We start from the raw sequence: 451,864 nt of genomic DNA on the forward strand, positions 1-451,864 counted from the left end.
ATGCAGATGAATTTGGTGACGGCGGGCGCACTTCAGAAAGAAGGAGACGCATTTCAAGCCGGAAGCAATCTATCTCAGGCGGCGGGGGAAAAAACCGACATGAGGCACGACGCACTGTTCGAGCGGGTAAGTGCGCGTCTCAAAGCTCAAGTCGGTCCGGATGTCTTTGCAAGCTGGTTTGGGCGTCTGAAGCTCCATTCCGTATCCAAGAGCGTTGTGCGCCTTTCGGTGCCGACCACGTTCCTGAAGTCCTGGATCAACAACCGTTATCTTGACCTCATCACCTCGATCTTCCAGCAGGAAGACGGCGAGATCATGAAGATCGAGATCCTGGTGCGCACGGCAACCCGTGGCGCCCGTCCGACCACCCAGGAAGAAGCGCTGCCGCAGGCGGCAGAAGCAGCTCCGGCTCAGCCCGCGCGCCGTCCGGCCGCAGCCCAGCCGGTGGCAACCGTTGCCGCGGCGACTGTCGCAAGCATGCAGAGGCCGACCCAGGCGCCGCTCTTCGGCTCGCCGCTCGACCAGCGCTACAATTTCGAAAACTTCGTCGAGGGTTCCTCGAACCGCGTGGCGCTTGCCGCCGCCCGGACGATTGCGGAAGCCGGCGCCGGTGCGGTGCGGTTCAACCCGCTCTTCATCCATTCGAGCGTCGGTCTCGGCAAGACGCACCTTCTGCAGGCGATCGCCATCCAGGCGCTGCAGAGCGCGCGTGCGCCGCGCGTCGTCTACCTGACGGCCGAATACTTCATGTGGCGTTTCGCCACCGCGATCCGCGACAACGACGCGCTGTCCTTGAAGGAGTCGCTGCGCAACATCGATCTCCTGATCATCGACGACATGCAGTTCCTGCAGGGCAAGTCGATCCAGCATGAGTTTTGCCACCTGCTGAACATGCTGCTCGATTCCGCCAAGCAGGTCGTCGTCGCAGCCGACCGCGCACCGTGGGAACTGGAATCGCTCGACAGCCGCGTTCGTTCGCGTCTCCAGGGCGGCGTCGCCATCGAGATGGACGGCCCGGACTACGACATGCGCCTGGAAATGCTGAAGCGCCGCCTGGACACGGCCCGTCAGGACGACGGTTCGCTCGACATTCCCGGCGAAATCCTGAGCCATGTGGCACGCAACGTGACCGCCAGCGGCCGCGAACTGGAAGGTGCCTTCAACCAGCTCCTGTTCCGCCGCTCCTTCGAGCCGCAGCTCTCGCTCGAGCGCGTCGATGAATTGCTCGGCCACCTCGTCAACGCCGGCGAACCCCGCCGCGTGCGCATCGAGGACATCCAGCGGGTCGTCGCCAAGCACTACAACGTCTCGCGCCAGGAGCTCGTCTCCAACCGCCGCACCCGTGTCATCGTCAAGCCGCGCCAGATCGCGATGTATCTGTCGAAGACGCTGACGCCGCGCTCCTTCCCGGAGATCGGCCGTCGCTTCGGCGGACGCGACCACACGACCGTGCTGCACGCCGTGCGCAAGATCGAGGAGCTGATTTCGGGCGACACCAAGCTCAGCCATGAGATCGAGCTGCTGAAGCGCCTGATCAACGAATAGTCGAGGCGCATTGCCGCAAAAAAAGCCCGGGTTCGCCCGGGCTCTTTTGTTTTACCGGACCGCTTTCAGTGCCGGCTGCGGCGGACGCTTGGTCGCCGCATTCCCCACACCCTGCTCGGCTCGTGCCTGTTCGATGATCCAGGCGCGAAAGGCCGTGACCGGCGGGCGGTCGAGTGCGGCCGGCGGGTAGACGAGATGGTAGGCAAGCCCGGTCATCACGCCCTCAGGGAAGGGGGCTTCCAGCACACCCTCCGCAAGCTCGCGCGTGACCAGCGACAGGCGCACCAATGCAACGCCGTCGCCGGCCTTGGCCGCCTCGATCGCGCCGTTGCTGTTGACGAAGACCGGCCCTCGCCCGGCGTCCACCCCGTCGGCGCGCGCCGCATCCAGCCACAGCCTCCAATCCTGACGATTGACGTCGTGCAAGAGCACATGCGCGGCAAGGTCACCCGGCATGTCGAGTGGGTTCCTGGCGCGTAGTGCCGGGTGAAGGACCGGCACCGGGTCGTCATCGATCAATCGTTCGCTCACAAGACCGTCATAGCGGCCAAGCCCATGACGGATGGCGATGTCGACCCCATCGCTGTTGAAGTCGGTCAGCCGATTGGTGGTGCTGATGCGCACGTCGATGCCGGGCACCTGTAACTCGAAGGCGCCGATGCGCGGCACCAGCCATTGCGCGGCAAAGGTGGGCGTGCAGCTGACCGTCAGCACCGGCGCACGCTTGCGCGCCGTCAGTTCCTCGGTCGCCTCGCGCATCATTCGGAACGCGCGCCTGAGCGTTGCGAAATAGGTGCTGCCGTCCTCCGTCAGCGCCAACTGTCTCGGCCGGCGCTCAAACAGCGTCACTGCTAACGCCTGCTCCAGTTCGCGCACCTGCAGGCTGACGGCGCCAGGCGTCACGTTCAGTTCTTGCGCGGCCTTGGTAACGCTTAGATGTCGCGCGGTGGCCTCGAAGGCGCGAAGCGAGGCAAGCGAAGGAAGGTATGTCGACATGGTTTAGCCAAACTCAATCATGCGGCGAGAAATGATCGTTTGTTCGAAGCTCAATATCCTGAGAATAATGGCACAAAGTCAAGATGGTCGATGCCATCACGGTTTAGCCTGACAAACAAACGAGGGTTAAGGCAATGACACAAGCAACGCAGGCCAAGGTCATGGGCGCCCGGGAATGGGGCATGTTGATCCTGCTCTCCATTCTGTGGGGCGGCTCCTTCTTCTTCATCGGCGTCGCCGTCAAGGCGTTGCCTCCAGTCACGATCGTGGCGCTCCGCGTCAGTCTCGCGGCGCTCGCGCTGCTCGCCTTCGTTCGACTGATGGGACTGTCGATGCCGCGCGACCCGCGCGTTTGGCTGGCCTTCTTCGGGATGGGGCTGCTCAACAATCTCATCCCTTTCTCGCTGATCGTCTGGGGGCAGACGCATATCGCAAGCGGCCTTGCCTCGATCCTCAACGCCACCACGCCGCTGTTCGGCGTGATCGTCGCGCATCTCCTGACCGATGACGAGAAGCTGACAGCCAACCGGTTTGCAGGCGTCGTCGTCGGCTTCCTCGGGGTCGCGATGATGATTGGTCCGGCGGCGCTCGGTGGCCTTGGTTCGAACCTGCTTGCCCAGGTCGCAGTGCTTGGCGCAGCGCTCTCCTATGCGCTCGCCGGTGTCTTTGCCCGCCGCTTCAAGCGCATGGGCGTGGTGCCGATCGTGACGGCGACCGGTCAGGTCTCGACCGCAAGCATCATGCTGGTCCCGCTGTCGCTGCTGATCGATCATCCCTGGACGCTTCCCATGCCCGGCTTCGACGTCTGGGCGGCGATCGTCGGCATCGCGCTGATTTCCACGGCGCTCGCTTACGTCCTGTTCTTCCGCATCCTGGAAACGGCCGGTGTCACAAACCTGATGCTGGTGACCTTCCTGATCCCGGTCAGCGCCATCCTGCTTGGCGCTTTGTTCCTCGGCGAAACGCTGGAACCCAAGCACTTCCTGGGCATGACCTTGATCGCGGCCGGTCTGGCGGCGATCGACGGGCGGCTTCTGCGCCTCTTTTCTCGACCGGCCATCGACACCAAGTTAGAGTGCCGCGACAACGCTTGAGCATTTCTGATTTGCACGCATTGCGGGCCGGTGGGCGAAAGCACCACCGGCCCTGTTTTTTTCATCCGGGTTGTCGGCTATTGCTTGCCGCCACCGTCTTTGTTTCAGGAGCTGGAGTTCCGATGCTTTACGCCGTGTTTTGCTACAATCAAGAAGATGTCACGAACGCCTGGACCAAGGAGCAGGACGAAAAAGTCATGCATGATCTGTTGGCCGTACAGAGCAAATATGCGGAGGCAGGCCGGCTTGGGCCGGTGGCGCGCTTGATGCCGACGACGGCGGCGACGACGCTCCGGCACAGTCACAGCGAGACGATCGTAATCGATGGCCCGTTTGCCGAAACGAAAGAGCAACTGCTCGGTTTCTATGTCATCGACTGTGCGTCTCTCGATGATGCGCTCGAGTTCGCCCGTGATCTGAGTTCTGCCAATCCGGCCGCCGGCTCCTATGAAATCCGTCCTCTTGCCATCTACAAACCCAGTGAGCTTGCTTCATGACAGACACAGCCTGGATAGACCTCGCTCTCGTTTCGGCCCGGCCGCAGGCCGTGGGCGCGCTGTTGCGCTATTTCCGCAACCTCGACACTGCCGAAGAAGCGTTTCAGGAGGCCTGTATCCGGGCTTTGAAGACCTGGCCGAAGAGCGGCCCGCCGCGCGACCCCGCCGCCTGGCTGATCTTCGTCGGCCGCAACAGCGGCATCGACAAGGTGCGCCGCCAGTCCCGCGAAACGGCGCTGCCGCCGGAGGAAATTCTTTCCGACCTCGAGGATCAGGAGGGCGCGCTCGCCGACCAGCTCGACGGCTCCCACTATCGCGACGACATTCTTCGCCTGCTGTTCGTCTGCAGCAATCCGGCGCTGCCGGCAACGCAGCAGATCGCGCTGGCGCTGCGCATCGTCTCGGGCCTTTCTGTCAAGCAGATCGCCCGCGCCTTCCTCGTCAGCGAGGCGGCGATGGAACAGCGGATCACGCGGGCCAAGTCGCGTGTCGCGGCCGCCGGCCTTGCCTTCGAGACCCCGGATGCGGCCGACCGGTCAGATCGGCTCGCCGCCGTCGCCACGATGATCTACCTCGTCTTCAACGAGGGCTATTCGGCGATGAACGGCCCGGAAAGCGTCTCGGCCGACCTGTGCCAGGAGGCGATCCGGCTCGGACGCCTGCTGCTTCAGCTTTTCCCAGCCGAGCCGGAGATCAAGGGGCTGACGGCGCTCATGATGATCCAGCATTCGCGGGCGCGCGCCCGCTTCGACGCCGATGGCGCCGTCATCCTGCTTGATGACCAGGACCGCAGCCTGTGGGACCGCTCGCTGATCGACGAGGCCTTGGCGCTGATCGACAGGGCGATGCAGTACCGCCAACCGGGCGCCTACCAGATCCAGGCGGCGATCGCGGCGCTGCATGCCCGCGCCGAGCGTGCGGATGAGACCGACTGGGCGCAGATCGACCTGCTCTACCAGGCGCTCGAGCGGCTGCAGCCCTCTCCGGTGATCACGCTCAATCGCGCAGTGGCGGTTTCGAAGCGTCAGGGGCCGGAAGCCGCGCTGGCGATGATCGCGCCCTTGGCGGAAAAGCTCTCCGGCTATTTCTATTTCCATGGCTTGAGCGGCCATCTCCTGAAGCAGCTCGGCAAGGTCCGCGAGGCGCGTGTGGCCTTCGACCATGCGATTGCGCTTGCGACCAACGCGGCCGAATGCGCTTACATCCGCATGCAGCTCGACAAGCTCGATGAAACGCCTGGTATCGAGATCTCCGAAAGAAAAATCTGACGGTGCCTGTCGGGATCCCTCATGCGCTTTCGTCCTTGGACCGAGAACGAAATCCAAGGAGAGAAATCAGTGACCACCAGCCTCGTTATGCCCGCCCCAAGGGCAAAGTCGATCATCCTCGGCCGCTTCCTCAGCGGCGTGCTAGTCGCCTTCCTGATTTTCGATGCCGTCATCAAGCTTGTGCCGCTAGCTGTCGTCACCGAAACCATGGTCGCGCTCGGCTATTCCGCCGACCAGGGTCTGGCGCGGCTGCTCGGCATTCTCACATTGTTGTGCACGGTGCTCTATGTGATCCCGCGCACCTCGATCCTCGGCGCCATTCTGCTCACCGGCTATCTCGGCGGGGCGATGGCGACGCATCTGCGGGCCGGCAGCCCGCTCTTCACCCATCTGCTTTTCGGCTTCTATCTCGGCGTGATCGCCTGGGGCGGCCTCTGGCTTCGGGATCCGCGGCTGCGCGCCCTCATTCCCTTCAGCAACTGACAGAAACGGAGCGCTCGAAAGACGACCATGACCAAAACAGTCAACGACTACATTGCCGGCCTCTCCGGTGTCCCGGCCGACGTGGCGAAGCGCCTGCATGGTGCCCTCCTGGCCACAGGCACGCTCAATGACGCCGTCAAATGGGGCCATCCCATCTATGAGGCCGGCGGCGCGGTCTGTCTGCTCAAGGGGGCAAAGGATTACGTGACCTTCGGTTTCTGGCGCGGCGCCGAGATGCTCGATCTCGACGCACGCCTGGAGAAGGGCGGCGGCAAGGGCGACATGGCCTATATTCGCCTGCGCACCACCGATGACGTGGACGACGCTCAGGTCGCCCGGCTGGTGGCTAGGGGCATCGAGCTCAACCGGCTGAGGGGCGATCCGATGAAAGCCGCCTAGACGAAACAAACTTGCATCGTGGCCGAAGAAACAGAGCGCCTTTATCGGCCGCGATGCAATATCTCTTCACGGGAACAGGAATTCACGCCAGATCCCGCGAGGCAGCCATGATCCTCTACTATCAAACCCACTCTCCCTTCGCCCGCAAGGCGCTTGTCTTTGCTCACGAGATCGGCCTTGCCGACCGGCTGAAAGTCATCCACCACGAGACGAGCCCAACGCGGCGCAACGACGAGGTCTATGCCGAAAACCCGCTCGGCAAGGTTCCGGTGCTGTTGCGTGAGGGCGAAGAGCCGATCTTCGACAGCGATGTCATCTGCGCCTATCTCGATACGCTGCATGAGGGACGCAAGCGGATTCCCGAGGTCGGCGAACCTCGATGGCGGGCGCTGCGCATGCAGTCGGTGGCGCAGGTTCTTGCCCAGACCGGGATCGGCCTGCGCTGGGAGTGGGAGAGGCGCCCCGAACATCTGCGCTATCCGGAACTCGCCAAGGGCTACGAAGAAAAGATCGAGGCGACCTACGATTGGCTGGAGCAGACGTTATCGCCCGAGGAAGACGTGGATATCGGGCAGATCGCGCTGGCGACGGCACTGTCCTGGATGGCGTTTCGCAACCTGCCGTCGTTTCGCAACCGTCCGAGGCTGACCCGCTGGTTCGATGCATTCGAAGGCCGGCCGTCGATGCAGGCCACGCCGCTGTCAGGTGAAACGTTCGATTGAGTCTGTAGCCGGCGAAGACCGCCTGCCCTCAGGGGCAGGCGAGATCAGCGACCACGGCGTCGAGGATCAGCATGCCGGCCGGCGTGCAGCGCAGGCGCGAATTGCCCAGCCGCTCGATGAAGCCGTGATCGATCAGGAACTGCTCGCGCTCCGGGTCCGGGTCGCGGCCGGAAAGCGTCTGCCATCGCGCCAAGTCGACGCCTTCCTTGAGGCGCAGACCCATCAGCAACAACTCGTCGGACTGTGCTTCGAGATCGAGGGATTCCCGCTCGATCATGCCGTGACCATGGGTCTCGACGAGCCGCAGCCATTCCTCCGGCTTGCGCTCCGTAGAGGTAGCGATCTTGCCATTGCCGATGCCCAGGCGCCCGTGGGCGCCCGGGCCGATGCCGGCATAGTCGCCGTAGCGCCAATAGGTGAGGTTGTGCCGGCTCTCGGCACCCGGGCGGGCGTGGTTTGAAACCTCGTAGGCCGGCATGCCGATGGCGGCGGTAATGTCCTGCGTCGCCTCGTAAAGCACTGCCGACTGCTCGCCATCAGGCACGATCAGCTTGCCGGCCTTGTGCAGGCCGTAAAAGGGCGTGCCTTCCTCGATCGTCAGCTGGTAGAGCGACAGATGGTCGACCGCGTAGGAGACGGCTTCCTTCAGCTCACGCTCCCATTCTTCGACCGTCTGGTTCGGACGGGCATAGATCAGGTCGAAGGACATGCGCGGGAAGATCTCGCGCGCCAGCCGGATCGCCTTCAGCGCGTCCTCGACATTGTGCAGCCGTCCGAGGAACTTCAGATCGCGGTCGTTCAGCGCCTGGACGCCGAGCGAGACGCGATTGACACCGGCAGCGCGGTAGCCGTGGAAACGCGTCGCTTCGACGCTCGACGGGTTCGCCTCCATGGTGATTTCGATGCCGTCGGGCACATGCCAATGGCGAGCGATGCCTTGGAGGATGGCATCGACCGTCGACGGCTCCATCAAGGACGGCGTGCCGCCGCCCATGAACACGCTGGTGACCGTGCGCGGGCCGGAGAGCTCGCGCACCTCTTCCATTTCCTTAAGGAAAGCTGCAACGAAACGCGGCTGGTCCACCGGCTGGTGGCGCACATGGCTGTTGAAGTCGCAATAGGGGCACTTGGCCGCGCAGAACGGCCAATGCACGTAGACCCCGAAACCGGGGTCCATGCCGTCACCGATCGCCGATAGCGTGGCAGTTTGCATTATTGCGTCTCTCATGGTCACTTTCAGTAGAGAGCGGGATGCGGGCGGAAACCGCACGCACTTTTCCTCATCCCGCTCAGATCAGGCTCCGAGGCAGGTCTCGGCAAAGATCTTGAAGGCGCGGGCGCGGTGCGACAGAGCCTCTTCGTCACCCGGCTTCCAGCCGTGTTTCTCGTCGGCGCTCATCTCGCCGAAGGTGGTCTCGTAGCCCTTGGGCTGGAACACCGGATCATAGCCGAAGCCCTGGCCGCCGCGCGGCGGCCAGACGACGAAGCCTTCGACCTCGCCGCGGAAAAGCTCGACATGACCGTCCGGCCAGGCAAGGCAAAGAACCGAGACGAAACGGGCGGTGCGCTCGGAAGGCGTTTTGGCGCCTTTCTCCTGCAGCGCATCTTCGACCTTCTGCATGGCCATGGCGAAGTCGCGGCTGCCATCTTCGCGCTCGGCCCAGTTGGCCGTATAGACGCCGGGCGCTCCATCGAGCGCGTCGATCGCGAGACCAGAATCGTCCGAAAGTGCCGGCAGGCCGGAGGCCTTGGCCGAGGCGAGCGCCTTGATCGTGGCGTTCTCCTCAAACGTCGTGCCGGTCTCGTCGGGCTCGATGAAGTTGAGGTCGGCCGCCGACTTCGCCTCGAAACCGAGCGGGCCGATCAGGTCGCGGATTTCGCGGATCTTGCCGGCGTTGTGGCTGGCGACGATCAGCGTCTTGTTGTCGAGTTTGCGCATGGTGTTCCGTTTCGTGTTCAGTCGATGGACCAGAGGCCCGGTTCCGCACATTCAAGGCTGTTGCCGGCCGGGTCGCGGAAATAGAAGGACCGCGCCCCGTTCGGCCAGCGGGTGTCCGCTTCGATCGCGATGCCCGCCGCTTCCAGTTTCGCCTTCCAGGCGTCCAGCGCTGCGGCGGAAACCCGGAAGCACATGTGGCCCTGGCCGCTCGTGCCGTGCGGGATCGGCGGCTTCAGCGTTTCGGCCGGATTGAAAATCAAAAGCACGCCCGGTCCGCAGCGATAGAAGACGTGGCGGTTGCCGGCACGCGTGATCTTTGCGAGCCCGAGAATGCCACCGTAGAAGGCCTCGGCGGCATCGAGATCACCCATGTAAAGGGCGGTCTCGAGAATGCCTTCCAGCGCCGGGGCCATCTTGACGTTCCTTCCTCAGCCGGCGATCGCCTGCTTCTGCAGCGCGACCAGTTCGGCAATGCCCGTCTTGGCAAGGCCCATCAGGCTCGCGAATTCCTCTTCCGAGAACGGCTTGCCTTCGGCCGTGCCCTGGATCTCGACGATGCCGCCGGAGCCGGTCATAACGAAGTTGGCGTCGGTCTCGGCAGCGGAATCTTCGAGGTAATCGAGATCGATCACCGATTGGTTGGCGAAGATGCCGCAGGAAATGGCCGCGACATGATCCTTCAGGACCTTCTCGACCTTGACCATGTTGCGGGCTTCCATCCACTTCAGGCAGTCGTGGAGCGCGATCCAGGCGCCGGTGATCGAGGCAGTGCGCGTGCCGCCATCGGCCTGGATGACGTCGCAGTCGATCGAGATCTGGCGTTCGCCGAGCGCCGGCAGATCGACCACGGCGCGCAGCGACCGGCCGATCAGCCGCTGGATTTCCTGGGTGCGACCGCTCTGCTTGCCGCTGGCTGCCTCGCGCCGCATGCGCTCGCCGGTGGCGCGCGGCAGCATGCCGTATTCCGCCGTCACCCAGCCCTTGCCGCCATTGCGCAGCCAGGCCGGAACCTTTTCCTCAAGGCTTGCGGTGCACAGCACATGCGTGTCGCCGAACCGCACCAGACAGGAGCCTTCCGCATGCTTGGAAAAATTGCGCTCGAAAGAAACCTTGCGCATTTGATCGGTTTTTCTGCCGGATGGCCGCATCGTCAACTCCTATCGTATCTCGTGAGCCTTCTACTGCATAATTCCCTAAATCGAAATCGATTTAGGGACAAAATTATGCAGCAGTTTAAGGTGCTGCAGCGACCTTTGGCGCGTCCAAGGATGCGCGGCGCTGCAGAGCATGGCAGAGGTAAAGGGATCCGGTGGAAAGCCGGACATTCGACCGTTTTTTCCCTTTTGCCAACGGACCGCAGGGACACTATATTCCGGCCACGGCAGGATGTGCCTGCATATGTGGAGTGACATGGTACTGCGCAATCCCGGAGCAAAGGAAATCGCCGCGGCGCTCGACGAGCGCTCGGGCGAAATCTTCCGTCGCATCGTGGAGACCTATCTGACGAGCGGCGAGCCGCTCGGCTCGCGCAACCTGTCGCGGCTTTTGCCAATGGCGCTGTCGCCTGCCTCCGTGCGCAACGTTATGAGCGATCTCGAAGATCTCGGTCTCATCTATTCGCCGCATGTCAGTGCCGGTCGCCTGCCGACCCAGACGGGCCTGCGCTTCTTCGTCGACGCCTTCATGCAGGTCGGCAACCTCTCTCCCGAAGATCGCGCCTCGATCGATCGCCATGTGCGGCGCGACGACCATACCCAGCCGGTCGATACGCTTTTGACCGAAGCGAGCCAGATGCTGTCGGGCATGTCGCGGGGCGCGGGTCTCGTCATCACCGCCAAGGCCGATCCGGTGCTGAAGCATGTCGAGTTCATCCGCCTGGCGCCGACCAAGGCGCTGGCCGTGCTCGTCGGCGAACATGACCAGGTGGAAAATCGCATCATCGAGCTCCCGGCCGGCGTCACCAGTTCGCAGCTCACGGAAGCGGCGAACTTCCTCAACGCCCATCTCGCCGGACAGACGATCGCCGAGGTGCGGGCGCAGCTCGAAAAGGTGAAATTGACGGTGCGCGGCGAGCTCGACGCGCTGTCGCAGGATCTTGTCGAGCGCGGTCTTGCCATCTGGTCGGGCAACGAGGGCGACGAGAAGCCGGCGCGCCTGATCGTGCGCGGCCGCGCCAACCTGCTCGAAGGCCTCGAGGGTGCCGAGGACATCGACCGGCTCAGAATGCTGTTCGACGATCTCGAAAAGAAGGACAGCATGATCGAGCTGCTCGATCTCGCCGAAAGCGGCCCTGGGGTGCGGATATTCATAGGCTCGGAAAACAAGCTGTTTTCGCTTTCCGGCTCGTCGTTGATCGTCGCGCCCTATCGCGATGGCGAGGACCGCATCGTCGGCGCCGTCGGCGTCATCGGGCCGACGCGGCTCAACTACTCGCGCATCGTTCCGATGGTCGATTATACCGCGCAGCTGATGTCGCGGCTTTCGCGCTAAGGGCGCTTTTAGTCGCTGCATGTCTCATTGATCGATCTCGATGAAGGACAAAGACATGCAGCAAATCAAAGTGCTACAGCGACCTTCGCGCGTCTGATAGGACGCGCGGCGCTGTAGGAGCGCGATTGAACCCTTGATTTTTCGGCCCCAAACCTCGATATCGGCTTCAAATCCAGTCCCCAAGCATTTTTGCTGAAACGCAGGCTCGCGCTTGCGGCGTGGAAATGCGAAGGACAATACAGACGACACTGCGGAGAACGTCATGACCGACGATACGAACAAGCACGGACCCGAGGCCACCGACGAGGTATTCGACGCCGCACCGGACGCTGCCGAGGCAGCAGCCGTTGCCGAGCCCGATCCGTTGGAACTCGCACGGGCAGAAAGCGCCGAGCTGCGCGACAAGTACCTTCGGCTTGCCGCCGAAATGGACAACCTGCGCCGTCGCACCGAACGCGACGTCAAGGATGCCAAGTCCTACTCCGTCGCTGGCTTTGCCCGCGACATGCTGGCGGTATCCGACAACCTGCGCCGCGCGCTCGATGCCATTCCGGCGGAAGCCAAGGAAGCCGGTGAGGCCGGTCTCAACACGCTGATCGAAGGCGTGGAGATGACCGAGCGCTCGATGCTCTCGGCGCTTGAGCGCCACGGCGTCAAGAAGCTGGAGCCGGAAGGCCAGAAGTTCGACCCGAACTTCCACCAGGCGATGTTCGAAATCCCGAATGCGGATGTGCCGAACAACACGGTGCTGCAGGTCGTCCAGGCCGGCTACACCATCGGCGACCGCGTCCTGCGCCCGGCCATGGTCGGCGTTTCCAAGGGCGGCCCCAAGGTCGTCGCTGGCGAAAACGGCGACGCGCCGACCGCCTGATCCTGCCGATCAGAATTCAACAAGAACGCCGCGCGAACTTCGCGCGGCGTTCTTGTTTGGGCTAAGCGTAGCGGTGTGCGTTCGTTCGCCGGCGCTATCCGAACAGTTGCTGCAGGTGATCGTTGAGGAAACGTCCCTCGGGATCGACCTTGGCCCTCAGTGCCCGGAAATCGCCCGCTCGGGGGTAGAGTGCCGTCACATCCTCGGCGCCGAGGAAATGCAGCTTGCCCCAGTGCGGCCGCGAACCGTACTGCCTGAGGATCGTGTCCACGTCCTTCAGATATTCCCAATAGTCGGTGCCCGGTTCGCCCGAGACCGAAAGCGTGATCGAATCCTGCTCGAAGAAGGGGCTGATCCAGCCGGTATCGCCGGCGGTGAAGCGATACTCGATCGGGTAGATGCAGGTCGGGTGCTTTTCCAGCATCAGCTTACGCACCGCCTTTACCGCTTCCTTGCCGTGGGCGACGGGCACTGCATATTCGAGCTCGTGGAAGTTCGGCACGTATTCGATCGGGTAGATCTCCGAGGAATAGGCGATCTTCTCGAACCCGCGCTCCATCGGCGCTTCCTCGGTGATGTCGATCACCTTCATCTCGCAGACGTCGGAGGTCTTGTCCGTGGTCGACACCGAGGCCGTGTCCGGCAGGCAGTAGCAGTGGCGGCTCTCCGGAACCGGGCACCAGAAGAAACCGAAATGGCGGTGCTTGGCGGCAAGCTCGTCGTGCTGTTCGATCATTTCGTCGAAGGTGCAGCGCCAGAGCTTTTCATGGAGATTGTAGCTTTCCATCGCCTGTAATGTGATCTCCGAGATCACGCCGAGCATGCCGACCGAGACGCGTGCCGCCTCAAGCAGATCCGGCGTGGTCTCGTCGACCACGAGGATGCTGCCGTCGGGCTGCACCAGCCGCATGCCGACGATCTGCGAGGCCATGTTGCCGAGCCTGGCGCCGGTGCCATGTGTGCCGGTCGTCAGCGCGCCGGCTAGCGCCTGGCTGTCGATATCGCCCTGGTTGATCAGCGACAGGCCGTTCTCCTTCAGCACCTTGCCGAGCTGGTTGATAGTGGTGCCGGCCTTGACCGCCACGCGCTTGCGGGTGCTGTCGATGTTGACGACGCCCTGCATGCTCGAGAGTGTCAGCTGTAGCCCGCTGGTAAGCGCCACTGGCGTGAAGGAATGTCCGGAACCGGCGCAGCGAACGTTCAGCCCTTGCGCGGTTGCCTCGCGCACCATTTCGGCAAGTGCCGCCTCACTCTCCGGCGCGCCGCGATGGCGCACGATGCATGATTGGTTACCGACCCAGTTGCGCCAGTGGCCACCTGCCTGAAGCATTTTCCCCTCCCTCAAACCGCGGTGAAGCAATTGTCGACGAACAGATGCGTGCCGTTGATGAAGCTCGCCTCGTCACTCGCCAGAAACAATGCCGCGTTCGCCACTTCCTTCGGATCGCACATGCGGCCTTGCTGCGCGGCGATCGCCGCTTCCGAAACGTCAACGCCGTATTTGCTGAGCCCGACGAGCTCGCGCTTGCCGTGGTCGGTGGCGATGAAGCCCGGGCAGACTGCGTTGCAGCGGATTCCGCGGTCGCGGAATTCCACGGCGATGGCGCGGGCGAACATGTGGCAGGCGCCCTTGGTGGTGTCATAGAGCACCTCCATCGGCGTTGCGGCCACGGCCGAAATCGACGAGGTGCAGACAATGCTGCCGCCGCCGGCCGCAAGCATGCCTGGCAGTACCGCCTTGGTCATCAGGAACATGCTGCGCACATTGACCGCCATCAGCCGGTCCCACTCGTCCTCCTCCGTTTCGAGGAAGGGACCGACGGCGAGGATGCCGGCGTGGTTGAAGAGCACGATGATGGCGCCGAAGGCCGCTTCAACCGCCTTGACGGCGGACGTCACCTCGGCCGACACCGAGACGTCGGCCGGGGCAAAAATCGCCTCGCCGCCGTTGGCGCGGATCGAGGCGGCCACCTCTTCGCCTTTGCTGCGCGGCAGATCGACGATGCCGACCTTGGCGCCTTCGCGCGCGAACAGCTCGGATGCGGCAAGACCGCAGCCTCCCGCGCCACCGCTGATCAGCGCCACTTTGCCTGAAAGCCTGCCTGCCATCTTAATCCTCCCCTTGGCGCATCCTTCGCAGCGGTCGCCGATGACGACCCGCGACGGATCCGGTTTCTCACTCTCCTGGAATTATTGTTGACGAGTGAGGGGCTGTCGATATCCCATGGGGGATACGTAGGGTTGGGGGATGACAAGGGAATGCTCGCAAGCGAGTCCGTCGATATCTCGGCGATGATCGGCCTGATCGGCACGGAAGATTTCGGCCGAGCGCTCGATCGGATGCTCCGATCGGTCACCGGCTTCGATCTCTCGGTCGCGTTTGCCTATCCTTACGATGCAAGGCCGATCGTCCTGCATGACGGCTATACGGCCAAGGTGTCGGCAAGTGCGCTTTCCGCCTATCTCGGCGGCGCCTACCTGCTCGATCCCTTTTACGTCGCCTGTTGTGCCGGCCAGCCGGCAGGGCTCTGGCGAATGCGCGAGCTTGCGCCGGACCAGTTCTTCCTGTCCGACTTCTCGTCGTCGGCGGAAGTGCATCCCTGCGTGTCGATGGAATCCGGCGTTCTCGTCGAGGAGGTGGGCTTCGTCATCCCGCTCGATGGTGGCCTGCAGGCGACCTACTCGTTGATGCGCGGCCGCGGCGGCGAGCCTTTCAGCGAGACGGAGCTGGCCAGGCTGCGCGTCTACGAGCCGATCGTGCGCGAGGCCATCAGGTCGAACTGGCGCCAGCAGGGCCAGACGATTGCGCCGTCGCCCTCCGAGGAGGGCGACGATGCGATGGAGGCGGCGTTCGAAAGCCTGTGTTCAGATCGGCTGACCAAGCAGCAGCGCAACATCGTGCGCCTCATCCTTAGGGGCCACAGCAACCTGTCGATCGGCAAGGTGATGAACATTGCCGAGGGCACGGTTCGCATCCACCGCAAGAACATCTATCGCCGGCTCGGCATTTCGAGCCAGGGTGCCCTGTTCCGGATTTTCATTGATCATTTGAACGGGCGTCAGCTCTACTGAAGCAGGCTTCGGGCGGACTGTGCGCATCCTGCCGGATGCGCCCCGTTGTTCAAGCTCAGGCCGCGTGCGAGGTCGCGTCGTCGTCGAGCAGCGTGTAGATCGCGCTGGCGGAATCGCTCGAGCGGATCTTGGCGACCATGTCCTGGTCGCGAAGCACGCGGGCGATACGCGACAGGGCTTTGAGGTGGTCCGCGCCGGCGCCTTCCGGAGCGAGCAGCAGGAATACGAGATCGACCGGCTGGTCGTCGAGCGCCTCGAAATCGACGGGCGTGTCGAGACGCGCGAAAATGCCGATGATCGAGGGGAGATTGTTGAGCTTGCCGTGCGGAATGGCGATGCCGTTGCCGACGCCGGTGGAACCAAGGCGCTCGCGCTGCAGGATCACGTCGAAGATTTCACGCTCGGGAACCCCGGTGATCTTAGAAGCTTTTGCCGCCAATTCCTGAAGGAGCTGTTTTTTCGAGTTGGCCCTCATGGCCGGGATGATCGCATTTTGATGCAGTAGACCTGCCAATGCCATTCTTTTGTCCTCGTTCGCCGGTTAGAGCCGGACAACATCATCACAAATGCGTCGCAATGGCTCTAACCATCTTTGTCATGGCGGATCCCATGCACAGAAAAGTCACATTTCCGGCCTGGCCGCTGAGTTGCGGGAGAGGGACGCCGGCACGCCGGCATCCCTCTTTTTTCGCTCATGCTTTGATATTGGCAGCATCGATCCAGCCAATATTTCCATCGTTGCGCCTGTAGACGATATTCAGTTCGGCCTTGCCGGGAGTGCGGAACATCAGGACGGGTTCGTCCGTCATGTCGAGCGCCATCACGGCGCTTGCGACAGACATCGTCCTTAATTGTTTCGAGCTCTCAGCCACGATGGTCGGCGCATAATCCTCGGGAACTTCGTCGTCCTCGAACGGCACCGAATCCATCACTGTGTAAGCCACCTCGGCAGCGTTCTGTCCGTTGCCGTTGTGGTGATCCTTCAGCTTGCGCTTGTAGCGACGCAGACGCTTTTCGATGCGATCCGACGCCGCGTCAAACGCAGCCTGTGGATCGTTCGCCTGGCCGTTCGCCTGCATTACCACGCCCGTATCGAGATGAAGCTTGCAGTCGGCGCTGAAGCGCGGCCCGGATTTTTCCACAGTGACCTGGCTTGAATATCCTCCGTCGAAATATTTGGTAACGGCCTGCTCGATCTGCTCGCCAATGCGGGCGCGGAACGAATCGCCGATTTCCATCTGTTTACCGGATACACGCACACTCATGGAGTTTCCTCTCTCGTTCGTGATTTGCGCAGCCAGTCTATTCCAAGCGGTCCCGTCATCCAAGCCTTTCAGACTTGCGAGCGCGCCTCTGTCGCAGCCACCGGTCGCACCGGAGGCTTCCGGGGTGAGCAGTCCCCGGCAATTGCGGCGGGCTCATATCGTCTGTGTCGGAGAGAGTCAATCGAAGGTCGCAAAAAAGTTAATGCGCCTTAACTTCCGGTGCTCAGAAACCGGCGGCCTTGGCGAGCGCGCGCTTCTCCCGCCGGCGCTGCACGGAGGAGGGGATATTCATCGCTTCCCGGTATTTGGCGACCGTGCGCCGCGCGATATCGATGCCGGCCTTCTTGAGGACGTCGACGATGTCGTCGTCAGAAAGCACCGCCTCGGTGCTCTCCTCGTGGATCAGCGTGCGGATCTTGTGGCGCACGGATTCCGCCGAATGGCTGTCGCCACCCTCGGCCGAGCCGATCGAGACGGTGAAGAAATACTTGAGCTCAAACAGCCCGCGCGGCGTCAGCATGTACTTGTTCGAGGTTACGCGGCTGACGGTCGATTCATGCATCTTGATGGCGTCGGCGACGGTCTTGAGGTTCAGCGGCCTGAGGTGCCCGATGCCGTTGACGAGGAATGCGTCCTGCTGGCGCACGATCTCGGTGGCGACCTTCATGATCGTGCGGGCGCGCTGGTCGAGGCTGCGCGTCAGCCAGTTGGCATTTTGCAGGCATTCGTTGAGGAAGGCCTGGTCGGCGCTGTTTTTCTGCGTGCCGCGTGACACCGAAGCGAAGTAGTCCTGATTGACTAGAACGCGCGGCAGCGCATCCGGATTGAGTTCGACCATCCATGAGCCGTCGGGCGCTGCCCGCACGACGATATCGGGCACGATCGCCTCGCTGACGCTGGTCTCGAAGCTGGTGCCGGGCTTCGGGTCGAGCTTGCGGATTTCCGCCAGCATGTCGATCAGGTCTTCCTCGTCGACGCCGCAGATCTTCTTCAGCGTCGCGAAATCACGCCGCGCCAGGAGTTCGAGATTGGCAAGCAGCGCCTCCATTGCCGGATCGAGCCGGTCGCGGGCGCGCAGCTGGATGGCGAGACACTCGCCGAGCGAGCGGGCAAATACACCGGGCGGATCGAACTGCTGCAGCGTCAGCAGCACCCTGAGGACATCGGCATGGGCGGCACCCAGCCGTTCGCCAACCTCGCCGAGGTCCGCCTGCAGGTAGCCGGCGTCGTCGAGTTGGTCGATGAGATGCTGCGCGATCAGTCGATCGGAAGGAACCGGCAGCGCGAAGGGCAATTGCTCCAGGAGCGTTTCGCGCAGGCTCTTGCGGCCGGCGACGAAATCGTCGAGGTCGTAATCTTCGCCCTCGCCGCTGCCGGGCATCGATTTCCACTGGCCAAGCAGTTCCGGCGCATCGGCGCGTTGCGGCGTGGTGTCGTCCTGGAAGACATTGGCGAAATCGGCATCGAGCTGGTCGTCGAGCCGCTCGCCGCTTTGCGACGTGGCGCTGTCATAGAGATCCGCCTGGCCGCCGTCGTCGCTTCCGCCACTCTCGTCTCCGCCGGCCATCTCGCCCTGCTCCGGGGCGACCTGATCGTCATTTGCCTGAAATTCGAGCAGCGGGTTCTTTTCGACTTCCTGGGCGATGAACTGGTTGAGCTCAAGATGCGTCATCTGCAGCAGCTGGATCGACTGCATGAGCTGTGGCGTCATCACCAGGGACTGGGACTGGCGCAGATGAAGGCTGGCGGACAGGGCCATGCTGACGCGAAACTCCCGAGAAATCTCCAGGGGCCGCGGTGCTTCTCCGGTCGCCGGTCGGGCCCTTTTCTTAATTGGCCCAAAAATTGCTTATCGGAAAGGTTTGGTCAAGCGCGTTCGCGGGCGGAATCGCCCGCGAGGCGGTCTCAGAGGCTGAAATTGTCGCCGAGATAGAGCCGGCGCACGTCAGGATTGGTGACAATGTCGTTGGCGCGACCATGCGTCAGCACCTCGCCGGCATGGATAATGTAGGCGCGATCGATGAGGCCGAGCGTCTCGCGGACATTGTGGTCGGTGATCAGCACACCGATGCCGCGCGAGGTCAGGTGCCGGACAAGCGCCTGGATGTCGGCGACCGAGATCGGGTCGACGCCGGCAAAGGGCTCGTCGAGCAGCATGAAGGTGGGGTCGGTCGCAAGCGCACGGGCGATTTCGAGACGGCGGCGTTCGCCGCCAGAAAGCGCGATCGCCGGCGACTTGCGCAGATGCGTGATGTTGAACTCGCCGAGCAGGTCGTTGAGCTTGCTTTCGCGCCGCTCCAGGTTCTTGTCGTGAACCTCGAGCACGGCGCGGATGTTCTCCTCGACCGTCAGCCCGCGGAAGATCGACGCTTCCTGTGGCAGGTAGCCGACGCCGAGGCGTGCACGCCGGTACATCGGCATGGTCGTCACGTCATTGCCGTTGATCTCTATCGAACCCTCGTCGACGGGGACGAGGCCGGTGATCATGTAGAAGCAGGTGGTCTTGCCGGCGCCGTTCGGCCCGAGCAGGCCCACGGCCTCGCCGCGCCGCACCACCAGCGACACGCCGTTGACGACCCGACGCTCGCGATAGGCCTTGGTCAGTCCGCGGGCAATCAGGGTGCCGTCATAGCGCGCCTTGTCGACCGCATGGCCGGAAGCGACCGCAGTGGTCGCCGACGGCTTGCGGACCCGTTTGCGCTTGTGGAGGAAGGGAAGTTGCACGAGCGGTCTACGTCAGTTCGTCTTGCGGGACTTCGGGTCGAGCTGGATCTGCACGCGGCCGCCGCAGGCTTCGAGCTGGGCCTCACCGGTTTCCATCTGGACGTTAAGCTGGCAGCCGACGAAGACGTTCTTGCCTTCGGAGAGAACGACCTTGTCGCCCTTGAGAACGAAGACCTGCTTGGTCATGTCGAACGAGCCGGTATCGGCCGTCGCCTGCTGCGTGCCGGAGCTCAGGAACACCTTTTCGCTGACCTCGATACGGTCGATGTCGGCGTCGCCGCTCGAAACCGAGCCGCCGCCGGACTTGTAGAAGACGACCATATTGCCGGCCTGCAGCGTCGTCGTGCCCTGCACGACCTTGACGTTGCCGGTAAAAATCGCCTTGCTTTCCGGGTCCTTGATTTCGAGCTTGTCGCTCTCGATCTGGATCGGCTTGTCGTTGGACAGCTCAAGGCCTTTCATCTTGCTCGACGTGGCCTGCGCAAAAGCGCCGGAGGCAATAATCAAAGCGCCGGCTCCGGCAATGGCCAGGCTGGCGGAAATCTTGAAAAATGATGCGGTTGTGACCGACATGGAGTGCACCGGGTCCTATTTCGCGTTTTTGCGGATGGCTGCGGGCTCGACGTTCACCCTCACCATACCCTCGAAAATTACAATACGTCCCTTATCCGTCATTCGCAGCGTCTGCGCAATGATCGAACCACCCTTCATGCTGATCGCAACGGGCTGCTTCGTTTCCATCTCGCCGGCATTGATGTCCAGATAGGCCGACTGGAAGTCGGCGTTGATGCCATTATTGACGGAAATGGTGAACGGGGCGTTCATGTCGAGTGTATTGGCGCCGCGATCATAGATGCCGTTGGTGGCGTCGACGGTCGCTATCATCGAATCCTTCATCGGCATTTCTGCGTGGATCGTCTGCAGCGTGATGATGTCGGGGTTGGCGATATCCTGAAGCGCCCGCTGGGCCTTCATCGAGTAGCTGATGCCCTGCTTGTTGCGACCGGAGATCGCCGGATTCTTCATGACGATCTTGCCGTCCTCGATCGTCGCGGTCTCGATCTGCAGGTCGACGGGCATGAACGCGCGCACGAAGGACACGGCGGCAAAAATGACGGCAATGACGCCGGCGATGATCGGCAGGATGATCTTCAGGCGGCGCACGCGCGCGGAATGCCGTGCGGCGAGCGCATAGGCGTCGGCGGAGCTCGCACCCGTATCGGCAAAGATGCCCGGGGCTGGCGCGTGGTTCAACATGGAAGGGCCTGTCGGTTCTACTGCTTTTGTCGCTGACCCAACGTGGGGGTCATTTACATACATTGGTGTAAGTCGTCGCAAATATGGATATTTTTTGCTGACGCACAATGGCGCCGCAAAAAAACTCGGGTGAAGCGCAAAAACGCCAGCCGCGGCTTTCAACCGTGGTCAAGCGCGTCTATGGAATATGCCTCTTCGCGCGCAGATAGCACGTTCCCGCGGAAACTGACAGAAGCAGCGCCAACAAATCGGGAGAAACCCACATGGACGAACTCGCCATCGCCGATCGCCGCAGCCTGCGCCGGAAGTTGAGCTTCTGGCGCTTTGTGGTCGCGGGGCTGCTTCTCCTCGTCGCGCTCGCGATCTTTGCCTGGTCCGGGGCTGCCGACGATGTCGGCCACAACAGGCAGCATGTGGCGCGCGTTGCGATCACCGGCCTGATCCAGGATGACCGCGAACTGCTCGAGCGCCTGCAGAAGATTGCCGACAACGATAGCGTCAAGGCGCTGGTGGTGACCATTTCGTCGCCGGGCGGCACCACCTATGGCGGCGAGGTCATCTACAAGGCGATCCGCAAGGTGGCGGCCAAGAAGCCGGTCGTTTCCGACGTGCGCACACTTGCCGCCTCGGCAGGCTACATGATCGCACTCGGCGGCGATACGATCGTTGCCGGTGAGAGCTCGATCACCGGCTCCATCGGCGTCATCTTCCAGTATCCGCAGGTCAAGGAGTTGATGGACAAGCTCGGCGTCTCCCTGGAATCGATCAAGTCGCGGCCGCTGAAGGCGGAACCTTCGCCCTTCCATCCGGCGAGCGACGAGGCGAAGGCCATGATCCAGTCGATGATTGACGACAGCTACGCCTGGTTCGTCGACCTGGTTGCCGACCGCCGCAAGTTGCCGCGTCCCGATGCGTTGCTGCTCGCCGACGGACGCATTTTCACCGGTCGCCAGGCGCTGAACGCCAAGCTCGTCGACAAGCTCGGCGGCGAGGACGAAATTCGCGCCTTCCTCACGGAGAAAAAGGTGTCGAAGGACCTGCCGATCGTCGATTGGGAAGCCCCCCGCAAGACCCTGCCTTTTGGCCTCGGCGCGCTGGTCGGCAACTGGATCAAGATGTTGGGATATGACGCTTTTCCGGCAATGAGCGGGCTCGAAAAAATTGCAGGCGACAAGTTGTTTCTTGACGGTCTTGTTTCGGTTTGGCAGGTTGATGGCCAATGAGCAAGGCGACATATACCCAGCCTGAGCCGTCGAGCGATGTCGGTGATTTTGCAAATGCCGCGCACCGCCTTGCGGAAATCACAATGCAGACCGAAAAAGCAAAACAAACAAGAATTTGAGGGGGCGACAGTGATCAAGTCAGAACTGGTGCAGATTGTTGCGGCTCGCAATCCGCATCTCTACCACCGCGACGTCGAAAATATCGTCAACGCGGTCCTCGATGAGATCACCGACGCGCTCGCTGCAGGCAACCGGGTCGAACTGCGTGGCTTCGGCGCCTTCTCGGTCAAGAACCGGCCGTCGCGGTCGGGGCGCAACCCGCGCACCGGCGATTCCGTTTTTGTCGAGGAAAAATGGGTACCGTTTTTCAAGACCGGCAAGGAACTGCGCGAGCGGCTCAACCCGGGCATGAACGGGGAAGACGAGGATTGATCATCCTTGGCGGTCGCCAGAGACCCCTAACGACCCCTTTTATACGAGGCCCGTTGCCGGCAAGCGTCTGGCAAAGAGCACGGGCGTCGGCGAGATGGAGCGATTGAATGTTCAAGAAACTGATCAACATCGTTGTTCTCGTGCCGGTCGCTATCATCCTGATTGTGCTGAGCGTGGCCAACCGCCAGAGCGTAACGCTGGCGCTGAACCCCTTCCGGCCGGAAGACAGCGTGCTTTCCGTGAGCGCGCCGTTCTTCGTCTTCCTGTTCCTTGCGGTCATCGTCGGCGTCATCCTCGGTGCCGCCGCGACCTGGTTCAGCCAGGGCAAGTACCGGCGGCGCGCGCGCAACGAGGCCAACGAAGCAGTGAAGTGGCACCGCGAGGCGGAGAAACACCGCAGCCAGGCGGAAAAGCTCGCAACCCAGGCGACGCTCGCAGCGCCGCAGAACTGATCAGAAGTTCACAAGCCTGCGAAGACCGAGACGGGGCGCCCGTTCGGTCCGCGTCGCCTCTTTAACTCGCAGCTTCCGCCGTACCGCCGACGGCGGCGCTAAAATCGGCGAAGAATTGCTGCGCCAGCTTCTTGGCGGTTGAGTCGATCAGGCGCGAGCCGAGCTGCGCGAGCTTGCCACCGATCTCCGCCTTGACGTCGTAACGCAGCACCGTTTCGTCCCCGTCCGCTGTTAAGGCGACGTCGGCGCCGCCCTTGGCAAAGCCGGCGATGCCGCCCTTTCCTTCGCCCGAGATCGTATAGCTCTGCGGCGGATTGAGATTGGAGAGCACGACATTGCCGGTGAAGGAGGCCGAGACCGGGCCGATCTTGATCTTCACCACGGCCGCAAGCTCGGTTGGCGACGTCATCTCCAGCGACTGGCACCCGGGAATGCATCGCTTGAGAATTTCCGGGTCGTTGAGGCCGCGCCACACCGCGTCGCGCCCAGCCGCAATCCGCTCTTCGCCGGTCATGTCCATGCGTTTTCCTCCCCCCCATGCGACGCCGCGCGCCCGATATCGACGCGCAAATGTCGCTTCGACACACTAGACCTGCCGCGGAATTTTGTCGCGAAGCCGGTTCCAGCCCAAGAAAATTCGCAGCGGGTTCTTGCGCGTTATCTTCGCAAAACGGAAACGGCTTTGCCAAGAGCATCAGCGATGCTATTTGCAGCTTCAAGAGATGCCGCGGCTTCAGGCTGCGGCGACAAACCTCATGGCGTCCGCCGGCCCGTCCCGGATACTGCGCAGGCAGGCGGCCCATGCACTAACAAAGCCCAGGGATTTCAGCGTGAAGGAAAAGGACCGGCGGTCGAAGAATGCCTCCGTGACGACGGCCAAGGGCCGTGGTGCCGAAGCGCGTGGCGGCGGCCGCCACGATCAGAAACGTTCGGCACCGCCGAAGGGCGGCGGCTTCAAGGAACGGCCGGCGCGACCGGCGGCAGCGCAGACGGCGGAGACGCGCGAGAAGCCAGCAAAGCATACGCCTGCACAGGAAACGCCGGCGCGGGTGATCGCGCGGCGAACGGGGGAAAAGCCGGCCGAGCGCATACCGCTCATTCTCGAAACGTCGGACGCATCCGGCTATCACCTGATCGACAGCGGCGCCGGCGAAAAACTTGAGCAATACGGTCCCTACCGCATCGTGCGCCCCGAGGCGCAGGCGCTCTGGCCGCGCAGCCTGCCCGATAGCGTCTGGGAAAAAGCCGACGCGATCTTCACCGGCGACACCGACGAAGACGGCATGGGGCGCTGGCGCTTTCCTGGCGCCGTGCTCGGCGAGACCTGGCCGATGCAGCTTCTCGGCACCGATTTCCACGGTCGCTTCACCTCGTTCCGCCATGTCGGTGTGTTCCCGGAACAGCTCGCGCACTGGAGCTGGGTGAAGGATCAGGTGGAAAGGGCGGGGCGGCCGCTGAAGGTGCTGAACCTCTTCGGCTACACCGGCGTCGCCTCGCTGATCGCCGCCAGGGCCGGCGCCGAGGTGACCCATGTCGACGCCTCCAAGAAGGCAATCGGCTGGGCGCGCGAAAACCAGCAGCTGGCGCGGGCCGAAAACCTGCCGATCCGCTGGATCTGCGACGATGCGATGAAGTTCATCCAGCGCGAAGAGCGCCGCGGCAGCCGCTACGACATCATCCTGACCGACCCGCCGAAGTTCGGCCGCGGGCCGAACGGCGAGGTCTGGCAGCTTTTCGACCATCTGGCGGCGATGCTCGACATCTGCCGCGAGATCCTGTCGCCGGAGGCGCGCGGCCTGGTGTTGACGGCCTATTCGATCCGGGCGAGCTTCTACTCGATCCATGAACTGATGCGCGAGACGATGCGCGGCCACGGCGGCCGGGTGGAGTCGGGCGAGCTCATCATCCGCGAGGGCGGGCTTGACGGTCGCGAGCCGGGCAGGGCGCTTTCGACCTCACTCTTCAGCCGCTGGGTACCGCAATGACGAACGACAGAAGCGAACACGGCACCGGTCGTGTCGGTCAGGTGAAGGAGGTCACGAGCCTCACCAACCCGATCATCAAGGACATCCGCGCGCTGACGCAGAAGAAGCACCGCGACGAGACGCGCTCCTTCATGGCCGAGGGCCTGAAGCTGGTGATCGACGCGCTCGACCTTGGCTGGAAGATCAAGACGCTGATCTATGCCAAGGCGGCCAAGGGCAAGCCGCACGTGGAGCAGGTGGCGGCAAAGACCTTCGCCAAGGGCGGCCTGGTATTGGAAGTCAGCGAGAAAGTGCTGTCGACGATCACCCGGCGCGACAATCCGCAGATGGTCGTCGGCATCTTCGAGCAGCGTTACCAGTCGCTGAAGGACCTGAAGCCGCAATTGGGCGAAACCTATGTGGCGCTCGACCGCGTCCGCGATCCCGGCAACCTCGGCACCGTCATCCGCACCGCCGATGCCGCCGGCGCTTCCGGCGTCATTCTCGTCGGCGAGACCACCGATCCGTTTTCGCTCGAAACCGTGCGTGCGACCATGGGCTCGGTCTTTGCCATGCCGGTGGCGCGCGCCAGCGTCGAGGACTTCATCCGCTGGCAGAAATCCGCCGGCGTGAAGGTCGTCGCGACCCATCTCGCCGGCGCTGTCGACTATCGCACCATTGACTACAAGACCAAGCCAGTCGTGCTTCTGATGGGCAACGAGCAGTCGGGTCTGCCGGAGGAACTCGCTCGAGAAGCCGGTGCGCTTGCCCGCATCCCGCAGGCCGGCCGCGCCGACTCGCTCAATCTGGCGATTGCCACCGGCATCATGCTGTTCGAGGCGCGTCGCCACCTTCTGACCCTGGATGCCCGCGCATGAGCGAGAAGCAGGTGCTGTTTTCGCGGCCGCTGCCGATCGCGGTCTTCATCGTCTTCGCGCTCATCGCCGACCAAGTGATCAAGTATCTGATCGAGCTTTACCTGCCCTTCAATCAGGCGGTCCATGTCGTGCCGATGCTGGCGCTCTACCGCACCTACAACTACGGCGTCGCCTTCTCGATGCTGTCAGGCATGGAGGGCTGGTTCATCGTCGGCATGCGGCTCACCGTCTGCGCCTTTGTGCTCTGGCTGTGGAAGCGCACGCCGAAGGATCGGTTCTTCGCCCATTTCGGCTATGCGCTGATCATCGCCGGCGCGCTCGGAAACCTCGTCGACCGGCTGCTCTTCGGCTACGTCATCGACTACATCCTGTTCTATACGGAGACGTGGTCTTTCGCCGTCTTCAATCTGGCCGATACCTTCATCACCATCGGCGCCGGCGCGATCATTCTTGACGAACTACTGCACGCGAAAAAAGCGGATCGCTAAGATTTTATCGAAGCCTTGAAGCCATTCAGAACGCCTGTCGTGTTAGCCGGAACGCATGAGCGAACCGTCACGACTGCTAGAGCGGATCGAAACCGGCTTCGGGAGAGACGCCCGGGCGGGTAAGGCTGCGTCGGTTTCGGCGCTTCCGCTCGATGGGCCGGCGTCCCGTCAGGTGTCGGCGCAGCCGGCTTCCGGCGCGCGCTCTGCGCTTAGTTACGTATCCCTGGCGCTGCTCGGCCTGGTCGCTTCCGGCCTTGTCCTCGTCGTCGGCATGACTGCCGGCTTCCACCTGTTCGCCGCGGCGATTGCCGCGGCCGGCGTGGTCGGTGCGCTTCTGCTCGCCGTCGAAGCCATCCGCGCGTTTGATAGCGTGCCGGTTTCCGATGAGGTGGAGCGGGACCAGGATTGGCACCGCTCCGAAACCTCGGCGTTGCTTTCGACCATTCACGATGCGCTGGGTGACCTTGCGATCATGCGTGGCATGGACGGAAAGATCGTCCACGCCAATGCTGTCTTCCATCAGGTCTGCGGCCGATCGGATGTCCGGGGCATGGCCTGCGGCGCCCTTGGGCTGAGGTTCGAGCCGAAGGCTGCGCCCAATCATTACCTCGTGCGCATCGCCGCGGCCGAAGGCGTCCGCCTTTTCGATTGGCATGACGTGATCGCCCGCGATCCGGCGAGCGGCAAGCTCATGCGTCACAGCATTGCGCGTGATGTCACCGAGGAAGCGCGCGCCGCGCGCGAGCGTGAGGCGGCGCGCCGGCGGGCCGAGGAGGCGAGCCAGGCAAAGTCGCGGCTGCTCGCCACCGTCAGCCACGAGATCCGCACGCCGCTTTCGGGCATTCTCGGCATGAGCCATCTGCTCGGCCAGACCCGCCTGTCGAGCGAGCAGCAGAACTATCTCGCCGGCATGCAGCAATCCGGCCACGCTCTGGTCCAGCTCGTCGAAGACCTGATCGACTTCTCGTCGCTTTCAGCCGGCCGCTTCCAGTTTCGCCCCAGCCGCCAGGATCCGCGCGGCGTGATCGAGAGCGTCGTGGAAATGCTCTCCAATCGCGCCCACGAGAAGGGCATCGAGATCGGCGCCACCGTTTCCGTCGACGTGCCCGCGCTGATGGCTTTCGACGCGGCGCGCCTGCGCCAGGTGCTCTTCAACGTCATCGGCAACGCGGTCAAATTCACGGAAGTCGGTGGCGTCTTCGTCAGCGCCGACACGATCGAGGACTGCGTGCGGATCCGTATCGACGATACGGGGCCGGGCATGTCGCCCGACGACCTGAAGCGCATCTTCGAGGAATTCGAGCAGGCCGGCAACGACGAGCAACGCGCCAAGGGCACAGGGCTCGGCCTCGCGATCTCCAGGCGCATCATGCAGGCCTGCGGCGGCAGTCTCACGGCCGCAAGCGCGCCCGGCCGCGGCAGCCGCTTTGAAATCCGCCTGCCGCTTGCCGAAGTCGAGGCGATTGCGTCGGAGCGCCGCTCCACCCTCGCCGGGTCGCATGTGCTGGTCATGGCTCCCGATGGACCGGCCTCGGCGGCGCTGGCGGCAACCATCGCGACGCTTGGCGGGCGCTGTCATCGCGCAACGACGCTTGCCGCAGCCCAGCATGTTCTTGCCGATGTGCAGGCAGGTGGCGCGCCACTCACCGACGTGATCGTCGACCACCGGCATGCGCAGCAGTACGAGCAGCTCCTCGCACTCCAGCCGGCCATCGGCCGGCTGGAGGTTCGCCGCACCTATCTGATCAATCCGGAGGAGCGCAACAGCCACCCCGTCAACCAGATGGATGGCTACGAGGCCTGGCTGATCCGGCCCTTGCGCGAAAAGTCGCTGATTGAAGTGCTGCTCGGACGCCTGAAGGGCATCGAAAAACGCGACGCGATCAACGACAACAGGCCGGTCCTGCGCGAGGAGCCCGTCGTTGAACCCGTCCGCCGGCCGGGACACGGCATCCTGCTGGCCGAGGACGATCCGATCAATGCGTTGATCATCCGCACGCTGTTGCAGCGTTCGGGACACGCGGTGCAGCTCGTCAGCGACTTCGCGGGGGTCGCCGAGACGCTGCGAGCCCCTGCCGGAAACGCCTTGCCGGCACTTCTGGTCACCGACCTCAATATGCCGGGTGGCGACGGGCTTTCCATGATGCGGCACATCCGTAATGACGAGGCAATACGCTCCTTGCCAAGGTTGCCGGTCATCGTGCTGACTTCCGATATCCGCGAGGATATGCGCGACCACCTGCTTGCCGCCGGCGCCGATGTGGTGTTGGCGAAGCCGGCCGACCCGCAGGTGCTGACTTCGGAGATCGCGCGTCTGCTGCGCAAACGGTAACTCTTGCGATGGTTACGGTATTGATCGGGCGGCGGGGGTTGTACGCAACTTTCATGTCACTATGTTGTTGCAGAAACGTGGTCTAAGCCCCCGCAGACAGATTTGATTCGGGATAACGCGGATGGCCATCGAGCTACTGGATTCAGCGAACGTGGTTGACACTTCTCAGGCTTGCATCGGCACGAAAGCTGCCGTCCCGACGACCGACGTGCTTGGCCGGATCGCCAATCTTGAGACGCGCCTTGCCCGCACGGCATCGGAAATCGATGCTGCCCAGGCCGTGCGCTACAAGGTTTTCGTCGAGGAGATGAAGGCGCAGGTCGGCCCCGAGGCCGATCGGCGCAAGCGCGACGTCGACAGCTGGGACGCGATCTGCGACCACCTGCTGGTTCTCGACACCTCGATCGAAGGCGACGCCGAAGATCAGATCGTCGGGACATACCGGTTGCTGCGCCAGGATGTGGCTGAGCGCTCCGGCGGCTTTTACTCGTCTTCCGAATTCGCGATCGACGCGCTTCTCGCCCGTCATCCGACCAAGCGCTTCATGGAGCTCGGCCGCTCCTGCGTCCTGCCGGACTACCGGACCAAGCGCACGGTCGAACTCCTGTGGCAGGGCAATTGGGCCTATGCGCTCAAATACGGCATGGACGCGATGTTCGGCTGCGGTTCGTTCCCGGGTGTCGTTCCGGCCGAGCATGCGCTGGCGCTGTCCTTCCTGCACCACAACATCCGCGCCCGCGACGACTGGGCCGTCAGCGCACGGCCCGAGCTGCACCGGACGATGGATTTGATGCCGGCCGAGGCGATCAATGCCAAGAAGGCGCTCGCCGCTCTGCCGCCGTTGATCAAGGGCTATATGCGCCTCGGCGCGATGGTCGGCGATGGCGCCGTGGTCGATCATGCGTTCCGCACCACCGACGTTCTGATCGTTTTGCCGATCAGCAATATCTCGGGCCGCTACCTCAACTACTACGGCGCAGATGCCGGACGTTTCGGTGGCGCCGCCTCCTGACCGGGTCCCGGTGAGGTTAACCAATTATTAATGATGGATTTGACTTTCAAGGTCGAAAGAGAGACATGTATTGTCATGTTCTTCTCTAATTTTATGACGAACGAATAGAGAAAATAAATGGAGAAACTGCCGATCTTCCGGGGGTCGACAGGTATAGGGTTCCCAAGACTCCGTCTTTCATTACCTTAAACATAAATGCATTGCCAGTTATTAAGCCCGCCTCCTTTTCGGAGAGCGGGCTTTTCTTCTTTATAGTTGTATCGAATTGCTACCAATCGGGGTCGCGCGTTGACCCGAATGAAGGCGGCTGCACCAAAATGAAGCAGCCGCCGGACCGGCAATGCCGGTCCTACATGCCGGCGTTGTAGGCCGCGATCGCCGCCATGTTGACGATGTCGGAATCCTTGGCCGACATCGAGACGATCTGGATCGACTTGTCGAAGCCGACGAGCAGCGGGCCGATCACCGTCGAGCCGCCGAGTTCCTGCAGCATCTTGGTCGAAATCGATGCCGAGTGGAACGCCGGCATCACGAGCACGTTCGCCGTGCCCGAGAGGCGGCAGAACGGGTATTGCTCCATGACGCGAGCATTGAGCGCCACGTCGGCGGCCATCTCGCCGTCATATTCGAAATCGACGCGGCGCTTGTCGAGGATATTGACCGCTTCGCGCACCCGCTCAGAGCGTTCGCCCTGGGGATGGCCGAAGGTGGAATAGGCAAGCATTGCCACGCGCGGCACGTAGCCAAGCCGCTTGGCGAGGCCGGCTGCTTCCTCGGCGATATCGGCAAGCTCCTCCGAAGAGGGCATGTCGTGAACCGCCGTGTCGGCGACGAGCACCGTGCGGCCGCGGCAGAGCGCGATCGAGACGCCGATGACGCGGTGGCCGGGCTTCGGGTCGATGCAGCGACGCACGTCTTCGAGTGCCGTCGAATAGTTGCGGGTCAGGCCCGTCACCATGCCGTCGGCATCACCGAGCGCCACCATGCAGGCGGCGAAGTGGTTGCGGTCGTTGTTGATCAGGCGCTGGGCGTCGCGGAACAGGAAGCCCTTCCGCTGCAGGCGGGCATAGAGATAGTCCGTATAGGCGCCGACGCGCTTGGAAAGCCGCGCATTGACGATCTGGATGCCGGGGCGGTCGAGGTCGATGCCCTCGCGCTCTGCCGTCTCGCGCATGCGCTCCTCGCGGCCGAGCAGGATGGCGGTGCCAAGCTGCTGGTTGGCATACGCGATTGCAGAACGCATGACCTGCACCTCTTCGCCCTCTGCAAAGACGATGCGCTTCGGCTGGCGCCGGACGCGCTCGTAGATGCGCTGCAGCGTCGAGGCGATCGGGTCGCGGCGGGCGGAGAGTTGGCGGCCATAGGCTTCGAGGTCGGTGATCGGTTTGCGGGCGACGCCGCTTTCCATCGCCGCCTTCGCGACCGCCATCGGGATCGCCGAAATCAGCCGCGGGTCGAAGGGGACCGGGATGATGTATTGCGGACCGAAACGCGGACGGTTGCCCTGGTAGGCTGCGGCGACATCGTCGGGAACGTCTTCCTTGGCAAGGCTCGCCAGCGCTTCAGCCGCTGCGATTTTCATCTCGTCGTTGATGGTCGTCGCGCGCACGTCTAGCGCGCCACGGAAGATATAGGGGAAGCCGAGCACGTTGTTGACCTGGTTCGGATAGTCAGAACGGCCGGTGGCGACGATCGCGTCGTCGCGGATGCGGGCGACTTCTTCCGGCGTGATTTCCGGATCCGGGTTGGCCATGGCGAAGATGATCGGCCGCGGCGCCATCGAGCGCACCATATCTTCCGAAAGGGCGCCCTTGGCCGAGAGGCCGAAGACCACGTCGGCGCCGTCGAGCGCTTCGGCGAGCGTGCGGCGGTCGGTCTTGACCGCATGCGCCGACTTCCACTGGTTCATGCCCTCGGTGCGGCCTTCGAAGATCACGCCCTTGGTGTCGCAGAGGATGATGTTGTCAGAGGCAAAACCCATTGACTTGATGAGCTCGATGCAGGCGATTGCCGCCGCACCCGCACCGTTGCAGACGAGCTTCGTCGTCTTGAAGTCGCGGCCGGTCAAGGCCAGCGCGTTGATGAGGCCTGCTGCGGCGATGATCGCCGTGCCGTGCTGGTCGTCGTGGAACACCGGGATGTCCATGACCTCGCGCAGCTTCTGCTCGATGATGAAACAGTCCGGCGCCTTGATGTCTTCAAGATTGATGCCGCCGAAAGAGGGCCCGAGGAAACGCACGCAGTTGATGAACTCGTCGACGTTTTCGGTATCGACTTCAAGGTCGATGGAATCGACGTCGGCAAAGCGCTTGAACAGCACGGCCTTGCCTTCCATGACAGGCTTTGACGCAAGCGCGCCGAGGTTGCCGAGGCCGAGAATGGCCGTGCCGTTCGAGATCACGGCCACCATGTTGCCGCGCGTCGTGTAGTCATAGGCGGTGTTGGGGTCCTCGGCGATCGCCTTCACGGGGACTGCAACGCCCGGAGAATAGGCAAGCGACAGGTCGCGCTGGGTGGCCATCGCCTTGGTGGGAGAAATCTCCAGCTTTCCGGGACGACCCTGCGAGTGAAAATCGAGCGCTTCCTGCGCGGTGACGCTCGTCATGGTGCGATCGGTCTTGTCGGTGGCCGGCATGTTTCCTCAATCCTCCTGTGGGCGAGCCTTGCGGCGCGCCTCTTTATGGTTGTCGTCTATAATTCCTTGGCGATAGTGTGCCATCTCTTTTTTCGGGACAATCATGAATTTCGTGACAGACTATTCGACCCGCGCGGGGGAGGTTTTATCCGCAGCCGAATTGGCGAGCGAGGAAAGCCGTTCCACGGCGACGCCGATGATGGAACAGTTCATCGAGATCAAGGCGAACAACCCGGATTCGCTGCTGTTCTACCGCATGGGCGACTTCTACGAGCTGTTCTTCCAGGACGCGGTCGAAGCCTCGCGCGCGCTCGGCATCACGCTCACCAAGCGCGGCCAGCACATGGGTCAGGAAATTCCGATGTGTGGCGTGCCGGTACATGCGGCCGACGATTACCTGCAGAAACTGATCGGTCTCGGCTTTCGCGTCGCCGTCTGCGAGCAGGTGGAAGACCCGGCGGAAGCGAAGAAGCGCGGCAGCAAGTCGGTGGTGCGCCGCGACGTCGTGCGCTTGGTCACTCCGGGCACGATCACCGAAGAGAAACTGCTTTCGCCGTCCGAGACCAACTATCTGATGGCGCTGGCGCGCATCAAGAGCGGGTCCGAGCCTGCCTACGCGCTCGCCTGGATCGACATTTCGACCGGCATCTTCCGCCTCGCCGAGACAGCCGAGAGCCGGCTGCTTGCGGACATCCTGCGTATCGAGCCGCGCGAACTGATCCTTGCAGACACCGTGTTTCACGACCCGGAACTAAGGCCCGTCTTCGACGTGCTCGGCCGCGTTGCCGTGCCGCAGCCGGCGGTCTTGTTCGACAGCGCCACGGCGGAAGGGCGCATCAGCCGCTACTTCGGCGTCAAGACGCTTGATGGCTTCGGCACGTTTTCCCGTGCGGAACTCGCAGCCGCTTCCGCGGCGATCTCCTATGTCGAGAAGACCCAGCTTGCCGAACGCCCGGCACTCGGCACGCCGGAGCGCGAAAGTGCCGCCTCGACCTTGTTCATCGATCCGGCGACCCGCGGCAATCTCGAACTGGTGAAGACGCTGTCCGGCGCGCGCGAGGGCACGCTGCTGAAGGCGCTCGACCGCACGGTGACAAGCGGCGGCGCCCGCCTTCTTGCCGAGCGGCTGATGTCGCCGCTGACCGACCCGGACCGTATCAATGAGCGTCTCGATTCCATCGAGATCCTGGCGGACCAGCCGTCCTTTGCCGGCGACCTGCGCGATGCGCTACGTCGCGCGCCGGATATGCCGCGCGCCCTGTCGCGGCTGGCGCTCGGCCGTGGTGGCCCCCGCGATCTCGGCGCAATTCAGGCCGGCTTGCATGCGTCCGCGTCCATTTCACGGCTGATGGCCGCAGGAACGCTCTCGGACGAACTGAAGGAGGCGCGCGCCGCAATCGATGCGCTTCCCGCAGGCCTGCTCGGCCTGCTCGATGCGACGCTTGGCGACGAGCTGCCGCTTCTGAAGCGCGACGGCGGTTTCGTCTGCGAAGGCGCCAATGCCGAGCTCGATGAGGTCCGGGGCCTGCGCGACCAGTCGCGCCGGGTGATCGCCGGGCTGCAGCTGCAATATTCCGAAGAGACCGGCATCAAGTCGCTGAAGATCAAGCACAACAACGTGCTCGGCTACTTCATCGAGGTGACGGCGGGCAATGCCGGCTCGATGACCGACACCGACGCCGGTCGCGCCCGTTTCATCCATCGCCAAACGATGGCGAACGCGATGCGCTTCACCACGACGGAACTGGCCGAGCTTGAAAGCAAGATCGCCAACGCCGCCGACCGGGCGCTGTCGATCGAACTTGAAGCCTTCGACCGGATGACGGCAGAAGTCGTCGCTGCTGCCGAGACGTTGAAGGCGGCGGCACTGGCTCTTGCGACCGTCGACGTCTCCGTCGGTCTCGCGGTGCTTGCCGAAGAACAGGCCTATGCCCGCCCCACCGTTGACCGCTCGCGCATGTTTGCCATCGACGGCGGCCGCCATCCGGTGGTCGAGCAGGCGCTGAAGCGCCAGGCATCAAATGCCTTCGTCGCCAATGGCTGCGATCTCTCTCCGCCCGAGGGCGAAGAGGGCGGTGCGATCTGGCTGCTCACCGGTCCCAACATGGGCGGTAAATCGACCTTCCTGCGCCAGAACGCGCTGATCGCGATCATGGCGCAGATGGGCAACTTCGTGCCTGCCGCGAGCGCCCATATCGGCATCGTCGACCGGCTCTTCTCCCGCGTCGGCGCCTCCGACGATCTGGCGCGCGGTCGCTCGACCTTCATGGTCGAGATGGTCGAGACCGCGGCGATCCTCAACCAGGCGACCGACCGCTCGCTGGTGATCCTCGACGAGATCGGTCGTGGCACCGCCACCTTCGACGGCCTGTCAATCGCCTGGGCGGCAGTCGAGCACCTGCATGAGGCGAACCGCTGCCGCGGCCTCTTTGCCACCCACTTCCATGAACTGACCGTGCTCTCGGAAAAACTCGGCCGTCTCTCGAACGCGACGATGCGCGTCAAGGAATGGCACGGCGATGTGATCTTCCTGCATGAGGTCGGTCCGGGCGCCGCCGACCGCTCCTATGGCATTCAGGTCGCGCGTCTCGCTGGCCTGCCGGCCTCGGTCGTGGCTCGCGCCAAGGACGTGCTCGCCAAGCTCGAGGACGCCGATCGCAAGAACCCGGCGAGCCAACTGATCGACGATCTGCCGCTGTTCCAGGTGGCGATCCGTCGTGAAGAGGTGAAGCCCGCCGGAAACTCCAAGATCGACGAGGCGCTGAAGGCGCTGAACCCCGACGACATGACGCCGCGCGAGGCGCTCGATGCGCTCTATGCGCTGAAGAAGGAACTGAGCGCCGCCAAGGCGGGATGAAGAAAATGCGTGCGGTTTTCCGCCCGCATCCCGCCAACCGTTGCCTAAGCGGCGCTGCGCCTTTTTCCTGTGCAAGCCGTCTGTAAAAAGGCTATACAGCGCCGCACGCTTTTGCGGGCGCGGCGCTCGAATTGTTGTGTGGTCTTTATTCGGCCTCGGTCGCAAGGATCATGCAGGAGCGCTTGACAGCGAACGACCACGCAACCAGTCGGACAGGACGCCCCTCGGCACTTCATGGGCAGACACGAAACCTTCTTTCCCGAAATCCTCGACGTCGCAGCGCTCCGGGCAAAATGCGACTTCATCGCCTCGGCCCACGCCGAACAGCGCGACCCGATGCGTCAGGCATTGCTGGCGGCTTTCAAGCAGGCAAATGTCGCCGGCCGGGCGAAGGCCCGCGAGCTGTTCAACGCCGATGGTGCCGGCATTCTCTGCGCCGAACGCATTTCCTGGCTGCAGGATCAACTGATCACAGTGCTGCATGATTTCGTGCTGAACGAGATCTTCGACGCCGCCAATGCGCCGCCCGCGTCCCGGATCGCCGTGACGGCGGTCGGCGGCTATGGCCGCGGCACGCTGGCGCCGGGTTCAGACATCGATCTTCTTTTCCTGCTGCCGGTCAAGAAGGCGGTCTGGGCCGAGCCGGCGATCGAGTTCATGCTCTATATCCTCTGGGATCTGGGCTTCAAGGTCGGCCACGCCACCCGCACCATCGACGAGTGCATCCGGCTATCGCGCGCCGACATGACGATCCGCACGGCCATCCTCGAGACGCGCTATATCTGTGGCTCCGAGACATTGTGCGCCGAGCTTGAAACGCGCTTCGATCATGAGATCGTGCGCAACACCGGCCCGGATTTCATCGCCGCCAAGCTTGCCGAACGCGACGAGCGCCACCGCAAGGCCGGCGACACGCGCTACCTCGTCGAGCCCAACGTCAAGGAAGGCAAGGGCGGGCTTCGCGACCTGCACACGCTGTTCTGGATCGCCAAGTACTTCTACCGGCTGAAGGACACCGCCGACCTCGTCAAGCTCGGCGTGCTTTCGCGGCAGGAGTACCAGCTCTTCCAGAAGGCCGAGGACTTCCTCTGGGCGGTGCGCTGCCACATGCATTTCCTCACCGGAAAATCCGAGGAACGGCTCTCTTTCGACATCCAGCGCGAGATCGCCGAGGCACTCGGCTATCACGACCATCCGGGCCTTTCGGCCGTCGAACGCTTCATGAAGCACTTCTTCCTGGTGGCAAAGGACGTCGGCGATCTCACCCGTATCTTCTGCGCAGCACTCGAAGACCAGCAGGCCAAGGACGCGCCCGGCATTTCCGGGCTCATCGGCCGCTTCACCCATCGTAGCCGCAAGATTGCCGGCACGCTCGATTTCGTCGACGATGGCGGTCGCATTGCGCTTGCAAGCCCCGACGTCTTCAAGCGCGATCCGGTCAATCTGCTGCGCTTCTTCCACATCGCCGATATCAACGGGCTGGAATTCCATCCGGCGGCACTGCGCCAGGTCACGCGGTCGCTGAGCCTGATCAAGCCGGCGCTGCGCGAAAACGAGGAGGCGAACCGCCTCTTCCTGTCGATCCTCACGTCCCGCCGCAAGCCGGAGCTGATCCTCCGGCGCATGAACGAAGCCGGCGTGCTCGGCCGCTTCATTCCGGATTTCGGCAAGATCGTCTCGATGATGCAGTTCAACATGTATCATCACTATACGGTCGACGAGCATCTGCTGCGCACCGTCGACGTGCTGTCGCGCATCGAAGGTGGCATCGAGGAGGAGGCCCATCCGCTCGTCGCCAAGCTGATGCCGGGGATCGAGGAGCGCGAGGCGCTCTATGTCGCCGTGCTGCTGCACGACATCGCCAAGGGCCGGCCGGAGGATCACTCGACCGCCGGCGCCAAGGTGGCACGCAAGCTCTGCCCGCGCTTCGGGCTGTCGCCGAAACAGACCGAACTCGTCGCTTGGCTGATCGAGGAGCATCTGCTGATGTCGATGGTCGCCCAGACCCGCGACCTCAACGACCGCAAGACGATCGTCGACTTTGCCGAGCGGGTACAGTCGCTTGATCGGTTGAAGATGCTGCTCGTCCTGACCGTCTGCGATATCCGCGCCGTCGGCCCGGGTGTCTGGAACGGCTGGAAGGGACAGCTTCTGCGCACGCTCTACTACGAGACCGAGCTGTTGTTGTCGGGCGGCTTCTCCGAGCTGTCGCGCAAGGAGCGTGCGGCCCATGCCGCTGTCATGCTCGGCGAGGCCTTGACGGACTGGTCCGAGAAGGAGCGCGAGGATTACGTGCGCCTGCACTACCAGCCCTATCTCCTGACGGTGGCGCTGGAGGACCAGATCCGGCATGCGCGCTTCATTCGCGAGGCGGATGCCGCCGGCAAGGCGCTGGCGACGATGGTGCGCACCCACCAGTTCCACGCGATCACCGAAATCACCGTGCTTTCGCCGGACCATCCGCGGCTTCTGACGGTGATTGCCGGTGCCTGTGCGGCCGCCGGCGCAAACATCGTCGACGCGCAGATCTTCACGACCTCGGATGGCCGTGCGCTCGATACCATTCTCGTCAACCGCGAGTTCGCTGTCGACGAGGACGAGATGCGCCGGGCAGCGAGCATCGGCAAGCTGATCGAGGACGTGCTTTCGGGCCGCAAGCGGTTGCCGGAAGTCATCGCCAGCCGCACCAAGGTGAAGAAGCGCACCAAGGCTTTCACGGTGACGCCGGAAGTGACGATCAGCAACACGCTGTCGAACAAGTTCACCGTGATCGAAGTCGAAGGCCTCGACCGTCCGGGCCTCTTGTCCGAGATCACCGCGGTGCTGTCCGATCTTTCACTCGACATCGCCTCGGCCCACATCACCACCTTCGGTGAAAAGGTGATCGACACCTTCTACGTCACCGATCTCGTCGGCCAGAAGGTGACGAGTGAAAACCGTCAGATGAACATTGCCGCCCGCCTCAAGGCCGTCATGGCCGGGGAGGGGGACGAGGCGCGCGACCGCATGCCCTCGGGCATCATCGCGCCGCCCCCGGGCGTTTCCTCCGCTCACAGAACGACAAAAGCCGAAACATGAGTCTGGTCAAGAAATTTGCAACCGTCGGCGGCGCGACACTCGGAAGCCGCCTGTTCGGCTTCATCCGCGAAACCTTCATGGCGGCAGCGCTTGGCACCGGCCCGGTTGCCGACGCCTTCAACACCGCCTTCCGTCTGCCCAACACCTTCCGCCGGCTGTTTGCCGAGGGCGCCTTCAATTCCGCTTTCGTGCCGCTCTTTGCCCGGGAAATCGAGGCGAACGGCATGGATGGCGCGCGGCGTTTCTCCGAGGAGGTCTTTGGCGTCCTCTTCACCGTGCTGCTGTTCCTGACGATCGCGATGGAACTGACGATGCCCTTCATCGTCAGCAACCTGATCGCGCCCGGCTTTGCCGACGACCCGGAAAAACTCGGAAGCACCATCGTCTTTGCGGCGATCATGTTCCCCTATCTCGCCTGTATGTCGCTGGCTGCGATGATGGCGGGCATGCTGAATTCGCTGCACCGCTATTTCGCGGCGGCGATCGCGCCGGTCTTCCTCAATTTCATCCTCATCGGCGTGCTCGGCTATGCCTGGTATGCGGGCCAGGATCCGATCGCGGTCGGCTACGGCCTTTCCTGGGGCGTCATGGCCGCCGGTCTCGTCCAGCTCGCAATCGTCTGGATCGCCGTGCGCGATGCCGGCATCAAGATCGGCCTTCGTCGCCCGAAGATGACCGCCAACGTGAAGCGCCTGCTCGTACTGGCGCTGCCGGCGGCGATCACCGGCGGCATCACCCAGATCAACCTCCTGATCAACACCAACATTGCGTCTGCCCAGGAAGGTGCGGTGTCGTCGCTCGTCTATGCCGACCGTATCTATCAGCTTCCGCTCGGCGTCGTCGGCATTGCCGTCGCAACCGTGCTTCTGCCGGAACTCGCCCGCGCGCTGCGTTCGGGCAATGTCAACGAGGCCTCGAACCTGCAGAACCGCTCGGTCGAGTTCACGCTGTTCCTGACGCTGCCGGCCGCCGCCGCTTTGCTCGTCATGTCCGAGCCGATCGTCCGGTTGCTGTTCGAGCGCGGCAAGTTCTCGCCGGAATCGACCATCATCGTCGGTCATATCCTGGCAATTTACGGCCTCGGCCTGCCGGCTTTCGTGCTGATCAAGGCCTTCATTCCCGGCTTTTTCGCGCGCGAGGACACGCGCACGCCGATGATCTTCGCCGCGATTTCCGTCGTCGTGAACGTGTCCCTGGCGCTCACCCTGTTTCCACGGCTTGGCGCGAGCGGCATCGCCACCGCCGAGATCGTTGCCGGCTGGGTGAATGCCGTGCTGCTTTTCGCAACGCTTGTCTGGCGCGGCCATTGGGGCAGGGACATCCCGCTTCTGACCCGTATCCCGCGTCTCGTCCTCGCGGCGGCGGGTATGGCGGCGGCGCTGTATTACGCTGTCGGCTGGTTCGCTTTCGAACTGTCCTCTGCCGCGTCCCTGCTGACGCGGGCAACGACGCTGACGGGCCTGGTCGCAGTCGCCATGGTGATCTACTTCGGGCTCGCCTTCGGCCTCGGCGGCGCGAGCCTCGGCATGATCCGCCGCAACATCAAGCGGGGCGCGAAAGCGCCTGCGGAGCCTGCAGCAACGCCGGAGGCGGGTGACTGATGCGCCAGACGATCGCACGCATTGCCCTGGTCGTGCCGGATTATGACGCCGGCATCGCCTTCTATTGCGGCAAGCTCGGTTTTGATCTCGTGGAGGACACCGTTCTCGACGCCACCAAGCGCTGGGTCGTCGTCCGTCCCAAGGGGGCCGTCGAAACGGCGCTGCTGCTTGCCAAGGCTGACGGCGAGCGCCAGCAGGCGGCGGTCGGCAACCAGACCGGCGGTCGGGTCGGGTTCTTCCTGTTCACCGACGATTTTGCCCGAGACCATGCGGCGATGCTGGCCGCAGGCGTCGTCTTCCTGGAGGCGCCGCGCCATGAGCCCTATGGCACCGTAGCCGTGTTCAGCGACCCGTTCGGCAACCATTGGGATCTCTTGCAACCGGCGGCGTGAACCTACAGGACTCGACCTCTTGATTGCCTCCCGCCACCCGTGCATAAGCCATGCCGTTAGCAACATGGGCCAGCCGGCCCTGGGGCCCTCCACCAGCCTATTGAGGACGACATGAACGAATTCAAGCCGCTCGTATTCTCCGGCGTTCAGCCGACGGGCAATCTCCATCTCGGCAATTATCTCGGCGCGATCCGCAAGTTCGTGGCGCTGCAGGAAAACAACGATTGCATCTATTGCGTCGTCGACCTGCACTCGATCACCGCGCAGCTCGTACATGAGGACCTGAAGGGGCAGATCCGCTCGATCGCCGCAGCCTTCATCGCTTCGGGCATCGATCCGAACAAGCATATTGTCTTCAACCAGTCGGCCGTGCCGCAGCACGCGGAACTCGCCTGGATCTTCAACTGCGTCGCCCGCATCGGCTGGATGAACCGCATGACGCAGTTCAAGGACAAGGCCGGCAAGGACCGCGAGAATGCGTCGCTCGGCCTGCTGGCTTATCCGAGCCTGATGGCGGCTGACATTCTCGTCTATCGCGCCACCCATGTTCCCGTCGGCGACGACCAGAAGCAGCACCTGGAGCTGACGCGTGATATCGCCCAGAAGTTCAACATCGACTTCATGGAGCATATTCGCAGCGCTGGTTACGGTGTCGACATGGTCGTCGGCGAAGAGCCGATCCATGCCTACTTCCCGCCGGTCGAGCCGCTGATCGGTGGCGCTACGCCGCGCGTCATGTCGCTGCGTGACGGCACCAAGAAGATGTCGAAGTCGGATCCCTCCGATCTCTCGCGCGTCAACCTGATGGACGACGCAGAGACGATCTCGAAGAAGATCCGCAAGGCCAAGACCGATCCGGACGCGCTTCCGAGCGAAGTGGACGGTCTGAAGGGCCGTCCCGAGGCGGACAACCTCGTCGGTATCTACGCGGCGCTGTCGGACAAGACCAAGGAGCAGGTGCTCGCCGAATTCGGTGGGCAGCAGTTCTCGGTCTTCAAGCCGGCGCTGGTCGACCTTGCGGTCGAGATTCTCTCGCCGATCACGGCCGAGATGCGCCGCCTGATGGGCGACACCGCCCATATCGACGCGATCCTTAGGGATGGCGGCGAGCGGGCGCGGGCGCGGGCAGAAAAGACGATGCGCGAAGTGCGCGAAATCATAGGCTTCCTGCAGTAAATTGATTGGGTCCGGGGCACTCCCGGACCCTGTTTCATTTTCATGGTCGGCCTTCGCTAGCCGAAGTGAACCTCGACCGGAAAGCCTCGGGCACTTTTCCGTGTCCTCGTCCGAAACGCAAAAATCAGACCTTGCGGCGGCTCGCGCGGGATGTATTGTTCACCCTATGGTCTCGACCCGACTCTCTCGACTTGAAGGACATCGCCGCAAATTCATGGCGGTGATAGACGATACCCCGGAATGCGGGCGCGCCGTGCACTATGCGGGCATGCGCGCCAAGAATTCCAATGGTGGCCTCGTCCTGCTCTATGTGATCGCCGACGGCGACTTCCAGCAATGGCTGGGGGTCGAGGAAATCATGCGTGCGGAAGCACGCGAGGAGGCCGAGGCGACGCTCGCCAAGGTGTCCCAATCGGTCCGCGAGCGGATCGGCATCGAGCCCGAGGTCGTCATCCGCGAGGGCACGGCCACGGAGCAGATCCACGCGGCGATCGAAGAAGATCGCGACATCGCCATTCTGGTTCTCGCGGCCGGCTCGGCGAAAGAAGGCCCCGGTCCGCTGGTGTCGTCCATTGCCGGCAAGGCCGCGGCCTTTCCGATCCCCGTCACGGTCATCCCGGATGCCTTGACGGATGAGGAGATCGACGCGCTCAGCTGACCTGCGTCGCTATGTGCTCTTGCGACCAGACGGCCATGCTCCTATATTCTTTTGAATTATTCTAAAAAGCTGGGCGGATGCCGCTCCGGCGAAACGGAGACAGACATGTTCATTCAGACCGAAGCCACGCCGAATCCGGCGACGCTGAAGTTTTTGCCGGGCAAGGTCGTCCTGGAAAACGGCACGGCCGAGTTCCGCGACGAGGAAGAAGCACGCGCCGGCTCGCCGCTCGCGGCACGGCTGTTTTCGATCCCCGGCGTCACCGGCGTCTATTTCGGCTACGATTTCATTACCGTCAGCAAGGAAGGCCAGGAATGGCAGCACCTGAAGCCGGCGATCCTCGGTTCGATCATGGAGCACTTCATGTCGGGCCAGGCGATCATGGCTGGCAGCGGCCGCGCCGAGCAGTCCGACGAGGAAGACGAGTTCTTCGACGAGGGTGACGAAACGATCGTCGCCACGATCAAGGAACTGTTGGAAACCCGCGTACGTCCGGCCGTCGCCCAGGATGGCGGTGACATCACCTTCCGCGGCTTCAAGGATGGGACTGTGTTCCTCAACATGAAGGGCGCCTGCTCCGGTTGCCCGTCGTCCACCGCGACGCTGAAGCATGGCGTGCAGAACCTGCTGCGCCACTTCGTTCCCGAGGTGGAGGCCGTCGAGGCCGTCTGATATAGCGCGCGCCTGTCCGGCGCGCCGGTTTCGCGTATCGATTTTGCCGCAAAGCCCGATCGGCTTTGCGGCTTGTGGCGTCTGAAAGATCCTGCGTTGAAATGATTGTACTTGCGCTCGACACGTCCGGTTCCGGTTGCTCCGTTGCCGTCTATGACAGCGAAACGGAAGCCGTGCTCGGGCGTTCCGGGGCCGATCTCGGCAAGGGACACGCCGAGCGGCTGATGGAGTTCGTCGACGAGGCATTGGCTGCGTCCGGCCGGTCGCTTGACGCTATCGACCGCATCGCCGTCACTGTCGGCCCGGGATCCTTCACCGGCATTCGCGTCGGCGTAGCGGCCGCTCGCGGCCTGGCGCTTGCGCTCGGCAAACCCGCCGTCGGCGTCTCGACACTTGCGGTCGTGGCCGAGGGGCTGCGCCGGACGGCCGCCGGAAAGCCCGTCCTTGTCGCCATCGACGCCAAGCGGGACGAGGTCTATCTCCAGGCTTTCGATGCGACCGGTAGCGCCACGGGTGAGCCCGAAGCACTCTCCGTCGGAAGTGCGCGCGAACGATTTGCCGGTTTCGACGGCGTCATAGGCGGCTCCGGCGCGCATCTCGTCGCTGCCGATCTACCGCTCAAGCCTTCAGAACTCATCGATGTCGCCGCCGTCGCCAAACTTGGTGCCGCTGCCGATCCAGCCTCGGCCAAGCCGCGTCCGTTATATCTCCGAGGCCCCGACGCCAAGCCGCAGGCGGGCTTCGCGATTGCCCGAGCATAGACCGAGATGAGCTTCACCGATTACTTCACCCGCCGCACCGAGTTCGACATCTTCCCCTTGGAGGAAGCGGACCTGATTGCCGCGGCGGCGCTGCACCGTCAGCGTTTCGCGTCCCCGTGGAGCGATGGCGAAATCCATGCGCTTCTGGTGCAGGAGACGGTGTTCGGCTTTGTCGCCCGGCAGACCAATGGCAGCTTTCGCCCGGCCTTCGGTGGGTTTGTCCTGTCGCGTGCCGTTGCCGGCGAGGCGGAAATCCTGACGATCGGCGTCGAGCCGCGTTATGCGCGCTCCGGTCTCGGCTGGCGGTTGATGCAGGCGGCGATGCGCGAGGCGCTGGTCAAGGGCTCCGAGGCCCTGTTCCTCGAAGTCGACGAGACCAACCAGCCCGCAATCGGGCTTTACCGTAAGCTCGGCTTCAACAAGGTCGGCGAACGCCGCGCCTATTACCAGGACAAGGCCGGCCAGCGGACCGCCGCGCTTGTCATGCGCCTCGATCTTCGCTAGTCCCGACACGGACAGGGGCAGGATGAGGAAGGCCAAGGCGGTCTTCCGCCCGCATCCGGCATTACCCTATTAGAACAGGTCACGATGATCGCGCCGCGGTTCGGCTCCAGATCATCGCGATTCTCAAGGTCTCGCGCAGGAAAACTCTTCCCGGATGGTCAATTGGCTACGGATCGCGATCTTCGCAGCGCTTCTGGCGCTGGTTTCGCTCGTGCTGATGCCGATTCAGGTCGTCTGCCTCTGGCTCGATCTGAAACCCCGGCGCCGTCTGCCGCGATATTGGCACCGGCTCGCCTGTTATCTTCTCGGCATAAAGGTGCGCGTCCACGGCATGGCGGATCGCCGCTGGCCGCTTTTGATCTGCGCCAACCACGCCTCCTGGAAGGACATTCTGGTGCTCTCCTCGGTTGCCGACGTCGTCTTCGTCGCCAAGTCCGAGGTGAAGGGCTGGCCGTTCTTCGGCGTGCTTGCCCGGCTGCAGGCGTCGATCTTCGTCGAGCGCGAGCAGAAGCGCTCGACCGGCAAGCAGGTGAGCGAAATCGGCGAGCGCATGGCGGCCGGTGAAATCGTCGTGCTCTTTCCCGAGGGAACGACCTCCGACGGCAACCGTCTGCTGGAGATCAAGACCTCGCTTTTCGGTGCGGCCGCTTCCGCCGTGCCGCATTCGCCGACCGGTCTCGTGCATGTGCAGCCGGTCGCGATCTCCTATACCGGTATCCATGGCATGCCGATGGGCCGCTTCAACCGGCCGATCGCCGCCTGGCCGGGCGACACCGAACTGGTGCCGCATTTGCTCGGCATCCTGCGTGAGGGCGCGATCGAAGTGGACGTCGATTTTGGTGAGGCCATCGATTACGACCGCCATACCAATCGCAAGGAGGTGAGCCGTACGGTCGAGCAGCGCATCCGCAGCATGCTGTCGGATCGTCTGCGCGGGCGGGCTTGAAACGCCCCGGGCAAGGACCGCTGCGCCGAAAATACTTCAACTTCCGACCGCTTTGCACTAAAGAACCCGGCATGACCCAGGAAACCGCCCTTCTGTCGACGACGCCCGCCACGGGCGACGAGCGCGCCCCGGCCCGCAAGGTCTTCGTCAAGACCTACGGCTGCCAGATGAACGTCTACGATTCCGACCGCATGACGGACGCCCTGTCGCGCGACGGCTACGTCTCGACCGATGTGCTGGAAGACGCAGACTTCGTCCTGCTCAACACCTGTCACATTCGCGAGAAGGCGGCAGAGAAGGTGTATTCCGAACTCGGCCGCCTGCGCGATCTGAAGAAGGAAAGGGCCAAGGAAGGCCGCGAGATGGTGATCGGCGTTGCCGGTTGCGTCGCGCAGGCCGAAGGCAACGAGATCCTGCGGCGCGCACCGGCCGTCGACCTGGTGATCGGCCCGACCACCTATCACCGGCTGCCCGAGGCGCTGAAGCGCGCCCGCAGCGGCGAGCGTGTCGTGCAGACGGAGTATGCCGTCGAAGACAAGTTCGAACACCTGCCGGCACCCGACAAGGCAAAGACCCGCATGCGCGGCGTTACCGCGTTCCTGACGGTTCAGGAAGGCTGCGACAAGTTCTGCACCTTCTGTGTCGTGCCCTACACGCGCGGCTCCGAGGTTTCCCGCCCCGTCGCCCAGATCGTCTCGGAGGCGGAAAAGCTGGTCGAGGGCGGCGTGCGCGAGATCACCCTGCTCGGTCAGAACGTCAACGCCTGGCACGGCGTCGGGCCCGATGGCCGCGAATGGGGCCTTGGCGACCTGCTTTCGCGTCTTGGCGAGATCGGGGGTCTTGCCCGGCTGCGTTACACCACCAGCCACCCGCGCGACATGGACGACAGCCTGATCGAGGCGCATCGCTCGATGGTAAAGCTGATGCCCTACCTGCACTTGCCGGTGCAGTCCGGCTCCGACCGTATCCTGAAGGCGATGAACCGCAGGCATACGGCGGCGGAATATCTGGCGCTGATCGCGCGCATCCGCGCCGTCCAGCCGGACCTCGCATTGTCGGGCGATTTCATCGTCGGCTTCCCCGGCGAGACCGATGAAGACTTCGAGGACACCATGCGCCTCGTCGAGGCCGTGGGTTATGCACAGGCATTTTCATTCAAATATTCGACCCGTCCCGGCACGCCGGGCGCCGAGCTCGGCGACCAGGTTCCCGAGGACGTGAAAGCCAAGCGCTTGGAAAAATTGCAGGCTTTGCTGTTTTCCCAGCAGCGCGCCTTTGCCGAGTCCTGCGTCGGCCGCGAAATCGACCTGCTTTTGGAGAAGGAAGGGCGCATGCCCGGCCAGCTCGTCGGGCGTTCGCCGTGGCTGCAGCCGGTGAATGTTGATGCAAAAGCATCGCAAATCGGTGACATTATCAAGGTGCGAATCATCAAGGCCGGGCCGAACAGCCTGTTTGCAGAGATGATCGGGTAAGGACCGAAAACAAGGAGCCTGAACCGCTTGAACGGACACGAATTGATCTCTTCATCCACGCGCCAGTCGAAAACAACTGCGACAGACGCCAATCACTTCGTGCTGACCTTCGAGAACAATCGGTTCGCCAGCGAGCTCTTCGGCCAGTTCGATCAGAACTTGAAGCTTCTCGAAGAGCGCCTGCGCATCGACGCTCGGCCGCGCGGCAATTCCGTCGCGATCTCGGGTGACGTCGTCGCCACCAACCAGGCCCGCCGTGCTCTCGATTATCTCTACGGGCGGTTGCAGGGCGGCGCGTCGATCGATACGTCTGATGTCGAGGGTGCGATCCGTATGGCGGTTGCCGCCGACGATCAGCTACAATTGCCGACCATGGAGCGTAAAGCCAAATTGACAATGGCGCAGATTTCAACGCGCAAGAAGACGATCGCCGCGCGCACGCCAACGCAGGATGCCTATATCCGAGCGCTCGAGCGGTCCGAGCTCGTCTTCGGCGTAGGCCCCGCGGGTACCGGCAAGACCTATCTTGCCGTCGCCCACGCCGCACAGCTGCTTGAGCGCGGCGCCGTCGATCGTATCGTGCTCTCTCGCCCTGCCGTCGAGGCGGGCGAGCGCCTGGGCTTCCTGCCGGGCGACATGAAGGAGAAGGTCGATCCCTATCTTCGGCCGCTCTACGACGCGCTCTATGACATGATGCCGGGCGACAAGGTCGAACGCGCGATCACCGCCGGGGTCATTGAAATCGCGCCGCTCGCCTTCATGCGCGGCCGTACGCTCGCCAATGCTGCCGTCATCCTCGACGAGGCACAGAACACCACATCGATGCAGATGAAGATGTTCCTGACCCGTCTTGGCGAAAACGGCCGGATGATCGTCACCGGCGATCCGAGCCAGGTGGACCTGCCGCGCGGCGTTAAATCGGGCCTGGTCGAGGCCCTGCAGATCCTGAGAGGGGTCGAGGGCGTCTCGGTCGTCCGCTTCAAGGATGTCGATGTCGTTCGCCATCCGATGGTGGCGCGCATCGTCAAGGCCTACGAATCCCATACGGCCGTGCACGACGAAAGCGAGCAGGGCGACCGCTGACAGGCGGTCGCTGCGATCATGACGGCTTTGGATATCCAGATCAGCGTGGAAGAGGGCAACTGGCCGGACGAAGAGGCGTTGCTCGCCTTCTCGTCGCCCGTGCTCGAAGCGGCGGCAGCCTTTCTCGCAAGCGAAGAAAAGCAGCCGTTGCCGAAGATGCCGCCGGAGCTCTCGCTCGTCTTCACCGACGATGCCTCCATGCGCGCGATAAACGCCGAGTGGCGCAACCAGGACAAGCCGACCAACGTTCTGTCCTTCCCGGCCTTTCCCGTGACGCCCGGATCGATGCCCGGACCGATGCTCGGCGACATCATCGTTGCCCGCGAAACCCTTGAGCGCGAGGCGGTGGAGCTCGAGAAGTCCTTCGATCAGCATCTGACGCATCTTCTCGTGCATGGATTCCTGCATCTTTTCGGCTATGATCATATGGAAGATGATGAAGCCGAAAGAATGGAAAGCCTGGAGACTCGCATTTTGGCGCGTCTTGGCTTATCTGACCCCTACGGGGATCGTACCCCGGATTAACAGTTTGGACCGATGAGCGATTATAAAACACAGCCTGTCGCGCTGGCGACCGAGGAGGCAGATGCCTCCGGAGAGGCGGAGGCGGGCAGTAGTAGCACCGCCACTCGACACGAGGGCACGAAATCCACTTCCACCTTCTGGAGCCGGGCCGCGCGCCTTTTGCGCGGCGCAAGTCCATCGAGCCTGCGCGAGGATCTTGCTGACGCGCTGCAGACCGATGCCGACAGCAACACGGTCTTTTCGCCCGGCGAACGGGCGATGCTCAACAACATCCTGCGTTTCCGCGAGGTCCGGGTCGAGGACGTCATGGTCCCGCGCGCCGACATCGAGGCGGTCGACCAGAGCATCACCATCGGCGAGCTGATGGTGATCTTCGAGGAATCCGGCCGCTCGCGCATGCCGGTCTATAGCGACGGGCTCGATGACCCTCGCGGCATGGTCCACATTCGCGACCTGCTGTCCTACGTCACCAAACAGGCCCGCAATCGCCGGCGTAACGGCAAGGCCCAGGCGTCGACGACGGCTGCGTCCGAAAAGACGCCGCGCTCGCCCAAGGCAAGTTTCGACCTTTCACGTGTCGATCTCGGCAAGTCGTTGGAAGAGGCGGGCATCGTCCGCCAGCTTCTCTTCGTGCCGCCCTCTATGCTGGCCTCCGACTTGATGCAGCGCATGCAGGCGGCCCGTATCCAGATGGCGCTTGTCATCGACGAATATGGCGGAACCGATGGCCTCGTCTCGCTCGAAGACATCGTCGAGATGGTCGTCGGCGACATCGAGGATGAGCACGACGATGACGAAGTCATGTTCGCGCGCACTTCGGACGATGTCTTTATCGCCGACGCTCGTGTCGAGCTGGAAGAGATCGCCGCGGCGATCGGTCCCGACTTCGACGTGCGCGAACAGCTCGAAGACGTCGACACCCTCGGCGGCCTGATCTTCGCTTCACTGGGCCGCATTCCCGTACGCGGCGAGGTCGTTCAGGCGATCCCGGGCTTCGAGTTCCAGATCCTCGACGCCGACCCGCGCCGCGTGAAGCGCGTCCGCATCATGCGCAAGCGCCCGCCCGCCCGCCGCCGCGTCCTGCGACCGGAAGGCGAGACGATTGCGGAGGCCGGTGCGCTCAATCGCGCCAACGGTGCAGCCGCCCCCGAGGCAGCGGCCGACGAACAGTAATTGTCCGGTTCCCGCGCGTTTCTGCGCGCGCGGGAAGTCCCCCCCCCCCTTTGACGTCTCCCGAGGCTGTGTCGTAAACACCGACCAAGGGCCGGAACCGTCGTCTCGCCCCCTAATCCAGCCCCGAAAGGGGACAAGCAGCCGGTTTTTTGGAAGACTGGCCCCGATTGATTCGGGTGTTGTTTCGCTCCTTCGCCGTGGCAGGCTGCGGGATCGACTGGAGGCTGTATGGCAAGATTGGCTGGCAGGGTGATGCTACTTTCCGGGTTCCCCCGGGCTTTGCTTGCTTTCTTCGCGGGGCTGCTCGCGGTTCTGGCCCAGCCGCCCTTCGGCATCTTCGCCTTTGCTTTCGTCGCTTTCCCGATTCTCGTCTGGCTGCTCGACGGTGCGACCGGAAGTCCGGACGGTGGCTTCATCCGCCGGCTCTGGCCGGCTGCGGTTGTCGGCTGGTGGTTCGGCTTCGGTTACTTCCTCGGTGGTCTCTGGTGGCTCGGCAATGCGCTGCTCGTCGAGGCCGACGAGTTCGCCTGGGCGCTGCCGCTCGCCGTCGTGGGCCTGCCGGCCTTTCTCGCGCTGTTCTATGCGCTGGCGACGCTGATCGCCCGCCTTTTCTGGTCCGACGGCGTCGGGCGCATCGCCGCACTCGCCCTGGGCTTCGGGCTTGCCGAATGGTTGCGCAGCTTCCTCTTTACCGGCTTTCCCTGGAATGCGATCGGCTATGCGGCCATGCCGATGCCGCTGATGATGCAGTCGGCAAGCGTCATCAATCTCGCGACCGTCAACATGCTCGCCGTCTTCGTCTTTGCCGCTCCCGCCCTGATCGCGACGGGCCGCGGGAGCCGGATCGGGCTCACGATCGCCGTCGTGCTTTTTGCCGGCCATGTGGGCTTCGGCTTCTATCGCCTGGCGCAGCCGGCGCCGGCCTCGCCCGAGCCGCCGCTGACCGTGCGCCTCGTCCAGCCGGTGATCGACCAGGCAAAGAAGCTCGATGACGGCGAGCGTGCCGCGGTGTTCGAGGAGCATCTGGCTTTGACTGCCGTGGCTCCGGAGAAAGACGGCAAGCGGCCGGATATCGTCGTCTGGCCCGAGACGTCGATCCCTTTCATCCTCACCGACAATCCGGACGCACTGGCGCGTATCGCCGAGGTGCTTGATGACGACCAGATCCTGATTGCCGGCGCGGTGCGCGTAGAGGATGCCGGCGCCGGTCTGCCGCCCCGCTACTACAACTCGATCTACATGATCGACGGTCGGGGCCAGATCATCGGCGCTGCCGACAAGGTGCATCTGGTGCCTTTCGGCGAATATCTTCCCTTCGAGGATCTGTTGTCTTCCTGGGGCCTGAGTTCGGTCGCCGCGTCGATGCCCGGTGGCTTCACAGCGGCCAAGAACCGTTCGTTGCTGACGCTGCCCAGCGGCCGCACGCTCTATCCGCTCGTTTGCTACGAGGCGATCTTCCCGGACGAGATCGATGGGGCCGCGCGCCGGGCCGATGTGCTTCTCAATGTTACCAACGACGCCTGGTTCGGAGATACGCCAGGCCCGCGCCAGCATTTCCATCAGGCACAATTAAGGGCCGTTGAAACCGGCACCCCCCTTGTCCGAGCGGCAAACAGCGGTATATCAGCAATTGTTGATGCACGTGGGGTTTTAATGGTAGGATTATCCTACAATTATAGGGGAGTGGTCGACACACTTCTGCCGGGAAGGATGCCTACCCCGTTGGACGACGCTATGCGAAGCCGCGTTTTCTGGCTGGGTGCGATCTTCCTCCTTCTGGTTGCAGTGTTTTCGCGTGTTGGTTTTAATATTAGGAAGAATTGACCTAAAACCCCTAAAATTGCATAGTGGTCCGCACCATCGTCCTTGTTGTGCTGGCTCTGTCCTTATCACCCTGGCGGTCGCTTCGGTGAGCGTAGGTCTCATGCTGGGCGATGGATAAACGAAACAGCGTGTTTGGGAACGCAGATATGATCGAAAACAAGAAGAAGCCGAACCCGATCGACATTCATGTCGGAAGTCGGATTCGTCTTCGCCGTACGATGCTTGGCATGAGCCAAGAGAAGCTCGGCGAAAGTCTGGGGATCACTTTCCAGCAGATCCAGAAGTACGAGAAGGGCACGAACCGCGTCGGCGCCAGCCGGTTGCAGAACATTTCAGGCATCCTGAACGTTCCGGTTTCCTTCTTCTTCGAAGATGCCCCGGGCGATAACGCTGCCGGTCAGTCCGGCATGGCAGAAGCTTCCAGCTCGAACTACGTCGTCGATTTCCTGTCGTCCTCCGAGGGGCTGCAGCTCAACCGCGCTTTCGTCAAGATCACCGACCCGAAGGTTCGCCGTCGGCTCGTCGATCTCGTCAAGGCACTCGCTGCGGAAGCAGAAAGCGAATAGTTCCAACGTTCCCCGTCGGGACTTGAAAAACAAAGCGGCCATTTGTGCCGCTTTTTTCTTGCGCACCTTTCCCTCCGGTGCACCAAAGTGATTGGCCGCAATGGCGATATAAAGATATATTTATGTCGTTGTGTGCTTGTTTTTCGGTCGCAAAACCACTAACACCGTGCCAGCGCTTTTTCTTCATTGAGGGGACTTCCCGCATGCGTGCAAACTACCTGTTCACGAGTGAATCCGTAGCCGAAGGTCATCCGGACAAGGTGTGTGACCGTATCTCCGACGAGATCGTGGACCTGGTCTACCGCGAAGCGGCCAAGACCGGTGTCGATCCCTGGGGCGTGCGTATCGCCTGCGAGACGCTGGCGACCACCAACCGTGTCGTGATTGCCGGCGAAGTGCGCCTGCCGCCGAGCCTTCTCAAGAAGGACAAGGACGGCAACGACGTCATCAACCCCTCGAAGTTCAAGTCCGCCGCCCGCAAGGCGATCCGCGAGATCGGCTATGAGCAGGACGGCTTCCACTGGAAGACCGCGAAGATCGACGTGCTCCTGCACTTCCAGTCCGCTCACATCGCTCAGGGCGTCGACAGCGCTGCCGACAAGCAGGGCGAAGAAGGTGCCGGCGACCAGGGCATCATGTTCGGCTACGCCTGCCGCGAGACCGCCGAGCTGATGCCGGCGCCGATCTACTATTCGCACCGCATCCTCAACCTGCTCGCCGCTGCCCGCAAGAAGGGCGAGGGCGAAGTCGCCAAGCTCGGCCCTGACGCCAAGAGCCAGGTCACCGTACGCTACGTCGACGGCAAGCCGGCGGAAGTCACCTCGATCGTTCTGTCGACGCAGCACCTCGATGACACCTGGGATTCGGTCAAGGTTCGCTCGGTTGTCGAGCCCTATATCCGCGAAGCCCTCGACGATCTGAAGATCGCCGACGACTGCACCTGGTACATCAACCCGACCGGCAAGTTCGTCATCGGCGGCCCGGATGGCGATGCTGGCCTCACCGGCCGCAAGATCATCGTCGACACCTATGGCGGTGCCGCACCGCACGGCGGCGGCGCCTTCTCGGGCAAGGACACGACCAAGGTCGACCGTTCGGCCGCCTATGCTGCCCGTTACCTGGCAAAGAACGTCGTTGCCGCCGGCCTGTCCGACCGTTGCACGATCCAGCTGTCCTACGCCATCGGCGTCGCCCAGCCGCTGTCGATCTATGTCGACCTGCACGGCACCGGCAAGGTTTCGGAAGACCAGGTCGAGGATGCGATCCGCAAGACGATGGACCTGTCGCCGACCGGCATCCGCCGTCATCTCGACCTCAACAAGCCGATCTATGCCAAGACGTCTGCCTATGGCCACTTCGGCCGCAAGGCTGGCCGCGACGGTTCCTTCTCCTGGGAGAAGCTCGACCTCGTGAAGCCGCTGAAGGCTGCGATCGAGCAGAGCGGCGCCGTCAACGGCCGCGCTGCCGCCTAACAGGCGATGGGGCGCGGCGTGACGCCGCGCATTGAAGATAGCGCAACGTCCTGCTATCAGGCGTTTGCGAAAATCAAGGCGGGCGCTCCGACAAGGAGCGCCCGCTTCGTTCATTTTGATTTTGGGTTGGCCTGATCCAGATCGGTATGACCAAGGGAAAGACGACATGACCGAACCGCGCCGCGCCAGAGCAACCGAGGCCTTTTTCGGCCGCCGCAAGGGCAAGCCGTTGCGCGAGCGGCAGGCGGCGCATCTGGAAACCGTGTTGCCGACCCTGAAGCTCGACCTTTCGAGCCCGCCTCCGGCGGACCTGAAGACCCTCTATCCGCAGGGCGTGGACCGCATGCGCCTCGAAATCGGTTTCGGCGGCGGCGAGCACCTGATCCACCGTGCGGCCGAAGCGCCGTCGACCGGCTTCATCGGCGTCGAACCCTTCGTCAATTCTATGGCCAAGCTCGTCGGTCATATCGAGGAGCGCGGCGTCAGCAACGTCAGGCTCTATGACGACGATGCCACCCAGGTCCTCGATTGGCTGCCGGCCGCGTCGATCGACCAGATCGACCTGCTCTATCCGGACCCGTGGCCGAAGCGCAAACACTGGAAGCGCCGTTTCGTCTCCAAGGTCAATCTCGATCGCTTCGCCCGCGTGCTGAAGCCCGGCGGCGTGTTCTGCTTCGCCTCGGATATCGATACCTATGTCAACTGGACGCTGTTGCACTGCCGCGATCACGCAGCCTTCGAGTGGACGGCAGAGACGGCTTCCGATTGGCTGACGCCCTATGAGGGATGGCCGAGCACGCGCTACGAGGCCAAGGCACGCAGGGAAGGGCGAAGCTCCGCCTATCTCACCTTCCGGCGCGTCTAAAGCAATTCCAGGAAAAGTGCGAAGCGGTTTTCCGTCCGGAATTGCGGACTGGAAGATCAATTCCAGGAAAAGTGCGAAGCGGTTTTCTGTCCGGAATTGCGGACTGGAAGAATTCCAGGAAAAGTGCGAAGCGGTTTTCCGTCCGGAATTGCGGACTAGCAGATCAATTCCAGGAAAAGTGCGAAGCGGTTTTCCGTCCGGAATTGCGGACTGGAAGATCAATTCCAGGAAAAGTGCGGAGCGGTTTTCCGCTCGCGCTTGCGTCGCTCTCGAGAGCGACGGCTTCCATTCAAGCGTCCGATTGCCGTCTCCACCGACGGCAGCCTGTCAGTGCAGGGTGACCGTCTTCAGATCGTCCTCGGCCGCCTTGAAGAAGGTGCTGGAACGGTTGTCTGTCAGAAGGATCGGCGTACCGTCGGCACCGAAGAGCGCCCAGAGATCGATACCCGGTCCCATCTCCGGCGCTTCCGGGAAGCAGCGCGAGACTTCTTCCGAGCGCATTTTCCGGATGTAGCCGATTTCGCCTTCGCCGAGATGTGCGAGGTCGTTCTTCGACAGCGACGAGCTGATGTCTTTCAGTCCCATGGTGACACTCCGTGGTCGCCGGTGAGGGGAGAATCCCGCCGGTTATCCTACTCTGGGACTGAAATGTTAATTTTCTTTACCATACGAACCGGTTCGGGACGAACGAGGTCGACGGAGAGCAGGCCGTTGCGCAGTTCCGCGCCCAGAACCTTCATGCCGTCGGCGAGCACGAAAGTGCGTTGAAACTGGCGTGCCGCAATGCCGCGGTGCAGGTAATCGCGGTCGCCGTTGTCGATCTGCCGGCCGCGGATGACGAGCTGGTTCTCTTCGGTGGTGACTTCGAGGTCTTCTTCGGAAAAGCCTGCCACGGCGAGCGTGATGCGCAACCGTTCCGGTTCGTCGGTCGAGGCATCGCCGCGAACGCGTTCTATGTTGTAGGGCGGGTATCCGTCGTTGCCCTTGGCGATCCGCTCAAGGGTCTTTTCCATCGTATCGAAACCCAGCAGAAGCGGGCTCGTAAAAGGGGTAATACGGCTCATTCTTCAAGTCCTTGCGAGATCAAGCGACCGTTGTTCGGACCTGCCTTGCAGCATCCTTTCCGCAATATGGTAGCTGTGCGCAATGAGTGCAAGCCGCTTGCCTCCGGCGTGCACGCAAATCATAGTCCGCTCTCGCAGAATCCGGGAATGGGACAAAGGAACGCCAGGGCGTTTACTCCCGTCCGGCCCAATGCAACGTATCGATCGCGCCGAACAACGTGGTCCAGGGAGGACGAGAAAGTGCCCGTGCCGAGAAAGATAATCATAGACACCGACCCCGGGCAGGACGATGCCGCCGCCATCATGCTCGCCTTCGGCAGTCCGGAAGAGATCGACCTGCTCGGCATCACCGCGGTCGCCGGCAACGTGCCGCTGGCACTGACGGCCCGCAATGCGCGCATCCTGTGCGAGCTCTGCGACCGGCCGAAGGTTCGGGTGTTCTCGGGCGCCGACAAGCCGATTGCTCGCCCGCTGGTGACCGCCGAGCACGTGCACGGCAAGACCGGCCTCGACGGCCCAGAGCTTACCGAGCCGACAATGAAGCTCGAGGAGCAGCATGCGGTCGACTTCATCGTCGAGACGTTGCGAAAGGAGCCAGAGGGCACCGTGACGCTCTGCACGCTCGGCCCGCTCACCAACATCGCGCTGGCCCTGCAGAAGGCGCCTGACATTGCGCAGCGGGTCAAGGAACTGGTGATGATGGGTGGCGGCTTCTTCGAAGGCGGCAACATCACGCCCGCCGCCGAATTCAACGTCTACGTCGATCCCGAGGCAGCCGACATCGTCTTCCGTTCGGGCATTCCGATCGTGATGATGCCGCTCGATGTCACCCACCGGGTGCTGACCCACAAGGCGCGCGTCCAGAAGATCCGCGACATCGGCAGCCGCCCGGCGATCGCCATGGCCGAGATGCTCGAATTCTTCGAGCGCTTCGATATCGAGAAGTACGGCACCGATGGCGGCCCGCTGCACGATCCGACGGTCATTGCCTATCTGTTGCGCCCCGAGCTTTTCACCGGCCGCGATTGCAACGTCGAGATCGAGACCAAGTCGGAGCTGACGGCCGGCATGACCGTCGTCGACTGGTGGCAGGTCACCGGCCGGCCGCACAACGCCAAGGTCATGCGCTTCGTCGACGACCAGGGCTTCTTCGACCTTTTGACCGAGCGGCTGGCTCGCATCTGAGCCTCGGCTCAATCATCGTAGTCCAAACAAAAACGGCGCCCCGAGAGGCGCCGTTTTCTTTTGTCGTTCCGTTGATCAGAACTCTTCCCAGTTGTCCTGGGCAAGCGCGTTGGCGCCGGAGGTCTGGGTCAGCACCCGCTGCGTCGAAGCCGAGTAATTGCTTCGCGATGGGTTCGCCGCCGGAGCGGGCCGCGCCTCGCGGGCGGGGGCCGGGACCGGAGCGGGGCGTTCGGCCGCGCGCATGCGCTCGGCCGTGCCACGCAGCATAGCCGCCGAGGACGGTTGGGCCGATGCGGTCGCCTGCGCGACCCGGAAGCGGGCCACGAGCGTGTTGAGCGTTCGGGCTTCTTCGTTGAGCGCCATGCCGGCCGCGGTCGTTTCCTCGACCATCGCGGCGTTCTGCTGGGTTACCTGGTCCATCTGGTTGACGGCAGAGTTGATCTCCTTCAGGCCGACGGCCTGTTCCGAAGCGGAGCTGGAGATCTGGCGGATGAGGCCGTTGATCTGCACGACCTGCTCGGCGATCTTTTCGAGCGCGCCACCGGCCTTGCCGACGAGATCAACACCTTCGCGCACCTGGCCGGCCGAGGTGTTGATCAATGTCTTGATCTCCTTGGCGGCATTGGCAGAGCGCTGGGCGAGTTCGCGCACTTCCTGGGCGACGACGGCAAAACCCTTGCCGGCCTCACCTGCACGCGCTGCTTCGACACCGGCGTTCAGCGCCAGAAGGTTGGTCTGGAAGGCGATTTCGTCGATGACGCCGATGATGCGGCTGACTTCGTGCGAGGACTGCTCGATGCCCTTCATCGCGGCAATCGCCTTCTGCACCACTTCGCCCGACTGTCCGGCATCGCTGCTGGCCACATCCACCGATTTGGCGGCGACCTTGGCGTTTTCGGCGCTGGCGTTGACCTGCGAGGTCAGCTCGTCAAGAGCCGCTGCTGTCTCTTCCAGGCTTGCAGCCTGCTGTTCGGTCCGGTGCGACAGGTCGTTGGCGGCGCTGCTGATTTCGCTGGTACCGTTGCCGATGTTGACGACCGAATGGTTGACGGTGCGGATCGTCTCTTCGAGGCTTTCCATCGCCGCGTTGAAGTCACGCTTGAGCTGCGCGTATTCGCCCGGGAAATCGTCGGTGATGCGGAATGCGAGATCGCCGGACGACAGATGCGAGAGACCCTTGCCGAGGCGGGCGACGATGTCGCGCTGAAGCGCGCTCGATTCTGCACGCTCGGTTTCCGAGCGGCCGCGTTCGCGCTCGGCCTGTTCGCGCTCATGGCGGGCTTCGCCTTCGAGGCGCTTGGTGTCGGCAAGCTGATGGCGGAAGCCTTCGAGCGCCTTGGCGACTTCACCGGTTTCGTCGGAACGATCCTGGCCGGCGATCGCCTTGGTGTAGTCACCGTGGCTGAGGTCGTTCACGTCCTTGACGAGGCTTGCCAGCGGCTTCTGCACGAAACCACGAACCGCGAGATAGAGACCGAGCAACACAGCGCCGAGCACGACGAGGCCGCCGACGATCATCATGTAGGTCTGATCCTTGACCGGCGCATTGATCGCGGTACGCGGCACGTCGACGAGCACGACCCAGCTGGTGTTCACGCCCGAGAGAGTGAACGGATAGACGAGACGGTCGAAGGGCTCGTTGCCGTCATAGGAGAGGTTGGAGATGATGCCCGGCTTGCCGGAGGCGAGCGCGTTCTTGACGACCTCGTTGCCTTCGCCGTCATACTCCTTGAGCAGAAGGTCCGGGATCGGCGCGACCAGCCATTTGCCGGTCTGCGACAGCAGGTAGACGCGGCCGGTGTCGAAGGGCTTCAGCTTCGAGAGGCCATCGCCGAGCGAGGCGAGCGAAATGTCGACGCCGGTGACGCCGAGAAGCTTGCCGCCGGACATGACCGGGTAGGCGATCGAACTCATCGCGGTCGGAACGTCGGTGTCCTGCGCGGTGTAGGGCTGGGTGATTGCACCCTTGCCGCTTTTTGCAGCGAGTTTGTACCACTCGGCCGCATAGTCAGCGCCGAAAGTGGAGTACTGGATTTCGTTGGTGCGGCTCTTCGACCAATAGGGCGTGAAGATGCCCTTGTCGTTACCGCCCAGTTCCTTGTTGTTGACGAGGTCTTCCTGGCGACCATCGAAAGCCTTGGGTTCTTCCGCGAACCAGCTGCCGAAGGCGAACGGGTTCTGCTCGAGGTTTGCCCTGAGGATGTTGATCACCCCGGTGCGCTCCAGCGACTTTTCGGCGTGTGCGCGGCCGAGGATGCCCGCCATCGAGCGGGCAGCACTTGCAAGCTCGCCGATGTCGCCGGCAATGTCGGAGGCTATCGCGCGGGCTTCGCCGCCAGCCTGTTCGAGGACCAGCGTTTCGACGCGGTCCTGGGTCTGGGATATGAGAACGAAATTCGAGGCAAGCAGGACAAGTGCGATCGTGCCGCCTGTCACCGCGATCAGTTTGGTCGCCAGCGATTTGGCTTGGAACTTGAACATGAAATCCTCACGTGCTGGGAGGTTCGCAGGTTTTCACCTGCGGTGGACGCATTTCGCAATGGGGGTGAACTCCATCATGGAGCGTCAGATGCCGACCGGCATGTTGGAGACGACCAGGCGCTTCGGCCGGTTTTCTCACGGTCCTGAATAGACTGGAGATTCTTAAGATAGGGCCAACACGGACGCTGTTTTACGCATCGCTTGCATAAAATTGCACGCAAAGTTTTATGTCCGCGACATCGGCTGTCCGGATTGCGCAAGCGGCCGTCGGGAGGGTGAAATCTATGCGGGCCAGGGCCTGGGAAAAATGAGACGGGCGACTTCGCCCGTCTCAAGTGCGTGCTTTTTCGCGCAGGATTTAGAGACGCGAGGCCACGTCCGCAGCAAGCGGGATCGAGGGCTGGGCGCCGCTCTTCAGGCAGGCGAGAGAGCCGGCGACTGCTGCGCGGCGCAGAGCGTCGGGGAAGGCGATGCCGGCATCGAGGCTGGCTGCGAGATATCCGCAGAAGGTGTCGCCGGCGCCGACGGTATCGACCGGCTCGATCTTCAGGCCCTTGGCGCGCTGGATCTCGCCTTCATGTACGGCCACCACGCCTTCGGCGCCAAGCGTGACGATGACCGTCTGGCCGGTCTCCGCGTGCAGCGCCTTCATCGCTTCTTCGCGCTCAGTACTCCCGATACCGCTCTTGCCGGCCAGCAGTTCGAATTCGGTTTCGTTGGCAATGACGATATCGGCGAGGCGGCCGAGGCGGGCTGCCTCCGGTGTCAGCGGCGCGATGTTGATGACCGAACGCACGCCCTTCTGTTTGGCGGCGGTGAGCGCCTTCTCGACCGAGGCGGCCGGAATTTCGAGCTGCAGCATCAAGGTATCGCTGGGCTTCATGCCGTCGACGGCCTTCACCGCATCGGCTTCATCGACCGTCGCATTGGCGCTGGCGACGACGACGATGACATTTTCGCCGTCGCCGCCGACGAGGATATGGGCGGTGCCGGTCGGCTCGCTGACCGTCTTGGTCAACGACAGGTCGGTGCCCGCACCCTTCAACAGCTCGAGCGCGCCGTCAGCAAAGCTGTCCTTTCCTACTGCGCCTGCCATCTGCACCGTCGCGCCGGCACGCCGTGCGGCCAGCGCCTGGTTTGCGCCCTTGCCGCCGGCGGCGGTTGAGAAGCTGGTGCCGGCGACGGTTTCGCCGGGCTTCGGAAGGCGTGCGGTGGTGGCGATCAGATCCATGTTGATGGACCCAAAAACAGTAATCATGTGAAACTATCCTGTCGGCTTTGCGAATTGGGCCGGAGAGTGCCCGACAGCCTCAGTCCTCGTCAACCACCCGCAGGCGCAATTGCCCGACCCGATTGTCGACCGCGGCACGTGGTTCGTCCGCGTCCCGTGTGCCGCCTTCCGCTTGCAGCTCTAGGGCCTCGATCTTGGCCCCGCGGCGGGTGAGCTTGCTGGAGGAAACGAGGATGTCCTCGACATCCTTCTGGCTCATGGCGAAATGGCCCTGCAGCTTGCGCACGCGCTCGTCGAGACGGCCGAGATCCTCCATCAGCCGCGCGACTTCGCCCTGGATCAGGTGCGCCTGCTCGCGCATGCGCGCATCCTTGAGGATTGCCTGGATCACCTGGATCGACAACAGCAGCAGGGAGGGCGAGACGATGACGATCCGCTGGCGATGCGCCTTCTGCACGATCGCTTCGAAATGCTCGTGGATCTCCGCAAAGATCGATTCCGAGGGTACGAAGAGGAAGGCGGTGTCCTGCGTCTCGCCCGGGATCAGATACTTGCCGGCGATGTCGCGCACGTGCGTTTCCATGTCGCGGCGAAAGAGTTGGGCGATCTGCAGGCGCCGCTCCGGGGTCGGAGCATCCCGCATCGCGTTCCAGGCTTCGAGCGGAAATTTGGCGTCGATGACCAGCGGCGGCTGGCCGTTCGGCATGCGGATGGTGCAGTCGGGCCGCGCCCCGTTCGACAGCGTCGCCTGGAATTCGAAGGCACCCATCGGCAGCCCGTCGGCGATAATCGCTTCCATGCGCGACTGGCCGAAGGCGCCGCGCGTCTGCTTGTTCGATAGAATCGCCTGAAGTCCGGCCATGTCTTTGGCGAGCGACTGGATGTTGTTCTGGGCCGTGTCGATGACCGCGAGGCGCTCCTGCAGCCGGCGTAGGTTCTCGTGTGTCGCCTTGGTCTGCTCGCTGATCGAGGCGCCGATGCGATGGGTCATGCCGTCGATGCGCTGGCTGAGTGTCTGGTTGAGCTCCGCCTGCCGGGCGCCGAACACCTCGGCCATGGCCGCGACCCGCCCTTGCATCTCCGTCTGTGCTGCCAGCAGCATTGCCATCTGTTCCTGCCGCTCGTCGTCGCGGGGATTGCGCCGGCGCGAGAGCGCCATCAGGCCGGCAACAGCCAGCACAAGGCCGGCGGCAATCGCCAGATGGCCCAGGGTAATCGGCAGGGTGCCGATGAAAAACAACGGCTGGGCGAAGGGAAGGGGCGCGGGTTCCATGCGCCAAACCTAACAGATTCTCTCGCGAAGTGTAGATCAAAACGAGAACATGTGTGCGCGGCGGTTAACGCCCGACGAGGGACGAGCGGGTGCCGCAGGTGGCAAGGCAATTTCCTTGCGCGTCGATGGAAAGATCGGCTATGGGAGCATCATGACCATCAAGCCGCTTATCATCCTTCCCGATCCTGTGCTTCGCCAGGTTTCAACGCCGATCGAAACCGTCGACGCGGACGTCCGCCGTCTGGCCGATGACATGCTCGAAACCATGTACGATGCCCCCGGCATCGGCCTTGCCGCGATCCAGATCGGTGTCGCCAGGCGCATGCTGGTGCTCGACGTTTCGAAAGAGGGCGACGAGAAGACGCCGCTTGTCTTCATCAACCCCGAGATCGTCGCTTCGTCCGACACCTATTCGGTTTACGAGGAAGGCTGCCTGTCGATCCCGGACTACTACGCCGAGGTCGAGCGCCCCGCCGTCATCACCGTCAAGCACCTCGACCGCGACGGCAAGGAACAGACGATCGAGGCCGAAGGCCTGCTCGCCACCTGCCTGCAGCACGAGATCGACCACCTGAACGGCGTGTTGTTCATCGACCACATCTCCAAGCTCAAGCGCGACATGGTGATCCGCAAGTTCACCAAGGCTGCCAAGACGCGCGGCGCAAAGGCGATCTGAGCCTTCAATCGCGGAAGATCACGCGAAATTTTGAAGGCGGGAACCCATTGAACATTCCAGGAAGAGCGTGAAACGGCTTTCCTGGAATTGTCCTGTTTTTAGAGAATGAGATCATTTCGCCGTTTCCCCGCATGAAGTGATCTGAAAGGACGGAGTTACCGCCTTGTCGCTTCGCATCATCTTCATGGGCACACCGGAATTTTCGGTGCCGACACTGGCGGCACTTGCCGAGGCCGGTCATCAGATCGTCGCCGTCTACACCCAGCCACCGCGGCCGGGTGGCCGCCGCGGGCTCGATCTGCAGAAATCGCCGGTGCACCAGGCGGCCGAGCTTCTGGGCATTCCGGTGCTGACGCCAGTCAACTTCAAGGACGAGGCGGACCGCCAGACCTTCCGTGATTTCGACGCCGACGTCGCCGTCGTCGTCGCCTATGGCCTGCTTCTGCCTGAGGCCATCCTCACCGGCACCAAGCTCGGCTGCTACAACGGCCACGCCTCGCTGCTGCCGCGCTGGCGCGGTGCAGCGCCCATCCAGCGCGCGATCATGGCCGGCGACCACGAGACCGGCATGATGGTGATGAAGATGGAAAAGGGGCTCGATACCGGCCCGGTCGCCCTCACCAAGACGGTTCAGATCGGCGAGACGATGACCGGGGGTGAATTGCACGATCGCCTGATGCAGGTCGGCGCCAGTCTGATGCGGGAAGCGATGGCGAAGCTCGAGGCCGGCGATCTGCCGCTGACGGTCCAGGCCGAGGACGGCGTCGTCTACGCCCAGAAGATCAGCAAAACGGAAACCCGCATCGATTTCACCCGTCCCGCCCGCGAGGTGCACGACCATATCCGTGGCCTGTCGCCATTCCCGGGCGCCTGGTTCGAACTTGAGATCGCTGGCAAGCCGGAACGCATCAAGGTTCTGAACTCGGAGCCTGCTTCCGGCGAGGCCGAGGCCGGCATGGTGCTCGACGACAACCTGGCGATTGCCTGCGCCGAGGGCGCCGTTCGGCTCACCCGCCTGCAGCGCGCCGGCGGCAAGGCGTTGGGTGTGGCCGATTTCCTGCGCGGAACGCCGGTTGCGCCCGGCACGAGGGTCGGCTGATGCCGCGGTTCAAGCTGACCGTCGAATATGACGGCTCGGACTATGTCGGCTGGCAGCGGCAGGACAACGGAGAGTCCGTCCAAGGGGCGATCGAAAAGGCGATCCTGTCGCTGACCGGAGAGACCGTGTCGATCCGCGGCGCCGGCCGCACCGATTCCGGTGTGCACGCCAGTGGCCAGGTCATGCATGCGGATCTCACGCGTCCGTGGAAGCCCTACACGCTGCGCAACGCGCTAAATGCCCATCTGGGGCTTGCGGGCGAGCGGGTGGCGATCCTCGGGGCCGAGGAAGTGTCCGAGGAATTCGACGCGCGCTTCTCGGCGCTGCGCCGCCACTATCTCTACCGCATTATCTCGCGGCCCGCGCCGCTGGCGCTTGAAGCCCGGCGCGCCTGGTGGGTGCCGAAGCCGCTCGACCATGAAGCCATGCATGCAGGCGCCCAGCGCCTCGTCGGCCATCATGACTTCACCACCTTCCGCTCCGCCCATTGCCAGGCGGCGAGCCCGGTGCGCACGCTCGATCGGCTGGACGTCGCGCTTGTCGCCGGCGTTATAGAGATCCGCGCAACGGCGCAGAGCTTCCTGCACAACCAGATCCGCTCCTTCGCCGGCTCGCTGAAGCTGGCGGGCGAAGGCAAGTGGACGCCGGATGATCTGCAGGCAGCGCTTGAGGCCCGCAACCGCAAGGCCTGCGGCCCCGTGGCGCCGCCCGATGGGCTTTATTTCCTTCAGGTGGACTACTGATCCCGAAGTCCTAGCTTGTCGGGATCAGACCGAAGAAGCGCTGCAAGAGATCGCCGATCATCATCGACGGCAACAGGAACAGCGCCGTCAGCGCCGAGGCAAGCAGCGTCTGGTTGCCGGTCACCATGCGCAAGAGCCGGAAGAGCACCGCAACGCTGATGACGAGCAGCGTCAACCAGATGAAGCTCGTCAGCCCCTGGCTCCCGGGAATGACGACACGGATCGCCGCCGGCACTGCCATGGCGTAGGAGAGCGGAACCGAGAGCCAGTTTGTGGTAACGACGATCGGTACCACCGCTCCGGCAAATCCGAGTGGGCGCGAGAGAACGGCGATCAGCACCAGCGGCAAGAGCCAGCTGACGAGATCGACGACGAGCAGCTTGAAGATGAAGCCGATGCCGATCGTGGTGCCATCAGGCATGACCGAGAGGTAGTAGAGCCGCCAGGACGCCCAGGTGACGGCGATCGCCGGCAGGCACCAGAGCATGGACGTGAACGAGCGCCAGAGGCCACTCTCGCTGAAATCGAGCCAGCGGAAGCCTTCTTCGTTACCCTGCGCCAGGAGCCAGAGCCCCCGGATATAGGCAAGCACCTCATCAAGCAGCGGCATGGCCGAACCAGCGGGCGATGAAGGTTTCATAGATATTGGTCAGGGTCTCGAGGTCGGCGACGGCGACCCGTTCGTCGACCATGTGCATCGTCTGGCCGACGAGGCCGAACTCGACCACCGGGCAATAGTCCTTGATGAAGCGCGCATCCGAGGTTCCGCCGGTCGTCGACAGCTTCGGCTGGCGCCCCGTGACGGCTTCGACCGCGCCGGAGAGCGAATCGATCAGCGCGTTGTTGCGTGTGAGAAACACGTGGCTCGGGCGCTCGGCCCAGACGATTTCGTAGCGAACGGGGGCGCGGTCCGGACGCAGGCTACCGCTTGCCGCGGCACGGTCGAGCCGGGCGATGATCTCGGCCATCAGGCTATCCGCCGTCCATGTGTCGTTGAAGCGGATGTTGAAGGCGGCCGTCGCCTTGGCCGGAATGACGTTGACGGCACTGTTGCCGACATCGATCGTCGTCACTTCGAGATTGGACGGCTGGAAGCTCTCGGTGCCGTTGTCGAAGGGCGGGTCCATCAGCGCCTGCGTCAGTTGCAGGATGCCGCGCACAGGGCTGTCGGCAAGGTGCGGATAGGCCGCGTGCCCCTGCACGCCATGAACGGTGATGCGGCCGGACAGCGAGCCGCGCCGGCCGATCTTGATCATGTCGCCAAGGCTCTCCGGGTTGGTCGGTTCGCCGACCAGGCACGCATCCCAGCGCTCGCCCTTGTCGGCCGCCCATTGCAAGAGCTTGGTGGTGCCGTTGATCGCCGGTCCCTCTTCGTCGCCGGTGATGAGGAAGGAGACCGAGCCCTTCGGGGCGCCATGCTTTTCGACATGGCGGGCGATTGCCGCGACGAAGCAGGAGATGCCGCCCTTCATGTCGACGGCGCCGCGGCCATACATCTCGCCGCCGGAAATGTCGGCCGAAAACGGACCGTGGCTCCAGGCGGCCTCGTCGCCGACGGGAACGACGTCCGTATGCCCGGCAAACATCAGATGCGGGCCTTCGGTTCCAAGCCGCGCATAAAGATTCTCGATGTCGGGCGTGCCAGCCTCCTTGGCCATCACGCGGTCGACCGCGAAGCCGAGCGGCTTCAGCATGGCTTCAAGGGCTGCAAGCGCGCCGCCTTCGGCCGGGGTGACTGAGGGGCAACGAATGAGGGTGGCGAGATTGGCGATCGGATCGGTGGAGGTCATCTAACGTTATGCCGTCTGCATGGCCACGAAGGGCCTTGGGAATGGAGGCTGCTGGTTTATCCGATCGCCAGCGAACTGTCACGCAGGATGGGGCACGCGAGACGGGAACTGTGACGTCGAACGCAGAACGGCGCCGCGCCTGGGCGGAGGCGCAGCGCCGCAGCTTCAACGGGCCGGAAGGATCCGGCCCGCCTGAAGATCGCGAAGGGAATGGAGAAGGGCTTATTCTCCGGGTGCGAGATGCGGCGCCTCGATATGGGCTCCCGCGTGCTTCAGAGGCCGCTCGCCAGCGAGCTTGCGGATCAGCACGTAGAACACCGGCGTCATGAAGATGCCGAAGGCGGTGACGCCGATCATGCCGGCAAAGACCGCGATACCCATGGCCGAGCGCATTTCCGCACCGGCGCCGGTCGACATGACAAGCGGCACCACGCCCATGATGAAGGCCATCGAGGTCATCAGGATCGGGCGCAGACGCAGCCGGCTCGCTTCGATCGCCGCCTTGACCGGCGTGCTGCCCGACAGTTCCAGTTCGCGGGCGAACTCGACGATGAGGATGGCATTCTTCGCCGATAGCCCGACCAAGACGATCAGACCGATCTGGGTGAAGACGTTGTTGTCGCCTCCGGTCAGCCAGACACCGACGAGTGCCGCCATGATGCCCATCGGCACGATCAGGATGATGGCGATCGGCAGCGTCAGGCTCTCATACTGGGCCGCAAGCACGAGGTAGACGAGCAACAGCGCCAGCGGGAAGACCAGGATGCCGGAGTTGCCAGCCAGGATCTGCTGGTAGGTCAGGTCCGTCCATTCGTAGCCGATGCCCGGAGGCAGGGTTTCAGCGGCGATGCGTTCGATGGCTTCCTGCGCCTGGCCGGACGAGAAACCCGGTGCCGGGCCGCCGTTGATGTCGGCCGACAGGAAGCCGTTGTAGCGGATCGCCCGTTCGGCGCCGACCGTCTGCTCGACCTTGAGAAGCGCCGACAGCGGGATCATCTCGCCGGATTGCGAACGCACCTTCAGCTTGCCGATGTCGTCGGCATGGCTGCGGTAGTTCGCATCCGCCTGGACGCGCACGCTGTATGTGCGGCCGAAGGCGTTGAAGTCGTTGACGTAGAGCGAGCCGAGGTAGATCTGCAGCGTCTCGAAGACGTCGGTGACGGCCACGCCGAGCTGGCGTGCCTTCACGCGGTCAAGGTCGGCATAGAGCTGCGGCACGTTGATCTGGTAGCTCGAATAGAGACCGGCCAGCTCCGGTGCCTGGTAGGCCTTGGCGAGGAAGGCCTTGGTCGCCTCGTCGAGCGCCTGGTAACCGAGGCCGTTCTTGTCCTCGAGCTGCAGCTTGAAGCCGCCGGTCGTTCCGAGACCCTGGACGGGCGGCGGCGGGAACATGGCGATGAAAGCATCCTGGATGACGCCGAATTCCTGGTTGAGCTGCATGGCGATCGCGCCGCCGGACAGTTCAGGCGTCTTGCGTTCCTCGAAGGGCTTGAGCGCGACGAAGACGATGCCGGAGTTCGACGAGTTGGTGAAGCCGTTGATCGACAGGCCCGGGAAGGCGATGGCGTTTTCGACGCCCGGGTGCTTGAGCGCAATTTCGCTCATCCGCTTGATCACGTCTTCCGAGCGGTCGAGCGTGGCTGCGTCCGGAAGCTGGGCAAAGCCGATCAGGTACTGCTTGTCCTGCGCCGGTACGAAGCCGCCGGGGACCGCGCGAAACAGCGTGAAGGTGACGCCGAGAAGCACGACATAGACCACCATGATCAGCGACTTGCGTGTCAGGATGCGACCCACACCGCGGCCATAGGCTTCCGAGCTTGCCCCGAAGAAGCGGTTGAAGCCGCGGAAGAACCAGCCGAAAAGCCTGTCCATCACCCGCGTCAGCCAGTCCTTCGGCGCGTGGTGGTCCTTCAAGAGAAGGGCAGCCAGCGCCGGGGAGAGCGTCAGCGAGTTGAGCGCCGAGATCACGGTCGAGATGGCGATCGTCAGCGCGAACTGGCGATAGAACTGGCCGGTGAGGCCGGTGATGAAGGCGAGCGGCACGAACACCGCGACGAGCACCAGCGCGATCGCGATGATCGGACCCGAGACTTCCTGCATGGCGCGGTAGGTCGCCTGGACCGGCGACAGTCCCTGCTCGATGTTGCGTTCGACGTTTTCCACCACGACGATCGCGTCGTCGACGACGATGCCGATCGCAAGCACGAGGCCGAAGAGGCTGAGCGCGTTGATCGAGAAGCCGAAGACATACATGACGGCGAAGGTGCCGACGATCGAGACCGGAACGGCGACGAGCGGGATGATCGAGGCGCGCCAGGTCTGCAGGAAGATGATGACGACGAGCACGACCAGCGCGATCGCCTCGAGCAGCGTGTCGACCACGGATTCGATCGAGGCGCGCACGAACTGTGTCGTGTCGTAGACGATGCCGTAGTCGACGCCTTCAGGCATGGTGAGCTTCATCTCGGCCATGGCCTTGCGGACGTCGTCCGAAATCTGGATCGCGTTCGATCCAGGTGCCTGGAAGACCGCCATGCCGACGGCCGGCTTGTTGTCTAGCAACGAGCGCAACGAGTACTCGGACGCGCCCATTTCGACGCGGGCGACATCGCCCAACCGAGTCACTTCGCCCTGGGCGCCGGATTTGACGACGATGTTCTCGAAATCCTCAGGCGTCTGCAGACGGCCCTGCGCGTTGACGGAAAGCTGCAGGTCGAGACCCGGGACGGAAGGCGAGGCGCCGATGACGCCGGCCGCCGCCTGGACGTTCTGGCCGCGCACCGCGTTGGCGATGTCGCCTGCGGCAAGGCCGCGCTCGGCTGCCTTCTGCGGGTCGATCCAGATGCGCATCGAATAGTCGCCGCCGCCGAAGATCTGCACCTGGCCGACACCTTCGATGCGGGCCAGCCGGTCCTTGACGTTGAGCACACCGTAGTTGCGCAGATAGTTGATGTCGTACTGGCCGTTGGGCGAAAGCAGGTGCACGACCATGGTAAGGTCGGGCGAGCTCTTGACGGTGGTGACGCCGAGGCGGCGCACCTCCTCGGGCAGCCGCGGCTCGGCCTGCGAGACGCGGTTTTGGACGAGCTGTTGCGCCTGGTCCGGATCGGTGCCGAGCGCGAAGGTGACGGTCAGCGTCATGAGGCCATCGGCGGTCGCCTGGCTCTGCATGTAGAGCATGTCTTCGACGCCGTTGATCTGTTCTTCAAGCGGTGTCGCCACCGTTTCGGCGATGACGGCCGGGTTTGCGCCCGGATATTGCGCGCGCACGACGATCTGCGGCGGGACGACTTCGGGATATTCGGAGATCGGCAGACCGGTCATGCCGATCAGGCCGGCCACGAAGATCAGGACCGATAATACGCCCGCGAAGACCGGGCGGTCGACGAAGAAGCGTGAGAAGTTCATGGTATCCCCCTTGGGATGCGTTCGGGCAGACCTCCGGCGGGCGCGGCGAAAAAACGCGCCGCGCGGCCATGTCTGCAGAGTGATGCCTTGGCTGGAGCCTCTTCACACCGGGCGAAGAGGCGCCGGGATTACTTGGCGATAGAGGCGGTCGTTTCCTCGACCTGCTGCGGCGCCACGACGACGCCGGGGCGAACCCGCTGCAGGCCGTTGACGACGATGTTCTCGCCGGACTTCAGGCCGCTTTCGACGATGCGCAGACCGTCGGAATTCGGCCCCAGCTTCACCTGGCGATACTCGACCTTGTTGTCGGTGCCGACGACGAAGACGAATTTCTTGTCCTGGTCGGAGCCGATGGCGCGGTCGCTGATCACAAGCTTTTCCTCGGGGTCCGGCTCGCCGATGCGGATGCGGACGAACTGTCCGGGGATCAGCCTGCCGTCGGCGTTTTCAAGCGCCGCGCGTACCCGGATCGTGCCGGTTGCCGCATCCACCTCGTTGTTGATGAGCTGGATATGGCCCAAGATCGGCGTGCCCTCGTCGGCGGCGGTGCCGACCTGGACCGGCAGGCGCTCGATCGCGTTGCCGCCGGCCGATGCTGCGAGCCGGGCGAGAGCGGTGGTGACCACTTCTTCGCTGGCGTTGAAGCTCGCATAGATTGGATCGACCGAGACGAGCGTTGTCAGCACAGGCGAGGCGGAACCGGCAGCAACGAGGTTGCCGGCGGTGACGTCGAGCCGGCCGACGCGGCCGGAGATCGGCGCACGGACCTCTGTGTATTGCAGATCGAGTTCGGCCGTGCGCAGCGCCGCCTTGGCCGAACGCACCTCCGCCTGAGCTTCGTCATAGGCGCTGGCGCGCTGGTCGACGCTGCTCTGCGGCACGGCGCTGGTGGTCACCAGCTTGCGGCCGCGCTCGAGCTCGATCTTGGCGAGCGAAACACGCGCTTCGGCAGCCTCGACCTGGGCCTTTGCCCGCTCGACGGCTGCGGCATAGGGCTCGGGATCGATCGTCACCAGGAGGTCGCCCTGCTTGACCAGCGCACCTTCGCGAAAGTGGGCTTTCAGGATGGCGCCGCCGACGCGCGGGCGCACCTCGACACGCTCGATCGCTTCAAGGCGTCCGGAGAATTCCTCCCAGGTGGTGATGCGCTTGGACTGCGCCCGCGCCACCGAGACCGGCACGGCCGGCGGAGGAGCGGCGGACGCATCGGTCGCGGCATCGGCCTCGAAATGCTGCGGCAGGCCGAACATGACGGCGGCGCCGCCGCCGACAGACAAAAGGATACTCAGGCCGGCGCCCCAGAGGGCCCGGCGGGTCACTGTCGATGTCATCTTTTCTCTCCTTGCCGGTTGGGAGCCGGCGCTTTGCGTTCGATGCCAGATCGGGGAATGAGCCTCTGAGCGGCCCCGCCTAACGCACCGTCATTTCCGCCGGCTTTGCCCCCGCCTTCTGGAAGAAGCGGGCGAAGATGCCGGTAATTTCCTTCTGCTGTGCCGACCAGCTTTCGCCGGTGCCTGCGTTCTGCGGCAACCATCCGGCGCGTCCGGGCAGCACGTGGGATTCCACCGCCACGCCCGCCTTGCGCAGGCGCTCGGCATAGGCTTCAGCCTCGTCGCGCATCGGGCACTCTTCGCTGGTCACGATCAGCGAAGGCACGAGGCCGGCGAGCCGCGTACAGTGGGCCGGCGCGGCGTAAGGGTGGGTGAAGCCACCGTTCTGGCCGAGATAGCGCTGCCAGCCGTCGGCGATCGATTGCGCCGAGGACTGGGGACAGTATTGACGGAACGATGCCGTTGCCAGGCACGGATCCAGCATCGGCGACAGCAGGATCTGGCCCTTGAGATCGGTCAGATACTGGTCTCGCGCCATCAGCGCGGCCCCGGCGGCGACATTGCCGCCAGCCTCTTCGCCGGCCACGAACAGCGACGACTTCTTGTGTGCGAACTGCGGGCAGCGCGCGCGCATCGACGACAGCATGGCATAGGCGACATCGAGGGCCGCGGGAAAGGGGTTGAGGCAGGCCGCGGAATATTCCGGAGATATCACCACCGCTCCGGCTGCCGCGAGTGCCTCGGCAACGCGCTCGCCGGCAGCGATCGTTCCGCCGACGAAGGAGCCACCATGCAGGTGCAGTACGATCGGCGGCGGATTGAGCAGGGTCTCGCCGCGGTAGACGCGTGCGGTGCACGAGCCTTGGCCCGTCTGCATCGTCTCCACTTTGAACTGTTCGCCCATCTCTCTTGCCTTCGGCCCGAGCCAAACCCACATGTGGCGACAACACGCCACGATAGGAGAATAGCATTGTCTTCTGTCTGGAATAGTCTTTTCAATCTGATTACACTATTCGTATTCTCGAACAATTACGGCTCTTGAAAATGGACCAGCTCACGGCCATGCGCGCCTTTCTCCGGGTCGTCGAAACCGGAAATTTCACCCGCGCTTCCGCTTCGCTGAATATGCCCAAGGCGACATTGACCAATCTCATCCAGGGATTGGAGGCGCATCTGCGCACAAAACTTCTGAACCGCACCACCCGCCGGGTGCTGGTAACGCCCGATGGCGCGCTCTATTACGAACGCGCTGCACGCCTTTTGACCGACCTCGACGAACTCGACGGCAGTCTTTCGAGCGCCCAGACCTTGCCGAAGGGACGGCTCAGGGTGGAGATGGCAAGCGCGATTGCCAACCTGATCGTGATCCCCGCGCTACCGGAGTTTCACAAGCGTTATCCCGACATCCAGATAGACCTCGGGGTCTCGGACAGGACGGTGGACTACGTGGCCGAGAATGTCGATTGCGCCATTCGCGTCGGTGCGCTCACCGACCAGTCCCTGATCGCACGCCGCATCACCGAGATGAGCTTCGTCGCCTGCGCAGCGCCCGATTACCTCTCGCGCCACGCGATCCCGCAGCATCCCTCGGATCTCTCGAAGAACTGCTACGTCGTCGGCTACTTCCGGCCGCAGACCGGGCAGCAGTTGCCGTTCTACTTCAAGCGCGGCAACGAGGAGATTGAGGTGAACGGCCGCTATGCCGTGGCGGCGAATGAAGCCACCACCTATCTCGCGGCGGCGCGAGCCGGCCTCGGCGTCATTCAGGCGCCGCGTTTCATGGTGCGCGAGGACCTCGAGACCGGCGCCATGCGGCCGGTGCTGGAGGATTGGGAAGTCGAGCCCATGCCGATCTATCTCGTCTATCCGCCGAACCGGCACCTGAGCAGCCGGCTGCGCGTCTTTGCCGACTGGGTGGTCAAGATTGTCGCCCAGTCGCAGCTCGACGCTGCCTGACCGTCACGCGCGCTGGCTCGGTGCCATGCATGATCCGCGTTGCGCTGAGCGTCCGGGCGGAGTGCCGGGACCGCTCGCTCCCCGGTCGTCGGAGTAACAAAAAAAGGCGCCGCGATCGGATCGCAGCGCCTTGTTGATTGGCTTTTGGGTTGCCGTCGCCGGGCTCAGCCCTGGCGGTTCTTGGCGTTGCCCTTCGGCTTGGTTTTGGGCTTGAAGCCGCCGTCCTTGCCAGCGTCCGGCTTGCCCTTCTTCTTGTTGCCCCAGGGCTTTTCGGCGCCCTTCGCCGGCGGCCTGTCCTCGGTATGGGCGGGCCCATCGCTATAGGCGGCCTTCTTTTCGAACTTGCGCTTCGGCTTGAAGTCGCCGCGGTCGTCATTGCGAGGGGCGTCGTCGGAATAGGGGCGCTTCTTGGCAAAGCCCGGCTTATCCTTGGAGTAGTTCGGCTTGTCCCTCGAGAAACTCGGTTTTTCCTGGCGCTGCTGCGACAGATCCGGCGCACCGGCGAGCGGCTTCACGCGGATGCCCTTCTCCAGCATCTTGTCTTTGCCGATCGCCGACAGGAAGCGTTCGGCGCCTTCGGCGGTCATCTCGACGAAGGTCTCTTCCTGCTGCATGCGGATCGCGCCGATGTCGCGCTTGGTCAGCTTGCCGTGACGGCAGAGCATCGGGATAAGCCAACGCGGCTCCGCACTCTGCTTGCGGCCGACGGACAGCGAGAACCAGCTGCCGTCGCTGAAATCGGCCCGCTCGGCGCCGAAGTCCTCGCGCGGTGCGCGTTCGTCGCGGCGCGGCTTGGCGCCGACAGCGACTTCGATCAGGTCTTCCGGAGCGGACCGTCCGGAACGGAACTGGCGTACGAAGGCGGCGGCCATCTGCTCGGCACCGTGGCGCTCGATAAGTGCTGCCACGATCGCCTGTTCGTCCTCGCGGATCGGCTCGGCAAAGCTCGTATCGGCAAGCAGGCGCTCGTCGTCACGTTGGCTGACCTCGTCGGCCGACGGCGGGCGTGCCCAGGTCGCGGTAATCCGGCCGCCGTCGAGCAGGCGCTCAGCCTTGCGGCGCTGGTTGACCGGCACGATAAGGGCGCTGACGCCCTTCTGACCGGCGCGTCCGGTGCGGCCGCTGCGGTGAAGCAGCGTCTCGGAGTTGGTTGGCAGATCGGCGTGAATGACCAGTTCCAGGCCCGGTAGGTCGATGCCGCGGGCGGCAACGTCGGTCGCAATGCAGACGCGGGCGCGGCCGTCGCGCATGGCCTGAAGGGCGTGGGTGCGTTCGTTCTGGCTGAGCTCGCCCGAAAGCGCCACCACCGAGAAGCCGCGGTTGTTGAAGCGGGCGGTCAGATGGTTGACCGCGGCGCGGGTCGAGCAGAACACGATGGCGTTGCGCGCTTCGTAAAAGCGCAGCACGTTGATGATCGCGTTTTCGCGATCGTTCGGCGCAACGGTGAGCGCGCGGTATTCGATATCGACATGCTGCTTCTGTTCGGAAGCGGTGCTGATGCGTACGGCGTCGCGCTGGTAGTTCTTGGCAAGCGTTGCGATCGACTTCGGCACGGTCGCCGAGAACATCAGGGTGCGGCGATCGTCCGGGGACTCTTCGAGAATGAATTCGAGGTCTTCGCGGAAGCCGAGGTCGAGCATTTCGTCGGCTTCGTCGAGAACGATGGCGCGCAGCGAAGAAATGTCGAGCGAGTTGCGGCGAATATGGTCACAAAGGCGACCGGGCGTGCCGACGACGATGTGGGCGCCGCGTTCCAGCGTGCGCTTCTCGGTGCGCATGTCCATGCCGCCGACACACGAGGCGATTGTCGCGCCGGTCTCACCGTAGAGCCACTCAAGCTCGCGCTTGACCTGAAGCGCCAGTTCGCGCGTCGGTGCGATGGCGAGCGCCAGGGGGGCACCGGCAGGCCCGAAGCGGCGTTCGTCGCCAAGCAGCGTCGGCGCCAGCGCCAAGCCGAAGGCGACCGTCTTGCCGGAACCGGTCTGCGCCGAAACCAGGGCGTCGCGCCCGGCGAGTTCCGGATCGCGCATCGCCTGTTGAACCGGCGTCAATTCGTTGTAACCGCGTTTTGCCAACGCCTCGGCGATCGCAGGCGCGATCCCTTCGAATTCAGTCATATCTTGTCTTTCGGATATCGGTCGTAGAGCCCAGGACGAACGGATCGTCTCGGCGCCAATTGCCGCGGCCAACACGTCGCGGGCCTGTCATGGCGCGCTACATACGCGCTCACGCGGTTCTTGTACAGGGGCGAAGGGTTCAAGGGCCGGGTTCGTCGCTGCGCGCGCCGAACTCGTTGGGCCCCTGATCGCCCGGCCAGAGGCAAAGGGCGATGAAGACGACCGGGCTCAAGACCGGGATAAACAGAGTGAGGGAAAGCGGGCCGGGATAGCCGATATCGTGCAGGCGCTTGATCGCCAGCATGGCGATGGAGGGCAGCGAGACGAGGCTCGAGACGACGAATGCCAGCGTCCAGAGCGCCAGCACCGTCTCATTGCCCTCGTTGGCAACCATCCGGGCGACCATGAAGCCGCCGATCAGGAACCAGAACAGCCAGGAAAGAAAGAAGGGCAGGCGGCCGATGCGACCGGAGGGGCTGAAGAACAGCCAGGTCATGCTCGGCTGCGGCCCCTCCGGTGTCATCGCGATCAGTCCCGAAGCAGTTCGTTGATGCCGGTCTTCGAGCGGGTCTTCTCGTCGACGCGCTTGACGATGACGGCGCAATAGAGGTTCGGCGCCGGCTGGCCGTTGCCCATGGTCGAGCCCGAGGGCATCGAACCTGCGACGACGACCGAGTAGGGCGGCACTTCGCCATAGGTCACGTCGCCGGTGGCGCGGTCGACGATCTTGGTCGACTTGCCGATGAAGACGCCCATGCCGAGGACCGAGCCTTCGCGCACGATGCAGCCTTCGACGACTTCCGAGCGGGCGCCGATGAAGCAGTTGTCTTCAATGATCGTCGGGCCGGCCTGCATCGGCTCCAGCACGCCGCCGATGCCGACGCCGCCCGAAAGGTGCACATTCTTGCCGATCTGGGCGCAGGAGCCGACGGTCGCCCAGGTATCGACCATCGTGCCTTCGCCGACATAGGCGCCGAGATTGACGAAGGAGGGCATCAGGATGGCGTTGGGGGCGATGTAGGCCGAGCGGCGCACGACGCAGTTCGGAACGGCGCGGAAGCCGGCCTTCTCGAACTCGTTGACGCTCCAGCCGTCGAACTTCGAGGGCACCTTGTCCCACCAGACCGATTGGCCCGGGCCGCCCTTGACGATTTCCATCGGGTTGAGGCGGAAGGAGAGCAGCACGGCCTTCTTCAGCCACTGATTGACCGTCCAGTTGCCGTCTTCGCCGCACTGGGCAACGCGGACCTTGCCGCTGTCGAGCAGGTTCAGCGCCGTCTCGACGGCATCGCGCACCGCGCCGCGCGTTCCGGTGTTGACGGAGTCGCGGTCTTCAAAGGCGGCTTCGATCGTCTGCGACAGGGAGGCGAGGTCGTGGTTCGTCATCGGAATTCCTTAAAGTTCGGCGGTTATCCTGCGAAAGCTCTACTGCATAAATCCGAAAATCGGAATCGATTTAAGGACAAAATTATGCAGCAGATCTAGCTGCTGCAGCGACCTTGACACGTCCTGAGCGGCGGTGGCTGCACGACGTGATCCTGAAAAGTTGAAGGGCTTTTCAGGTCCCTGGAGTGGCCGGGGCTTGGCAAACTGAGGCGAACACGGCACTACAGCGCCGCGTACCCGTTCGGGATACGCAAAGGCCGCCGCAGCGCGCTGATGCGCTTGCGACCTTCATGACCGAGGATTGAGGATAGGACGCGTCTGGACGAGATGCCGATTGTCCGGAACGCGACGGGAAAGACGAGAATATGGCACGCATGAAGAAGCGCGCTCTGCGCCGCAAAGATGGGGTCTGGGATCCGCTGGCCGACAGCTCGCAGAGCCGGCAACGCGCACAGACCGTTCCGGTCACGCCGCAATCGGCTTCGCCTTCCTATCGCCTCGCCTATATCGACGACGATTTTCTCTGCCGCGAGGAACTGCGCCCGATCCGGCTGCAGCTCGAACTCCTGAAGACCGAAATGATGCTGGAAGAGCGCGGCATCAACTCCACCGTCGTCATGTTCGGCGGCGCTCGCATTCCTGAGCCCGGCGGCGACGCCTGGGCGGCGAAGAACGAGACGCAGCGCAAGAACCTCGAAGCCGCCTCGGTCTATTACGAGGAAGCACGCAAGTTCGCGCGGCTCTGCTCCGAGCATTCGGCCAAGCTGCACTACAAGGAATATGTCGTCGTCACCGGCGGCGGGCCGGGCGTGATGGAGGCGGGCAATCGCGGCGCCGATGATGTCGGCGCGCCGTCGATCGGCCTCAACATCGTGCTGCCGCACGAGCAGGCGCCCAATCGCTACGTGACGCCCGAACTGTCGTTCAACTTCCACTATTTCGCCATCCGCAAGATGCACTTCCTGTTGCGCGCCAAGGCCGTCACCGTTTTCCCGGGCGGCTTCGGCACGCTGGACGAGCTTTTCGAGACGATGACGCTGATGCAGACCGGGCGTCTTGCGCTGGTTCCGCTCATTCTCTTCGGGGAAAAATTCTGGCGCTCGATCGTCAATTTCGAGGCGCTTGCCGAGTTCGGCACGATCGCGCCCAACGATGTCGACCTAGTCCACTTCGTCGAAACGGCCGAGGAAGCCTGGGAGATCATCTCCCGCTTCTACGAAACGGTCGATCCGAAGTCGGTGCCGATGGCGAACGGCCGCCGCTGAAACGATCTCGCGCGGAACGCCTCCGACAATGCGCATAGCCCCTCGCTGGGGGGAGCAAGGGGCTATGGGCTAGCCGGGAGCCTCTCCACCGGGCGGTGGGGAGAGAGAAGAGCTCCCGTCAGATCTTCTTGGTAAAGTCGGCCGCGTCGATGACGCCGTCGCCATTCTTGTCACGCCGCTTGAACATGGCTTCCGCGGCGCCTGAAACCTCGCTGGCACTCAAGGAGCCGTTGCCGTCGGTATCGACGCGCTTGAAGGCCTTGGGCCGCAGGCCAGGCAGCATGGCCGGGCGGGCTTCCTTCAGCTTGGCAAGGGCGGTCTCGCGCTCCGTGCCGGTCTTTGCCTTGGCGTCCTTCCAGGCCTTGCGCGCCTCACGGAAGGCCTCGCGCTTGACCTTCATTTCTTCGGCGCTGATCTGCCCGTCGCCATTGGTATCGAAGGTTTTGAAATTGTCGGAGATCCGCGCCTGGAACTCGGTGAGCGAAACCTTCTGGTCCTTGTTGGTGTCGAGGCGCTCTATCATGCGCTGGCCGCGCTGCTCGGGCGTCATCTTTTCGCGGGCAGCAAAGGAGGGGGAGGCCATTCCGGTGACGGCGACGGAGAGTGCAGCCACGCCGAGGATCAGGGTCTTGTTCGGCATCATGCGTCCTTTCGATCGGTTGTTTCTGATCGCAAGGATAGACGCGGGTGCAGCCGACGCCAGTTAAACTTTGGTAATTTAAGTCATTGGCCGAAAAGGGGTTTTTCGGCGGCAAAATTGTGTCGCAGCGGGCGGGACGCCGTCTTTGCGGCGTCCGCCAGCGCCACTCTAGAGATCTGTGAGGAGGCTCCGCAGGAAGCCGGTGAGGTCTTCCGTCACGTAGTCGATCTGCTCGTCGGTGTCGTTCGACTTTTCCCACGATTCCGCAAAGGTGTATTCGAGGTTCTGCGGCACCAGCAGCACCGTCTTCATGCCCAGCGCCTTCGGCACGAGGAGATTGCGCGGCAGGTCCTCGAACATCACGGCATTGCGGGTATCGACCCGGTGCAGGCTCATGAACTTGTCATAGGTCTCGCCCGCGGGCTTCGGCACGAAGTCGGCGGCGACGATATCGAAGATGTCGTCGAAATGGTCGAGGATCCCGAGCGCCCGGGCCGTCATCTGCGCATGGGCAACGCTGCCATTGGTGAAGATGAACTTGCGGCCGGGAAGCGACTTGATCGCTTCGCCGAGCGCCGGGTCGGCCGGAACGATCGAATAGTCGATCGCATGGGCCTGCTCGAGGAACTCGTTCGGGTCGATGCCGTGATGGACCATCAGGCCTTTGAGCGTCGTGCCGTGGTCGCGGTAATAGTCCTTCTGCAGCTTCTTGGCGTCGGCCGGATCGAGCGACAAAAGCTTCGCCACATAGGCCGTCATGTTGCGGTCGATCTGCGCAAACAGGTTGACGTGGTGGGGATAGAGCGTGTTGTCGAGGTCGAAGACCCAGTCGGTGACATGGGCGAATTCGGAGCGGGTCGGCAGGCGGTCGAGCTTTTTCATGACCGCCTTATGACACGACCGACCGTGGCGGCAAACGGGAAAATGGCGATGCGGGGCCGGGCGTAATGCTGGCGCATAGATTAGCGCTTTGAATTGGCGGTTGTGCGTGGCATCTTCCGGCTCGCGCGGTTTTTGGCTCGGGGATGCGGATGCCAATGTCGAACGAAGTATTCTATCTGCTCTTTCTGTTCGGGTTTTACACGTTCACCGTCGTTACCTATTTCGCGCTTGGCTATGGCATCACATGGCTCAACGAGCGCAATCCCGAGCGAAAGATCCAGAAGGGACGCGGTTCCGACAAGCGCCGCAGCGCCGAGATCCGCCAGAGCCTCAAATCGATGTTCAGCGCCTGCCTGCCGCTGACGATCGGACTCTACGCCCAGCAGAAGGGCTGGGCGCCGGCGCCCTGGACGCTTACCTGGTGGAACGCCCTGCCGCTCTTCGTGCTCAGCATGATCCTCTACGATGCCTGGTTCTATTTCATGCACCGGCTGCTGCACACCAAGTGGCTCTATCCGCTGCATGCCCTGCATCATAAAAGCGTGGCGCCGACGATCTGGAGCACCTATTCCGAGGACGTCTTCGACAACTTCCTGCTTCAGAGCTTTTCGGCCGTCGTCGTTTTCGTCGTGCCGTTTCCGCCGCTGGTGCTCATCGCCCATCGGCTGTTCGAACATTTCAACGGCATGATCGGCCATTGCGGCTTCGAGTATTTTGCCGCCTCCACCGCGCGCTACCCGTCTCCGCTGCTGTGCACGACGTTCCATGATCAGCACCATTCGGGCTTCAGGTACAATTACGCCAACTACTTCTCCTTCTGGGACCGTGTGCTCGGAACGCTCGCGCCGAACTACGATCAGCGGGTAAAGACCTTCGAGGACGAGGCGCCCCGGATCACGATCAGCGAGAGCACGGAGCTCGCAGAGGCGCGGGAAAGGGCGGACTAGCAACCGGTCCGTTAGGTGGTCCTTGGCAACGAGCCGGCCTGCATGCTAGCTCGAAACGATGGAAACCTGGGTCCTCATCACCATCGCCGCGGCCTTCCTTCAGAACGTCCGCTCCGCAATGCAGAAACACTTGAAAGGCGTCATGGGCACGACGGGCGCGACCTTCGTGCGCTTCGGCTTCGGCCTGCCGTTCGCCTTCCTCTATCTCGTTGTGCTCTGGCAGGTGGTGGGCCGTCCGCTTCCGGTGCCGAACGGCACTTTTTTCCTTTGGGCGGTGATCGGGGGGCTGGCGCAGATCGCCGCAACCTTCCTGCTCGTCCATCTCTTCTCCTTCCGCAACTTCGCCGTCGGCACCGCCTATTCGCGCACGGAACCGGCGCAGGCAGCGCTCTTCGGCCTGATTTTCCTCGGCGAAAAGGCGAGCGAGGGCACGCTGGTGGCAATCGCCATCTCGGTCGTCGGCGTGATGCTGATTTCGGTGGCGCGCACGACCCTGAGTGCGCGCACGCTGGTGACCTCGGTATTCTCGCGCACGGCCGGCATCGGCTTGCTGTCCGGCACCTTCTTCGGCCTTTCGGCCGTCGCCTACCGTTCGGCGTCGCTGGCACTGGCGCCGAGCCTGCCGGCACCCGACTACATGATGCAGGCAAGCTTCACGCTCGGCTTCGTCATCCTCTTGCAGACCGTGGTCATGCTGATCTGGATCGTGGTGCGCGAACGCGACGAGCTGCCGCGCATCGCGGCTGCCTGGAAGCCGGCCTTTGTCGTCGGTTTCGTCGGCGCGTCTGCCTCCTTCGGCTGGTTCATGGCGATGACCCTGCAGCAGGCGGCCGTCGTCAAGGTCGTCGCCCAGGTGGAAATGCTCTTCACCTTCGCCTCGTCCTTTTTCATCTTCCGCGAATGGATCAACAGACTGGAGCTATTGGGTTGCCTGCTGATCGTGCTCGGTGTCGTCATGCTGGTGCTGATCTGAAAAATAGACGCCCGAAAACCGGCGTCTCCCGAGCCGTGGTCATGCTAGAACCGCGGCATGTTGTTCGATCTTCCCTCCGATGAAACGCTCTACGACGCCTTGATGGCGCGCAGCAGCGAATACGAAGGTTCGGCCTTCGTCTGCGTCAAGACAACAGGCGTCTTCTGCCGCCTGTCCTGCCCGGCCCGCAAGCCGAAGCGGGAAAACACGATCTTCGTCGGCTCTATCGGCACCTGCCTGGAGACGGGGTTCCGTCCCTGCCAGCGCTGCCGGCCGCTTGCCACGTTCGGCGCCAAGGATCCGCTCGTCCAGGAGCTTCTGCAGGCGCTGGAAGCAGCACCGGAGCGCCGTTGGAGCGAGGACGACATCGTGTGCCGCGGGCTTGATCCCTCGACCGTCCGGCGTGCCTTCAAGCGCGCGCTCGGCATCACCTTCCTCGATCTCGCGCGCCATCGTCGCCTGGGGCTCGCCGCCCGCCAGCTCGCCGACGGTGGTCGGGTGATCGACGCCCAGCTCGAGGCCGGCTACGAGTCGCCGAGCGGGTTTCGCGCAGCCTTCCAGCGCCTGCTCGGCGATGCGCCGGCGGCAGCGCAGGGGAGGGCGCTGCTCTCGTCCGACTGGATCGAAACGCCGATCGGGCCGATGGTCGCGGTTGCCGATGCGACGCACCTCCATTTGCTGGAGTTCCACGAACGCAAGGCGCTGCCGACGGAACTGGAGGCGCTGAAGCGCGCGACGCGCTCGGCCATCGTCCCCGGCCGGACGGCGCCGATCGATCAGATCGAAGGCGAGTTGAAGAGCTATTTCGCCGGCGAGGCGGGCGGATTTCAAACTCCGCTTGCGCCCGGGGGAACGCCCTTCGAGCGCAACGTGTGGGCGAAGCTCGTGAAGATTCCCGCCGGCGGGACGCGTTCCTATGGTGACATTGCCCGCGAGGTCGCTACGATCCAGTCCGCACGTGCGGTCGCCAAGGCCAACGGTTCCAACCGGATCGCCATCGTCATTCCGTGCCACCGTTGCATCGGCGCGGATGGCTCATTGACCGGTTACGGTGGCGGGCTCTGGCGGAAACAGTGGCTGCTTCGGCACGAGGCGAAAATGAAACCAGTCAGCCTGTTGGTGGAGGAAACACAATGAACCAGAAGGAAAAGGCGCTCGCCTTCGCCGCCCTGCATAAGAAGGGTGACCCGGTAGTGCTCTACAACATCTGGGACGCCGGCAGCGCCAAGGCCGTGGCAGAGGCCGGTGCCAAGGCGCTTGCGACCGGAAGCTGGTCGGTGGCGGCCGCCCACGGCTTCGGCGACGGCGAGAAGGTGCCTCTGGCCTGGCTTGCCGATATCGCACGCCTGATCGTGGCGAGCACCGACCTGCCCGTCAGCATCGATTTCGAAGGCGCCTACTCCGACGACGCTGCGACCGGTGCCGCCAATGTCTCGCGCATCCTCGACGTCGGCGCCATCGGCATCAACTTCGAGGACCAGATCGTCGGCAAGGGCGGCGTGCACCCGGTCGAAAAGCAGGCGGAGCGCATCCGCGCCATCCGCGAGATGGCTGACCGGCGCGGCATCCCCCTGTTCATCAATGCCCGCACCGATCTCTTCCTGCAGGAGGGTGACGAGAGCCGGCATGCCGGCCTCGTCGACGAGGCGATCGCCCGCGGCAAGGCCTATGCCGAAGCGGGCGCCAGCGGCTTCTTCGTACCGTGGCTGGTGGACGAGGCGCTGATCGCCAAGGTCTGCGCCGCCTCGATCCTGCCCGTCAACATCATGATGCGCCCGGCCGCACCCGACCTGAAGACGCTCGCCCGCGCCGGCGTGTCACGCGCCAGCTACGGTCCGGGCCCATACCGCGTGATGATGGAAGAATTGAAGGCGGCGGCGACCGAGGTCTACGCTCCGCGCTGAGCTCGGGGCTCGATGAAATCGCGCTGCGCAAGTTGCGCGATTTCACCGCGAAAACGTACGTTTTTGGCCGCAGCCTGGAGCTGTTATTTCCGCAATCTTCAGCTTTATCGTGTCTCTGGCAATTCTTTGCGACCCAAGAGGCACCGTATGAAGATTGTTCTGCTCAATCCGCCGCATACGGCCATCGGCAGCCGTATTCCCGACGATCATCTTCCGCCGCTCGGCCTGCTCGCCGTTGGCGGGCCGCTCATCGATGATGGCCACGCCGTGCGGCTCATCGATTGCGAATTCGGCCCTTTGGGCTTCGAAGAGATTGTCGCACGCGTGCTCGACGACTGCCCGGATCTTCTGCTGATCGGTCATTCGGGGTCGACGTCGGCCCACCCGACGGCCAAGCGTATTGCCAGCGATGTCAGAATGACCGCACCGTCCGTCCGGGTGATCTATGGCGATGTGTTCCCGACCTATCATTGGCGCGAGGTTCTAAGCGAGGGCGGCGCCTTCGATTACATCGTCAGGGGAGAGGGCGAAGAGACAGTGCGACGGCTCGTGCGCGCCCTGTCATCCTTAGAACCCTTGAGCGAGGTTCCGGGCATCGCCTATCGCGATGATGACGGGGTTGCGCTCGCCACCCGTCCGACCGAGGCGATCGCCAATCTCGATGCCTACCGCATCGGCTGGGAGTTGATCGAGCATCGGCACTACAGTTATTGGGGCGGAAAACGCGCTGTCGTGCTGCAGTTTTCGAGAGGGTGCCCGCATTTGTGCAACTATTGCGGCCAGCGCGGTTTCTGGACGCGATGGCGGCACCGGGATCCGGTCGCGTTCGCTAAGGAGATCGCCCGCCTCCACCGTGAAGAGGGCGTGGAACTGATCAATCTCGCCGACGAAAACCCGACCTCGTCGCGCAAGGGCTGGCTCGCCTTCCTGAACGCCATGATCGCCGAGAACGTGCCGGTGCAGATCGTCGGCTCGACGCGGGCAGACGATATCGTGCGCGATGCCGACATATTGCACCTCTATCGCAAGGCCGGTGTCGTGCGTTGGCTGCTCGGAATGGAAAACACTGATGACGCGACGCTGAAGCTGATCAAAAAGGGCGGGACGACCACGAGCGACCGGCAGGCAATCGCGCTCCTGCGCCAGCACGACATTCTTTCAATGGCCACCTGGGTGGTCGGCTTCGAGGAGGAACGCCTGAGCGATCTTTGGCGTGGTTTCAGGCAACTTCTTTCCTACGACCCGGACCAGATCCAGGCGCTCTACGTCACGCCGCACCGGTGGACCCCGTTCTTTGGCCTCGCCAGGGATCGCACCGTCATCGAGCCGGACATGCGCAAGTGGGATTACAAGCATCAGGTGCTGAAGATGAAGCACCTTCACCCGGTCGTGCTTTTTCTGAGCGTGAAATTGATCGAGGTCGCGATCCAGGCGCGGCCAAAGGCCCTTGCGCGCGTCCTCCTGCACCGCGACCCGCAGCAGCGCCATTCGATGCGGTGGTACACCCGCATGGGGCGCAGGGTCTGGTTTCACGAGCTCTACGAATTCGTCTTCCGCCGCCGCCATTTCGCCGCCGGGCCGTCGCTTGAGGTGTTCTGGGGAGCGCCGCAGGAGGCCGAGGAGGAATCGATGTTACCGCCCCGCAGGCGCCATCCATCGGACAGCGAGGCCGCATAAAAAATCCGGAAGCTGTGTGAGACGGCTTCCGGATCCTCGTCATGTCATTGCCGATCGGGGTGCGTCAGGGCACGATCAGCGTGCCGGCGCCGCGCTCGGTGAAGATTTCGAGCAGCACCGAATGGGCCGTCTTGCCGTTGAGGATGACGACGCCCTGAACGCCCGCCTTGATCGCGTCGATGCAGGTCTCGACCTTCGGGATCATCCCGCCGGAAATCGTGCCGTCGGCGATCAGCGCGCGGGCCTGGGATACAGAGAGTTCCTTGATCAGGTTGCCCTGCTTGTCGAGCACGCCGGGAACGTCCGTCAGGAACAGCAGGCGCGTGGCGTTCAGCGCCCCGGCGATGGCGCCGGCGAAGGTGTCGGCGTTGATGTTGTAGGTGTGGCCGTCACGGCCGGGCGCGACCGGCGCGATCACCGGGATCATTTCCGAGCGGGCGAGCAGGTCGATCAGCGTGCGGTCGACTTCGACCACTTCGCCGACGAAACCGAGATCGAGGACGCGCTCGATATTGCTATCCGGATCCTTGACGGTCTTGCGTGCCTTTTCGGCGAAGACCATGTTGCCGTCCTTGCCGCAAAGGCCGATCGCCCATTCACCCGTCTGGTTGATGAGCGCGACGATCTCCTTGTTGATCGAGCCGGCGAGCACCATCTCGACGATCTCGACCGTCTTTTCGTCGGTGACGCGCAGGCCGCCTTCGAACTTCGATTCGATGCCCATCTTCGTCAGCATGGCGCCGATCTGCGGGCCGCCGCCATGCACGACGATCGGGTTGACGCCCGACTGCTTCAAAAGCGCGATGTCGCTTGCAAAAGCGCGACCGAGCTCGCTGTTACCCATGGCGTGGCCGCCATATTTGACGACGATCGTCTTGTTCTCGTAGCGCTGCATGTAGGGCAGGGCCTGGGTGAGCAGGCGTGCCTGGATTTCACTTTCATTGGCGGACATGGCGGACCCTCGAAAAATACCGGCTGCTGTTTAGCGCAAGTTCCGGATCGATGGAATGATCGGAGAGCAACATAAAGGCCGAATGACGATACGGCTGGTTCAAAGTGAACTGCGCCCTATCTCTGGAGAGATGAGGCTTCGGGGCGCGTTCTATGATCGATGAGGATATGGCCGGCCTGCTTGGCCGCGTTTCGCTCGGCGATCGCGACGCCTTCGCCGAACTGTATCGGCAGACCAGTCCGAAACTCTTCGGCATCTGCCTGCGTATTCTTGGCAATCGGGGCGAGGCAGAAGAAGCGCTGCAGGAAATCTACGTCAAGATTTGGCAGCGGGCCGGCCGGTTTTCGCAAGGACAGGCGGCTGCGGGTTCCTGGCTGGCGGCAATAGCGCGTAATCAGGCCATCGACTTCATCCGGGCGCGCAAACCGGCTGCCAATGTGATTGACGAAGCCTACGATTTGGCTGATCCTGCTGCCGATCCGGAAAAGTTGGCAGTCGTGAGAGCAGAAGGCAGGCGGATCGACGCCTGCATGGAGGAGCTTGAAGAAGACCGCGCGGAAGCGGTGCGGCGCGCCTACGTCGAAGGCCTGAGCTACCAGGAACTGGCTGACGTCTTCGCGGTGCCGCTGAACACTATGCGGACTTGGTTGAGGCGCAGTCTCCTGAAGTTGCGAGAGTGTATGGAGCGATGACGACACCAACCCCAGAGGGCCGGGACTTTCGCCGCGACGAGGTGATCGCGGGCGAGTATGTGCTCGGCGTGTTGTCTGCCGACGATCGCCGCAAGGTCGAGGCCCGGCTTGCTTCCGATCGCAACTTTGCCGCCATGGTCGACCGCTGGCAGAGCAACCTTTCCTCCTTCGACGACGCCTATGATCCGGTGGTGCCCCCACCCAGGACGTTCTCCGCGATCGAACGGCAGCTTTTCGATACGTTGCGGTCGGAACCTGTACGGTCCCGCGGGCTCTGGCACTCGCTGGCGCTCTGGCGAGGACTGGCGCTTGCCTCGTTCGCCGCGCTGCTGGTGATGGGCGCCTCCATGGCCGGCCTGTTCGAGACGCGGTCGACCGGTGCCTCGCTTGTTGCCGAGCTCTCGGGGAAAGGCAGCGCCATCGATCTCGTCGCCCGCTTCGACCGGGCATCGGGCCGCTTGCAGGTAACGCCGGTGGCCGCCAGCCAGGCGGAACAGAAATCCCTCGAACTTTGGCTGATCAACGGCAGCAATCCGGCAATCTCGCTCGGTGTCCTGCCGCAGACCGGGGAGGGCGAAATCGCCGTGCCGTCGACCTTCCGCTCGCGGATCTCCGCCGGCTCGGTTCTTGCCGTCAGCGTCGAGCCGCTCGGCGGTTCGCCGACCGGCGTGGCCACCGGACCGATCATCGCGCTCGGCAAGGCGCGAAACCTCTGAGCGCGTAATCTCGATAAATACCCTTATTTATCAATCGACTAACTTTCCTGAAAATTCCTGAAACTCTTTCTCTCGTCCTTCCGTTGCTTGTCTTGTTCCCCCGCAGGGAACGGCAGTTTCGGCGGGCGGCCCATGCGCCGCCTCCCTCAACAGGAAGGAAGAGAAGATGTTCACGTCTGCCATCCGCTTGGTCGCAACAGCGTCCGTCCTCGCAGCAAGTGCCTTCGTCGCCCATGCCGAAAATCCGATGGTCGGCGGCGCGCCGATGTATGCGGAGAAAAACATCGTCGAGAACGCCGTTAATTCCAAGGATCACACCACGCTGGTCGCCGCCGTCAAGGCAGCCGGGCTGGTGGAGACGCTGGAGGGCAAGGGGCCGTTCACGGTGTTTGCGCCGACGAATGCCGCCTTTGACGCACTGCCGGCCGGTACCGTCGACACGCTTCTGAAACCAGAGAACAAGGACAAGCTCGCCAAGGTCCTGACCTGCCATGTCGTTGCCGCCGACGCGATGTCGGCGACGATTGCCGAGATGATCAAGAAGGACGGCGGCGAGCATGACGTCAAAACGGTCGGCGGCTGTGTGCTGAAAGCCAGGGAAGACGGCGGCAAGCTGATGCTGACCGATGAAACCGGCGGTATGGCGACGGTAACGATCGCCGACGTCAAGCAGTCGAACGGCGTCATCCATGTGATCGACAAGGTGCTCCTGCCGAAAGGCTGAGTTCGGCGGCGCCTGGCCGCTGCCGGCGGCCTGGCGCTTACCATAGGTCGTATCACCGATGGCCTTTCACCGCGTCACGATGCTTTGAACGGCATTGTTTTGCAGCGGGTGTGTCCGGGCGGTATCGTCTATCGCGACATCCGACAAATCGACAACGTACAGCGCTCCGCGCGAATGATCGTGACGCGCTTTAGGCCAAGTGGGAGGTTAGCATGATCAGCCGGCGCGTCTTCCTGATGGCAGGCACGGCATTGGCCGCAGCATTCGCGTTGCGCGGGCTCACGCCGCTTGCATGGGCAGCGGGAATCGAGCCCTTCGAGGTCGTCAAATCTGATGCCGAATGGCGGGCAGCCCTCACCGACGACCAGTACCGGATCCTTCGGCACGAGGACACGGAGCGCCCCTTTACAAGCGCGCTTAACCACGAGAAGCGCAAGGGCACCTTCCAATGCGCCGGTTGTGCATTGCCGCTCTATTCGTCCGAGGCGAAGTATGACAGTGGCACGGGCTGGCCGAGCTTCTGGCAATCGCTCCCCAATTCCGTGGCGACACGGGAAGACAATTCGCTGCTCATGACCCGTACGGAATGCCATTGCCGCCGTTGCGGCGGCCACCTCGGTCACATCTTCGACGATGGCCCGCCACCGACCGGCAAGCGCCATTGCATCAATGGCCTGGCGCTCGCCTTCGTGCTGTCTCGATAAGCCAGCCGGACGATTAGGCGCCGGCGGGCGGTGCAGCCGCTGTTGTGCCGGAGAGCGCTGCCTGCAGCTTCTGCTCCTGTTCGGGCGAAAGCGACGTTTTCAGCACGCGGCCGCGCAGGTCGGGGAATTCGGCGAGAACCTTTTCCGGCTGAACCTTGCGCACCAGGATGAACAGAGCGGAGGAGTTGTTCGGGATGGTGTTGCCGAGCGACTTGATGAATTCGTCGTCGATACCGTAGTCGCTGAGCGAGCCCGAGAGGGCGCCGGCACCCGCGCCGAGCGCACCGCCGATTGCAAAGCCTGCCAGCGGATTGAGGAACAGGAGGCCGACCAGGCCGCCCCAGAGCGAGCCGGAGAGCAGGCCCGAGGTGGCGCCGACGGCGGTCAGGTTGAGGCTCTGCTTGAGGTGGACCTTGCCTTCGGTGTCGCGCACGACGACCACCGCATCCTCGAGGTCGATCAGATATTCCTTCTTCAGCCCGGCGAGCCGGACCAGAACCCTGTCAGCCTCCTCGGGGGAATCGAACCCGACAACGATCAAATCGGACATGTCACACTCCTATCTCTGGCCGCGCCACCGTTCTGGACGCAACGCAGAGATAGAGCGGATTGCATGTCGGGGTAGTGACAGAGATCAAAGACATCGATTTCGCATGGGCGGGTGCTTGCAGCGCGATGCCGGACGCCCTGAGGCCCCCTTTAGCGCGCGATCGCGATGCCGATTGCCGCCCGCAGCTCGTCGAGCCCTTCGCCCTTCTCCGAGGAAGTCGCAAGGACTTCCGGGAAGGCGGCGGGATGCTTCTTGATCTTTTCGAGCGTCTCGGCGATCAGCCGCGGCACGCCGGCGGCCTTGATCTTGTCGGTCTTGGTCAGCACGAGCTGATAGGAGACGGCTGCCTTGTCGAGCAGGTCGAGCACCTCGTCGTCGTTCTTCTTGATGCCGTGGCGGCTGTCGATCAGCACGTAGACGCGCTTCAGCGTCGAGCGGCCGCGCAGGTAGTCGAAGACCAGTTTTGTCCAGGCATCGACCTGTTCCTTCGGCGCCTGGGCATAGCCGTAGCCGGGCATGTCGACGAGCGCCATCGGCGGCAGGTCGTCGGCCTCGCCGGAAAATCCATCCGGTACGAAGTAGTTGAGTTCCTGCGTGCGGCCCGGGGTGTTGGAGGTTCTTGCCAGACCCTTGTGGCCGACCAGCGCGTTGATCAACGACGACTTGCCGACGTTCGAGCGGCCGGCAAAGGCAATCTCGGCCGGTCCTTCCGGCGGCAGGAATTTCATGGCGGGGACGCCGCGAATGAAAATCCACGGCCGGCCGAACAACGGCTTGTCGTCTTTGGGTCTGGTATCGGCCATCGGCGGTCGGTCCTTCATCGAGAAAGTCCTTGGCTTCAAGGTTTTGGCCGTGGATGTCAAGGCGTCGGCGTGCGGACCGGCCGTGTGGGGATGGTTTGCGTCCGCCGGAATTCGTTGAGCAGGTAGGCCAGCAGCGCCAGGAGAATGAAGGTGCCGCCGACGATCGTCCGGCTGCTCGGCACCTCGCCATGGATGATCGCGACCCAGAGCGGCCCCAGCACGGTTTCCGCCGTCCCGAGCAGCGCGGCCAGCGCCGAGGGCACCAGCCGGGCACCGGTCACGAAGAGCGCCATGCCAAGCCCGAGGTTGAAGGCGCCGAAGACGAAGAGCAGCGCGAGCTCGCCTCCAGTCACCGCCAGGCCCGAGGACTGACTGGCGGCAATGCCGCTTGCGGCAAAGCAGCCGAAGCAGGTCGCCGGCGTCATGCGCACATGCGGGTATCGGCGGGTAGTGACGGTTGCCAGCGCGAAGACGACGGGGATCAGCAGCGCCAGCGCATCGCCGACCGGTGACATTGTTCCCGTCAGGCTTTCCGAGACCATGATCCCGACGCCGAAGATGACGGCGGTGATCGCGCCCCAGGTGAAGCGCGATACCCGCTCGCGAAACAGCACCCAGCTCATCAGCGCCGCAAACAGCGGCACCCCGGCGCCGAGCAGAACGACATTGGCGATCGTCGTGTAGGAGATCGCAATGATGAAGGAGGTCGAGGCGATGGTGAAACAGAGCCCGACGGAGATGCCCGGCCAGCCCATGCCCTTGAACAGGGCCACCGTGCCGCGCGGTCCGTCACGCACCAGCATGAAGGCGAGCAGGAACAGGCCGGCAAACAGGCAGCGCCAGAAGACGATCGTCCAGCTGTCGGAAATGTGCAGGAACCGCGCAATCGCGCCGCCAAAGCTCCAGAAGAAGGCCGAGCCGAAGACGAGCAGGGCGCCAAGCTTCTCGCTGGCGGCGAACGGGGCGGAGGTGGCCGACGGATCGGTCATGACAAATTGTCCTGGAGCAGGGGCGCGCTGATTTCAATAACGCCAGATGCCCGGACCGCACGTCCGCGTCAACGCCATCCGCGTGTCGCGCCGCGGCGTGGAAACAAAAAAAGCCCCGGACCGAAGTCCGGGGCTCTGCGATTGTGCTACCGGCTGGCGTCATTCCGCCGGTTTGGGCTTCTTCGAGAACAGGCCCTTCAGATTATCGAAGAGCTCGATCTTCACGCCCTGGCGCTTCATGATGATCGACTGCTGCAGCACCGAAAGCGTGTTGTTCCAGGCCCAGTAGATCACGAGACCGGCCGGGAAGGAGGCCAGCATGAAGGTGAAGACCACGGGCATCCAGGTGAACAGCATCGCCTGGGTCGGATCCGGCGGCGTCGGGTTCATGCGCATCTGCACGAACATGGTAACGCCCATGATCAGCGGCCAGACGCCGAGGTGCAGGAAGGCCGGACCGTCGAACGGCAAGAGGCCGAAGAGGTTGACGATCGTCGTCGGATCGGGCGCCGAAAGGTCGTGGATCCAGCCGAAGAACGGCGCGTGGCGCATCTCGATGGTGATGTAGATCACCTTGTAGAGCGCGAAGAACACCGGGATCTGGATGAGGATCGGCCAGCAGCCGGCCAGCGGGTTGATCTTCTCTTCCTTGTAGAGCTGCATCATCGCCTGCTGCAGCCCCATGCGGTCGTCGCCGAACTTCTTCTTCAGTTCCTCCATCTTCGGCTGAACCTTCTTCATGTTCGCCATCGATGCGTACTGCTTGTTGGCAAGCGGGAAGAACAGACCCTTGACGACGATCGTGGTGATCAGGATCGCGATGCCGAAGTTGCCGAACAGACGGAAGAAGAAATCCATCATTTTGAACATCGGCTTGGTGATGAAGTAGAACCAGCCCCAGTCGATCAGCTTGTCGAAGTTGGGGATCGAGTAGGCCACTTCATAGTTGTCGACGACAGGAACTTCCTTGGCGCCGGCAAAGACGAGGTTCTTGATTTCCGAGGACTGACCGGGCGCGACCGTGATCGCGTCGCTCTTGTAGTCGCTCTGGTAGCGCGCGCGACCGTCGGTGAAGTGCGTGAAGCGCGTGTCGTAGGGGGTTGCCTGCGGCGGAACGATCGCCGCTGCCCAGTACTTGTCAGTAATGCCGAGCCAGCCGCCGGTTGCCTTGCCCGGCTCGACCGACTTTTCGTCCTCGATCTTGCCGTACTTCAGTTCCTGCAGGCCATGCTCGCCGAGCACGCCGATGAAGCCTTCATGAAGTACGTAGACGCTCGGCGTCGTCGGCTTGTTGAAGCGGGTCACGCGGCCGTAGGAGGAAAGGCTGAGCGGCTCGGCTGCGCCGTTCTTGATGCTGTCGACCACCTGGAACATGTAATGTTCGTCAACCGAGATGGTTCGGTTGAAGGTGATGCCCTTCTCGTTGGTGAAGGTCAGCGTCACCGGGGTCGCCGCGGTCAGCTTGTCGCCGCCCGAAAGCGTCCAGACGGTCTGCGGGCCGGGCACGGTGCCGGTTGCGTCGCTGCCGACATAGCCGATTTCGGCAAAGTAGCCGTCGACCGTTTCGGCCGGGCTGAAGAGGGTGATGACCGGGCTCTTCGGATCGACCGTCTCGCGGTATTCCTTGAGCTTCAGGTCGTCGAAGCGGGCACCGGTCAGGTTGATGGAGCCGGAAAGCGCCGGCGTGTCGATCGCAACGCGGGCCGATTTGGCAATCGCCTGGTCGCGGTTTTCACCGGCGCCCGGGATCGCGCCGCCGCCCGGCAGAGCCTGGCCCGGCGTCGCTTGAGTCGGCGTTGCCGACTGCGATTGCGCCTGCTGGGCCTGCAGCGCTTCCGCAGCGATGCGTTCCTTTTCCATCTTCGGATTGACGTAAAGGAACTGCCAGGCAATGAGGATCAGCACGGACAGGCCAATCGCCACGAAATAGTTGCGGTTTTTTTCCATCATAGTTTCCTGGAACCGGCCGGCGGCCGCTTCTGTTTCGGCTTGTTTTCGATGCGCTCGTGAAGGCCCCGGGTCAAGGCGTCGAAGGGAGCATTCAGGAGTTCGCGTCGGGCGACAATCACATAGTCGTGTCCGGGTTTCATTGCAAACCCGGCGGAAAGCCGCACCGCCTCTTTCAGGCGTCGGCGCATCCGGTTTCGCTCGACGGCATTGCCGTGTTTCTTGGTGACGGTGAAGCCGACGCGGGCTTCGCCTTCCGGATCGTTGCGGTCGAGCACTTCGAGGAGAAACAAGGGGCCTCTGCGGCCTTCTCCTGCCCGAACGGCCAAAAACTGCGGACGGCTTTTCAGCCGCCCGACAGTCGTTTTGTCTTTATCTGACGTCATGTGCCCGGACACTGGTTTCGGGCAACTTCGGCTTAAGCCGAAAGACGCTTGCGGCCACGGGCCCGGCGGGCCGAGAGGACCTTCTGGCCACCCTTGGTAGCCATACGCGAACGGAAGCCGTGGCGACGCTTGCGGACAAGCTTGGACGGTTGGTAGGTACGCTTCATTTATTTAATACCGCGGTGTGCGGCCCTTCTTGGGTTTGCGTGTAGCAAGGAGCGTTTACGTTATCGGACATGGCTCCGCCATTTCGGGCAGGAGGGCTTGACCGGACGTGCGCGGCTTATAAGGGGAATTTTCCCGGAAAGTCAATTGCGGGCGGCGATTCAGTGGCGACAGCACCGCAAAAACCGCCGGCGCACCCGCCAAAGGCGATCCGTCGGGCCGCGAAAAGGAAGGCCAACTAGCCGAGATTGGTAAATGGAGCCCTAACTGGATCTCCCCAGAATGCCGGTCGAGGGCGACGAGCTTTATTAACCACGCCTATTTTAGGGTCCCTCCGGTGCATATGGGGCGGCGGCATGTCCGATAATCGGAAGCTCTCGTCACTCCGTGGAGGTCGGGATGAAAATACGCGGTAAGATCAATCTAATTGTCGGCATCATGAGCGTGCTGGCGGTTGCGGTGACCGGCATGTCGCTGGTTGCTGTCAGTAAATACAACGAAAAGTTCCACCAGTACGAGAACGTGGCGAAGCGCGCCTTCTACGCGGAACGCCTCAATCGTCTGGTGACCGCGGTCGTCATGGAATCGCGTGGCATCTATGCCGCCCCGACCATCGAGAAGGCCAAGCCCTTTGCCGAGGGCATTCGCAAGAATCTCGACAAGATCGACACGCTGCTCGCCGATTGGCGCCCGCTGATCCCCGCCGACACCAAAGCGTCCTTCGACACGCTGGTCGCCCGCGCCGCGGAATTCAGGACCTTCCGCGTCGAGACGGCGCGGCTTGGCGAAGAAGTTTCACCGCAGGCTGGCAACGAGCAGGGCAATACCGACGCCAATCGCGCCAACCGCAAGGCGTTCCAGGAGCAGATCGACGGCGTCGTCGACATCAACCTGAAGACGCTTGAAGTCGTGACGGCTGACGTTGCCACCTTCGAGCGCAGCGTGATCATCACGATTCTTGCTATCGCCGGCCTTGGCCTCATCGCCGGCATTGGAGCGGCCTTCTACATCGCTACGAACCATTTGAGCCGTCCGATCCTCGAGTTGACCGGCAAGATGAAGCAACTGGCTGGCGGCGATCTCACCGCGGACGTGCCCTTCGTGGGCCGCAAGGACGAGATCGGCGAAATGGCAGAAGCCGTTCAGGTCTTCAAGCAGAACGGCCTGGCCGTACGCGACCTCAACGCGCAGGAAGCGGTACTGCGTGAAAAGAGCGCCGACCTGCAGTCGAGCATCGGCGTCGTTGTTGCGGCCGCTGCCGCCGGTGATTTCACCAAGCGCATAGGCAAGGACTACGAGAACGACGACCTCAACCGCTTTGCTGGCAGCGTCAACGAGCTGGTCGGCAGCGTCGATGCCGGTATCGCCGAAACCCGCCGAGTGATTGCGAGCCTTGCGGCCGGCGACCTGACCCAGAGCATGAACGGCCATTATCAGGGTGCCTTCGCCGAGCTGCAGAAGAACGTCAACGAAACCCTTTCCACGCTGCAAAAGACGCTGCGCGAGGTCCGTGTGACCACCGACTCGATCAACGGCAATTCGTCCGAGCTGCGTTCGGCCGCCGACGATCTGTCAAAGCGGACGGAGCAGCAGGCCGCAGCCCTTGAGGAGACGTCTGCAGCGCTCGACCAGATCACGGTTGCGGTCAAGAGCTCCACCGAGCGGGCGCAGGAAGCGACCGTCATGGTCAACGAAGCCAAGCACAGTGCCGCGCAGTCGGCGGCCGTCGTGCGCAACGCCGTCGACGCCATGGGCCGCATCGAGCAGGCCTCGAGCGAAATCGGTCAGATCACCAACGTGATCGACGAAATCGCCTTCCAGACCAACCTGCTGGCGCTGAACGCCGGCGTCGAGGCAGCCCGTGCCGGCGATGCGGGCAAGGGCTTCGCGGTCGTCGCACAGGAAGTGCGTGAGCTCGCCCAGCGTGCCGCAAGTGCCGCCAAGGACATCAAGTCGCTGATCTCGAAGTCGGGCAGCGAAGTGGCAACCGGCGTCCGCCTGGTACAGGAGACCGGTTCGGCACTTGGCGAGATCGAGGAACGGGTCCTGAAAATCAACGACCACATCCACTCGATCGCGACGGCCGCGCGCGAACAGTCGACGGGCCTCAGCGAAGTCAGCACTGCCGTCAACCAGATGGACCAGGTGACCCAGCAGAACGCCGCCATGGTGGAAGAGGCGAATGCCGCAACCCACAAGCTCTCCGGCGAAGCCAACAATCTCGCGAGCCTGATCGCCTACTTCAAGGTCGACAATGTTGCCGCCCGGCCGATCGCCGTGGCTCGGGAGACGGCCCAGCCGGTCGCATCGCCCGCCCGGCGCATGATGGGCAACGTCGCCCGCGCGTTTGGCGGCGGCGGCTCCGCTGCGGCGGTTGCCAAGGACGATTGGGAAGAGTTCTGATCGGCGAATTGCCTCACCAAGTGATTGGAGCCCGCGGTGCCATAAGGTGCCGCGGGCTTTCTGTTTCGTGAGCCTTCCAGACTTGCCCTCGATCAGGCCGCACGGCTGTCCTTGTCGTCCGCAAGGCTCGCCACTCGAACTGTTCCCTGGGTGACTTACACCGATGCCAATTCTGTGCAGGTAGGTCGAGCCGAGGCGGCGGCGCGCCGAAATTTGCTTCGGCGATGCAAGGGGAGAAAAATGGGCGGGACGCGATCCTTTGTCATGATCGACGGCACGAGACGAAGAGACAGCCGCGCCTATGCCGCACCCTCTAAGGTCCGTCTGCGATTGGAAAAACGGCGGCCATCTCCTATTATGCGCCCCAGGCGCGATGCCCCATGGCCCGGATGTTCATACGGGGTCCCAGGCGTTTTGGTTGACGGGCAGGAAAGTTTGTAAGGCATGGCGGAAGAAACACGTCCGGCGATGGCAGGCGAGGCATTGAGAACCGGTGCCGGGTTTTTCCGCGGCCTATCCGGCAAGCTGCTGCTCTTGACCATTGTCTTCGTCATGCTGGCGGAAGTGCTGATCTTCGCGCCGTCAGTTGCCACCATGCGCATTCGCTGGCTCGAGGATCGGCTGAATACGGCAGCCGCTGCTGCCGTCGTCGTCGATGGTCTGCAGAATGTCGAACTGCCGCGCAGCGTCCAGAAGGACACGCTGATGGCGACCGGCACGAAGGCGATCGTCATCCGGCGCAAGGACGCCTCGCGCATGATCGCGCTCACCGACATGCCGCTTGAGATCCAGGGCGAGTACGACGTCGCCAATTCCACAGCCGTTGCTGCCATCCGCGATGCCTTCGATACGCTGCTCTTCGGCGGCGACCGCGTGATCCGCGTCTATGGGCCGCTCGGCGAAAGCGATGCGACGATCGAGCTCCTGATGAAGGATGCGAGCCTGCGCAAGGCCATGCTCGTCTACTCGCGCAACGTCTTTGTCCTGTCGCTGATCATTTCGCTGATCACCGCGGCGCTGATCTTCCTGGCCATCAACCGCATGCTGATTGCGCCGATCCGGCGCATGACGGCCAACATGCAGGAGTTTTCCAACGATCCGGCCGATCCGGCCCGCGTGCTCGTACCGCCGCAGGGGCACGACGAACTCGCCGTCGCCGGGCAGCATCTCGCCAGCATGCAGCGCGAGCTGCAAAAGACGCTGAAGCAGCAGAAGAGCCTGGCCGAACTCGGGCTCGCCGTGTCGAAGATCAACCACGACATGCGCAACATCCTGTCCTCGGCGCAGTTGATTTCCGACCGCCTGGCCGACGTGGACGACCCGGTGGTCAAGCGCTTCGCGCCGACCCTGCTGCGCACCATCGACCGCGCCGTCGGCTACACCCGCGAGGTCCTGTCCTACGGTCGCACGACCGAGGCCGAGCCGCATCGACGCTTCGTTGCGCTGAAACCGCTGGTCTCCGATGTCGCCGAATTGCTGGCGATCGATCCGCAATCCGGCATCGATTTCCAGATCCAGATGCAGGACGACCTCGAAGTCGACGCCGACAGCGAGCAGCTCTTCCGGGTGGTGCACAACATCTGCCGCAACGCCGTGCAGGCGCTGACCAATCACGAGCCGGAGGATGGCCGCCCACGCACCGTTGCCGTTTCCGCCATGCGCATCGGCAGCGTCGTCACCATTTCCGTGGATGATACCGGGCCCGGCATGCCGCCCAAGGCGCGGGAAAACCTGTTCGCCGCTTTCCGCGGCTCGGCACGCTCCGGAGGCACGGGGCTTGGGCTGGCGATCGCGCGCGAACTGGTGTTGGCCCATGGCGGCACGATCGCGCTCGTCGAAAAGCCGACGCCGGGCACGCTGTTTCGCATCGAGCTGCCCGACCGGCCGGTGCCGCTCGACGCCTTCCGTTCGAAGTTCCGCCATTAGCGCCGCACATTCACCCTCTTGAGTGTCGAGCCGGAACCGTTGGTGATTCCATATTTGGGCGGGGTCTGACCGACCACCGCGCGCGGCTCGTCTGGCGCATGGGCGGCGGAGGTGGCACCCTTCAATTATTTTTCGCAGCCAGGTCCTGCGGCGGCACCCCTTGCTTTCCAGCGGGTTCAGCGCCGGCGCGGTTGCCTCGGTCCACAGCAAAGCGGGCGTGCCGTCGTAAAAATGAAATTTTTTACAGAACGGCGCTTGCAATCCCCGAAAGGACCCTTTAGAGAACCGCTCACGCAAGCGGTTCGACCGCTTCAGGCAAAAGCACCCGTAGCTCAGCTGGATAGAGCACCAGACTACGAATCTGGGGGTCAGGAGTTCGAATCTCTTCGGGTGCGCCATTCTTTTCAAAGGCATAGATGATGTCTAGATCCGGTTCTTCCTGATCGCCACTTGGGTCGCGCGTCGCGACCTTGCGTTTCGCGACGCGCCTCTCACATCCTTCAAGTGTCTTCGTTTGCAGCGTTCCGCGGGCCAGGCTTGCGGCTGGTAAATCGCGGTGCCGCTCCTTCACTGGATCCGAATCGAGCAGTCAGCGGCCCTGAGGGCTCGCGTTCCCTCAATCCGGTAGGCCGATCAGGACTGGCCCAGGCTGTAGCCCTTCTCGACGAGCCAGGCATCGTGAAGCCACTTTTCCGTTCCGCGGCGTCCGGGAAAGCTGATCCAGTGAATGTCGCGCTCGAAGACCATGACCTTGCGGTCCGCGCCGACGATGACCCACATCCAGAGGCCGTCGGCCTGGTTGCGCATCTTGACCTTCATGCCCGTGAGGGTCAGGTCCTCGGTGCGTCCCTTGCGGGTAACCCGTAGCGGCTCGTCATGCGGGTCGATCCAGCTGATCCTCATTCCCGGCAGAAGGTCCGGCGCCGCTTCACGCAGGAAGTCCATGGCGATTGCCTGCGCTTCCTCGCGTGTCGGCAACAGGTGGCGGACTAGGTCCAGATCGATCCGGGCAAAACCCTTGAGGCGGCCGTCGTCGGCGATGACGGTGCTGAAGTGCTCGCCGCCGAGGGCGGCATTGCGTCCGTCGGCGCGCTCGTAGCGGACGAGTTCCGCAGCTTCACCATCGACGACGGCGGTTCGGCGGGCTGCCTCGCGGTAACCGGCGGGCATGAAGGCGCCGATGGTGGCGGCTGCGGGGTGGGCACTGCCGGTCGCGGCTGGCGTTGCCTTGGTCTCTGCCAGGGCCATGTTTGCGGTTGCCGTGACGGCGACAAGGCCGAGGGCGGCAAGGACCGCGAGAGGGCATCTATGCGGCATGTCCAGAGCTCCTTTTGTCTGGTTTGGGGGGGGGCGGAAGGTGGTCATGAGATCGAGCCCTGCGATCGCGGATCGCCAAGGAGAGCGCTCAAGAAGCTGACGCTGCCGACAACGGAAGCGGAGCCGGCGCGGGCCGAGCCAGTAGGGCAAGTGAACCCATTAGCGTAACCTGACGTCAAGTGTAGATCAAGCATATGCCAAATCCCATTGGTGCCGCGCTTACTTTTGCCGCGCCTCGGAGATCAGCCCGTGCATGCGGGCGATGTTGTTTTCGAGGTCCCGTTTGAATGCAGAGAGTTCGTCGAGTTGGGCGTTCGTCTTGTCGAGTTGGGCTTGCAGGATTTCCAGCACGCGCTCCTTTCCCCGGATGCCGCTTGTATCCTCGAAATAGAGGTCGATGACAGCGGCGATCTCGTCGAGGCTGAGACCGAGACGCTTCAGCGCCGCGATCTTCTCCAGTCGTTTCGCGGCGGTCTCGTCATAGTATCGGTAGCCGGCCCCTTCGCGCTCGGCCGGCTTCACCAGGCCCAGCCGCTCGTAGTAATGGATCGTGCGGTGGCTGACGCCGGCCCGTTCCGACAGTTCCCCAATTTGCATGAGCGACGACAATCCGGCACCTATCTAAACCTGACGTTGGGTGTAGATTTAGAAGGCAATCTGCCATTCGTCAATGGTTGTCGTGCCGCTTGTTTCGCGCCCGTCAGTGGCAGCCTCGGCGACGCTGACCTTCGAAAGGATTAGGAGACAATAATATATGTTAGTATATAATGATTTACGCTGCTCGTACGCGGTGTCACGGCGGCAATGGGCCGGGCCGCAACGATCAAGAATCCGATCACGAAAGCGCGGGCGGGTTCACGATCTTTTGACGCCGAAGTGTGAAAATCGGTCCCTCGGCTTCCTATATGAAGGGGGAAGGGGCCGCTGAAGAAGGGAGGTGCCGATGTATCGCTATATGATGAAAGAACTGCTGGTGATTGTTGCTGGCCTTTCGGTTTGTGCCTTCATGATCCTGTTCTTCCTGATCCATTCGACGCCCAACCTCTGACGGTCGCCGAAACGCGCATCTTGAGCGCTTGAACGCCGGCATCAATGCCGTTGCGCCAGGATTTCCATAGTGCGCCGATCCTTCTCTCCCGCGAAATAGCGCGCAAGCGCCGCTCCGAACGGCCCCCGTCTTTCTCGACCTCGGCAAACAGGGTCATCGATGACCGGAACTTCATGTCATCGGGGCTGGAGAAAATGTCGTGGGCCGATCTGCCCGTAACCGCATTGGTCCGCTCGGTGCATTCGCGCAGCCTGGGGCCGAGCGCCGGATGGGCGAGATAGGCCGACGCTTCGCCGAGCCCGGATATCGCATAGCGCTCTGCCATTGCCGAATGGCCAAGGCCAGCAAGCTGCGGAAAGACGAACCACATCCAGTGCGTTCGCTTTTGGCCGTGCGCGAGTTCATCGAGGACCGCGGCATAGACGCGGTCCTGTGCGGTGACGAACCGCTGCAGATCGAAGGGATCGCTCATGTCGCTGCCCCCCTTTGGTCGCCCCGTCGGTGAGGCGTCAGTTACCAGCGATGATGAACATGAACCTTCACCAGCCGCTCGTAAACCGCGGCAATCGCCGCCTTGGTCTCGTCGTCGATGGCGGCAAGCGCGCTGGCAGCGGCGTTGGATTGCGCCTGAGCCTCACTACGGGCGCCCGGGATCACCACGGAGACCGCCTGCTGCTCGAGGATCCAGCGGAGCGCAAACTGCGCCATCGGCACGCCCTCGGGCACCAGCGGGCGAAGCTGCTCGACGGCTTCCAGCGCCGCCTCGAACGGCACACCGGCAAAAGTCTCGCCGACATCGAAGGCTTCGCCATGGCGGTTGAAGTTGCGGTGGTCGTCGGCTGCGAATGCGGTATCCTTGCTGATCTTGCCGGAAAGCAGCCCCGAGGCGAGCGGCACGCGCACGATGACGCCAACATTCTTTTTCTGCGCTTCCGCGAAGAACAGTTCGTGCGGACGCTGGCGGAAGATGTTGTAGATGATCTGCACGGTCGCAACGCCGGGATATTCGATCGCTTTCAGCGCTTCCTCGACCTTTTCGACCGAGACGCCATAGTGGCGGATCTTGCCCTTGGCAACGAGCCGGCCGAGCGCGCCGAACAGTTCCGACCTATAGTAGACCTCGGTCGGCGGGCAATGCAGCTGCACCAGATCGAGCGTCTCGACGCCGAGATTTGAAAGGCTGCGGTCAATGAAGGCCTCGATGTTTTCGCCGGTATAGCCTTCGGTCACATGCGGGCTCAGCCGGCGGCCGGCTTTGGTTGCGACGAAGGGCTTGTCGCCCCCGCGCTCCTTCAACACCGCTGCAATGATCTTTTCGGAGCGGCCGTCGCCATAGACATCGGCGGTGTCAACGAAGGTGACGCCAGCATCGAGCGCGGCATTGAGCGCGCGCTTGCCGTCTGCCTCGCTGACATCGCCCCAGGAGCCGCCAATTTGCCAGGCGCCGAAGCCGATTTCGGATATGGTTGCGCCGGTCTTGCCAAGAACTCTCGTCTTCATCGTGCTGTCTCCTGTTTGTGCGTCGCGGATCATACGCTGGCTGGGGCGCTTCTAATATGACTGTTCGGATCGAGTAAATTAGCGCGGGACGTGGCGCAGGATACCGCGCACATTTTTCGGCAGTGACCCGTTCGTTGCGGTCGGTGCTGCGCCGTGGGGTTTCTCGGACCTAAGGGGCTAGTCGTCCAGCGAAACCACGGCCTTGCCGCGGCTGAGGTCAAGGACCATGGCGAGGATCGCCTCCGCCTCGTCCTTGCGAAGCTCCACCGCCAGCACAGGCCCCTTGTCGGTGAAGCTCTCATTGATGATCGCCACATCGCGCGCGAGAAGCCGCGCCTTGATCAGCGCCATGTCGGAAAAGTCGAGGGCGACGGTGGCGCGCACGGTCTCGATCATCTCGATCTTTTCCGCCGCCCTGAGGCACAGCGCCGCCGTGCCGCCATAGGCGCGCACCAGGCCGCCGCTGCCGAGCAGGATGCCGCCGAACCAGCGGGTGACCACGACCGCGACGCGGTCGAGCTCCTGGCCGTCTATGGCCGCGAGGATCGGTTTTCCGGCCGTGCCGCTCGGCTCGCCGTCGTCACTGAAGCGATAGGCCTGGCCGATGCGCCAAGCCCAGCAATTGTGGTTGGCGGTAGGATCGGAATGGGCGGCGAGGAAGTCTTTTGCCGCCTGTTCATCGGTAATGGGCGCGGCAAAGGCCAGAAACCGGCTCTTCTTGACGTCCTGGTTTGCCGTTTCGGTGCGCTTGAGGGTGAACATTGCTGCTTCCGTTTCTCAGACGCTGATAACGGATTGTTGGGGGCGGCGCCACGGTGGATGCAGCTTGTGCTCTGGTAGATGCGGTCACGATGGAGACCGCACACACTTCGCCGTTGTCCCGGAACGAGTGCAGGGGCGAGGACGCCCTATTGGTGAAATGTCAGTCAGTTTAGCCCTCTCCCACGACGGGGAGAGGGCGCTTCGCAAGATATGGAACCGATCAGCCGATCGCCATCAGGCTGGCATTGCCGCCGGCCGCTGCCGTGTTGATCGAGGTCGAGACCTCCTCGAGCAGCCAGTTCAGGCAATAGGCGTCGGGGTTCTTGACGATCTCTTCGCTCGAAGCCGCCTGGACGAGAACGAGCGGGCCGGGAAGGCCGGCGATCGTCTTGCTGACTTCGCGCACGCGGGCACCGTCACCTTCGACGAGCGCGCCTGCGAACGGACCGTCGGCGGCCCAATCCTTCGACCAGGAAAGGCGTGCGGCGATGCTCGCCGGCAGATCCTTCAGCGAAGCCTGCAGACCGGAAGCCGCGTCGACGACGACGGTGTTGCCGGTCGCAAGGGCGGCACCCAGCTGGTGGTAGAGGCCGGTTTCGGTGGTCGGAACCAGCAGCACGCGGCCACGCGGATGCAGCGCATAGAGGTTGCGCTCGCCGACCGGGCCCGGAAGTTCCGAGTGAAGCCCGAGGGCCGAGTTGCTGCCGGCGGTGCGGGCGGCTTCGGCTTCCGCCTTTTTACCCTTGCCGTCGAGCCACTTGGCAAAGTCGAGCAGAACAGGATCGGTGTGAACCGAGCTGTGCTGCGGCGGGACCGGGGCGGTGGCGACGAGGCGGCCGAGATAGAGCGGGCCGCCAGCCTTCGGGCCGGTGCCGGAGAGGCCACGTCCGCCGAAGGGCTGAACGCCGACGACGGCGCCGATGACGTTGCGGTTGACGTAGAGGTTGCCCGCCTTCACCCGCGAGGTGACGTGGGCGATGGTCTCGTCGAGGCGCGTGTGCAGACCGAAGGTGAGGCCGTAGCCGGTGGCGTTGATGTCGTCGATCAACCGGTCGAGATCGTCGCGGCGGTAGCGGATGACGTGCAGAACCGGACCGAAGACTTCGCGCTTGAGGTCCGAGAGCTTGTCGAGCTCGACGATCGTCGGCGGCACGAAGGTGCCCTGTTCGGTGCCGGAAGCAAGGCCGATCTGCTCGACCTTGCGGCCGAGGCCGCGCATGGCATCGATGTGCTTCTCGATGATGCCCTTGGCCTCAGCGGTGATAACAGGGCCGACATCGACCGAGAGCCGGTCGGTGCGGCCGATCTTGAGCTCATGCAGCGCACCCTTCAGCATCGAAAGCGTGCGGTCGGCAACGTCTTCCTGCAGGCAGAGTACACGCAGCGCCGAGCAGCGCTGGCCGGCGCTGTCGAAGGCCGAGGCGATGACGTCGCCGACGACCTGTTCGGCAAGTGCCGAGCTGTCGACGATCATGGCGTTCTGGCCGCCGGTTTCGGCAATCAGCGGGATCGGCCGGCCGGCGGGCGACAGTCGATCGGCAAGCTGCGCCTGGATCAGGCGGGCGACTTCGGTCGAGCCGGTGAACATCACGCCGGCGATCTCAGGCGCGGCAACGAGCGCCGCACCGATGCGGCCGTCGCCGGGGAGCAGCTGCAGCGCGTCGGCTGGAATGCCGGCCTCGTGCAGAATGCGCACGCCTTCGGCGGCGATCAGCGGGGTTTCTTCAGCGGGCTTCGCCAGCACCGGGTTGCCGGCGACGAGCGCGGCGGCAATCTGGCCGGCGAAGATCGCCAGCGGGAAGTTCCATGGGCTGATGCAGACGATGGGACCAAGCGCCTTGTGAGCCGGGCCGAGCGTGCGACGCGTCTGTTCGGCGTAGTAGCGTAGGAAGTCGATCGCTTCGCGCACTTCGGCAATGGCGTTCGGCAGCGACTTGCCGGCTTCGCGGGCGATGAGGCCAAGCAGGGTCGGCATGCGCGCCTGCATCAGGTCGGCAGCGCGGGTAAGGCAGGCGGCGCGCTCGGCGGGCGAGACGGCGGCCCAGCTCGCGGCGGCCTTGGCGGCAAGCGTCGCTGCCTGGCGGGCGTCGGCTTCCGATGCCTCGGTGACCGAGCCGACCACGTCGCGGTGGTCGCCGGGGTTGACGACGGCGCGGGTTTCGCCGGAGGCGGGCCCCGTTGCCAACTGCGGAACGGCCTTCCAGTTAACCGTCGCACTTGCCTGGAGCGCTGCGGTCAGCGAAGTCAGGCCGGCTTCGTTCGAAAGGTCGAGACCGGCGGAGTTGCGGCGCGTGTCGCCGAAGAGGTTGTCGGGCAGCGCGATCTGGTCGTGCGGTGCGCCAACGACCGGCATCGCGCGCACGATCTCGACCGGATCGGCAATCAGTTCGTCGACCGAGACCTTCGGGTCGGCGATGCGGTTGACGAAGGAGGAGTTCGCACCGTTTTCGAGCAGGCGGCGAACGAGGTAAGCCAGCAGCGTCTCATGGGTGCCGACCGGCGCGTAGATCCGGCAGGGACGGTCGAGATTGCCCTTGCCGACCACCTCGTCATAGAGCGGCTCGCCCATGCCGTGCAGGCACTGGAACTCGTACTTGCCGACCTTGAAGTCCTTGCCGGCCATTTCGTAGATGGTCGCCAGCGACTGGGCGTTGTGGGTCGCGAACTGCGGGAAGATCACGTCGGTTGCGGCCAGCAGCTTCTTGGCACAGGCGATGTAGGAGACGTCGGTGTAGATCTTGCGGGTATAGACCGGAAAGTCTTCGAGACCGTCGAGCTGCGCGCGCTTGATCTCGGCGTCCCAGTACGCGCCCTTGACGAGGCGCACCATGACGCGGCGGCCGGCGCGGCGCGCAAGGTCGATGATGAAGTCGAGCACGTAGGGGCAGCGCTTGCCATAGGCCTGGACGACGAAGCCCATGCCGGCCCAGCCGGCGAGATCCTTGTCGAGGCAGAGTTCTTCGAGCAGGTCGAGCGAAAGTTCGAGACGGTCGGCTTCCTCGGCGTCGATGTTGAGGCCGATGTCGTATTTCTTGGCGATAACGGCGAGCGCCTTCACCTTCGGCAGAAGCTCATCCATGACACGCGACGCCTGCGAACGGGCGTAGCGCGGGTGCAGCGCCGAAAGCTTGATCGAGATGCCGGGGCCTTCATAAATGCCGCGGCCGGCCGATGCCTTGCCGATGGCATGGATCGCCTGCTCGTAGTCGCGGTAGTAACGCTCCGCGTCGGCAGCCGTCGTCGCCGCTTCGCCGAGCATGTCGTAGGAATAGCGGAAGCCCTTCTGCTCGAGTGCGCGCGAACGGCGCAGCGCCTCGTCGATGGTTTCGCCGGTGACGAACTGTTCGCCCATCATGCGCATTGCCATGTCGACGCCGCGGCGGATGACCGGCTCGCCGCAGCGGGCGATCAGGCGGGTGAGCGCGGCGGAAAGGCTGCGGTCGTTGACGGTTGAGGTCAGCTTGCCGGTGACGACGAGGCCCCAGGTGGCGGCGTTGACGAACAGCGAGCGGCCACCGCCGATATGCGACTTCCAGTCGCCGTCGGCGATCTTGTCGCGGATCAGCGCGTCACGCGTCGCGGTGTCCGGAATGCGCAGCAGCGCTTCGGCCAGGCACATCAGCGCCACGCCTTCCTGGCTGGAGAGCGAATATTCCTGCACGAGGCCTTCGACGCCCGAACCCTTGTGCTTGGCGCGTAGCGCTTCGATCAGCTTGCGCGCCGTCTTGGCGGCGGCCGCGCGGGTGGTGGCGTCGAGCGTTGCGGCTTCGACCAGCGCCGGCAGCGCTTCCGTTTCCGGCCGGCGGTAGGCGGCGGTGATCGCCTGGCGCAGCGTGCTCTGCGGTCGGACTGGCGGGGCGAACTCGGCAAAGGGAGCCTGAGGCGCGCCGGTCTCTGCAGTGGTCTTGTGAAGCGGTGTCTGGCTCATCGAGCGCTATCCTCCGGGAAGCGGTTTTGAAGGCGCGGCGCGCCCTCGATCGTGGGCGGAAAATACGCTTCCTTTCGCCGTACATCCATCCGGCAAATTTGATCTTTGGCGGAATGTTTCACCGTCCCACGCGCACGGCGCCGCAGAGGATGCGGAATGTTCGCAATATCGCCGGATGATCCGGTGTTATGCGGCCTTGCCGAAATGCTTCTCGCGGGCCATCAGGCACTCGTCATCGCCCGGCATGCAGGTGCGACAGACGATCGGTCGGATCGCGTAGATCTTGCAGCCGACATGGTCGCCGAGCTTGCCGTTGAGCGCCAAGCAGCGATCGTCCTCGCAACGCATGCCACCGAGATCGGCGGACACATACTCCGCCGGGATCAGGTCGAGCTCCTCGTCCGTCTCCAGCGAGAAACGCGGCCAGTCGGCCGAATAGGCGCAGCAGGCGCCGCAGCTCTGGCAATCGAAGCTTTCGTCGAGGGATACGGGTTCGGTCATGCCGTCAAACTAGCATGAAGGCCGTGCGTTCGAAATGGCCTTACGCGATGGCGGCATCCCGGCGAGCGATCTCGTAGTCCTCCGTATGCACCAGCACGCCATCGGCGGTCACGACAGCGATGCCATAGGCCGCCGGCTCGTCGACCGACAGCGACGCGTCCGGTGCGTCGAAGGGCATCGGCTGCTGGTGCACCGGGCTCTTGAAGACCGAGAAGGGAATGCCGCGGGAAGAACCACTGATCGTGCGGTGCACATGGCCGGCGAAGATGTGCCGGACATTGCCGTGCCGTTTGACGAGATCATAAAACTCCGCCTCGTTGGCGAGCCGGATCATGTCCATGCCGCTAAAGCCGGTCCTGTGCGGCGGGTGATGCATGAAGATGAGCACCGGCCGGTCGCCGGCATCGGCCAATTGCCGGTCGAGCCAGGCGAGCCGCTTGGCGCAAAGTACGCCGGCATGGCTGGTCGGATAATCATAGGGCGGGGCAAACAGCGTATCGAGCAGGAGGACGCGGCAGTCGGCAAAATCGATCGCCTGCTGCACGAAGCCGTTCTCGTCGGTCTCGGCATCGGCAAAGACGTCGCGGAACACCTCGCGCCGGTCATGATTGCCGATGGTGATGGCGACCGGCGGCGTAAGCTGATCGATGAGCCGCTTCAGGCGCTCGTAGGACGCGCGGTCCGCGTAGTGGGTGAGGTCGCCCATGAAGACCACCCGGTCTGCGTCCGCATGGTAGCGGTTGACATGCGCGATGCCGTTGGCCAGCCGCTGATGGGGGTCAAGGCCGATGATTGTCGTACCCTCGGGCACCATATGCAGGTCGGTGAAGATGATCAGCTTTGTCATGGAGTTCCAGAGGGTTGCGTCCGATTGGCCCAAGCTGTCGCGCCGACGGGCGTGCGTCAAGCCGCATCTTTGGGCTCGACAGACGAACTGCGGCCCGCGGTTTTTCTTGCGGGCGCGCGCGGAAAGCGGTAATGCAGGCGCATCTGATATATCAGCCATGGTCGCCGCTAAGGCTATGGCAAACGCGTTGGAGAAACGGCATGCGGTGGAAGCGCACGATCCAGTTGCTGGACGTTCATTGCGAGGGTGAAATCGGCAAGGTCGCGATCGGCGGCGTGCCGAAGATCCCGGGCAACTCGATCGCCGAGCAGCTCAACCACATCAACACGGTCGATGACAGCCTGCGCCGGTTCCTGTGCCTGGAGCCGCGCTCCGGCTCGATCGGGTCGGTCAACCTTCTGGTGCCGCCGAAGCGGCCGGAAGCCGATGCCGGCTTCATCATCCTGCAGGCCGACCAGGCCCATGCCATGTCCGGCTCGAACTCGATCTGCGTCACGACCGCGCTCTTGGAATCCGGCATCATAGAGATGAAGGAACCCGAGACCGTCGTCATGCTCGACACTGCCTCCGGCCTCGTCAAGGCGACCGCCACCTGCCGCGACGGCCGCTGCGAAAAGGTGAAGCTGACGATGGTGCCGTCCTTCGTGCATGAGCTCGACGTCGAGGTCGAGACGCCGAAGTGGGGCAAGATCAAGCTCGATCTCTGCTACGGCGGCATCTTCTACGCCCTGGTCGATGTCGGCCAGATCGGTACCACGATCGACAAGGCGAACGCCCGCGAGATCGTCGAAGCCGGCATGATCCTGAAGGACATCGTCAACCGCACCATCCCCGTCGTTCATCCGGAAATCCCGGAGATCAAGGGCGTCGCCTATGTGATGTTCCGCGATGTCGAGGCTGACGGCACGATCCGCACCTGCACCACGATGTGGCCGGGCCGCGTCGACCGCTCGCCTTGCGGCACGGGCAGCTCCGCCAACCTTGCGACGCTGCATGCGCGCGGCAAGGTCAAGGTCGGTGACGTCCTGAAGTCCCGCTCGATCATCGGTTCGGAATTCGAAGTGGGCCTCGAAGGGGTCACGACTGTTGCCGGTCGCGAGGCGATCATCCCGACCATTGCCGGTCGCGGCTGGACCTTCGGTCTGCACCAGGTGGCGCTCGACCCGTTCGATCCGTTGGCCGATGGCTTCGCGCTCACCGATACCTGGGGGCCGCAGGCAGGCGAAATCCGCTAGTCGGTCGCGTTCTTAGGGGGTGTTCTAAACGAAAACGCGGGCCGAAGATCATGGGATCTCCGACCCGCGTGGCCCTTGGGAGGCGTGTTCGATTACTTGATGCGGCTTGCCTTGGGGAGCATGGCTGTCTCAAACCCATCGCTTACGCTGAGTGCGGCGAGCTTCTGGCCGGCAAACGCATCGCCTTCATTGGCGGCCTTGCGGAAGATTTCCCGTGCCGCAGGGATGTCCTTGTTGATGCCTTCGCCGTTCTCGAGCATCAGGCCGAGATTGACCATGGCATCGACATTGCCCCTGTCGGCGGCCAGCCGGTAGAACTTGGCGGCCTTCGCGTTGTCCTCAGCGACCAGCTTTCCTTCGTCCAGGATGACCGCGAGATTGAAGGCGGCGACGTCGTCGCCGGCGAGGGATGCCCGCTCGAACCATGCGATCGCGAGTTCGCCGTTGACCGAGGTTCCCATGCCGTCGCGATAGGAGACGCCGAGATTGTAGGCGGCGAGAATGTTGCCGGCGGCGGCGGCCTTCTGGTTCAGCGCGAATTCGGTGGCGGTATCGCCTTCTTCGCCGACGAGAACGGCATAGTTGGTCATGGCCAGCGCGTGGCCATGTTCGGCGGCTTCGCCGAGAATGCGTTGCGACTGGATCTTCTGGCCGGCCTTGTCGAGAACGCGGGCCAGCTGAAACTCGGTGCGGGCGCCACTCTTCTGGTTATAGGCCTCGCGGCAGGCCGACAGCGCGACGCCGATCTTGATGTCCTCAGTGGCAACGGCCGGGAAGGCCATATTGCGTTGCAGGTCGAAAATGCTGCCTGCCTCGCGGTCGCAGACGTCGGCTGCGGAAAGCTCGGCGGCGCGGGCTGAAGGAAGTGCGATCGCAGCAACCGCCAGCAAGCTGACGACAGCCAGGAATACGGCGTTGATGATGCGGGTGCCGGATGCGCTGCGATTTTCCATGAAGCTCTCCCTTCTCTTGACGGTGAACTTATCCCTGCTCGTTGGAGACGGCTGTTCCGGCGGGAACAGCCCGGCAACGAAAGCTCGGGCGAAGTGGCGAGGGACTGCTGCGGGCCGGCCCTGCGCCCGCTTGCATCCGGGAGCGCCGGGGCTATCCTCGCAAGGCGGCAGCGATACGGGAGATAAGCGATGGAAGATCTGGCAGCGTCGATGCGCAAGATGCTGGTGAGCCGGCGCGTCGTCGTCGGCGGTCTGTTGCTGACGGCGGTCGGCGGTGGTGCTACGCCCGCCTGGGCAGGCTCAGCCCTTGGCGAGGCAACGGAGATCCGCGGCGATGTCCGGCTGAGGCAGGCAAAAAAGGATAAGCCACTCGCCGTCGGCGGTCAGCTGTTCGAGAACGACCGCGTGCACACGAACGCCGAGAGTTTTGCAACCTTGAATCTGGGCACGGATACGCGCGTGCTTCTGGGCGCCGAAACCGAACTGCTCGTCGATAGCTTCATTGCCGGGCAGGGCGGCACGCTCGAGCTTGGAACGGGTCGCATGGTCTTCGACCGGCCTGAGGGGTTGCCGAAGGTCGATGTCGCCGTCCGCACGGCCTTCGGCATGATCGGCGTGCGCGGCACCAAGTTCTTCTGTGGTCCGAGCCGGGCCGCCTTTGCCGTCTTTGTCGAACATGGAAGCGTTTCGGTCGCGCGCGGCGGCGTAACCAAGATCGTCGCTGCGGGGCAGGGGGTGGAGTTTCATCATCGCGGGGACGCCCCGAGCGAGCCCGCCAACTGGGGCGAGGCGCGCATCAAGGAGGCCTATGCCAGCGTCGGCCTGACGCGCTGAGCTGACGCCGACATTATCCGAAGCGGCGGGTGCAGACGGCGCGCCGCCTCAGTCGGCGACCGTGAACAGTTCCATCGTCGAGAACCCGCGGATCTCGTGGCTGCCAAGCGGGCGAAGCGGCCTTTTGCTTTCCTGAGCGGCAGCGGGCCCGACGCAGATCGCCGTGCCGAGAAACTTGTTTGCCTCCTGAAGGCGTGCCGCCAGATTGATCGCATCGCCGTGGGCCGTGTAGTCGAGCTTGCCGCCGGCGCCGACCTCGCCGACGACGGCCGGTCCGGTCTCGATCCCGATCCGCGTCCGGCCGAAACCGTTGGAGGCGAACTGCGGACGCCTGCGCATCTCTTCCGTCAGCGCATGGATCGCCTTGGCGCAATCGATGGCCCTGTCGACATGATCAGCCAGATCCTCCGGGGCGTTGAAGAACGCGTGCACCGCATCGCCCACCACCTTGTCGACCATGCCGCCATGGTCGGCCACCAGCGCGTTGACTTCGGCAAAATAGATGTCGAGCAGGGCGATGAGCGCCCGCGGCTTGAGCCTCTGCGACAGGGTGGAAAAGCTCTCGATGTCGGTAAAGAGCGCGGTCACCTGGCGCTCCTCGCCAGCCATGCGGGCAAGTCCGGGATTGTCGATGTAGCGGGCGACCACCGACTGCGGCAGATATTGCGAAAACTTCTGCCGGGCCGTCGCTTCCGCGCGCCGCACCTGGGCAAATTGCAGGACGCTGGTCACCGCGAGGACGGCAATAAGCGCGACCGAGACGCTGACGGCATCGATGAGCCAGCCGCTGGCATCGTAGACGACGGCAGCTGCAGCGACCGCGGCGGCGACGGTGCAAAGGCCGAGCGCCGCCGATGTCAGCGGCCGCAGGCGGGTGGCGGCAAAGGCGATGCCGAGGCCGGCGACAAGTGCGGCCACGGCTTCGGCAAGCGGCAATCGGCCGTCGCGCTGCGGCACGAAGCCGGTCATGATCGCGTTGGCGATGTCGGCGTGGATCTGCACCGAGGGTTCGAGCGGCATCGAGGCGCTCGGTCTGAGGCCTCCGAGGCTTGGCAGGCTGCTGCCGATCAGCACGAGTTTGCCGGCGAAGCGCTCGGGCAAAGCCTTGCCGGACAAGACGTCGGCCGCCGAAACCGTACGTTCGCTGAGCCGTTCCTGGGGACTTGCGACGAAACGCAGGCTTCCGGTGTCGTCGAGCAAGATCGTTTGCCCGTCGATGCGCATCCAGGCCGGCTGGCCGCCGAGGATGGGCGTGCCGCCGCTCCGCATCTGCCGGGCCGCTTCGATCGCCAGCGTCGGATAGGCGTCGTTGCCGAGGATGGCATAGGCCTGAACCCGGCGTATGCGCGCATCCTCGTCGCCGACGAGAAACGAGGCCGCCGCCGCACTCGCCTGATCCATGAAGGCCCGGCATGACGTTTCCGCGCCGTCGAGAAACCACAGTTCGGGCGCGGTGAAGGGTCGGCTGAGCGCCAGCGGCGGCACGGGACGCGGCCGCTCCTGCACCGTATCGGCGACGAGAAAACCGAGAACGACGGCGGTCTTCGAAAGTGCTGCGGCAAGCGCCGGGTTGCCGTCGGAGCTGGGGTCGCAATCGGCGCTGAAGACGAAATCGACTGCAATCACCTTGGCGCCCGCGGTCGCGAGTCGCGACAGAAGCTCGGCGGTCGCTGTCCGGTCCCATTCACCCGAAGGGCGCGACTGGTGGGCCTGCCGGTCGATGTCGACGACGACGAGGTCGGGCGACTGGGGGGCAGGAACCCATTGCGTCAGACTGTCGAAGAACAACTCGCGCTGGGTTTCGAACAGCGGTCCGGCGTAGAGATAGAGTGCTATGGCCGCAAGCAGGCTCGTGAGGCAACCGCCGGCGAGCGGCGTGAAACGCAAACGCCGGCGCGGCTCAACGACCATGCGGTCTAGTCCTCCTCGGGGTCAGCGATGCTCTGCAGGCGACCGACCTTGCAGGCGATGATGCCTTCGTTGCGCTTGATCGCGCCGCTCTCCTCAAGCCACTGGATGGCGCGGTTGACCTTGGGTCGGCTGGCGCCGAGCACGCCGGCGATGTCCGTCTGGCTCATGGTCAGCCTGAGATTGGCACTTTCCGGCAATTCGTTGCCGTGGATCTGCCGGAGGGTCGCGAGGAAGAAGCGCGCCACCCGGGCGTTGAGGTCGTAAAGCGCGATGGTTTCCAGCCGCTCCGTCGTGTCGCGAAGCTGGGCGCAGAGAAAGCGGATGACCGCTTCGGCCGCCTCCCGTCGATTGGTGACGATGTCGAGAAAGGCCTTCTTGCCGATTACATAGCCCTCGGAGGCGGTCGTGGCGGTCGCATCGGCCGAACGGGTCTGACCGTCGAGCACCGCCATCTCGCCGAAGATCGCGCCGGCTTCGTGCTGGCGCAGCATCAGTTCGCGGCCCTGCGGCGTGATCAGCGACAGCTTGATGCGCCCGGAGATGACGACAATCATGTAGTTGCCTTCGTCGCCGCGCTGGAAGATCACGGTGCCGGCCGGCCATTTCCGATAGGTTGCGATATTGGCAAGTTCGGCGATAGCGTCCTTGTCGAATTCTTCAAAGATCGGAAACGAGCGCCAGAATGCCGGGCTCCTGTTGATTTCGTTCATGACATTCCCCCGCGCGGCGTCCCCTGCCGCGCCGAAATTCTTCGCCCAGCCGCTCCGTCGTTGCAACATAAAAGAACGAGGCGTCGTCGTTGTAGTTCCGCATTGTCTTGCAGTCCTGCGTCGAGAAGTGGCCGATAGAAGGTTGACGATGCGTCATCGGCGTTTCATTTTTGTGAACGATCTGTCGCCCGCGCAACGGCTAGATGATTTTGAAAATACTGATACTTCTGTTGCCAACGAACCGTTTCTCACAGGAGTCTTCCATGTCTCAGAATGTTGTCGTCCTCGTCGGACGCATCCTGCTTTCGATCATGTTTATCACGGCCGGTTTCGGCAAGCTCACCGATCCGTCGGCGACCGCCGGAATGATCACCGGTGCCGGCTGGCCCGCGCCGACGCTGCTTGCCTATCTCGCCGGCGCCTTCGAACTGGTTGCCGGTCTTGCCGTTCTCGTCGGTTTCCAGACGAAGATTGCGGCCTACCTGCTGGCGGCCTTCACGCTCGTGACCGCCTTCGTCTTCCATAGCGGTGCGATCAACATTCCGACCTTCCCGCCGGAAGCCAACGGCCTGCTGAGCGTCTTCAACAGCCTGATGATGATGAAGAACATCTCGGTCGCCGGTGGTTTCCTCGTGCTCGCCGCCTTTGGCCCGGGCGCGCTGTCGATCGACAAGCGCGGCGCCTGAGGCGCGGATTTCACTTGATGAAATGCAAGGCCCGCCGGTTCGCCGGCGGGCTTTTTTCGTTGTGTGCGAAGTCTTAGGGATAAATCACGCCCTTACGCAGGATGACGTTGCCGTAAAGCCGTGGCTCGCTCGTCTGGACCACAGTGTGGGCGGCCCTGACGCGCGGATAGAAATCGGCGCCGAGCAGAGGCACAACGCGGCGGTTCGGTTCGTGCTTGCCGCAGCACGCTACGATCTCTTGGTGGACCGGGTCGAGCGTGTCCTTGTCCTGTTTGACAGTGGCCCGGAAGATCGCCTCGGGCACAAAATCGTCGATCGGCAAGACGCTCAAGATAGCGTCGAGCACGGGGATCAGCGGGTGCCCGTCGAGCCGGATGAGACGGCGCGCATGTTCCTGGCCGGGGTAGTTGCCATCCACCAGCGCGATCTCGTCGCCGTGGCCCATCGCTCGCAGCGTTGCGAGCAGTTCGGGACTGAGGATCGGGTTTAGGCCTTTCAGCATCAGCCGAGCTCCTTGAAGAGGACATTGGTGTCGAGCAGGTAGCGGGAAAAGAGCGGCAGGCTCGCGCCGCCGATGGCGCGCGCATGGCTGCCGACCATGCCTTCCACCAGTTCGGGAATAGTCACGCCCTGAAGGTCGAGGTCGTAGAGCGCCTTGCGCGTGGCGGAAAGCAACCGCGCCCGCACCCAGGGCGGGAAGCCGCCGTCGATGACGACGGCCGAGAAGTCGACGATCGAAACGGCGGAGACGACGGCCTGGGCGAGGGCTGCGCCGCAGTCGTCGATCCAGATGTCGAGCGGTTCGCCGAAGTCGATCCAGTCGTCGGCCGAGTACCAGAGCGGCCGCGGATCGATGCCGCGTTCGCGCAAGAGGTTTTCGAGCACGAAGACCGAGGCGATCTTGAGCAGCTGGATGGTCTTGCCGTCCTTGCCCGAGACCGGCAGCGGACCGACGGCGCCAGCCGTTCCTGTTCGCCCGGAGAAGAGTGCGGAGTTCAGCACAACACCGCCGCCGATGAACGAGCCGATATAGAAATAGACGAAATCCGGATAGCTGGCGCCGACGCCGAAGGCGAGCTCGGCACCGCAGGCGCTGGTGCCGTCGTTCTGCAGAAACACCGGATAGGTGGTACGGGCAGCGACCGCCGCCTGCAGGTCGACGTCGCGCCACCTGTTCATCTCTTCGCGCGGCGCGCCCACTTCTTCGGCCCAGTTCCAGAGCTCGAAGGGGGTGGCGATGCCGATGCCGGCGATGCGCTTGCGCTGGTCGGGGCCAAGCTGCTGTTCGAGCTTCGCCATGCCGGAAATGATGAAATCGACGAGGTCGCCGGGCAGTGGGTAGGCATGCACGTGGTGCAGATGCAGCCGGATGTTGCCGACGAAATCCATCAGCACCAGATCGGCGCTGCGCCGGCCGATCTTGACGCCAAAGGAATAGACCGCGTCTGGGTTGAGCCGCATCGGCGTCGAGGGCTGGCCGACCTTGCCTCTGACGGGATCGCCTTTGACCAGAAGGCCGTCGCTTTCGAGCGCGCGCATGATCACCGAAACGGTCTGCGCCGACAGGCCGGAGCGCCGGGCAATGTCGGCCTTGGAGAGGCCGCCGTGGCGCCGGACCAGCGACATGACCAGCCGTTCGTTATAGGCGCGCACGCGCGTCTGGTTGGCGCCGCCGCTCGGATCGATGACTTCAGGTTGCGTCGGTCCCCGGTCGGGGCCGTCTGTCAGTGACATGCCACCGTCTCCTCCCGTTGGCATTGGATTATGTGAGCGGGATGCGGGCGCAAACCGCCTGCATAGTTCCTCATCCCGTTCTGCCGCCCGCTTGGCGCAGGTCTCTTGTTTCCACTTGTCGCGGCTCTGTCAATTTGGTCGGCGCGCCAATCCTCCGGTGGAGCGCTGTCATCCCAACAATGCCACATCGAAATAATAATTCAATTTGATTTATTTATTGACACCCCGGAAATTTAGTGTTTGTTTTTGTCTCGGAAGCGCCAGTTGCAGCGGAGGAGAATGCTGCGGTGGTGTAGCCAGGGCCGGTCCGCCGGCACGATTTTCAATCCTTGGGAGGATTTCATGAAGAAGACTGTTCTTTCCGCTGCTTTTGGCGCGCTGTCGCTTGGCGTTGTCTTCGCCATGCCCGCGCAAGCCGCCGATGTCGGCGCCTGCCTGATTACCAAGACCGACACCAATCCCTTCTTCGTCAAGATGAAAGAGGGCGCGACTGCCAAGGCCAAGGAACTCGGCGTGACGCTGAAGTCCTATGCCGGCAAGATCGACGGCGACCATGACAGCCAGGTGGCTGCGGTCGAATCCTGCATTGCAGACGGTGCCAAAGGCATCCTGATCGCCGCCTCCGACACCAAGGCGATCGTCGATCAGGTCAAGAAGGCGCAGGAAGCCGGTCTGCTCGTGATCGCGCTCGACACGCCGCTCGATCCGGCAACCGCCGCCGATGCGACCTTTGCCACCGACAACCTGCTCGCCGGCAAGCTGATCGGCCAATGGGCCGCCGCCACCATGGGTGATGGTGCCAAGACCGCCAAGATCGGCTTCCTCGACCTGACGCCGTCGCAGCCGACAGTCGACGTTCTGCGTGACCAGGGCTTCATGATGGGCTTCGGCATCGACACGAAGGATCCGAACAAGATCGGCGACGAGGACGATCCGCGCATCGTCGGCCACGACGTCACCAACGGCAACGAGGAAGGTGGCCGCAAGGCGATGGAGAACCTTCTGCAGAAGGATCCGGATATCAACGTCATCCACACCATCAATGAGCCGGCCGCCGTCGGCGCCTATCAGGCGCTGAAGGCCGTCGGAAAGGAAAAGGACGTGCTGATCGTTTCGGTCGACGGCGGTTGCCCGGGCGTCAAGTCGGTCGCCGAAGGTGTCATCGGCGCAACCTCGCAGCAGTACCCGCTGATGATGGCGGCTCTCGGCATCGAGGCGATCAAGAAGTTCGCCGACACCGGTGAGAAGCCGAAGCCGACGGAAGGCAAGGACTTCTTCGATACCGGCGTCTCGCTCGTCACCGACAAGCCGGCAGCCGGCGTCGAATCGATCGATACCAAGGTCGGCACGGAGAAGTGCTGGGGCTGATTGCCCGCCTTCTACCGTCACCATGTAAAGGCAACGGAAGGGCGGCCCCGGCCGCCCTTCGCGTAAGCGCCGATGTCTTTGACAAGGCGACGAAAACCGCGCAGCTTTTAAAGAGTGCTATTGCCCGCGTCATTGTGGGCGGGCTGTGCACGACACCATCGCAACCCCTTGGGAGTGGGGTTCACGGGAGGAAGGTCCATGGGCGAGCCCAACACAGCCGCGCAGCCATCCCAGGAATTCGAAAAAGTCCTGGTCAACAGTTCGACGCAGGTCGCGTCGTTCGATACGCATGACAAGACAGCGGTCCAGAAGATCCAGCATTTCCTGCATTCGACGCCGGCCGCCGTGCCGTTCATCGTGCTGATTGCAGCGATCCTGATCTTCGGCATCGCCATCGGGGGTAAGTTCTTCTCGTCCTACACCCTGACCCTGATCCTTCAGCAGATCGCCATCGTCGGCATTCTTGGTGCCGCACAGACGCTGGTGATCCTGACCGCCGGCATCGATCTTTCGATCGGTGTCATCATGGTGCTGTCGGCTGTGATCATGGGCAATTGCGCCGTCACCTACGGCCTTCCGGCACCGATCGCGATCTTCATCGGCTTCGTCGTCGGCGGCGCCTGCGGCTTCCTCAACGGCTTCCTCGTCTCCAGGGTCAAGCTTCCGCCGTTCATCGTCACGCTCGGCACCTGGTATGTCATCATGTCGACGAACTTCATCTATTCGGCCAACGCGACGATCCGCGAGGCCGACGTAACGGCCGTCACCCAGATGCTCCACCTCTTCGGCGTCAGCTTCAAGGTGGGCTCCGCCGTCTTCACGCTCGGCGTGGTGATGATGGTTGTGCTGGTCTTCGGCCTCTGGTACGCGCTCAATCACACCGCCTGGGGCCGCCACCTCTATGCCGTTGGCGACGATCCGGAGGCGGCGAAGCTCTCGGGTATCCGCACCAGCCGCGTGCTTCTGAGTGCCTATACGCTTGCCGGCCTGATCGCGGCACTTGCCGCCTGGGTCTCGATCGGCCGCAACGGCTCGATCTCGCCGTCTGCAGCCGTCACCGACTACAATCTGCAGGCCATCACCGCAGCTGTTATCGGCGGCATCTCGCTCTTCGGCGGCCGCGGGTCGATCCTCGGCACACTGATCGGCGCGATGATCGTCGGCGTCGTCTCCATGGGGCTCAACATGCTCGGCGCCGATCCGCAGTGGAAAGTCTTCCTCACCGGCGTCTTGATCATCACCGCCGTCGCAATCGACCAATGGATCAGAAAGGTAGCAGGCTGATGGCTCAGGAACCCATTCTCACCGCGCGCGGCCTGGTCAAGCGTTACGGTCGCGTCACCGCCCTCGATCATGCCGATTTCGATCTCTATCCCGGCGAGATCCTCGCCGTGATTGGCGACAACGGTGCCGGCAAGTCCTCGATGATCAAGGCGATCTCCGGCGCCATCACGCCGGATGAGGGCGAGATCCGGCTTGAGGGCCAACTGATCAACTTCCGTTCGCCGATGGAAGCGCGAACAGCCGGCATCGAAACGGTCTATCAGAACCTGGCGCTGTCGCCGGCGCTGTCGATCGCCGACAACATGTTCCTCGGCCGCGAAATCCGCAAACCTGGCATCATGGGCAAGCTCTTCCGCACCCTCGATCGCGCGGAAATGGAAAAGCGGGCGCGGGCGAAACTGTCCGAGCTCGGGCTGATGACGATCCAGAACATCAACCAGGCGGTGGAAACGCTCTCGGGCGGCCAGCGCCAGGGCGTGGCCGTGGCGCGGGCCGCGGCCTTCGGCTCCAAGGTGGTGATCATGGACGAGCCGACGGCGGCACTCGGCGTCAAGGAAAGCCGGCGGGTGCTGGAGCTGATCCTCGACGTGCGCTCGCGCGGCCTGCCGATCGTCTTGATCTCGCACAACATGCCGCATGTATTCGAGGTGGCCGACCGCATCCACGTTCACCGTCTCGGCAAGCGGCTCTGTGTCATCAATCCGAAGGAGCATACGATGTCGGATGCGGTTGCCTTCATGACCGGGGCGAAGGAGCCGCCGCGCGAGGCGCTTGCGGCATGAATGTCGAGCCGATTGCAAACGAAATCCTGAAACGGGCGGCTGGTGCCGCCCGCTTCGTCGTCGCCATCGCCGGGCCGCCCGGTGCCGGGAAGTCGACGCTGGCCGAGGCGCTGGCCGAAACCCTGGTTGCCGGCGGCGAAAGGGCGGCGGTTCTGCCGATGGACGGCTTCCACATGGACAATGCCGTTCTTGAGGAAAAAGGTCTCCTCCCACGGAAGGGGTCGCCGGAGACATTCGACGTCAGGGCTTTTCTTTCGACGGTCGCCGCGGTGCGCGCCAATGACGGCGAGGTGCTGGTTCCGGTCTTCGACCGCTCGCGCGAGATCGCGATCGCCTCTGCCAGGATCGTTGCGCCCGAGACCCGCATCATCCTGGTCGAGGGCAACTACCTGCTGCTCGACGAGGCGCCGTGGGACGGGCTCGAAGGCGCCTTCGATTTCTCGATCTTCATCAATCCCGGCGTGGCAGAACTGGAGCGGCGGCTTTTGCAGCGCTGGTCCGATCACGGCTATGACGAGGAGGCGGCGAAGCGCAAGGCTCTCGGTAACGACATCCCGAACGCGCATCGCGTGGTCGACCATCAGCGGGCGGCGGATCTGGTGCTTGCGGATTTCTGAGCGATGGTCGGATTGCGGATTGTGTTTGCGGGCGCATTGGTGATATCGAGACGCGGTTCCACCACATGAGAAACCGCCCGCCACCCGCGTACCCGCCGGCTCGCAAAGCTGCGCGCGCGGATCGGGCGCGAGCCCGGGGCTGCGGTTTTCCGTCTGCGCCTGCTCTGACCTAGGAGAACGCTGACCATGCAAGACCTCGTTATCCGCCGCCCGGATGATTGGCACCTTCATTTGCGCGACGGCGACATGCTGAAGGGCGTTATCGCCGATACCAGCCGCCATTTCGCCCGCGCGATCATCATGCCCAACCTGGTGCCGCCTGTCGTCACGACCGCAGACGCCTCCGCCTATCGCGAACGTATCGTCTCGGCGATCCCGGCCGGGGACCGGTTCGAGCCGCTGATGACGCTCTACCTGACCGCAGGCACCAATCCCGACGACGTCGAAGCCGGCCACAAGAGCGGTCTCGTCAAGGCGGTCAAGCTCTACCCGGCAGGTGCGACGACCAACTCGCACTGCGGCGTGCGCAACATCGACGAGGCGATGCCGGTGCTGGAGCGCATGGCAAAGATCGGCCTGCCGCTCTGCGTGCATGGCGAAGTCACCAGCTCTGATGTCGACATCTTCGACCGCGAGGCCGTGTTCATCGAGACCGTGCTCGATCCCTTGCGCAAGCGCCTGCCGGAACTGAAGGTGACGATGGAGCACGTCACTACCAAGGACGGCATCGACTACATCAAGGCGTCGAAGGCGAACCTTGCAGGTTCGATCACCACCCATCACCTGATCATCAACCGCAACGCCTTTCTCGTCGGTGGGATTAAGCCACACTATTACTGCCTGCCGGTCGCCAAGCGCGAGAACCACCGCCTGGCATTGCGCGCGGCTGCCGTCTCCGGCGACAAGCGCTTCTTCCTCGGCACGGACTCCGCACCGCACGTCGATCCGCTGAAGGAATGCGCTTGCGGCTGCGCCGGCATCTACACCTCGATCAACACCATGAGCTGCCTGGCGCATGTGTTCGAGGAGGAGGGCGCGCTCGACAAGCTCGAAACCTTCGCCTCGCTGAACGGTCCCGCCTGGTACGGGCTGCCGGTGAACGAGGAAACGATCACGCTCAGGAAACAGGCAGAGGCTGTCACTTATCCCAAGAAGATCGAGACCGGTGCCGGTCCGGTCACCGTCTTCGATCCGATGTTCCCGCTGCACTGGGCCGTCGTTTGATCGCTTGAAGTTTTGAAGGAGAGTTTGATGTTTTCCAACGCGTTCACCGACAAGGCCGTCATGGCCGAGCTGGTCGCCAAGATGCTCTGGGAGATCAAGGCCGTGCATTTCAGCGCCGACAAGCCCTACAAGCTGTCGTCCGGCATGGCGAGCCCCGTCTATATCGACTGCCGCAAGCTGATTTCCTATCCGCGCATCCGTTCGGCGGTGATGGATTTTGCTGCAGCGTCGATCCTGCGCGAAGCCGGTTTTGAGAAGTTCGACGTGGTTGCAGGCGGCGAAACCGCCGGCATTCCCTTCGCCGCCATGCTTGCCGAACGTCTCGGTCTGCCGATGATCTATGTGCGCAAGGCGCCCAAGGGCCACGGCCGCAACGCCCAGATCGAAGGCCATATGCCGGAAGGCGCCCGCGTTCTCGTCATCGAGGACCTGACGACGGCTGGTGGCTCGATGTTCAAGTTCATCGACGCGATCCGCGCAGCCGGTGGCATCGTCGACCACGGCATTGCGCTCTTCTACTACGACATCTTCCCGGAAGCGGTCGGCGAGATGAAAGGCAAGGGCGTCGACCTGCACTGGATCGCCACATGGCGCAACGTGCTTGCGGTCGCCCGCGAGCAGAAGCTGTTCGACGAAAAGACGCTCGGTGAGGTCGAGGCCTTCCTCAACGCGCCGCTCGCCTGGTCGGGCCGCAACGGCGGCGTCAGCGCCTTGGCGTAATCTCTGGCGAGGCCCCGGTTCTGCCGGGGCCTCGTAGCGTCTTCAGTCATAATTTTTAAATCGATTGAAAATCTGTCGAGGAGGATAAGCCGATGATCGTATGCTGCGGAGAAGCGCTGATCGACATGCTGCCGCGGGACACGACCGCGGGCGAGAGTGCCTTTGCGCCCTATGCCGGCGGCGCGATCTTCAACACGGCGATCGCCCTTGGCCGCCTCGGCATCCAGACCGGATTTTTCACGGGTCTCTCCGACGACATGTTCGGCGATATCCTGCGCGACACGCTGAAGGCAGCGAATGTCGATTTCGGCCCCTGCGCGACGCTGTCGCTGCACACGACGCTTGCCTTCGTCAAGCTGGTCAACGGCCATGCCAGCTACGCCTTCTTCGATGAAAACACTGCCGGCCGCATGATCACCCGCGAGCACCTGCCAACGCTCGGCGATTTCTGTGAGGCACTGCATTTTGGCGCGATCAGCCTCATCCCCGAGCCCTGCGGCTCGACCTACGAAGCATTGATGACGCGCGAGCATGAAAAGCGGGTCATTTCTTTCGATCCGAATATCCGCCCCGGTTTCATCAAGGACCGAGAGGCTCATCTCGCCCGCATGAACCGCATGGCGGCGATGTCCGATATCATCAAGTTCTCCGACGAGGATCTCGCCTGGTTCGGCATGGAGGGAAGTCACGACGATCTCGCGGCCGAATGGCTGAGGCGCGGCCCGAAGCTGGTGCTGATTACCAAGGGCGCCGATGGCGCCGTCGGTTATACCGCCCGCCACAAGGTCGAGGTTGCCGGTGAGCGCGTGACCGTGGTCGATACGGTCGGTGCCGGCGACACTTTCGATGCCGGCGTGCTGGCATCGCTGAAGCTCGCCGGTCTCCTGAGCAAGGCCGATGTCGCCGGCCTCACTGAAACCGCCGTTCGCAACGCGCTGGCGCTCGGCGCCAAGGCGGCGGCCGTCACGGTCTCGCGCGCAGGCGCCAACCCGCCGTGGAAGCATGAAATCGGTCTTTGATCGTTAGTCCGGGTCCGGGCGGTATTCCAGGATATCGCCCGGCTGGCAGTCGAGTGCTGCGCAGATCCTTTCCAGCGTGTCGAAGCGCACGCCCTTCACTTTTCCGGATTTCAGCAGCGAGATGTTCTGCTCGGTGATCCCCACCTGTTCGGCAAGATCGCGTGAACGAACCTTGCGTTTCGCCAGCATCACATCGAGATTGACGACAATCGGCATGCGCTAGACGAAGCTCCTGTTCTCCGCCTCGACCCCCGATGCGATGACCATGACATGGCCGAGGCCGACGACGAGCCCGGCCATCAGAAGCACGATCATCGTGCCGCCATTGATGTCGAACATCACCGCATGTCCCGTGGTGCCCGGGTTGTCATAGGTGACAGCGAGGATGCCGATCCCATTGCTGACGGTCATGCACAGCGAGCCGAAAAGGGCGGTCAGTCCCACCCGCCGCAACAGCACGCCATTGCGGCCGGACAGGATCTCGCCGCGCTGGAAGCTGTCGAAAAGCTGCCAGGCGAATGCGAGGCCGGCAATGACGAGCGCGTTGTTGATCGCAGTCAGAAAGGCGACGGTCCCGATGGCTCGATAGGACAGAGTGATGATCTCGACCCGAGGGAAGACGATGTCGCGAACGCCCTGTTCGAAGCCTTGCCGGTCGAAGAAGATCTGCCAATGCGTGTAGACGACCGCCGAACAGAACAACGCTCCGCACAATATGATCATGAGCTTCATGAAGCGGCTGAGCTTGCGCAGCCTCTCGGCGGAGTTCGTCATACAAAGTCCCTTATCGTTTCACTTGTATTTTTATCGTAAAACAATAAATAATTGCCGTCAATTGTGATGTTGGATGCGGCCCTGGAGCTTTCCTGGCAGGAGGGGAGCGCGCCTGCGGAAAGCCAGAGCTATGCGCTCAACGTCCACGCGGGCAGTGTGCCGGCTGCGGCGCTCGGGAGCCGCGTGCCACCGGGAGAAACGCTCTATCTCCTGGCTCTCGCCGAAGCGGATGCCGCGCGTTTGCGGCTGTTGCAGGAAAAGATCGCACGCTCGAAACGGGGCGAGCCTAACCGCGGCAGCCTGTCGGCCGGTTCTCCGGACGTTGCCGAAAGGTCATGGTCAATGCCCGGATGCAGATGGGGTCGGACACGGACTATTTTCCGCTGCTGTTGAAGCTCGATCTGATGGAGGTGCTGAAACCCGGCGCCACGACGTTGCCGGGTTGTGCAAAATCACGAGGCCCGAGGCGCGAAAAGCGCCTCAGGCCTCTATCGTCTTCAGCGGTGCGGTTCCGGGGAGAACCCTGCGGATTTGTTTAATGGGCGGCTTTCAGCAAGGCTGCCACCAGACCCGCCGTCGACGAATCGTGACCTTCGGCGCTTTCCTTACCTTCGACGACGGGAAGCAGGCCGGTCGCCAGCTCCTTGCCGAGCTCGACGCCCCACTGGTCGAAGGAATTGATGTTGAAGAGCGCGCCCTCGACGAAGACGCGGTGCTCGTAAAGCGCGATCAGGCGGCCGAGCGCGAAGGCATCGAGCTGGTCATAGACGATCGTCAGCGACGGGCGATTGCCGGTGAAGACGCGGTGCGGCGCAATCTTGTCGGCCTTGGAATCGGCCATACCCTTGGCGGTCAGCTGCGCCTTGGCTTCCGCGAGCGTGCGGCCCTTCATCAGCGCTTCCGACTGGGCCAGGCAATTGGCGATCAGCAGCTCGTGCTGGTGACGCAGGTTCTTCTCGTGGCCGTTGGCGGCGATCATGAACTCGGCGGGAATGACGTCCGTGCCCTGGTGGATCAGCTGGTAGAAGGCGTGCTGGCCGTTGGTGCCGGGCTCGCCCCAGACGACCGGGCCGGTCGAGTATTCGACCGGCGTGCTCTCAAGCGTCACCGCCTTGCCGTTCGATTCCATATCGAGCTGCTGCAGATAGGCGGGGAAGCGCGACAGGCGCTGGTCATAGGGCAGGATCGCCCGCGACGGGTAGCCGAGCACGTTGCGATGGTAGAAGCCGAGAAGGCCGAGCAGGACCGGTATGTTCTGACGGATCGGTGCGGTGCGGAAATGTTCGTCTATGGCGTGGCCGCCATCGAGGAAGCGGCCGAAATTCTCCTTGCCGACGGCGATCATCAGCGGCAGGCCGATCGCCGACCAGATCGAGTAGCGCCCGCCGACCCAATCCCAGAAGCCGAAGACGCGGGCCTGGTCGATGCCAAAGGCGGCGACCTTGTCGAGCGCGGTCGAAACGGCTGCGAAGTGATGGCCGACGGCAGCCTCGCCGAGCTTATCGGCGATGAAGGCGCGGGCGGTCGCCGCGTTGGTCATCGTCTCGATGGTGGTGAAGGTCTTCGAGGCGATGATGAAGAGCGAGGTTTCCGGATCGATCAGCTTCAGCGTATCGGCGATATGGGCGCCATCGATGTTGGAAACGAAGTGCAGGCGCGGGCCGTCGTGGAAGGGCGCAAGCGCCAACGTCGCCATGACAGGACCGAGGTCCGAGCCGCCGATGCCGATGTTGACGACGTCGGTGATCTTCTTGCCGGTCGCACCTTTCAGCGCGCCCGAGCGGATGCCGTCGGCAAAGGCGCCCATGGCGGCAAGCACGCCGTTGACATCGGGCATCACGTCCTTGCCGTCGACGAGGATCGGGCGGTTGCCGCGGTTGCGCAGCGCCGTGTGCAGCACGGCGCGCTCCTCGGTGATGTTGATGATGTCGCCGCGGAACATGGCGTCCCGCTTCTCCTCGACCTTGGCGGCCCTGGCGACCGCCTCCAGTCCGTCCAGCACCTTGTCGTTGACGGCGCATTTCGAATAGTCGAGCAGCAGGTCGCCGAGCGTGGTGCTGAAACGCGCGAAACGTTCTGCGTCGGCGGCGAAGGCCGCGCGGATATCGGTTGCGTTGGTTTGAGCGGCGGTGGCTTTGAGTTGGTCGACAAGCGCTTTCATCGCGGGGCTCCTTGGTCGGACAGGGGTGTCGGACAATCGCCTGCGTAGCTATTCGCTTTAAGTGGACCAAATCAAGACTGGAAAACCGCCGAGGCGGCGGTTTTCAGGATTTTTTAAATCGTTTGAATTTCGGAGTAGTTTATCCGCGCAGATCCTTGCGCAGGATCTTGCCGACATTGGTCTTCGGCAGTTCGGTGCGGAATTCGACGAAACGCGGACGCTTGTAGTTGGTGAGGTTGGCGGCGCAGTGGCGCTTGACCTCTTCCTCCGTCAGTGCTGCATCCCTCTTGACGACGAAGAGCTTGACCGCTTCGCCGGAATGCTCGTCCGGAATGCCGATCGCCGCGCATTCGAGGATGCCCGGATGGGTCATCGCCACTTCCTCGATCTCGTTCGGGAAAACGTTGAAGCCGGAGACCAGGATCATGTCCTTCTTGCGGTCGACGATCTTGACGAGGCCGTCGGCGTTCATGAAGCCGATGTCACCCGAGCGGAAGAAGCCATCCGGCGAGATCGCCTTGGCGGTCTCGTCCGGCCGCTGCCAGTAGCCGGCCATCACCTGCGGCCCGCGGATGCAGATCTCGCCGACTTCGCCGATCGCCAGCGTATTGCCCTGGTCGTCGCGGATCTCGACGTCGGTGGACGGGATGGGCATGCCGATCGTGCCGGTGAACTCGGTCGCGTCGAGGATGTTGGCTGTTGCCACCGGCGAGGTCTCCGACAGGCCGTAACCTTCGGCGATCGAGCAGCCGGTCATCTGCTTCCAGCGTTCGGCAACCGGGCGCTGGATCGCCATGCCGCCGCCGAAGGTCAACATCAGCGACGAGAAATCGAGCTTCTGGAACTCCGCATTGTTCATCAGCGCGTTGAACAGCGTGTTGAGGCCCGGGAAGATATTGGTGTTGTGCTTGCCGAGTTCCTTGACGAAGCCCGGGATGTCGCGGGGATTGGGGATCAGGATGTTGTTGCCGCCGGTGGCAAGGCCCATCAGCGAATTCACGGTCAGCGCGAAGATATGGTAGAGCGGCAGCGCGCACATGAAGACGAGATTGTCCGGCCGGGTGCGCGAGCGGAACGCCGTCTGGAACCAGATTTCCATCTGCGCCATGTTCGACAAGAGGTTGGAATGGGTCAGCGTCGCGCCCTTCGAGACGCCCGTCGTCCCGCCGGTATATTGCAGGAAGGCGACGTCGCTCGCGGCGATGTTGGGCTTCGTCAGCTTGGCTCGCGCGCCCTTGGAAAGAACGTCCTTGAACGAGAGGTGGCCGGGAATCGACCACGCGGGAACGAGTTTCTTGACGCGGCGGACCACCAGATTGACGATCGCACCCTTCAGGCCCAGCATGTCGCCCATGGTCGCGACGACGACGTGCTTAACCGCGGTCTTGTCGACCACCTGCTGCACGGTGTGCGCGAAGTTTTCCAGAACGAAGATCGCCTTGGCGCCGGAATCGGTGAGCTGGTGCTGCAGTTCGCGCGGCGTGTAGAGCGGGTTGACGTTGACGACGGTAAAGCCGGCCCTGAGGATGCCGTAGACGATCACGGGGTTCTGGAGGATGTTCGGCATCATCACCGCGACGCGGTCGCCCTTGGCGAGGCCGATCGATTGCAGCCAGGCGCCGATCCTGGCGGACTGGGCGTTGAGGTCGGCAAAGGTCAGCGTCTTGCCCATGCAGGTGAAGGCCGGACGGCTCGAATAGCGGGCAACGGCGTGGTCGAAGAATTCGCCGATCGACTTGTAGGGCAGGGGGCCAATTTCGGCGGCTATTCCGGGTGGATAGGATTTCAGCCAGATCTTGCCTGGGCTGATACCCGTCTGTTGTGCGCTGACTTCCGCCATGACCTCTCTCCCTCTGGTCGCCACAGGCTGGCCTGATGCGGCCTGAGAAAATCCCTCCCGATCCTCTCACGCCGATGAGGATGATGCTTTTGCGACACCTCTTCAAGCTGAGATTCGGAATTATATAACTTTGACGTAAACGTCAACTGAGCTTACGGTTAACAGGCTTCTGCGAGCCTTGCGAAAAAGTATGACGAGAACCGCAAAAGCTTTGCCTGCCGCAGGAAAAGCCTGTATTGCATTGCAGCATATCCCCGTTGGTCCAATCCAACATCCGCCGACATATCCCCCAGATTTTTCTCCGGCCGCAAGGCACGGCGACACTGGCCATTGCCCATGAGTGAGCCCATGTGTGACGAAGCCTTCTCCTCTGCCGTCGATCCGCGCCGCGCCCGTGTTTCTGCCGCCGAAGTGGCGCTCGCCGTCGGCGGCTTCGGGATCGGTACCGGCGAGTTTGCGATCATGGGTCTCCTGCCGCAAGTCGCCGAAGACGTATCGGTATCGGTGCCCCAGGCTGGTGCGGTCATCAGCGCCTATGCGCTCGGCGTCGTCGTCGGTGCGCCGCTGATCGCGGTGCTTGCCGCCCGCTTCTCGCGCTTCCGGGTGCTTTTGGTCCTGATGCTGGTTTTTGCCGTCGGCAACTTCGCGAGCGCCGTCGCTCCGGATTTCTACACGCTGATTGCCGCGCGCTTCTTCGCCGGGCTGCCGCATGGCGCCTATTTCGGCGTGGCTGCCCTGGTGGCGGCCGGCCTTGCCGCGCCGAACCAGCGGGCCCGCGCCGTCGGCCGGGTGATGATGGGACTGACCATCGCCACTCTCTTCGGCACGCCGCTCGTCGCCTGGTTCGGCCAGGCGCTCGGCTGGCGCTCCGCGTTTGCCATCGTCGGCGCCATCAGCCTCCTGACCATGGCGCTCACCTTCGCCCACGTACCGCGGGACAAGGGCAACCCGAAGGCGACGCCGCTTCGCGAGCTGGGTGCGCTCGGCAAGCTGCAGGTCTGGCTGATGCTCGGCATCTGCGCCATCGGCTGTGGCGGCATGTTCGCCGTCTTCAGCTACATCACACCGGCGCTGACCGAAGTCGCAGGTGTTTCGCTTGGTAATGTGCCGATCATGCTTTCGGTCTTCGGTGCCGGCATGATCCTCGGCAACATCGTCGGGGCGCGGCTTGCCGACTGGGCGCTGATGCCGGCGATCGGTATCGCCATCGTCTTCAACATCTTTGCCTATGTGCTTTTCTATTTCACCATGGGCAATCCGTGGATCGCCATCGTCAACGTGCTCTTCATCGGCGGTGGCTTTGCCGTCGTCCCGGGCGTGCAGACCCGGCTGATGGATGTCGCCGGCGAGGCCCAGACGCTGGCTGCTGCCCTTAGCCACTCCGCCTTCAATCTCGCCAATGCGCTAGGCGCCTGGCTCGGCGGCGTTTCGATCGCTGCGGGTTATGGCTGGACCTCCACCGGTCTCGTCGGTGCCGTTCTCGGCGTTGCCGGCTTCGGTATCTTTCTCGCCTCAGTCTTCGTCGATCGCGCACAGCCTGCGCGTATGGCTGCAAAACCTGCGGCGGAATGACCGGCTTTATCGAAAGAAAGCCGGGGGCTCTTGAACCCTCCTAAATTTTTCTGTCATGTCCCGCCGCTAGCGTCGGCCACGGCCCTGAAACTACCGTAAAGCAGGGGCAAAGGGGCGGCGCGCGGTGTCAGAGTGGCTGGCAAGGCCGCGGGTTTGCTGTAAGCTCGTCGGAAGACGGAGGATCATTGGTGCAATTGGGTAATCGCGAACGAGAGAATTTCGCCGTGGAGCCACGGCTCCTCGGGCACACTGCCATTTCGCGCCATGCCCTTGTCGGCCCCATGACCGCTGCCCGCTGGATGCTGGTCTTCGTTCTGCTCGCCGGCGTCTATTTCTTCCATGGTTTCGTCGTTCCGGTTCTGGCCGCTGTCGTCATCGGGTTTGCCAGCTGGCCGATCTATCGCCGGCTGCTCGCCGGTGTGAACGGCAACCGGACGCTTGCCGCCACCATCGCGATCGTCTGCGTCATCTCCTTCATCGTCGTGCCGATCTCGATTGCCGCCGTCTATGCGGTCGACGAAGTGCGCGACTGGGTCGTCTGGGCCGTCGAGACCAATGCCAACGGTGCCGTCGTGCCCGCATGGCTGTCGAGCATTCCGATCGCCGGTGTCTGGCTTGGCGAGCAATGGGTCAAGCATATCGGCCATCCGGGCGCGCTCGGCGAACTGGTCCAGCTCGTCAGCGGCTCCAACATCGGCAATATCTACCGCGGCGTTCTGGTCGTCGGTGCCTCGACGTTCCATGCCTTCCTGACGCTGCTGTTCATGCTGATCACGCTGTTCTTCGTCTATCGCGATGGGCAGTCCTTCTCCGGCCAACTCGACAAGCTCGGCGAGCGCATCTTCCCGATGCGCTGGGAACGGCTGTCCCGCGTCGTGCCGCTGACTATCAGCTCGACGGTCACCGGCATGGGCATCATCGCCATCGGCGAAGGCATCGTGCTTGGCGTCGCCTATTGGCTTGCCGGCGTGCCGTCGCCGGTCACGCTCGGCATCATCACCGGCCTGATGGCGCTGATCCCCGGTGGCGCGCCGCTCTGCTTCACGCTGGTCTCGGTCTATCTCGTCGCCAGCGGTTCGCCCATTCATGGCCTGGCGCTGTTCACCTGGGGCACGACCGAACTTTTCATCGTCGACAAGACGCTGCGTCCGCGCCTCGTCGGCGGCCCGATCAAGCTTCCCTTCCTGCCGACCTTCTTCGGCCTCGTGGGCGGCGTGAAGACCATGGGTTTCCTCGGCCTCTTCGTCGGTCCGGTGCTGATGGCGCTGCTCGTTGCGATCTGGCGCGAATGGATGCGCGAAGCCACCACGCCCACCGAAACGAGCGTGAACGAGATTATCAAGGGCTAGGTGCTCTTTTGCCGAACCGGCGGTCGCATGTGGGCGGCCTCGGGATCTCTTCAGCTTGTGGCAGATAGGCCGATACCGGACCGGTCCCGCGCCTATGAAGGTCGCCTCCCGCGCTCCCGAACGGATCTTTGCGGGCGTCTTTATCTTTTCCTTATGCCTCCTTCCGACCATCGCAATCGATAATTGACCCGCTGCGGGCGCAAGATCCGGACTTCAACAGTCCGGAGAATTTGCATGTCCGATGTTCTTTTTCTTGCCGCCGGAATCGGCGGCTTTGTCGTGTTCGCGCTTTATGCGCGCGCGCTGAGCCGGCTTTAGGAGGGCGTCATGTTCGAAGCCCTGCTCGGTCTTGCCGTCGCCGTCGGTCTTGCGGCCTACCTCGTCGTCACCCTCGTTCGCCCGGAACGGTTCTGACCCGGTTGACGGGGATCGAACCCGTTGGCCGTTCGCATCAGCCGGGCGCCTTTGCGCCGTCCGGCCGCCCTTAGCGGAGTAATCTCATGTCTATCATCGGGTGGCTGCAGATCAGCCTCCTCTTCATCGCCGTCCTGATCGTCATCAAGCCGCTGGGGCTTTATATGGCGCGGGTCTTCTCCGGTGAACGCAACGTTTTTTCACCCGTCCTCGGTCCCGTCGAAAGCGGCCTTTATCTTGCCGCCGGTGTCGATCCGAAGAAGGAACAGGGCTGGCTCGCCTACACGATGTCGATGCTCGCCTTCAGCCTCGCCGGCTTTGTCTCGCTCTATGCGATCCTCCGGCTGCAGGCCTACCTGCCGATGAACCCGCAGGGCTTCTCGGGCATGCCGTCCGATCTCGCCTTCAACACGGCGGTCAGCTTCGTCACCAACACCAACTGGCAGAACTACGGTGGCGAAACCACGCTCAGCCATTTCAGCCAGATGGCCGGCCTGACGGTGCATAACTTCGTCTCCGCCGCGACCGGCATCGCCATGGCGCTTGCCGTCACCCGCGCCTTCGCCCGCTCGAACGCCTCGACCGTCGGCAACTTCTGGGTCGATCTCACCCGTTCGACGCTTTACGTGTTGCTGCCGATCGCCGTCGTCATGGCCCTTGCCATGGTCTGGACCGGCTTGCCGCAGACCTTCCACGCCGATCTGTCGGCAACCACGCTCGAAGGCGCCAAGCAGACGATCTCGCTCGGCCCTGTCGCCAGTCAGGAAGCGATCAAGCAGCTCGGCACCAATGGTGGTGGCTTCTTCAACGTCAATGCCGCCCATCCCTTCGAGAACCCGACGGCTTTCTCCAACTATCTCAACATTTTCGCTATGTTGTCGATCTCGGCGGCGCTCGTCTACACGTTTGGCCAGATGGTCGGTAACCGCCGCCAGGGTTGGGCCTTCATCGCCGTCACCGCGATCCTGCTGATCTCAGGCGTTGCGGTCGTCTACTGGGCGGAAGCCCACGGCAACCCGATCCTGACCGCCCTTGGCCTCGATGCCGCCCAGGGCAACATGGAAGGCAAGGAAGTCCGCTTCGGCCAGGCGATGACGGCGCTCTATGCGGCTGTCACCACCGGTCTGTCGGATGGCGGCGTCAACGGCATGCACGGCTCGCTGACGGGCCTCGGCGGTCTCGTGCCGATGTTCCTGATGCAGCTTGGCGAAGTCCTGCCGGGCGGCGTCGGGTCCGGTCTCTACGGCATGGTGGTCTTTGCGATCCTCGCCGTCTTCGTTGCCGGCCTGATGGTCGGCCGCACGCCGGAACTGCTCGGCAAGAAGATCGAATCCCGCGAGATGAAATACGCGATGTTTGCCGTCCTCATTCTGCCGGTGACGATCCTCGGCTTTGCCGCCGTCTCCGCGATGCTGCCCTTTGCCGTCGCAAGCATCGGCACGGCGGGCCCGCACGGCCTGTCTGAAATCCTCTATGCCTTCACGTCGGCGGCCGGCAACAACGGCTCGGCTTTCGGCGGGCTCACCGGCAACACACCCTGGTACAACACGACGCTCGGGTTCGCGATGCTGCTCGGCCGCTTCGCCTATGCGGTTCCGGTCATGGCGATCGCCGGTTCGATCGCGGTGAAGACCCGTGTGCCGGCGTCCAAGGGTACCTTCCCGACCGACACGCCGCTCTTCGTCGGCCTGCTTGTCGGCATCATCCTCATTCTCGGCGGGCTGCAATTCTTCCCGGCGCTCGCGCTCGGTCCCATCGTCGAGCATCTCTCGATGCTTGCCGGTCAGACCTTCTAAAGGAATTCGACACATGTCTTCCAAACCTATCGCACCCAGTCTTCTGGACCCGGCGATCCTGCTGCCGGCGATCAAGGCGGCGTTCATCAAGCTCGACCCGCGCCAGCTCGTGCGCAATCCGGTGATCTTCGTCACCGAAGTGGTCGCAGCCGTGGTCACCGGTCTCTTCGTGCGCGACATCGCCACCGGCACAGGCAGCCCGCTGTTCTCCGGCCAGATCGCCGTCTGGCTGTGGTTCACGGTGCTTTTTGCCACCTTTGCCGAAGCCGTCGCCGAAGGCCGCGGCAAGGCCCAGGCCGACAGCCTGCGCCGCACCAAATCCGAACTGACGGCGCGCAAGCTCGTTGCCGACGAAGGCCGCGAGACCCAGACGATCCCGGCGACATCGCTGAAGGTCGGCGACCTCGTGCTCGTCGAGGCTGGCGAACTGATCCCCGGCGATGGCGAAGTCGTCGAGGGTGTCGCCTCTGTCAACGAGAGCGCCATCACCGGTGAATCGGCGCCCGTCATCCGTGAATCCGGTGGCGACCGCTCGGCCGTCACAGGCGGCACGCAGGTGCTGTCCGACTGGATCAAGATCCGCATCGGCGTGGCACCCGGCGACACTTTCGTCGACCGCATGATCGCGCTGATCGAGGGCGCGCAGCGCCAGAAGACCCCGAACGAGATCGCCCTGTCGATCCTGCTTTCGGGCCTGACGCTGATCTTCCTGGTGGCCGTCGTCACGCTCTGGGGGCTCGCCGGCTATTCCGGTACCGTGCTCTCGGTTACCGTGCTCGCAGCCCTGCTCGTCACCCTGATTCCGACCACGATCGGTGGCCTGCTTTCAGCCATCGGCATCGCCGGCATGGACCGTCTGGTGCGCTTCAATGTCATCGCCACCTCCGGCCGCGCTGTCGAGGCCGCTGGCGACGTCGATACGCTGCTGCTCGACAAGACAGGCACCATCACCTTCGGCAACCGCATGGCGGCCGACTTCATGCCGGTGCCCGGCGTCACCGAGGCCGAGCTTGCCGATGCGGCACTGCTTGCAAGCCTTGCCGACGAAACGCCTGAGGGCCGCTCGATCGCGGCGCTTGCCACCGGTGAATTTGGCCGCCAGACGCCGGATGTGTCGCTGCCCGCGTCCGACAAGGGCGAGGTCCTGGCGCTCGCCGTCGGCGGCGGCGCAAGCCGGGCCGGCGCGACCCGGATCGACGCGGTCATTCCCTTCGCTGCGGAAACGAGGCTTTCGGGCGTGGACTTCGGCGGCCGCCGGCTGCGCAAGGGCGCCGTCGACTCGATCCTGAAGTTCACCGGTATCCGCGACGAGAACGTGCCGAACGAGTTTCGCCGCGCCGTCGACCAGGTGGCCCGCACCGGCGGCACGCCGCTCGCCGTTGCCGATGGTCCGCGCCTGCTCGGCGTCATCCATCTGAAGGATGTGGTGAAGCCCGGCATCAAGGAGCGCTTCGCCGCTCTTCGCGCCATGGGCATCCGCACGGTGATGGTCACCGGCGACAACCCGGTGACCGCGGCCGCCATCGCGTCCGAAGCCGGCGTCGACGACTTCCTTGCCGAAGCCACCCCGGAGGACAAGCTTGGCTATATCCGCAAGGAGCAGCAGGGCGGCCGCCTGATCGCGATGTGCGGCGACGGCACCAACGACGCGCCGGCACTCGCCCAGGCCGATGTCGGCGTCGCCATGCAGACGGGGACCCAGGCCGCCCGCGAGGCCGCCAACATGGTGGACCTCGATTCCAGTCCGACGAAGCTCATCGAGATCGTCGAGATCGGCAAGCAGCTGCTGATGACCCGCGGGTCGCTGACGACGTTTTCGATCGCCAACGACGTGGCCAAGTACTTCGCCATCATCCCGGCGCTGTTCATCACCACCTATCCGGCCCTTGCCACGCTCAACGTCATGGGCCTCGCCTCGCCGCAATCGGCGATCCTCTCGGCGGTGATCTTTAACGCGCTCATCATCGTCGCGCTGATCCCGCTGGCGCTGAAGGGCGTCAAGTACCGGCCGGTCGGTGCGGCTGCCCTTCTGCGCCGCAACTTGGCTGTCTACGGCCTCGGCGGCATTGTCCTGCCCTTTGCCGGCATCAAGCTCGTCGACCTCGCCGTCAACGCACTCAATCTGGTGTAACCATGCTGAACCAACTTCGCCCCGCCATCGTCATGATCGTGCTACTTACCGCGATCACCGGCCTTGCCTATCCCTTTGCGATCACCGGCGCGTCGCAGGTGCTGATGCCCGCGCAGGCAAATGGCAGCCTCATCGAGAAGGACGGTACCCTCATCGGTTCCGCCCTCATCGGCCAGAACTTTACTTCCGACAAATACTTCTGGCCGCGGCCCTCCGCGACCGGTCCGGACGCCTATAACGCGGGGGCTTCGAGCGGCTCCAACCTCGGTACCACCTCGGTCAAGCTCAGGGACCGTGTCGCAGCCGATGTCGAGCGCCTGAAAGCTGCCGGCCTTGCGGGAGAAATTCCGGCGGATGCGGCAACCACGTCAGGTTCCGGGCTCGACCCGCATATCACGCCGGCCTTCGCCGAAGCCCAGGTCGCCCGCGTCGCCAAGGCGCGGGGCTTGAGCCAAGCGGATGTCGCCGCTCTGGTCGCCAAGGCGACGGAGGATCGGCTGTTCGGGGTCGTAGGCGAGCCGCGCGTCAATGTGCTAGAACTCAACCTGGCCCTTGATGCGCCTCGAACCTAGAGCGGGATGCGGAAAAGTGCTTGCGGTATTCCGCCCGCATCCCGCTCTAAGCTATTAGAATCGATCACGCCTGAGATCATGAATGCCCGACAGTGAACGCGACGCCAAAAGTCGCCCGGATCCAGACGCATTGCTGGCGCTTGCCGCGCAGGACCGCCGGGGAAAACTGACCGTATTCCTCGGTGCCGCTCCCGGCGTCGGCAAGACCTATGCGATGTTGTCGCGGGCCCGCCGGCTGAAGGATGACGGTGTCGATATCGTCGTCGGGCTGGTGGAGACGCATGGGCGCAGCGAGACCGCTGCGCTCATTGACGGATTGGAGATACTGCCGCGCCGCGATGTGAACCATCGCGGCCGAATGCTTTCCGAGTTCGACCTGGATGCGGCCCTCGCGCGGCGTCCCCGGATCATCGTCGTCGACGAACTGGCCCACAGCAATCCGGCCGAAAGCCGGCACCCCAAGCGCTATCAGGATGTTGAGGAACTGATCGCCGCCGGCATCGATGTCTGGACGGCGCTCAACATCCAGCATCTCGAAAGCCTCTCGGATATCGTCGCCCAGATCACCGGTGTACCCGTGCGCGAACGGGTGCCGGATACCGTATTGAAGCGCGCTGACGACGTACTACTTGTGGATCTGTCGCCGGCCGAGCTCATCGAGCGGCTGAAGGAGGGCAAGGTTTATCTGCCCGACAGCGCACAGCGCGCCGTCGACCGCTTCTTCCGCCTTGGCAACCTGACGGCACTGCGCGAACTGGCGCTCAGGCGGACAGCCGACCGGGTCGACGACCAGATGGTCGACTATCTCAAGCAGAACGCCATCGAAGGCATCTGGGCAAGCGGCGAGCGGCTGCTCGTCTGCATTGGTTCGGACCCGTTGTCCGAAAAGGTCGTGCGCACGGCAAGCCGGCTCGCCGAAGGATTGAATGCCCCCTGGATCGTCGTCTTCATCGAGCGCGCCGACCGCGAGAGCGGCGATGGCGAAGACGTGCGCCGGCTCGACGAAACCTTCCGTCTTGCCGAACGTCTCGGCGCCGAGACGCGCCGTATTATCGGCAACGACTTCGTCGAGGAAATCCTGAAGCTGGCGCGCCGGGAACACGCGACGCAGATCGTCATCGGCGCGCGCCGCCAGCCGTTCCCGATGCGGCTGTTTCGCCAGTCGCTTCCCGACGCCTTGGCCGAGCGCGTGTCCGGCATCGGCATTCACCTTGTGACCGATCGCGAGACGGTGCCCGTCAAACGGCGAACGAAGATGAAACGGACGCTGCCGCCGGGAAGTGGGCGCGCGATCGGCATCGCCGCCGGGTCGGTCGTCGTCTCGACCGCCGTCGGCCTGCTGCTTGGCCGTTTCGTCGTCCTGCCCAACATCTCGTTGCTTTATCTGCTCGCGGTGCTGGCCTCGGCGACCTATGCCGGTCACATCGCGGCAATCGCGGCAGCACTTTTTTCGGTGCTCGCCTATAACTTCTTCTTCATCAAACCGACCGGCACCTTCACCATCGCCGAGCCGCACGAGGTTTTTGCGCTCGTCGTCTTCCTCGCTGCCGCAGCCCTTGCCGGCAGCCTGGCATCGCGGGTACGGGAGCAGGCAAAGACCGCCCGCCAGCGCGCCGCCGCGACTCAGGCGCTCTATGATTTTTCGCGCAAGCTATCAGGCACCGCCAAGGCCGACGACGTGCTCTGGGCGGCGGTGACGCAGATGCAGTCGACGCTGAAACGCAGTTCAGCGCTGCTTCTGCCTGAGGACGGAGACCTGCAGCTGAAAGCCGCCTGGCCGCCGGACACCGAGCTCGACGTCACCGACATCATGGCGGCGCGTTGGGCGATGGACAAACGCGAGCCGGCCGGCAACGGCACGGGAACCCTGCCGAACAGCCCTTTCCATTTCCGGCCGCTGACGAGCCCGCACGGCGTCGTCGGCGTCTGCGGCTTCGTCCAGGCCGACAAGCCACTGGAGATCAACGAGGAGCGGGCGCTGGCAGCGATCCTCGACCAGACGGCGATCGCCGTCGACCGCGCCCGCCTGTCACGCGAAAGCCTCGACCAGGCCGCAAAGCTCGAGGGCGAGCGCTTCCGCGCTGCCCTTCTTTCATCCATTTCGCATGATCTGAGAACCCCGCTTGCGACCATTACCGGCGCCGTCACCAGCTTGCGCCAGCTCGGTGATCGCATGCCGCCGGAAAGCCGCGACGACCTGTTGCAGTCGATCGAGGAGGAGGGCGGTCGGCTGACGCGCTTTGTCGCCAACCTGCTCGACATGACGCGCATCGAGGCCGGTACCGTCAATGCCAAGCGCGATTGGGTCGATGTCGCCGACGTGGTGCGGGCGGCGGTCGATCGCGCTCGCAAATATTTTCCCGAGCGCGAGATCGAAACCAGCATCGCCCCTGACTTGCCCCTGATGCGGGGCGACAGCGTGCTGCTCGGCCAGGTGCTCTTCAACCTGCTGGACAATGCCAACAAATATGGCGGCGAAGAGCCGATCAGCATCTATGCCCGTACCGACGGCAACGAGATCGTGCTGTCAGTGACCGACCTCGGCAAGGGTATTCCGCCGCGGGACCTCGAGCAGGTCTTCGAGAAATTCTTCCGCCGCGGCAAGGCGGATGGCCGCACTCCGGGAACGGGGCTGGGACTGTCGATCGCCAAGGGCTTCGTCGAAGCGATGGGCGGGCAGATCAAGGCGGAGAGCCCGGCGCTTCGCCGCCGCGGCACGCGCATTTCCATGCGCTTTCCCGCCGCCAAGGCTGAAATCTCCGAAAAGGACCGTGCATGAGCGTGGAGCGTATCCTCGTCGTCGACGACGAGCCCCAGATCCAGCGTTTCCTGAAACCCGCGCTGAGTGCTGCCGGCTATGACGTTCGCGAGGCGATGACCGGCGCCGAGGCGCTGAAGGCGGCGGCGACGATGGCGCCGGATGTCGTCATCCTCGATCTCGGCCTGCCCGATATGGATGGCAAGGAGGTCATCGCCAACCTGCGCGGCTGGTCGCAGGTACCGATCATCATCCTGTCGGCCCGCGACCGGGAAAGCGAAAAGATCGCAGCACTCGATCTCGGCGCCGACGACTACATCGAAAAGCCCTTCGGTATCGGCGAACTGACGGCCCGCATCCGTGCGGCCCTTCGCCACCGGGTGCAGATGGAAGGTGGCCACACGCAGCTTTCCGCCGATGGTGTTTCGATCGACACGATCAAGCGGGTGGTGACGAAGGACGGCGAGCCCGTCCGGCTGACGCCAAAGGAATACGACCTCCTGGTGATGCTGGCGCATCACGCCGGCCGTGTCGTCACCCACAAGACGCTGCTTACCTCGGTCTGGGGCGTCGCGCACGGCGAAGACCTGCATTATCTGCGCGTCTTCATCGGCCAGCTGCGCGGCAAGATCGAGCGCGATCCGGCCGATCCGCAGATCATCCGTACGGAGCCGGGCGTCGGCTATCGCTTCGTCGGTGACGAGGGCTGACGGCAGGCTGCCGCCAAGCCTTACTTTATCTTCACCGGCGTCGGCATGTCGGTCGCCAGCGTGTCTCCGACGACCACCTTCTTCTTCTTTGCCGGCTGCGGGTTTTCGAGGATCGACACAGGCGCCGAGACCGTCACGGCCGCGACGTTGCCGACGTTTCTCGCCGTGCCGGCAACGACCGCGGCAATGCCGGTTCCAACCGAGATATCGGAATCTGTGAGCGTCTGCCCCGTGGCGAGCCGCGTGCCGATGAGCTGGACGATCTCGGGGCTTTCCGCAAACTTTCCGTGGTGCAGGCCGTCCTCAGACTTAACCTTTGTCAGATCGATGGCAGTGATGCCGGCCCTTTCAAGCTGAGTGCGATAAGGCTCTGCCGACGGGTCGATTGCGCCAAGGCGTGAAACGTCGCCCGAGATGAAGCTCGAAAGCGCCAAGGCGCGGTCGTCCTGCGAAACGAAGATGGTGAACTTCGGCCGTTTCTTGCCCATCTCGACAAACTGCTTGGCGAAGACATCGAGATCGATATCGGGCGAGGCGAGGATGACGTTCTCGATCTTGGACGGCACGTTGCCGTCGCGGATGCCCATCTGCCGGAGCGATTCCATCGTCAGCCAGGTACCCATGGAATGGGCGAGGATGGTTATGCTTTTGACCTTCGGCGCGTCGGATAGCTTTTTCAGAATGTCTTCGAGCGCCGTGCGCGAATAGTTCGTGCTTTCCTTGTCGTAGTTGTAGTCGAACACGTTGGCGCGCGAAGGCCAGGTGAAGAGAACCGGCGTTGCCTGGACCTCCGAGTCATGCACGATCTGCGCCAGCCGGTAGACCGAATCCTCGTAGCGATTGTTGAAGCCGTGCACGAAGACGAAGGCATTGCCGCCGACATCGTGCTGCAGGAACCAGGACTTGGCTTCATCGAGCGACTTGAGCTCGTTCACCCGCGTGACGGCGAATTCCTTGGCCGGATCCGGCGGCAGCTTGCGCGGCCATTGCACCGTGCCAGACTTGCGTGCCGTTTCCGGCGGGATCGAAACCGCGACGTCGGTAAGGAAAGTATTGGCGTCGCGCTCGCCGGAAAAGAGCGTTGCCGGATCGCCGGAGGGTTCGCGCGTGGTTGCGACAAGCATGTCGACGGTGGATGCGCCCGGGACCGGAGTGGTGAGTGCGACGGGCGCCATCACACCCTTGGCATGGCCGCCGCAGCCGGCAAGCAGCGTCAGCGCCGCAAGCACGAACATTGTCCGCCCCCTGCCTGCGCCTCCCCGATGTAACGAACCCTGAACTCCCACCCATTCGAACATCGGCATCCCCACATACGCCTGAACTCGACTGCATCTGATCGCGCTTTCGCGAAATGCAGATGACAATACTCGGCGTCAATATGCAAGCAGGCGCTGATTGAAGATTCGCTGCAGAGTTGTTGATGGATGTCGTTTCCCGTGTCGCGGGCTTGCCGCGACACGAAACTGACGCGGGCGATCTGCCGTTACTTCGCCGCCGCTTCCAGCGACTTCAGGATCGCGTGGGCAGCCTTGATCCTCTCGGGGTTCGGGTAGTTGCGGTTGGCAAGCAGCACGATGCCGATCTTCTTCTCCGGTACGAAGGCGACATAGCCGCCGAAGCCGTTGGTGGAGCCGGTCTTGTTGTAGAGCGTCGAGCCATCGGGGCGCTTCGGGGGATCCAATGCCTTGACCGGGTTGCTTTTCAGGGCCATGTCGCGCGAATTGCCGTCGAGCAGCCGCTCCAGCGAAACGGGGTAGGGGTATTGTTCCCAGCCCAGCCCCTGCACCATCTTGCCGCTGTCGAAATATCCGACATGGGTGCCTTCGACCGCCTTGCGGATCGCGCCGTCGAGAAGTTCAGGCTGGATGTTGGTTTCGACGAAGCGGATCATGTCTATCGCCGATGACTTTACGCCATAGGCCTCCGCGTCGAACGTACCGGCGGTGACGCGAATTGGCTTGTCGGCCTTGCCGTAGCCCCAGGCGTAGCTGCCCATCTGGCTATCGGGAACGCGGACATAGCTGTGCTTCAGGCCGAGCTTGGGAAAGATCTCGCTTTCGAGAACCGCGCTGAAGCTGCCGCCCATCGCCAATGCCGCGGTGTGGCCGAAGAGGCCGATGCTCGGGTTGGAATAGCGACGCGTCTTGCCGGGCTTGGCCTCCGGTTTCCATGTGCTGAAATAGCCGACCATGTCGGCGTCGCTCTTGACCGCATCGGGAAACTGCAACGGCAGCCCGCCAGCCGTATAGGTGGCAAGATGCAGGAGGGTCGCCTTGTCGATCGGCGTGCCCGCAAAGGCCGGGATGTACTTGCCGGGATGATCGTCGAAGGAGAGCTTGCCGGTGACCTGCGCATAGGACGCCAGTGTCGCGGCGAAGGCCTTGCTGATCGAGCCCAGTTCAAACAGCGTATTCTCGGTAACCGGTGCGTTCGTTTCCTTGGAAGCGACGCCGTAGTTCAGGAAGTAGTGCCGGCCTTCAACGGTGACGGCGACGGCCATGCCCGGCACCTTGTGTTCGCGCATGATAGGGCGGATCGCCTTGTCCACGGCAGCGGCAATCTGCGCCCGCTCGCCGCCTTCGGCGAAGGCGCTGGACGCCAGGGTCGCAAGGATTGCAGTAGAAAGACCTAATTTAATTGTCGCCATTCTATCCATTCGATGTGTTCTCTCTCGATAGGTATGCTGTCGGTGGCGCGGTGTGGGAGGGTCGCCGGCCACGGTCGGAGATGCTGTGTCGGGTCCGAGCTGGCGCTTTGCCGGCCCATGTCCCGCCAGGCCATGGAGACCCTGCAAGAAGTGCCCAACGGGACGGCAAAGAGCTAGACCGCCCGGCCCGACGGCACAAATGACGATATTTCGAGGGAGACCCTAGAAAATCTAAGGTGAGATGTCGCCGCGCGGGAGACGATTCCAGAGGCCGAAAGGGCGGCGGGGAGGGGCGCCGGCGCCGTGCGCTCTACAAAATCACGCTGTCCGTTGTCATCGGGGGTTCTCGGGCGTAGTATTCGCCGGCAGTTCAAGGCCCTCTTGTTGCCAGACTGCATGTCTAATCCGCGAGCTGCTTCTGATCCAACAGAAGAGTCTCCCCCGATTCCGGGAGAATATTCGGAAGCTTATTTACATCCGACGCCACTCAATGGCGCCTCCGCCGATCTCTATTGCAATCAGACGGCCATATTGGAGGATAAGATGAGCAAGCAGACCATAACTATCGTTCTTGCCGGCGCCCTAGCCTTATCGGGGTGCCAATCGGCCTATATGTCCAAGAGCGGTTCGACCGGCAACGAATTCGGCTGCATTGCCGGAACCGTTGGTGGGGCCATTGTCGGCGGCCTGATCGGCTCGACCATTGGTTCAGGCACCGGTCAGCTATGGGCCGTTGGTGGTGGAGCGACACTCGGCGCTGCTGCCGGCAACGCGCTGACATGCCGCTATTATTGATCGAGGAACAGAGCAGAATGAAGAAAATCGTTCTTATGAGCGTGCTTGCGCTCGGCCAGATCACACCGGCGATCGCGCAGCAAGCTGCGACGATGAACCAGGGACAGATGAGCGCGCTCGACAGCAACAAGGACGGCGCGGTCGAGCGGTCCGAGTACGAGGCCTTCATGGCGAGCGCCTTCGACAATCTCGACAAGAACAAGGACGGAAATCTTACGTCCGACGAGACGAAGCAGGCGCTGAACGCTCAGCAATTTGCCGCCACGGATACCAACAGCGACGGCAAGATCAGCCGGAACGAGTTTCTTGATCGGGTGATGGCGGATTTCAAGACCGCGGATCGAAGCGGCGACGGCAGCCTGAAATGATGCTCGGAGCCGATGCCGACCGCCCTTGATCCGGGACGTTCGCGGCTGGCGGGCACGGGCTTCGGCCCGGCTCTCGCGCAAGCAAAGACGGCGTGCGCGCACGCACGTCCTCATTTTCCGGTTGCAATTGCCGGGCGTTCTGTTTCTCATGTCTAAAATTCACCGGCAGCTGGCCAGCTGGCTGCCGGTGCTCATGCCGCTCTTCCTGATTGTCCCATTCGGCTTTCTGACAAGCGACCAGGTTCTCCACGCAAGCGTGCGGAAGGGGACGTCGATGACAGCGAATGGGAATTCTCGCGATTGCCCCGCCGGCCGCGTATGGCCGGCGCCGTGACGTCCAAGCCGGGGGATCTCCCAGGCTCGTTTGTTGATCGTTGTGCCTGGATAGGAGAGACCATGTTCGACCGACCTCGTTCTTTGCGTGCGCCAACGGTGGCGTTGCTTGCCTTGCTGACGGGTTCGTTTGCGGTGGGCACTGCGCTGGCGCAGGAGCAGGCCGCCGCCCAGGCGGCGACCGAAGAGGCGCCGCAACCGCTCAGCGAAGATGAGCTCGAGGTCCTCGTCGCGCGCATTGCGCTCTACCCCGACGAACTCGTCGCACTCGTGACCTCTGCCTCGCTCTACCCGCTGCAGATCGTCGAGGCCGAGCGCTTCCTCGAGGTTTCGCAGACCAAGAAGGACATGAAGCCGAAGGACAGCTGGGACGGCAGCATCGTCTCGCTTCTGAACTATCCTCAGATCGTAAAGATGATGAGCGACGACCTCGACTGGACCCAGTCGCTCAGCGACGCGCTCGCCTATCAGCAGAAGGACGTGCTCGTCGCCATCCAGCAATTGCGCGACAAGGCCGTCGCCGACGGCGTCATCAAGTCGGACGACAAGGTGGTGGTGAAACAGGAAAACGACAACGTCGTGATCCAGGCCGCCAATCCGGAGAAAATCTACGTCCCCCAATACGAGCCGCAGATGCTCTATGATCCGGGCTATCAGCCGGCCCCGATCGCCTATTATCCCGAGCCCTATCCGAACTACTACTATCCGACGGCGACCTTCTTTGCCGGCGTGGTCACGGGGGCTGCCTTTGCCGCGGTCGTCGACTGGGACGACTGGGGCGTCTGGGGCGGGCGCTGGAACGGCGGCGATGTCGATATCGACTGCAACAATTGCTTCAACAACATCAACGGCAAGGTGAAATTCAACGACGTCGACTGGAAAAATGTCGACCGCAGCAAGATCAGCTTCGACAAGAACCAGTTCGCCAAGATCGATCGCACCTCCATGGAGCGGGACTTCAAGTCGGCGAAAGGCAACAACATCGCCAACCGGGCGAAGGTGGCCCGCACCAACGAGATCGGCGCGGCGGCAAATAGATCCGGTAGCCGGATCTCGGTCGACGATGTCCGCAAGAGCAAGGTCGAGGCGCGCCAGCGGGAAAATCTCGGGCGAACCAACGCAGCTCCTGGCGACCGCAAACCGGGCAACCAGGTCAAGCAGAGACCTCAGGGCGACAAGATCGGCAATGCCAAGCCGGCGGCCCGGGCCGATCGCCAGGTCGCCAAGCCGAAGCCGGGCGGCAAGATCGATCGTGGCGGTGGCGGAAAACCATCCGCCCTTGGTCAGGTCCAGAGCGGACGGGTGACCAAGATGCAGTCGGACCGCGGCCGCCAGGCGCTTGGTGGCGGCCAGCGCGGCGGTGGCCAGCCGCACCGTGAGATCAGGCGTGGTGGTGGCGGCGGCGGCGGACGGCACCGGTAACTCAAGGGAGGAGAACGAAAATGACCAAGCGCGTACATGATCTGCTCCTGTCTTCCTTTGCAGCCGCCGTGCTCGCCAGCGGCTCGGCGACGGTCGCTTCTGCGCAGGATCCCGCGGCGCACACGCCGCTCTCCGACTATGCGGCCGCAAGCGATCCGCCGGCGTTCGACACACCGGAACAGGCAATCGATGCGTTCAAGGCCGCCGTTGGTTCGGGCGATTTCGACAAGCTCGCGAACCTGGTGGGGCTGGATGCGGCCAAGGCCAAGACCAGCGACGGGGTGATGGACGCCTACGCCGATATCCAGGCGGGCGTAAAGAAGAAGGTGGCCGTACAGGACGTCGAAAACCGAAAGGTACTGGAGATCGGCGAAGTGCTCTGGCCCTTCCCGTTCCCGATTGCCAAGGGCGACGACGGAAAATGGGCCTTCGACACCTATACCGGTCTCGAGGAGATCGCCAATCGCCTGGTCGGCCGCAACGAACTCGACACGATCGCGACGGTCCGCGCCTATGTCGAGGCGCAGGAGGAATATGCGCAGGAAGATCATGACGGCGACGGCGTGCTCGAATACGCGCAGAAGCTGATCAGCAGCGAGGGCAAGACCGACGGGCTCTACTGGCCCGCGGGCGAGGGCCAGCCACAGAGTCCCGCGGGTGAAGCGCTCGCCGATGGCGCAGTGCTTGCCAGGGCCCAGGCCGGCAAGGGCTATTTCGGTTATCGCTACCGCGTGCTGACGAGCCAGGGCGACAACATCGCCGGCGGCAAGTTCGACTACATCATCAACGGCAACATGATTGCGGGCTTCGCTCTGGTCGCTTGGCCGGTGAAGTATGGCGCAACGGGCGTCCACACCTTCGTCGTCAACCGCAACGGCACCGTCTACCAGGCCGATCTGGGCGACAAGACCGAGAGCGTTGCTGAAGGGATCCGGCAGTTCAATCCCAACGACAACTGGCAGGTCGTGGAGGATTGAGCGCCATGAGCGGAGCGGACCCAGGCGCCAAGGCATCCGGCGGCGACGCGGCGGATGCCGCGCCGGCAGCTCGGCAGGGAAAGATCGCCGAGTACCTCGCGTCCCATGGCGGCCCGTTCTTCGAGCTGCAGGCAAGGCTGAAGCTGTTGCGTGCGAACGCGCTGCAGTCAGGAAAGCGGGCTTTGCTTTTCGTCGCGCTTGCCTGGGGCGTTCCCTTTCTGCTTGGCCTGCCCGACAGCCTGTCGCTCGACCATACCCAGGGCGCCTATCTGACCGATCCGGGCGTGTGGGCAAAGTTCTTCGTCGCGATTGCCGCTTTCGTGCTGGCCGAACAGCAGGTCGAGCGGGGCCTTCGCATCAAGCTCGGACAGTTTTCGCGCGCGCCGCTCATCGCTCCGACCTCGATGCCATCAGCCGCGCGCGCGATTTCCAACGCGCTGAAACAACGCGATTCCGGGCTGGCGGAAACCGTCTGCCTGGCACTCGCCGCGGTCGCGGCGCTGCTTTCCTTCCTGAACTTCCATACGACAGACGCCTCGTTCTGGGCCGTCGAGCATACGGCCGAGGGCAACAGGATTACCGCTGCCGGCTGGTGGTCGATCTGCGTCAGCCTACCGCTCTTCGTCTTCCTGTTCCTGCGCGGGGTATGGCGGCACCTCGTCTGGGCGCGACTTTTGCGCAAGATCGCTCAACTGGAGCTTCGCCTCGTCGCCGCCCATCCCGATGGCAAGGGTGGCCTCGGCTTTCTGTCGCAATATCCGAACGCCTACATGTTCTTCGTCTTCGGCATGAGCGCGGCGATCGCGGCAGCGGTCATGAAGCACCTGCTGCAGGAGACGCTGTCGATGACGACGTTCAGCATGATCATGAGCGGGTGGCTGGCGATCGTGATCGCCTTCTTCGCCTATCCGTTGTCGGCCTTTTCCAAGCCGCTGGCACGGCTGAAGGAAACCGGGCTGCTGATGTTCGGCGTGCAGGCGACCCGCTTCCAGCGCGCAGCAGAGCGCAAGGTGCTCGGCCGCAACGTGGCAGCCGACGCGACCGAGGAACCCGACGACGACGTGGCCGACCCCGGCAAACTGTTCGATGCGACCAAGAAGCTTTCGACCATGCTCATCAGCCGCGACGCCGTCGTGCCGGTCGCTGCCGCCGCTCTTATTCCCTTCGCCGTCGCAGGCGCGACAAGGCTGCCTTACAAGGAAGTGTTTTCGGTGCTGAAGAAGCTGTTGCTGCTGTGACGCGCGTCGCTTCGTCGGGGAGGCCGTGCCCTGATCAGGCTCGGCCTGTCTGTTTGGGCTCGTTGTGGTGAGGTTCGAAACAGAAAATCCGGCTGTCCGTGGTCCAGGATCGGGAAGCGTCTTGACCTCAACTTAAGTTGAGGTCTTATGAACTTGTCCGATAGAGCCAATTGCCATGTGACGGATCGGACTTCATGCACATCTCCAGACTAATTCTGCCGGCATCGGACGTCGCCAAAAGTGCTGCCTTCTTTCGCGACGTCCTCGAACTGCCGACCGCCGGGAACTCCATCCAGGTGGGGCGGAGCGAAATTCAGCTGATCCCGGCGGCTGAGGGAGCGCCGCACGGCGTGCACCTGGCCTTCAACATCCCCTTTGCGCGTTTTGACATGGCCGTCGCTTGGTTGGAGGGGCGGACATTGCTCCAAAAGGAGCCGGGTGGAGAAGCGTGCTTTGCCCTTGAAGGAGATTGGCAATCAAGGTCGATCTACTTCGACGGCCCCGACAATGCCGTGCTCGAATTGATCGGCCGCCGCAGGCTGATCCATCCCGCGGACAAGCGACCGTTCAGCGGCGCTGACCTGTCCTGCCTGAGCGAGGTCGGCGTTCCCTCCGATGATGTCGAGGGCATGGTGGCCGAGGCGGCCTGGACGTTCGGTGTCGGAACGGTGGGGCCAGCCTCGTCCAGCTTTGCCGCGATCGGCAATGATGAAGGCATGCTGATTGCCGTCGACCCGAACCGGCCGTGGTTTCCGCAAAAGCGTCAACGACCGGGTGCCAATGGACTGGAGATTTGGGTGACCGACGTGAAGTCACCTGGAACCGTGTCTGATGCCAAGCACGGCTGGAAAGTCCGAGCGAGATAGGGCAATCTCGGCGATCGTTTGTCCGACGACAGAGTGGTACTTTCGCCGTTGGCGATCGTGCTTTTCTTTTCAAGGAGGAATGGTGCCGCTTACGTGCATTGAAGCCTTCTATATTTGGAAATCACTGCGTCTCATTCAGTAACCGCTCTGTTGAGATTACAGGCATTTCTTGCCTTGATACCTATCACGCTCTATCATCGGCGCTCACTCCATACCAAGTCTAGGGGTGGATCAAAAGGTGGATAGGCAATGGGACGCCCGCTCAACAAACTGACCGCTCTTTCCGTTAAGAATGCGCGGCCCGGAAAGCACTCGGACGGCGGAGGGCTTTGGTTGCACAAGCGAGATGACGGCGGGGCACAGTGGGTATTGCGCGTGAATATCCACGGGCGACGACGCGAAATGGGGCTTGGCTCTGCATCCGACGTCTCATTGAAAGAGGCGCGCGAAGCTGCTGAGCGTTGGCGGGCATCGGTGAGGGGCGGTCTGGATCCGATCAAGGAGCGCCAACGCCAACGGCGAGAGGCGGCGCGTAATCTTCATTGTCTTGAGGACATCGCACGCGATGCTTTCGAGAGTCGCAAGGCCGAGCTGAAAGGCGATGGAAAAGCTGGCCGATGGTTCAGTCCACTTGATCTTCACGTCTTACCTAAGCTTGGAAAAGTGCCCGTTGTTGACTTGGACCAGACTGATATCCGCGACGTGCTCGGCCCTATCTGGCATAGCAAAGCGGAGACTGCACGAAAGGCGCTCAATCGATTGGCCATATGCTTGAAGCATGCTGCGGCTTTGGGATTGAATGTTGACCTGCAGGCCACCGATAAGGCGCGCGCGCTCCTTGGAAAGCAAAGGCACAAAGCCGAGAACATTCCGGCTATGGCCTGGCGGGACGTTCCCGGTTTCTATGAGTCCCTCTTGGATGGAACCGTCACCCATCTCGCGCTGCGTCTACTCATTCTGACCGGCGTTAGGTCTGGTCCGCTTCGCTTCTTGCGAGATGAGCAGATCAACGGCGACGTTTGGACCATACCGGGTGAGGCCATGAAGGGGCGGAAGGGGGCAACGGCCGATTTTCGTGTTCCTCTGTCGGATGCTGCCCTTGCGGTGGTAGAGCAGGCCCGCCGGCACGCCCGCGATGGATTCCTCTTCCCCAGTCTCCGGAAAGGCGTGATTTCCGACGCCACCATGTCGCGGCTTATGGAACGTGCTGGCATGGAAGCTCGTCCGCACGGATTTCGATCGAGCTTACGCGACTGGATCGCGGAGGCGACCAATACGCCCCATGACGTAGCGGAGACAACGCTCGGTCACCTAGTCGGCGGTGCGGTCGAACGAGCATACCGGCGGACAGACTTCCTTGAGCAGCGCCGGCATCTGATGGCGCGGTGGGCACGCCACGTGACGGGCGAGAACGGAAAGGTGCTCATGTTGGCAACGGGAAACCAAAGTGACCGGTGAATTTGACAAAGCCGTCTCCATGGCGATGTGGACGCTGGCGGATGAACTGTCGGTCGTCAACGCAGCGATTTTAATAACCGGCAACGATCCGTCCGCCACACACTCCGTTCATGACTTCGAAGTTGACATGACGTATCGAGAGCAGACGACGGCCGGCCACCGAGGGTTTGACGGCGCGTTCAACGCGCTCAGGAGCGCAATACTTGCCGACAAGCTCCAAGCGCGCGTGGTGTTCTCGGTCGATGTGAACCCGGCAGAACTCAGCGCGGTTGTTCGAGGCAACCGGCAGCTATCCCAACTGAGCGGGCAGCTTCTGTCGGACTGCGCGGATGCAGTGTCCTTGGAACGGGAGCCAGACTGGAAGAAGACCATGGTCGAAGTCGAGGAACTTAAGCGGTGGCTTCAGACGCGCAACTATCGCCCACCCTTTTTCTTTCCGACAGCCAAAACTCAGCCAATACCGAGACCAGAGGCGAGGGAGTTCATGAATCAAACTCACCCACGCTATTCTGCCAAATTGGCGTGTGCGGTGGCCGCGTGGGAAGCATTGGCTGGGCTGCCTAAGAGGAAGGCAGTTAAAACAGCTATTTGCGAGTGGGTCGCCGAGCACGGCGAGAGATTCGCGAAGCCAGGCGACGAAGAAATTTTCCGCGCTCCTGGGAAATTGATTGGAGGCCCCCGTGAACAAATAGCGATCGTGGTGAACTGGAATACGAAGGGTGGAGCACCGGAAACAGGGGGGGAGGTTTCAGGCAAGTCGCCTCCGGCTCCAAAACAGCGTCGTCCGGCACGACAGAATCAGAAATTGCAGCCGCTCGATGTCGGAGAAGATGAAGAACCTCCATTTTTGTAAGATATTGGTAACATACATTTTTAAGCGATTTGTAGGGGCGGGGAAGCAGGGGAGCCTCAGAACCTCTCTCCTCGTAAAGTGAAGCTCCCCGTCTATTCTTTTCACCTTCGTTTCAGCAGCCTTCATCTCGTCTCAATCAATCCGAGGTGAAGCAAATGCAAGTCACAGACCCCCTCCTTACAGTGCGCGAGAGCGCCGCCGCGCTGCAGATCAGCGTTCCGACGTTCTGGCGTCGGGTCGCGGATGGGACTGTTCCAAAACCCTTAAAAATTGGCTCTCTCTCTCGTTGGCCCCAGTCGGAAATTATGGCCGTCATCGAGCACGCTAAAGCCTCGCGCCATAATGTGAGCTAGAGGAAAACCATGTCATTGCAAAAGAAAAACCCAGCTGCGCGGGCAGGCGAAATTCGGGTTAACGTCTTCGTGAGTGGCAAGGCCAACTTTCAGCGTTCGCGCCAAAATAGTTGGCTTGGCCGTTTGTTCGTAGGCACGATCGCGAAAACCCCGACATGTGCGCGACTTGGACGCCTTCGGTTCGGGGGGAGCATATGAGCAAGGTTTTCCTGACAATACGTATCGTTCCCAGCGGCGCAGGCCACACACTCTCTGGGCGGGTGGCCTGGGCACTGGACCAGTTAATAGGCGCAGGAAGTGCAGGGTGCACTCCAATTACTCATCCTGGTCCGCGCTGGAGCTCCTACGTGCATCTTCTCCGCACAAGAGGCCTAGAAGTCGACACCCTGCGGGAGAGCCACGGAGGGCCGTTCCCGGGCACACACGCACGTTATGTGCTGCGCTCGGCAGTCGAGGTTCTCCACAGCTGGAGGGATCATAGATGACTCATTCGACGATGGGCCCGCTTGCCGTTCCGATGAAAGCAGTCATCTCAGAACGAAAACATGAAGGGGGCGCGGTGGGGGGCCGCACCTTTGCGGCTCTGGCCGAGGAGTTTCGTATGTTTCGGAGGACTTTCCGCTAGTGGCTGTACTCAATCGTCGCGACAAGAGCCGAACCTCCGGTGGCAAAAGGTTCAACATGGTGCGCCAACACACGTCACCGCCAAGGGTTGACGCTGGCGACCTTGACGCAAAGCAACGATGGCAATGGCTGACGATCGAGCTCCTGGAGTCGCCGGCCTTTAGGACGCTAAGCGCGAACGCCTTCAAGTGCTTCTTTAGGCTCCTGATTGAGCACACGGCTCAGGCAGCGCTCAAGAATGGAAAGCTCATCGTCACGCACCCCCAGTTCGTTGAGTATGGTGTGACCGGCGAATATGTCGCCGACGCAATAGATGAGCTTAATTATAAGGGTCTCGTAAACATACAGCGTGGCCGATCTGGAGCCGGAACAGCTCACCCAAACGTATACACCCTGACCTTCGTCGGCGACTGGGAAGGGGCTCCTCCCACGCATGAGTGGAAGCGCTGCAGCATCGACCGCTGCCGGCGATGGTCCGAGGTCGACAGGAAAGCGGCGGCTGATAGGCGCTCCAAAGTTGGACGTAAGAAGAATTCCTCACTACGGAGTTCCGAAATCCGCCCGCTTCGGGATCCCGAAATTCGTCGAGTGTCGTGAGGTTCGGCAATGTTAGAATTCGCAATGGAATCAACGCCTCAACCAATTTCGGGATTCCGAAGTGCTATGTATATATTGGGCGGGGATGACACATGATGGATGGCCGTAGCGCAGACTTTCCTTTGTTCGCATGGCAGCCACCTTTCAAGGTCATCACCTTTCCGCTCATCAACAGAGTCGGCAAAATTCGCGATGTCGCTCGAAAGCTGCTCGACAAGGCCACCGATCGCCATGCGGAATATTACGTGAAACAGGTCACAGACGGGCTGATCGCGCACCTCGATCGGTTCGGACTATCGCCCGAGGAACGTGATCAACAGATCAACGCCTTCTGGACGAAGGTCGAGCAGGAAGTGATCCGGCTGTCATGCCAACGCCCCGGCGCCGACCCGAGGGGAGGCGAGTGAAAATCTGTCCACCGTCGCGGACCAAATTTTGGCCACGAACACAGTGCGCCGTGCGACTACGTGAAGACAACTTTCAGCAACGAAGACGCCCCCACTGGCTTTGGAAATGGTCTCATCGTGAGACATTTTGCGCGGTGCAGGAGAGCAGCCTCTCGGGCGAGCAAAGTCTTGGTTCACATCATCATATGAAAATACAGCCGCGAACATTCTTTCGCTAGAAGCGCCACTGGCCAGATCAGAGCGAGGGAGATTGCCGAAGCTATGTATCTCCCTAGTCGATTTCCGCTTTTCTCCAATAATTCGCGTCCTTGCCTACGACGAAAATCGAGGTCAGTTTCGTCAGACCGTGGAACAAATTGCCAAGTGATCAAATCGTCATTGTGTTTAATCCACCAGTCACAAATGCGCGGTGGTAAGAAAACTAAACTTAAAATCAACAGTGGGATGTAGAGAAGGAGATAAAACCCCTCGAACATGTCGTGCACAAAAGTCCCCATAGTGGTTGCGCTATCGCCAGTCTCAGCGGCGCTCTCCGGATCTGACGACTTGTCTCCCGCCCCGGCGCTTGCCCGAAAATGTCTCGCCGCGAGACACTTTTTCCCGGCGGAAGATTGGCGCGTTCTGCCGCGCAGGCATCAGCTTTGGTCCTTGGCCCTTTTCTCCTGTCGAGCATCGTACCCTCTCTGTGTCGCCGCCTCAATTTCGTCCTCTCGCATAAGAGGCTTTCGCACGAGAGTTTTGCGCGCCGTGCTGATTTCCATTTCCAATTCCGCCTTAATGCGGTGGAACTCCTTCGCTCTTTCGTGGATGTTCCTCATCCCTCGAACACGCCACTTCGCTATGGCCTCCGGACTATCCCATTCAGGGTCGTATTCAGGCTCCACCGGCATCTCCGCCTCCCATTTGCACCGTGCATTCAGATTACTGCCAAACTTCTAATACGAGATCAACAGTCCGTCGATTACCGCGCCGTCGATAGTGCTTCGTCCTTGCCATGGATGCACGGCAAATCATGGGCTGGAATCTGCGACTGCTTAGGGTCGAGCGAGGGCTATCTCAGGAGCGGCTCGCGCTTGAAGCTAGAATCGACCGCGCCTACGTGGGCCGCGTCGAGCGAGGCATGGAAAACGTCACGATTGCGACTATAGAAGCCCTAGCCCATGCACTGGACGTGCCCGTCGCGATGCTTTTTTCGCAGCCTGATCGCAATGCTTCCCAACCGAAGCCATTGCGGTCAGGTAGGAAGCCAAAAGGCAGTAAACCGTAAGCGCCACGAACAGCCTTGGAGAGCTCTCACCTCTCGGCTACTGCGCGGCACATCGGCCTAAGGCGAGCGGTCACCTAGGAAGAAAATGTCTCGTCGCGAGACATTTTCCATAGCTGCGTGGAGCGTCTCAGTAATATCCAGGCAGACGCGGACATCATCTTGTCCCTCAACAACGTATGCGCTGCCTACATCCCATTGATTTTGCGTGTTTCAAGCTGGCTTGGCAGCGTTGCTGCCGCCGGGTTGCGTTGTTCCATCGGCCTTCGAGCTATCCGCCGCGGAGTTCATTTCCGCTTATCAGCGCCAATCTGTTCGATGATCATCGTTTCAGAAATCTGCAACTCCAGTTTGCCTGCCCCCAAGACGTGTGGCATGGTCCGCTCGTGGGCGGTAAGAAACGTTGGGTGGGGCATTGTCGGTTAATTTCGGCCATCTGAAATCGCTGAGTCCCGAACTCCAGCGTCTGGGCACGCTTGCTGAACGCTTTTTTGCAGATGACGCCAATACCTCGCTGATCAAGAGCCGTCAGTTCGGCGAATACATGGTCAAGGAGATCGCCGCGCTCGCCGGTGTCTATGATCCCGCCGCCCGTGAGACGACGCACGATCTGCTTCGGCGGCTCGCGACCCAGCAGATCCTGCCGCGCGAGGTGGCCGATATCTTCCACGCCGTGCGCAAGAGCGGGAACGAGGCGACCCACAATCTGGCAGGGTCACCGACCGAGGCGCTGGCCGCCCTTAAGTTCTGCCGGGCGCTGGGCGTCTGGTATCGCCGCACCTACGGACGCGATCCGAACTTCAGACCAGGCCCCTTCGTCCCTCCCAAGGCCTCCGCCGATATCGATCAGGCAACGCAAGCAGAACTGGCCACGCTTCGTCGGCAGGTTCGGGAAGCCGAGGCACAGCTCGCGGCCGCCCATGCCTCGGCGGATGAACTCGCCAAGGCACGAGCCGCGGCCGATGAACTCGCCCGCCAGGCTGCCGCTGACAACGCGGTCTGGGAACAGACGGCCGTCGAGATGGAGGCCAATCAGGCCGAGCTTTCCCGCAAGCTCGCGGAGCTGCAGAAGGCGGCGCAGGCCCAGCCGCAACAATTGCAGATGGAGTTCAAGCAGGCAGGCCTTCAGGCCGCGAGCCGGTTGGAACTCGACGAGCGGCAGACCCGCCGCTTGATCGACGTCCAACTGGTAGATGCTGGCTGGGAGGCCGACAGCGATCGTCTGAGTTACCAACTGGGCGCGCGCCCGCAAGAAGGCCGGAACCTTGCTATAGCCGAGTGGCCGGCATCCGGTGGACGTGCTGACTATGCGCTGTTCATTGGGTTGACGTGGGTCGGTATCATCGAGGCAAAGCGCGAGAGCGTTGACGTGCCTTCCACGCTCCAGCAGGCCGAGCGCTACGCACGCACCATTGCGCTGCCGCCGGAGAACAGCCATCCGGACGGCCCATGGAAACATGGTCTCGCCGACCCGCTCCGCGTCCCCTTCGTCTTCGCCACGAATGGTCGCCCTTTCGTCCGCCAGTGGCAGACCAAATCAGGCATCTGGTTCTGCGATCTGCGGCGCGACACGAACCATCCCCGACCACTGACCGCTTGGTTCTCCGCGAAGGATCTTCTCGACATTCTGGAAATCGATCTCGACGCCGCAGCCCAGGGCCTCGCCGAGGAAAGCTTCGGCAAGGGCAGGATGCGCCCCTACCAGGAAGAGGCGATTGCCGCGATCGAGGATGCGGTCGTTACCGGCCAGCGCGATATCCTCGTGTCCATGGCGACCGGTACTGGCAAGACACGCACTAGCATTGCCCTGATGTACCGCCTGCTGAAGCACAAGCGCTTCCGCCGCATCCTTTTCCTGGTGGATCGCAAGGCGCTCGGTAAGCAGACGAGCGACGCGCTGGAGACAACCGAGATCGAGGGTCTCCTGAACTTCGCCCAGATCTACAAGGTTGCCGGGTTGGAGAAAAAGGTTCCGGATGACGAGGATCAGGTGCAGGTGGCGACCGTCCAGTCCCTGATCGCCCGCATTCTCAACGAGCCGGACCCGGCCAAGCGCCCGACACCAGGCACCTTCGATTGCATCATCGTCGACGAGGCTCATCGCGGCTACACGCTGGATGCGGAGATGCGCGAGATCGACGTCAGCTTTCGCAACATCGACGACTACCAGTCGGCCTATCGTCAGATCCTCGATTACTTCGATGCCGTCAAGGTAGCGCTGACGGCGACGCCCGCGCTCCACACCCGCGAGATTTTTGGCCATCCGGTCTTCCACTATGGCTACCGTCAGGCTGTCGTCGAGGGCTATCTCAACGATCACCTGCCACCGAAGCGCATCACCACGGCGCTTTCGGAAGCTGGCATTCATTTCGAGGGCGGGGAAGAGGTCGAGATCATCGACCGCACGACCGGGCAGATCGACCTTTTCGAACTCCCGGATGAAGTCTCGCTCGACTATGACGTCGCCGATTTCAACAAGCGGGTCTATTCTGAAGCCTTCAACCGCATCGTCTGCCGGGCGATCGCCACGGAAATCCCGCCATCGAAACCGGGCAAGACGATGATCTTCGCCGCCCGCGATGCCCATGCGGATGATATCGTCCGCTTGTTGGTCGAGGAATTGCAGGAGGAACACGGCAAAGACGCGGTGCCGCATGGCATGGTGATGAAGATCACCGGCAATGTCGACAAGCCGGATGACCTGATCCTGAAGTTCAAGAACGATCCCTACCCGAAATATGTCGTCACCGTAGACCTGTTGACGACCGGCATCGACGTGCCCTCCATCTGCAATCTGGTCTTCGTGCGCCGTGTGAAGAGCCGCATCCTCTATGATCAGATGATCGGCCGCGCCACGCGGCTTTGCCCGGAGATCGGCAAGGAGCATTTCCGCATCTTCGATGCCGTGGACCTGTATGCCGAGCTGCAGGAGATGACGGACATGCGCCCCGTCGTCGTCACGCCGGATATCTCGCTTGGCCAGCTCGTCACCGATCTGGAGAATGCCGCGACGGACGAGGACAAAAGCTGGGTCGCCGGCCAGGTGATCGTTCGCATGCGCGCCATGGTCAAGCGCATGGACACTGAGACCCGCGAGAGCTTCGAGCGCCACACGGGCGAGACGCCGGAGACGGCCGTGCAGCGTCTTGCCACCCATTCCGGTGCCGAACTGCAGGATTGGCTGAATTCCCATCCGCGCGCGGTCGAGCTTCTGGAGCGTCGCCCGCTGCGCACCGGCAACGGCAATGATGGCGTGGTCATCTCCACCCATGAGGACGAATTGCTGCGCATCGAGGAAATCTTCGGCAAAAACACGACGCCGGAGGATTACATCACCGGATTTGAACGTTTCGTGCGCGAGAACATGAACCAGGTTCCAGCGCTGATTGCCGTCACCCAGCGCCCGCGCGATCTCACCCGCAAGGAGCTGTCGGAACTGGCGGGCCTCTTGGACGAGAAGAACTATTCCGAGGCCATGCTGCGCGCCGCCTATGGAAAGGCCCGCAGTGCCGATATCGCCGCCCATATCATCGGCTTCGTCCGGCAGGCGGCGCTGGGCGATCCGCTGATGCCCTATGCCACGCGCGTGGAAAACGCGATTGCGAAGATCGAGGCCTCGCGCCCCTGGACCGTTAAGCAGAAGGAATGGCTGCGGCGCATCGGCCGGGCGCTGAAGGACAAGCCGGTGGCCGATCCGACGCTGCTCGATCAGGGCGTGTTTGCCGACAAGGGCGGCTTCAAGCGCATTTCGCAGGAATTCGATGGCGGGCTGCATGATGTGCTGCATGCTTTCAACGAGGCGATTTGGGGGCCATCCGCCGCCTGAGCAAACAAGCCACAAGTTGACCCGCGCGCCACGCCCGCTACAAACCCAAACGCGATCCCTGACCTGAAAGAATACCCCCCATGAATGCCAATGCCATCGTCCAGAAGCTCTGGCGTCTCTGCACCGTCCTGCGCAAGGACGGCATCACCTATCAGCAATATGTCACCGAGTTGACCTATCTGCTGTTCTTGAAGATGATGGCCGAGCGCAATCGCGAGACCGGCAGCCTGCCCAAAACCATGCGCTGGACGGATCTGGTTCAGGCGAATGGCCTTGCCAAGTTGGAGCTCTACCGCAAGACCCTGGTCACGCTCGGTGCTGTAAGCACCCGCCTCGGCAAGGATGACGCGCTCGTCCTGCCACCGGGCGACAATGCGACCGCGGAGGAGCGCAAGCGTTATGCCGATGCCCGCCCGCTCCCGGAGATGGTGCAGGAAATCTTCGACAACGCCTCTACCTTCATCCGCGAGCCGCAGAACCTGACGACGCTGGTCACCGCCATCGATGAGCTCGACTGGTTCTCCGAAGAGCGCGACCAGTTCGGGGATCTCTATGAAGGACTGCTGCAGAAGAACGCGGAAGAGACCAAGCGCGGTGCCGGGCAATATTTCACGCCGCGCGTGCTGATCGAGCTTCTGGTGCGCCTCATGCAGCCTCGGCCCGGCGAGGTGATCCAGGATCCCGCTGCCGGCACCGGCGGCTTTCTCATTGCTGCCGACCGCTATATGCGCGCCCGTAGCGGCGACTATTTCGATCTCGGCGAACGCGAGCAGGAGTTCCAGAAGCGCCAGGCCTTCCACGGCATGGAAAACGTGCCGGGCACGCTGCGCCTGCTTTTGATGAACCTTCATCTGCACGATATCGACAGCGATCATGTGCATCTGGGCGATACGTTGTCTGACAAGGGCACGGGGCTTGGTCGCGCCAACCTAATCCTCACCAATCCGCCCTTCGGCCCGGCGGGTGGCGCGCCGACGCGGCAAGACCTTTCGGTCACCGCCACCGTCTCCTCCTACCAGCTTCCCTTTGTCGAACATTGCATTCGCGCACTCCAGCCCGGCGGCCGCGTGGCCATCGTCGTGCCGGATAACGTGCTATTTGAAGATGGACGCGGCAAGGCACTCCGTCAGATGATGATGGACTGGTGCAATCTGCACACCATCCTGCGCCTGCCGACCGGCATTTTCTATGCGCAAGGGGTGAAGACCAATGTCATCTTCCTCACACGCGGCAAGACGGAGACCGGCAACACCAAATCCGTCTGGATCTATGACCTGCGCGCCCAGATGCCGAAATTCGGCAAGACGACACCGCTGACCGAAGCCCATTTCGAAGGTTTTGAGCAGGCCTTTGGCAATGACCCTTATGGCTCAGAGCGCGGACCGGACGAAGGCGAGGCCGGGCGCTGGCGCGAATTCAACCGCGCAGACATCACCGCGCGCGGCGACAATCTCGATATCGCCTGGCTGCGCGAGGCGGAGGAAGAGGCGGAAGAAGGCCTCACAGAACCCGACGACATCGCCGCCGCCATCCTCGGCCATCTGCAGGCCGCCACGCTGGAGATCGAGGCGCTGACGGCCGAGCTGGATGGCGACGATGTCCTGAATAAGCGGGAGTTAGCGGAGTGACATCTATCGTACCTTCCAACTGGGGGGCGCCTACACTCGAAGAACTATGCCTTTCGGTCAGTGACGGTGATCATCAAGCTCCACCGAAAGCTCCTACCGGAGTTCCCTTCATCACTATTTCATCGATTGCAGATGGAAAGATTGATCTGGAGAACGCCTCTAGGTTTGTTCCAGTCGCCTATAAGGAGGCTTTGGAACCCAGCCGTGACCCGCAAGCTGGGGACATCGTTCTATCGGTAACTGGCTCCATCGGCAGAGTGGCAATCGTTGAGAACCCGACCTTTGTTTTTCAACGCCACATCGCGTTGATCAAGACAGCCAGCTTAATCGAACGGAAGTATGTTTATTACTTCCTCACAAGTCCTTCCACAGGGAGCCATTTGGAAGATTTGGCAACCGGCACGGCGCAAAAGACTCTTCCATTGTCGAAACTGAGGACGCTGAGCGTTCCCCTCCCACCCCTGGCCGAGCAAAAGCGCATCGTGGCCAAGCTGGATGCGCTGAACGCGAAATCCGCCCGCGCCCGCACCGAACTTTCCCGCATCGAAATCCTCGTCTCCCGCTACAAGCAGGCTGTGCTCAGCAAGGCGTACAGCGGGGAGTTGACGGAGGAGTGGCGGAGAAAACGCTCGGATATAAAAGAATGGCGAACGAGCTTGGTTGGCTCTGAGTGCGATATACGTCTCGGTAAAATGCTCGATAAGGCCAAAAACAAGGGAGAACCTACACGCTACCTCCGGAACGTAAATGTCAGATGGGGTGCTTTTGATCTGTCAGATGTTCTCTTGATGAACATGACGTCAGACGAACGAAGCAAACTAGACATTCGAGACGGCGACGTTTTGCTATGCGAAGGTGGTGAGCCCGGCAGATGCGCTGTCTGGAACCTTGGCTCAACCGACATTTCGTTTCAGAAAGCATTGATGCGCGTACGACCTAAATCGCACCTGCTTTCCCGTTTCTTTTTTCACTTTATGCGGAGGGCGTCGGACGAAAACCTGCTGGCGCGACACTTCACCGGGACTACTATCAAACATCTTCCACAAGCGGCGCTGTCCAAGGTCTGTCAGGCGACATGTAAAACTGGTCCGGTAGCGACACCTAAAACTGGTCCCCCTTTCAGACCTTAGGAGGGACTAATGGACGTTGAGACAGGTACGAAGATCTCCGCGAGATTGGCGCGGAGAGAAGCGATGCTCGAACCGGACGAGGTGACTGCGATGCTGCGGCTCAAGAAGCTGGGGTGGGGCACGCGGCGGATCGCGGCGGAGCTGGGATGCTCGCGCACGACGGTACAGCGATACATCGAGACGGGTGGCTGGCGCGGGTATCGGCGAGCCCGCCGGGAAACGCAGCTCTCGAAGCATGAAGCGTGGGTCCGTGAGCGGTTCTTTCGCCATGGCGGCAATGCTGATGTCGTGCGGCAGGATCTGGCTCGAGAACTCGGCATTGAGGTCAGTCTGCGCACGGTTGAGCGAGCGGTCGCGGGGTATCGGCAGCAGTTGGCGGCATCGGCTTTAGCGACGATGCGCTTCGAGACACCGCCAGGCCATCAGATACAGATCGATTTTGGCGAGAAGCGAATGGAGATCGGAGGCGAGAAAGTCCGCGTCTACATCTTCGTGGCAACGCTTGGCTATTCGCGTCGCACATACGCGACGGCGTTTCTCCACGACCGTCAGTCTGCCTGGTTCGATGGGATGGAGGCAGCCTTCAGGCATTTTGGCGGTGTCACAAGCGAGGTCCTTCTCGATAATGCTGCGGCATTGGTAACACGGCACGACGCGGTGACCCGCGAGGTCGTGTTCAACGATCGGCTGCATGCCTTCTCCCGCTATTGGGACTTCCGTCCTCGCGCATGTGCACCATACCGGGCTCGTACCAAAGGCAAGGACGAGCGAGGCGTCGGGTATGTGAAGCACAACGCACTTGCCGGACACAGCTTTGACAGCATGGAAGGCCTTCACCTGCACCTTGCGTGGTGGATGCGCACGGTTGCCGATCTTCGATGCCATGGCACGACAGGCGAACCACCACTTGAGCGCTTTGTCCGCGACGAAGCTATGACGCTACACCCACTAAATGGCAGGCCGCCATTTCGTCAGATCCGAGAACTGCTGCGCAAGGTCCACGCCGATTGCGCCGTTGAGGTCGACACCAACGCCTACTCAGTCCCGTGGCGGCTCATCGGCGAGATTGTCGAGGTGACGATCAGCGGTGGCCAGGTCCGCGTATTCCATGCTGGTCAGCTTGTCGCGAGCCACGCCGAGTCACACGGGCGTCATCGTCGCCTGACGGATCCCGCCCATTTTGTCGGCGTCAGCGGCTTCGGCATGCCTGTCAAGCAAGCCGCGCAGGCCGATCCGCCCGCTCCCAAGCTGCCCGAACTTCTTCGCCCACTGTCGGAATATGAGCGGTTGATCGGAGGGCAATGGTGATGGCAGTTGATCACGACACGCTGATCGGCTGGCTGAGCCGGCTGAAGCTCACCGCCATCCGCGACCAGCTCGACAACCTTCTTGACGAAGCCTCGCGCGCGGATCTCACCATTCGCGAGACGCTCGCATTCCTGTGCGAACGCGAGATTGCAAGGAAGGACGAGAGACGCATCATCATGGCGATGAAGATCGCGCATTTCCCGCATGCACGAGATCTCGAGGGATTTGATTTCGAGGCGCAGCCCAGTGTCGATCCGCAACAGATACGAGAACTCGCCACCGCCCGTTGGGTGGCAAATGGTGATGCCTTGCTGCTGCTCGGTCCACCTGGCGTTGGGAAGTCCCATCTCGCGATTGCGCTTGGAAGAGAGGTCATCCGTCAAAACTACACGGTGTTGTTCACAACGGCGCAGGCATTGGTCGCAACGCTCGTGAGAGCACATGGCGAAGGACGCCTGGAAGAACGACTTGGGTTTCTCGCCAAGCCCAAGCTGCTCATCATCGACGAGCTTGGCTATCTTCCACTCGAGCCCAATGCAGCCCACTTATTTTTCCAGCTCGTATCGAGGCGCTACGAGCGGGGTGCAATGCTCGTCACCTCCAACCGCAGTGTCGGAGAATGGGGAACAGTGTTCGGCGACCCCGTCGTGGCAACTGCTATCCTTGATCGGTTGCTGCATCACAGCCACGTCATCACAATCCGTGGCGACAGCTACAGGCTACGAGAAAAGCGCCGTAGCGGGCTTCTACAGAAGTCCACGACGGCAGCCGGTATGGAGAGTAACTAAACACCCTTGGCGGACCAGATTTGCGTGTCGCCTAAGGACCAGTTCACGATGACGCTTGATAAGGTCCCTTTGACACTTCCGCCCCTCGAAGAACAACACGAGATCGTCCGCCGCATCGAATCCGCCTTTGCTAGGATCGACAGTCTTGCGGCAGAAGCCAAGCGCGCGCTGGAACTGGTGGGCAGGCTGGACGAGGCCATACTGGCAAAGGCTTTTCGCGGCAAACTGGTGCCCCAGGACGAAAATGACGAGCCTGCCGAGCAATTGCTGGAACGTATCCGGGCCGAGCGTGAGGCGGCGCCGAAGACGAAGCGTGGGCGGGGTAACGTAAGGACTAAGTGATGAGTTTTTTAAGAGAAGGGCCGATCAAGCTAATCGCACGATTGGTTCGGTCAGAAGCTCTGATCAACGATGGGTTGGTGTTGCCGAAAGCCAATCGGGTGGCGTTCGAATTCGATTCCATTGATGCGAACATGAGTGCCGAGGAAGCGCTGGCAACCATTGCGGATAGAGCCGACCGGTCTCGGCTAGCTGTATTGAAGCTTCTGACGACCTCGGAGCATTTTCGGTATCTTGCGGGTGTCGATGAAGTTCGCGATGGTCAGTGGTACCAGATCACCTTGTTGCCCCGGGGAAAGACGTCGGGCCCTTTCGCTTGGGCGTCTTCGCTCGGTGATGCTGGCTATCAAGAAATGGTGCGTTTGGTTCTGGACGAGATCCATTATCTCTTCTCAGAGGGCGAAAGCCCACTGAGCCCGGTCGGAGCAGCAGTCGGAGATGAGCGGGCTCTCGCACAGTCGATTGCGTACGCCTGCAAGTTTCCGGAAAGTGCAATCGGGAAAAGCCGCGCCGCGCGCAATCTCCTCAGCGGCGCGAACGCGCCCCACAAAATTGTCGTCCGAGATGTTGGACAGGCGAGTTTCTGCAGCGCGATCGATCAGCACGGAAATGAACTATTTCACTTGGATGCGGGCTGGCCGATCTCATACAACAAGAAGACCGCGTCAAATAAACCCAGTCTGAACGTCAGCGATGTCCCAGTGATCCTCTCTCACTGGGATTGGGATCATTTGCATGGGTATCACGCCATCCCGGGCCTAGCGGGTAGCATTTGGATTGTGCCAGTGCAGCGGCTTGGACCAGGCGCTAAATTGGTCGCCGAGAGGCTTGCCACCAACCATCGACTATTGGGCGTGAGCTCTGCAAGTGTGTCGGCTGGGCCCCTGCGGTTGGGGCGCTGCAAGGGTAAGGGAGGCAATCTTAATCAAACTGGCCTATTCGTTCAAACCACCTTGCAATCGGGCAGGACGGTTCTTTTTATGGGTGACGCCGACTATGATCTAGTCCAACCAAGGTTAGTGGCCCTGCCGGACTTTATCGTCGCCACCCATCACGGGGCTAAATTTGCCGGAAGTGTCGTCTCACCACATGGGGGCAGTGGCCGGTGTGTGGTTTCGGTTGGCAAAGGAAACGGCTACGGCCATCCGTCGGATGCGGCTGTTAGGCGCCACTCGGGCGCTGGCTGGTCAATGAGCTTCACCTGCGAGCGCAATGGTATTCCGCGTGGCAGCCGACACTTGGGACCCTAACTGTAATTTAAAGCCTCGCGCGAAGCGCGAAGCAGCACGATCCCCGGTTACACCATTGCTGACGAGGAGAGCTTCCTCCCATCCTGACCGGCCGCTTGTCGGCACCTAAATCTACGAGAATTGTCGGGTATCGACGCGCATGCAGCATGAGATATGCCATCGGACCCGGACGGGGCGACGGGGCTGATGAAACGTGGCTGTTGCCGAACGCTTCGGAAGTTATTCGCCACCTCGCCCGCCTCTTTGTGATGCAGGAGTTCAATTTTGGGACTTCGTACTTATCCGATGGCCCGCGTGATTGATATTTGCGTGCCGAGCAAGTCTTTGTCGCGAAGAAAAACGACCGCCAATAGCGCTAGCATTTGCCGTATGGCCGATGGGCAATGCGCCAGGAGTTTTCACAGGGCTCACAGCACGGTGGGGAGGGGCGGCAACGGACAGCAATGGACAGCAATAGACGGTAATGGACGGTAATGGACGGTAATGGATGGTAATGGAGGGTAGTGGATGGGAGATGAAGCCAATGGAGATTAATGGACCGTAATGGAGGGTAATGGAGGGTGCCCGTAATTCACGTTGGCGGTGCTAGTCAAAAGAGTTCGCTTATCCGAGGTCCAGAATGTGCATCTCTCTGGGCCCTAGCGGCGCGTATTGCGTTGATCCATGCAGCAAAGGAGTTCGTCGGAAGGCGGTAGTATCCTCGCCGACTTTCATCAAGAATGATGATCTCTTTTGCTTTCAGTGCCTGCAACGCGTTTGTAACGTTCGTCTCCGAAACGCCAGATTCTGCGATGATGGTCTTGCGCGATACCCATCCGTCGCCATGGTCCGCCATCGCGTCTAGCACTCTCCGGTATTCCTCAGACGAAATGCGCGCGTGATACATTTCGTTAAAGAACTTATCACCTAATTGGTTGAGTGCCCCTCCGTCTTTGAAGGCACCCTCGCCGACATCGTCTACATCGATTACGTCGTCAGAATCACTTTCGAACGCGCTGTAAGCGAATTGCTGAAGAAAATGTGGGTAGCCTTCGGACAACTCGGCCAAGAAGTCCATGCCATCCGTGCTAATCTGGGTAGAAATATCGTTCTTCCTGTTTGCCGCCTCTATGCCGAGACTGACAACGGTCTTGCGCTCCTCTTTCTCCAAGGGTTCGAGCAACATCGTGTGGAATAATCTTGGTGACGATTCGTGACTTTCGCGGAGCCTCGTAAGAATAGCCGGTAGACCGGCTAGGCCTAGAACTATGTTGTTGCAGCCGCTCCGTGTCAGCCGTTCGGTCAGCATTTTCAGCAGTTCGCCTAAACCAGCGTCGGAGGATGGGCGATCTGCCTCGTCTATCAGTAGTAATACGCCATCAATTTCATTTGCTGCAGAAGCGCAAAGGTTCGCCAACTGGTCGACGAGTTCCTCCGAGACTTCCTCTGGATCTAGTTCGGACTGATCCTTGTGGTACCGAACTCCAAGTACCTCCCAATTGCTGAGCCAAGACCAAAAATTTGCCGCCGCACTCTTGATGGCTTCTTCCCGAGTGATGGCAGTTCTGAGGCCTCGTCCGATTTTACGCACAATATCGATCTGTGTTTGGCACCCGCCCAGATCGACCGACACCGTAATGAAATGAAATTTTTTGGTCGTAATTATCGGTTCGAGTCGGCCCGATGCGATCAGTTCCACATAATAGAGTAGGGACGATTTCCCGATACCTCGCTCGCCTTGCACCAGAAAATGCTGCGGGTTGCCGCTCTTAGACTGAAACAGGCACTTTTCGATGCTCCTAATTTCGTCCAGTCTCCCCACGAACATGCCCGGGGTGATAATACTATTCGGTTGAAACGGGTTGAATTTCACTGGTCGCATTTGTCTCGCCGAACACCATTAAGCCGAGGCTGCTGATTAGCACGAAAAGACAAACGAGAAAAAGCTGTCAGCGCGCGCAGCTTCAGGTGCTTTGCTATTTCGCTGCGCGGTACACGCACGCGCGGTCATTCCCATCTCAAAGGGACGGACAACAGGCCGTTAGGCGACAAAGAGCTGTGGACGGCAGTGGACTCCGGTTCCAACTTGCCGGGCTGAATGGTCCAATGCGGCCATGGACCAGACGATAGAGCTCTTTGGTGACGAGCGGCTTCGCTCAATTTTCTCCGCGCATCACGTGCGCCGCCTCTCCGATATTTTTGCGAACAACCGCAAGCTCATCCATTACACGTCTGCCGAAAACGCTTTGAATGTTTTCCGCAGCAAAGAAATGTGGATGCGGAACGTGCGCGTAATGAATGATCTGAGCGAGGTGAAACATGGGGTTTCGATGGTCATGTCGGCGCTTGATGCGCTGAAGAACGCCTCCACGGCCACCATCGAGACTGGGCTTGCTTCGGTTGTTCAGGAGCTCGACAAGATTTTTCCTGGTCTGACGGCTAGCGGAAACGACATATTCGTCTCCTGGCGCTTCCACATCGAGCACCTCTCCTACGTTGCCTGTCTCTCCGAACACATGCCTGACGAGGCTGACATCGGTCGGCTGTCGATGTGGCGCAACTATACCGGTCAACAGGTAGGGGTAGGGGTCGTCATTGATCCTAGCCCCTTCAAGAACCTGTTGGACGATTACGGCGCCATTTCGAGTCCTGTCCAATATGTCGATGAGCAGGGTCTCAATGCGATACTGCATGAAGTTGCCGCGGCAATTCACGCCAACGCCGATTTCCTGAGAACTGCCGATCGACAGGACGTTCTCGGCCACTATTTCCAACTATTGCGATCCCTTTGCCTCGCAACCAAGCATCCTGGTTTCAAAGAGGAGCGAGAGTGGCGTATATTCCATACCCGCAGTATGGACAGCGGCACGGGGCTGAACACGGCGATTGTCACGCCAGGTGGCGTTCCTCAACGTGTCATGAAGCTGCAATTTCGGAACGACTCCGATAAGGGTATAAGCGGCATTACGCTTCCGGAACTGATAGATCACGTGATTATCGGACCTTGTCAGACACCGCTCGTCGTGGGTGAGGCGATCGCCTCAGAACTTGTTTCGCTGGGTATATCAGACGGCGCACAGCGAATTCGCTACTCTAACATCCCAATTCGGACATAAGTGCTAGGGCCCGGAGGTCGGGGGCACGCATCGAGCTAAATCTGAATTCAGCCGCTCCAAAAACTGTCTCACCACGAGACAGATTTTGGAGCGGCTGATGGTTCGGATAGGCGCTCTCACGTATCGCGTGGAGATCAGCAGAGAACTAAAGGTGGTTAGAAGGGTGGATTGAACCCGCACAGTTTTCGCTAGCGATATGTTTCTTCAGGGTTTTTTGAAGAGGAATGGTGCCGCTTACGTGACTCGAACACGTGACCCCATCATTACGAATGATGTGCTCTACCGACTGAGCTAAAGCGGCCCGGAGGCAGTTCCGCGGAAGCCCGCGGAACGAATGTGAGGCGCTGATAAACGCAAAGCGCCGAGATTTCAAGCCATCAGTTGCGAGAACTTGAAAATTCCTTGTTGGCTGTCGCTGCGGGTGCGGAGTGCAGGCCGAGGCGGGTGCGCGCTGCATCGTATTCGCGCTCGAGCCGGTCGACCATGCGGGCGACGGATGTCACTTCCTTGACCGCGCCGATGCCCTGGCCGCATCCCCAGATGTCCTTCCAGGCCTTGGCGCCGTCGGTCGCCGCGCCGAAGTCCATTTTCGACGGGTCGGCTTCGGGCAGATTGTCCGGGTCCATGCCGGCGGCCGAGATCGAGGGCTTCAGGTAGTTGCCGTGGATGCCGGTGAAGTAATTGGAGTAGACGATGTCTGCGGCGTTGCTGTCGACGATCATCTGCTTGTAGGCGTCGCTGGCGCGCGCCTCTTCCGTCGCGATGAAGGGCGAGCCGATATAGGCCATGTCGGCGCCCATCGCCTGGGCCGCCAGAATGGCGCCGCCGGTAGCGATCGCGCCCGAGAGAAGCAGCGGCCCGTCGAACCAGGAGCGGATTTCCTGGACAAGCGCAAACGGGGAAAGCGTGCCAGCATGGCCGCCGGCGCCGGCGGCCACCGCGATCAGGCCGTCGGCGCCCTTGCGGATCGCCGAATTGGCGTGGCGGTTGTTGATGACGTCGTGAAGCACGATGCCGCCATAGGAATGGATGGCCGCATTAACCTCGGGCACGGCGCCGAGCGAGGAGATGACGACCGGCACCTTGTATTTGATGCAGAGCATCAGGTCCTGCTCGAGCCGCGCATTGGATTTGTGCACGATCTGGTTGACGGCAAAGGGGGCGGCCCGCCGGCCGGGATTCTTGGCGTCGTGGTCGGCAAGCGTCTCGGTGATCTCGGCCAGCCATTCGTCGAGCTGCGATTGCGGGCGGGCGTTCAGCGCCGGGAAGGCGCCGATCACGCCAGCCTTGCACTGCGCGATCGTCAGCTTCGGGTTGGAGATGATGAACAGGGGGGCGCCGACAACCGGCAGTCTCGTCGTTCCGGAAAGAATTGGCGGAAGCGGCATCGGTTTCTCCATCCCTCGGTAAGGCGCGCCAAATTTTTGACGTTTGCGTAAACGTCAAAATAGATAGCAGCAAGTTTGCCGCTTGCAAAGGGCGGTTTGGCCGCGATGTCGCCGCCTCTTTTTTCGCACAGGCGCCGTGAAGGAAAGCGTTTTCCCCGGCCTTGGCCGGTCGCGCCCGTCGCCGGACTTGCGGATTCTGGCAGCAGCGGTTACGCAATTGTTAACAAAACCAACGGCGTGCCTCCAGATTTAACCCTTATGCCCTTGCGGTTGGATCGAGAGCGGTGGTCAACCGCGGCGCGCCGGCAGGTCCAAAGCCCTGCCTACACAGAAGGACTTGATGTGAGCGGACTTGAGACTGCAATCAGAAATGCCCTTGAGCGCTCCGATCGCGCCAATGCGGAAACGCGGGCGCGCATTTATCAATCTGCCCGTCAGGCGCTCGAAACCGGGTTGCAGAAACAGGGGATCGAGGACGGCAACGTCATCGCCCAGCAGCGCCATCGGCTCGAAGCCGTCATCCATGCGATCGAAACGGAAGAGAGAGCGGCACTGAGGACGCGACAACCGGCACCTCCGGTGGTCAGCCTCGACGATGCCGCGCGGGCGCGCGGGCCGGCACAGCCACGGGTCGAGCCGCAAGTCCGGTCACCGACGCAGGCCCAACCCCAACCTCAAGCCCAGACTCCGCCCCAGAGCCAGCCACAGGCCCCGGCGGCCGGTCGTCGGGAACCCGGTTTTGCCGGCGACGCGCCGCGCCAGGCGGCGAGCGATGGCGGTCTCGGTGGTCTGCGTGCCGATCGCGACGGTCCGGTGGTATCGACGCGTGCAGCCGCCGAGAGCGCGGCAGATGCTGGCGAAACTGCGAGCATCGCGCCCACGGTCCGCGGAGATACGCGCAAACGCCGGCGCAAGCGCAGCCGCTTTCTGTCCTTCACCATGGTCGTCGTCACGCTTGCCGCCGCAGCAGGGGCCGCGGCCTGGTGGGTGCAGACCAATGACCTGCTGAAATCTGCCGCCGAGCGCGACACGAATGTTGCCAATCCCCCGGCATCGGTTGCGTCGGAAGACTTCGATGGCGCGGCGGGATTGCGGACGCTCGGCGCGCAGCAGGGCTTTACCGGCGATTGGGTCGAGGTCTTCACGCCCAAGGAAACCGGCGCGATCGCACCCGGAGCGCAGGCAAAGGTCGAGCCGGTGGACGATGAAGGTGGGCGACGCGTGCAGCTGACATCGGCGGTCGCCGACGCGGAAGGGGATATCACCATCGAAATCCCGGCCTCGGTCCTGGCGGAACTCTCCGGCAAGACGTCGACGCTGGCGTTGACCGTGCAGGCCGAGCCCGGCAAGACCACGGAGTTCGCGGTCGAGTGCAATTTCTCCTCGCTCGGCGAATGCGGGCGCCATCGCTTCACCGTGCATGACGAGCGGCTCGACATGCTGTTCAAGATCACCTTCGACCGTAGCCTGGCGCCGAGCTCGCCAGGCCAGATCGTGATCAACAGCGATATCAGCGGTGAGGGCAAGAGCCTCAGCCTCTACGCCATCCGCGTCCTGCCGGGGCAATAAGACCGGTCGCCAAGGCTTTCCGGGGTGGGGCGGCGGGAAAACCTGCCGGCCCCATCGGCGTCATCGGTTTTGACAGGGCCGGCGTCTATTTCAGGAAACCGGGGCCGGATCCGATGATCTTGTCATCGACCTCGCCGATCGCGCCCTTGTCCTTGCCCTCGTAATCGAGCGAGGAAAGGATGTGGCGGATCAGGTTGAGCCGGGCTCGCCGCTTGTCGTTGCCGCGTACCACCGTCCAGGCTGCATGATCCGTGTGGGTCTCCTTCAGCATCTCGTCGCGCTTGGCGGTATAATCGTCCCATTTGTTGAGCGCCGCGATGTCCATCGGCGACAGCTTCCAGATCTTCAGTGGGTCGTGGCGGCGATCGTGGAAGCGTTTCAGCTGCATCTCGCGGCCGATGTTGATCCAGAATTTGAAGAACTGGATGCCCTCATGCACGATCATCTTCTCGAAGCGGGGAGCCTGCTTCAGGAACTGCTTGTGCTCTTCGGGTGTGCAGAAGCCCATGACCGGTTCGACGCCGGCGCGGTTGTACCAGGAGCGGTCGAACAGCACGAATTCGCCGGCCGTCGGCATGGTCGCGACATAACGTTGGAAATACCATTGCCCGCGTTCGGTTTCGGTCGGTTTGGTCAGAGCGACGACACGCGCCCAGCGAGGGTTGAGGTTGTCCATAGTCGCATGGATCGCACCGCCCTTGCCGGCGGCGTCCCGGCCCTCGAACAACGCCATCATGCGCTTGCCGGTCTTCTGCTGCCAGAGCTGAACCTTGACCAGTTCGACCTGCAGCTTTTCCAGCGTTTCCAGATATTCGTCGTCGTCGAGCTTCTTCTTGTAGGGGTAGTCGTCGGAGGAAAATGCCGCGTCGTCGATCCACTTCGGCAACTCGGGATTGTCGATGTCGAAAACGCGACTCTTGCCGCCGATTTCGAGTTCCACCGCGCGGTTCTCCGCCTTGTCCGCCGTATCCGTCGCTGCCATCGGTTCGCCCTTTCGGCTTGGCGCACGGGCCCGAAAACCGGCTTCGATCATCGGAAGGATCATGCGCGTTTTCAAACTTTCGGGCCTGCGCCTGTCATCGGATAAACAAGGCGCTCGCGACCCGATTTCGTTGGAGGAGGCCATAATTGCGTTGCGGATTCAAGCCGGTCGTGAAAATCATGTCATGAAGGATCGCTATTCCTCGACCATTTTGGTCCGGGAGGAAAAGAAAGTGATTCATGAGGATGTCGAGGTGGACGGTTCGAAGGCGTTCTGGCGGAACCTGGTTCCGCGGCTGAAAGCAGAGCGCTGGCTGCTGGGGCTCACCGTGCTCCTGGCGATCCTTGCGACCGTCGCGGGTATTCATTTCCTGATTGTCCTGCCCTTCTGGATCGTTCTCGTCGCCGCGTTGCTCAACCGTAGCGCGCCAACCTCGGTTATTCTGAGCCCGGCCAAGGCGGTGGTCGCTGCCGGCCCGGCGAGCGACCCGCTGGTGCCCGCGCTGAACGCGCTCGACATGCCGGTTCTGGTGATTGCTGCCGACGAGACGGTGGTGTTCCAGAACATCGCAGCCGAGAAGGCCTTCGGGACCATTCCGCCAAACACCTATCTTGCCGCTCGGGTGCGTTCGCCCGGCATCCTCGACATGGTCCGCGAGACGATGGCGACCGGCAAGGCGAACCAGATCGAGCATAACGAGCAGTTGCCGTCCGACGCCGTCTATGTGGTGCGGGTCGCTCCGGCTGAAATTCCGGGCGACGGGCCGGTCAAGCGGATCTTCCTGCTGACCTATCGCGACATCTCTCAGGCGCGCCGTATCGACCGCATGCGCTCGGACTTCGTCGCCAATGCCAGCCACGAGCTGCGCACGCCGCTGGCATCCTTGCGCGGCTTCATCGAGACGCTCCAGGGTCCGGCGCGCAACGATCTGAAGGCGCAGGAAAAGTTCTTCGGCATCATGCACGAGCAGGCGACGCGCATGAGCCGGCTTGTCGACGATCTGCTGTCGCTGTCGCGGCTGGAGTTGCGCTCGCATATCGCGCCCGATGACCCCGTCGATCTGGCGCCGCTGCTCGGGCATGTCCGCGACAGCCTGCTGCCGCTGGCGAAGGATCTGGATGTCACCGTCTCGCTCGTGGTGCCGGACAAGCCCGTGGTCGTCCGCGGCGAACGCGACGAACTCATCGAGGTCTTCGAGAACCTGATCGAGAATGCGTGCAAGTACGGCCAGGAAGGCAAGAAGGTGGACGTAATCCTGCATGGCGGCGAGGGAGGCGAGGCCGAAGTCGTCGTGAAGGACTATGGCCCGGGCATTCCGGCCGAGCATGTGCCGCGCATCACCGAGCGGTTTTACCGGGTCAATGTCGAGGCCAGCCGCTCGAAGAAGGGTACCGGCCTGGGCCTTGCCATCGCCAAGCACATTCTCACGCGGCATCGTGCCCGGCTCCTCATCCATTCAGAGGTCGGCAAAGGCACGACCTTTACGGTCCGCTTCTGACATATTGGCGCGGGAAAACCCGGGGGTGTCCATTTTTCATTAGCATTTTCAATAACATGAGCTGTCATAAATGTTTCGTCGAACTGACATAAAAGGTGTGGCCATCGGCAGCTAGTTAGGGGCAGCCGATAAGACGGCGAAGAGCGCTGCAACGCTTGGCGCACACCAACACAAGCCCATTCCGGGAGAACTTTTATGAAAGCTCTTAAACTCACTGTCGCGGCGCTGGTCGCTTCGGCCGCATTTGCCGGCGCAGCCGCCGCTCGCGATCAGGTTCAGGTCGCTGGCTCCTCGACCGTTCTTCCCTACGCCAAAATCGTCGCCGAGACGTTCGGCGAGACCTTCCCCGACTTCAAGACCCCGGTGGTCGAATCCGGCGGCTCCTCCGCTGGCCTGAAGGAATTCTGCAAGGGCGTTGGCCCTGATACCATCGACATCGCCAACTCCTCGCGCAAGATCAAGGACAGCGAAGTCGAGGCCTGCAAGGCCGCTGGCGTCACCGAAATCCAGGAAGTGAAGATCGGTTATGACGGCATCGTCTTTGCGACCGACGCCGGCAATGCCGACCTCGCCCTGAAGCCGGAAGACCTCTACAAGGCGCTCGCTGCTGAAGTCGTCGTCGACGGCAAGATCGTCGCCAACCCCTACAAGAAGTGGTCCGAAGTCAACGCCGCCCTGCCGGCCGTCGAAATCGCCGCTTATATCCCGGGTGAAAAGCACGGCACCCGCGAAGTCTTCGAAGAGAAGATCCTCGCTGCAGGCTGCAAGAACGCTGGCGCCGTTGACGTGATCAAGGCTGCCGTTGCCGATGAAAAGCAGCAGCACAGCAAGTGCGTCGCAGTCCGCAAGGACGGCCTGGCTGTCGACATCGACGGCGACTACACCGAAACGCTCGCCCGTATCGCTGCCAACAAGAACGGCATCGGCGTGTTCGGCCTGTCATTCTACGAAAACAACGCCGACAAGCTGAAGGTCGCGACCGTCAACGGCATCGTACCGTCGACCGAAACGATCGCTTCCGGCGAGTACCCGGTTTCCCGCCCGCTGTACTTCTACGTCAAGAAGGCACATCTCGGCGTTATCCCGGGCCTCAAGGAATATGTTGAGTTCTTCCTCGACGACCAGATGATCGGCCCGGAAAGCCCGCTCGCCGAATACGGCCTCGTTGCCGCTCCGGACGCTGAGCGCGAAGAAATCCGCAAGGCTTTCTCTGCCGGCAACATGCTCTGATAATGACAAGCCCCGGCGCGATGTCTTCGCGCCGGGGCATGCCTTCATTCGATTTGCCGGCACCCATGACGGGCGATGCCGGGGAGACGTGCGGATGAGTACTTCGCTCCTTCTTTTGCTCATTATTGTTATTGGTTTCATTGCTTATTTTGCAGGCCGCGCCCGTTCGCTGGCGCAGTCCGGCGGCAAGCTCTCCAACCTTCATTCTCTGCCGGGCTATCACGGTAGCTACGTCGCCATCTGGGCGATGCTTCCGGCCGCACTCGTTCTCGGCACCTGGCTGTTCGCCGCTCCCGTGTATATCGACGGAAGCACGCGCGCGGCCTTGCCGGATAGCGTCCAGAGCCAGGGCCCTGCCGCCGTGCAGCTCGCGCTCGGTCAGGTCAAATCCGTTGCCGGTGGCCTTCTGCGCCTGAGCGGCGAGGAACTCGCAGCCCTTGAGGGCGGCTCCGCCAATCTTCGCGCGACGCTCGCGTCCAAGGGCGTTGCCCTTGCTGGCGAAGGCGATCCCTACATGGTCACCGTCGCCAAGCACTTCAACGCGATGACCGCGACCAACCGCTGGCTGATGACGGTCGCCGTTCTGCTGATCGCGATTGCCGGCGGCGTCTACGCCATCCGCAACGTCGCGACCCGCTTCCGCGCCCGCAACCAGGTCGAGCGGGTCATTCTCGGCTCGCTGATCGTCGCGTCCTCCATCGCCATCCTGACGACGGTCGGCATCGTCGCCTCGATGCTGTCGGAAGCCGGACGCTTCTTCACCATGGTCTCGCCGTTCGAGTTCTTCTTCGGCACGGTATGGGATCCGCGGTTTGCCGCTGCCGGCAGCGGCGGCGCTTCGGGCCAGTTCGGCCTCATCCCGCTTCTTGCCGGCACGCTCTACATCGCCTTCGTCGCCATGCTGTTTGCGGTGCCGATCGGCCTCTTCGCGGCGATCTACATGGCGGAATATGCAAGCCCGCGCTTGCGTTCGACCGCAAAGCCGCTGCTCGAAGTGCTCGCCGGCATCCCGACCATCGTCTACGGTTTCTTTGCGCTGGTGACCGTTGGCCCGTTCCTGCGTGACATCTCCGCCCAGATGAACGGTCTCATGACCGGCAACTACCAGAACTTCATCCAGGCACAGAGCGTTCTGACGGCGGGCATCGTCATGGGCATCATGCTGATCCCATTCGTGTCGTCGCTGTCGGACGACATCATCACCCAGGTGCCGCGGGCACTTCGTGACGGCTCGCTCGGCCTTGGCGCCACCCGCTCGGAGACGGTCAAGAAGGTCATCCTTCCGGCAGCCCTCCCGGGCATCGTCGGCGCGCTGCTGCTCACCGCCTCGCGCGCCGTCGGCGAGACCATGATCGTGGTGCTGGCAGCCGGTGTGGCGGCCCGCATGCAGATCAATCCCTTCGAGCCGATGACGACGGTGACCGTTAAGATCGTCAACCAGCTGACAGGTGACCTCGAGTTCACCTCGCCGCAGACGCTGGTGGCCTTTGCACTGGGCATCACGCTCTTCGTCATCACGCTCGGCCTCAACATTTACGCGCTCTACATCGTGCGCAAATACCGGGAACAGTACGAATGACCGACATCGCTTCCCCGACCGTCCGGATCTCCGCCCGTCCCGCATCCGCCAAGCGCGATATCGGCATCAAGCGTCGCTATGCTGCCGAACGCCGGTTCCGCTTCTACGGCATGGCCGCGATCAGCACCGGTCTCTTCTTCCTGGCATTGCTGCTGTGGACCGTCTTTTCCAACGGCTACACCGCATTCCAGCAGACGACGATTACGCTGCCGATCGAATTCACCGAAAAGGTCATCGACCCCAAAGGCGAACGCGCGACCGACGGCAAGGTGCTGATGACCGCCAACTATCCGCTGTTGGTGCGCGACGCGCTCGTCAAGCAGCTCGGCATCGACGCCACCAAGCGGCCGCAGGTCAAGCAGGCGACCGACATGGTTTCCGCGAGCTCCCGCACGCTATTGCGCGACATGGTCGCCGCCGACCCGTCGATCATCGGCAAGACGGTTCCTGTCACGCTGCTGGCCGAGGCCAACATCGACTCCGCCTTCAAGGGCCAGATCGATCTCTCGGTCGATGAGGGCAAGCGCAAGGTCAAGGACCAGCAGGTGACCTGGATGAACGAGCTGGCGAGCGCCGGCATCCTGAAGAAGAGCTTCAACACCGGCATCTTCACCTTCGGCGCCTCCAGTCGTCCCGAAGCGGCAGGCGTCGGCGTCGCTGCCCTCGGCTCGCTCTACATGATGCTGATCGTGCTGGTGCTGTCGCTTCCGATCGGCGTCGCCGCCTCGATCTACCTCGAGGAGTTTGCGCCGAAGAACCGGCTGACCGACCTGATCGAGGTCAACATCAACAACCTCGCGGCCGTTCCGTCGATCGTCTACGGCCTCCTGGGTCTCGCCGTCTTCATCAACTTCGCCGGCATGCCGCGCTCGGCAGCCGTCGTCGGCGGCTTCGTGCTGACGTTGATGACCCTGCCGACGATCATCATCGCCACCCGTGCGGCGTTGAAGGCGGTCCCGCCGTCGATCCGCTCGGCGGCCCTCGGTCTCGGTGCGTCGAAGATGCAGACCATCTTCCACCACGTGCTGCCGCTGGCGATGCCGGGCATCCTGACCGGCACCATCATCGGTCTTGCCCACGCGCTTGGTGAAACCGCGCCGCTGCTCCTGATCGGCATGGTCGCCTTCGTCGTCGATTTTCCCGGTTCGCCGATGGAACCGTCGACGGCACTGCCGGTGCAGATCTACATGTGGGCCAATGAGGCGGAGCGCGCCTTCGTCGAGCGCACCTCCGGCGCAATCATCATTCTTCTCATCTTCCTGGTCGTCATGAACCTTGGAGCCATTCTGTTGCGACGTCGCTTTGAGCGCCGCTGGTAGTGAGGTAATTACTATGAACATCATGTCAGAAGCAGCAGTCGAGAAGGCTCTGGATCAGAAAATGAACACCGTGCCCTACAAGATGATCGGCAAGGATGTGTCGGTCTATTACGGCGAGAAGCGTGCGCTTTTCGACGTCAACCTCAACATCCGCGAGAACACGGTCACGGCGCTGATCGGTCCTTCGGGTTGCGGCAAGTCGACCTTCCTGCGCACGCTGAACCGCATGAACGACACGATCGAGAACTGCCGCGTCACCGGCAAGATCACGCTCGACGAGGACGACATCTACGACCCGACGATCGACGTCGTCGAACTGCGCGCCCGCGTCGGCATGGTCTTCCAGAAGCCGAACCCGTTCCCGAAGTCGATCTACGACAACGTCGCCTACGGCCCGCGGATTCACGGACTTGCCCGCACCAAGGCCGACTTTGACGAGGTGGTCGAGACCAGCCTGCAGAAGGCCGGTCTGTGGAACGAGGTAAAGGATCGTCTGCAGGAGCCCGGCACCGGCCTTTCCGGTGGTCAGCAGCAGCGTCTCTGCATCGCGCGTGCCGTCGCCGTCAGCCCGGAAGTCATCCTCATGGACGAGCCGTGCTCGGCTCTCGATCCGATCGCGACCGCCAAGGTCGAAGAGCTCATCCACGAGCTGCGCACGAACTTCACGATCGTCATCGTGACCCACTCGATGCAGCAGGCCGCCCGCGTTTCGCAGCGCACCGCCATGTTCCACCTCGGCAATCTCGTCGAGGAGAACGACACCGACAAGATGTTCACCAATCCGGATGACCAGCGCACCCAGGATTACATCATGGGCCGCTTCGGCTGAGGCCGCATAAGGCTGCAACAGTAACTGCAAAGCGCCCGTAAGGATCGACGATCATGTCCATGCATATCATGTCCGCCTATGACGAAGAACTGAAGTACCTGACGCGCCGCATCTCGGAGATGGGCGGCCTCGCCGAACAGATGGTCGCCGAGTCCGTTCGCGCGCTGGTCAACTCCGACCTGGCTCTCGCACAGAAGGTGATCTCGGACGACACCGTCCTCGACGACGCCGAGCGCCAGATCGGTGAGAAGGCGATCGTCACGATCGCCAAGCGTCAGCCGGTCGCCGCCGACCTGCGTGAGATCATGGGGTCGATCCGCATCGCCTCCGATCTGGAACGCGTCGGCGACCTTGGCAAGAACACCGCCAAGCGCGTGATCGCGGTCGCCGGCTCCGGCATTCCGCGCAAGCTCGCCCGTGGCCTCGAGCATCTGGCAGAGCTCGCTCTCGTCCAGCTCAAGGAAGTGCTCGACGTCTACGCCTCGCGCTCGCCGGAAAAGGCCAACAGCATCCGCGAGCGTGACGAGGAGATCGACGCGATCTACACCTCGCTGTTCCGCGAGCTCTTGACCTACATGATGGAAGATCCGCGCAACATCACGCCCTGCACGCATCTTCTGTTCTGCGCCAAGAACATCGAGCGCATCGGCGACCACGCGACCAATATCGCTGAGACGATCTATTACATGGCGACGGGTGCTCAGCCGGAAGGCGAGCGTCCGAAGGATGACACTACGTCGACGCTGGGCTCGGTCAACGACTGAGCGCCAAGCGCGCCGTAAGCATGCATGCCCTTTGAAATCTGATCCGGTCGCGGCTTCGGTCGCGGCCCCGAATTCCTGTATCTGAAGCATGCGGTTTTCGCCCCGCCTTTGAAAACGGCGGATGTGCTCCAGATTTAGAGTGTCTGAGCGCCGGCCGGGCCGATGAGCCCAAAGGCCGCCCGCGGTAAGGAGACGTTACCTGATGTTGCCAAAAATCGCCGTAGTCGAAGACGAAGAGGCGCTGAGCGTTCTGCTGCGTTACAATCTGGAAGCCGAGGGCTTCGACGTCGATACGATCCTGCGGGGCGACGAGGCGGAGATCCGGCTTCAGGAGCGGCTGCCCGACCTGCTTATCCTCGACTGGATGCTGCCCGGTGTTTCCGGCATTGAACTTTGCCGTCGGCTGCGCCAGCGTCCGGAGACCGAACGTCTGCCGATCATCATGCTGACGGCGCGCGGCGAGGAAAGCGAGCGCGTCCGGGGTCTGGCGACGGGTGCCGACGACTACGTGGTCAAGCCCTTCTCGACGCCGGAGCTGATGGCGCGCGTCAAGGCGATGCTGCGCCGGGCAAAGCCCGAGGTGCTGTCGACGCTGCTTCGCTGCGGCGACATCGAACTCGACCGCGAGACCCACCGCGTTCATCGCCGCAGCCGCGAAGTGCGCCTCGGCCCCACCGAGTTCCGTCTTCTGGAGTTCCTCATGTCCTCGCCGGGCCGCGTCTTCTCTCGCTCGCAGCTTCTGGATGGCGTCTGGGGGCATGACATCTATGTCGACGAGCGCACCGTCGACGTGCATGTCGGTCGTCTGCGCAAGGCTCTGAACTTCTCGAACATGCCCGACGTCATCCGCACCGTTCGCGGCGCCGGCTATTCGCTCGAAAGCTGAGCGGTCTGAAAGTCGCCAAGAAAAAAAGGGGCCGATCGGCCCCTTTTTTATTGATGCCGTCCAGCTTCTCAGCGGGCCCTGCGGCGCTCCCCCGACGGCTGGTAGGCCAGCCGCGCATGGAAGGTGCAGTAAGGCGAGGCTTCCGGGGAATCGTTGCCGCAGAAGTGAAACTCTTCCTTCAGCGGGTCGCCGATCGGCCACTTGCAGGTGCGCTCGGTGAGCTGGGTCAGCTCGAGGCGGCGCGACATCGGCACGACAACGTCGGTGCGGGTGCTGAAATCCTGCTCGGCAACGAGATCGACTTCGATTTCTTCCTTGAGAACGACAGCGCCGGCCGCGCGTGCAACCGGGCGGGTCGAAACGCGCGAAGCGTAGTTCGGTGCGCGCGGTGCCGAAGTCGGGCGCTTCGGACGGGCTGCTGTCGTGGTGCTGCCGCCGGCCTTGGCGCGACCTGGCAGGCTCAGGCGGTGAACCTTGCCGATGACAGCGTTACGGCTGACGCCGCCGAGCTGCGCCGCGATCTGGCTTGCGCTCAGGCCCTCGGACCAAAGCTTCTTCAGTTTCTCCACCCGCTCGTCAGTCCAGTTCATTTCTGCACTCTCCGTTCTCAGCGTTGGGGATGGCAGAATCCCTCACCGCACCCCGGCTAAACCCCGGGGTTGCAAACGCGATAACTCTTTTGGTGACTAGGTCCGCCGCATGCGTCTAGTAATTGAATGTTAACGTACTGACCGCTGGACTCTGTGGCAAGAGTCCCGGGAATCAGGCCGAATCGATTTCGTAGTTTTCCCCAACTTGCTCGGCCAGCGTTGCATTTTTGCAAGCCCTCCCGGACGATTTTTCTGCTGCCAGGAATCGACCCTTCATGTTGCGCTGCAAGGCTTGGTTTTGTTGACATTGCAGCGCGAAATGGGAATAGTGCCTGCGCCGCCGAAAGGCGGCATTTTTGATTTTTATCGGCCCGCGTGAGGCGCGGGATCGATGTCGATCTGGAGTGAAGGAGAGCCTCGCATGACTGCAACCACGCCGCTTTACGATACCTACATGCGCGCGCCGTTGCGTTTCGAGCGAGGAGAGGGCGCCTGGCTGATCGCTGAAGACGGCACGCGTTATCTCGATTTCGGTGCCGGCGTTGCCGTGAACTCGCTCGGCCACGCGCACCCGCACCTGGTCGAGGCGCTGAAGGCGCAGGCCGACAAGGTCTGGCACCTGTCCAACCTTTATGAAATTGCGGGCCAGGAAAGCCTCGGCCGCCGGCTGACGGCAGTGACCTTTGCCGACAAGGTCTTCTTCACCAATTCGGGCGCGGAAGCGCTGGAATGCGCCATCAAGACGGCACGGCGTTACCACTTCTCCAAGGGCCACCCGGAGAAGTTCCACGTCATCACCTTCGAAGGCGCCTTCCACGGCCGCACGATCGCGACGATCGCCGCCGGTGGTCAGCAGAAATACATCGAAGGTTTCGGGCCGAAGGCGCCGGGCTTCTACCAGGTTCCGTTCGGCGACATCGCCGCGGTCAAGAATGCGATCACCGAGGAAACCGCAGCGATCCTGATCGAGCCGATCCAGGGCGAGGGCGGCATCCGTCCGGCGACCAAGGAATTCATGCAGGAACTGCGCGCGCTTTGCGACGAGTTCGGCCTGCTCTTGATCCTCGACGAGGTCCAGACCGGCGTCGGCCGTACCGGCAAGCTGTTTGCCCATGAATGGGCGGATATCCGTCCGGATATCATGGCGGTCGCCAAGGGTATCGGCGGTGGCTTCCCGTTCGGCGCCTGCCTCGCGACTGAGGAAGCCGCATCTGGTATGGTGGCGGGCACGCATGGCTCCACATATGGCGGCAACCCGCTGGCCATGGCCGTCGGCAACGCCGTGCTCGACGTCGTTCTGGCCGACGGATTCCTGACGCATGTGCGCGATGTCGCGCTGGTCTTCCGCCAGGGCCTTGCGTCGCTCAAGGACCGTTTCCCTGATGTCATCGAGGACATCCGCGGCGACGGTTTGATGCTGGGCATCAAGGTGAAGGGCCCTTCGGCCGATCTGCTGAAGGAAATCCGCGCCGAAAAGCTCCTGGCCGTGCCGGCGGGCGAAAATGTGCTGCGTCTGCTGCCGCCGCTGACCGTGACGGCGGAAGAGGCGCGCGAGGGGCTCGCACGTATCGAACGCGCCGCCGAGGCGGTTCGCAAGGCAAGCGGCAACGCCGCGGCCTGAAGGTAGCGACCCAGGGACGACTAAGGCGTTAGAATGACCTTCGTGCGGGCACGTGGATAGCGTGCCGCACCAGGGACCGATTTTTCAGACAGGAACCGAGTACGATGGCAGGCACCAGACATTTTCTCGATCTTTCGGCCATGACGGCCGCCGACCTCCGGACGATCATCGACGATGCGCGCGTCCGAAAGGCGGCGACCAAGGCCGGAACTGCCGAGAAGCCGCTCGCCGGCAAGATGCTGGCGATGATCTTCGAAAAGCCCTCCACCCGCACCCGCGTTTCCTTCGATGTCGGCATGCGCCAGCTCGGCGGCGAAACCCTGTTTCTGTCGGGCACCGAAATGCAGCTCGGCCGCGCCGAGACGATCGGCGACACGGCCAAGGTGCTCTCGCGTTACGTCGACGCCATCATGATCCGCACCACCGACCATCGCCGCCTTCTGGAACTGGCCGAGCATGCGACGGTCCCGGTCATCAACGGCCTGACCGACGATACGCACCCCTGCCAGATCATGGCCGATATCCTGACCTTCGAGGAGCATCGCGGTCCGGTAAAGGGCAAGACGATTGCCTGGACCGGCGACGGCAATAACGTGCTGCATTCGCTGATCGAAGGTTCTGCCCGCTTCGGATACCGCATGAACATGGCCGTGCCGCTCGGTTCCGAGCCGCAGGACAAGTTCCTGAACTGGGCGCGCAACAATGGCGGCGAGGTCCTTTTGTGTCATGACGCCGAACAGGCCGTCGCCGACGCCAATTGCGTCGTGACCGACACCTGGATCTCGATGAACCAGGAACATCGCGCCCGCGGGCACAACGTCTTCCAGCCCTACCAGGTCAATGAAGCGCTGATGAAGCGTGCGGCCTCCGATGCGCTGTTCATGCACTGCCTGCCGGCGCACCGCGGCGAAGAGGTCACCGACGAGGTCATCGACGGCCCGCAGTCGGTGGTCTTCGACGAGGCGGAAAACCGGCTGCACGCACAGAAGTCGGTCATTGCCTGGTGCATGGGGCTCGTCTGAGCCGGCTGCCCGGTCGCGCGCGACGGCGAAGAGGCTTCAGTGCGCTCCGCCGAGCGTGCGCCATATAGGGGCGTGTTCACCGCACTTGACATTGTCCACGTGCGACACGATTTAGGCGGCATACGGGCGCTCCTGAAAGTAGTGAGCGCGCAACCGTCGAGGTGGTGCGTTGCTATGGCGGCGGCACATACCTGGTGGACAATCCGTTTATCGCGGGATCAACTGAGACAGCGAGCACGTTGCGCGGGGATAGCAATATCTCTGGTGCAGCTTGGTGGCTGAAGGCAAGGAGCAAGACATGACTGACATGACGCCAGGGCTTGGTGAGTTCGACTTTGCCGGTGACGATCACGTCGTGCCTTTCCAGGTGGAAGGCCTCGACGTGCGCGGCCGCGCCGTGCAGCTCGGCCCCATGCTGGACGCAATCCTCGAGCGCCACAACTATCCGCTTCCGGTCGCGCGTCTGGTTGCTGAAACCGTTGTACTCACCGTGTTGCTCGGGACCTCGCTGAAGTTTGAAGGCAAGCTGATCGTCCAGACTCAGGGCGATGGCCCTGTCGATCTGGTGGTCGCTGATTTCTCGACGCCGGATCGCGTGCGCGCCTATGCCCGCTACGATCAGGAAGCGCTTGCCGCTGCCGAAAAGGACGGCCGGACCCTTTCGCACGAGCTGCTCGGAAAGGGCGTGCTCGCCTTCACCATCGACCAGGGCGCCCATACCCAGCGTTACCAGGGGATCGTTGCGCTCGACGGAGCGACGCTGGAAGAAATCGCCGGCGTCTATTTCCGACAGTCGGAGCAGATCCCGACCAAGGTGCGCCTTGGCGTGGCCGAGCTTCTCGATCGCGACGAAAACGGCAAGCCGCGCCATCGCTGGCGCGCCGGCGGCATGGTCGCCCAGTTCCTGCCGGAAGCGCCGGAACGCATGCGCCAGCCCGACCTTTCCGGCGGTGATGGTGATGATGGTGAAAGCGCGTTCGGTGACGACGATCTCTGGGCCGAAGCCAAGGTGATGGTCGAAACGATCGACATGGACGAGTTGACCGATCCGATGGTCGGAACCGAGCGGCTGCTCTATCGCCTGTTCCACGAGCGCGGCGTCCGCGTCTACGAACCGCAGGCGGTCTACGACCGCTGCAGCTGCTCGCGCGAGAAGCTTCAGTCGGTGTTGTCCAACCTGAGCACGGACGACCTCGAAAGCACCATCGACGATGGCGAAGTCAAGGTGACCTGCGAGTTCTGCTCGACGACCTATCGCTTCGAAGCAAGCGAGGTGCGCCCGCAGTAGCGGGCGCTTCCGGCCGACTGGCCGCGATTTAGAGCGACGCTAGTCCGAAGGACGCGCTTCAGTTCAGGGTGCGCACGAGCCCGGGTGAATCGAGCGAGAAGGCGGGGATGGCAACGTTGAAGGTCTCTCCGCCTTCCGATTCCATGCTGTAGTGGCCGAACATGACGCCTGAGGGCGTATCCAGAGGGCATCCGGACGAATACTCATAGGTATCGCCGGGATTGAGCAGCGGCTGCTCGCCGATGACGCCCGGACCGCTGACCTCGTCGACTTGCCCGTTCTCATCGGTAATGTGCCAGTAGCGCGTCATCAACCGCACGGACGCGTCCGAGTGGTTTGAGATGACGATGCGATAGCCCCAGACATAGCGGCCGTCATCGGGATCCGACTGCTCTTCGAGATAGTACGGCTCCACCGTAACTTCTATGTCGCGGGTCAAAGCGCGATACATGGGCATCACCTTGCTTCAGGTCTTTCAGGGTATTCTACAGCAAGATGGTTTCGTCAAGAATAACGGCAAGATTGTGCGATCCCATGATGGGACGGATGGCCGTGCTGACGCGATCGAGCGGGTGAAACGTGCCTGGCACCTTGGCGCCGCGCCGCCGGAAACCATCTCGTGATGGCCGGCAAGCGGCGTCGGCCGCCGTTGATCACGGCGGCCGTGTCTTCGTAAAATCAGGACTTCACGGCCTTCAGCGCGCGGGCGAAATCTTCCACCACATCGTCGCTGTCCTCGATGCCGGCCGAGAAGCGCACGGTTCCAGCGGAAATGCCGAGCTCTTCGCGGGCCTCGTCGGTCAGGTTCTTGTGCGTGGTCGTTCCCGGATGGGTGATCAGGCTCTTGCTGTCGCCGAGGTTGTTGGAGATGCGCACGATCTCCAGCGCATTCTGCAGCGCGAAGGCTGCATCCTTGCCGCCCTTCAGTTCGAAGGCGACGAGCGTCGATCCGCCGGTCATCTGCTTGGCGATGATGTCGGCCTGCGGATGATCCTTGCGGCCAGGATAGATGACCTTGGCGACCTGCGGCTGTTCTGCCAGGAAGTCGGCCACGCGGCGGGCCGTTTCCGTCTGCTGACGCACGCGTAGCGGCAGCGTCTCGATGCCCTTCAGCAGCGTCCAGGCGTTGAACGGCGACATCGCCGGGCCGGTGTGGCGGAAGTAGTCGTGCAGGTGCTCGTTGATCCATTCCTTGTCGGAAAGCACGACACCGCCGAGACAACGGCCCTGACCGTCGATATGCTTGGTGGCGGAATAGACGACGATATGGGCGCCGAGTTCCAGCGGCTTCTGGAAGAGCGGCGTCGCAAAGACGTTGTCGACGACGACCTTGGCGCCGATCTGGTTGGCGAGCTTGGCAACGCCGGCAATGTCGATGACTTCGAGCGTCGGGTTGGTCGGGCTTTCGAGGAAGAAGACCTTGGTGTTCTTCTGGATCGCCTTTTCCCAGTTGGCGAGGTCGCGTCCGTCGACCAGCGTGCACTCGATGCCGTATTTCGGCGCCAGCGTCTCGACCACCCAGCGGCAGGAGCCGAAGAGGGCGCGGGCGGCGACGATGTGGTCGCCGGCCTTCAGCTGGCAGAGAATTGCGGCGGTGACGGCAGCCATGCCCGATGCCGTGGCGCGCGCATCCTCGGCGCCTTCCAGCATGCACATGCGCTTTTCAAACATGTCGTTGGTCGGGCTACCGTAGCGGGCGTAGATGAAGCCTTCGGTCTCGCCCTTGAAACGAGCTTCCGCAGCTTCCGACGTCTCGTAGACAAAGCCCTGGGTAAGGAAGATCGCCTCGGAGGTCTCTCCGTGCTGGGAACGGGTGGTCCCGCCATGGACCAGTTGCGTTGCGGGGCGCCAGTTTTTGCTCATGTGACGGTCACTTTCAAAAACAAAAAAACCGGCCGCGTGAAGGGCCGGTTTGACACCCGGCCTTTTTAGCTACTTGTTTAACGTGGCTGCAAGCCGACCGGCCAAATCACCACGGGATAAAGCTTCAATACTGCCAGGGTACGCTTGCGTCAATTCCCGGAGTTTGGTTTTGTCTCGCAACTGAAAAGAGGACTGCAATGGGCCGCGACACTGGGATTTTGGCCGATCGCGCGATCGCCGCGCTGTTAGAATCGGGACGCCTCAAAAGCGAGAAGCCGCTGGATGTCGATCAGATCCAGCCGGCAAGCCTCGACCTGCGCCTAGGCTCGAAGGCTTTCCGCGTCCGCGCAAGCTTCATGCCAGGCCCGTCTCACCTCGTTGCCGACAAGCTCGACCGGCTGAAGCTGCACGTCGTCGATCTGACCGATGGCGCGGTGCTGGAAACGGGCTGCGTCTACATCGTGCCGCTGATGGAAAGCCTGGAACTGCCTGAGGGCATGTCGGCCTCGGCCAACCCGAAAAGCTCGACCGGTCGCCTCGACATCTTCACCCGCGTCATCACCGATCGCGCCCAGGAATTCGACAAGATCCCGGCCGGCTACAGCGGTCCGCTCTATCTCGAAATCAGCCCGCGCACCTTCCCGATCGTCGTGCGCCGAGGCTCGCGCCTGTCGCAGATCCGCTTCCGCATGGGCCAGTCTATTCTGTCGGAGCAGGAACTGCAGGCGCTGCACGAGAGCGACGTGCTGGTGGCGAGCGACAAGCCGAACGTCAGCGGCGGCGGCATCGCGCTGTCGATCGATCTGAAGGGCACCGGGCCCGAAGGCCTGATCGGCTATCGCGGCAAGCATCACACCGCCGTCATCGACGTCGACAAGAAAGCGCAGCACGCGATCTTCGATTTCTGGGAGCCACTCTACAGCCGCGGCCGCGACGAACTGATCCTCGATCCGGATGAGTTCTACATTCTCGTCTCGCGCGAGGCGGTGCATGTTCCGCCGCTTTATGCGGCCGAGATGACGCCGTTCGATCCGCTGGTCGGCGAGTTTCGCGTGCATTATGCCGGCTTCTTCGATCCGGGCTTCGGCCATGCCTCGGCCGGCGGCACGGGCAGCCGTGCCGTGCTGGAAGTGCGCAGCCACGAGGTGCCGTTCATCCTCGAACACGGCCAGATCGTCGGCCGCCTGATCTACGAACACATGCTGGAACGGCCGGATGGTCTCTATGGCCTCGGCGTCGGCTCCAACTACCAGGCGCAGGGCCTGAAGCTCTCGAAGCATTTCCGCGCCGAGTAGGGGATTTTGCAGCGCCCCTTACGCGATCCCGCGCAAGGGTGCTTGACAGATCGCCCCGGTTCGGGAAGTTTCGCAGGCGCCGCGGGTGTAGTTCAGCGGTAGAACGCCAGCTTCCCAAGCTGGATGTCGTCGGTTCGATCCCGATCACCCGCTCCATTCTTTCTCGTCCCGTTCCTTGTGTAACCGCGTTCTCGTGGCGGCCTATGGTCAGCTGCGCTGCGGCCGGTTACTTTACCGCTCGATGAATCACCGCGGTTCCAAGGGCCGCCCCTGCCACATGAGACGTGCCGGCCGCTGCCCATGAAAGTTCTTTCCTTTTTCGCCCTTTGCGTATCCTTGATCGCGACGCCGCTTGCGGCCGAGGCTAAGGATCTGCCGCTGCTGTTCGACGCGCGCGAACGCATCGCCAAGCCCGACCTCACGGGCCTGGCGCGCCTGCGTTTCCTGACGACGGTGGACTTTCCGCCGTTCAACTTCATCGACCAGTCCGGCAAGCTTTCGGGATTTCATGTCGATCTCGTGCGCGAGATCTGCCGCGAGCTCGACATCGAGGCCAAATGCCAGATCCAGGCCGTGACCTATGCGGAGCTGCTGCCGGCACTGGAAGAGGGGCAGGGCGAGGCGGTGGCCGCCGGTATCGCCGTCGGTCCGGAACTGCGCCAACGCTTTGGCTTTTCCCGCGCCTTCATGCGGCTTCCAGCGCGCTTCGCCGTCAATACCAAGGCGGCCGGCGCAGTCTCGGCACCGAGCGATCTCAAGGGGAAGCCGGTCGGTGTCGTCGCCGGAACCACGCATGAGGCGATGTTCAAGGCGTTTTTCCCAAAGATCGAGGCCAAGGTCTATCCCGACCGCGAGGCCATGCTGACGGCTCTGCAGAAGGGCGATGTGCCGGCGGTGTTTTCCGACGGCATGCAGCTGTCCTTCTGGATCTCGGGTAGCGCTGCTGGCGGCTGCTGCACGCTTGTCGATGGCGCCTACTTCTCGCAGCGCTTCCTCGGTGAAGGCCTGACGATCATGAACCGCAAGTCCGAGCCTGCCCTGACCCAGGCGATCGATCACGCGCTGCTGGCGCTGTCGCGCAGCGGCCGCTTGGAGGAAATCTACCTGCGCTACTTCCCGAACGGAATCTATTAGGCGCCAGAACTTTTCGGCGTGATCACCGGCCGGCCTATCGGCGGAAGCGGGCGAGCGCGCCGCGCTCGATAGCGGCGCAGGTCAGCTTGTCGAGGCCAAGCCGGTCGCGCAGCAACTGCAGCAGGCGGATTTCTTCGTTGCGGATGCGCTGGTCGGCGGCCGCGATCTCGACGGCGAGCGCATAGGCCGTCTCGTGGAACTTCTCCGGCAGCGCTTCGCGCACGATCTCGAGCATGATGTCGAGCCCCTCGGGCGCCGCCAGCTGCGCCGAGCATTCATGGCCGATATGGACGAGGCTGTCCTCGTCGAAGCCGTCGAACACGGGCAGGAATTGAACCAGCCGGCCGATGCGGGCAAACTCGTCGTCGCTCATCTCGCGGTCGACCGCCGACATCATCACCATGACATAGATGAGAGCTTCGTGGTGGCTGAGGCTTGGTTGCATGGGCTTTCCGGCGGTAGAGCGATTCCAGGGATGGCACGGTTCCTGATCCGGAATTGCGTCGTTTCAAAGAGTTGAGCCGTCTGCCGCTTTCGGCAGACGGTCGAGAGCTGGGAATTGTCGCGGCTATTTACAAGTCCGGCTGCGAAGCGTCCACTCCGATGCCGAGGGTCGGATCGTCGAATGTCATCGGCGTGTGGCTGAGGTCGCGCGGATCGTCACCGTAAAAACCGAGTTTCGCCTGGCGTGCTGCGTCGGCGCGTTTTTCGAGGGTCGAGCCGGGAACCGGCGTTGCCCAGCCATTGTCGACGAGCCAGGTGGCAAGATCCTGTCCGCCAAGCGTGCAGGAGGCGGTGGCCGAAGGGCCGGAATCTCCTTCGGGCAGATCGCAGCTGACCGCACGTGCGCGCAGGAAGTTTCTGAAGGCGGTTCGCGCGACGATGCCGCAGGGCCAGCTCTTGCCGGCGCTTTCGCAGGTCCGCTCCGCTTGTTCCGGCTCGATGCCGTCGATCTGCAGCGTCAGCTTGTCGAACTGGATCACACCGGCGGCGACCGCGACCGGGCGATAGAGTACGGTCGGCCCGGCGGCCTTCGCTTCCTTCTTCGGTTCCGACAACGGCGCACGCGGTTCCACCCGTTCGAGCGGCGCACTGGTGACCGTATCGGGCAGGCCGAACTGCTGTGGCTCGATGGCGCGTGCCGCATTTTCCGTCGTGGGCGATTGTTCGCTGGTCGTCGCCGCGCCGCCGGGATCGAGCGGGACCTCGTCGTCGGCCTGATCCGGCGTCGCCTCGAAATCTGTCATGTCGGGCGTTTCGAGAACGAGTTCCGGTGTGGCGGCGGTCTCACGGTCGCGGATGGCAACAGCGCCCGCATAGAGGATGCCGGTGAAAAGGGCGATTGCGGCGATGCCGCCGGCAAGGGTGTAGAAATGCTGCCGCATCAGGAAGGACGTCCTATTGGCTGGCCCAGATAATTCGGGCGATCCATTCGATCTGGCTGGTCTCGAAGCTCCGGTTCGGATGCTCGGGATTGAGCGATAGAAGTTCGATCACACGCGGCGTCTGGCGCGTGAGCACCTTTGCCATGACCTCGCCCTCCTGCGTCTTCACCACAACCCGATCGCCACGCCGGATCGGCGCGCCGGGGTCGACGATCAGGATGTCGCCGTCGCGGTAGAGCGGCAGCATGCTGTCTCCCTGGACCCCGAGCGCATAGGTGCCGCTGCGCTTTTCCGCATCCGTCGGAAAGTCGATGACGTCCCAGCCCTGACCGGCGGGAAAGCCGCCATCGTCGAAGTAGCCGCCGGCACCCGCCTGGGCAAAGCCGATCAGCGGGATCGTGGCAGCGGCCACCGGCTCGGAAGGCGCTGGGACCCCCTCCGGCTGCAGTAGGCTGGTGAACTGGTCCATGGTGGCGCCCGTCGCCCCCAGCACCTTGGCGATCGATTCTGTCGAGGGCCAGCGCTCGCGCCCGTCGGCGGAGCGACGTTTGGATTTGTTGAAGGAGGTCGGGTCGAGGCCGGCACGGCGCGCGAGGCCGGACGGCGAGAGCTGGTGGCGCTCGGCCAGGGTGTCGATAGCGTGCCAGATCGTGCCGTGAGACAACATGACGAGAGATCCAGGCCGGGCAGGCGGCCACTTGCTGCTTTGGTTCCCGGCCACACTACCGAAACGCTGCAGGGCGGTAAAGAATCGGGAGGAAAATAGTCCTCTTTCCGTCATTTGATTTGCGGGACGCGGCCCCTATAGTTCCGGTGATGGGCAGGACAGGCTTTCGGTGGAGGGCGTTTTGTTGATGCGCATGAAAGCGGAACGCCTGCTGATCGTCGCCATGCTTGCCGCGGTCGCCGGGCTTGCGCTCGAAGATCGCCTGCTTGAGATGGGGCGCCTCGCAACGCTTCTCGGTGCCGCCGGTCTGGTGGTTGCGATCGTGCTTGCATCGCTGCGGGTGTCGCATCACGCCGAGGTTCTGGCATCCAAGGTCGGCGATCCCTATGGCACGATGATCCTCACGCTCTCGGCGGTGCTCGTCGAAGTCGTCGTTCTGGCGATCATGATGACCAGCGAGACCTCGCCGACGCTGGTGCGCGACACGATCTATGCGGCCGTCATGCTCGACATCAACGGCATCCTGGGCCTCGCAGCCCTTCTCGGAGGTCTGAAGCACGGCGAACAGCCCTATAATGACGATTCCGCCCGCACCTACAGCGTGATGATCCTGACGGCGATGGGGATTTCTATGATCGTGCCGGAATTCGTGCCGGCGGCGAAATGGCATCTCTACTCGGCCTTCACCATCGGCGCGATGATCACGCTCTACGCCCTGTTCCTGCGCATGCAGGTGGGCGTGCACAGCTACTTCTTCAGCTACAGCTATCCGAAGGCGAAGGGCGAGGGGAGCGCGAGAGAGGGCGGCCCCGACCAGCCGGTGTTGCCGTCGATCGTGATCCTGATCCTCGGCATCGTGCTGATCGGTGTGCTGGCGGAAGTGATGTCGTCGCTGCTGACATCGGGCTTGAAAGGGAGCGGTGCACCGCCGGCTGTCACGGCCATCGTCGTCGCGGCGATTTCCGCCTCTCCGGAGATCATGACCGCCATGCGCGCCGCTCTCGCAAATCGCATGCAGGCGGTCGTCAATATCGCGCTCGGCGCTTCGCTTTCGACCGTCATCCTGACGGTGCCGGTGATGGAGGCGATCGCGCTCTATACCGGCCAGCCGTTCCTGATGGCGATGTCGCCGGTGCAGACGGTGATGGTGACGATCACGCTGATCGTTGCCGCGATCAACCTCAATGACGGCCAGACCAACGCCATCGAGGGCATGACGCATTTCGTGCTGTTTGCCACCTTCGTCATGCTCTCGGCGATCGGGCTCTGAACCGGCCGCCGGGCGAGCGTCAGGCCGTCGCCTTTTCCTGCGCCTTCCTGGCGACCACCTCTTCATAGGCGGCCTGGAGCGTGGCGCGCACCCGCGGCGGGCCATCGAGCGGCATCCCCAGATGGTCGTGCCGCAGCTCGTCCATGAAGCGATCCCAGAGCGCAGGGCCGCCGTTCTCCATGAGTTCGGCGCGAATGCTGAGCTCTTCGCTGACCGGCAGGTAGCGCCGTCCCCAGGCACCGAGCTGGGCCATGATCGGCACGAGTGCAATCGTCATTTCCGTCAGGCTGTAGATCGCCTTCTGCTTGTGCGTGGGGTCGTCGCGCTTCGTCAGCATTCCCTGTTCGACCAGCATCTTCAGCCGATCCGCAAGGATATTCGATGAGATACCCTCCTGCGATCGCAGCAGCTCCCGGAAGTGCCGTTTGCCGCCGAAGATCATGTCGCGAATGATCAGCAGGCTCCATTTGTCGCCGAACACTTCGAGCGAAAGATTGATCGGGCAACCCGAGCGCATGTCGTCCTTCATTGGCACCTCTTTAAAACCGCTTGCATTATCGCATCACTGACGCTAACGTTCAACTGATTTCAAAATTATAGCAGTTCATAATCGAAACCAGTTGTGTATAAGCCATCAATTTCCAACCCAGAGGAGGCAGGACATGATCGACAGATCCGTGGAACATTCGAGCTTCACCATTGAACGCAACTTCAAGGCGACACCGGTTGAGGTGTTCAGGGCGTTCTCGGAGCCAGCCGCAAAGGAGCGCTGGTTCGTCAACGTCGAAGCCGGGGCGCAGATCACCCACGACTTCCGCGTCGGCGGCCGCGAAAGCGGTCGCTTCAGCGTGGACGACGGGACGACCTATTACGACGATACCGTCTATCTCGATATCGTCGAGAACCGCCGGATCATCTTTGCCTATACGATGACGCAGAACGACAGGCGGATTTCTGCCTCCGTCGCCACGGTCGATATCCAGCCTGCGGGCACCGGAACGCGCCTCGTCTTTACCGAACAGGTGGCCTTCCTCGACGGGCTCGACAAGCTCGAGTACCGCCGCGGAGGCTGGGAAGAGTTGATGGGGGCGTTGGCCAAGGAACTCGGCGAGGCGGTTGCTGCCTGAGGCACAACGTTTGGCCGCGCATAGCGATCGATTCCCGGAGGACACGTGCTGGTCCTCCGGGATTTTTGCTAGTGCATGGCGGCGATCGCGCTGCCGGCGATGCCGACGGAGAAGAGCGTGAGGCAGACGGCGGCGATCCGGCGCGGCAGGTGCGAAGCCGAAAGACCCTTGGACATCTGCACCAGCAGGGCGCCGGCCCCGATCCAGGTCGACCCGGCGGCGATGACCAGCAGGGAGAAGCCGGCGATCCAGGGCCAGACGGCTGCCAGTCCTGTCTGCGGCAACAGCACCAGGGCGACGATCAGGGCTTTCGGATTGAGCAGCGTCGTGAGGAAGACTTGTCGGATGGAGATGACGACACCTTCGCTGCGCTCGGCATCGGTCGTCCAGAGCGCATAGGCGAGGTAGAGAACCCAGCAGGCGGCAATGAGCCTCAGCGCCAGGCCGAGGTTCGGATGGGCGGCAAGGAACGGTGCGAGCAACGCGACGGCGGGAATGATCACCGCGAGATAGCCGCCGAGCTCGCCGGTCAAAAGCGGCAGCGACCGGCGAAGCCCGGCCGATGCGCCGGAGAGCCAAAGCAGCGTATTCGTCGGACCGGGCGTCGCGAGCAGGACGAGGGCGGCAAGGGCAAAGGCGAGCGGCTGCATGTCGTTGGGACCCGAGTTTCATGGTCGTTATCGCTGCCTTCTAGCAGCGGCGCAAGCGCCGGTTCTTGATCTCCATCAAGCTTGCTGTCCGATCCGTGGTGCAAGCCACCCCAAGAAATCGCCACAGCGCCGCCCCGACATGCCCCTTCCGCGCCCGTCGCGGCCGCGCTATCAGACGGGCTCCGCCGCTTCTCCTCCCGCCGGCGTGATCGAGGCTCCCATGAACAAGACCGTCCTGTCAGGCATCGTCATGACGACGTTTTCCTATTTCCTGTTTTCGCTGCAGGATGCGTCGGTCAAATGGCTGGTCGTCGGCTACTCGGTCTGGCAGATCCTGTTTACCCGCAGCATCACCATTCTCCTGCTCTGCCTTGTGATCGGTCGCGGCAAGCTGGTGCGCAGCGCCATCTCGTCGCCGGTGATCAAACCGCTCTTCGTGCGCAATCTTTTGCTGCTCGCTGCGTGGCTTTCCTATTTCAACGCGGCGCGCGACCTCGGCCTGGCGGAGATGACCACCCTTTACTACGCCGCGCCGATCATCGTGACGCTGCTTGCTGTACCGATCCTGAAGGAGGACGTTCCGCCGATCCGCTGGTTCGCCGTGTTCATCGGTTTCGTCGGCGTGCTCATCGCCTGCGATCCGCTCGGCACCGGCATGAAACTGTCGCTGCCGGTGTTCCTGGCGCTTATCGCCGCCGTCTTCTGGGCGATCGGCACGGTGATGCTGCGCAAGACGGCACTTCAGGAAACGACCCTGGTGCAGATGACGATCTCCAACGTCTTTTTCATCGCCATGACCGGGCTTGCCGTCGGCTTTTTCTGGACACCGCCGGCGCTCTTCGACGTCGCGCTGATGGCCGGAACCGGCGTCATCGCCGGCATCGCCCAGTACGCGCTGTTCGAGGGCATGCGCCGGGCACCGATCTCGGTGATCGCGCCGTTCGAATATACCTCGCTCGTCTGGGCCTTCGGGCTCGGCTTCCTGATCTGGGGCGACGTTCCGGCCACCAACGTCTTTGCCGGCGCCGGGCTGATCTTTGCGGCTGGCCTGCTGATCATCGTCGGCGAACGACTGGCGCATCGGCGCGCCGGTGCCGCCGCTTAGAGATACGGGACGGACGGAAATCGTCGTCATGCTTGGATGACGAGCGCCTCGGGAACACGGCCGGTCAGCCGGAAGAACATGTGTGAGGTCACGAGCACGTTTGGGTCGGCAAGATGCTGGTCGAGTGCTTTCAGATCGGCATCGAGCTCGGCCTGGCCGATGAAGCCTTCGGCGACAAGCCCGCCGCGGACATTGTCGATGAAATCCCGAAGGATCGGCCGGCGGTCGTGACCCGGCGGATAGACATGCTCGACCGCGTCGACGGATATCGCCTCGATACCGGCGTTCCGGAACAGACGATGCAGCCGGCGACCGATATTGAGGTCGATGCCTCTGGCGGCGGAATAGGCGACATAGGCGGCAAGCAGCCGGTCCCAGGCGGCAAGCGGCGGATCGCAGATATGTCCGAGGAAATCGGCCTCGAAGCTCGCGATCCAGCCACCCGGCCGTACCAATGACACCATTTCGAGCACGATCAGCTCTGGCCGCGGCACGTTGACGAGCACCAGCCGCATATGAGCGCCGTCGAAGGAACGGCGCGGCAGGCCTGTCGCATAGGCATCGCCCTCGCGCACATCCACCTGGGGGAGCGCATGGCCGGCAACGAAACGGCGGGCGAGTTCGACAAAATTCGGATCGCGTTCGATGCCGAGCACCGATCCGTTTGGCCCGACGCGTTTGCCAAGTAGGTGCAGAACCCCACCGGGGCCGCAGCCAAGATCGACGACGCGTTCGCCCGGCCGGATTCCGACCCGTTCGAGCTGCTGGTCGGAATCAGGGGCGAGATTGGCAATCTGTCGTTTCAGGCGTTCTTCTTCGGGCCCGGCGCGCCCAAGAAGATAGAGATCAGGCTCGCTCATGGCGTGTCCCCCTCTGACCTCGCGGAGGATGCGCCTGCGCGCGAAGAGCGTCAATCAGAAGATGCTGATAAGCTTAACGCGCGTCAGACGTCATGAAGCGCCGCTCGGCGGTTTCTTCATAGATCACAAGACCTTCGCGGCGGTAGAACGCCACCGCCGGATTGGTCGTCAGCACGCTGAGCTGCACGGGCAGGCCGATCGCCCTTGCTTCACCGAGCACTTGGCGAAGCGCGATCGCACCGTAGCCGCACTTCTGGTGACCGGGCGCGACGTAAAGCTTGTTCACCCAGAAATGGTCCTCGCGCCGCGTGACAGATACGCAGCCGACATCCTCGTGCCCCACGGCGATGATGCGATGCTCGCCGAGGATGAGTGCATCCGCCAGCCGAGGCCGCCAGCTGCCCCAAAGCGCGATCGCATAGTTGCGCATGCAGGCTTCTTCCAGCCAGTGCAGATAGGGTTCGTCGCCGGGGACGGCGGGGCGGAGGGCGGCTTTGGTCATGGCTTCGTCATGGAGTGTGGTTCAATCCGCGCAGGCCTAGCACCACAACCGTAACAGAGTGATGGCGGCCGGGTGGGCGCTAAGCCGGCAAGGGCCTCGAGCAGGCCGTGCTCAAACGAAAACAGGCCCTCGAGGGGGCCTGCTTCCAATGCTATTGAGCGAACCTTACGCCGCCTGCTTCTTCTCGCCGTAGGGGTCGAAGCGGCCGTAGAAGGTCTCGCCGCGTTCGGCCATTTCCTTGAGGAGTGCCGTCGGCTTGAAGTGGTTGCCATAATCCTTGGCGAGCGTCTCGCACATCTCGACGAAGGCCTTCACGCCCATGCCGTCGATGTAGGAGAGCGTGCCGCCGGTGTAGGGAGCAAAGCCGAAACCGAGGATCGAGCCGACGTCTGCTTCGCGCGGATCGGTGACGATGCCTTCTTCCATGGTGCGGGCCGCTTCGAGCGCGATCGTCGCGAGAAGCCGCTGCTTCAGCACCTCGACATCGATCTTGTCTGCGTTCTTCTGCGGATAGAGGGTTTTCAGCTCCGGCCACAGATACTTCTTGGCGGGCTTGGCCGGATACTCGTAGAAGCCCTTGCCGTTCTTGCGACCGCGACGGTCGAGATCGTCGACCATCTTGTTGATCAGCGCCAGGTGCTTGGGATCGACAGCCTTTTCGCCGAGGTCGGCGACGGTGGCCTTGAGGATCTTCTGGCTGAGGTCGATCGCCACTTCGTCGTTGAGCGACAGCGGGCCGACCGGCATGCCGGCCATCTTGGCGGCATTTTCGATCATCGCCGGCGGCACGCCTTCGATCAGCATGTCATAGGCTTCGTGGATGTAGCGGAAGACGCAACGGTTGACGTAGAAGCCGCGGGTGTCGTTGACGACGATCGGCGTCTTCTTGATCGCCGCGACATAGTCGAGTGCCACGGCGAGCGCCCTGTCGCCGCTCTCCTTACCGAGGATCACTTCCGTCAGCATCATCTTCTCGACTGGTGAGAAGAAGTGGACGCCGATGAACTGGCCCGGGCGCTTGGAGTTCTTGGCAAGACCGGTGATCGGCAGCGTCGAGGTGTTGGAGGCAAAGATCGCGTCTTCGGCAATCACCGCTTCCACCTTCTCGATCACGTCCTTCTTGACCTGGCGATCCTCGAACACCGCTTCGACGACGAGGCCGGCGGTCTTCAGGTCATTGTAGTCGGCCGAAGGGGTGATACGGGCAAGCAGCGCCTCGCCCTCTTCCTTGGTCAGGCGGCCCTTGCCGATCGAATCCTTGACCAGGCCTTCCGAATGCGCCTTGCCCTTTTCGGCCGCTTCCATGTCGCGGTCGATCAGCGTCACCGCAATGCCGGCAGCAGCCGTCACATAGGCGATCGAGGCGCCCATGAAGCCGGCGCCGACGACGCCGACATGCTTGAATTCGGACTTCGGCACGCCGGCCGGACGACGGGCGCCCTTGCCGAGTTCCTGCATCGAGACGAACAGCGAGCGGATCATCGAGAAGGCTTCGGTCGTCTGAAGGATCTCGGTGAAGTAGCGCTGCTCGATCTTGAGCGCCGTGTCGAACGGTACCTGCAGGCCTTCATAGACGCACTTCAGGATCGCGACGGCGCCCGGATAGTTGCCGTAGGTCTCGCGGCGCAGGATGCCGGAAGCGGCCGGCCAGAGCTGGGCCGAAGCCGGCGTCCAGATGCCGCCGCCCGGAACCTTGTAGCCCTTTTCGTCCCACGGCTGGACCGGCTTCAGGCCGTTCTTGATCATCGCCTTGGCCGCGTCGACCAGCTTGTCGGCATCGACGACTTCATGCACCAGGCCAAGCGCCTTGGCGCGGGCTGCCGTCAGCGACGAGCCTGTCGTCATCATCTGCAGCGCGTCCTGCGCATTGGTCAGGCGCGGCACGCGCTGGGTGCCGCCGGCGCCCGGGAAAATGCCGACCTTGACTTCCGGCAGCGCGATCTTGACCGACTTGGAATTCGACGCGACACGGCCGTGGCAGGCGAGCGAAAGCTCGAAGGCGCCGCCCATGCAGGTGCCGTTGATCGCCGATACCCATGGCTTGCCCGAGGTTTCGAGCTTGCGGAAGAGCCCGGTCATGCGGCCAACGAGGTCGAAGAGCTTCTGGGCGGCGTTATCCGGATCCTTCTTCTTTTCTTCCTGCTGGAAGGTGAACATCGACTTGATCATCGAAAGGTCGGCGCCGCCGGAGAAGCTCGACTTGCCGGACGTAAAGACGACGCCCTTGACCGCTGCGTCGGCCGTGGTCTGGTCGACGATGGCGTTGAGCTCTTCCATCACCTCCTGAGTGAAGACGTTCATCGACTTCTCAGGCATGTCCCAGGTGACGAGCGCGATGCCGTCAGCGTCGGTCTCGATCTTGAAATTGGTATACTTCGTCATGGTTCTCCCCCTCAGTAGAGAATGGGTTCGATCTGCAGCGAGACGTTCGATCCGCCGCTGTAACGTTGCTTGCTGGTGTTGGTGGCGATCAGCCGGCCGTCGCGCTCGACGCGGATGGTGAAGCCCGCGTCGACAGCCTTGTCGAGTTCGGGCTTCGGCACCTGCAGCACGAAGGGCACGCGGGTGGCCTTGCCGTCGCTGACGACCGAAGTCTCGGCGATCAGCTTGGCGGCGACGTCCATCACGCCCTGCTCTTCGAGCCGGATCGTGACGGTGCCGGCCGGAACCGGGCCGCTCGCGACATTGGAGATCGCACCGGTGAGCGTGAAGCTGTCGCCGCCTTCCTCCTCGTCGGAGACGCAGCCCGCGGCTGCAAGCAGCCCCAGGCCCATCACTCCGAGAAGGGTGCGGCGCATCACGTCCATCGTCAGACCCTTTCGATGATCGTGGCCGTGCCCATGCCGGCGCCGATGCAGAGCGTGACGAGCGCGGTGTTGAGATCGCGGCGCTCCAGTTCGTCGAGCACGGTGCCGAGGATCATCGCGCCGGTTGCGCCGAGCGGATGGCCCATGGCGATCGCGCCGCCGTTGACGTTGATCTTGTCGTGCGGGATGTCGAAGGCCTGCATGTAGCGCAGCACGACGGCCGCGAAGGCTTCGTTGAGCTCGAAGAGGTCGATGTCCGACAGCTTCATGTCGGCGCGCTTCAGAAGCTTCTCGGTGACGTCGACCGGGCCGGTCAGCATCAGTGCCGGGTCGGAGCCGATGTTGGCGAAGGCGCGGATGCGGGCGCGGGGCTTCAGGCCCATGCTTTCGCCGCCGGCCTTGGAGCCGAGCAACACGGCAGCAGCGCCATCGACGATGCCCGAGGAGTTGCCGGCGTGGTGCACGTAGTTGATCTTCTCAATTTCAGGATGCGCCTGGATGCCGACGGCTTCGAAGCCGCCCATTTCGCCCGGCATCTGGAAGGACGGGTTGAGCGAAGCGAGCGCCTGCATGTCGGTGCCCGGACGCATGTGCTCGTCGCGGTCGAGGATGGTCAGGCCGTTCTGGTCCTTGAAGGGCACGACGGACTTCTTGAAGTAGCCCTGTTCCCAGGCGTGCGCCGCACGCTTCTGGCTTTCGACCGCATAGGCGTCGACGTCGTCGCGGCTAAAACCGTACTTGGTGGCGATCAGGTCGGCCGAAACGCCCTGCGGCATGAAGAAGGCCGGCAAGTTGACCGAGGGGTCCATGAACCAGGCGCCGCCCGACATGCCGAGGCCGACGCGCGACATCGATTCAACGCCGCCGGCAATCACGATGTCGTCGGCGCCTTGGGCGATCTTGGCTGCGCCAAAGTTGACGGCGTCGAGGCCGGAGGCGCAGAAGCGTGAAATCTGCATGCCAGGCGCACGGGTCGAATAACCGGCTTCGAAGGCGGCAGCCTTCGGGATCACCGCGCCTGCGTCCATCACAGGATCGACGCAACCCATGATGATGTCGTCCACGGTCGAGGTGTCGAGGTCGTTGCGGTCACGCACCGCTTCCAGCATCTTGGCTGCCAGGCGAACGGACGGCACTTCGTGCAGCGATCCGTCCTTCTTGCCACGGCCGCGCGGTGTGCGCACGTGGTCGTAAACGAAGACTTTCGTCATGTCTCATCTCCCTTTCGGCAGCACCGTCAGGTGCTGCCCGTCAAAACATTTTAGATCGAACCCGCGGCGGGATTAGAAAGCGGCCGCATCAAGCGCCATTAGCGTGTCGGCGCCGGTTTCGATGCGGGCCTTGCGCAGGGCCGTTTCCGGCAGGATCCTTTCCATGAAGAAGGTCGCGGTGATCAGCTTGTTCTTCAGATAGTCTGCGCGCGCCGTTTCGCCAGAGGCAAGCTTTTCCTCGGCGGTCTTGGCGATCTTCGCCCACATGTAACCAAGGACGACGAGACCGAAGAGGTGCATGTAGTCGGTCGAGCCGGCGCCGGCATTGTCGGGCTTGGCCATCGCGTTCTGCATGAACCACATGGTGGCCGCCTGCAGGTCGTTGAGGCCCTTCTTCAGCGCCTTGGTATAGGCGGCGAGCTTTTCGTTGCTGCGGTTTTCCTCGCAGAAATCGCCGATCTCCTTGAACAGCGCCATGACGGCGCGGCCGCCGTTGAGGCCTAGCTTGCGGCCGACGAGGTCGAGCGCCTGGATGCCGTTTGCGCCTTCATAGATCATCGCTATGCGGGCATCGCGGACATACTGGCTCATGCCGTGTTCTTCGATGTAGCCATGACCGCCGAACATCTGCTGCGCCATGACGGCATGGTCGAAGCCCTTGTCGGTAAGTACGCCCTTCAGGATCGGCGTCATCAGGCCGAGGAGGTCGTCGGCCGTCTGGCGGTCGGCATCATTGTCGGAGCGGTGGGCGATGTCGGACTTGAGCGCGGTCCAGAGCGTGAAGGCGCGGCCGGCTTCGTTGAAGGCCTTGATCGTCATCAGGGTGCGGCGCACGTCCGGATGCACGATGATCGGGTCGGCCTTCTTGTCCGGCGCCTTCGGGCCGGAGAGCGAACGGCCCTGGATGCGGTCGCGCGCATAGTTGGCGGCATTCTGGTAGGCGATTTCAGCAATCGAGAGACCCTGCAGGCCGACGCCGAGGCGCGCCTCGTTCATCATCACGAACATGGCGTTGAGGCCCTTGTTCTCCGTGCCGATGAGATAGCCCTCGGCCTCGTCATAGTTCATGACGCAGGTCGAGTTGCCGTGGATGCCCATCTTGTGTTCGATCGCGCCGCAAGAAACACCGTTGCGTTCGCCCGGCTCGCCGGCGGCATCAAGCTTGAACTTCGGTACGATGAACAGTGAAATGCCCTTCACACCCTCGGGCGCGCCCTCAATGCGGGCGAGCACCAGATGGATGATGTTGTCCGACATGTCGTGTTCGCCGGCAGAGATGAAGATCTTCTGGCCGGAGATCTTGTAGGCGCCGTTGCCGGTGGGCACTGCCTTCGTGCGCAGGAGGCCGAGGTCCGTCCCGCAATGCGGCTCGGTGAGATTCATCGTTCCGGTCCAGGTGCCGGCAACCATCTTCGGCAGGTAGGCCTGCCTCTGCTCGTCCGTGCCATGCACGAGGATCGCGGCGATCGCGCCCTGGGTGAGGCCCGGATACATGGTCAGTGCCATGTTGGCCGACGACATGTATTCGCCGACGGCGGTGTGCAGCGTATAGGGCAGGCCCTGGCCACCGAATTCTTCGGGCACGGCAAGGCCAAGCCAGCCGCCTTCGCGGTAGAGGTCGAAGGCTTCCTTGAAGCCCTTCGGCACGCTGACCGAACCGTCGTCGCGACGCTTGCAGCCTTCCTGGTCGCCGGAAAGGTTGACCGGAAACAGGGCTTCTTCGGCAAGCTTGGCAGCTTCGCCGACGATCGCTTCGATCATGTCGGGCGTCGCATCGGCAAATCCGGGCAGGTTGTTGTAGCGCTCGATGCCGAGCACGTCGTTCAGGATGAAGAGGGTATCGTCGACCGGAGCCTTGTAGATGGGCATTCTTTCCTCGCCTTTGGTGCTTCGGGCTGCCGTCTCTCGTCGTCGACGCCCGGTTGCAGGATGCCGGATGCGCCGCCATCCTCATTGATTCCAGGGCATCGTCTCCCTCCCGTGCTTCCACGGGACAGCGGGATGCTCCAGGGCGGTCTCGCATCGTTGGCCGGATGCTACAAAATTTTGACGTTTGCGTAAACGTCAAAAATTGCGTGTCGTGCAGTTTGGTGGTGTGTGGGGGAGGTCGGCGGCACCGCGGCGCCTCAACTTCGCACGATCCTGCCAAATCGTTAAAAAATCATCCGCAGGTTAACCGCTTGTTTACCACGTTTCGTGAAAGGTGCGTGTTGAGATGGTCAAAGCTGCAACCTGTCCTGGCGTCGCATCGTTGTAGTTTTGCCCGCGTCGGAAGCGCCACAGGGGTGAAGAAAGCAGTTTTCTTCCGTGACGACTTTCGAGATGGCCGACGACAGGGGCGAAGAACAACATGAGCGGATTGCGATCAAATCCTCAGCGCGCAGGCAGCCAGTCCTATAGCGAGCGGCCGTCGCTCGACGCCTTGAACCGCACCATCGAAGGACTGGAGGCGCGGATCGAAGGCCTGATGAGCGGCACGGCCCGCGACCCGGCGCCAAGGCCGCCCGAGCGCCAGCCCGCCCGCGAACCCGTGCGGGAAACGGCCTCGCCCCGCGATGCCGTCGCCGAAATCATGCAGCGCCAGCGCAGCCTCAGCACCTCGCGCGAGCGCCCGACGCTTCGCGACCGGATGCCGCAGCGCGAGCCGGAACGTTATGCCCCCGAACGACCTGTTTCCGAGCGCCCGATCTCCGATCGTTACGTCGAAGAGCCGCGCCAGCAACCGCTTCACAACCAACCTCCGCGGCCCGCCTCCGCGGTCAACGATATCGCCGAAGCGCTTGTCGGTTTGCGCCAGGACCTGAAGCGCGACATCACTGACGGCCTGACGCGCGAGATGAATTCGCTGCGCACCGAAATTCGCGGCATCAAGGCGCAGGCGCAGGATCACAGCTTTGCCGAAGACGTGCGCGGCGACATGCAGCGCCTTGCCGAAAGCATCCAGCATCTCGGCCGCCAGGCATCGCCCGCCCAGGCCGATGCGCTGCGCGGCGATTTTGACGACCTGCGCGCGATGATCGACGGTCTCGCGCGCGAAGACAGCATGCGCCGGATGGAAAACCGCTGGAGCGGTGTCGAAGACCGGTTGATCGCCTTTGATCAGAACCGCGACGACGAACTGGTCGCGCTCGCCTATCGCCTGGACGAAATCAAGTCGCAGATCGGCTCGCTCCAGGGAAGCTCCGCCGTCGACGCGCTGGAAGACAAGCTGATCGCCGTCGCCCAGGCGATCGAAATGCTCGGTCGCCAGATCCAGCCGGACGATCGCCGCCTCGTCTCGCAGTTTGCCGATCTCGACAGCCGTCTCGACGAAATCAGCCGCGCCATCGCGGCCAACACTCGCACGACGTCCGGGCTGGATTCCGGCTTTGTCAATCGCCTGGAAAGCCGGCTTGGCGATCTCTCCCGCCAGATCGACAGCCTGTCGCGCCCGAACGACGGCGGGCTCGGTGCGCGCCTCGAAGCCTTGACCGTCCGGGTCGAGGATCTCGCCGGTGAAAAGGCGGCTGCCCGCTTGGAAGAGCGGCTGGACCAGCTGTCGCTGATGATGGAGCGCAGCAGCAGGACCGCGCAGTCAGACCTCAACGATTACCTGTCGGACATTTCCCGCAAGATCGAAGCTCTCGACCAGGGCAGCGTCAACGATGCGCTCGCCGAGCGGCTGGACTATCTCGCCCGCCGGATTGACGAGCTTGACACCCATGGCGCCCAGCCCGCGTCCGATCCGCGCTTCGACCGGCTGGAAGATCGCCTGGTCGGTATCGCGCAGCGTCTGGAAGAGACCTACGCCGCGCCGTTCGACGACCGCGCAGCACTTCAGAATCTTGAAGCCCAGATTGCCAACCTGTCGACGCTGGTCAGCCAGCCGCGGGCGGACGTCGCCCAAAGCGCCATGCCCGTCGACTACGAAAGCCGCATGACCGCGCTCGAGGACTATTTCTCGACCAGCGACGAGTACATCGTGGAAGCCGCGCGCCAGGCCGCCGAAGCTGTGATGGAAGCCTATTCCAAGAACGGTCCTTCGCAGGCCTCCGCCGGTGGCGATCTGGCAGCGATCTCGGCACTCGCCGAAGACTTGAGGACGCTTGAGGACTTGAGCCGCTCCAGCGAAGAGCGGACTGCGCGCACCTTCGAGGCGCTGCACGAAACGCTCGTCCACATTGCCGACAAGCTGGAGCGCATCGAAAACCGCGAGCCGGCAATGGCGGCGCAGCCTGCCATGGCGGTGGTGCGCGAAGCGGCTCAGATGCCGCGCGCCGCACAGCCGGAGTTCCACGACCCCTTCGGTGGCGGCGATCTTGATGATCGCTACGACGACCTGCAGCGCAATGTCCGTGCCCTCCAGGCAGAGGACCAGGCCGTCGCGGTTCAACCCGCCGAACCGGCAACAGCCCTTGCCGACGATGCGCAGATTTCGACCGTCGAGCTCGAAGAAGAGCGCGAGCCGGCTGCCGCCGCCCGCACCGGCCTGCTCGCCGGCCTCACCCGGCGCTTTTCCGGCAAGCGCTCGGAACCGGCGCCGGAACAGGCACGCAAGCTCGTAGAGCCGACCCCGTCGATCGATCCCTCCGAAATGCTCGCGCCGGAAGAAGCGAACCAGCTGCTCGAGCCGGGCTCCGGCGTTCCCGACGTGAAGAAGATCCTGGAACGCGTGCGCGCCGGGCAGATGAACAAAGCAGGCATCCAACCGGCCGATGGCGACAAATCGGACTTCATCGCCGCCGCCCGCCGCGCCGCCCAGCTTGCCGTCGAAGAGACCGACACCCTCAACAAGACCGGCGAAAAGGCCGCGACGTCCGGCATCGGCGGCGCCTTCGCCCGCCATCGCCGGCCGATCCTCATGGCCGTCGGCGCCGTCCTTTTGGCGATCATGTCTTACCCGCTGGTCAGCTCGATGCTGAACAAGGACGAGATGCCGGTCGAACCGGTCGCGGTCATCGAGCAGACGGTCACTCCGCAGGCAGCCGAGTTCAAGGCCGCCGACGACCATCTGGTGCAGGGCACGACCGTCGCGGCGCAGGAAGCACCGGTTACCGAGTCTGAGACGGCCGTTGCGACACCGCTCGATTCCGTCGAAACGCCCGTGAAGCTTCCCGAGGCCTCGATCGCGGTGACGGCAACGACCGTGCCGACGACCACCTTTGCAACGCCCGAAGACAAGGCGCCGATGCTTGCGCCCGTCGCCGAGACGCCGACGCCGGTCACCGAGTTCCAGCCGGCTCCGGCCGCAGCGTCGCCGGTGGCGAACGCTTCGCTCGCCAGCGCGCCGGCCGATGGCGCCGCGATGACCCCGGCGACGACAGCTGCTGCCGCTGTGCCCACCGACGTCGTGTTGCCGGAAGGTTTCGGTCCGGTCGCGCTGGTGACCGCGGCCAAGGGCGGCGACCCGCTCGCCTTCTACGAAATCGCCGTGCGCTTCACCGAGGGCCGTGGTGTTCAGGAAAACATGGCTGAAGCCGCCAAATGGTATCAGCGCGCCGCCGATGCCGGTGTCGTGCCGGCACAGTACCGCCTCGCGACCCTCTACGAGAAGGGCACCGGCGTGACGCGCGACGCGGCGAAGGCGAAGGCGCTCTATATCGCTTCCGCTGGCCAGGGCAACGCCAGCGCCATGCACAACCTCGCGGTGATGCTGGCAAGCGGCCGCGATGGCGCGCCTGACTTCAACGAGGCAACGAAGTGGTTTGCGAAGGCGGCCGAGCTCGGCATCCGCGACAGCCAGTTCAACCTTGCGGTTCTCTACGCCCGTGGCAACGGCGTGCCGCAGGACCTGACGGAATCCTACAAGTGGTTCTCGGCGGCTGCCCGCGAAGGCGATCTCGATGCCGGCGCCAAGCGCGACGAAGTTGCCAAGGCGATGAAGCCGGAGCAGCTCGAAAGCGCCAAGGCCAAGGCGGAAGCCTGGAAGGCTGAGCCGGTCGACGCCAAGGCAAACAGCGTCGACGTTCCGGATGCCTGGGTTGGCCCGGCCAACAAGACCGCCAGCGTCGACATGAGCAAGGCGGTCCGCAACATCCAGGCGATCCTCAACAACAACGGCTTTGACGCTGGCAAGCCGGATGGCCAGATGGGCAAGAAGACCGTCGCCGCCATCAAGGCCTTCCAGAAGTCGGTCGGCCAGGAGCCGACGGGCGAAATCACCGAGCAGCTGGTCAAGGAATTGCTGAAGCGCAATTCCTGACCCTTGGGCCTTGCGCCGTAATAAAGCCGCAGAGCCGGGCGACACGGGTTGCGGGTGGCGCAGCCATCCGCCATGTGGCTGAAAAGGTTGAAATCTCGGGCTGCTGCATAATTCCTTAATCGGAATCGGGCTAAGGAAGAACCGATGCAGCAATCAAGGTCCGATTCGTGGCCTTGGCACGTCCTGGCGGAAGCGCAACGCTGCAGGAGTGCATGACGGAGGCCGCCTCGCCCTCGGGAGAGGTGCCGGCCCTTCGAATATTCCCTCAATCGTGGTGATTTGATTGCCACACTGACTGGTTCGCCCGCATCGCGGGCCGTTGGCATATCGAGGTCCCGGCGTGTCGATTTATCTGCCCATCGCAGAGTTGTCGGTGAACATACTCATCATTCTCGGTATGGGCGCCGCAGTCGGCTTTCTGTCCGGCATGTTCGGCGTCGGTGGCGGGTTCCTGATCACCCCGCTCCTGATCTTCTACAATATTCCTCCCGTCGTAGCGGTAGCGACCGGTGCCAACCAGGTGGTGGCCTCGTCGATTTCGGGGGCGATCACGCATTTCCGGCGTGGCACGATCGACATCAAGCTCGGCACGGTGCTCTTATGCGGTGGTCTTGCCGGCGCGACCGTCGGCGTCTGGCTGTTCTCGCTGCTGCGTCGCCTCGGCCAGCTCGACCTGGTGATCTCGCTGCTTTACGTCGTGCTGCTCGGCACCGTTGGCGGCCTGATGCTTTGGGAGAGCGTCGTCGCCATGCGCAAGGCGGCCAAGAACCAGCAGACGACCTTGCGTCGCCCTGGCCAGCACAACTGGGTGCATGGCCTGCCCTTGAAGATGCGCTTCAAGAAATCGAAGATCTACCTGAGCGTCATCCCGGTTGTCGCCCTCGGCTTCTGCATCGGCATCCTGACCTCGGTCATGGGTGTCGGCGGCGGCTTCATCATGGTGCCGGCGATGATCTATCTCCTGCGCATCCCGACCAACGTCGTCGTCGGCACGTCGCTGTTCCAGATCATCTTCGTTTCGGCCTACACGGTCATCGTCCAGGCTTCGACCAACTACACCGTCGATATCGTGCTCGCCTTCGTACTGATGATCGCCGGTGTCATCGGTGCCCAATACGGCGTACGCGTCGGCCAGAAGCTGCGCGGCGAACAGCTGCGCGCATTGCTGGCCTTGCTTGTTCTTGCCGTCGGCATCCGTCTGGCAATCGAGCTCATCATTCCGCCGAAGGACGTCTATTCGGTCGTATCCGCGGGGTTCGGTTTCTGATGATCCGCCTCGCCCGCACAGCTCTCGCTCTCCTTGTTCTGGCTTTCGCCGCCCCGGCGCAGGCAGCCATCCAGGACGAGAATGCCGACTTCACCGAGAAGCTGGAGATCGGCATCTCCACCGACGAGATCGCCATCACTTCCGATTTCCGCGGCGCCGACCTGACGATCTTCGGCGCCGTCGACGGCTTCGATCAGGGCCTGCTGGCCCAGGGGCGCTACAACATCGTCGTCAGCCTCGAAGGGCCCAAGGACAACGCGACGGTGCGTAAGAAGGAGCGCGTCTTCGGCATCTGGGTGAACACCAGCTCCATGACCTTCGAGCTGGTGCCTGAATCCTATTCGCTGTCGTCGACGCGCGATATCGAGACGATCGCGCCGCCCGGCGAGATGGGCAACATGGGCATCGGCGTCGACCACATGCGGCTGGTGCCGCTCGGCTTCGTGGGTGACGGCAGCAATCTCGGCGAATTCCGCAACGCCTTCCGCCGCATCCGCGAGACCAGCGGCGTCTACGAGCGCGATCCCGGCGGCGTGCAGTTCATCAGCTCCAGCCTCTTCAAGGCCTCGGTGCGCTTGCCGGCCAACGTGCCGAACGGCGTGCATGTGGTTCGCGCCTATCTCTTCCGTGACGGCGTCTTCGTCGCCGCCAAGGCGCTGCCGCTGCGTGTCGTCAAGACCGGCCTGGAACAGTTCATCACCCAGGCGGCACACCAGCAGCCGCTGCTCTATGGCCTCATGGCCGTGCTGCTCGCCGTCATCACCGGCTGGGGCGCCAGCGTGATCTTCCGCAAGGAATAGTGACGGGCGATCTTCGCCGACGTTTCCTTTTGCGCGCCGGAGCGCTATGGAAAGGCATGCCGAATGCGTTTCATCAGCGCATGCCATGGCAAATAAAAAACAGAGGAAGCTCGATGAAACCGATTTTTGTCCAGTTGCAGTGCGCTCCCGGCAAGACCTACGAGGTTGCCGACGAGATCTACCGCAAGGAGATCGTTTCGGAGATGTATTCGACGAGCGGCGATTACGACCTGATCATCAAGGTCTATATCGAAGAAGGCCAGGACATCGGCAAGTTCATCAACGACAACATTGCCACGGTGCCGGGCATCTCGCGCTCGCTGACGACGCTGACCTTCAACGCCTTCTGATTACCGGCGGATCCCCGGCGCGGGAGAGCCGCGCCGTTTTCCCCGCCCTCTTCAGGCGATGAGATTGGCAAAGCGAACCGAATAGATCCGGTCGCGCCCGAGCATATGGGCGACAAGCTTGCTGCGGTCGAAGAGGCCGGTCATCGCCCGGTGCCTGAGATCGAGCCCGCCAGTGGTGACCCCGAAAGCCGGCATCAGCATGCGCGTGCCATCGGTCGCAAAGCAAGCGCGGCGCACCGCTCTTTCCCGTCTTACCACCGTTGCAGCCGGATGCAGGTGCCCGGCGATCTCGCCGACGGCATCGCCGCGCTTCGGCTCGTGCCGGAAGGTCAGGCCCGCATGGCCGAGTTCGTCCATCGAGGCGCCCGGCAGGCCGAAAGCACCGTCCGGGTCGTGGTTGCCGTTGATCCAGACCCATTCGCGCCCATGCGCCATGGCGGCAATCATGTGCCGGAAATCATCGGGCATTGCCGCCGAACCGACGCGGTCATGGAAGTTGTCGCCGAGGCTGATGACGAACTTCGGGTCGTGCCGCGCGATCGCCGCTTCAAGCACGCGCAGCGTCGCCAGCGTATCGTAAGGCGGCAAAAGCATGCCGCGGCGGGCAAAGGCGGAGCCTTTCTCCAGATGCAGGTCGGAGACGACCAGCGTGCCCGTCTCCGGCAGGTAGAGGCTACCGAGCGGATCGCAGATCGCGATGACGCCGTTGACGATTGTCTGGGCATGGAGGAGGGGGGCAGTCGTCTGGGCCGAGAGGGCGTGGGCGAGGCGATGCATGGTCACGGTCTCGCACATTGTGTTGCGAGGATAATACCCCCCTCTGGCCGGCAGGCCAGAGGGGGGTAACCCGCCGACATCGACAGACTGCTCATTCTCGAAACCATTTTCCTATCAATCCACATCCAGACCGCCCATCGCCTCGTGGATCAGGTCGTCGGCGGCTTCCGACAGCAGGAAGTCCTGCGCTTCGCCCTGGACCATTTCCTTGCCGATCTCCAACATGACGGGCACCGCCAGCGGCGAGATCCGGTCGAGCCGTCGATGCGTGATGTGGCCCTTGATTCGCTTCAGCATATCCCCGAGGCGGGCGATGTCCAAAAGCCCCGTCGCCGCATCGTTGCGGGTCGCTTCGAGCAGCAGGTGATCCGGCTCGTGCGCGTGCAATACGTCGTAAATGAGGTCTGCCGAGACCGTCACCTGCCGGCCGGTCTTTTCCTTGCCGGGATGGCGCTGGTCGATGAGGCCGGCGATGACGGCGCAGTTGCGGAAGGTCCGTTTGAGCAGGAAGGATTCGTTGAGCCAGGCTTCGAGGTCGTCGCCGAGCATGTCCTCGTCGAAGAGATCGGCAAGCGCGCCGCGCCTGAGCTCGAAGGTGGCCCCGAGGTCGTCGAGCGCCCAGACCGCCAGCGAGTAATCGGTGGCGACGAAACCGAGCGGTTTCAGCCCGGCGCGATCGAGCCGGCGGGTAAGCAGCATGCCGAGCGTCTGGTGCGCCAACCGCCCTTCGAAGGCATAGATGACCATGTAATGGCGGCTGCCGCGCGGAAAGGTCTCGATCAGAAGCTCGTCCTCGCGCGGCAGCATCGAGACGTCCTTCTGCAAGGACAGCCAGTCGCGCACCTGTTCCGGCAGCGCTGCCCGGCGCGCTGGATCGGCAAGCATCCTGCGGACCTGCTCGGCGAGATAGGTCGACAGCGGAAACTTGCCGCCAGCATAGCTCGGCACCTTGGGATCGAAGGTAAAGGCCTGGCTGACCAGGCACTCGTTTTCGCGGATGCCCTCGAAACGCAGCACCTTGCCGGAGAACATGAAGGTGTCGCCCTGCGAGAGCATTTCGAGAAAATACTCTTCGACCTTGCCGAGCGGCATGCCGCCGCGGCCAAGCGAGCCGCGCGCGTTGCGCTTGACCAAACGCACGTTGAGCATCGGCGATTCGACGATGGTGCCGACGTTCAGCCGGTACTGTTGCGCCACCAGCGGATTGGAGACGCGATAGAGCCCGTCCTTGGTCTTGCGGATGCGGGCATAGCGCTCGTAGGTCTTCAGCGCATAGCCGCCGGTCGCAACGAAATCGATGACGCGCTCGAAGGTCTCCCAGGCGAGCGTCGCATAAGGCGAGGCGGTGGTGATTTCATCGAACAATGCGAGCGGATCGAAAGGCGCGGCGCAAGCCATGCCGAGCACGTGCTGGGCGAGCACGTCGAGAGCGCCTTTGCCGACGGGTGGCGTGTCCTGCGCGCCGATATAGTTGGCGTCGAGTGCGGCCTGGCATTCCATCACCTCGAAGCGGTTGGCCGGCACCAGGATCGCCTTCGACGGTTCGTCCATGCGGTGGTTGGCGCGGCCGATGCGCTGGGCAAGGCGACTCGCGCCCTTCGGTGCGCCCACATGCACGACGAGATCGATATCGCCCCAGTCGATGCCGAGGTCGAGCGTCGAGGTCGCAACGACCGCCCGAAGGCGGTTCTCGGCCATCGCCGCCTCGACTTTGCGGCGCTGGGCGACGTCGAGCGAACCGTGATGCAGCGCGATCGGCAGGTTGTCGTCGTTGATCGTCCAGAGCTCCTGGAAGAGCAGCTCCGCCTGGCTGCGGGTGTTGACGAAGAGCAGGGTGGTGCCGTGCTCCTTGATCGCTTCGTAGACATCGGCGATGGCGTAGCGTGCCGAGTGCCCGGCCCAAGGCACATGCTCCTCGGTCTTCAGAATGGAGATCTGCGGCTTGGCCCCGCCCTGGACCTGGACGAGACCGGCATGGTTGTGCGCGTCCGGCTCTTGCGGCGCCAGCCAACGCTGCAGATCCATCGGGTCAGCGACCGTTGCCGAAAGGCCGATCGTCTGCAGGCCGGGCGCCAGCCGGCGCAGCCGCGCCAGACCGAGGGAGAGAAGATGGCCGCGTTTGGAGGTGACGAGCGAATGCAGCTCGTCAAAGACGACGTAGCGCAGGTCCTTGAAGAAGCGTTGCGCCTCGCCGTTGGCGAGCAGCAGCGCGAGTTGCTCCGGCGTCGTCAGCAGAATGTCGGGCGGATTGAGTTTTTGTCGCTGACGCTTGGCGGTCGGCGTATCGCCCGTACGGTTTTCGACGCGCACAGGCAGTCCCATTTCGCCGACCGGTTTCATCAGGTTGCGCTCGATATCGACGGCGAGCGCCTTCAGAGGCGAGATGTAGAGCGTGTGGATGCCGACGAAGGCTGCGCCCGGCGGGATCTTGCCGCGCCGGGTGAGATCGACCAGCGAAGGCAGGAAGCCGGCGAGCGTCTTGCCAGCGCCGGTCGGCGCGATCAGCAGCGTGCTTTCCCCGGCCTCGGCGCGGGCGAGCAGCTCCAGCTGGTGCGCACGCGGCCGCCAGCCCTTCTCGCCGAACCAGCGCAGAAAGGGAGCGGGCAGGGTCAGGGCATCGCCCTGCGGCTCTCTGGAATCGATCCTGTTCACGGAGAACAAAGGTAGATCAAATCCGCCAAAAGAGAAGCCTGTCCGATGGTGCAATCACAGGCATTGACTCGCGGTCTAATCATAGATAAAAATTATCCACGATTAAGGAGCCGCCCATGAAACTCGGTGACGGGGTCGAGCAGGCCATTCACAGCGTGACGATGCTGAGCTGTCTTCAGCCCGGCAGCACCCTGTCGGCGGCCGCTCTTGCCGAGTTCCATGGCGTCTCTACGAGCTATCTCTTGAAGCACCTGCAGGCGATGTCCGGTGCCGGACTGCTGGAGGCAGTTCCGGGTCCTAAGGGCGGTTACCGGCTCGCGAAGACGCCGGAGAAGATTACCTTGCTCGATATCGTGCTTGCGGTCGAAGGCCCGGAGCCGGCGTTCCGGTGCAACGAGATCCGGCTGCGCGGTCCCAATCCCTATGCCTGCAAGCCGACCGCGCCCTGCACCATCAATGTTGCGATGCTGAGAGCCGAGCAGGCCTACCGCACCGAACTCAGGCGCGTGACCATCGCCAGCATCCTGGATGATCTCAACGCGAAGGATGACGGCAGCGTATGGGCGCGAACCGAAGCCTTTCTGGCGATCAACGAGCGCAAATCGTCCGCCAGCGCCTGACCCCCATCAACCCGTTAAGCCCAAGGAGGTGGCATGAAAGAGACCGCGTCCGCTGAGAGAACGGATCACTGAGATGCAGGTGATGATTGAGGGACAGCCACGCTTCCGGCCTTTCGGCTTATCCTGTTGGGGTTTTGGAGATCTCAACACGGGAGTTGGAAGCATGACTGCGTCCTATGATTACCATATCGGCGTTGATTACCACAAATCCTATAGCCATCTGGTGGTGCAGGACAGCAGCGGCAAGACGCTGCGCTCCGGCCGGGTGAAGAACGATCGCCAGTCGCTCGGCGGGTTTCTCGAGCGGTACCGCGAAAACAGCCATGCGGTTGTCGAGGCGACGCGCAACTGGATGGTTATCTACGACTGGCTCGACGACATTTGTGATGATGTCGTTCTCGCCCACCCGTTGAAGGTCAAGGCGATCGCCGACGCCAAGATCAAGACCGACAAGATCGATGCGACCGTGCTGGCGCATTTGCTGCGCGCCGACCTGGTGCCGGAAGCCTGGGCGCCAAGCGAGCGGTCGCGGGACCTGCGTGTCGCCCTGCGGGAGCGGATGTTCTACGTGCGGCTGCGCACGATGACGAAGAACCGCATCGTCACGGTGTTTGATCGCTATCCGGAGCAGACGGCGCAATTGAAGACGCTCGGCGATCTGTTTGGTAAGGCCGGCCGCATTCAGCTTTCGCAGGTCAACGTCTCTGAGATCGACCGCATCCAGATCGACCGTGGCCTCGCTTTCATTGGCGACATCGATGAGCGGATCAAGCAGTCGGAAGCGACGATCCGGGCGATGACCAAGGCCAATCCCAACGTGAGGCTGTTGAAGACGATCCCCGGCATCGGCGAGTTCTTCGCCCGTCTGATCGACGCGGAGATCGATGACATAGCGCGGTTCCGCAACCCGAAGAAGCTGGCCGCCTATGCCGGGCTGGTGCCCTCGACCTATTCGAGCGGCGGCAAGACCTATCACGGCAAGATCATCAAGCAGGGCAACAAGTGGCTGCGCTGGGCTTTTGTCGAAGCGGTCACCCCGGCGATCGCCAGCGATCCACAGCTTCGCGCCCAATATGAGCACCTGAAGATCAGAGGAACCAACAAGGCGCGTGTGGCGATGGCGCGCAAGCTTTTGACGATCGCCTTCCAGATCCTGCGCGACCAGCGCGCTTACGAGCCGCGCGGCGAAAGCATCATCACGGAAGGCGCGTCAATGAAATCCCGACTGTCCTGATGACTTTCTAGCGAGCCTAGCAGTGCCGGGCTGCGCTCCTCAAGGAGAATGGGAAGCCGGGAGCCGAACGCCACTCTGTGACCGAAGCCAAGCCATCAGGTCACGCATTGGAGAATGGTTCAGAACCGAAGGACGGCCCTGTCCAGCGGAACGAAGACCATTGAGCCGATCGGCAAAAAAGGCCGGTCAGAACAAAACCGAACCCAAGGAAAGCCGCCAACTCAAGGCGTTCTGCCCCTTGCGTTCTTTCATTGGAGAAGTCCATGCAGCCGCGTTTCAACTTCGTTCAAGCCGCTCCCGATGCCTACAAGGCCGCGGCCGCCTTCGACAGCTACATCGTCAAGGAATCCGGCCTGGAGCCGCGGCTGATCCACTTGATCAAGCTGCGCGCCTCGCAGATCAACGGCTGCGCCTATTGCATCGACATGCATGTGAAAGAGGCGCGCCACACCGGTATGAGCGAGCAGTGGATTCACCTGATCTGCGCCTGGCGGGAATCGCCGATCTATGACGCGCGTGAGCGCGCCGTGCTCGCTTGGACGGAATCGCTGACCAACCTTGCCCAGACCGGCGCACCCGACGCGGATTTCGAGCCGCTGCGCGCGCACTTCAGCGAGGCTGAAATCACCAAGATCACCATGGCGATCGGCGTCATCAATGTCTGGAACCGTGTCGCTGTCGGCCTGCGCTCGCAGCATCCGGTCGATCAGCCGGTCAAGGCCGCCTGATATCGCGTGAGGAACCTCCAGCTAGCCCCGAGGTCCGCTTCGGGGCTAGCTGCTCTGCATCCTAGAGCATCCGCGTTCAGATGAACGTACGGCGTTCTAGAGCGCGATGTAACGATCGGCGCGGTGGTTGATGGCCACGAACAGGTTCAAGACGACAGCACCGAGCACCGACCAGGCAACGACGGTGGGCGAAGTCACGCCGAAGGCGAAGACGAGCACGACCATGTCGATCGCAAGCTGCACGAGGCCGGCGCGAATGCCGAAGCGCTCCTGCAGATAGATGCCGAGAATACCGACGCCGCCGAGGCTGGCGCGGTGGCGGTAGAGCGCAAGCAGGCCGTAGCCGAGCAGAAGTCCGCCGAGCAGGGCCGCCCAGGCTGGCTGGATCGTGCCGATCTGGAAGAGGCGCGACTGGATGTCTGTCAGGAACGAGGTCACGCCGATGGCGATGAAGGTTTTGACCGTGAAGGCCGGGCCCAGCCGCTTCAGCGAAAGATAGAAGAACGGCAGGTTGAGCAGGAAGAAGGCGAGGCCGAAATTGATGCCGAAAGCATAGTGCAAAAGGAAGGCGACGCCCGCCGTGCTGCCGGTCAAAAGGCCGGCGCTTGCGAGGAAATAGAGGCCGAGCGCCGCAATCAGGCTGCCGGTAAAGATGCCTTGCAGGTCCTCGACGGCGGAGTGCCGGGTCGGGCTGGTGTTCCAGAGACCGAAAACGCTGCTGATCTGGGCCATGGCAAATCCTCGATTGCGATGGCTTGAGCAATGCTGCAATGCACAACAACAATCAAGAAAAATATGTCAGTTATGCTGACCTATTTTTGCGACTCTGCCTTGCGTTTTATGCAGGCTTGCGCGCCAGGAACAGGATGCCGAAGACTGGCTCTCCCGCATCCATGCGGATGACCGTGTGCTCCATGGCCACAAGCTCCAGTCCATGCGTTGCGCAGAGGCCGCGGACATAGGTCTCGCTGTGAGCGTAGCGCAGCGACGGCCGCAGCAGGAACTCCTCCCCATCGCCGGCGTCCTCCACCGAGAACGCAAAATGGCCCTGAGGGGCGAGCAGGCGCGTGGTGATGTCGAAGACACTGTCGAGATTGCCGAGATACATGAGAACGTCGGCGGCGCTGACGAGATCGGCTCGGGCGGTGGCGAAGTTGCCGAAGATGCCGGAAACCTCCGGCGAAAGAGAGAGATCGGCGCGCGCCAGCCGATCGTAGGTGGATTTCGCCTCGGCCTTGGCGAGCATATTGATGGAGATGTCGAAACCTTCGAGGAACTGTGCCTGATCCCGGATGCGCTCGCCGAAGAGGCCGGTGCCGCAGCCGAGATCCGTCACATGCTCGAAGATGAGGCCTCCCGTGTGGCTTTGCCCGATATGACTTTGAATGAGGGCTGCGAGCTTCTGCGGCACGGTGTAGCCGAGCTTTTCCACCAGGGCCTTGTCGAAGCGATCGGCATAGTCGTCGAAGAGGCGCTCGACATAGAGGCTCGGGGGCTGTTCGGGCATGGCCGCAGCGCCAAGCAGAGCCAGTTTGAGGCCGGCGCCGAAGATATCCTGGGGGCTGAGCGCCAGCGTTTTCCTCAGCGCTTCGATCGCCGCCTCTTTCCGGCCAGATTTTTCTTCATAGTCCGCGAGCCGAAACCAGCCGGCTGCCCAGTTGGGTGCCTGTTCCAGCGCTTGCGCCATGAGTTCGGCCGCACTTGCGGGCTCGCCGCCCTCGGCAAGCATTTTTGCGTAGTCGGCGCGGCGGTCGGCGATCAGGTCGCCGGAGGAGAGCTGGTTGAGCGTCATCAATGTGAGATGTTGGTTGCGATTAGCGCTTCTGACGCCGGATGCCGCAAAATACAAGCGGAATCTGGCGCGATCGGAAGCGCGGGCCGTGCCCGCCGGGGCCGGTGACTTGCGACGTTGCCGATCGCGGCTTATGTGAAGACAAACAGGAGAAGTTCGCTGATGTCGGACGGAATGAACAGATTCTTGGGTGACTCGCCGCTGCGTGTGCTGGTCAAGCTCATCGTGGTGTCGATCCTCGTCGGCTTCGTGATGAGGATGTTCGGTTGGTATCCGACCGATATCTACTTCGCCGTCCGCAACTTCCTGCTCGACCTCTGGTACACCGGCTTTGCAGCGCTTGGTCGGGTCGGCGACTATCTGCTGCTCGGCGCCGTGATCGTTGTGCCGGCCTTCGTCATCCTGCGCGTCCTGAACTTTCGGCGTTGACGATGCAGGACCGCCTTCTTCTGATCGAACGCCGCGGCCTGCTGCGTGCGACCGCCATCCTCTCGCTCAGCGCACTTGCCGGCTGCACGACGTCCAAGGTGCTGATGCCCGAAAGCGGCACCGGCAGCGACCAGACCGCAGCGAGCCTCGGTTATGTCAACAAGCTGCGCAAGGGTAAGGGCCTGACCGAGCTCGTCGCCGACCATGCGGCGTCCGTCGCTGCGATGAACCAGGCGGCGCGCATGGCCAAGGCCGGCAAGATGCAGCACCTGATCGGCTGGAACGACAGTTTCTACGACCGCATGAAGGGCCAGGGCGTGACGCTTCCGGCCGCCGAAAACATCGCCGTGGGCCAGGACGATGCCGAACGCGCCTACGACGCCTGGTACAGGTCGCCCAAGCATCTCGAAAACATGCTCGGCAATTACCGTGGCCTGGGCGTTGCCGTCGCGCAGAACGCAGCCTCCGGCAACCGTCCGTTCTGGGCGATGGTACTTTCGGGCTGATAGCGTCCGCATTCGTATGGAACTGCGCCCCTCATCCCCCTGCCCGGACAATCTCCCCGCAGGCGGGGAGTAGGAGGCTTGCCGCGCCCTTCCAATCCACTGTGACTGATATCCGGACTTTCCTTCGATCGATGCCGGGGGTGACGTTGCGTTCGCCACGTCCCTCTCCCCGCTTGCGGGGGAGAGGGCTAGGGTGAAGGGCTCTTGCCGCATTGGGACGTTTTCGCCGAGCTGCACGACGCGCTTGCATCCCCCCATGCTCATTCCCTAAAACGGTCATCTCTCACCTACCACGCCCGGACCGTTCGATGACCGCCTCTTCCGCCTCGCCGAGCGACGCTGCCGGCCCGTTCCATGTCACCCATCGGCTGATCCTGGCGATCGCGTTGCCGATGACGCTCGGCTTTCTGACTACGCCCTTGCTAGGCCTCGTCGATACCGCCGTTGTCGGCCGCATGGGGCAGGCAACCTTGCTGGCGGGCCTTGCCGTCGGCGCCATCCTGTTCGACCTGATCTTCACCAGCTTCAACTTCCTGCGGGCAGCGACCACGGGTCTGGTTGCCCAGGCCTATGGCCGCGGCGACCGGCGCGAGCAGCAGGCGGTGTTTTGGCGATCGCTGATCATTGCGCTCGTTTGCGGCACGGTCAGCCTGCTCGTTTCGCCGGTGCTTTTGTCCGGTGGCCTCTGGCTGATGGGACCGGAGCCGGAGGTGGCTGATGTCACCAGCACCTATTTTCTCTGTCGCATCCTTTCGGCACCGGCGGCGCTTGCCAATTACGCCATCCTTGGCTTCGTGCTCGGCCGCGGCGAAGGCACCATCGGGCTGATGCTGCAGACGCTGATCAACGGCATCAACATCGTGCTGTCGATCCTGCTCGGCCTGGTGTTCGGCTGGGGTGTGATGGGAGTGGCGCTCGCAACCGTTACCGGAGAGGTGATCGGCGCGCTCGTCGGCTTTGCCATCGTCTGTGGACGCTTCGACCGCAAGGATGCGCCAAGCTGGGCCGAGATCTTCGATCGCGAACGGCTGAAGCCGCTCTTCGGCCTCAACCGCGACATCATGATCCGCTCGTTCCTGCTGCTGGCCGCCTTCACGCTGATGACCCGCATCGGCACCGCCTTCGGGCCTGTGACGCTTGCCGCCAATGCGGTGCTAATGACGATCTTCCTCGTTGCCGGCTACTATCTCGACGGCCTTGCCAATGCGGCGGAACAGCTCATCGGCCGCTCGATCGGCGCCCGTTACCGCCCGGCCTTCGACCGTGCGCTGCGGCTGACGGCCGCCTGGTCGCTGGGGCTTGCACTGGTGACGACCGTTGCCTTCCTGCTGTTCGGCGGCAGGCTCATCGATCTTCTGACGACGGCCCCGGATGTTCGCGCGGCGGCTTACGAATATCTGCCCTGGGCGGCAGTGACGGCGATGACCGGCGCGCTCGCCTTCCTGATGGACGGCGTCTTCATCGGCGCCACCTGGTCGCGCGAGATGCGCAACATGATGCTGGCGGCCTTTGTCGGTTATGCCGCAGCGCTCGCTGTGCTGGTCCCCGCCTTCGGCAATCATGGCCTGTGGGCGGGGCTCAACCTGTTCCTGTTGATGCGCGGGCTGTTCCTCTTGTCGCGGATCCCGATGAAGGCGCGTCAGACGTTCCTGCCGGCCCAGTAGTCGAGACGGCTGTCGCGGATATCGCGGATCGAGGTGAGACGCTCGCGCTCACAGAGATCCGAGAGGCCACGTACGATGCGGCCCGGCAGGGCAGGGCCCTCATAGACCATGCAGGAATAGAGCTGAACCAGATCGGCGCCGGCGCGGATCTTTTCGGCCGCGGTTTCGGCCGAGCTGACGCCGCCAACGCCGATGATCGGCAGCTTCGGGCCGACACGCTTGCGCATGCGGGCAAGCACCGCCGTCGACTTTTCAAACAGTGGCTTGCCCGAGAGGCCACCGGACTCCTTCGCTTGGGCCTGATCCTTGAGGCCGTCGCGCGAAAGCGTCGTGTTGGAGACGATCAGGCCGTCGAGATTGTGTGCCAGCACTTCGGCAGCGATATCGTCCATGCCTTCTTCGGTGAGATCGGGCGCGATCTTCAGGAAGACGGGAACACGGCGATTGCTGCGCAGCGCCTCTTCGTCACGCGCGGCAAGCACCGCCGACAACAGGGCGGCGAGACTTTCGCGCGCCTGCAGGTCGCGCAGACCCGGCGTGTTCGGCGAGGAGATGTTGGCGGTGAAATAGCGGGCGACCGAGTAGAACGTATGGATGCCGCTGACATAGTCGGCGATGCGGTCGGCGCTGTCCTTGTTGGCGCCGATATTGACGCCGATCAGCGCATCGCGCGAACAGGCCTTCAGCCGCGCCAGCGCTGCGCCATGGCCTTCATTGTTGAAGCCGAGGCGATTGATCACCGCTTCGTCCTCGACCAGGCGGAAAATGCGCGGCTTGTCGTTGCCTGCCTGCGGCTTCGGCGTGACGGTGCCGATCTCGGTGAAACCGAAGCCGATCTTCAGAAGTGCTTCCGGCACCTCTGCATTCTTGTCGTAGCCGGCCGCCATGCCGATCGGGTTCGGAAAAACGATGCCAGCGACTGTCTGCGCAAGCCGCTTGTCGGCCCTGGCGGGACAGTTCGGTACGAGCCCGGTCTTCAGCGCCTTGATCGAAAGGCCGTGCGCGGCCTCCGGATCGAAGAGGAAAAGGCCGCGGCGGGCAAGGCTGGTCAGCGGGTTCATGCATCAAGTTCCGGGAAGATATGCGCGCCGTCGGCGCCGAGCGGCAGGGGCTTTTCCCAGAGAACGGCCGACAGGAAGAGGGGGGCATAGAGATGTGGGAAGAGGGCGCCGCCGCGCGAGGGTTCATAGACCAGCTCTTCGCCAAGTGCGTCGCCGTCGACGGCGACCAGAAGCAGGCCTTCCTGTCCCTCGAAGTAGCGCGCTGCCGTCTCGACCACCTGTTCACCGGTCGAAAAATGGACGTAACCGTCGGCGAGATCGACCGGCGCGCCGTCGAAGCGCCCGCTGCGCTTGGCTTCCTGCCACAGCAATGCCGGAACGATTTTGTAGATGATGGAACTCATGGTGCCCGTCTGTCCCCGTAATCTTCTGTCGTGGCCTTGCCGTAAATATCGGCGATTGTCCATCGCAGAAGGACGACGATTCGCGCATAATCGGCGGTGAAGACCGATTTCGCTCTTCTCGTTCGCGCACATGTGATGTTCCGACAAGGATCGTAACGGAGAAGATGTCATGAAAAACGCTGCTGCCATACTTCTGTTCGGTACCGGATTGGCTCTGGCCGGCGGCGCCAGCGCGCAGGATCCGTCCCCCGGACGCTACAGCATGCAGAAGTCCGACACCGGTATCGCCCGGCTCGATACCCAGACCGGCGAGGTATCGCTCTGCCAGGAGAAGGACGGCCAGTTGGTGTGCCGCATGGCCGCCGACGAGCGGGCCGCTTTTGAACAGGAGTTGGACCTCCTGACGAAGCGGGTCGATGCTTTGGAAAAGGCGGCCAAAGCCGGTGAAAGTGTCGCAAAACAGGACCTTCCGGCTGAGGAAGAGATTGACCGGGCAATGGGCATCATGGAAAGAATGATGCGTAGGTTCATGGATATCGTGAAGGATCTCGAAGGCAGCGACCCCGCTCAGGAGCCGCAGAAGACCTGAGTTTCCGGATCGGCCATGCGGGATGCGGATCGGCGCGTGGGGGCGTGCAGATTTCAGCCCGGGCTCTTGGGAGGGAGCAGCATGACACCGGACATGACCATCATCATCGCGGACGACCATCCGCTGTTTCGGGGCGCAATGCGCCAGGCACTGAGCGGCGTGGACGGCGCGCCCGCCATCGTCGAGGCCGGCGATTTCGCAGCCGCGCGCAAGGCGGCGGCCGACAACCCTGACGCCGATCTCATGCTGCTCGACCTGACCATGCCCGGCGTCAGCGGGCTTTCCGGTCTGATCGCACTTCGCGCCGAATTTCCGAGCCTGCCGGTCATGGTGGTTTCCGCCCATGACGACCCGGCGACGATCCATCGCGCGCTCGATCTCGGCGCGTCCGGCTTTCTTTCGAAATCGGCCGGCATCGAGGAAATCCGCGAGGGGATCGAGAAGGTGATGGCCGGCGAGGTCTTCGTTCCCGCGGGCTACGACCAGGCTCAGGAATACGAACCCGAGGTCGCCGATCTGCTCCAGCGCCTGCAGACCTTGACGCCGCAACAGTCCCGCGTGCTCAGTATGCTCGGCGAGGGCCTGCTCAACAAGCAGATCGCCTACGAACTCGGCGTCTCCGAGGCGACGATCAAGGCGCATGTCTCGGCGATCCTGCTAAAGCTCAATGTCGACAGCCGCACCCAAGCGGTCATCCAGCTTTCGAAGATCGGCACCGTCGCCGCCGCCTGATGCGGCCGGCCTTGGCTTTGTGATTTCTCTCGTCCCAGGCGGCCCCACAACGTGGGAGCCGTTCATTCCGCAGCCGTTCGTGCCGCCGTCGAAAGTTGCGTCAGCCAGGCGCGCATCGCCGCCGGGCGCACCGGCTTGTTCTGGATCGCGATGCCGTCGCGTTCGGCCGCGGCGCGCACTTCCGGCGAGCGGTCGGCCGTCACGAGCAGCGCCGGCGTCGCTTCGCCGGTCGATGCCCGAATGCGGGCGACCGCCTCGATGCCGGTCCCGTCGTCGAGGTGATAATCGGCGATGACGGCGTGTGGCTTCTCGCCGGGCTCCACGCCGAAATCTGAACAGGCAGAAAGCGATTCCGCCGTACTGACGATACAGCCCCAACCTGACAGCAGCACCCGCATACCCTCGAGGATCCGCGGTTCGTTGTCGATGCAAAGCACCCGCAGGCCGTTCAGCGCCTCGCTTGCCTTGCTCTGTGGCACCGGACGGACAGCGACCCGTTCGCCGGCGCTGGCATCAAGTGGCAGGGTCACCTTGAAGCCCGTGCCCTTGCCGGGCGTCGATTGCAGGCTGACGGGATGGTTGAGCACGCGCGAGATGCGGTCGACGATCGAAAGGCCGAGCCCAAGACCGGACGCCGTACGGGCGCCTTCGTCGAGCCGGGCGAATTCCTTGAAGACGGTGCGGAACTTCGACTGGGGAATGCCGATGCCGGAATCGAGCACCTCGATCGTCGCCATGGCGCCATGTCTGCGCACCCCGACGAGCACCTTGCCGGCCAGGGTGTATTTGATCGCGTTGGAGACCAGGTTCTGGACGACGCGGCGCAGCAGGTTCGGATCGCTGCGCACGACGAGCGATGTCGGCATGATAATGAGTTCGAGATCCTTGGCCCGCGCCATCGGGGCGAAATCCGTCTCGATCCTTCTGAGCAGCTCGTTGAGCGGAACGGACTGTATCCGCGCCTTCATGGCGCCGGTGTCGAGGCGCGATATGTCGAGCACGGCACCAAGGATGGCCTCGACCGATTCCAGCGAGGAATCGATGTTTTCGACCAGCGTGCTGTTGTCGGACTCGCCGAGCCGCTCGACGAGCGACGAGGAATAGAGGCGGGCGGCGTTCAGCGGCTGCAGGATATCGTGGCCGGCGGCGGCGAAGAACCGCGTCTTGCCGATATTGGCCTCTTCCGCGGCCGCGCGCGCCTCGGCGAGCTCCCGGTTCACCCGGGTCAATTCGCCGGTGCGCTCGGCCACGCGCAGTTCCAGTGTCTCGTTCGCCTGCTTCAGCGCCATGTCGGCGGCGACGCGCTGGGTGATGTCGGTATAGGTGGTGACGATGCCTTTGTCGGGCATGGCGTTGGTGCGCACTTCGATGATGCGCTCGCCGTTGCCCAGTTCGAGCAGGAAGGGTTTGTCTAGCGTCAGGAAGTTGGCGACCAGCCCCTTTTCCTGATCCTTGCGAATATCGCCGCGCTTGGTGAGGATCGAGACGATATCGGCAAGCGGGAAGCCGACCTGGCCGGCTGCCTCCGGCAGGTCGAGAAGCTGGCGGAAGCGCCGGTTCCAGATGATCAGGTTGTTGGCGTTGTCGAAGACGGCGATGCCCTGGTCCATCTGCGAGAGCGCAGTCTGCAGCATATCCTGATTGTATTGCAGCGCCTCACTCGCCTGGTCGAGCAGCCAGGCCGTCTCGGACGATGTGTCGTCGCCGCGCTGCAGCGCCAGGGAAAGCACCAGCCGGGCGGAGGACGAGCCGATGGCGCTGCCGAGCAGTTGCTCGGAGAAATGCACCACGGCCATGTCGGCTGGCGCATTGTCGTCCAGCCAGCGGCCGGTCTGGCGCTCGTACGTATGGAACGAGCGCTGCATGCGCTCAGCACCCATGTAACGGGCGATCGTCGCCTTGAGGTCGCGCACCGTGACCTTGGTCTTGCGGCCGCGAAAGGCGCCTTCGGTTCGCGACCGCCGGGTGATGAACACGCCGGCCTGGAAGCGTTCGATCGGCTTCGGTGTGCGGGTCAGCGATCCGAGAACATAGGTGGCGCAGTTGACGAGCAGGCTGAGCGCCGTCGCGTTGACCAGCGGGTCGGCGTTGGGGCCGGAGAAGAGGTCGGTGAACGGCAACAGGAAGCTTAAGATCGTCGTCGCCACATGGGAATTGTCGGGTCCGCCGAGGCTCGGCAGGAAGAGCAGATAGGCCCAGACGAGGAAGCCCGAGACCATGCCGGTGATCGCGCCGCGGGCATTCGCCTGTCGCCAGATGAGGCCGCCGAGCAGCGCTGGCGCCATCTGCGAGATGGCGACGAAAGACAGAAGGCCGAGCGAGGCGAGGCCGGCGCTGATATCGGCGGAGCGGTAGTAGCCATAGCCGAGCAACAACACCACGAAGATCGCCGAACGGCGAATGTTGAGCAGCGTTCCCGCGAGGTTTTCCTGCAAGCCGCCGCGCTGGCTGAGGTTGCGGCGCAGGAACACCGGCATGACGATATCGTTGGAGATCATGATCGACAGTGCCACGGATGCGACGATCACCATCGCGGTCGCTGCCGAAAAACCGCCGATGAAGGTGATCAGCGTCAGCACCGGCAGGCCGTTGGCGAGCGGCAAGGTCAGCAGGTAGAGATCCGCGTCGCCGGAACCGGAAAAGGTGAGGATGCCGGCTATCGCGATCGGCAGCACGAAGAGATTGATGCCGATCAGGTAGAGTGGAAAGAGGATGCCCGCGGTGCGAAGCTCGCCTTCGGTGCGGTTCTCGACGACCGTCACGTGGAACTGCCTGGGCAGCATGATGATCGCGAAAGCCGACGTGACGATCAACAGCACCCAACGGGCGATAGGGGTCTCGTAGGAGAGCGCCGACTGCACGGCGGGGCTCTCTGCCGCCAGCGACCACAGGTGAGCCGGTCCGTTGAAGATGACGAAGACGATGTAGAAGCCGGCGGTGACGAGTGCCACCAGCTTGACCAGCGATTCCATCGCGATCGCAAGGATCAGGCCGTCCTGATGCTCCGTTGCGTCCGTATGGCGCGTGCCGAAGACGATGGCGAAGCAGGCGAGAAACAATGTGACGAGCAGGGGAAGATCGACGTAGCTCTGCCCGGCGCCGATGCCGTAGTCGCTGGTGTTGATCATCGCTGCGACCGAGCTCGAAATCGCCTTCAGCTGCAGCGCGATATAGGGAATGGCGCCGACCAGCGAGATCAGCGCGACGATGGCGGCCACCGCCGGGTTCTTGCCGTAGCGGGCGGCGATGAAGTCGGCGACGGAGGTCAGCTTCTCGGTTTTGGCAAGGCGGATGATCTTGCGGATCAGCGGCATGCCGAGCGTGAACATCAGGATCGGGCCGATATAGATGCCGGTGAACTCGAGTCCGCGTTCGGCAGCAAGGCCGATGCCGCCGAAATAGGTCCAGGAGGTGCAATAGATGGCAAGGCTCAGCGCATAGACGAGCGGTCTGCCCTTCAGCGCAGCGCTGTTCCTCCTGGCCCGCCGGTCGCCATAGCTAGCCACTGCAAACAGCAGCAGCAGATAGGCGAAGGCCGAGGCAAAGATGACCGAACCCGAAAGCATGCCTCATTCCTCCAGGGCGGAGCATAGGACAAGTCCGCCGGGTTGAGAATTGCCTGCCGCATGAGTCTTAAGTTCAAGGCTCGACACGAGAAATCGGTGTACAGCACAGGCTGCCTTCCCGTTCCTGCTCCATCCGCTGCCAATTGACCAAAGGCAAAGAAAGGTTTTCTCGCTGCCCGCTTTGGTTTAGTTTCCGTAAACGCTTGCAGCGCGGGACAGCGCCGCCAGCCGTTTTCAAACGGGGATAATACGGAGAGATTTATGCTGAATGAGTTCAAGGAGTTTATTGCCCGCGGGAACGTGATGGATCTCGCGGTCGGTGTCATCATCGGCGCCGCCTTCAACAAGATCGTAACGTCGGTCGTCGAGGACCTGGTGATGCCAATCGTCGGTGCGCTGACCGGCGGCGGTTTCGATTTCTCCAATTATTTCCTGCCGCTCTCGGCGAACGTGACGGCGACGTCTCTCGCCGCCGCCCGTCAACAGGGTGCCGTCTTTGCCTATGGCAACTTCATCACCGTGCTCATCAACTTCCTGATCCTTGCCTGGATCATCTTCCTGATGATCAAGGCGGTGAATCGCATGCGCGCTTCGATGGAGAAGAAGAAGGACGAAGCACCGGCCGCGCCCCCGCCGGAAGACATTCTGCTTCTCGGTGAAATCCGCGACCTGCTGAAGCAGCGCGCGTGATTTTCCTCGCGGCCCTGGCTTCGCCGGGGCCGCGAAACATCACAAAAATCGATAAACCGGTCAGATAAAGTCGCGTGATCGCCTTGGCGAAAGCGGCTAGAAGCAACGGGCAAGCTGGAGCGGTCCATGTCGCTCTAGTCCATTGGAATCTTTCACGATGATCTAAAGGCCGCGGCCTTTAACGTCGTGCATCCGGAGCCCGCCGATGACCATCCTCAGCACCATCAGTCCCCGTGCGCTTTCGGCACCTGAAAGCGGCATCGTCGAGGTGGTGAACTATGCACGCGGGCGCGATGGCCTGATCCCGCTGTGGGTCGGAGAAGGCGACCTGCCGACGCCTGCCTTCATCAGCGACGTTGCGCGCGATGCGCTTGCCGGCGGCGAGACCTTCTACACCTGGCAGCGCGGTATCCCGCCGCTGCGCGAGGCACTGTCGCGCTACTATCAAAGGCGCTTTCAGAAGTCGCTTTCGCCCGAGAATTTCTACGTCGTCGGCTCCGGCATGCAGGCGATCAAGCTCTCGATCGAGGCGATCGCCTCGCCCGGCGACGAGATGGTGCTTCTGACGCCGGCGTGGCCGAACTTTGCCGCCGCCGCCGATCTCTCCGGCGTTCGCCCGGTCTCGGTGGAGCTTCGTTTCGAACACGGCAAATGGCAACTCGATCTCGATCGGCTGCAGGCGGCGATCGGTCCGAAGACCAAGGCGCTGTTCATCAACACGCCGTCGAACCCGACCGGCTGGACCGCGACCCGCGAGGAGTTGGCCGCGATCCTGACGCTGGCGCGCAGGCAGGGGCTCTGGATCATCGCCGATGAGATCTACGCGCTCTATTATTATGGCGGCGCCCGCGCGCCGTCCTTCCTCGACGTGATGGAGGAAGGCGACCGCATCCTCTTCGTCAATTCCTTCTCGAAGAACTGGTCGATGACCGGGTGGCGTGTCGGCTGGATCGTGGCTCCGCCCGCGATCGGCCAGGTGCTCGAAAACCTGGTGCAATACTCGACCTCGGGTGTCGCCCAGTTCATGCAGCGCGGTGCCGTCGTGGCGCTCGACGAGGGCGACGCCTTCGTCGATGCCAATGTCGCCAAGGCGGCGAAGAACCGGGACGTCTTCTGCGACGCGTTGATCGCCACCAACCGGGTGGAAACGCTCAAACCCGATGGCGCGCTCTATGCGTTCCTGAAGATCGACGGCGTCACCGATTCGCGCGCGGCGGCGATCGACATCGTCGACAAGACCGGCGTTGGCCTGGCGCCGGGAACGGCGTTCGGCGACGGCGGCTCGCTGTTCATGCGCGCCTGCTTCCTGCGCGATCCGGACCATGTGAGGGAAGCGGCGGACCGTCTCCAGGGTTACATTCTCGGGCGCTGACGGCCGTAGATTGAAAGAGCGAGGCGGCGACGTTATTCGTCGCCGGTTTCGCCAAGCAGCTTCTGCTCATGAGCGATCGCGTGGCCGATCAGCCGCGCCCAGATGTCTTCGTAAAAATCAGGATCGAGGTTGACGCGCGCAGCGTTCTTGCGGGCATTCTCGCGCACTTCCATCACCCGCGCCGGAATGTCGGCCTTCAGTTTCAGCGGCGCCTTGATCTCGGCCGCGCGGTCAATATAGCCCCAGCGCTCGGCAAACAGCGCCATCAGCGCCTGGTCGAGACGGTCGATCTCGGCACGCACGTCGGCCATGGTTTCGCATTGCGCGGGGGTTTTCTGCATCTGTCTCGTCCAATTGCCTGGATGCGGCCAAGCGCGGGCCCAGGATGTTCGAGCGTCCCTCGGCTCTCAGCAAGCGGGGCGCTTCTGCGGCGCACTGCTAACAAACGGCGAGCTATCTTGGAAGGGGCAACAGGGTCGCAGCCGGCGACCCTTGAGGTGGTCACCTCAGCAGGCGATCGCTTTGCAGGGGAGGAGGGTGCGGTCCTGTCTCCGTCTGCGGCGATCGCCTGCTGACGTGTTAAGGGAAGTTAGCTGGCCAAGCTTGAGCGAGGCTTTTTAGAACGGGATGAGGAAAAGTGTCTGCGGTTTTCCGCCCGCATCCCGCTCCAATGGATCGACTACGTTCCGATCATCAGCTTGATCGCAAGGCCGACGAGGGTGACGGCCGCCACCCCCGCGCACCAGAGGCCAACGAACCAGAGAAGCTTGCGGCCGGTTCCTGTTTCGCTGGTCAATGGTAGCCCTCCTCCGGATCGACCTTGCCGCGGAACACCCAGTAGGAATAGGCGGTGTAGGCGAGAATGATCGGCACCAGCACCAAAGCGCCGGCAAGCAGGAAGGAGAGGCTTTCTTCAGGCGCGGCCGCGTCCCAGATCGTCAGCGATGGCGGCACCATATAGGGGTAGAAACTGATGCCGATGCCGGCATAGCCGAGCACGAAGAGGCCCAGTGCGGCGATGAACGGCCGGCTGTCGTGGCGCTTGCGGATACCCGTGATCAGCGCATAAAGGCAGCCGAGAACGAGCGCCGGCACGATGACGCTGAAGATCGCCGTCGGATAGCCGAACCAGCGGTCCAGATACTGCGGCTCCAGGAACGGCGTCCACAGGCTGACGATGCCCATGGCGGCGACGGTGGCGAAGGAGCATTTGAGCGCGAGGTCGCGGGCCCGGTCGGCAAGGTCGCCGTGGGTCTTCATCACAAGCCAGGTAGCGCCGAGCAGCGCATAGCCGACGACGACGGCGATGCCGGTCATGATCGAGAACGGCGTCAGCCAATCCCACCAGCCGCCGACATAGGCACGGTTCTCGACCGGGATGCCCTGGACGAGGGCGCCGAGCGTGATCCCCTGCGCGAAGGCGGCCAGCATCGAGCCGCCGGAGAAGGCCCAGTTCCAGAGATATTCGGCCCGCCGCGTGCGCCAGCGATATTCGAAAGCGACGCCGCGGAAGATGAGGCCGATCACCATGGCGATGATGGGCGCGTAAAGTGCGGGCAGGATGGTCGCGTAAGCCAGCGGAAACACCGCCATCAGGCCGCCGCCGCCAAGAACCAGCCAGGTCTCGTTGCCGTCCCAGACCGGGGCGACGGAATTCATCATCACGTCACGGTCGTGCTTCTCCGGGAAGAACGGGAAGAGGATGCCGACACCGAGGTCGAAGCCGTCGAGAATGACATAGGCGAGCACCGCAAAGGCGATGATGCCAGCCCAGATGAACGGCAGATCAAACTCCATTATGGCCTCCCTTAATGTTCGCATGGCTGCTGTGGATGGCGGGGCCCGGCATGATGCCGGAACTGCGCAATGGTCCTTCGCCGAGCTCCGGCATCGGATCGCGCGGCAATCGCGCCATCAGCCGGAGGATGTAGAAAGTGCCGGCACCGAAGACGAAGAAATAGACGATGATGAAGGCGATCAGCGAGGCGGCGACCGCGGGTGCCGCGATAGGCGCCACTGAGTTTGCCGTCAGCAGATGGCCGTAGACGGTATAGGGCTGACGGCCGACTTCGGTCGTGACCCAGCCCGCGAGCACGGCGACGAAGCCGGCGGGCCCCATGGCGATCGCGGCACGGTGCAGCCAGACATTGCTGTCGAGCGTGCCGCGATAGCGACACCAGAGCGACCAGAGCCCGATGCCGAGCATGGCGAAGCCGAGGCCGACCATCACCCGGAATGACCAGAACACGATACCAACAGGCGGGTGAAGTTCTCCCGGGATCGTATCGAGACCGGCAAGCGGCGCGTTCAGATCATGCTTCAGGATCAGGCTCGAAAGCTTCGGGATCTCGATCGCGTAATCGACGCGCTTTTCAGGCGAGTTCGGAATGCCGAAGAGGATGAGCGGCGCGCCGTCCGGATGGCTCTGGTAGTGCCCCTCCATCGCCATCACCTTGGCCGGCTGGTGCTCCAGCGTGTTGAGACCATGCATGTCGCCGGCGAAGATCTGGATCGGCGCGACGATCGCCGCCATCCACATTGCCATCGAAAACATCTTTCGCGCCCGCCGCGGCGCCGTCTTGCGGATGAGGTGCCAGGCGCCGCAGGCGCCGACGACGAAGGCGGTCGTGAGATAGGCCGCCAGCACCATGTGGGTGAGGCGATAGGGGAAGGAGGGGTTGAAGACGATCGCCCACCAGTCGACCGGGACGAACTGGCCCGCCTCGTTCATCGCGAAACCGGCCGGCGTCTGCATCCACGAGTTCGCCGAAAGGATCCAGGTGGCCGAGATCAGCGTGCCGACGGCGACCATGACGGTTGCCAAGAAATGCAGCTTCGGCCCGACGCGGTTGAGGCCGAACAGCATGACACCGAGGAAGCCCGCTTCGAGGAAGAAGGCGGTCAGCACCTCGTAGCCCATCAGCGGCCCGATGATCGGCCCGGCCTTGTCGGAAAAGACGCTCCAGTTGGTGCCGAACTGATAGGACATGACGATGCCGGAAACGACGCCCATGCCGAAGGCGACGGCAAAGATCGTCTTCCAGAAATTGAAGAGTTCGAGATAGACCTCGTCCTTCTTCCACAGCCACAACCCTTCGAGCACCGCGAGGTAACTCGCAAGCCCGATGGAAAAGGCGGGGAAGATGATGTGGAAGGAAACGGTGAAGGCGAACTGGAAGCGAGCGAGCAGGGTCGCATCGAAACTCTCAAACACGGGCGCAATCCTTTCAGACACGCGGATGCGACGCCTCACGGAAGCGTAGGCCGCAATGCTCTGGCTGCTGCATCATTTGTCCGGTGACCGATCGTCGATCAGGGAACCTGTCTTGGCCTCTGGCCGAGGCAAATCCTGGGGTTGCACCGGCTTTTCAGCATGCACTTGAATCTGCGCCAAATTTGCCAAACGTCAATGACAGCGCGTCCGCCACGTTGTCACACTGCGGCAATGTTGCGCTGCGGCATATTGGCGAAAGGTGAGCGGGATATCAGCGGCGCGCGAGATAGGCCTCGGCCAACTCCGTCCAGAAAGCCGCGCCGATCGGCAGCAGGTCGTCGTTGAAGTTGTAGCCGGGGTGATGCAGCGGCCTGTCGTCGTCGCTGACCTTCGAGCCGAGGAAGAAGTAGGTCCCCGGCCGCTCCTTCAGCATATAGGCGAAATCCTCGCTGCCCATGAAGGGGCGGGCGAGATCGACCACCTTGTCGGCGCCGGCGAAGCGGACCGCGAGATCGCGGACGAAGTCCGTCTCGGCCTTGTGGTTGATCGTCGCATCGTAGCTGCGCTGGTAGTCGACGGTCGCGCGCATGCCGAAGCTCGTCGCCTGCGCCTCGGCGATCATGCGGATGCGGCGTTCGAGTTCGTCGCGCACATCGGGCTCGAATGAGCGGATACCGACGACGATCTCGGCGCGTTCGGGAATGATGTTGCTGGCCGAGCCCGCATGGAAGGCGCCGACGGTGACCACAGTCGGATCCATCGGATGGATGTTGCGCGAGACGATCGATTGCAGCGCCATGACGATCGAGGCGCCGCAGACGATGGGATCTGCTGTTTCCTGCGGCTCCGCGCCATGCCCGCCGCGTCCATGCACGGTGATGCGCGCCTCGTCGACGGCGGCCATGATCGGGCCTTCTCTAAGGGCGAACTGGCCGAAAGGCAGACCCGGCTCGTTGTGAAGCGCGAAGACGGCGTCGCAGGGAAACTGATCGAACAGGCCCTCGTCCATCATGATCTTGGCGCCGCCGAAATTCTCCTCGGCCGGCTGGAAGATCAGGTGGATCGTGCCGTCGAAATTGCGCCGCTCGGCAAGCGCGCGGGCAGCACCCAGCAGCATCGTCGTGTGGCCATCGTGGCCGCAGGCATGCATGAGGCCCGAGGTCTTGCTGGCATAGTCCAGCCCGGTTTCTTCCAGGATCGGCAGCGCATCGATGTCGGCGCGGATGCCGATCGAGCGCTTGCCGTTGCCGTTCCTGAGCGTGCCGACGACACCGGTTTTCGCAAGCCCCGTCGTCACCTCGTAGCCGAGACTCTCCAGGTGTTTTGCAATGAAGGCGGAAGTACGCGTCTCCTCCAGTCCGAGTTCCGGATGCGCATGCAGGTCGTGGCGAATGGCGACGAGTTCCGGCATGGCGTTGGTGATCGAGGGGGAAAGCTTCATGTCAGGCACCGCGGGTTGGTATGCGATTTTCGAAGGTGCGGAAAGCCACCACCAGAATACCGGTGAGGCACATGTAGATGAGCGCGAGCAAAAGCAGCGGCTCGTAGGTGAGGAAGGTTTCCTGCCGCACCTTGGAGATGACCGCATAGACGTCGACGACAGTCACGGTCGCGACAAGTGGCGTCGATTTCAGCTGCAGCACCGTTTCGCCGTTGAGCGTTGGCAGAGCCCGATGGATGGCGCGCGGCAGCCAGATGCGGCGGAACATCGTCCAGCGGCCCATGCCATAGGCCTTCGCCGCCTCAAGCTCGCCGTTCGGAACGCCGGCAAAAGCGCCGCGCATGACTTCGCCCTCATAGGCCGCAAACGAAATGGTCAACGCCGCCACGCCATAGGGCCACGCTTCGCGCAGGTAAGGCCAGAGGAAGGACTGGCGGATCGCCGGAAATTGCGGGAACAGCGAGCCGAGACCGTAATAGAGCAGCCAGAGCTGCAACAGCAGCGGCGTGCCGCGAATCACGGTACAAAACACCTTGGCCGGCAGTTTCAGGAACCAGGGGCCGGTGACCTGCACGAGGCCGATCGGCACCGCCAGCAGGAAGCCGAGGATGGCGGTGCTGAAGAGCATCATCAGGCTGACGAGGATGCCCCAGCCAAGCCGTGGCAGGTAGCGCGGCAGCCAGTCCCAGCGCATGAAGACGGCGACGGCGACGACGAAGGCGGCAAAGACCAGCATCATGAGGATGCGGTGCGGCAGGAAGAAGCTCTTCGCCGTCGGCAGGTCTTCGGGCGTAAACGCAACGGCGTGGGTGGTTTCGTCGGTCATCGGCTCTCCGCAAAACCGCGTCGGGCATGGCGTTCGAGCATGCCGATGAAGACGTTGGAGATGAGCGTCAGCGCCAGGTAGAGCGCGCCGGCCGCCAGGAAGAACAGGAGATAGGCCTTGGTCGTGCCGGCCGCCTGGCGGGTGACCAGCGTCAACTCGCTGAAGCCGACGACGGCGAGAAGGGCCGTGTCCTTGGTGGCGATCAGCCAGAGATTGGAGAGGCCGGGAATGGCATAGGGCAACATCGCCGGCAGGGTGATGCGGCGCAGAACCATGGCCGGCGACATGCCATAGGCGCGCGCCGCCTCGATCTGCCCGGCGGGCACCGCCTTGATCGCGCCGCGCAACACTTCGGTCGAATAGGCACCCTGGACGACGCCGATGACGAAGATGCCGGCCATCAGGCCGCTAATGTCGACCGGGCCAACCGAAAACAACGCCAGAACCTGATTGAGCAGGTCGGTGCCGGCATAATAGAGCAAGAGGATCAGCACCAACTCGGGCACTGCACGCACGACCGTGGTGTAGCATTCGAGCAGATCGCGCAGGACCGGGCCGCCATAGAGCTTGCCGAATGCACCGCCGATGCCGAGCGCCAGGCCGAGCGTGAAGCCGCCGACGGCGATCTGGATGGAATTGAAAAAGCCTTGCAGCAATACGCCGCCCCAGCCGGGTGCTGTAAGCGAGAGCAGGCCCCAATTGATGAGGGAATCCGCAGCCATGCGTCGTCGAGCTCCGATGGCGCCGGCCGGCGATCGCTGCAGCGCTGCGGTCTTTGTCAGACGCGACAAGCGCTGCGACGGTTCGATCGCCGGCCGATCGCGCCTTATCCGCCGTAGATGTCGAAGTCGAAGTACTTCTTCGAGAACGTATCGTAGGTGCCGTTGTCGCGGATCGCCTTGATGGCGGCGTTGATCTTGTCCTTGAGCTCGGTTTCGCCCTTGCGCAGGCCGACGCCGACACCCGGGCCGATCACGGCGACGTCTTCGGCAACGTCGCCCTTGTATTCACAGCATTCCTTGCCCTGGTCGGTCGCCAGAAACGCCTTGAGCGCGATGGCATCCGCCTGCACCGCATCGAGGCGGCCGGCGGCGAGGTCATTGTTGGCCTCGTCCTGCGTCTGGTATTCCTTGACCTCGACGCCCGCCGGCGCGAAGTGCTTGGCGGCATAGGCCTGGTGGACCGTCGAGACCTGGACGCCGAGCGTCTTGCCCTTCAGCCCTTCCGGCGAGGAGTTCATCTCGACGCCCTTGGTGCCGATGATGCCGGTCGGGGTGTTGTAGTACTTGTCGGAGAAATCGATGGTCTTCAGGCGCTCATCGGTGATCGACATCGAACTGATGATCATGTCGATCTTCTTCGACGTCAGTGCCGGGATGATGCCGTCCCAGGCAACCGGCGTCAGCACGCATTCGAGCTTGGCCTCGGCGCACATTGCGTTCATGAACTCGACTTCCCAGCCTTCCCATTTGCCGCTGGCGTCAGGCGCTGTGAACGGCGGATAGGGCTCCGCTGCGACGCCGACCTTCAGCGCTTCCGCCGACGCCGCGACGCCGCCGCTCACGGCGATCGCCGCCGCAACGGCCAGGACTTTCAATGCCTTCTTCATGCTGTTCCCCTTTTTGGTTGTTTAGCATTCAGGAATTCAGTGAATGGAACTGATGAACTTCTTGAGCCTTTCCGATTTCGGTGCGCCGAAGATCGCCTCAGGCGGGCCCTGTTCTTCGATCACGCCGTTGTGGAGGAAGACGATGTGGTTGGCGACGTCGCGCGCAAACTTCATCTCGTGGGTGACGAGGATCATCGTGCGCTTTTCGCGCGCGAGGTCCCCGATGACAGTGAGAACTTCGCCGACCAGTTCGGGATCGAGTGCCGAGGTCGGCTCGTCGAAGAGCATGACGAGCGGCTGGATGGCAAGCGCCCGGGCGATCGCGGCACGCTGCTGCTGGCCGCCGGAAAGGAAGGCCGGGTAGGCGTCGCGTTTCTCGTAGAGGCCGACGCGTTTCAGCAGGGTTTCGGCGGTGGCGACCGCTTCCGCCTTCGGCTTGCCGAGCACATGGATCGGGGCCTCGATGACGTTTTCAAGGATGGTCATGTGCTGCCAGAGATTGAAGCTCTGGAACACCATGCCGAGCTGGCTGCGGATGCGCTGGACCTGTTTGCGGTCCTCCGGCACCAGGCCGCCGCGACCGTCGGATTTCATCCGGATCTTTTCGCCATGCACGCTGACGCTACCGGCGGAGGGGAGTTCGAGGAGGTTGATGCAGCGAAGGAAAGTGGATTTGCCGGAACCGCTGCCGCCGATGATGGCGATCACGTCGCCCTGCTTCGCTGTGAGCGAAACTCCCTTCAGCACTTCCAATGGCCCGAAACGCTTGTGCAGGTCAGTGACCGCGATTGCCTGGGCCGCATCCGTCATCGGCGCGCCGCTCCCATGGCTCTGCGAGCTTTTTCTGTCAGCATCGAAACAGTTCCCCTGTCGTCTTCCGTACGGCATCTTTGGCCTGTCACGGGTTTTTGTTGGCCGGCATGGTTGCACTTGTGCCGCTATTGTTCAAGCGTATAATAATAGACGTCGTCGATTTTTTGACGCCCGCCGATCGTTCGATTTCCCGAAGGAGCCGCCCATGCTGCCGTTATGGCCGAAGCCTTTGCCGACCGCGCCTGAACAGCATTTTGGGCCGGCTCGAGAGCAGAGTGCCGCATGAACAGACGCAGTTTTCACCGCGCGCCGGAAGGCGAGCGCCGCCAGGAATTGATCGAAGCGACGCTCGACTGCATCTCGGAATTCGGGCTGAAGGGCGCAACCGTACGGCAGATCGCGATCCGCGCCGGGGTGACCGCCGGGCTGGTGCGCCACTACTTCGAATCGAAGGACCAGATGGTTGCCGAGGCCTATCGCGCCGTCATCGCCTCGCTCACCGAAAAGGCGAGCAAGGTCGAGGGCGATCCGGAAACCCGGCTCCGGGATTTCATCGCGATCAACCTCACCGAGCCGGTGGCGGACAGCCGCAGCATCTCGCTCTGGGCCGCCTTCATCAGCCAGGTCCGGGTCGATCCGGTGCTGTCGGAGATCCACCGCGAAGGCTATCTCGCCTTTCGCAATTCGCTGCAGGAACTGCTTGCCGATTTCCTTGCGACCAAAGGCAAGCCGGCCGACGCCGAAACCTGCCGGGCCTTCGCCATCGCCATCAACGGGTTGGTCGACGGCCTCTGGGTCGAGGGCTGCCTTGCCGGCGATCTCTTTCGCGAAGGCGAGCTCGTCGCCATCGCCATGTCTTCGGTCGAAGCGCTGCTCGGCACGAAGATCGGAACTGCAAAACAATGAAAACGGGAGAAAGCACCATGCGCTACGCGTCCATCACCGAACGTCTTGCCGATCTTGGTTCGGGCAAATGGTCGCTGCATATCCGTGCCCGCCAATTGAAGGCGAGTGGTGCCGACATCATCGAACTGACGATCGGCGAACCGGATCTTCCGCCGGACCGCGCCCTGCTCGATGAATGCCAGCGCGCGATGAATGCGGGGCGCTATCGCTACTCCAACGGCCGCGGTGAACCGACGGTCGTGGCGGCCGTCGCGGAGAAATACCGTCGTCGCCGTGCCGATGTGACGAACGAGAACGTGCTCTGCTTCCCCGGCACGCAGACGGCTCTCTTCGCCGTGATTCTCGGGTTGGCGGAGGCCGGCGATGCCGTTCTCGTCGGCGATCCGCTCTATGCGACCTATGAAGGCGTGATCCGCTCGACCGGCGCGCATCCGGTGCTGGTGCCGCTGAAGCCGGAATTCGGCTTCCACATGCAGGCCGAAGATCTGGAAAAAGCGATCACACCGGAGAGCCGCGTGCTGCTGCTGAATACGCCACACAATCCGACCGGCGCCGTGCTGACGGCGGAAGAAATTGCCGCGATCGGCGAGGTCGCGCGCCGTCACGATCTCTGGATCGTCTGCGACGAGGTCTATGAGGAGCTGGTGTTCGACGCCGTCTTTGCCTCGCCCTTCGACAATCCGGATCTCGCCGAACGCACGATCGTCGTCTCGTCGATCTCCAAGTCGCACGCCGCGCCCGGCTTCCGCAGCGGCTGGGCGGTCGGCCCGGTCGAGTTCACCGAGCGGCTGCTGCCGGTCTCCGAAACGATGCTTTTCGGCACGCAGCCCTTCATCGCGGACATGACGGCCTATGCCCTGACGCATGACATCGATACGGCGCGCCGGATGCGCTTGTCCTACAAGTCGCGGGCAGAGCAGATCGTCGCCGGCCTTGCCGGGGCGCCCGGCATCGAGGTGTTCGCGCCGGAAGCCGGCATGTTCATCTTGATCGATGTTTCCGGAACCGGTCTCGACGGCGATGCGTTTGCCTGGGCGCTGCTCGAAGAAGAGGGGGTTGCCGTCATGCCCGGATCGTCCTTTGGCGATGAAGCACAGAACTATCTGCGCGTCAGCCTGACCGTGCCCGATGGTGCCATCGACGAGGCCTGCCGCCGCATCTCCGCACTTGCCGAGCGGGCCAGCCTGCGCAAGGAGCGCTGCGCATGACCATGGAAAGAACGGTTGGAGAAGTCCTGGTCGACCTGCTCGAGGCCAATGGCGTCGAGGTGGTTTTCGGCATTCCCGGCGTGCACACGGTCGAGCTCTACCGGGGCCTCGCTGCATCGAAGATCCGCCACGTGACGCCACGGCATGAACAGGGCGCCGGCTTCATGGCCGACGGCTATGCCCGCGTCAGCGGCAAGCCGGGCGTTGCCCTCGTCATCACCGGGCCCGGCCTCACGAACACCATCACGGCGATGGCGCAGGCGCGCCAGGATTCGATCCCGATGCTGGTGATTTCAGGCGTCAATCGCCGCGATTCGCTCGGCCATGGGCGCGGCCTGCTGCACGAGCTGCCCGACCAGCACGGCATGATGAAGACGCTGGCGCTCTATTCGCACACGCTCCTCAATCCGGAAGACCTGCCTTTCGTCGTCGACCGCGCCTTCTCGGTGCTCGTCTCCGGTCGGCCGGGACCGGTGCATATCGAGATCCCGACCGACGTGATGTCGGCGAAGATCACGCCGCAGGCGCTGCGGCCGGCAACGGCCACCCGACCGCGCTCCGACAGCGAGACGCTGCAGCGCGCGGCGATCCTCTGCGCCGACGCCTCGCGCCCGGTCATCATCTGCGGCGGCGGCGCCCTGACGGCGGAGGCGGAAGTTGCGGAGCTTGCCGAAAAGATCGGTGCGCCCGTCGTCACCACTGTCAATGCTCGCGGCATGTTCTCGGGCAGTCCCTTGAGGGTTCCTGCGAGCCCCAGCCTGAAGGCGGTGCGGTCGCTGCTGAAGGAGGCCGACCTGGTGCTGGCGCTCGGCACCGAAATGGGCCAGACCGACTACGACATGTATGCCGATGGCGGCTTTCCGGCCCTGCGCAACCTGATCCGCACCGACATCGATGCGGCGCAGCTCGCGCGCGGGCCGCATGCGGCGCTCTCCATCCTCTCCGGCGCCAAGGCGGCGACGGCGGGCATCCTCGCCTTTCTCCCCGGTCATGCTGCGAAGGATGGAGCGGGACGGGCCGAAACGGCGCGGAGGGCGGCGCTGAAGGAACTGACGCCGAAGATGCGGGCCGAGATCGGCATCATCGACACCATCTACAAGTCTCTGCCGGATTGCACCGTCGTCGGCGACTCGACCCAGGCCGTCTATGCCGGCAACCTCTACTGTGATGCACCGCGGCAGCGTAGCTGGTTCAATTCGGCGACCGGTTACGGTTCTCTGGGCTATGCGCCGCCAGCAGCCGTCGGTGCAGCCGTCGCCGATCCGTCTCGGCCGGTCGTCTGTCTCGTCGGCGACGGTGGCTTCCAGTTTTCGCTCGCTGAAATCGGGTCTGCCGTCGATGCGCAGGCGCAGGTCATCTTCCTCGTCTGGAACAATGACGGCTACCAGGAAATCGAAAGCTACATGGTCGATGCCGGCGTTACGCCGGAGGGCGTCAAGCCTTCGGCGCCGGACTTCCTGATGGCGGCGAAGGCCTATGGCGTCGAGGGACGGCGGCTTGCTTCCGTCGCCGATCTCTCACAGGCGCTCGCCGAGGCGGCGAAGCGCAAGGGACCGTCGCTTATCGAGATCCACGAGCGGCGAACGAGCGGCATCACGGCCTGAGCAACGACAACCACGAAACGGGCCGGATTTGACTTTTCCGGCCCGGAATGGTGTTAAAGGCGCCCATGCTCGATTCCGGCCACGTTCTCTAGGTAAGGTCGGGCATTCGGGCTCAATTTTCGTCTCGCTGGCGTGCAATCGCCAGGGAAAGGGACCGCGTCCTCGATGGACCGCATGGGTGGTGGCAGCAAGAACATACAGGCCGGCCGGCTTCTCGCTGTGCTGTGGCTGTTCTGCGCCTCCTTCGCAATGCAGGTCATCTCGGTCGGACAGAGCATCCCGTCCCGTTCGGCCTCCGGTGCCCAGGCCGGCAACGTCACCGACACCGGTTCGACTGACCGTCCCGCCGCCCGGCAACTCTCGCGGGCGACACCGCTTTCAGACCTTCGGTTTACGGCCGAGCGCAAGGACGCCAAGTCCGCGGCCGATGATGGCTTGCCGGCGCTCTTGCCGGCATCGCTCGAACTCGAACTTCCCCGTTCGTCGGACGGGCGGATTTTCCGCGAGTTCGCTGCGTATCTTGGCGGGGCCTCGAACCCTGGCCCCCATATTCGCGCGCCTCCCGGCGCCTGATCCACAACGCGGATTTTGGCTGGCTGGCGGCTTCGGCTGCAGCTCTGCCCTTTATGAAACAAGCCCTGACGACGCGCCCCGTGCCCGCGCAGGCTCTTCTGGAACCACAACATGCGTACATCGAAATGGGCGATTCTCGTCTATGTCGTCGTGATCATCTTCGGATGTATCGCGGCGCTTCCGAACGTGCTGACGCCGGCACAACGTGAACAATTTGCAGGCTGGCTGCCGGTCAAGCCGGTAACCCTCGGCCTCGACCTCAAGGGCGGCTCGCACCTCGTGCTCGAAGTCGATGCTGCCGGCCTTCGCAAAGCTCGGCTCGAAACCCTGCTTGACGATACGCGCCGGGCGCTCCGCGCCGAGCGCATCTCGGCCTCCTCGGCCCGCATCGCCGGCGATACCGTTACCGTGAAGATCGAAGATCCGGCCGACCGCGAAAAGGTTCTGCCGAAGCTGAAAGAGCTGGCGGCCCCTGTCGGCACGCTTGGTTTCGGCGGCGCGGCTTCCGATATCGAGGTGACCGAGAACGGCGACAGCATCAACATCGCGATGACAGAGGCCGGCCTTGCCGACCGCACCACCAAGGCCGTCGAACAGAGCCTCGAGATCATCCGCCAGCGCGTCGACACCGTCGGCGTTGCCGAGCCGCTGATCCAGCGTGTCGGTTCCGACCGCATTCTCGTCCAGCTTCCGGGCCTCGAGGATCCGACGGCACTGCGCCAGCTCTTGGGCTCGACCGCGCAGATGAGCTTCCACATGGTGGACCAGACCGTGGATCCCAACCAGCCGGCGCCGCGCGGCGTCGACATTCTGCCGGGCGCCCACGACAACAACAAATATGCGGTCGAAAGCCGCGTCGCGATTTCGGGCGAGCGCCTGGCCGATGCCAAGGCCGGCTTCGACCAGCGCACCAACGAACCGATCGTGTCCTTCACCTTCGACACGCTCGGTGCCCGCCAGTTCGCGGAAATCACCCAGGCTGCCGTCGGCCGGCCCTTCGCGATCGTTCTTGACGGCAAGGTCCTGACGGCTCCTGTTATCCGCGAGCCGATCATCGGCGGCAACGGCCAGATCAGCGGCAACTTCACCGCACAGGAAGCGACCGTTCTGTCGGCGCTGCTGCGCTCCGGCGCGCTTCCGGCACCGCTCACCGTTATCGAGGAACGCTCCGTCGGCCCGAACCTCGGTTCCGACTCGATCCGCATGGGCATCTACACCGGTCTTGCCGGCTTCGCGCTCGTCGTCACCCTCATGGTCGTGCTCTACGGCGCCTGGGGCATGATCGCCAATGTCGGCCTGGTGCTGCACACGATCCTGACCATCGCGCTTCTCGCCATGCTCGGCTCGACGCTGACCTTGCCGGGTATAGCCGGTATCATTCTCGGCATCGGCATGGCGGTGGACGCCAACATCCTGATCAACGCGCGTATCCGTGAAGAAACGGAAGCGGGTGCCGGCGCGATGAAGGCGCTCGATATCGGCTTCAACAAGGCCTACGCGACCATCATCGATAGTAACGTCACGACGCTTTCGGGCACCGTGCTCTTGTTCGCCTTCGGCTCCGGCCCGGTCAAGGGATTTGCCGTCACCATGATGCTCGGCATCATCATCTCGATGTTCACCTCGATCACCGTCGTTCGCCTGATGATGCGTGAGGTCGTCGTCCGCCGGAAGATGAAGAAGCTCGAGATCCCGTCGCTGTTCGGCAAGGTTCCGAAGCTTCCGTCCTTCTCCTTCATGAAGGGCCGCTTCGTCGCCATCGGCATGTCCGCCTTCCTGTCGGTCAGCTCCGTCGTGCTGTTCTTCACGCCGGGCCTCAACTACGGCATCGACTTCGTCGGCGGTATCCAGGTCGAGACCACCTCGAAGAACACGCTCGACCTTCCGACGCTTCGCCACAATCTCGAAGCGCTCAACATCGGCGAAGTGGCGCTGCAGGAATTCGGCCAGGACAAATCGGTCCTGATCCGCGTCCAGCGCCAGCCGGGCGGCGAGCAGGAGCAGACCGTAGCGCTCAACCGCATCAAGGATGCCGTCGTCCAGACGATCCCGGACGCGAGCTTCGAGCGAACCGAAGTCGTCGGTCCGACCGTCAGCACCGAGCTTGCCCGTTCGGGCTTCCTCGCCGTTGGCCTCGCGATGGTGGCGATCCTGCTTTACATCTGGTTCCGCTTCGAATGGCACTTCGCCGTCGGCGCGATCGCGGTCCTCTTGCTCGACATCACCAAGACGATCGGCTTCTTTGCGCTGACAGGCATCGACTTCAACCTGACGGCCATCGCCGCGCTCCTGACGATGATCGGCTACTCGGTCAACGACAAGGTCGTGGTTTATGACCGCATGCGCGAGAACCTCAGGAAGTACAAGTCGATGCCGTTCTCGGATCTCATCGACATGAGCATCAACCAGGTGATCGCGCGATGCATCTTCACCTCGATGGCCACGGCCTTCTCGCTGGTGCCGATGGCGATCTGGGGCGGAGATGCCGTCAAGAGCTTCGCCTGGCCGATGATCTTCGGCGTGATCGTGGCAACGACCTCGTCGATCTATATCGGCGGCCCGATCCTGCTGTTCCTCAATCGCTGGTGGAAGGATCGCGAAGCATCCCGCGGTGGCACAACCACGCCGCAGGCGGGCACGCCTGCTGCCTGACATCCGGCACTGGAACACAAAACGTGAAGGGGCGGCCCGACGGGCCGCCCCTTTTTTGTCCGAATGTGCTGTCTTTATCCACCCGTGCCTTGCAGACTGATTCTTCGCTTCCTAAATAGCGTAGGTCTCCGGGTCCGGAACGGGTGGATGGATTTTGCGTACATCGCCCCTTGAATTTAAAGGGTGAAGAAATTTTTTCTGCGTCTTCATCTTTTTAATTGACGGAATTGGTAGATTATTCTAGTTTGCCACTACGTGAACGCGGGGAGTCCGCCTCACGGTTGTTCATCGAACGCTCCGGCATTGCTGATGCCGGGCCAGCCAAAGGAGTGTGACATGTCCGAAACCGTCTCGACCGCCGCCTTCTTCGGCACGCGTCTCCTTTGTCGCGCAACAGAGAAAAAATGGCTCATTCGCAATCTTTGCCGAATGTGACCTTCGAACCCCTCGAACTTTATCTTTTGCCGAAATTGAAAGTTTCCGCGCCGACAGCGTGGATGGAGCGTTATTTGTATGAGCAAGCAGGTTATCGAATTTGGCGGCGAAGCCGTCGGCGTTGTTGTCCCGGATGAAGATCGCTTCAAGTTCCTGGCGGTGAAGTATCACGTCTGGGACCTGGACGCGAAGCGCTTCGGCTCGGCCGATGAAGCGCGCGCCGCAATCCGGCAGCTGTTGGCCCACCAGGCCGTCCAGGCCAAGCGGCAGAACCACAGCGCCGCTGCCTGAAGCCGCACTTGAAGCGGATGAGAAAAGCCGGTTTCGGCTTTTCTCCCGCATCCACCGCGAAGACATCCGCAAATCTTGCCGCATCGGCCGCACGCAATTGCCCGCGACATCGGTCAATTCCCCACTATAATTATATGTTGGCAGTACGTTTCTTGTGCTATGCCAATATATATTTGCATTTGCGCGGATGATTCCCGTTTTCTGGGGTGCCGCCGCAGGGAAAGCGTGCCGGAATGCTGACGAAGAAGGGAAAGTACGGCCTGAAGGCCTTGGTCGATCTTGCTCGGCTGGAGCCGGGGGAAACTGCCTTCATTACCGAGATCGCGCAGCGCAACAATATTCCCAAGAAGTTCCTGGACACGATCCTGCTTGAGCTGCGCAACGCCGGCATGCTGCGCTCGAAAAAGGGGCCCGGCGGCGGCTACTCGCTCTCGCGGCCCGCTTCGGAAATCCGTATCGGTCACGTGATCCGCACGCTGGACGGGCCGCTTGCGCCGATCCGCTGTGCGAGCCGCACGGCCTACGAGGTCTGCGAAGATTGTAACGATCCCGAGACCTGTCAGGTGCGGGTATCGATGACGACGGTCCGTGATGCCGTTGCCGCCATTCTTGATTCGATGACGCTCGAAGAATTCGCGGCCGACAAGTCGATGCCGCTGGAAATGGAAGAAAAGCGCGCCGGCTGACGAAAACGCCGCGGTTCACGCCAGTTTTCCCCCGAACTCTGCTTCCAAGACTTGGTTTGCCAAGAAAAAGCGCTTATCTGCCGTCAATGGTCTGGCGGGCAAATTCGTGCCTGTTGCTTAAGTCTTCGCAGAATTGGGGTCATCATGGGTTTGAGACATGCATCGGCGGATGATCGCACTGCACTTGCGGCTTTGGAGTCGATCGGCCGGACGCTGACGACCGCGATGGCCGGCATCAGGGCGCTGGCGGACCAATTTGGCGCTGACGAAGTTTTTGCGCGCAGCGTCGTCGAAGCCGTCGAACTGATCGGCGAAAGCCAGGGGCGCGTCGTCGTCTCCGGCGTCGGCAAGAGCGGCCATATCGGCCGCAAGATTGCAGCCACGCTGGCATCGACCGGAACATCCGCCTACTTCGTGCACCCGACCGAAGCGAGCCATGGCGACCTCGGCATGGTCACCTCGCAGGACGTGCTGATCCTGCTCTCCTGGTCGGGCGAGACGGCCGAGCTTGCCAACATGCTCACCTATGCCAAGCGCTTCAACGTGCCGATCGTCTCGATCTGCGCCAACCGCGACAGCGTGCTTGCCCGCAACTCGGAAGTGCCGATCGTCTTGCCGAAGGTTCAGGAAGCCTGTCCGCACGGCCTCGCGCCGACGACCTCGGCCATGCTGCAACTCGCCATCGGCGACGCGCTCGCCATCGCGCTTTTGGAGCGGCGCGGCTTTTCGGCCGAGGATTTCAAGACTTTTCATCCGGGCGGCAAGCTCGGCGCGCAGTTGCGGCTTGTTCGCGAGCTGGCGCATGACGGCGCCCAGATGCCGCTTCTCAGCGTCGGACGCCCGATGAGCGAGGCGCTGATCGAGATGTCGTCCAAGGGTTTCGGTGTCGTCGGCATCATCGACGATGGCGGCAAGCTGGCCGGCGTGATCACCGACGGCGACCTGCGTCGTCACATGTCCGGCGACCTGCTGCTGCAACCGGTCGAGGCGGTGATGTCGCGCAATCCGCGCGTGATCCGCGGCGACGTGCTTGCAAGCGGCGCCATGGAATTCATGCAGCAGCATAAGGTGACCGTGCTCTTCGTCGTCGACGACGGCGGGGCGCCGGTCAGCATCCTGCATATTCACGACCTGCTGCGCGCCGGCGTCGTCTGAGACTGCCAAGGCGGCCCTCCGCCTGGCGAGAGCAGCCTACCCCTTCACCACGGCGGGCCAGTCGCTCGTCGTGCCCGGCTGCACCGGCCGTTCCAGATAGGTGGAAAGCACCACATAGCTGCGCGTCGCCTTGACGCCGGGCGTGTCGTAGAGCCGCGCCAGAAGCCCTTCGAGCGCATGCGTGCTTTCTGTGCGCACCTTGAGCAGCATGCAGGTGTCGCCGGCGACCGAGTGGATCTCTTCCACTTCAGGGCATTCCTCGATCGCAAGCAGCGCCTGCGTCTTGCCCCAGCCGGTCGTGTCGACATGGACGAAGGCAAGCAGCGTCTTTCCGACCGCGTCCGGATCGATGAGCGCCGACACGCGGCGGATCGCGCCCGAACGCCGGAGCCGCTTCACCCGTTCATGCGCCGCCGGCGGCGAAAGTCCGACGCGTTCGCCAAGCTCGGCATAGCTTGTGGTCGCGTCCTCGACGAGGACGCCTAATAGTTTTCGGTCCATCGCGTCGAGGTCGCGCTCCGGCGGACGCTTCCGCCGAACGTCATCTGTATTTTGGTCCATACCGAGAATTCCTCTTGTTGCTGAATTTCATTCTGCAAAAATGGAGGAATGACGAACATCAATCAACAAATTTCGCCAGATTCGATCGACAGGACCTCGATCGACAGGGCGCGCATCCCGCCCTTCGCCTATGTCCTGACCGTCTGCATCGGCGTCATCGGCTCCAACTCGCTGGCGCTTGGACCAATCGCGCCGGAGGTGGCGCGGAGCCTCGGCACGGATGTTCCATCGGTAATGGTCGCTTCGGCCGCCTTCGGACTAGGCACGGCCGTCAGCGCCATCTTCCTTGGCCGCTTCATCGACCGGTACGGCCCTCATCGCATTCTGGCTGCCGCGCTGTTGCTTCTGGCCGCCGGGCTCACCGGTAGCGCGCTTGCGCCCATGCTGGCGTTCCTGGTCGCCGCCCAACTCGTTGTCGGCGTCGCCACCGGCATTGCGCTTCCGTCGATCTACACGCTGGCCTCGGTCATCGCGCCGGCCGGACGGGAGAGCGAGACGATCGGCCTGGTGCTGACCGGCTGGACGCTCAGCATGGTGGCCGGCGTGCCACTATCGGCAGCGATTGCTGACTTCGGAGGATGGCGCGCCGTTTACTTCGTCGTTGCCGTAGCCACACTGGTTGCTTGCGCTGCCGTCAGGCTCGCGCCGGTGCGGGAAGGTCTGGCCGGCAAGACGACGTCGCCGCTCGCGGCGCTTGGCGTGCGTGGCGCCGGACCGCTGTTGATCGCCTGTGCCGCCTTCATGGCCGCCTTCTACGGCGTTTATGCCTATATCGGCGAACACCTGCACGCAGCGCTCGGGTTGCCCCTCAGCGCCAATGGCCTCGTGGCCGTTTCCTACGGCTTCGGCTTCGGTGCGGCGGCACTACTCGACCGGCTGATCGACCGCTTCGGCGCTGGCAGGTTGCTGCCTCTGATTTTTCTCGTCGTCGCCGGCGTCTATGCGGCGATGGCCGCCGTGAGTAGCTCCTACACGGCCATGCTGGTCGTCGTCTTTTTCTGGGGCCTTGCCAACCATTTTGGTCTCAACGTGCTGATCATGCGGCTGACGGGGCTCGATCCCACAAGGCGTGGCGCGATCATGGGGCTGAACAGCGGCGTCACTTATCTGTCGCTCTTTTTGGGAACGCTTGGTTTCGGCGTGGTTTATGGCGGGGCTGGTTTTTCCGCGCTGCCCTTGGCCGCGGCCGGCCTGATGCTGGTCGCCGCAATCGCCGCAGCGCTCGCGCCGCGCTAGGTCCCCGCGATGTGAAAACGGCTACCCTTGGCGGGAAGCGGAAGGCGCGCGTTTCGCAGGCCTTTGGCGCGGCGCGGGGTCAATAAAGGCGCCAGGTTCGTTGAGGCTGCTTTCGTTCAGCCGCCGGGCAATCGCTTCCGCGCCGGCATCGGTTCCGGCGCGGGAATAAAGGTTGCCGCGCACCTGGATCGACGCGGCAAGCAGGCGGAACATTGCGACACTAAGTTCAGGCTCCGGCGCCTGGGGCGCCTGCCAGAAACCGTCGAGTGGCTGCTGGTCGGTCAGACCGGCAATATCGAAGACGGCAGTGCCGAGCACCTTGACCGGCCGCCCCTGCTTCAGGGCGTGCAATCCGGCCGTCGAATTCACCGTGACCATGCCGGCGCTCGCCTCGCCAAGCGTATCGAGATTTCCGCCGTCCAGGTAGACGACGCGCCCGCTCAGGCCAAGCGCCGCTGCTCGCTGCTCGATGAAGCTGCGCCACGGGATCAGGTCGTTGTCGAGCGGATGCACCTTGAAGACCAGGCGTGCATTCGGCGCGGCAAAGGCGCCGAACGAGGTCAGGACGTCAGCGATTGCATCCTTCTGGCTGTGGAAGGGCGAATGCGCCCTGAGCTGAAAGTCGGTTTCGAGCTGAAGCGGATAGACGAAGTAGGGGGCATCGTCCGAAAGGAGCTTCGTAACGGTCGCCACCGCTTCCGCGCTGCGCCGTTTTTCGGATAGCAGCCGGCGCACCCAGCCGGCGTATTCGGCGAGCGGATGGAAAATCCCGTGACGGCGGTAGTGCGGAAACAGGAACCAGAAAAAGACGTTCGGCAGATTGTAGAGCAGATCGTAGCTTGCATCGGCGAGGAACGTCTGGCTGTAGCGCTTGCGCCAGTCCGGCTCCGGCAGGTTTGACGCTGCCGAAAGGATCTGACCGGCGTCGTTCGGAAAATGGGAGTTCGACGACATGCCGTTGCGCTCGAGCGTCAGCCAGTCCGGCCGCAGATAGCCCATTTCGACAATCGCGACACTGACGCCGGCGTGCCGGGCGACGGCGGTGGCCGCCCTGTGGTAGGGCCGCTCTTCGCCGAGAAACAGCATATCCGTGACGCCGTGGGCCGCGATGAATGCCTCGAGATAGCCGGGCCAGGCGGCCGCCGTGCCGCGATAGTTGAAGCCGCCCTTGCGGCGCCAGAAGATCTGGTCGCCGACGTTCAGATTGATCCTCAGGCAGCGGTGGCCGAGGGCTTCGAGCCGGTCGGCGATCTTGCGGAAGATCGGCGAGGAGGGGCCCTGCAGGAACAGGAAGACCCGCTGTCTCGGCCGTGCGGCCCCACCGGCCGATGTCGTCGAAGAGTTCTCCATCCGCAGACCACCGCTAGCGCAGCGTATCCTTTCTCAGGTTCGCGTGGTTGAGAAGCGCCTCGATCAGGTTCCAGGCCTCGACGCTGCTCGGTTCGGCCGGCTTATGGGACGACCGCTTCGCCTTGGCGAGCGGCACGATCAGATAGTCGGTGCGCGGATCCGGGAAGGGGTCGGCGAAGGATTTGAGCAGCGGTGCGTGATCGCCGTAGAAGACGAGCCAGACCGGACGGTCGAGCTTGTCGAGGTGTTCGCTCAATGTGTTGAGCGCCGCATCGGACTGCTCGAGGATGGCCAGATAGATGTCGACGGGATTGGTGAGGTCGCCGACGCGGCCCGGCTCCCATGGACCGTGATTGGCCATGGATGCGACGAAGATGAAGCCGCTTTCGTCTTCGGGCAGCTTCTCGCTTGCGTCGATCACCTTCGCCGCGAGCTTCTCGTCGGAGACGTAGGGTCCGTCTCGCTCTGGGCGATGGTCGAAACCGTCGAGCATCGTCAGCTTGGAGAAGCCGAGCTGCGGCATCGCCTTGTGCCTGAGGAAGAAGGTCCGGTCATAAGGATGGATGAAGTGGGTATTCCAGCCGGCACGCTTCAACTTTCCGGGCCAGACGACGTCGGCATAGTGCGATGCGCGCAGATAGGGATAGCTGGCGTCGACATGAATATCGTCGGGCACCAGGCCGCTGATCACGGCGAATTCGGTGCGCAGCGTATAGCCGCCTTCGAACACGCTGCTGAGCCGGCCCCACTGAACCGCCTCGCGCCGCAGCCGGTCGAGCGTCGGCAGTTTCAGCGTATCGACGCCGAAGTGCCGCATGTCGATGAAGGATTCCGATTGCCAGACGACGATCAGCGGCGAGCCGTCGTCACCGATCAGATCCTGCACGGCGGCCCGGACGATCTTGGAGAGATCCGCGACGATCTTTTCGCGACGCACACCGAGCCAGATGATGAAACGGAAGACGACCGAGCCGAAGGTACCGAAGCGCACCGTGTTCATCTTGACGTCGAGGACCTTGAGCAGCCGCTGTACCAGCGCGGCCGTCGGGCGGTTCACCGGGCCGTAGAAGAGCAGGAGCCAGGGACCATAGGCGATGCCGAGCATCACGAGGATCCAGAAGGCATTGCCCCGGTCCGGCAGAATCGCCGGCTCGAAATACATGTAAAGGCCGGAAACGCCAAAGACGTAGAGGAAGGCGACGGTCCAGAAGACGACGTTCAGTGAGCTCGCATAGAAGATTGTCTTGTACTTGAACACGTCGACGACCAGCGCGATGTCGGAAAAGATCAGCGGTTCACGGATGAACTTGAACTTGGCGCGGGAAATGCCGGTGAAGATGATGAAGAAGCTCATCGTGCCCGCCGCCGCATAGAGCGGACGCCAGGATCCGGCGAAGAAACCGGCAAAGACCAGAGCGATGACAGGCAGGCGGGCAAGCACGTCGATCACGTCCTGCGTGCGTCCGAAAGGCGAAGGATTGGCGCGCCGCTCCCGCTTCGGCAGAGCGAAACGGTCGGTGAAGAAGATCACCGCGCAGGACAGCAGATAACAACTAAGCGTCAGTGTTATCGGATAGTCGTGCAGCTGAAAGGGAAGCAACGCCAAGCGGAAACCTTCATGTCTTCATGCCGGCCGATGCCGCTTTATGCGGCACAGCGTCCGCCCGACACTTAGATCTTATCGATGCTAGGTACAAGCACCGTCAGGTCCGGTGCTCGGACACTCCACGATTATGCGTCGCCGTGTTGCCGCACCGCACAATCGCCCGGTCGAACCACCAGTTGAGCAGGGGACGAACGGCGGGAGCGAAGCGTCCAAGTAGAAACAATGTCGTGCCGAAATAGACTTCGAACCGGCCGCGGTCTGTTCCCTTGACGATCCGCTTGGCCACCGCTTCGGCCGGCCAGGGCCGGACCGTGCCCATGATCCTGGCGGCTTCCGGCGGGCGAGCCGCCAGCTCGCGCTGAAACTGCGGCGTTTCCGTATCCGGCGGAAAACAGACGGAAACACTGACGCCGTGCGGACGGGCTTCTGAACGCAGCGCCTGGGCGAAGCCGTGCACGGCGAACTTGGAGGCGCAATAGGCCGAATAACCATAGATGCCGAGTAGCCCTGCGCCGGACGAGATCATCATGATCCGGCCCCGACGGCGCCGCTTCATGCTGTCATAGACCGCCCGGACCGCATGCACCGTGCCGGAGAAGTTGGTGTCCATCTGCTGCCGGAACGAAGCGCTGTCGAGCTCCTCGAACCGGCCGGGTTCGACAATGCCGGCCGATGCTACCAGGATATCGCAGGGGCCGAAGGCCTGTTCGCACCGACGGATGGCCGCTTCGACATCGTTTTCCACCGCGACGTCGGCGGCCTCGATCCGGATGCTGTCGGCGTTCGCCCCACTGGATGCGATAAGTTTTGCCTGCGCGCCTTCCAGGAGGCCACGGGAGCGGGCAATCAGCGAGAGGCGCGCCCCGCGCGCCGCGTAGATCGATGCGACCGCAAATCCGATACCGCTCGAGCCACCGGTAATGATCACATGCGCCATGCTGGTATTCCGCTCCAGAGTTCGGGAGAGTGCGAAGCGGCTCTGCTTCCGCGACCACCTGACCCGGCAGCAAATGCGATCGGGTCAGCGCGCCGAGAGCGCTTTCATCATCTGGTCGATGTCGATGCCGCCAAGGCCGAAGTTGCGTTCGGTAAGGTCGGCCAGACGCTCGGCCGTGAGTGTTACCGTGCGCCGGATCTGCTCTTCCGTGTGGTCGCTGGTGATGAAGAAGCGCAGCCGAGCCAGGCCTTCCGGGACCGCCGGGTGGATGATCGGCAGCGCATTGACCCCTTCGGCAAGCAGGTCGTTCGACAGCTGCACCGCACGCAGGGAATCACCAACCAGAACCGGAACCACGGAAAATCCGCTGCTGAGGCCGGTGTCGAGCCCCGCTTCCTTGGCAAGCTTGAGGAAGAGCGCGCCGTTGCGGCGCAGCGCCGCCGTGCGCGTCGGCTCCCGTTCCAGCACCTCCAGGCTTGTGGTTGCCGCGGCCGCCAGCACCGGCGCAAGGCCGACGCTGTAGACGAAGCCGCCGGCCGATGCCTTCAGCACCTCGACCAGCGCTTCGCTGCCGGCGATGTAGCCGCCGCAGCTCGACGTGGTCTTGGAGAGCGTGCCCATCCAGATGTCGATCTCGCGGGGATCGACGCCGAAATGCTCTGCAAGCCCGCGGCCGGTCTTGCCGAGAACGCCGAGCGAATGCGCTTCGTCGACCATCAGCCAGAAGCCGTATTCGGCCCGGAGCTTCAGAAGCGCCGGCAGGTCGGCGACATCGCCGTCCATCGAGTAGATGCCCTCGACGATGACCATGATGCGGCGATAGTCGCCGGCGACGGTGCGTAGCACGTGTTCGAGGTCGGCGACGTCATTGTGCTTGAACAGGCGTCGAGTCGCGCCCGAGAGCTTGACGCCGGCAAGGGCGCTGTTGTGGATGAACTCGTCGTGGACGACGAGGTCCTTCGGTCCCATCAGGCAGCTGATGGCGGCGACATTGGTGAGATAGCCGCTGACGAAGCAGACGGCGGCATCGACGCCATAGAAGCCGGCGATCTTCTCTTCCAGCGCCACATGCACCGGGCGCTCGCCGGCGACGAGGCGGCTCGCCGAGGCGGAAATGCCGAAGGTGCCGATGGTATCGCGTGCCCGCGCAAGCACCTCCGCATGGCGATTGAGGCCAAGGTAGTCATAGGAGGCGAAGTTGATCAGCTTCCGGCCGTCGATGACGGTGGTCGCGCCCGCCGCCGTCTGGTGCGCACGATAGAATGGATTGGCGATGCCGAGCTGCTCGCTTGCGAACTTCTGGGTCATCACCTGCTTGTATTCCGGCAGGTCTTCGAAACGGGCCTGCTGCCGGCGCGCCGGCGGCGGCATCTCCCGCTCCGAGCGCGCCATGCGGTTGCGCTCGGAGGATTGATGCGTGTTTCTCATCCGGTCCAGCAGGTTCTCTTTGAGGCTGCTGGTCATCTTGGATGCGCCTGGACCGTTTCCGTTCGTGCTCATTGGCCTTGTGCTTTTTCCTTCGCCGTTCCGACGTGCCGCTGCGCAAGTTCGCTGACAATCTTGTCGTCGGCGGGCTCGGCATCGTCGCTCTGGTCGCGCTTGCTCACCTTCTCATAGAGCTTGCGGGCGACATCGCCAACCGTCGTGTTGTCGGCGACGCCGCTGAGCGGCATGTCGAAGCCGGTGTTCTGCTGGAAGCTCATGCCGAGTTCGACGGCCATGAGGCTGTCGAGCCCGATTTCCTTCAGAACCTTGCTGCGCGTGACCGTATCCTTCGATACGCGCAGGATTGCGGCGATTTCGCCGGCGACGAGGTCGAAGAGAATGTCTTCGGCTTCCTGTGGCGACTTGCCCTCGATCATCGCGACGAGGTCCATCTTGGTGCCTTCGCCGCCCGTCGCATGCTGGTCGGCGCTGCGCAGGATGACTTCGAAGAGCGCGTTCTTGGCGACAGGCAGATTGCGTGCCGCCGACCAGTCGATCTCCGAGATCATCACGGTTGCCGCATCGACGGTGCCTGGATCGAAGGCCAGGTGGCTCTCGACCATGTCGAGTGCCGTCTGCGCCTTCAGCGCGGTCTTGCCGATGCGCTTGGCGAGGATGTCGTTCACATCCGTGTTCTGGACCAGATAGCCCCTGTCGGCGATGGCGCCGAACCCGACGGCGAGACCCGCAAGGCCGCGTGCGCGACGGGCGCGGGCGAGACCTTCGAGATAGCCGTTGGCCGCGACGTAATTCGCCTGTCCGGGGTTGCCGACGAGTGTCGTCGCCGACGAGAACAGGATGAAGTTGTCGATCTTGTCGTTGCTGGTCAGTTGATCGAGAACCGCGGCACCCTTGGCCTTGGTGTCGATGACCGGCCGGTTTCGCTCGCGGTTGAGGTTGCTGATCAGCGCGTCGTCGAGCACCATTGCGGCATGGACGATCGAGCGCAGCGGTGCCACTGCGCGCAACGTCTTGAGCAGGCGCTCCGTCGCTGCCGGATCGGTGACGTCGCAGGCATGAACCGTGGCGGATACGCCAGCCTTCGTCCAAGCTTCGATCATTGCCGTCGTTTCGGCGTCCGCCAGGCCGCGGCGTGAGCAGAGCGCGACCTTCGTCGCACCCTTTTCGACGAGCCAGTTGGCGGCAGCCAGGCCGAAACCGCCGATGCCGCCGACGACGAGATGCATGCCGTTCGGATCGACCTTCATGCCGCCATGCGGACGCTTGGCAACGCGGTGCGTGCCGGCGACCGGAGGAAGCACGACGATCTTGCCGATATGCCCGGCATTCTGCATCAGTCGGAAGGCGTTGCCGATCTCGTCGAAGTCGAAGGCGCGATAGGGAAGCGGCGTCAGCTTGCCGTCTTCGAACAGTGCTCCGATCTCGGTGAAGATCCGCTTGGTCAGCTTCGGCTGATTGACCAGCAACTGGTCGGCGTCGATGCCGAAATAGCTGACATTGCGGCGGAACGGCCGAAGGCCGATCTTGCTGTCGGCGTAATAGTCGCGCTTGCCAAGTTCAAGGAAGCGGCCAAAGGGCTTCACCAGCGCCAGGCTCTGCTCCATGGCCTCGGCGAACAGCGAGTTGAGCACGAGATCGACGCCTTCACCGCCCGTCACGGCGCGAACGTCGTTGACGAAATCGAGCGAACGGGAATCGAAGACGTGATCGGCACCCAGCATCGACAGGAAGCGACGCTTCTCGCGCGATCCTGCCGTGGCGATGACCTTGGCGCCCTTCAGCTTTGCGACCTGCAGCGCGGCAAGGCCGACGCCGCCGGCGGCGCCATGGATGAGGATCGTTTCGTCAGGCTGGATCCGGCCAAGCTCGACCATCGCATAATAGGCAGTCAGGAACGCGACCGGAACCGTCGCCGCGGCGACGGGGCTGACCGATTGCGGCAACCTGGCGACGCCGGCGCGCGAAACGACCGCGTGGGTCGAGAAGGCGGAGGATGCAATCGCCATGACGGCATCGCCCACGGCGAGGTCATCGACGCCGTCGCCGACCGCGACCACGTGGCCGGAAAGCTCCATGCCGATCGTCGCGCCTGCGAAGCCGTCTTCGAGCGCCTCTTCCGGCAGAAGGCCCATCGCCCACATTACGTCGCGGAAGTTGAGGCCGGTGGCTGCGACCGCGACGACGACTTCACCCGGGCCTGCCGAGGGGATGTCGCTTTCTTCCCAGACGATGCTGCCGACCTGAGAGCTGACGCGCTGGCGGATGGTTGCAGCCTTGAAGTCAGCCGTTGCCGCGTGCGCATTGTCGACTGGGCCAGGCACGGCGCGGATCTCCGAAAGCGCAGCGCCAGCCTCGCCTTCGAGCAGCCATTCGCGGTTTACTCCCATCGCGCCAAGCAGCGGCAATGCCGCAGCCATCTCAGCATCCGTCGTCGGTGAACCGTCGATGTCGAGCGAGTGGACGTCGAGGAACTCGTATTCGTTCTGAAGCACGCGTGCGAAAGCCCAGAGGCCGGCATTGACGCCGTCGCTTGCGACCGCCGCGCCGACCGTCCGGCTGGCGATCGGTGCGCCGCCCGGCGCGACAAGCACGAGACGGGGCCGTTTGTCGTCCGCTGGCTCCGTACCGCCGATATGCTGGCGCAATGCTTCGGCAAACGTGCCGAGCGCGAGGATCTGTGTTTGTAGAGAGGCGGAATCGTCGGTGCGCGACGCGGCCGCCGGCAAGGCAAGGAAGACTGCCCGAAGCGGTTGGCCCCCCAGCGTCTCGAGGGCTGGCAGGAGCGCGGCCTTGTCCGCAGCCGCGTCGCCGGTCAGGCTGACGCGAATGGCTGAACCAGAGGGCTCGCGCTGTTCGTGCCCCGCGATCTCCAGCAGCAGGTGGGGGACGGATGCCGGCACCGCCGCGTCTGCGGCAGCAGTTGCTGCGCCACGTGCTTCGAGCAGGATGACGTTGCCGCTTGCACATTCGCGGTCGGCAATGTCGGTGTCCCGCAGGTCGAGATCGTCGAGGCATTTCTGCCAGTGCGGCGCCGCCGCGAGGTTGCCGATCGGAAACTCCGCCGTCTGGCTGCGCGCGAACCAGCCCTCGGACAGGCCAAGCGCGAAGTCGTTGAACAGCGATGGCGCGCTGACCGCGGCAATCAGCCCACCCGTAGGGCGCAGTGCCGTGCGCAACGCTGTGCGAACCGCCACATCGTCCTCGATCAGGCCGTAGAACCCGTCGGACGCGCTGACAGCAAGATCGAAGGCCGCAAGCGTCGCGAGTTCGCCCTTCTTGAGGATGTGTACATGGGCGTCGTTTTCGAAGGCTAGCTCAAGGCCGCGCTGGGCGTTATCGCGAGCTTCGAACACGGTGAGGCTTGCACCATGCTTTTCGGCAAGAGTGGCCAGACGCTTAGTGAAACCGGCGGATACGCTGCCGAGTTCGACGATGCGCAGGCGCGCTCCGGCGGACTGTGCCGATAGGGCCGTTTCGAGAGCCTCCAGCACGAAGGCCATGCGCTGGCGGCTTGCCTCCGAATGAACCGCCTGATGGTCGATCGTGGCGTCGCTGATGAAGCTCGATCCCGAGGCCGCTTCGTCGCCCGCATGCAAGGCGTCGATGCGGGCAAGGGCTTCCGCATAGGCGTTATTGATCAGCACGGCCTCGACGGCGCGGTCAGGCCGTTCGCCGTAAAGCTCGCTCAGAATTTCAGGCACGCTCGGCAGGTTGAATTCCTGCGCGACGGTCCACACACCATCCTTGTGCTCACAGAGCCCGGCATCTTCGAGCACGTAGAGGCAGCTCGTCAGAAAACACTGGAAGGCGAAATCGCCAGGCAGATTGCCGCCCTGGATCGTGGAACGCCCCTTACCGAGCTTGAGGGCGATCTCCTGGCAGGCGCGGTAGATCGCGGCATTGAAGAGCAGCGTCGCATTGTCGACACCAGCCTCGCCGGGGGCCGGCATTGCGATCGATACCGGCACAAGGCTGTTGCGCAGAAGGCCTGGCAGGGCGACTTCCGATTGTACTGCCTCGTAGTGAAAGGACAGCGCATCGAGCGTCTTGTGCTTGCGCAGATAGGTGCGGCGGAAACGGCAATCCTCGAAATGCGCGATCGGCTCGCCCGACTGGCCGAAGAAGTGGAACTTCGCCTTGATCGAATTGGTGCTGACGCGTTCAATTTCGATCATCGCGCGCGCGATCGGCAGGCCGCCATTGACGACACGAACCGAACCGAAGCGGACGGGAATATAGGGTGCGCCACTCTTGTCGCCGGTGAATCGGTCGAAGAGCGCGACCAGCCCGTGGAAGGTCGCATCGACCGAGATCGGGTTCAGGGCATAGCTGACCAGCGGGTGTCCGGTGGCTTCGGCCGTCTTCAGCTCGACATCGACCAGGCGGTCGCCATAGGCAACCGCTTTTGCGAGCAGCTGGAAGCGAGGACCGTAGTCGAGGCCGAATTGCCGCGCCGTCTCATAGGCGCGACCCGGTGCCACCGTCGCCGTCTTGGCGAGGCCTGCGAGCGACGGATAGGCGCGGTCCCCGGCCGGCAGCGGCTTGCGGCAGCGGGCAACCGCGTGCACGGCCCAGTCGTCTTCCGACAGCCGTTCACGCGAGCGGATTTCGAGGTCGCCGGTCTCTGGCGAAAGGACGGTCGACAGCTCCATGATTTTTGTGTCGCTGAGTTCCAGCGGCCGGACGATTTCGAGATTGGTGATCTCGACTTCTTCGCTGCCATAGAACTGCTGTGCCGCAGCAACGGCGATCTCGATGAAGCCGCTGCCCGGCAGGATCGCCTTGCCGTCCACCACGTGTTCGGCAAGATCCGGGAAGAGATGGGCGTCGATATGGTTTTTCCAGCTGCCGCTGTTCGGATCGCTGCGCCAGCCGGTCAGGCGGTATGGTCTGGCAATCCGGCCGAACAGGTCGGTGGCATCAGTTGTTGCCGCTGGGCGCAGTTCGACGGGCTCGAAGGGCAGGCTTGGCAGGGCGATCGATGCATTGCGCTTGCCGAATACCCGGGTCGTATCCACGACGGCGCCGTGCGCAACGGCACGTGCCATCGCGGCCGAGATCGGATCCTGGCCGCTTTCGGCGACGTCCCTGAGCAGCGTGGGCACCACCATGCCGGGGGCTGCTGCCTGCTTGATCGTCTCCTTGACGTAGGACGACAGGATCGGGCGCGGCGAAATCTCGATGAACAGGCGGCAGCCCATTTCGATCGCGGCTTCCGCAGCCGCCTGGAAGCGGACCGGCTCGCGAACGTTCTTCCACCAGTATTCCGGATCGAGCTGCGTGCCCTCGAGCGCGGCACCCGTGACCGTCGAAAGATAGGCGAGTTCGGTGCGGCGCGGTGCGATATCGGGGATGTCCGAGAGGAAGGCATCCTTCGCCCGATCGATGATCGGATGATGGAACGGATAGTTGATGTCGAGGATCTGGACCGGGATCTTCGCCTTGCGGGCGGCATCGCGGAAGGCCGAGATCTGGTCGGCCGGGCCCGAGATCGTCACGGAATTATGGGCGTTGACCGCAGCAACGCAGAGTTCGTCAAGGCCGCGAGCCTCGGCAAAGGCGCGAGCAGCCTCTTCACCGAGCATGACGGCCGCCATCGTGCCGTGGCCGGCAAGCAGGTCCTGATGCAGCGAACGTTTCGCAACGATCGAAACGGCATCGACGAGCGACAGCGCGCCAGCGGCATAGGCCGCGGCGATTTCGCCGACGGAGTGACCGAAGACGGCGACCGGCTTGATGCCCATGGCAACCAGCGAATCCGACAGGGCGGCCTGCACCGCAAACAGCAGCGGCTGGGCGATCTTCGTGTCGGCAAGCTTCTTGTCGAGATCAGGATCGGTCAGGAGATCGGTGAGCGCGATGTCCGAATGGAACTTGAACAGCGCGCTGACCGAGGTGAAACACTGGCGGAAATGCAGGTTTTCGCGGAAGGCTTCCACACCCATGCCCGCCCATTGCGAGCCGTTGCCGGAGAACACGAACGCGACCTTGGCGTCGCGAACGACGGCCTCGCCTACCTCACCGATATCCGAGCCGGGCTTTTCCAGGTGGCTGGCGATCGCACGGACGATATCTTCGGGCTGGTCGCTGCGAGCGGCAAACCGATGGCGCATATGGGTGCGGTTGGCACCCGATGCGGCGATCATCGCACGGGCTTCACCCTTGGAAGCATGCGCGAAAGCGGTCTTGTAATCCTTGAGAAGGGCTTCCAGGCTCGACTGCGTATGAGCGCTTGCGAGGAACACATGTCCCGAAGACGACGGGTTTGCGGCCTTTTCATCGGCGGCCGGTTCAGGATCGCTGATAACGACGTGCGCATTGGCGCCGCCGAAACCGAACGAGTTGATGCCGGCAAGACGCGCGCGTTTGCCGCGCAGAAGCTCGATCGGGTTTGCCGTGACACGGACGTTCAGGCCGTCGAAATCGATATGCTCGTTCGGCGTGTCGAAGTGCAGCGAAGCCGGCAGGTAGTTGTTCTCAAGCGCCATCATGGCCTTCAGCATGCCGAAGAGGCCAGAGGCGGGTTCCGTATGGCCAATGTTCGACTTGATCGAGCCGATCGGCACAGGCGCCCGGCGCTTGGCACCGATGACCGTTCCGATCGACCAGACTTCCGCCGGGTCGCCGACCTTGGTGCCGGTACCGTGGCCTTCGACGAAGGCCACCTGATTGGCGTCGATGCCGTTTCCTTCGTAGATCGCTCTCAGCAGGTTGGCCTGGGCTTCGCGCGACGGCAGCGAAATGCCGTTGGTGCGGCCGGCCGAATTCACGCCGGTCGCGACGATGCGCGCATAGCTGCGGTCTTTCTCGCGGCGCGCCCGGTCGGAACGGCGCAGCACGAAGACCACGCCGCCTTCGGCGCGCACGTAGCCGGCGCCGTCGTTGTCATAGGCGCGGCAGAGGCCTTCCGGCGACAGCATGCGTGCCTGGGCGAAGCCGACGAAGGGCAGGGGGTGGGCAAGGATGTTGACGCCGCCGACGATCGCCGTGTCGATCTCCCCGGCGTTGAGCGCCCGCATCGCCTGGTCGAGGGCGACCAGCGAGGAGGAACAGGCGGTGTCGACCGTCATGCTCGGGCCGCTGAGGCCGAAGATGTGCGAGATGCGGTTGGAGACGATCGACAGGGTGTTGCCGGTCATGAAGTACGGGCCAGCCGCGGCCGGATCCTCGACCGTCAGATTCGCATGGTCGAGGCTCGATGCGCCGATATAGACACCGACGTTTTCGCCGTGCAGCGACGTCGCCGAGATGTTGGCGTCTTCAAGCGCCCGCCAGGCGAGCTGGAGCAGCACGCGCTGCTGCGGGTCCATATACATGGCCTCGCGCTGCGACATGCCGAAGACGGCCGGATCGAAATCATAGAGTTGATCCAGCACGCCGGCCGCGAAGGAATAGGTCTTCCCCTGCGTGCCCATGACGGGATGCCAGAATCGCGCCACGTCCCAGCGATCCGATGGAATGCTGGTGACGGTGCACTTGCCCTGACGTAGAAGTTTGAACAACGCCGAGGGCGATTCTGCTCCAGGGGCGAGGCATGCACGCCCAATAATCTCAACAGCCATGTATGATCGAACGCTCTAAAATGCCGTTAAAGTTGCACCTGCGATTGCGCGGCGGAAGTTGAATTGCAATCGCCAATCGTCATGCTTGCGGGCTATCCCCAGCTATATTCGTTCCGCCTCATTAGTCAGCTTTTAACTTAAAGTCCCTAGCTTTCAACCCCAAAGACTGAAGATATACACGCTGTCAACGCCAGTCCAAGTCGGATTGGGCGACAAACCACGCTCAAGGTATCGAAGGTATGACCAGAAAGACGCGGGCTCAAATAAATTGCCCGTCTTGGTCTTGAGGTGACTTGTTGTGGGACGGCGATTGTGCTTTTCAGAGACCGGCGAAATTCCCTGCCGGGGGATGATGCGGCGCGGAACCATGAGCAAAATCATGGCTGTGCCGAATGTGGAGTGTCGTAGTTGAAACGAGTCAGTGCCCTTCTGCTTTGTTCCGCCCTCGTCGGGTGCCAGGCTGTGCCTGGTGAAGGGCCGCTGGCCGGAGCGATCGTCAAGGACGCCGGCCAGTCAGGCGCCGAGATCGGCCGCCAGAATGCAACGGTTTTCGACATCGTCGATGTGGACGGACGCTCCGCGCGTCTCGTTTCCGACTATGTCTCCTCGACGCTTAATCGCCGTTTCGGCATTGGCGGCGGTGTTGGCCGCGTCGTCATCGGCGTTGGCGACCAGCTTAAGGTCTCGATCTTCGAAGCCGGCAGCGACGGCTTGTTCTCGACGCAGGACTCCAAGCAGACGAGCATCGATCTCGTCGTTCAGCCGGATGGCAAGGCTGCCATCCCCTATGTCGGCCCGGTCAAGTTTGCCGGCCTGACACTGGAGCAGGCGCGCCAGGAAATTCTGGAAGCGCTGAAGCAGAAGGCCGTAGAGCCCGACGTCATCGTCACGAGCATGAGCACCGCATCGCGCAACGTTACGGTTTCGGGTGCCGTCGGCAAATCGTCGGTGGTGCCGCTGAGTCTCGTCGACGAAACGATCAATGAGGTCATCGCCAAGGCCGGTGGCCCGGTCGCGCAGCCATATGAAACCTTCGTCACATTGGTGCGCGGCAAGAAGACCGGAACGGTTCTCCTCAAGTCGATCATCGAGAACCCGTCGGAAAATATCCACGTCAAGCCGGGCGACCAGATCTTCGTGACGCGCGATCCGCGCCGCTTCACGATCCTCGGTGCGGTCAAGGCCAACCAGCGCGTCGAATTCGGCGCCAACGATCTCAATCTGCTCGAGGCGATGGGCCTTGCCGGCGGTGGCTCGGACTACACGCTCGACATGAAGGGCTATTTCATCTTCCGTTACGAAGAGCCTGATGTGGTCATGAGCCTGCTCGGTCAGCAGCGTTTCAACGAAATGCTGCGTAAGGGCATGAAGACCGACAGCGTGGGGCGCTACCCGATCGTCTACCGCTTTGACATGAGCAAGCCGGACAGCCTGATTGTCGGCCAGACCTTCCCGGTCAAGAACCGCGACGTCATCTATGCCTCGCGTCACCCGTCGGTCGATTTCTCGAAGTTCCTGAACTTCGTCGCCCAGCCGGTCGGCATCGCCAATTCCGGCTTCTCGATCGCAGATAACATCAACAATCTCGGAAACTGATCGTTTTCGATCGCATTTGTTCGAGGGCGTCGGCCATGGCCGACGCCCTTTTTGCTTATCTGCCCTTCCGATCTCGGAAGCCTGCGGAACTGGCTTGTCGTCGCTCAAATTCTGTGATTGATCTTGGACTTAAATCGATTTTGGTGATCGATAAGCAGTTGATCGTCCAGAGGTGAATGATGGCGGATAAAGCGTTGATCGTCGTGGATGTGCAGAACGATTTCTGCCCGGGCGGAGCGCTTGGTGTTGCGGGCGGCGACGAGATCGTGCCGATGATTAACGGGCTGATCGGCCGCTTCGAGCATGTGGTTCTGACCCAGGATTGGCATCCCTCCGGCCACTCCAGCTTTGCCTCCAGCCATCCCGGCAAAAATCCCTTCGAAATGATCGCCATGCCCTATGGCGCGCAAACGCTCTGGCCGGATCATTGCGTGCAGGGCAGCGCCGGTGCCGATTTCCATCCGGCGCTCGAATGGACCCGCGCTGAACTTTTGATCCGCAAGGGTTTCCGCGCGCAAATCGACAGCTATTCCGCCTTCTTTGAAAACGACCGCCGGACGCCGACCGGCCTTTCCGGCTATCTCAGGGACCGCGGCATCAAAAAGGTGACGCTCTGCGGGCTCGCGACCGATTTCTGCGTCGCCTTCTCCGCGCTCGACGCGGTGGCGCAGGGGTTCTCGACCACGGTCGTTCTCGAAGCCTGTCGGGGCATCGACCTCAACGGCTCGCTTCATGCCATGGTGACGCGTATGCGTGATGCCGGTGTCGAGCTGAACTAACCGAGATGATCTAGCCTCGCCCAAGAGGAAGGAGCAATTTCACCGATGACGAAGACCGATATCGCCAGGCGCGTCTACAATCATGCCTGGAAACTCGACCCGATCGTACGCAGCCTGCTGGACACGGATTTTTACAAGCTCCTGATGCTGCAGATGATCTGGCAGCTCTATCCGGATGTCGATGCGACCTTCTCGCTGATCAACCGCACGAAGACGGTGCGGCTCGCCGACGAGATCGATGAGCAGGAACTGCGCGAGCAACTCGATCACGCGCGCGAACTGCGTTTCTCCAAGAAGGAAATGATCTGGCTTGCGGGTAATACCTTCTATGGCCGCAAGCAGATCTTCTCGCCGGAGTTTCTCGCCTGGCTCGCCAAGTTCCGCCTGCCGGATTATGAGCTGAAACGCAGCGACGGCCAGTTCGAGCTGACCTTCCGCGGCCGCTGGGCAGAGACCACCATGTGGGAGATCCCGGCGCTGGCGATCATCAACGAGCTGCGCTCGCGCTCGGCGATGAAGGGCCTCGGTCCCTTTACCCTCGATGTGCTCTATGCCCGCGCCAAGGCCAAGATGTGGTCCAAAGTCGAGCGGCTGCGGCAGTACCCTAACCTCAGGATCTCCGATTTTGGCACGCGCCGCCGCCACAGCTTCCTTTGGCAGCGCTGGTGCGTCGAGGCGTTGAAGGAAGGGATTGGCAGTTCGTTCTCCGGGACCAGCAATGTCTTGCTCGCCATGGACAACGATCTGGAGGCGCTTGGTACCAACGCACACGAATTGCCGATGGTGGCCGCGGCCCTTGCCCGCAACGACAAGGAACTGGCCGCCGCCCCCTACAAGGTGCTGCAGGACTGGAACCAACTCTATGGCGGCAATCTCCTGATCGTGCTGCCCGATGCCTTCGGCACAGCGGCGTTCCTGCGTGACGCGCCGAAATGGGTGGCGGACTGGACGGGCTTTCGGCCGGACAGCGCGCCGCCGATCGAAGGTGGCGAAAAAATCGTCGCCTGGTGGAAGAAGATGGGACGGGATCCCCGGGAAAAGCTGTTGATCTTCTCCGATGGTCTCGACGTCGACACGATCATCGAGACGTACCGCCACTTCGAGGGGCGCGTGCGCATGAGCTTCGGCTGGGGCACCAACCTCACCAATGATTTTGCCGGTTGCGCGCCGACGGAAATCAGCGGCCTCAGTCCGATCTCGATCGTCTGCAAGGTCAGCGAGGCCGATGGCCGGCCGGCGGTAAAACTCTCCGACAATCCGCGCAAGGCGACCGGTGACCCGGCCGAGGTCGAGCGCTACCTCAAGTTCTTCGGCTCGCAGGATTTCGTGGAGCAGGCGGTCAAGGTCTAACCGCCAAGTAACGCCAAGTACGAAACGAGCGCATCAAAAAAAGAAACCGGCAGGAGCCGGTTTCAAAAGGGGATCAAAGATGTTGCGATTGTCCATCATCGCAATATCAAATCTGGCAGTGGAATCTTAAGGTTGCGTTAATATGCCAACCTGCCGTTGCATTTTGCTTCTCTAGAATACGAACATGTAGAGAAGGATGATGACGATGAGCGGCACGCCCATAAGCCAGAGAACGATACCTTTCATTGAGAAGCCTCCGCGTTGCTGCCTTTGAAACGTTAACGCAGCATCGGGAAATACGTTCCGCGTGTCAGCGAGGGAGGCTCTCGTTTCGGTTTATCGCCAGCAGCCTCGCTTCGCCCTTGTTCAAGAAGTAGGCCTTGTCGAAAAGCCGGAGATCGACGGGGTTCGGCATCCGGATATCGTCCAGGTCCGGAAGTGGTTTCACGGCGGCTTCGAAGGATCGATCGATCTGCGAGATGAAGATGATGATCAGCCCGCGTTGCCGCGCGAATGCCCTCAATTTGCGCACCTGATCGCCAAGTGCGGGATTGTCACGTCGCTGATCGAGAAGCTGGAGGTAATCGACGACCACCAGCGTGCCGGGATCGGCCTTGGACAGCTTGCCGACGATATGGTCGGCGCTGATCGTGTCGGAGCAATCGATCTCGAACAGCGGGGCAAACCGGCCATGGTCGGCCCTGATGGCCGCAAAACGCTCGATGACGTCCGTCACGGTATATTCCAGTGTGAAGAAGTAGGCGCGATGGCCGGCCCTCATCGCCTCTACGGCAAGCTCGAGGCTCTTCAGCGTCTTGCCCTGGCCGGGGCGTGCGGCGAGGACCACGAGATCTCCGGGAGCGAGCCGGGCAAGCATACTCGCCGCGGTGCCGGCAGTCGCTTGTCGTGCCGCAAGCAGGCTCCAAGTGGAGTAGCCCTCCTGAACGGCAATGCGATCAAGCGCTTCATGGAGCGGGATGGCTTCTTCACGGCACAGGCGTTTCGCCCTGCGTTTCAAATGGTAGATCGGTGCAGTCAGTTTCATCGGCAACCTCCTGGTACGAGCGATCGTCGCAGTCCCTCCTTGTGCGCATTGCCCCAACAGTCGGTTCGATGATGAGAGTGCCCGGTATGAAATCTACTTTCCCAATCGGAGGGGGGAGGCGTGGGCGCGCCCGAATCGCAGCATAACGCAGATGGCAGCAGGCGAAAATTGCATCCGATGAGAAATTCTGCGGCCTGGGGCGCGTCTTTCGCGGGCGCCGTAGATCCTGCTCGTTTGGGGCGATAGGACAGGCGAAAACATTCGCAGACCGCAAAAGCACGCGGTGCTACGAGCGAGTATCAATTTGATTTCTTTAAGAGAAAACTGGTGCTGCTAGAGAGATTTGAACTCTCGGCCTCTCCCTTACCAAGGGAGTGCTCTACCCCTGAGCTATAGCAGCATCTGGCGGCCGGTTCGTGTGTCAGCCGCATCAAGCGAGGGGGCTATTGCCATAGCTCAGCGGCGAGTGCAAGCCGCAATTCGAAGTTTTTCGCGAAGAGCTGTGAGAAAAGTCACCGGTGCTTCCGAAGACCCTGGTTTTGCGCTATGGCATGGGCATGCAAACAGACGACGAAGAAGGCGGCAAAGCCGTGCCTCCGCCTGACGAACGGCAGGCGGATGGCAAGGTGCGCCAGAAAAAGATAAAGGATACGACCGAGGCGGACCTGAAAAAGGCGCGTCTTGCCAGGACCTTGCGCGACAACCTCATGCGCCGCAAGCAGCAGATGCGGGCGCGCCGATCTGGCGCTGCCGATGACGTCAGCGGTCTTCCTGCCGCAAAAACGGACGAATCCCAAGATTAGTACGGGCAGGAAGCGGCATCGCCGCTTCGTTCTCAATTTGCCGGTGGCATCTCCATCGGCGTTCGATTGCACAGGTCCGTTAAATCGGGACCGATCGCGGGGGAAAACTGTGCAGCGACCTAAATGTTACAGCGCCAGGCGTCCGAAGGGATGCGCGGCGTTCAAGGCACTTCTAATTTCGCGGCGTCTCCACTAAAGAGGCGCCTTCAGACAACATCGGATTATTTTGGAAAGGCGGGCCAAGCCCGTTCGAGAGGCCTCATGGATCGCATCAGGATTGTAGGCGGCAACAAGCTCAACGGCGTCATCCCGATTTCGGGCGCCAAGAATGCGGCCCTGCCGCTGATGATTGCGTCGCTTCTGACCGACGACACGCTGACGCTCGAAAACGTGCCGCATCTGGCCGACGTCGAGCAGCTGATCCGTATCCTCGGCAACCATGGCGCGGATATCTCCGTCAACGGTCGCCGCGAGCGCCAGGGCGAGAGCTACGCCCGCACCATCCATTTCACCTGCCGCAACATCGTCGACACGACCGCCCCTTACGAGTTGGTCTCGAAGATGCGCGCGAGCTTCTGGGTTATCGGCCCGTTGCTTGCCCGTGAAGGCAAGGCGCGGGTATCGCTGCCGGGCGGTTGCGCCATCGGCACGCGTCCGGTCGATCTCTTCATCGAAGGCCTGCAGGCGCTTTCCGCCAACATCGAGATCGACAGCGGTTACGTCAACGCGACGGCGCCGGCTGGCGGCCTGATCGGCGCGCGCTACACCTTCCCGAAGGTGTCGGTCGGCGCCACCCATGTGCTGATGATGGCAGCGACGCTTGCCAACGGCACCACGGTGCTCGGCAACGCCGCGCGCGAGCCTGAAGTCGTCGACCTCGCCAACTGCCTGAACGCCATGGGCGCCAAGATTACCGGCCAGGGAACCTCGACGATCACCATCGAGGGCGTTCGCTCGCTCTCCGGCGCCCGTCACCGCGTTCTTCCCGATCGCATCGAGACCGGCACCTACGCCATGGCCGTTGCCATGACCGGTGGCGACGTCATCCTCGAAGACACCGACATGGCGCTGCTCGACACGGCGCTGGAAGCGATCCGCCGCGCTGGCGCCGAGATCACCGAGACCAACAGCGGCATCCGCGTCGTGCGCAACGGCGCCGGCATTAAGCCGGTCGATATCGTCACTGATCCCTTCCCGGGCTTCCCGACCGACCTGCAGGCGCAGTTCATGGGTCTGATGACCATGGCGAAGGGCACCTCGCACATCACCGAGACGATCTTCGAGAACCGCTTCATGCACGTGCAGGAACTCGCCCGTCTCGGCGCCAAGATCTCGCTTTCCGGCCAGACGGCGAAAATCGAGGGCGTCAGCCGCCTGAAGGGCGCGCCTGTCATGGCGACCGACCTTCGCGCCTCCGTCTCGCTCGTCATCGCCGGCCTAGCCGCCGAAGGCGAGACCATGGTCTCGCGCGTCTATCATCTCGACCGCGGCTTCGAGCGGCTCGAAGAGAAGCTTACCCGGTGCGGCGCGCACGTCGAGCGCGTCAGCGACTGATTTGAACGGTTGCGCCTGATACCGTTGCGGTTTCAGGCGCAACATCCTATGTCCATTTCAATTGTGGCACGGCAAGATGTGCGGCGAAACGAAAGGAATGGATGGCATGACCGGATTGAAGCTGCTGGCGCTCGACGAGGAGGATCTCGCTGTCGTCTCCGCCCACGTCCAGGATGCCGTGTTCAAGGTTTCGGGCCTGGAATACGACGCGCGTCGCAAGCAGTTTTCTCTCATCGTCAACCGCTTCGTCTGGGAGACGGCCGATGGCAAGCGCCGCTCCTTTGAGCGCCGGCGTGCGGCTCTCCTCTTCAAACGTGTGAATGCAGTGCGCTCCGTCGGCTTCGACCGGCGTGACGGCGAGGCGGTGCTCGATCTGCTGACGCTGAAGTTCGCGCTGCAGGGCGAGGGGCCGGAAGGCACGCTGGAGTTGGTTCTGGCTGGCGACGCCTCGATCGCGCTTGACGTCGAATGCATCGAAACGCAGCTTGCGGATACCGGCGGGGCGTGGGAAACCGCTTTCAAGCCCAAGCATCCCGAAGGCGCTTGACGCTGATCGACCCGACCGACACTGGCATACAAGGACGTCCCCTTTGGCAATCAGGCTCAATTTTCTCGACGGTGACTTCGAACAAAAGTTCGCGGCATTCCTGACGACCAAGCGAGAGGTGTCCGAGGACGTCAATGCGGTGGTCAAGGCGATCATCGACGACGTGCGGGCACACGGTGACGCGGCGCTCGCCGAATACTCCAAGCGTTTTGATGGCGTCGATTTCCAGACGACGCCGATGGCGGTCAGCGCCGCCGAGATCGATGCGGCGATCCAGGCGGTCGAGCCGGAAGTTCTCGGCGCGCTAAAGGTCGCCGCCACCCGCATCGAGGCGCACCATGCCCGCCAGCGCCCGAAGGACGATATCTACCAGGACGCCATGGGCGTCGGCCTCGGCTCGCGCTGGACTGCGGTCGATGCCGTCGGCCTCTATGTGCCCGGCGGCACCGCGAGCTATCCGAGCTCGGTGCTGATGAACGCGCTGCCGGCAAAGGTTGCCGGCGTGTCCCGCATCGTCATGGTGGTGCCGGCAACCGGCGGCAAGATCAACCCGGCGGTGCTGGCTGCTGCACGCCTTGCCGGCGTCGAGGAAATCTACCGCATCGGCGGCGCGCAGGCTGTGGCCGCCCTTGCCTATGGCACCGAGACGATTGCACCGGTTGCCAAGATCGTCGGCCCGGGCAATGCCTATGTGGCTGCGGCCAAGCGCCAGGTCTTCGGCACGGTCGGCATCGACATGATCGCCGGCCCCTCCGAAGTGCTTGTTATTGCCGACAAGCACAACGATCCGGACTGGATCGCAGCCGATCTCTTGGCCCAGGCCGAGCACGATGTCGGCGCCCAGTCGATCCTGATCACCGACGATGCGGATTTCGGCCAGGCGGTCGAGAGCGCGGTCGAGCGGCAGCTGAAAACGCTGCCACGCGCCGAAACGGCGTCGGCAAGCTGGCGCGATTTCGGCGCCGTCATCCTCGTGCCCGATCTTGAGAAGGCCGTGCCGCTCGCGAACCGCATCGCTGCCGAACACTTGGAGCTGGCGCTTGCCGACCCCGAACCGATGGTGGCCAAGATCCGCAACGCCGGCGCGATCTTCGTCGGTCGCCACACGCCCGAGGTCATCGGCGACTATGTCGGCGGCTCCAACCACGTGCTGCCGACCGCCCGCTCCGCGCGCTTCTCCTCCGGCCTTGGCGTGCTGGATTACATGAAGCGCACGTCGATCCTGCGGCTTGATGCCGAACAATTGCGGATCCTCGGACCGGCGGCCATCGTGCTGGCAAAATCCGAAGGCCTTGAGGCCCATGCGCGCTCCGTCGCCATTCGCCTCAATCTCGGGGACGCTGGATGAAGGCGGACCGCAACCAGCGTCTCTGCGATGTCGTTCTGGACGAGACCATCGGCCGCTCGACCCCTGACGTGGAGCATGAGCGCGCGGTTGCGATCTTCGACCTGCTCGAAGAAAACCTGTTCGAGCCGGTCGGCCATCCAGGCGGCCCCTATAAGCTCAATCTCTCGCTCGTCGACGCCAAGCTCGTCTTTGCGATCTCGACCGACAAGGGCAGCGACGTCGCCACCCATATTCTGTCGCTGACGCCGTTCCGCCGGATCGTGAAGGACTACTTCATGATCTGCGAAAGTTACTACGAAGCGATCCGCTCGGCGACGCCGAGCCAGATCGAGGCGATCGACATGGGGCGCCGCGGCATTCACAACGAGGGTTCGCAGACGCTGATGGATCGCCTCTCCGGCAAGATCCGGCTGGACTTCGATACCGCCCGCCGCCTGTTCACGCTCGTCTGCGTGCTCTACTGGCGCGGGTGAGGGCGACGACCGGCATGGCGGGAACCGAGGCTCAGCGCTTGAAAATGCCCCGCTCGGTCCTCTTCATGTGCGGCATGAACGCTATTCGCTCGCCGATGGCCGAAGCGCTCGCCAAGGCGGCGCTGCCGGCCGGAACCTATGTCGCCTCCGCCGGCGTGCGGCATGGCGAACGCGACCCCTTCGTCGACGTGGTCATGGCCGAAGTGGGCCTGAGCCTCGGTCGCCACCAGCCGCATACGCTCGATGAACTCGAGGATGACTATTTCGACCTTATCGTCACGCTGGCGCCGGAGGCGCATCACAAGGCGCTCGAATTGACGCGCTCCATGGCCGTCGACGTGGTCTACTGGCCGACGCCGGATCCGACGGTGGCTGCCGGCACGCGCGAGCAGATCGTCGATGCCTACCGCGCCGTGCGCGATCACCTGTCGACGCTGATCAATCATCGGTTGATCGGCTCCAGGAAGTCGGAAGACGCTTGAGAGTGTTGCGAAAAATCCCCGCGCGGTCCGCAGTCTCCGTCGCTTCCATGCCGGCGTAAATCTCGATCGATTTAAGACTAGAGACATGGAGCGGTACGAAGTGCTATAGCGGCTTCGCGCTTCTGATCCGACGCGCGGCACAGTAGCCCGTCACAAAAGCGCAAAAGCCGGTCTTAGATGGTTCACAAATCCTCGTCGATTGTGTAGTTTCCGGCGAATTTTTCGGGATACCTGACGGTTCCCTAAACAAAGATAGAAAGAACAGTCCTACATGGCGAAAGAAGAAGTCCTTGAATTTCCGGGCGTGGTCACCGAATTGCTTCCGAATGCGACCTTCCGCGTGAAGCTCGAAAACGAGCATGAGATCATCGCTCACACTGCCGGTCGTATGCGCAAGAACCGCATTCGCGTGCTTGCCGGCGACAAGGTTCTCGTTGAAATGACCCCGTACGACCTTACCAAGGGCCGTATCACCTACCGCTTCAAGTAAGCCGCTCCGGCTCTTAGCAATTCCTGGAGCATTTCCGCTTCTACTTCGAATCGCGAAAACGCTCTAACCTTTGGTTGGATTGCAATTCCAGACGTAAACCGCCTATCGCATTTTGCTGGAATTGCTTTGGAGTGACGGCTCGTTCCGATGACAGTGGCCAAGAAACTGATACTTGCGTCCGGTTCGCCGCGTCGCGTCGAGCTTCTGGCGCAAGCCGGCATCGAGCCCGCGCGCCTGATGCCGATGGATCTCGATGAGACGCCGAAGCGTGCCGAACATCCGCGTTCGCTCGCAAGGCGCCTGTCGGCCGAAAAGGCGCGAGCGGCGCTTGCTGCAGTCAAGGGCGAGGCCGGCTGGGACGGAAGCTACATTCTGGCAGCCGATACGGTCGTTTGCGTTGGCCGCCGCATCCTGCCGAAACCGGAACTCGTCAGCGAAGCCTCGAGCGCGCTGCATCTTCTTTCCGGCCGCAGTCATCGCGTCTACACCGGCGTCTGCCTGATCACCCCGGACAAGACCGTGCGCCAGAAGGTCGTCGACACCAAGGTGCGCTTCAAGCGCCTGTCCGGTTTCGATATCGAGAGCTATCTCGCCTCGGGCCAATGGCGCGGCAAGGCGGGCGGCTACGGCATCCAGGGCATCGCCGGCAGCTTCGTGGTCAAGCTCGTCGGCTCCTACAGCAACGTCGTTGGCCTGCCGCTTTACGAAACCGTCAGCCTGCTTGTCGGCGAAGGCTATGACGTGCACAATCGTTGGCTGGAAGGCTGAACGAGTGACCGACGAAACGAAGAAAAGCGCTTCGAACGTTGCGCCCCTGCGTGCACCGCGCCCGTGTCCGGAATGTGGCCGGCCGTCGCATCGGGAACACTATCCCTTCTGCTCCGACCGCTGCCGCAACGTCGACCTCAATCGCTGGCTCTCCGGCTCCTACGCTATTCCGGTCGCCGACGACGAGGCGAAGGCCGACGACGGCGACGACCGCTAGGCGTACCGCTGCGGCCGGACCCGCCGGTCCGGCTTTTCCTTCCCCGCATCCTCTTTGCCGCGAACGACGCCTCGAAGATCCTCGCGCGTCACCGGGTGCGGGCGATCATCTTTTTCGGCTTCCAACGGCCACTTTCCACGAAAAATGGACCAGGGAGAGGATGCGATCTCTCTGAAACTCCTCGCTTTTTCGGCGTTTCGATTGTCCACAGGATTTCGGTCAAAAAACTTTCATTTGGCGCTGGACACCGCCGAACAAGATGCTATAACCCCGCTCGTTCCCGGGGCAAACACAAGCGCCCCGATGGTTCCGAAAGGAGCCGATGCCCGAAACGGCAGGATGCCCGGATAGCTCAGTTGGTAGAGCAGCGGATTGAAAATCCGCGTGTCGGTGGTTCAAATCCGCCTCCGGGCACCATTCTTTCTTCTCGAAGATCTTGGTTCCTTCAAGCGCTGCCGTGTCGTTTCCTTGCGTCCGCTGTGCGGCTGCGCTCCTTCAATACGTCGTCCACTCCTGCACCAACATCTCGCGAAAGCGGATGGCGGCCGGTGATAGTCTGCCGCCGCGGCGTTCGACAAGGCCGATGGTGCGGCTGACGGTGGGGGCGGTCAGCGGCACGGTGGCGATAACAGGGTGTTCGACCTGGGGTGTGGCCAGCCGCGGCATCACGGAGATGCCGAGGCCCGCCTCGACGAGGCCGAGCGAGGTCGAGAGGTGGTTGACCTCGTAGAACCAGTTGAGCTGCACCTGGGCCGTTGTCAGCGCCCGGTCGAGCACGGCACGGTTGCCGCTGGTCTTGCTGACGCCGATGAGCGGGTGGCCGGTCAGATCCGCCCAGGTCAGTTGCTTCGAGGTCGCCAGCGGATGATCGCGGCGGCAGGCGAGCACGAACGGGTCGTCGACGAGCGGCGTGAAGCTGAGATCAGGGCGCGCCGCCCCAGTGATGTTGATGCCGAATTCGACCTCGCCGTTGGCGACCGCATCAAGCCCCTCATTGGCCGAGAGATCGAGGATTCGGAAGCGGATGCCCGGGAATTTCTCGTTGAAGGATTGCACAACCCTGGGAAGAAAATAGAAGGCCGCGGTCGGGACCGAGGCGATGGTGACCTGGGCGCGGTGTCGCCCACCGAGGTCGCTGATCGAGAGGATCGATTCCTCGAATTCGTCGACCAGACGCCTGACCAGTGGCAGAAGCTCCCGCCCGACCTGCGTCGGCGCCACGTGCCGGGTCGTGCGTTCGATCAACTGCGCGCCGACGGAGGCTTCAAAGCCCTTGATCCGCCGTGAAAGCGCAGGTTGTGAAAGATTGAGCTGGCGGGCAGCTTCGTTGAACGAGCCGAGGTCGAGTACGGCGAGAAAAGCCTTGAGGTCGAGGAATTCGAAATTATTGCGCATATCGGAATAATTACGCCATTCTTTGCATTTCACAACAGATTTGATCCGTGAGATCCCTCCGATCAGCCGGTTGCGGCCGGTTCGAAGGAGCATGCGGAATGGATGACTTGATCAGGATACCCTGCGTGATGATGCGCGGCGGAACGTCGAAGGGACCGTTTTTTCTGTCTCGCGATCTTCCGGCTGATCCCGTCGAGCGCGACCGCCTGCTGATCGAAATCATGGGCTCCGGCCACCCGCTGCAGATCGACGGTCTCGGCGGCGGCAACTCGCTGACGAGCAAGGTCGCGATCGTCGGTCCGTCGAGCCGTCCGGAAGCTGATGTCGATTATCTCTTCGCCCAGGTGAAGGTGCTGGAGCGCAGCGTCGATACGGCGCCGAACTGCGGCAACATGCTCTCGGCCGTCGGCCCTTTCGCCATCGAGGCCGGCCTGGTTCTGCCGACCGGCGACGAAACGGTCATCAAGGTTCACAACGTCAACACCGGCAAGATCATCGACGCCCGCATTCAGACCCCCGGCGGCGCGATCGCCTATCAGGGAGAGGCCGCCATCGACGGCGTGCCGGGCAAGGCCGCCCCTGTCTATCTGGCCTTTCGCGATGCGATCGGCGCCAAGACCGGCCGACTGCTGCCGAGCGGCAAGGCGACCGATGTCATTCTCGGTCTTGAAGTGACGCTGCTGGACGGCGCAACGCCGGTGGTGATCATCACCGCGGAGGATATGGGCTACAGCGGCTCGGAGCCCGCTGCAGCTTTCGACGCCGATACGGATTTCATGGCCCGGCTCGAGGAAATCCGGCGGGAGGCCGGAAGGCTGATGGGGATGGGGGATGTCAGCCAGTCGGTTCTGCCGAAGCCGGTGCTGATCGGGGCGCCCGCGAACGGCGGCGATCTGGCCGTACGCTATTTCACGCCCGCCAATTGCCACACCGCGCTTGCAACGACCGGTGCCGTAAGCCTCGGTTTGGCGGCAACGATCCCGACCGGCCTGGTGGGTCGGCGTTTTCCGGAGCTTTCGCTGCCGGCGACGCTCGCCTTCGAGCACCCGACCGGTGAACTGCGGGTAAGGGTCGAGAAGGCCATAGGAGACAATAGCCCGACTGTGTCTGTGATGCGCACCACGCGTCGGCTGTTTGAAGGTGCGGCTCTTGTTCGCAAAGACGCTTAGGGTCTTGCAGAGCAACGTGTCGCGAATGCATTAACGAACTGGGAGGAGAACAAAATGCCCATGAAATTTACCCGTCGCGTCGCCCTGGCCCTGTGCGGGGCCGCCATGACCATGTCGGTCGCAGCCCCTGTGATGGCGCAGGAAGCCTATCCGTCCAAGCCGATCACGCTGGTGGTTTCCTATGCCGCCGGCGGCGGCACAGATGCCATCGCCCGCGTCTTTGCCGCGCGGCTTGAAAAGGCGCTCGGCGGTCGCGTCATCGTCGAAAACCGGCCGGGTGCCGCCGCCAACCTTGGAACCGAAGTCGCCGCTGCGGCTGATCCCGACGGCTACACCCTGCTGATCGGCAATCAGGGCCCGATGGTCGTCAACCCGCATATCTTCAAGCTGAAGGCCGATCCGGGCACGGACCTCGATCCGATCGCGATGATCGCGGATGCGTCCCTCGTCGTCGTTGTCGGACCATCACTCAAGGTCAACACGCTCGGCGAACTGGTCGAGGCGGCCAAGTCCGGCGAACTGGTCTATGGTTCGGCCGGCAACGCCTCGGCCAGCCATCTCGGCGCGCTGCTGCTCGGCCAGACCGCCGGCATCAAGGTCAGGCACGTTCCTTACAAGGGCGCAGGCCCGGCGGTGAACGACCTCGTCGGCGGCCACATTGACTTCATGGTCACCACCATTCCCTCGGCGATCGGGCTGATCGAGAGCGGCACGCTGAAGGCGCTTGCCGTCACCGGCGACAAGCGCTTTGCGAGCCTGCCGGATGTGCCGACCGCCATTGAAGCCGGCGTTCCGGGCTACACGGCCTCGGCCTGGTATGGCCTCGTCGGTCCGAAGGGCATGCCGGCGGACGTAAAGTCGAAGCTCGAGGCGGCGACGACCGAGACGCTCAGCGATGCCGACGTGCTCGACAAGCTGAAGAACGACGGCGCCGTGCCGTCCTCCATGGGCCCCCAGGCCTTTGCCGATTTCATGGCCAAGGAGCGCGCGCGCTGGGGCGACGTGGTGAAAGCGGCCGACATCAAGGTCGAGTAAGATGGAAGCCACGTCCACGAACACTGAAACCGAGCCCTCCGCGGGAGGGCTCGGCCGGGAGAGGCTTGCCGGCATCGTGCTGGTCGGCCTCGGCGGGCTTGGCCTGTGGGCCGGCTCCGATCTGCCCTTCATGACCTCGGAAGGCGTCGGCTCGGGGCTGATGCCGCGGCTGCTTTCCCTCGTCATCCTGGGGCTCGGGCTCCTGCAACTGGTGCTGAGCCGAAAGGATCCGGGGCCTTCGACCGGCCGCTGGGCGATCCGCGAGACGATCCCCGTCATCCTCGGCGTCGTTCTCTTTGCCGTTACGGTGCGTGGCTATCATCTCGGTCCGGTTACCATTCCTGGTCTCGGCCTCTCGATCGCCTGTCCGCTGGCGGTCGTCGCTTCCGGCCTGGCCGCGCGCGATGCGCGCCTTGGCGAACTTCTTGTCTTTGCCGCCGTGCTAACAGCCTTCTGCATCGGCCTCTTTCGCTATGCGCTCGGGCTTTCGGTTCCCGTTGCGCCCTGGCTTCTAGGATACTGAGATGCTGGACGTCTTTATCAATCTCGGCCTCGGCATGACCGTGGCGTTCACCCTGCAGAACATCGCGCTCTGCTTCATCGGCTGTCTCATCGGCACGCTGGTGGGCGTGTTGCCCGGCGTCGGCCCGGTTGCCACAATCGCGATCCTGCTGCCGGTCACCCTCTCGCTCGATCCGACCGGCTCGCTGATCATGCTCGCCGGCATCTATTACGGCGCCCAGTACGGCGGCTCGACCACGGCGATCCTCGTCAACATTCCCGGGGAAGCGACCGCGGTCGTCACCGCCATCGACGGCCACAAGATGGCCCAGAAGGGCCAGGCGGGGCTTGCGCTCGGCCTGGCGGCGATCGGTTCGTTCTTTGCCGGCACGGTTGCCACCATCGTGATTGCCGCTCTCGGCGTTCCGATGACGCGCATGGGCCTTCTCTTCGGCCCGACCGAGTATTTTTCGCTGATGATCATGGGCCTCGTTTTTGCCGTCGTGCTGGCGCACGGTTCGCTTCTGAAGGCGGTTTCGATGATCCTCATCGGCGTGCTGCTCTCCTGTGTCGGCGCCGATATGGAAACGGGTCGCGAGCGCATGACCTTCGGCCTTGAAATGCTCCAGGACGGCATCGAATTCGTCGTGCTGGCCATGGGCATCTTCGGCTTCGGCGAGATCTTCAAGAACCTTGCCGATCCGGAATCCCGCGATGTCGTGCGCAGCCGCATCGGCCGCCTGTGGCCGACGCTGAAGGAGCTGAAGGATAACTTCCCGCCGATCCTGCGCGGCACCTTCCTCGGCTCTGTCCTTGGCGTTCTGCCGGGCAACGGCGCGATCCTCGGCCCCTTTGCCAGCTATGCGGTGGAAAAGCGTATGTCGAAGCGGCCGCAGGACTTCGGGCATGGCGCACCGGCGGCCGTCGCCGGCCCGGAAAGCGCCAACAATGCCGGCGCGCAGACCTCGTTCATCCCGCTTCTCACCCTCGGCCTGCCGCCGAATGCGGTGATGGCGCTGATGGTGGGCGCGATGATGATCCAGGGCATCGTGCCCGGGCCACAGGTGATCGAGCGCAATCCGGAACTGTTCTGGGGGCTCATCGCCTCGATGTGGATCGGCAACCTCATGCTGGTCATCATCAACCTGCCGCTGATCGGTCTGTGGGTGAAGCTGCTGCGCGTGCCCTATCGCCTCCTGTTTCCGGCCATCGTCTGCTTCTGCTGCATCGGCCTCTACTCGATCGCCAACGATGCGGCCCAGGTAATGATGGCCGCCCTGTTCGGGATCATCGGCTACGCCCTCTACAAGCTCGAATTCGAGCCTGCGCCGCTGGCGCTAGGCTTCGTGCTGGGCCGCTTGCTAGAGGAGAAGCTGCGCCAGTCGCTGATTATCTCCGGCGGCAGCCCGCTGACCTTCCTGCAATCGCCGCTGTCGGCAATTCTGCTGGCGATCGCCGTCATGGCGCTTGTGATCGCCATCTCGCCGTCGATGCGGCGAAACCGCGACGAGGTCTTCAAGGAAGCCTAAGGGTTGCTTCTAAACGTTGGAAAGGCCACGGGCACGCCGCGCCCGTGGCCTTTCTGTTTTCGGGCAGGCGCGCGAGGTATCGTCGCCGATCGGTCAAGAACATCGCTCCTCTTCACAAGTGCGCGGAAGCGGCGTAATCTCCAAGGATATTCTTAAGTAGAAATAATTTAAGTAATAGATCCTGCGGGGACAAAGGAATGGCTGCGACGGGAGCGCGCGGCGACAGGCGGGAGCAAATTGACGGGCTTCGCGTGATCGCCATGACGGGGGTATTGTACGTTCATTACTGGAACGAGCATCCCACACTTGAATCTGTTCGAGTTTCACTCTTCTTCATCATCAGCGGCTTCTTGATCGGGGTGATCCTGCTGTCGGCAAAAGACACCCAGGCAACGATCAACGTCACCAATTTCTACATTCGCCGCTCGCTTCGCCTGCTCCCGGCGCTGTTCCTGATGCTGTTCGTGGCGGCACTGTTCAACATGGATGGCATACGCAACAGCCTGGCGTGGCACACGTTTCAGATGTCGAGCCTGTATTTCGCCATCACCCAGGACTGGGAGCCCTGGGTTGCCGCGCATCTCTGGAGCCTCAACATCGTCGAGCAGTTCTACCTTACCGCTCCGCTGATCATCATCTTCCTGAGCCGGCGGCATATTTTCGTGGCCTATGTCCTCATCTTCACGATGTCGGTGATCGCCCGAACCTATAGCGACGAGCTCGGTCTTCTCGCCTGGTCAAACATCGTTCTTGCCTTTGACCCGGTGGCGGCAGGGGCGATCCTGGCGCTGGTCAAGGACAATGCCGATGTGCGGGCGGTTCTGACGAGCAAGCTCAACAACCTCGCGTCTGTCGCGATCATCGCGTCGCCTCTCTTCGTCGGTTTCAAGTTCGGCCATTCGGAAACCTATAAGTTGCTTTGCATCTACGCGCTGGCCTCGATCGTTCTGAGTTCCTACATCGGATACAAGGGCGTGTCGGCCTATCTCCTGGCAAACCCCGTCACGCGCTTCCTCAGCCGCGTCAGTTACGCGACCTATGTGTACCACATGGCGCTCTGGTGGCTGGTCGCCGAACAGTGGCCGGCGCTCTACAGGGCGGGGCCGATGACGTTCCTCATCATGAGCACCATCACGGTCATCGTCGCGACGATTTCCTGGCATCTGGTGGAAAAGCACTTCGACGCCCTGAAAGCCTTGTTCCCCGTAACCCAACCGGTGCCGCTGGCGGCCGAGCGTGCCTGACCCCGCCTGCAGGGCGAGGAGCAAGGGCGCAATTATTGCCAACCATCGGAAGGGCTGACGCAATATTTGCGCCCCGAGGCGAGGTTTCTTAAGTCGGTGTTAACCACGTATTTGGTTGTATCGCCACAATCACAGCGGCCCATGAAGGGCATTTTTCAATTTTAAGATGTCACTAATATGGTCAGCATTCTCACGAACGCTGGAGCGATTTCTGCGCTCCAGACTCTGCGTACGATTAACTCCGACATGGCTCAGGTCCGCGGGCAACTGAACTCGGGCCTGAGAATTCAGACGGCGGCCGACAACGCCGCCTATTGGTCGATCTCGACAACCATGCGCTCCGACGCCAAGGCCGTGTCTGCGGTCCAGGACGCGCTCGGGCTGGGAGCGGCCAAGGTCGAGACGGCCTATGCGGCGATGGATGCCGTTACCGGTATTCTCAGCGAGTTCAAGGCCAGGCTGGTGACGGCGAGGGAGCCCGGCGTCGACAAGGGCAAGCTCCAGAAGGAGCTCGACCAGCTCAAGCAGCAGATCCTGAGCATCGTGGATTCGGCGAGCTTCAGCGGACAGAACTGGCTGAGAACCAATGTCTCCGACATCTATGACAGCGATCTGAATCGCACGTCCGTCGCCTCCTCGTTTTCGAGAGACGCCCGAAACGGCGTGTCGCTGAACACGGCCGACTTTTTCCTGCGGGACTCCTCGCTGTTCAACAGCACCGGCGGCGGCATCCTGCAGGCCGACACGCGGGATCTGAGGACCGTCGGCGGGATCCGCTTCGTGACCTCGGTCGATGTCGACGGCTACACCACCAACAGCAACTACAACAACCGGGCGGGCCAGGCTGGCGAATTCGTGTTCCATTTCACGGGGCCGCTCAGTTTTTCGAACGCGGGCGACAAGATCACGTTTGACGTCATCGTCGACAAGGACAGCAGCTCTCAAGGTCTCTCGCTGCCGCTACACGCCGGAAAGACGACCTCGGTCACCGTCGATCGCACCACCGTCGATACGGTGCTCGGCGCCGCTGCCAACGGCGTGATATCGGACTACACGCAATATGCAGCAGTGCTCGACCACGCGGTCAAGCAGGCGGGGGCCGGCGCCACGGTCAAGACATATAGACACCCCTATGAGCCTTACGCCCCCATTATCAATCAAATCGGCTTCATGACACAGCAGAATTCCGGCCTCGACGGGTCCTATGTCGAGGTCGCCAATCTGGTCGTCAGCACGTCGAGCGGCGGCGGAGCTGGTCTCGTTGAAAACTCGGATTTCGGCGAGCGCGGATCGGAGATGACGCTGACGTTCGAGCAGTTCGAGGTCTACAAAGACGTCGTCGTATCCTTCAATTTTTCGGTGAACGGCGAAGCTCCCAGCACCCATTCCTTCGACCGCAATCAGGTGAACGCGCTGCTGGGCAAGGATACCGGCAAGATCGAAACGGTCGACGAGATGGTGACGGTGCTTCAGTCGCTCATCACCCGGCCGAACACCATCATTCAGAACAACGGCTCAGGCGGCATCCTGATAAAGTCCGATCCGGCCGTCGATCGGAAATCCGGTGCCGGAACCTTTATCGGCTTCACCAACATTGACGTGAACATCGAACCGATCGCCCGCAGAAACTTCCTTGACGTCGATATCGCGGCCAACCCGCAATCGGTCGATTCCTATCTCCACTACATCGAAGTCGTCCTGCAGCGGACCATCGACGGTGCAGCGGCGCTCGGTTCGCTGCTGTCGCGCATCGACATGCAAACGACCTTCGCTCAAACGCTGATGGCGACGATCGACAAGGGGGTCGGGCGCCTGGTGGATGCCGACATGAACGAGACATCGACGCGGCTGAAGGCCTTGCAGTCGCAGGAGCAGCTCGGCATTCAGGCTTTGCAGATCGCCAACTCCAACGCTCAGAACATCCTGCAGCTCTTCCGCTGAGACAAGCCGCAGAGGTGGATTTGGAGGGCGCGATTAAGAGGGGAAAATATCGTCGGCTCTGCCGACCTGGCTTCGACTGACCCCGGAACTTAACCCAGCCGAGACTCCTCGGCTGTCACCTGCGTTACAGGCGTGTCGCAGCTTCTGCCTATTCTGGCGCCCGGGAGGACCTGAGCGGCGCAGTTCGTCGCCGCACAATTTAGGCCGCGACGTCCGGAAAAAACGGGGGCGCGGCCGGGTCAACGAGGATTAGACATGCGTAAACTTGCGACACTCTCTCTGGCAGCTTTGGTGACTGCGACGGTCGCCGTGGTCGGCGTTGCTCCGGCATTTGCCGGCGGAAGCTACTACAAGGGCGTATCGACAACGCCCATCAACGAAGGCCACAAGAGCGAGAAGTACAACCCTGAGGCCAAGGTCGTGAACCGCCCACCGCCGCGCAACGGCGCCTATTACAAGGGCATCATGCGCAAGTAATGCGGTATCCGTGGGGCGTGCGTGGTCAAGCGGCCTTTTTGCCCGTCGCGCTACCCGGCATAACCTGCGAAACAAACGAGGGCGCCAGCGGCGCCCTTTTATATTTTAAAGCAGAACGTGGTTGAGGATGTCGCTTTCGCTGACCACTAGGTTCGGCAGGTGCCCCTTGCGAAGATAGTGCTTGCGATCGCTGTCGGCCGTGACGAAGACGGCAGTGCGGGCAATTTCGTCCGGCGTGAGTTCCGTTGTACCGGGAACGACGGCGATATGGGAGCGCAGGCCAAGGTCACGCAACAGCTCTTCGATCGCACCATGGTCTTCGACGCCGTGCAGCACCAGACGATCGATCTCGGCGACCGCGTTCGTGTGCCACATCACCGTCTGCAGGGCGACCATGAGCGGCAGAACGCCCTTTGATCGCTGCAGTTCGGGATGGTGTTCGAAGCCGCCGAGCATCAGGCGGGTATAAAGCTCATAGGCGCGGATGTAGTCCTTCTTCGCGAGCCACATGCGCAGGGCGACCGTCATGCGCAGCATGGTGAAATCCCTCACCTGCGCATCGAGATAGGCCCGGCGCTCCGGTGTTAGCCGCACCGCGCCGCGCTTGGCACCGGAATAGAGGAAATATTCAAGGCCGCCGCGGTAGCTGTCCCAGGCGGTGAGCACGTCGGCATGGCCGGCTTGCGGCCGGTCGCGAGCAATCTTCGAACGGGTGACCTGTCGGTAGAACGGCTTTCTCAGGAAGGCGACGGCGCCCTGCTCCAGAAAATGGGCGAGATAGGCGAAGGCCCAGTAGGCGAAGTTCCTGGGCACCCAGGCCGACCGTAGTGCCGACGCCCGGTAGATGCCGATTTCCGGAAACACGTGTCGCTCGCAGAGGAAGTCGAACACTTCCTCTGAAGCGCGCTTCTTGAACTTCGTGTCCTTGTCGACGATGTAGAACGGCGGATCATCGCGCTCCTCGACTTCGTCATGCGTGTACCAGGGCGCGTAGCAAGCGGTGACTTCCGGATTGAGATCCAGGTAGCGGATCGCCTCGCGCATGCCTTCGTTGATCAGGATGTCGTCGTCGGCGAGATAGAGCACATATTCGCCGGTCGCGCGGCTGAAGGCGCTGACGACGTTGGCGCCGGAACCGTAGTTTTCCGCCTGCCTGAGGTAGCGGATCGGCAGGCCCTTGGCGATGAAACGCTCGGCCACGTCGCGCGTGTCGTCCGTAGACGCGTTGTCGGAGATGATGATCTCGTACTTATAGGAGAATTGGTAAAGGTCGACGAAATAGGCGAGCGACTTCTCGAGAAAGGCTGCGCGATTGTAGGTTGGAATGCAAATGCTCAGCTTAACCTGGCTCACGCGCCTCTCCATGGTGCTTTTCTCGCGCGGTTTCCAGTCTCTTCGGACGTTGCCGTTGCCCGCATCGCCAGCCCTGGCGCTGCCCGCACGGCGCAGGTGTCCCGCGCATACAGGGAACGCCCCCTGCACATTCCTTATTCCGCTTCGATCTTGTGTGAGCCTTGTCTTGGATAGGCGATGTCGGCCCCCTCTCGGCGCCGGTCGAGCGCAGTTAACGCTTTGTTAACCATGCTGGCGCACTCTCGGATCAGGCTCACGCCGCCCCTTGTGCGACGGACCGGAGCTGCCGGACGGGATACGCCGTCGCGTTCGTTCCGATGGAGCCGAGGTAAGGGTGTACGATATGGCAGAGCACATGATGAAAATGCTGATGAGCATCATGGCCGCGCTCTCGTTCGGCTCCCTGCTCTTTCTCGTGGCCATCCTCTAGGGCTCTCTGCCCTCAAGGCCACCGCGTCCTTCGACGCCTGTCAGGGATAAAGGTAGAATTCGTCCCAGCTCTCGTGCGGCACAAGCTCACCGATCTTGTATTCGAAGGACAGGACATCCAGGTGCTCGGCGTCGGTGCGGCACTTGAACTTCAGCTTGTACCATTCGCCCTTGCTGCGGAACACAGCGCCCGGCGCCTTCATCTTGTCTTCCTTCACGACCGGTTCGGCGAAAGTATAGGCAATCACCTTGTCCGGTTTGAAGCTCGACTTGTCGGCGTTGATGCGCTCCATCGCTTCGGTGTCGCAGCGCTGCTCCAGGCGGGTCTGGGGGTCGAGCTTCTCGAACTGACGTACCAGGGACTGATCCATCGCCAGCGCCGGGGAGAATGTGGCGGCGAAGACGAGCGGGTACGCGAGTAGCTTCATGCTTGACGGACTCCTGGGAACGGAAAGGACCAACCCGGCAAATCACTGCCGGGCGCGCGCTTGCGGTTTCAGTTAAGCTTTGTGGCCATTCCAAGGCATGCCCCGTATCCGCAACGGCAAACTACGCTTCCGATACGTCGATCCACTCGGCGCCGGTCAGCTCGGCGATGCGGGTCGGGCTGATGTGCACAGCCGCATTGGTGGCACCGGCGGCCGGCACGACGATGTCGTAGGCCTTGAGCGACAGGTCGCAATAGATGCTGTGCGGCTTGGCGAGACCGAAGGGGCAGACGCCGCCGACCGGGTGGCCGGTCTCGGCTTCCACCTCGTCGAACCCAAGCATGCGCGCCTTTGTGCCGAAGCGGGCCTTGTACTTCTTGTTGTCGAGGCGGGCGTCGCCACGCGTGACGATCAGGATCACGTCGTCGCCGACGCGAAGCGCCAGCGTCTTGGCGATCTGGGCGGGCTCGACGCCGTGGCCCTCGGCCGCAAGAGCAACCGTGGCGGTGCTTTGTTGTAGCTCGATGACGTCGATATCTGGGGCGTGCTGGGAGAAGAAGTCTTTGACGGAGGTCAGGCTCATGGCGAACAGTTCACGTTATTGAAAAGGCAAGGGGCGGCCGCCGCGGCGCAAGGAGCGCTAGGGTCCTTCGTGCCGGGCGCGCAAATCTCTCAATCGTCGTTGGAAGCGTCAAGGTCTTCCGGGCGCAGACCTTCCTGCTGCGGTGGCAGGTAGCCGTGATTGGTGAACCAGTTTTCGAGGATCGCGATGATCGCCTGATCCCGTGTCTGCATTCCCGGGTGATCCGCAATGAACGACTTGAGCGCCGTTTCGATCTTGTCGGTGTAAAGAGCGTTCATGCTCGCCTCCGTCTGGCTATGTGCGATGTCCCGTCCAGCAGATCACAGTGCTACAGCCCCCTTCGCGCGTCCAGATGGAACGGCCGGGGATATCCCGGGCGCGAAGGGTACTGCGGCCGGCGATGGGTCAGGCCTGTTTGACGATGCGGATCAGCACCAGAAGGATGACGGCACCGATCGTCGCGTGCAGGATCGCTGAAAGGATGCCGGTGCCGAGGCTGATGCCGATCGCCGGAAAGAGGAAGCCGGCGATGAAGGCGCCGATGATGCCGACGACCATATTGCCGATGAGGCCGAAACCGCCGCCCTTGACAATGAGGCCGGCGAGCCAGCCGGCGACCGCGCCGACGATCAGGAAGACGAGAATGCTTTCAATGCCCATGAACGGGTCCCTTTCCGTTGAATCTCCAAGGGAAAGATAGATCAGGAATTGAAATCAGATAGGGGGCAATTTCATCGCGCAGCGATTTTTTGAGCTGTCGAGCGTGGGATGCGGCGCCGGGCCTCAAATGGCAGCCCGGCGCGGCTCGTTTCAGTGTCAGACGATACCGCCCCCGCCGCCGGCAACGGCCGGGCGCTCAGCCGCGACTTTCGCGCGGTAACCGCTCTTGCGATAGGCCGCGACAGGTGCGATTGCACCGCCGCTTTCGAGACGCGCCATCGCGAGAATAGGCTCGACGTCGGTGCGGAAGGCTACCTTCAGCGTCTCGCTCGCCATCAGCGCGTCGTTGTCGTCCTGGTAGCCCGCGAGCGCCTGGCGGTCGACAATCAGCGCCTGGGCATAGGCGCGGCAGACCTCGGTGGCACTCGTCATCAGGCTTTCGATCGGGTCGGTGACGTTGTGGCTCTGGTCGAGCATGTGCGCCGGCTCGAACCCCTTGGCCTTGCGGGTCTCCGCATCGACGAGTTCGTTGAAGACGAGGAACAGCCGGTAGGGATCGATCGAACCGGTGTCGAGATCGTCGTCACCATACTTCGAATCGTTGAAGTGGAAGCCGCCGAGCTTGCCGAACTGGATGAGGCGGGCGACGATCATCTCGATGTTGACGTTCGGCGCATGGTGGCCAAGGTCGACGAGGCAGAAGGCCTTGGGGCCGAGCTCCTGGGCGATCAGGTAGTTGCTGCCCCAGTCCTGGACGACGGTCGAATAGAAGGCCGGCTCGAACATCTTGTGTTCGGTGTAAACGCGCCAGTCATCCGGCAGCGCCGCGTAGACCGATTTCATCGCGTCGAGATAACGCTCGAAAGCACGGGTGAAATTGCTTTGGCCGGGGAAGTTGGAGCCGTCGCCGACCCAGACCGTCAGCGCCTTGGACCCAAGCTGCTGGCCGATCTCGATGCATTCGAGATTGTGCTCCACCGCTTGAGCGCGCGTGGCGGCGTCGGCATGCGACAGCGAGCCGAACTTGTAGGAATGTTCCTGGCCCGGCGCGTCTGAGAAGGTGTTGGAGTTCATCGCATCGAAACCGAGGCCGAGCGACGTGCCCTTCTCTTTTAGTTTGGAAATGTCGCTCACCTTGTCCCAGGGGATATGCAGCGAGACGGTCGGCGTCGCCCGGGTCAACTGCTGGATGACCGCGCAATCCTCGAGCCTGTCGAAGATGTTGCGCGGTTCGCCCTTGCCGGGGAAGCGGGCAAAGCGCGTGCCGCCGGTGCCGACACCCCAGGAAGGGACGGCAACACCGTAGGCGGCGACCTTCCGTTTGATCTCGTCGATCGCGATGCCGCGCCGGCTGAGCCTTTCGCCGAGGCTCTCATAATCCCGGCGAAGTGCGGTGAGCCGGCTTTCGTTCTCGGCCTCGACGGTCGCCTGGCTGATCATGGTGGTCGTCATGAAACTCTCCTCGATCAGCGGGTGAAGGACTGGGCGTTGCCCGCGTCGACATTGATGATGTTGCCGGTCGATTTCGCCGACATGTCGGAGGCGAGGAAATAGATCGCCTCGGCGATATCCTCGGGGAAGACGCTGAGCTTCAGCATCGAGCGCTCGCGATAATGCGCCTCGAGGTCGTCCACATCCATCTTGTAGGCGGCGGCGCGCTGTTCCTTCCACTCGCCAGTCCAGATCTTCGAGCCGCGCAACACCGCGTCGGGGTTCACGACGTTGACGCGGATCTGCGCGCCAGCCCCTTCGAGCGCCAGGCAGCGGGCGAGGTGGATTTCGGCCGCCTTGGCGGTGCAATAGGCAGATGCGCCGGGGGAGGCGGCAAGACCGTTCTTGGAGGCGACGAAGACGACGTTGCCGCCGGCCTTCTGCTGGCGGAAGATGCGGAAGGCTTCACGCGAGACGAGGAAGTAGCCGGTCGTCAGGATGTCGATGTTCTTGGTCCAGAGCGCCAGCGTCGTGTCTTCGATGGCGGCTGACGAGGCGAGGCCGGCATTGGAGACCAGGATATCGAGGCCGCCGAAGGCGAGCAGAGCGTCGGCAAAACCGCCCTCGACCGCAGCTTCGCTGGTGACGTTCATGCTGACGGAGCGGACGAAATCCTTGCCGTAGCGCTTGGACAGTTCGCCTTCGGCCGCCGCAAGCGCGGTCTCATCGATATCGGCGAGCACGACGCAGGCGCCTTCCTGCATCAGCCGGTTGGCCGTCGCCTTGCCGATACCGCCGGCGCCGCCGGTAACGAGCGCAATGCGGCCGGCGAGGCTCTTCGGCTTCGGCATGCGCTGCAGCTTTGCTTCCTCCAGCAGCCAGTATTCGATGTCGAAGGCTTCCTGTTCCGGCAGGCCGACATAGGTGGAAACGCCGGAGGCGCCGCGCATGACGTTGATGGCGTTGACGTAGAACTCGCCGGAGATGCGGGCGGTAGACTTGTCCTTGGCAAAGGTGATCATACCGACGCCGGGCACGAGATAGACGACCGCGTTCGGGTCGCGCATGGCGGGGCTGTCTTCGTGCTTGCAGCGCTCGTAGTAGGCCGCATAGTCGGCGCGATAGGCGGCGATCGCTTCGGGCAGCGCTGCCAGCGTCTTGTCGACATCGGGACTGGCCGGATCGAAATCGACCACCAGCGGCCGGATCTTGGTGCGCAGGAAATGGTCGGGGCAGCTGGTGCCAAGAGCGGCCAGCGGCTTCAGATCCTTCGACGTGACGAAATCGAGCACGGCCTGGCTGTCGTCGAAATGGCCGACCTTCTTCTCGTCGGCGCTGATCAGCCCGCGGATGACCGGCATCAGCTTGCGGGCGACGTCGGCGCGGGCGGCCGCGTCGAGCGCCGGCTTCACCGCGCCGCCAAAAGCAGGCTTGGTGTTCTCGGCCTCGAACCAGGCGATCGCCTTGTTGATGATCTCGACCGTCGTCTCGTAGGCTTCTTTCGCCGTGTCGCCCCAGGTGAAGAGGCCATGGCTTTCAAGCACCACACCGCGTGCGCGCGGGTTTTCCAGGCAGAACTTTTCCAGCCACAGGCCGAGCTCGTAGCCCGGGCGTTTCCACGGCAGCCAGCCGATGTCGTCGCCGAAGATCTTTGCCGTCAGCTCGCGGCTGTTCTTGGCCGCGGCAATCGCGATGATTGCGTCGGGATGCATGTGGTCGACATGCTTCTTCGGCACGTAGGCATGCAGCGGCGTGTCGATCGAGGCGGCTCGTGGATTGAGGTTGAAAGTGCAGTGCGGCAGGTAGCCGACCATCTCGTCTTCGAACGCGACACCGCGATAAATCGACTTCAGCGCGTTGAGCTTTTCCATGTAGAGAGTGGCAAAACCGTCGAGCTTGATCGTTCCGACGTCGCCGCCCGAACCCTTGACCCAGAGCACCTCGACCGTGCCGCCCCCAAGCGGATCCTTCTCCATCACCTTGGCCGAGGTATTACCGCCGCCGTAATTGGTGATGCGCTTGTCGGAGCCGAGCAGGTTGGAGCGATAGAGCAGGCGCTCGGATTCGCTCATGCCGGCAGCCTTTGCCTCGTCCCAAAGGTTTGCAAGTCGCGCACCCTGCTGCTTGTCGAGCATCTCGAATTTCCTCCCGGTCTGATATCGCGCGGCTTGGCGACCGCGCAGAGATGTGGTTGGCATCAGATCACAGGACTTGAGCGTTAAAGTCAATCAAAAACGATCAAGTTCGCGCATGCCGCGATGCACAATGAAAAAATATGATTGTTTGTGATTGACAATGGTCGATCGTGATGGAAGCATGAACGCCATCGGAGGAACGCATGCACGAGAAAGAAAGACACCGGATCATTCAGTCGGCGGTTCAGGAAAAACCCGTCGTCACCGTCCAGGAACTGGTCGATCTGACCGACAGTTCCGAGGCGACGATCCGGCGCGATATTGCAGCCCTCCACGTGCAGAAGAAGCTGCGACGGGTGCGCGGCGGCGCCGAGGCGATCAATCCGCCACAATTCGTCGGCCTTGCCGGTCGTCCGTTCAAGGTCAACGAGGGCCTGCACGCCCGCGAAAAGCAGGCGATCGCCAAGGAGGCGGTGGCGCTCTGCGAGGATGGCGAGCCGATCATCATCAATGGCGGCACCACGACCTTTCAGATGGTGCATTTCCTCAGCAATCGGCGAATGCAGGTTTTCACCAATTCCTTCCCGATCGCCGAGCATCTTTTGAAGCATTCGAAGAACACGGTGATGCTGTCGGGCGGCACGATCTACCGCGAGCAGAACATCATCCTCAGCCCCTTCGACAATGACGTGACGCGCAATTTCTATGCGCGCCGCATGTTCATGGGGGCACAGGGCTTAGGCCCGCTCGGCCTGATGGAGGCGGATCCGCTGTTGATCCAGGCGGAGCAGAAACTGATCGACCAGGCCGACGAACTCGTCGTGCTGGTGGACTCCTCGAAGTTTCACAAGCGGTCGAGCCTCATCCTTTGCGGGCTGAAGCGGATCGCCACTGTCATTACGGATTCGGGCATCGAGGACAGGCATGCCGCGATGCTTGAAAATGCCGGTGTGCGGCTGGTCGTTGCCAGCTCGAGAGCCGGCACAGATGCGGAGAACATGTCCTCGTCCGCCTGAGGGGTGGGCGAGGAGAGGGGAAGGTGACGCTCACGGCCGGAGGGGCCGGGGCATCGCCAATGGAGGAAATCGCGCCGGTGACGCTTGTCGCGTGCCGGTCATTGGGAGGAAATGAGCATGAAAATCCTGAAGTCACTGATGGTCACGGCCGCCGTTTCGCTGGCGCTGATGGCCAATGCCGCGCATGCGGAAAACAAGAAGATCGCGCTCGTGGTCAAGGCGCTCGGCATCGGCTTCTTCGAAGCCGCCAACAAGGGCGCGCAGGAAGCCGCCAAGGAGCTGGGCGACGTCGAGGTGATCTATACCGGCCCGACGACGACGACCGCCGAAGGCCAGATCGAGGTGATCAACTCGTTGATCGCCCAGAAGGTTGACGCCATCGCCGTTTCCGCCAACGACACCGACGCCCTCGTTCCGGCGCTGAAGAAGGCGATGGATCGCGGCATCAAGGTCATCTCCTGGGACTCAGGCGTCGCCAAGGATGGCCGCCTGATGCACCTGAACCCGTCGTCGAGCCCGCTGATCGGCAACATGATCATCAAGCTCGCCGCCGACAACCTGCCTGAGGGCGGCGATGTCGCGGTGCTTTCAGCAACGGCGACCTCGACCAACCAGAACACCTGGATCGCCGAGATGAAGAAGGTCCAGGGCAACTACAAGGGCATCAATGTCGTCGCGACCGTTTATGGTGACGACCTCGCCGACAAGTCCTATCGCGAAACGCAGGGCCTTATTCAGTCCTATCCGAACCTGAAGGCGATCATCGCGCCGACCTCGGTCGGTATCGTTGCCGCCGCCCAGGCCGTCACCGACGCCGGCAAGATCGGCCAGATCAACGTCACCGGTCTCGGCCTTCCCTCGGAAATGGCCGGCCACGTGAAGTCGGGCGCCTCCAAGTCTTTCGCGATCTGGAACCCGATCGACCTCGGCTACTCCGCAACGATGGTCGCCTACGACCTGATCAACGGTGCCGAAGCCAAGCCGGGTGCTGAACTGAAGATGGGCCGCATGGGTGCCGTCAAGCTCGACGACAACAACGAAGGCGCGATGGCCGACCCGTTCGTCTACGATGCCAAGAATGTCGAGGAATTCGCCAAGATCTTCTGATCCGGCGAAAGCCCCTCATCCGCCTGCCGGTCCCTTCTCCCCGCTTGCAGGGAGAAGGGACAAGCGGCAACGGTTTGCCCCCCTTCCCGACGAGGAGGGAAGAGAGCGGCATGCCCGAGCCTTCTCACCGCATGCGGGGAGAAGGTTAGGGTGAGGGGCAACCCGCGCGGGCGGATACGAGGGCATACGAGGCCCGAACGACTTCGCGTTATCGAAACGACTGAATGGTGGACTGTCTCTTGCTGCAGGATACGCTCACATCGCGGATGAAGCCCGCCATTGCGCTCGAAGGGATCTCGAAGTCCTTTCCCGGGGTGAAGGCGCTCTCTGATGTTTCGCTGGCGCTCTATCCGGGGTCGGTGACCGCGCTGATCGGCGAAAACGGCGCCGGGAAATCGACGCTGGTGAAGATCCTGACCGGCATCTACCAACCGGACGAGGGCACGATCTCCGTCGGTGATCAGGAGGTTCATTTCCCGACGGCGCTGGCGGCCGCACGCGCCGGCGTCACCGCGATCCATCAGGAAACCGTGCTCTTCGATGAGCTCTCGGTCGCGGAGAACATTTTCCTCGGCCACGCCCCGCGCAATCGCTTCGGGCTGATCGACTGGAAGAAGCTCAATGCCGATGCGCGTGCCTTGCTTTCGCGCGCCGGTGCCGATCTCGATCCGACCATCCGCCTGCGCGATCTCGGTATCGCCAAGAAACATCTGGTCGCGATCGCCCGCGCGCTGTCGATCGATGCGCAGGTGGTGATCATGGACGAGCCCACGGCCGCCTTGTCGCACAAGGAAATCCACGAACTCTATGCCCTCGTCGAACGGCTGAAGGCAGACGGCAAGGCGATCCTTTTCATCAGCCACAAGTTCGATGAAATCTTCCGCATCGCCGACCGCTACACGGTGTTTCGCGACGGAACGATGGTCGACGAAGGGCTGATCGCCGATGTCAGCCAGGACGAACTGGTGCGCCTTATGGTTGGCCGCGCTGTCGGTTCGGTTTACCCGAAGAAGGACGTGGCGATCGGCGAACCGGTGCTCACGGTCTCCGGTTACCGCCACCCGACCGAGTTCGAGGACATCAACTTCGAGCTTCGCCGCGGCGAGATCCTCGGCTTCTACGGCCTGGTCGGCGCCGGCCGTTCCGAGTTCATGCAGTCGCTGATCGGCGTCACCCGGCCATCGGCCGGTGCTGTCCGGCTCGATGGCGAGGTGCTGGTGATCCGCAGCCCGTCCGAAGCGATCCGGGCTGGCATCGTCTATGTGCCCGAAGAGCGCGGCCGCCAGGGTGCGATCATTGGCCTGCCGATCTTTCAGAACGTCACGCTGCCGTCGTTGTCGCGCACCTCGCGCTCGGGCTTCCTGAAGCTTGCCAACGAGTTCGCGCTTGCCCGCGAATATACCACGCGCCTCGACCTGCGCGCCGCCTCGCTCGATCAGGATGTCAGCACGCTTTCGGGCGGCAACCAGCAGAAGGTCGTGATCGCCAAGTGGCTGGCGACGAAGCCGAAGGTGATCATTCTCGATGAGCCGACCAAAGGCATCGACATCGGCTCCAAGGCCGCCGTGCACGCCTTCATGAGCGAGTTGGCGGCACAGGGCCTGAGCGTCATCATGGTCTCCTCGGAAATCCCGGAGATCATGGGCATGTCCGACCGCGTCATCGTGATGCGCGAGGGGCGGATCGCCGGGCGCTTCGAGCGCGCCGAACTGACGGCGGAAAAGCTGGTGCGTGCCGCCGCCGGCATTCAGGAGGCCGCGTGATGGCAAACATCCTCAGGAATCGCGAACTGCTGCTGGTCGGTGCGATCGCCGTGCTGCTGGCGCTGATCACCTGGCGTTTCCCGCCCTTCGTCGCGCCCGCGAACCTCGGGCGTGTCTACAACGACACGTCGATCCTGATCATTCTGGCGCTTGGCCAGATGGCGGTGATCCTGACGCGCTGCATCGATCTTTCGATGGCCGCCAACCTCGCGCTCTCGGGCATGGTGGCGGCGATGCTGAACGCCGCCTTTCCGGGCCTGCCGATCCCGCTGATCATCCTTGCGGCAGTTGCGCTCGGCACTTTGCTCGGCATGATCAACGGCGCGCTCGTCTGGAAGCTCGACATTCCGCCGATCGTCGTAACCCTCGGCACGCTCACCATCTATCGCGGCCTGATCTTTCTCTTGAGCGGCGGCAAGTGGATCAATGCCCACCAGATGAGCGACGCCTTCAAGGCATTGCCGCGCGACGAGCTCTTTGGTTTTCCGGTTCTCTCCTGGCTCTCGCTGGTGATGATCGCGCTCGTTTTCCTGCTGATGAGCCGCACGGCGCTCGGACGCGCCTTTTATGCGGTCGGCGGCAATCCGCACGCGGCGGTCTATACCGGCATCGACGTCGGCCGCACCCGCTTCTCGGCCTATTGCCTATCCGGCGCGCTTGCCGGGCTCTCGGGTTATCTTTGGGTGTCGCGTTATGCCGTCGCCTATGTCGACATCGCCGCCGGCTTCGAACTCGACATCATCGCGGCCTGCGTCATCGGCGGCATATCGATCGCCGGCGGCATCGGCACGGTAGCAGGCGCGGTGCTCGGTGCGCTGTTCCTTGGCGTGATCAAGAACGCCTTGCCGGTCATCAATATCTCGCCCTTCGCCCAATTGGCGATTTCGGGCATGGTCATCATTGTCGCTGTTGCCGTCAACGCTCGCGCCGAGCGGCGCAAGGGCCGCGTCATCTTGAGAAAGGCGGAGGCTGTCTGATGGCCGAGACCCACCTTACCCCACGACATATCCCCGATCGGCTGGAAGGCCGCGGCGCGCGCCTGCTGAAGAGCTGGGAAAGCCTGCTGCTTGTCGTCGCCTGCCTCATCTTTCTCGGCAACTCGCTGGCCTCGCCCTACTTCCTCGACCCGTGGAACCTCTCGGACGCGACCTTCAACTTCACCGAAAAGGCGATGATTGCCTTCGCCATGGCGCTGGTGATCATTTCCGGCGAGATCGATCTGTCGGTGGCCTCGATCATCGCGCTCGCCTCGACGGCGATGGGCTATGCCGTGCAACTTGGCTTCGACACGCCGGCGCTGGTGGTGATCGGTCTCTCTGTCGGGCTTCTTTGCGGTGCGATCAACGGCCTCTTGATCACCGGTCTCGGGTTGCCCTCGATCGTGGTGACCATCGGCACCATGAGCCTCTTCCGCGGTCTTTCCTTCATCATCCTCGGCGACCAGGCTTTCACCGGTTATCCCGACAGCTTCTCGTGGTTCGGCCAAGGCTATGTCTGGTGGGTGTTCTCCTTCGAGTTCACGCTCTTCGTTTCCCTCGCGGTCGTCTACGGCGTCGTCTTGCACAAGACAAATTTCGGCCGCGCGGTCTATGCCATCGGCAACAATCAGACGGCGGCGCTCTTCTCCGGCATCCGCGTTGCGCGCATCAAATTCATCCTCTTCCTCCTGACCGGGTTGATGGCCGGGCTTGCCTCGATCTGCCTGACCTCGCGCCTCGGCTCGACGCGCCCGTCGATCGCGCTCGGCTGGGAGCTGGAGGTGGTAACGATGGTGGTACTCGGCGGCGTCAACATTCTCGGTGGCTCCGGCACCATCCCGGGCGTCGTGCTGGCCGCCCTGATCATGGGTATGGTGACCTTCGGTTTCGGCCTGCTCAACGTGCCGGGCATCGTCATGTCGATCTTCATCGGCCTGCTGCTGATCTCGGTGATCGCGCTCCCCATTCTCTGGCGGCGCGCCCGTCAGCGTCTCGCACATTGAGGATCCGATGGAAAAATACGCGTTCCGTATGCGCCTGAACCCAGGCATGGCCGCCGAATACAGGGCGCGGCACGATGCCATCTGGCCGGAACTGGCCACCCTGCTGAAGGAGGCCGGCGTCTCCGACTACTCCATCCATCTGGACGAGGAGACCAGTCTGCTTTTCGGTGTGCTCTGGCGGACCGACGATCACCGCATGGCCGACCTGCCGTCCCATCCCATCATGCAGAAATGGTGGGCCTATATGGCCGATATCATGGAAACCCATGGCGATAACGAACCGGTGGCGGTGCCGCTGACGACCGTTTTCCATTTGGACTGAAAAGATGCGGGTTGTTGGCGTTATCGATATCGGCAAGACCAATGCCAAGGTCGCAGCCGTTGATCTCGACCGTTTCGAGGAGATCGCCGTCCGCAAGACGGCGAATGCGGTGCTGACTGATGGTCTTTATCCGCATTTCGATGTCGAGCGTCTCTGGGCCTTCCTGCTCGAAAGCCTCGCGTCACTCCATGCCGAACACGTCTTCGAGGCGATCTCGATCACCACCCACGGCGCGACCGCCGTCGTGCTCGACGCATCAGGCAACCTGGCGCTTCCGGTGTTGGACTATGAGCACGCCGGTCCCGACAGCCTCGCCGCCGAGTATGATAATGTCAGGCCGCCCTTTTCCGAGACCGGCTCCGCGCGCCTGCCGATGGGCCTCAATGTCGGCGCCCAGCTCTATTGGCAGCAGAAGACCTTTCCCGACGACTTCGCCAGGGTCGCCTCGGTCCTCACCTATGCGCAATATTGGACCTATCGACTGACAGGTACGCTCTGTAACGAGCTGACCTCGCTCGGCTGCCACACGGATCTCTGGAACCCACGGGCAGGGACATTCTCGTCTCTTGTCGAAAGCCAGGGCTGGACGCCCCTCTTCGCACCGGTGTTGAAGGCGAGCGATATCGCCGGAACGCTACTGCCAGAGCTTTGTTCGGCAACGGGCATTGCATCAGGGACCCCCGTCTATTGCGGCATTCACGATTCCAACGCCTCGCTGCTGCCGCATCTCCTGACACGTACCTCGCCCTTCTCGGTGATCTCAACCGGCACCTGGGTGGTGATGCTTGCGGTCGGTGCCGAGGCGAAGGTGCTCGATGAACACCGCGACACGCTGATCAACGTCAACGCGCTTGGCGATCCCGTACCCTCCGCCCGCTTCATGGGCGGCCGCGCCTTCCAGCTTCTGTTGGGGGAGGGGGCGCCCCCTGTGTCGCCGCAAACGGAAGAGGCCGTGGCCGGGGCCGGCCACATGCTGCTGCCGTCCATTCCCGAGGGATCCGGTCCCTTTCCGGCCGCAAAAGCGATCTGGACGACGGACGAACGGGAGCTTGGCCCCGCCGAACGCTTTGTCGTCGTCTCGTTCCATCTGGCGCTGATGACAGCCACCTGTCTCGACCTGATCGGCGCGCGCGGCGATATCGTCGTCGAAGGGCCCTTTGCTTCCAACAGGACCTATCTGCGCATGCTCGCCGCAGCGACGGGCCGGCCGGTCTTTGCCGATCCCCACAATATCACGGGTACGAGCCTCGGTGCTGCGTGTCTGGTTAAGGGATCCGCGGTCAGGACCGGGGTCGAGCCGCTTGCGGGCGAGATCGCGGAGAGCCTCGCCGCCTATGCGCAGGCATGGCAAAAGGCGACGCAGGACCATGTGTGCAAAGAAAAGCGGCCGTAGAACATCCGTCCCCGGCCGCAGAGATGCCTGGTTGTGTCAGTAAGAGACGGGCTAAAGCCCGATCAAAACACAGAGCTGCGCTTTGCCGACCGGTTGTGCTCGATGTTGAGCACGATCGATACTGCCATCATTGTCAGGATTGCTGTGAGTGCGGCGCCAATGCCAAGAACAATCATTGTTCGTTTCCTGTAAGCGCATCGTCATGATGTCGCTTTGCGTGATGCGAAGGTTTCTTCGCGCATGCAGCGCCCACTTCACTTTCGCTTCGATACGCGAGCGCAAGTCGAAGCACAATTCTAAACTCTTGTGATTGAGAACCTGTTGGTTTCGGGCGTGTTTATTACAGTTTTGTTGCAGCGCAAAAATGGCACGTGAAAACACCCTGTGAATTTTAGTGATTCCGATTAGAGGCGAGGGACCGTTAACCTTCAAGCAAGGAATTAACCATAAACATGGTCCCACACGTCGGAATGGGATAATTCACAAGTCTCCTCAAGGCATGATGCCGCCCCGCCGTACCGGTTCCGGTCCGGTATCCATTCTTCACCGAATTTACTTGCGGGATGAACGACAGCAGACGCTTTTCGGCGGAGGCTGATCTCATCGATGTGGCGTGCACGTCCGGTGGACCGTGGCTCTCCCTGATGCTCCCCAGGCAAGTTCCGAACGTGCAGCACCGGGGATCAGCGTTGAGGCAGGAAGCATCGTCAGAACAGGCAAAAAAGGGCCAGGCAGGCAGCCTGCTGGAGCGCCTGCGCTTTGCCGGGCTCGACGACGAGAGCTGCAACCGCGTCCGCGATCACAGGCAAAAGCTTTCTCCCCGGATTGATCAGGCGCTTCGCGACCTCTTCCAGCGCCTCCAGACCTATCCGGACGCCGCCCGCCATTTCGACAGCGACCGCCAGATCGACCGCCTTCAGGATCTTCAGTCGTCGCACTGGAACGTGCTGACCGACGCACGCTTTGACGGGCTTTATGCCGAGCGCATCAAGGTGCTCGCAGACACCGCAAGCCGCATGGGCCTCGACCCGCGCTGGCAGATGGCAAGCCATGCCGTCGTGCTCGAACATCTCATCGTCGGACTGATCGAAGACGCCTGGCCGCGATCCTTCCTGCCGATGGGCAAGGCGCGCCGCCGCGAACTTTGCGAGCTCGTCGCCGCTCTGGTGCGCACGACCTTCGTCGACAGCGAGATCGGCGTTTCGCTCCGCTTCAACGCCCTCCGCCAACAGCACCAGCGGCAGCTCGCCGAGCAGCGCAGCGCCGACGAGCTGGAGGTCAAGGCACTCTTCGGCGACTTTGCCGAAGGCGTGAGTCAGGGTGATCTCGGCGCGCGGTTGCCGGAAACGGCGGTCGAAGCCTATCAGCCGATCGTGGCGAGCCTGAACGCGGCACTCGAACAGATCCAGCAAAGTCTTCAGGCCTCCGATCAGCGCAGCCAGGCTGCCGGGGTACTGGTCGACCGCATGCGCGACGGCGCGACAGCTTTCACGGACAAGGCGAGCGCTGAAGCCGACGCGCTTTCCGGGCAGCTTGCCGTGCTCTCCGACATGGCCGGACGCATGGCGACCGGTTCGGGTCGGATCAGCGCCACGGAAACGAAGGCCAACGAGACCCGCATTGCCGTCGAGCGCAGCGGCGAGATCGCCGGCCAGGCGATTTCCGCCATGGCCGACATCGAGGCGTCGGCCGAAAAGATTGGCCAGATCATCGGCGTCATCGACGAGATCGCCTTCCAGACCAATCTTTTGGCGCTCAACGCCGGCATCGAAGCGGCGCGCGCCGGCGACAGCGGTCGCGGTTTTGCCGTCGTCGCTCAGGAAGTGCGTGCGCTGGCACAGCGCTCCGGCGAAGCGGCGCGCGAAATCAAGCAGCTCGTTTCCGGCACCAAGGCGCAGGTCGAGACCGGCGTCGAGATTGTCGGCCGCACCCAGGACGCGATCAGCAGCATCGTCGAGCAGGTCACGTCGATCAATTCCGCCGTCTCCGGCATCGCCCGCGAGGCGGAGCAGCAGGTCGGCGACCTCCGCGGCGTCGCGACCGAGATCGGCACGATCTCCAGGGGTGTCGAGGCAAGTGCCGCGCTGGCCGGCGAAACCGTCCGTTCGTCGGACGATCTTCATACGGTCATCGTCGAGCTCGGCGAGACCATCCGCCAGTTCCGCCTGGAGCGTCGCCATCCGGCCGCATCGGCGCGTGCCGGCCGCGAGCCCTTCCGTCACACATCCGCCGTCGTTGCCGAAGAGTCGGCCGCACCGTTGTTTGACGACGGGCTGCAGCGGCAGCTCGCCGGTTGGCAGCGCTGATATCAAGGGCAGTAGAGAGTTAGCAGTCGAGGAAGACAGGAATGGCCAGCAAGAAGACCGCCCAGAAGACGCTTAGCCTCGCTCCGGTTTTGGACCTGAATGAGGCAACGGCACTGCACGAGAAGCTGCTCGCGCTCAAGGGCAGCGATATCGTGATCGACGCTTCCGCGGTCGAGCGGGTCGGGACGCTTTGTGTCCAGGTGCTGATGGCCGGCGCCAAGACCTGGGAAGAGGAACATTTGTCTTTCACCTTCAGCAAGGTGTCGGACGCTTTCGAGAAAACGACACAGCTCATCGGGGTCGAGATCGACCACCTGATGGCAAAGGAGATTTGAGAAAATGAAGAAGCGAGTTCTGACGGTCGACGACTCCCGGACGATCCGAAACATGCTGCTGGTTACGCTGAACAATGCCGGTTTCGAAACGATTCAGGCCGAAGACGGCGTCGAAGGCCTTGAGGTCCTGGAAGAAGCCAATCCGGACGTGATCGTCACCGACATCAACATGCCGCGTCTCGACGGCTTCGGCTTCATCGAAGGCGTGCGCAAGAACGATCGCTACCGCGCCATTCCGATCCTGGTACTGACCACCGAAAGCGACGCGGAGAAGAAGAACCGCGCGCGTCAGGCGGGTGCAACCGGCTGGATCGTCAAGCCGTTCGACCCGACCAAACTCATCGATGCAATCGAGCGCGTAACGGCCTGAAGTCCGGGGATAGCCTCCAATGGATATGAACGAAATCAAAGAGATCTTCTTCCAGGAATGCGAGGAACAACTCGCCGAACTGGAATCGGGTCTGCTGAAGCTCAATGATGGCGACCGCGACCCGGAAACGGTCAATGCCGTTTTCCGTGCGGTGCACTCCATCAAGGGTGGCGCCGGCGCCTTCGGGCTGGACGACCTCGTCTCCTTCGCGCACGTGTTCGAGACGACCCTTGATTGCGTTCGTTCCAATAGGCTCGATCCCGGACCGGAAGTTCTGAAGGTGATGCTGAAGTCGGCCGACGTACTCGCCGACCTCACCAACGCTGCGCGCGATGGCGGCAGCGTCGACGAGGCGCGCAGCCGCCAGCTGATCAAGGAACTCGAGGCGCTCGCAAACGGCGAAGTTCCACAGGCGTCGGCAGCGCCGGCCGAACCGGTTGCCAAGCCCGTCGCTGCCGTGGCTCCGCCGCCCGTCAACGACGAAGGCTTCCAGCCGGTCGCCTTCTCCTTCGATGACTTCGACGCGGCTGAAGAGCCGCCGCTGATGGAAATGCCCACCTACGAGATCGTCTTCAAGCCGAAGTCCGATCTCTACGCCAAGGGCAACGAGGCAACGCTGCTTCTGCGCGACCTCTCGCGCCTTGGCGAGATGAGCATCCATTGCGACATGGGCGCACTGCCGACGCTCGATCGGCTGAGCCCGGAGAGCGCCTATTTCTTCTGGAAGATCTCGCTCAAGACCGACAAGGGCGAGGACGCGATCCGCACGGTTTTCGAATTCGCCGAGTGGGATTGCGACCTGGAAATTTCGCTGGTCGAAGACGAGGCGACGCAGTCGGGCGAAGAGCTGCCGATGCAGCCCGTTCCCTTCGACCTGTCGATCCTTGACGACGAACCGGCGGTATCGGTCGGTGTCGTCGAGGAAGAAGAACAGCTTGCCTCCCAGCAGCAGGATCGCGACGCCGCGGTTTCAGCCGCCGGCACGGCCAGCAACGTGCTGCAGATGGCGCAGTCCGCCGCCCGCGCACCGGCTGAGAAGGCAGCTCCCGCGGCCAGCGCCGCCGCCCAGAGCGCTGCCGCCCAGCAGGCCGCTGCATCGGCTGCAACGCCGACCATTCGCGTCGATCTCGATCGCGTCGACCGCCTGATCAACCTTGTCGGCGAACTCGTGATCAATCAGGCGATGCTCTCGCAGAGCGTCGTCGAGAACGACACAAACGGCACGTCCTCGATCAACATGGGCCTCGAAGAGCTGCAGCAGCTCACCCGCGAGATCCAGGATTCGGTGATGGCGATCCGCGCCCAGCCGGTGAAGCCTGTCTTCCAGCGTATGTCGCGTATCGTTCGCGAAATCGCCGACATGACCGGCAAGTCGGTCCGCCTGATCACCGAAGGCGAGAACACCGAAGTCGACAAGACCGTCATCGACAAGCTCGCCGAGCCGCTGACCCATATGATCCGCAACGCGGTCGACCACGGCCTCGAAACGCCGGAGAAGCGCCTTGCCGCCGGCAAGAGCGCCGAAGGCACGGTGCGCCTGACGGCGAAGCACCGTTCCGGCCGCATCGTCATCGAGCTTGCCGACGACGGTGCCGGCATCAACCGTGAGAAGGTGCGCCAGAAGGCGATCGACAACGACCTGATCGCCGCCGACGCCAACCTCTCGGACGAAGAGATCGACAACCTTATCTTCCACGCCGGCTTCTCGACGGCCGACAAGATCTCCGACATCTCCGGCCGCGGCGTCGGCATGGACGTGGTCAAGCGCTCGATCCAGGCGCTCGGCGGTCGCATCAACATCTCCTCGAAGCCGGGCCACGGTTCGGTCTTCACCATGAGCCTGCCGCTGACGCTCGCCGTTCTCGACGGCATGGTGGTCACCGTCGCCAACCAGACACTCGTCGTGCCGCTGACCGCGATCGTCGAAACACTGCAGCCGGAAGCCGCAGCGATCCATTCCTTCGGCTCCAACCAGCGGCTGATCTCGATCCGCAACTCCTTCTGCCCGCTCGTCGACGTCGGCCGGATCCTGAATTTCCGTGCCATCCAGGCGAACCCGGTCGAAGGCGTCGCCCTGCTCGTCGAATCGGAAGGTGGCGGCCAGCGCGCCCTGATGGTCGATGCGATCCAGGGGCAGCGCCAGGTGGTGATCAAGAGCCTCGAGGCCAACTACACCCACGTGCCGGGTATCGCCGCCGCGACCATTCTCGGTGACGGCCGCGTGGCGCTCATCCTCGATGTCGACGCGATCGTCGCCGCCTCGCGCGGGCATTCGCTGAAACCTGAAATGTCACTGGCTGCAGTCGGATAATGACAATGACCTATGCCGCAAGAAATCTGACCACGGACGGACGGGAGCTGATCGCTTTCCGCGTCGGCGATCAGGAATTCTGCGTAAACATCATGCAGGTGCGCGAGATCCGTGGCTGGACGCCTGCGACATCCATGCCGCATGCGCCATCCTATGTGCTCGGTGTCATCAACCTTCGCGGTGCGGTGCTGCCGATCGTCGATCTCTCGGCCCGGCTCGGCATGACGCCGGCCGACCCGACCGTGCGTCACGTCATCATCGTTGCGCAGGTCAAGAGCCAGGTCGTCGGCCTGCTTGTGGATGCCGTCTCCGACATCCTGACGATCACCGACGACAAGATCCAGCCGACGCCGGATGTCATCTCGTCGGAGTTCGAAAAGAGCTTCGCGCGCGGTGTGCTTGCGATCGAAGGCCGGATGATCTGTCTCATTGAACTCGAAGCGATCTTCCCGCAGGAAGAAAGGGAAGCCGCATGAGAAGTCAGCCCGTCGCTGAACAGAAACTGTCGCCGGACGAGTGCCTAGCGAGCGGCGAGTATCCGTTGACCCGCCGCGATCTTACCGAGATCGCTGCGATGATCTATGCGGATGCCGGCATCTATCTCAACGAGACCAAGGCGTCGCTTGTTTATTCGCGGCTGTCGAAGCATATCCGCAATCTCGGGCTCAAGGGCTTCCGCGAATATTGCCAGCTGGTCGCTTCGCCCGCCGGTGCGGCTGCGCGGCGCGACATGCTTTCGCATCTGACCACCAACTTCACGCGGTTCTTCCGCGAGAACCATCACTTCGAGCACCTGAAGACCGACGTGCTGCCGGAGCTCATCGCGCGCGCTAAGGCCGGCGGCCGGGTGCGCATCTGGTCGGCCGCCTGCTCGGACGGCCAGGAGCCCTATTCGATTGCGCTGACGGTTCTGTCGCTGCTGCCGAATGCGGCCGACTACGACTTCCGGATCCTGGCAACCGACATCGACCCGAAGATCCTGGCGCTCGCCCGCGCCGGTGCCTACGACGCAACCGCGCTCGAAACCGTCAATCCGGCCATGCGCAAGCAATATTTCTCCGAGGTCAACAGCGGCGGCCGCTTCAAGTGGCAGGTCGACGATCGGGTCAAGCGGCTGATCACCTTCAACGAACTGAACCTGATGGCGCAATGGCCGTTCAAGGGGCCGTTCGACGTTATCTTCTGCCGCAACGTCGTCATCTATTTCGACGAGCCGACGCAGATGAAGATCTGGTCGCGCTTCGCCGGCATGCTGAACACCAACGGTCACCTTTATATCGGCCATTCCGAACGGGTGTCCGGTGACGCGAAGGCGCACTTCGACAACATCGGCATCACCACCTACCGCCACACCGGCAAATTTCATGGAGGACGGGCATGACCACTCCCGCTCGCGTTCTCGTCGTTGACGACTCCGCCACAATGCGTGGCCTGATTACAGCCGTGCTCAACGCGGATCCAGACGTGACCGTCGTCGGCCAGGCGGCCGACGCCATGGAAGCGCGCCAGGCGATCAAGCAACTCGATCCCGATGTCGTCACCCTCGACATCGAAATGCCGAACATGAACGGCCTCGAATTCCTCGACAAGATCATGCGGTTGCGGCCGATGCCGGTCATCATGGTCTCGACGCTTACCCACAAGGGCGCTGAAGCCACGATCGCAGCACTCGAGATCGGCGCCTTCGATTGTGTCGGCAAGCCGCATCCGGGCGATCCCCATCCCTTTGCCGGTCTCGTCGACAAGGTAAAGGCGGCCGCCCGCTCGCAGCGCAAGTTCATCATCACCGGCAATAAGGTCGCGGCGCCGACTCCGGCCAATGCAAATACGGCGTCCGAGTACCGAGCCGGCCGCAAGATCATCGCCATCGGCGCCTCGACAGGCGGCGTTGAAGCCCTGATCACGGTACTGCAGAAGTTCCCGGCCAATTGCCCGCCGACGGTCATCACGCAGCACATGCCGCACACCTTCACCAAGAGCTTCGCGGAGCGGCTGAACCGTCTCTGCGCGCCGGCGGTGCAGGAGGCGACGGACGGCGCGCGGCTCGAAATCGGCAAGGTCTACCTGGCGCCCGGTGGCGAGCGCCATCTGCAGGTCGCCAACCCGACGGCACCCTGCTGCCGCCTGGTTGACCGCGACCCGGTCAACGGGCATCGGCCCTCGGTCGACGTGCTGTTCGATTCAGTCGCCGAGCTTGCCGGACGCAATGCAATCGGTGTCATTCTGACCGGCATGGGGCGCGACGGCGCCTCCGGTCTCCTGAAAATGCGGCATGCCGGAGCAAAGACCTTCGGCCAGAACGAAAAGACATGTGTCGTCTACGGCATGCCGAGAGTCGCCTATGAATTGGGCGCCGTTGAAACCCAGCTCCCCCTCGGATCCATCGGGGAGGAGGTCCTGAAAGCAGCGGCGCTCCGCAAGGAAGGAAGCGAATAATGTCCATCGCCGAAAAAATCAAAGTTCTGATCGTCGACGATCAGGTGACGAGCCGCCTGCTCCTGGGTGACGCCCTGCAGCAGCTCGGCTTCAAGCAGATCACCGCCGCTGGTGACGGGGAGCAGGGCATGAAGATCATGGCTCAGAACCCGCACCACCTCGTGATCTCTGACTTCAACATGCCGAAGATGGACGGGCTCGGCCTGCTGCAGGCTGTCCGCTCCAACCCGGCGACCAAGAAGGCGGCCTTCATCATCCTGACGGCCCAGGGCGACCGTGCCCTGGTTCAGAAGGCAGCGGCCCTCGGTGCCAACAACGTTCTGGCCAAGCCCTTCACCATCGAAAAGATGAAGGCTGCGATCGAAGCCGTATTCGGGGCGCTCAAATGAACATGGAAGCCGCCGGCAAGCGCGTGCATGTCATCCAGGGTGAGTACAAGGTCTTCAACGATCCGAACATCGTGCTGTCGACCATTCTCGGTTCCTGTGTGGCAGCCTGCATGCGCGATCCCGTGGCCGGCGTCGGCGGCATGAATCACTTCCTGCTGCCAGGTTCCGCGACGTCGCCCATGTCCGGCGGCGACGCGACCCGCTACGGGGTCCACCTCATGGAATTGCTCATCAACGGTCTCCTGAAACAGGGCGCCCGGCGAGATCGTCTCGAAGCCAAGATCTTCGGCGGCGCCAAGACGATCGCGCGGTTTTCCAATGTCGGCGAACAGAACGCCGCCTTCGCGCGCCAGTTCCTGCTCGACGAGGGCATCCGCATCGTCGGCGAGAGCACCGGCGGCGAGCACGGCCGCAAGCTCGAATACTGGCCGTCGTCTGGCCGCGCCCGGCAATACGCCCTGACCGGCGTCGAGACGCAGCGCACGGTGCAACTGGAGGAACGCCCGATCGTCGCGCCGAAGCCGGCCGAAAGCTCCATCGAATTCTTCTGATGCTGCGAGGCAGGCGCCTCGCAGGCCTGAAATACGACTTCTACCGCAGCCCCGAGCCACGTGAGACATACACATGCAGACCGACTACCTGGGCCACATGCCGCACGTGGAAGAAGCGCTCCCCGAAGTGCTGATGCGCATCGTCACCGAATTGCATGACGTCGCCTATCTGATCGAGCGGATCGAGCCGCAACTGGCCGGTGACCACGGCGCCGATGCGCTTGCCAATCCCGACAAGATGATGGTGCTGCAGGGCATCGACCTTGCCGTGCAGAAGACCCGCGGTCTGGCCGAGTTCATCGACACGATTACCGCATCGATCCCGGACGCCTGGATGGTCGACGTCACCACGGCCGTCAATCTGGTAAAGCTTGCCGATATGAAAAAGGCACTTGGCAACGGCATGTTGCGCCACGGCCACTCCCAACCGCTGACGAAGGCGGCCGGTGATTTCGAAGCGTTCTGACGCTCCCAGAGAGCCTCGCAGGACGCGGGTTCAAGAAACATCCATTTAAAATCAATGGCTTGCTGTACCGAATTCTGACGCGGCCGCGACTTTGCGCGCAGGTTTGGCTGCGTCCGGCGGTCCGTTTCGCCCCAGTGCATAAGTTTTGCGGCGGCGCCTCCGCCGCTTCGGTCGGGCGCATCAAGCCAAGTTCGCGCAAGTTTCGTTTCCTACGGTCCGGATCGGGACTGGTGGATTCGCGCGCATTGGAAGTCGATACTCGGCATGTCGATACCCAGAAAACCCGAATGTTGGAACTGCGCAGGGCGCTCGGCCGATGATCGGCCCATTGACCTTGCGATACTGGGTGCGGAAACAGAATGAGTCTGTTGGATCAACTCTCGACGTTCACGAAGAACCTGAGCAGTCTCGGGCAAGGCAAGCTGATCGCGTTGGCGGCGGCTGGCATTGTCGCGGTCGGCATGGTGCTCGGGGCCGGAATTTACGTCAACAGACCCTCGTTCGAGACGCTCTACGTCGGGCTCGAACGCAGCGATGTCACCCAGATCAGCATCGCGCTGGCCGAGGCCAACATCGACTTCAATGTCGGGGCTGACGGCGCCAGTCTGCAGGTTCCCGTTGGCATGACCAGCAAGGCGCGCCTGCTGCTCGCCGAGCGTGGCCTGCCGAGCAGCGCCAATGCCGGTTATGAACTCTTCGACAATGTCGGCTCGCTCGGCCTCACCTCCTTCATGCAGGAAGTGACCCGCGTGCGTGCCCTCGAAGGCGAAATCGGCCGCACCATCCAGCAGATTTCCGGTATCGCCGCCGCCCGCGTCCACATCGTGATGCCGGAGCGCGGCAGCTTCCGCAAGGCAGACCAGAACCCCACAGCCTCGGTCATGATTCGCGCCAGCGCCACGGTCGGCCGCAGCGCCGCCGCTTCGATCCGTCATCTCGTCGCCTCGTCCGTACCGGGGCTCGACGTCGATGACGTGACCGTGCTCGATTCGACCGGGCAGCTTCTCGCATCGGGCGACGATCCGGCCAACAGCGCCCTCAACCAGTCGCTCGGCGTCGTCCAGAACGTCCAGACCGAGCTTGAGAAGAAGATCGACAACGCGCTCGCTCCGTTCCTCGGCATGGACAACTTCCGTTCGAGCGTCACGGCACGTCTGAACACCGACACGCAGCAGATCCAGGAAACGGTGTTCGATCCGGAATCGCGGGTCGAACGCTCTACCCGCGTGACCAAGGAAGAGCAGAAGTCCAGCCAACAGCAACCGGACAATGCAGCGACGGTGCAGCAGAACATTCCTCAGGCCGCCCCGAAGGGCGGTGCCGGCCCGCAGTCGAGCGACCAGGCCGAGAAGAAGGAAGAGCAGACCAACTACGAGATCAACAGCAAGACGATCGCCACCGTCAAGAACAGCTATACGGTCGAGCGGCTCTCCGTTGCCGTCGTCGTCAACCGCGGCCGCCTGGCAGCGATGGTCGGCGAACCGGCCGATCAGGCCAAGATCGACGCCTATCTCGCTGACATGCAGAAGATCGTCGCTTCGGCTGCCGGCCTCGATACCAACCGCGGCGACGTCGTGACCCTGACCGCCATGGACTTCGTCGAGACGCAGCTGCTCGACCAGGCGGTGGCCGGTCCCGGTGTGATGGAGACGCTCACTCGCAATCTCGGCGGTATCATCAACGCGCTCGCCTTCATCGTCGTCGCCTTCCTGGTGGTCTGGATGGGCATGCGGCCCCTGGCACGCCAGCTCGGTCTCGGTGGCGGTGCCGGTCAGATCCAGGGCGAAGCAGCCGGCCTCGAACTGCCCGACTTCTCTCCGGCCAATGCCGGTGCCGGTGGCGCGCTCATGGACGGCTTCGGCTCGGACTTCGGCTTCGACAGCACCGACGACCTGCTCAGCATGGGCGACGACAGCGGCGGCTTCAACCGCCGCGTCAAGGAAGGTCCGGAACGGCGCCTGGCCCGCATGGTCGAGATCAGCGAAGAGCGCGCGGCGAAGATCCTGCGCAAGTGGGCTCTCGACAAGGCGGCCTGACACTCAGAAAACAGCTTTGGAATTTCTTGCAAATCCCGCCCTCGTGGCGGGATTTTTCTTGTCCCCGCTGCCTGTGATCGCGCTTGCGGTGGATTTCGATGTTGGGAGCAAATATTGCGGGAGTCCGGCCGCCGGTTTTCATCTGGCTTCAAAATTGCTTCAAGTTTCGAAGGGAGCTCACGTGAGTCCCGGTGGAATCCCGGATGGTAATGTTTTAACGATATCTTAATTTATAGATTCCGTGCGCCCGCATGACGTGCATTGTGCTGTGTCATCTACTATGACGGTTTCGAGCAATACAGAGTTAAATCGAAATATATCTTTGTTATAGCCGAAATTAATTCTATGGCTTTCACAATTTATATATCGGTAAAATGAGCGTTGTCTGAAAATGGGCTGGTGCATTTGAGCAACAGCTATGAAAACAAAGTATAATATCGTGCGAATTCGAAATTCTCTGAACGCGCAGAACCGTCCTTTTTTGGGATGAAATTCCGGTGCTTTCCACTTGCAACGCTGCATCGGATCCCGCCTGAGGCGCGGAAATTGTGGATTTTCAGGAGAAAAATCTCTGCTTTTCAATGTGTTGCGATGCCGCGCCGGTTCTGGCAGTGGCGCAGGGGCGTTGGCAGGGGTGACTGATCACGAATCGCGACATGCCAGCGGCACGAAGTAAATAGCCAGAAGAGGGCGATGTTTTTTTTCTCGCGTCGATGTACATTTTTAGCAGTTGATTCGTGTCCTGATCTGCGACTGGTGGTGATATTCGGCTTCGGCCGGCTGTTGGCGGCGGCAGCGCAAATGCAGTTCCGGGATGTGGATCCGGCACAGGGGCTGAACTCATGGACATTTCGCAAGCAGACATTGCTGTCTGGCCTTTGCCGACGGCACCGACACGCGCACGCGGCGGCGGGTTTTCGCGCGAGCAGCTTTTGCGACGACTGGGCGAAGTCGCCGGGCGCGGTGCTCTCGGAAGCGGCCTTTCGGCGCTGACGGAATATGTCGGCGCAAGCCATTATCTGTTGGCGCGCTATGATCTGTCACAGGACAGCGGTCTCGACCATGTGGTCTGCTCGGACTGGCCTTTCGACGTCGTCCGGCGGCTTTCGGGTGTGATCACGGCGCTTCATGCCAAGACCACCGAACTGGAAAAGTGCCTCGCAGTGTTGCAGCCGTGTTTTCATGCGCTGCCAGACAATACCGAGCTTCCGCGCGGCATCAGCCGCGAATATTGCGCGATCACCTTCAATGTCGGGCGCCTGCGTTTCTCCCTGATGCTCCTGGTCCCGGAAGACGTGATCCTGTCGCAGGAGAGCCTGCGTGACGTGACGTTGCTGGCGGGCTATCTGGCAAGCTTCACCACGCGCGCCGAAGTCCGCCATGACCGCGATTTCGAGCTTACGGAGCGCGAACTCGAGTGCCTGTTCTGGATTGCCGAAGGCAAGACGAGCGAAGAGATCGCAGTGATCCTCGGCATTTCGCGCAACACCATCAACAACTACATCACCAGCGTCATGCGCAAGACTGCGACCAGGACGCGGTCGGAAGCGATTGCCTACGCGGTGCGCAACAATCTTGTGTAAGGGACGGGCGCGATGACGCATTTTCTTGGCGGCGGGCGGATCGAGGACGAGCAGAAGCTCGCGAGGAACGGCAACCGCGCCGCGCGAGCGGCCACCTTGGTCACGCGCCTGCAAGCCATGCAGCGTCAGATCAACGCCAAGCACTTTGCAGTCCTGCGGCTCAACGGCAAGGGAACCGGCAGCGCCCGAAAGCTCACCTGTGTCCTCGACAACTGGGGCGTCGCTGCCGAAGCGAACGCCCATGATCTCGTCAATGCCTATGGCGAAGAACTCGTCGCTCATCTCGACCAGTCGCTGCTGCCGGTCCTTTGGGACGGCGCCGGCGAGCACCAGGCGGCAGAGCTTTCCGAGCTGGCGCCTTTCGCGCATCGCCTGAAGGGCCGCAAGCTTCCCTATTCCGGCATCGCCTTTCCCGTCAGGCTCGGCGCCCAGGGCAACGGCTATGTCGTCTTCGCAGGCAGCTATGTGGATGCCTCCACCGAGCAGGTGGTCGATCTGCACGGCCGCAGCTGCATGATCATGACCGATCTGCTGGCGGCCGACGAGAAGCGTGTCGCACCGGCGGAAACCTTGAGCGACCGCGAGATCGCCTGCCTGCAGATGGCGGGCGACGGTCACATCAGCGAAGAGATCGCCGAGCGCATGGGACTTTCGGTCCACACGGTCAACGCCTATCTGGGCGCGGCGACGACGAAGCTCGATTCGGTCAACCGCATCCAGGCGATCGCCAAGGCAATCCGCCTCGGCTACATCAGCTGACTCTGAACTAGACGGGTCGCTCCGGCCTTTTGAGCAGCGGCGCCGACGGAATTTAACCTGCCAGCGTCAATCGCACGTCCGCACGAGACCCGTCGGAGCGGTGCTTTCAGCTCGCCAGCGGCAACTCATAGGACTTGATGAATTTCGCCTCTGCCAGGCTCCGAGCCAGGAAGGCCGTGTTCTCGTCCGGGTCGGACGAGGGGTTCTGGAAATTGATGTGGCTGATCTCGATCCCGGCCGTCTCGTTGCCGAGCGACAGGCGGACATAGATGGTCACGCCGCGGGGTTTCAGTTCGAGGTCGAGCACGATTTCCGGCTCGCTGTCCCAATCCAGATTGTAGTTGCCGCCGAGGCCGAAATTGACCGTGCCGGGCAGAAAATAGAGCTCTGCTGCCGATTCGACGAGGTCAGCGAGGCTGGCATAGGACTCGAACCGTAATAGCGCGATGAAATCGGCGGCGTCGATGAGACGCAGTTCGGTCGCCACGGGGCGAATTGCTTCAGCTACGATCTGTTCCCGCCTCTCGGAGAATTCGCACTTTTTCATCGGAGTTATGTCATCCGTTTTGGTTGCGACGCATGCACCCGGTGAATGAGCTCGGCAACAGCCTTGTAAAACACCGGTGGAATCACACTATCGACCGAGACTTGTGCAAACATGGAGCGTGCAAGCGGCGGATCTTCGAAGACCGGAACACCGTTTTTCTCTGCAATTTCACGGATTTTGAGGGCAACCAGGTCCTGGCCCATTGCGACGACCACGGGGGCGTCGCTCTCCTCGCGGACATAACGCAAGGCGACGGCATAGTGGGTCGGGTTGGCGATGACGAGCGTGGCGCGCGGCACAGACGAGATCATGCGCTTGCGCGCCCGGTCGCGCTGCATGGAGCGCAGGCGCGATTTGACGATCGGGTCGCCCTGCGCCTGTTTCATTTCCTCCTTCACTTCCTGCTTGGTCATCATCAGTTCGGTGTACCAATGGTGCCGCGACCAGAAGAGGTCGGCGATCGCCAGCACTGCGGTCGACAGCAGAATGACGATCATGATCTCGTTGAGGTCGCTCGCCATCGTCGAGAACATCGTGACCGGATCGGAAAACATCAGGTCGAGCGTGGCGAAATAGTCGTTCCAGAGCACCAGAACGACGACGACTGACACGATGATGATCTTGAACAGCGACTTGCCGAATTCGACCAGGCCCTGGATGCCGAAGATCCGCTTGAGCCCGGCCATCGGCGAAACCCGATTGAGCTTTGGCTGGATGCGGTCGAGAACCGGCACGGGCAGGTTCTGGAAGATGGAGGCGCCGACGCCGAAGACGATGAGCAGGACGAAAGCCGGGACAACCAGGGCTGTCGATTTCCAGATAAGATGGGTGATCAGTGCCACGACGTCGGTGGCGTTTTCCAGCCGCCAGGCCTCCGGTTGCTCGAAGATATCCTTGAGCGCTTCGGTGAGGGTGGCGACGCCGTCGGTCAGGAAGAAGACGAAGAAAATGTAGATCGCGAGCGTCGATGCGAACATCGTGGCTTCACGAGAAAAGGGCACGTTACCCTTTTCGGCGGCGTCGGAGATCTTCTTCTCTGACGGGGCTTCTGTTTTGCTGTCTTTATCCTGATCGTCCGACATGAGACAGGACGGCTCCCGGTTCCTCTACAGCGACGCGCGTCCGGCGGACATACGCCCTGCATTGCGCCTCCTGTAGTGGACCGAGCGCGGGAACCAGGCAAGAGTTGAGCCCCGGCATTCGCCGGGGCTCAACAGAAATTACCCTTTGGGGAGCGGTAGCCCGGCCGCTTTGTGCGGCTCGTCAGACGGAGGCAGGCCTCAGGCCGCCTGCACGTCCTTTTCCTTGAGCTCGAGCTGTCCGTTCGCAGCCAACCTGATGGCTTCCTGCGTGATCGAGCGGCGTGCGATGGCGATATCGCGCGGATTGATGCCGGCATCGCCCATGGCGAGATCGGACTCGATCATGCGGCGCTGGCGCGCGCCGATCGAGGCGAGTACCGATTCGCGCAGTTCCGACGTCGAGCCGCGCAGCGCCATCGTGATGATGTCGGTCGACACGTCGTTGAAGAGCTGAACGCGGCTGCGCTGCGGCATGTAGAGCACGTCGTCGAAGAGGAAGATCTTCGGGCGTACCTTGTTGGCGGAGGCGGTGCTGAGCGATTCGAGCGAGGCGAGCAGCGTATCGACCTGCGGCTTGTCGAGTTCGTTCATCACTTCGGCGATCTTGGCCGGGCCCGCCGAATTGCGTTCCGCTTCCATCTCGCCGATCATTTCCATGACGCGGTTTTCGATGATCGCAGCGGCCTTCGGGTTGACGTCCTTCATGTTGACGGCGCGCTTCAGGATGTCCGGGCGCTGTTCTTCCGACAGCTGCAGCAGCACCTTGGCGCCGAAGCTGGAAGGCATCATCGACAGCACGTAAGCGATCGTCTGCGCATGTTCCTTGGCAAGCTGGACGGAAACGGCAACCGGGTCGCACTCCTGCAGGCGATCCCAGATGTTGGCTTCGTAGGATTGGAAGGTGGCGCGTCGGCCGAGCAGGCCATCGACTTCGTCCGGCGTCAGGCCTTCTTCGAGAATGCTCTCGATCGCCTTGGCGTTGTCCATGAGGCCGGCACCCTCGGTGAAGAGGTCTTCGAACTCGTTGACGAGCGCTTCGAGCTCATGCGGCGGAATGGCGCGCAGCGACTGCGCCGAGGCGATGATCGACTGCAGCTCGCTCTGGGTGAAGAACTTCAACAGCTTGCTGGCGACGCCCTTGCCCATGGCAAGCAGAACGGCCGCTGCCTTGTCCGTCTGGCTGAGCGGCCTTGATAGCGCCTGAGCCTCGAAACTTTCGAAATCCATCATGGATTCATCCTTCGCCCAATCATTGGGCCCTACGACTTCTTATTGCCCTTGATCTCGATGAGTTTGACGCCGAAGCGGGTATCGTCGCCTTCGAGAACGGTAATTTCGCCACGGCCGATCACGCGACCGTTGACCATGATCTCCACCGGCTCGCCGATGCGGCGATCCAGCGCGATCGTTGCGCCTTCGCTGAGGTTCATGAGGCCCGAAACCTGCATCCGGCTCGAGCCGAGCACGATCTGGACGTCGATCGGAATGTCCATGATCAGGTCGAGATTGGCATTCATGCCGCTGCCGGGCGGTGTATCGACGGCCACATCAGCGCTGTCGAAGGACGTCGCGGCAAAATCCGTGCCGCCGAAGTCGCTCGTCGCGGCCGCGCCGCCGAGATCGGCGCCGAAGTCGCTGGAGCCGAAATCGCCGCCGAATGCGTCGAGGCCGCCAGCGGCCGGTGCGCCAAAATCACTGCCGAAATCGGTCGTGCCAAGCGTTTCGGCGCCGAATTCGGAGCCGAAAGCATCAGGCGTGTCGGAATCCTGCTTCAGGACACCGCGCAGGTCATTGATCGCCTGGTCGAGTTCCATGTCTCCGACAGCGACTTCGGCCTGTTCGTTGATGGGTGCTTTTTTGGGTGCCATGTGAGAACTATTCCAGTTGAAGCTTGCCTCAGGCATGCTGCGAGCGCGCGGCAGGCCGATTTAACTCATGATGTGGCGAAGGATGTCCTGTTCGGATCCGTGCGTATCCTTGACCCGAACCGTGTATTTCGATCCGGCGCGCCCGAATTCGCAGACATAGAGGTCGCGGCCATTGGCGTTGACGTCGACGCGAACGTCCTGGGCGTCGAGGAAGGGAATGACGTCGCCCGGTTGCAGGCGGCTGATCGTGTCGAGCGTCAGGCTTTCGAGCCGGATGCGCGCCTCGATCGTCACCGCCGAACGGCGAACCTGTTCTTCCAGCTGCTCCGTCCACTCGGCCTTCGCCTTGCGCTGCTGTCCGCTTCCCTTGGGGAAGACGATCGTTGTCTTCAGAAGCACGCTTTGCGGAACGATGATCGAGAAGGTGGAAAGCACGGGGCCGAAGCCGATCGTCATGTCGATGGCGCCGGCGTGAACGTCCTCGATCATCGGATCGGGCTTGGCGCGCGCCACGCTGTTGAGCGGGCGTTCGACGATCGGCTCGAAACCGCCGGGGGCATTGACGGCGGTCCTGAGCACGTCGGCGATCTTCTCGAACAGCGGCACGGCCACGTCGATCTCGATCTGGGAGAGCGCGCGCGGCTGCGGCTCTTCGATGCCGGCGGGCTCGGCGCCGAGCAGCGCCTCCACCAGAGCGATGATGATCGGGCTGTCGCAGCCGATCTGAAAGTCCGTGCACCAGTTACGCAGCGAAACCTCGCTGATGAGCACGCCGGTGCCCATCGACGCGATCAATTCGCGGCGCATGCCGGTCCGATGGCCGGCATAGCCGATGGTTATGTCGAGACCCGTCTCCGCTCGGCAGATATCCGGCAGGAATTCGCCGAAGACCTGGCCGAGTTCGAGGGCCAATCGACCGATCACCCGGTCGTCGCCGAGCGCGCCGGTCATGCGCGCCAGAAGTTTACGGTCGAATGCGTGAACGTTGGAGGTCATCAGATCAAGCCGCCTTGCTTTCGCCGCCGCCACCGGGGTTCATCATTTCCTGCTCGACTGCGTCGATCGACGGACGCTCGTAGGCCGAGATGGTCTTGCGGCCATATTCGAGAGCAACCTGCGGAACCGAACCGTTCATGTAGGCAAGCAGCGTCTGCTTGACGATGATGTAGAGGCGGTTCTGCTTTTCGCGCACCGATTTGACGTTGGCGACCAGCGGCGCGACGATCGAATAGGAGAGAAACACGCCGAGCAGGGTGCCGACGAGGGCGGCCGCGATCTTGGCGCCCAGAACTTCCGGCGCCTCGCTGATAGCACCCATCGCCTTGATGACGCCGAGAACGGCTGCGACGATACCGATCGCCGGGAAGGCGTCGCCCATCGTGTTCAGCGCGTGATAGCACTTCATCTTGTCGTGGGTGATGGTCTGGATTTCCTCGTCCATCAGCGCTTCGATCTCGTGCGAACGGGCGTTGCCGATGATGATCAGGCGCACGTAATCGCAGATGAAAGCGGTCAGTTCCTTGTTCTTCAGAACCGTCGGGGCCGACTGGAAGATCGAAGATTCCTCGGGGTTGTCGATGTGGCTTTCGATCTCGTTGCGCGACTTTGTGCGCAGGTCGCGCATCAGCGAATAGAGAACGCCGAGCGTGTCGAGATATTCGCGCTCTTTCGGCACCTTGTGGCGAAAGGCTTCGCCGAGCGCCTTGCCGGTATCCTTCACCACCTTCATGGAGTTGGCCATGATGAAACCGCCGACGCCGGCGCCACCGATGATCAACAGTTCGAAGGGCTGGTTGAGGACTTCCATGTGGCCGCCCATCGCCAGATAGCCGCCGAGGATACAGCCGAACGTCACAAGAAGCCCGATGATGATATTCATTTTCGATACCTGCCGCGATCTTATTTTCCGCTAACGGGATACGGTTTCATCCTTGCGTGAGGCTGGCCGGTCCTGGCGACAAGGCCACCTGGCGGAACAGGTTCGCGCAAGGCTGTCCGGTCAGGATTTGTCAGGGCAGGCTCAGGGGCTGCCTGTCTCATTCCGGCAGGGGCGGAGCGATCGTGACCACGACCTATACGAGCTACAAGCTGATTACGGCCGACTTGACGAAGTCGCTGGCCCGCGTTGCCGAGCAGCCGGATGTGGCGCGCGAGACCGCGTACTATCTGTCGAAGATCGGCGACGTCAAAACGATCGACGACTTCTTTGCCGATACCCGCCTCTACAATTACGCGATGAAGGCGCATGGCCTGGAAGACATGGCCTATGCCAAGGCCTTCATGCGCAAGGTGCTGACCGAAGGCGTCGACAACGAAGATGCCTTTGCCAACAAGCTGACCGACAACCGTTACAAGCAGCTCGTCGAATCGCTGAATTTTGCCGCCCACGGCGCGGCCGCCACATCCTTCGACCGTGCGCAGAAGGGCGTCGCAGAAAAATACACGCGCCAGACCTTGGAACAGGACGCAGGCGAAGAGAATGCCGGCGTCAGGCTTGCCCTTTATTTTTCGCGCATGGCGCCGACGATCAACAGCGGCTACGCCATCATCGCCGATGAGGCGATTGCCCAGGTGGTGCGCACGGCGCTGCAGCTGCCCGACGAATTCGCAGCGACCAATGTCGATCGCCAGGCCGAAACCTATGAACAGGCGCTCGATTTCAAGGACTTCCAGGATCCGACCAAGGTAGCCGAGTTTCTCGACCGGTTCACCGCGCTCTGGGAAACCAAAAATTCAACGGACGGTTATGATCCGCTCGCGGTCTTCGGCTCATCGAGCGGCTACGGCATTTCTTCCGATCTTCTCCTGTCCATCAACAGCTTGAAACTCGGGGGAAACTGAGCGTGCAAACCGGTCTTTACGTCGCGATTTCGTCGCAGATGGCGCTTGAAAAGCGCCTCAATACGCTTGCCGACAACATCGCGAACGCCAACACCGTCGGCTTCCGCGGCACCGAGGTGAAGTTCAACGAGATGCTCGGCGACACGAAGCCGACCAAGGTTGCCTACGTCAACAAGGGCGAGGAGTTCCTGAACACCAGCAACGGTTCGCTGACGCGCACCGGCTCGGCGCTCGACTTCGCCGTCAAGGGCGATGCTTGGTTCCAGATCGAGACGCCCGCCGGCCCGGCGCTGACGCGCGACGGGCGGTTCACGCTGACGGATACCGGCGAACTCGTCACCATTCGCGGCTATCCGGTTCTCGACGCCGGCGGCGCGCCGATCCAGCTCAACGGCAACGGCGGCGACATCACCGTCGGCGCCGATGGTGCGCTTCACCAGAACGGTGTCGCGGTCGCCTCGCTCGGCCTTTACGAGGCCGATTTCAGCAAGGGTTTCATCCGTCTCGACAACAGCGCCGTTCAGCCGGCGGCACAGGTCGAGCCGGTCGTCGACCGTTTCGATGTCGGCGTCATGCAGGGCTTCCTCGAGGAGTCCAACGTCAATGCCATTCAGGAAATGTCGCAGCTGATCATGGTCACCCGCGCCTTCGACAACATCACCGCCCTGCTGCGCGACAGCGAAGGATCGCTCGAAGAAGCGGTCAAGACGCTTGGCGGCAGCCGCTAATCTGTGACGGACATCGGCATGCAAAGCGAAGGCCAGAAAACGAGCACAGGATCGACATCTCTGGCGGCACTTGCCGGCCTGGTCGAACGCTATGCCAAACCCGAATTCTCGATCGCGCCCGGCGGTCACGTCCAGACGATCTCGCCTGGCCACTATACGGTGACTGGCCTGTCGCGGCATGTCCGGCTCGGCGATTTCGTCGCCCACAAGAGCGTCACCGGAACCCATCTCGGCGAGGTCGTTCGGGTCGAGCCGGAGCGGGTGGTCGTCTGCCCGATCGAGCCCGGCGATCCGATCGGCATCCACGACACGGTCATTCGCAAGGGCGCCTTCCGTGTCGCGCCGACCGACCAATGGTGTGGCCGCGCGATCAATGCGCTCGGCGAGCCGATCGATGGTCTCGGACCTCTCCAGCAGGGCGACGTGCGCCGCTCGATCACCAACACCGCGCCGCCGTCGATGACGCGCAAGCGAGTCGAGAAGGGCTTCCTGACCGGCGTGCGCGCGATCGACATTTTTTCGCCGCTCTGCCTTGGCCAGCGTCTCGGTATCTTTGCCGGTTCGGGCGTCGGTAAGTCGACGCTGCTCTCCATGCTGGCGCGCGCCGAAGCCTTCGACAAGGTGGTGATCGCGCTGGTCGGCGAACGTGGCCGTGAAGTGCGCGAATTCATCGAGGATACGCTGGGCGATAATCTGGCGAAGTCCGTCGCGGTCGTCGCGACCAGCGACGAAAGCCCGATGCTGCGCAAGATGGCGCCGCTGACCGCCGTCACCATCGCCGAGCATTATCGTGACAACGGCGACAATGTTCTTCTGATCGTCGATAGCGTCACCCGCTTCGCCCACGCGATCCGCGAGGTCGCAACCGCGTCCGGCGAGCCGCCGATCGCGCGCGGCTATCCGGCCTCTGTCTTCACCGAACTGCCGCGCCTTCTGGAGCGCGCCGGCCCCGGCACCGAAGGCGCCGGCACGATCACGGCGATCATCTCCATCCTCGTCGACGGCGACAACCACAACGATCCGGTCGCCGACTCGACGCGCGGTATCCTCGATGGGCACATCGTGCTCGAGCGCAGTCTTGCGGAGGAGGGGCGGTATCCGCCGATCAATCCGCTCGCCTCTATCTCGCGCCTGGCGCGCAAGGCCTGGACCCCCGACCAGGAGAAGCTGGTCTCACGCCTGAAGGCGCTGATCCACCGCTTCGAAGAGACCCGCGACCTTCGCCTGATCGGCGGCTATCGCCCGGGTGGCGATCCGGATCTCGACATGGCGATCAAGCAGGTGCCGGTCATCTACGAGGTACTGACGCAGACCGCCGGTGAGCGCCCGGCACAGGATGCCTTTTCCGATCTCGCCAACGCGCTGAAGGCGGCGGCGATGGGCAATCAGCCGGGTGCGAGAGCGAGGTGATGACCATGACCGATTATGATGCGGACGAGATGGTGCATCAGCGCAAGCGCAGCCGCATGCCGATGACCGACAAGTTCCTGGCAGCGACCGGCGTGGCGCTTGCCGCTTTCGCGACCTTCTTTCCCTGGTATGCCTTCTTCCACCAGGACAAGTTCACCATGCCGCCTTTGTGGCAGGGCTCGACCCGTGATCTGCCGGAACGCGCCGCGCGCAACGTCGTCTCGGTTTCTCCGCTCGCCATGCCCGACGCGGACGGCGACACCGTGGCCGCCATCGACCAGTTGACGACGGCGACCGTGCCGGGCATCGGCGCTGGTCCGGGACCGGAAGGTACGGCTGCCGAAGAGGGGCTGTCGCAGCCCTTTCCCGGCAAGTCCGGCTTCAAGCTGATGCATGTCGCCAACGGCCGGGCGCTGATCGAGGATGCCAGCGGCATGTATATCGTGCGCATCGGCTCGGTTCTGCCCGACAACACGCGTCTTGCCACGCTCGAGCAGCGGGATGGCCACTGGGTGATGATCACCTCGTCCGGCGAAATGTACCAGGCCAACTGACGTAGACCCGCATTCCTTGCCCGTGACCGCCGCGCCATCTCTGACGGATGACGCGGCTTTCCGTCTTTTGCAGGCAATCTCCGGCAGCAGAGGCCCCGATCCCTCGGGCATCGCTTTCCGACGAAAGTCCCACGCAAGATTACCGGCCTAGGTTCGCATCACCAAGCATGGAGCTTTTGATGCAACCGATTCAGCTTTTCGAACTCGCGTCCCGGCAGGCCCAGTGGCTGACCGTTCGCCAGAACGTGGTGGCCGGCAACATCGCCAATGCGAACACGCCGCACTACAAGGCCAAGGACGTCAAGCCGTTCGAAAGCGTGCTGCAGGACGCCGGCATCCAGATGGCGGCGACCAACAAGATGCACTTCACGGACGGCCTCGCAGCCTCTCAGGTGGCTGAAGTCGGCATGGTCGACGGTGTGCAGATCCAGCAATCCGGCAACAGCGTCGCGATCGAGCAGGAAATGATGAAGACCGGCGAAATCAAGCGCGACTACGAGCTCTCCGCCGGCCTTGTGAAGGCCTTTCACCGAATGATGCTAATGGCGGTACGGAAGTAAGAACCATGGATCCATTGACCTCGGCCCTCAAGGTATCGGCCTCCGGCCTGCAGGCGGAATCGACCCGCCTGCGCATCGTCTCCGAAAACATCGCCAATGCCCGCTCCACCGGCGATACGCCGGGCGCGGATCCCTATCGCCGCAAGACCATCAGCTTTGCTGCCGAAGTGGACCGCGCAAGCGGCGCCTCGCTGGTCGAGATCGAGCGGCAGGGCACGGACGATTCGGATTTCAACATCGAGTTCGATCCGGGCAATCCGGCCGCCAACGAAAAGGGCATGGTCAAGCTGCCGAACGTCAACATCCTGGTGGAGATGGCGGATATGCGCGAAGCCAACCGCGCCTATGAGGCGAACCTCCAGACCATCAAGCAGTCCCGCGACCTGATTTCCCAGACAATCGACCTGTTGAGAGCCTCGCAATAATGATCGATGCAGTTAAATCCCTCGGCGCCTTCTCGGTCACCAAAGAGACCGACGGCACCCACTCCACGTCATCCTCGTCGTCGATCTTCGGCATGCCGGCCGCCACCCAGGGCGTGCCGCAGGGGCAGAGCTTCGCTTCGGTTCTCGGCGACATGGCAAGCGACGCCATCGGCGCCATGAAGAAGGCCGAAGGCATGTCACTCGACGGCATTCGCGGCCAGGCAAACACCCGTGAGGTCGTCGATGCGGTGATGAGCGCCGAACAGTCGCTGCAGACCGCGATTGCGATCCGCGACAAGGTGGTCACCGCCTACCTCGAAATCGCGCGCATGCAGATCTGAAGGAACGAGACATGAAGGCCCTTTCCATTGCCGCCACCGGCATGAACGCCCAGCAGCTGAACCTCGAAGTCATCGCGAACAACATCGCGAACATCAACACGACGGGTTACAAGCGTGCGCGCGCCGAGTTCTCCGATCTGCTTTATCAAACCGAACGCGCCCAAGGCGTGCCGAACCGCTCCAACCAGGCGATCGTTCCGGAAGGCGCGATCATCGGTCTCGGCGTGCAGACGGCGGCCGTACGCAACCTTCACATCCAGGGCAGCATGGTTTCGACCGGCAACGAGTACGACCTGGCGCTGATCGGTCGCGGCTGGTTCCAGGTCGAGACGCCCGATGGCGAGACGGTCTATACCCGTGCCGGCGCCTTCAACAAGAATGCGCAAGGCCAGCTCGTGACGATCGACGGCTACACCGTTGTTCCGGGCATCACCGTTCCGCAGGACGCGACCGACATCGTCTTCACGAGCTCCGGCCAGGTGATGGTGCGCATCGGCAACGACCCCGCCATGCAGGAAATCGGCCAGCTGACGATCGCCAACTTCGTCAACGAGGCGGGCCTCGAGCCGCAGGGCGAAAACCTCTTCAAACAGACGCCGGCCTCCGGCGACGCGATCGTCGGTACGCCTGCCGATCCGGGCTTCGCGCAGATCAAGCAGAAGTATCTCGAAGCGTCCAACGTCGATCCGGTCAAGGAAATCACCGACCTGATCTCTGCGCAGCGCGCCTACGAGATGAACTCCAAGATCATTCAGGCCGCCGATGAAATGGCGGCCACGGTGAGCAAGAACCTCAGGTAACGAAAGAGGGGGCAAACATGACGTTTCGCCGATCCGCAGACATCAAGGCTTCGAAGGCCGGCCGCGCCAGCGCGCGGCGGCTGGTGGCTGGCGCGCTCTTCGCCGCCGCTTTCCTGTTGCCTTCGGCAGGTTATGCGGAACGGCTGACGGCGGTGATCCCCACGCAGACCATCTATCCGGGCGAAACCGTCGATGCGAGCCGCGTCGAAGTCGTCGACGTCACCAACCCTGATCTCGCCGACGGCTACATCAGAACCCTGGGCGAGATCGACGGCAAGGTCACCAAGCGCACGCTTCTTCCCGGCCGGGTGATCCTCGCGAGCGCGCTTCGCGAGCAATATGCCGTCGAGCGCGGTTCGACCGTGCGCCTCGTCTTCAGCAATGGCGGCCTGACCATCAGCGCTGCCGGATCGCCGCTCCAGGACGCCGCCGTCGGCGAACTGATCCGGGCGCGCAACATCGATACCGGCGTCATCGTTTCCGGAACGGTGATGGCCGACGGCACTGTCCATGTGGTGGCGAAATGAAAATGCTTGCATGCAAATGGTTCCTGTCGCTGGCCGTCGCGTTCTCCATGGCGCTGACGCCCGCCTTCGGCGCATCCAGGATCAAGGACGTCGCCTCGCTTCAGGCGGGCCGTGACAACCAGCTTATCGGATACGGCCTCGTCGTCGGCCTGCAGGGCACGGGCGACAGCCTGCGCTCGTCGCCGTTCACCGACCAGTCGATCCGCGCGATGCTGCAAAATCTCGGCATCTCCACCCAGGGCGGCGAGTCCCGGACGCGCAACGTCGCGGCCGTGCTGGTGACGGCGAACCTGCCGCCTTTCGCCAGCCCCGGCAGCCGCGTCGACGTGACCGTAGGCTCGCTCGGCGACAGCACGTCGCTGCGCGGCGGCACGCTGGTCATGACCTCGCTTTCGGGTGCGGACGGCCAGATCTATGCGGTCGCGCAAGGCTCCGTCGTCGTCACCGGCTTCAACGCGCAGGGCGACGCCGCAACCCTCAACCAGGGCGTCACGACGTCCGGTCGCGTGCCGAACGGCGCCATCATCGAGCGTGAGCTGCCGTCGAAGTTCAAGGACGGCTTCAACCTCGTGCTGCAGCTGCGCAATCCTGATTTCTCGACCGCCGTCGGCATGGCCGCAGCGATCAACAAATACGCGGCCCAGCAATATGGCGGCCGCATTGCGGAAGCGCGCGACAGCCAGGCCGTTCTCGTCGAAAAGCCCAAGATGGCGGACCTCGCGCGGCTGATGGCCGACATCGAAAACATCGTCATCGAGACCGACGTGCCTGCGCGCGTCGTCATCAACGAACGCACCGGCACGATCGTCATCGGCCAGGATGTCCGGGTCAACGAGGTGGCGGTCAGCTACGGAACATTGACCGTGGAAGTCAGCGAGACGCCGACAGTGGTGCAGCCGCTGCCCTTCTCGCGTGGGCAGACGGCGATGGAACCGAACACGACGATCAACGCGCAGTCCGACGGCGGCACGGTGGCGATCCTCAACGGTTCGAGCCTTCGCTCGCTCGTCGCCGGCCTCAACAACATCGGCGTCAAGCCGGACGGCATCATCGCCATCCTGCAGAGCATCAAGACGGCCGGTGCCCTCCAGGCGGAGCTCGTGCTGCAATGATCGCAAACGACAATCATTCTCTCGGCCGGACCCGCAGGCTGCTGCTCGCTGCGGCGGCTGTCGCGTCCATGCTTTCGATGCCGGGCGCCTTTGCCCAGGACGTCACGGCGCCGCCCGCAAGCGACGCGACCCAGAACGAGATCCAGCAGTTCTGCACCAACATCGCCGACGCCGCGCGCGACCAGCGTTATGTGCTGCAGCGCAAGGATCTCGAAACGCTGCAGGCAAGCATCGACGAGCGCATCGCCACGCTCGAAAAGCGCCGCGAGGAATACGAAGACTGGCTGAACCGCCGCAACGATTTCCTGAAACAGGCGGAACTCAACCTCGTCGGCATCTACAAGACGATGAAGCCGGACGCAGCCGCCGGCAAGCTTGAGATGGTGAGGCCCGAGATTGCCGCCGCCATCGTCATGCAGCTGCCACCGCGCCAGTCATCGCTGATCCTGAGCGAAATGAGCGATGAGAAGGCGGCGATCCTTACCAACATCATCTCGAGCGCCAGCGACCCGAACACCTCGAAGGAACCATCATGAAAACGCGTCTAACGGCTATACTGACCGGGGCCGCCCTCCTTGCGGGATGTCAGAATCAAGCGCTCAACGAAATCGGTCGCGCGCCGTCGATGAGCCCGATCGGCAGCGGTCTGCAATATTCGCAGACGCCGCAGCTCGCCATGTATCCGAAGCAGCCGCGCCAGATGGTGAATGGCTATTCGTTGTGGAACGACCAGCAGGCAGCGCTCTTCAAGGACGCGCGCGCGATCAATGTCGGCGATATCCTGACGGTCGACATCAAGATCAACGAAGGCGCAACCTTCGACAACAAGACGGACCGTAGCCGCAAGAACTCGAGTGGCTTCAACGTCGGCGCCAGCGGCAAGTCTCAGACGAGCGATTTCGGCTGGTCCGGCGACCTGAAATACGGCTCGAATACCAAGACCGAAGGTGACGGCACGACGGAGCGTTCGGAAAAGCTGCGGGTGCTCGTTGCTGCCGTTGTCACCGGCGTTCTCGAAAACGGCAACCTGTTGATCAGCGGTTCGCAGGAAGTGCGCGTCAACCACGAGCTGCGCATCCTGAACGTCGCCGGTATCGTCCGGCCGCGGGACGTCGATGCCGACAACGTCATCTCCTACGACCGCATCGCCGAGGCGCGCATCTCCTATGGCGGCCGTGGTCGCCTGACAGAAGTGCAGCAGCCGCCCTACGGCCAGCAGTTCATGGATCTATTTTCGCCGATCTGATCGGCAGGGAACGGCAAGATGGAAGAACTCGATTCCAACGCTCCGAAGCCGCCGTCGAAGGTGCTGACCATCGCGGCCATCGCCGTGCTGACGCTGCTTGCCGGCGGCGGCGGCTGGCTGGTGGGCGGCCTGCTCGCACCACCGCCTCCGAAGGAGCAGGTGGAAGCGACCAAGGAGCCGGCCGCCAATGCGACCGGCGAAGAAGGCCTGCCGAAGGTAGCGACCGAAGCGAACGGCGTCGTCCAGCTCGACCCGATCACCACCAACCTTGCCTATCCCTCTGAAAACTGGATCCGCCTGGAAGTGGCGCTGCAGTTCGACGGCGTGCCTGACCCCAAACTCGCCGAGCAGATCCACCAGGATATCGCCGCCTATCTGAAAACCGTTTCCCTGCAACAAATCCAGGGACCACGCGGCTTTCAATATCTCCGGGATGACATCCAGGAGCGGGTTGACCTGCGCTCCGATGGGCGCGTAACCAATGTGATGTTCAGAACCTTCGTCATCCAATGATTCGATAAATGGTCCGGCTAGTCGCCTTTATAGTTGCCATGATGGCGATGTCCGGTATTGCCGGCGCCCAGAGCTTCCCCTCTGATATCCTGAATACGCCTATCGACGGCTCTGCCGCCTCGTGGATCATCCGCACCTTCGGTCTTCTGACCGTGCTGTCGGTGGCCCCCGGCATCCTGATCATGGTCACCAGCTTTCCGCGCTTCGTGATTGCCTTCGCGATCCTGCGCACCGGCATGGGCCTGGCGACCACGCCATCCAACATGATCATGGTTTCGCTGGCGCTGTTCATGACCTTCTATGTCATGGGGCCGACCTTCGATCGCGCCTGGCGGGACGGCATCGACCCGCTGATGAAGAACCAGATCACCGAGGCGGAGGCGATCCCCCGGATTACCGAGCCTTTCCGCGACTTCATGCTCGCCAACACGCGCGACAAGGACCTGCAGCTCTTCATCGACATCGCCAAGGAAAAGGGCCAGACGGTCGTCGTCGACGACAAGGTCGATCTGCGCGCGGTCGTGCCGGCCTTCATGATCTCGGAAATTCGCCGCGGCTTCGAAATCGGCTTCCTGATCATGCTGCCGTTCCTGGTGATCGATCTGATCGTTGCTACCATCACCATGGCCATGGGTATGATGATGCTGCCGCCGACGGCAATCTCGCTGCCGTTCAAGATTCTCTTCTTCGTCTTGATTGACGGCTGGAACCTCCTCGTCGGCAGTCTGGTGCGCTCCTTCAGTTAGAGCTGTCGCACGGACAGTGCGCGGCGCGCTGGCGACGGCGACAAATCAAAAGCTCAAAGAGAAGACGCGCATCCCGAAAACCGCGATGCGCTTGCCCTCGGCGCATGGCGCTCCGGATCATCCGCGCCATCGGGCTTTGCGATCCTCGAAACGGGACAACAAAAAGGCAGCGCCGCGGCGCTGCCTTTTGTCTTTCAGGGATGATCGCCGTTCAGCGTTCGAACGACCCGATGCGCGGCGGCAATGCCGGAACGTCGATGTGATCAGGTGCCAGTCCGCGCTTGGCGCGGTCGGCCATCATTTCGTAGCCCGTTTCCAGGTGCTGGCAGAAACGCTCCGCATCGAATAGCGGCATCCGGAACCGGTTCTCGTCCAGCCTCTTTCGATAGTCGGCGATCTTGTCACGGTTGTTGTAGAGCGCGACAGCTTCCTTGACGTAGTCCTCCGGCCCCGTGGCCACGAGTTCCGGCACGCCGATGGCGTTCAGCAGGCTCTCGCTCACGCGTGAAGCGAAGTTCGTGCCCTTGAAGGACAGCACCGGCAGGCCTGCCCAAAGCTGTTCGGATGTGGTCGTGTGGCCGTTGTAGGGATAGGTGTCGAGGCCGAGATCGGCGAGCGGAACGCGGTCGACGTGGTTCTGGTAGGCGAACTTGCCGCAGATGACGATGCGCTTGGTATCGACGCCGGCGCTTTTGAACTTGGCCAGCAGATTTGTGCGTGCATCCGCCCTGTCGCACAGCACCCACAGCAGGCTTCCGGGCGTCTGGCGAAGGATGTCGATCCAGAGATTGACCGTCTGAAGCGAAATCTTGCGATTTGCGTTGAAGGAGGCAAATACGAATGCATCCTCGGGAAGGCCGACATCCTTGCGCGACATCGCCCGGGGCCGGGCGCGCTCGTAGGGATCGTTGGGCTGGTAGGTCTCCGGCAGGCGGCAGTATTTTTCATAATAATGCGCCTTGCTGCTGTCCGGAAGCACACAAGGGTCGCCGATGATGTAGTCGAGATCGACGTTGACGGTGGTTCCAGGGAAGCCCAGCCAGCCCACCTGCACGGGAGCTGCGGCCCGGTTGAAGATGGAGACTCGGCTCTCTAGCGTATGCCCCTTCAGGTCGACGAGAATGTCGATGTTTTCCTGGCGAATCACATGCGCAGCTTCGTCGTCGGAGAGGTCGCCGATCTCGACGATCCTGCCCCATCTTGCGCGTATGTCCTGGTCGCGCGCCGCAAGCGCGCTCTTGGTATGGCAGAAGAGGGTGACGTCGAAGCGCGTCTTGTCGTGCGCCATCAACACCGCCTTCAGCAGCTTCATCGTCGCATGGTCGTCCCAGAAGTCGGCGGAAACATAACCGATGCGAATGCGCTCGCCCCAGCGGTGCGGCGCGGCGCGGCGTACTTCCGTCAGGCTGCTCGGGAACGGGTTGAGCTGTGCGCCGGCAACCCGGTTGAAGCTTTCGTCGCCACACCAGGTCGCATGATAGTAGGGCGCTTCAGCTGCAAGAATTTCGGTCTGCCCGGCTTTCAGTGCCCGTTGGATGTCGCGTTCGTGCTTCTCGACCTCGGCATAGTCGTTGGCCTCACGCGCATAGACGAGATGGGCCGACCGCAGCGTGGTGTTCTTCGGGTTGTTGCGGAAGAGATTGGCGAGCGCGTCACGATCTTGCAGGTCGTTGATTTCGGCGGTCAACAGCTTGAAGGCAAGCGCATTGTGCAGACGGTTGGTGCTCAGGGTCAGCGGAGCCTTGAAAAGCCCCAGGATTTCCTTTTCGCCGCGCTTGAGGAAGATCGAGGCGATGATGAAGGCGATCTCGGCATCTGTCTTGGCCTTCTCCAGAAGCGGCAGTCCGATGCTCAGTGCCTCGTCCTCCTGCCCGTTCGCGAAGTAGAGTTTCATGGCGTCGGTGAGGTAATCTTCCGCCCGCGAGCCGCCGGCTTCACCGGCGAGCTGGTAGGCACGGGCCGCCTCGGCCTTGAAACCGAGTTTCACGAGGACCTTCGCCAGAAGCACATAGGTCTTGGTGTCGCGGTTGATCTCCATCAGCACATTCAGCTGGTTGAGCGCGTCCGTGTACTGCCCCTTCTGGTATTGCCGGGAGGCGGTCGAAAAGATGGCTTGGGCGTTCACTAAGAGCTCCGTCGAAGAGGCGCGGCGACCGGCGCCGGCTTGCTAGTCCTTGTTCGAAGCCGAGTTTACCCGGGGGAGCTTGCCTCAGGCAGGAGCGAACCACCGTCCGACACATCTTTGCTGGCGGCAGCGGGGCTGTGATCTCTGCATCCGTGGCAGCATTAAAGTCTTGTTAAGTATAAGTTATCTCGGCCCAAGCTGCCTTGGGCATTTAATCAATTCGCAAGCTTTGCACGCGATAGTCCCTTTCACATGACGGGTTTGGTTTCTTCCGAGATAGTTGGAACCGAGTGGCATGAAGCCGATCCGCCATCACCGGGAAGTCCGGTATGTCCCCTAAATCGTCTAAAGTAATCAAGGGACACTCTAATGACGAGCATCATCACCAATTCTTCCGCCATGGGCGCACTCGCCACCCTGCGTTCGATCAACTCCTCGATGGAAACCACCCAGGAGCGTATTTCGTCGGGTCTGCGCGTCGGCACCGCGGCTGACAACGCTGCTTACTGGTCGATCGCGACCACCATGCGTTCGGACAACAAGGCCCTCTCGGCTGTTCAGGACGCCCTCGGCCTCGGCGCTGCCAAGACCGACGTTGCTTCGTCGGCCATGGAAAACTCCAAGGACGTCGTCGACGAAATCAAGAAGAAGCTGGTAACCGCCAGCGAGCCGGGCGTTGACAAGAGCAAGATCCAGAAGGAAATCAAGGAGCTGCAGAACCAGCTCGTGAGCATTGCCAAGTCGGCCTCGTTCTCCGGCGAAAACTGGGTTTACACCGACCCGAACAACGCTGCCGGCACGAAGTCGGTCGTTGGTTCGTTCAACCGCGACGCCAAGGGCAATGTCAGCCTGACGACGCTGCAGTACGACACCAACAAGAGCTCGCTGATCGAAGTGAACGCTTCGGGTGCCAACGTCACCAACGGCACGGGCCTGCTCTCCAGCAACATCTCCTACACCGACACGACCGGCGCGACCGTATCGCTGACCTTCAGCGTTCTGTCGCTCGACATCACCAGCATGACGAACGGCGCTCTGTCGCAGGCTCTGTCGGGTGTTGACTCGGTCCTGACCCAGATGACCGACGCTGCCGCCGACCTCGGTGCGCTCAACAGCCGTATCGATCTGCAGAAGGGCTTCGTCGAAAACCTCTCGGACTCGATCGAGAAGGGCGTTGGCCGTCTCGTCGACGCCGACATGAACGAGGAATCGACCCGCCTGAAGGCTCTGCAGACGCAGCAGCAGCTCGGCATCCAGGCACTGTCGATCGCCAACTCGAACTCGCAGAACATCCTGTCGCTGTTCCGTTAATCGACGGGTTGAAAGGGGGCGGGCCACGGTCCGCACCCGATGCAAGATACGAAACCGCGCTTCGCAAGAGGCGCGGTTTTTCTTTGTCGCCAATGCACTGATAAAACTTCGAAAAGTTTCTCTGGGTTTTAGGGTTCGTTAACCACGATGGTGTTTGTTGTAACCATCGAAACGACGGGTTGACCCGAACAGATTAAAGCGTCAGCAGGCATGAGGCTGACCGTCGTTTCCCGGTAATCCCGGAATGTCCCTTTCCATTTCATCTTTGCCAACAAGGGGCACTCAGCCAATGACGAGCATTCTGACCAACTCTTCCGCCATGGGCGCACTCGCCACCCTGCGTTCGATCAACTCCTCGATGGAAACCACCCAGGAGCGCATCTCCTCGGGTCTGCGCGTCGCCACCGCGGCTGACAACGCTGCTTACTGGTCGATCGCGACCACCATGCGTTCGGACAACAAGGCCCTCTCGGCCGTTCAGGACGCCCTCGGCCTCGGCGCTGCCAAGACCGACGTTGCTTCGTCGGCCATGGAAAACTCCAAGGACGTCGTCGACGAAATCAAGAAGAAGCTGGTAACCGCCAGCGAGCCGGGCGTTGACAAGAGCAAGATCCAGAAGGAAATCAAGGAGCTGCAGAACCAGCTTCTGAGCATTGCCAAGTCGGCCTCGTTCTCCGGCGAAAACTGGGTCTTCACCGACCCGAACAACGCTGCCGGCACGAAGTCGGTCGTTGGTTCGTTCAACCGCGACGCCAAGGGCAATGTCAGCCTGACGACGCTGCAGTACGATACCAACAAGAGCTCGCTGATCGAAATGAACGCTTCCGGCGCGTTCGTCACGACCGGCACGGGCCTGCTCTCCAGCAACATCTCCTACACCGACACGACCGGTGCGACCGTAGCGCTGACCTTCAGCGTCATGACGCTCGACATCACCAACATGACGGGCGGCGCTCTGTCGCAGGCTCTGTCGGGTGTTGACTCCATCCTGACCCAGATGACCGACGCTGCCGCCGACCTCGGTGCGCTCAACAGCCGTATCGATCTGCAGAAGGGCTTCGTCGAAAACCTCTCGGACTCGATCGAGAAGGGCGTTGGCCGTCTCGTCGACGCTGACATGAACGAGGAATCGACCCGCCTGAAGGCTCTGCAGACGCAGCAGCAGCTCGGCATCCAGGCACTCACGATCGCTAACACCAACTCGCAGAACATCCTGTCGCTGTTCCGTTAATCGATCGACCGAACATGACGGGCGATCTTCGCCCGTCACTTCGAAAAGAAGCCGCACATCCCCCGTGGATCGTGCGGCTTTTTCGTTTTGCGCTCCGGTATTCAATGGCCGTCAGGCGTGCCGCATGCCGCCGGCATTCGTTCCATGGGTGACGGTACGCATCTTAACGCTTCGTCCATCTTCCCTTATTTTTGTTCACCTTTGTTACCGACTTCCTAACGGCATTAACCATTTGTTAACTATGAGATCGTTACATCTTGGTTAAGAGCGAAGGGTCGCCTCCAGGGCAAAACAGGGGCGATTCGCATGATGCCAGTCCCATCGCTGCCGGTAACACTCCGGAATGTCCTTAGGAATTCATTCGGGACAGGTGACCAATGACAAGCATCATGACCAACACCGCCGCCATGGCGGCTCTCCAGACATTGCGTTCGATCAACTCCGACATGGCGGAAGTCCAGGACCGCATCTCCTCGGGCTACCGCGTGCAGACGGCTGCCGACAACGCCGCCTATTGGTCGATCGCGACCACCATGCGCTCCGACAATGCCGCGCTCTCCACCGTTCAGGACGCCCTCGGCCTCGGCGCCGCCAAGATCGACACGGCCTATGCGGCAATGAATTCGTCGATCGAGGTCGTCAGCGCGATCAAGAGCAAGCTCGTCGCGGCGAGTGAGCCGGGCGTCGACAAGCTGAAGATCGACAAGGAAATCACCGAGCTCAAGAACCAGCTTATCTCGGCCGCCCAGTCCGCATCCTTCTCCAGCGAAAACTGGCTCTACAACGCCGCCACAGCTCCGGTCGGCACGAAGTCCGTCGTGGCCTCGTTCAACCGTGACGCCAACGGCAATGTGTCGGTCACGACGCTCGACTTCGACACCTCGCAGTCGATGCTGATCGACAAGCAGAATGCGAGCCGAGGCATCCTGACCAGGAACTACGACGCCTCCCAGCTCACCTCTCCGCCCGGCACGGCGGGCGCGCGCCTGTACCACCTGATCGGCGCACCGGCGACGACGCCAATCGGTACGACGGCGGAAGTCAAGCTGACCGCATCGACGACGCCTGCCGAAATGGCCGATATGATCAGCGTCGTCGAACGTATCCTCAACCAGCTGACGGACGCCGGCTCCACGCTCGGCGCCATCACCAAGCGCATCGAGTTGCAGGAGGGCTTCATCGCCAACCTGATGGATACGATCGACAAGGGCGTCGGTCGTCTCGTCGATGCCGACATGAACGAGGAATCGACACGGCTGAAGGCGCTGCAGACGCAGCAGCAACTGGGCATCCAGGCGCTCTCGATCGCCAACACCAATTCCGAAAATATCCTGCGCCTGTTCCAGCAGTAAGGCGCAGCGGCGGACAGCGGCCGGAAGCGGCCGCCGATCCGCCAAACTGAGCCCATCACCCCGCATGCGGGTAACGGCACTTTGAGTTCTGCCACGTCGTCGGTCACGGCACCCGGTGGAAACGGTTGGACCGCGCTAATTGCCCTGGCGCGGTCCAACACATTCATTTTCGCACAAGTTTGACCGAATAGCCTTCCCTCGCAGTCCTGTCGGATGACTGCCGGCCAAAATGACCTTTGCGCCGCCGCCTGCATCAGATCGCTCCGGGAACAACCGACCCCGGATCACGCTGATGTACGTCAAGAATGCTGGGTCTGCCGTATCCGACGGTCGGGCCCGAGGGAGACATGTCAGCAGTGCCAGGAGCAATGGAAGTCCGCGCCAGGGAGCGCCGCCTCTCAAGCAGATGGGGATCGCCGCATTGCCGCAGGTCCGCTGCAGGGGGCCGGCCATGAGTGCAATGCTCTCCCGTTATCTCAAGGACTTCAGCGCACCGAAAGTCGAGCTGTCGCTGATGCCTCCGAAGTATTTCCCCGATCTGGATACCGACTATGCCGATGGCGAGCGCCTCGGCGCGAGACCAGCCATGCCGGAAATCGATATCGATGCCGAACGCCGGCGCGCCTTCGCCGAAGGGCGGGCCGAGGCGACCGCCGAACTCGTCTTCGAACAGGAAAAGCAGATAGCCGAACTTCAGGCGGCGCACGCGGCCGAACTCGAGGCGCTGACGCGGCGCTTCGAAGAGGAAACCGCGAACCGTCTCGCGCTGCGCATCGACGAAATGACCGAGGGGCTTGCCGTCGCACTCGGCGATCAGGCCGCCCGCGTGCTCGCGCCCGTCATGGGCGATGCCCTCATGCAGCGCGCCGTTGCCGATATGGCGCAGATGCTGCGCCAGGGACTTGTGGCCGGCGAAGGCTGCACCATCGTCGTCAAAGGCCCGGCGTCTCTCTTCGAGGCGCTGAAGCGCCAGCTCGGAGAAGACATGCCGTCCTTGCGGCACGTCGAATCTGACGATGTCGATCTCGCCGTCGAGATGGATGGCACCATCCTCGTGACGCGCATGGCCGCCTGGGCCGATACAGTTCGGAAAGTTCTCGCATGAGCGACGAAAACCACCACAACGGCAAGCACGAGATCATCATCGTCAAGCGCCACAGCGGCAGCCATGATGGTCACCATGGCGGCTCCTGGAAGATCGCCTATGCCGACTTCATGACGGCAATGATGGCCTTCTTCCTCGTGATGTGGCTGATCAATGCCGCCAACGAAGAGACGAAGGCGGCGATCGCTTCCTATTTCAACCCGGTGCAATTGACCGACCAGAAGCCTGCCGAACGTGGCCTGAAGGACCCGGCCAAGGATGCGCAGGGCGAAGAAACGCAGCAACGTTCGAAGGTTGACGGCGAGCAGGAAAAGTCCGGTGGCTCGGCCAAAACCGGCGATCAGCTGACGGCGACGTCGGGCGAAGAGACGAAGTACTCCGACGCCGACTTCTTCGAAAACCCCTATTCCGTTCTTTCCGAGATTGCGCGCGAGGTCGGCCAGCAGGCCAACATCAGCGTCAAGGGCGAGGGCGGTGCGGCCCAGTCCGGCCCGGCCACCGGCGCCGATGGCGGCGAAGCCTATCGTGACCCGTTCGATCCGGACTTCTGGACCAAGCAGGTCGAAGTGAAGGACGCCGGCAACACGGCCGAAACCGTTGCTGCCCTTGCCGACAAGTCGACGGAGCCCGCAGGCGCGACGCCGGCCGTCAAGAAGTCCGAGGCGGACGCGTCGCAGGAGCCGCATGAAGCGGCCGACAAGCAGGCCGGTGACGGCAAGGACACCGATACGGGAGCTGGCAAGGACCCGGCGGACGCCGCAGCCGGCGAAAAGCCGAAGACCGAGGCCGCCGAGGCCGACGCCAAGGAGCAGGCGGCCGAACTCCAGGCCGAGCTGAAGAAGCAGCTTGCCGGCGAGGCGGGTCAGCTGGCCGAGGGACTTGTCGTGACACCCGCTGAAGGCGGCCTGATGGTGACGATCAGCGAGCGGACCGATGCGCAGATGTTTGCCGTCGGCTCGGCCGTGCCGCAGAAGGAACTGGTACTGGCGATGGAAAAGATCGGCCATCTGCTGGCTGAGCGTCAGGGCGCGGTTGCAATCCGCGGCCATACCGACGGCCGTCCCTTCAAGGATGGCACTTATGATAACTGGCGCCTCTCCGCCGCCCGCGCCCAGAGCGCCTATTACATGCTCGTCCGCGGTGGCCTGAAGGAAGATCGCGTCAGCCAGATCAGCGGCTTCGCCGACCGGCGGCTGCAGATCCCCGGCGATCCCTACGCCCCGGGCAACCGCCGCATCGAGATCCTCTTGCAATCGGCTCCGGGTTAAGCACCATGCTGAGACGCCTGCGAACCGCTCTGATGGCCTGCTGTGTGCTGGCGACCCCCGTTTTAACCGGAGGTGCCAGGGCGAACGATATCGAGGAGCTCGCACCCTTCAAGATGATCCGGTCGCTGCAATATGTGCAGGACTCGGTCGTCCTTGGCGACCATTCGGCGATCGAAATGCAGCGCTTCATGCTGGGCGCCATCGACAAGCGCCTGCGTGCGGCCGACGCGGCGGTCTTCCGTGATCCGCGCAACGTCGATGCGGCGCTGGTCTATGCCATGAGCGGCGGCAATCCGGAGACGCTGAAGTACCTTGCGGATCACGATGTGGCCGGGAACTTCGATTCCCGCGTCACCGAGGCGCTGACGCAATATCTGAATGGCAAGGGCGGCCTGATCGTCGAGAGCCTGTCCAAGGCCGCGCCTGAGTACCGCAGCGCCCGCATCGGCCCGTATCTCTACCTCATCCTCGGCAACGCGACGTCGCAGCAGGATCCTGTGGGCGCGATGAAGTACTACGACTGGGCCCGTCTCGCGGCCCCGGGTACGATCATCGAAGAGGCTGCCCTGCGTCGCTCGGTTTTCCTCGCGGTTCAGGCGGGCGACGCGGACAAGGGCTTCCGCTATGCGCTGACCTATGCCCGCCGCTACCTGACCTCCCCCTATGCCAGCCAGTTCGCGGATGTCTTCGTCGAACTCGCCGTCGCCCATTTCGATGGCGGGGCGCAGGGGCGAATTTCGGAGATCCTGGGTTTCATGGACGCGCCGCGCCAGCGCGAAGTCTTCCTTCGCGTCGCCCGCCGCGCGGCGATCGCCGGCAAGCAAGAACTCGCAAAGCTCGCGTCTGAACGCGCCGAGGCGCTCGGCGCAGATGGCGCGCCGCAGCCGAAACTGCTTGCCAGCTTCTATGCCGGATTGGCCTCGGTGCCTTCCAATGACGTGTTTGCCGCGACGGCGAGCCTGGCGGCGATATCGGATGCGGAGCTTTCGCCGCGCGACCGCGCCTTGCGCGACGCTGCAAAGGCGGTTGCGGACGCCGTCGTCCGGCCACCTGTCGGTGAAAGCCTCACGCAAGCGTTTGCGTCTAAACCCGATAGACCGGTTGAGGCGAACGCGTCGGCCGCAAGCGAGGAAACTGGCAGCGGCATGAGCCCCTTTGGAAGCGGGCAGACCCCGGCGGTTGCGCCGGAGACCGTGGCCGCATCCGGCGCAGACGAGGTGGCGGACCCGAAGCACGATGGCTTCGTGGCGAAAGGACGATCGAAGATCGAAGAGATCGACGCTCTCCTGAAGGGAGAAGACAAATGAGGGCTGAGGACACCCTGCGCATGCCTCCGACACCTGTCGGCACGGGAAGCGGACGAGCGGGCGGCAAGGAGCAGGCCGGTGGTGCATCGGCCGGCGCGTTTGAAGATGCAGTGGCCAATGCCGGGCGGCAAAAAACCAACGACCAGCCGGGTTCAGGCAAAGGCGGCAACGACGCCGCTGCCGGCAGCGACGCGGAGGCGGGAGCCTTGATCGACAAGGACAATATTGCCAAGGCCGCGGGCAGGGCCGTGACACGCAGCATCAGCCTTGGTCGCAACGACCAGTTCGACGAACACGCGCTGCGCGACCATTTCCAGGCGGCCGAGCGCGGCGTTGGCAGCAAACGTGCCGTCGACAAGACCGATCCGGCCAAATCGGCTGCCGTGTCCGATGATCTGGCTCAAGTGGAGGTCGATGAAGAACTCGCCAAGCGCATTGCCACCTTGACGAAAGGCATTGGCAAAGCGCCGGCAGATGGCGCCTCGGTCGATGGCGACGTCAACGCCGGCGGCGAGGGCGCTGAAGCCAAGCAGACAGCTACAGCGATGGACGATCTGCTGACGCTGCTGGGCGGTGCCCAGGCGACGCAGCCTCAGGGACAGACGGCGGCCGCGCGCCAGGCAGCGGATGGCCAGATTGAAGGCGCGGCGCCCGTTGCCGGTGGCAGCGAGCATGGCGCGAAAGCCGAGGCACAGGCGGGCGAGAACGACCCCGACCGGCTCTTCCGCTTCGCCCGGGCTGACGGCAAGGGACAGGCCGTTTCCATGAGTCTCTCGAAGGACGGTGATGCAGCGTTCGACGCTGCCCGCTCGCAAGGCTCCGCCAAGGTCGAGAATGTCACCGTGCTCGAGGCCCGGCGTTATCTCGGCATCTCGATGAGCCCGAACACCAGCGCCGTGGCAGACGCCATCGCCGGTGAGGCCACCACTTCCCTGCAGCCAAGTGCTGCACTCGGTCAGCCGGGCGCGTGGACGCAGGCCGGCAAAACGCTCAACACCCTGAAGATCCAGCTTCACCCGATCGAGCTTGGCCTTGTCACGGCCACGCTGCGCCTGAAGGATGACGAACTGCAGGTCGAGCTGAAGGTCGAGAACGGCGACGCCTTCCGGCAGTTGCGCGACGACCAGAACGACTTGGTCAAGGCGCTGCGCGCTCAGGGCTTTGCGGTCGATCAGGTGAACATCGTATTCAACTCCGGCGGCGACACGTCGTCCGGCGGCGGGTCGCAGGCGCAGGCCCAAGCCCAGGCCGGGCAGCAGGGCCGAGAACGCGCCGATGGCAACGGCCAGGGACGACAGCAGCGACAGGACGACAGCCAATCTTCGGCGGCGGAAAGGTGGGTTGGCAATGGCGGGACGGACGATGCGGCTGCCGGCACTGAGCGCTCTCGTACTGGTCACGTCTACATGTAGCGCTTTTGCCAGCGCGGACGCAGGCGTCTGCGAGCGCGAGATCATCAGCGCAGCGGCGAAGTACGATATCCCGGCCGGGATCCTCTATTCGGTCGGGCTGACCGAAACCGGCCGCAAGGGATCGCTTCAACCCTACGCGATGAACATCGAAGGCAAGGCTTATTTCGGTAGCAGCGAGCAGGACGTTCTGACCCAGTTCGGCAACGCGCGGGCACAGGGTGCCAAGCTCATCGATCTCGGCTGCATGCAGATCAACTATTACTTCCATGGCGAGCATTTCAGCTCGCCGCAGGAGATGCTTGACCCGCGCAAGAATGTCGAATATGCCGCGCGCTTCCTGGCCAATCTCCATGCGAGGCACGAGACCTGGACAATGGCCGTTGCGCGCTATCACGCAGGCCCGAACAACGACCCGGCGCAGAAGAAATATGTCTGCCGGGTGATCGCGAATCTCGTCGCGACCGGCTACGGCAAGTGGACGCCGAACGCCACGCAGTTTTGCCAATAAGCAACCATCAATTGTATTAGCATCCCATTTGCCGCATTGTGGCGACAATGCGCGGACAATGTGACCGCAAGCGATTTGTCGTAGTCCGTTAACTTTTCCACATTATTTTAGTGCCACCTTGAGGCGGGTGCTACTAGATATAGATCAAATCGGCGAAACATGGTTAATCAATTATTAATTCCACCCAGTAACTTCCTCTAGTTGTTCATGAATCCCTCGATTCGTACCTCTCAATCAGTGCGGAGCCATACTGATTCGGAGGCGGGCGAATGATCGTAGTGGTTGATGAAAGAGAGCTGGTGAAGGACGGGTATACGTCCCTCTTCGGACGTGAAGGTATTCCCTCGACGGGTTTCGATCCCAGGGAGTTTGGAGAGTGGGTAAACGCGGCTGCCGATTCGGATATCGATGCCGTGGAAGCCTTCCTGATCGGGCAGGGCGACACCACCTTCACGCTGCCGCGGGCCATCCGCGATCGCTCGATGGCACCGGTCATCGCGATGAGCGACACGCCGTCCCTCGAAAACACGCTTGCACTCTTTGATTGCGGCGTCGACGACGTTGTGCGCAAGCCTATCCACCCCCGCGAAATCCTTGCCCGCGTCGCTGCGATCCGCCGGCGCTTGAAGGCGATCGCCAACTTTACCGACATTGGTCCGATCCGCGTTTTTGCCGACGGCCGTGATCCGGAAATCAACGGCGATGTCTTCGCCCTGCCGCGCCGCGAGCGCCGCATTCTCGAGTATTTGGTCGCAAACCGCGGCCGTCGCGTCTCCAAGTCGCAGATCTTCAACGCGATCTACGGGATCTTCGACGAGGACGTCGAGGAAAACGTCGTCGAAAGCCACATCAGCAAACTGCGCAAGAAACTGCGCAAGAAGCTCGGTTTCGACCCGATCGATTCGAAGCGTTTCCTTGGCTACTGCATCGACTGGAACTGAGCGCCACGCCGATGGGCGGGCACTGAACCAAGACAGGTTCACGCAAGGCCCGCTTCCTAGTGTCGCCGTAACAAGGAAATGAGGATCCGATATGAGTCTCTATGGCAGCATGAGAACGGGTGTGTCCGGTATGAACGCCCAGTCGAACCGTCTGGGCACGGTCGCCGAAAACATCGCGAACGCCAACACGACCGGCTACAAGCGCGCCTCCACTGAGTTCTCGTCGATGATCCTGCCTTCGGGCGGCGGCAACTACAATTCCGGCGGTGTCGAAACGCAGGTGCGCTACAGCATCTCCCAGCAAGGCGGCACCAGCTATACGACGTCGGCGAGCGACCTTGCCATCAACGGCGGCGGCTTCTTCATCGTTTCGGGCAATGGCGGTGAGAACTTCCTGACGCGTGCCGGCTCCTTCGTTCCGGACAAGAACGGCAACCTCGTCAACACCGCCGGCTTCACGCTGATGGGCTACGAGTACAAGGCCGGCGTCGATCCGACCGTCGTCGTCAACGGTTTTGACGGCCTGGTACCGGTCCAGCTCAAGGACGAGGGCCTGGTCGCCGCTGGCTCGACCAAGGGTACGATGGAAGCAAACCTGCCGTCGGGCGCGGCCGTCAACGATCAATCGAAGACCTCGATGGTTGTTTACGACAGCCAGGGCAACACCCGCATCCTCGATTTCACCTACACCAAGACAGGTCCGAACGCCTGGGGCCTGAGCGTCGTCGATCGCACATCGGGCACTACAGTCGGTACCCAGACCATGACGTTCGACGCGGCCGGCAAGCGCATCGGCGCCGTCCCCGCGACGCTGACGACGACGGCCATCAACAACCTGCCCGGTACCGGCGCCAACCTTGGTGCGATCACGATCGACACCTCCAAGACCACGCAGCTCGGTGGAGACTTCAGCAGCACCGGCGGTGGCATCGACGGCAGCAAGCCGAGCAAGATGTCGGGCTTCGAGATCGACAAGGAAGGCATCGTTTACGTCAAGTATGGCGACGGCAACCTCATCCCCAAGTTCCGGATCGCCCTTGCGACCGTCCAGAGCCCGGACAAGCTGCAGCCGCAGTCCGGCAACGTCTACTCGCAAGGGGCGGATTCAGGCGTTATTGTCACCGGTTTTGCCGGCTCTGGCGCTTTCGGCAACATCCAGTCCAAGGCACTCGAAAACTCCAACGTCGACATCGCCAACGAGCTGACCTCGATGATCGAGGCGCAGCGCAACTACACGGCAAACTCCAAGGTGTTCCAGACCGCCTCGGACCTGCTTGACGTGCTTGTCAACCTGAAACGGTAATTGAAAGAGATACGGTCCGCGTCATGTCGCTGTCCTCCGCAATATCCATCGCACAGCAGGCCTTCAGCAACACGGCGCAACAGACCGCGATCGTGTCGAAGAACATCGCGAATGCGGGCAATGCGGATTATTCGCGTCGCCTTGCCCTCTTGGGCAGCACCGGCAACGGCGCGCAGGTCGTATCCATCTACCGGGCACAGAACGAGGCGCTGCTCAAGCAGAGCATCGCCAGCATCGGCGAAGCCTCCGGCCAGGCGCGGCTTCGCGATGGCCTGGAACTCCTGAAATCGGCTCTCGGCGGTAACAACTACGAGACTGCGCCGTCAAAGCTGCTGTCGGAGTTTCGCAACAGCCTGCAGACGCTGGCCTCGACCCCGGGCAACAAGACGATTGCGGCGGCAGCGGTCACCAGCGCCCAGGACCTTGCCGATTCCCTGAACAAGACCTCTGCCACCGTGCAGAACATGCGCGAAGATGCCGACAAGGAAATCGCTCTTGAGGTCGACAAGCTGAACAGCCTGCTTGCGGACTTCGAACGGGTGAACAACGAGGTCAAGTCGGCGACTGCATCCGGTGGCGATGCGAACGATGCGCTTGACCAGCGCGACAAGATCCTGAAGCAGATTTCGGAGATCGTCGGCATCTCCACCGTTACGCGCGGCAACAACGATACGGTGATCTTCACCACCGACGGCACGGTGCTTTTCGAGAACATTCCGCGCCAGGTGACGTTCGCGCCGACAACGACCTATGACGCCACCGTCACCGGCAACAAGATCTTCGTCGACGGCGTACCGATCGCCCCCGGAAGTGGCGCAGATACGACCGCCAAGGGCAAGCTTGCGAGCCTCGTGCAGCTGCGCGACGACATTGGGCCGAAGTTCCAGTCGCAGCTGGACGAGATCGCCCGTGGTCTTGTCGAGCTTTTCAAGGAAGGCAACCCCAGCGGGGTGCCGCCGGTTCCCTACCAGCCGGGCCTCTTTACCTGGGGAAGCGCGGGTGTGCCGGCTGCCGGCACAGTCGTTCCCGGACTGGCATCGAAGATCACTGTCAACGCCCTGGCCAAGGCCAACCCGCTTCTTTTGCGTGACGGCGGCTTCAACGGCGTTGTGTCGAACCCTGGCGGTGCGGCAAATCCGAGCCCCGGCTACACGGGCCTTCTCGACGGCTTCATCAACAAGATGGGCGAGAACATGACGTTCGACCCGTCGACCGGTCTCGACGGAACCAGCAGCCTGCTAAACTTCGCGACCGGGTCGGTCGGCTGGCTGGAGCAGACCCGAAAGACGGCATCGACCGCCGACGACAACAAGCGCGCTATGCTGTCGCGCACCCAGGAAGCGCTCAGCAAGCAGACCGGGGTCAGCATCGACGAGGAACTGTCGCTGCTGCTCGATCTCGAACAATCCTACAAAGCATCGGCCAAGCTGGTGAGTACCGTGGACGCCATGATGGCGGCCTTGATGGAAGCTGTGAGGTAATCATGAAGACGTCCTACGTTTCTAATCTGGCGATCCAGACCGCCATGCGCATGACGATTCAGCAGAACCAGATGGATCTGCTGAAGGCGACCCAGGAGCAGACGACGGGTCGGCACTACGACGTCGGCTTGACGCTTGGTGCGACGGCGTCGCGCTCGCTCAACCTTCAGCGCGAGATCGACCGGCTGAACTCGATGAAGAGCACCAACTCGGTCGTAACCCAGCGCCTCTCCGGCTCGCAGGGTGCGCTGGAAACGATGGCGAAAGCGGCCGAAAAGGTGCGCGACACGCTCGTTACCTACAAGGGCAACGATGCCGCGAGCCAGCTTAAGATCCAGAAGACCGAGATCTTGGGCGCGCTGCAGACCTTCACTGCCGCCGCAAACACGTCCTTCAACGGCGAGTTCCTGTTTTCGGGCATCAATACCGACGCCAAGCCTCTCGCCGACTACACCGCTACGTCGGCGGCAAAGACTGCCTTCGACGCTGCGTTTACGGCGTTCAAGACCGCCAACAGCATCACGTCCGACGACCAGATCACCGTCACCCAGATGCAGGACTTCATCAAGAATACGGTCGAGCCGATGTTCACCGGTACGGGCTGGGATGCGAATTGGTCGGACGCATCCAGCCAGAACATGACGAGCCGGATCAGCGCCAGCGAAGTCATCGAAAGCTCGACCAACGCCAATACCAACGGCTTCCGCATGTTTGCCCTGGCAAGCGTAATCACGGCCGAGCTGATGGACAAGAACGTGACCCCCGAGGTGCGGGCGGCGATCGGTGTCGAGGCGTTGCAGTATGCAGAGCAGGGCATCGCCGGCCTCAATGCAGAGCGCAGCCAGCTCGGTATTTCGGAATCGCGGGTGAAGAAGGCGAACACCTCGATCGACGCGCAGCTCAAGCTGGTCAACACGCATGTCGCCGACCTCGAAGGCATCGATCCGATCGAGACATCGACCCGGATCAACACGCTCAAGGTGCAGTTGGAAACGTCCTATACACTAACGTCGCGACTACAGCAGATGAGCTTGCTCAATTTCCTCTAGTGTGAGGAGCCGGACAAACATGAAGGATGTCTGAATGTACCAATTTTCCTATGCCGAGATCATGGAGGACGGCGTCGCCGACTCCAAGAATCGAGAACGGCAGGTACTCGATCGCTCGATCGCGCTCATGGAAGCAGCGAAACAGCAGAAAGGGTATTCGAGAGAGGCCATCGAGGCCATCTACTTTACCCGGCGCCTGTGGATCCGTTTCATCGAGGATCTGCGTGCACCGGAGAACCAGCTGAACGAAGAGCTGCGCGCCAATCTGATTTCGATCGCCATCTGGATACTCAACGAGACGGAAAAGATCCGCAAACGCGAATCCTCCAACTTCCAGGGCATAATTGACATTACCACCATCATCAGGGATGGACTGAAATGAAGAGCACACTGCGTATCTCGCTGAAGTCGGGCGAACGGATTTTTGTAAACGGCGCGGTGCTGCGCGTGGACCGGAAGGTCGCGGTCGAGTTCCTGAACGATGTGACGTTCCTGCTCGAAAACCACGTGCTGCAGCCGGAAGACGCAACGACGCCGCTGAAGCAGCTCTATTTCATCGCGCAGATGATCCTCATCAATCCGGAAGGCGCCGAGCAATCGACCGCGATGTTCCGCAAGTCGATCGTCATGCTGCTCAACTGCTTCAAGAACGAAGAGATCCTCGCCGAACTGAAGCGCGTCGACGGGCTGGTGACCAACGGCCGCGCCTTCGAAGCGCTCAAGGCGATCCGCGGCCTCTATGCAATCGAAGACCGCATTCTCAACACGCAGGAAATCACGCCGGCAACGGTCGAGCAGATTCGCAAGGAGATCGCACCATGGCGGTAAGCGGCGTCAGCAACAACGGCTACACCCCGAATGTTTCGGCCCAGGATTCGGGCGGCGACGCCGCAAAGGCATCGCTCAACTACGAGAGCTTCCTGAAGCTGCTCGTCGCCCAGATGAAGAATCAGGATCCGACGCAGCCGATGGATGCGACGCAGCAGATTGCCCAGCTTGCGACCTTCTCGCAGGTGGAGCAGACGATCAAGACCAACAAGAACCTTGAAAGCCTGCTGCAGCGCACGTCGCTGAGCGAGGCGGACGCCGTCATCGGGCGCACCGTCACCAGCGAAGACGGCAAGACCACTGGCGTGGTTAAGGAAGTGAAACTATACTCTGACGGAATCATTGCGGTGCTGGATAACGGCAAGGAGCTTGTTATCGGCCCGGGCGTCAAGGTGAAGTGATAACTCCATGAATGAGGCGGATGCCCTCGATATTGTACAGGCCGCGATCTGGACCGTGATCGTGGCCTCAGGGCCCGCCGTTCTCGCCGCCATGGTTGTCGGCGTCGTCATCGCCTTCATTCAGGCGCTGACCCAGGTCCAGGAAATGACGCTGACCTTCGTCCCGAAGATCCTTGCCGTCATGATCACGGTTGCCGTGTCCGCGCCCTTTATCGGCGCCCAGATTTCTATCTTCACCGACATCATCTTCTCGCGGATCCAATCCGGTTTCTGAAGCCGCAGCGCCAAAGCTGTTCGCATGCGGCGGCATGAAACCCTCGCGCAAGCTTGGGTCGCTATCTCCGTCTCTATAGTGGGGCAGCGCGTGTGAATGCTGCCTTGATCTCATGATGAGACGGAAGAGACATGGCACAGCAAGCAGCGCTGATCATCCCGAAAGTAGCACCGAAGGGCCGGGACGTCGGCTTCGCGCTCGGGATCGTCGCGATCCTGTCGATCCTCTTCCTGCCCATCCCGCCCTTCCTGATCGACATGGGGCTCGCGTTCTCGATCGCCTTTTCCGTGCTGATCCTGATGGTCTCGCTGTGGATCCAGCGTCCGCTCGAGTTCTCCTCGTTCCCGACCATCCTGCTGATCTCGACCATGGTGCGCCTGGCGTTGAACATCGCCACCACCCGAGTCATCCTTTCGCACGGCCACGAGGGCCACGGCGCTGCCGGCGGCGTCATTTCCGGCTTTGCCAGCCTCGTCATGTCCGGCGATTTTGTCATCGGTCTGATCGTCTTCCTGATCCTCATCACCGTGAACTTCATCGTCATCACCAAGGGTGCGACGCGTATCGCCGAAGTCGGCGCGCGCTTCACCCTCGATGCGATCCCCGGCAAGCAGATGTCGATCGACGCCGACCTGTCGGCGGGCCTGATCGACGAGAAGGAAGCACAGCGCCGCCGGCGTGAGCTCGAGGAAGAAAGCTCCTTCTACGGCGCCATGGACGGTGCTTCCAAGTTCGTGCGCGGCGATGCGATCGCCGGCCTGATCATCACCGCGATCAACATCTTCGGCGGCATCATCATCGGTTACCTGCGTCATGGCATGCCGATCGGCGAAGCGGCCGACGTTTTCGTCAAGCTCTCGGTCGGCGACGGTCTCGTCTCGCAGATCCCGGCGCTCATCGTCTCGCTCGCCGCCGGCCTTCTGGTGTCGCGCGGCGGCACGGCCGGCTCCACCGACCAGGCGGTGGTCGGGCAGCTCGGCGGCTATCCGAAGGCGCTGATGGTCGCCTCCGGTCTTATCATTCTCCTGGCGGTCGTTCCCGGCCTGCCGTTCCTGCCCTTCGCCGTGCTCGGCGGCGGCATGGCGTTCCTGAGCTGGCTCGTGCCGCGCCAGATCGAGGCTGCCAATGCCGCGCGTCGCGCCGAAGAGGCGGCCAAGGTCCAGCAGACCAAGGAAGGCGAGCAAGATTCGGTCAAGTCGGTGCTGAAGACCGCTGAGATCGAGCTGCTTCTCGGCAAGCAGGTCTCGACCCGCCTGCTTGGCGCACACCAGGAACTCGCCTTCCGCGTGGGCAAGATGCGCCGCAAGTTTGCTGGCCAGTACGGCCTCGTCATTCCGGAGATCAAGGTTTCGGACGACATCAGCATTCCGGACAAGGCCTACCACATCCGCATCCACGGCACGACGATCGCGTCCAACACGGTGCGCGTCGGCGAAGTCCTGGTGGTCACCGGCGGCGGTCGCCGGCCGAGTGTTCCGGGCGACGAGATCCGCGAACCCGCCTTCGGCATGCCGGCGGTCTCGATCCTCGAAACCTTTACCGAGGACCTCAAGCGCGAAGGCTTCCATCCGATCGATAACGTCTCGGTGGTGTTGACGCATTTGAGCGAAGTGATCCGCAACAACCTGCCGCACCTGCTTTCCTATAAGGACGTCAAGGTGCTGATCGAGCGGCTCGATCCGGAGTACCGCAAGCTCGCCGACGAAATCTGCACCTCGCACATGTCCTATTCGGGCCTGCAGGCGGTGTTGAAATTGCTGCTTGCCGAGCGTGTCTCGATCCGCAACCTGCATCTGATCCTTGAAGCGGTCGCCGAACTCGCGCCGCATGTACGCAAGACTGAGCAGATCGTCGAGCATGTGCGCGTGCGCATGTCGCAGCAGCTTTGCGGCGACCTCGCCGACAACGGCGTCCTGCGCGTGCTCAGGCTCGGCAACAAGTGGGACATGGTCTTCCACCAGGCGCTGAAGCGCGACGCCAAGGGCGAGGTCGTCGAGTTCGACATCGATCCGCGTCACCTCGAAGAGTTCAGCGAGCAGGCGACGAAAGTTATCCGTGAACATCTCGATCGCGGCATGCCCTTCGTGCTGGTAAGTTCGCCCGAATCCCGTTCTTATGTGCGCATGATCATCGAGCGCCTCTTTGCCACCTTGCCCGTGCTCTCGCATGTCGAGCTTGCCAAGGGCCTTGAGATCAAGATCATCGGCTCCATTTCATGATCACCGACCCGGAGGGCACGGTGCTGGCGCTGTTTGCGGCCTTCTGCCGGATCGGCGGCTGCATCATGATCATGCCCGGGTTCTCCAGCGCGCGCGTTCCGATGCAGGTGCGGCTGTTCATTGCAGTCGCGGTTTCCATGGCGATCCTGCCGGTCATGTGGACGGACATCTATCCGCAGGTAACCGGCAAGGGGCACAGCTACATCTATTTGATCGCCGCCGAGACGGCGGTCGGCGCGGTCATGGGCCTTGTCGCCCGCTACTATGTCCTTGGACTGCAGTTCACCGGAACGGCGATCACCATGTTGATGGGCTTTGCCTCGCCGCCATCGTCGGACGTGATCGAAGATACGCCCGAAAACCAGGTGACCAGCTTGATCAGCTTCGCCGGCCTGATGGTGCTGTTCATGCTGGATTTCCATCATGTGATGATCGAGGCGATCGTTCAATCCTATCGGGCCATGCCGATCGGCACTCCCTTCGATCCGCAGGGTGTGCTGATCACGCTCACGGATTCGCTGGCGCAGATCTTCATGATCATGTTGAGGCTCGCGAGCCCCTTCATCATCTATGGCCTGCTTTTCAACGTGGCGATCGGCATGGTGAACAAGCTGGCGCCGCAGATCCCGATCTACTTCATCTCGCAGCCCTATCTGATCATGGGCGGCTTGTTCCTGCTCTATCTCGGTATCGCTGCGATGCTGCGCCTGTTCGGCGACGGTTTCGCGCTGGTCATGCAGGGAGGATAGCCGCATGAAGACCCGCTCGCAGAAGCTCAAGCGCCTGGTCGCCGTCCAACGCCATCTGGAGCAGATGGCGGAGGCGGATTTCATTGAGATGGTGCGGCAGCGCGAGGTCCTGGCTGAGACGATCGATGTCGTCGTCGATGCCATGGGCTCGGCTCATCCGATGCACCGCATGTTCTCCGGCCACTATTCCTCGCAGATCGGACGGCTTGTGCAGAAGGACCAGATGCTGCACGGCATCCAGCAAACGCACGAGGCGCGCATGCTGAGGGAGCGCGCGAAAGCCGACCGGCTCGAGGAAAACATGAAGGAGGCCCGCCAGTCCGAGGACCGCGAAGAGGCCGACAATTCCATCTACGACCTGATCGATCAACACGTTACGGGCAACGCGCCAGCTTCCCGTAAGCTTGACGGGCGATAGTACGTCATTCCCGGTTTGCTCCGATGGCGGAGCGGATCCGGGCCGACCAATGCCCAGGCTCGATTTTGAGAGGATTCGTCATGGCCATCTCTCCGCCCAGCGATCTGGTGATGGATGTCGTGCGCGCCGCCGACCCCACCGAAGTGCAGGAAGCGCAGGCGCGGTTGAAGGCCAACCGTGCCGCGTTCAAGGCGACGAGTCTGGCGGAAAACGGCAACGGCTTTGCCGCTGCCGTCAACGTTCTCAATCTGTCGCCGGAAGGTTCGAGCGGGCTCGGCGACCTCAACAACCGCGTCGAACAGAAGAAGATTCCGGAGACCTATCGCAAGTTCGAGGCCATGGTGCTGCAGAACTTCGTGAAGTCGATGCTGCCGACCGATAGCGAGAACGTTTTCGGCAAGGGCAATGCGGGTGATATCTGGAAGAGCATGATGGCCGAGCAGATCGGCGACGTGATCTCCAAGAGCGGTGGCATCGGCATTGCCGAACAGCTCGCGGGCGCCGAAGGCACCGATCGGGTTCAGGCATCGCTGGACGGTAACAGCCGAAACCTCGCCGCAAGCCTCGTGCAGGAATACGAGCGCAAGACGCTGACCGGCTTTACGACCGACAACGACAAGAACAAGCAAGCCTAGGGCGGGGTGGGGGAACTGCTTGCAGTTTTCCGTCCGCACTTCGCTCTAATTCATAGGAATAGATCGCGCTTGAGAATCCGGTCGATCCGACCAGAAATCATCGTGATCCAAATGGGAGTTGATTCATGGAAGCCATGGCATCCAATGACGTCCGGATCCAGAACGTGCTCGGCCGCCTGGAAATGATCCTCGACAACGAGAACAGCCGGATCGGCATCGACCCGGAATTCGATATCAAGACATCGAACGCGCACAAGAGCCGTTGCCTCTACGAACTGACGATGCTGCACCGTGACATGCTGCCGGGCGAAAACTCTTCGGCTTTCTCCTCGCATGCTCTGCACCTGCGCGAAAAGCTGTCGGTCAATTCGCAGAAGGTCGAGGCCCATCTCGAAGCCGTTCGCGCCGTCGTCGACCTCCTGAAGACCGCCGCCCAGGATGCCGATGCGGACGGCATCTATTCCGAAGCGCAGTTCCGCTATAGCGATTTCTGATGCTGAAGCTCGTTTTCACCGGGGTCTGGGTCTGCGCGGTCACGCTCGGATCCGTCTACTTCTCGATGCAAAGCGCCTCCGCGCCCGCCGTCCCGGACGGCGAGGCTGCCCGGCGCGCATCGGAGCAATATGTTCCCGGTGAGATGATCACCATTCCGGTCATCCGGGATGGTTCCGTTCAGGGCTATTTCCTGACCAAGCTTTCCTTCTCCGCCACCAAGGAGGGGATCAACAATCTTCGCGCGCCACTGCGCCAGATGGTTACCGATGAGCTCTACGATTTGCTCGTCGGTTCGAAATTCATCGACATCGCCGACACCGGTACGTTCGACCTGCCCACCTTCAAGACGACGGTAAAGGACGGCCTGAACAAGAAGCTCGGCGACGAGGTGATTACCGAGGTGCTCGTCGAGCAGCTCGAATATCTGACCAAGGAAGACGTCAAACGCGTCGCCAACAGCCAGAATGTGCCGCGGCAAAAGCCGGTCCCGATCACCGACAGGAACGGCAACGTCGCCGGCGACAAGTTGCCTGAAGGCGCCGTCAAGGCAAGCAGCGCGCACTGATGATTGTTGGAAGGGACGCCCGGGTGGGTTTCCGCTCGGCCGCTTGCCCTCGACGAGGCGGCATCCGTCAGTTCTTTTCCGGGGTGCGGTACTGCTCGTTGATGAGGCCGAGTTCCGCCATCAGCCGGCCGATCGCCACATAGAAGTGGTATAGTCCGGCCGCTGCCAGCCCGCTCTTGTTCCACAGTTCCAGCCCGCGCGGCACCGATGCGCCAAGCAGCGCCAGCGATTTGCCGAAGGTCCTGAGCCGGCCTTTGAAGCTCGGGTCACGCCGATGTTCGAGCATCGTCGAGATCGCGCCGTTCCTGAGGCTGCGCGCCCTGATCCAGGATGCGCTGGTGCGGCGGGCGGGCACGGTCTCGGCAACCCAGGCGTCGGTTGCCCAGGCGAAGGAAAACCCTTTCGCCTTGCAGCGGCTGTAGAAATCCGCATCGCCGCCGCCGATGAAGTTGAAGGCGGGATCCAGGAAGGGTTGCGGCATCGTGTCCAGCACTCCACGCGTAACGAGCACGTTGCCGGAGGAATAAAGGATGGGCACCGGCCCGGTCGCGTCATAATGGGGCGTGAAGACCGGATGGCGTTTCCACTTCTGCCCGCCATCGCCTTCGAAAACCGGAAGCTGCGGGCCGCCGACCATATCGGCACCGGTCGTTTCCTGTGCCGCGATGAGGCAATCGAGCCATTCGGGCGCCGCCACTTCGTCGTCGTCGATGATCGCGATCGCCTTGAGGTTCGGGTAGGTTTGGAGCGCCGTCGCCCAGCCGGCATTGTAGGCGTGGCAGTTTCCGCGCTGATGCGCGACGATCACGACAGAATCCGAAGGATGTCCCAGGAAGAAGTCTTTTGCCGCCGCAGCCCCGGCCAGCCCGTCGGCATCGTTTTCGACGACGACCGTGGCGTAGGAGATGTCAGGCCTTTGGGAAACAATGGTTTTCAGCGTCTTGACGACATGGTCCGGCCGACGGAACGTCGGCAGCACGACGACGAGTTCGATGTCGCCGGCGTCTTCCAGCTCTGTCCGGAAGTAGACGGAAATGTCCTGGCCGGTCGTCGTCATGGCGAAACCTGTAAAAGCAAAATTGTGTCGCAATACAGCAAATCTTCCTAAACAGATGCTGAACCCTGGCGGCATATTTTGAAAGGGGTCTTTAAGCGCTCCTTCACCCCATGCTGCTAATGAAGGCCGCAGTTCCATTCATGACGCGTGGCAAAATGCATCTGGTCCTGGTCTCTTCGCTCGTTCCCGTCGCCAATCCGGCGTCCGGTTTCGACATTGCCAACCGGGCTGTGCTCGACGGTCTGCGCGCGCTCGGTCACCGCGTCAGCGTCATTGGTTTTCTCCAGCCGGGACGCGTGCCCGCGCCCGATTGCGATATGCATTTTCTCGGCGAGCTGGAAGTCACCAATGCCAAGGTTGGAACGTGGCAGAAGTTGAGCTGGCTCGCGACGGCCTTCCTCAACCGCACGACCGTCTCATCCGGCAAGATGCTGGTGGTGTCGTCGAGCCGGATTCAGTCGATCCTCGAGAGCCTCGCTCCGTTCGACGGTCTCGTGCTCAACTCGGTGCAACTGCCGGCCGCTTTCCAGCAGGTTTTCCGCCCCCATCCGTCGATCTATGTCGCGCACAATGTCGAGGCGGATTCTGCCTTTGAGAGTGCCGAGCGGGCCAAGGGTACGGTCGAACGCTTTCTTTTCCGGCGCGAGGCGCAGTATCTCGAACGCTACGAGCAGCAACTGGCGCAGAATGCGGTGGCCGTCTGGACGTTTGCGGAGGCCGATCGCTTCGGCTTCGGCCGCGCCGTCAGCGACCGGGCCTTCGTGCTGCCTCTGGTCACCGGTTGGGATGCGGCAGTAGTGCCGACAGAAGCAGCCGAGCTCCAGCAGGACCTCGGCTTGATCGGGACCTGGAGCTGGCGGCCGAACCGATTGGGGCTCGACTGGTTTCTCGCCGAGGTCGTACCGCATCTGCCGCAGGATCTTTCGATCGCGATTGCCGGCCAGATGGACGGCATACCGGCGGTTTCCCATCCCGGTGTTCGCTTCGTCGGACGGGTTCCTGATGCACGCGCCTTCGTCACGGAAAGTGCCGTCATACCGCTCGTCAGCCGGGGCGGTACGGGCGTCCAGCTGAAGAGCATCGAGACCTTTGAGCTTGGCATGCCATCCGTGGCGACGCAGGCGTCGTTGCGCGGCATCGAGGCGCTTCCTGAGAATTGCGCCGCGGCCGAAGATCCGGCCGAGTTCGCGCGCCTGTTGGTCGACAAGGTCACCCGCGCGCGCGGCGGCGACCGCCAACGCCTTGACGGTTCGGTCTTCCATCGCGCCCAGAAGGCGAAGCTGATGCGGGTCATGCGCAATGTGCTGGCCGGCCTCGCTCCGAGTGCCTCGGCCGAGACACCCTCGGTTCCGCCCGAGCTGAAGGTCCATGACGGGGGGCGGTCGTGACCAAGACGACCGCCGGCGCGAACACCGCCCTGTCCAGGCGCCTCATCCTGGGCATGCCGGTGGTCGATTTCGATTGGGAGAGCGCCTTTGCCTTTGCGGCCGACGCGCTGTCGCGCCCGGGCGGGCAAACAACGCTCGCCTTCCTCAACGCCAACAATGCCAACCTGATGATGCGCGACGGCGAGTACCGCGAGGTCCTCGGCCGCCAGGTCGTCTTTCCCGACGGTCACGGCGTCGATATCGCTTCCTATCTCTTTTACGGCAGCATGTTCCCGGCCAATCTCAACGGCACGGACTTCGTGCCGGCGCTGCTGACCTTCATCGACCGGCCGCTGCGCGTTGCGATGATCGGCGCCCGTGCGAAGGTGCTTGCGCGCGCGGCCGAGAATTTTCGCAGGCACGCGCCATGGCACGAGTTCCTCCCCGTTTCCGACGGGTTCTTCGATCGTGACCACTCCCAGCAAGTGCTTGCCGATGTCCGGGCGCTGAACGCTGATATCCTGCTGGTGGCGATGGGAAGCCCCGGTCAGGAGAAATGGGTCGATGCCCATGTGGGGCCGCAGGACGCCCGGCTGGTCATTACCGTCGGCGCGCTCTTCGATTTCGTCGCCGAGGCGTTTCCGCGGGCGCCGAAGTTCCTGCGCCGGATGCGGCTGGAATGGTTCTTTCGCCTGGCGGTCGAGCCGCGGCGCATGTGGCGTCGCTATGTCCTCGGAAACCCGCTTTTCCTGTTTTACGTCCTCTGGCACAAGCTGTCGGGGCGGGCGCGGGAAAACGTCGCCGACACCAGCCTTCGGACGGGAACATCGTGAACGGTCAGACCATGCGCACAGCCATTGTCACAGCGTCCTACGCCAATGACTTCGAGCGCTGCCGGCTGATGTGCGAAAGCATGGACCGCAAGCTTCAGGGCGATTGGAAGCACTATCTGCTGGTTGCCGATTTCGACGTTAAGCTCTTCCGGCAACTGGAGGGCTCCAGACGCCAGGTTATCAGCGAACGCGATCTCCTGCCCTGGTGGCTGCATCCCGTCACCGACCCGCTTTCGGGCGGCCGCCGGAAGCTGTGGCTCAGCCCCTTTGGCCTGCCGCTGCGTGGCTGGCATGCCCAACAGCTTCGCCGCCTGGTGCTCGCGCGCCACATCGACGAGGCGGCGATGTTTGCCGTCGATTCCGATGTCGTCTTCCTGCGCGCCTTCGATCCCGCCAGCCTCTGGCAGGGAGAGCGGTTGACGCTCTACCGCAAGGACGGGGCGATTAATGCGCAAATGCGCTCCAACCATCTCGAATGGCTCGCCCATTCCGACAGGCTTCTCGGGATCGGCCCCTACACGTTGCCGGCCAACGACTATATCAACACGCTGATCGCGTGGCGCACCGATACCAGCCGCAAGCTGCTCGAGCACATCGAGACGCTGCACGGTCGGAACTGGGTGAGGGCGATGACCCGCACCCGCGCCTTCTCCGAATGCACGATCTACGGGCGCTTCGTCGACGAGGTGCTGGGCGGGGAAGGTCATGTTCCCTCTGATGCCGCGCTCTGTCATGTGCTCTGGTTCGAAGACAGCTACCGGCAGGATCTCTCCGGTCTCAGGGCGTTCTTGAAGGACATGGCGCCGCATCAGGTCGGCATCGGCGTGCAGTCCTTCGTCGGCCACGATCTCGACGATATTCGCCGGGCGGTGTTCGAACTCGCGGCCTGAGGCATCTGTCTTGCTTCAGATGACCCGATCAGCCGGCTTTCTGAGCGCCGAATAGGTCAGTCCGAACGAGAGCGCGTAGAGGACCAGGAAGATCCCGTTGAGCGCCGGCGCCCAGGTCGCGACGTCGGCCGTCGTCTGCAGCAACAGAACCAGCAGCCCCACCTTGACGACGCCAGCAATCAACAGGTTCAGCATGCGCCGCACAGTGCGGCCGGTCGCGTAGAGCAGTTCGGAGTGGTACTCGATCAGGTTGCGGAACGAGGGCACGAGCACGATCATCGCGACAATCGGCGCGGCTGCCGACACGTTGCGCCCGAGCCCATCGGGGAAGACCCACAGATAGAATGCCATGGCCGCGATGGCGGCAAAGGACGCAAGCGCCACCAGGAGTTCGATCGAGAGCCGGACGCGCCAGCGGGCAATCGCCTCGGGCGTTCGCATGATGCGCTGGACGAGCAAGGTGTTGAATGACCGCACCGGCAGCGCCGTCAGGTCCGCCAGCCGCATCAGGATGGCATAGAGGCCGGACACCGCCGGCCCGCCAATGGCGAGTACCGCAATCTTGTCGAACTCCGATTGGATGTAGAACAGCACCTCGGCGCCGGCGACCGACACCGAATCCGCCCAGCGCCGGAAGTAAAGCCGTGGCTGCCAGCGCAGCCGGACAGGCGGGTAGAACCAGAGAAGGGCCACCAGAAGGCCGAGCGCATTCGCAAGCAGATAGAGGTAGGACCAGGCTTCGAGCGTTTTCCAGGGGAGCAACGCAAGGAGCACGGCAGCGGCGGTGCGGATCGCCGTTCCGATCACCACGAGGAGGGCGCCGCGCCCGAAGCGACCGAGACCGTTCAGCACGATGACGGCGGTCTCCAGCCCGCGCCAGCAGAGGATCTCGGCCAGCATGAAGGCAGCAAAAGTGCCGGCAGCCATGTCGCGGGAAAAGAGGGCGAGGAAGGTGATCGCGCAGATGATTGCGATCAACGGCAGCGACAGCACCGCGCCGACCAGAAAGCCGGCGCTATAGGTGCCGACAAGCAGCGGCTTTACGGTCGCGACCCGATAGAGCGGCGACATGAAGCCGAAGGCAAGCACGCGCGATATCATGATGCCGGCGGCAGACGCGGTCGCGAACAACCCGAAATCGGCGATGGCGAGCGTGTTGGCAACGGCGATGAAATAGACGAGCGACAGCACGAGCCGGCCCGCCGAACCTCCGGTCATCGAGAGGTAAGCGTGGATGAGCGCCCGGTGGCGGAGATAAAGCGCTTTGATGCGATGGGGCACGGCCGACATTTCCAGTAGCGCGTTTCCCGCTCGATGCCGATGGAAACGCTCTATCTCCTTGATATCTCACAGTTCCAAGGGCAGGGCGCGCAAAGCGTTCGCCTGGAATTGCGCTCGTCTCTCCGTCATAGGCGGGAAAGCTTAATAAGGCGTGAGATCACGCCGTTCGCGCCGTCACTTCCCGCCGAAATTAACGATTTGTTTTCCATGTTTCCTTAGGTTGGCTTCACTATTCGGAATTCGCCGTTTCGGCAGCCGCGGGATCAGTCATGTTCAACATCGACGACGAGAAACGCCCGGTTCCGCGTGCATCGTTGCTCGATTTTGCAGCAGAGGACGCGCGCGACCCCGCGCGTGCGCGAGACAGGCGCACCGCCGACCCGCAGGGTGCAGGCTCGTCCTTGCTCGGTCGTCTGTCCGGTTCCGGTGGATCAGCCAATCAATCAGCGGCCCGGCGCGAAAACCACTCGAAAGGTCAGCCCCCGCGCGGCGAAACGGTGCGGCCGACAGCCAAGGCACCCGCCGCCCGTAACCAACCCGGCCTCGGCGGCATGCGTGGCAAGTTTGCGCGCTGGCTTGCCGATAGTCCGCCTGAGGGGGCTGCGCCGGGAGTGACAGCCGACGGGCGAGCCGCAGGTGACCGCCCGCTCGTGGATATCAAGACCGTGGTGCGCGCGGTCTGGCAGCTCCGCAAGATCATTCTCGCGACCACGGCGCTCGGCGCCGTCGGTGGCGTCCTGCTGGCGTTGTCGACGCCCAGCGTCTTCGTTTCCGAAAGCAAGCTCTACGTCGATCCGCGCGAAGTGCGGCTGACGGATTCCGACCTGTCGAAACAATCGCTCGCAACCGAAGGCATTCTCGCCATTGTCGACAGCCAGCTCGAAGTGTTGCGCTCGCGAACGGTTATGGAAAAGGTCGCGGCCAGTCTCGATCTGGAAAAGGACCCGGAATTCGCCGGCAAGGGAGCCGGTGGCGACGCGTCCGCGCGCGTCCTGAAGACCTTGGGCGAGGCAATTCAGGTCTGGCGCGATCCGAAAACCTTCATCGTCACCATTGAGGCGAAGACCAGGGATCCCGAGAAGTCGGCACTGATTGCCAACCGATTGGTGGACACGTTCCTCGGCGAGGAGACCGCCGCGCAATCCGGCTTCTTCCAGAAGACGACGGTTGCGCTCGACGCGCGTATCAAGGAACTGAAGGCTGAACTGGACGCGGCCGAAAAGGCCGTCGAGGATTACAAGGCGAGCAACGACATTGTCGGCGCCGGCGGCGAATTGATCGCCGACAAGCAGCTCCTCAGCCTCAGTGATCAGGTCGCTGCGGCCCGCAATCGCATCGCCGAGGCGAAAGCCAAGGCCGAGGCGTCCGGCAAGGTGCAGCTCACCGATGTTCTGACGGGCGCCTATCCCGAGGAAATCAGTTCGCTGGCGCTCTCCGAACTGCGCAAGCAATACGCGGCGACCAGGGCGCAACTGAGCGCCCTTGATGCGAGCCTCGGGCCCCGCCATCCGCAACGCATCGCCGTTCAGCAGGCACTCGAGTCGTCGCGCTCGGAGATCGCCAACGAGTTGCGCCGCATCGCGGCTGCGGCGGGGACCGAGCTTGACCGCGCCCAGCGAACGGAACAGGACCTCGTGCAGCAGCTTGCCGTCCAGAAGGCGCGCCAGATCGATTCCTCCGCCGAATTCGTCGAGTTGCGCGAGCTGCAGCGAAAAGCGGCGGCGACCCGCGAGATCTACGAATCCTTCCTGAAGCGCGCCGGCGAGACGCGCGAAGAGGAAAAGCTGACCGCGAAGAACATCCGGGTGATCTCCAAGGCCGAGCCGGCGCTGCAGGCAAAAGGGCCCTCCCGCAAGATCATCCTGATCGCCGCCACCATGGCGGGTTTCTTTGCCGGCCTCGGCCTCGGCGTGCTGCTCGGCATCTATCGCAGCTTGAACGGATTGTTTCCCGCAACCCGGAAGGCCGAGGACGATGAGGCGCCCGAGCCGCCGGAACCCGATGGCGGCCCCGAGCCCACACGGCGCCAGCAGCCGCAGCCTGATCCGGCTTCGGCCAAGCTCGAGCTGCCGCCGCAGTTCAGTCCGGCTGCGCACCATGCACAATCGCTGAACGCTGCCTATGCCGTTGCTCGCAGGAGCGCAACGGCGGGTCCGGTCACGGCTCAGCCTGTGCCGCAGACCGTAGACGAGGATGACGCCGACATCGCCAAGGTCCAGGAAGGCCTTCGCGCGCTGAGGTCTCGCGTCGAGCACTATTCCCGCCAGAAGCTCGCGCGCCGTTGATACGACGGGCGGAGAGGCACGCTTCATTCGCGAACGTCTTGTGAGGCTGAGACCTCACGGCTTTCGGCGAAACCACGTGCACCTCTCAGTCTTGAGAGGAAATATCATCGGGGCACTCGAAACGGCAGCCAACCTCGTTGTCGCCTCTTGCATTTATGCGTTTGGGACAGCATAGGGCGCGTTGAGGCCATCGCCTTCTCTGAGGCGAACTAGAGTATGCCGCGTGAACAGGAAGCCAGGAGGAACATGCCGTGACGACTGTGATTGATGGCAAGAAGGTCGCCGCTTCGGTGATCGAAAGCGTGAAGGCCGCGACCCGTGCGCTCGAAACGGATGCGGGTGTTCGCGCAGGTCTCGCGGTCGTGATCGTCGGCGACGATCCGGCAAGCCACGCTTATGTTTCTTCCAAGAGCAAGATGGCCAAGGAGTGCGGTTTCCTGTCGGTCCAGCACACCTTGGCCGAGGCAACGACCCAGGAAGAGCTCGCTGCACTCGTGGCTAAACTCAACGCCGATCCCTCTATCCACGGCATCCTCGTGCAGCTTCCGCTGCCGAAACATCTGAATTCCGAGCCGATCATTCAGTCGATCCTGCCCGAAAAAGACGTCGACGGCCTGCACGTCGTCAATGCCGGCAAGCTTGCGACCGGCGATCTCGAAGGCGGTCTCGTCTCCTGCACGCCGGCCGGCGCCATGGTCTTCGTGCGCCAGACCCATGGCGACGATCTCTCCGGTCTGAACGCTGTCGTCATCGGTCGCTCGAACCTGTTCGGCAAGCCGATGTCAGCGCTGCTGCTTGCCGCCAACGCGACGGTGACGACCGCCCATTCGCGCACCAAGGATCTGGCCGCCGTCTGCCGCAACGCCGATATCCTCGTTGCCGCCGTCGGACGCCCCGAAATGGTGAAGGCCGACTGGGTGAAGCCGGGCGCGACGGTCATCGACGTCGGTATCAACCGCGTACCAGCGCCGGAGAAGGGGGAGGGCAAGTCCAAACTCGTCGGCGACGTCGCCTTTGCGGAAGCCGCCGAGGTTGCAGGCGTGATCACGCCGGTGCCGGGTGGCGTCGGACCGATGACCATCGCCATGCTGATGGCCAACACCGTGATTGCCGCCTATCGCAAGGCCGGCCGCAAGCCGCCGCGCTTCTGATCCTGGCTCATATGGGATGATGAGACGCGTCGCGATTGCGGCGCGTTTTCATTTTTGCGGGGCAGGTCCGGTCGAGGCGCGCACGATGAGTTCGGCGCGCCAGAGTTCCTGCTCCGGATAGTCGCCGCGCTTCAGGATGCCGCCGATCAGCCGTGTGGCGATACGCGCCCCGGCGGCCCGCAGCGACGAGCGTGTCGTTGTCAGCGGGATGCTGAAATTTTCGGGCTTCAGCATCGGCAAGACGTCGTCATGGGCGATCAGCGAAATGTCTTCGCCGATTTTCAAGCCCGCCTGGTTGATCGCCCTGACAGCGCCAAGCGCCAGCACCGTACTTGAACAGAGCACCGCCGTCGGCGGCTGCGCGTGCTGCAGGAAGGGCTGCATGCTGCGGTAGCCGTGCTCGTCGGTCATCAGCGAATGCTGGACAAGCGCCTCGTCGAGCGAAAGGCCGTGTTCGGCGAGCGCCCGCAGCATGCCTTTTTTCCGGCGAATGGAAAAAGCCAGATATTCCGGCCCGTTGATCAGCGCAATCCGCTGGTGTCCGAGCTGTATAAGCAGCCGTGTCGCGTCGTAAAAGGCACTCGTATTGTCGATGTCGAGGAACGGATAGTCGCGGCTTTCGCCAATCGACCGGCCGTGCACGACGAAGGGGATCGAGAGCGATTTCAACATGGCGATGCGCGGGTCGTTGGCGCGCATATAGGCGAGGAAAAGCGCATCGACATTGCCGCTGGCCGCCAGGCGCCGGAAGGTCACCTCCTCGTCCTCCGGCGCGCTCGGATTGAGCACGAAGTGGAAGTCGTGCTTGACCGCCTCTTCCGCCAGCCCTGCCAGAAACTCGCCGAAATGTACGTCGGAATCGATGCCGGGCGCGATCGGCATGACCATGCCGATCGAATAGGCCTTGCCGGTGGCCAATCGCTGCGCTGCGCGGTTCGGCCTGTAGCCGGTCTCACGCACGGCCTGCAGCACGCGCTGACGGGTTTCGGCGTTGACTTCCGGATAGCCGTTCAGCGCCCGGCTGACCGTCGTCTGTGACAGGCCGAGCAGCTCCGCCAATTGCTTGAGATTGACCGCCATGGTCGGGATTCCTCTCAAAGCGCTTTGGATACCCATATGATTTTTGGTGTTTGGCCCCAGCGCCCTCCGGTTTGTGTAGCATCCGTTTTTCGAGCAACAAAGCGGAATTCAACTATTGCGCGGTGCAAAACGTTACCGCAGGGCACAAATACGTCGCATGGAGAACAGCGATGGGAAAGCTCTTGACTCCGCGCGTGTCGCAATGGTTTGTTAGCGAACTCAAAGCGCTTTGAATTTTTCGCGCATTGTCGTCTGCCCGGCGGGATCCGGGTTCATCTTTGGGAGGAGAAGAACGTGAAGAGATCATTGCTGTTGGGCGTGGCCGCCTTTGCCCTGATTGCAGGTGCAGCCGGCGCCGCCGACCTCAAATTCAAGCCGGGCGAAGATACGAAGTTCAACTGGGCGAGCTTCGAGGAGTTCAAGAAGGGCCACGACCTTAAGGGCCAGACGCTGACGATCTTCGGCCCCTGGCGCGGCGAAGACGAGGCGCTGTTCAAGAGCGTCTATGCCTACTTCACCGAAGCGACGGGCGCCGAGATCAAGTACTCCTCGTCTGAAAACTACGAGCAGCAGATCGTCATCGACACCCAGGCCGGCAGCCCCTCCGAAATCTCGATCCTCCCGCAGCCGGGTCTGATCGCCGATCTCGCCTCCAAGGGCTACCTGACGCCGCTCGGCGACGAAACCCAGAAGTGGCTGCTCGACAACTATGCCGCCGGTCAGTCCTGGGTCGATCTGTCGACCTACAAGGGCAAGGACGGCAATGCTGCGCTCTTTGCGTTCCCCTACAAGATCGACGTGAAGTCGCTCGTGTGGTACTCGCCGGAGAACTTCGAGGACGCCGGCTACGAAGTGCCGAAGACCATGGAAGAGCTGAAGGCGCTGACAGAGAAGATCGCCGCCGATGGCGGCAAGCCCTGGTGCATCGGCCTTGGCTCCGGTGGTGCCACCGGCTGGCCGGCCACCGACTGGGTGGAAGACATGATGCTGCGTACGCAGCCAGCCGACGTCTACGACAAGTGGGTGAAGAACGAGATCCCGTTCACCGATCCAGCCGTCGTCGGTGCGATCGACGAGTTCGGTTGGTTCGCCAAGAACGACAAGTTCGTCGATGGCGGTGCAGCAGCGGTTGCCTCGACCGACTTCCGCGACAGCCCGAAGGGCCTCTTTGCCTCGCCGCCGAAGTGCTACCTGCACCACCAGGCGTCGTTCATCCCGTCCTTCTTCCCCGAGGGCACGAAGATCGGCGAGGATGCCGACTTCTTCTACATGCCGCCTTACGAGAGCAAGAAGGATCTCGGCAATCCGGTGCTCGGCGCCGGCACGCTGGCGATGATCACCAAGGACACGCCGGCTGCACGCGCCTTCATCGAGTTCCTGAAGACCCCGATCGCCCATGAAGTCTGGATGGCGCAGACGAGCTTCCTGACGCCCTACAAGAGCGTCAATGTCGACACCTACGGCAACCCGCCGCTGAAGAAGCAGGGCGAGATTCTTCTGAACGCCACCACCTTCCGCTTCGACGGTTCGGACCTGATGCCTGGCAAGATTGGCGCCGGTGCGTTCTGGACCGGCATGGTCGATTTCGTCGGCGGCAAGTCGTCGGCCGACGTCGCGGACGGCGTGCAGAAGGCCTGGGACGCCATCAAGTAACAACAGATGACGGGCGGCAGCAATGCCGCCCGTTGCCGACCCGGGTTCGCTGCCAGGGCGGGACGAGGAAAAGCGTTGCGGTCTCCGTGCGTTTCCGCCCCCAACCCTTGAGAGGCCGCGCGCCCCAATGAGAACGGCGACAATCGCCAGCCCTGCACGGGGACGTGCACCCAAGGGGAGGGACATGTCATGTTTTATCAGCTAGCCGCTGCTGCGGGGTTCATGCTGGCCGGGGTGCTCGGCTGCGCTGCCTATTTCTGGGGAACCAGCCTTGTTCTCGACCTGATCTTCCCGTCCAAGGGAAAATCAGGTGTGGTCGCCTCGCGAAACCTGCGCATCACCAATGCCATCCGCCCGTGGCTGTTCCTCGCACCCGCGCTCTTTGCTCTGGCGACCTACCTCATCTACCCGGTGATCATGTCGCTCTGGTACAGTTTCCACGACCGCGCGGGTCAGAATTTCGTCGGCGTCAGCAACTATGCCTGGATGGTCAACGACGGCGAATTCCGCCAGTCGATTTACAACAACTTCCTCTGGCTGCTCGTCGTCCCGGCGCTCTCGACCTTCTTCGGTCTCGTCATCGCGGCGCTCACCGACCGGATCTGGTGGGGCAATATCGCCAAGACCCTGATCTTCATGCCGATGGCGATCTCGTTTGTCGGTGCCGCGGTCATCTGGAAGTTCATCTATGATTTCCGCCCCGAGGGTGCAGAACAGATCGGCCTGCTGAATGCCATCGTCGTTGCTTTCGGCGGCGCCCCGCAGGCCTGGATCACGCTGCCCTTCTGGAACAACTTCTTCCTGATGGCGATCCTCGTCTGGATCCAGACGGGTTTTGCCATGGTCATCCTGTCGGCAGCCCTTCGCGGCATTCCGGAGGAAACGATCGAGGCCGCCGTCATCGACGGCGCCAATGGCTGGCAGATCTTCTTCAAGATCATGGTACCGCAGATCTGGGGCACGATCGCCGTCGTCTGGACGACCATCACCATCCTGGTGCTGAAGGTCTTCGATATCGTGCTCGCGATGACCAATGGCCAGTGGCAGAGCCAGGTGCTCGCCAACCTCATGTTCGACTGGATGTTCCGCGGTGGCGGCGACTTCGGCCGCGGGGCTGCGATCGCCGTCGTCATCATGATCCTCGTCATTCCGATCATGGTCTGGAACATCCGCAATGCGGCCAAGGAAATGAAGGGGCACTGAGATGAATCCAGCGACACGTTCTCCCCTCATGTGGGTCGTCCACCTCTCGGTCTTTCTGATCGTCGCACTGTGGACGCTGCCGACCGCAGGCCTTCTGATCTCGTCGCTGCGCGACAAGGACCAGCTCGCCGTTTCCGGCTGGTGGACTTCCCTTTCGACTTCGTCGCAGAACACCGTCGTGAGAGCGCCCGGCCCCGAAAGCCAGGTGGAGCGCGACGGCAAGTTCGTGATCTCCGGCAATCTGCTCGAAGGTCAGCCGGGCCAGATCTCCGCCTTCGGCTTCAACAGCCGTGAGCCGACTGCGTTCAAGGCCGGCGAAACCGCCGAGCTCAACGACGGCGAGAAACTGACCGTTCAGGCCGACGGCAACTTCGAGATCGTTTCCGACAAGAAGATGGAAGGATCGCGCGGCCAGCGCGTCTTCGTCACCGCATCATCGCCGCCGCGCTTTACCTTCGACAACTATGTCGAAGTCCTGAGCGCCGAAGGCATCGGCCGCTCCTTCATCAATTCGCTGACGGTCGCCGTGCCAGCGACCATCATCCCGATCATGATCGCCGCCTTCGCGGCCTATGCGCTTGCCTGGATGCCGTTTCCGGGCCGTGCGATCCTGATCGCCGTGGTCGTCGGCCTCCTCGTCGTGCCGCTGCAGATGTCGCTGATCCCGCTCTTGAAGCTCTATAACGGCGTCGGCGCCTTCTTTGGCGTGCCGGCCAAGACCTATGTCGGCATTTGGCTCGCCCATACCGGTTTCGGCCTGCCGCTGGCGATCTATCTGCTTCGCAACTACATGGCCGGCCTGCCGCGCGAAATCATGGAATCCGCCCGCGTCGATGGCGCCAGCGATTTCGATATCTTCGTCAAGATCATCCTGCCTCTGTCCTTCCCGGCGCTCGCTTCCTTCGCGATCTTCCAGTTCCTGTGGACCTGGAACGACCTGCTGGTCGCCATCGTGTTCCTGGGCGCGGGGCCCGACGAACTGGTCCTGACCGGCCGGCTCGTCAACTTGCTCGGTTCACGCGGCGGCAACTGGGAGATCCTGACGGCCTCCGCCTTCATTACCATCATCGTTCCGCTGATCGTCTTCTTCAGCCTGCAGCGCTATCTCGTGCGCGGCCTGCTGGCGGGCTCGGTCAAGGGCGGCTGACATCTGAGGACTTTCGACGACAATGAGCATGACCGAAATGAGCACTTCCACTTTGCAGGCCGATCGGGATTGGTGGCGCGGCGCGGTGATCTACCAGATCTATCCGCGCTCCTACCAGGACTCCAACGGCGACGGCATCGGTGACCTCAAGGGCATCGTTACCCGCTTGCCGCATATTGCCGCCCTCGGTGCCGACGCAATCTGGATTTCGCCGTTCTTCACCTCGCCGATGAAGGACTTCGGTTATGACGTCTCCAACTATAGCGATGTCGACCCGATCTTCGGCAGCCTTGCCGACTTCGACGCGGTCATAGCCGAGGCGCACCGCCTTGGCATCCGGGTGATGATCGACCTTGTTCTCTCGCACACGTCGGACCAGCATCCCTGGTTCGTCGAAAGTCGGTCGAGCCGGACGAACGCGAAGGCTGATTGGTACGTCTGGGCTGATTCCAGGCCGGACGGCACCCCGCCCAACAACTGGCTGTCGATCTTCGGCGGCTCGGCCTGGGCGTGGGATCCGACGCGCCTGCAATATTACATGCACAACTTCCTGACCTCGCAGCCGGACCTCAACCTGCACAATCCGGAAGTGCAGGATGCACTGCTGGCCGTCGAGCGTTTCTGGCTGGAGCGCGGCGTCGACGGCTTCCGCCTCGACACCATCAACTTCTATTTCCACGACAAGCAGCTGCGCGACAATCCGGCGCTGGCGCCGGAGCGCCGTAACGCCCAGACCGCACCGGCGGTCAACCCCTACAACTATCAGGAACATCTCTACGACAAGAACCAGCCGGAGAACCTCGAGTTCCTGAAGCGCTTCCGCGCCGTTATGGACGAGTTCCCGGCGATCGCTGCGGTCGGCGAAGTCGGCGACAGCCAGCGCGGTCTGGAGATCGCCGGCGAATATACCTCCGGCGGCGACAAGATGCAGATGTGCTACGCCTTCGAATTCTTGGCGCCGGATCCGCTGACACCGGCGACGGTCGCCGAGGTTCTCCGAAACTTCCAGAAGGCGGCGCCAGAAGGTTGGGCCTGCTGGGCCTTCTCGAACCATGACGTCGTGCGCCATGTCAGCCGCTGGGGAGCGGGCGTTGCCGATCGCGACGCTCATGCGAAACTGCTTGCGAGCCTTCTGATGTCGCTGCGCGGCTCGGTCTGCATCTATCAGGGCGAGGAACTGGCGCTGTCGGAAGCCGAGCTTGCCTATGAAGACCTGAAGGATCCCTATGGCATCCAGTTCTGGCCGGATTTCAAGGGTCGCGACGGTTGCCGCACACCGATGGTCTGGGACGGTGCCACGGTCAATGGCGGCTTCGGCAGCGCAAAACCCTGGCTGCCGGTGCCGGCGGAACACCTCAAGCGCGCCGTGTCGGCGCAGCAGGGCGATCCGGCCTCGGTGCTCGAGCACTACCGTCGCTTCCTGCATTTCCGCAAGGCGTATCCGGCGTTTGCCAAGGGCGAGATCGAGTTCCTGAGCACGGACGGCTCGGTGCTTGCTTTCGTGCGCAGCCACGGCAACGAGAAGCTTTTCTGCCTGTTCAACATGAGCGGCGTGCCGGCTGCGGCCACGCTGCCGAACGAGCCGGTGGCTGCATTGGAAGGGCACGGCTTCGTGTCCGAGGTCAAGAACGGAACGGTGCATCTGCCGGCCTGGGGCGCCTACTTCGCGCGGCTGGTGTGAAGGCAGATGACAACAGAGATAGACGGGAAGAACCGAAGAGGAGGGTGCAATGACGGGTCTGCTGCTTAAAGATATCCGCAAGTCCTACGGCGCGGTCGATGTCATTCACGGCATCAATCTCGACATCAAGCAGGGCGAGTTCATCGTTTTCGTCGGCCCGTCCGGCTGTGGAAAGTCGACGCTTCTGCGCATGATCGCCGGTCTCGAGGAGATCACTGGCGGCGACATGTTCATCGACGGCGAGCGCGTCAACACCGTGCCCCCGTCGAAGCGCGGCATCGCCATGGTGTTCCAGTCCTATGCGCTCTATCCGCACATGACCGTCTACGACAACATGGCTTTCGGCATGCGGATCGCCAAGGAAAGCAAGGAAGAGATCGACCGTCGCGTGCGCAACGCCGCCGATATCCTGCAGCTGACCAAGTATCTCGACCGTCTGCCGAAGGCGCTCTCCGGCGGGCAGAGACAGCGCGTCGCCATCGGCCGCGCCATCTGCCGTGACCCCAAGGTCTTCCTGTTCGACGAGCCGCTCTCGAACCTCGACGCGGCCCTTCGTGTCGCCACCCGCATCGAGATCGCCAAGCTCAGCGAACAGATGGCGGGCACGACGATGATCTACGTCACCCACGACCAGGTGGAGGCAATGACGCTCGCCGACCGCATCGTCGTGCTGTCGCAGGGGCACATCGAGCAGGTAGGCCCGCCGCTCGAACTCTATGAGCGTCCGGCCAATCTGTTCGTCGCGCGCTTCATCGGCTCGCCGGCGATGAACATCATCCCTTCGACGATCACGGCGACCGGCGCGCAGACGACGGTGAAGCTGACCGGCGGCAAGAGCGTGACGCTCGATATCCCGACCGACTCCTCGCAGAACGGCAAGATTGCGAGTTTCGGCGTTCGCCCGGAAGACCTGCAGGTCTCGACAGGCGACGACTTCCTGTTCGAAGGCACGATCTCGATCGTCGAGGCGCTCGGCGAAGTGACCCTGCTCTATATCGAGGGTCTCGTCGACAAGGAGCCGATCATCGCCAAGATCCCCGGCATCCTGCCGGTTCACCGCGGCGACAAGGTGCGCTTCACGGCCGACAAGGCCAAGCTACACCTCTTCAACGACGAGGGCCGCAGCTACCGCGTCTGAAGCAATTGCAGGAAAAGTGCGAAGCGGTTTTCCGTCCGGAGTTGCGGCCTACTTCCAAGGAAACGTGCGAAGCGGCTTTGCGTTGAGGATTGCGTAACCAAGATTCCTGGTCACGAACTTGCTCCGCCCGGTTTTTGCCGGGCGGTTTTTCATCCGGTCGTCGGACCAACCGTCTGTTAAATCTCTGCCGCTAGTCTGTATCAAAAGGGGATATGGAAAGGCATTTCGATGAACGGCGCGGCACCTGTCTTGCAGCACTTCCTGAACAAGGAAGAGTCCTTCATGTACGATCGGGAGACCAGCTTCCCGATGGAGGACACGCGAAACGAGGCGCGCATCGAATACACTGAGAAGGGCATGACGCAACTGAGCTCTCGTCGCTGCGAAATCATCAAGCTTTCGAAAAGCGGCGCGCTGATCAGCATCCTCACGCAGTACCAGCTGCCACAGAATTTCTACCTGGATATCCCGAGCGCACGCATCCAGATGGTCGGCTGCCTGTTGAAGCGGGTGCATGCCAACAACGTCATCGAGGCGCGCTTCCTGCGCATGCTGACGGACCGCGACCTCGATCGTATCTTCGTCTACAGCAGCCATCCGAACCACCGCAACCGGACGCTCGACATCTACCGCTGAGTGCCATGCTGGGCTTGACGGCTCCACGGCGCTCAATGGATGGTTGTAGTCTCAATCAACGGATTCGGACCTGAACCATGCAGCGACCCTATCGGCTTTCGTGCCATTGCGGCGATATCGCCGTCGAAGTCGACGAAGAGCTTGGTGGGCTCGTCGACTGCAACTGCTCCACCTGCCGGCGCTCCGGCTTCCTGCATTGGAAGGTGGATGCCGCAAAGGTAAAGCTCTTGACCGAAAAGCGCCGCCTGTCGAGCTACATCTGGCGCGGCCTCAACGAGGGGCACCATTTCTGCCCGACCTGTTCGACTCCGATCATGCGCAGCGGCTATCCGGATAACAAGATCTCGATCAATGCGCGCTGCATCGAGGGGGTCGATGTCTTCACGCTGGAAATCGAGCGCTATGACGGGCGCAACGACATGTTCCCCGGGCCACTGCCCTGAGCTTTTCACGATCGTTTGAAGACCAAGCGCCGCCCCAATGGGAGCGGCGCTTTTCTATGTCAGTGGAAGAGAACGCTGGCGCCCTGATCAGCCGCACCCGCGATCGCGCGGAAGGGCGCGAATAGCTCGCGGCCCATGCCGAAGTCGTTGTCCGAAAGATCCGCATGCGCGGGCACACGTGTCTTGAGTGCGATGTCCTCGACCAGCACCTCGATCGTTCCGGCAACAGCGTCGATGCGGACGATATCGCCTTCCTGGATGCGAGCGATCGGGCCGCCGTCCTTGGCCTCCGGCGTCACGTGGATTGCTGCCGGCACCTTGCCGGAGGCGCCGGACATGCGGCCGTCCGTCAGGATGGCGACGCGCTGGCCGCGGTCCTGCAGAATGCCGAGCACGGTCGTCAGCTTGTGCAGTTCCGGCATGCCGTTCGCCTTCGGACCCTGGAAGCGCACGACGGCGACGAAGTCGCCCTCGAGCTTGCCGGCCTTGAAGGCGGCATTGAGCTCGGCCTGGTCGTGGAAGATCTTGGCAGGCGCCTCGATGATGTGACGGTCCGGCTTGACGGCAGAGATCTTGATGACGGCCTTGCCGAGATTGCCGGTCAGCATTTTCAGGCCGCCCGAATGCTGGAACGGCTGATCGATGGTCGCAAGCACCTTCGGGTCAGCGCTTTCCTTCGGCGTCGGCACGCGTTCGACATTGCCGTCGGCGCCAAGCCGGACGTCGATCTTGTAGGCGTCGAGTCCCTGGCCGACGACGGTGCGCACGTCGTCGTGCAGCAGGCCGGCGCGAAGCAGCTGGCTGATCAGGAAGCCCATGCCGCCGGCGGCGTGGAAGTGGTTCACGTCGGCGAGCCCGTTCGGATAGACGCGGGCCAGCAGCGGAACGATGTCCGAGAGCTCTGAAATGTCCTGCCAGGTGAGCACGATGCCGGCAGCCCGCGCCATGGCGACGAGGTGCATCGTGTGGTTGGTCGAGCCGCCGGTCGCATGCAGGCCGACAACGCCGTTGACGATCGAGCGCTCGTCGATCATTTCGCCCGCCGGGGTGAACTCGTTGCCCATGGCGGTGATCGCCAGCGCCCGCTTGGCGGCTTCCTTGGTCAGCGCGTCGCGCAGCGGCGTGCCCGGATTGATGAAGGAGGCGCCGGGCAGGTGGAAGCCCATGATCTCCATCAGCATCTGGTTGGAGTTGGCGGTGCCGTAGAAGGTGCAGGTTCCCGGTCCGTGGTAGGACTTGGATTCCGCCTCGAGCAGTTCGTCGCGGCCGACCTTGCCTTCGGCGAACAACTGGCGCACCCGCGCCTTCTCGTCGTTCGGCAGGCCCGAGGTCATCGGTCCGGCGGGCACGAAGATCGCCGGCAGGTGGCCGAAGGTGAGCGCTGCGATCACGAGGCCCGGCACGATCTTGTCGCAGACGCCGAGATAGACGGTGGAATCAAACATGTTGTGCGACAGGCCGACGCCGGCCGCCATGGCGATCAGGTCGCGGGAAAACAGCGAGAGCTCCATGCCCGGCTGCCCCTGCGTTACGCCGTCGCACATGGCCGGCACGCCACCGGCGACCTGGGCGACGCCACCTGCCTCGCTTGCCGCCTGGCGGATCAGCGCCGGATAGGTCTCGAACGGCTGATGCGCCGAAAGCATGTCATTGTAGGAGGTGATGATGCCGAGATTGGCCACGCGGTCGCCCGCAAGCGCCACCTTCTCGGCGGGGGAACAGACCGCAAATCCATGCGCGAGGTTGCCGCAGCCGAGCACGCTGCGATGCGGACCGCTCGATGCCGCCCGGCGGACGCGATCGAGATAGGGCTCGCGGTGGGGTTTCGAGCGCTCGACGATGCGAGCCGTGATCGAGGCAATGCGGGAATCGGCGGACATGACAAATCCTGTTCCGGAGTCTTCAGACTCCTCATCTTCATCCAGTCATCGTCCGGAGCGCGGCGAGCTTGGGAGAGCGCAAGCCGCGTCCCGGCGTTTCTCAGAAACACCTGTCCATTCCGACGGGAGCGCGCCACCGGCTGAACGTGTCTCCAAAGTTCCTATCGGGCCGGTTCGGCCCAACATCATTCCGATCTACGGCGCCCAGTAAATCTGCACCGGCGACGCGGCGCGGCGCAGCATCGCGCGGATCGGCATGTCCTTTTCGTCGCCGGCATCTTCAGCCTTGGCGAGAACCGCCTTCTTGCCCTCGCCTTCGATATGCAGCACCAGAAGCCGCGCATCCTGAAGGCTGGCAAAAGTAAAGGTCAGCCGGGTTTCGCCTGCACCCTCGGCTTCCATCGTGATCACGCCGCGCGGCGTTGCCGGATCGATGGCGCGCGCGAGCTGCGATCCGCCCGGGAAGAACGATGCGGTGTGCCCATCCGTTCCCATGCCGAGGATCGCCACGTCGAACGGTGCACCGATCTTCGCCGTTTCCCGGCTTGCGAGATCAGCCGCGGCCTCCGCTGTCGGGGCCGCCTGGTAGAGCGGCAGGAAAGTTGCTGCAGCGGCCTTGTCCTGAAGCAGGTTGGCCGCCACGAGGCCGTGGTTGGAGCGGTCGCTTTCCGGCGGCACGAAGCGTTCGTCGACCAGCGTCACCGTCACCTTGTCCCAGGCGATGTCCTTCTTCGAAAGCGCCTGGAAGAATGCCTTGGGCGTGGAGCCGCCGGAGACGGCGATGCTTGCGGAGCCGCGTGCGGCGACACCGGCAGCAAGAGCGCTGCTGACCGCATCGGCAAGGCCTTGCGCCAGTGCTGCGCCGTTTTCGAATGTATGAAGCTTAGACGTCATCGGCGCACCTATATCGCGTCGTTCCAGGTCCGGCCGTCACGCTCGATCAGCGCAATTGACTGGCTCGGACCCCAGGTGCCGGCGGTGTAGCCCTGAACCTGCTGCCCGGTTTCTTCCCAGGCCTTCAGGATCGGATCGACCCACTTCCATGCGGCCTCGACCTCGTCGCGGCGCACGAACAGCGTCTGGTTGTTGCGGATGACGTCGAAGAGCAGCCGCTCATAGGCGTCCGCATTGCGCACGGCGAAGGCTTCGGCAAAGCTCATGTCCAGCGAGACGCTGCGCAGGCGCATGCCGCCCGGGCCCGGGTCCTTGATCATCAGCGACTGCTTCACGCCTTCGTTCGGCTGTAGGCGGATGACCAGTTGGTTGGCCGAAATGCGGCCGGCATTGTTGTCGAAGATCGAATGCGGGATCTGCTTGAAGGTGATGACGATTTCCGACATGCGGCCGGCAAGGCGCTTGCCGGTGCGGATGTAGAAAGGCACGCCGGCCCAGCGCCAGTTGCTGACTTCCGCCTTGATCGCCACAAAGGTCTCGGTGTTCGAAACGCCGCCTTCGAGTTCTTCGAGGTAGCCCTTGACCGGGCCGCCGGCCGAAGCGCCGGCGCGGTACTGGCCGCGCACCGTCACCTGCTCGACATTCGACGAGGTGATCGGCTTCAGCGCGCGCAGAACCTTCAGCTTCTCGTCGCGCACCGCTTCGGCGTCCATCGAGGTCGGCGCTTCCATGGCGACGAAGCAGACGAGCTGCAGGATGTGGTTCTGCACCATGTCGCGCAGCGCGCCGGCCTTGTCGTAGTAGCCGGCACGATTTTCAAGCCCGACGGCTTCCGACACGGTGATCTGCACGTGGTCGATATGGGCCGAGTTCCACAGCGGCTCGTAGAGCGCGTTGGCAAAGCGCAGCGCCATCAGGTTCTGCACCGTCTCCTTGCCGAGATAGTGGTCGATGCGGAAGATCTGCTCTTCGCGGAAAACCTTGCCGATCGTGTCGTTGAGTTCGGTCGCAGAGGCGAGGTCGCGGCCGATCGGCTTTTCGACGACGATGCGGGTGTTCTTGGTGATCAGCTTGTGATCGCGGATGCGCTCGGAGATGTCGCCGAAGATCGCAGGGCCGACGGCGAGATAGAAGGCGCGGATGCGCTCCTTGCCCTCTTCGAGGATCTTCTTCAGCGAGTCCCAACCCTGGTCGGACTTGGCGTCGACGGAGACGTAGAACAGGCGTGCAGCGAACTTCGCGACTTCCTCTTCCTTGTACTCTTCCGCCTTCAGATGTTCCTTCAGAGCATCGACGGCGAACTTGCGATAGTCCTCATGGCTGAGTGCCGCGCGCGAGGCGCCGATGATGCGCGTCGGCTCGGTGATCTGGCCTTCCAACTGGCGGTGATAGAGCGCCGGCAACAGCTTGCGCTCCGCAAGATCGCCGGTGCCCCCGAACACCACATAGTCAAATGGTTCGACGGGGATGATCTGGCTGCTCATGGGATATCTCGATCTGTTCAGGTCAGGGGCACATATAATCTAATCGATTTAAAGGCGCTAGAGTGCGGCGCAATAAAATGCCGCCGCAAGCGTTTTTCAAAACCTGTCGCGTAATGCGTACCAGCTAAGCGCGAAGAAGAGAAGGGCGGAGCGGAACCGGGTTCCGCCCGGAAAAGCCGGGATTTTCAGAGCCTTCAAGAGGTCGAGCTCGGTGTCCTTGCCGAGCGCCAGGTCCGCATAGAGCTTGCCGCAATAGTTGGAGAGCATCACACCGTGGCCGGAATAGCCGCCGATCGAGGTGACGCCCGGCATGACCTCGCGACAAAAGGGGGTGCGCGGCATGGTGATACCGACGGAGCCGCCCCAGGCGTGGGTGATCTCGACATTGGCGAGCTGCGGGTAGATCTCGCTGATCTGCCGGCGGATATGGGTGGAGATGTCGCGCGGATTATCGGCCGTATAGGCTTCGCGGCCGCCGAACAGAAGCCGCCCATCCCGCGACTTCCGGAAGTAGCGCACGACGAAGCGCGAATCGTCGACCGATTCGCCGCCGGGAATGACATCAGGGTGGTCCGAAAGCACCGTCGTCGCGCCGATGAAGGAACGGATCGGCATGACGTGGCTGGCGCTCACCGGCTCCAGGTTGCCGACATAGGCATTGCAGGCGACGAGAACGCGGTCGGCGGTGATGGTGCCGCGGTCGGTGGCAATGACGATCGCGCCACCCTGGCGGTCGATTTTCAGGGCCTTGGTCTGCTCGAAAAGGTTGGCGCCGGCAAGCGCTGCCTGTTTCGCAAGGCCGACCAGCAGCTTCATCGGGTGGATATGGCCGGTGCCGGCATCGCGAATGCCGAAGTGGTAGTGGTTCGATCCGAGCCGGCTTGCTGTTTCCTCGCGCTCCATGAAAGTCAGATGCGGATAGCCGAAGCGCGCCGCCATCGCTTCGGCATGGTCGCGATAGTCTTTTTCGAGGCTTTGCTTGTGCCCGACCGAGAGCTGGCCTGGCACGAATTCGATGTCGATCCCGTTCCCGTTCGCGAAATCGAGCACGTAACGCTTGGCGTTCTCGGCCATGTCGAACAGTGCCTGCGCCCGTTCATGGCCGAGACTTTCTTCCGTGTCGTCCGCCCAGGCGCGTTGCCCGGTGCCGAACTGGCCGCCGTTGCGGCCCGAGGCGCCGTCGCCGAAGCGGCAGGCGTCGATCAGGGTGACGTCGACGCCTTGCTTGGCAAGGTTGTAAGCCGCCTGCAATCCCGTATAGCCGCCGCCCACGATCGCGACATTGGCTTTCCGCGATCCCGGCATGGCCGGATACTCCGGTCGATCCGGAACCGTCGCCTCATACCAGGAATAACCGGGCGAGATCGGGCTTTGCCAGGACATGGAGAACCTCTGAGGTCAGACGTTGAGAAGCAGGAATTCGCGTTCCCAGGGACTGATGACCTGCATGAAGGTCTCGAACTCGCCGCGTTTGACGCCGGCATAGATGGCGATGAACTCCGGGCTCAGCACCTCGGCCAGCGACGGTGCCGATTCCAGCAGGGCCACGGCTTCGAGCAGGCCGCGGGGCAGGTCGATCTCGCCCTCGTTGGCCGTGTCCTCGGTCGGCGCCGTCGGTTCGCGCTGTTCGATGATGCCGAGATAACCGCAGGCAAGCGAGGCCGCGAGCGCCAGATAGGGATTGGCATCTGAACTCGGCAGCCGGTTCTCGATACGCCGGGCGACCGGCTCCGACACCGGGATGCGGAAGGCGGTGGTGCGGTTGTCGTAGCCCCAGGCGGTGTTCACCGGCGCCGACATGTCGGGCGTCAGTCGGCGGAAGGAGTTCACATAGGGCGCCATCATCACAAGCGTGCGCGGCACATAGTGCTGCATGCCGCCAATGAAGTGGAAGAATTCCTTCGATGCGGAACCGTCCGGGTTGGAGAACAGGTTGCGGCCGGTGTTGATCTCGACCACCGACTGGTGAATGTGCATCGCCGAGCCCGGCTGGCCCTGCATGGGCTTCGCCATGAAGGTGGCGTAGATGCCGTGTTTCAGCGCCGCCTCGCGGATGGTGCGCTTGAACAGGAACACCTGGTCGGCCAGCTCGATCGGATCGCCATGGCGTAGGTTGATCTCCAGCTGCGCCGGCCCTTCTTCGTGGATCAGCGTATCGATCTCGAGACCCTGCTTCTCCGAGAAGTGGTAGATGTCGTCGATCAGTTCGTCGAATTCGTTGATGCCGGCGATCGAATAGCCCTGGCCGCCGAGAATCGAGCGACCGGAGCGGCCTTTCGGTGGATGCAGGGGATAATCCGGATCGTCATTGGTGGCGACGAGGTAGAATTCGATCTCGGGTGCTACGACCGGCTTCCAGCCTTTCTGCTTGTAGAGATCGACCACGCGCTTCAGCACGTTGCGCGGCGTGTAGCTGATCTGTTCGCCCTGCGAGCCGACGATGTCGCAGATCACCTGCGCCGTCGGGTCGGTCTCCCAGGGCACGACCGAAAGGGTCGAGAGATCGGGCACGAGCTTGATGTCGCTGTCGCGGGAATCGTAGCGGAACTGGCCGGTTTCGTCTGGATATTCGCCCGAGATCGTGTGGCGATAGACGGCGGACGGCAGCGCCAGCGAGGTATTGGAGGTGAACTTCGAGGTCGGCATCATCTTGCCGCGCGGAACGCCGGCAAGATCGGGCGTGATGCATTCGACGTCTTCGATGCCGCGGATCTTGAGCCAGTCCGTGGCTTCCTTCCAGGTCTTTACACCTCGGAGGGAGTGGAGGGCGGGAGGTATTTTCGAAGTTTTGCTGATTTTCGTTGTTTGTTGGGCAGCACTTCTCTTGGAGGGCATAAATCACCGGTTTTGGCTTCGGATAGCGCATCATAACCACAGATTGGCAATTGGCTAGATGGGCTTGATCATTGACTTTCTGCTTTGCCCCCGGAATGGAAGGACAAACGAGCGGAGTGTTTCGTGGCTGAAAAGACAGATGTGGTCATCATTGGCGCCGGTGCCGCCGGCATGATGTGCGCCATCGAGGCGGGCAAGCGCGGCCGCCGCGTGGCCGTGCTCGACCATGCCAAGGCGCCGGGCGAAAAGATCCGCATCTCCGGCGGCGGCCGCTGCAATTTCACGAACATCCATGCGGGACCGAAGAACTTCCTGTCGACCAACCCGCATTTTTGCAAGTCGGCGCTGGCGCGCTACACCCCGCGCGATTTCCTGGCTCTTGTCGAAAAGCATGGCATAGCCTGGCACGAAAAGACCCTCGGCCAACTCTTCTGCGACCATTCGGCGAAAGACATCATCAAGATGCTGCTTTCCGAAATGCGTGACGTGCATGCCGATCTTCGCCTCGAAACGACGATCGAGAGTGTCGAGCGCCATGGTGCCGGTTTTCGCGTGATGACGGGCGAGGGGCCGATCGATGCGCAGTCGCTGGTCGTTGCCAGCGGCGGCAAGTCGATCCCGAAGATGGGGGCGACCGGGCTTGCCTACCGGATCGCCGAGCAGTTCGGTCTCGGGCTCATAGAAACGCGGCCCGGTCTCGTGCCGCTGACGCTCGACCCGGCGCAGCTCGAAGCGATCGGGGAACTGGCCGGCGTTGCCGCAGATGCGGAAGCGCGGTCCGGCAAGACGGCGTTCCGCGAGGCGGTGCTGATCACCCATCGCGGCCTGAGCGGCCCTGCGATCCTGCAGATATCCTCCTATTGGCGCGAAGGGCAGGAGATCGTGCTCAGGCTGATGCCCGACATCGACATTGCCGCGATCCTGAAAGAAATCCGCCGCACCCACGGCAAACAGGCGGTGCAGACGGCGCTCGGCGATATCCTGCCGCGGCGGCTGGCACAGTTTTTCGCCGACGGCGCAAAGCTGACCGGGCGCCAGCTTGCCGACCTCTCGGATAAGGCCATCAATCAGCTTGCTACCTCGATCCAGGCCTGGACCATCAAGCCAGCCGGTTCGGAAGGCTACCGGACGGCCGAAGTTACGCTTGGCGGCGTCGATACCAACGGGCTCGACTCCAAGACGATGCAGGCCAAGGCGGTGCCGGGGCTCTATTTTATCGGTGAGTGCGTCGATGTGACCGGATGGCTCGGCGGCTACAATTTCCAATGGGCCTGGGCATCGGGCTTTGCGGCCGGCCAGGACGCCTGATCTCCCCGCTTTTGGCGGATCGAGCTTCAGTGATTGTTAATGTATCTCGCCGAACCTTTATCCTTGTCGGCACAGCCGGCAGTTGGTGGATCGGATTGTCGCGTAAACGGAAATAACACTGTTTCTAATTTTTTGACTTTCTTCCGCCACGGCATGGCTGCAATATAACTGTGACAGGCAATGTGGGTCATCCGGACCGAACGTTGCCGGTCAATGTGACAAGGACAGGATGCCATGAACCAAATCCGCCGCCGTCCCCGCGCCATCGCGATCGCCCGCACCGATGAAAGCCGTCAGCAGAAGGCCGTGCTCACGCGCCTCGCCTTGATTGCATTCTTTGCCGTTGCTGCCCTCGCAGCCCTCCCGGCTCTTTGGTTCTGAGTTCAGGGGATCGGCCCTGAGCGGCCGTCTCTCGGGCGCATTTGACGCGTCCGCGCACGCCTACGGATTTTCTGTCGCGGGCGGAACGCGCTTATACAAATTTTAATCGTTCAAAACAGATAGTGTGACGATGTGAGTTTCGTCAGGTTCACGTTGCCGAGGAGTGGCGCCGTGGATCCGCAATGATTGCCGACGGACTGGCGGTGTGCGCCGCATGATTTTTCGAAAAACATCAGCCTGTTTGCGCATCGGGTGGCTCTCGATCGTTCGCACATTCACGCCTTGTCGTTGAGTGCGAAGACGTAGTGAGCCGTCGGGGGAGGCGAATGCGAGCTGCGAGCCAAGGTGTTTTCCATGTTCATCGATAGAATTCTTGCCCGCTTCAAGATCCAGACAAAGGTGCTGTTTTTCATCCTGCCCTTCGTCGTCAGCATCTGTGCCGTCGGTATCACCGGCCTCTATGCATCCGGCCTGCTTCAGGGACGCATGGAGATTTCCAACAGCGTGTTGCAGACCTTGAGCGGCTTCAAGGATGTCTATGCGGGCATGAACGCCTTCCTGCATTCGACAACCGAAGAAACACGTGATGCCGTGCAGTCGACGATCTCGGCGCAGAAGGACGTGCTCGCCGATACCGCTGCACAGGTTGCCGGCCAGAACGGCCAGGACGAATTGAAGGCGGCGATCGCGGCGACCAGCGACATCGAGGCCCGCATTGGCGGCCTTTGGACGCTGCACGTTGGCGAGCAGGACTTGCGCACGGCAATGAGCTCGAACCTCGACGCCTTGCTGATCGAGCGCGCCAAGATCAATGAAGAGTCGAACCGCCTGCAATACGCCGTTCGCAAGAGCGAGAACGCCGCCAAGACCATGCTGCGCGAAGCCGAAAAGCTGATGCGCGCAAGCCGCTTCTTCAACGAGTTCGGCACCGAAGTGAGCAAGGCGATCACCGTCGAGGAGAAGCTGAAGGCGGTCAAGGAACGCTTCCCGATGATCGGCCGCACCGAGCGTGACATCTTCCGCCTGCTGCCGAAGGACGAGAAGTCGCTCACCGAGACCATCACCTCGGCTTCGAGCGAGATCGGCTCGATCCTGAAGGCGCCCGCCGGACCGGAAACGCTTGCCGGCATTTCCAAATATGTCGACCGCTTCCGCACTGCGAGCTTCCGCCTGGAAGCGGCTTCCGTCGGCAAGATGCGCGACGCCACGCGGATTTTCGCCGAACTCGACGAACAGATCGTCACGACGGAATCGGTTCTGACCGCTACCCGCAGGCTGTCGTCGTCGATCACCGATATCCAGATTTCCGCCGCCACCTTCATGGGGCAGACGAACGAGGGCAATCGCCAGAAGCTGCTCGACAAGTCGCTCGCCGTTCAGCAGAACATGGCGACGCTTCGCGGTGTCGCAAGCGACGGCGCATCCTTCGACAAGATCGCCGACACGCTGATGCCGATCCTGACCGCGATGAAGAAAGATGCCGCAGCGCTTGTCGAAATCACGGTCAAGCGCACCGCGGACTTCGACGCCGCCGGACAATCGATCAACCAGATCTGGACCGATCTCACCGAATTTGCCGAACAGCAGAAGGTTGCCGCCGGGACCGAGCGCAACGAGGCGAACCAGATCTCGGTTGCCGCCACCGTTGCCGGCGTCGTCATCGCGCTTCTGGCCGGCATCGCGCTGACGCTGACGCTGAAGAAGCCGATCGGTCAGATCACCGCGGCGATGCGTCGTCTCGCCGATGGCCGCCTCGACACGACGATCGATGGCGACGGTCGCCGCGACGAAATCGGCGACATGGCTCGTGCGCTCGGCGTGTTCAAGGAGAACGCGCTCTCCAAGGTCCGCATCGAAGCGGAAAGCGAGGAGCAGCGCAGCCGCGCCGAAATCGAGCGTAGCCGCAACGACCAGGAAAAGCGCGAGCTCGATCGCCAGATCGATCTCGCCGTCAGCGAGCTTGCCGCTGGCCTCGGCCGCCTGGCCCAGGGCGACCTGTCGCGCCAGATCGACGTGCCGTTCCATGGTCGCCTCGAACAGCTTCGCCAGGACTTCAACGGTTCGCTGATCCGCCTGCAGGACACGCTCGCCCAGATCCGCGCCAATGCGCAGGCGATCCAGGAGAGCGGCTCCAGCATGCACCATGCGGCAGACTCGCTGTCGAAGCGCACGGAGGCCCAGGCCGCCTCCCTCGAAGAGACGGCGGCCGCCGTCGACCAGATCACCGTCACCGTCCGTTCCTCGGCCGAGCGTGCCGGCGAAGCCAACCATGCGGTGATCCAGACGAAACGCAGCGCCGATAGCTCGGCGACCGTCGTCACCAACGCGATCGCCGCCATGGGACGCATCGAGGAGGCCTCGCGCCAGATCGAGCAAATCATCGAAGTGATCGACGACATCGCCTTCCAGACCAACCTCCTGGCGCTGAACGCCGGCATCGAGGCGGCACGGGCGGGTGAAGCCGGAAAGGGCTTTGCCGTCGTCGCCCAGGAAGTGCGTGAACTGGCCCAGCGCTCGGCGGAAGCTGCGCGCGAGATCAAGGGCTTGATCAACAAGTCGACCAACGAGGTCAATGCCGGCTCGCACCTGGTCAAGGAAACCGGCGAAGTGCTGGCCTCGATCAGCGCCCAGATCGTCACGGTCAGCCAGCACGTCGAGATGATCGCGACTGCCAGCCGCGACCAGGCCGTGGCGCTCAACGAGGTCAACGGCTCAGTCAACCAGATGGACCAGATGACGCAGCAGAACGCTTCGATGGTGGAAGAGGCGACGGCGACGAGCCGCGCGCTCTCAAACCAGGCCGACACGCTGATGATGCTGGTCGAGCAGTTCCGGCTGGAGCCGGCGGCGGAAGACTACGACAACTACCGGGCGGCCTGAGGCGTGCGGTAGACGGTTTCGCTGGCGGCAGGCAACGCCGCCAGCCGAAAGTACGGCAACCGGTGCCGTGCGATATAACAAGGGCAGGGGCTAACATTGCACCGCGTGGCCGCAGGGCTTCGCGGTGCTTTTTTTATCGGCGTAGAGGCTGCTCTTGCGTCGCTTGGTGACCGCGGCCGCGAGTGTTGTGAAGGCCCGACGTAGAAGGCCGGGCGGTTTCGGATCGAAATCCTCGTCCCAGCGGCGCGTTTTCAGGGCCATGTCGGCGATGTAGACCATTGCCATCATTTCCATAGTGATGCTCCTTAGTTGATGGGCATCACTTCTTTTATGCAGCAAAACTAGTTTTACATACATCGGATATCGCTCTATGTTTTTCACCGATGAAAGACATGGATTGGGATATCTATCGCTGTTTCATGAGCGTGGCGCGCGCTGGTGGGCTCACCGGAGCGGCGCAGGCGCTCGGCTCCAGCCCGGCGACCGTTGGCCGGCGGATGCTGGAACTCGAGGAGCGCACGGGCCGCGCGCTGTTTCTGCGCAGCCAGACCGGCTACCAGCTTACCGGCGATGGTGAACTGCTGTTCGAGCAGCTTCAGGAAATGGAATCGGCGGCGCGCCGGGTCGAGAGCTGGCGGCAGGAAGGCGAGGGCGTAACGGTCCGCATCACCGTCGGTACCTGGATCGCCTGGCTGCTGGCGGAGAACTTTCCGGCGCTCTGCACCGAAAGGGACGGCTTCAGTCTGGCGATCACGGTCGGCGAAACACGCGCCAGCCTCGCCTATCGCGAGACCGATATCGGCATCCGCGCCTTCGAGCCCGAGGAGGCCTATCTGGCGGCGAGTCCGGTCGGCGACGTCGCCTATGCCGCCTATCGTCAAAAGAACGCGCCGTCGGGCGCGAGCGCGCGTTGGGTGGCCGTCGGCGAGGAGGAGGCGATCTCCGCCTATCTGCGCTGGCCGCACGAGCAGGTGAAAGGGGGCTGGGAGGGGCGGATCGTCGCCACGGTCACACGGCCGCGCTCGCTGCTCGATCTCGCCCGCGCCGGCGCCGGCTGTGCGGTGCTTCCCTGTTTCGTCGGCGATCTCGATCCGATGCTGGAGCGCGCCGGCGAGGAGATCCCGGCGCTCCGGCACCGGCAATGGATCGTCATGAACAATGAGGATCGGCACCGCAAGGAAATACGAACGGTTGTCGACCGCATGACCAGGCTGTTGCGTAGTCACGTGGACATCTTTGCCGGAAAGCGACCGCGCCGCAGCTGAGGCGGAGCAAGGACTGAACCCTGCTGCTGGGAACGCTACCGCCGTGGTCTTTTCTGTATATGGGTCAGCGCATCAGCAGCTTGACGAGTGCCGCCTGCGAGTTGACCCGGGTCTTGGCGTAGATGCTTTTGAGCTGCGTCCGGATCGTCTCATAGCTGACGCCGTTGGCCTGCGACATTTCCTTCAGCGTCAGGCCGGCGGCGATACCGCAGGCGATGCGGATTTCGGCGGGGGTCAGACCATAATTGTCCTTCAGATGGTCGTGCCTGAGATCGCCGAGCAGCGACGTCGCAGGCTCGACCAGAACCGCCACAGTCGGTCCGTCGAGAAGTTCGGTAAAGATGCTGGCGCTTCGCCGCACCAAGGTAATGCGGAAGGCGCCGTGCTCCGCGGTCCTGACGACACGCAGTTGCGGCTGTGCCGGTGCGCCGACCGGCGAGGCCAGAAGCTCGAGCGCCGCATTGGTTTCCGGTTCGTCCATGAACAGGCGGCCGTTGACCGCGACCCGGAACGGTGAGCCGTTCGCCGCCATTCGCTCGGCATTGTGGTTCATCGAGCGGATGCGCAGATTGCCGCCCACATAAATCACGCCGACGCCGATCGTATCGAGCAGGGTCCGGCCCTCATGCTGCTCGGCCATCATCAGGTCGCGCCGCCGCAGGAAGTCGAAGGCGCGCTTCAGGTGAGGCGCGAGAAGCGTGTATTGATCGGCCGCCTGCTGGTTGAGTTCCGCGTTCGTCGACGAGGTGCAGGTCGACACGAGCAGGGTCCGCGTCGGGCTGCGCACGATGGTCACGCCGACGGTGGTCTCGCTGCCGGTCTGGCGCTTCAGCCAGTCATTGTAGAATTCCGATTTCATCAGCTCCGAGCGCGAGACGATATGCTCGCCGGAGAGACCGCGGCCCACCGGCACGAGAACCGATTTCGGTATCCAGGGATTGATCGCCGCGAAGTGATCGTTGAACTGGTCGATGGCATCAGAGGTAAAGCCGGAGACATAGGGCACGCACGACGCTGGCGCTGTGAGGTCATGATAGTGGAGCGCAGAGCATCCATCGGGCATGGTCGTCGTCAGCCGGTCGAGAAAATCCTGCCAGCCGCAATCGCCAAAGGCGGCGCCGTAGATCAGCTCCGTCAGTTCGGCGGTATCTGCAGGCTTCGTCGAGCGATACATGCGTGCCTTTGCCTAAGACAGGTATGCCTAATATAGTCAGGCATCACGGGTTCGATCAACCTGAAATAGCGGTGACAAGCATTCGTTGCGTGCGCTGCCATCCTGACAACGCAGAATAGCCGGCAAAGAGCCGGCTATTCCAATTTCTCCCACTTTCAACCGGTTTCGGTGAAATCAACTTTTGGTTGCTTTCACGCTCGCGGCCACAGCTGTGCGGCGGAGCACTAGCGGCGACAGCAGGATCGCCGCGAACAGCGTTGTGGCGAGCATCATGGCCGGCCCTGGGTGACGATAACCGGGATCAGCAGGTCGCCCCAGTTGCCTTCGCCGCCGTGGTGGCGGGCGGAGCGCACGAGCTCGACCGAAACGCCGGCATCGACGGCCTTCATGACGGACTGGTTGAGGCGGTGCAGGTCGTTGGCGACCATGCGGATTGCCGCCTGCTGGTCCGGGGTCATCGCCGAAGACTGTTCCTCGGCCCGTTCCTTGACGCGTGTCTGGACTGTCATTGGACTTCTCCTTGAGGTTCGAGGCTGGAGGTGCTTGCGGTTTTCCGCCCGCATCCATTTCACTTGCGAGGGGTCGGCAGGAGCGCAGCGGGCAGGGATTGCCACGCTCCCGCCGGGCTTTCACTCTGCGGCCGGGCGGAACTGATCGTGCTCGGTCGATTCCTTCATGGCTGTTGTCGAGGACTGGCCGCCGGTGATCGCCATCGAGACGGCGTCGAAGTAGCCGGTGCCGACTTCGCGTTGATGCTTGGTCGCGGTGTAGCCGTTGACCTCGGCGGCGAATTCCGCCTCCTGCAGCTCCGAATAGGCGGCCATCTGCCGTGCCTTGTAGCCGCGCGCCAGTTCGAACATGCCGAAGTTCAGCTGGTGGAAGCCGGCAAGCGTGATGAACTGGAACTTGTAGCCCATTGCGCCCAGCTCTCGCTGGAACTTGGCGATCGTCGCGTCGTCGAGGTTCTTTTTCCAGTTGAACGACGGCGAGCAATTGTAGGCGAGCAGTTTGCCCGGATGCGCCTTGTGCACGCCCTCTGCGAACTTGCGGGCCTGTTCCAGGTCCGGCTTGGAGGTCTCACACCAGATCAGGTCGCAATGCGGCGCATAGGCGATGGCGCGGGCAATGCAGGGCTCAAGCCCGTTCTTCACCTGGTAGAAGCCTTCGACCGTGCGGCCGGCATCGTAGTCGACGAAGGGGCGATCGCGCTCGTCGATGTCGGAGGTGAGCAACTTTGCCGCTTCCGCATCGGTGCGGGCGATGACCAGCGTCGGCGTGCCCATGACGTCGGCGGCAAGCCGTGCCGCGTTCAGGTTGCGGATATGGGCTGCCGTCGGGATCAGCACCTTGCCGCCGAGATGGCCGCACTTCTTTTCCGAAGCAAGCTGGTCCTCGTAGTGGACGCCGGCAGCGCCCGCCTCGATGAAGGCCTTCATGATCTCGAAGGCGTTGAGCGGGCCGCCGAAACCGGCTTCGGCATCGGCGACGATCGGTGCGAACCAGGTGTCAACCGAAAGGCCCTTGCCTTCTGAGGTCTCGATCTGGTCGGCGCGCTGCAGCGTGCGATTGATGCGCTTGGCAAGCTCAGGCGCGGCATTGGCCGGATAAAGCGACTGGTCCGGATACATGGCCGAAGCGGTGTTGGCATCGGCTGCGACCTGCCAGCCGGAGAGGTAGATCGCCTTCAGGCCGGCGCGCACCATCTGCATGGCCTGGTTGCCCGAAAGTGCGCCGAGCGCGTTGACGAAGTCGTCTTCGTGAATGAGTTTCCACAAGCGGTTCGCGCCCATTTCGGCCAGCGAATAGCGGATCTCGACCGACCCGCGCAGCCGCTTCACGGTCTCTGCGGTATAGGGGCGATCGACGCCATCAAAGCGGCCTTGCGGTGCGCTGGGAACGAGCTTGTAAAAATCAGTCATTACTTCCTCCTGTCAAAATCAAACACCCATTCGACTTTTGTCGTATGGCGACTTGTGTTTCGAGTTCATGTGACAGTTTTTACATTGCGCTGCAGTATTCGGCTATTGGAAACGGTGGTTTGCAGAGATCAAAAGGGTTATCTTGTCTTGCCTTTGACAGGGCGGCGAAGTAAATTTGTAAAAAATGTAAAGCGCCCTGCGTTGAGCGGATTGTAAAGGTAGTTACAAATGGCCGAGAACAAGATCTTTGCCGGCCCGCGGGTCAGGCGCATTCGTAACGGCCTGTCGCTGACGCAGACGGCCATGGCCGAGGCCCTCGGTATCTCGCCGTCCTATCTCAATCTGATCGAGCGCAACCAGCGGCCGCTGACGGTGCAGCTGCTTTTGAAGCTTGCCTCGGTCTACAAGGTCGACCTCGACGAGTTGCAGGGCGAAACCGGCGGCAGCCTCACGCAATTGCGCGAGGTTTTCGCCGATCCGCTGCTGTCGGCCGAGCTGCCGGGAGAGCAGGAGCTGATCGAGGTGGCGGAAGCGGCCCCCAATGCTGCCGGCGGCGTCGTCAAGCTCTATCGCGCCTATCGCGAGCAGGCAGCGCGCCTCAAGGACTTGGCTGACCTCCTGGCGGGGCAGGGGCACATGGAGGCGCTTTCGGGCACACGGTTGCCGATGGACGAGGTACGCGAGACCTTCGAGGGGCGGCCGAATTATTTTGCCGGCATCGAGGCGGCGGCGGAAGCCTTCCACGAGGCGCTCTCGCCGGGTGATGATCTCATCGGCGCGCTCAAGGCCTGGCTGAAGAAGGAGCATGGCCTCGTCGTGCGCAGCCTGCCGGTCCATGCCATGCCGAACCTGCGCCGTCGCTTCGACAGGCACTCCATGCGTCTCTTCGTTTCCGAGCGGCTGTCGCCCTACGACCAGTTGCGCGAGATCGCGATGGAGGCCGTGTCGATTGCCTGCCACGAGGCGATCACGGCCGAGCTTGGGGCGTTACGGCTTTCGACCGCGGAGGCACGCCGTATCGCTCGCTTCGAGCTGGCGCGCTATGGCGCGCATGCGCTGATGATGCCCTATGCTGCGTTCCTAGCCGCCGCACAACGGGCGAAGTACGACATCGATGTCCTGCGCGCCCGTTTCCAGGTCTCCTTCGAACAGGCGGCCAACCGGCTGACCATGCTGCAACGGCCGGGCGCCCAAGGGCTGCCATTCTTCCTGATGGAGATCGACAATGCCGGCCACCGCTTGCGGAGGGCGGGCGCATCGGGCTTCCCTCAGGCAAAGTTCGGCGGTGGCTGTCCCAAGCTCAACATCCATGCCGCCTTCTCAGTGCCGGGCCAGCTTCTGGTCGATCGTGTCGAGATGCCCGACGGCGCTGCGTTCTTGACCATCGCACGCACGCTGGAGGGTCCGCAGGCGGCGTTCCACGAGCGCGTCCGGCGCACAGCCCTGCTTCTAGGCTGCGAAGCTTCGTTTGCCGACGAGACCGTCTACGGTTCGGTGCTGCTGCCGGCGGTCGAAATCGGTGCCGGCTGTCGGCTCTGCGAGCGCCAGGGCTGCCTGGCGCGTGCCGAGCCGCCCGTTACCCGGCCGCTCGGACTTGATGAGATGGCGACCGGGCTCAGCGTTTTCGATTTTCAGTAGCTGACGGGGTGCTGGTTGGGCAGAAGCGGCGCATTCGCGGCAAAGCATTCCGCCGGTAGCCCGGTAGTATAGCCGCGGGTGATATGGGCCGTGTCCGCATAGGCCTTGTTGCGCATCAGGACCGCGTGCAGCTCCGGTAGATTGTAGAACGGCACACCGGGATACAGATGGTGCTCCAGGTGGTAGTTGATGTTGTGGGGCGCGAAGAACAGCTTCTCCCAGGCGTGCGGATAGACGGTGCGTGAGCTCGTCAGTTCGTCGCTATAGTCCATGCTGCCGAAATGCTCGGCGACGCTGCGTATATAAAGGAACAGGCAGAAGAAGGTGAGGAACGGCACCACCCAGTAGAGCGCCACTTCCCGCCAGATGCCGAAGAGCGTGAAGATCGCGGCGGCTGCGACGTAGAAGCCGACGCGCAGCAGCTTGTACTGCAGCGTTGAACGGTCGTTCTTGCCCATGCGTTTGGCCATATGCAGCATGTCGCGCAGCGAATTGACCGCGACGAGGTAACCGAGCAAAAACGTGACGCCGCGCGCAACCTTTTGCGGAAAGGTGAATTGCGGCATGCCGAGCTTCGCTGTCCAGTCCGGATCCTCGTCGCTATTGGCGTACTGATGGTGGGCGAGATGGTTTTGGCGGTAGCCATCGACCGTGGCCAGCACCGGCCATGCGAGCAGCAGGTCGCTCATCCAGTCGCTGAGTTTCCGGTTGCGGATGATGCGATAGTGCGCCGCCTCGTGGATCATGCAGCCGAGCGCATGCATGCGTCCGGCGATCAGCACCACGGCAATCAGGTAGACGAAGACATTGCCGAAATACTCGCTGACGGCGATGGCTGCTGCGATCATCGCCCAGTCGAATGCGATTGCCGCAAGGGCCTTTTGCGGCTCGAGCACCGACAGGCGCTTCAACTGCTTCGGATCGATCCTGCGGCTTTTCCCGCCGACGATCTGCTCACCCATGACGACACCTGAGATCCTGAACCGCAACTGTCGGGAAAATCGCATGGCGATCATGGTTAATCAATCGTAAATGGCGGTCCGTACAGAGGCGGCAAAGCTATGGTTAACGGTGCCGCCGCGGCCGGGTCGAAGGCGACAGGCTGAAAGCAAGGCGCCATAAGTGCCCGTTTTTCTTCGACTTGTGAAACTGATGAGCCCACAGGGCGGCGCTTCTTATCGGCACGAAAGCGCTTGAGGTTATCGAGAAAGATGCCTAACCTCCGGCCTGAACGAAGCGGATTGGACGGTGTCCCGGCGTGCCGGGCCCGATACGAAAAAACCAAGAGGGGAGTTGTATGTCCAAGCTCATCGTCACAACCCTGGCGGCAGCCGTTCTGGCCGGCTCGACCATGCTGGCCTCGGCGCAGGAGCGCGTGGTCAACGTCTACAACTGGTCGGACTATATCGACAGCAGCATTCTGGAAGATTTCACCAAGGAGACCGGCATCAAGGTCGTCTACGACGTCTTCGATTCCAACGAGATCCTGGAGACGAAGCTGCTTGCAGGTGGCTCCGGCTACGACGTGGTGGTGCCGACGGCAACCTTCCTGCAGAGGCAGATCGCCGCGGGCGTGTTCCAGAAGCTCGACAAGTCGAAGCTGCCGAACCTTTCCAATATGTGGGACGTGATCATGGAGCGTACGGCCAAGTACGATCCGGGCAACGACTATGCCATCGACTACATGTGGGGCACCACCGGCATCGGCTACAATGTCGACAAGATGAAGGCGATCCTCGGCACGGACGAGAAGCCCAACTGGGACGTCATCTTCAAGCCGGAACTGGCGGCGAAGTTCAAGGATTGCGGCATCCACATCCTCGATTCCCCGACCGACGTGATGCCTTCGGCGCTCGCCTATCTCGGCCTCAACCCGGATAGCCACGAGGCGGCCGATCTCGAAAAGGCGGCTGAGCTGCTGGCGAGCATCCGCCCCAATGTGCGCAAGTTCCATTCCTCGGAATACATCAACGCGCTCGCCAACGGCGACATCTGCCTTGCAATCGGCTTTTCCGGCGACGTCTTCCAGGCCCGCGACCGTGCGGCCGAAGCCAAGGCTGGTGTGACCGTCGACTACGCGATCCCGTCCCAGGGCGCGCAGATGTGGTTCGATATGCTTGCGATCCCGGCTGATGCACCGCACGTCGAGGAGGCGCACGCCTTCCTCAATTACATGATGAAGCCCGAGGTCGTCGCCAAGGCATCGAACTATGTCTTCTACGCCAACGGCAACAAGGCCTCGCAGCAGTTCCTCGACAAGGCCGTCATGGAAGATACCGCCATCTACCCGACGGAAGAGGTGATGCAGAAACTGTTCACGGTGACGCCCTTCGAGGCGAAAGAGCAGAGGGTATTGACCCGACTCTGGACAAAGGTCGTAACCGGCCAGTAAGAGCGGAAAACGAATTGCCCGGACCTCAAAATCCGGGCAATTTTCTTAAGGGGGCACCGGGGAAAACGAGAGTGCCCATCGGCTGTATCATTCGGGGATAGATGATGAAGTCTCTCGGCAGTATCCGGCGGTCCTTTGCCCCTTGGGCGGATCCCGCTTCCAAGCCATTCATTTCCTTTAAGAACGTGACCAAGCGGTTCGGCGATTTCACCGCCGTCGACGACCTTTCGCTGGATATTTATACGCGCGAGTTCTTTGCGCTGCTCGGTGCGTCCGGCTGCGGAAAGTCGACGCTTCTGCGCATGCTCGCCGGCTTCGAACAGCCGACGTCGGGCGAGATCATTCTCGACGGACAGAGCCTGGCCGGGATTCCGCCCTACAGGCGTCCGGTCAACATGATGTTCCAGTCCTACGCGCTCTTCCCGCATATGAACGTGGAGAGGAACATCGCCTTCGGCCTGAAGCAGGATGGCATGCCGAAGGCGGATATTGCCGAGCGCGTCGCCCAGATGTTGAAGCTGGTGAAGCTCGAAAAGTTCTCCCAGCGCAAGCCGCACCAGCTTTCGGGCGGTCAGCGCCAGCGTGTCGCGCTTGCCCGCTCACTTGCCAAGCGGCCGAAGGTGCTGCTCCTCGACGAACCGCTCGGCGCGCTCGATAAGAAGCTGCGCGAGGAGACCCAATTCGAACTGATGGATCTGCAGCAGGAACTCGGTCTCACCTTCGTCGTCGTCACCCACGACCAGGAAGAGGCAATGACCATGGCCGACCGCATCGCGGTGATGAGCCACGGCAAGGTCATTCAGGTGGCGACGCCTGCCGAAATCTACGAGGCGCCGAACTCCCGTTTCGTCGCGGACTTCATCGGCGACGTCAACATTTTCGAGGGCGCTGTTTCCGGCGCCGAGGGCGGCTATGTGCGCCTTGAGGGCACCAACGGTTTCCCGATCCGCATGGCATCGCCCGAGACGCCGGCTGCCGGCGGCAAGTCCGCCGTCGCCGTCCGCCCGGAAAAGATCCGCGTCAGCCGCCAGCCGCCGGCGCACGCGCCCGTCAACACCGTTCAGGGCGAAATCTGGGACATCGGTTATCTCGGTGACATGACCGTCTTCCACGTGCGCCTGAAGGACGGACGCGTGATCAAGGCCTCGTCGCTCAACGCGGTGCGCGCGGTCGAGGATCCGCTCGGCTACGACCAGGAGGTCTGGGTTTCCTTCGGCGAAGACGCCGGCGTCGTTCTGAAGGATTGAGGCCATGACCCGTGTCGCATCCGCCCTCTTCAGCCGCCTCGTCATCATCATCCCCTATGCCTGGCTGCTGTTCTTCTTCCTGATCCCCTTCTTCATCGTCTTCCGCATCTCGCTGTCGCAGACGGCGGTGGCCATGCCACCCTATACGCCGGTCTTCGATCTCTTCGGCGGCCTGTCCGGCATCCTTGAAAAGGCGCGGGAATTCTCCTTTGACAACTACGTCTGGCTGACGGAAGACGTCCTCTACTTCAACGCCTATGTGTCGAGCGTCATCATCGCGGGCGTCTCGACCGTGCTGACGCTGCTGATCGCCTATCCGGTTGCCTACGGTATGGCGAAAGCGCCGAAGACCATTCGCCCGACGCTGCTGATGCTGGTGATCCTGCCCTTCTGGACGAGCTTCCTGATCCGCGTCTACGCCTGGATCGCGATCCTCAAACCCGAGGGGCTGCTCAACCAGTTCCTGATGAGCATCAACGTCATCGACCAGCCGCTGATCATCCTCAACACCAATTGGGCGATCTATATCGGCATCGTCTATTCCTATCTGCCCTTCATGGTGCTGCCGATCTATTCGTCGCTTGAGAAGATGGATCACACCCTGACGGAGGCCGCGCTCGACCTCGGCTGCACGCCGTTTACCGCCTTCTGGCGCGTGACATTCCCGCTGTCGCTGGCGGGCGTCGTCGCCGGCTGCCTGCTGGTCTTCATCCCAGCCGTCGGCGAATTCGTTATCCCCGACCTGCTTGGCGGTTCGGAAACACTGATGATCGGCAAGACGCTCTGGAACGAGTTCAACGCCAACCGCGACTGGCCGGTCTCTTCGGCCGTGGCGACGATCCTGCTTTTGATCCTGGTGTTGCCGATCGTCTACTTCCAGAACGCCCAGGCCAAAGCCGACAGCGAGGGGAGGTAGGACATGGGCAACTGGTCACGCTTCAACATCGCCTCGATCGTGCTCGGCTTCGGCTTTCTCTACCTGCCGATCGTGCTTCTGGTGATCTTCTCCTTCAACGAATCGAAGCTCGTCACCGTCTGGGCGGGCTTTTCGACCAAGTGGTACACGCAGCTCTTGCATAACCAGGCGCTGCTCGATGCTGCCTGGGTGACGATTCGCGTCGCGCTGATCTCGGCGACCTTCGCCACCGTGCTCGGTACGCTCGCGGCTTTGGCGCTCGTCCGCTACACGCGCTTCCGTGGCCGCATGCTGTTTTCCGGCATGGTTTATGCACCGCTCGTCATGCCCGAGGTGATCACCGGCCTGTCGCTGCTGTTGTTGTTCGTTGCCATCGGTCTCGACCGCGGCTTCTGGACGATCACGCTGGCGCACATCACCTTCACCATGTGCTTCGTTGCCGTGGTGGTGCAGTCGCGGTTGCTCAGCTTCGACCGGTCGATCGAAGAGGCAGCCCTCGATCTCGGCGCCACGCCGGTCACGACCTTCTTCTCGATCACCCTTCCGGTCATCGCGCCCGCGGTGTTTTCCGGCTGGGTTCTCGCCTTCACGCTGTCGCTGGACGATCTGGTGATCTCGAGTTTCACCACGGGACCGGGCGCCACGACGCTGCCGATGAAGATCTACAGTCAGGTGCGGCTGGGCGTGACGCCGGAAATCAACGCGATCTGCACCATCCTCATCGGTGTCGTCGCCATCGGGGTGGTCGTTGCCTCGATCGTCACCAAGCAGCGCGAGGCGCAGCGCGAACGGGACGAGCGGGCGGCCTTCGCCCAGTCCTGAACGGTGCGAATTCGAGACTAGCGTGACGCGGCTTGTCCGCCACGAACCGACGGCTGGTGTCTCTGACGCCGGCCGTTTTCAGTTGGGTTCGCCAAGAACCGACAGGGGGGAGATCACTGCATTCGGCCAGGAACCGCCGACGAAGAAACGCAGCCTTTGCCCGGCATTCAATGTGTCGGTGTAGGTGCCTGCGAGCGCCAGGCTGCCGCTGCGGTAGGGAATGACGCCGTTGACCGAGAGATTGCCGGTCTGGCCGGCAAAGAGCGCTCGGTTCAGCCGCGCCGACCCTTCCCCGAAGCTGGCTTCGATATCCGCCGTCTGGAAGGCGAAGTTGCCATCGCTCGCCTGCGCCAGCGAAAAGAATTCGCCGGCCCGGACAAGGTTCGCAAAGGCATTTGCATCGAAGCCGGTGAGGTTGCCGTTGGCGAGCGAAAGCCTGATGCGGCCGGAAGCCTCGGCCACCTGCGCGCGCCAGAACGGGTGTTCCGTCGTAAGGTCCAGATTGACATTGCCCCGGCCGGTCGGAACCGGGCCGGTGAAACCGAAGTCAGCAAGGGCGGCAGCAAGGTCGGCATTCTTCAGCACCAGTTCCAGACGGCCACCGCCGGCCAGCCCCTCTTCCGAAGCGGCGAGCCGCCCGCTGAGCCGGCCGTTGGCATAGGTGCTGTCGGCGACGTCGATGGAGGCGCGCCCGTGATCGATGATGACGCCGGCGGCGAGATCTTCGAGCCGTAGCGGGCCTACCAGTGCCTCCTGCGCCGACAGCCGCACATCGGCACGCCAGCTGCGCGCGAACGCGTCGCCGAGTTGTTGTGTGAGTTCGTCCGGCTCCAGCGGGTCGATGAACGGCTGCAGCCCATTGAGATCGATGCGGTCGAAGGCGAGCGTGCCTTCGACGCGGTGGATATCGTCGATCGGCGTGGAGATGTCGAGGATGCCGGTCGCGTTGGCACCGCCGAGCGTCAGTTGAAGCTCGTCGAGCTTCAGCGAGGCCTTACCGCTGGTGACGTTGGCGCTGAGGCTGAAGCCGCTGTCCGGCAATGCGCCCGCCGCCTTGCCTTTGTACCAGGCGGCAAGGGCCTGCAGCGAGGCCGTCGAAACCTGCAGCCGTCCCGCGGCAGTCGGTGCAGGGGAGAGATTGCCGTTGCCTTCGAACGAGAGACTGAGCGCCGCCGAGGATAGCGACGTCTTGAGCGCCGCATCGTGGCCGGTCAGCAGCATCAGCGGTTCGTTGCATTCGAGCGTCCAGGCGACCGTCTGTCCGCCAAGGCTTCCCGAAAGCCGGGCGCTGAGCTGCTTGGTGAACGAAGGCCAGGAGACGGTTCCGGATATGCCGGAAAATTCCCGGGTCTGGTTGGTGACGAGGTCGATGATCTGCAGGCGGCCGTTTTCGACGGTGACATCGCCGAACGGCGTATCCTTCTCGGCAGCCTGTGTGTCCGGGGTACTCAGCCAGTGCGGCCGCTGCCAGTTGAGTGTGCCGTCCGTGTGCCGCTCGAGCGTGACGACGGGCTCGATCAGCCGGATATCGTCCAGCGCCGGTGTGCCGTCGATCGCTGAAAACAGGCTGAACGTCGCGGTAATGCTGCCGATATGCGCGAGCTTGCGGGACGATCCATCCGTAGTTTCGATCGTCGCCGAGCGGAGCGTCAAAGTCGGTTCCGGCCAGAAGCTGATCTCGGGATTGCCCGATATTCGGCTCTTTCCGCCGGACCAGGCGTCCAGCATATGCTCCACGGTCGGACGCACGTTCGTCGTCGAAATCACCAGAGGCAGGACGGCGTTGTAGCCGGCTGCAAGCCCGACGCCGATCGCGGCCGGCCACAGGAAATGGCGGCGCCGCAGCTGCGACAACAGGCGTACGTCGCGCATCATATGCAGAAATTTACGTCTCATGTCCGCCTGGTCGCCGTCGCTTGGGTCACGTGAGCTTGGATAGGCCTTCGGTCCTCAGAAATCAAATGCGACGGACAGGCAACAGACAGGTAAATGTCGTCCACGCGATGACGAGGCGCTTTCCGGTGCTGTTTATTTTGCGATGCAGCATGGTATAGAGGGCATGGAGCAGGAGTGGAGGAAAGCATGCACGCAGAGCAGCCGTTGTGGGTTCCAGGTCCGGAAATCCTTGCGCATAGCCCCATGGCCGAATTCATCGCCTGGAGCAGCAAACGCTTCGGCAGAACCTTTGCGGATTACGATGCCTTCGACGCCTGGTCGGTGGCCGAGCGCGGCGACTTCTGGACCGCGGTTTGGGAGCACTGCGGCGTCATCGGCGAACGCGGCGCAACAGCCCTCGTCAACGGCGACCGCATGCTCGATGCTCGCTTCTTCCCCGACGCGAAGCTGAACTTTGCCGAGAACCTTCTTCGCGAAACCGGCGACGGCGACGCGCTCGTCTTCCGCGGTGAAGACAAGGTCGAGTATCGCCTGTCGTGGGACGAGCTTCGCGCGCTCGTGTCGCGCCTGCAGCAGGCGCTGAAGGCTCAGGGTATCGGCCCCGGCGATCGCGTTGCGGCTATGATGCCGAACATGCCCGAAACGATCGCGTTGATGCTGGCGACCGCCTCGATCGGCGCGATCTGGTCGTCCTGTTCTCCCGATTTCGGCGAGCAGGGCGTCCTCGATCGTTTCGGCCAGATCACGCCGAAGCTGTTCATTGCCTGCGACGGCTATTGGTACAACGGCAAGGGCCAGGACGTCGATGTGAAGGTTCGCGCGGTCTCCAAGGCCCTTGGCGTGCCGGCGCTGATCGTTCCCTATGCCGGCGACAGCGCGGCGCTGGCGGCCTCGATCGAGGGTGGCGCAACCCTTGCCGATTTCATCGCGCCGTTTGCGGCAACAACCCTGACCTTCGAACGCTTGCCCTTCAGCCATCCGCTCTACGTGCTGTTTTCCTCGGGCACGACGGGCGTTCCCAAATGCATCGTGCATTCGGCCGGTGGCACGCTGCTGCAGCATCTGAAGGAGCATCGTTTCCACTGCGGCCTTCGCCGCGGCGAAAAGCTCTTCTATTTCACCACCTGCGGCTGGATGATGTGGAATTGGCTGGTTTCCGGATTGGCCGTCGGCGCGACCCTCTGCCTGTTCGACGGCTCGCCCTTCTATCCCGACGGCAACGTGCTCTTCGACTATGCCGCAGCCGAGACGTTCGCGGTGTTCGGCACCTCGGCGAAGTACATCGACGCCGTGCGCAAGGGCGGCTTCGTACCGGCCAACACGCATGATCTTTCCACCCTTCGGCTGTTGACCTCGACCGGTTCGCCGCTGTCGCCGGAAGGCTTCTCCTTCGTCTACGAAGGCATCAAGTCTGACGTTCAGCTTGCGTCGATCTCGGGCGGGACCGACATTGTTTCCTGCTTCGTCCTCGGCAACCCGCTGAAGCCCGTCTGGCGCGGCGAGATCCAGGGGCCGGGTCTTGGCTTGGCGATCGACGTCTGGAACGACGAGGGGCAATCGGTGCGCGGTGAGAAGGGGGAACTCGTTTGCACCAAGGCATTCCCGTCGATGCCGGTGATGTTCTGGAACGATCCCGAGGGCGCCAAGTATCGCGCCGCCTATTTCGAGCGCTTTGACAATGTCTGGTGCCATGGCGACTTCGCCGAATGGACCGAACACGGCGGTATCATCATCCACGGCCGGTCGGACGCGACGCTGAATCCCGGTGGGGTGCGCATCGGCACGGCAGAGATCTACAATCAGGTCGAGCAGATGGAGGAGGTCGCAGAGGCGCTCTGCATCGGGCAGGACTGGGAAGACGACGTGCGCGTCGTTCTCTTCGTTCGTCTCGCCGCCGGCGTCGCCCTGACCGACGACCTGACGAAGGCGATCAAGAACCGCATCCGCGTCGGCGCCTCGCCGCGCCACGTGCCGGCAAAGGTGATCGCGGTCGCCGATATCCCGCGCACGAAGTCCGGCAAGATCGTCGAACTCGCGGTCCGCGATGTCGTGCACGGCCGTCCGGTGAAGAACAAGGAGGCGCTCGCCAACCCCGAGGCGCTTGATCTTTACGCCGGACTGGATGCCCTTAAAAATTGAGGGCGCGTTAACGGATTCGCGTGATTGGAATTAACCAAGGCTTCAGACTTGCTGAAAAATCCCTAAAATTGCGGATCCGGCGGGTAAGGTCTTGTTAAGGATTGGGGGCGCATGGTCATGCCAACTTGAGGCCGATCGATGTTGGATCGGCGTTCGGCAGAGATGCCGTCGCGGACATGACGTCGTTACTTCTCGAGCGATTGTTGGTTTAGCATTCAACTATCGAGGTGGCCTCCCAGCCACCTTTTTTTTGCGTTTCTCGCCCGCCAGGCCTTGCTGAACGGGGCTCAGGAGCGGCGTTCGAGCGACCGCGACACGAGGATGACCGGGATCATGCCGGCGACGACGATGATCATCGCGGCGACCGAAGCGTCTTCGACCTTGGCCCGAGACGCGTCTTCGTAGACGAGCGTGGCGAGCGTGTTGAAGTTGAAGGGTCTGAGCATGATCGTTGCCGAAAGCTCCTTCATCGTCTCGATGAAGACGAGGAGAGCGGCGGTCAGTACCGCCGGCCGCATCATCGGCAAAAGCACGGTGCGCAAAGTCTGGCCGCCGGTCCGGCCGAGCGCGCGCGCCGCCATGTCGAGATGCGGCGAAAGCTTCTGGAAACCCGCTTCGAGCGAGCCCTCGGCCATGGTGAGGAAGCGCACGCTGCAGGCGTAGATGATCGCAAAGCCGGTGCCGGTCATCATCAACCCGGTGGAGATACCGAACGTATCGCGCATGCCGGCATCGATAATGTTGTCGAGAGCGGCCAGCGGGAAGAGCACGCCGATCGCAAGAACAGTGCCGGGCACGCCATAGCCGAAGGAGGCGAGCCGCCCGGCGATGTCGCTCACCCGAGAATGCCCCGTGCGCGCAGCATAGGCGAGCACGAAACCGAGCAGAACGGTAACCGTTGCGGTCGCACCTGAGACGAGGATGCTATGAAAGAGCGCGTTGAGCAGCCGCGGCTCGATGAACTGGTCGATGCGCTTGAGCGCATAATTGCCGAGGATCAGCACGGGTACGGCAAAGCCTGAAACCACGGGCAGCAGGCAGGCGACCATGGCGGCCCACTTCTTCCAGCCGGACAGTATGAGCCGGGCAGCATCGTGGACGGCGGACGTCGTCTTCTGGCTGGAGAAGCGCTGGCGCCGCCGTGCGGCCCGCTCGATCATCATCAGGCCGATGACGAAGACCAGCATGATGCAGGCGATCTGCGCGGCGCCCGCGAGGCTGCCGCGGTTCAGCCAGGTGTCGAAGATCGAGAAGGTCAGCGTCTGCACGCCAAGGAATTCGACCGCGCCGATGTCGTTCAGCGTTTCCATCGCCACCAGCGTCAGGCCGATCATGATGGCCGGGCGGGCCATCGGGATCTGGATGCGGAAGAACACCTTCAGCGGCCCGGCGCCGAGCGTGCGGGCGACGTCGGCGGCCGCGCGTCCCTGCATCAGGAACATCGAACGGCAGGCGAGGTAGATATAGGGATAGAGAACCGAACTCAGCACGAGCACGGCGCCGCCGAGCGAGCGGATATCCGGAAACCAGTAGTCACGGCTCGTCTTGAAGCCGAAGATCGCGCGGATCAGTCCCTGCACCGGCCCGGTAAAGGTGAAAAGCTCGCCGAACGCATAGGCAGCGAGATAGGCGGGGATTGCAAGCGGCAACACCAGTGCTGCCGACAGGAAGCGCCGCAGCGGAAACTCGCAGCTTGCGACAAGCCAGGCCGTGAGGATGCCGGCGAAGGCGGTCACGGCACCCGTCAGCGAGATCAAGAGCAGCGTGCGCCCGGTGGCGCGCGGAATGACGTTCTGCATCAGATGCGGCCAGTCGCCGCCGCCGCCCGAGATCGCCAGCCAGGCGATCGCGATGATCGGCATCAGCACGATGACCGATGTCAATCCGGCCCATGTCGCCAGCAGGGGATGCGAAAGACCGGTTCCGGCACGCGCATGGCGGCGCTTGATGCTCTGAGATGTGGACTGCAATCGATCGATTCCGCGGCATGACGGCAAGAAATGGCCAAGGGCGGCCAGCAAACTGGCCACCACAAGTCAACATTTCCTTATAGCATCCGGCCTCAGTTCGCCAAGACGCGTTGTGACGGGAAGGAAATTTCCACCAGCGTTCCCTCGTTGGGTGCCGAGGTGATCGAGAAGTGGGCGCGGTTCGCCTCCGCCATCGCCTTGGTGAGCGGCAGCCCGAGCCCGGTGCCGTCGCCACGCTTGCGCGCGCCTGTCGTCACCTGCCGGAACGGTTTCATCGCCTGGTCCAGTTCGCCGCGGGTCATGCCGACGCCGGTGTCGCGGATCCTCAGCATGACGCTACCGTTCGCCTCGTAGGAGGTCGACACCACGATCTGGCCGCCCGACGGCGTGAAACGGATGGCGTTCGCCAGAATGTTGAGCGCGATCTGCTTGATCGACCGGCCGTCGGCCACGACGTTCGGCACGGCTGCCGAAAGCGAGGTGCGGATGATGACGCGCTGGCTGTTGGCCTGCGGCTGGACGAGCGACACGGCTTCCGAGACCGCGTCGTTGATCTCGACGGCGCCGAAATCGAGTTCCATTTCGCCTGCTTCGATCTTCGAGATGTCGAGCAGATCGTTGACGATATCGAGCACGTGGCGGCCCGACCGGCCGATGTCGCCGGCATATTCGATGTAGCGCGGGTGACCGACCGGGCCGAAATGCTCGCTCGCCATCATGTCGGAAAAGCCGATGATCGCGTTGAGCGGCGTGCGGATCTCGTGGCTGACGCGGGCGAGGAACTCGGTCTTGTGGGCATTGGCCGTTTCCGCGGCGCGCTTGGCGTTCCGGAGTTCCTCTTCGGTGCGTTTCCACTGGGTGATGTCGCGGATCACGGCGCAAAAGCCATTGGAGGCCGAAAGCCGGCCGATGGTCATGAACAGCGGAATGAAGCCGCCATTCGCTTCCCGCCCGATCACCTCGCGTCCGTCGTTCAGCACACTCGCGACGCCGTGGCCGGAAAGCCCGTGCAGGTAGTCGATCACTGCCTTCTGGCTTTCGTGAGCGAAGAGCGCGGCGAAAGGTTTGCCGCGGATCTCGCCCTCGTCATAGTTGAAGAGCGCGCTTGCCGAGCGGTTCATCGAGCGGATGTCGCCGTCATGCCCGAGAATCACGACGCCATCTGTCGCGGTTTCGAGGATGGACTTGAGTTCGTCGATTTCCGTCTTCAGACGGTCGACGTCGTCACCGGAGATGGCATCGTCTGCTTTGGTCGACGGCGCGTTCGCGGCTGCCGGCGTCAGCGCCAGCATCAGCGCGCTCCGGCCGTCCCAGCGGATCGTGTGCAGCCGTGCGATGACCGGCCGCATCTGACCGTCCCTGCGGATCAGCATCATCGTGCCGTCGGGTTCCTGGTCGGTCGCCTCTTCGCCATTGGCAAAGAGTGCGTCAAGGCCGCCTTCCCGGACAAAGTCGTCGAGGTCGCCATAGGCGGTGAGCCGCAGAAATTCCGGATTGGCGTGCAGCAGCTCTTCCCCGCGATGCACGAGCATACCGATTGGCAGGCTGTCGAGGATCTCGCCGCTAAGGCCGATATCTGCCGCTTGCTGCTCGAGATGCACGTTCGCCTGTTCGTCCTCGGCTGCGCCGTCGTCGGTCTCTTCTCCGGTTTCTTCCGCGCCAGTCTGTTCTTCTGCCGCTGGCGTCGAGGAAGTGATGGCTTCGTGCGCGTCTACCGGGAAGGGTGTGCTTGCATCGGCCGCTGCGTCGCTTTCCTCTGCGGGTGCGGTTTCCGCCGGCCTGCCAAAATGCTCGCCCAATTGCCGCGCGATCTCGCGGAACGCCGCCTGTTCGCCCCGCGTCAGCGCGGTCGCCGCGCGATGTTTCTCGAGCTCGACGATCTTGTCGGAGACGGGGGGCTCAGCGTTGTCGACGAGCTGTAGGGCAGGGCGCTCTCCCTGGAAGAGATCGTCAGTTGCGGCGACCTGTTCGTCTGCGGCAACTTCGGCTGCATGGTTCGGCTCTGCCTCTGCCTCCTCGCTGGAGGTGAGGGTCTGGTCTTGGGGCGCATCACGATCCTGCGCAGCTGCGACAGGCTCGGCCTCCGTTTCGGAGGACCTCTGCGCGACGACCTGCACCTCGTCGGCGGACCGCTCCTCGATCTCAGGGCCGACGGTCTCAGGATCGACCGCTGGAGTATGCGCGTGGTCTTCCGACGGCGTCGCTTCCGCGGCAGCTTCTGCCGTCATGTCCGTTGCGGCGCCGAACGTCAGGCCGTTGGCGTGTTCGTCTTCGACGGCATCGGCAAGGCGCACGATACCGAAACCGCGAAAGCCGTCGAATTCGCGTGAGCGCGAGTAGGTGGGCAGGGCCGCCAGGTCGACCGGAACCTTGAGGCTGGTGCCCTGCACGGGCCAGAAAATCGTCTTGCCCGACCAGGTGTCGCGGCGCTGCAGCAGCGCGCCGATCTTCTGATCAGGATCGAGGTCGTAGCGTGCTGCCACGTGGTTAAAGGTGGTGCCGATCACATCGGCGGCACGCGGGCCGACGGCGGTGGCGAATTCCTCGGAAATCTCGCTGAAGCGGCCTTCGGCGTCGATCTTCCAGACGAAGCGTACCGCACGGCCGCCGGGCACGAAGGCGAAGTCGGCCTGCTCCGTTTCAGTGGTGCCGGCATCGGTCGCCTCTACCGTCTCATCCTCGCGAGTGACCTCTTCCGTCACGGGGATTTCCGCGGCAACCGGCGTGTCGGTCGCGGTCACGTCGGTCGCGACCGCAAGCGCCGGCTCGCCGTCATCTTCCGCTGGCTCCACGCCCTGCGCCGAAGTTTCCGCACCTGCGGCGGCAAGCGCCTCCGGTTCCTCCGGTAGAGCGACCTGGCCTGCAGCGACGTGGACGTCTGCGTCCTCAAGGTCGCCATCGTCCTGTGGCGCGGCAACCGCTTCGACGGACTCCGCCTGTTCGAATGCGTCGGCCAGGGCAGCGTCTTCGGCTGGTGCAGCGCTTTCGACCGGCGCTTCGGCCGGTTCGACGATATCCTTTGCCTCCGGGGCCGGTGTCTCGGCGGTCGGTTCCAGCTCTTCGGCCAGCGGCAGGATCGGCAACACTTGCGCCGCCGAGGTCTCTTCGTCCGGATCGAGCGTGCCGAGAATGGTCTCGACAGCAAAGAGCAGATGCAGCGACGGTTCGTCGGCGATCTTGCCGACCGCGGCCGGCAGGTGCCCCTTCCGCGTTGCGACTGGGCGCTTGATCAGCCAGTCGTGGTCTCGGCCGACCGTATCGACGAGCTGCTTGCGCGTCTCGTCCGACATGCCGAGATCGATGAAGCCCGGCGAGTGTGCGATGATGCCGCCGTTGCCATCGAGAACGGCCATGTGGGTGTCCGGGCCGTCGAGGCCGGCGATCATGCGCGCAGCACGATCCTCAAGCGACAGCGGCGTGCCCGAATGCGGTGCAGTAAAGAGCACCGCGTCCTCGTCCGGGCGCACGCGGATCATCTCCACGCTCACATTGAGCGGTGTGCCGCGGAAACCCGAGAACTTCCGGATCGAAAGCTGGCGCCGGTCGCCGGCGCGCACGAGCTGCGCTCCCGCGGCCTTGAGCTGACGCAGCGACAGCTCGCCCTGATCCGGTCCCGCATCGATGAAATCATAGATCGACCCGGCGCCGAAAAAGGCCGCGCCCTGGTCGTTGGCCCAGAGAATGCGCGCAAAGTCCCGCGAAAACAGGATCGCCGCGTCGCCGCGGGCAAAATGCTCCCGCACCCGCGCATGCACGGCGATATCAATGAAGGGATACTGTCTCGCGGGCATAAAGGGGGCCTATTGACGGATCGCTTGCGGGTTAACACTCTATTAATACCCGGCAGGCCCGCAAGGGTCCAGCGAGGGCCGGAGCTTCGTCACGGCTTTCAGCGCGAAAGGTTAATTCTCCGGATTTTGTGCACTGCACAATTTTATTGCAATGCACAAGCAAGTAGTTTATATAATGCGCATCAATCAACGGCGCCTCTGAAGAGGGCCAGACACCAAGGAGCGCTTTCATGGCTACCAAGAAGACCGACGACGTATTTTCCCTTTCCTCTTTCGACCCGGCGAAGTTCACCGACAGCTTCCGCGACTTCGCGGAAAAGGGTGCCGTCCAGTCGAAGGAAGCCTATGCCAAGATGAAGACCGCTGCCGAAGAGGCAACGAAGACCGTTGAAGCAACGCTCGAAAGCGCCCAGACCGGCTCCGTCGAACTCGGTCTCAAGGCCATCGACGCACTGCGCACCAATGCCGAAAACTCGCTGTCTCACATGGAAGCGCTGCTCGGCGTGAAGTCGCTGTCGGAATTCGTCGAACTGCAGACGAGCTTTGTCCGCAAGCAGGCCGAACTCGCGGTCGAGCAGGCGAAGTCGATGCAGGAAGCCACCAAGAAGGTTGCCGAAAACGTCACCAAGCCGGGCAAGGACGCCGCTGAAAAGGCGATGTCGTCCTTCAAGAAGGTCTAAAGTCAACCGACCGCGCCGGCTGAACGATGGCGACAGACCGCTGTCGCCGAATTCTGCCATCTGCGCCCAAAACCAAGAATCCGGATGGCTTGCCATCCGGATTTTTTCCAGGATAATCTCAAGTTAAGGCTTGCAAAGCGACGGAAGTCTCCGTATGTGAGCCGCCAAGCGACTGATGTCGCTTTATGTGCGGTTGTAGCTCAGTTGGTTAGAGCGCAGGTTTGTGGCACCTGAGGTCGTAGGTTCGATTCCCACCAACCGTACCATTTCTTCCCTATACGATAGGTATCGCGATTTGCGGGGCGCCTTGCTTCGTCAGAACAGCTTGGCCAAGGCTCTGAGCGCCACCACATCCTGTACGCCATTCTGATAAAGTTCGATCAGCCGGGCGGCGAGCGCCGTTGCCTCTGCCGACTGGCGCGACAGCTCTCGCTCTCTTAGTGTTTCCTTGAAGACATCGTCGATCTTGGTGAGTTCACCCGGCAGGATCGGCCGGCCCGGTATGGACACAAGCATCCTTTCACACTCCTTTGTCGAAACGGGAGCGCGAGCCGATTGCGACCGGCGTGCTCGCAGCCATCGCCTTGAGCAAGCAGCTCAATTCCCTGTGAAGGCAACGTCGGGATACCGCGCCAGGTTCCTGTCGCGGCAATACCCAATTCGGGCTAGCGCTTGGGCGCGGGTCGGATCCGGTTCGAATGGACATAGGGCTCATCCGCCGGTAAAATTTTGCCAAGAGGATTCCCAGTAAGGCGTCGCAATCCATGGCCAAAGAATCCATCACACGGCGGCTTGCCGCCATCCTGGCTGCTGATGTCGTTGGCTATAGCCGGCTGATGGAGCGAGACGAGAAAACCACCTATACGCAACTCATGGCGCGCTGGAGCGAAGTGCTGGAACCGCTCGTCGAAACCCACCAGGGCCGGGTGTTCAAGCGAACGGGCGACGGCGTGCTGATCGAGTTTTCCAGCGCGGTCAACGCGGTCGAATGTGCGGCTGCCTTGCAGCGGGCGATGATCTCCGCCAATGCGGACGTGCCCCACGATCAGCAAATCGTGCTGCGCGTCGGCATCAACATGGGCGACATCATGGTCGCCGACAGCGACCTCTACGGCGACGGCGTCAATGTCGCAGCCCGGATCGAGGCGCTTGCGAGGCCCGGCGGCGTGGCGATTTCGGACGGGGTGCACGAATATGTGCACGGCCGCATCGATCTCATTTTCGTCGACAGCGGCCATCACGAGGTCAAGAACATCGAGCGGCCGGTGCATATCTGGAGCTGGTCGCCGGACGAGTATGCCGACGCGCCCATCAAGGTCGCCGCCGAGGTGCCACCGCAGCTTCCGAGCCGGCCGTCGATCGCCGTGCTGCCGTTCGACAATATGTCCGGCGATCCGGAGCAGGGCTATTTCGCCGACGGCATTACCGAGGACATCATCACCGATCTCTCGAAGGTCTCCGGCCTCTTCGTCATCGCCCGCAATTCCTCCTTCGCCTATAAGGGCAAGTCGGCGGATATCCGCCAGGTGAGCCGCGACCTCGGCGTTCGCTATGTGCTGGAAGGCAGCGTGCGCCGCGCCGCCAACCGCATTCGCATCAACGCTCAGATGATCGACGGCACCACCGGGGGCCATCTCTGGGCCGAGCGCTACGATCGCGGCATCGAGGATATTTTCGAGGTTCAGGACGAGGTGACGCGCACCATCGTGACGGCGCTCAAGGTGAAGCTGACGGCCGGCGAAACGGAGCGGCGCGAGGGGCGCGGCAAGGTCGACCCGGAGGCCTACGATCTGCTCGTGCGGTCGCGTCAGGCGATCCTGCGGTTCGACGCGGTATCGTCTGCGGAGGCGCGCAGCATGCTCGAACGTGCGATCGCCATCGACCCGGCGCTTGCCGCGGCCTATGCGTCGCTCGCGATCATTGCCATGACCGACTACATCAACCGGTGGAACGGTGGCACCGTCGACAATATCGAGCGCGCTCTCAAGCTTGCACAGAAGGCCGTCGAGACCGACGAGCACGAGCCCCACGGCCACCACGCGCTCGCGATTGCGCTCTGCTGGAAGCGCCGCTTCGACGAGGCCGAGCGGGCCGCCCAACGCACGATCGAGCTCGACCCGAACTCCGCCGGCGGTCACACGCAGCTCGGCACGATCAGGGATTTCCTGGGCCAGTTCGAGGAGGCCTTGCCCTTCTATACCCGCGCCCACCGGCTCGATCCGCAGTTCGACCTGGCGCTGCATTTCCTCGGCCGGACCCTGCTCAATCTCGGCCGTTTCGACGAAGCCGAGATTGCCTTCAAGCGGCGCCTGGCCTTGGCACCGCGTTCGGACATGACGCGCTTCTATCTCGCCTGTCTTTATGGCCGCACCGGACGCCATGAGGAGGCGCGGCGCTACTGGCACGAGGTCTTCGAGGTCAATCCGGACTTTTCCATCGACCACTTCAAGCGGGCGATGCCTTACCAGGATCCGGCCGTCATTCCGCGGCTGATTGACGGCCTGCGGGAGGCCGGGATTTCGCTATAGGTGCGGCGCCGACGTCAGGCGCTTGAGCGCTTCATATGAAGATCTGGTGCTCCGCGGTCACCAGTTCCTGCAGGAAGGCGACGACGGTGCGAACGCGCACGAGATCGCGCGCGCTTTCGTGATAGGTGGTCCAGTAGGCACGGCGGATGGTCGTTTCCGGCAGGATACGTTTTAGTTCCGGCGCATGGCGGGCAATGTAATTGTGCAGAATGCCGATGCCGGCGCTGGAACGCACCGCTTCCGTCTGGCCGGTGGCGCTGGAGATCTCGAACGACGCGTCCCAGCTGCGCATGATTTCGGCGGAGAAGTTCAGCGACGGCGTGAAGATCAGGTCCTCGACGTAACCGATGCGGCGGTGCTCCCGGAGATCGTCGATCGTCTGCGGCGTGCCGTGCTTTTCGAGATAGTCCGCCGAGGCGTAGAGGCCGAGCGTATAGTCGGTGAGCTTCGAGGAAACGAGGCGCCCCTGTTCCGGACGTTCGATGGTGATCGCGATATCGGCCTCGCGCTGCGACAGCGAGAAAGACCGAGGGACCGGCACGAGCTGCAGTTTCAATTCCGGATAGCGCGCCGTCAGCCGGCCGAGCCGGGGCGCGAGGAAAGAAACACCGAAACCGTCGGGTGCACCGATGCGCACCGTGCCGGCGATCGCCGTGTCGATCCGGCCGATCTGCGATTGCGCCGCCAGCATTTCCGTTTCCATGCGCTCGGCTGCCGCAAGGAAGATTTCGCCCTCGGCGGTCAGTTCGCAACCGTTCGGCCGACGAACGAGCAACCGTGTCTTCATCGCCTCTTCCAGCGCAGTCACCCGACGGCTGAGCGTGGCATGATTGACGCCGAGCCGCTTGGATGCGGCCAGGATCTGTCCGGTCCGCGCGACGGCTAGAAACATTCTGACATCGTCCCAGTTCATAGTGCGACAATCCTATACAAAACCGTTGGACTTCAATTTTTGCACAACGGTTGCTGAATATCGGAAATTGATTTGTTGAAATCGTAGTGCGATCATGCCGCCACAATCAAGATCTGGAGGAACCATTCATGTACGAACTCGGTCATTTCATCGATGGCAAGCGCGTCGCCGGCAAGAGCGGCCGCGTCAGCAACATCTTCAACCCGGCAACCGGCGAAGTGCAGGGCACCGTGGCGCTGGCAAGCGACGCGGAACTTTCGGCAGCCGTCGAAAGCGCCAAGGCAGCACAGCCGAAGTGGGCGGCCACCAACCCGCAGCGCCGCGCCCGCGTCTTCATGAAGTTCGTCGAACTTCTGAACGCCAACATGAACGAGCTCGCCGAGATCCTGTCGCGCGAGCATGGCAAGACGATCGAAGACGCCAAGGGTGACCTCATCCGTGGCCTCGAAGTCTGCGAATTCGTCATCGGCATTCCGCATCTGCAGAAGAGCGAGTTCACCGAAGGTGCCGGTCCCGGCATCGACATGTACTCGATCCGCCAGGCCGTCGGCATCGGCGCCGGCATCACCCCGTTCAACTTCCCGGCCATGATCCCGATGTGGATGTTCGCCCCGGCCATCGCCTGCGGCAACGCTTTCATCCTGAAGCCGTCCGAGCGTGATCCGTCCGTTCCGATCCGCCTTGCCGAACTGATGATCGAAGCTGGCCTGCCGGCAGGCATCCTCAACGTCGTCAACGGCGACAAGGGGGCTGTCGACGCGATCCTGACGCATCCGGATATCGCTGCCGTTTCCTTCGTCGGCTCGACCCCGATCGCCCGCTACGTCTATGGCACCGCGGCGATGAACGGCAAGCGCGCCCAGTGCTTCGGTGGCGCCAAGAACCACATGATCATCATGCCCGACGCCGATCTCGACCAGGCCGCGAACGCCCTGATGGGCGCCGGCTACGGCTCGGCCGGCGAGCGCTGCATGGCGATCTCGGTTGCCGTCCCGGTCGGTGAAGAGACCGCCAACCGCCTGATCAGCAAGCTGACCCCGATGGTCGAAAGCCTGCGCATCGGCCCCTACACCGACGAGAAGGCCGATATGGGCCCTGTCGTCACCAAGGAAGCCGAACAGCGCATCCGCAGCCTGATCGACAGCGGTGTCGAGCAAGGCGCCAAGCTCGTCGTCGACGGCCGCGATTTCAAGCTGCAGGGCTATGAGCAGGGCCACTTCATCGGCGGCTGCCTGTTCGACAACGTCACGCCGGACATGGACATCTACAAGACGGAAATCTTCGGACCGGTTCTCTCGGTCGTCCGCGCCAAGACCTACGAGGAAGCCCTCGACCTGCCGATGAAGCACGAGTATGGCAACGGTGTCGCGATCTACACCCGCGACGGTGATGCGGCCCGCGACTTCGCTTCGCGCATCAACATCGGCATGGTCGGCGTCAACGTTCCGATCCCGGTTCCGCTCGCCTACCACTCCTTCGGCGGCTGGAAGTCCTCGTCCTTCGGCGATCTCAACCAGCACGGCCCGGACTCGATCAAGTTCTGGACCCGCACCAAGACCATCACCGAGCGCTGGCCTTCGGGCATCAAGGACGGTGCCGAGTTCGTCATGCCGACGATGAAGTAACTACGGGATAAAGATCCTCCCGCCTCGGGGCCTCCTTCGGGAGGCCCTTTTTTGTTGCATTCGGCGATACGGCACAACTAACTTGCGAACCGTGGGCAAGGGTCGTGAATTGATCGCTGCTCCAACGGCAGTCTGGCGGGCGGGGGCGCACCAGACGATTTGTGTTTGATCATGTGCTGTCGGAGCGCATTGCGGCGCGCCCGATGCACAAAGGATGGACGGAGGGGCCCATCATGGTCGTGGCTGAAGCGACGTCGGTTCAAGCAGCGCCGACACGCGACGTGTCGATCGATTTTCACCGTTTCTCGTTCATGGGGAGCGGCAAGGAATATTTCGGCATCTGGATCGTCAACGTGTTTTTGACGATCGTCACGCTTGGCATTTATTCCGCCTGGGCAAAGGTTCGGCGCAACCGATACTTCTACGGAAACACGGTTCTGCTCGGCCGTACCTTCGAGTACCATGCCAAGGGCAAGCAGATCCTGATCGGGCGAGTGATCGTTTTCGGCTATCTGATCCTCTACAATCTTCTGCTCACATTCGTTCCGATCGTCGGCATCGCGTTATTGTTGCTTTCGCTCTTCTTCGTTCCCTGGCTGGCCGCACGCGGGTTGCGCTTCAGCGCACGGGTGACGAGCTACCGCAACGTCCGCTTCGACTTCGTCGGCACGATGGGCGGTGCCTTCAAGGCGTTCATTCTGGGCGGGTTCCTTTCCATTATCACCTTGGGCCTACTGACGCCGCTCGCAAGCCGATGGGTTGGGCGCTACGTCGGATCGAACCTGCGCTTTGGCGGCAGGGCCTTTGAGACCAACCCGCCGTTCGGCCCGCTCTATCGCGGCATGTTCCTGGGTGTGGGGCTTGCGCTGGTTCTTGGCGTTGTTGTCTTCGCGATCTTGATGGGAACGCTTCGCGCATCGCCAAGTTTGCTCCAATCGCTGAACGATCCGAGGTGGGGATGGGTAGGCTTGGGCGCAGGATATGTGGCGTCCATGTCTTTCTACGCAGTCATCGCGTTGTTCTACAGTGCAGCCGTGCGCAACGCCGTTTGGGGGGCGACGGTTTTTGACGGAAAACATCGGTTCCTCAGCGGTCTTTCTCGGGGCCGCTACACGTGGATCGCCATATCGAACTTCGTCGTCACCATCCTGACGCTGGGCCTGCTGCGACCTTGGGCGGCTGTCCGCATGGCCCGTTACAAATGGGCCCTGACGGGCGTAACCGTCTTTGGCGCCGTCGGAACGCTGATGAGCGAAATCGAAGCGGAAGCGTCGGCGGTTGGAGCGGAATTCATGGATTTCGAAGGGTTCGATTTTGGCTTCTAGCAGCATCGAGATCGCACGTGGCGAGTGGCATCCGGCCGGTTCCAGCCGGTCGGTGCCCTCGCGGTTGTTGGAAGAGGGGGGCAGCCTTAGGGCCGTAGACGATGCGAGCACCGAACTTGCCCGTGGCACCTTGGCAAGTGTCGATATTTCCGACCGCGTCGGAGCGATACCGCGTCGCGTCGAATTTGCAGACGGTTCGTTGTTCGAAACGCCGGACAACGAGGCAGTCGATCGTTTTCTGAAGCTGAATGGCAGGGTCAACCACATCCACGAATGGGAGCGCTTTCGTCCACGTCTCATCGCCGTCGTCGCAGCCACCGTGCTGTGCGGCGTTGCCATCTATCGCTATGCGGTTCCTGCGCTCGTTGAGGTCGCCGTCCTCGTGACCCCGCCGATCGTGCCGGAGATGATGTCGAAGGGCACGATGGAGACGATGGATCAGACACTGTTCGACAAAACGCAGCTGGCGATTGAGCGGCAGGAAAGGATCCGCGACGGCTTCAAGGCAATCGCCGCCCGATCAGGCCGCGGCGAGGCCGGTTACACGCTCAATTTCCGCAAGGGCGGTGTGGTCGGACCAAATGCGTTTGCGCTTCCGGATGGCACGCTGGTCGTCACCGACGAGCTCATCGAACTTGCCGGGGACGATACCGAAACGATCGTTGGCGTGCTGGCGCACGAGATCGGCCATGTCGAGCTCGAACATAGTCTGCGGCAGATCTACCGTGCTGCCGGCGTTGCCGGCCTCATCATGATGATCGGCGGCGATATCGGTTCGGGCGTGGACGACGTCCTGGTGCAGGGCGCTGGTCTCTTGTCGCTTTCCTATTCGCGCGGCGCGGAAACTGCTGCCGACCGACACTCGGTCGAGCTGATGCAGAAGGCAGGGCGAGATCCGACGGCGGCCGCGCGCTTCTTCGACCTGCTTGAAAAGAAGCTAGACGATCACGGCGACACCAGCATTCTCTCAACGCATCCAGGGACGCCGGAGCGGCGCAAGGCGATCCTCGACTACGCCGCGGAGTTGCGCGCCAAGGCGCAATGAGCCTCCTTGAATTTCGCTTGTTGAAACGAAAACAGCGGGCCGGTGGCCCGCTGTTCGCATTCAAGCAATTGCCTTGTTGATCAGTCCTGCGGACCGTCGTTGTAGCCGACCTTGTCGACCAGTTCCGAAGCCTTCTTGCGGTTTGCGGCGATGTCGGCGAGCGGCAGTTCGTCCGGCTTGATCGTGCCGAAGGACTTCACGACGTCAGACGGCTCGGCGCCCGGCAGAACCGGATATTCGAATACCTGCTCGGCGTAGATCTTCTGGGCTTCGCCTTCCGACAGGAATTCCATCAGCTTCAGCGCGTTGTCCTTGTTCGGGGAATTCTTGGCGAGTGCCATGCCCGAAATGTTGACGTGCGTGCCGCGGTCCTTGGCGTTCGGGAAGAGTACCTTGATCGCCGCTGCCCAATCCTTCTGTTCCGGCTCCTTCTCGTTGGTCATCATCAGACCGACATAGTAGGTGTTGCCGAGTGCCAGGTCGCATTCGCCGGCCAGGATCGCCTTGGCCTGGTCGCGGTCGCCGCCGTCAGGCTTCTTGGCGAGGTTGTTCTTGAGGCCGGTCAGCCACTTCTCGGTCTCGGCTTCGCCATGGTGGGCGATCATCGAAGCGAAGAGGCCGATGTTATAGGAGTGCTGGCCGTCGCGGGTGCAGATCTTGCCTTTCCACTTGGGGTCGGCAAGCTCTTCATAGGTGATGTCGTCCTGGGCGACGCGCTCCTTGGATGCGTAGACGACGCGGCCGCGGGTGGTGAGGCCGAACCAGTTGCCTTCAGGGTCGCGGAAATGCGCCGGGATATCCTTGTTGATCGTCTCGTTGACGACAGGCTGGGTTACGCCTGCATCCTTGGCTTCGGTCAGGCGGCTGATGTCGACGGTCAGGATCACGTCGGCCGGCGAGTTGGCGCCTTCGGCCTGGATGCGCTCGACGAGGCCCTTGTCGAGGAAGAGCACATTGGTGGTGATGCCGGTTTCCTTGGTGAAGGCGTCGAGCAGCGGCTTGATCAGGTCGGGCTGCCGGTACGAGTAGATATTGACTTCACCATCGGCCCAGGCGGCGCTCGTTGCCAGCAGGGTTGCCGTCAGGGACAGAACGCCCATCGCTGCTCTTGAAACGGACATCGCTTCCTCCATTTTCTTGTTTGAGCTAAGTTAACAAAATTCCTCATCTTTCTGACCGGAGCGCTGAAAACAGTCAATCAGGAAACCGTAAACGCTCAACAAGAAGTGATTTTTCTGGCTTTTTGGAATTGTTCCAAACTACGATCCGTCCTATATGATGAGTTCGTGAACCTCTCGATGCCGGAGTGAATGATGCGTCTGACGAAGCAAACGAACTACGCGGTTCGCATGTTGATGTACTGCGCCGCCAACGGGGAAAAGCTCAGCCGCATTCCCGAAATCGCCAGGGCTTACGGTGTTTCCGAGTTGTTTCTCTTCAAGATCTTGCAGCCGTTGACCAAGGCCGGCCTCGTTGAAACGGTGCGTGGCCGTAACGGTGGCGTGCGCCTGCCGAAGCCCGCTTCGGCGATCACGCTGTTCGACGTCGTCAAGGTGACGGAAGACAGTTTCGCGATGGCCGAGTGCTTCGAGGCGGGCGAGATCGAATGCCCGCTCGTCGACAGCTGCGGCCTGAACTCGGCGCTCCGCAAGGCGCTGAACGCCTTCTTCGAAGTGCTGCAGGGCTACACGATTGACGACCTGGTCAAGGCGCGCCCGCAGATCAACTTCCTGCTCGGTCTGGAAGAAACCAAGCGTCCGCAGACCTCGGCGGCCTGATATCTCCGAGCAACGCCCGCGCAAATGGTGCGGCATGACCTGGCGGCTGAAGTGCCGCCGGGTGTTACTCTTGCGGTAGATATTCCCGCAATATGAAGTCGATCGCAGTGGGGTCGATTTCAGCCTTGTCGATGCGGAAATCGGCGCCGTACTCCTCCAGATTCTGAAAATAGGCATCGGCGAGCGATGCTGAGATTACCCCGATCGGGCCGATATAGCCCTGATGCCGGAGGGCCGGGACCGTCTCGCGGAAATCGAGCTGCGGCCGCAGACGGTTGTCGAGCAGGATCATCGATATGGGTTTGCCCGAGCGCAGGAATGCAAGCGCATCGTCGATCGTCTGGCAGTAGTGCAGCTCGATGTCGATGCTGCTCACCTTGCGGATGAGCGCGCGCAGGATCAGGTTTTCTGCCGGGTCGTCGTCAACGAGCAGGATGTGTGCTTTTCGCGTCATGACCGAATACCCTTGCTGATGGCGGGCGTCCCGTTCGTTGGGCGTGGCGGTGCGAAACGCGGCCACGCATCGGCTGCTACTGGATGATCTGCTCTCGGATTGCCTTCGCCACCATCTGGGTGCGATTGACGACGTCGAGTTTCTTCAGGATCGTTGCGGTGTGTGAGTTCACCGTGTGCTCCGACACCGAAACGATGAGCGCAATCTCGCTTGCCGTCTTGCCATGCGAGATCCACTTGAGGATTTCGGTTTCGCGCGGCGTCAGTCCCATCCCGGCCTTGTTGGCAAGCGCGATGCGATAGAAATAGTCGAAGGCGGCGATCGCGTCATAGGCGAGCGCCACATGCTCGGCCCGGCCGATATCCTCCCCGTCTCCGAGAAAGAGCACGGCATAGCGCGCGCCGGTGGAAGCTGCGTGCACCGGTACGCTGACGAGCAGTTCGAAACCGAGCTGCACCAGCAGGTTCTGGCTGGCGTCGCAGCCGGGGTCGTCCGCCCGCCATACCGACGAGATCGCCGAGCGGTGCAGCGTCTTGTAGAACACGGAGTCGCCAAAGCGATGGCGCTTGTCGTATTCCTCCGCGAGCCCGGATGGTAGGTCGTGCAATACTAGGCGGGTGGACAGCATGCAGGCGTCGTTCTCGTTGCCGAGCTGCAGAATGCCGAAATGGCTGAAGCCGTAGCGCAATGCCATGGTATGAAAAATGCGGAAGAAATCGACGCGGTTGAGCGCCTTCTCTAGCTCGTCGCGAAGGTCGTATCGCCTGTGATTTTCCAGCAAAGCCGCCACGGACTGGCTATCCCCTTATCGTCGTGCGGCAGTTTATCCCGCGAGCCGCAGCGATCAATCGGCAAAGTGCGTTGCCGGTATTGCCGACAGGCAGGGTCATGCGCGTCCCTCGGCAAGCCCACCGAGCGACTGAAAGCTGTAAAAGGCGGCTGCCGGTCCCTCCCAAGGACGTCTGGGCACGTCGAATATCTCCCCCGAGTTTTGTATACATTTTATTGCACAATCCCGTTCGGGATTTCTACCATAGTATCTTGGGATTGACGAAAACCTGTCGAGGCCGAATCGCGTGTTCGTGCGGCCAACGATCACGGCATTCTCGGTAGGGGTATTCACCCGGAACCAAGGTGGCTTCCCCGGTGTGGCATCGCGCCGCCCAAGGGGCTGGCGGGGGAGGCTGCAGACCCTGTGGAAGTGGCCGGAACGTCGTGGATTTTAGGTGCCGCGGTGTACTGTTTTGTCAGGCGATTCTAAAACAGTGGACGAATATCCCGGCTCTACCTGCGGACGAATTTTTCGCATAGACAAATTTCTGCGGCGACTTATTGCAATGCGACGCCAAATGTCGTTCCATCCGGCCTTGACCGGGGGCAACGGCATTCCGCGTCAGGAAAACACGAGAACAAAAACAAATCTGGGAAGCAAAGCTCATGAAAAAGCTCACTACTCTGTTTGCAGCGACGGCGCTTGCCACGCTGATGGCCGGCTCCGCCTGGTCGAAGACGTTCGTTTATTGCTCGGAAGGTTCGCCAGAGGGTTTTGACCCGGGCCTGTACACCGCCGGCACGACCTTCGACGCGGCTGCGCACACGGTTTACAACCGCCTGCTCGAGTTCAAGAAGGGCACGACCGAAGTTGAGCCGGGCCTCGCCGAAAGCTGGACGATCTCCGACGACGGCCTGGTCTACACCTTCAAGCTGCGTCCGGGCGTCAAGTTCCAGACCACCGAATTCTTCACGCCGTCGCGTGATTTCACTGCCGACGACGTGGTGTTCTCCTACGAGCGCCAGCTGAAGGCTGACAATCCGTGGAACAAGTACATTGCTGGCGCTTCGTGGGAATACGCAGCCGGCATGGGCTTCCCGGAAGTCATCAAGTCGGTTGAGAAGGTCGACGACCTGACCGTCAAGTTCACCCTGACGCGCAAGGAAGCGCCGTTCCTCGCCAACATCGCGATGCCGTTTGCTTCGATCCTGTCGAAGGAATATGCCGACAAGCTGCAGGCTGACGGCAAGATGGAGCAGATGAACCAGATGCCGCTCGGCACCGGTCCGTTCGCTTTTGTCGCCTACCAGCAGGATGCCGTCATCCGCTACAAGGCAAACCCGGACTATTGGGGTGGCAAGCAGAAGATCGACGACCTCGTCTTCGCGATCACGTCTGACGCTTCGGTTCGCTTCCAGAAGCTCCAGGCTGGCGAATGCCACCTGATGCCGTTCCCGAATGCTGCCGACGTTTCGAAGATGAAGGCAGACCCGAACCTGAAGGTCATGGAACAGGCCGGCCTCAACGTCTCCTACCTCGCCTACAACACCACGCAGGCTCCGTTTGACAAGCCGGAAGTCCGCAAGGCGCTAAACAAGGCGATCAACAAGCAGGCGATCGTCGATGCCGTCTTCCAGGGTGCTGCCCAGCCGGCCGTCAACCCGATCCCGCCGACGATGTGGTCGTACAACGACAAGATCGAAGACGACACCTACGAGCCCGAAGTTGCCAAGAAGATGCTCGAAGACGCAGGCGTCAAGGACCTGTCGATGAAGCTCTGGGCAATGCCGGTTTCGCGTCCGTACATGCTGAACGCCCGTCGCGCAGCTGAACTGATGCAGTCGGACTTCGCCAAGATCGGCGTCAAGGTCGAGATCGTCTCCTACGAATGGGCCGAATACCTCGACAAGTCCAAGGCCAAGGATCGTGACGGTGCCGTCATCCTCGGCTGGACCGGCGACAACGGCGACCCGGACAACTTCCTCGACACGCTTCTCGGCTGCAACGCTGTCGGCGGCAACAACCGTGCACAGTGGTGCAACCAGGAATTCGATGCTCTCGTGAAGAAGGCGAAGGAAACCTCTGACCCCGCAGAGCGCACCAAGCTCTACGAAGAGGCGCAGGTCGTCTTCAAGCGCGAAGCGCCGTGGGCGACGATCGACCACTCGCTCTCGGTCGTGCCGATGCGCAAGAACGTCGAGGGCTTCGTTCAGAGCCCACTTGGTGATTTTGCCTTCGACGGCGTGGACATCACCGAGTAATTTAGTTAACTGATCCTTAAGGGGGCGTTTGCCAAGGGCAAGCGCCCCTCTTTGCATCCACTATAGCGACCCTGAGTTCCGGCTGGAGCGCAAAAGGTCGCTGTGGCATTTCGACTTGCTGTATGCTTGGCCGTTAAGTGGGAAAGCATGCGGTGGTGCCAGCGGCGGGATACAATGCCGCGGCAACATGGCGCGGGGTTTAACATGTTCCGATTTCTCTTGGGGCGATTGGCTGTCCTGATACCGACCTTCGTCGGCGTCTCCATCATCGCCTTCTCCTTCATCCGCCTGCTTCCGGGCGATCCGGTTGCGCTGCTTTCGGGCGAGCGCGTCATGTCGCCGGAGCGACATGCGGAAATTTCACACGCACTCGGCTTCGACCGGCCGATCGTGGTGCAATACCTCGATTATCTCTGGGGCGTGCTCCAGGGTGATTTCGGCACCTCGATCGTTACCAAGAAGCCGGTCATCGATCAGTTCTTCGAACTGTTCCCGGCAACCGTCGAGCTTTCGCTCTGCGCGATCCTGTTTGCGGTCATTCTCGGCATTCCGGCCGGCGTGATTGCTGCGATCAAGCGCGGCTCGGCCGTCGACCAGGCGATGATGGGGACGGCACTCGTCGGCTTCTCCATGCCGATCTTCTGGTGGGGCCTGCTGCTCATCATGCTCGTTTCCGGCATGCTGCAGTGGACGCCGGTCTCCGGCCGCATCTCGCTGATGTACTTCTTCCCGCCGGTAACCGGATTCATGCTGATCGACTCGCTCCTGTCCGGTCAGGCCGGCGCGTTCAAGTCGGCCGTCAGCCACCTGATCCTGCCGACGATCGTGCTTGGAACCATTCCGCTTGCGGTCATCGCGCGCCAGACGCGCTCGGCGATGCTTGAAGTTCTCTCCGAAGACTACGTGCGCACGGCACGGGCCAAGGGCCTTTCGACCTTCCGGGTCGTCGGCGTCCATGCGCTGCGCAATGCGATGATCCCGGTGGTCACCACCATCGGCCTGCAGGTGGGCGTCATGCTCGCCGGTGCGATCCTGACGGAAACGATCTTCTCCTGGCCGGGCATCGGCAAGTGGATGGTGGATTCGGTGTCGCGTCGCGACTACGCCGTCATCCAGGGCGGCCTGCTCGTCATCGCCGCGGTGATCATGCTGGTCAACCTCATCGTCGACCTGCTCTACGGTCTCATCAATCCGCGCATCCGGCACTAAGGAGGGCGTCATGTCTCAAGCTGCTGCAACAAGCACCGTTTCGACCGATCCGTCCCGCCGGGCGCGATTGGCCGAGTTCTGGTATTACTTCTCCGAGAACCGCGGCGCCGTGATCGGTCTCGTGTTCTTCGTGTTCCTCGTTCTGCTCGCGGTCTTCGCACCGTGGGTCGCACCGCACGATCCGGTGGCACAGTACCGCGATGCGGTGTTGGTACCGCCGGTATGGCAGGAGGGCGGCCGCGCCGGCTTCCTGCTCGGCACCGACGCCGTCGGCCGCGACATGCTGTCCCGGCTGATCTACGGCACGCGCTTCTCGCTGTTCGTCGGTGTCATCGTCACGACCCTGTCGCTCGTCGGCGGTATCGCGCTTGGCGTCATCGCCGGCTACTTCCGTGGTTGGGTCGATACCGTCATCATGCGCGTGATGGACATCATCCTCGCCTTCCCGTCGCTGCTGCTCGCCCTCGTGCTGGTCGCTGTCCTCGGCCCGGGCCTCGTCAACGCCATGATCGCAATCGCGCTCGTCTTCCAGCCGCACTTCGTGCGCCTGACGCGTGCTGCCGTCATGAGCGAAAAGACCCGTGACTATGTCGTTGCCGCCAAGGTGGCCGGCGCTGGTCATGGCCGTCTGATGTTCAAGACGATCCTGCCGAACTGCATGGCGCCGCTGATCGTCCAGGCGACGCTCTCCTTCTCGAGCGCGATCCTTGACGCTGCGGCCCTCGGCTTCCTCGGCATGGGCGCACAGCCTCCGACACCGGAATGGGGCACGATGCTCGCCGAAGCCCGCGAGTTCATCAGCAGCCACTGGTGGGTGGTGACCCTTCCGGGTATCGCGATCCTGATCACGGTGCTGGCGATCAACCTTATGGGTGACGGCCTGCGCGATGCGCTCGATCCCAAGCTGAAGAGGTCCTGATCATGGCGCTTCTCGAAATCGAAAACCTGGTCGTCGAATTCCAGACGGCCTCCGGTCCCTTCCGCGCCGTCAACGGCGTGTCGATGAAGGTCCATGAAGGCGAAGTGCTTGCGATCGTTGGCGAGTCCGGCTCGGGCAAGTCCGTGTCGATGCTGGCCGCCATGGGGCTTCTGCCCTGGACGGCGAAAGTGACCGCCGACAAGCTCACTTTCAACGGCCGCGACCTGCTCGGCATGTCGGCAAACGAACGGCGCAAGATCGTCGGCAAGGATATTGCCATGATCTTCCAGGAGCCGATCGCCAGCCTCAACCCGTGCTTCACCGTCGGCTTCCAGATCGAGGAAGTGCTGCGCATCCACATGGGCCTCGACAAGGCCGGTCGCCGCAAGCGCGCAATCGAACTGTTCGAGGCGGTCGGCATTCCCGATCCGGCCGAGCGGCTCGGCCACTATCCGCACCAGATGTCGGGCGGCCAGTGCCAGCGCGTGATGATCGCGATCGCGATCGCCTGCAACCCGAAGCTCCTGATCGCCGACGAGCCGACCACCGCGCTCGACGTGACGATCCAGAAGCAGATCCTGGACCTCCTGATGAGGCTGCAGGCCGAGCACAAGATGGGCCTGATCATGATCACGCACAACATGGGCGTGGTCGCCGAGACTGCCGACCGGGTGGTCGTGCAGTACAAGGGCCGCAAGATGGAAGAGGCCGACGTGCTGACGCTCTTCGAAAACCCGAAGAGCAACTACACGCGCGCACTTCTGGCGGCGCTGCCTGACAACGCGACCGGCGATCGTCTGCCGACGATTTCCGAACTCTTCGTCGACGAAGGAGCGGCCCAATGAGCGTGATCCTCGAAGCGCGCAATCTGGTGCGCGACTACCATATCCCCGGCGGCCTCATCAAAAAGGCAAAGACGGTTCATGCGCTGAAAGGCGTGAGCTTTTCCGTCGAACAGGGCAAGACGCTGGCGATCGTTGGCGAAAGCGGCTGCGGCAAGTCCACGCTGGGCCGCATCCTCACCCTGATCGACCCGGCGACCTCCGGCGAACTGCTGATCGAGGGCAAGAAGATCGATATCTCCAAAGGCGACATGACGCCGGAGATGCGCCGCAAGGTGCAGATCGTCTTCCAGAACCCCTATGGCTCGCTCAACCCGCGCCAGAAGATCGGCGACATCCTGATGGAACCGCTGGTCATCAACACCGACACGCCGGCCGACGAACGTCGCGACCGGGCGATGACGATGCTGAAGAAGGTCGGCCTCACCGAGCTGCACTTCAACCGCTATCCGCACATGTTTTCGGGCGGCCAGCGCCAGCGTATCGCCATTGCGCGCGCGTTGATGCTGAACCCGAAGCTGCTGGTGCTCGACGAGCCGGTGTCGGCGCTCGACCTGTCGGTCCAGGCACAGGTGCTGAACCTGCTCGCCGACCTTCAGGACGAACTGAAGCTCACCTACGTCTTCATCAGCCACGACCTCTCTGTCGTGCGCTATATCGCTGATGATGTCATGGTGATGTATTTCGGCGAAGCGGTCGAATACGGCAGCCGCGACGAGGTCTTTGCCGACCCGAAGCACAGCTACACCAAGACGCTATTTGCAGCGACGCCGCGTGCGGATGTCGAGAGCATCAAGGCGCGCCTTGCCAAGAAGAAGCAGGCGGCCTGATCCGCCGCTGCTGATTTTTGCTGAAGAAACAAGAGAAGCCGGGCAGCCAATGCCCGGCTTCTTTGACTTGGGGGCTTGATGGTGTAGAGGTGTCGCGCCGCCTTCACTTCTCGCCTCTTGGCGGCGGGCAGCCGCTTTTTGGCCGGACCGATCGTTCGGCCCAACCTCAGGAACACGTTCATGGAAATCAAGCGTTTCGAAACCGGCCCCCGTATGAGCCAGGCCGTGGTCTACAACAACACCGTCTACCTCGCCGGCCAGGTCGGCAACGCCGGTGACGATGTCGTGACGCAGACCAAGCAGGCGCTTGCCGAAGTCGACCGTCTTCTGGCGCTCGCCGGCACCGACAAGACCCGCATCCTCTCGGCCACCATCTGGCTCGCCGACATGGCAGACTTCCCGAAGATGAACTCGGTCTGGGACGCCTGGGCACCGCAGGGCCACACCCCGGCTCGCGCCACCGGCGAAGCCAAGCTCGCGACCCCGGAATACCTCGTCGAAGTCATCGTCGTCGCCGCTGCCGCCTAAGGCCTGCGCTACGGGATTTCCCGTCTTCTTATTCCTGCGCCGCCGGACTGCCGTCCGGCGGCGTTTTTCGTTCCCATTTCAGTTCCCTTGCGCGGAACCAAACGGCGCACCGGCACGTTAAGTGTCCAATCCGAAGAAGCAGGCCAAAACCGGCCGCCACGATTGGGAGGACTGTCTATGCTTTACTGGCTGCCCCGTGTCTGTGTCCTTCTCCTGGCGGGCGTCATGATCGGTTTCGGTCTTCTTCCCTACACCGCCGCAGGTGTCGCCCATACCTTGCTCGTCATCATTCTGGGGCTTGGCCTATTGTCGCTGACCCTGCATGTCTTCCCGCCGGAACACCATTGACCGTGCAAGATCATTCACGCGATGTGCCGCAAGCCGGGCCGGAGCAAAAGGCAGGGCGGCCTGATCTGTTGACCGGAAACGCGAACGAACCGCGCGCGGCCCTGGCTGAAGGACGGCGAGGCATGATCGCGAATACGCTGCGTCGGGCGGGTGCCGCCCAGCAGCGCAAGCGTGCGCGGTGGATCGTCGAGGAAGAGGCTGCTGTGGCGACGGCGGCGCCATCGACAGCCCCGCGGCGCGACGGCATCGATCTGATGGTCGCCTGGAGTATTATCGGCCTCTTCGCCATTGCCGCATGCGCGGGCATCTACGCCATGGAAACGATCCTCCTGCCGATCACGCTCGCAATCGTCGTCGGCGTCGTGCTCGGCCGGACGGCCGACGGACTGGCGCGTTATGGCCTGCCGCCGATTTTCGGAGGGTTGCTGCTGGCGATCATTTTCGTCACCGGCCTCTCGTGGCTCGTCAATGCCCTCCTGGGTCCGTTGACGGCGCTCGCCTCGGAGGCGCCGAAGCTTGCCGAAAGCGTGGTGGCGCGGGTGATGCCGTTCATTGACCGGTTCGAGTGGCTGCGTCTGGCCGTCGCGCGCAGCGTCGGCAACGATGCGATTGCCGATACCGTCATGAAGAATGCCGGCCCGATGCTTGCCGCCACCGCCGCCGGGCTGACACCCGCTTTGGTGCAGACACTGATCTTTCTCGCAGCACTCGGCCTGTTTCTGCTCGGACGGTTGCAACTGCGCAAGGCGGTCATCCTTGCCTTTGCCAGCCGTGAGCGGCGGCTTAGCGCCATTCGCATCATGAACGGCATCGAGGATGCGTTGGCGCGATACTTCTCGATCGCCAGCGTCATCTATTTCTCGCTCGGCCTCGTTACGACGGTGATCGCTTTTGTCGGGGGTCTGGGCATGGCGCCGCTGTGGGGCCTGTTCGCTTTCGTCTCCAGCTTCATTCCCTATCTCGGCGTCACGGCGATGACGCTGAGCCTGCTGGTGGCGGGGCTGATGACGCACGAGGTGCTGTGGCTGGCATTGGCGCCGGCGGTGGCCTTCTTCGTCGTTCACCTTGCGATGGAAAACCTTGCCATTCCGGCCATCCTCGGCAACGAGCTTGAGGTGAACCCGTTCTTGATCTTCCTGGCGATCGTGTTCTGGACCTGGATGTGGGGGGCGGTCGGCGCCATGCTGGCGCTGCCGCTCTCTCTCATCGTCCTCGCCATCGTCGAGGAAATCAGCGACCAGCCGCCTGAACGTCAGCTGCCCGGATAAGGGGATGTGTTGCCCGGCCTAGCGCCGGGCAGAGCGTGCGTGCTCGTCGAAGAACAGCGCCTGGCTGATCAGTGCCTTCACCATGTCCGGATTGAACGGCTTGGTCACGAGAAAGGCTGGCTCCGGCCGCTTGCCGGTCAGCAGCCGCTCGGGGAAGGCGGTGATGAAGATCACCGGCACAGCGGCCTGCGTGAGGATCTCGTTGACGGCGTCGATGCCCGAGCTGCCATCGGCAAGCTGGATGTCGGCCAGAACCATCTTCGGAGAGGTCTTGCGGTAGAGATCGAGCGCCTCGCCGTGGGTGCGGGCGATCCCGGTGACGCGGTGGCCGAGGCTGGTCACCATATCCTCGATATCAAGCGCGATCAGCGGCTCGTCCTCGATGATCAGGACGTCCGTTGCGACCTGGTGCGAAATGTCCTCCGAGGCGACTGTCAGCAGCTTCGAAAACTCGGCCTGGCTGAGGTTCATGACCTCGGCCGCATCGGCGATGGAGAAACCCTCGACCGATACGAGCAGAAACGCCTGGCGCGGCGCCGGCGCGATCAGCGAGAGATTGGCGGCCGCCTGTTTTTCCCATGCGAACGGTGAGGCATTTTCGCTGCGGTCGATCGAGATCTTTTCGAACTGCGAGCAGAACAGCTTGTAGAGGCTGATCCGGTCGTTCGAGGCTTCCGGAAAGAGGCTGATATCCTCGATCAGGGCTTCGAGAACGGCGGCCACATAGCCGTCGCCTGCGGCCTGCGAGCCTGTGACGGCCCGCGCGTAACGGCGCAGAAAGGGCAGGTGGGGCGCAATCCGGGTCGAAAGTGACATCAACGACTTCCTTACGTGCAATGCGATTCGTTTGATTTCTGAGGATAGGGGGTATGGGGCGGAATAGATGGATGTTTTGAACACGTTTTTCGGCTTAGAGCAAATGGGGGACGTGTTCGAAACGGTGTGCCGGCGATTTCGCAAGGGCAGCAAAAGCCGTGAAGGACTAAGCGGTGGTGGGACGCAGCATGGATGAAGAAACCGGAAAGCACGGCGGCGTAGGCCAACAGCGCGGAGGCACTGCCGAAACGCTCGAAATCGGCGGCTCGATCGGCACCAGCTTGAAGGCGCTCTATCGGTCGCTGGAGCAGGAGCCCGTTCCGGAACTCTTTCTCAATCTTCTTGAAAAACTCGATGAAGCGGAGGCTGCGGCCAAAGTCCCGTCGAAGGGTGGGGTTCCGCTTTGAGGGGGAAGAAACGGGCGGCTGCCCGTTTCTTTATGAGATGCGCCGATCAGCAGGCGGCTTCGTAGCGGCGGCCGTAGCGGTCGCGATAGATGCAGCGGCCCGGTTCGTTGGCGTTGCCGATGAGCGCGCCGGCGACGCCGCCGATGGCCGCGCCCACGGCCGCACCCCTGACATTGCCCGTCGCCGCACCGCCGACGATGGCACCGCCGGTTGCGCCGATCGCCGCGCCCTTTTCTGTCTGCGTGCATGCCGCGAGGGGGAGGATCAGGCTTGCTACGATAAGTATCTTCTTCATGACGCGTTCCTATCCGAGGGTTGCTTTGTTGAACTGAGAATCAATTTTCGGTGAAATCGATTTGCCCGCGACTGGTGACGAACAGAATGACGACAATGAGGCATAGCCCGTACCCGATGCCGCGCCGTCCTGATCGACTTTTGATGTTACCTTTCGGCGCTCGCAATGAGCGAGCCGCTTGTGGTGTGTCCTTGCCTCGCCAGTATATCCTCCGTCGCTCGGCCGCGGTCGCAGCGCTTGTTATCGTTGCGAAAACGAGACCGGGGCATTTTTGTTCCATTGTTGGGGTGGCCGACGGGCGATGTCCGTCCCGGTTGTGGGCCGTGGTCGCCCGCTGAACGCTGTGGGCGAATGACGCCTCCCGGCCGTCTCTGGGCCGCTCAAACGCGCAGCTGACGCCAAGGTTCCAGGAAATATTTCGCGCCCATTCGCGGAACCGCAGATCGCACATTTCCGTTTGCTGTTGGAGTTTGACGCAAGGGAGCATGCGAATGGAACACATTGCCGCCATCATGGTCCTGGTCGGCTGCATGCAGACGACAGAGGCCTGCCGCGAAGTGCCGGCGCCCACCGTGGCTTTCGAGACCGTAGACGAATGCCGCGAACTGCTTTCGCCTGCGATCGAGGCGACATCGACGAGCTTCAAGCACGCCTACGGGGCCTGCGCGGAAGTCGATCCGGCGCTGTTCGTAGAAGACGCGACCATCGAGTGGCAGGTGAAGGCGCCTGGCCGTCTGCAGGTCGAGGTCAAGGTCGATGACGGCAGCTATGCCGTTGCCGCGCGAAGCGAAAGCGGCGCCAAGGCTCGCAACTGATTTCACCGGTAGCTCTTGGGCAATTGCGCTAGGGCGACTGCATCAACCGAAAGGATCGGAAATGAACTGGGACATTGTTGAAGGCAAATGGCACGAGTTGAAGGGTAAGGCTCAGTCGCAGTGGGGTAAGCTCACCAACGACGACCTCGATATCATCGATGGCCGCAGGGAAGAACTCGCCGGGCGGATCCAGGCGCGATACGGCGTTGCACGTGACGAGGCGGAGCGGCAGATCGACGACTGGATGTCGCGCCGCTAGGCGGTTCGCGGCAAGCAGTCAGTCTTGCTTCCCCGGAAGAACGACGCCAAGACAAAAGCCGCGCGACACCTGTCGCGCGGCTTTTTGTTTGTCATGCGCATCGCGCTTATTTCTTCTTTGCCTTGGCCTCTCGCCTGCGAAGTTCTTCAAGCAGAGACTGAAGCTTGGCGCTTTGTTCTTCGCCGTCCGTGTACAGGTCGCGCATCGTCTTTCCGATGTGAAGATTTCTATCGGAGAGATGCGTCCGCTCCCGTCCGGCTTCGGTCGCCGTTTTCCAGATATGTGCTGTCGGCATCTTCATTTCGACCCTGCGTTCCATGGATGAAGAACGTCAGAGTATTGCGAAGGTTCCGGGCATTTCCGGTGCAAACCGTGCCGATTTGGGACTCTTTCGTCTTTCATCGTAAACAGAATATTAATGTCGAGTGACGCCACGGAATTCCGCGCGCCGATTTTGATCGAGAACTGGAACAAATTGAAAGCTATCGCGTTTGCATTGCAGTGATTTAGGCAAGGAGAATTGCTATGTTATACTACGCGCTTGTCTTCCTCGTTGTGGCAATCATAGCGGGTGTACTTGGGTTTGGGGGTATTGCCGGCACGTCCGCGGGCATCGCGCAGATCCTCTTCTTCCTTTTCCTGGTCTTTCTGGTGATTTCGCTCGTTGCCGGCCTGGTGCGCCGCGGCTGAGCGGCCCTATTTGAGTTGTTAGGCATAAACAGGAAACGGGCGGCGTCACAGCCGCCCTCGATGTGTTTGGTGGCCGAATCGTCTTGCTTGCCCTTGCTGGCCCGCTTGGCTATTGATGCCCCAATTGTCGTTTTCGCCCCGGGGTATCGAACATCATGAAATCGCTGGAACTGCTCGTCGAGCGGATCATCCTGTCCAGCCGCTGGCTTCTCGTCATCTTCTACCTTGGCCTGGTCGCGGCACTTGCCCTCTACGGCATCTCGTTCGCCTTCAAGCTGCTGAAGATCGCCAGCATGGTCTTCGTCTATGACGATGCGCAGATGATTCTGGCGATGCTCGGCCTGATCGATGCAGCGCTCGTGGCCAGCCTGATCGTGATGGTGATGATTTCCGGTTACGAGAATTTCGTCAGCCGCTTCGACGAAGGCGATGCGGAGGTCTCCTTCCTCGGCAAGCTCGATTCCGGCAGCCTGAAGATCAAGGTTGCGTCGTCGATCGTGGCCATTTCCTCGATCCACCTGCTGCAGATCTTCTTAAACGCGCAGCAATATTCGAGCGAGCAGTTGATGTGGGCGACGATCATACATCTGGCCTTTGTCGTCTCGGCCGTACTGCTCGGCTATCTCGAGCAAATCATGAATGCGCTGAAGAAGAAGTGATATTGGTGCCGCGGCTTCACGCAAAGCCGCGGTTTGTCTTGATCGAGCAACGGGGCAGCCTGAGATGAAGACTGACGTAGTGGTTCTGGGCGCCGGCATCGTCGGCATTTCCACCGCCATCCATCTCGCCCGCCGCGGCAAGTCGGTGGTGCTGCTCGATCGTCGTGGCCCCGGCGAGGAAACCTCCTACGGCAACGCCGGCCTGATCCAGCGCGAAGGCGTCTTTCCATACGGCTTCCCGCATGATTTCGGCGCACTCTTCCGCTACGCGCTCAACAACACCACCGACGCCCATTACCATTTCCGCGCCCTTCCGGGCCTGGTGCCGTTCCTCGCCCGCTACTGGTGGCATTCCGGCTTTACCCAGCACCGGCGCATCGCCCAGCTCTATGCGCCGCTGATCGAGCATTCGATCACCGAACATCAGGATCTGATCGAGGCGTCCGGAGCCGGCGACCTCATCCGTAAGGACGGCTGGATGAAGGTGTTCCGCACCGAGAAGGAACGCGACGCCGCGTACAAGGAAGCGGAAAAGCTCTCGGCGGGCTTCGGCGTCAACCACCAGAAGCTTTCGACGAGCGAGCTGAAGACGCTGGAGCCGTCGATCAAGGCCGATCTCGTCGGCGGTCTGCGCTGGAGCGATCCCTGGTCGATCCGCGATCCGCACAGCCTCAACAAGGCCTATCTCGCCTACTTCCAGTCCCTGGGCGGACGGCTGATTTCCGGCGATGCGGCGACGACCGAACACGTACTCGAAGGTCCCGGTTGGCGCGTCGCCACCCCGGAAGGGCCGCTGGAAGCCCGCGAAGTCGTCGTGGCGCTCGGCCCCTGGGCCGATACGGTTACCCGCAAGCTCGGCTATCATTTCCCGCTGGCTGTGAAGCGTGGCTACCACATGCACTACGGCATGCAGGACGGCGCGCAGCTCAACAACTGGGTGCTCGATGCCGAAAAGGGCTACTTCCTGGCGCCGATGCTGCGCGGCATCCGTTTGACGACGGGTGCGGAATTTGCCTGGCGCGATGCGCCGAAGACGCCGGTGCAGCTGACGCGGGCCGAGCGGGTGGCGCGCGAATTCTTCCCGCTTGCCGAACGTCGCGACGAAGAACCCTGGATGGGCGCGCGTCCCTGCACGCCGGATATGATGCCGCTTATCGGCAAGGCGCCGCGTCACGAGGGCCTGTGGTTTGCCTTCGGCCATGCCCATCACGGCATGACGCTTGGGCCGGTCACCGGTCGGGCGCTGGCGGAAGCCATGACCGGCGAAAAGACGGTCATCGACATCGCGCCCTACCGGCCGGAGCGTTTCCTGGCCTGACACGGTCCGAAGCCATAGCATCACGAAGTAGGAAAAGGCCGGACGCTGCGTTTCCGGCCTTGTTCCTTGCCTGATCAGGCGTTGGTGCCGCCGTCGATGGTGAATTCGGCGCCCGTTACGCTGCGGCCGTCAGGCCCCGCCAGCCAGGCGACGACGCCTGCTACGTCGCTCGCCTCGTTGAAACGCGGGATCGCCATCAGTCCGCGCTGCGGGCCGGCATGTTCGCCGTTGGCCGGGTTCATGTCCGTGTCGGTCGAGCCAGGATGGACGATGTTGACGGTGATGCCCTTCGGCCCGAGATCGCGCGCCACCGCTTTGGTGAAGCCAATCAGCGCGCTCTTGCTCAGCACATAAAGGCTCATGCCCGGCCATGGGACGCGGGCGGCGAGGTTGCTGCCGATGTTGATGACGCGCCCGCCATCCGGCATGTGCGCCGAAGCGGCGCGCGTGGCGAGAAACACCGCCTTCACATTGACGTCGATCGTCCGGTCGAAATCCTCCTCAGTCACCTCGTCCACCGTTCCGGCGTCGAAGATGCCGGCATTGTTGACGAGGATATCGATGCGACCGTGTTTTTCCGCGACCGTCTTGACGGCGGCTTCAACCGCGCCCGGATCGCGGTTGTCCGCCTGGATCGCCAGTGCGCTGCCGCCATCCCCCGTGATCTCCGCCACGAGCGCCTCGGCCTTTTCTTTCGACTGGCTGTAGGTCACCGCCACGGTTGCGCCGTCGCTCGCCAGGCGCCTTGCGATCGCTGCACCGATGCCGCGGCTGCCGCCCGTCACCAGGGCCACCTTGTCTTTCAAACTCGTCACTGGTTTCTCCAAATCTGTAGTGATCGATACATATAAGGGGAAACGACTTGCCATCCGCTGTCAAGCGATTTATGTATTGATCGATACAAAAAAGGATCAGCCGAGATGAGCCGCGGGCGGCCACGCAATTTTTCGAGGGACGAGGCGCTTGCAAGCGCCATGCAGCTCTTCTGGGACAAGGGCTATGACAATACCTCGCTGTCGGATCTGACTCGGGCCATGGGATTGAACCCGCCGAGCCTCTACGCTGCCTTCGGCAGCAAGGCGCAGCTCTTCATCGAGGCCGTGGACCTTTACGGCCGCACCGACGGTGCCGGCATCTGGGATGAACTGGAGACGGTTCCGACCGCAAAGGCGGCGGTGCACGACCTGTTGAGACGCACGGCCGAGAATTTTACACAGCGTGGCGAGCCGAGAGGCTGCATGGTGGTTCTGTCGGCACCGCAGATGGCGGGTGGTGATGCGGAGGTCTGTGACGCACTGAAGCTGCGTCGGCTGGAGAAGCAGATGGCTCTGGAGCAGCGTTTCGAGCGCGCAGTCGAGGAAGGCGAACTGCCTGTGGGTGTCGACTGCGCCGCGATTGCCGCCTACGTCGCCTCGCTGCAGCACGGCATGTCGATCCAGGCGCGCGACGGCGCCACGCGGGAAACCCTGGTCGCGATCGCCGACTGCGCCGCAGCCGGCTGGGACGCGATGATATCCGCAAACATCCGGCCGGACTGACGAACGACGTCTAACGGACACAGCCGATCCGTCATTCGGCCTCATGATTTTTGTTCAGGTGAACGACGACGCGAGGGCCGGAGATCAAAAGCCTCCGGCCCACCGGTTTGCGCGTGCTCCGTCCTGCTTACGGCGCCGGCTGCGTCATTTCGGGTGTCGTGCCAGGGGTCGAGTTCGGGCTAGCGCCCTGTGTTCCCTGCTGCGGCGTTGCTTCCGGGGCCGGCTGGGTCGTCGTTCCACCGGCGGGAGCCGTGCCCGTATCGGCCGGCGGTGTGGCCTGGCCCGTCGTTCCGGTTGCCGGCTGGTCGGTGGTCGACGGCGGCGCTGCCGTGTTGGCGGTGTCGCGGCTCAGTTCGGCCGGCAGCCAGGCGATCAACGCCAGCACCAAGCCGGCGAGCAGGATGATGATGATTGGCCAGCTGCTGCGTCTGGGGGGCTCGACAGGTACGTCGCTGAGGTGCGTTTGCGCAGTGGGTTGGGGCAGCGGCTGCCCAGTCACGGGGTCGATGACCGGCTTTTCCTTGAACTCTTCGTGCTGGTTCATTGCGTTGATCCTTTCTTGATCTCCTCGTGGCCTCGGCCGGCTGCTCCTGAACCTTCCCGGGGCAGCGGTGGGCGCCGGATTTCGTGCGCTCGCGAGACAGAGCGGCGGGGCGCGCTCGGATCGGCGCGCCGTAACCGTAAACGCGTGAAAATTTGCAATGTTCCGACCGCTACAACCCAAGGGACGTTCGATCGTCGTCGCCCGCTTTACAGCGGAGGTTTCCGCTGCATGATGGTAGCGCTCACGGGAGGGTAGAACGGCATGGCGGATCCGGTATTTCAAAATGGCACCTTTGTCGGTCGCGCCTGGCGAGCCGATGTCGGCGGCCCGTCGGTAGTTGTGATCCGTGACGGCGCGCTCTTCGACATCACCTCGAAGGCAGCGCCCACCATGCGCGACCTCCTCGAACACCCGGATCCCGTTGCGCACGTCCGCTCCACCCAGGGCGAGCGGCTTGTCGCTCTCGAGGATTGCCTCGGACAGAAGGCGGATCCGTCCGCCCTGCATCTCCTTGCGCCCTGCGATCTGCAGGCGGTGAAGGCCTGTGGTGTCACCTTCGCGCGCTCGATGATCGAGCGCGTCATCGAGGAGCGGGCGGCGGGCGATGCGTCGCGCGCCGAAACGATCCGCGCCCGCGTCACAGCCGTCATCGGCGACAGTCTGCGAAACCTGAAGCCCGGTTCGCCGGAGGCGGCCCGCGTCAAGGCAGCCCTCATCGAAGAGGGCGTCTGGTCGCAGTATCTGGAGGTCGGCATCGGCCCGGACGCGGAGGTCTTCACCAAGGCGCAGGTTCTCTCGGCGGTCGGCCCGGGCGCCGATGTCGGCCTGCACCCGGCCTCACGCTGGAACAATCCGGAGCCGGAGATCGTGCTCGCGGTTTCGTCGAGCGGTCAGGTGAGGGGTGCCACCCTCGGCAACGACGTCAACCTGCGCGACATCGAGGGGCGCTCGGCGCTGCTTCTCGGCAAGGCCAAGGACAACAACGCCTCATGCGCCGTCGGTCCCTTTATCCGCCTCTTCGATGAAACCTACGGGATCGACGATGTCCGCAAGGCCGAACTGACGCTCCTGGTCGAAGGCGAGGACGGCTACCGCCTGACCGGCCGCAGTTCGATGGCCGAAATCAGCCGCGACCCGCTCGACCTCGTCGCTCAGACGATTGGCCCGCACCACCAGTATCCTGATGGCCTGATGCTGTTCATGGGCACCCTCTTTGCGCCCGTCGAAGACCGCGACGAGCCCGGCCAGGGCTTCACCCACAAGCTCGGCGACGTGGTGACGATCGCCAGTGCCGAACTCGGGTCGCTGACCAACACGGTCAGGCTTTCGACCGAATGTGCGCCCTGGAGCTTTGGCGCAGCGGCGCTGATGCGCAATCTGGCAGGACGGCGGCTGCTGTAAGGAGCAAGCTCACGGCCGAACGCGTCTGCACGGTCACTATGTCATGTCCCGCATAACCCAGAGCGACCGACCCGCATGCGCAATGTCAGGCACGGCCCGTAGGCGCGCATCATCCCGGAGCCGTATGGCCTCCACCGTATCCATGGAAAAAACCCGCCCATCCGTCTCGTTGGCGTTTGGGGTAATCCACCAGCGCCGACCCTCCTGGCAAAGTCCGGCTTCCGGATGTTCCTGGATGTACTCGATCGCATAGGCTGCATCCGCTTTTCTATCGGTATCGAGCATAAGTCTTCCTCCGCCTGATCGTTTCGGGAGAGGTGTGATCATGCGCTTGTTTGGCCGAAGCCGCCAATGTCGACCTTAGCCACCTGATGAATAGCGTGCGGCTTTCGACCGAGTGCGTACCGACACCTACTTGGGGAAAGTGATTCCCTTACTTAGGTCCTCCAGATCGTACCTGTCGTCATGCGGCGTTCCGTTGATGTCCCCAGTGATCCTCACGTCTGCGATGCCGTTGTTTGTATCAGCCGAGAATTTGAGGCTTGTGTCCTTTTTGACGCTGCGCCCGACGATAGGTTCCAACTTGTCGTCCACGCAGTAGCTGCCGGGCAATTCGTCTATCATCGTTAAATTGTTGCAGTCCTGCTTAAATTTCACGGTTGAGGTGATCGACATGACATTCTCCGTTAGAGAGTCCGGCTAGTCGCGGTTTAGTCGGCGGTCGCGATGCGCCATCGATTGGGTGATCGCATATGAGGTCGGCGACCGCTTTCCGGGCAGGTTCGCGTCTAGAATGAGCGTCTGCGCATCGCCAAAGCTAGTCGCGATTTCAATCAACTCTGTCGATGCCCGAATGCGCCACATTTGATAGGATGCACCTGCGATCGAATCGAAGCCGCAACCGACCGCTGCTTCGGCCTTCGGGCCTGTCACGATGAAGATTCGATGCGAATCCAGTCTGTAGCAATGACCGTCGAATGCGTAGCCGTAGGCCAAGACGATAGAGTAGTCGCCCGCCTTGAGGCCGCCACCATCCTTAAACAGTTGGACCCGAAGCTCGGTACTATGGCCTTCACCGATATCGAACCTGCCGTAGTCATCGTTTGCGTTGAGCTTGACGCCGTAGAGAACAAGCTCGTCCGCTTTGTATCTGCCAGTTGCCGGTGCCGGTACATGTTCGTAGTCCATCTCGTTCTCCCTCTGTTTCACCAAAGAATTTCGCGCCATCGCATGCAATCTTCAAACTGTTCGACATAGGCTCGACCACGTCCCCGATCGGCGGCCGTCAAAAAGGCTTCCGCTGCCGCTTCGAAGGTGACGTCGTCGGGTTCCAGAAACCGCCAGGAGCGAACGACGCTCTCGCCGACGATGTCTCGGGCCTCTTCTAGGGCAGCCTTGCTGGCAAAGTGCTTCAGCTCGTAGTCCGCTCTTGATGGGCGCAACGTCGCTTCGATGAGCTCTGGCGCCAGTTGCTGGCGCAGGTTGCCGAACTGGCGAGGATCGAGGTCGGACAGTCCTCGCTCGAAGAGCAGTGTCTGATAGACCTCGACCAAGCAGTCGAAGAGCCCTCCGGCAAATGGCTTGGAATGATCGTGCACTTCATGGCTGACGTCGCCCGCGCGCAGCGAATTGTTGAAGGTGCGGATCTGCCTTTCGTCGCTGAGCTCGGCGAAGCGATCGAGTTCGTTGTTGATCAAAAGGTTGCCGCCGGTGCGGCGCAGGATGCGCTCCGCGGCTGTATCGAAATGCAGCAAGCCGAGCAGCGATGCGAAGTCGGCGACCGCTTCGTGATAGGCAAAAAACTCACTGCCGGCGCCGTCGCCCTCAAGCAGGCCCAGTTCGCTGAGAAGGATCAGGTGGCCCATCTCATGGGCGACGGAATCGAAATTGAGCGCGAATCGCGACGTCACTCTCGCAGGTTCGCTTTCCCCGAATTCCACAAAGCCGAAGCCCGATTGTGCGTTGTCCCAGTCGGCAATGTGCGGAATGATCTCCAGCCGGCTCAGGGTCGGTTCGAAGAACCATCTGATTTCGCGCCCGACATAGCCCTCGAAGATATCCAGCACGCGCCGTGCGCAGGCAAAGCTGTGTGTCGCCAGAAAGGCAGGCGAGTCCGGCGTGATGTAATCGAAATGTCCGTCAGCGTCCGGTTCCACCGGCGGGCAGAGTGCGCCGGCATAGGGCGGCAGGATAGGGTAGGCATAGGGCCTCTTGGTTTCGAGCGGATCGGCGACATACATGCGCCGGTCGGACGGGCCGGCCGTAATTCCGCCTGCCGAAGGGGCGAGCCAGACCACCTCGGGTTTCTCGTAACCTGGAATGTATGGGGGTTGCGGAAAGACAAGAAAGCGCGTTCCGAGACGCGGTGAAGCGGCTCTGCCCGGGTCGGCGTCGGACGTGTGAGCGGCGGCATCCATGTTGGCCTCTCTCGCGGTTTCAATATCACCTGTGATTGTAGAATTCGATTAACTTGTTCGTACTAATCCGCTCGGAATATTTCATCGAGCAGCTCAGCGTATTGAAGATCGTATGCAAAAGCCTCGGTCATCTCGAACGCGTTGCTCTTGTCCGGGCCTTTGCGCCGAAGTTTAAAGGTGGAGATCGCCTTTAGTAGTTCGATTGCGTCAAGTTTCTTCTGTCTCGGTAATCCGATTGCGAGATGACGTCTTAATCGCTCAATATCAGGGTCGTTGTTATTATTCCTGACACTGTCGAGGATGGTGCTGTAGCTGCGCTCGGAATAATGAAGCGATCGTGCCGCCTGTTCGAGTGCAACGCGCAGTTCGTGTGTGATGATGCCCCTTCGTTCAGACTGTTTCAGTGTCAGTCTGATGTCAATGAGGGCTTCGGTGAGAGCTCTTGAACCCAGTTCGGGCGGCGCCATCGCCACAGCGACGTCGGCGTCGTCGGCAAGCCTCGTGCGCCGATACCAACGGTAGACGAAGCCATAGCCGATCATTCCTTCGTCGCTGAGTTCCGCCGCGCGGACGGCGCCCATGCTGGATGCGCCGCAGACATACACGCCCTTTGCCAAGGCCCAGAGGATCTCCTTGTGCCGAACCGCCGGCCGCTGCGCAAACTCGCCATCGATGATCGCGATCACCGCTGGACGATGTTTCAGCACGGCGCGCACGACGTCCCCTTGCCCGGCTGGCGGAAGATAGGTCGCATCGAGCTGTGCTCGCGCCTCGGCGGCACTCAGCGTTGGTCCGAGGAAGACGATCGTTTCACTCCTCAATGCTCACCTCCAGGGGCGGGGCAACCACTCTGACCACATGCAGAGGGAGCGCTTCGTCCGAGAACAGGACCACGACGACGACCGCTTTGACACCAGCGGCGACCATCGCCTCGAGAATGGCCGGTAACGGGTTTTCGCCCCCGTGCGCAGGCTCATTTTCGGGAAAGGGCAGACCGCCGCGCGACAGGGTTTCGAACCAGGCGATCAGTTCGCTTCGTTCCGGTGGGGCGTAGAAGCGGCCAATCACGTCTTCCCGGGTCGCGGCGATGGCGCCGAGGCGCGACTGGCACGCCTCGAGAAGAGCCTTGGCAAGGGCGGGGTCATGATCGATGTCGCAGCCGAAGCCAGACGCCGGCAAGGGGGCCAGCGGAACCCGCGCCGGGTCTTCCATGACATGACACCAATAGGCGGGCAGGCCACTCGGGCTTGGTAACGCCCATACGCCCGCAGCCAGCCCCGCCTGGCGCAGCCGGCCAAGGATTTCGCCGGATTTGCCTCCGCCAATGGTGTCGACACCGATCTGGTAGCGGTCGAAGAAGTGCGGCCGCCGGGTGGCCAGATGATGCGCGTGGCGTTCGAGGATCTCAAGGCAGCCGTGAATCAGTGCCTGCTGCAGGCTCGTGCCTGCGGCAAGCCCGGTGGTGTTGCGTTGAAGCCAGTGCGGATGCGGAGAGGGGATGACGTAATTTGTGTCGACCGCCGCCAGCGGCACGGGCCGGAAAGAGCCGGAGATCAGATCCCAGCCTGAAATCCAGGCGAGATCGTTGCTGTCGGCCGGCGGCGTTGCAGCCGGATGGAGATGCGACCACATCCCGTCGGCATTCATGTCCGCAAGGCTGGCCCGCCACACGCGCTCCGCCGGTATGCGCTCCGATGCCCATCCTTCAAGCGATTCCATCAGGCCGGAGATGGCGGCTTGGGCATAGCTGAGGCCCTTGCCCTGATTGACCGAAACCGAGCGCGAGGCCGGGCGGACCACCTGCACGACCGGTATGCCGATCCGATCGAGCCCGGTTACCGATCCGAGGCGGGTGATCCCGAAATCCCGTCGGAGGGCGAGAATTTTCTCCACGGTTTGCCAGGTGTCGGGAGGGGCTGGGGAGGGGGCGTTCAGCACGCCCTCGAGCGATCGGTCCTGGAACGAAACGCTCGCCATCGCCGACTAGCCGAAGTGATGTCGCAAATCGTGCCCGGCGCGCTTGGCCAGCCATTCGGCGCCCTGCGTCTCGGCCGATTGCAAGGCATATCGCAGGTCGCGCCGTGCCCGCGCAGGAGCGTCGCCGAGCGCCAGCCGCAGATGCGCCCTTCGCCGGTAGAGCTCCGCAAGCCAGAACCATTGGCCGCTCTTGCGGCCAAGCGCGATGGCGTTCTCGATCGGGACGACCGCCGCTCCGGGATCTCCCATGCGTTCCAGGATCTCGGAGTGCATGTCGCTGTGGATCGACAGATTGTCGTCGGTCCCCGTGAGCTTTTGGAGGCGCAGCCCTTCCTCGAAGCGCGCAGCGCCCCGCTCCGGTGACGAGGCCATGGCTTCCGCCCAGCCGCAGTACATATTGGCGCGCGCCTGGCTCGCCACCAGGCCATTTTCGTCGGCGAGCGCCAGCATGCGTTCGCCGAGGCTGTGCACGTCTTCATATCGCTGCTGGCAGCGACGCAACACGATTCCGTAGTAGAGCGCATGCACCATGCTGCCGACATGCTCCGTCCTGTCGGCCCACTCCAGGCATTGCCGGATGGCCGCCTCGCTCGGTTCGTGTGCGTCCGTCAGAAGGTAGGACAAGGCGCTTTCGCCAAGGCCGCAGACCTTGGCGTCGTGGCCGCCGTAGAAGGCGCGATTGCGAAGCGCCCGTTCCGCGTCATATAGGGCGATGCCCTTGCCGACGCAGTCCAGGCAGTAGTCGTGATGGCCTGCATGGAAGCTCGTCGCCCAGCCGCAATGATAAGCTTGAAGCCGCGTTTCGGGATCCCGGGCGCCCTCCATGTCGCTCACCAGCACGCGCGCCCGCGATTGTTGCAGAGAAATGTTCGGAGCGGTGAACCACCAGCCCCAATAAAGCGGCAGGCGCTCTTCGCGGTTGGCGGAGCCGTCGCGCTTGAGCAGTGAAATGGCGCGCGCGTAGGTCCGGCGGGCCAGTTGCGACCCTTCGCCCTCGAGCGCCGTCGCCACGACGCCCTGAAGCTGCAGCAGGTCCAGCAGGAACGGACGGCGATCCACGTGCCGCCGCATCGCCGCAATCTCGCGGGCGCAAAGATCGAGCGACTGGCGGGCCTCGCGCATCGCCGATCGCAGGACGCACGCCTCCGCCGCCTTCATTGCAAATTGCGCCGCCTGGAGATGGAGGCCAGCTTCGGCGCATTGCCAGGCGGCCACGGCTGGCGGCACGCTCGGCACGTCCTCCTCGCTTAGCAATTGGGCGATGCGTTTGTGGAACCTGCGCCGGTCGGTGCGAAGCAGGCTGCCATAGGTCGCCTCGTGCTGCAGCACGTGGCGGAACTGGAAGGCGTCGTTGGATGTGGCGCCTTGTTCGATCACGCCATGCGCGACGAGTGCGGCAAGGTCCGCTTCGAGCGAGGCTGCCGCTGCGCCATCGAGCAGCCGATTGAGCAGGCTGACGCTGAACTCCCTGCCGATGACGCTTGCCAGTTGGGCAACGCGGCGCGCGCTTCCAACCTTCGCGAGCTTGACGGCTAGGAGATCGTTCAGCGACGAAACGCCTTCTTCGACGAGCAGCTTCGTCCAGCTGGCGGCGGCAGGCGCGACGGAATGCCGGCTGCGAAGCAGAAGCGCGAGCTCCTTGGCATAAAGCGGCAGTCCGTCGCATTGCTGCAGAATGAAGGACACTAGGCCTGCGGGTGGCGCGCCGCCCCATACGGAGGCGACTAGGCTCTTCATCGCCGCGGTTCCGAGGCCTTGGAGGGGCAGGCTTTCGGCGGCTGCAACCGCCGTCGGTCCACGCGAGGTCTGGACCACGAGAACCGGACGATGGCGAGCGTGGCTCACCAGGTGCTCGAGCATCGTCAGGGTCATGCTGTCGGCCCAGTGCACGTCCTCGATCACGATGAGCTTGGCCGCCTCGCCGGCGCACAGGATCTGCACGGCCGCCCGGATGACATCCTTTCGGAACGCCTCGCCGGAGAGATCGGCAACCTGGATATTGCCGGCCTTGCGTCGCGAATCGCCGCCGGTAAACGTGGCGATCGCGCGCGCCGCGCGCTCATCGACGGGAAGCCCTATGCCGTGCAGGGCCTCCCGCAGTTGCGGTGCGTTGCCGCGCTGCAGGACATCCTTTCCCACGCTTGCTTCCAGAAAGCCGATCAGCGGCTGCATGGGCTCGCCGGTCATCCGTGCATCGCATTGCAGAAGAATATCGGCATCGTTTTCGCGCCCGAGCGAGCGGCGCAGTTCGGCGACGAGCCGGGACTTGCCGATACCGGCTTCCCCGGTGACGGCGACCGATCTGCCGGCGCCGCTGCTTGCGGCGTTCCACTCGATTGTGAGCCGCGCCAGTTCTTTCTCGCGCCCGCCCATCGGCGCGCCGCGCGCCGGGTTCGACCGGTCGCGGAGAGATCCGGGGCTTCTGGCAAGAGGCTGCCACAGCGCCGACGGTTCAGAGAAGCCCTTGAGAGCGGCGTCGCGCAAGAAAGTATAGTCGAACCTGTTTCGAGTGAGCTGGTAGGTTGCCTCGGCAACAAGGACCGTATCAGGCTGCGCTTCCGCCTGAAGCCGCGCCGCCAGTATCGGTGCGGTGCCGACAATATCCTTGCCGTCGGAGGAGAGGACGACGACGCTGGTTGCGACGCCGACGCGCAACTTGAAGGGTACCGTGCGCGGGCGGTGGCTTTGCCGGGTCGCCATCTCAATGAGCTCCAGAGCCGCCTGGACGGCCATTTCGGCTGCGTCCTCGACCTGCGCCGGATAGCCGAAGTAGCCGCATCCGCCGTCGCCAAGCCGCCGGCTAAGATTGCCCCCATGGCGGCGAATGATGTCTTCCGAACTGTTGTGGAGACTGGCGATGGAGCGGAGGTATTTCTCCGGGTCGTTGCTGAGCAACAGCTCGGTCGAACCGACGATATCGTAGAAAACCGCCGTCACCTGGCGCCTTTCGCCGCCGAGCTGAATTTGCGAATCGGACCCCTTCATTCTCGCCATCGCCCAACGTCAGCCGAGTTGACCACATCCCACTCCATTTGCCACGCATAGGCAAGCGACCATGGGGCAGAATATCCTAATATTCCTACCTCAGAGGTGACGGAGCTTACGGTGGGCAGGGATTTCGGCGCCGTATCGGGCCGCCAATGATGTCAAAGCGACATCCAGCGCGATCTGAAAATCAAGGATTTAAAGAGAGAAGATTGGCTGGGGAACCTGGATTCGAACCAGGACTAACGGAGTCAGAGTCCGTGGGTCTACCGTTAACCTATTCCCCAAAGCCGCCGTCGGAGCGAAGCCCGTCGGTGTGGTTGGCGGGCTTATAAACAAATCGGCGGCTGATGCAAATACCTTTTGCAAAAAAAATCGCGGCTGAAGTGAGATCGCAGCCATCGAGGGTGGCCGGAACAGGGACCCAGGTGCTCAACCCGGTGTGTTTGCTGGGTTCGGGCGCCCGACGCCTTTGTTGTGCACAAGCCGGTTCTCAAAAAAAGTTTGGCGAATGGGGGTTGCGCTGGTACAGTCGCGCCAACGAAAAATCGAGAGAGCGCCTTGAGCGGCCCTAAGGCCTTGCGCGGCGCCATGGTTGAAACAAGTGAAAGACCCCGATCACGGCGATAAGCCGTCCGAATCCGGGGCGTCGGCAGCAGGCCGCAGTGATGGATCGAAGCTCGGTCCGCGCAACGGCAAGGGCAAGCGTAAACGACGCAAGTCGTCTGCTTCGCCGTCTGCAATTGCCAGCCAGTCCGGCGCAGCCGGTTTGGCAGGGCGTCCCGCAGGAGAGAACGAAACGGAGCCGGCGCGCAAGCGCAAGCGGCGGCGTCGTTCGAAATCAGCAAAACAGCAGGCTCAGGCCGGATCCGCGTCGCAAAGCAGCGGCGTTCAGGTCGTCGATGCGTCGCTTGGCGAACGCAAGGGCCACAAGCGCAGCAAGAAGGCCAAGCACCGCCGCGGGCTCCAGGGGCGCCCGCTGACGAGCGGCGAGCGCCAGCCGGCGCAGCAGCGTGGCGCCGATGGCGGCGGCAATGCGCGGCAGACTTCTGCCGCCGGCGGCGGTCAGGCGGGCGCACAGCCGCGTTCGGGCAATCGCGGCGAACAACCGCGTGCACCCTATATCGCTGCTAGCGAACCGCCCGCGCCGCTCTATGCCGCACTTGATCTCGGCACCAACAATTGCCGTCTGTTGATCGCTCAGCCGACCCGTCCCGGCCAGTTCCGGGTGGTCGACGCCTTCTCGCGCATCGTCCGTCTCGGCGAAGGGCTCGGTGCCAGCGGCCGGCTGTCGGACGAGGCGATGGAGCGTGCCGTCGAGGCGCTGAAGATCTGCGCGTCGAAGCTCGGCGCCCGTACCATTCGCCGCAGCCGCCTGATTGCGACGGAGGCTGCCCGCGCGGCTGAAAACGGTGAAAGCTTCCTTGAGCGGGTTGCGAGCGAAACCGGTCTCGATCTCGAAATCATCAACCGCGAAACCGAGGCACGGCTTGCCGTTTCCGGCTGCTCGTCGCTGGTGGATCGCGAGACGCGCTCGGTCGTGCTCTTCGATATCGGCGGCGGCTCGTCCGAGATCGCCGTCATCCGCATCGGTGATTCGCGCTCGAACCGGCTCGCCAACCACATCACCCACTGGACCTCGCTGCCGGTCGGCGTCGTGACGCTTTCGGAGCGCCATGGCGGCCAGCATGTGACGCCGGCAAGCTTCGAGGCGATGGTGCAGGAAGTGGAAGGCATGCTTTCCCGCTTCGACAGCCCGCCTGTCGAAGCTCTGGCGAACGGCACGTCGGGCAGCGGTTTCCACCTGATCGGCACGTCAGGCACGGTGACGACGCTTGCCGGCGTGCATCTCGACTTGCCGCGCTATGATCGCCGCCGCGTCGATGGCCTGTGGCTGACGGACGACGAAGTCTCGGCCATGCAGGCGCGGCTTCTCTCCTGGGATTTCGACGCGCGCGCCGCCAATCCCTGCATCGGCCCTGATCGCGCCGATCTGGTGCTTGCCGGCTGCGCCATCCTCGAAGCGATCCGCCGGCGCTGGCCGTCGACCCGCATGCGGGTTGCCGATCGTGGCCTGCGCGAAGGCCTGCTCACCGATATGATGGCGGACGACGGCGCCTGGCGCCGCTCGCGGCCGCGCCGCCACCAGCGCGGTTCCAATGCCTCCGGCAGCCACGAAGGAAACAAACCATGACGAAACCCCCCGTCGGCGCCAACCGTAGCGGCCGCAAGCTTGGCCAGAAGGTCAAGAAGGGCAAGCTCAAGGCATCCTCCCGCCGCTGGATCGAGCGCCACATCAACGACCCCTATGTGCAGCGGGCGCAGCTCGAGGGCTACCGCGCCCGCGCGGCGTTCAAGCTCCTGGAGATCGACGAGAAGCACAAGATCCTGAGCGGCGCGCGCCGCATCATCGACTTGGGCGCTGCCCCCGGCAGCTGGTCGCAGATTGCCGCCAAGGTCACCAACTCCACCGATACCGATCCGCGCGTTGCGGCGATCGACTTCCTCGAGGTCGACCCTCTTCCGGGCGTGCGCATTCTTCAGATGGATTTTCTCGATCCGGAAGCGCCGGGCAAGCTGATGGAAGCGATCGGCGGAACACCTGATCTGGTGATCTCCGACATGGCGGCGCCGACGACCGGCCACCGCCAGACCGACCACCTGCGCACCATGCATCTGTGCGAGGTCGCGGCCTATTTCGCCGTCGACGTGCTGGCCAAGGGCGGGCACTTCCTGGCGAAGACCTTCCAGGGCGGCACCGAGCGCGAGCTGCTCAACATGCTCAAGCAGAATTTCCGTCAGGTCATCCATGTGAAGCCGGCCTCCTCGCGCGCCGAATCGGTCGAGATGTTCCTGCTTGCCAAGGATTTCAAGGGGCGCCAGCAGGCCGGCAGCGAAACGGAAACCGAAGACGAAGCGGCCAAATAACATGCTGCTTTACGTCACCGTCGGCAGCAACGATCTGACACGCGCCGGTGCGTTCTACGATGCGGTAATGCCGACCCTTGGCTACCACCGGCAGCGCCGGGACGAGACCGAGATCGGCTATGGCGCTGAGGGCGATCGCATCCGCTTTTGGGTTGTGACGCCCTTCGACCGCGCGCCTGCCACCTATGGCAATGGCGTGAGCATCGCGCTTGCCGCCGAGACCCGCGCCGCCGTCGACGCTTTTCATGCCGCAGCCCTTGCCAATGGCGGCACGGACGAGGGTGCGCCGGGCCTACGCCCGTTTCACGCAAATTTTTATGGTGCCTGGGTTCGCGATCACGACGGCAACAAGATCGCCGCCGTCTGCGAGCGGCCGGAGTAACCTGCCGCTTGGGCGCCGAGTTTCCAACGATTTCCTGATGGCGAAAGCACGCAGGCGCCACGGGGCCAGGCCGGCTTGTGCCGATCGGCCGCACTCCTGATCGCCCTCCAAAACCCGGTCCCCCCAAAGACGGCGCATCGTGGTTAATCGGCCATTAACCAGTTGAGTGCAACTCTGGTGTTACTATCTGGTCCATTAGGACCTCCTAAGGTTTAAAATTCACCGAGCGCTGGCTGCCGATCGACGATTGGCGACGGGTCGAGCACGTGCCCGGTTGGCTGCATGTGGAAGTACCTGGATGTCGATGATTTCGCTTGCCGTTCGGCTCAGAAGCCGCGCGCATTTTTCCGTCAAGAGGAATGGTGCCGGCAAGCCGGGGGTGATCATCGGCACCAGCGCCGGCCGCAGGAACCAGGCGCGGCAGCGGGTGGGGATCCTGATCGCCGGCTTTGCCGTCGTCTTTCTCGTCGTCGGCGGGCGGCTGGTTCAATATGGCCTGTCGGCGCCGGCCGAAACCGCGTCGATCGGCGGCAGCGGCCATGTCATCGCCTCTCGCCCGGATATCGTCGACCGCAACGGCCATCTCTTGGCGACCGATCTCAACACGATGTCGCTCTATGCGGAACCGCGCAAGATCGTCGACGCCGACGAGGTCGTCGAGAAGCTCGCGACCGTGATCCCCAATCTCGATTGGCGCGATACGCACCGCAAGCTCCAGTCCGGATCGGCATTCCAGTGGCTGCGACGCCAGCTCACGCCGAAGCAGCAGTCGGACATTCTGGCGCTCGGCATACCCGGCATCGGCTTCCGCCCGGAAAAGCGCCGTTTCTATCCCGGCGGCGTCACCGCTTCGCACATCCTCGGTCACGTCAATGTCGACAACCAGGGGCTGGCCGGCATCGAGCGCTATCTCGACCAGCAGGGCTTTGCCGATCTGCGGGCCGCTGGCCTTACCAGCAACGCCTCGCTCGAGCCTGTGCGGCTGTCGATCGATCTGCGCGTCCAGAACATCGTGCGCGAAGTGGTCGCCAACGCGATGACCGACTATGAGGCCGAGGCGGCCGGCGCTGTGGTTCTCGATGCAGAGACCGGTGAGGTGCTCGCCATGGCCTCGGTACCCGACTACGATCCGAACGAACCCTCGCGAACCTTGCCTGGCGGCGGCGTCGACAAGGAGTACGAAAAGGGCTGGTTCAACCGGATGAGCAACGCCACGTTCGAGATGGGCTCGACCTTCAAGAGCTTCACGCTGGCGATGGGCCTCGACGCGGGCAAGGTCAACCTGAACTCGGTCGTCGACGCGTCGCGGCCGATCCGCATGGGTGGCTTCACCATCAAGGACTTCAAGGGCAAGAACCGTCCGCTATCGATCCCGGAGGTCTTCCAGTACTCCTCCAACATCGGCACCGCGGCGGTTGCCGACATGGTCGGGATCGAAGGTCACCAGCAGTTCCTGACGAAGATGGGCCTCCTGTCCCGCATGCAAACCGAAATGCCGGGGGTCGCCATCCCGACCCAACCGCGCACGTGGAAGAAGATCAATTCAGTGACGATCTCCTTCGGTCACGGCGTGGCGACCACGCCGTTGCAGACGGCCGTCGCCGCCGCGGCGCTGATGAATGGCGGACACCTGATCCCGCCGACCTTCCTGCCGCGCTCGCCGGAGGAAACGAAGTTCGTCTCGCAAAGGGTGATCAAGGAAACGACCAGCGCCGACATGCGCTTCCTCTACAACTGGAACGGCGTGAAGGGCTCCGGCAGGCGGGCGCAGGTGGAAGGCTTCCATGTCGGCGGCAAGACCGGCACGGCCGACAAGGTCATCAACGGCCGCTATGCCAAGGACATCAACTTCAACGCCTTCCTTGCGGCCTTCCCGATGGATAAGCCCAAATACATCGTGCTGTCGATCATCGACGCGCCGAAAACCGGAGAAAACGGCGGGCGGACGGCCGCGGCCAACGCCGCTCCGATGGTCAAGTCGATCATCGGTCGGTCTGCGCCGCTCCTTGGGGTGAAGCCCCGGTTTGGAGACCTGGGCGCCGAACAGTGGCTGGCCAACTACTAAGGCCGGCACCGTTGCTGGGAAGGCACCGTCGATCAGTCGGTGCCCAAGGGATCATTTCCCCGCAGCCGTCTCGACTTCGCGCGCCGGCAGCCGGTGTCCCGACACGGAGGAGCCGGCGTTCTTCGCCATGGTGAGGAACGGGATCGCCGCGATCAGGTTGGCGGCGGCGATGATCATGAAAGCGGTGTGGAAATCGTCGAGCTGCAACGGGCCGCCGCTGAGCTTCGTCTCGATTTCGAGGATCGCGCCGGCGACCGCAACGCCGAGCGCCAGGCTGATCTGTTGCAGCACCGCGCTCATCGAGGTCGCCTTGCTGGCATCCGCATCGTCGATATCGGCAAAAGACAGCGCGTTGACGCTGGTGAAGAAGAACGAGCGCGCAAAGCCGGCGATCAGGAGGATAGTGATCAGCACCAGATAGGGCGTCTCCGGCGTGAAGAAGCCGTTGGCGAAGGTGGTGATCGCCGCAATGATCGCAGCGATGATGAGCGTGGTACGGAAGCCGGCAAAGGCCAGAACGCGCCGCGCGTAGAACTTCGTGGTAATCGCGCCGACCGCGCCGATGAACGTGATGAGGCCGGACTGGAACGGATTGAGGCCGAACCCCACCTGCAGCATCAGCGGCATCAGGAAGGGAACGGCGCCGACCGAGATGCGGAAGATCGTGCCGCCGATCGAAGCGGCGCGAAAGGCGTTGTCGCGGAAGAGCTTCAGGTCGAGGACCGGGGCCGGATGACGCCGCGCATGGCGGATGTAGAGCAGGGCCGAAACAAGGCCGATCGCTACCGAGGCGATGCCGACAACGGGGGGCAGGGCAGGCAGGCTGATCACCGACAGGCCGAAGACGATGCCGGAGGCAGCAATCCCGCCGAGCAGGAAGCCCAGCACGTCGACCGGCGGCGGATCGAGCGGCTCCATCTTCGGCAGGTAGATGCCCGACAGGATGTAGCCGGCGATGCCCACGGGCACGTTGATCAGGAAGATCCAGTGCCAGGAGAAGTAGGTGGTGATGAAGCCACCGAGCGGCGGTCCGGCAAGCGGACCCACGAGCGCGGGGATCGTCAACAGTGCCATGGCCGACACCAGTTCGCTGCGCGGTGTCCCGCGAACCAGCACGAGGCGAGCGACCGGCGTCATCATCGCGCCGCCCATTCCCTGCAGGAACCGGGAGAAGACGAAGGCGGGCAGGCTGTTCGAAATGGCGCAGAAGATCGATCCGGCAATGAAGACCAGGATCGCCGCGCGAAAGATCCTCTTGGCGCCGAAGCGGTCGGCCATCCAGCCGCTCAAGGGGATGAAGATCGCCAGCGCCACCATGTAAGCGGTCAGCGCCAACTTCAGCGTGATCGGCCCGACGCCGATGTCGCGGGCGATTGCCGGCAGCGACGTGGAAATCACGGTCGAGTCCATCTGCTCCATGAAAAGAGCGACGGCAAGGATCATCGGGACGATACGGTTCATGAAACGATGCTTCGGACGGTCAGCGATAAGCAGAAGCTAATAATGCCGGTCATGGCTTTTGTCGGGGCAAAACCGGTGATTGCGGATCAAAAGCCTGTGATCCCGACTGGCCTTTGCTGTCAAGACGCTAGTTCTGGCCGAGTTGCCGCCGATGGCAACGGATCCAACAGAAAGCGGAAACGAACCATGAGTGAAATGTCGATGAAGCGCAGGACCTTGATGGGAGCGGGAACGCTCGGCGTGCTCGCAGCGCCCTCGCTGATGACGGGCATTGCAGTCGCTCAGGAAAAATCGGAAAACACCGGCATGAAAGCCAGCCCTCCGACAAGAATGCTCAAGCTTGGCGCGTTCAAGATCGTTGTCGTCAATGACGGCACTCGCGTCAGCGACAAGCCGCACGAGACCTACGGCACCAACCAGCCGCAACAGGCGGTGGCCGAACTGCTGCAGCAGAACTTCCTGCCGACCGATGCGCTGCTCAACAGCTATTCGCCGGTTCTTGTCGATACCGGATCGGACCTCGTGCTCTTCGATACCGGCATGGGCGAGGGCGGTCGGGAGACCGGCGCTGGCCGCCTGCTCGACGGGATCCGCGCTGCCGGCTATTCGCCGGAGCAGGTCTCGGTTGTCGTGGTAACCCATATGCATGGCGATCACATCGGCGGCCTCATGGAGGCCGAAAAACCGGCCTTCGCCAATGCCCGCTATGTGATGGGCGAAGTCGAATACGCCTTCTGGAAAGATCCGGCGCGCGCCGGCACGCCAGCAGAAAACGGTCACAAGGCCGTGCTGGAAAAGGTCGTGCCGCTTGCGGAAAAGACCACCTTCATCGGCGACGGTGCCGCGGTCGTTCCGGGCATTTCGGCCATTGCCGCCTTCGGCCATTCGCCGGGGCACATGGTGTTCCGTCTCGATTCCGACGGCAAAGCGCTGATGCTGACGGCCGATACCGCCAACCACTATGTGTTGTCGCTGCAGCGGCCGGACTGGGAAGTGCGCTTCGACATGGACAAGGCGAAGGCAGCAGAGACGCGCCGCCGGGTGTTCGACATGATCGCCAGCGAACGGCTGCCCTTTATCGGCTACCACATGCCGTTTCCTGCGGTCGGTTTCGTCGAGAAGCAGGGCGAGGGTTACCGTTTCGTGCCTGCAAGCTATCAGCTCGATATCTGATCGGTTGCCGCGCCTCTTCGCGCGAAATTGCTGCTCTGCAACAAATATCGGCCGACGGCGGGACATTTCCCGGCTTTGGCTATTTTCATCCTGACATATCCGTGTTACGAGCCCTCGCCAACTTCCAAGACACGCTTTGAAGTCGCCCGGTGGACAAATCGCAGCCCGTCCCCGGGGATTTTCGCTATTTGAAGGGAATTGGCCATGGCGCGCATCATCGAAACGGCAACTGGTCTGGAGGCTTTGACCTTCGACGACGTCCTGCTCCTGCCCGGGCATTCCGAAGTCATGCCGGGTCAGACCAACATCGCGACCACCATTGCCCAGGACATCGACCTGAACCTGCCGATCCTGTCGTCGGCCATGGACACGGTGACCGAAGGGCGTCTCGCAATCGCCATGGCGCAGGCCGGCGGCATCGGCGTCATCCACCGCAACCTGACGCCGGCCGAGCAGGCCGAAGAGGTTCGCCAGGTCAAAAAGTTCGAAAGCGGCATGGTCGTCAATCCGGTGACCATCGGTCCCGACGCCAAGCTCGCCGATGCGCTCGGCCTGATGAAGCAGCATGGCATTTCCGGCATCCCGGTCGTTGAAAACGGCGGTGCCGGTGGCCAGAAGCAGGGCCGCCTCGTCGGTATCCTCACCAACCGCGACGTTCGTTTCGCCTCTGATCCGAACCAGAAGATCCACGAACTCATGACCCATGAGAACCTGGTCACGGTCAAGGAAAGCGTCGACCAGCAGGAAGCGAAGCGCCTGCTGCACGCCCATCGCATCGAAAAGCTGCTCGTGGTCGACGGCGACGGCCGTTGCGTCGGTCTCATCACCGTAAAGGATATCGAGAAGGCACAGCTGAACCCGAACGCCTCCAAGGATGCGCAGGGCCGCCTTCGTGCCGCCGCCGCCATCTCGGTCGGCGATGACGGCTTTGAGCGCGCCGAGCGACTGATCGATGCCGGCGTCGACCTGATCGTCGTCGACACCGCCCATGGTCACTCGCAGCGCGTTCTCGACGCGGTCGCCCGCGTCAAGAAACTCTCGAACTCGGTTCGCATCATGGCCGGCAACGTCGCGACTGCCTCCGGCACCAAGGCGTTGATCGATGCCGGTGCGGATGCGGTCAAGGTCGGTATCGGCCCGGGCTCGATCTGCACCACGCGCATCGTCGCCGGTGTCGGCGTGCCGCAGCTCGCTGCGATCATGGGCGCCGTCGAAGCCGCCCAGGCGGCCGGCATTCCTGTCATCGCCGATGGCGGCATCAAGTTCTCTGGCGACCTTGCCAAGGCGATCGCCGCCGGTGCTTCGGCCGTCATGATCGGCTCGCTGCTTGCCGGCACCGATGAAAGCCCGGGCGAAGTGTTCCTCTACCAGGGCCGCTCCTTCAAGGCCTATCGCGGCATGGGCTCCGTTGGCGCCATGGCGCGCGGCTCGGCGGACCGCTACTTCCAGGCGGAAGTGCGCGACACGCTGAAGCTGGTTCCCGAGGGCATCGAAGGCCAGGTCCCCTACAAGGGTCCGGTCGCAGGCGTCCTGCACCAGCTCGCGGGCGGCCTCAAGGCCTCCATGGGTTATGTCGGCGGCCCGACGATCAAGGAATACCAGGAGCGCGCCCAGTTCGTGCGCATCTCCGGCGCGGGCCTGCGCGAAAGCCACGCCCATGACGTGACGATCACTCGCGAAAGCCCGAACTACCCGGGCGCGCACTGATTGCGATTGCATTCGAAGGGCGCCGCGCCATCGCGCGGCGCCCTTCGCTATTTCAGAGTAAGCGTGTTTGAGGGAGTAGCGTAATGACGGGTTTCGAGATTTTCTGGCCGATCGTGGCTCATGTCTTCCTCGTCTTCTGCCTCTATGCTCTTCTCTCCTTCCGCCGGATGGGCCTGGTGCGCGCCGGTAAGGCGAATGCCGGCCAGTTTCGCGAAAACCGTGACGAGCCGGGCGAAAGCCTGGTGGTGAAGAACAGCATCGCCAACCAGTTCGAGCTGCCGGTTCTCTTCTACCTCTGCTGCGTGCTGCTCTACATCACCGAGGCCGACAACATCGTCTCCCTCGCTCTTGCCTGGCTCTTCGTTGCCCTGCGCTATGTGCACGCCTTCGTGCATGTCACCAGCAATCGCCTCCGCTACCGGCGCCCGCTGTTCATGGGCGGTGTTGCAACGCTGTTTGCGATGTGGGTGTGGCTTGCCGTCTGGATGGCGATGAGCTGATCCGGATAGGCGCACCGCCATTCTGACGCAGATCTGAGACAGTCTGCGCCTTCATCTTCCCGTCTTGATGCGTATCAATTACCCGATGCCGCTTTTGCGCGTAGTCTCTCCGGCGTTGGGCAACAACGCATCGGAGGACGAGATGACCGCAACGATGAAAGCCGCCGTGGTGCGCGAATTCGGCAAGCCGCTGGTAATCGAGGATGTGCCGATACCGGAGCCGGGTCCCGGCCAGGTGCTGATCAAATACGAGGCGACGGGCGTCTGCCACACGGACCTGCACGCCGCCAACGGCGACTGGCCAGTCAAGCCGAAGCCGCCCTTCATCCCCGGACATGAAGGCGTCGGCTATGTCGCCAAGCTCGGCAGCGGCGTTGCGCGGCTGAAGGAAGGCGACCGCGTCGGCGTTCCGTGGCTGCACACCGCCTGCGGCGGCTGCACGCCTTGCCGCACCGGATGGGAAACGCTCTGCGGCAGCCAGCAGAACACCGGTTATTCCGTCAACGGCACGTTTGCGCAATACGGCCTCGCGGATCCTGACTTCGTCGGCCGCCTGCCGGCAAAGCTCGAATTCGGGCCCGCGGCCCCCATCCTTTGCGCCGGCGTCACCGTCTACAAGGGCTTGAAGGAAACCGAAGTGCGTCCGGGCGAATGGGCGCTGATCTCGGGCATCGGCGGACTCGGGCACATGGCGGTGCAATATGCCAAGGCCATGGGCATGCATGTCGCCGCCGTCGATATCTTCCCGGACAAGCTGGAGCTTGCCCGAAAACTCGGTGCCGACCTCGTCGTCGATGCGCGCGACAAGGATGCGGTCGAGCAGGTGCGAGATGCGACCGGGGGCGTGCATGGTGCCCTGGTGACGGCCGTCGCGCCCAAGGCGATGGAGCAGGCCTTCAACATGCTCCGCTCCAAGGGAACCATGGCGCTGGTCGGCCTGCCGCCCGGCCAGATGTGCCTGCCAATCTTCGATACGGTTCTGAAGCGCATCACCATCCGCGGCTCGATCGTCGGGACGCGGCAGGATCTGGAGGAATCGCTCGAGTTCGCCGGTGAAGGCAAGGTCGCCTCGCACTTCACCTGGGACAAGATCGAGAACATCAACGCCATCTTCAAGCGCATGGAGGAAGGCAAGATCGACGGTCGCATCGTGCTCGACCTCAACGGCTGATCGGTGTGCGTGGGACCCTCGACCTGTGAGGGCGAAAGGAAACACGCGGCAGTAACGCAAGTTTGTATGTTCCAGACCGCCCGCCGACCTATTCTGTCGCGGGCGGTTCTGTCTGCCGCCGCGGGAGATAAGAACCGAAGGAGGCTGGCATGCAGGAACCGAAAATCACGCAGGCGATGATCGACGCCTATGACGAGTACACGCATCTGACCCTCGATCGCCGTCGCTTCATGGAAAAGCTCACCGGTCTCGCCGGTTCCGCGGCTGCGGCCGCGGCGATCGCGCCGCTGCTGGCGGCCAATGGTGCCAAGGCGGAGATCGTGGCTGCAAACGACACCCGGGTGACCGGCGAGGACATCACCTATCCCGGCGCTGCCGGCGATATGAAAGGCTATCTCGTTCGTCCGGCAGAGGTGAGCGGCAAGCTGCCGGCGGTCATCGTCATCCATGAGAACCGCGGGCTGAACCCGCATATCCGCGACGTCGCGCGGCGCATGGCGCTCGAAGGCTTCCTGGCGCTGGCGCCGGATTTCCTGTCGCCTGCGGGCGGCACGCCGACGGACGAGGACAAGGCGCGCGAAATGATCGGTGCGCTCGATGCGGCGGCAACGACCGCGAATGCGGCGGCGACCGTGGCGTTTCTGGAAGGACACGCGCAATCGACCGGCAAGGTCGGCGCCATCGGCTTCTGCTGGGGCGGCGGTCTCGTCAACCGGCTCGCGGTCGGATCCCCGGATCTGAAGGCTGGCGTCGCCTATTATGGTGCGCAGCCCAAGGCCGAGGACGTGCCGAAGATCAAGGCGGCGCTGCTGCTGCACTATGCAGGCCTCGACGAACGCATCAATGCCGGCATCGACGCCTATCAGAAGGCGCTGAAAGACAACGGCAAGGACGCGACGATCTATGTCTATGACGGCGTCAACCACGCCTTCAACAACGACACCTCGGCAGCGCGGTATGACAAGGCCGCGGCCGATCTCGCCTGGAGCCGGACGGTCGAGTTCCTGAAGGCCAAGCTCGCCTGAGCGCTGCTACGCTCAGGCCGCTGCCGCCTGGAGAATATCGTCGGCGCAGCCGCTGATCGCCGCTGCGAGCGCTTCCATGTCGCGCTCGCGCGGGCTGCTGCGCCGCCAGATAAGCCCGATCTCGCGCGCCGGTTCAGGCGCGGCGAAGGGTACGATGCGGATGGAGTTGCGCGCCGCCTCGGTCGCGATCGCGATCTCGGGGATGAGCGTCATGCCCATGCCGTTGGCGACCATCTGCAGGAGCGTCGTCATCGAGGTCGCGCCGAACGAGACGAGACGGCGCTTGCCGGCCGTGCTGCAGACGGCGAGCGCCTGATCGCGCAGGCAATGGCCCTCTTCGAGCAGGAGCAACTGTTCGACATCCACCTGGTCTTCAGTCAGCGGCGACATCAGGATGTTTCGCTCGTCGTCCGCCATTGCCATGTAGAAGCGGTCGGAAAAGAGCGGCTTCGTCGAAAGTCCGTCGGCCTCGATCGGCAAGGCGGCGACGACGGCGTCGAGCAGGCCCTCGCCGAGATCGGCGACCAGTCTTGATGTCACCGATTCCTTCAGTTCGATCTCGATTGCCGGGTAGACCTGGCGCAGGTGCGGCACCAGCCGCGGCACGAGGTAGGGGGCAAGCGTCGGGATGACGCCGATGCGGATCCGCCCTTCGAGCGTGCCGGAACTGGCGCGCGCGCTCAACTCCAGCTGATCCACCTCAGAGAGGATGGCGCGGGTACGGGCCAAAACCTCTTCGCCCTTGCGGGTCAAGAGAACGCCGCTGCGGCTGCGCTCCACCAGCTTCACGCCCAAGTGGTTCTCCATTTCCATGATCTGGGCGGAGAGCGCCGGCTGGCTGACATGGACGAGTTCGGCCGCCTTGCCGAAGTGGCGAGCGGAGGCGAGCGCATCGAAATAGCGCATCTGTCTGAGTGTAAGCATGATAGGAAAATCTTATCGATTTTTAATTTTTATGCAATTGGAGATTATCGAAGCGCCGTGGGAAAAACCTCTTGCCAGAGCGTTCGGGCTTTGATCGCCGCGCAGTTTGCGGCCGGCAGTCGCCACGGCTGCCGTCGGTCCTGTGCGACCACCCGGACGCGAAACCTTTGACAGGAGGACGCGATGTCTGATCGACCCATATTGACGACGAGTGCCGGAGCCCCGGTGCCGGACAACCAGAATTCGCTGACGGCCGGCCCGCGCGGCGGCGTCATGATGCAGGACTATCAGCTTATCGAGAAGCTGTCGCATCAAAACCGCGAGCGCATTCCCGAGCGCGCCGTACACGCCAAGGGTTGGGGCGCCTATGGCACGCTGAAGATCACCGGCGACATCTCGAAATACACCAAGGCCAAGGTTTTGCAGCCCGGCGCCGAGACGCCGATGCTGGCGCGGTTCTCGACTGTTGCCGGTGAACTGGGTGCTGCCGACGCCGAGCGCGACGTGCGCGGCTTCGCGCTGAAATTCTATACGCCCGAGGGCAATTGGGACCTCGTCGGCAACAACACGCCGATCTTCTTCGTTCGCGACGCTTACAAGTTCCCGGACTTCATCCACACCCAGAAGCGCCACCCGAAGACCAACCTGCGTTCGGCGACCGCGATGTGGGATTTCTGGTCGCTGTCGCCGGAAAGCCTGCATCAGGTCACGATCCTGATGTCAGATCGCGGATGTCCGGTGTCGCCGCTGCACATGAACGGCTACGGCTCGCACACCTTCTCGTTCTGGAACGACGCCGGCGAGCGCTATTGGGTCAAGTTCCACTTCAAGACCCAGCACGGCCACAAGCACTACACCAACGCCGAGGCGGCAGACGTGATCGGCCGGACGCGCGAAAGCTACCAGGAAGCGCTCTATGGCGCGATCGAAGAGGGTAACTATCCGCGTTGGACGCTGCAGGTGCAGATCATGCCCGAGCTCGAAGCCGAGAAGACGGCCTATGATCCCTACGACGTCACCAAGGTCTGGCCGCATGCAGACTATCCGCCGATCGAGGTCGGCGTGCTGGAGCTCAATCGTAACCCGGAGAACTATTTCGCCGAGGTCGAGAACGCCGCCTTCTCGCCGTCCAACATCGTGCCCGGCATCGGCTTTTCGCCGGACAAGATGCTGCAGGCCCGGTTGTTCTCCTATGCCGACGCCCACCGCTACCGGCTCGGAACGCATTACGAGCACATTCCGGTCAACCGGCCGAAATGCCCGGTGCATCACTATCACCGCGATGGCCAGATGAACACGTTCGGCGGCATTCAGACCGGCAATCCGAGTGCCTATTACGAGCCGAATTCGTTCAACGGCCCGGTCGAGCAGCCCTCCGCGATGGAACCGCCGCTACGCATCAGCGGCGACATGGCCCGCTACGACCACCGCGAAGGCAACGACGACTACGTCCAGCCGCGTGCGCTCTTCAACCTCTTCGATGCCGGCCAGAAGGCGCGCCTGTTCTCCAACATCGCCGCGGCGATGGGCGGCGTGCCGGGGCCGATCGTCGAGCGCCAGCTTGCGCACTTCAAGCGCGTCCACCCGGACTATGAGGCCGGTGTGCGCGCCGCCCTTCACGCGGCCCACGGCTACGAAGCCGACGCTGTCGGCGCGGCAGCCGAATAGACTCGGTATCGAGTCGGCCGCGTGCTGATCTCTGGACAAAAAAAGGCCACGCACCGGCTTGGTGCGTGGCCTTTTCCGCTTTCTGCAGCTCTTACCAGCCCGGCAGCATATGGCTCTGCCGGAGGCGCGGATAACGCGGGAAGCCCTTGATGTCGGCCTCGAGGTCGTCGTTGGCGCTGATCGGCGTGATGTTGTCGAGGCAGGCGGTGATGTGGTTGCTGATCGCGTTCGAAAGCGAGGGCGAAAGGCCCGGACGCTTCATGATGCCGATCTGCACCGGCGCCAAGGCCGGGAAGCCGTCCGCAAGCGTCAGCACCTTCATGCCGGGACGAAGCGCCGATTCCGGCAGGACAGAGACGGCCATGCCGGCCAGCACCGCGGCGGCGACGACCGTCGACGACCAGCTGGTGAACAGGATCTGGTACTCCCGACCCGTCGCATCGAGCGCGGCGCAGGCCGCCTGGCGCCACAGACAGTCGCGCCGGCCGACAGCAAGCGGGATCGGTGCGTTCTCGGGCAGCGGGTGGTTGATCGAGCTCACCCAGCAGAGTGGTTCGGTCCGCACCACGTCCGACGCGCGGGCACGCGGATTGTGCGTGACGAGCGCGATGTCGAGGTCGCCCTTGGCCATCTTCTCGGCGAGGTCCACGGAGGGCTCGCAGATGATGTAAAGCTCGACATTCGGATGCGTCTTGGCAAAACGCATGATGATCTCGGGCATGTAGCGGTCGGCATAGTCGTCGGGCGTGCCGATCCGGAGCGTGCCTTCGAGGCGATTGTCGTCGAAGGAAGCGATCGCCTCGTTGTTGAGGCGGATCATCCGGCGCGCGAAATTGAGCAGCCGGTCGCCTTCGACTGTCAGCCGGTTGCCGCGGCCGTCCTTCATGAACAGCGCCTTGCCGATGCGCTCTTCCAGGCGGCGCATCTGCATGGAAACGGCGGATTGGGTCTTGAAGACCCGGTCGGCCGCCTTGGTGAAGCTGCCCGTGTCGGCGATCGCGACAAAGGTCTGGAGCTGATCGATATCAAGGGGTGCGGACATGGCCGTAATGCATCCATAAGATTGTTTGATGAATATCATTAAAAACATTCGTTGGACTGATCAATAAGGATTTGCGATCTATCGGAAGCAAATTCATCGATCCCCGGCCGGCAATTTCGCCGGCGAATCCCAAACTCTTTGGCCCGCCCCTGCGTTTGATCTCCCCGCAGGGGATGGGCCTCTTCGTGCCTGAAAGGAGAAATTGTCATGCGCACGACACAGCACGCCCTCGATCTCGACCTCGTTGCCGGAACGCAGTCCTATGCCTCCCGCGCCGTCGGCGTGACAGGCATGCTAACGTCCGTATGGCAGCTCCTCCGAAATCGCTATGCGATCGGCCGTCTGAACGACCTGGATGACCGCCAGCTCCTCGACATGGGGCTGAAACGCGAAGATGTGCGCGAGGCGATTACCTCGCCCTTCTTCGACAATCCGGCGAGTTACCTGACACGCGCGTCGCGAAACCGGGCGAGCCTCTTCTACAAAGGGGCCCGCCACGACTGATCGTCCCCAATGGCGCATCCCGCCGCTTGAGATGTGCCAGTCGAGCATGATCCGCGAAAGCCTGCCGCCGCCGCGGGTCATGCTGCGAAATTCGGTGCCGCTGACCTCAACGGTCGCGCGCCCAAACGTTCCCCGCAGGGTAGAGCCAATAGACCCTGCCGCTTGGCCCGGTGCATGACCAAGACATGCACCGGGCCTTTTTCTTTCCGAAGCTGTTCGAAACAACGCGCTGACGCCCACACGCGCGGGCGATCGCTGCGTCCGATGGAGGCGCGGGATGTGCTGACGGGGAGGCTTGGCCTCAGCTCTTCGTGCCGGGCCCGGTCTTGTAAAGGTCGAACAGCGCCTCGACGTTCTTCTGGTATTCTTTCTGCATCTCCAGCCCGGTGTCGAACATGCTGTTCATGACCTGGGAGAATTGGGCCAGCGCCGGATTGTCGGGTGCCGGCTTCTGCGCGCCGGCGGCACCCGCCTGCATCATGTCCTGAAACGCCTTGACGAAGGGGTTGTCGGCAAAGACGTCGGCTGTCTTCGGCTTCTCTTCCTTCTTCGGGGCCATGCCGAAGAAGCCCTGCATCGCCTGGGTGAAGGGGTTGTCGAACGGGTTCGGCTGCGGTTCCGGCTTCTTGGCGAAACCGGCCGCTTCCATCCATTGCCGCATCGCGGTCGCCATCGGGTTGTTGGCAAAGGCATCGCTTGCGGCGGCAAATTGCCCGGTTGTCTGCTTGAACAGCCCGCCCATCAGCGTATCGGCCATCACAGGCAGCATCTGCTTGTAGATCTCCTGGCTGACGCCGGTGACCTGGGCCGCCTGTGCGGCGATCGCGCGCGACATTTCCTTCGAGCCGAACAGTTGCCCGAGAACGCCGTTGCCGTCGGCCATGCCCTGCGGCGTGAAGGCCTGGCTCATGTCTTCGAAGTATTTGGCGTAGTTGCCGCTGCCGAGCGCCGTCAGCAAGGCGCCGAAGTCGTAGGGGTTGGCGGTGTTGCGCTTGAAGGCCGCTGAGAAGGCCGGCAGCAGCGCCGCCGTCGCCTTCGTCATCTGCTCCTGGGCGATGCCGAACTGTTGCGCCATCAGCTCGATGGCCTTGCCGTTCTGCGCCTGCGCGAACATGTCGAAAAGCGGTGCCATCCCAGTTCCCCTTTATGGACGCGCGGCGCTCTAAGCGACGCATATCCTTGCACTATAACGGGAAATCAGGGACTGGGAACCGCTTTTTGAGAGGGCCGCGACGAGCGCCGCGCCCCTGTTCGGGCCTTAATACTGGTACTCGGCAAAGACCGGGTCTACGGAGCCGTTCCAGCGGCCATTGTAGAGCGCCAAAAGGTCTTCCGCGAGCGTTGCCTTCTTGGCCAGCACCTCGTCGAGCGGCGCCAGGAACTGGCTTTCGTCGATACCATCGCCGTTCAGCCTGTTGCGGCGCTTCAGACCGCCGCGCGAAATGGAGATGACCTCGCGGGCAACGTCGTAAAGCGTGCCGGTGCGGAACTTGGCGGCAAGCGCCTGAGCCGGCACGGCGTTGCGCATGGCGCTCACCTCTTCGAAGGTCCAGTCGCGCGTCAGTGCTTCGGCGGCGTCGAGCGCCTCGCGGTCGTAGAGCAGGCCGACCCAGAAGGCCGGCAGCGCGCAGATCCGCCGCCACGGGCCGCCATCGGCGCCGCGCATTTCGAGGAAGCGCTTCAGGCGCACGTCGGGGAACAGCGTCGAGAGATGGTTGGTCCAGTCGCCCATGTTCGGCTGCCAGTCGGCGACCTCGCCCTTGAGTGCGCCGCCCATGAACTGGCGGAAGGTGATGTGGGTGCAATCGTGGTAGTGGCCGTCGCGCACGACGAAGTACATCGGCACGTCGAGCGCCCACTCCACGTAGTCGGCAAAACCGAAATCGGGACGGAAGGCGGACGGCAGCAGGCCGGCGCGCTGGTTGTCGGTGTCGCGCCAGATGTCGCCGCGCCAGGAGAGAAGCCCGTTCGGCTTGCCGTCGGTAAAGGGCGAGCTTGCAAACAGCGCGGTCGAGAGTGGCTGCAGCTTCAAGGACACCTGCATCTTGCGGCGCATGTCCTCTTCCGAGGAGAAGTCCAGGTTCACCTGGATCGTGCAGGTGCGATACATCATGTCGAGGCCCTGGGTGCCGACCTTCGGCATGTAGCGGCTCATGATGCCGTAGCGCGATTTCGGCATGCGCGGGGTCTCATCAAAGGTCCACTTGGGGCTGCCGCCGATGCCGAGGAAGCGGATGCCGAGCGGCTCGGCGACTTCGCGCAGCACCGCCAGATGCTGGTTCGATTCCTTGCAGGTCTGGTGCAGGTTTTCGAGCGGCGCGCCGGAAAGTTCGAACTGTCCACCCGGTTCCAGCGAGATCGCGCCATTGCCCGACTGTTCGGCAAGGCCGATGATGTTGCCTTCGTCGATGATCGGTTCCCAGCCGCTTTTCGCCGCCATGCCGTTCAGAAGCGCCTGGATGCTGGCCTCGCCGAAATAGGGGACGGGGCTGTTGTCCGCCTTAAAGAAGGCGAACTTTTCGTGCTCCGTGCCGATCCGGAACCGCTCCTCCGGTTTCGAACCTTCTGCCAGGTAGGCGGTCAGGTCAGCGACAGAGGTTACCGGCGTCTGGTCGGTGGTATCTCGGGCCATGAGCGTCTTCTTTTGTTTGGGCGGCTCCCGCAGGTTAGCGGGAGTTGATGGAGGCTGCTTGAACCGTAATCAGGTGCGGTGCAAGTCAATTTCTTTCAAGATCTCATCAAAAAAAGTAGGACATTTGCTTGCTCTGGAGCAAGCACCGCGGAAATGGGTACTGGTGACCCAATCCTGCCTTGCCGGAGAGATCGTCCCCTTCTAGGGGAGCGAGCGGTGTCCGATTTGCCCGGGAACGACCGGCTATCGCCAGTCGCCGACAGTTGCCTGGATGACCGCCATGGCGGCGACGGCTGCCGTGTCGGCCCTGAGGATGCGGGGCCCGAGCGGAATGGCGGTGACGAAATCGAGGCTGTGCAGCAGCGTGCGCTCGGCTTCCGAGAAGCCGCCTTCCGGGCCGATCAACAGCGCGAGCTTCTTTTCCTTGATGCCGGCGAGGATCGGCAACGGATTCTGGCTGTCGCTGCCTTCGTCGCAGAAAATGATGCGCCGGTCGCTCTGCCAGGTGGCAAACAGGTCTTCGAGCCGGCGTGGTTCCTCGACATGGGGAATGCCGAGTACGCCGCATTGTTCGGCCGCCTCGATGACGTTGGCGCGAACCCGCTCGATGTTGCCAAGCTTGCCCTGCACATGTTGCGTCATGACCGGCTGCAAAGTGCCGGCGCCCATTTCGACGGCCTTCTGCACGAGATAGTCGAGCCGTCCGACCTTGAGCGGGGCAAAGAGATACACGAGATCGCAAGGCGCCGGCTGGGGGCGCGTCTGCTCGACGGGCGTCAGCACCAAGCGCTTCTTGCTGGCGAAGGAAAGCTCGGCCCGCCACTCGCCGTCGCGCCCGTTGAAGACGAGGATCGAGGCGCCTTCTTCGTAACGCAGCACGTTCACCAGGTAGTTGAACTGTTCCTTGGACGCCTCGTGCGCCGAGCCGGCACTCAAGGGGTGTTCGACGAACAGTCGCTGCATGCGAAAATTGGCGCGCATTGAGGAGGCCTTCAGGTGAAAATGCCGGAGAGGATGAAATAAAGTACGGCCGACAGGGCGGCAGAGGCCGGGACGGTGATAACCCAGGCGCCGATAATGGTGAGGAAATGCGAGCGACGGACGAGATGCCGGCGCCGCACCTCGGCAAAGTTGGTTTCCGCCGATTCCATGAAATCCGCCTGTCCCGTTTTTTGCCGGACATATTCGAGCCGCCGCTTGGAATTGCGGATGTACCATTCGCGGAAGAAGCCGACGCCGAAGACGGCGCCGACGGCCGTGTGCGTCGAGCTGATGGGCAGGCCGAGCGCCGATGCCAGCAGCACGGTGACCGCGGTGGCCAGTGCCACACAGAAAGCGCGCATCGGATTGAGCTTGGTGATCTCCTGGCCAACGACTCGGATGAGCTTCGGGCCGTAGAGCAGCAGACCGATCGAGATGCCGAGCGCGCCGATCGCAAGTTCCCACAGGGGCGCCGGTGATTTGTCCGTCGTGATGACGCCGTCGAGCGCCGAGACGATCGCAGCCAAGGGACCGATGGCGTTGGAGACGTCGTTGGCGCCGTGAGCGAAGGAAAGCAGTGCCGCCGCTACGATCAAAGGCAGGCGGAAGAGTCGGCGCAGCGACTGGTTGCGGTTTTCGAGCCCTTCCGATTGGCTGGCGATCCAGGGCTTTGCCTGCAGATAGACCGCAAAACCGGCGACGCCGCCGGCAGCAAGACCCACGGGCATGGTGATCGCGGCCACCTGAACCAGTGCGATCACCGCGAGATAGGCCATGAAGCAGCCGGCGGTGACGCCAAGGATGACCGGCATCCATCGCCTGGCCGCGGCGATCTTGTCCTCGCGGTAGATGATGAATTCTTTGAGGAAAGCGAGGAGGGCTGCGGCGATGGCGCCGCCGAGTAGCGGCGAGACCGACCAGCTGAGCGTGATGCCGGCGAGCGACCACCATTGCACGCTCGAAAAGCCGGCCGCCGCGATGCCTGCCCCGACGATGCCGCCGATGATCGAGTGCGTGGTCGAGACCGGTGCCCCGGAATAGGTGGCGATGTTGATCCAGGCCGCCGCGGAAGCGAGTGCCGACATCATGATCCAGACGATTGCCTGTGGTCCGAGCACGTCTTCGCCATAGACGATGCCCGCCTCGATCGTCAGCGCGACCTGCCGGCCGGCAAGCAGCGCCCCGGCGATCTCGAATATCGCGGCGATGGTGAGCGCCGTCGCCATCGACATCGCCTTG

General features: G+C 62.7%; 412 protein-coding genes, 7 tRNA genes, 2 pseudogenes and 1 riboswitch (1 of these 422 cut by a window edge). Of the genes and pseudogenes, 266 read left to right on the forward strand and 155 right to left on the reverse strand.

Annotated features, from left to right (window positions below; genetic code table 11):
* The coding region (dnaA, locus tag AC3WVQ_RS00005) for a chromosomal replication initiator protein DnaA (RefSeq protein WP_082566377.1) at window positions 1-1,545 on the forward strand (1,545 nt) is incomplete at its 5' end.
* A gap of 51 nt (window positions 1,546-1,596) precedes the next feature.
* Here dnaA and gcvA read toward each other — a convergent pair.
* Window positions 1,597-2,541, reverse strand: a complete 945-nt coding sequence (gene gcvA / locus AC3WVQ_RS00010; RefSeq protein ID WP_492382560.1) for a transcriptional regulator GcvA — start codon at window positions 2,539-2,541, stop codon at window positions 1,597-1,599.
* Between the two features lie 134 nt (window positions 2,542-2,675).
* On the opposite strand from gcvA, the gene AC3WVQ_RS00015 reads away from it, so the two are divergent.
* From AC3WVQ_RS00015 to AC3WVQ_RS00040, 6 genes are all read left to right on the forward strand, one after another.
* Window positions 2,676-3,635, forward strand: coding sequence for a DMT family transporter (locus AC3WVQ_RS00015; RefSeq protein ID WP_244546881.1), 960 nt, complete (start codon window positions 2,676-2,678; stop codon window positions 3,633-3,635).
* 122 nt (window positions 3,636-3,757) lie between these two features.
* Window positions 3,758-4,132, forward strand: a complete 375-nt coding sequence (locus AC3WVQ_RS00020; RefSeq protein ID WP_034797485.1) for a YciI family protein — start codon at window positions 3,758-3,760, stop codon at window positions 4,130-4,132.
* A complete protein-coding gene (locus AC3WVQ_RS00025; RefSeq protein WP_060608319.1) occupies window positions 4,129-5,400 on the forward strand; it encodes an RNA polymerase sigma factor in 1,272 nt (423 codons plus the stop codon). Before AC3WVQ_RS00020 ends, AC3WVQ_RS00025 begins: the two co-directional genes overlap by 4 nt.
* Before the next feature lie 87 nt (window positions 5,401-5,487).
* On the forward strand, window positions 5,488-5,883 hold the full coding sequence (locus AC3WVQ_RS00030; RefSeq protein WP_176960422.1) for a DoxX family protein: 396 nt from the start codon (window positions 5,488-5,490) through the stop codon (window positions 5,881-5,883).
* A gap of 27 nt (window positions 5,884-5,910) precedes the next feature.
* Entirely contained in the window at window positions 5,911-6,282 is a 372-nt protein-coding gene (locus tag AC3WVQ_RS00035) for a DUF1801 domain-containing protein (RefSeq protein WP_090300960.1), read from the forward strand.
* A gap of 107 nt (window positions 6,283-6,389) precedes the next feature.
* Window positions 6,390-7,004, forward strand: coding sequence for a glutathione S-transferase family protein (locus AC3WVQ_RS00040; protein ID WP_060580653.1), 615 nt, complete (start codon window positions 6,390-6,392; stop codon window positions 7,002-7,004).
* A gap of 28 nt (window positions 7,005-7,032) precedes the next feature.
* Here the strand turns inward: AC3WVQ_RS00040 and hemW are convergent, their stop codons facing one another.
* The 4 genes from hemW to rph all read right to left on the reverse strand — a co-directional run bounded on the left by hemW (window position 7,033) and on the right by rph (window position 10,091).
* Window positions 7,033-8,217, reverse strand: a complete 1,185-nt coding sequence (gene hemW / locus AC3WVQ_RS00045; protein WP_060580654.1) for a radical SAM family heme chaperone HemW — start codon at window positions 8,215-8,217, stop codon at window positions 7,033-7,035.
* Between the two features lie 81 nt (window positions 8,218-8,298).
* Complete coding sequence (rdgB, locus tag AC3WVQ_RS00050) at window positions 8,299-8,943, reverse strand: RdgB/HAM1 family non-canonical purine NTP pyrophosphatase (protein WP_090300958.1); 645 nt, start codon at window positions 8,941-8,943, stop codon at window positions 8,299-8,301.
* 17 nt (window positions 8,944-8,960) lie between these two features.
* A complete protein-coding gene (locus AC3WVQ_RS00055) occupies window positions 8,961-9,356 on the reverse strand; it encodes a VOC family protein (RefSeq protein WP_090300956.1) in 396 nt (131 codons plus the stop codon).
* A 15-nt stretch (window positions 9,357-9,371) separates the two neighbouring features.
* Window positions 9,372-10,091, reverse strand: coding sequence for a ribonuclease PH (gene rph, locus AC3WVQ_RS00060; RefSeq protein ID WP_034797469.1), 720 nt, complete (start codon window positions 10,089-10,091; stop codon window positions 9,372-9,374).
* A gap of 262 nt (window positions 10,092-10,353) precedes the next feature.
* Between rph and hrcA the strand changes: the two genes are divergently transcribed.
* Both hrcA and grpE read left to right on the forward strand, forming a co-directional pair.
* Window positions 10,354-11,433, forward strand: coding sequence for a heat-inducible transcriptional repressor HrcA (gene hrcA, locus AC3WVQ_RS00065; protein WP_034797467.1), 1,080 nt, complete (start codon window positions 10,354-10,356; stop codon window positions 11,431-11,433).
* A 262-nt stretch (window positions 11,434-11,695) separates the two neighbouring features.
* Window positions 11,696-12,304, forward strand: coding sequence for a nucleotide exchange factor GrpE (gene grpE, locus AC3WVQ_RS00070; protein WP_034797465.1), 609 nt, complete (start codon window positions 11,696-11,698; stop codon window positions 12,302-12,304).
* Window positions 12,305-12,398: 94 nt separating this feature from the next.
* Here grpE and AC3WVQ_RS00075 read toward each other — a convergent pair whose 3' ends face one another.
* The gene (locus AC3WVQ_RS00075; protein WP_090300954.1) at window positions 12,399-13,634 is read right to left on the reverse strand and encodes a D-arabinono-1,4-lactone oxidase; all 1,236 of its coding nucleotides are present in this window, start codon (window positions 13,632-13,634) and stop codon (window positions 12,399-12,401) included.
* A gap of 11 nt (window positions 13,635-13,645) precedes the next feature.
* The gene (locus AC3WVQ_RS00080) at window positions 13,646-14,413 is read right to left on the reverse strand and encodes an SDR family NAD(P)-dependent oxidoreductase (protein WP_090300952.1); all 768 of its coding nucleotides are present in this window, start codon (window positions 14,411-14,413) and stop codon (window positions 13,646-13,648) included.
* Window positions 14,414-14,563: 150 nt separating this feature from the next.
* Between AC3WVQ_RS00080 and AC3WVQ_RS00085 the strand changes: the two genes are divergently transcribed.
* Window positions 14,564-15,376: a helix-turn-helix transcriptional regulator gene (locus AC3WVQ_RS00085; protein WP_060644091.1), complete on the forward strand. Its 813-nt coding sequence runs from the start codon at window positions 14,564-14,566 to the stop codon at window positions 15,374-15,376.
* 55 nt (window positions 15,377-15,431) lie between these two features.
* Here the strand turns inward: AC3WVQ_RS00085 and ptsN are convergent, their stop codons facing one another.
* The 6 genes from ptsN to lptC all read right to left on the reverse strand — a co-directional run bounded on the left by ptsN (window position 15,432) and on the right by lptC (window position 20,622).
* Window positions 15,432-15,896: a PTS IIA-like nitrogen regulatory protein PtsN gene (ptsN, locus tag AC3WVQ_RS00090; protein ID WP_034797457.1), complete on the reverse strand. Its 465-nt coding sequence runs from the start codon at window positions 15,894-15,896 to the stop codon at window positions 15,432-15,434.
* A 172-nt stretch (window positions 15,897-16,068) separates the two neighbouring features.
* Window positions 16,069-16,641 (reverse strand): ribosome hibernation-promoting factor, HPF/YfiA family, encoded by a 573-nt coding sequence (gene hpf / locus AC3WVQ_RS00095; protein WP_034797455.1) that lies wholly within the window; start codon window positions 16,639-16,641, stop codon window positions 16,069-16,071.
* A gap of 223 nt (window positions 16,642-16,864) precedes the next feature.
* Window positions 16,865-18,400, reverse strand: coding sequence for an RNA polymerase factor sigma-54 (gene rpoN / locus AC3WVQ_RS00100; RefSeq protein WP_090300950.1), 1,536 nt, complete (start codon window positions 18,398-18,400; stop codon window positions 16,865-16,867).
* Window positions 18,401-18,546: 146 nt separating this feature from the next.
* Complete coding sequence (gene lptB, locus AC3WVQ_RS00105) at window positions 18,547-19,365, reverse strand: LPS export ABC transporter ATP-binding protein (protein WP_034797451.1); 819 nt, start codon at window positions 19,363-19,365, stop codon at window positions 18,547-18,549.
* Window positions 19,366-19,377: 12 nt separating this feature from the next.
* Window positions 19,378-19,938 (reverse strand): LptA/OstA family protein, encoded by a 561-nt coding sequence (locus AC3WVQ_RS00110; RefSeq protein WP_034797449.1) that lies wholly within the window; start codon window positions 19,936-19,938, stop codon window positions 19,378-19,380.
* A 15-nt stretch (window positions 19,939-19,953) separates the two neighbouring features.
* Window positions 19,954-20,622: an LPS export ABC transporter periplasmic protein LptC gene (gene lptC, locus AC3WVQ_RS00115; protein ID WP_034797447.1), complete on the reverse strand. Its 669-nt coding sequence runs from the start codon at window positions 20,620-20,622 to the stop codon at window positions 19,954-19,956.
* 263 nt (window positions 20,623-20,885) lie between these two features.
* Here lptC and sppA point away from each other — a divergent pair, with 263 nt between their 5' ends.
* From sppA to AC3WVQ_RS00130, 3 genes are all read left to right on the forward strand, one after another.
* Window positions 20,886-21,845: a signal peptide peptidase SppA gene (sppA, locus tag AC3WVQ_RS00120; protein ID WP_090300947.1), complete on the forward strand. Its 960-nt coding sequence runs from the start codon at window positions 20,886-20,888 to the stop codon at window positions 21,843-21,845.
* Between the two features lie 129 nt (window positions 21,846-21,974).
* Window positions 21,975-22,277 (forward strand): integration host factor subunit beta, encoded by a 303-nt coding sequence (locus tag AC3WVQ_RS00125; RefSeq protein WP_034797443.1) that lies wholly within the window; start codon window positions 21,975-21,977, stop codon window positions 22,275-22,277.
* Window positions 22,278-22,384: 107 nt separating this feature from the next.
* On the forward strand, window positions 22,385-22,729 hold the full coding sequence (locus AC3WVQ_RS00130; protein ID WP_034797442.1) for a lipopolysaccharide assembly protein LapA domain-containing protein: 345 nt from the start codon (window positions 22,385-22,387) through the stop codon (window positions 22,727-22,729).
* Window positions 22,730-22,790: 61 nt separating this feature from the next.
* On the opposite strand, the gene AC3WVQ_RS00135 is transcribed toward AC3WVQ_RS00130, so the two are convergent.
* Window positions 22,791-23,249 carry an SRPBCC family protein gene (locus AC3WVQ_RS00135; RefSeq protein ID WP_060580658.1) on the reverse strand — a complete coding sequence of 153 codons (459 nt, stop codon included), beginning with the start codon at window positions 23,247-23,249 and terminating at the stop codon, window positions 22,791-22,793.
* A 310-nt stretch (window positions 23,250-23,559) separates the two neighbouring features.
* Between AC3WVQ_RS00135 and AC3WVQ_RS00140 the strand changes: the two genes are divergently transcribed.
* The 5 genes from AC3WVQ_RS00140 to olsB all read left to right on the forward strand — a co-directional run bounded on the left by AC3WVQ_RS00140 (window position 23,560) and on the right by olsB (window position 29,403).
* Window positions 23,560-24,714, forward strand: coding sequence for a class I SAM-dependent rRNA methyltransferase (locus AC3WVQ_RS00140; protein ID WP_034797624.1), 1,155 nt, complete (start codon window positions 23,560-23,562; stop codon window positions 24,712-24,714).
* Complete coding sequence (locus AC3WVQ_RS00145; protein WP_043615629.1) at window positions 24,711-25,571, forward strand: TrmH family RNA methyltransferase; 861 nt, start codon at window positions 24,711-24,713, stop codon at window positions 25,569-25,571. The genes AC3WVQ_RS00140 and AC3WVQ_RS00145 overlap by 4 nt, the downstream gene beginning before the upstream one ends.
* The gene (lspA, locus tag AC3WVQ_RS00150) at window positions 25,568-26,059 is read left to right on the forward strand and encodes a signal peptidase II (RefSeq protein ID WP_090300945.1); all 492 of its coding nucleotides are present in this window, start codon (window positions 25,568-25,570) and stop codon (window positions 26,057-26,059) included. Before AC3WVQ_RS00145 ends, lspA begins: the two co-directional genes overlap by 4 nt.
* Window positions 26,060-26,114: 55 nt before the next feature.
* Window positions 26,115-28,391 (forward strand): hybrid sensor histidine kinase/response regulator, encoded by a 2,277-nt coding sequence (locus tag AC3WVQ_RS00155; protein ID WP_090300943.1) that lies wholly within the window; start codon window positions 26,115-26,117, stop codon window positions 28,389-28,391.
* A gap of 121 nt (window positions 28,392-28,512) precedes the next feature.
* On the forward strand, window positions 28,513-29,403 hold the full coding sequence (gene olsB / locus AC3WVQ_RS00160; RefSeq protein WP_034797430.1) for a l-ornithine N(alpha)-acyltransferase: 891 nt from the start codon (window positions 28,513-28,515) through the stop codon (window positions 29,401-29,403).
* A gap of 349 nt (window positions 29,404-29,752) precedes the next feature.
* On the opposite strand, the gene AC3WVQ_RS00165 is transcribed toward olsB, so the two are convergent.
* Complete coding sequence (locus AC3WVQ_RS00165; protein WP_060519765.1) at window positions 29,753-32,038, reverse strand: NADP-dependent malic enzyme; 2,286 nt, start codon at window positions 32,036-32,038, stop codon at window positions 29,753-29,755.
* 103 nt (window positions 32,039-32,141) lie between these two features.
* Between AC3WVQ_RS00165 and mutS the strand changes: the two genes are divergently transcribed.
* The 18 genes from mutS to trmB all read left to right on the forward strand — a co-directional run bounded on the left by mutS (window position 32,142) and on the right by trmB (window position 53,663).
* On the forward strand, window positions 32,142-34,895 hold the full coding sequence (mutS, locus tag AC3WVQ_RS00170) for a DNA mismatch repair protein MutS (protein WP_090295108.1): 2,754 nt from the start codon (window positions 32,142-32,144) through the stop codon (window positions 34,893-34,895).
* Between the two features lie 234 nt (window positions 34,896-35,129).
* On the forward strand, window positions 35,130-37,973 hold the full coding sequence (locus AC3WVQ_RS00175; protein WP_090295106.1) for a [protein-PII] uridylyltransferase: 2,844 nt from the start codon (window positions 35,130-35,132) through the stop codon (window positions 37,971-37,973).
* Complete coding sequence (gene murJ, locus AC3WVQ_RS00180; protein WP_034797419.1) at window positions 37,970-39,574, forward strand: murein biosynthesis integral membrane protein MurJ; 1,605 nt, start codon at window positions 37,970-37,972, stop codon at window positions 39,572-39,574. Before AC3WVQ_RS00175 ends, murJ begins: the two co-directional genes overlap by 4 nt.
* Window positions 39,574-39,966 (forward strand): VOC family protein, encoded by a 393-nt coding sequence (locus AC3WVQ_RS00185; RefSeq protein WP_060519771.1) that lies wholly within the window; start codon window positions 39,574-39,576, stop codon window positions 39,964-39,966. The genes murJ and AC3WVQ_RS00185 overlap by 1 nt, the downstream gene beginning before the upstream one ends.
* Before the next feature lie 111 nt (window positions 39,967-40,077).
* The gene (gene trpS / locus AC3WVQ_RS00190; RefSeq protein ID WP_090295104.1) at window positions 40,078-41,142 is read left to right on the forward strand and encodes a tryptophan--tRNA ligase; all 1,065 of its coding nucleotides are present in this window, start codon (window positions 40,078-40,080) and stop codon (window positions 41,140-41,142) included.
* A gap of 166 nt (window positions 41,143-41,308) precedes the next feature.
* Window positions 41,309-41,800, forward strand: coding sequence for a universal stress protein (locus AC3WVQ_RS00195; protein ID WP_034797413.1), 492 nt, complete (start codon window positions 41,309-41,311; stop codon window positions 41,798-41,800).
* A 105-nt stretch (window positions 41,801-41,905) separates the two neighbouring features.
* Window positions 41,906-42,472 (forward strand): NifU family protein, encoded by a 567-nt coding sequence (locus AC3WVQ_RS00200; protein ID WP_034797411.1) that lies wholly within the window; start codon window positions 41,906-41,908, stop codon window positions 42,470-42,472.
* Between the two features lie 101 nt (window positions 42,473-42,573).
* On the forward strand, window positions 42,574-43,233 hold the full coding sequence (gene tsaB / locus AC3WVQ_RS00205) for a tRNA (adenosine(37)-N6)-threonylcarbamoyltransferase complex dimerization subunit type 1 TsaB (protein ID WP_034797409.1): 660 nt from the start codon (window positions 42,574-42,576) through the stop codon (window positions 43,231-43,233).
* Between the two features lie 6 nt (window positions 43,234-43,239).
* Entirely contained in the window at window positions 43,240-43,737 is a 498-nt protein-coding gene (locus AC3WVQ_RS00210; RefSeq protein ID WP_043615664.1) for a GNAT family N-acetyltransferase, read from the forward strand.
* A 154-nt stretch (window positions 43,738-43,891) separates the two neighbouring features.
* A complete protein-coding gene (olsA, locus tag AC3WVQ_RS00215) occupies window positions 43,892-44,683 on the forward strand; it encodes a lyso-ornithine lipid O-acyltransferase (RefSeq protein ID WP_090295103.1) in 792 nt (263 codons plus the stop codon).
* A gap of 71 nt (window positions 44,684-44,754) precedes the next feature.
* Window positions 44,755-46,155, forward strand: coding sequence for a tRNA (N6-isopentenyl adenosine(37)-C2)-methylthiotransferase MiaB (gene miaB, locus AC3WVQ_RS00220; RefSeq protein ID WP_034797403.1), 1,401 nt, complete (start codon window positions 44,755-44,757; stop codon window positions 46,153-46,155).
* 27 nt (window positions 46,156-46,182) lie between these two features.
* Window positions 46,183-47,238: a PhoH family protein gene (locus AC3WVQ_RS00225; protein ID WP_034797402.1), complete on the forward strand. Its 1,056-nt coding sequence runs from the start codon at window positions 46,183-46,185 to the stop codon at window positions 47,236-47,238.
* 18 nt (window positions 47,239-47,256) lie between these two features.
* Entirely contained in the window at window positions 47,257-47,763 is a 507-nt protein-coding gene (gene ybeY / locus AC3WVQ_RS00230) for an rRNA maturation RNase YbeY (RefSeq protein ID WP_060519781.1), read from the forward strand.
* Between the two features lie 12 nt (window positions 47,764-47,775).
* On the forward strand, window positions 47,776-48,936 hold the full coding sequence (locus AC3WVQ_RS00235) for a hemolysin family protein (RefSeq protein ID WP_090295101.1): 1,161 nt from the start codon (window positions 47,776-47,778) through the stop codon (window positions 48,934-48,936).
* Between the two features lie 228 nt (window positions 48,937-49,164).
* Complete coding sequence (gene lnt / locus AC3WVQ_RS00240) at window positions 49,165-50,760, forward strand: apolipoprotein N-acyltransferase (protein ID WP_060519783.1); 1,596 nt, start codon at window positions 49,165-49,167, stop codon at window positions 50,758-50,760.
* A gap of 146 nt (window positions 50,761-50,906) precedes the next feature.
* Window positions 50,907-51,326: a helix-turn-helix domain-containing protein gene (locus AC3WVQ_RS00245; RefSeq protein ID WP_034797393.1), complete on the forward strand. Its 420-nt coding sequence runs from the start codon at window positions 50,907-50,909 to the stop codon at window positions 51,324-51,326.
* Window positions 51,327-51,529: 203 nt separating this feature from the next.
* Entirely contained in the window at window positions 51,530-52,798 is a 1,269-nt protein-coding gene (metK, locus tag AC3WVQ_RS00250) for a methionine adenosyltransferase (RefSeq protein WP_034797391.1), read from the forward strand.
* 166 nt (window positions 52,799-52,964) lie between these two features.
* Window positions 52,965-53,663, forward strand: coding sequence for a tRNA (guanine(46)-N(7))-methyltransferase TrmB (gene trmB, locus AC3WVQ_RS00255; protein WP_034797389.1), 699 nt, complete (start codon window positions 52,965-52,967; stop codon window positions 53,661-53,663).
* A 327-nt stretch (window positions 53,664-53,990) separates the two neighbouring features.
* Here trmB and AC3WVQ_RS00260 read toward each other — a convergent pair whose 3' ends face one another.
* Both AC3WVQ_RS00260 and AC3WVQ_RS00265 read right to left on the reverse strand, forming a co-directional pair.
* Window positions 53,991-54,248 (reverse strand): BQ00720 family protein, encoded by a 258-nt coding sequence (locus AC3WVQ_RS00260; RefSeq protein ID WP_034797387.1) that lies wholly within the window; start codon window positions 54,246-54,248, stop codon window positions 53,991-53,993.
* A 47-nt stretch (window positions 54,249-54,295) separates the two neighbouring features.
* A complete protein-coding gene (locus tag AC3WVQ_RS00265) occupies window positions 54,296-54,727 on the reverse strand; it encodes an Hsp20 family protein (protein WP_034797386.1) in 432 nt (143 codons plus the stop codon).
* A gap of 240 nt (window positions 54,728-54,967) precedes the next feature.
* Between AC3WVQ_RS00265 and AC3WVQ_RS00270 the strand changes: the two genes are divergently transcribed.
* A complete protein-coding gene (locus AC3WVQ_RS00270) occupies window positions 54,968-55,912 on the forward strand; it encodes a nucleoside hydrolase (RefSeq protein ID WP_060519791.1) in 945 nt (314 codons plus the stop codon).
* Between the two features lie 75 nt (window positions 55,913-55,987).
* On the opposite strand, the gene AC3WVQ_RS00275 is transcribed toward AC3WVQ_RS00270, so the two are convergent.
* The 3 genes from AC3WVQ_RS00275 to AC3WVQ_RS00285 all read right to left on the reverse strand — a co-directional run bounded on the left by AC3WVQ_RS00275 (window position 55,988) and on the right by AC3WVQ_RS00285 (window position 60,897).
* On the reverse strand, window positions 55,988-58,393 hold the full coding sequence (locus AC3WVQ_RS00275; protein WP_110818539.1) for a methyl-accepting chemotaxis protein: 2,406 nt from the start codon (window positions 58,391-58,393) through the stop codon (window positions 55,988-55,990).
* Window positions 58,394-58,751: 358 nt separating this feature from the next.
* Window positions 58,752-59,651, reverse strand: a complete 900-nt coding sequence (locus AC3WVQ_RS00280) for a ribokinase (protein ID WP_090295098.1) — start codon at window positions 59,649-59,651, stop codon at window positions 58,752-58,754.
* A gap of 52 nt (window positions 59,652-59,703) precedes the next feature.
* A complete protein-coding gene (locus AC3WVQ_RS00285; RefSeq protein ID WP_090295096.1) occupies window positions 59,704-60,897 on the reverse strand; it encodes a DNA recombination protein RmuC in 1,194 nt (397 codons plus the stop codon).
* A 151-nt stretch (window positions 60,898-61,048) separates the two neighbouring features.
* On the opposite strand from AC3WVQ_RS00285, the gene def reads away from it, so the two are divergent.
* The 3 genes from def to truA all read left to right on the forward strand — a co-directional run bounded on the left by def (window position 61,049) and on the right by truA (window position 63,415).
* Window positions 61,049-61,573 (forward strand): peptide deformylase, encoded by a 525-nt coding sequence (gene def, locus AC3WVQ_RS00290; RefSeq protein WP_034797616.1) that lies wholly within the window; start codon window positions 61,049-61,051, stop codon window positions 61,571-61,573.
* A 163-nt stretch (window positions 61,574-61,736) separates the two neighbouring features.
* Complete coding sequence (fmt, locus tag AC3WVQ_RS00295; RefSeq protein WP_492382561.1) at window positions 61,737-62,672, forward strand: methionyl-tRNA formyltransferase; 936 nt, start codon at window positions 61,737-61,739, stop codon at window positions 62,670-62,672.
* Window positions 62,672-63,415: a tRNA pseudouridine(38-40) synthase TruA gene (truA, locus tag AC3WVQ_RS00300; RefSeq protein WP_090295093.1), complete on the forward strand. Its 744-nt coding sequence runs from the start codon at window positions 62,672-62,674 to the stop codon at window positions 63,413-63,415. The genes fmt and truA overlap by 1 nt, the downstream gene beginning before the upstream one ends.
* 10 nt (window positions 63,416-63,425) lie before the next feature.
* Here truA and AC3WVQ_RS00305 read toward each other — a convergent pair whose 3' ends face one another.
* The 5 genes from AC3WVQ_RS00305 to AC3WVQ_RS00325 form a co-directional block, all read right to left on the reverse strand.
* Window positions 63,426-64,025, reverse strand: a complete 600-nt coding sequence (locus AC3WVQ_RS00305; RefSeq protein ID WP_090295091.1) for a hypothetical protein — start codon at window positions 64,023-64,025, stop codon at window positions 63,426-63,428.
* The gene (gene dapE, locus AC3WVQ_RS00310; protein WP_090295090.1) at window positions 64,012-65,205 is read right to left on the reverse strand and encodes a succinyl-diaminopimelate desuccinylase; all 1,194 of its coding nucleotides are present in this window, start codon (window positions 65,203-65,205) and stop codon (window positions 64,012-64,014) included. Before dapE ends, AC3WVQ_RS00305 begins: the two co-directional genes overlap by 14 nt.
* Before the next feature lie 222 nt (window positions 65,206-65,427).
* Window positions 65,428-68,613: an efflux RND transporter permease subunit gene (locus AC3WVQ_RS00315; RefSeq protein ID WP_060519801.1), complete on the reverse strand. Its 3,186-nt coding sequence runs from the start codon at window positions 68,611-68,613 to the stop codon at window positions 65,428-65,430.
* A 128-nt stretch (window positions 68,614-68,741) separates the two neighbouring features.
* Window positions 68,742-69,944 (reverse strand): efflux RND transporter periplasmic adaptor subunit, encoded by a 1,203-nt coding sequence (locus AC3WVQ_RS00320; RefSeq protein ID WP_034797366.1) that lies wholly within the window; start codon window positions 69,942-69,944, stop codon window positions 68,742-68,744.
* Between the two features lie 79 nt (window positions 69,945-70,023).
* Window positions 70,024-70,848, reverse strand: coding sequence for an alpha/beta hydrolase fold domain-containing protein (locus AC3WVQ_RS00325; RefSeq protein WP_034797364.1), 825 nt, complete (start codon window positions 70,846-70,848; stop codon window positions 70,024-70,026).
* 140 nt (window positions 70,849-70,988) lie between these two features.
* Here AC3WVQ_RS00325 and AC3WVQ_RS00330 point away from each other — a divergent pair, with 140 nt between their 5' ends.
* Window positions 70,989-71,900, forward strand: coding sequence for a LysR family transcriptional regulator (locus tag AC3WVQ_RS00330; protein WP_034797362.1), 912 nt, complete (start codon window positions 70,989-70,991; stop codon window positions 71,898-71,900).
* 164 nt (window positions 71,901-72,064) lie between these two features.
* On the opposite strand, the gene AC3WVQ_RS00335 is transcribed toward AC3WVQ_RS00330, so the two are convergent.
* The 3 genes from AC3WVQ_RS00335 to dapD all read right to left on the reverse strand — a co-directional run bounded on the left by AC3WVQ_RS00335 (window position 72,065) and on the right by dapD (window position 75,403).
* Entirely contained in the window at window positions 72,065-74,017 is a 1,953-nt protein-coding gene (locus tag AC3WVQ_RS00335) for a DEAD/DEAH box helicase (RefSeq protein WP_090295088.1), read from the reverse strand.
* A 139-nt stretch (window positions 74,018-74,156) separates the two neighbouring features.
* The gene (locus tag AC3WVQ_RS00340) at window positions 74,157-74,540 is read right to left on the reverse strand and encodes a DUF805 domain-containing protein (protein ID WP_034797357.1); all 384 of its coding nucleotides are present in this window, start codon (window positions 74,538-74,540) and stop codon (window positions 74,157-74,159) included.
* Between the two features lie 5 nt (window positions 74,541-74,545).
* On the reverse strand, window positions 74,546-75,403 hold the full coding sequence (dapD, locus tag AC3WVQ_RS00345) for a 2,3,4,5-tetrahydropyridine-2,6-dicarboxylate N-succinyltransferase (RefSeq protein WP_090295087.1): 858 nt from the start codon (window positions 75,401-75,403) through the stop codon (window positions 74,546-74,548).
* Between the two features lie 365 nt (window positions 75,404-75,768).
* Here dapD and AC3WVQ_RS00350 point away from each other — a divergent pair, with 365 nt between their 5' ends.
* The gene (locus AC3WVQ_RS00350) at window positions 75,769-76,668 is read left to right on the forward strand and encodes an LOG family protein (RefSeq protein WP_077962548.1); all 900 of its coding nucleotides are present in this window, start codon (window positions 75,769-75,771) and stop codon (window positions 76,666-76,668) included.
* Window positions 76,669-76,786: 118 nt separating this feature from the next.
* Here AC3WVQ_RS00350 and AC3WVQ_RS00355 read toward each other — a convergent pair whose 3' ends face one another.
* Complete coding sequence (locus tag AC3WVQ_RS00355) at window positions 76,787-77,308, reverse strand: EF-hand domain-containing protein (RefSeq protein ID WP_162728662.1); 522 nt, start codon at window positions 77,306-77,308, stop codon at window positions 76,787-76,789.
* Window positions 77,309-77,476: 168 nt separating this feature from the next.
* Complete coding sequence (locus tag AC3WVQ_RS00360; RefSeq protein WP_090295082.1) at window positions 77,477-78,190, reverse strand: pyrimidine 5'-nucleotidase; 714 nt, start codon at window positions 78,188-78,190, stop codon at window positions 77,477-77,479.
* Window positions 78,191-78,345: 155 nt separating this feature from the next.
* Between AC3WVQ_RS00360 and AC3WVQ_RS00365 the strand changes: the two genes are divergently transcribed.
* From AC3WVQ_RS00365 to bchE, 5 genes are all read left to right on the forward strand, one after another.
* Entirely contained in the window at window positions 78,346-79,137 is a 792-nt protein-coding gene (locus tag AC3WVQ_RS00365; protein WP_162731809.1) for a sterol desaturase family protein, read from the forward strand.
* 58 nt (window positions 79,138-79,195) lie between these two features.
* Window positions 79,196-80,110, forward strand: coding sequence for an EamA family transporter (locus tag AC3WVQ_RS00370; protein WP_090295078.1), 915 nt, complete (start codon window positions 79,196-79,198; stop codon window positions 80,108-80,110).
* A gap of 57 nt (window positions 80,111-80,167) precedes the next feature.
* A complete protein-coding gene (locus AC3WVQ_RS00375; protein WP_089043201.1) occupies window positions 80,168-81,247 on the forward strand; it encodes a bifunctional transcriptional activator/DNA repair enzyme AdaA in 1,080 nt (359 codons plus the stop codon).
* A complete protein-coding gene (locus AC3WVQ_RS00380; RefSeq protein ID WP_090295077.1) occupies window positions 81,244-82,014 on the forward strand; it encodes an isocitrate lyase/PEP mutase family protein in 771 nt (256 codons plus the stop codon). The genes AC3WVQ_RS00375 and AC3WVQ_RS00380 overlap by 4 nt, the downstream gene beginning before the upstream one ends.
* 147 nt (window positions 82,015-82,161) lie before the next feature.
* The gene (gene bchE, locus AC3WVQ_RS00385; RefSeq protein ID WP_492382562.1) at window positions 82,162-83,691 is read left to right on the forward strand and encodes a magnesium-protoporphyrin IX monomethyl ester anaerobic oxidative cyclase; all 1,530 of its coding nucleotides are present in this window, start codon (window positions 82,162-82,164) and stop codon (window positions 83,689-83,691) included.
* Between the two features lie 64 nt (window positions 83,692-83,755).
* Here the strand turns inward: bchE and argB are convergent, their stop codons facing one another.
* The gene (gene argB, locus AC3WVQ_RS00390; protein WP_034797321.1) at window positions 83,756-84,643 is read right to left on the reverse strand and encodes an acetylglutamate kinase; all 888 of its coding nucleotides are present in this window, start codon (window positions 84,641-84,643) and stop codon (window positions 83,756-83,758) included.
* Between the two features lie 152 nt (window positions 84,644-84,795).
* Between argB and AC3WVQ_RS00395 the strand changes: the two genes are divergently transcribed.
* From AC3WVQ_RS00395 to msrB, 4 genes are all read left to right on the forward strand, one after another.
* Complete coding sequence (locus tag AC3WVQ_RS00395; RefSeq protein WP_090295073.1) at window positions 84,796-85,335, forward strand: sigma-70 family RNA polymerase sigma factor; 540 nt, start codon at window positions 84,796-84,798, stop codon at window positions 85,333-85,335.
* A complete protein-coding gene (locus AC3WVQ_RS00400) occupies window positions 85,332-86,051 on the forward strand; it encodes an anti-sigma factor (protein WP_060607221.1) in 720 nt (239 codons plus the stop codon). Before AC3WVQ_RS00395 ends, AC3WVQ_RS00400 begins: the two co-directional genes overlap by 4 nt.
* A gap of 166 nt (window positions 86,052-86,217) precedes the next feature.
* Window positions 86,218-86,775: a fasciclin domain-containing protein gene (locus AC3WVQ_RS00405; protein WP_090295071.1), complete on the forward strand. Its 558-nt coding sequence runs from the start codon at window positions 86,218-86,220 to the stop codon at window positions 86,773-86,775.
* Between the two features lie 212 nt (window positions 86,776-86,987).
* Window positions 86,988-87,479: a peptide-methionine (R)-S-oxide reductase MsrB gene (gene msrB / locus AC3WVQ_RS00410; RefSeq protein ID WP_090295070.1), complete on the forward strand. Its 492-nt coding sequence runs from the start codon at window positions 86,988-86,990 to the stop codon at window positions 87,477-87,479.
* Between the two features lie 13 nt (window positions 87,480-87,492).
* On the opposite strand, the gene AC3WVQ_RS00415 is transcribed toward msrB, so the two are convergent.
* The 6 genes from AC3WVQ_RS00415 to rpmH all read right to left on the reverse strand — a co-directional run bounded on the left by AC3WVQ_RS00415 (window position 87,493) and on the right by rpmH (window position 92,321).
* Window positions 87,493-88,029: a DUF1269 domain-containing protein gene (locus AC3WVQ_RS00415; protein ID WP_034797308.1), complete on the reverse strand. Its 537-nt coding sequence runs from the start codon at window positions 88,027-88,029 to the stop codon at window positions 87,493-87,495.
* Window positions 88,030-88,178: 149 nt separating this feature from the next.
* Window positions 88,179-88,832 carry a ribosome biogenesis GTP-binding protein YihA/YsxC gene (yihA, locus tag AC3WVQ_RS00420; RefSeq protein WP_060607324.1) on the reverse strand — a complete coding sequence of 218 codons (654 nt, stop codon included), beginning with the start codon at window positions 88,830-88,832 and terminating at the stop codon, window positions 88,179-88,181.
* A gap of 56 nt (window positions 88,833-88,888) precedes the next feature.
* Complete coding sequence (locus AC3WVQ_RS00425; protein WP_492382563.1) at window positions 88,889-89,821, reverse strand: DMT family transporter; 933 nt, start codon at window positions 89,819-89,821, stop codon at window positions 88,889-88,891.
* Window positions 89,822-89,980: 159 nt separating this feature from the next.
* Window positions 89,981-91,768, reverse strand: coding sequence for a membrane protein insertase YidC (gene yidC / locus AC3WVQ_RS00430; protein WP_034797302.1), 1,788 nt, complete (start codon window positions 91,766-91,768; stop codon window positions 89,981-89,983).
* Complete coding sequence (rnpA, locus tag AC3WVQ_RS00435) at window positions 91,768-92,166, reverse strand: ribonuclease P protein component (RefSeq protein WP_034797300.1); 399 nt, start codon at window positions 92,164-92,166, stop codon at window positions 91,768-91,770. The genes yidC and rnpA overlap by 1 nt, the downstream gene beginning before the upstream one ends.
* A 20-nt stretch (window positions 92,167-92,186) precedes the next feature.
* A complete protein-coding gene (gene rpmH / locus AC3WVQ_RS00440; RefSeq protein ID WP_060519824.1) occupies window positions 92,187-92,321 on the reverse strand; it encodes a 50S ribosomal protein L34 in 135 nt (44 codons plus the stop codon).
* Between the two features lie 397 nt (window positions 92,322-92,718).
* Between rpmH and AC3WVQ_RS00445 the strand changes: the two genes are divergently transcribed.
* From AC3WVQ_RS00445 to AC3WVQ_RS00455, 3 genes are all read left to right on the forward strand, one after another.
* Window positions 92,719-94,722, forward strand: a complete 2,004-nt coding sequence (locus tag AC3WVQ_RS00445; protein ID WP_034797297.1) for a methyl-accepting chemotaxis protein — start codon at window positions 92,719-92,721, stop codon at window positions 94,720-94,722.
* A 444-nt stretch (window positions 94,723-95,166) separates the two neighbouring features.
* On the forward strand, window positions 95,167-96,648 hold the full coding sequence (locus AC3WVQ_RS00450) for a sensor histidine kinase (protein ID WP_060519828.1): 1,482 nt from the start codon (window positions 95,167-95,169) through the stop codon (window positions 96,646-96,648).
* A 321-nt stretch (window positions 96,649-96,969) separates the two neighbouring features.
* A tRNA-Arg gene (locus AC3WVQ_RS00455) sits at window positions 96,970-97,046 on the forward strand.
* Between the two features lie 235 nt (window positions 97,047-97,281).
* Here AC3WVQ_RS00455 and AC3WVQ_RS00460 read toward each other — a convergent pair.
* The 8 genes and pseudogenes from AC3WVQ_RS00460 to spdA all read right to left on the reverse strand — a co-directional run bounded on the left by AC3WVQ_RS00460 (window position 97,282) and on the right by spdA (window position 106,551).
* Window positions 97,282-97,965: a hypothetical protein gene (locus AC3WVQ_RS00460; RefSeq protein ID WP_090295065.1), complete on the reverse strand. Its 684-nt coding sequence runs from the start codon at window positions 97,963-97,965 to the stop codon at window positions 97,282-97,284.
* Between the two features lie 219 nt (window positions 97,966-98,184).
* On the reverse strand, window positions 98,185-98,562 hold the full coding sequence (locus AC3WVQ_RS00465) for a MerR family transcriptional regulator (protein WP_090295064.1): 378 nt from the start codon (window positions 98,560-98,562) through the stop codon (window positions 98,185-98,187).
* Window positions 98,563-99,054: 492 nt separating this feature from the next.
* Window positions 99,055-99,485 (reverse strand): annotated as a pseudogene (locus tag AC3WVQ_RS00470) (DUF1810 domain-containing protein).
* Between the two features lie 41 nt (window positions 99,486-99,526).
* Window positions 99,527-100,513, reverse strand: coding sequence for an aldo/keto reductase (locus tag AC3WVQ_RS00475; protein ID WP_492382564.1), 987 nt, complete (start codon window positions 100,511-100,513; stop codon window positions 99,527-99,529).
* A gap of 177 nt (window positions 100,514-100,690) precedes the next feature.
* Window positions 100,691-101,275, reverse strand: coding sequence for an IMPACT family protein (locus AC3WVQ_RS00480; protein ID WP_110818536.1), 585 nt, complete (start codon window positions 101,273-101,275; stop codon window positions 100,691-100,693).
* 220 nt (window positions 101,276-101,495) lie between these two features.
* Window positions 101,496-105,203 carry a trifunctional transcriptional regulator/proline dehydrogenase/L-glutamate gamma-semialdehyde dehydrogenase gene (gene putA / locus AC3WVQ_RS00485; RefSeq protein WP_090295057.1) on the reverse strand — a complete coding sequence of 1,236 codons (3,708 nt, stop codon included), beginning with the start codon at window positions 105,201-105,203 and terminating at the stop codon, window positions 101,496-101,498.
* A gap of 186 nt (window positions 105,204-105,389) precedes the next feature.
* Window positions 105,390-105,704, reverse strand: a complete 315-nt coding sequence (locus tag AC3WVQ_RS00490; RefSeq protein WP_034797263.1) for a YkgJ family cysteine cluster protein — start codon at window positions 105,702-105,704, stop codon at window positions 105,390-105,392.
* Between the two features lie 40 nt (window positions 105,705-105,744).
* Window positions 105,745-106,551, reverse strand: a complete 807-nt coding sequence (spdA, locus tag AC3WVQ_RS00495) for a 2', 3'cyclic nucleotide phosphodiesterase SpdA (protein ID WP_034797261.1) — start codon at window positions 106,549-106,551, stop codon at window positions 105,745-105,747.
* A gap of 200 nt (window positions 106,552-106,751) precedes the next feature.
* Between spdA and AC3WVQ_RS00500 the strand changes: the two genes are divergently transcribed.
* Entirely contained in the window at window positions 106,752-107,786 is a 1,035-nt protein-coding gene (locus tag AC3WVQ_RS00500) for a proline racemase family protein (protein WP_060581832.1), read from the forward strand.
* A 92-nt stretch (window positions 107,787-107,878) separates the two neighbouring features.
* Here AC3WVQ_RS00500 and AC3WVQ_RS00505 read toward each other — a convergent pair whose 3' ends face one another.
* Window positions 107,879-108,217: a tetratricopeptide repeat protein gene (locus tag AC3WVQ_RS00505; protein ID WP_309139233.1), complete on the reverse strand. Its 339-nt coding sequence runs from the start codon at window positions 108,215-108,217 to the stop codon at window positions 107,879-107,881.
* A pseudogene (locus tag AC3WVQ_RS00510) lies at window positions 108,194-108,739 on the reverse strand (sel1 repeat family protein); the annotation flags it as partial. The gene AC3WVQ_RS00505 and the pseudogene AC3WVQ_RS00510, both read right to left, overlap by 24 nt.
* 210 nt (window positions 108,740-108,949) lie before the next feature.
* Here AC3WVQ_RS00510 and AC3WVQ_RS00515 point away from each other — a divergent pair.
* Entirely contained in the window at window positions 108,950-109,573 is a 624-nt protein-coding gene (locus AC3WVQ_RS00515; RefSeq protein WP_089043361.1) for a FecR family protein, read from the forward strand.
* Between the two features lie 48 nt (window positions 109,574-109,621).
* Here the strand turns inward: AC3WVQ_RS00515 and AC3WVQ_RS00520 are convergent, their stop codons facing one another.
* From AC3WVQ_RS00520 to AC3WVQ_RS00530, 3 genes are read right to left on the reverse strand one after another with little or no spacing between them, the layout of a single operon-like run.
* On the reverse strand, window positions 109,622-111,484 hold the full coding sequence (locus AC3WVQ_RS00520; protein WP_090295054.1) for a CHASE2 domain-containing protein: 1,863 nt from the start codon (window positions 111,482-111,484) through the stop codon (window positions 109,622-109,624).
* A gap of 5 nt (window positions 111,485-111,489) precedes the next feature.
* Complete coding sequence (locus AC3WVQ_RS00525) at window positions 111,490-112,194, reverse strand: Crp/Fnr family transcriptional regulator (RefSeq protein ID WP_034797255.1); 705 nt, start codon at window positions 112,192-112,194, stop codon at window positions 111,490-111,492.
* Window positions 112,142-112,351: a hypothetical protein gene (locus tag AC3WVQ_RS00530; protein WP_143034208.1), complete on the reverse strand. Its 210-nt coding sequence runs from the start codon at window positions 112,349-112,351 to the stop codon at window positions 112,142-112,144. The genes AC3WVQ_RS00525 and AC3WVQ_RS00530 overlap by 53 nt, the downstream gene beginning before the upstream one ends.
* Before the next feature lie 106 nt (window positions 112,352-112,457).
* Between AC3WVQ_RS00530 and AC3WVQ_RS00535 the strand changes: the two genes are divergently transcribed.
* The gene (locus AC3WVQ_RS00535) at window positions 112,458-112,880 is read left to right on the forward strand and encodes a DoxX family protein (RefSeq protein WP_034797251.1); all 423 of its coding nucleotides are present in this window, start codon (window positions 112,458-112,460) and stop codon (window positions 112,878-112,880) included.
* A gap of 73 nt (window positions 112,881-112,953) precedes the next feature.
* On the opposite strand, the gene AC3WVQ_RS00540 is transcribed toward AC3WVQ_RS00535, so the two are convergent.
* Both AC3WVQ_RS00540 and AC3WVQ_RS00545 read right to left on the reverse strand, forming a co-directional pair.
* Window positions 112,954-113,382, reverse strand: a complete 429-nt coding sequence (locus tag AC3WVQ_RS00540) for an RbsD/FucU family protein (protein WP_060519841.1) — start codon at window positions 113,380-113,382, stop codon at window positions 112,954-112,956.
* The gene (locus AC3WVQ_RS00545; protein ID WP_034797247.1) at window positions 113,382-114,614 is read right to left on the reverse strand and encodes an ROK family transcriptional regulator; all 1,233 of its coding nucleotides are present in this window, start codon (window positions 114,612-114,614) and stop codon (window positions 113,382-113,384) included. The genes AC3WVQ_RS00540 and AC3WVQ_RS00545 overlap by 1 nt, the downstream gene beginning before the upstream one ends.
* 342 nt (window positions 114,615-114,956) lie before the next feature.
* Here AC3WVQ_RS00545 and AC3WVQ_RS00550 point away from each other — a divergent pair, with 342 nt between their 5' ends.
* The 7 genes from AC3WVQ_RS00550 to AC3WVQ_RS00580 all read left to right on the forward strand — a co-directional run bounded on the left by AC3WVQ_RS00550 (window position 114,957) and on the right by AC3WVQ_RS00580 (window position 121,628).
* Window positions 114,957-115,982, forward strand: coding sequence for a sugar ABC transporter substrate-binding protein (locus AC3WVQ_RS00550; RefSeq protein ID WP_034797243.1), 1,026 nt, complete (start codon window positions 114,957-114,959; stop codon window positions 115,980-115,982).
* A 198-nt stretch (window positions 115,983-116,180) separates the two neighbouring features.
* Entirely contained in the window at window positions 116,181-117,266 is a 1,086-nt protein-coding gene (locus tag AC3WVQ_RS00555; RefSeq protein ID WP_034797242.1) for an ABC transporter permease, read from the forward strand.
* Window positions 117,266-118,048 (forward strand): ATP-binding cassette domain-containing protein, encoded by a 783-nt coding sequence (locus AC3WVQ_RS00560; protein ID WP_034797240.1) that lies wholly within the window; start codon window positions 117,266-117,268, stop codon window positions 118,046-118,048. Before AC3WVQ_RS00555 ends, AC3WVQ_RS00560 begins: the two co-directional genes overlap by 1 nt.
* Window positions 118,045-118,665 (forward strand): nucleoside triphosphate hydrolase, encoded by a 621-nt coding sequence (locus AC3WVQ_RS00565; protein WP_090295050.1) that lies wholly within the window; start codon window positions 118,045-118,047, stop codon window positions 118,663-118,665. Before AC3WVQ_RS00560 ends, AC3WVQ_RS00565 begins: the two co-directional genes overlap by 4 nt.
* Window positions 118,666-118,851: 186 nt before the next feature.
* On the forward strand, window positions 118,852-119,889 hold the full coding sequence (pyrC, locus tag AC3WVQ_RS00570; protein ID WP_090295048.1) for a dihydroorotase: 1,038 nt from the start codon (window positions 118,852-118,854) through the stop codon (window positions 119,887-119,889).
* Between the two features lie 27 nt (window positions 119,890-119,916).
* Complete coding sequence (locus tag AC3WVQ_RS00575) at window positions 119,917-120,609, forward strand: orotate phosphoribosyltransferase (RefSeq protein WP_043618867.1); 693 nt, start codon at window positions 119,917-119,919, stop codon at window positions 120,607-120,609.
* Between the two features lie 92 nt (window positions 120,610-120,701).
* Window positions 120,702-121,628, forward strand: a complete 927-nt coding sequence (locus tag AC3WVQ_RS00580) for a carbohydrate kinase family protein (protein WP_060581836.1) — start codon at window positions 120,702-120,704, stop codon at window positions 121,626-121,628.
* Between the two features lie 3 nt (window positions 121,629-121,631).
* Here AC3WVQ_RS00580 and AC3WVQ_RS00585 read toward each other — a convergent pair whose 3' ends face one another.
* The 4 genes from AC3WVQ_RS00585 to AC3WVQ_RS00600 all read right to left on the reverse strand — a co-directional run bounded on the left by AC3WVQ_RS00585 (window position 121,632) and on the right by AC3WVQ_RS00600 (window position 126,403).
* On the reverse strand, window positions 121,632-121,844 hold the full coding sequence (locus AC3WVQ_RS00585) for a helix-turn-helix domain-containing protein (RefSeq protein WP_090295046.1): 213 nt from the start codon (window positions 121,842-121,844) through the stop codon (window positions 121,632-121,634).
* A 3-nt stretch (window positions 121,845-121,847) separates the two neighbouring features.
* The gene (locus AC3WVQ_RS00590) at window positions 121,848-122,402 is read right to left on the reverse strand and encodes a DUF2975 domain-containing protein (protein WP_060581837.1); all 555 of its coding nucleotides are present in this window, start codon (window positions 122,400-122,402) and stop codon (window positions 121,848-121,850) included.
* A 535-nt stretch (window positions 122,403-122,937) separates the two neighbouring features.
* Complete coding sequence (gene pgi, locus AC3WVQ_RS00595; protein WP_034797225.1) at window positions 122,938-124,563, reverse strand: glucose-6-phosphate isomerase; 1,626 nt, start codon at window positions 124,561-124,563, stop codon at window positions 122,938-122,940.
* A gap of 139 nt (window positions 124,564-124,702) precedes the next feature.
* Window positions 124,703-126,403 (reverse strand): long-chain fatty acid--CoA ligase, encoded by a 1,701-nt coding sequence (locus AC3WVQ_RS00600; RefSeq protein ID WP_060522360.1) that lies wholly within the window; start codon window positions 126,401-126,403, stop codon window positions 124,703-124,705.
* 336 nt (window positions 126,404-126,739) lie between these two features.
* Between AC3WVQ_RS00600 and AC3WVQ_RS00605 the strand changes: the two genes are divergently transcribed.
* From AC3WVQ_RS00605 to AC3WVQ_RS00640, 8 genes are all read left to right on the forward strand, one after another.
* Window positions 126,740-127,975, forward strand: a complete 1,236-nt coding sequence (locus AC3WVQ_RS00605; protein ID WP_060581841.1) for an MFS transporter — start codon at window positions 126,740-126,742, stop codon at window positions 127,973-127,975.
* Window positions 127,976-128,163: 188 nt separating this feature from the next.
* The gene (locus tag AC3WVQ_RS00610) at window positions 128,164-129,324 is read left to right on the forward strand and encodes an AI-2E family transporter (RefSeq protein ID WP_034797607.1); all 1,161 of its coding nucleotides are present in this window, start codon (window positions 128,164-128,166) and stop codon (window positions 129,322-129,324) included.
* Window positions 129,325-129,651: 327 nt separating this feature from the next.
* Complete coding sequence (gene kdpF / locus AC3WVQ_RS00615; protein ID WP_060522357.1) at window positions 129,652-129,738, forward strand: K(+)-transporting ATPase subunit F; 87 nt, start codon at window positions 129,652-129,654, stop codon at window positions 129,736-129,738.
* 86 nt (window positions 129,739-129,824) lie between these two features.
* A complete protein-coding gene (kdpA, locus tag AC3WVQ_RS00620; RefSeq protein WP_060522356.1) occupies window positions 129,825-131,534 on the forward strand; it encodes a potassium-transporting ATPase subunit KdpA in 1,710 nt (569 codons plus the stop codon).
* Between the two features lie 13 nt (window positions 131,535-131,547).
* Window positions 131,548-133,665, forward strand: a complete 2,118-nt coding sequence (gene kdpB / locus AC3WVQ_RS00625; RefSeq protein WP_110818535.1) for a potassium-transporting ATPase subunit KdpB — start codon at window positions 131,548-131,550, stop codon at window positions 133,663-133,665.
* Window positions 133,666-133,667: 2 nt separating this feature from the next.
* Window positions 133,668-134,237 carry a potassium-transporting ATPase subunit KdpC gene (kdpC, locus tag AC3WVQ_RS00630; protein WP_060581843.1) on the forward strand — a complete coding sequence of 190 codons (570 nt, stop codon included), beginning with the start codon at window positions 133,668-133,670 and terminating at the stop codon, window positions 134,235-134,237.
* An 82-nt stretch (window positions 134,238-134,319) separates the two neighbouring features.
* Window positions 134,320-137,016, forward strand: a complete 2,697-nt coding sequence (locus AC3WVQ_RS00635) for a DUF4118 domain-containing protein (protein ID WP_090295039.1) — start codon at window positions 134,320-134,322, stop codon at window positions 137,014-137,016.
* The gene (locus AC3WVQ_RS00640; protein WP_090295038.1) at window positions 137,013-137,705 is read left to right on the forward strand and encodes a response regulator; all 693 of its coding nucleotides are present in this window, start codon (window positions 137,013-137,015) and stop codon (window positions 137,703-137,705) included. Before AC3WVQ_RS00635 ends, AC3WVQ_RS00640 begins: the two co-directional genes overlap by 4 nt.
* Before the next feature lie 20 nt (window positions 137,706-137,725).
* On the opposite strand, the gene AC3WVQ_RS00645 is transcribed toward AC3WVQ_RS00640, so the two are convergent.
* Both AC3WVQ_RS00645 and ampC read right to left on the reverse strand, forming a co-directional pair.
* A complete protein-coding gene (locus AC3WVQ_RS00645; RefSeq protein ID WP_051659371.1) occupies window positions 137,726-138,940 on the reverse strand; it encodes an alpha/beta hydrolase in 1,215 nt (404 codons plus the stop codon).
* A 248-nt stretch (window positions 138,941-139,188) separates the two neighbouring features.
* Window positions 139,189-140,361 (reverse strand): class C beta-lactamase, encoded by a 1,173-nt coding sequence (ampC, locus tag AC3WVQ_RS00650; protein ID WP_060581846.1) that lies wholly within the window; start codon window positions 140,359-140,361, stop codon window positions 139,189-139,191.
* Window positions 140,362-140,895: 534 nt separating this feature from the next.
* On the opposite strand from ampC, the gene AC3WVQ_RS00655 reads away from it, so the two are divergent.
* From AC3WVQ_RS00655 to AC3WVQ_RS00750, 20 genes are all read left to right on the forward strand, one after another.
* Window positions 140,896-141,147, forward strand: coding sequence for a YMGG-like glycine zipper-containing protein (locus AC3WVQ_RS00655; protein WP_034797201.1), 252 nt, complete (start codon window positions 140,896-140,898; stop codon window positions 141,145-141,147).
* A gap of 17 nt (window positions 141,148-141,164) precedes the next feature.
* Entirely contained in the window at window positions 141,165-141,515 is a 351-nt protein-coding gene (locus AC3WVQ_RS00660) for an EF-hand domain-containing protein (protein ID WP_090295034.1), read from the forward strand.
* Window positions 141,516-141,911: 396 nt separating this feature from the next.
* Window positions 141,912-143,270 carry a DUF3300 domain-containing protein gene (locus AC3WVQ_RS00665; protein WP_051659370.1) on the forward strand — a complete coding sequence of 453 codons (1,359 nt, stop codon included), beginning with the start codon at window positions 141,912-141,914 and terminating at the stop codon, window positions 143,268-143,270.
* A gap of 20 nt (window positions 143,271-143,290) precedes the next feature.
* On the forward strand, window positions 143,291-144,247 hold the full coding sequence (locus AC3WVQ_RS00670) for a DUF2950 domain-containing protein (RefSeq protein ID WP_089043225.1): 957 nt from the start codon (window positions 143,291-143,293) through the stop codon (window positions 144,245-144,247).
* Between the two features lie 5 nt (window positions 144,248-144,252).
* A complete protein-coding gene (locus tag AC3WVQ_RS00675) occupies window positions 144,253-145,485 on the forward strand; it encodes a hypothetical protein (protein WP_090295033.1) in 1,233 nt (410 codons plus the stop codon).
* Between the two features lie 194 nt (window positions 145,486-145,679).
* The gene (locus AC3WVQ_RS00680) at window positions 145,680-146,351 is read left to right on the forward strand and encodes a VOC family protein (RefSeq protein WP_060581852.1); all 672 of its coding nucleotides are present in this window, start codon (window positions 145,680-145,682) and stop codon (window positions 146,349-146,351) included.
* Window positions 146,352-146,600: 249 nt separating this feature from the next.
* Window positions 146,601-147,809 (forward strand): tyrosine-type recombinase/integrase, encoded by a 1,209-nt coding sequence (locus AC3WVQ_RS00685; protein ID WP_492382565.1) that lies wholly within the window; start codon window positions 146,601-146,603, stop codon window positions 147,807-147,809.
* A complete protein-coding gene (locus tag AC3WVQ_RS00690; protein WP_492382566.1) occupies window positions 147,799-148,662 on the forward strand; it encodes a hypothetical protein in 864 nt (287 codons plus the stop codon). The genes AC3WVQ_RS00685 and AC3WVQ_RS00690 overlap by 11 nt, the downstream gene beginning before the upstream one ends.
* A gap of 155 nt (window positions 148,663-148,817) precedes the next feature.
* A complete protein-coding gene (locus AC3WVQ_RS00695) occupies window positions 148,818-149,015 on the forward strand; it encodes a helix-turn-helix transcriptional regulator (protein ID WP_492382567.1) in 198 nt (65 codons plus the stop codon).
* A gap of 194 nt (window positions 149,016-149,209) precedes the next feature.
* On the forward strand, window positions 149,210-149,500 hold the full coding sequence (locus AC3WVQ_RS00700) for a winged helix domain-containing protein (RefSeq protein ID WP_492382568.1): 291 nt from the start codon (window positions 149,210-149,212) through the stop codon (window positions 149,498-149,500).
* 139 nt (window positions 149,501-149,639) lie between these two features.
* Window positions 149,640-150,236: a hypothetical protein gene (locus AC3WVQ_RS00705; RefSeq protein WP_492382569.1), complete on the forward strand. Its 597-nt coding sequence runs from the start codon at window positions 149,640-149,642 to the stop codon at window positions 150,234-150,236.
* A 92-nt stretch (window positions 150,237-150,328) separates the two neighbouring features.
* Window positions 150,329-150,643 carry a DUF6074 family protein gene (locus tag AC3WVQ_RS00710; protein WP_492382570.1) on the forward strand — a complete coding sequence of 105 codons (315 nt, stop codon included), beginning with the start codon at window positions 150,329-150,331 and terminating at the stop codon, window positions 150,641-150,643.
* Between the two features lie 994 nt (window positions 150,644-151,637).
* Window positions 151,638-151,910 carry a helix-turn-helix domain-containing protein gene (locus AC3WVQ_RS00715; RefSeq protein WP_492382571.1) on the forward strand — a complete coding sequence of 91 codons (273 nt, stop codon included), beginning with the start codon at window positions 151,638-151,640 and terminating at the stop codon, window positions 151,908-151,910.
* A 412-nt stretch (window positions 151,911-152,322) separates the two neighbouring features.
* Entirely contained in the window at window positions 152,323-155,733 is a 3,411-nt protein-coding gene (hsdR, locus tag AC3WVQ_RS00720) for a type I restriction-modification system endonuclease (protein ID WP_492382572.1), read from the forward strand.
* 80 nt (window positions 155,734-155,813) lie between these two features.
* A complete protein-coding gene (locus tag AC3WVQ_RS00725) occupies window positions 155,814-157,361 on the forward strand; it encodes a class I SAM-dependent DNA methyltransferase (protein WP_492382573.1) in 1,548 nt (515 codons plus the stop codon).
* Window positions 157,358-158,491: a restriction endonuclease subunit S gene (locus AC3WVQ_RS00730; protein WP_492382574.1), complete on the forward strand. Its 1,134-nt coding sequence runs from the start codon at window positions 157,358-157,360 to the stop codon at window positions 158,489-158,491. Before AC3WVQ_RS00725 ends, AC3WVQ_RS00730 begins: the two co-directional genes overlap by 4 nt.
* Window positions 158,492-158,500: 9 nt before the next feature.
* The gene (gene istA / locus AC3WVQ_RS00735) at window positions 158,501-159,799 is read left to right on the forward strand and encodes an IS21 family transposase (protein ID WP_034804431.1); all 1,299 of its coding nucleotides are present in this window, start codon (window positions 158,501-158,503) and stop codon (window positions 159,797-159,799) included.
* On the forward strand, window positions 159,796-160,587 hold the full coding sequence (gene istB / locus AC3WVQ_RS00740) for an IS21-like element helper ATPase IstB (protein ID WP_089046329.1): 792 nt from the start codon (window positions 159,796-159,798) through the stop codon (window positions 160,585-160,587). Before istA ends, istB begins: the two co-directional genes overlap by 4 nt.
* Window positions 160,588-160,635: 48 nt before the next feature.
* Window positions 160,636-160,929, forward strand: a complete 294-nt coding sequence (locus AC3WVQ_RS00745; RefSeq protein ID WP_492382575.1) for a hypothetical protein — start codon at window positions 160,636-160,638, stop codon at window positions 160,927-160,929.
* Window positions 160,929-162,176: a ComEC/Rec2 family competence protein gene (locus AC3WVQ_RS00750; RefSeq protein WP_492382576.1), complete on the forward strand. Its 1,248-nt coding sequence runs from the start codon at window positions 160,929-160,931 to the stop codon at window positions 162,174-162,176. The genes AC3WVQ_RS00745 and AC3WVQ_RS00750 overlap by 1 nt, the downstream gene beginning before the upstream one ends.
* 589 nt (window positions 162,177-162,765) lie before the next feature.
* Here AC3WVQ_RS00750 and AC3WVQ_RS00755 read toward each other — a convergent pair.
* The gene (locus tag AC3WVQ_RS00755) at window positions 162,766-164,037 is read right to left on the reverse strand and encodes an ATP-binding protein (RefSeq protein ID WP_492382577.1); all 1,272 of its coding nucleotides are present in this window, start codon (window positions 164,035-164,037) and stop codon (window positions 162,766-162,768) included.
* A gap of 232 nt (window positions 164,038-164,269) precedes the next feature.
* On the opposite strand from AC3WVQ_RS00755, the gene AC3WVQ_RS00760 reads away from it, so the two are divergent.
* The gene (locus AC3WVQ_RS00760) at window positions 164,270-165,271 is read left to right on the forward strand and encodes a DUF2971 domain-containing protein (protein WP_492382578.1); all 1,002 of its coding nucleotides are present in this window, start codon (window positions 164,270-164,272) and stop codon (window positions 165,269-165,271) included.
* Window positions 165,272-165,496: 225 nt separating this feature from the next.
* On the opposite strand, the gene AC3WVQ_RS00765 is transcribed toward AC3WVQ_RS00760, so the two are convergent.
* Both AC3WVQ_RS00765 and AC3WVQ_RS00770 read right to left on the reverse strand, forming a co-directional pair.
* Window positions 165,497-165,572, reverse strand: a tRNA-Thr gene (locus AC3WVQ_RS00765).
* A gap of 76 nt (window positions 165,573-165,648) precedes the next feature.
* Entirely contained in the window at window positions 165,649-166,659 is a 1,011-nt protein-coding gene (locus AC3WVQ_RS00770; protein WP_034797180.1) for an NAD(P)H-dependent flavin oxidoreductase, read from the reverse strand.
* A 342-nt stretch (window positions 166,660-167,001) separates the two neighbouring features.
* On the opposite strand from AC3WVQ_RS00770, the gene AC3WVQ_RS00775 reads away from it, so the two are divergent.
* On the forward strand, window positions 167,002-168,228 hold the full coding sequence (locus AC3WVQ_RS00775) for a biotin transporter BioY (protein WP_090295031.1): 1,227 nt from the start codon (window positions 167,002-167,004) through the stop codon (window positions 168,226-168,228).
* Between the two features lie 85 nt (window positions 168,229-168,313).
* Here AC3WVQ_RS00775 and ppk2 read toward each other — a convergent pair whose 3' ends face one another.
* Window positions 168,314-169,210 (reverse strand): polyphosphate kinase 2, encoded by an 897-nt coding sequence (gene ppk2, locus AC3WVQ_RS00780; protein ID WP_492382916.1) that lies wholly within the window; start codon window positions 169,208-169,210, stop codon window positions 168,314-168,316.
* 232 nt (window positions 169,211-169,442) lie between these two features.
* Here ppk2 and phoR point away from each other — a divergent pair, with 232 nt between their 5' ends.
* The 7 genes from phoR (at window position 169,443) to phoB (ending at window position 177,315) form a co-directional block, all read left to right on the forward strand.
* Entirely contained in the window at window positions 169,443-170,708 is a 1,266-nt protein-coding gene (gene phoR, locus AC3WVQ_RS00785) for a phosphate regulon sensor histidine kinase PhoR (protein WP_034797603.1), read from the forward strand.
* A 195-nt stretch (window positions 170,709-170,903) separates the two neighbouring features.
* Window positions 170,904-171,938, forward strand: coding sequence for a substrate-binding domain-containing protein (locus AC3WVQ_RS00790; RefSeq protein ID WP_034797176.1), 1,035 nt, complete (start codon window positions 170,904-170,906; stop codon window positions 171,936-171,938).
* Between the two features lie 94 nt (window positions 171,939-172,032).
* Entirely contained in the window at window positions 172,033-173,517 is a 1,485-nt protein-coding gene (gene pstC / locus AC3WVQ_RS00795; RefSeq protein WP_090295030.1) for a phosphate ABC transporter permease subunit PstC, read from the forward strand.
* Complete coding sequence (pstA, locus tag AC3WVQ_RS00800; protein ID WP_034797174.1) at window positions 173,514-174,836, forward strand: phosphate ABC transporter permease PstA; 1,323 nt, start codon at window positions 173,514-173,516, stop codon at window positions 174,834-174,836. Before pstC ends, pstA begins: the two co-directional genes overlap by 4 nt.
* Window positions 174,837-174,849: 13 nt before the next feature.
* Window positions 174,850-175,665: a phosphate ABC transporter ATP-binding protein PstB gene (gene pstB / locus AC3WVQ_RS00805; protein ID WP_034797173.1), complete on the forward strand. Its 816-nt coding sequence runs from the start codon at window positions 174,850-174,852 to the stop codon at window positions 175,663-175,665.
* A 50-nt stretch (window positions 175,666-175,715) separates the two neighbouring features.
* Window positions 175,716-176,429 carry a phosphate signaling complex protein PhoU gene (phoU, locus tag AC3WVQ_RS00810; RefSeq protein ID WP_089043230.1) on the forward strand — a complete coding sequence of 238 codons (714 nt, stop codon included), beginning with the start codon at window positions 175,716-175,718 and terminating at the stop codon, window positions 176,427-176,429.
* 202 nt (window positions 176,430-176,631) lie between these two features.
* A complete protein-coding gene (gene phoB, locus AC3WVQ_RS00815) occupies window positions 176,632-177,315 on the forward strand; it encodes a phosphate regulon transcriptional regulator PhoB (protein ID WP_034797168.1) in 684 nt (227 codons plus the stop codon).
* 68 nt (window positions 177,316-177,383) lie between these two features.
* On the opposite strand, the gene AC3WVQ_RS00820 is transcribed toward phoB, so the two are convergent.
* On the reverse strand, window positions 177,384-177,905 hold the full coding sequence (locus AC3WVQ_RS00820) for a GcrA family cell cycle regulator (protein ID WP_034797167.1): 522 nt from the start codon (window positions 177,903-177,905) through the stop codon (window positions 177,384-177,386).
* A gap of 421 nt (window positions 177,906-178,326) precedes the next feature.
* Here AC3WVQ_RS00820 and AC3WVQ_RS00825 point away from each other — a divergent pair, with 421 nt between their 5' ends.
* The 3 genes from AC3WVQ_RS00825 (at window position 178,327) to AC3WVQ_RS00835 (ending at window position 181,836) form a co-directional block, all read left to right on the forward strand.
* Complete coding sequence (locus tag AC3WVQ_RS00825) at window positions 178,327-179,526, forward strand: aspartate aminotransferase family protein (RefSeq protein ID WP_034797165.1); 1,200 nt, start codon at window positions 178,327-178,329, stop codon at window positions 179,524-179,526.
* Window positions 179,527-179,630: 104 nt separating this feature from the next.
* Window positions 179,631-180,548, forward strand: coding sequence for an ornithine carbamoyltransferase (gene argF / locus AC3WVQ_RS00830; protein ID WP_034797163.1), 918 nt, complete (start codon window positions 179,631-179,633; stop codon window positions 180,546-180,548).
* Between the two features lie 298 nt (window positions 180,549-180,846).
* The gene (locus AC3WVQ_RS00835) at window positions 180,847-181,836 is read left to right on the forward strand and encodes an Hsp33 family molecular chaperone (RefSeq protein ID WP_034797161.1); all 990 of its coding nucleotides are present in this window, start codon (window positions 180,847-180,849) and stop codon (window positions 181,834-181,836) included.
* A 58-nt stretch (window positions 181,837-181,894) separates the two neighbouring features.
* Here the strand turns inward: AC3WVQ_RS00835 and apaG are convergent, their stop codons facing one another.
* On the reverse strand, window positions 181,895-182,287 hold the full coding sequence (apaG, locus tag AC3WVQ_RS00840) for a Co2+/Mg2+ efflux protein ApaG (protein WP_034797159.1): 393 nt from the start codon (window positions 182,285-182,287) through the stop codon (window positions 181,895-181,897).
* Between apaG and AC3WVQ_RS00845 the strand changes: the two genes are divergently transcribed.
* Window positions 182,286-182,459, forward strand: coding sequence for a hypothetical protein (locus AC3WVQ_RS00845; RefSeq protein ID WP_156552925.1), 174 nt, complete (start codon window positions 182,286-182,288; stop codon window positions 182,457-182,459). The genes apaG and AC3WVQ_RS00845 overlap by 2 nt on opposite strands.
* 55 nt (window positions 182,460-182,514) lie before the next feature.
* On the opposite strand, the gene AC3WVQ_RS00850 is transcribed toward AC3WVQ_RS00845, so the two are convergent.
* A complete protein-coding gene (locus AC3WVQ_RS00850) occupies window positions 182,515-183,699 on the reverse strand; it encodes an O-succinylhomoserine sulfhydrylase (RefSeq protein ID WP_090295028.1) in 1,185 nt (394 codons plus the stop codon).
* A 44-nt stretch (window positions 183,700-183,743) separates the two neighbouring features.
* Window positions 183,744-183,822: riboswitch (SAM riboswitch) on the reverse strand.
* Between the two features lie 74 nt (window positions 183,823-183,896).
* Between AC3WVQ_RS00850 and AC3WVQ_RS00855 the strand changes: the two genes are divergently transcribed.
* The 3 genes from AC3WVQ_RS00855 (at window position 183,897) to AC3WVQ_RS00865 (ending at window position 186,128) form a co-directional block, all read left to right on the forward strand.
* Window positions 183,897-184,994, forward strand: a complete 1,098-nt coding sequence (locus AC3WVQ_RS00855) for a 2'-deoxycytidine 5'-triphosphate deaminase (RefSeq protein WP_090295027.1) — start codon at window positions 183,897-183,899, stop codon at window positions 184,992-184,994.
* Window positions 184,995-185,075: 81 nt separating this feature from the next.
* Window positions 185,076-185,150: transfer RNA gene (locus AC3WVQ_RS00860), tRNA-Gly, on the forward strand.
* Window positions 185,151-185,294: 144 nt separating this feature from the next.
* Window positions 185,295-186,128, forward strand: a complete 834-nt coding sequence (locus AC3WVQ_RS00865; RefSeq protein ID WP_090295025.1) for a transporter substrate-binding domain-containing protein — start codon at window positions 185,295-185,297, stop codon at window positions 186,126-186,128.
* A 34-nt stretch (window positions 186,129-186,162) separates the two neighbouring features.
* Here AC3WVQ_RS00865 and AC3WVQ_RS00870 read toward each other — a convergent pair whose 3' ends face one another.
* The 3 genes from AC3WVQ_RS00870 to AC3WVQ_RS00880 form a co-directional block, all read right to left on the reverse strand.
* A complete protein-coding gene (locus AC3WVQ_RS00870; protein ID WP_034797150.1) occupies window positions 186,163-186,573 on the reverse strand; it encodes a tellurite resistance TerB family protein in 411 nt (136 codons plus the stop codon).
* A 127-nt stretch (window positions 186,574-186,700) separates the two neighbouring features.
* The gene (locus tag AC3WVQ_RS00875; RefSeq protein WP_034797148.1) at window positions 186,701-187,513 is read right to left on the reverse strand and encodes a thermonuclease family protein; all 813 of its coding nucleotides are present in this window, start codon (window positions 187,511-187,513) and stop codon (window positions 186,701-186,703) included.
* Window positions 187,514-187,526: 13 nt separating this feature from the next.
* Window positions 187,527-188,180 carry a S24 family peptidase gene (locus AC3WVQ_RS00880; protein ID WP_060581859.1) on the reverse strand — a complete coding sequence of 218 codons (654 nt, stop codon included), beginning with the start codon at window positions 188,178-188,180 and terminating at the stop codon, window positions 187,527-187,529.
* 187 nt (window positions 188,181-188,367) lie between these two features.
* Between AC3WVQ_RS00880 and AC3WVQ_RS00885 the strand changes: the two genes are divergently transcribed.
* Window positions 188,368-189,450, forward strand: a complete 1,083-nt coding sequence (locus AC3WVQ_RS00885) for a calcium:cation antiporter (RefSeq protein WP_034797145.1) — start codon at window positions 188,368-188,370, stop codon at window positions 189,448-189,450.
* 19 nt (window positions 189,451-189,469) lie between these two features.
* On the opposite strand, the gene AC3WVQ_RS00890 is transcribed toward AC3WVQ_RS00885, so the two are convergent.
* Window positions 189,470-189,979 (reverse strand): winged helix-turn-helix transcriptional regulator, encoded by a 510-nt coding sequence (locus AC3WVQ_RS00890; protein ID WP_060581860.1) that lies wholly within the window; start codon window positions 189,977-189,979, stop codon window positions 189,470-189,472.
* Between the two features lie 133 nt (window positions 189,980-190,112).
* Here AC3WVQ_RS00890 and AC3WVQ_RS00895 point away from each other — a divergent pair, with 133 nt between their 5' ends.
* A complete protein-coding gene (locus AC3WVQ_RS00895) occupies window positions 190,113-190,577 on the forward strand; it encodes an SRPBCC family protein (RefSeq protein WP_090295021.1) in 465 nt (154 codons plus the stop codon).
* 68 nt (window positions 190,578-190,645) lie between these two features.
* On the opposite strand, the gene AC3WVQ_RS00900 is transcribed toward AC3WVQ_RS00895, so the two are convergent.
* Entirely contained in the window at window positions 190,646-191,227 is a 582-nt protein-coding gene (locus AC3WVQ_RS00900) for a LysE family translocator (protein WP_090295020.1), read from the reverse strand.
* Window positions 191,228-191,447: 220 nt separating this feature from the next.
* On the opposite strand from AC3WVQ_RS00900, the gene AC3WVQ_RS00905 reads away from it, so the two are divergent.
* Window positions 191,448-192,332 (forward strand): DMT family transporter, encoded by an 885-nt coding sequence (locus AC3WVQ_RS00905; protein WP_090295019.1) that lies wholly within the window; start codon window positions 191,448-191,450, stop codon window positions 192,330-192,332.
* 26 nt (window positions 192,333-192,358) lie between these two features.
* On the opposite strand, the gene AC3WVQ_RS00910 is transcribed toward AC3WVQ_RS00905, so the two are convergent.
* The 6 genes from AC3WVQ_RS00910 to AC3WVQ_RS00935 all read right to left on the reverse strand — a co-directional run bounded on the left by AC3WVQ_RS00910 (window position 192,359) and on the right by AC3WVQ_RS00935 (window position 199,581).
* Window positions 192,359-193,192, reverse strand: a complete 834-nt coding sequence (locus tag AC3WVQ_RS00910) for a methyltransferase domain-containing protein (RefSeq protein ID WP_110818530.1) — start codon at window positions 193,190-193,192, stop codon at window positions 192,359-192,361.
* Window positions 193,193-193,265: 73 nt separating this feature from the next.
* Window positions 193,266-193,694 carry a GNAT family N-acetyltransferase gene (locus AC3WVQ_RS00915; protein ID WP_090295016.1) on the reverse strand — a complete coding sequence of 143 codons (429 nt, stop codon included), beginning with the start codon at window positions 193,692-193,694 and terminating at the stop codon, window positions 193,266-193,268.
* 165 nt (window positions 193,695-193,859) lie between these two features.
* On the reverse strand, window positions 193,860-196,076 hold the full coding sequence (locus AC3WVQ_RS00920) for an FAD-dependent oxidoreductase (RefSeq protein ID WP_090295014.1): 2,217 nt from the start codon (window positions 196,074-196,076) through the stop codon (window positions 193,860-193,862).
* Window positions 196,077-196,087: 11 nt separating this feature from the next.
* A complete protein-coding gene (locus tag AC3WVQ_RS00925) occupies window positions 196,088-196,492 on the reverse strand; it encodes a YbaY family lipoprotein (RefSeq protein ID WP_162727257.1) in 405 nt (134 codons plus the stop codon).
* Window positions 196,493-196,503: 11 nt separating this feature from the next.
* Complete coding sequence (locus AC3WVQ_RS00930; RefSeq protein ID WP_034797134.1) at window positions 196,504-197,712, reverse strand: acetyl-CoA C-acetyltransferase; 1,209 nt, start codon at window positions 197,710-197,712, stop codon at window positions 196,504-196,506.
* Window positions 197,713-197,784: 72 nt separating this feature from the next.
* Window positions 197,785-199,581 carry an acyl-CoA dehydrogenase C-terminal domain-containing protein gene (locus AC3WVQ_RS00935; protein WP_090295012.1) on the reverse strand — a complete coding sequence of 599 codons (1,797 nt, stop codon included), beginning with the start codon at window positions 199,579-199,581 and terminating at the stop codon, window positions 197,785-197,787.
* 481 nt (window positions 199,582-200,062) lie between these two features.
* Between AC3WVQ_RS00935 and AC3WVQ_RS00940 the strand changes: the two genes are divergently transcribed.
* From AC3WVQ_RS00940 to AC3WVQ_RS00955, 4 genes are all read left to right on the forward strand, one after another.
* Entirely contained in the window at window positions 200,063-203,893 is a 3,831-nt protein-coding gene (locus AC3WVQ_RS00940) for a peptidoglycan-binding protein (protein ID WP_090295011.1), read from the forward strand.
* 340 nt (window positions 203,894-204,233) lie between these two features.
* Entirely contained in the window at window positions 204,234-205,160 is a 927-nt protein-coding gene (locus tag AC3WVQ_RS00945; RefSeq protein ID WP_034797131.1) for a sulfite exporter TauE/SafE family protein, read from the forward strand.
* Window positions 205,160-205,960 carry a TIGR02186 family protein gene (locus AC3WVQ_RS00950; RefSeq protein ID WP_060522335.1) on the forward strand — a complete coding sequence of 267 codons (801 nt, stop codon included), beginning with the start codon at window positions 205,160-205,162 and terminating at the stop codon, window positions 205,958-205,960. Before AC3WVQ_RS00945 ends, AC3WVQ_RS00950 begins: the two co-directional genes overlap by 1 nt.
* Before the next feature lie 113 nt (window positions 205,961-206,073).
* On the forward strand, window positions 206,074-206,310 hold the full coding sequence (locus AC3WVQ_RS00955) for an Lrp/AsnC ligand binding domain-containing protein (RefSeq protein WP_034797129.1): 237 nt from the start codon (window positions 206,074-206,076) through the stop codon (window positions 206,308-206,310).
* A 51-nt stretch (window positions 206,311-206,361) separates the two neighbouring features.
* Here the strand turns inward: AC3WVQ_RS00955 and pdeM are convergent, their stop codons facing one another.
* Both pdeM and AC3WVQ_RS00965 read right to left on the reverse strand, forming a co-directional pair.
* Window positions 206,362-207,087: a ligase-associated DNA damage response endonuclease PdeM gene (gene pdeM, locus AC3WVQ_RS00960; RefSeq protein WP_060581904.1), complete on the reverse strand. Its 726-nt coding sequence runs from the start codon at window positions 207,085-207,087 to the stop codon at window positions 206,362-206,364.
* Between the two features lie 114 nt (window positions 207,088-207,201).
* Complete coding sequence (locus AC3WVQ_RS00965) at window positions 207,202-209,748, reverse strand: ligase-associated DNA damage response DEXH box helicase (protein WP_181432568.1); 2,547 nt, start codon at window positions 209,746-209,748, stop codon at window positions 207,202-207,204.
* Between the two features lie 107 nt (window positions 209,749-209,855).
* Here AC3WVQ_RS00965 and AC3WVQ_RS00970 point away from each other — a divergent pair, with 107 nt between their 5' ends.
* From AC3WVQ_RS00970 to AC3WVQ_RS00980, 3 genes are all read left to right on the forward strand, one after another.
* The gene (locus AC3WVQ_RS00970; protein WP_060522333.1) at window positions 209,856-210,359 is read left to right on the forward strand and encodes an Rrf2 family transcriptional regulator; all 504 of its coding nucleotides are present in this window, start codon (window positions 209,856-209,858) and stop codon (window positions 210,357-210,359) included.
* 163 nt (window positions 210,360-210,522) lie between these two features.
* Complete coding sequence (locus AC3WVQ_RS00975; protein WP_192373398.1) at window positions 210,523-211,593, forward strand: IS110 family RNA-guided transposase; 1,071 nt, start codon at window positions 210,523-210,525, stop codon at window positions 211,591-211,593.
* 263 nt (window positions 211,594-211,856) lie between these two features.
* The gene (locus tag AC3WVQ_RS00980) at window positions 211,857-212,321 is read left to right on the forward strand and encodes a carboxymuconolactone decarboxylase family protein (protein ID WP_034797125.1); all 465 of its coding nucleotides are present in this window, start codon (window positions 211,857-211,859) and stop codon (window positions 212,319-212,321) included.
* Between the two features lie 96 nt (window positions 212,322-212,417).
* Here AC3WVQ_RS00980 and AC3WVQ_RS00985 read toward each other — a convergent pair whose 3' ends face one another.
* Window positions 212,418-213,053, reverse strand: a complete 636-nt coding sequence (locus AC3WVQ_RS00985) for a YitT family protein (RefSeq protein ID WP_034797123.1) — start codon at window positions 213,051-213,053, stop codon at window positions 212,418-212,420.
* A 106-nt stretch (window positions 213,054-213,159) separates the two neighbouring features.
* Window positions 213,160-214,113 carry a class I SAM-dependent methyltransferase gene (locus AC3WVQ_RS00990; protein ID WP_060607105.1) on the reverse strand — a complete coding sequence of 318 codons (954 nt, stop codon included), beginning with the start codon at window positions 214,111-214,113 and terminating at the stop codon, window positions 213,160-213,162.
* A 162-nt stretch (window positions 214,114-214,275) separates the two neighbouring features.
* Here AC3WVQ_RS00990 and AC3WVQ_RS00995 point away from each other — a divergent pair, with 162 nt between their 5' ends.
* The 3 genes from AC3WVQ_RS00995 (at window position 214,276) to AC3WVQ_RS01005 (ending at window position 216,712) form a co-directional block, all read left to right on the forward strand.
* Entirely contained in the window at window positions 214,276-214,542 is a 267-nt protein-coding gene (locus AC3WVQ_RS00995; protein WP_034797119.1) for a DUF6460 domain-containing protein, read from the forward strand.
* A gap of 2 nt (window positions 214,543-214,544) precedes the next feature.
* Window positions 214,545-215,048, forward strand: a complete 504-nt coding sequence (locus AC3WVQ_RS01000) for a CAP domain-containing protein (RefSeq protein WP_090295008.1) — start codon at window positions 214,545-214,547, stop codon at window positions 215,046-215,048.
* Between the two features lie 308 nt (window positions 215,049-215,356).
* Window positions 215,357-216,712 carry an MATE family efflux transporter gene (locus AC3WVQ_RS01005; protein WP_090295006.1) on the forward strand — a complete coding sequence of 452 codons (1,356 nt, stop codon included), beginning with the start codon at window positions 215,357-215,359 and terminating at the stop codon, window positions 216,710-216,712.
* On the opposite strand, the gene AC3WVQ_RS01010 is transcribed toward AC3WVQ_RS01005, so the two are convergent.
* Both AC3WVQ_RS01010 and AC3WVQ_RS01015 read right to left on the reverse strand, forming a co-directional pair.
* Window positions 216,688-217,773, reverse strand: coding sequence for a quinone-dependent dihydroorotate dehydrogenase (locus AC3WVQ_RS01010; RefSeq protein ID WP_060522330.1), 1,086 nt, complete (start codon window positions 217,771-217,773; stop codon window positions 216,688-216,690). The genes AC3WVQ_RS01005 and AC3WVQ_RS01010 overlap by 25 nt on opposite strands.
* Window positions 217,770-218,117 carry a DUF952 domain-containing protein gene (locus tag AC3WVQ_RS01015; RefSeq protein ID WP_034797103.1) on the reverse strand — a complete coding sequence of 116 codons (348 nt, stop codon included), beginning with the start codon at window positions 218,115-218,117 and terminating at the stop codon, window positions 217,770-217,772. Before AC3WVQ_RS01015 ends, AC3WVQ_RS01010 begins: the two co-directional genes overlap by 4 nt.
* A gap of 169 nt (window positions 218,118-218,286) precedes the next feature.
* Between AC3WVQ_RS01015 and AC3WVQ_RS01020 the strand changes: the two genes are divergently transcribed.
* Window positions 218,287-218,706, forward strand: coding sequence for a hypothetical protein (locus AC3WVQ_RS01020; protein ID WP_034797089.1), 420 nt, complete (start codon window positions 218,287-218,289; stop codon window positions 218,704-218,706).
* An 81-nt stretch (window positions 218,707-218,787) separates the two neighbouring features.
* Window positions 218,788-219,438: a response regulator gene (locus tag AC3WVQ_RS01025; protein WP_034797087.1), complete on the forward strand. Its 651-nt coding sequence runs from the start codon at window positions 218,788-218,790 to the stop codon at window positions 219,436-219,438.
* A 62-nt stretch (window positions 219,439-219,500) separates the two neighbouring features.
* Here AC3WVQ_RS01025 and AC3WVQ_RS01030 read toward each other — a convergent pair whose 3' ends face one another.
* The gene (locus tag AC3WVQ_RS01030; protein WP_090295005.1) at window positions 219,501-223,004 is read right to left on the reverse strand and encodes a PAS domain-containing hybrid sensor histidine kinase/response regulator; all 3,504 of its coding nucleotides are present in this window, start codon (window positions 223,002-223,004) and stop codon (window positions 219,501-219,503) included.
* A 261-nt stretch (window positions 223,005-223,265) separates the two neighbouring features.
* Here AC3WVQ_RS01030 and mscL point away from each other — a divergent pair, with 261 nt between their 5' ends.
* Window positions 223,266-223,694, forward strand: a complete 429-nt coding sequence (gene mscL, locus AC3WVQ_RS01035) for a large conductance mechanosensitive channel protein MscL (RefSeq protein WP_034797082.1) — start codon at window positions 223,266-223,268, stop codon at window positions 223,692-223,694.
* A 205-nt stretch (window positions 223,695-223,899) separates the two neighbouring features.
* Window positions 223,900-225,066, forward strand: a complete 1,167-nt coding sequence (locus tag AC3WVQ_RS01040; protein ID WP_090295003.1) for a pyridoxal phosphate-dependent aminotransferase — start codon at window positions 223,900-223,902, stop codon at window positions 225,064-225,066.
* Between the two features lie 32 nt (window positions 225,067-225,098).
* Here the strand turns inward: AC3WVQ_RS01040 and AC3WVQ_RS01045 are convergent, their stop codons facing one another.
* The 8 genes from AC3WVQ_RS01045 to AC3WVQ_RS01080 form a co-directional block, all read right to left on the reverse strand.
* Window positions 225,099-225,407: a chorismate mutase family protein gene (locus AC3WVQ_RS01045; RefSeq protein ID WP_034797078.1), complete on the reverse strand. Its 309-nt coding sequence runs from the start codon at window positions 225,405-225,407 to the stop codon at window positions 225,099-225,101.
* A 451-nt stretch (window positions 225,408-225,858) separates the two neighbouring features.
* Window positions 225,859-226,863: a cytochrome d ubiquinol oxidase subunit II gene (gene cydB / locus AC3WVQ_RS01050; RefSeq protein WP_090295002.1), complete on the reverse strand. Its 1,005-nt coding sequence runs from the start codon at window positions 226,861-226,863 to the stop codon at window positions 225,859-225,861.
* Window positions 226,853-228,280: a cytochrome ubiquinol oxidase subunit I gene (locus tag AC3WVQ_RS01055; protein ID WP_090295000.1), complete on the reverse strand. Its 1,428-nt coding sequence runs from the start codon at window positions 228,278-228,280 to the stop codon at window positions 226,853-226,855. Before AC3WVQ_RS01055 ends, cydB begins: the two co-directional genes overlap by 11 nt.
* A gap of 271 nt (window positions 228,281-228,551) precedes the next feature.
* The gene (locus tag AC3WVQ_RS01060; protein WP_034797071.1) at window positions 228,552-229,721 is read right to left on the reverse strand and encodes a M20 aminoacylase family protein; all 1,170 of its coding nucleotides are present in this window, start codon (window positions 229,719-229,721) and stop codon (window positions 228,552-228,554) included.
* A 1-nt stretch (window position 229,722) separates the two neighbouring features.
* Window positions 229,723-230,547: an ABC transporter permease gene (locus AC3WVQ_RS01065; RefSeq protein ID WP_034797068.1), complete on the reverse strand. Its 825-nt coding sequence runs from the start codon at window positions 230,545-230,547 to the stop codon at window positions 229,723-229,725.
* Entirely contained in the window at window positions 230,544-231,269 is a 726-nt protein-coding gene (locus AC3WVQ_RS01070; RefSeq protein WP_089043253.1) for an ABC transporter permease, read from the reverse strand. The genes AC3WVQ_RS01065 and AC3WVQ_RS01070 overlap by 4 nt, the downstream gene beginning before the upstream one ends.
* 104 nt (window positions 231,270-231,373) lie before the next feature.
* Window positions 231,374-232,156, reverse strand: coding sequence for a transporter substrate-binding domain-containing protein (locus AC3WVQ_RS01075; RefSeq protein ID WP_034797062.1), 783 nt, complete (start codon window positions 232,154-232,156; stop codon window positions 231,374-231,376).
* Window positions 232,157-232,192: 36 nt separating this feature from the next.
* The gene (locus AC3WVQ_RS01080; RefSeq protein ID WP_034797059.1) at window positions 232,193-232,966 is read right to left on the reverse strand and encodes an ABC transporter ATP-binding protein; all 774 of its coding nucleotides are present in this window, start codon (window positions 232,964-232,966) and stop codon (window positions 232,193-232,195) included.
* Window positions 232,967-233,251: 285 nt separating this feature from the next.
* On the opposite strand from AC3WVQ_RS01080, the gene AC3WVQ_RS01085 reads away from it, so the two are divergent.
* From AC3WVQ_RS01085 to AC3WVQ_RS01120, 8 genes are all read left to right on the forward strand, one after another.
* Window positions 233,252-233,875, forward strand: coding sequence for a TetR/AcrR family transcriptional regulator (locus tag AC3WVQ_RS01085; protein ID WP_060581878.1), 624 nt, complete (start codon window positions 233,252-233,254; stop codon window positions 233,873-233,875).
* Window positions 233,876-233,892: 17 nt separating this feature from the next.
* Window positions 233,893-235,083, forward strand: coding sequence for a pyridoxal phosphate-dependent aminotransferase (locus AC3WVQ_RS01090; RefSeq protein WP_090294999.1), 1,191 nt, complete (start codon window positions 233,893-233,895; stop codon window positions 235,081-235,083).
* The gene (locus AC3WVQ_RS01095; RefSeq protein WP_034797049.1) at window positions 235,080-236,687 is read left to right on the forward strand and encodes a 5-guanidino-2-oxopentanoate decarboxylase; all 1,608 of its coding nucleotides are present in this window, start codon (window positions 235,080-235,082) and stop codon (window positions 236,685-236,687) included. Before AC3WVQ_RS01090 ends, AC3WVQ_RS01095 begins: the two co-directional genes overlap by 4 nt.
* A 165-nt stretch (window positions 236,688-236,852) precedes the next feature.
* A complete protein-coding gene (locus AC3WVQ_RS01100; RefSeq protein ID WP_034797046.1) occupies window positions 236,853-237,260 on the forward strand; it encodes a hypothetical protein in 408 nt (135 codons plus the stop codon).
* A gap of 111 nt (window positions 237,261-237,371) precedes the next feature.
* Entirely contained in the window at window positions 237,372-239,912 is a 2,541-nt protein-coding gene (gene secD, locus AC3WVQ_RS01105) for a protein translocase subunit SecD (protein ID WP_090294997.1), read from the forward strand.
* Window positions 239,913-240,425: 513 nt separating this feature from the next.
* Window positions 240,426-240,638 carry a hypothetical protein gene (locus tag AC3WVQ_RS01110; RefSeq protein ID WP_034797039.1) on the forward strand — a complete coding sequence of 71 codons (213 nt, stop codon included), beginning with the start codon at window positions 240,426-240,428 and terminating at the stop codon, window positions 240,636-240,638.
* 233 nt (window positions 240,639-240,871) lie between these two features.
* On the forward strand, window positions 240,872-241,324 hold the full coding sequence (locus AC3WVQ_RS01115; protein ID WP_034797035.1) for an RrF2 family transcriptional regulator: 453 nt from the start codon (window positions 240,872-240,874) through the stop codon (window positions 241,322-241,324).
* A 144-nt stretch (window positions 241,325-241,468) separates the two neighbouring features.
* Entirely contained in the window at window positions 241,469-242,479 is a 1,011-nt protein-coding gene (locus AC3WVQ_RS01120; protein ID WP_090294995.1) for a KpsF/GutQ family sugar-phosphate isomerase, read from the forward strand.
* A gap of 36 nt (window positions 242,480-242,515) precedes the next feature.
* On the opposite strand, the gene AC3WVQ_RS01125 is transcribed toward AC3WVQ_RS01120, so the two are convergent.
* Window positions 242,516-243,040, reverse strand: a complete 525-nt coding sequence (locus tag AC3WVQ_RS01125) for an Lrp/AsnC family transcriptional regulator (protein ID WP_034797032.1) — start codon at window positions 243,038-243,040, stop codon at window positions 242,516-242,518.
* A 48-nt stretch (window positions 243,041-243,088) separates the two neighbouring features.
* Between AC3WVQ_RS01125 and AC3WVQ_RS01130 the strand changes: the two genes are divergently transcribed.
* Window positions 243,089-244,276 (forward strand): MFS transporter, encoded by a 1,188-nt coding sequence (locus tag AC3WVQ_RS01130; protein ID WP_060607073.1) that lies wholly within the window; start codon window positions 243,089-243,091, stop codon window positions 244,274-244,276.
* A gap of 21 nt (window positions 244,277-244,297) precedes the next feature.
* Here the strand turns inward: AC3WVQ_RS01130 and AC3WVQ_RS01135 are convergent, their stop codons facing one another.
* The 5 genes from AC3WVQ_RS01135 to AC3WVQ_RS01155 all read right to left on the reverse strand — a co-directional run bounded on the left by AC3WVQ_RS01135 (window position 244,298) and on the right by AC3WVQ_RS01155 (window position 257,177).
* Window positions 244,298-245,626 carry a capsule polysaccharide biogenesis protein gene (locus AC3WVQ_RS01135; RefSeq protein WP_090294994.1) on the reverse strand — a complete coding sequence of 443 codons (1,329 nt, stop codon included), beginning with the start codon at window positions 245,624-245,626 and terminating at the stop codon, window positions 244,298-244,300.
* Between the two features lie 13 nt (window positions 245,627-245,639).
* The gene (locus AC3WVQ_RS01140; RefSeq protein ID WP_110818527.1) at window positions 245,640-247,232 is read right to left on the reverse strand and encodes an LTA synthase family protein; all 1,593 of its coding nucleotides are present in this window, start codon (window positions 247,230-247,232) and stop codon (window positions 245,640-245,642) included.
* A gap of 97 nt (window positions 247,233-247,329) precedes the next feature.
* Complete coding sequence (locus AC3WVQ_RS01145; protein WP_090294991.1) at window positions 247,330-248,169, reverse strand: SDR family oxidoreductase; 840 nt, start codon at window positions 248,167-248,169, stop codon at window positions 247,330-247,332.
* 84 nt (window positions 248,170-248,253) lie between these two features.
* Window positions 248,254-249,669, reverse strand: a complete 1,416-nt coding sequence (locus AC3WVQ_RS01150; protein ID WP_060522318.1) for an aminotransferase class I/II-fold pyridoxal phosphate-dependent enzyme — start codon at window positions 249,667-249,669, stop codon at window positions 248,254-248,256.
* On the reverse strand, window positions 249,666-257,177 hold the full coding sequence (locus tag AC3WVQ_RS01155) for a type I polyketide synthase (RefSeq protein WP_110818526.1): 7,512 nt from the start codon (window positions 257,175-257,177) through the stop codon (window positions 249,666-249,668). Before AC3WVQ_RS01155 ends, AC3WVQ_RS01150 begins: the two co-directional genes overlap by 4 nt.
* A gap of 408 nt (window positions 257,178-257,585) precedes the next feature.
* Between AC3WVQ_RS01155 and AC3WVQ_RS01160 the strand changes: the two genes are divergently transcribed.
* The 3 genes from AC3WVQ_RS01160 to pncB all read left to right on the forward strand — a co-directional run bounded on the left by AC3WVQ_RS01160 (window position 257,586) and on the right by pncB (window position 260,902).
* The gene (locus AC3WVQ_RS01160; protein ID WP_034797015.1) at window positions 257,586-258,773 is read left to right on the forward strand and encodes a polysaccharide biosynthesis/export family protein; all 1,188 of its coding nucleotides are present in this window, start codon (window positions 257,586-257,588) and stop codon (window positions 258,771-258,773) included.
* A gap of 179 nt (window positions 258,774-258,952) precedes the next feature.
* Window positions 258,953-259,552: a bifunctional nicotinamidase/pyrazinamidase gene (gene pncA / locus AC3WVQ_RS01165; protein ID WP_110818592.1), complete on the forward strand. Its 600-nt coding sequence runs from the start codon at window positions 258,953-258,955 to the stop codon at window positions 259,550-259,552.
* 45 nt (window positions 259,553-259,597) lie between these two features.
* Window positions 259,598-260,902 (forward strand): nicotinate phosphoribosyltransferase, encoded by a 1,305-nt coding sequence (gene pncB, locus AC3WVQ_RS01170; RefSeq protein ID WP_034797014.1) that lies wholly within the window; start codon window positions 259,598-259,600, stop codon window positions 260,900-260,902.
* Window positions 260,903-261,212: 310 nt separating this feature from the next.
* On the opposite strand, the gene AC3WVQ_RS01175 is transcribed toward pncB, so the two are convergent.
* Window positions 261,213-261,947 (reverse strand): DNA helicase, encoded by a 735-nt coding sequence (locus AC3WVQ_RS01175; protein WP_090294988.1) that lies wholly within the window; start codon window positions 261,945-261,947, stop codon window positions 261,213-261,215.
* 325 nt (window positions 261,948-262,272) lie between these two features.
* Window positions 262,273-262,347, reverse strand: a tRNA-Thr gene (locus AC3WVQ_RS01180).
* A gap of 151 nt (window positions 262,348-262,498) precedes the next feature.
* Between AC3WVQ_RS01180 and AC3WVQ_RS01185 the strand changes: the two genes are divergently transcribed.
* The 10 genes from AC3WVQ_RS01185 (at window position 262,499) to AC3WVQ_RS01230 (ending at window position 269,046) form a co-directional block, all read left to right on the forward strand.
* A complete protein-coding gene (locus AC3WVQ_RS01185) occupies window positions 262,499-262,750 on the forward strand; it encodes a hypothetical protein (RefSeq protein ID WP_371589643.1) in 252 nt (83 codons plus the stop codon).
* Between the two features lie 261 nt (window positions 262,751-263,011).
* Window positions 263,012-264,304, forward strand: coding sequence for a UDP-N-acetylglucosamine 1-carboxyvinyltransferase (gene murA, locus AC3WVQ_RS01190; RefSeq protein WP_060522281.1), 1,293 nt, complete (start codon window positions 263,012-263,014; stop codon window positions 264,302-264,304).
* Window positions 264,305-264,410: 106 nt separating this feature from the next.
* Window positions 264,411-264,851, forward strand: coding sequence for a DUF2948 family protein (locus AC3WVQ_RS01195; protein WP_034797590.1), 441 nt, complete (start codon window positions 264,411-264,413; stop codon window positions 264,849-264,851).
* Window positions 264,852-264,894: 43 nt separating this feature from the next.
* Window positions 264,895-266,199, forward strand: a complete 1,305-nt coding sequence (gene hisD / locus AC3WVQ_RS01200; RefSeq protein ID WP_060522280.1) for a histidinol dehydrogenase — start codon at window positions 264,895-264,897, stop codon at window positions 266,197-266,199.
* On the forward strand, window positions 266,196-266,672 hold the full coding sequence (locus AC3WVQ_RS01205) for a UPF0262 family protein (RefSeq protein ID WP_034797007.1): 477 nt from the start codon (window positions 266,196-266,198) through the stop codon (window positions 266,670-266,672). Before hisD ends, AC3WVQ_RS01205 begins: the two co-directional genes overlap by 4 nt.
* 14 nt (window positions 266,673-266,686) lie before the next feature.
* Entirely contained in the window at window positions 266,687-267,154 is a 468-nt protein-coding gene (locus tag AC3WVQ_RS01210) for an arsenate-mycothiol transferase ArsC (RefSeq protein ID WP_034797006.1), read from the forward strand.
* A gap of 271 nt (window positions 267,155-267,425) precedes the next feature.
* On the forward strand, window positions 267,426-267,644 hold the full coding sequence (gene infA / locus AC3WVQ_RS01215) for a translation initiation factor IF-1 (RefSeq protein ID WP_004435948.1): 219 nt from the start codon (window positions 267,426-267,428) through the stop codon (window positions 267,642-267,644).
* A gap of 147 nt (window positions 267,645-267,791) precedes the next feature.
* Window positions 267,792-268,412, forward strand: a complete 621-nt coding sequence (locus AC3WVQ_RS01220; RefSeq protein WP_034797002.1) for a Maf-like protein — start codon at window positions 267,792-267,794, stop codon at window positions 268,410-268,412.
* Window positions 268,381-268,629: a DNA gyrase inhibitor YacG gene (yacG, locus tag AC3WVQ_RS01225; RefSeq protein ID WP_051659366.1), complete on the forward strand. Its 249-nt coding sequence runs from the start codon at window positions 268,381-268,383 to the stop codon at window positions 268,627-268,629. Before AC3WVQ_RS01220 ends, yacG begins: the two co-directional genes overlap by 32 nt.
* 341 nt (window positions 268,630-268,970) lie before the next feature.
* A tRNA-Phe gene (locus AC3WVQ_RS01230) sits at window positions 268,971-269,046 on the forward strand.
* Between the two features lie 78 nt (window positions 269,047-269,124).
* Here the strand turns inward: AC3WVQ_RS01230 and AC3WVQ_RS01235 are convergent.
* Window positions 269,125-270,024 carry a LysR family transcriptional regulator gene (locus AC3WVQ_RS01235; protein WP_034796999.1) on the reverse strand — a complete coding sequence of 300 codons (900 nt, stop codon included), beginning with the start codon at window positions 270,022-270,024 and terminating at the stop codon, window positions 269,125-269,127.
* Window positions 270,025-270,122: 98 nt separating this feature from the next.
* On the opposite strand from AC3WVQ_RS01235, the gene AC3WVQ_RS01240 reads away from it, so the two are divergent.
* The 7 genes from AC3WVQ_RS01240 to AC3WVQ_RS01270 all read left to right on the forward strand — a co-directional run bounded on the left by AC3WVQ_RS01240 (window position 270,123) and on the right by AC3WVQ_RS01270 (window position 277,920).
* Window positions 270,123-271,193: a 4-oxalomesaconate tautomerase gene (locus tag AC3WVQ_RS01240; protein WP_090294987.1), complete on the forward strand. Its 1,071-nt coding sequence runs from the start codon at window positions 270,123-270,125 to the stop codon at window positions 271,191-271,193.
* 54 nt (window positions 271,194-271,247) lie between these two features.
* Entirely contained in the window at window positions 271,248-272,228 is a 981-nt protein-coding gene (locus AC3WVQ_RS01245; RefSeq protein ID WP_244546723.1) for a Bug family tripartite tricarboxylate transporter substrate binding protein, read from the forward strand.
* Window position 272,229: 1 nt separating this feature from the next.
* Window positions 272,230-272,751, forward strand: coding sequence for a tripartite tricarboxylate transporter TctB family protein (locus AC3WVQ_RS01250; RefSeq protein WP_082566601.1), 522 nt, complete (start codon window positions 272,230-272,232; stop codon window positions 272,749-272,751).
* Between the two features lies 1 nt (window position 272,752).
* Window positions 272,753-274,258: a tripartite tricarboxylate transporter permease gene (locus AC3WVQ_RS01255; RefSeq protein ID WP_034796995.1), complete on the forward strand. Its 1,506-nt coding sequence runs from the start codon at window positions 272,753-272,755 to the stop codon at window positions 274,256-274,258.
* 197 nt (window positions 274,259-274,455) lie between these two features.
* Entirely contained in the window at window positions 274,456-275,502 is a 1,047-nt protein-coding gene (locus AC3WVQ_RS01260) for an acyltransferase family protein (RefSeq protein ID WP_034796993.1), read from the forward strand.
* Between the two features lie 177 nt (window positions 275,503-275,679).
* Window positions 275,680-277,443 carry a flagellin N-terminal helical domain-containing protein gene (locus tag AC3WVQ_RS01265; protein WP_090294985.1) on the forward strand — a complete coding sequence of 588 codons (1,764 nt, stop codon included), beginning with the start codon at window positions 275,680-275,682 and terminating at the stop codon, window positions 277,441-277,443.
* Between the two features lie 255 nt (window positions 277,444-277,698).
* Window positions 277,699-277,920 carry a hypothetical protein gene (locus tag AC3WVQ_RS01270; RefSeq protein ID WP_090294984.1) on the forward strand — a complete coding sequence of 74 codons (222 nt, stop codon included), beginning with the start codon at window positions 277,699-277,701 and terminating at the stop codon, window positions 277,918-277,920.
* Between the two features lie 105 nt (window positions 277,921-278,025).
* Here AC3WVQ_RS01270 and AC3WVQ_RS01275 read toward each other — a convergent pair whose 3' ends face one another.
* From AC3WVQ_RS01275 to AC3WVQ_RS01305, 7 genes are all read right to left on the reverse strand, one after another.
* Window positions 278,026-279,273, reverse strand: a complete 1,248-nt coding sequence (locus AC3WVQ_RS01275) for a glycosyltransferase family 2 protein (protein WP_089043372.1) — start codon at window positions 279,271-279,273, stop codon at window positions 278,026-278,028.
* 470 nt (window positions 279,274-279,743) lie between these two features.
* Window positions 279,744-280,130, reverse strand: a complete 387-nt coding sequence (locus AC3WVQ_RS01280) for a DUF930 domain-containing protein (RefSeq protein ID WP_043613096.1) — start codon at window positions 280,128-280,130, stop codon at window positions 279,744-279,746.
* Between the two features lie 121 nt (window positions 280,131-280,251).
* Entirely contained in the window at window positions 280,252-280,713 is a 462-nt protein-coding gene (locus tag AC3WVQ_RS01285; protein ID WP_034796972.1) for a YbaK/EbsC family protein, read from the reverse strand.
* Window positions 280,714-280,802: 89 nt separating this feature from the next.
* Complete coding sequence (locus AC3WVQ_RS01290; RefSeq protein WP_034796970.1) at window positions 280,803-280,991, reverse strand: hypothetical protein; 189 nt, start codon at window positions 280,989-280,991, stop codon at window positions 280,803-280,805.
* Window positions 280,992-281,118: 127 nt separating this feature from the next.
* Complete coding sequence (locus AC3WVQ_RS01295) at window positions 281,119-281,373, reverse strand: GlsB/YeaQ/YmgE family stress response membrane protein (RefSeq protein ID WP_034796969.1); 255 nt, start codon at window positions 281,371-281,373, stop codon at window positions 281,119-281,121.
* Window positions 281,374-281,529: 156 nt separating this feature from the next.
* Window positions 281,530-282,825, reverse strand: a complete 1,296-nt coding sequence (gene rhaI / locus AC3WVQ_RS01300; protein ID WP_110818523.1) for an L-rhamnose catabolism isomerase — start codon at window positions 282,823-282,825, stop codon at window positions 281,530-281,532.
* A gap of 14 nt (window positions 282,826-282,839) precedes the next feature.
* Window positions 282,840-284,939 carry a bifunctional rhamnulose-1-phosphate aldolase/short-chain dehydrogenase gene (locus AC3WVQ_RS01305; RefSeq protein ID WP_110818522.1) on the reverse strand — a complete coding sequence of 700 codons (2,100 nt, stop codon included), beginning with the start codon at window positions 284,937-284,939 and terminating at the stop codon, window positions 282,840-282,842.
* 203 nt (window positions 284,940-285,142) lie between these two features.
* Here AC3WVQ_RS01305 and AC3WVQ_RS01310 point away from each other — a divergent pair, with 203 nt between their 5' ends.
* From AC3WVQ_RS01310 to visR, 20 genes are all read left to right on the forward strand, one after another.
* Complete coding sequence (locus AC3WVQ_RS01310) at window positions 285,143-285,955, forward strand: DeoR/GlpR family DNA-binding transcription regulator (RefSeq protein WP_034796966.1); 813 nt, start codon at window positions 285,143-285,145, stop codon at window positions 285,953-285,955.
* A 117-nt stretch (window positions 285,956-286,072) separates the two neighbouring features.
* Window positions 286,073-287,062, forward strand: a complete 990-nt coding sequence (gene rhaS, locus AC3WVQ_RS01315) for a rhamnose ABC transporter substrate-binding protein (RefSeq protein WP_060522260.1) — start codon at window positions 286,073-286,075, stop codon at window positions 287,060-287,062.
* Window positions 287,063-287,328: 266 nt separating this feature from the next.
* Window positions 287,329-288,825, forward strand: coding sequence for a sugar ABC transporter ATP-binding protein (locus tag AC3WVQ_RS01320; RefSeq protein WP_110818591.1), 1,497 nt, complete (start codon window positions 287,329-287,331; stop codon window positions 288,823-288,825).
* The gene (locus AC3WVQ_RS01325) at window positions 288,822-289,802 is read left to right on the forward strand and encodes an ABC transporter permease (RefSeq protein ID WP_089043323.1); all 981 of its coding nucleotides are present in this window, start codon (window positions 288,822-288,824) and stop codon (window positions 289,800-289,802) included. The genes AC3WVQ_RS01320 and AC3WVQ_RS01325 overlap by 4 nt, the downstream gene beginning before the upstream one ends.
* Entirely contained in the window at window positions 289,802-290,806 is a 1,005-nt protein-coding gene (locus AC3WVQ_RS01330; protein WP_060522257.1) for an ABC transporter permease, read from the forward strand. Before AC3WVQ_RS01325 ends, AC3WVQ_RS01330 begins: the two co-directional genes overlap by 1 nt.
* Window positions 290,807-290,813: 7 nt before the next feature.
* Complete coding sequence (gene rhaM, locus AC3WVQ_RS01335) at window positions 290,814-291,128, forward strand: L-rhamnose mutarotase (RefSeq protein ID WP_034796960.1); 315 nt, start codon at window positions 290,814-290,816, stop codon at window positions 291,126-291,128.
* 4 nt (window positions 291,129-291,132) lie between these two features.
* A complete protein-coding gene (locus AC3WVQ_RS01340; protein ID WP_192370667.1) occupies window positions 291,133-292,521 on the forward strand; it encodes an FGGY-family carbohydrate kinase in 1,389 nt (462 codons plus the stop codon).
* A gap of 689 nt (window positions 292,522-293,210) precedes the next feature.
* On the forward strand, window positions 293,211-294,827 hold the full coding sequence (locus tag AC3WVQ_RS01345; protein WP_110818519.1) for a globin-coupled sensor protein: 1,617 nt from the start codon (window positions 293,211-293,213) through the stop codon (window positions 294,825-294,827).
* 41 nt (window positions 294,828-294,868) lie between these two features.
* Entirely contained in the window at window positions 294,869-295,162 is a 294-nt protein-coding gene (locus AC3WVQ_RS01350; RefSeq protein ID WP_034796954.1) for an STAS domain-containing protein, read from the forward strand.
* Window positions 295,163-295,166: 4 nt separating this feature from the next.
* Window positions 295,167-295,532: a response regulator gene (locus AC3WVQ_RS01355; protein WP_025425897.1), complete on the forward strand. Its 366-nt coding sequence runs from the start codon at window positions 295,167-295,169 to the stop codon at window positions 295,530-295,532.
* Window positions 295,533-295,551: 19 nt separating this feature from the next.
* Complete coding sequence (locus AC3WVQ_RS01360) at window positions 295,552-297,843, forward strand: chemotaxis protein CheA (RefSeq protein WP_034796950.1); 2,292 nt, start codon at window positions 295,552-295,554, stop codon at window positions 297,841-297,843.
* A gap of 5 nt (window positions 297,844-297,848) precedes the next feature.
* Window positions 297,849-298,319 carry a chemotaxis protein CheW gene (locus AC3WVQ_RS01365; protein ID WP_090294973.1) on the forward strand — a complete coding sequence of 157 codons (471 nt, stop codon included), beginning with the start codon at window positions 297,849-297,851 and terminating at the stop codon, window positions 298,317-298,319.
* Window positions 298,316-299,224, forward strand: coding sequence for a protein-glutamate O-methyltransferase (locus AC3WVQ_RS01370; protein ID WP_492382579.1), 909 nt, complete (start codon window positions 298,316-298,318; stop codon window positions 299,222-299,224). Before AC3WVQ_RS01365 ends, AC3WVQ_RS01370 begins: the two co-directional genes overlap by 4 nt.
* Window positions 299,221-300,279 (forward strand): protein-glutamate methylesterase/protein-glutamine glutaminase, encoded by a 1,059-nt coding sequence (locus AC3WVQ_RS01375; protein ID WP_110818518.1) that lies wholly within the window; start codon window positions 299,221-299,223, stop codon window positions 300,277-300,279. Before AC3WVQ_RS01370 ends, AC3WVQ_RS01375 begins: the two co-directional genes overlap by 4 nt.
* On the forward strand, window positions 300,279-300,668 hold the full coding sequence (locus tag AC3WVQ_RS01380) for a response regulator (RefSeq protein ID WP_025425902.1): 390 nt from the start codon (window positions 300,279-300,281) through the stop codon (window positions 300,666-300,668). The genes AC3WVQ_RS01375 and AC3WVQ_RS01380 overlap by 1 nt, the downstream gene beginning before the upstream one ends.
* A complete protein-coding gene (gene cheD, locus AC3WVQ_RS01385; protein WP_034796938.1) occupies window positions 300,665-301,219 on the forward strand; it encodes a chemoreceptor glutamine deamidase CheD in 555 nt (184 codons plus the stop codon). The genes AC3WVQ_RS01380 and cheD overlap by 4 nt, the downstream gene beginning before the upstream one ends.
* 73 nt (window positions 301,220-301,292) lie before the next feature.
* On the forward strand, window positions 301,293-301,685 hold the full coding sequence (cheT, locus tag AC3WVQ_RS01390) for a chemotaxis protein CheT (protein ID WP_034796935.1): 393 nt from the start codon (window positions 301,293-301,295) through the stop codon (window positions 301,683-301,685).
* Between the two features lie 359 nt (window positions 301,686-302,044).
* On the forward strand, window positions 302,045-303,721 hold the full coding sequence (gene fliF / locus AC3WVQ_RS01395; RefSeq protein WP_034796933.1) for a flagellar basal-body MS-ring/collar protein FliF: 1,677 nt from the start codon (window positions 302,045-302,047) through the stop codon (window positions 303,719-303,721).
* An 842-nt stretch (window positions 303,722-304,563) separates the two neighbouring features.
* Window positions 304,564-305,304: a transcriptional regulator VisN gene (gene visN / locus AC3WVQ_RS01400; RefSeq protein ID WP_034796931.1), complete on the forward strand. Its 741-nt coding sequence runs from the start codon at window positions 304,564-304,566 to the stop codon at window positions 305,302-305,304.
* Between the two features lie 12 nt (window positions 305,305-305,316).
* Entirely contained in the window at window positions 305,317-306,063 is a 747-nt protein-coding gene (gene visR, locus AC3WVQ_RS01405) for a transcriptional regulator VisR (protein ID WP_060522253.1), read from the forward strand.
* 106 nt (window positions 306,064-306,169) lie between these two features.
* Here the strand turns inward: visR and AC3WVQ_RS01410 are convergent, their stop codons facing one another.
* From AC3WVQ_RS01410 to motA, 6 genes are all read right to left on the reverse strand, one after another.
* Entirely contained in the window at window positions 306,170-306,610 is a 441-nt protein-coding gene (locus AC3WVQ_RS01410) for a BspJ family T4SS effector nucleomodulin (RefSeq protein WP_492382580.1), read from the reverse strand.
* Between the two features lie 5 nt (window positions 306,611-306,615).
* A complete protein-coding gene (gene flhB / locus AC3WVQ_RS01415) occupies window positions 306,616-307,692 on the reverse strand; it encodes a flagellar biosynthesis protein FlhB (protein WP_034796927.1) in 1,077 nt (358 codons plus the stop codon).
* 198 nt (window positions 307,693-307,890) lie between these two features.
* Window positions 307,891-308,922: a flagellar motor switch protein FliG gene (gene fliG / locus AC3WVQ_RS01420; RefSeq protein ID WP_034796925.1), complete on the reverse strand. Its 1,032-nt coding sequence runs from the start codon at window positions 308,920-308,922 to the stop codon at window positions 307,891-307,893.
* A 29-nt stretch (window positions 308,923-308,951) separates the two neighbouring features.
* Complete coding sequence (gene fliN / locus AC3WVQ_RS01425; protein ID WP_034796923.1) at window positions 308,952-309,560, reverse strand: flagellar motor switch protein FliN; 609 nt, start codon at window positions 309,558-309,560, stop codon at window positions 308,952-308,954.
* Window positions 309,561-309,620: 60 nt separating this feature from the next.
* Entirely contained in the window at window positions 309,621-310,556 is a 936-nt protein-coding gene (locus AC3WVQ_RS01430) for a FliM/FliN family flagellar motor switch protein (RefSeq protein ID WP_034797578.1), read from the reverse strand.
* A gap of 4 nt (window positions 310,557-310,560) precedes the next feature.
* Window positions 310,561-311,439: a flagellar motor stator protein MotA gene (motA, locus tag AC3WVQ_RS01435; RefSeq protein ID WP_034796921.1), complete on the reverse strand. Its 879-nt coding sequence runs from the start codon at window positions 311,437-311,439 to the stop codon at window positions 310,561-310,563.
* A 182-nt stretch (window positions 311,440-311,621) separates the two neighbouring features.
* Between motA and AC3WVQ_RS01440 the strand changes: the two genes are divergently transcribed.
* The 14 genes from AC3WVQ_RS01440 (at window position 311,622) to fliP (ending at window position 321,363) form a co-directional block, all read left to right on the forward strand.
* The gene (locus AC3WVQ_RS01440) at window positions 311,622-312,401 is read left to right on the forward strand and encodes a DUF1217 domain-containing protein (protein ID WP_034796919.1); all 780 of its coding nucleotides are present in this window, start codon (window positions 311,622-311,624) and stop codon (window positions 312,399-312,401) included.
* Between the two features lie 2 nt (window positions 312,402-312,403).
* Complete coding sequence (flgF, locus tag AC3WVQ_RS01445) at window positions 312,404-313,129, forward strand: flagellar basal-body rod protein FlgF (RefSeq protein ID WP_034796916.1); 726 nt, start codon at window positions 312,404-312,406, stop codon at window positions 313,127-313,129.
* A gap of 18 nt (window positions 313,130-313,147) precedes the next feature.
* Window positions 313,148-314,539, forward strand: a complete 1,392-nt coding sequence (gene fliI, locus AC3WVQ_RS01450) for a flagellar protein export ATPase FliI (protein WP_090295134.1) — start codon at window positions 313,148-313,150, stop codon at window positions 314,537-314,539.
* Window positions 314,539-315,093, forward strand: coding sequence for a hypothetical protein (locus tag AC3WVQ_RS01455; RefSeq protein WP_060581897.1), 555 nt, complete (start codon window positions 314,539-314,541; stop codon window positions 315,091-315,093). The genes fliI and AC3WVQ_RS01455 overlap by 1 nt, the downstream gene beginning before the upstream one ends.
* Before the next feature lie 179 nt (window positions 315,094-315,272).
* Complete coding sequence (flgB, locus tag AC3WVQ_RS01460) at window positions 315,273-315,653, forward strand: flagellar basal body rod protein FlgB (protein ID WP_034797574.1); 381 nt, start codon at window positions 315,273-315,275, stop codon at window positions 315,651-315,653.
* A 5-nt stretch (window positions 315,654-315,658) separates the two neighbouring features.
* Window positions 315,659-316,078: a flagellar basal body rod protein FlgC gene (gene flgC / locus AC3WVQ_RS01465; protein WP_034796910.1), complete on the forward strand. Its 420-nt coding sequence runs from the start codon at window positions 315,659-315,661 to the stop codon at window positions 316,076-316,078.
* Window positions 316,078-316,419: a flagellar hook-basal body complex protein FliE gene (gene fliE / locus AC3WVQ_RS01470; RefSeq protein ID WP_034796908.1), complete on the forward strand. Its 342-nt coding sequence runs from the start codon at window positions 316,078-316,080 to the stop codon at window positions 316,417-316,419. The genes flgC and fliE overlap by 1 nt, the downstream gene beginning before the upstream one ends.
* A gap of 11 nt (window positions 316,420-316,430) precedes the next feature.
* Entirely contained in the window at window positions 316,431-317,219 is a 789-nt protein-coding gene (flgG, locus tag AC3WVQ_RS01475; protein ID WP_034796905.1) for a flagellar basal-body rod protein FlgG, read from the forward strand.
* A 17-nt stretch (window positions 317,220-317,236) separates the two neighbouring features.
* Window positions 317,237-317,746 carry a flagellar basal body P-ring formation chaperone FlgA gene (flgA, locus tag AC3WVQ_RS01480; RefSeq protein ID WP_051659364.1) on the forward strand — a complete coding sequence of 170 codons (510 nt, stop codon included), beginning with the start codon at window positions 317,237-317,239 and terminating at the stop codon, window positions 317,744-317,746.
* Window positions 317,743-318,858, forward strand: coding sequence for a flagellar basal body P-ring protein FlgI (locus AC3WVQ_RS01485; RefSeq protein ID WP_043613025.1), 1,116 nt, complete (start codon window positions 317,743-317,745; stop codon window positions 318,856-318,858). The genes flgA and AC3WVQ_RS01485 overlap by 4 nt, the downstream gene beginning before the upstream one ends.
* Entirely contained in the window at window positions 318,855-319,394 is a 540-nt protein-coding gene (locus tag AC3WVQ_RS01490; protein WP_034796899.1) for a MotE family protein, read from the forward strand. The genes AC3WVQ_RS01485 and AC3WVQ_RS01490 overlap by 4 nt, the downstream gene beginning before the upstream one ends.
* A complete protein-coding gene (gene flgH / locus AC3WVQ_RS01495) occupies window positions 319,391-320,104 on the forward strand; it encodes a flagellar basal body L-ring protein FlgH (protein ID WP_034796898.1) in 714 nt (237 codons plus the stop codon). The genes AC3WVQ_RS01490 and flgH overlap by 4 nt, the downstream gene beginning before the upstream one ends.
* Before the next feature lie 18 nt (window positions 320,105-320,122).
* On the forward strand, window positions 320,123-320,617 hold the full coding sequence (locus AC3WVQ_RS01500) for a flagellar basal body-associated FliL family protein (RefSeq protein ID WP_060522250.1): 495 nt from the start codon (window positions 320,123-320,125) through the stop codon (window positions 320,615-320,617).
* 8 nt (window positions 320,618-320,625) lie between these two features.
* Window positions 320,626-321,363, forward strand: coding sequence for a flagellar type III secretion system pore protein FliP (gene fliP, locus AC3WVQ_RS01505; RefSeq protein ID WP_034796894.1), 738 nt, complete (start codon window positions 320,626-320,628; stop codon window positions 321,361-321,363).
* A 211-nt stretch (window positions 321,364-321,574) separates the two neighbouring features.
* On the opposite strand, the gene AC3WVQ_RS01510 is transcribed toward fliP, so the two are convergent.
* Window positions 321,575-323,488: an O-linked N-acetylglucosamine transferase, SPINDLY family protein gene (locus AC3WVQ_RS01510; RefSeq protein WP_090294969.1), complete on the reverse strand. Its 1,914-nt coding sequence runs from the start codon at window positions 323,486-323,488 to the stop codon at window positions 321,575-321,577.
* Window positions 323,489-323,857: 369 nt separating this feature from the next.
* On the opposite strand from AC3WVQ_RS01510, the gene AC3WVQ_RS01515 reads away from it, so the two are divergent.
* The 22 genes from AC3WVQ_RS01515 to AC3WVQ_RS01620 all read left to right on the forward strand — a co-directional run bounded on the left by AC3WVQ_RS01515 (window position 323,858) and on the right by AC3WVQ_RS01620 (window position 344,340).
* Window positions 323,858-324,799 carry a flagellin N-terminal helical domain-containing protein gene (locus AC3WVQ_RS01515; protein WP_064816979.1) on the forward strand — a complete coding sequence of 314 codons (942 nt, stop codon included), beginning with the start codon at window positions 323,858-323,860 and terminating at the stop codon, window positions 324,797-324,799.
* Window positions 324,800-325,088: 289 nt separating this feature from the next.
* Window positions 325,089-326,030 (forward strand): flagellin N-terminal helical domain-containing protein, encoded by a 942-nt coding sequence (locus tag AC3WVQ_RS01520; protein ID WP_064816980.1) that lies wholly within the window; start codon window positions 325,089-325,091, stop codon window positions 326,028-326,030.
* A gap of 377 nt (window positions 326,031-326,407) precedes the next feature.
* Window positions 326,408-327,382 carry a flagellin N-terminal helical domain-containing protein gene (locus AC3WVQ_RS01525; RefSeq protein WP_034800723.1) on the forward strand — a complete coding sequence of 325 codons (975 nt, stop codon included), beginning with the start codon at window positions 326,408-326,410 and terminating at the stop codon, window positions 327,380-327,382.
* A gap of 451 nt (window positions 327,383-327,833) precedes the next feature.
* The gene (locus tag AC3WVQ_RS01530) at window positions 327,834-328,487 is read left to right on the forward strand and encodes a hypothetical protein (RefSeq protein WP_060584339.1); all 654 of its coding nucleotides are present in this window, start codon (window positions 327,834-327,836) and stop codon (window positions 328,485-328,487) included.
* Window positions 328,484-329,755, forward strand: coding sequence for a MotB family protein (locus tag AC3WVQ_RS01535; RefSeq protein WP_060516531.1), 1,272 nt, complete (start codon window positions 328,484-328,486; stop codon window positions 329,753-329,755). The genes AC3WVQ_RS01530 and AC3WVQ_RS01535 overlap by 4 nt, the downstream gene beginning before the upstream one ends.
* Before the next feature lie 5 nt (window positions 329,756-329,760).
* Complete coding sequence (motC, locus tag AC3WVQ_RS01540; RefSeq protein ID WP_034800729.1) at window positions 329,761-331,062, forward strand: chemotaxis protein MotC; 1,302 nt, start codon at window positions 329,761-329,763, stop codon at window positions 331,060-331,062.
* Window positions 331,059-332,474, forward strand: coding sequence for a flagellar hook-length control protein FliK (locus tag AC3WVQ_RS01545; protein ID WP_110818517.1), 1,416 nt, complete (start codon window positions 331,059-331,061; stop codon window positions 332,472-332,474). Before motC ends, AC3WVQ_RS01545 begins: the two co-directional genes overlap by 4 nt.
* Window positions 332,425-332,982 (forward strand): transglycosylase SLT domain-containing protein, encoded by a 558-nt coding sequence (locus AC3WVQ_RS01550; protein WP_034800733.1) that lies wholly within the window; start codon window positions 332,425-332,427, stop codon window positions 332,980-332,982. The genes AC3WVQ_RS01545 and AC3WVQ_RS01550 overlap by 50 nt, the downstream gene beginning before the upstream one ends.
* Window positions 332,983-333,251: 269 nt before the next feature.
* The gene (rem, locus tag AC3WVQ_RS01555) at window positions 333,252-333,923 is read left to right on the forward strand and encodes a transcriptional activator Rem (RefSeq protein WP_034800735.1); all 672 of its coding nucleotides are present in this window, start codon (window positions 333,252-333,254) and stop codon (window positions 333,921-333,923) included.
* A 91-nt stretch (window positions 333,924-334,014) separates the two neighbouring features.
* The gene (locus AC3WVQ_RS01560; protein ID WP_034800738.1) at window positions 334,015-335,226 is read left to right on the forward strand and encodes a flagellar hook protein FlgE; all 1,212 of its coding nucleotides are present in this window, start codon (window positions 334,015-334,017) and stop codon (window positions 335,224-335,226) included.
* A 23-nt stretch (window positions 335,227-335,249) separates the two neighbouring features.
* A complete protein-coding gene (flgK, locus tag AC3WVQ_RS01565) occupies window positions 335,250-336,707 on the forward strand; it encodes a flagellar hook-associated protein FlgK (protein ID WP_060516524.1) in 1,458 nt (485 codons plus the stop codon).
* Window positions 336,708-336,709: 2 nt separating this feature from the next.
* Complete coding sequence (locus AC3WVQ_RS01570; protein WP_090294962.1) at window positions 336,710-337,756, forward strand: flagellar hook-associated family protein; 1,047 nt, start codon at window positions 336,710-336,712, stop codon at window positions 337,754-337,756.
* Between the two features lie 34 nt (window positions 337,757-337,790).
* Window positions 337,791-338,138, forward strand: coding sequence for a flagellar biosynthesis regulator FlaF (gene flaF, locus AC3WVQ_RS01575; RefSeq protein WP_034800744.1), 348 nt, complete (start codon window positions 337,791-337,793; stop codon window positions 338,136-338,138).
* Window positions 338,135-338,584: a flagellar biosynthesis repressor FlbT gene (flbT, locus tag AC3WVQ_RS01580; protein WP_034800746.1), complete on the forward strand. Its 450-nt coding sequence runs from the start codon at window positions 338,135-338,137 to the stop codon at window positions 338,582-338,584. Before flaF ends, flbT begins: the two co-directional genes overlap by 4 nt.
* On the forward strand, window positions 338,575-338,985 hold the full coding sequence (gene flgD, locus AC3WVQ_RS01585; protein WP_034800748.1) for a flagellar hook assembly protein FlgD: 411 nt from the start codon (window positions 338,575-338,577) through the stop codon (window positions 338,983-338,985). The genes flbT and flgD overlap by 10 nt, the downstream gene beginning before the upstream one ends.
* A gap of 7 nt (window positions 338,986-338,992) precedes the next feature.
* A complete protein-coding gene (gene fliQ, locus AC3WVQ_RS01590; protein WP_034800750.1) occupies window positions 338,993-339,259 on the forward strand; it encodes a flagellar biosynthesis protein FliQ in 267 nt (88 codons plus the stop codon).
* A 131-nt stretch (window positions 339,260-339,390) separates the two neighbouring features.
* A complete protein-coding gene (gene flhA, locus AC3WVQ_RS01595) occupies window positions 339,391-341,478 on the forward strand; it encodes a flagellar biosynthesis protein FlhA (RefSeq protein ID WP_034800753.1) in 2,088 nt (695 codons plus the stop codon).
* On the forward strand, window positions 341,475-342,227 hold the full coding sequence (gene fliR, locus AC3WVQ_RS01600) for a flagellar biosynthetic protein FliR (RefSeq protein ID WP_034800756.1): 753 nt from the start codon (window positions 341,475-341,477) through the stop codon (window positions 342,225-342,227). The genes flhA and fliR overlap by 4 nt, the downstream gene beginning before the upstream one ends.
* Window positions 342,228-342,231: 4 nt before the next feature.
* Window positions 342,232-342,645, forward strand: a complete 414-nt coding sequence (locus tag AC3WVQ_RS01605; RefSeq protein WP_090294960.1) for a hypothetical protein — start codon at window positions 342,232-342,234, stop codon at window positions 342,643-342,645.
* Between the two features lie 80 nt (window positions 342,646-342,725).
* Window positions 342,726-343,280: a rod-binding protein gene (locus AC3WVQ_RS01610; protein WP_090294958.1), complete on the forward strand. Its 555-nt coding sequence runs from the start codon at window positions 342,726-342,728 to the stop codon at window positions 343,278-343,280.
* Between the two features lie 125 nt (window positions 343,281-343,405).
* A complete protein-coding gene (locus AC3WVQ_RS01615; RefSeq protein ID WP_034800762.1) occupies window positions 343,406-343,774 on the forward strand; it encodes a hypothetical protein in 369 nt (122 codons plus the stop codon).
* Window positions 343,774-344,340 (forward strand): hypothetical protein, encoded by a 567-nt coding sequence (locus tag AC3WVQ_RS01620; RefSeq protein WP_060601879.1) that lies wholly within the window; start codon window positions 343,774-343,776, stop codon window positions 344,338-344,340. Before AC3WVQ_RS01615 ends, AC3WVQ_RS01620 begins: the two co-directional genes overlap by 1 nt.
* A gap of 67 nt (window positions 344,341-344,407) precedes the next feature.
* Here the strand turns inward: AC3WVQ_RS01620 and AC3WVQ_RS01625 are convergent, their stop codons facing one another.
* Window positions 344,408-345,397: a glycosyltransferase family 2 protein gene (locus AC3WVQ_RS01625; protein WP_090295131.1), complete on the reverse strand. Its 990-nt coding sequence runs from the start codon at window positions 345,395-345,397 to the stop codon at window positions 344,408-344,410.
* 140 nt (window positions 345,398-345,537) lie between these two features.
* Here AC3WVQ_RS01625 and AC3WVQ_RS01630 point away from each other — a divergent pair, with 140 nt between their 5' ends.
* Genes AC3WVQ_RS01630 through AC3WVQ_RS01640 form a run of 3 tightly spaced genes read left to right on the forward strand, consistent with a single transcriptional unit; the run spans window position 345,538 to window position 348,487 of the window.
* Complete coding sequence (locus AC3WVQ_RS01630; RefSeq protein WP_244546721.1) at window positions 345,538-346,785, forward strand: glycosyltransferase family 4 protein; 1,248 nt, start codon at window positions 345,538-345,540, stop codon at window positions 346,783-346,785.
* Entirely contained in the window at window positions 346,782-347,597 is an 816-nt protein-coding gene (locus AC3WVQ_RS01635; RefSeq protein WP_244546720.1) for a WecB/TagA/CpsF family glycosyltransferase, read from the forward strand. The genes AC3WVQ_RS01630 and AC3WVQ_RS01635 overlap by 4 nt, the downstream gene beginning before the upstream one ends.
* A gap of 11 nt (window positions 347,598-347,608) precedes the next feature.
* Window positions 347,609-348,487, forward strand: a complete 879-nt coding sequence (locus AC3WVQ_RS01640) for a DUF6492 family protein (RefSeq protein WP_060584341.1) — start codon at window positions 347,609-347,611, stop codon at window positions 348,485-348,487.
* Window positions 348,488-348,502: 15 nt separating this feature from the next.
* On the opposite strand, the gene AC3WVQ_RS01645 is transcribed toward AC3WVQ_RS01640, so the two are convergent.
* Complete coding sequence (locus AC3WVQ_RS01645) at window positions 348,503-349,777, reverse strand: lipopolysaccharide biosynthesis protein (RefSeq protein ID WP_090294957.1); 1,275 nt, start codon at window positions 349,775-349,777, stop codon at window positions 348,503-348,505.
* A 260-nt stretch (window positions 349,778-350,037) separates the two neighbouring features.
* Between AC3WVQ_RS01645 and AC3WVQ_RS01650 the strand changes: the two genes are divergently transcribed.
* On the forward strand, window positions 350,038-352,053 hold the full coding sequence (locus AC3WVQ_RS01650; protein WP_090294955.1) for a GumC family protein: 2,016 nt from the start codon (window positions 350,038-350,040) through the stop codon (window positions 352,051-352,053).
* Between the two features lie 251 nt (window positions 352,054-352,304).
* Complete coding sequence (gene folD / locus AC3WVQ_RS01655) at window positions 352,305-353,204, forward strand: bifunctional methylenetetrahydrofolate dehydrogenase/methenyltetrahydrofolate cyclohydrolase FolD (RefSeq protein ID WP_034800773.1); 900 nt, start codon at window positions 352,305-352,307, stop codon at window positions 353,202-353,204.
* A 48-nt stretch (window positions 353,205-353,252) separates the two neighbouring features.
* Here the strand turns inward: folD and AC3WVQ_RS01660 are convergent, their stop codons facing one another.
* The gene (locus AC3WVQ_RS01660; RefSeq protein WP_034800775.1) at window positions 353,253-354,284 is read right to left on the reverse strand and encodes a substrate-binding domain-containing protein; all 1,032 of its coding nucleotides are present in this window, start codon (window positions 354,282-354,284) and stop codon (window positions 353,253-353,255) included.
* A gap of 294 nt (window positions 354,285-354,578) precedes the next feature.
* On the opposite strand from AC3WVQ_RS01660, the gene AC3WVQ_RS01665 reads away from it, so the two are divergent.
* The 7 genes from AC3WVQ_RS01665 to AC3WVQ_RS01695 all read left to right on the forward strand — a co-directional run bounded on the left by AC3WVQ_RS01665 (window position 354,579) and on the right by AC3WVQ_RS01695 (window position 362,185).
* Complete coding sequence (locus tag AC3WVQ_RS01665; protein WP_090294953.1) at window positions 354,579-355,937, forward strand: ABC transporter substrate-binding protein; 1,359 nt, start codon at window positions 354,579-354,581, stop codon at window positions 355,935-355,937.
* A gap of 189 nt (window positions 355,938-356,126) precedes the next feature.
* On the forward strand, window positions 356,127-357,140 hold the full coding sequence (locus AC3WVQ_RS01670) for a carbohydrate ABC transporter permease (protein ID WP_060516515.1): 1,014 nt from the start codon (window positions 356,127-356,129) through the stop codon (window positions 357,138-357,140).
* A gap of 1 nt (window position 357,141) precedes the next feature.
* Window positions 357,142-358,287: a carbohydrate ABC transporter permease gene (locus tag AC3WVQ_RS01675; protein WP_089044685.1), complete on the forward strand. Its 1,146-nt coding sequence runs from the start codon at window positions 357,142-357,144 to the stop codon at window positions 358,285-358,287.
* 28 nt (window positions 358,288-358,315) lie between these two features.
* Window positions 358,316-359,968, forward strand: coding sequence for a beta-galactosidase BglA (bglA, locus tag AC3WVQ_RS01680; RefSeq protein WP_371589640.1), 1,653 nt, complete (start codon window positions 358,316-358,318; stop codon window positions 359,966-359,968).
* Between the two features lie 49 nt (window positions 359,969-360,017).
* Window positions 360,018-361,106, forward strand: a complete 1,089-nt coding sequence (locus tag AC3WVQ_RS01685; RefSeq protein ID WP_060516511.1) for an ABC transporter ATP-binding protein — start codon at window positions 360,018-360,020, stop codon at window positions 361,104-361,106.
* A gap of 228 nt (window positions 361,107-361,334) precedes the next feature.
* A complete protein-coding gene (locus AC3WVQ_RS01690) occupies window positions 361,335-361,742 on the forward strand; it encodes a hypothetical protein (RefSeq protein WP_492382581.1) in 408 nt (135 codons plus the stop codon).
* Between the two features lie 77 nt (window positions 361,743-361,819).
* Window positions 361,820-362,185: a GFA family protein gene (locus AC3WVQ_RS01695; protein ID WP_090294950.1), complete on the forward strand. Its 366-nt coding sequence runs from the start codon at window positions 361,820-361,822 to the stop codon at window positions 362,183-362,185.
* A 59-nt stretch (window positions 362,186-362,244) separates the two neighbouring features.
* On the opposite strand, the gene edd is transcribed toward AC3WVQ_RS01695, so the two are convergent.
* From edd to AC3WVQ_RS01720, 5 genes are all read right to left on the reverse strand, one after another.
* A complete protein-coding gene (gene edd / locus AC3WVQ_RS01700; protein ID WP_034800791.1) occupies window positions 362,245-364,065 on the reverse strand; it encodes a phosphogluconate dehydratase in 1,821 nt (606 codons plus the stop codon).
* Between the two features lie 195 nt (window positions 364,066-364,260).
* Window positions 364,261-364,959, reverse strand: a complete 699-nt coding sequence (pgl, locus tag AC3WVQ_RS01705; protein ID WP_090294949.1) for a 6-phosphogluconolactonase — start codon at window positions 364,957-364,959, stop codon at window positions 364,261-364,263.
* A gap of 8 nt (window positions 364,960-364,967) precedes the next feature.
* Window positions 364,968-366,443: a glucose-6-phosphate dehydrogenase gene (gene zwf, locus AC3WVQ_RS01710; RefSeq protein WP_060516507.1), complete on the reverse strand. Its 1,476-nt coding sequence runs from the start codon at window positions 366,441-366,443 to the stop codon at window positions 364,968-364,970.
* Between the two features lie 96 nt (window positions 366,444-366,539).
* Entirely contained in the window at window positions 366,540-367,826 is a 1,287-nt protein-coding gene (locus AC3WVQ_RS01715; RefSeq protein WP_090294947.1) for an NAD(P)/FAD-dependent oxidoreductase, read from the reverse strand.
* A 15-nt stretch (window positions 367,827-367,841) separates the two neighbouring features.
* Window positions 367,842-369,278, reverse strand: a complete 1,437-nt coding sequence (locus AC3WVQ_RS01720) for a glutamine synthetase family protein (RefSeq protein ID WP_034800800.1) — start codon at window positions 369,276-369,278, stop codon at window positions 367,842-367,844.
* A 123-nt stretch (window positions 369,279-369,401) separates the two neighbouring features.
* On the opposite strand from AC3WVQ_RS01720, the gene AC3WVQ_RS01725 reads away from it, so the two are divergent.
* The 3 genes from AC3WVQ_RS01725 (at window position 369,402) to AC3WVQ_RS01735 (ending at window position 373,847) form a co-directional block, all read left to right on the forward strand.
* Complete coding sequence (locus tag AC3WVQ_RS01725) at window positions 369,402-370,586, forward strand: BaiN/RdsA family NAD(P)/FAD-dependent oxidoreductase (protein ID WP_090294945.1); 1,185 nt, start codon at window positions 369,402-369,404, stop codon at window positions 370,584-370,586.
* Window positions 370,587-370,820: 234 nt separating this feature from the next.
* Window positions 370,821-370,967 carry a hypothetical protein gene (locus AC3WVQ_RS01730; protein WP_089044690.1) on the forward strand — a complete coding sequence of 49 codons (147 nt, stop codon included), beginning with the start codon at window positions 370,821-370,823 and terminating at the stop codon, window positions 370,965-370,967.
* Window positions 370,968-371,321: 354 nt separating this feature from the next.
* Window positions 371,322-373,847, forward strand: coding sequence for a methyl-accepting chemotaxis protein (locus tag AC3WVQ_RS01735; RefSeq protein ID WP_034800805.1), 2,526 nt, complete (start codon window positions 371,322-371,324; stop codon window positions 373,845-373,847).
* Window positions 373,848-373,937: 90 nt separating this feature from the next.
* Here the strand turns inward: AC3WVQ_RS01735 and AC3WVQ_RS01740 are convergent, their stop codons facing one another.
* Complete coding sequence (locus AC3WVQ_RS01740) at window positions 373,938-374,141, reverse strand: hypothetical protein (RefSeq protein ID WP_090294944.1); 204 nt, start codon at window positions 374,139-374,141, stop codon at window positions 373,938-373,940.
* Between the two features lie 89 nt (window positions 374,142-374,230).
* On the opposite strand from AC3WVQ_RS01740, the gene AC3WVQ_RS01745 reads away from it, so the two are divergent.
* Window positions 374,231-375,112 (forward strand): LysR family transcriptional regulator, encoded by an 882-nt coding sequence (locus AC3WVQ_RS01745; RefSeq protein WP_060583999.1) that lies wholly within the window; start codon window positions 374,231-374,233, stop codon window positions 375,110-375,112.
* A 64-nt stretch (window positions 375,113-375,176) separates the two neighbouring features.
* Here AC3WVQ_RS01745 and AC3WVQ_RS01750 read toward each other — a convergent pair whose 3' ends face one another.
* The 3 genes from AC3WVQ_RS01750 to aceA form a co-directional block, all read right to left on the reverse strand.
* On the reverse strand, window positions 375,177-376,286 hold the full coding sequence (locus tag AC3WVQ_RS01750) for a helix-turn-helix transcriptional regulator (RefSeq protein ID WP_060516497.1): 1,110 nt from the start codon (window positions 376,284-376,286) through the stop codon (window positions 375,177-375,179).
* Window positions 376,287-376,555: 269 nt separating this feature from the next.
* Window positions 376,556-376,795 (reverse strand): SMc00767 family acetate metabolism repressor, encoded by a 240-nt coding sequence (locus tag AC3WVQ_RS01755; protein ID WP_034800815.1) that lies wholly within the window; start codon window positions 376,793-376,795, stop codon window positions 376,556-376,558.
* 120 nt (window positions 376,796-376,915) lie between these two features.
* Window positions 376,916-378,205 carry an isocitrate lyase gene (aceA, locus tag AC3WVQ_RS01760; RefSeq protein ID WP_034800818.1) on the reverse strand — a complete coding sequence of 430 codons (1,290 nt, stop codon included), beginning with the start codon at window positions 378,203-378,205 and terminating at the stop codon, window positions 376,916-376,918.
* Window positions 378,206-378,433: 228 nt separating this feature from the next.
* Here aceA and AC3WVQ_RS01765 point away from each other — a divergent pair, with 228 nt between their 5' ends.
* Window positions 378,434-379,843 (forward strand): helix-turn-helix domain-containing protein, encoded by a 1,410-nt coding sequence (locus AC3WVQ_RS01765; protein ID WP_060601926.1) that lies wholly within the window; start codon window positions 378,434-378,436, stop codon window positions 379,841-379,843.
* Here AC3WVQ_RS01765 and AC3WVQ_RS01770 read toward each other — a convergent pair.
* A complete protein-coding gene (locus AC3WVQ_RS01770) occupies window positions 379,837-380,805 on the reverse strand; it encodes a fatty acid desaturase family protein (RefSeq protein ID WP_492382582.1) in 969 nt (322 codons plus the stop codon). The genes AC3WVQ_RS01765 and AC3WVQ_RS01770 overlap by 7 nt on opposite strands.
* A gap of 335 nt (window positions 380,806-381,140) precedes the next feature.
* Between AC3WVQ_RS01770 and AC3WVQ_RS01775 the strand changes: the two genes are divergently transcribed.
* From AC3WVQ_RS01775 to AC3WVQ_RS01790, 4 genes are all read left to right on the forward strand, one after another.
* Window positions 381,141-382,235, forward strand: coding sequence for a polyamine ABC transporter substrate-binding protein (locus AC3WVQ_RS01775; protein WP_034800823.1), 1,095 nt, complete (start codon window positions 381,141-381,143; stop codon window positions 382,233-382,235).
* Window positions 382,236-382,339: 104 nt separating this feature from the next.
* Window positions 382,340-383,482: an ABC transporter ATP-binding protein gene (locus tag AC3WVQ_RS01780; protein WP_176960278.1), complete on the forward strand. Its 1,143-nt coding sequence runs from the start codon at window positions 382,340-382,342 to the stop codon at window positions 383,480-383,482.
* 4 nt (window positions 383,483-383,486) lie between these two features.
* Entirely contained in the window at window positions 383,487-384,398 is a 912-nt protein-coding gene (locus AC3WVQ_RS01785) for an ABC transporter permease subunit (protein WP_034800826.1), read from the forward strand.
* A 3-nt stretch (window positions 384,399-384,401) separates the two neighbouring features.
* Window positions 384,402-385,220, forward strand: coding sequence for an ABC transporter permease subunit (locus tag AC3WVQ_RS01790; RefSeq protein ID WP_090294938.1), 819 nt, complete (start codon window positions 384,402-384,404; stop codon window positions 385,218-385,220).
* Between the two features lie 78 nt (window positions 385,221-385,298).
* On the opposite strand, the gene AC3WVQ_RS01795 is transcribed toward AC3WVQ_RS01790, so the two are convergent.
* Entirely contained in the window at window positions 385,299-387,116 is a 1,818-nt protein-coding gene (locus tag AC3WVQ_RS01795; protein ID WP_090294936.1) for an AsmA family protein, read from the reverse strand.
* Window positions 387,117-387,302: 186 nt separating this feature from the next.
* Between AC3WVQ_RS01795 and AC3WVQ_RS01800 the strand changes: the two genes are divergently transcribed.
* Window positions 387,303-389,255: an acetoacetate--CoA ligase gene (locus AC3WVQ_RS01800; protein WP_090294935.1), complete on the forward strand. Its 1,953-nt coding sequence runs from the start codon at window positions 387,303-387,305 to the stop codon at window positions 389,253-389,255.
* A gap of 287 nt (window positions 389,256-389,542) precedes the next feature.
* Here AC3WVQ_RS01800 and AC3WVQ_RS01805 read toward each other — a convergent pair whose 3' ends face one another.
* Both AC3WVQ_RS01805 and AC3WVQ_RS01810 read right to left on the reverse strand, forming a co-directional pair.
* On the reverse strand, window positions 389,543-391,225 hold the full coding sequence (locus tag AC3WVQ_RS01805; protein ID WP_090295126.1) for an ABC transporter permease: 1,683 nt from the start codon (window positions 391,223-391,225) through the stop codon (window positions 389,543-389,545).
* Between the two features lie 92 nt (window positions 391,226-391,317).
* Window positions 391,318-395,016: a PAS domain-containing sensor histidine kinase gene (locus AC3WVQ_RS01810; protein ID WP_110818516.1), complete on the reverse strand. Its 3,699-nt coding sequence runs from the start codon at window positions 395,014-395,016 to the stop codon at window positions 391,318-391,320.
* A 230-nt stretch (window positions 395,017-395,246) separates the two neighbouring features.
* On the opposite strand from AC3WVQ_RS01810, the gene AC3WVQ_RS01815 reads away from it, so the two are divergent.
* Both AC3WVQ_RS01815 and AC3WVQ_RS01820 read left to right on the forward strand, forming a co-directional pair.
* Window positions 395,247-395,696 carry a phasin gene (locus AC3WVQ_RS01815; protein ID WP_034800834.1) on the forward strand — a complete coding sequence of 150 codons (450 nt, stop codon included), beginning with the start codon at window positions 395,247-395,249 and terminating at the stop codon, window positions 395,694-395,696.
* 189 nt (window positions 395,697-395,885) lie between these two features.
* A tRNA-His gene (locus AC3WVQ_RS01820) sits at window positions 395,886-395,962 on the forward strand.
* Between the two features lie 49 nt (window positions 395,963-396,011).
* Here AC3WVQ_RS01820 and AC3WVQ_RS01825 read toward each other — a convergent pair.
* Complete coding sequence (locus AC3WVQ_RS01825) at window positions 396,012-396,212, reverse strand: hypothetical protein (RefSeq protein WP_060516485.1); 201 nt, start codon at window positions 396,210-396,212, stop codon at window positions 396,012-396,014.
* Between the two features lie 248 nt (window positions 396,213-396,460).
* Here AC3WVQ_RS01825 and AC3WVQ_RS01830 point away from each other — a divergent pair, with 248 nt between their 5' ends.
* Window positions 396,461-398,224 (forward strand): adenylate/guanylate cyclase domain-containing protein, encoded by a 1,764-nt coding sequence (locus AC3WVQ_RS01830; protein ID WP_060584011.1) that lies wholly within the window; start codon window positions 396,461-396,463, stop codon window positions 398,222-398,224.
* Window positions 398,225-398,255: 31 nt separating this feature from the next.
* Here AC3WVQ_RS01830 and AC3WVQ_RS01835 read toward each other — a convergent pair whose 3' ends face one another.
* On the reverse strand, window positions 398,256-399,137 hold the full coding sequence (locus tag AC3WVQ_RS01835) for a LysR family transcriptional regulator (RefSeq protein ID WP_034800840.1): 882 nt from the start codon (window positions 399,135-399,137) through the stop codon (window positions 398,256-398,258).
* Window positions 399,138-399,265: 128 nt separating this feature from the next.
* Here AC3WVQ_RS01835 and AC3WVQ_RS01840 point away from each other — a divergent pair, with 128 nt between their 5' ends.
* The 3 genes from AC3WVQ_RS01840 to AC3WVQ_RS01850 all read left to right on the forward strand — a co-directional run bounded on the left by AC3WVQ_RS01840 (window position 399,266) and on the right by AC3WVQ_RS01850 (window position 403,132).
* Window positions 399,266-400,762: a CoA-acylating methylmalonate-semialdehyde dehydrogenase gene (locus AC3WVQ_RS01840; protein ID WP_034800841.1), complete on the forward strand. Its 1,497-nt coding sequence runs from the start codon at window positions 399,266-399,268 to the stop codon at window positions 400,760-400,762.
* 233 nt (window positions 400,763-400,995) lie between these two features.
* Window positions 400,996-402,087 carry a YjgN family protein gene (locus tag AC3WVQ_RS01845; RefSeq protein ID WP_090294932.1) on the forward strand — a complete coding sequence of 364 codons (1,092 nt, stop codon included), beginning with the start codon at window positions 400,996-400,998 and terminating at the stop codon, window positions 402,085-402,087.
* The gene (locus AC3WVQ_RS01850) at window positions 402,077-403,132 is read left to right on the forward strand and encodes a M48 family metallopeptidase (protein ID WP_090294930.1); all 1,056 of its coding nucleotides are present in this window, start codon (window positions 402,077-402,079) and stop codon (window positions 403,130-403,132) included. Before AC3WVQ_RS01845 ends, AC3WVQ_RS01850 begins: the two co-directional genes overlap by 11 nt.
* An 80-nt stretch (window positions 403,133-403,212) precedes the next feature.
* Here the strand turns inward: AC3WVQ_RS01850 and AC3WVQ_RS01855 are convergent, their stop codons facing one another.
* Window positions 403,213-404,232, reverse strand: a complete 1,020-nt coding sequence (locus tag AC3WVQ_RS01855) for a Fe(3+) ABC transporter substrate-binding protein (protein ID WP_370689548.1) — start codon at window positions 404,230-404,232, stop codon at window positions 403,213-403,215.
* A 213-nt stretch (window positions 404,233-404,445) separates the two neighbouring features.
* On the opposite strand from AC3WVQ_RS01855, the gene rirA reads away from it, so the two are divergent.
* Window positions 404,446-404,910, forward strand: a complete 465-nt coding sequence (gene rirA / locus AC3WVQ_RS01860; RefSeq protein ID WP_034801384.1) for an iron-responsive transcriptional regulator RirA — start codon at window positions 404,446-404,448, stop codon at window positions 404,908-404,910.
* 64 nt (window positions 404,911-404,974) lie between these two features.
* On the opposite strand, the gene AC3WVQ_RS01865 is transcribed toward rirA, so the two are convergent.
* Both AC3WVQ_RS01865 and AC3WVQ_RS01870 read right to left on the reverse strand, forming a co-directional pair.
* A complete protein-coding gene (locus AC3WVQ_RS01865) occupies window positions 404,975-405,430 on the reverse strand; it encodes a response regulator (RefSeq protein WP_090294929.1) in 456 nt (151 codons plus the stop codon).
* Window positions 405,431-405,440: 10 nt separating this feature from the next.
* Window positions 405,441-406,154 (reverse strand): helix-turn-helix transcriptional regulator, encoded by a 714-nt coding sequence (locus AC3WVQ_RS01870; RefSeq protein ID WP_051659566.1) that lies wholly within the window; start codon window positions 406,152-406,154, stop codon window positions 405,441-405,443.
* 647 nt (window positions 406,155-406,801) lie between these two features.
* Between AC3WVQ_RS01870 and AC3WVQ_RS01875 the strand changes: the two genes are divergently transcribed.
* From AC3WVQ_RS01875 to AC3WVQ_RS01910, 8 genes are all read left to right on the forward strand, one after another.
* Entirely contained in the window at window positions 406,802-408,397 is a 1,596-nt protein-coding gene (locus AC3WVQ_RS01875; protein ID WP_034800843.1) for an ABC transporter substrate-binding protein, read from the forward strand.
* Between the two features lie 204 nt (window positions 408,398-408,601).
* Window positions 408,602-409,606, forward strand: coding sequence for an ABC transporter permease subunit (locus tag AC3WVQ_RS01880; protein WP_034800844.1), 1,005 nt, complete (start codon window positions 408,602-408,604; stop codon window positions 409,604-409,606).
* 10 nt (window positions 409,607-409,616) lie between these two features.
* On the forward strand, window positions 409,617-410,525 hold the full coding sequence (locus tag AC3WVQ_RS01885) for an ABC transporter permease subunit (protein WP_034800846.1): 909 nt from the start codon (window positions 409,617-409,619) through the stop codon (window positions 410,523-410,525).
* A 2-nt stretch (window positions 410,526-410,527) separates the two neighbouring features.
* Window positions 410,528-411,370, forward strand: a complete 843-nt coding sequence (locus AC3WVQ_RS01890) for an ABC transporter ATP-binding protein (RefSeq protein WP_082566271.1) — start codon at window positions 410,528-410,530, stop codon at window positions 411,368-411,370.
* Entirely contained in the window at window positions 411,367-412,197 is an 831-nt protein-coding gene (locus AC3WVQ_RS01895; RefSeq protein ID WP_034800847.1) for an ABC transporter ATP-binding protein, read from the forward strand. The genes AC3WVQ_RS01890 and AC3WVQ_RS01895 overlap by 4 nt, the downstream gene beginning before the upstream one ends.
* A gap of 180 nt (window positions 412,198-412,377) precedes the next feature.
* The gene (locus AC3WVQ_RS01900; RefSeq protein ID WP_060516475.1) at window positions 412,378-412,725 is read left to right on the forward strand and encodes a RidA family protein; all 348 of its coding nucleotides are present in this window, start codon (window positions 412,378-412,380) and stop codon (window positions 412,723-412,725) included.
* Window positions 412,726-412,902: 177 nt separating this feature from the next.
* A complete protein-coding gene (locus AC3WVQ_RS01905) occupies window positions 412,903-413,073 on the forward strand; it encodes a hypothetical protein (RefSeq protein ID WP_089044705.1) in 171 nt (56 codons plus the stop codon).
* Between the two features lie 137 nt (window positions 413,074-413,210).
* Window positions 413,211-414,341, forward strand: coding sequence for an AI-2E family transporter (locus tag AC3WVQ_RS01910; RefSeq protein WP_370689547.1), 1,131 nt, complete (start codon window positions 413,211-413,213; stop codon window positions 414,339-414,341).
* An 18-nt stretch (window positions 414,342-414,359) separates the two neighbouring features.
* Here the strand turns inward: AC3WVQ_RS01910 and AC3WVQ_RS01915 are convergent, their stop codons facing one another.
* Window positions 414,360-415,157 (reverse strand): response regulator, encoded by a 798-nt coding sequence (locus AC3WVQ_RS01915; RefSeq protein WP_034800852.1) that lies wholly within the window; start codon window positions 415,155-415,157, stop codon window positions 414,360-414,362.
* Between the two features lie 188 nt (window positions 415,158-415,345).
* Between AC3WVQ_RS01915 and AC3WVQ_RS01920 the strand changes: the two genes are divergently transcribed.
* Window positions 415,346-415,564, forward strand: a complete 219-nt coding sequence (locus tag AC3WVQ_RS01920; protein ID WP_060584014.1) for a NepR family anti-sigma factor — start codon at window positions 415,346-415,348, stop codon at window positions 415,562-415,564.
* A gap of 46 nt (window positions 415,565-415,610) precedes the next feature.
* On the opposite strand, the gene AC3WVQ_RS01925 is transcribed toward AC3WVQ_RS01920, so the two are convergent.
* Complete coding sequence (locus AC3WVQ_RS01925) at window positions 415,611-415,859, reverse strand: YMGG-like glycine zipper-containing protein (RefSeq protein WP_034800856.1); 249 nt, start codon at window positions 415,857-415,859, stop codon at window positions 415,611-415,613.
* A gap of 491 nt (window positions 415,860-416,350) precedes the next feature.
* Between AC3WVQ_RS01925 and AC3WVQ_RS01930 the strand changes: the two genes are divergently transcribed.
* A complete protein-coding gene (locus tag AC3WVQ_RS01930; RefSeq protein WP_034800858.1) occupies window positions 416,351-416,674 on the forward strand; it encodes a hypothetical protein in 324 nt (107 codons plus the stop codon).
* 61 nt (window positions 416,675-416,735) lie between these two features.
* Window positions 416,736-416,933: a CsbD family protein gene (locus AC3WVQ_RS01935; RefSeq protein ID WP_090294925.1), complete on the forward strand. Its 198-nt coding sequence runs from the start codon at window positions 416,736-416,738 to the stop codon at window positions 416,931-416,933.
* 106 nt (window positions 416,934-417,039) lie between these two features.
* Here the strand turns inward: AC3WVQ_RS01935 and AC3WVQ_RS01940 are convergent, their stop codons facing one another.
* Window positions 417,040-417,234, reverse strand: a complete 195-nt coding sequence (locus AC3WVQ_RS01940) for a hypothetical protein (protein ID WP_060584342.1) — start codon at window positions 417,232-417,234, stop codon at window positions 417,040-417,042.
* 224 nt (window positions 417,235-417,458) lie between these two features.
* Between AC3WVQ_RS01940 and AC3WVQ_RS01945 the strand changes: the two genes are divergently transcribed.
* From AC3WVQ_RS01945 to AC3WVQ_RS01955, 3 genes are all read left to right on the forward strand, one after another.
* The gene (locus AC3WVQ_RS01945) at window positions 417,459-417,623 is read left to right on the forward strand and encodes a DUF1328 domain-containing protein (protein WP_034800864.1); all 165 of its coding nucleotides are present in this window, start codon (window positions 417,459-417,461) and stop codon (window positions 417,621-417,623) included.
* 155 nt (window positions 417,624-417,778) lie between these two features.
* Complete coding sequence (locus AC3WVQ_RS01950) at window positions 417,779-418,282, forward strand: TIGR00645 family protein (RefSeq protein WP_082566270.1); 504 nt, start codon at window positions 417,779-417,781, stop codon at window positions 418,280-418,282.
* 64 nt (window positions 418,283-418,346) lie between these two features.
* Complete coding sequence (locus AC3WVQ_RS01955) at window positions 418,347-419,600, forward strand: NAD(P)/FAD-dependent oxidoreductase (protein ID WP_492382583.1); 1,254 nt, start codon at window positions 418,347-418,349, stop codon at window positions 419,598-419,600.
* Between the two features lie 74 nt (window positions 419,601-419,674).
* Here the strand turns inward: AC3WVQ_RS01955 and AC3WVQ_RS01960 are convergent, their stop codons facing one another.
* On the reverse strand, window positions 419,675-420,469 hold the full coding sequence (locus AC3WVQ_RS01960) for a 3-oxoacyl-ACP reductase family protein (protein WP_082566269.1): 795 nt from the start codon (window positions 420,467-420,469) through the stop codon (window positions 419,675-419,677).
* Window positions 420,470-420,520: 51 nt separating this feature from the next.
* Between AC3WVQ_RS01960 and AC3WVQ_RS01965 the strand changes: the two genes are divergently transcribed.
* The gene (locus AC3WVQ_RS01965) at window positions 420,521-421,138 is read left to right on the forward strand and encodes a TetR/AcrR family transcriptional regulator (RefSeq protein WP_034800870.1); all 618 of its coding nucleotides are present in this window, start codon (window positions 420,521-420,523) and stop codon (window positions 421,136-421,138) included.
* Window positions 421,139-421,265: 127 nt separating this feature from the next.
* Here AC3WVQ_RS01965 and AC3WVQ_RS01970 read toward each other — a convergent pair whose 3' ends face one another.
* Window positions 421,266-421,691 (reverse strand): hypothetical protein, encoded by a 426-nt coding sequence (locus AC3WVQ_RS01970; protein WP_110818590.1) that lies wholly within the window; start codon window positions 421,689-421,691, stop codon window positions 421,266-421,268.
* 252 nt (window positions 421,692-421,943) lie between these two features.
* Between AC3WVQ_RS01970 and AC3WVQ_RS01975 the strand changes: the two genes are divergently transcribed.
* Window positions 421,944-423,083: a fumarylacetoacetate hydrolase family protein gene (locus tag AC3WVQ_RS01975; protein WP_034800872.1), complete on the forward strand. Its 1,140-nt coding sequence runs from the start codon at window positions 421,944-421,946 to the stop codon at window positions 423,081-423,083.
* A gap of 36 nt (window positions 423,084-423,119) precedes the next feature.
* On the opposite strand, the gene AC3WVQ_RS01980 is transcribed toward AC3WVQ_RS01975, so the two are convergent.
* From AC3WVQ_RS01980 to AC3WVQ_RS02015, 8 genes are all read right to left on the reverse strand, one after another.
* Window positions 423,120-423,368 (reverse strand): hypothetical protein, encoded by a 249-nt coding sequence (locus tag AC3WVQ_RS01980; RefSeq protein ID WP_034800874.1) that lies wholly within the window; start codon window positions 423,366-423,368, stop codon window positions 423,120-423,122.
* Window positions 423,369-423,494: 126 nt separating this feature from the next.
* Window positions 423,495-423,758: a hypothetical protein gene (locus AC3WVQ_RS01985; protein ID WP_034800877.1), complete on the reverse strand. Its 264-nt coding sequence runs from the start codon at window positions 423,756-423,758 to the stop codon at window positions 423,495-423,497.
* Window positions 423,759-423,782: 24 nt separating this feature from the next.
* Window positions 423,783-424,271, reverse strand: coding sequence for a hypothetical protein (locus AC3WVQ_RS01990; protein ID WP_034800879.1), 489 nt, complete (start codon window positions 424,269-424,271; stop codon window positions 423,783-423,785).
* 17 nt (window positions 424,272-424,288) lie between these two features.
* Window positions 424,289-425,500, reverse strand: coding sequence for a gluzincin family metallopeptidase (locus AC3WVQ_RS01995; protein ID WP_110818515.1), 1,212 nt, complete (start codon window positions 425,498-425,500; stop codon window positions 424,289-424,291).
* 62 nt (window positions 425,501-425,562) lie between these two features.
* The gene (locus AC3WVQ_RS02000) at window positions 425,563-426,321 is read right to left on the reverse strand and encodes a TfuA-like protein (protein ID WP_034800884.1); all 759 of its coding nucleotides are present in this window, start codon (window positions 426,319-426,321) and stop codon (window positions 425,563-425,565) included.
* A complete protein-coding gene (locus AC3WVQ_RS02005) occupies window positions 426,311-427,477 on the reverse strand; it encodes a YcaO-like family protein (protein ID WP_110818514.1) in 1,167 nt (388 codons plus the stop codon). Before AC3WVQ_RS02005 ends, AC3WVQ_RS02000 begins: the two co-directional genes overlap by 11 nt.
* A gap of 6 nt (window positions 427,478-427,483) precedes the next feature.
* Entirely contained in the window at window positions 427,484-430,462 is a 2,979-nt protein-coding gene (locus tag AC3WVQ_RS02010; RefSeq protein ID WP_110818513.1) for an ATP-binding protein, read from the reverse strand.
* Window positions 430,463-430,675: 213 nt separating this feature from the next.
* Window positions 430,676-430,749: transfer RNA gene (locus AC3WVQ_RS02015), tRNA-Gln, on the reverse strand.
* A gap of 317 nt (window positions 430,750-431,066) precedes the next feature.
* Here AC3WVQ_RS02015 and AC3WVQ_RS02020 point away from each other — a divergent pair.
* The 4 genes from AC3WVQ_RS02020 to AC3WVQ_RS02035 all read left to right on the forward strand — a co-directional run bounded on the left by AC3WVQ_RS02020 (window position 431,067) and on the right by AC3WVQ_RS02035 (window position 435,837).
* Entirely contained in the window at window positions 431,067-432,656 is a 1,590-nt protein-coding gene (locus tag AC3WVQ_RS02020; RefSeq protein WP_060516471.1) for a Ppx/GppA phosphatase family protein, read from the forward strand.
* Entirely contained in the window at window positions 432,653-433,390 is a 738-nt protein-coding gene (locus AC3WVQ_RS02025) for an RlmE family RNA methyltransferase (RefSeq protein WP_034800892.1), read from the forward strand. The genes AC3WVQ_RS02020 and AC3WVQ_RS02025 overlap by 4 nt, the downstream gene beginning before the upstream one ends.
* Window position 433,391: 1 nt before the next feature.
* Window positions 433,392-433,772 (forward strand): VOC family protein, encoded by a 381-nt coding sequence (locus AC3WVQ_RS02030; protein ID WP_090294905.1) that lies wholly within the window; start codon window positions 433,392-433,394, stop codon window positions 433,770-433,772.
* Between the two features lie 298 nt (window positions 433,773-434,070).
* A complete protein-coding gene (locus tag AC3WVQ_RS02035; RefSeq protein WP_034800896.1) occupies window positions 434,071-435,837 on the forward strand; it encodes a peptidoglycan D,D-transpeptidase FtsI family protein in 1,767 nt (588 codons plus the stop codon).
* A 51-nt stretch (window positions 435,838-435,888) separates the two neighbouring features.
* On the opposite strand, the gene AC3WVQ_RS02040 is transcribed toward AC3WVQ_RS02035, so the two are convergent.
* Window positions 435,889-437,298, reverse strand: a complete 1,410-nt coding sequence (locus AC3WVQ_RS02040) for a DHA2 family efflux MFS transporter permease subunit (RefSeq protein ID WP_034800899.1) — start codon at window positions 437,296-437,298, stop codon at window positions 435,889-435,891.
* 186 nt (window positions 437,299-437,484) lie between these two features.
* On the opposite strand from AC3WVQ_RS02040, the gene AC3WVQ_RS02045 reads away from it, so the two are divergent.
* The 5 genes from AC3WVQ_RS02045 to AC3WVQ_RS02065 all read left to right on the forward strand — a co-directional run bounded on the left by AC3WVQ_RS02045 (window position 437,485) and on the right by AC3WVQ_RS02065 (window position 442,874).
* The gene (locus tag AC3WVQ_RS02045) at window positions 437,485-438,471 is read left to right on the forward strand and encodes an MBL fold metallo-hydrolase (RefSeq protein ID WP_244546717.1); all 987 of its coding nucleotides are present in this window, start codon (window positions 437,485-437,487) and stop codon (window positions 438,469-438,471) included.
* A gap of 204 nt (window positions 438,472-438,675) precedes the next feature.
* A complete protein-coding gene (gene guaB, locus AC3WVQ_RS02050) occupies window positions 438,676-440,178 on the forward strand; it encodes an IMP dehydrogenase (protein WP_034800902.1) in 1,503 nt (500 codons plus the stop codon).
* A gap of 83 nt (window positions 440,179-440,261) precedes the next feature.
* Complete coding sequence (locus tag AC3WVQ_RS02055) at window positions 440,262-440,678, forward strand: MAPEG family protein (RefSeq protein WP_090294904.1); 417 nt, start codon at window positions 440,262-440,264, stop codon at window positions 440,676-440,678.
* Between the two features lie 142 nt (window positions 440,679-440,820).
* A complete protein-coding gene (adhP, locus tag AC3WVQ_RS02060) occupies window positions 440,821-441,849 on the forward strand; it encodes an alcohol dehydrogenase AdhP (protein ID WP_060602043.1) in 1,029 nt (342 codons plus the stop codon).
* Window positions 441,850-441,998: 149 nt separating this feature from the next.
* Window positions 441,999-442,874: a dienelactone hydrolase family protein gene (locus AC3WVQ_RS02065; RefSeq protein ID WP_034800909.1), complete on the forward strand. Its 876-nt coding sequence runs from the start codon at window positions 441,999-442,001 to the stop codon at window positions 442,872-442,874.
* 12 nt (window positions 442,875-442,886) lie between these two features.
* Here AC3WVQ_RS02065 and AC3WVQ_RS02070 read toward each other — a convergent pair whose 3' ends face one another.
* On the reverse strand, window positions 442,887-443,798 hold the full coding sequence (locus AC3WVQ_RS02070; RefSeq protein ID WP_060602049.1) for a hydrogen peroxide-inducible genes activator: 912 nt from the start codon (window positions 443,796-443,798) through the stop codon (window positions 442,887-442,889).
* A 183-nt stretch (window positions 443,799-443,981) separates the two neighbouring features.
* Here AC3WVQ_RS02070 and katA point away from each other — a divergent pair, with 183 nt between their 5' ends.
* Window positions 443,982-445,466: a catalase KatA gene (gene katA / locus AC3WVQ_RS02075; RefSeq protein ID WP_090294900.1), complete on the forward strand. Its 1,485-nt coding sequence runs from the start codon at window positions 443,982-443,984 to the stop codon at window positions 445,464-445,466.
* A gap of 91 nt (window positions 445,467-445,557) precedes the next feature.
* On the opposite strand, the gene AC3WVQ_RS02080 is transcribed toward katA, so the two are convergent.
* A complete protein-coding gene (locus tag AC3WVQ_RS02080; protein WP_034800917.1) occupies window positions 445,558-446,508 on the reverse strand; it encodes a LysR substrate-binding domain-containing protein in 951 nt (316 codons plus the stop codon).
* A gap of 207 nt (window positions 446,509-446,715) precedes the next feature.
* On the opposite strand from AC3WVQ_RS02080, the gene AC3WVQ_RS02085 reads away from it, so the two are divergent.
* A complete protein-coding gene (locus AC3WVQ_RS02085; RefSeq protein WP_034800920.1) occupies window positions 446,716-447,012 on the forward strand; it encodes a DUF1127 domain-containing protein in 297 nt (98 codons plus the stop codon).
* Between the two features lie 301 nt (window positions 447,013-447,313).
* Here AC3WVQ_RS02085 and AC3WVQ_RS02090 read toward each other — a convergent pair whose 3' ends face one another.
* The 4 genes from AC3WVQ_RS02090 to AC3WVQ_RS02105 all read right to left on the reverse strand — a co-directional run.
* The gene (locus AC3WVQ_RS02090) at window positions 447,314-448,144 is read right to left on the reverse strand and encodes a DUF937 domain-containing protein (RefSeq protein ID WP_090294898.1); all 831 of its coding nucleotides are present in this window, start codon (window positions 448,142-448,144) and stop codon (window positions 447,314-447,316) included.
* A gap of 126 nt (window positions 448,145-448,270) precedes the next feature.
* Complete coding sequence (locus AC3WVQ_RS02095) at window positions 448,271-449,644, reverse strand: glutamate--cysteine ligase (protein WP_034800925.1); 1,374 nt, start codon at window positions 449,642-449,644, stop codon at window positions 448,271-448,273.
* Window positions 449,645-449,887: 243 nt separating this feature from the next.
* Window positions 449,888-450,625 (reverse strand): 16S rRNA (uracil(1498)-N(3))-methyltransferase, encoded by a 738-nt coding sequence (locus AC3WVQ_RS02100; protein ID WP_090294897.1) that lies wholly within the window; start codon window positions 450,623-450,625, stop codon window positions 449,888-449,890.
* A gap of 11 nt (window positions 450,626-450,636) precedes the next feature.
* A protein-coding gene (locus AC3WVQ_RS02105) for an inorganic phosphate transporter (protein ID WP_060584345.1) crosses the window boundary here: on the reverse strand, window positions 450,637-451,864 show its 3' portion. 278 nt of this gene lie beyond the right edge of the window; 1,228 of the gene's 1,506 nt are visible here — the last part of the coding sequence; the start codon falls outside the window, past its right edge — the gene reads right to left on this strand; its stop codon occupies window positions 450,637-450,639.

It is taken from the genome of Ensifer sp. EB106-05-01-XG146, assembly GCF_058791875.1.

Excerpts from the sequence above, each read along its gene's own strand:
- AC3WVQ_RS02040 (WP_034800899.1), bottom strand. The coding sequence starts at position 437,298 with ATGAACCGTATCGTCCCGATGATCCTTGCCGTCGCTCTTTTCATGGAG.
- AC3WVQ_RS00380 (WP_090295077.1), top strand. The coding sequence starts at position 81,244 with ATGAACCAGAAGGAAAAGGCGCTCGCCTTCGCCGCCCTGCATAAGAAG.
- AC3WVQ_RS01945 (WP_034800864.1), top strand. The coding sequence starts at position 417,459 with ATGTTATACTACGCGCTTGTCTTCCTCGTTGTGGCAATCATAGCGGGT.
- AC3WVQ_RS00885 (WP_034797145.1), top strand. The coding sequence starts at position 188,368 with ATGCGCATGAAAGCGGAACGCCTGCTGATCGTCGCCATGCTTGCCGCG.
- AC3WVQ_RS01380 (WP_025425902.1), top strand. The coding sequence starts at position 300,279 with ATGTCCATCGCCGAAAAAATCAAAGTTCTGATCGTCGACGATCAGGTG.
- AC3WVQ_RS01560 (WP_034800738.1), top strand. The coding sequence starts at position 334,015 with ATGAGTCTCTATGGCAGCATGAGAACGGGTGTGTCCGGTATGAACGCC.
- AC3WVQ_RS00890 (WP_060581860.1), bottom strand. The coding sequence starts at position 189,979 with ATGAAGGACGACATGCGCTCGGGTTGCCCGATCAATCTTTCGCTCGAA.
- AC3WVQ_RS00925 (WP_162727257.1), bottom strand. The coding sequence starts at position 196,492 with ATGCGCCGCACCCTTCTCGGAGTGATGGGCCTGGGGCTGCTTGCAGCC.
- AC3WVQ_RS00535 (WP_034797251.1), top strand. The coding sequence starts at position 112,458 with ATGTCTCAGAATGTTGTCGTCCTCGTCGGACGCATCCTGCTTTCGATC.
- AC3WVQ_RS00305 (WP_090295091.1), bottom strand. The coding sequence starts at position 64,025 with ATGCCGCTGCTTGATGAGGTGCTTGCCTATATCCGGGGGCTCTGGCTC.
- AC3WVQ_RS01895 (WP_034800847.1), top strand. The coding sequence starts at position 411,367 with ATGAGCGTGATCCTCGAAGCGCGCAATCTGGTGCGCGACTACCATATC.
- AC3WVQ_RS00415 (WP_034797308.1), bottom strand. The coding sequence starts at position 88,029 with ATGTCCGATTTGATCGTTGTCGGGTTCGATTCCCCCGAGGAGGCTGAC.
- AC3WVQ_RS00695 (WP_492382567.1), top strand. The coding sequence starts at position 148,818 with ATGCAAGTCACAGACCCCCTCCTTACAGTGCGCGAGAGCGCCGCCGCG.
- AC3WVQ_RS01735 (WP_034800805.1), top strand. The coding sequence starts at position 371,322 with ATGTTCATCGATAGAATTCTTGCCCGCTTCAAGATCCAGACAAAGGTG.
- fliR (WP_034800756.1), top strand. The coding sequence starts at position 341,475 with ATGATCACCGACCCGGAGGGCACGGTGCTGGCGCTGTTTGCGGCCTTC.
- AC3WVQ_RS01090 (WP_090294999.1), top strand. The coding sequence starts at position 233,893 with ATGCGCTACGCGTCCATCACCGAACGTCTTGCCGATCTTGGTTCGGGC.
- AC3WVQ_RS00055 (WP_090300956.1), bottom strand. The coding sequence starts at position 9,356 with ATGGCCCCGGCGCTGGAAGGCATTCTCGAGACCGCCCTTTACATGGGT.
- rpmH (WP_060519824.1), bottom strand. The coding sequence starts at position 92,321 with ATGAAGCGTACCTACCAACCGTCCAAGCTTGTCCGCAAGCGTCGCCAC.
- AC3WVQ_RS00935 (WP_090295012.1), bottom strand. The coding sequence starts at position 199,581 with ATGCCCATCTACAAGGCTCCGGTCGACGATACCCTCTTCATCCTGAAC.
- AC3WVQ_RS00350 (WP_077962548.1), top strand. The coding sequence starts at position 75,769 with ATGGCACGCATGAAGAAGCGCGCTCTGCGCCGCAAAGATGGGGTCTGG.
- AC3WVQ_RS01150 (WP_060522318.1), bottom strand. The coding sequence starts at position 249,669 with ATGAGCACGAACGGAAACGGTCCAGGCGCATCCAAGATGACCAGCAGC.
- AC3WVQ_RS01245 (WP_244546723.1), top strand. The coding sequence starts at position 271,248 with ATGCCCATGAAATTTACCCGTCGCGTCGCCCTGGCCCTGTGCGGGGCC.
- apaG (WP_034797159.1), bottom strand. The coding sequence starts at position 182,287 with ATGTATCGCGCTTTGACCCGCGACATAGAAGTTACGGTGGAGCCGTAC.
- AC3WVQ_RS01640 (WP_060584341.1), top strand. The coding sequence starts at position 347,609 with ATGCGCACAGCCATTGTCACAGCGTCCTACGCCAATGACTTCGAGCGC.
- AC3WVQ_RS00975 (WP_192373398.1), top strand. The coding sequence starts at position 210,523 with ATGACTGCGTCCTATGATTACCATATCGGCGTTGATTACCACAAATCC.
- AC3WVQ_RS00655 (WP_034797201.1), top strand. The coding sequence starts at position 140,896 with ATGAGCAAGCAGACCATAACTATCGTTCTTGCCGGCGCCCTAGCCTTA.
- lspA (WP_090300945.1), top strand. The coding sequence starts at position 25,568 with ATGAGCGAGAAGCAGGTGCTGTTTTCGCGGCCGCTGCCGATCGCGGTC.
- AC3WVQ_RS01130 (WP_060607073.1), top strand. The coding sequence starts at position 243,089 with ATGACGAACATCAATCAACAAATTTCGCCAGATTCGATCGACAGGACC.
- AC3WVQ_RS00330 (WP_034797362.1), top strand. The coding sequence starts at position 70,989 with ATGGACCAGCTCACGGCCATGCGCGCCTTTCTCCGGGTCGTCGAAACC.
- AC3WVQ_RS00360 (WP_090295082.1), bottom strand. The coding sequence starts at position 78,190 with ATGAAAAAGCTCGACCGCCTGCCGACCCGCTCCGAATTCGCCCATGTC.
- AC3WVQ_RS00355 (WP_162728662.1), bottom strand. The coding sequence starts at position 77,308 with ATGCCGAACAAGACCCTGATCCTCGGCGTGGCTGCACTCTCCGTCGCC.
- yacG (WP_051659366.1), top strand. The coding sequence starts at position 268,381 with ATGACGTGCACAATCGTTGGCTGGAAGGCTGAACGAGTGACCGACGAA.
- flgA (WP_051659364.1), top strand. The coding sequence starts at position 317,237 with ATGACGTTTCGCCGATCCGCAGACATCAAGGCTTCGAAGGCCGGCCGC.
- AC3WVQ_RS01340 (WP_192370667.1), top strand. The coding sequence starts at position 291,133 with ATGCGGGTTGTTGGCGTTATCGATATCGGCAAGACCAATGCCAAGGTC.
- AC3WVQ_RS00755 (WP_492382577.1), bottom strand. The coding sequence starts at position 164,037 with ATGCGACCAGTGAAATTCAACCCGTTTCAACCGAATAGTATTATCACC.
- AC3WVQ_RS00710 (WP_492382570.1), top strand. The coding sequence starts at position 150,329 with ATGATGGATGGCCGTAGCGCAGACTTTCCTTTGTTCGCATGGCAGCCA.
- AC3WVQ_RS00480 (WP_110818536.1), bottom strand. The coding sequence starts at position 101,275 with ATGTTCACCCTCAAGCGCACCGAAACGGCAAACCAGGACGTCAAGAAG.
- AC3WVQ_RS01235 (WP_034796999.1), bottom strand. The coding sequence starts at position 270,024 with ATGCGCAATAATTTCGAATTCCTCGACCTCAAGGCTTTTCTCGCCGTA.
- AC3WVQ_RS00590 (WP_060581837.1), bottom strand. The coding sequence starts at position 122,402 with ATGACGAACTCCGCCGAGAGGCTGCGCAAGCTCAGCCGCTTCATGAAG.
- AC3WVQ_RS01965 (WP_034800870.1), top strand. The coding sequence starts at position 420,521 with ATGAGCCGCGGGCGGCCACGCAATTTTTCGAGGGACGAGGCGCTTGCA.
- mutS (WP_090295108.1), top strand. The coding sequence starts at position 32,142 with ATGAATTTCGTGACAGACTATTCGACCCGCGCGGGGGAGGTTTTATCC.
- trmB (WP_034797389.1), top strand. The coding sequence starts at position 52,965 with ATGACCGAACCGCGCCGCGCCAGAGCAACCGAGGCCTTTTTCGGCCGC.
- AC3WVQ_RS01645 (WP_090294957.1), bottom strand. The coding sequence starts at position 349,777 with ATGTCGGCCGTGCCCCATCGCATCAAAGCGCTTTATCTCCGCCACCGG.
- cheD (WP_034796938.1), top strand. The coding sequence starts at position 300,665 with ATGAACATGGAAGCCGCCGGCAAGCGCGTGCATGTCATCCAGGGTGAG.
- AC3WVQ_RS00725 (WP_492382573.1), top strand. The coding sequence starts at position 155,814 with ATGAATGCCAATGCCATCGTCCAGAAGCTCTGGCGTCTCTGCACCGTC.
- AC3WVQ_RS00580 (WP_060581836.1), top strand. The coding sequence starts at position 120,702 with ATGATCGTATGCTGCGGAGAAGCGCTGATCGACATGCTGCCGCGGGAC.
- AC3WVQ_RS01915 (WP_034800852.1), bottom strand. The coding sequence starts at position 415,157 with ATGTCACTTTCGACCCGGATTGCGCCCCACCTGCCCTTTCTGCGCCGT.
- AC3WVQ_RS00540 (WP_060519841.1), bottom strand. The coding sequence starts at position 113,382 with ATGCTGAAAGGCCTAAACCCGATCCTCAGTCCCGAACTGCTCGCAACG.
- hpf (WP_034797455.1), bottom strand. The coding sequence starts at position 16,641 with ATGAGTGTGCGTGTATCCGGTAAACAGATGGAAATCGGCGATTCGTTC.
- AC3WVQ_RS01485 (WP_043613025.1), top strand. The coding sequence starts at position 317,743 with ATGAAAATGCTTGCATGCAAATGGTTCCTGTCGCTGGCCGTCGCGTTC.
- AC3WVQ_RS01780 (WP_176960278.1), top strand. The coding sequence starts at position 382,340 with ATGAAGTCTCTCGGCAGTATCCGGCGGTCCTTTGCCCCTTGGGCGGAT.
- metK (WP_034797391.1), top strand. The coding sequence starts at position 51,530 with ATGCGTGCAAACTACCTGTTCACGAGTGAATCCGTAGCCGAAGGTCAT.
- kdpF (WP_060522357.1), top strand. The coding sequence starts at position 129,652 with ATGTTCGAAGCCCTGCTCGGTCTTGCCGTCGCCGTCGGTCTTGCGGCC.
- AC3WVQ_RS00980 (WP_034797125.1), top strand. The coding sequence starts at position 211,857 with ATGCAGCCGCGTTTCAACTTCGTTCAAGCCGCTCCCGATGCCTACAAG.
- AC3WVQ_RS01240 (WP_090294987.1), top strand. The coding sequence starts at position 270,123 with ATGGATGACTTGATCAGGATACCCTGCGTGATGATGCGCGGCGGAACG.
- AC3WVQ_RS00845 (WP_156552925.1), top strand. The coding sequence starts at position 182,286 with ATGGGCATCACCTTGCTTCAGGTCTTTCAGGGTATTCTACAGCAAGAT.
- AC3WVQ_RS00135 (WP_060580658.1), bottom strand. The coding sequence starts at position 23,249 with ATGGACATGACCGGCGAAGAGCGGATTGCGGCTGGGCGCGACGCGGTG.
- AC3WVQ_RS00640 (WP_090295038.1), top strand. The coding sequence starts at position 137,013 with ATGAGCGTGGAGCGTATCCTCGTCGTCGACGACGAGCCCCAGATCCAG.
- AC3WVQ_RS01350 (WP_034796954.1), top strand. The coding sequence starts at position 294,869 with ATGGCCAGCAAGAAGACCGCCCAGAAGACGCTTAGCCTCGCTCCGGTT.
- AC3WVQ_RS00645 (WP_051659371.1), bottom strand. The coding sequence starts at position 138,940 with ATGTTCGTGCTTGCGGCGCTGACGCTGCTTGCCGGCTGCGGCGGCCAT.
- AC3WVQ_RS00865 (WP_090295025.1), top strand. The coding sequence starts at position 185,295 with ATGAAAGTTCTTTCCTTTTTCGCCCTTTGCGTATCCTTGATCGCGACG.
- AC3WVQ_RS01930 (WP_034800858.1), top strand. The coding sequence starts at position 416,351 with ATGGAACACATTGCCGCCATCATGGTCCTGGTCGGCTGCATGCAGACG.
- AC3WVQ_RS01670 (WP_060516515.1), top strand. The coding sequence starts at position 356,127 with ATGTTTTATCAGCTAGCCGCTGCTGCGGGGTTCATGCTGGCCGGGGTG.
- AC3WVQ_RS00175 (WP_090295106.1), top strand. The coding sequence starts at position 35,130 with ATGGGCAGACACGAAACCTTCTTTCCCGAAATCCTCGACGTCGCAGCG.
- AC3WVQ_RS00760 (WP_492382578.1), top strand. The coding sequence starts at position 164,270 with ATGGACCAGACGATAGAGCTCTTTGGTGACGAGCGGCTTCGCTCAATT.
- kdpB (WP_110818535.1), top strand. The coding sequence starts at position 131,548 with ATGTCTTCCAAACCTATCGCACCCAGTCTTCTGGACCCGGCGATCCTG.
- AC3WVQ_RS00995 (WP_034797119.1), top strand. The coding sequence starts at position 214,276 with ATGTCGGACGGAATGAACAGATTCTTGGGTGACTCGCCGCTGCGTGTG.
- motA (WP_034796921.1), bottom strand. The coding sequence starts at position 311,439 with ATGAATATCATCATCGGGCTTCTTGTGACGTTCGGCTGTATCCTCGGC.
- AC3WVQ_RS00835 (WP_034797161.1), top strand. The coding sequence starts at position 180,847 with ATGACTGACATGACGCCAGGGCTTGGTGAGTTCGACTTTGCCGGTGAC.
- aceA (WP_034800818.1), bottom strand. The coding sequence starts at position 378,205 with ATGACTGATTTTTACAAGCTCGTTCCCAGCGCACCGCAAGGCCGCTTT.
- AC3WVQ_RS01730 (WP_089044690.1), top strand. The coding sequence starts at position 370,821 with ATGAACCAAATCCGCCGCCGTCCCCGCGCCATCGCGATCGCCCGCACC.
- argB (WP_034797321.1), bottom strand. The coding sequence starts at position 84,643 with ATGTCCGCCAATGAAAGTGAAATCCAGGCACGCCTGCTCACCCAGGCC.
- AC3WVQ_RS01330 (WP_060522257.1), top strand. The coding sequence starts at position 289,802 with ATGGCCGAGACCCACCTTACCCCACGACATATCCCCGATCGGCTGGAA.
- AC3WVQ_RS01040 (WP_090295003.1), top strand. The coding sequence starts at position 223,900 with ATGACCATCCTCAGCACCATCAGTCCCCGTGCGCTTTCGGCACCTGAA.
- flbT (WP_034800746.1), top strand. The coding sequence starts at position 338,135 with ATGAAGAGCACACTGCGTATCTCGCTGAAGTCGGGCGAACGGATTTTT.
- AC3WVQ_RS01530 (WP_060584339.1), top strand. The coding sequence starts at position 327,834 with ATGAGTGCAATGCTCTCCCGTTATCTCAAGGACTTCAGCGCACCGAAA.
- AC3WVQ_RS00910 (WP_110818530.1), bottom strand. The coding sequence starts at position 193,192 with ATGAGCGAGCCTGATCTCTATCTTCTTGGGCGCGCCGGGCCCGAAGAA.
- ppk2 (WP_492382916.1), bottom strand. The coding sequence starts at position 169,210 with ATGGCAGCGACGGATACGGCGGACAAGGCGGAGAACCGCGCGGTGGAA.
- AC3WVQ_RS00990 (WP_060607105.1), bottom strand. The coding sequence starts at position 214,113 with ATGACGCTCAACCAGCTCTCCTCCGGCGACCTGATCGCCGACCGCCGC.
- AC3WVQ_RS01515 (WP_064816979.1), top strand. The coding sequence starts at position 323,858 with ATGACGAGCATCATCACCAATTCTTCCGCCATGGGCGCACTCGCCACC.
- AC3WVQ_RS00955 (WP_034797129.1), top strand. The coding sequence starts at position 206,074 with ATGAAACCGATTTTTGTCCAGTTGCAGTGCGCTCCCGGCAAGACCTAC.
- AC3WVQ_RS00895 (WP_090295021.1), top strand. The coding sequence starts at position 190,113 with ATGATCGACAGATCCGTGGAACATTCGAGCTTCACCATTGAACGCAAC.
- AC3WVQ_RS01905 (WP_089044705.1), top strand. The coding sequence starts at position 412,903 with ATGCTTTACTGGCTGCCCCGTGTCTGTGTCCTTCTCCTGGCGGGCGTC.
- trpS (WP_090295104.1), top strand. The coding sequence starts at position 40,078 with ATGAACGAATTCAAGCCGCTCGTATTCTCCGGCGTTCAGCCGACGGGC.
- AC3WVQ_RS01620 (WP_060601879.1), top strand. The coding sequence starts at position 343,774 with ATGCTGAAGCTCGTTTTCACCGGGGTCTGGGTCTGCGCGGTCACGCTC.
- AC3WVQ_RS01010 (WP_060522330.1), bottom strand. The coding sequence starts at position 217,773 with ATGAACCCGCTGACCAGCCTTGCCCGCCGCGGCCTTTTCCTCTTCGAT.
- lptC (WP_034797447.1), bottom strand. The coding sequence starts at position 20,622 with ATGTTGAACCACGCGCCAGCCCCGGGCATCTTTGCCGATACGGGTGCG.
- AC3WVQ_RS01950 (WP_082566270.1), top strand. The coding sequence starts at position 417,779 with ATGAAATCGCTGGAACTGCTCGTCGAGCGGATCATCCTGTCCAGCCGC.
- AC3WVQ_RS01630 (WP_244546721.1), top strand. The coding sequence starts at position 345,538 with ATGACGCGTGGCAAAATGCATCTGGTCCTGGTCTCTTCGCTCGTTCCC.
- olsB (WP_034797430.1), top strand. The coding sequence starts at position 28,513 with ATGGCCATCGAGCTACTGGATTCAGCGAACGTGGTTGACACTTCTCAG.
- AC3WVQ_RS01185 (WP_371589643.1), top strand. The coding sequence starts at position 262,499 with ATGGGCATGCAAACAGACGACGAAGAAGGCGGCAAAGCCGTGCCTCCG.
- AC3WVQ_RS02085 (WP_034800920.1), top strand. The coding sequence starts at position 446,716 with ATGCGCACGACACAGCACGCCCTCGATCTCGACCTCGTTGCCGGAACG.
- AC3WVQ_RS02030 (WP_090294905.1), top strand. The coding sequence starts at position 433,392 with ATGCTGCTTTACGTCACCGTCGGCAGCAACGATCTGACACGCGCCGGT.
- AC3WVQ_RS01005 (WP_090295006.1), top strand. The coding sequence starts at position 215,357 with ATGACCGCCTCTTCCGCCTCGCCGAGCGACGCTGCCGGCCCGTTCCAT.
- AC3WVQ_RS01550 (WP_034800733.1), top strand. The coding sequence starts at position 332,425 with ATGCGGCTGCCGGCACTGAGCGCTCTCGTACTGGTCACGTCTACATGT.
- rph (WP_034797469.1), bottom strand. The coding sequence starts at position 10,091 with ATGCGGCCATCCGGCAGAAAAACCGATCAAATGCGCAAGGTTTCTTTC.
- AC3WVQ_RS00465 (WP_090295064.1), bottom strand. The coding sequence starts at position 98,562 with ATGCAAATTGGGGAACTGTCGGAACGGGCCGGCGTCAGCCACCGCACG.
- AC3WVQ_RS01570 (WP_090294962.1), top strand. The coding sequence starts at position 336,710 with ATGAAGACGTCCTACGTTTCTAATCTGGCGATCCAGACCGCCATGCGC.
- AC3WVQ_RS01795 (WP_090294936.1), bottom strand. The coding sequence starts at position 387,116 with ATGAGACGTAAATTTCTGCATATGATGCGCGACGTACGCCTGTTGTCG.
- AC3WVQ_RS00560 (WP_034797240.1), top strand. The coding sequence starts at position 117,266 with ATGGCTCAGGAACCCATTCTCACCGCGCGCGGCCTGGTCAAGCGTTAC.
- AC3WVQ_RS01990 (WP_034800879.1), bottom strand. The coding sequence starts at position 424,271 with ATGGACTACGAACATGTACCGGCACCGGCAACTGGCAGATACAAAGCG.
- AC3WVQ_RS01145 (WP_090294991.1), bottom strand. The coding sequence starts at position 248,169 with ATGGCGCATGTGATCATTACCGGTGGCTCGAGCGGTATCGGATTTGCG.
- AC3WVQ_RS00015 (WP_244546881.1), top strand. The coding sequence starts at position 2,676 with ATGACACAAGCAACGCAGGCCAAGGTCATGGGCGCCCGGGAATGGGGC.
- AC3WVQ_RS00460 (WP_090295065.1), bottom strand. The coding sequence starts at position 97,965 with ATGCCGCATAGATGCCCTCTCGCGGTCCTTGCCGCCCTCGGCCTTGTC.
- AC3WVQ_RS01660 (WP_034800775.1), bottom strand. The coding sequence starts at position 354,284 with ATGGCGGTCAATCTCAAGCAATTGGCGGAGCTGCTCGGCCTGTCACAG.
- AC3WVQ_RS01020 (WP_034797089.1), top strand. The coding sequence starts at position 218,287 with ATGAAAAACGCTGCTGCCATACTTCTGTTCGGTACCGGATTGGCTCTG.
- AC3WVQ_RS00490 (WP_034797263.1), bottom strand. The coding sequence starts at position 105,704 with ATGACCGAACCCGTATCCCTCGACGAAAGCTTCGATTGCCAGAGCTGC.
- flgB (WP_034797574.1), top strand. The coding sequence starts at position 315,273 with ATGCAACCGATTCAGCTTTTCGAACTCGCGTCCCGGCAGGCCCAGTGG.
- AC3WVQ_RS01500 (WP_060522250.1), top strand. The coding sequence starts at position 320,123 with ATGGAAGAACTCGATTCCAACGCTCCGAAGCCGCCGTCGAAGGTGCTG.
- AC3WVQ_RS00075 (WP_090300954.1), bottom strand. The coding sequence starts at position 13,634 with ATGCTTCAGGCAGGTGGCCACTGGCGCAACTGGGTCGGTAACCAATCA.
- AC3WVQ_RS00855 (WP_090295027.1), top strand. The coding sequence starts at position 183,897 with ATGGGCCGCGACACTGGGATTTTGGCCGATCGCGCGATCGCCGCGCTG.
- hemW (WP_060580654.1), bottom strand. The coding sequence starts at position 8,217 with ATGCAAACTGCCACGCTATCGGCGATCGGTGACGGCATGGACCCCGGT.
- AC3WVQ_RS01685 (WP_060516511.1), top strand. The coding sequence starts at position 360,018 with ATGACGGGTCTGCTGCTTAAAGATATCCGCAAGTCCTACGGCGCGGTC.
- AC3WVQ_RS01095 (WP_034797049.1), top strand. The coding sequence starts at position 235,080 with ATGACCATGGAAAGAACGGTTGGAGAAGTCCTGGTCGACCTGCTCGAG.
- AC3WVQ_RS00285 (WP_090295096.1), bottom strand. The coding sequence starts at position 60,897 with ATGGAACCCGCGCCCCTTCCCTTCGCCCAGCCGTTGTTTTTCATCGGC.
- AC3WVQ_RS00950 (WP_060522335.1), top strand. The coding sequence starts at position 205,160 with ATGATCCGCCTCGCCCGCACAGCTCTCGCTCTCCTTGTTCTGGCTTTC.
- AC3WVQ_RS01800 (WP_090294935.1), top strand. The coding sequence starts at position 387,303 with ATGCACGCAGAGCAGCCGTTGTGGGTTCCAGGTCCGGAAATCCTTGCG.
- AC3WVQ_RS01290 (WP_034796970.1), bottom strand. The coding sequence starts at position 280,991 with ATGAACGCTCTTTACACCGACAAGATCGAAACGGCGCTCAAGTCGTTC.
- flgG (WP_034796905.1), top strand. The coding sequence starts at position 316,431 with ATGAAGGCCCTTTCCATTGCCGCCACCGGCATGAACGCCCAGCAGCTG.
- AC3WVQ_RS01535 (WP_060516531.1), top strand. The coding sequence starts at position 328,484 with ATGAGCGACGAAAACCACCACAACGGCAAGCACGAGATCATCATCGTC.
- AC3WVQ_RS01740 (WP_090294944.1), bottom strand. The coding sequence starts at position 374,141 with ATGGAAATGATGGCAATGGTCTACATCGCCGACATGGCCCTGAAAACG.
- AC3WVQ_RS01845 (WP_090294932.1), top strand. The coding sequence starts at position 400,996 with ATGGTCGTGGCTGAAGCGACGTCGGTTCAAGCAGCGCCGACACGCGAC.
- fliQ (WP_034800750.1), top strand. The coding sequence starts at position 338,993 with ATGAATGAGGCGGATGCCCTCGATATTGTACAGGCCGCGATCTGGACC.
- AC3WVQ_RS00905 (WP_090295019.1), top strand. The coding sequence starts at position 191,448 with ATGAACAAGACCGTCCTGTCAGGCATCGTCATGACGACGTTTTCCTAT.
- AC3WVQ_RS02095 (WP_034800925.1), bottom strand. The coding sequence starts at position 449,644 with ATGGCCCGAGATACCACCGACCAGACGCCGGTAACCTCTGTCGCTGAC.
- AC3WVQ_RS01220 (WP_034797002.1), top strand. The coding sequence starts at position 267,792 with ATGACAGTGGCCAAGAAACTGATACTTGCGTCCGGTTCGCCGCGTCGC.
- AC3WVQ_RS02090 (WP_090294898.1), bottom strand. The coding sequence starts at position 448,144 with ATGGCACCGCTTTTCGACATGTTCGCGCAGGCGCAGAACGGCAAGGCC.
- AC3WVQ_RS00445 (WP_034797297.1), top strand. The coding sequence starts at position 92,719 with ATGAAAATACGCGGTAAGATCAATCTAATTGTCGGCATCATGAGCGTG.
- AC3WVQ_RS01255 (WP_034796995.1), top strand. The coding sequence starts at position 272,753 with ATGCTGGACGTCTTTATCAATCTCGGCCTCGGCATGACCGTGGCGTTC.
- AC3WVQ_RS02100 (WP_090294897.1), bottom strand. The coding sequence starts at position 450,625 with ATGCGCGCCAATTTTCGCATGCAGCGACTGTTCGTCGAACACCCCTTG.
- AC3WVQ_RS01810 (WP_110818516.1), bottom strand. The coding sequence starts at position 395,016 with ATGCCCGCGAGACAGTATCCCTTCATTGATATCGCCGTGCATGCGCGG.
- AC3WVQ_RS01085 (WP_060581878.1), top strand. The coding sequence starts at position 233,252 with ATGAACAGACGCAGTTTTCACCGCGCGCCGGAAGGCGAGCGCCGCCAG.
- AC3WVQ_RS01885 (WP_034800846.1), top strand. The coding sequence starts at position 409,617 with ATGTCTCAAGCTGCTGCAACAAGCACCGTTTCGACCGATCCGTCCCGC.
- AC3WVQ_RS01790 (WP_090294938.1), top strand. The coding sequence starts at position 384,402 with ATGGGCAACTGGTCACGCTTCAACATCGCCTCGATCGTGCTCGGCTTC.
- dapE (WP_090295090.1), bottom strand. The coding sequence starts at position 65,205 with ATGACCTCCACCGATCCGATCGCCAATCTCGCCACCCTCATTCGTTGC.
- grpE (WP_034797465.1), top strand. The coding sequence starts at position 11,696 with ATGACCGACGATACGAACAAGCACGGACCCGAGGCCACCGACGAGGTA.
- AC3WVQ_RS00545 (WP_034797247.1), bottom strand. The coding sequence starts at position 114,614 with ATGTCACTGACAGACGGCCCCGACCGGGGACCGACGCAACCTGAAGTC.
- AC3WVQ_RS01720 (WP_034800800.1), bottom strand. The coding sequence starts at position 369,278 with ATGCCCTCCAAGAGAAGTGCTGCCCAACAAACAACGAAAATCAGCAAA.
- AC3WVQ_RS02080 (WP_034800917.1), bottom strand. The coding sequence starts at position 446,508 with ATGTCCGCACCCCTTGATATCGATCAGCTCCAGACCTTTGTCGCGATC.
- AC3WVQ_RS01155 (WP_110818526.1), bottom strand. The coding sequence starts at position 257,177 with ATGGCTGTTGAGATTATTGGGCGTGCATGCCTCGCCCCTGGAGCAGAA.
- miaB (WP_034797403.1), top strand. The coding sequence starts at position 44,755 with ATGACCCAGGAAACCGCCCTTCTGTCGACGACGCCCGCCACGGGCGAC.
- AC3WVQ_RS01195 (WP_034797590.1), top strand. The coding sequence starts at position 264,411 with ATGACCGGATTGAAGCTGCTGGCGCTCGACGAGGAGGATCTCGCTGTC.
- AC3WVQ_RS00475 (WP_492382564.1), bottom strand. The coding sequence starts at position 100,513 with ATGAAGACGAGAGTTCTTGGCAAGACCGGCGCAACCATATCCGAAATC.
- AC3WVQ_RS00145 (WP_043615629.1), top strand. The coding sequence starts at position 24,711 with ATGACGAACGACAGAAGCGAACACGGCACCGGTCGTGTCGGTCAGGTG.
- pgl (WP_090294949.1), bottom strand. The coding sequence starts at position 364,959 with ATGACGTCTAAGCTTCATACATTCGAAAACGGCGCAGCACTGGCGCAA.
- AC3WVQ_RS00660 (WP_090295034.1), top strand. The coding sequence starts at position 141,165 with ATGAAGAAAATCGTTCTTATGAGCGTGCTTGCGCTCGGCCAGATCACA.
- AC3WVQ_RS01900 (WP_060516475.1), top strand. The coding sequence starts at position 412,378 with ATGGAAATCAAGCGTTTCGAAACCGGCCCCCGTATGAGCCAGGCCGTG.
- gcvA (WP_492382560.1), bottom strand. The coding sequence starts at position 2,541 with ATGTCGACATACCTTCCTTCGCTTGCCTCGCTTCGCGCCTTCGAGGCC.
- AC3WVQ_RS00280 (WP_090295098.1), bottom strand. The coding sequence starts at position 59,651 with ATGATTACTGTTTTTGGGTCCATCAACATGGATCTGATCGCCACCACC.
- AC3WVQ_RS00500 (WP_060581832.1), top strand. The coding sequence starts at position 106,752 with ATGCGGTGGAAGCGCACGATCCAGTTGCTGGACGTTCATTGCGAGGGT.
- AC3WVQ_RS01430 (WP_034797578.1), bottom strand. The coding sequence starts at position 310,556 with ATGACCTCCAACGTTCACGCATTCGACCGTAAACTTCTGGCGCGCATG.
- AC3WVQ_RS01830 (WP_060584011.1), top strand. The coding sequence starts at position 396,461 with ATGGCCAAAGAATCCATCACACGGCGGCTTGCCGCCATCCTGGCTGCT.
- AC3WVQ_RS00930 (WP_034797134.1), bottom strand. The coding sequence starts at position 197,712 with ATGACGAAAGTCTTCGTTTACGACCACGTGCGCACACCGCGCGGCCGT.
- AC3WVQ_RS01025 (WP_034797087.1), top strand. The coding sequence starts at position 218,788 with ATGACACCGGACATGACCATCATCATCGCGGACGACCATCCGCTGTTT.
- AC3WVQ_RS01075 (WP_034797062.1), bottom strand. The coding sequence starts at position 232,156 with ATGAAGAAGGCATTGAAAGTCCTGGCCGTTGCGGCGGCGATCGCCGTG.
- yihA (WP_060607324.1), bottom strand. The coding sequence starts at position 88,832 with ATGGCCGATACCAGACCCAAAGACGACAAGCCGTTGTTCGGCCGGCCG.
- AC3WVQ_RS00370 (WP_090295078.1), top strand. The coding sequence starts at position 79,196 with ATGGAAACCTGGGTCCTCATCACCATCGCCGCGGCCTTCCTTCAGAAC.
- phoB (WP_034797168.1), top strand. The coding sequence starts at position 176,632 with ATGTTGCCAAAAATCGCCGTAGTCGAAGACGAAGAGGCGCTGAGCGTT.
- AC3WVQ_RS00260 (WP_034797387.1), bottom strand. The coding sequence starts at position 54,248 with ATGGGACTGAAAGACATCAGCTCGTCGCTGTCGAAGAACGACCTCGCA.
- AC3WVQ_RS00405 (WP_090295071.1), top strand. The coding sequence starts at position 86,218 with ATGTTCACGTCTGCCATCCGCTTGGTCGCAACAGCGTCCGTCCTCGCA.
- fliP (WP_034796894.1), top strand. The coding sequence starts at position 320,626 with ATGGTCCGGCTAGTCGCCTTTATAGTTGCCATGATGGCGATGTCCGGT.
- AC3WVQ_RS01690 (WP_492382581.1), top strand. The coding sequence starts at position 361,335 with ATGAACGGCGCGGCACCTGTCTTGCAGCACTTCCTGAACAAGGAAGAG.
- guaB (WP_034800902.1), top strand. The coding sequence starts at position 438,676 with ATGGCGCGCATCATCGAAACGGCAACTGGTCTGGAGGCTTTGACCTTC.
- flgD (WP_034800748.1), top strand. The coding sequence starts at position 338,575 with ATGGCGGTAAGCGGCGTCAGCAACAACGGCTACACCCCGAATGTTTCG.
- fliG (WP_034796925.1), bottom strand. The coding sequence starts at position 308,922 with ATGATGGATTTCGAAAGTTTCGAGGCTCAGGCGCTATCAAGGCCGCTC.
- AC3WVQ_RS00200 (WP_034797411.1), top strand. The coding sequence starts at position 41,906 with ATGTTCATTCAGACCGAAGCCACGCCGAATCCGGCGACGCTGAAGTTT.
- flgC (WP_034796910.1), top strand. The coding sequence starts at position 315,659 with ATGGATCCATTGACCTCGGCCCTCAAGGTATCGGCCTCCGGCCTGCAG.
- AC3WVQ_RS01610 (WP_090294958.1), top strand. The coding sequence starts at position 342,726 with ATGGCCATCTCTCCGCCCAGCGATCTGGTGATGGATGTCGTGCGCGCC.
- AC3WVQ_RS00715 (WP_492382571.1), top strand. The coding sequence starts at position 151,638 with ATGGATGCACGGCAAATCATGGGCTGGAATCTGCGACTGCTTAGGGTC.
- AC3WVQ_RS00530 (WP_143034208.1), bottom strand. The coding sequence starts at position 112,351 with ATGACGCATCGTCAACCTTCTATCGGCCACTTCTCGACGCAGGACTGC.
- AC3WVQ_RS00040 (WP_060580653.1), top strand. The coding sequence starts at position 6,390 with ATGATCCTCTACTATCAAACCCACTCTCCCTTCGCCCGCAAGGCGCTT.
- AC3WVQ_RS01370 (WP_492382579.1), top strand. The coding sequence starts at position 298,316 with ATGAGAAGTCAGCCCGTCGCTGAACAGAAACTGTCGCCGGACGAGTGC.
- AC3WVQ_RS00920 (WP_090295014.1), bottom strand. The coding sequence starts at position 196,076 with ATGACGAAGTATACCAATTTCAAGATCGAGACCGACGCTGACGGCATC.
- flgK (WP_060516524.1), top strand. The coding sequence starts at position 335,250 with ATGTCGCTGTCCTCCGCAATATCCATCGCACAGCAGGCCTTCAGCAAC.
- AC3WVQ_RS00770 (WP_034797180.1), bottom strand. The coding sequence starts at position 166,659 with ATGCCGCTTCCGCCAATTCTTTCCGGAACGACGAGACTGCCGGTTGTC.
- spdA (WP_034797261.1), bottom strand. The coding sequence starts at position 106,551 with ATGACAAAGCTGATCATCTTCACCGACCTGCATATGGTGCCCGAGGGT.
- zwf (WP_060516507.1), bottom strand. The coding sequence starts at position 366,443 with ATGAGCAGCCAGATCATCCCCGTCGAACCATTTGACTATGTGGTGTTC.
- flhB (WP_034796927.1), bottom strand. The coding sequence starts at position 307,692 with ATGTCGGACGATCAGGATAAAGACAGCAAAACAGAAGCCCCGTCAGAG.
- pstC (WP_090295030.1), top strand. The coding sequence starts at position 172,033 with ATGAGTACTTCGCTCCTTCTTTTGCTCATTATTGTTATTGGTTTCATT.
- AC3WVQ_RS00605 (WP_060581841.1), top strand. The coding sequence starts at position 126,740 with ATGAGTGAGCCCATGTGTGACGAAGCCTTCTCCTCTGCCGTCGATCCG.
- AC3WVQ_RS00600 (WP_060522360.1), bottom strand. The coding sequence starts at position 126,403 with ATGGCGGAAGTCAGCGCACAACAGACGGGTATCAGCCCAGGCAAGATC.
- AC3WVQ_RS00790 (WP_034797176.1), top strand. The coding sequence starts at position 170,904 with ATGAAAGCTCTTAAACTCACTGTCGCGGCGCTGGTCGCTTCGGCCGCA.
- AC3WVQ_RS01205 (WP_034797007.1), top strand. The coding sequence starts at position 266,196 with ATGAAGGCGGACCGCAACCAGCGTCTCTGCGATGTCGTTCTGGACGAG.
- AC3WVQ_RS01785 (WP_034800826.1), top strand. The coding sequence starts at position 383,487 with ATGACCCGTGTCGCATCCGCCCTCTTCAGCCGCCTCGTCATCATCATC.
- AC3WVQ_RS01210 (WP_034797006.1), top strand. The coding sequence starts at position 266,687 with ATGGCGGGAACCGAGGCTCAGCGCTTGAAAATGCCCCGCTCGGTCCTC.
- AC3WVQ_RS01835 (WP_034800840.1), bottom strand. The coding sequence starts at position 399,137 with ATGAACTGGGACGATGTCAGAATGTTTCTAGCCGTCGCGCGGACCGGA.
- visN (WP_034796931.1), top strand. The coding sequence starts at position 304,564 with ATGGACATTTCGCAAGCAGACATTGCTGTCTGGCCTTTGCCGACGGCA.
- rhaS (WP_060522260.1), top strand. The coding sequence starts at position 286,073 with ATGAAAATCCTGAAGTCACTGATGGTCACGGCCGCCGTTTCGCTGGCG.
- AC3WVQ_RS01260 (WP_034796993.1), top strand. The coding sequence starts at position 274,456 with ATGGCTGCGACGGGAGCGCGCGGCGACAGGCGGGAGCAAATTGACGGG.
- AC3WVQ_RS00970 (WP_060522333.1), top strand. The coding sequence starts at position 209,856 with ATGAAACTCGGTGACGGGGTCGAGCAGGCCATTCACAGCGTGACGATG.
- AC3WVQ_RS00315 (WP_060519801.1), bottom strand. The coding sequence starts at position 68,613 with ATGAACTTCTCACGCTTCTTCGTCGACCGCCCGGTCTTCGCGGGCGTA.
- AC3WVQ_RS00085 (WP_060644091.1), top strand. The coding sequence starts at position 14,564 with ATGCTCGCAAGCGAGTCCGTCGATATCTCGGCGATGATCGGCCTGATC.
- AC3WVQ_RS01455 (WP_060581897.1), top strand. The coding sequence starts at position 314,539 with ATGACCATGACCGATTATGATGCGGACGAGATGGTGCATCAGCGCAAG.
- AC3WVQ_RS01285 (WP_034796972.1), bottom strand. The coding sequence starts at position 280,713 with ATGAGCCTGACCTCCGTCAAAGACTTCTTCTCCCAGCACGCCCCAGAT.
- AC3WVQ_RS00375 (WP_089043201.1), top strand. The coding sequence starts at position 80,168 with ATGTTGTTCGATCTTCCCTCCGATGAAACGCTCTACGACGCCTTGATG.
- AC3WVQ_RS00425 (WP_492382563.1), bottom strand. The coding sequence starts at position 89,821 with ATGACCGATCCGTCGGCCACCTCCGCCCCGTTCGCCGCCAGCGAGAAG.
- AC3WVQ_RS00265 (WP_034797386.1), bottom strand. The coding sequence starts at position 54,727 with ATGAGCCGTATTACCCCTTTTACGAGCCCGCTTCTGCTGGGTTTCGAT.
- AC3WVQ_RS02045 (WP_244546717.1), top strand. The coding sequence starts at position 437,485 with ATGAGTGAAATGTCGATGAAGCGCAGGACCTTGATGGGAGCGGGAACG.
- infA (WP_004435948.1), top strand. The coding sequence starts at position 267,426 with ATGGCGAAAGAAGAAGTCCTTGAATTTCCGGGCGTGGTCACCGAATTG.
- AC3WVQ_RS02070 (WP_060602049.1), bottom strand. The coding sequence starts at position 443,798 with ATGCTTACACTCAGACAGATGCGCTATTTCGATGCGCTCGCCTCCGCT.
- AC3WVQ_RS01695 (WP_090294950.1), top strand. The coding sequence starts at position 361,820 with ATGCAGCGACCCTATCGGCTTTCGTGCCATTGCGGCGATATCGCCGTC.
- fliI (WP_090295134.1), top strand. The coding sequence starts at position 313,148 with ATGCAAAGCGAAGGCCAGAAAACGAGCACAGGATCGACATCTCTGGCG.
- AC3WVQ_RS01360 (WP_034796950.1), top strand. The coding sequence starts at position 295,552 with ATGGATATGAACGAAATCAAAGAGATCTTCTTCCAGGAATGCGAGGAA.
- AC3WVQ_RS00110 (WP_034797449.1), bottom strand. The coding sequence starts at position 19,938 with ATGTCGGTCACAACCGCATCATTTTTCAAGATTTCCGCCAGCCTGGCC.
- rhaI (WP_110818523.1), bottom strand. The coding sequence starts at position 282,825 with ATGACGACCACCATGATCAGCCAGGCGACCGTCGAGGCCGAGAACGAA.
- yidC (WP_034797302.1), bottom strand. The coding sequence starts at position 91,768 with ATGGAAAAAAACCGCAACTATTTCGTGGCGATTGGCCTGTCCGTGCTG.
- AC3WVQ_RS01015 (WP_034797103.1), bottom strand. The coding sequence starts at position 218,117 with ATGAGTTCCATCATCTACAAAATCGTTCCGGCATTGCTGTGGCAGGAA.
- pgi (WP_034797225.1), bottom strand. The coding sequence starts at position 124,563 with ATGAAAGCGCTTGTCGACCAACTCAAAGCCACCGCCGCTCAAACCAAC.
- fliE (WP_034796908.1), top strand. The coding sequence starts at position 316,078 with ATGATCGATGCAGTTAAATCCCTCGGCGCCTTCTCGGTCACCAAAGAG.
- hrcA (WP_034797467.1), top strand. The coding sequence starts at position 10,354 with ATGGTACTGCGCAATCCCGGAGCAAAGGAAATCGCCGCGGCGCTCGAC.
- AC3WVQ_RS00825 (WP_034797165.1), top strand. The coding sequence starts at position 178,327 with ATGACTGCAACCACGCCGCTTTACGATACCTACATGCGCGCGCCGTTG.
- AC3WVQ_RS01960 (WP_082566269.1), bottom strand. The coding sequence starts at position 420,469 with ATGGCAAGTCGTTTCCCCTTATATGTATCGATCACTACAGATTTGGAG.
- AC3WVQ_RS00395 (WP_090295073.1), top strand. The coding sequence starts at position 84,796 with ATGATCGATGAGGATATGGCCGGCCTGCTTGGCCGCGTTTCGCTCGGC.
- secD (WP_090294997.1), top strand. The coding sequence starts at position 237,372 with ATGCGTACATCGAAATGGGCGATTCTCGTCTATGTCGTCGTGATCATC.
- cydB (WP_090295002.1), bottom strand. The coding sequence starts at position 226,863 with ATGGAGTTTGATCTGCCGTTCATCTGGGCTGGCATCATCGCCTTTGCG.
- AC3WVQ_RS01940 (WP_060584342.1), bottom strand. The coding sequence starts at position 417,234 with ATGAAGATGCCGACAGCACATATCTGGAAAACGGCGACCGAAGCCGGA.
- AC3WVQ_RS01310 (WP_034796966.1), top strand. The coding sequence starts at position 285,143 with ATGCACGAGAAAGAAAGACACCGGATCATTCAGTCGGCGGTTCAGGAA.
- AC3WVQ_RS00210 (WP_043615664.1), top strand. The coding sequence starts at position 43,240 with ATGAGCTTCACCGATTACTTCACCCGCCGCACCGAGTTCGACATCTTC.
- AC3WVQ_RS00985 (WP_034797123.1), bottom strand. The coding sequence starts at position 213,053 with ATGGCCCAGATCAGCAGCGTTTTCGGTCTCTGGAACACCAGCCCGACC.
- AC3WVQ_RS00555 (WP_034797242.1), top strand. The coding sequence starts at position 116,181 with ATGGGCGAGCCCAACACAGCCGCGCAGCCATCCCAGGAATTCGAAAAA.
- AC3WVQ_RS00820 (WP_034797167.1), bottom strand. The coding sequence starts at position 177,905 with ATGAACTGGACTGACGAGCGGGTGGAGAAACTGAAGAAGCTTTGGTCC.
- AC3WVQ_RS00165 (WP_060519765.1), bottom strand. The coding sequence starts at position 32,038 with ATGCCGGCCACCGACAAGACCGATCGCACCATGACGAGCGTCACCGCG.
- rdgB (WP_090300958.1), bottom strand. The coding sequence starts at position 8,943 with ATGCGCAAACTCGACAACAAGACGCTGATCGTCGCCAGCCACAACGCC.
- AC3WVQ_RS01755 (WP_034800815.1), bottom strand. The coding sequence starts at position 376,795 with ATGACAGTCCAGACACGCGTCAAGGAACGGGCCGAGGAACAGTCTTCG.
- AC3WVQ_RS00750 (WP_492382576.1), top strand. The coding sequence starts at position 160,929 with ATGAGTTTTTTAAGAGAAGGGCCGATCAAGCTAATCGCACGATTGGTT.
- ampC (WP_060581846.1), bottom strand. The coding sequence starts at position 140,361 with ATGGATAGAATGGCGACAATTAAATTAGGTCTTTCTACTGCAATCCTT.
- AC3WVQ_RS01250 (WP_082566601.1), top strand. The coding sequence starts at position 272,230 with ATGGAAGCCACGTCCACGAACACTGAAACCGAGCCCTCCGCGGGAGGG.
- katA (WP_090294900.1), top strand. The coding sequence starts at position 443,982 with ATGTCTGATCGACCCATATTGACGACGAGTGCCGGAGCCCCGGTGCCG.
- motC (WP_034800729.1), top strand. The coding sequence starts at position 329,761 with ATGCTGAGACGCCTGCGAACCGCTCTGATGGCCTGCTGTGTGCTGGCG.
- AC3WVQ_RS00665 (WP_051659370.1), top strand. The coding sequence starts at position 141,912 with ATGTTCGACCGACCTCGTTCTTTGCGTGCGCCAACGGTGGCGTTGCTT.
- AC3WVQ_RS01605 (WP_090294960.1), top strand. The coding sequence starts at position 342,232 with ATGAAGACCCGCTCGCAGAAGCTCAAGCGCCTGGTCGCCGTCCAACGC.
- ybeY (WP_060519781.1), top strand. The coding sequence starts at position 47,257 with ATGACGGCTTTGGATATCCAGATCAGCGTGGAAGAGGGCAACTGGCCG.
- rpoN (WP_090300950.1), bottom strand. The coding sequence starts at position 18,400 with ATGGCCCTGTCCGCCAGCCTTCATCTGCGCCAGTCCCAGTCCCTGGTG.
- visR (WP_060522253.1), top strand. The coding sequence starts at position 305,317 with ATGACGCATTTTCTTGGCGGCGGGCGGATCGAGGACGAGCAGAAGCTC.
- istA (WP_034804431.1), top strand. The coding sequence starts at position 158,501 with ATGGACGTTGAGACAGGTACGAAGATCTCCGCGAGATTGGCGCGGAGA.
- AC3WVQ_RS01030 (WP_090295005.1), bottom strand. The coding sequence starts at position 223,004 with ATGCTTTCGGGTTCGGTCATCTTTGCCTCGGCCTTCGCCTATCTGCTG.
- sppA (WP_090300947.1), top strand. The coding sequence starts at position 20,886 with ATGGACGAACTCGCCATCGCCGATCGCCGCAGCCTGCGCCGGAAGTTG.
- AC3WVQ_RS00675 (WP_090295033.1), top strand. The coding sequence starts at position 144,253 with ATGAGCGGAGCGGACCCAGGCGCCAAGGCATCCGGCGGCGACGCGGCG.
- AC3WVQ_RS01490 (WP_034796899.1), top strand. The coding sequence starts at position 318,855 with ATGATCGCAAACGACAATCATTCTCTCGGCCGGACCCGCAGGCTGCTG.
- AC3WVQ_RS00025 (WP_060608319.1), top strand. The coding sequence starts at position 4,129 with ATGACAGACACAGCCTGGATAGACCTCGCTCTCGTTTCGGCCCGGCCG.
- AC3WVQ_RS01925 (WP_034800856.1), bottom strand. The coding sequence starts at position 415,859 with ATGAAGAAGATACTTATCGTAGCAAGCCTGATCCTCCCCCTCGCGGCA.
- AC3WVQ_RS01355 (WP_025425897.1), top strand. The coding sequence starts at position 295,167 with ATGAAGAAGCGAGTTCTGACGGTCGACGACTCCCGGACGATCCGAAAC.
- flhA (WP_034800753.1), top strand. The coding sequence starts at position 339,391 with ATGGCACAGCAAGCAGCGCTGATCATCCCGAAAGTAGCACCGAAGGGC.
- AC3WVQ_RS00080 (WP_090300952.1), bottom strand. The coding sequence starts at position 14,413 with ATGGCAGGCAGGCTTTCAGGCAAAGTGGCGCTGATCAGCGGTGGCGCG.
- AC3WVQ_RS01890 (WP_082566271.1), top strand. The coding sequence starts at position 410,528 with ATGGCGCTTCTCGAAATCGAAAACCTGGTCGTCGAATTCCAGACGGCC.
- rem (WP_034800735.1), top strand. The coding sequence starts at position 333,252 with ATGATCGTAGTGGTTGATGAAAGAGAGCTGGTGAAGGACGGGTATACG.
- AC3WVQ_RS01825 (WP_060516485.1), bottom strand. The coding sequence starts at position 396,212 with ATGCTTGTGTCCATACCGGGCCGGCCGATCCTGCCGGGTGAACTCACC.
- AC3WVQ_RS02055 (WP_090294904.1), top strand. The coding sequence starts at position 440,262 with ATGACGGGTTTCGAGATTTTCTGGCCGATCGTGGCTCATGTCTTCCTC.
- AC3WVQ_RS02035 (WP_034800896.1), top strand. The coding sequence starts at position 434,071 with ATGTCGATGATTTCGCTTGCCGTTCGGCTCAGAAGCCGCGCGCATTTT.
- AC3WVQ_RS00515 (WP_089043361.1), top strand. The coding sequence starts at position 108,950 with ATGCGCAAGATGCTGGTGAGCCGGCGCGTCGTCGTCGGCGGTCTGTTG.
- olsA (WP_090295103.1), top strand. The coding sequence starts at position 43,892 with ATGGTCAATTGGCTACGGATCGCGATCTTCGCAGCGCTTCTGGCGCTG.
- murJ (WP_034797419.1), top strand. The coding sequence starts at position 37,970 with ATGAGTCTGGTCAAGAAATTTGCAACCGTCGGCGGCGCGACACTCGGA.
- AC3WVQ_RS02005 (WP_110818514.1), bottom strand. The coding sequence starts at position 427,477 with ATGGCGAGCGTTTCGTTCCAGGACCGATCGCTCGAGGGCGTGCTGAAC.
- kdpC (WP_060581843.1), top strand. The coding sequence starts at position 133,668 with ATGCTGAACCAACTTCGCCCCGCCATCGTCATGATCGTGCTACTTACC.
- AC3WVQ_RS00275 (WP_110818539.1), bottom strand. The coding sequence starts at position 58,393 with ATGTTCAAGTTCCAAGCCAAATCGCTGGCGACCAAACTGATCGCGGTG.
- AC3WVQ_RS01000 (WP_090295008.1), top strand. The coding sequence starts at position 214,545 with ATGCAGGACCGCCTTCTTCTGATCGAACGCCGCGGCCTGCTGCGTGCG.
- AC3WVQ_RS00575 (WP_043618867.1), top strand. The coding sequence starts at position 119,917 with ATGTTTTCCAACGCGTTCACCGACAAGGCCGTCATGGCCGAGCTGGTC.
- AC3WVQ_RS01750 (WP_060516497.1), bottom strand. The coding sequence starts at position 376,286 with ATGTATCGCTCGACGAAGCCTGCAGATACCGCCGAACTGACGGAGCTG.
- cheT (WP_034796935.1), top strand. The coding sequence starts at position 301,293 with ATGCAGACCGACTACCTGGGCCACATGCCGCACGTGGAAGAAGCGCTC.
- AC3WVQ_RS01995 (WP_110818515.1), bottom strand. The coding sequence starts at position 425,500 with ATGGATGCCGCCGCTCACACGTCCGACGCCGACCCGGGCAGAGCCGCT.
- AC3WVQ_RS00875 (WP_034797148.1), bottom strand. The coding sequence starts at position 187,513 with ATGCGGCAGCATTTCTACACCCTTGCCGGCGGCATCGCCGCAATCGCC.
- AC3WVQ_RS00035 (WP_090300960.1), top strand. The coding sequence starts at position 5,911 with ATGACCAAAACAGTCAACGACTACATTGCCGGCCTCTCCGGTGTCCCG.
- AC3WVQ_RS01625 (WP_090295131.1), bottom strand. The coding sequence starts at position 345,397 with ATGACGACGACCGGCCAGGACATTTCCGTCTACTTCCGGACAGAGCTG.
- AC3WVQ_RS00325 (WP_034797364.1), bottom strand. The coding sequence starts at position 70,848 with ATGGGCGAACAGTTCAAAGTGGAGACGATGCAGACGGGCCAAGGCTCG.
- murA (WP_060522281.1), top strand. The coding sequence starts at position 263,012 with ATGGATCGCATCAGGATTGTAGGCGGCAACAAGCTCAACGGCGTCATC.
- AC3WVQ_RS00340 (WP_034797357.1), bottom strand. The coding sequence starts at position 74,540 with ATGACACCGGAGGGGCCGCAGCCGAGCATGACCTGGCTGTTCTTCAGC.
- lnt (WP_060519783.1), top strand. The coding sequence starts at position 49,165 with ATGGCAAGATTGGCTGGCAGGGTGATGCTACTTTCCGGGTTCCCCCGG.
- AC3WVQ_RS01675 (WP_089044685.1), top strand. The coding sequence starts at position 357,142 with ATGAATCCAGCGACACGTTCTCCCCTCATGTGGGTCGTCCACCTCTCG.
- AC3WVQ_RS00525 (WP_034797255.1), bottom strand. The coding sequence starts at position 112,194 with ATGAACGAAATCAACAGGAGCCCGGCATTCTGGCGCTCGTTTCCGATC.
- AC3WVQ_RS00585 (WP_090295046.1), bottom strand. The coding sequence starts at position 121,844 with ATGCCGATTGTCGTCAATCTCGATGTGATGCTGGCGAAACGCAAGGTT.
- AC3WVQ_RS00030 (WP_176960422.1), top strand. The coding sequence starts at position 5,488 with ATGCCCGCCCCAAGGGCAAAGTCGATCATCCTCGGCCGCTTCCTCAGC.
- dapD (WP_090295087.1), bottom strand. The coding sequence starts at position 75,403 with ATGACGAACCACGACCTCGCCTCCCTGTCGCAGACGATCGAAGCCGCC.
- adhP (WP_060602043.1), top strand. The coding sequence starts at position 440,821 with ATGACCGCAACGATGAAAGCCGCCGTGGTGCGCGAATTCGGCAAGCCG.
- def (WP_034797616.1), top strand. The coding sequence starts at position 61,049 with ATGACCATCAAGCCGCTTATCATCCTTCCCGATCCTGTGCTTCGCCAG.
- AC3WVQ_RS01320 (WP_110818591.1), top strand. The coding sequence starts at position 287,329 with ATGAAGCCCGCCATTGCGCTCGAAGGGATCTCGAAGTCCTTTCCCGGG.
- AC3WVQ_RS00700 (WP_492382568.1), top strand. The coding sequence starts at position 149,210 with ATGAGCAAGGTTTTCCTGACAATACGTATCGTTCCCAGCGGCGCAGGC.
- pncA (WP_110818592.1), top strand. The coding sequence starts at position 258,953 with ATGGCGGATAAAGCGTTGATCGTCGTGGATGTGCAGAACGATTTCTGC.
- pyrC (WP_090295048.1), top strand. The coding sequence starts at position 118,852 with ATGCAAGACCTCGTTATCCGCCGCCCGGATGATTGGCACCTTCATTTG.
- AC3WVQ_RS01175 (WP_090294988.1), bottom strand. The coding sequence starts at position 261,947 with ATGAAACTGACTGCACCGATCTACCATTTGAAACGCAGGGCGAAACGC.
- AC3WVQ_RS00320 (WP_034797366.1), bottom strand. The coding sequence starts at position 69,944 with ATGACATCGACAGTGACCCGCCGGGCCCTCTGGGGCGCCGGCCTGAGT.
- AC3WVQ_RS00565 (WP_090295050.1), top strand. The coding sequence starts at position 118,045 with ATGAATGTCGAGCCGATTGCAAACGAAATCCTGAAACGGGCGGCTGGT.
- AC3WVQ_RS01125 (WP_034797032.1), bottom strand. The coding sequence starts at position 243,040 with ATGGACCAAAATACAGATGACGTTCGGCGGAAGCGTCCGCCGGAGCGC.
- bglA (WP_371589640.1), top strand. The coding sequence starts at position 358,316 with ATGACCGAAATGAGCACTTCCACTTTGCAGGCCGATCGGGATTGGTGG.
- pncB (WP_034797014.1), top strand. The coding sequence starts at position 259,598 with ATGACGAAGACCGATATCGCCAGGCGCGTCTACAATCATGCCTGGAAA.
- pstB (WP_034797173.1), top strand. The coding sequence starts at position 174,850 with ATGAACATCATGTCAGAAGCAGCAGTCGAGAAGGCTCTGGATCAGAAA.
- AC3WVQ_RS01880 (WP_034800844.1), top strand. The coding sequence starts at position 408,602 with ATGTTCCGATTTCTCTTGGGGCGATTGGCTGTCCTGATACCGACCTTC.
- AC3WVQ_RS01520 (WP_064816980.1), top strand. The coding sequence starts at position 325,089 with ATGACGAGCATTCTGACCAACTCTTCCGCCATGGGCGCACTCGCCACC.
- flaF (WP_034800744.1), top strand. The coding sequence starts at position 337,791 with ATGTACCAATTTTCCTATGCCGAGATCATGGAGGACGGCGTCGCCGAC.
- AC3WVQ_RS01545 (WP_110818517.1), top strand. The coding sequence starts at position 331,059 with ATGAGGGCTGAGGACACCCTGCGCATGCCTCCGACACCTGTCGGCACG.
- AC3WVQ_RS01305 (WP_110818522.1), bottom strand. The coding sequence starts at position 284,939 with ATGCTCGACAAGCAGCAGGGTGCGCGACTTGCAAACCTTTGGGACGAG.
- AC3WVQ_RS02025 (WP_034800892.1), top strand. The coding sequence starts at position 432,653 with ATGACGAAACCCCCCGTCGGCGCCAACCGTAGCGGCCGCAAGCTTGGC.
- truA (WP_090295093.1), top strand. The coding sequence starts at position 62,672 with ATGCCGCGGTTCAAGCTGACCGTCGAATATGACGGCTCGGACTATGTC.
- putA (WP_090295057.1), bottom strand. The coding sequence starts at position 105,203 with ATGAGCCAGACACCGCTTCACAAGACCACTGCAGAGACCGGCGCGCCT.
- AC3WVQ_RS00550 (WP_034797243.1), top strand. The coding sequence starts at position 114,957 with ATGAAGAAGACTGTTCTTTCCGCTGCTTTTGGCGCGCTGTCGCTTGGC.
- AC3WVQ_RS01840 (WP_034800841.1), top strand. The coding sequence starts at position 399,266 with ATGTACGAACTCGGTCATTTCATCGATGGCAAGCGCGTCGCCGGCAAG.
- AC3WVQ_RS00155 (WP_090300943.1), top strand. The coding sequence starts at position 26,115 with ATGAGCGAACCGTCACGACTGCTAGAGCGGATCGAAACCGGCTTCGGG.
- AC3WVQ_RS01120 (WP_090294995.1), top strand. The coding sequence starts at position 241,469 with ATGGGTTTGAGACATGCATCGGCGGATGATCGCACTGCACTTGCGGCT.
- argF (WP_034797163.1), top strand. The coding sequence starts at position 179,631 with ATGGCAGGCACCAGACATTTTCTCGATCTTTCGGCCATGACGGCCGCC.
- kdpA (WP_060522356.1), top strand. The coding sequence starts at position 129,825 with ATGTCTATCATCGGGTGGCTGCAGATCAGCCTCCTCTTCATCGCCGTC.
- AC3WVQ_RS00940 (WP_090295011.1), top strand. The coding sequence starts at position 200,063 with ATGAGCGGATTGCGATCAAATCCTCAGCGCGCAGGCAGCCAGTCCTAT.
- AC3WVQ_RS00365 (WP_162731809.1), top strand. The coding sequence starts at position 78,346 with ATGTCGAACGAAGTATTCTATCTGCTCTTTCTGTTCGGGTTTTACACG.
- AC3WVQ_RS00670 (WP_089043225.1), top strand. The coding sequence starts at position 143,291 with ATGACCAAGCGCGTACATGATCTGCTCCTGTCTTCCTTTGCAGCCGCC.
- AC3WVQ_RS01265 (WP_090294985.1), top strand. The coding sequence starts at position 275,680 with ATGGTCAGCATTCTCACGAACGCTGGAGCGATTTCTGCGCTCCAGACT.
- tsaB (WP_034797409.1), top strand. The coding sequence starts at position 42,574 with ATGATTGTACTTGCGCTCGACACGTCCGGTTCCGGTTGCTCCGTTGCC.
- AC3WVQ_RS01980 (WP_034800874.1), bottom strand. The coding sequence starts at position 423,368 with ATGCTCGATACCGATAGAAAAGCGGATGCAGCCTATGCGATCGAGTAC.
- flgH (WP_034796898.1), top strand. The coding sequence starts at position 319,391 with ATGAAAACGCGTCTAACGGCTATACTGACCGGGGCCGCCCTCCTTGCG.
- AC3WVQ_RS01045 (WP_034797078.1), bottom strand. The coding sequence starts at position 225,407 with ATGCAGAAAACCCCCGCGCAATGCGAAACCATGGCCGACGTGCGTGCC.
- edd (WP_034800791.1), bottom strand. The coding sequence starts at position 364,065 with ATGTCCGCCGATTCCCGCATTGCCTCGATCACGGCTCGCATCGTCGAG.
- rirA (WP_034801384.1), top strand. The coding sequence starts at position 404,446 with ATGCGTCTGACGAAGCAAACGAACTACGCGGTTCGCATGTTGATGTAC.
- fliF (WP_034796933.1), top strand. The coding sequence starts at position 302,045 with ATGAGTCTGTTGGATCAACTCTCGACGTTCACGAAGAACCTGAGCAGT.
- AC3WVQ_RS00400 (WP_060607221.1), top strand. The coding sequence starts at position 85,332 with ATGACGACACCAACCCCAGAGGGCCGGGACTTTCGCCGCGACGAGGTG.
- AC3WVQ_RS01280 (WP_043613096.1), bottom strand. The coding sequence starts at position 280,130 with ATGAAGCTACTCGCGTACCCGCTCGTCTTCGCCGCCACATTCTCCCCG.
- AC3WVQ_RS00335 (WP_090295088.1), bottom strand. The coding sequence starts at position 74,017 with ATGACTGAATTCGAAGGGATCGCGCCTGCGATCGCCGAGGCGTTGGCA.
- mscL (WP_034797082.1), top strand. The coding sequence starts at position 223,266 with ATGCTGAATGAGTTCAAGGAGTTTATTGCCCGCGGGAACGTGATGGAT.
- AC3WVQ_RS01770 (WP_492382582.1), bottom strand. The coding sequence starts at position 380,805 with ATGGGTGAGCAGATCGTCGGCGGGAAAAGCCGCAGGATCGATCCGAAG.
- ptsN (WP_034797457.1), bottom strand. The coding sequence starts at position 15,896 with ATGGCATTGGCAGGTCTACTGCATCAAAATGCGATCATCCCGGCCATG.
- AC3WVQ_RS01935 (WP_090294925.1), top strand. The coding sequence starts at position 416,736 with ATGAACTGGGACATTGTTGAAGGCAAATGGCACGAGTTGAAGGGTAAG.
- AC3WVQ_RS01115 (WP_034797035.1), top strand. The coding sequence starts at position 240,872 with ATGCTGACGAAGAAGGGAAAGTACGGCCTGAAGGCCTTGGTCGATCTT.
- AC3WVQ_RS00235 (WP_090295101.1), top strand. The coding sequence starts at position 47,776 with ATGAGCGATTATAAAACACAGCCTGTCGCGCTGGCGACCGAGGAGGCA.
- bchE (WP_492382562.1), top strand. The coding sequence starts at position 82,162 with ATGAAGATTGTTCTGCTCAATCCGCCGCATACGGCCATCGGCAGCCGT.
- AC3WVQ_RS02010 (WP_110818513.1), bottom strand. The coding sequence starts at position 430,462 with ATGAAGGGGTCCGATTCGCAAATTCAGCTCGGCGGCGAAAGGCGCCAG.
- AC3WVQ_RS01100 (WP_034797046.1), top strand. The coding sequence starts at position 236,853 with ATGGACCGCATGGGTGGTGGCAGCAAGAACATACAGGCCGGCCGGCTT.
- AC3WVQ_RS01060 (WP_034797071.1), bottom strand. The coding sequence starts at position 229,721 with ATGAAGCTTTCCCCCTCGATCACCAACGCCATGCCGGAACTCGTCGCC.
- pstA (WP_034797174.1), top strand. The coding sequence starts at position 173,514 with ATGACCGACATCGCTTCCCCGACCGTCCGGATCTCCGCCCGTCCCGCA.
- AC3WVQ_RS01295 (WP_034796969.1), bottom strand. The coding sequence starts at position 281,373 with ATGGGCATTGAAAGCATTCTCGTCTTCCTGATCGTCGGCGCGGTCGCC.
- AC3WVQ_RS00880 (WP_060581859.1), bottom strand. The coding sequence starts at position 188,180 with ATGTTGTCTCACGGCACGATCTGGCACGCTATCGACACCCTGGCCGAG.
- AC3WVQ_RS00450 (WP_060519828.1), top strand. The coding sequence starts at position 95,167 with ATGGCGGAAGAAACACGTCCGGCGATGGCAGGCGAGGCATTGAGAACC.
- AC3WVQ_RS01775 (WP_034800823.1), top strand. The coding sequence starts at position 381,141 with ATGTCCAAGCTCATCGTCACAACCCTGGCGGCAGCCGTTCTGGCCGGC.
- AC3WVQ_RS01955 (WP_492382583.1), top strand. The coding sequence starts at position 418,347 with ATGAAGACTGACGTAGTGGTTCTGGGCGCCGGCATCGTCGGCATTTCC.
- AC3WVQ_RS01855 (WP_370689548.1), bottom strand. The coding sequence starts at position 404,232 with ATGGGCGTTCTGTCCCTGACGGCAACCCTGCTGGCAACGAGCGCCGCC.
- AC3WVQ_RS00850 (WP_090295028.1), bottom strand. The coding sequence starts at position 183,699 with ATGAGCAAAAACTGGCGCCCCGCAACGCAACTGGTCCATGGCGGGACC.
- fliN (WP_034796923.1), bottom strand. The coding sequence starts at position 309,560 with ATGGCACCCAAAAAAGCACCCATCAACGAACAGGCCGAAGTCGCTGTC.
- AC3WVQ_RS01875 (WP_034800843.1), top strand. The coding sequence starts at position 406,802 with ATGAAAAAGCTCACTACTCTGTTTGCAGCGACGGCGCTTGCCACGCTG.
- AC3WVQ_RS01410 (WP_492382580.1), bottom strand. The coding sequence starts at position 306,610 with ATGAAAAAGTGCGAATTCTCCGAGAGGCGGGAACAGATCGTAGCTGAA.
- AC3WVQ_RS00680 (WP_060581852.1), top strand. The coding sequence starts at position 145,680 with ATGCACATCTCCAGACTAATTCTGCCGGCATCGGACGTCGCCAAAAGT.
- AC3WVQ_RS01110 (WP_034797039.1), top strand. The coding sequence starts at position 240,426 with ATGAGCAAGCAGGTTATCGAATTTGGCGGCGAAGCCGTCGGCGTTGTT.
- AC3WVQ_RS01765 (WP_060601926.1), top strand. The coding sequence starts at position 378,434 with ATGGCCGAGAACAAGATCTTTGCCGGCCCGCGGGTCAGGCGCATTCGT.
- AC3WVQ_RS01985 (WP_034800877.1), bottom strand. The coding sequence starts at position 423,758 with ATGTCGATCACCTCAACCGTGAAATTTAAGCAGGACTGCAACAATTTA.
- AC3WVQ_RS01920 (WP_060584014.1), top strand. The coding sequence starts at position 415,346 with ATGGATGAAGAAACCGGAAAGCACGGCGGCGTAGGCCAACAGCGCGGA.
- AC3WVQ_RS00130 (WP_034797442.1), top strand. The coding sequence starts at position 22,385 with ATGTTCAAGAAACTGATCAACATCGTTGTTCTCGTGCCGGTCGCTATC.
- AC3WVQ_RS00900 (WP_090295020.1), bottom strand. The coding sequence starts at position 191,227 with ATGCAGCCGCTCGCCTTTGCCCTTGCCGCCCTCGTCCTGCTCGCGACG.
- AC3WVQ_RS00195 (WP_034797413.1), top strand. The coding sequence starts at position 41,309 with ATGGTCTCGACCCGACTCTCTCGACTTGAAGGACATCGCCGCAAATTC.
- AC3WVQ_RS01615 (WP_034800762.1), top strand. The coding sequence starts at position 343,406 with ATGGAAGCCATGGCATCCAATGACGTCCGGATCCAGAACGTGCTCGGC.
- AC3WVQ_RS01715 (WP_090294947.1), bottom strand. The coding sequence starts at position 367,826 with ATGTCCTGGCAAAGCCCGATCTCGCCCGGTTATTCCTGGTATGAGGCG.
- AC3WVQ_RS00185 (WP_060519771.1), top strand. The coding sequence starts at position 39,574 with ATGCGCCAGACGATCGCACGCATTGCCCTGGTCGTGCCGGATTATGAC.
- rhaM (WP_034796960.1), top strand. The coding sequence starts at position 290,814 with ATGGAAAAATACGCGTTCCGTATGCGCCTGAACCCAGGCATGGCCGCC.
- AC3WVQ_RS01070 (WP_089043253.1), bottom strand. The coding sequence starts at position 231,269 with ATGGCTGCGGATTCCCTCATCAATTGGGGCCTGCTCTCGCTTACAGCA.
- AC3WVQ_RS01135 (WP_090294994.1), bottom strand. The coding sequence starts at position 245,626 with ATGGAGAACTCTTCGACGACATCGGCCGGTGGGGCCGCACGGCCGAGA.
- AC3WVQ_RS00520 (WP_090295054.1), bottom strand. The coding sequence starts at position 111,484 with ATGGTCGTTGAGCCGCGCCGGCGTTTGCGTTTCACGCCGCTCGCCGGC.
- AC3WVQ_RS01815 (WP_034800834.1), top strand. The coding sequence starts at position 395,247 with ATGGCTACCAAGAAGACCGACGACGTATTTTCCCTTTCCTCTTTCGAC.
- AC3WVQ_RS01065 (WP_034797068.1), bottom strand. The coding sequence starts at position 230,547 with ATGACCGACGAAACCACCCACGCCGTTGCGTTTACGCCCGAAGACCTG.
- AC3WVQ_RS00870 (WP_034797150.1), bottom strand. The coding sequence starts at position 186,573 with ATGCAACCAAGCCTCAGCCACCACGAAGCTCTCATCTATGTCATGGTG.
- AC3WVQ_RS01745 (WP_060583999.1), top strand. The coding sequence starts at position 374,231 with ATGAAAGACATGGATTGGGATATCTATCGCTGTTTCATGAGCGTGGCG.
- AC3WVQ_RS00245 (WP_034797393.1), top strand. The coding sequence starts at position 50,907 with ATGATCGAAAACAAGAAGAAGCCGAACCCGATCGACATTCATGTCGGA.
- AC3WVQ_RS02065 (WP_034800909.1), top strand. The coding sequence starts at position 441,999 with ATGCAGGAACCGAAAATCACGCAGGCGATGATCGACGCCTATGACGAG.
- AC3WVQ_RS01975 (WP_034800872.1), top strand. The coding sequence starts at position 421,944 with ATGGCGGATCCGGTATTTCAAAATGGCACCTTTGTCGGTCGCGCCTGG.
- AC3WVQ_RS00745 (WP_492382575.1), top strand. The coding sequence starts at position 160,636 with ATGACGCTTGATAAGGTCCCTTTGACACTTCCGCCCCTCGAAGAACAA.
- AC3WVQ_RS01650 (WP_090294955.1), top strand. The coding sequence starts at position 350,038 with ATGTTCAACATCGACGACGAGAAACGCCCGGTTCCGCGTGCATCGTTG.
- AC3WVQ_RS01080 (WP_034797059.1), bottom strand. The coding sequence starts at position 232,966 with ATGACGGATGCGGCCCAGGCAATCGCGGTCACTGACCTGCACAAGCGT.
- AC3WVQ_RS01375 (WP_110818518.1), top strand. The coding sequence starts at position 299,221 with ATGACCACTCCCGCTCGCGTTCTCGTCGTTGACGACTCCGCCACAATG.
- AC3WVQ_RS00635 (WP_090295039.1), top strand. The coding sequence starts at position 134,320 with ATGCCCGACAGTGAACGCGACGCCAAAAGTCGCCCGGATCCAGACGCA.
- msrB (WP_090295070.1), top strand. The coding sequence starts at position 86,988 with ATGATCAGCCGGCGCGTCTTCCTGATGGCAGGCACGGCATTGGCCGCA.
- AC3WVQ_RS00685 (WP_492382565.1), top strand. The coding sequence starts at position 146,601 with ATGGGACGCCCGCTCAACAAACTGACCGCTCTTTCCGTTAAGAATGCG.
- pdeM (WP_060581904.1), bottom strand. The coding sequence starts at position 207,087 with ATGCATCGCCTCGCCCACGCCCTCTCGGCCCAGACGACTGCCCCCCTC.
- AC3WVQ_RS01365 (WP_090294973.1), top strand. The coding sequence starts at position 297,849 with ATGACCTATGCCGCAAGAAATCTGACCACGGACGGACGGGAGCTGATC.
- AC3WVQ_RS01270 (WP_090294984.1), top strand. The coding sequence starts at position 277,699 with ATGCGTAAACTTGCGACACTCTCTCTGGCAGCTTTGGTGACTGCGACG.
- AC3WVQ_RS00020 (WP_034797485.1), top strand. The coding sequence starts at position 3,758 with ATGCTTTACGCCGTGTTTTGCTACAATCAAGAAGATGTCACGAACGCC.
- AC3WVQ_RS01525 (WP_034800723.1), top strand. The coding sequence starts at position 326,408 with ATGACAAGCATCATGACCAACACCGCCGCCATGGCGGCTCTCCAGACA.
- AC3WVQ_RS00915 (WP_090295016.1), bottom strand. The coding sequence starts at position 193,694 with ATGACCAAAGCCGCCCTCCGCCCCGCCGTCCCCGGCGACGAACCCTAT.